This is a genomic window from Synechococcus sp. H70.2 (assembly GCF_047462275.1).
Lineage (GTDB): Bacteria > Cyanobacteriota > Cyanobacteriia > Thermostichales > Thermostichaceae > Thermostichus.
Genome location: NZ_JANSIU010000001.1, coordinates 59375 through 456385 on the forward strand (window position 1 = coordinate 59375; position 397011 = coordinate 456385).

The 397011-nt window shown below is 60.5% G+C and carries 378 protein-coding genes, 5 tRNA genes, 1 other RNA gene, 4 pseudogenes and 1 riboswitch; of the genes and pseudogenes, 191 read left to right on the forward strand and 197 right to left on the reverse strand.

Translation table 11 applies throughout. The features are described 5' to 3' along the window. The 4 genes from NW822_RS00275 to NW822_RS00290 form a co-directional block, all read right to left on the reverse strand. Positions 1–937, reverse strand: a 937-nt coding sequence (locus NW822_RS00275; protein WP_414403126.1) for a copper resistance protein CopC, incomplete at its 3' end; no start/stop codon positions are given. Next, positions 924–1493: a YcnI family protein gene (locus NW822_RS00280; RefSeq protein WP_414359575.1), complete on the reverse strand. Its 570-nt coding sequence runs from the start codon at positions 1491–1493 to the stop codon at positions 924–926. The genes NW822_RS00275 and NW822_RS00280, both read right to left, overlap by 14 nt. 62 nt (positions 1494–1555) lie before the next feature. After that, a complete protein-coding gene (locus tag NW822_RS00285; RefSeq protein WP_414359573.1) occupies positions 1556–1876 on the reverse strand; it encodes a hypothetical protein in 321 nt (106 codons plus the stop codon). Continuing rightward, positions 1876–2157, reverse strand: coding sequence for a c-type cytochrome (locus NW822_RS00290; RefSeq protein ID WP_414359572.1), 282 nt, complete (start codon positions 2155–2157; stop codon positions 1876–1878). Before NW822_RS00290 ends, NW822_RS00285 begins: the two co-directional genes overlap by 1 nt. A gap of 198 nt (positions 2158–2355) precedes the next feature. On the opposite strand from NW822_RS00290, the gene dnaG reads away from it, so the two are divergent. Beyond that, positions 2356–4263, forward strand: coding sequence for a DNA primase (gene dnaG, locus NW822_RS00295; protein WP_414403127.1), 1908 nt, complete (start codon positions 2356–2358; stop codon positions 4261–4263). Between the two features lie 25 nt (positions 4264–4288). On the opposite strand, the gene NW822_RS00300 is transcribed toward dnaG, so the two are convergent. From NW822_RS00300 to NW822_RS00315, 4 genes are all read right to left on the reverse strand, one after another. Beyond that, positions 4289–5494 (reverse strand): NAD(P)/FAD-dependent oxidoreductase, encoded by a 1206-nt coding sequence (locus tag NW822_RS00300; RefSeq protein ID WP_414403128.1) that lies wholly within the window; start codon positions 5492–5494, stop codon positions 4289–4291. Positions 5495–5655: 161 nt separating this feature from the next. Then, a complete protein-coding gene (locus NW822_RS00305; RefSeq protein WP_414403129.1) occupies positions 5656–6450 on the reverse strand; it encodes a photosystem II manganese-stabilizing polypeptide in 795 nt (264 codons plus the stop codon). Positions 6451–6869: 419 nt separating this feature from the next. Continuing rightward, positions 6870–7619 (reverse strand): ATP phosphoribosyltransferase, encoded by a 750-nt coding sequence (gene hisG, locus NW822_RS00310; protein ID WP_414359566.1) that lies wholly within the window; start codon positions 7617–7619, stop codon positions 6870–6872. A 61-nt stretch (positions 7620–7680) separates the two neighbouring features. Next, positions 7681–8076: a DUF1818 family protein gene (locus tag NW822_RS00315; protein ID WP_414403130.1), complete on the reverse strand. Its 396-nt coding sequence runs from the start codon at positions 8074–8076 to the stop codon at positions 7681–7683. 63 nt (positions 8077–8139) lie between these two features. Here NW822_RS00315 and NW822_RS00320 point away from each other — a divergent pair, with 63 nt between their 5' ends. The 3 genes from NW822_RS00320 to NW822_RS00330 all read left to right on the forward strand — a co-directional run bounded on the left by NW822_RS00320 (position 8140) and on the right by NW822_RS00330 (position 11529). Next, positions 8140–9825: a SpoIID/LytB domain-containing protein gene (locus NW822_RS00320; protein ID WP_414403131.1), complete on the forward strand. Its 1686-nt coding sequence runs from the start codon at positions 8140–8142 to the stop codon at positions 9823–9825. 11 nt (positions 9826–9836) lie between these two features. Next, positions 9837–10862 (forward strand): GTPase Era, encoded by a 1026-nt coding sequence (era, locus tag NW822_RS00325; protein WP_414403132.1) that lies wholly within the window; start codon positions 9837–9839, stop codon positions 10860–10862. A gap of 64 nt (positions 10863–10926) precedes the next feature. Continuing rightward, complete coding sequence (locus tag NW822_RS00330; RefSeq protein WP_414403133.1) at positions 10927–11529, forward strand: glutathione S-transferase family protein; 603 nt, start codon at positions 10927–10929, stop codon at positions 11527–11529. Positions 11530–11678: 149 nt separating this feature from the next. Here NW822_RS00330 and smpB read toward each other — a convergent pair whose 3' ends face one another. Next, positions 11679–12143 carry an SsrA-binding protein SmpB gene (smpB, locus tag NW822_RS00335; RefSeq protein WP_414403134.1) on the reverse strand — a complete coding sequence of 155 codons (465 nt, stop codon included), beginning with the start codon at positions 12141–12143 and terminating at the stop codon, positions 11679–11681. A 58-nt stretch (positions 12144–12201) separates the two neighbouring features. After that, entirely contained in the window at positions 12202–13578 is a 1377-nt protein-coding gene (gene der, locus NW822_RS00340) for a ribosome biogenesis GTPase Der (protein ID WP_414403135.1), read from the reverse strand. Between the two features lie 153 nt (positions 13579–13731). On the opposite strand from der, the gene NW822_RS00345 reads away from it, so the two are divergent. Then, positions 13732–14931, forward strand: a complete 1200-nt coding sequence (locus NW822_RS00345; protein WP_414403136.1) for an aspartate aminotransferase — start codon at positions 13732–13734, stop codon at positions 14929–14931. Here the strand turns inward: NW822_RS00345 and NW822_RS00350 are convergent. Both NW822_RS00350 and NW822_RS00355 read right to left on the reverse strand, forming a co-directional pair. Continuing rightward, positions 14928–16136, reverse strand: coding sequence for a Coenzyme F420 hydrogenase/dehydrogenase, beta subunit C-terminal domain (locus NW822_RS00350; protein WP_414403137.1), 1209 nt, complete (start codon positions 16134–16136; stop codon positions 14928–14930). The two genes, NW822_RS00345 and NW822_RS00350, sit on opposite strands and share 4 nt — an antisense overlap. Before the next feature lie 126 nt (positions 16137–16262). Continuing rightward, complete coding sequence (locus NW822_RS00355) at positions 16263–16895, reverse strand: response regulator transcription factor (protein WP_414403138.1); 633 nt, start codon at positions 16893–16895, stop codon at positions 16263–16265. A gap of 294 nt (positions 16896–17189) precedes the next feature. Between NW822_RS00355 and NW822_RS00360 the strand changes: the two genes are divergently transcribed. Continuing rightward, complete coding sequence (locus tag NW822_RS00360) at positions 17190–19241, forward strand: ribonuclease catalytic domain-containing protein (RefSeq protein ID WP_414359550.1); 2052 nt, start codon at positions 17190–17192, stop codon at positions 19239–19241. 75 nt (positions 19242–19316) lie between these two features. Then, positions 19317–20330 carry a phosphate ABC transporter substrate-binding protein gene (locus NW822_RS00365; RefSeq protein ID WP_414403139.1) on the forward strand — a complete coding sequence of 338 codons (1014 nt, stop codon included), beginning with the start codon at positions 19317–19319 and terminating at the stop codon, positions 20328–20330. A 5-nt stretch (positions 20331–20335) separates the two neighbouring features. Here the strand turns inward: NW822_RS00365 and NW822_RS00370 are convergent, their stop codons facing one another. Next, positions 20336–21457, reverse strand: coding sequence for an LptF/LptG family permease (locus tag NW822_RS00370; RefSeq protein WP_414403140.1), 1122 nt, complete (start codon positions 21455–21457; stop codon positions 20336–20338). A gap of 245 nt (positions 21458–21702) precedes the next feature. On the opposite strand from NW822_RS00370, the gene NW822_RS00375 reads away from it, so the two are divergent. Beyond that, positions 21703–23154, forward strand: a complete 1452-nt coding sequence (locus tag NW822_RS00375; protein WP_414403141.1) for a pyruvate kinase — start codon at positions 21703–21705, stop codon at positions 23152–23154. A 10-nt stretch (positions 23155–23164) separates the two neighbouring features. Here the strand turns inward: NW822_RS00375 and lptB are convergent, their stop codons facing one another. Then, a complete protein-coding gene (gene lptB / locus NW822_RS00380; protein WP_414359543.1) occupies positions 23165–23893 on the reverse strand; it encodes an LPS export ABC transporter ATP-binding protein in 729 nt (242 codons plus the stop codon). Positions 23894–24374: 481 nt separating this feature from the next. On the opposite strand from lptB, the gene NW822_RS00385 reads away from it, so the two are divergent. Beyond that, positions 24375–24866 (forward strand): pentapeptide repeat-containing protein, encoded by a 492-nt coding sequence (locus NW822_RS00385; protein WP_414403142.1) that lies wholly within the window; start codon positions 24375–24377, stop codon positions 24864–24866. Positions 24867–24940: 74 nt separating this feature from the next. On the opposite strand, the gene NW822_RS00390 is transcribed toward NW822_RS00385, so the two are convergent. Together NW822_RS00390 and NW822_RS00395 are read right to left on the reverse strand one after the other, a co-directional pair. Further along, a tRNA-Leu gene (locus NW822_RS00390) sits at positions 24941–25021 on the reverse strand. 74 nt (positions 25022–25095) lie between these two features. Beyond that, positions 25096–25977 (reverse strand): PLP-dependent cysteine synthase family protein, encoded by an 882-nt coding sequence (locus tag NW822_RS00395; protein WP_414403143.1) that lies wholly within the window; start codon positions 25975–25977, stop codon positions 25096–25098. Positions 25978–26186: 209 nt separating this feature from the next. Between NW822_RS00395 and NW822_RS00400 the strand changes: the two genes are divergently transcribed. The 3 genes from NW822_RS00400 to NW822_RS00410 are packed head-to-tail and all read left to right on the forward strand — an operon-like array spanning position 26187 to position 28876. Continuing rightward, positions 26187–27332, forward strand: coding sequence for a cob(I)yrinic acid a,c-diamide adenosyltransferase (locus NW822_RS00400; protein ID WP_414359540.1), 1146 nt, complete (start codon positions 26187–26189; stop codon positions 27330–27332). A gap of 12 nt (positions 27333–27344) precedes the next feature. Beyond that, positions 27345–28085 carry a lysophospholipid acyltransferase family protein gene (locus tag NW822_RS00405; protein ID WP_414403144.1) on the forward strand — a complete coding sequence of 247 codons (741 nt, stop codon included), beginning with the start codon at positions 27345–27347 and terminating at the stop codon, positions 28083–28085. Further along, positions 28082–28876 carry an alpha/beta fold hydrolase gene (locus tag NW822_RS00410; protein WP_414403145.1) on the forward strand — a complete coding sequence of 265 codons (795 nt, stop codon included), beginning with the start codon at positions 28082–28084 and terminating at the stop codon, positions 28874–28876. Before NW822_RS00405 ends, NW822_RS00410 begins: the two co-directional genes overlap by 4 nt. Here NW822_RS00410 and NW822_RS00415 read toward each other — a convergent pair. Continuing rightward, positions 28836–29579: an HAD-IA family hydrolase gene (locus NW822_RS00415; protein ID WP_414403146.1), complete on the reverse strand. Its 744-nt coding sequence runs from the start codon at positions 29577–29579 to the stop codon at positions 28836–28838. The two genes, NW822_RS00410 and NW822_RS00415, sit on opposite strands and share 41 nt — an antisense overlap. Continuing rightward, positions 29576–30562 (reverse strand): PhoH family protein, encoded by a 987-nt coding sequence (locus NW822_RS00420; RefSeq protein ID WP_414403147.1) that lies wholly within the window; start codon positions 30560–30562, stop codon positions 29576–29578. The genes NW822_RS00415 and NW822_RS00420 overlap by 4 nt, the downstream gene beginning before the upstream one ends. Before the next feature lie 849 nt (positions 30563–31411). Here NW822_RS00420 and NW822_RS00425 point away from each other — a divergent pair. Both NW822_RS00425 and NW822_RS00430 read left to right on the forward strand, forming a co-directional pair. Then, positions 31412–31503, forward strand: a tRNA-Ser gene (locus tag NW822_RS00425). A gap of 48 nt (positions 31504–31551) precedes the next feature. Continuing rightward, positions 31552–32310, forward strand: a complete 759-nt coding sequence (locus NW822_RS00430; RefSeq protein WP_414403148.1) for a TIGR00297 family protein — start codon at positions 31552–31554, stop codon at positions 32308–32310. Positions 32311–32399: 89 nt separating this feature from the next. Here the strand turns inward: NW822_RS00430 and NW822_RS00435 are convergent, their stop codons facing one another. From NW822_RS00435 to clpP, 4 genes are all read right to left on the reverse strand, one after another. Beyond that, entirely contained in the window at positions 32400–32732 is a 333-nt protein-coding gene (locus NW822_RS00435) for a ribulose bisphosphate carboxylase small subunit (RefSeq protein WP_414359530.1), read from the reverse strand. An 8-nt stretch (positions 32733–32740) separates the two neighbouring features. Beyond that, positions 32741–33148: a RuBisCO chaperone RbcX gene (gene rcbX / locus NW822_RS00440; protein ID WP_414403149.1), complete on the reverse strand. Its 408-nt coding sequence runs from the start codon at positions 33146–33148 to the stop codon at positions 32741–32743. Positions 33149–33216: 68 nt separating this feature from the next. After that, on the reverse strand, positions 33217–34641 hold the full coding sequence (locus NW822_RS00445; RefSeq protein WP_414403150.1) for a form I ribulose bisphosphate carboxylase large subunit: 1425 nt from the start codon (positions 34639–34641) through the stop codon (positions 33217–33219). A gap of 488 nt (positions 34642–35129) precedes the next feature. After that, the gene (clpP, locus tag NW822_RS00450; RefSeq protein ID WP_414359525.1) at positions 35130–35732 is read right to left on the reverse strand and encodes an ATP-dependent Clp endopeptidase proteolytic subunit ClpP; all 603 of its coding nucleotides are present in this window, start codon (positions 35730–35732) and stop codon (positions 35130–35132) included. A gap of 288 nt (positions 35733–36020) precedes the next feature. On the opposite strand from clpP, the gene NW822_RS00455 reads away from it, so the two are divergent. Next, positions 36021–36093, forward strand: a tRNA-Glu gene (locus NW822_RS00455). A 106-nt stretch (positions 36094–36199) separates the two neighbouring features. Here NW822_RS00455 and NW822_RS00460 read toward each other — a convergent pair. Then, a complete protein-coding gene (locus tag NW822_RS00460; RefSeq protein WP_414359523.1) occupies positions 36200–36547 on the reverse strand; it encodes a DUF1815 family protein in 348 nt (115 codons plus the stop codon). Between the two features lie 698 nt (positions 36548–37245). On the opposite strand from NW822_RS00460, the gene pflB reads away from it, so the two are divergent. The 11 genes from pflB to NW822_RS00515 all read left to right on the forward strand — a co-directional run bounded on the left by pflB (position 37246) and on the right by NW822_RS00515 (position 52859). Further along, positions 37246–39552: a formate C-acetyltransferase gene (pflB, locus tag NW822_RS00465; RefSeq protein WP_414403151.1), complete on the forward strand. Its 2307-nt coding sequence runs from the start codon at positions 37246–37248 to the stop codon at positions 39550–39552. A gap of 75 nt (positions 39553–39627) precedes the next feature. Next, entirely contained in the window at positions 39628–40005 is a 378-nt protein-coding gene (locus NW822_RS00470; protein ID WP_414359520.1) for a pentapeptide repeat-containing protein, read from the forward strand. 143 nt (positions 40006–40148) lie between these two features. After that, positions 40149–40901, forward strand: coding sequence for a pyruvate formate-lyase-activating protein (pflA, locus tag NW822_RS00475; RefSeq protein WP_414403152.1), 753 nt, complete (start codon positions 40149–40151; stop codon positions 40899–40901). Positions 40902–41089: 188 nt separating this feature from the next. Continuing rightward, complete coding sequence (locus tag NW822_RS00480) at positions 41090–41500, forward strand: OsmC family protein (protein WP_414403153.1); 411 nt, start codon at positions 41090–41092, stop codon at positions 41498–41500. Positions 41501–41591: 91 nt separating this feature from the next. Next, positions 41592–44222 (forward strand): bifunctional acetaldehyde-CoA/alcohol dehydrogenase, encoded by a 2631-nt coding sequence (gene adhE / locus NW822_RS00485; RefSeq protein WP_414403154.1) that lies wholly within the window; start codon positions 41592–41594, stop codon positions 44220–44222. A 50-nt stretch (positions 44223–44272) separates the two neighbouring features. After that, positions 44273–47017 carry a GNAT family N-acetyltransferase gene (locus tag NW822_RS00490; protein WP_414403155.1) on the forward strand — a complete coding sequence of 915 codons (2745 nt, stop codon included), beginning with the start codon at positions 44273–44275 and terminating at the stop codon, positions 47015–47017. Positions 47018–47100: 83 nt separating this feature from the next. Continuing rightward, entirely contained in the window at positions 47101–48162 is a 1062-nt protein-coding gene (locus NW822_RS00495; RefSeq protein WP_414403156.1) for a sulfate ABC transporter substrate-binding protein, read from the forward strand. A 175-nt stretch (positions 48163–48337) separates the two neighbouring features. Continuing rightward, the gene (locus tag NW822_RS00500) at positions 48338–49381 is read left to right on the forward strand and encodes a sulfate/molybdate ABC transporter ATP-binding protein (RefSeq protein ID WP_414359511.1); all 1044 of its coding nucleotides are present in this window, start codon (positions 48338–48340) and stop codon (positions 49379–49381) included. Positions 49382–49387: 6 nt separating this feature from the next. Then, the gene (cysT, locus tag NW822_RS00505; protein ID WP_414403157.1) at positions 49388–50200 is read left to right on the forward strand and encodes a sulfate ABC transporter permease subunit CysT; all 813 of its coding nucleotides are present in this window, start codon (positions 49388–49390) and stop codon (positions 50198–50200) included. Further along, complete coding sequence (cysW, locus tag NW822_RS00510) at positions 50190–51014, forward strand: sulfate ABC transporter permease subunit CysW (RefSeq protein ID WP_414359509.1); 825 nt, start codon at positions 50190–50192, stop codon at positions 51012–51014. The genes cysT and cysW overlap by 11 nt, the downstream gene beginning before the upstream one ends. A 492-nt stretch (positions 51015–51506) precedes the next feature. Further along, positions 51507–52859 carry an RNA-guided endonuclease InsQ/TnpB family protein gene (locus tag NW822_RS00515; protein ID WP_414403158.1) on the forward strand — a complete coding sequence of 451 codons (1353 nt, stop codon included), beginning with the start codon at positions 51507–51509 and terminating at the stop codon, positions 52857–52859. Between the two features lies 1 nt (position 52860). On the opposite strand, the gene msrA is transcribed toward NW822_RS00515, so the two are convergent. The 3 genes from msrA to sfsA form a co-directional block, all read right to left on the reverse strand. Beyond that, entirely contained in the window at positions 52861–53529 is a 669-nt protein-coding gene (gene msrA, locus NW822_RS00520; protein ID WP_414403364.1) for a peptide-methionine (S)-S-oxide reductase MsrA, read from the reverse strand. A 95-nt stretch (positions 53530–53624) separates the two neighbouring features. Beyond that, the gene (xth, locus tag NW822_RS00525; protein ID WP_414359508.1) at positions 53625–54410 is read right to left on the reverse strand and encodes an exodeoxyribonuclease III; all 786 of its coding nucleotides are present in this window, start codon (positions 54408–54410) and stop codon (positions 53625–53627) included. Between the two features lie 14 nt (positions 54411–54424). Further along, on the reverse strand, positions 54425–55126 hold the full coding sequence (sfsA, locus tag NW822_RS00530) for a DNA/RNA nuclease SfsA (protein WP_414360039.1): 702 nt from the start codon (positions 55124–55126) through the stop codon (positions 54425–54427). Between the two features lie 189 nt (positions 55127–55315). On the opposite strand from sfsA, the gene NW822_RS00535 reads away from it, so the two are divergent. Next, positions 55316–55912: an NYN domain-containing protein gene (locus tag NW822_RS00535; RefSeq protein ID WP_414359506.1), complete on the forward strand. Its 597-nt coding sequence runs from the start codon at positions 55316–55318 to the stop codon at positions 55910–55912. A 130-nt stretch (positions 55913–56042) separates the two neighbouring features. Here the strand turns inward: NW822_RS00535 and cbiE are convergent, their stop codons facing one another. Both cbiE and NW822_RS00545 read right to left on the reverse strand, forming a co-directional pair. After that, positions 56043–57281, reverse strand: coding sequence for a precorrin-6y C5,15-methyltransferase (decarboxylating) subunit CbiE (gene cbiE, locus NW822_RS00540; protein WP_414403159.1), 1239 nt, complete (start codon positions 57279–57281; stop codon positions 56043–56045). Between the two features lie 47 nt (positions 57282–57328). Beyond that, entirely contained in the window at positions 57329–57961 is a 633-nt protein-coding gene (locus NW822_RS00545) for a cobalt-precorrin-8X methylmutase (RefSeq protein WP_414403160.1), read from the reverse strand. A gap of 91 nt (positions 57962–58052) precedes the next feature. On the opposite strand from NW822_RS00545, the gene NW822_RS00550 reads away from it, so the two are divergent. Continuing rightward, positions 58053–59057: an alpha/beta fold hydrolase gene (locus tag NW822_RS00550; protein ID WP_414359501.1), complete on the forward strand. Its 1005-nt coding sequence runs from the start codon at positions 58053–58055 to the stop codon at positions 59055–59057. A gap of 96 nt (positions 59058–59153) precedes the next feature. Then, positions 59154–59732: a 6,7-dimethyl-8-ribityllumazine synthase gene (gene ribH, locus NW822_RS00555; RefSeq protein WP_414403161.1), complete on the forward strand. Its 579-nt coding sequence runs from the start codon at positions 59154–59156 to the stop codon at positions 59730–59732. Here the strand turns inward: ribH and htpG are convergent. Further along, on the reverse strand, positions 59729–61585 hold the full coding sequence (htpG, locus tag NW822_RS00560; protein ID WP_414403162.1) for a molecular chaperone HtpG: 1857 nt from the start codon (positions 61583–61585) through the stop codon (positions 59729–59731). The genes ribH and htpG overlap by 4 nt on opposite strands. A gap of 232 nt (positions 61586–61817) precedes the next feature. Beyond that, a complete protein-coding gene (locus tag NW822_RS00565; RefSeq protein WP_414403163.1) occupies positions 61818–63176 on the reverse strand; it encodes an LCP family protein in 1359 nt (452 codons plus the stop codon). A gap of 51 nt (positions 63177–63227) precedes the next feature. Between NW822_RS00565 and NW822_RS00570 the strand changes: the two genes are divergently transcribed. From NW822_RS00570 to NW822_RS00585, 4 genes are all read left to right on the forward strand, one after another. Then, positions 63228–64061 (forward strand): 4'-phosphopantetheinyl transferase family protein, encoded by an 834-nt coding sequence (locus NW822_RS00570; protein ID WP_414403164.1) that lies wholly within the window; start codon positions 63228–63230, stop codon positions 64059–64061. A gap of 42 nt (positions 64062–64103) precedes the next feature. Further along, positions 64104–64553 (forward strand): plastocyanin/azurin family copper-binding protein, encoded by a 450-nt coding sequence (locus tag NW822_RS00575; protein ID WP_414359493.1) that lies wholly within the window; start codon positions 64104–64106, stop codon positions 64551–64553. 69 nt (positions 64554–64622) lie between these two features. Continuing rightward, positions 64623–67058: an HD family phosphohydrolase gene (locus NW822_RS00580; RefSeq protein WP_414403165.1), complete on the forward strand. Its 2436-nt coding sequence runs from the start codon at positions 64623–64625 to the stop codon at positions 67056–67058. A gap of 270 nt (positions 67059–67328) precedes the next feature. Then, positions 67329–68435 carry a glycosyltransferase gene (locus NW822_RS00585; RefSeq protein ID WP_414403166.1) on the forward strand — a complete coding sequence of 369 codons (1107 nt, stop codon included), beginning with the start codon at positions 67329–67331 and terminating at the stop codon, positions 68433–68435. Between the two features lie 13 nt (positions 68436–68448). On the opposite strand, the gene NW822_RS00590 is transcribed toward NW822_RS00585, so the two are convergent. Next, positions 68449–70302: a peptidoglycan D,D-transpeptidase FtsI family protein gene (locus NW822_RS00590; protein ID WP_414403167.1), complete on the reverse strand. Its 1854-nt coding sequence runs from the start codon at positions 70300–70302 to the stop codon at positions 68449–68451. A 647-nt stretch (positions 70303–70949) separates the two neighbouring features. Here NW822_RS00590 and NW822_RS00595 point away from each other — a divergent pair. From NW822_RS00595 to NW822_RS00605, 3 genes are all read left to right on the forward strand, one after another. Next, positions 70950–71978, forward strand: coding sequence for a tetratricopeptide repeat protein (locus NW822_RS00595; protein WP_414403168.1), 1029 nt, complete (start codon positions 70950–70952; stop codon positions 71976–71978). Between the two features lie 83 nt (positions 71979–72061). Further along, on the forward strand, positions 72062–72586 hold the full coding sequence (gene ilvN / locus NW822_RS00600; RefSeq protein ID WP_414360037.1) for an acetolactate synthase small subunit: 525 nt from the start codon (positions 72062–72064) through the stop codon (positions 72584–72586). A gap of 154 nt (positions 72587–72740) precedes the next feature. Continuing rightward, the gene (locus NW822_RS00605; protein WP_414403169.1) at positions 72741–73163 is read left to right on the forward strand and encodes a hypothetical protein; all 423 of its coding nucleotides are present in this window, start codon (positions 72741–72743) and stop codon (positions 73161–73163) included. A 6-nt stretch (positions 73164–73169) separates the two neighbouring features. Here the strand turns inward: NW822_RS00605 and NW822_RS00610 are convergent, their stop codons facing one another. After that, on the reverse strand, positions 73170–73778 hold the full coding sequence (locus NW822_RS00610) for a DUF3120 domain-containing protein (RefSeq protein ID WP_414403170.1): 609 nt from the start codon (positions 73776–73778) through the stop codon (positions 73170–73172). 267 nt (positions 73779–74045) lie between these two features. Here NW822_RS00610 and NW822_RS00615 point away from each other — a divergent pair, with 267 nt between their 5' ends. Continuing rightward, positions 74046–75089 (forward strand): glucokinase, encoded by a 1044-nt coding sequence (locus tag NW822_RS00615; RefSeq protein ID WP_414403171.1) that lies wholly within the window; start codon positions 74046–74048, stop codon positions 75087–75089. 56 nt (positions 75090–75145) lie between these two features. On the opposite strand, the gene NW822_RS00620 is transcribed toward NW822_RS00615, so the two are convergent. Continuing rightward, positions 75146–75721, reverse strand: coding sequence for an NUDIX hydrolase (locus NW822_RS00620; RefSeq protein ID WP_414403172.1), 576 nt, complete (start codon positions 75719–75721; stop codon positions 75146–75148). 118 nt (positions 75722–75839) lie between these two features. Here NW822_RS00620 and trpE point away from each other — a divergent pair, with 118 nt between their 5' ends. Beyond that, positions 75840–77357 (forward strand): anthranilate synthase component I, encoded by a 1518-nt coding sequence (gene trpE, locus NW822_RS00625; RefSeq protein ID WP_414359480.1) that lies wholly within the window; start codon positions 75840–75842, stop codon positions 77355–77357. Positions 77358–77371: 14 nt separating this feature from the next. Here the strand turns inward: trpE and tilS are convergent, their stop codons facing one another. Next, positions 77372–78388: a tRNA lysidine(34) synthetase TilS gene (gene tilS / locus NW822_RS00630; RefSeq protein WP_414403173.1), complete on the reverse strand. Its 1017-nt coding sequence runs from the start codon at positions 78386–78388 to the stop codon at positions 77372–77374. Positions 78389–78427: 39 nt separating this feature from the next. Beyond that, positions 78428–79603 (reverse strand): HrcA family transcriptional regulator, encoded by a 1176-nt coding sequence (locus tag NW822_RS00635; RefSeq protein WP_414403174.1) that lies wholly within the window; start codon positions 79601–79603, stop codon positions 78428–78430. Positions 79604–80067: 464 nt separating this feature from the next. Between NW822_RS00635 and NW822_RS00640 the strand changes: the two genes are divergently transcribed. Then, positions 80068–80304 carry a hypothetical protein gene (locus NW822_RS00640; RefSeq protein WP_414403175.1) on the forward strand — a complete coding sequence of 79 codons (237 nt, stop codon included), beginning with the start codon at positions 80068–80070 and terminating at the stop codon, positions 80302–80304. Between the two features lie 6 nt (positions 80305–80310). Here the strand turns inward: NW822_RS00640 and NW822_RS00645 are convergent, their stop codons facing one another. Together NW822_RS00645 and NW822_RS00650 are read right to left on the reverse strand one after the other, a co-directional pair. Beyond that, positions 80311–82704: an endonuclease MutS2 gene (locus tag NW822_RS00645; protein ID WP_414403176.1), complete on the reverse strand. Its 2394-nt coding sequence runs from the start codon at positions 82702–82704 to the stop codon at positions 80311–80313. Positions 82705–82707: 3 nt separating this feature from the next. Next, entirely contained in the window at positions 82708–82872 is a 165-nt protein-coding gene (locus tag NW822_RS00650) for a hypothetical protein (protein ID WP_414359472.1), read from the reverse strand. 179 nt (positions 82873–83051) lie between these two features. On the opposite strand from NW822_RS00650, the gene NW822_RS00655 reads away from it, so the two are divergent. The 4 genes from NW822_RS00655 to NW822_RS00670 all read left to right on the forward strand — a co-directional run bounded on the left by NW822_RS00655 (position 83052) and on the right by NW822_RS00670 (position 84903). After that, entirely contained in the window at positions 83052–83456 is a 405-nt protein-coding gene (locus NW822_RS00655) for an NIL domain-containing protein (RefSeq protein WP_414403177.1), read from the forward strand. Positions 83457–83547: 91 nt separating this feature from the next. Further along, the gene (gene ndhL, locus NW822_RS00660; RefSeq protein WP_414365233.1) at positions 83548–83769 is read left to right on the forward strand and encodes an NAD(P)H-quinone oxidoreductase subunit L; all 222 of its coding nucleotides are present in this window, start codon (positions 83548–83550) and stop codon (positions 83767–83769) included. Between the two features lie 27 nt (positions 83770–83796). Further along, positions 83797–84138, forward strand: a complete 342-nt coding sequence (locus tag NW822_RS00665) for a DUF3007 family protein (RefSeq protein WP_414403178.1) — start codon at positions 83797–83799, stop codon at positions 84136–84138. 171 nt (positions 84139–84309) lie between these two features. Continuing rightward, the gene (locus NW822_RS00670; RefSeq protein WP_414403179.1) at positions 84310–84903 is read left to right on the forward strand and encodes a response regulator; all 594 of its coding nucleotides are present in this window, start codon (positions 84310–84312) and stop codon (positions 84901–84903) included. A 215-nt stretch (positions 84904–85118) separates the two neighbouring features. On the opposite strand, the gene NW822_RS00675 is transcribed toward NW822_RS00670, so the two are convergent. From NW822_RS00675 to NW822_RS00690, 4 genes are all read right to left on the reverse strand, one after another. Beyond that, entirely contained in the window at positions 85119–86171 is a 1053-nt protein-coding gene (locus tag NW822_RS00675; RefSeq protein WP_414403180.1) for a sensor histidine kinase, read from the reverse strand. A gap of 361 nt (positions 86172–86532) precedes the next feature. Continuing rightward, positions 86533–87303, reverse strand: a complete 771-nt coding sequence (locus NW822_RS00680) for a DUF2993 domain-containing protein (protein WP_414403181.1) — start codon at positions 87301–87303, stop codon at positions 86533–86535. 69 nt (positions 87304–87372) lie between these two features. Beyond that, a complete protein-coding gene (gene bchD / locus NW822_RS00685) occupies positions 87373–89394 on the reverse strand; it encodes a magnesium chelatase ATPase subunit D (RefSeq protein WP_414403182.1) in 2022 nt (673 codons plus the stop codon). Positions 89395–89569: 175 nt separating this feature from the next. After that, entirely contained in the window at positions 89570–91012 is a 1443-nt protein-coding gene (locus NW822_RS00690) for a gamma-aminobutyraldehyde dehydrogenase (RefSeq protein ID WP_414403183.1), read from the reverse strand. A 148-nt stretch (positions 91013–91160) separates the two neighbouring features. Here NW822_RS00690 and NW822_RS00695 point away from each other — a divergent pair, with 148 nt between their 5' ends. The 3 genes from NW822_RS00695 (at position 91161) to gatB (ending at position 93175) form a co-directional block, all read left to right on the forward strand. Further along, positions 91161–91355 (forward strand): hypothetical protein, encoded by a 195-nt coding sequence (locus tag NW822_RS00695; RefSeq protein WP_414403184.1) that lies wholly within the window; start codon positions 91161–91163, stop codon positions 91353–91355. After that, on the forward strand, positions 91352–91636 hold the full coding sequence (locus tag NW822_RS00700; RefSeq protein WP_414403185.1) for an acylphosphatase: 285 nt from the start codon (positions 91352–91354) through the stop codon (positions 91634–91636). Before NW822_RS00695 ends, NW822_RS00700 begins: the two co-directional genes overlap by 4 nt. Positions 91637–91702: 66 nt before the next feature. Further along, positions 91703–93175, forward strand: a complete 1473-nt coding sequence (gene gatB, locus NW822_RS00705; protein WP_414403186.1) for an Asp-tRNA(Asn)/Glu-tRNA(Gln) amidotransferase subunit GatB — start codon at positions 91703–91705, stop codon at positions 93173–93175. 173 nt (positions 93176–93348) lie between these two features. Here the strand turns inward: gatB and NW822_RS00710 are convergent, their stop codons facing one another. Beyond that, positions 93349–93942 carry a Maf family protein gene (locus NW822_RS00710; protein ID WP_414359450.1) on the reverse strand — a complete coding sequence of 198 codons (594 nt, stop codon included), beginning with the start codon at positions 93940–93942 and terminating at the stop codon, positions 93349–93351. Positions 93943–94082: 140 nt separating this feature from the next. Between NW822_RS00710 and NW822_RS00715 the strand changes: the two genes are divergently transcribed. From NW822_RS00715 to NW822_RS00730, 4 genes are all read left to right on the forward strand, one after another. Beyond that, on the forward strand, positions 94083–94910 hold the full coding sequence (locus NW822_RS00715) for an ion transporter (protein WP_414403187.1): 828 nt from the start codon (positions 94083–94085) through the stop codon (positions 94908–94910). A gap of 57 nt (positions 94911–94967) precedes the next feature. Continuing rightward, the gene (locus NW822_RS00720; protein ID WP_414359446.1) at positions 94968–95474 is read left to right on the forward strand and encodes a hypothetical protein; all 507 of its coding nucleotides are present in this window, start codon (positions 94968–94970) and stop codon (positions 95472–95474) included. A gap of 73 nt (positions 95475–95547) precedes the next feature. Continuing rightward, positions 95548–95961, forward strand: a complete 414-nt coding sequence (locus NW822_RS00725; RefSeq protein WP_414360036.1) for a PH domain-containing protein — start codon at positions 95548–95550, stop codon at positions 95959–95961. 2 nt (positions 95962–95963) lie between these two features. Further along, the gene (locus NW822_RS00730; RefSeq protein WP_414403188.1) at positions 95964–97157 is read left to right on the forward strand and encodes a glycosyltransferase; all 1194 of its coding nucleotides are present in this window, start codon (positions 95964–95966) and stop codon (positions 97155–97157) included. Here the strand turns inward: NW822_RS00730 and NW822_RS00735 are convergent. Continuing rightward, a complete protein-coding gene (locus NW822_RS00735) occupies positions 97112–98641 on the reverse strand; it encodes a hypothetical protein (RefSeq protein ID WP_414403189.1) in 1530 nt (509 codons plus the stop codon). The two genes, NW822_RS00730 and NW822_RS00735, sit on opposite strands and share 46 nt — an antisense overlap. Positions 98642–98808: 167 nt before the next feature. Here NW822_RS00735 and NW822_RS00740 point away from each other — a divergent pair, with 167 nt between their 5' ends. Then, positions 98809–99222: a hypothetical protein gene (locus NW822_RS00740; protein WP_414403190.1), complete on the forward strand. Its 414-nt coding sequence runs from the start codon at positions 98809–98811 to the stop codon at positions 99220–99222. A 9-nt stretch (positions 99223–99231) separates the two neighbouring features. On the opposite strand, the gene ssuE is transcribed toward NW822_RS00740, so the two are convergent. After that, entirely contained in the window at positions 99232–99777 is a 546-nt protein-coding gene (gene ssuE / locus NW822_RS00745; protein WP_414403191.1) for an NADPH-dependent FMN reductase, read from the reverse strand. Positions 99778–99855: 78 nt separating this feature from the next. Here ssuE and NW822_RS00750 point away from each other — a divergent pair. Next, a tRNA-Gly gene (locus tag NW822_RS00750) sits at positions 99856–99927 on the forward strand. 327 nt (positions 99928–100254) lie between these two features. Here NW822_RS00750 and nusB read toward each other — a convergent pair. The 3 genes from nusB to NW822_RS00765 form a co-directional block, all read right to left on the reverse strand. Continuing rightward, the gene (gene nusB, locus NW822_RS00755; RefSeq protein ID WP_414403192.1) at positions 100255–101097 is read right to left on the reverse strand and encodes a transcription antitermination factor NusB; all 843 of its coding nucleotides are present in this window, start codon (positions 101095–101097) and stop codon (positions 100255–100257) included. Between the two features lie 70 nt (positions 101098–101167). After that, complete coding sequence (locus NW822_RS00760) at positions 101168–103315, reverse strand: ATP-dependent helicase (protein ID WP_414403193.1); 2148 nt, start codon at positions 103313–103315, stop codon at positions 101168–101170. 14 nt (positions 103316–103329) lie between these two features. Next, positions 103330–104193 (reverse strand): Cof-type HAD-IIB family hydrolase, encoded by an 864-nt coding sequence (locus tag NW822_RS00765; protein ID WP_414403194.1) that lies wholly within the window; start codon positions 104191–104193, stop codon positions 103330–103332. Positions 104194–104475: 282 nt separating this feature from the next. On the opposite strand from NW822_RS00765, the gene NW822_RS00770 reads away from it, so the two are divergent. The 3 genes from NW822_RS00770 to NW822_RS00780 all read left to right on the forward strand — a co-directional run bounded on the left by NW822_RS00770 (position 104476) and on the right by NW822_RS00780 (position 107058). After that, a complete protein-coding gene (locus NW822_RS00770) occupies positions 104476–105393 on the forward strand; it encodes a DUF1517 domain-containing protein (protein ID WP_414403195.1) in 918 nt (305 codons plus the stop codon). A gap of 133 nt (positions 105394–105526) precedes the next feature. Further along, positions 105527–106195: a hypothetical protein gene (locus NW822_RS00775; RefSeq protein ID WP_414403196.1), complete on the forward strand. Its 669-nt coding sequence runs from the start codon at positions 105527–105529 to the stop codon at positions 106193–106195. A 143-nt stretch (positions 106196–106338) separates the two neighbouring features. Further along, entirely contained in the window at positions 106339–107058 is a 720-nt protein-coding gene (locus tag NW822_RS00780; protein ID WP_414403197.1) for a peptidylprolyl isomerase, read from the forward strand. A gap of 118 nt (positions 107059–107176) precedes the next feature. On the opposite strand, the gene bchM is transcribed toward NW822_RS00780, so the two are convergent. The 14 genes from bchM to NW822_RS00850 form a co-directional block, all read right to left on the reverse strand. Then, entirely contained in the window at positions 107177–107893 is a 717-nt protein-coding gene (bchM, locus tag NW822_RS00785) for a magnesium protoporphyrin IX methyltransferase (RefSeq protein ID WP_414403198.1), read from the reverse strand. 408 nt (positions 107894–108301) lie between these two features. Next, positions 108302–109249, reverse strand: a complete 948-nt coding sequence (locus tag NW822_RS00790; RefSeq protein ID WP_414403199.1) for a D-alanine--D-alanine ligase — start codon at positions 109247–109249, stop codon at positions 108302–108304. A 56-nt stretch (positions 109250–109305) separates the two neighbouring features. Continuing rightward, the gene (ftsZ, locus tag NW822_RS00795; protein WP_414360033.1) at positions 109306–110415 is read right to left on the reverse strand and encodes a cell division protein FtsZ; all 1110 of its coding nucleotides are present in this window, start codon (positions 110413–110415) and stop codon (positions 109306–109308) included. Between the two features lie 407 nt (positions 110416–110822). Then, positions 110823–111950 (reverse strand): non-hydrolyzing UDP-N-acetylglucosamine 2-epimerase, encoded by a 1128-nt coding sequence (gene wecB, locus NW822_RS00800; RefSeq protein ID WP_414403200.1) that lies wholly within the window; start codon positions 111948–111950, stop codon positions 110823–110825. 475 nt (positions 111951–112425) lie between these two features. Beyond that, on the reverse strand, positions 112426–112620 hold the full coding sequence (locus NW822_RS00805; RefSeq protein ID WP_414359420.1) for a hypothetical protein: 195 nt from the start codon (positions 112618–112620) through the stop codon (positions 112426–112428). Positions 112621–112727: 107 nt separating this feature from the next. Next, the gene (locus NW822_RS00810) at positions 112728–113348 is read right to left on the reverse strand and encodes a hypothetical protein (protein WP_414359418.1); all 621 of its coding nucleotides are present in this window, start codon (positions 113346–113348) and stop codon (positions 112728–112730) included. Between the two features lie 42 nt (positions 113349–113390). Beyond that, positions 113391–114806 (reverse strand): argininosuccinate lyase, encoded by a 1416-nt coding sequence (gene argH / locus NW822_RS00815; protein ID WP_414403201.1) that lies wholly within the window; start codon positions 114804–114806, stop codon positions 113391–113393. 117 nt (positions 114807–114923) lie between these two features. After that, entirely contained in the window at positions 114924–115142 is a 219-nt protein-coding gene (locus NW822_RS00820) for a hypothetical protein (RefSeq protein ID WP_414403202.1), read from the reverse strand. 92 nt (positions 115143–115234) lie between these two features. After that, positions 115235–116887 (reverse strand): PP2C family protein-serine/threonine phosphatase, encoded by a 1653-nt coding sequence (locus NW822_RS00825; protein ID WP_414403203.1) that lies wholly within the window; start codon positions 116885–116887, stop codon positions 115235–115237. 101 nt (positions 116888–116988) lie between these two features. Next, the gene (locus NW822_RS00830; RefSeq protein WP_414403204.1) at positions 116989–118179 is read right to left on the reverse strand and encodes a glycosyltransferase family 4 protein; all 1191 of its coding nucleotides are present in this window, start codon (positions 118177–118179) and stop codon (positions 116989–116991) included. 181 nt (positions 118180–118360) lie between these two features. Beyond that, the gene (locus NW822_RS00835) at positions 118361–119716 is read right to left on the reverse strand and encodes an MFS transporter (RefSeq protein WP_414403205.1); all 1356 of its coding nucleotides are present in this window, start codon (positions 119714–119716) and stop codon (positions 118361–118363) included. A 396-nt stretch (positions 119717–120112) separates the two neighbouring features. Next, entirely contained in the window at positions 120113–120457 is a 345-nt protein-coding gene (locus tag NW822_RS00840) for an MgPME-cyclase complex family protein (protein WP_414359407.1), read from the reverse strand. 6 nt (positions 120458–120463) lie between these two features. Further along, entirely contained in the window at positions 120464–120739 is a 276-nt protein-coding gene (locus NW822_RS00845; RefSeq protein WP_414359405.1) for a hypothetical protein, read from the reverse strand. A gap of 311 nt (positions 120740–121050) precedes the next feature. After that, on the reverse strand, positions 121051–122169 hold the full coding sequence (locus NW822_RS00850) for a class I SAM-dependent methyltransferase (protein WP_414403206.1): 1119 nt from the start codon (positions 122167–122169) through the stop codon (positions 121051–121053). A gap of 234 nt (positions 122170–122403) precedes the next feature. Between NW822_RS00850 and NW822_RS00855 the strand changes: the two genes are divergently transcribed. From NW822_RS00855 to NW822_RS00875, 5 genes are all read left to right on the forward strand, one after another. Then, positions 122404–123060 (forward strand): response regulator, encoded by a 657-nt coding sequence (locus NW822_RS00855; RefSeq protein WP_414359402.1) that lies wholly within the window; start codon positions 122404–122406, stop codon positions 123058–123060. Next, the gene (locus tag NW822_RS00860; RefSeq protein WP_414403207.1) at positions 123060–123752 is read left to right on the forward strand and encodes a queuosine precursor transporter; all 693 of its coding nucleotides are present in this window, start codon (positions 123060–123062) and stop codon (positions 123750–123752) included. Before NW822_RS00855 ends, NW822_RS00860 begins: the two co-directional genes overlap by 1 nt. A 165-nt stretch (positions 123753–123917) precedes the next feature. Continuing rightward, positions 123918–124103 carry a photosystem II reaction center protein PsbZ gene (gene psbZ / locus NW822_RS00865; protein WP_414359399.1) on the forward strand — a complete coding sequence of 62 codons (186 nt, stop codon included), beginning with the start codon at positions 123918–123920 and terminating at the stop codon, positions 124101–124103. 190 nt (positions 124104–124293) lie between these two features. Further along, positions 124294–124863, forward strand: a complete 570-nt coding sequence (locus tag NW822_RS00870; protein WP_414403208.1) for a DUF2808 domain-containing protein — start codon at positions 124294–124296, stop codon at positions 124861–124863. 89 nt (positions 124864–124952) lie between these two features. Continuing rightward, entirely contained in the window at positions 124953–125786 is an 834-nt protein-coding gene (locus NW822_RS00875; protein WP_414360031.1) for an undecaprenyl-diphosphate phosphatase, read from the forward strand. Here the strand turns inward: NW822_RS00875 and NW822_RS00880 are convergent. Both NW822_RS00880 and NW822_RS00885 read right to left on the reverse strand, forming a co-directional pair. Further along, complete coding sequence (locus NW822_RS00880; RefSeq protein ID WP_414403209.1) at positions 125746–127329, reverse strand: NAD(P)H-hydrate dehydratase; 1584 nt, start codon at positions 127327–127329, stop codon at positions 125746–125748. The two genes, NW822_RS00875 and NW822_RS00880, sit on opposite strands and share 41 nt — an antisense overlap. Before the next feature lie 5 nt (positions 127330–127334). Next, positions 127335–127730, reverse strand: coding sequence for a VOC family protein (locus NW822_RS00885; protein ID WP_414403210.1), 396 nt, complete (start codon positions 127728–127730; stop codon positions 127335–127337). 353 nt (positions 127731–128083) lie between these two features. On the opposite strand from NW822_RS00885, the gene NW822_RS00890 reads away from it, so the two are divergent. Together NW822_RS00890 and rpe are read left to right on the forward strand one after the other, a co-directional pair. After that, positions 128084–128368 (forward strand): hypothetical protein, encoded by a 285-nt coding sequence (locus NW822_RS00890; RefSeq protein ID WP_414359392.1) that lies wholly within the window; start codon positions 128084–128086, stop codon positions 128366–128368. A gap of 45 nt (positions 128369–128413) precedes the next feature. After that, positions 128414–129124 (forward strand): ribulose-phosphate 3-epimerase, encoded by a 711-nt coding sequence (gene rpe / locus NW822_RS00895; RefSeq protein WP_414403211.1) that lies wholly within the window; start codon positions 128414–128416, stop codon positions 129122–129124. A gap of 77 nt (positions 129125–129201) precedes the next feature. Here the strand turns inward: rpe and NW822_RS00900 are convergent, their stop codons facing one another. Further along, the gene (locus tag NW822_RS00900) at positions 129202–129903 is read right to left on the reverse strand and encodes a hypothetical protein (protein ID WP_414403212.1); all 702 of its coding nucleotides are present in this window, start codon (positions 129901–129903) and stop codon (positions 129202–129204) included. A gap of 503 nt (positions 129904–130406) precedes the next feature. Between NW822_RS00900 and miaA the strand changes: the two genes are divergently transcribed. Continuing rightward, on the forward strand, positions 130407–131423 hold the full coding sequence (gene miaA, locus NW822_RS00905) for a tRNA (adenosine(37)-N6)-dimethylallyltransferase MiaA (RefSeq protein ID WP_414359386.1): 1017 nt from the start codon (positions 130407–130409) through the stop codon (positions 131421–131423). On the opposite strand, the gene menD is transcribed toward miaA, so the two are convergent. After that, on the reverse strand, positions 131347–133155 hold the full coding sequence (menD, locus tag NW822_RS00910; RefSeq protein ID WP_414403365.1) for a 2-succinyl-5-enolpyruvyl-6-hydroxy-3-cyclohexene-1-carboxylic-acid synthase: 1809 nt from the start codon (positions 133153–133155) through the stop codon (positions 131347–131349). The genes miaA and menD overlap by 77 nt on opposite strands. A 253-nt stretch (positions 133156–133408) precedes the next feature. On the opposite strand from menD, the gene NW822_RS00915 reads away from it, so the two are divergent. Beyond that, on the forward strand, positions 133409–133654 hold the full coding sequence (locus NW822_RS00915; RefSeq protein ID WP_414403213.1) for a hypothetical protein: 246 nt from the start codon (positions 133409–133411) through the stop codon (positions 133652–133654). 109 nt (positions 133655–133763) lie between these two features. Here NW822_RS00915 and NW822_RS00920 read toward each other — a convergent pair whose 3' ends face one another. From NW822_RS00920 to NW822_RS00950, 7 genes are all read right to left on the reverse strand, one after another. Then, entirely contained in the window at positions 133764–134162 is a 399-nt protein-coding gene (locus tag NW822_RS00920) for a fasciclin domain-containing protein (protein ID WP_414403214.1), read from the reverse strand. Between the two features lie 281 nt (positions 134163–134443). Further along, positions 134444–135223, reverse strand: coding sequence for a hypothetical protein (locus NW822_RS00925; protein WP_414359379.1), 780 nt, complete (start codon positions 135221–135223; stop codon positions 134444–134446). Between the two features lie 75 nt (positions 135224–135298). After that, positions 135299–135838 (reverse strand): 5-(carboxyamino)imidazole ribonucleotide mutase, encoded by a 540-nt coding sequence (gene purE, locus NW822_RS00930; protein ID WP_414359378.1) that lies wholly within the window; start codon positions 135836–135838, stop codon positions 135299–135301. Beyond that, positions 135808–136989 carry an L-threonylcarbamoyladenylate synthase gene (locus tag NW822_RS00935; protein WP_414403215.1) on the reverse strand — a complete coding sequence of 394 codons (1182 nt, stop codon included), beginning with the start codon at positions 136987–136989 and terminating at the stop codon, positions 135808–135810. The genes purE and NW822_RS00935 overlap by 31 nt, the downstream gene beginning before the upstream one ends. After that, positions 136970–138298, reverse strand: coding sequence for a dihydroorotase (locus tag NW822_RS00940; protein ID WP_414359374.1), 1329 nt, complete (start codon positions 138296–138298; stop codon positions 136970–136972). The genes NW822_RS00935 and NW822_RS00940 overlap by 20 nt, the downstream gene beginning before the upstream one ends. 9 nt (positions 138299–138307) lie before the next feature. Beyond that, positions 138308–139666 (reverse strand): histidine phosphatase family protein, encoded by a 1359-nt coding sequence (locus NW822_RS00945; RefSeq protein WP_414403216.1) that lies wholly within the window; start codon positions 139664–139666, stop codon positions 138308–138310. Between the two features lie 97 nt (positions 139667–139763). Next, entirely contained in the window at positions 139764–140582 is an 819-nt protein-coding gene (locus NW822_RS00950; RefSeq protein WP_414359370.1) for a class I SAM-dependent methyltransferase, read from the reverse strand. Positions 140583–140681: 99 nt separating this feature from the next. Between NW822_RS00950 and NW822_RS00955 the strand changes: the two genes are divergently transcribed. From NW822_RS00955 to NW822_RS01005, 11 genes are all read left to right on the forward strand, one after another. Further along, entirely contained in the window at positions 140682–142094 is a 1413-nt protein-coding gene (locus tag NW822_RS00955; RefSeq protein ID WP_414403217.1) for an ABC transporter substrate-binding protein, read from the forward strand. A 47-nt stretch (positions 142095–142141) separates the two neighbouring features. Next, on the forward strand, positions 142142–142957 hold the full coding sequence (gene trpA / locus NW822_RS00960; protein ID WP_414359366.1) for a tryptophan synthase subunit alpha: 816 nt from the start codon (positions 142142–142144) through the stop codon (positions 142955–142957). A gap of 373 nt (positions 142958–143330) precedes the next feature. Further along, entirely contained in the window at positions 143331–143852 is a 522-nt protein-coding gene (locus tag NW822_RS00965; RefSeq protein ID WP_414360029.1) for a phycocyanin subunit beta, read from the forward strand. 144 nt (positions 143853–143996) lie between these two features. Beyond that, the gene (locus NW822_RS00970) at positions 143997–144485 is read left to right on the forward strand and encodes a phycocyanin subunit alpha (protein ID WP_414359365.1); all 489 of its coding nucleotides are present in this window, start codon (positions 143997–143999) and stop codon (positions 144483–144485) included. Positions 144486–144748: 263 nt separating this feature from the next. Further along, the gene (locus NW822_RS00975) at positions 144749–145012 is read left to right on the forward strand and encodes a phycobilisome linker polypeptide (protein WP_414403218.1); all 264 of its coding nucleotides are present in this window, start codon (positions 144749–144751) and stop codon (positions 145010–145012) included. 64 nt (positions 145013–145076) lie between these two features. After that, on the forward strand, positions 145077–145868 hold the full coding sequence (locus NW822_RS00980) for a HEAT repeat domain-containing protein (RefSeq protein WP_414359361.1): 792 nt from the start codon (positions 145077–145079) through the stop codon (positions 145866–145868). Between the two features lie 42 nt (positions 145869–145910). Next, entirely contained in the window at positions 145911–146552 is a 642-nt protein-coding gene (locus NW822_RS00985) for a HEAT repeat domain-containing protein (RefSeq protein WP_414403219.1), read from the forward strand. 40 nt (positions 146553–146592) lie between these two features. Then, positions 146593–147318: a phycobilisome rod-core linker polypeptide gene (locus NW822_RS00990; RefSeq protein ID WP_414359357.1), complete on the forward strand. Its 726-nt coding sequence runs from the start codon at positions 146593–146595 to the stop codon at positions 147316–147318. Between the two features lie 140 nt (positions 147319–147458). Beyond that, positions 147459–147770: a DUF6825 family protein gene (locus NW822_RS00995; RefSeq protein WP_414359356.1), complete on the forward strand. Its 312-nt coding sequence runs from the start codon at positions 147459–147461 to the stop codon at positions 147768–147770. Next, the gene (locus tag NW822_RS01000; RefSeq protein WP_414403220.1) at positions 147767–149488 is read left to right on the forward strand and encodes an ABC1 kinase family protein; all 1722 of its coding nucleotides are present in this window, start codon (positions 147767–147769) and stop codon (positions 149486–149488) included. The genes NW822_RS00995 and NW822_RS01000 overlap by 4 nt, the downstream gene beginning before the upstream one ends. Continuing rightward, a complete protein-coding gene (locus NW822_RS01005) occupies positions 149488–150207 on the forward strand; it encodes a Stp1/IreP family PP2C-type Ser/Thr phosphatase (protein ID WP_414359352.1) in 720 nt (239 codons plus the stop codon). Before NW822_RS01000 ends, NW822_RS01005 begins: the two co-directional genes overlap by 1 nt. Before the next feature lie 79 nt (positions 150208–150286). On the opposite strand, the gene NW822_RS01010 is transcribed toward NW822_RS01005, so the two are convergent. Next, positions 150287–151531: an ABC transporter substrate-binding protein gene (locus NW822_RS01010; protein ID WP_414403221.1), complete on the reverse strand. Its 1245-nt coding sequence runs from the start codon at positions 151529–151531 to the stop codon at positions 150287–150289. A gap of 209 nt (positions 151532–151740) precedes the next feature. On the opposite strand from NW822_RS01010, the gene NW822_RS01015 reads away from it, so the two are divergent. Together NW822_RS01015 and NW822_RS01020 are read left to right on the forward strand one after the other, a co-directional pair. Next, on the forward strand, positions 151741–152583 hold the full coding sequence (locus NW822_RS01015; RefSeq protein ID WP_414403222.1) for an ABC transporter ATP-binding protein: 843 nt from the start codon (positions 151741–151743) through the stop codon (positions 152581–152583). Continuing rightward, positions 152580–153287, forward strand: a complete 708-nt coding sequence (locus tag NW822_RS01020) for an ABC transporter ATP-binding protein (RefSeq protein ID WP_414403223.1) — start codon at positions 152580–152582, stop codon at positions 153285–153287. Before NW822_RS01015 ends, NW822_RS01020 begins: the two co-directional genes overlap by 4 nt. 40 nt (positions 153288–153327) lie before the next feature. Here the strand turns inward: NW822_RS01020 and recN are convergent, their stop codons facing one another. Further along, complete coding sequence (gene recN, locus NW822_RS01025; RefSeq protein ID WP_414403224.1) at positions 153328–155019, reverse strand: DNA repair protein RecN; 1692 nt, start codon at positions 155017–155019, stop codon at positions 153328–153330. Positions 155020–155091: 72 nt separating this feature from the next. After that, positions 155092–155400 (reverse strand): hypothetical protein, encoded by a 309-nt coding sequence (locus NW822_RS01030; protein WP_414403225.1) that lies wholly within the window; start codon positions 155398–155400, stop codon positions 155092–155094. Between the two features lie 112 nt (positions 155401–155512). On the opposite strand from NW822_RS01030, the gene NW822_RS01035 reads away from it, so the two are divergent. Then, entirely contained in the window at positions 155513–156139 is a 627-nt protein-coding gene (locus tag NW822_RS01035; RefSeq protein WP_414403226.1) for a pseudouridine synthase, read from the forward strand. On the opposite strand, the gene hisB is transcribed toward NW822_RS01035, so the two are convergent. Beyond that, positions 156122–156742, reverse strand: coding sequence for an imidazoleglycerol-phosphate dehydratase HisB (hisB, locus tag NW822_RS01040; RefSeq protein WP_414359343.1), 621 nt, complete (start codon positions 156740–156742; stop codon positions 156122–156124). The genes NW822_RS01035 and hisB overlap by 18 nt on opposite strands. Positions 156743–157018: 276 nt before the next feature. Between hisB and NW822_RS01045 the strand changes: the two genes are divergently transcribed. From NW822_RS01045 to NW822_RS01060, 4 genes are all read left to right on the forward strand, one after another. After that, positions 157019–158428, forward strand: coding sequence for a RecQ family ATP-dependent DNA helicase (locus tag NW822_RS01045; RefSeq protein WP_414359341.1), 1410 nt, complete (start codon positions 157019–157021; stop codon positions 158426–158428). Between the two features lie 89 nt (positions 158429–158517). After that, the gene (locus tag NW822_RS01050; protein ID WP_414403366.1) at positions 158518–160353 is read left to right on the forward strand and encodes a glycoside hydrolase family 3 N-terminal domain-containing protein; all 1836 of its coding nucleotides are present in this window, start codon (positions 158518–158520) and stop codon (positions 160351–160353) included. Positions 160354–160668: 315 nt separating this feature from the next. Then, positions 160669–160947: a c-type cytochrome gene (locus tag NW822_RS01055; RefSeq protein ID WP_414403367.1), complete on the forward strand. Its 279-nt coding sequence runs from the start codon at positions 160669–160671 to the stop codon at positions 160945–160947. Positions 160948–160956: 9 nt separating this feature from the next. Then, complete coding sequence (locus NW822_RS01060; protein ID WP_414403227.1) at positions 160957–161628, forward strand: diacylglycerol/polyprenol kinase family protein; 672 nt, start codon at positions 160957–160959, stop codon at positions 161626–161628. 100 nt (positions 161629–161728) lie between these two features. Here the strand turns inward: NW822_RS01060 and NW822_RS01065 are convergent, their stop codons facing one another. Next, the gene (locus tag NW822_RS01065) at positions 161729–161950 is read right to left on the reverse strand and encodes a helix-turn-helix domain-containing protein (RefSeq protein WP_414359339.1); all 222 of its coding nucleotides are present in this window, start codon (positions 161948–161950) and stop codon (positions 161729–161731) included. Positions 161951–162304: 354 nt separating this feature from the next. Between NW822_RS01065 and NW822_RS01070 the strand changes: the two genes are divergently transcribed. Then, positions 162305–163375: an RpoD/SigA family RNA polymerase sigma factor gene (locus NW822_RS01070; RefSeq protein ID WP_414403228.1), complete on the forward strand. Its 1071-nt coding sequence runs from the start codon at positions 162305–162307 to the stop codon at positions 163373–163375. Between the two features lie 28 nt (positions 163376–163403). On the opposite strand, the gene NW822_RS01075 is transcribed toward NW822_RS01070, so the two are convergent. After that, positions 163404–163937, reverse strand: coding sequence for a DUF4079 domain-containing protein (locus NW822_RS01075; RefSeq protein ID WP_414403229.1), 534 nt, complete (start codon positions 163935–163937; stop codon positions 163404–163406). A 186-nt stretch (positions 163938–164123) separates the two neighbouring features. On the opposite strand from NW822_RS01075, the gene NW822_RS01080 reads away from it, so the two are divergent. Both NW822_RS01080 and NW822_RS01085 read left to right on the forward strand, forming a co-directional pair. Next, positions 164124–164615 carry a phycobilisome linker polypeptide gene (locus tag NW822_RS01080; RefSeq protein WP_414403230.1) on the forward strand — a complete coding sequence of 164 codons (492 nt, stop codon included), beginning with the start codon at positions 164124–164126 and terminating at the stop codon, positions 164613–164615. Positions 164616–164756: 141 nt separating this feature from the next. Continuing rightward, positions 164757–167033, forward strand: coding sequence for a polysaccharide deacetylase family protein (locus NW822_RS01085; RefSeq protein WP_414403231.1), 2277 nt, complete (start codon positions 164757–164759; stop codon positions 167031–167033). A 50-nt stretch (positions 167034–167083) separates the two neighbouring features. Here NW822_RS01085 and NW822_RS01090 read toward each other — a convergent pair whose 3' ends face one another. The 10 genes from NW822_RS01090 to NW822_RS01135 are packed head-to-tail and all read right to left on the reverse strand — an operon-like array spanning position 167084 to position 175018. Then, positions 167084–168211, reverse strand: a complete 1128-nt coding sequence (locus NW822_RS01090) for an alpha-D-ribose 1-methylphosphonate 5-triphosphate diphosphatase (protein ID WP_414403232.1) — start codon at positions 168209–168211, stop codon at positions 167084–167086. After that, positions 168192–168887, reverse strand: a complete 696-nt coding sequence (locus NW822_RS01095; protein ID WP_414359330.1) for an ATP-binding cassette domain-containing protein — start codon at positions 168885–168887, stop codon at positions 168192–168194. The genes NW822_RS01090 and NW822_RS01095 overlap by 20 nt, the downstream gene beginning before the upstream one ends. Before the next feature lie 4 nt (positions 168888–168891). Beyond that, positions 168892–169659, reverse strand: coding sequence for an ATP-binding cassette domain-containing protein (locus NW822_RS01100; RefSeq protein ID WP_414403233.1), 768 nt, complete (start codon positions 169657–169659; stop codon positions 168892–168894). Then, positions 169652–170521, reverse strand: coding sequence for an alpha-D-ribose 1-methylphosphonate 5-phosphate C-P-lyase PhnJ (locus NW822_RS01105; RefSeq protein ID WP_414359328.1), 870 nt, complete (start codon positions 170519–170521; stop codon positions 169652–169654). The genes NW822_RS01100 and NW822_RS01105 overlap by 8 nt, the downstream gene beginning before the upstream one ends. Further along, positions 170511–171527, reverse strand: coding sequence for a carbon-phosphorus lyase complex subunit PhnI (locus tag NW822_RS01110; RefSeq protein ID WP_414359326.1), 1017 nt, complete (start codon positions 171525–171527; stop codon positions 170511–170513). The genes NW822_RS01105 and NW822_RS01110 overlap by 11 nt, the downstream gene beginning before the upstream one ends. Continuing rightward, positions 171527–172069, reverse strand: a complete 543-nt coding sequence (gene phnH, locus NW822_RS01115; protein ID WP_414403234.1) for a phosphonate C-P lyase system protein PhnH — start codon at positions 172067–172069, stop codon at positions 171527–171529. Before phnH ends, NW822_RS01110 begins: the two co-directional genes overlap by 1 nt. Beyond that, positions 172066–172485, reverse strand: coding sequence for a phosphonate C-P lyase system protein PhnG (gene phnG / locus NW822_RS01120; protein ID WP_414359323.1), 420 nt, complete (start codon positions 172483–172485; stop codon positions 172066–172068). The genes phnH and phnG overlap by 4 nt, the downstream gene beginning before the upstream one ends. Positions 172486–172494: 9 nt before the next feature. Continuing rightward, the gene (gene phnE / locus NW822_RS01125; protein WP_414403235.1) at positions 172495–173313 is read right to left on the reverse strand and encodes a phosphonate ABC transporter, permease protein PhnE; all 819 of its coding nucleotides are present in this window, start codon (positions 173311–173313) and stop codon (positions 172495–172497) included. Beyond that, positions 173282–174178: a phosphonate ABC transporter substrate-binding protein gene (gene phnD / locus NW822_RS01130; RefSeq protein ID WP_414403236.1), complete on the reverse strand. Its 897-nt coding sequence runs from the start codon at positions 174176–174178 to the stop codon at positions 173282–173284. The genes phnE and phnD overlap by 32 nt, the downstream gene beginning before the upstream one ends. Positions 174179–174226: 48 nt before the next feature. Next, positions 174227–175018, reverse strand: a complete 792-nt coding sequence (locus NW822_RS01135) for a phosphonate ABC transporter ATP-binding protein (RefSeq protein WP_414403237.1) — start codon at positions 175016–175018, stop codon at positions 174227–174229. 193 nt (positions 175019–175211) lie between these two features. Between NW822_RS01135 and hisIE the strand changes: the two genes are divergently transcribed. The 3 genes from hisIE to NW822_RS01150 all read left to right on the forward strand — a co-directional run bounded on the left by hisIE (position 175212) and on the right by NW822_RS01150 (position 178412). Next, on the forward strand, positions 175212–175907 hold the full coding sequence (gene hisIE, locus NW822_RS01140; protein WP_414403238.1) for a bifunctional phosphoribosyl-AMP cyclohydrolase/phosphoribosyl-ATP diphosphatase HisIE: 696 nt from the start codon (positions 175212–175214) through the stop codon (positions 175905–175907). Continuing rightward, complete coding sequence (locus NW822_RS01145; RefSeq protein WP_414403239.1) at positions 175867–176553, forward strand: DUF1997 domain-containing protein; 687 nt, start codon at positions 175867–175869, stop codon at positions 176551–176553. Before hisIE ends, NW822_RS01145 begins: the two co-directional genes overlap by 41 nt. Positions 176554–176598: 45 nt before the next feature. Then, positions 176599–176692, forward strand: a riboswitch (Fluoride riboswitch). Beyond that, positions 176676–178412 (forward strand): cation:proton antiporter, encoded by a 1737-nt coding sequence (locus NW822_RS01150; RefSeq protein ID WP_414403240.1) that lies wholly within the window; start codon positions 176676–176678, stop codon positions 178410–178412. Its footprint overlaps the riboswitch before it by 17 nt. Positions 178413–178474: 62 nt before the next feature. On the opposite strand, the gene NW822_RS01155 is transcribed toward NW822_RS01150, so the two are convergent. Next, entirely contained in the window at positions 178475–179029 is a 555-nt protein-coding gene (locus NW822_RS01155) for a hypothetical protein (protein WP_414403241.1), read from the reverse strand. A 174-nt stretch (positions 179030–179203) separates the two neighbouring features. Here NW822_RS01155 and NW822_RS01160 point away from each other — a divergent pair, with 174 nt between their 5' ends. Further along, a complete protein-coding gene (locus NW822_RS01160; protein WP_414403242.1) occupies positions 179204–180397 on the forward strand; it encodes an MFS transporter in 1194 nt (397 codons plus the stop codon). Here NW822_RS01160 and NW822_RS01165 read toward each other — a convergent pair. The 5 genes from NW822_RS01165 to NW822_RS01185 form a co-directional block, all read right to left on the reverse strand. Next, entirely contained in the window at positions 180348–181418 is a 1071-nt protein-coding gene (locus NW822_RS01165; RefSeq protein ID WP_414403243.1) for an EAL domain-containing protein, read from the reverse strand. The genes NW822_RS01160 and NW822_RS01165 overlap by 50 nt on opposite strands. A gap of 78 nt (positions 181419–181496) precedes the next feature. Then, positions 181497–182255 (reverse strand): hydroxyacylglutathione hydrolase, encoded by a 759-nt coding sequence (gene gloB / locus NW822_RS01170; RefSeq protein WP_414359306.1) that lies wholly within the window; start codon positions 182253–182255, stop codon positions 181497–181499. 6 nt (positions 182256–182261) lie between these two features. Further along, positions 182262–182525 (reverse strand): DUF3143 domain-containing protein, encoded by a 264-nt coding sequence (locus NW822_RS01175; protein ID WP_414359305.1) that lies wholly within the window; start codon positions 182523–182525, stop codon positions 182262–182264. A 96-nt stretch (positions 182526–182621) separates the two neighbouring features. Beyond that, positions 182622–183038 carry a J domain-containing protein gene (locus NW822_RS01180; RefSeq protein ID WP_414359304.1) on the reverse strand — a complete coding sequence of 139 codons (417 nt, stop codon included), beginning with the start codon at positions 183036–183038 and terminating at the stop codon, positions 182622–182624. 92 nt (positions 183039–183130) lie between these two features. Then, positions 183131–183313, reverse strand: a complete 183-nt coding sequence (locus NW822_RS01185; protein ID WP_011430004.1) for a 50S ribosomal protein L32 — start codon at positions 183311–183313, stop codon at positions 183131–183133. Between the two features lie 325 nt (positions 183314–183638). On the opposite strand from NW822_RS01185, the gene NW822_RS01190 reads away from it, so the two are divergent. The 7 genes from NW822_RS01190 (at position 183639) to NW822_RS01220 (ending at position 189594) form a co-directional block, all read left to right on the forward strand. Next, a complete protein-coding gene (locus NW822_RS01190; RefSeq protein WP_414403244.1) occupies positions 183639–184691 on the forward strand; it encodes a CsgG/HfaB family protein in 1053 nt (350 codons plus the stop codon). A 164-nt stretch (positions 184692–184855) separates the two neighbouring features. After that, a complete protein-coding gene (locus NW822_RS01195) occupies positions 184856–185515 on the forward strand; it encodes an SDR family oxidoreductase (RefSeq protein ID WP_414403245.1) in 660 nt (219 codons plus the stop codon). 88 nt (positions 185516–185603) lie between these two features. After that, positions 185604–188129 (forward strand): dynamin family protein, encoded by a 2526-nt coding sequence (locus NW822_RS01200; protein WP_414403246.1) that lies wholly within the window; start codon positions 185604–185606, stop codon positions 188127–188129. Between the two features lie 39 nt (positions 188130–188168). Continuing rightward, on the forward strand, positions 188169–188579 hold the full coding sequence (locus NW822_RS01205; protein WP_414403247.1) for a KGK domain-containing protein: 411 nt from the start codon (positions 188169–188171) through the stop codon (positions 188577–188579). Positions 188580–188614: 35 nt separating this feature from the next. Continuing rightward, positions 188615–188986 (forward strand): KGK domain-containing protein, encoded by a 372-nt coding sequence (locus NW822_RS01210; RefSeq protein WP_414403248.1) that lies wholly within the window; start codon positions 188615–188617, stop codon positions 188984–188986. A 29-nt stretch (positions 188987–189015) separates the two neighbouring features. After that, on the forward strand, positions 189016–189336 hold the full coding sequence (locus tag NW822_RS01215) for a KGK domain-containing protein (RefSeq protein WP_414403249.1): 321 nt from the start codon (positions 189016–189018) through the stop codon (positions 189334–189336). 3 nt (positions 189337–189339) lie between these two features. Further along, positions 189340–189594, forward strand: a complete 255-nt coding sequence (locus tag NW822_RS01220; protein WP_414403250.1) for an HNH endonuclease — start codon at positions 189340–189342, stop codon at positions 189592–189594. Between the two features lie 16 nt (positions 189595–189610). Here the strand turns inward: NW822_RS01220 and NW822_RS01225 are convergent, their stop codons facing one another. After that, positions 189611–190609 (reverse strand): YgfZ/GcvT domain-containing protein, encoded by a 999-nt coding sequence (locus NW822_RS01225; RefSeq protein ID WP_414359290.1) that lies wholly within the window; start codon positions 190607–190609, stop codon positions 189611–189613. Positions 190610–190702: 93 nt separating this feature from the next. Between NW822_RS01225 and NW822_RS01230 the strand changes: the two genes are divergently transcribed. Continuing rightward, positions 190703–192241, forward strand: coding sequence for a hypothetical protein (locus tag NW822_RS01230; RefSeq protein ID WP_414359288.1), 1539 nt, complete (start codon positions 190703–190705; stop codon positions 192239–192241). Between the two features lie 79 nt (positions 192242–192320). Further along, positions 192321–192515 (forward strand): hypothetical protein, encoded by a 195-nt coding sequence (locus NW822_RS01235; protein WP_414359286.1) that lies wholly within the window; start codon positions 192321–192323, stop codon positions 192513–192515. Here the strand turns inward: NW822_RS01235 and NW822_RS01240 are convergent. The 6 genes and pseudogenes from NW822_RS01240 to glmU form a co-directional block, all read right to left on the reverse strand. Then, positions 192512–193474, reverse strand: coding sequence for an AEC family transporter (locus tag NW822_RS01240; RefSeq protein ID WP_414359285.1), 963 nt, complete (start codon positions 193472–193474; stop codon positions 192512–192514). The two genes, NW822_RS01235 and NW822_RS01240, sit on opposite strands and share 4 nt — an antisense overlap. Positions 193475–193514: 40 nt before the next feature. Then, positions 193515–194768, reverse strand: a complete 1254-nt coding sequence (locus NW822_RS01245) for a 4-hydroxy-3-methylbut-2-enyl diphosphate reductase (RefSeq protein WP_414359284.1) — start codon at positions 194766–194768, stop codon at positions 193515–193517. A 106-nt stretch (positions 194769–194874) separates the two neighbouring features. Further along, a complete protein-coding gene (locus NW822_RS01250) occupies positions 194875–195168 on the reverse strand; it encodes a LapA family protein (protein WP_414403251.1) in 294 nt (97 codons plus the stop codon). A gap of 5 nt (positions 195169–195173) precedes the next feature. Beyond that, positions 195174–195650: a pentapeptide repeat-containing protein gene (locus NW822_RS01255; RefSeq protein ID WP_414359281.1), complete on the reverse strand. Its 477-nt coding sequence runs from the start codon at positions 195648–195650 to the stop codon at positions 195174–195176. A 78-nt stretch (positions 195651–195728) separates the two neighbouring features. After that, complete coding sequence (locus NW822_RS01260; protein ID WP_414360021.1) at positions 195729–196142, reverse strand: PPC domain-containing DNA-binding protein; 414 nt, start codon at positions 196140–196142, stop codon at positions 195729–195731. Positions 196143–196208: 66 nt separating this feature from the next. Next, positions 196209–197558: pseudogene (gene glmU / locus NW822_RS01265) on the reverse strand (bifunctional UDP-N-acetylglucosamine diphosphorylase/glucosamine-1-phosphate N-acetyltransferase GlmU); the annotation flags it as partial. Between the two features lie 117 nt (positions 197559–197675). On the opposite strand from glmU, the gene NW822_RS01270 reads away from it, so the two are divergent. From NW822_RS01270 to NW822_RS01285, 4 genes are all read left to right on the forward strand, one after another. After that, positions 197676–198104, forward strand: a complete 429-nt coding sequence (locus tag NW822_RS01270; RefSeq protein ID WP_414403252.1) for an SHOCT domain-containing protein — start codon at positions 197676–197678, stop codon at positions 198102–198104. 216 nt (positions 198105–198320) lie between these two features. Beyond that, entirely contained in the window at positions 198321–198782 is a 462-nt protein-coding gene (locus NW822_RS01275) for a ubiquinol-cytochrome c reductase iron-sulfur subunit (RefSeq protein ID WP_414403253.1), read from the forward strand. A 60-nt stretch (positions 198783–198842) separates the two neighbouring features. After that, the gene (locus NW822_RS01280; RefSeq protein WP_414359276.1) at positions 198843–199991 is read left to right on the forward strand and encodes a glycosyltransferase family 4 protein; all 1149 of its coding nucleotides are present in this window, start codon (positions 198843–198845) and stop codon (positions 199989–199991) included. Positions 199992–200064: 73 nt separating this feature from the next. Further along, a complete protein-coding gene (locus NW822_RS01285; RefSeq protein WP_414403254.1) occupies positions 200065–200886 on the forward strand; it encodes a PRC-barrel domain-containing protein in 822 nt (273 codons plus the stop codon). Between the two features lie 181 nt (positions 200887–201067). Here NW822_RS01285 and infA read toward each other — a convergent pair whose 3' ends face one another. The 22 genes and pseudogenes from infA to rplC form a co-directional block, all read right to left on the reverse strand. Then, positions 201068–201292, reverse strand: a complete 225-nt coding sequence (gene infA, locus NW822_RS01290; protein WP_414359274.1) for a translation initiation factor IF-1 — start codon at positions 201290–201292, stop codon at positions 201068–201070. Between the two features lie 127 nt (positions 201293–201419). Further along, positions 201420–202247: a type I methionyl aminopeptidase gene (gene map / locus NW822_RS01295; RefSeq protein ID WP_414403255.1), complete on the reverse strand. Its 828-nt coding sequence runs from the start codon at positions 202245–202247 to the stop codon at positions 201420–201422. Further along, positions 202244–202825 carry an adenylate kinase gene (locus tag NW822_RS01300; RefSeq protein ID WP_414403256.1) on the reverse strand — a complete coding sequence of 194 codons (582 nt, stop codon included), beginning with the start codon at positions 202823–202825 and terminating at the stop codon, positions 202244–202246. Before NW822_RS01300 ends, map begins: the two co-directional genes overlap by 4 nt. After that, a complete protein-coding gene (gene secY, locus NW822_RS01305; RefSeq protein WP_414359270.1) occupies positions 202825–204123 on the reverse strand; it encodes a preprotein translocase subunit SecY in 1299 nt (432 codons plus the stop codon). Before secY ends, NW822_RS01300 begins: the two co-directional genes overlap by 1 nt. 109 nt (positions 204124–204232) lie before the next feature. Further along, entirely contained in the window at positions 204233–204700 is a 468-nt protein-coding gene (gene rplO, locus NW822_RS01310; protein WP_414403257.1) for a 50S ribosomal protein L15, read from the reverse strand. Between the two features lie 10 nt (positions 204701–204710). Continuing rightward, positions 204711–205247 carry a 30S ribosomal protein S5 gene (rpsE, locus tag NW822_RS01315; RefSeq protein ID WP_414403258.1) on the reverse strand — a complete coding sequence of 179 codons (537 nt, stop codon included), beginning with the start codon at positions 205245–205247 and terminating at the stop codon, positions 204711–204713. An 18-nt stretch (positions 205248–205265) separates the two neighbouring features. Then, on the reverse strand, positions 205266–205634 hold the full coding sequence (rplR, locus tag NW822_RS01320) for a 50S ribosomal protein L18 (protein WP_414403259.1): 369 nt from the start codon (positions 205632–205634) through the stop codon (positions 205266–205268). Between the two features lie 2 nt (positions 205635–205636). Beyond that, complete coding sequence (gene rplF, locus NW822_RS01325; RefSeq protein ID WP_414359265.1) at positions 205637–206182, reverse strand: 50S ribosomal protein L6; 546 nt, start codon at positions 206180–206182, stop codon at positions 205637–205639. Positions 206183–206207: 25 nt separating this feature from the next. Continuing rightward, positions 206208–206618, reverse strand: a complete 411-nt coding sequence (gene rpsH, locus NW822_RS01330; RefSeq protein ID WP_414359263.1) for a 30S ribosomal protein S8 — start codon at positions 206616–206618, stop codon at positions 206208–206210. A gap of 56 nt (positions 206619–206674) precedes the next feature. After that, entirely contained in the window at positions 206675–207217 is a 543-nt protein-coding gene (gene rplE / locus NW822_RS01335; protein WP_414359261.1) for a 50S ribosomal protein L5, read from the reverse strand. Positions 207218–207266: 49 nt separating this feature from the next. Then, positions 207267–207665 (reverse strand): 50S ribosomal protein L24, encoded by a 399-nt coding sequence (gene rplX, locus NW822_RS01340; protein ID WP_414359260.1) that lies wholly within the window; start codon positions 207663–207665, stop codon positions 207267–207269. After that, entirely contained in the window at positions 207665–208033 is a 369-nt protein-coding gene (gene rplN, locus NW822_RS01345; RefSeq protein WP_414403260.1) for a 50S ribosomal protein L14, read from the reverse strand. The genes rplX and rplN overlap by 1 nt, the downstream gene beginning before the upstream one ends. After that, positions 208030–208281 carry a 30S ribosomal protein S17 gene (gene rpsQ / locus NW822_RS01350; RefSeq protein WP_414359256.1) on the reverse strand — a complete coding sequence of 84 codons (252 nt, stop codon included), beginning with the start codon at positions 208279–208281 and terminating at the stop codon, positions 208030–208032. The genes rplN and rpsQ overlap by 4 nt, the downstream gene beginning before the upstream one ends. Next, complete coding sequence (rpmC, locus tag NW822_RS01355) at positions 208281–208517, reverse strand: 50S ribosomal protein L29 (protein WP_414359254.1); 237 nt, start codon at positions 208515–208517, stop codon at positions 208281–208283. The genes rpsQ and rpmC overlap by 1 nt, the downstream gene beginning before the upstream one ends. A 16-nt stretch (positions 208518–208533) precedes the next feature. Continuing rightward, entirely contained in the window at positions 208534–209010 is a 477-nt protein-coding gene (rplP, locus tag NW822_RS01360) for a 50S ribosomal protein L16 (RefSeq protein ID WP_414403261.1), read from the reverse strand. A 45-nt stretch (positions 209011–209055) separates the two neighbouring features. After that, the gene (gene rpsC, locus NW822_RS01365) at positions 209056–209802 is read right to left on the reverse strand and encodes a 30S ribosomal protein S3 (protein ID WP_414403262.1); all 747 of its coding nucleotides are present in this window, start codon (positions 209800–209802) and stop codon (positions 209056–209058) included. Between the two features lie 33 nt (positions 209803–209835). Then, positions 209836–210207 (reverse strand): 50S ribosomal protein L22, encoded by a 372-nt coding sequence (gene rplV / locus NW822_RS01370; RefSeq protein ID WP_414359250.1) that lies wholly within the window; start codon positions 210205–210207, stop codon positions 209836–209838. A 37-nt stretch (positions 210208–210244) separates the two neighbouring features. Next, positions 210245–210526, reverse strand: coding sequence for a 30S ribosomal protein S19 (gene rpsS, locus NW822_RS01375; protein WP_414359248.1), 282 nt, complete (start codon positions 210524–210526; stop codon positions 210245–210247). A 57-nt stretch (positions 210527–210583) separates the two neighbouring features. Then, the gene (gene rplB, locus NW822_RS01380) at positions 210584–211468 is read right to left on the reverse strand and encodes a 50S ribosomal protein L2 (RefSeq protein ID WP_414359246.1); all 885 of its coding nucleotides are present in this window, start codon (positions 211466–211468) and stop codon (positions 210584–210586) included. Between the two features lie 16 nt (positions 211469–211484). Beyond that, on the reverse strand, positions 211485–211784 hold the full coding sequence (locus NW822_RS01385; RefSeq protein WP_414359244.1) for a 50S ribosomal protein L23: 300 nt from the start codon (positions 211782–211784) through the stop codon (positions 211485–211487). 190 nt (positions 211785–211974) lie between these two features. Continuing rightward, positions 211975–212601, reverse strand: a pseudogene (gene rplD, locus NW822_RS01390) (50S ribosomal protein L4); the annotation flags it as partial. Positions 212602–212646: 45 nt separating this feature from the next. Further along, positions 212647–213291 carry a 50S ribosomal protein L3 gene (gene rplC / locus NW822_RS01395; RefSeq protein WP_414403263.1) on the reverse strand — a complete coding sequence of 215 codons (645 nt, stop codon included), beginning with the start codon at positions 213289–213291 and terminating at the stop codon, positions 212647–212649. A 362-nt stretch (positions 213292–213653) separates the two neighbouring features. Between rplC and NW822_RS01400 the strand changes: the two genes are divergently transcribed. Beyond that, positions 213654–215660 carry a hypothetical protein gene (locus tag NW822_RS01400; protein WP_414403264.1) on the forward strand — a complete coding sequence of 669 codons (2007 nt, stop codon included), beginning with the start codon at positions 213654–213656 and terminating at the stop codon, positions 215658–215660. 108 nt (positions 215661–215768) lie between these two features. Continuing rightward, a complete protein-coding gene (locus NW822_RS01405) occupies positions 215769–216251 on the forward strand; it encodes a hypothetical protein (protein ID WP_414403265.1) in 483 nt (160 codons plus the stop codon). 57 nt (positions 216252–216308) lie between these two features. Here the strand turns inward: NW822_RS01405 and metK are convergent, their stop codons facing one another. Beyond that, positions 216309–217568 (reverse strand): methionine adenosyltransferase, encoded by a 1260-nt coding sequence (gene metK / locus NW822_RS01410; RefSeq protein WP_414403266.1) that lies wholly within the window; start codon positions 217566–217568, stop codon positions 216309–216311. Between the two features lie 576 nt (positions 217569–218144). On the opposite strand from metK, the gene cobO reads away from it, so the two are divergent. Together cobO and NW822_RS01420 are read left to right on the forward strand one after the other, a co-directional pair. Then, positions 218145–218810 carry a cob(I)yrinic acid a,c-diamide adenosyltransferase gene (gene cobO, locus NW822_RS01415; protein WP_414359235.1) on the forward strand — a complete coding sequence of 222 codons (666 nt, stop codon included), beginning with the start codon at positions 218145–218147 and terminating at the stop codon, positions 218808–218810. Positions 218811–218821: 11 nt separating this feature from the next. Beyond that, the gene (locus tag NW822_RS01420) at positions 218822–220168 is read left to right on the forward strand and encodes a cobyrinate a,c-diamide synthase (RefSeq protein ID WP_414403267.1); all 1347 of its coding nucleotides are present in this window, start codon (positions 218822–218824) and stop codon (positions 220166–220168) included. 49 nt (positions 220169–220217) lie between these two features. On the opposite strand, the gene NW822_RS01425 is transcribed toward NW822_RS01420, so the two are convergent. Together NW822_RS01425 and NW822_RS01430 are read right to left on the reverse strand one after the other, a co-directional pair. Beyond that, a complete protein-coding gene (locus NW822_RS01425) occupies positions 220218–220598 on the reverse strand; it encodes a response regulator (protein ID WP_414403268.1) in 381 nt (126 codons plus the stop codon). A gap of 172 nt (positions 220599–220770) precedes the next feature. Then, positions 220771–221703: an NAD(P)H-dependent glycerol-3-phosphate dehydrogenase gene (locus tag NW822_RS01430; RefSeq protein WP_414403269.1), complete on the reverse strand. Its 933-nt coding sequence runs from the start codon at positions 221701–221703 to the stop codon at positions 220771–220773. Between the two features lie 136 nt (positions 221704–221839). On the opposite strand from NW822_RS01430, the gene NW822_RS01435 reads away from it, so the two are divergent. Next, complete coding sequence (locus NW822_RS01435; RefSeq protein WP_414359228.1) at positions 221840–222745, forward strand: alpha/beta fold hydrolase; 906 nt, start codon at positions 221840–221842, stop codon at positions 222743–222745. A gap of 74 nt (positions 222746–222819) precedes the next feature. Further along, positions 222820–223209 carry a glycine cleavage system protein GcvH gene (gcvH, locus tag NW822_RS01440; RefSeq protein ID WP_414359227.1) on the forward strand — a complete coding sequence of 130 codons (390 nt, stop codon included), beginning with the start codon at positions 222820–222822 and terminating at the stop codon, positions 223207–223209. A 3-nt stretch (positions 223210–223212) separates the two neighbouring features. Here the strand turns inward: gcvH and NW822_RS01445 are convergent, their stop codons facing one another. From NW822_RS01445 to NW822_RS01455, 3 genes are all read right to left on the reverse strand, one after another. Further along, on the reverse strand, positions 223213–224109 hold the full coding sequence (locus NW822_RS01445; protein WP_414403270.1) for a diguanylate cyclase domain-containing protein: 897 nt from the start codon (positions 224107–224109) through the stop codon (positions 223213–223215). A 129-nt stretch (positions 224110–224238) separates the two neighbouring features. Then, a complete protein-coding gene (locus NW822_RS01450; RefSeq protein WP_414403271.1) occupies positions 224239–225186 on the reverse strand; it encodes a UDP-glucuronic acid decarboxylase family protein in 948 nt (315 codons plus the stop codon). Next, positions 225183–226601: a UDP-glucose dehydrogenase family protein gene (locus NW822_RS01455; RefSeq protein WP_414403272.1), complete on the reverse strand. Its 1419-nt coding sequence runs from the start codon at positions 226599–226601 to the stop codon at positions 225183–225185. Before NW822_RS01455 ends, NW822_RS01450 begins: the two co-directional genes overlap by 4 nt. A 140-nt stretch (positions 226602–226741) precedes the next feature. Between NW822_RS01455 and NW822_RS01460 the strand changes: the two genes are divergently transcribed. Continuing rightward, positions 226742–227653, forward strand: coding sequence for a cation diffusion facilitator family transporter (locus NW822_RS01460; RefSeq protein WP_414403273.1), 912 nt, complete (start codon positions 226742–226744; stop codon positions 227651–227653). A gap of 142 nt (positions 227654–227795) precedes the next feature. Beyond that, positions 227796–229016 (forward strand): geranylgeranyl reductase, encoded by a 1221-nt coding sequence (gene chlP, locus NW822_RS01465; protein WP_414403274.1) that lies wholly within the window; start codon positions 227796–227798, stop codon positions 229014–229016. 7 nt (positions 229017–229023) lie between these two features. Here chlP and NW822_RS01470 read toward each other — a convergent pair whose 3' ends face one another. Beyond that, entirely contained in the window at positions 229024–229866 is an 843-nt protein-coding gene (locus tag NW822_RS01470; protein WP_414403275.1) for a hypothetical protein, read from the reverse strand. A 180-nt stretch (positions 229867–230046) separates the two neighbouring features. Here NW822_RS01470 and secD point away from each other — a divergent pair, with 180 nt between their 5' ends. Both secD and secF read left to right on the forward strand, forming a co-directional pair. Continuing rightward, positions 230047–231393: a protein translocase subunit SecD gene (gene secD / locus NW822_RS01475; protein ID WP_414403276.1), complete on the forward strand. Its 1347-nt coding sequence runs from the start codon at positions 230047–230049 to the stop codon at positions 231391–231393. Next, on the forward strand, positions 231390–232385 hold the full coding sequence (secF, locus tag NW822_RS01480) for a protein translocase subunit SecF (RefSeq protein ID WP_414403277.1): 996 nt from the start codon (positions 231390–231392) through the stop codon (positions 232383–232385). Before secD ends, secF begins: the two co-directional genes overlap by 4 nt. A 15-nt stretch (positions 232386–232400) precedes the next feature. Here the strand turns inward: secF and NW822_RS01485 are convergent, their stop codons facing one another. Next, positions 232401–234335: an FAD-dependent oxidoreductase gene (locus tag NW822_RS01485; RefSeq protein WP_414403278.1), complete on the reverse strand. Its 1935-nt coding sequence runs from the start codon at positions 234333–234335 to the stop codon at positions 232401–232403. A gap of 167 nt (positions 234336–234502) precedes the next feature. Between NW822_RS01485 and NW822_RS01490 the strand changes: the two genes are divergently transcribed. Continuing rightward, a complete protein-coding gene (locus NW822_RS01490; protein ID WP_414359211.1) occupies positions 234503–235729 on the forward strand; it encodes an argininosuccinate synthase in 1227 nt (408 codons plus the stop codon). 63 nt (positions 235730–235792) lie between these two features. Here the strand turns inward: NW822_RS01490 and murI are convergent, their stop codons facing one another. Together murI and NW822_RS01500 are read right to left on the reverse strand one after the other, a co-directional pair. Then, a complete protein-coding gene (gene murI, locus NW822_RS01495; RefSeq protein ID WP_414403279.1) occupies positions 235793–236671 on the reverse strand; it encodes a glutamate racemase in 879 nt (292 codons plus the stop codon). A 70-nt stretch (positions 236672–236741) separates the two neighbouring features. Further along, on the reverse strand, positions 236742–238514 hold the full coding sequence (locus NW822_RS01500; RefSeq protein ID WP_414403280.1) for an N-acetylmuramoyl-L-alanine amidase: 1773 nt from the start codon (positions 238512–238514) through the stop codon (positions 236742–236744). Between the two features lie 252 nt (positions 238515–238766). On the opposite strand from NW822_RS01500, the gene NW822_RS01505 reads away from it, so the two are divergent. Next, positions 238767–239885, forward strand: a complete 1119-nt coding sequence (locus NW822_RS01505) for a hypothetical protein (RefSeq protein WP_414403281.1) — start codon at positions 238767–238769, stop codon at positions 239883–239885. Here the strand turns inward: NW822_RS01505 and NW822_RS01510 are convergent. The 4 genes from NW822_RS01510 to sufR form a co-directional block, all read right to left on the reverse strand. Beyond that, positions 239882–240049, reverse strand: coding sequence for a hypothetical protein (locus NW822_RS01510; protein WP_414403282.1), 168 nt, complete (start codon positions 240047–240049; stop codon positions 239882–239884). The two genes, NW822_RS01505 and NW822_RS01510, sit on opposite strands and share 4 nt — an antisense overlap. A 185-nt stretch (positions 240050–240234) precedes the next feature. Beyond that, positions 240235–240816, reverse strand: a complete 582-nt coding sequence (locus NW822_RS01515; protein WP_414403283.1) for a tRNA-(ms[2]io[6]A)-hydroxylase — start codon at positions 240814–240816, stop codon at positions 240235–240237. A gap of 140 nt (positions 240817–240956) precedes the next feature. After that, complete coding sequence (locus NW822_RS01520) at positions 240957–242027, reverse strand: 3-deoxy-7-phosphoheptulonate synthase (protein ID WP_414403284.1); 1071 nt, start codon at positions 242025–242027, stop codon at positions 240957–240959. A 298-nt stretch (positions 242028–242325) separates the two neighbouring features. Beyond that, a complete protein-coding gene (gene sufR / locus NW822_RS01525) occupies positions 242326–243036 on the reverse strand; it encodes an iron-sulfur cluster biosynthesis transcriptional regulator SufR (protein ID WP_414403285.1) in 711 nt (236 codons plus the stop codon). 169 nt (positions 243037–243205) lie between these two features. Between sufR and sufB the strand changes: the two genes are divergently transcribed. The 6 genes from sufB to NW822_RS01555 all read left to right on the forward strand — a co-directional run bounded on the left by sufB (position 243206) and on the right by NW822_RS01555 (position 249506). Further along, positions 243206–244642 (forward strand): Fe-S cluster assembly protein SufB, encoded by a 1437-nt coding sequence (sufB, locus tag NW822_RS01530; RefSeq protein WP_414403286.1) that lies wholly within the window; start codon positions 243206–243208, stop codon positions 244640–244642. A 67-nt stretch (positions 244643–244709) separates the two neighbouring features. Further along, positions 244710–245483: a Fe-S cluster assembly ATPase SufC gene (gene sufC, locus NW822_RS01535; RefSeq protein WP_414359190.1), complete on the forward strand. Its 774-nt coding sequence runs from the start codon at positions 244710–244712 to the stop codon at positions 245481–245483. Then, positions 245480–246787 carry a Fe-S cluster assembly protein SufD gene (gene sufD, locus NW822_RS01540; RefSeq protein ID WP_414403287.1) on the forward strand — a complete coding sequence of 436 codons (1308 nt, stop codon included), beginning with the start codon at positions 245480–245482 and terminating at the stop codon, positions 246785–246787. Before sufC ends, sufD begins: the two co-directional genes overlap by 4 nt. Positions 246788–247148: 361 nt before the next feature. Continuing rightward, positions 247149–247598, forward strand: a complete 450-nt coding sequence (locus NW822_RS01545; RefSeq protein ID WP_414359186.1) for an AbrB family transcriptional regulator — start codon at positions 247149–247151, stop codon at positions 247596–247598. Positions 247599–247712: 114 nt separating this feature from the next. Further along, complete coding sequence (locus NW822_RS01550) at positions 247713–249101, forward strand: 1-acyl-sn-glycerol-3-phosphate acyltransferase (RefSeq protein WP_414359185.1); 1389 nt, start codon at positions 247713–247715, stop codon at positions 249099–249101. Positions 249102–249305: 204 nt separating this feature from the next. Then, positions 249306–249506 (forward strand): hypothetical protein, encoded by a 201-nt coding sequence (locus NW822_RS01555; protein WP_414359183.1) that lies wholly within the window; start codon positions 249306–249308, stop codon positions 249504–249506. Positions 249507–249797: 291 nt separating this feature from the next. On the opposite strand, the gene NW822_RS01560 is transcribed toward NW822_RS01555, so the two are convergent. Together NW822_RS01560 and pyk are read right to left on the reverse strand one after the other, a co-directional pair. Further along, positions 249798–250064 carry a hypothetical protein gene (locus tag NW822_RS01560; protein WP_414403288.1) on the reverse strand — a complete coding sequence of 89 codons (267 nt, stop codon included), beginning with the start codon at positions 250062–250064 and terminating at the stop codon, positions 249798–249800. 1 nt (position 250065) lies between these two features. Continuing rightward, positions 250066–251907, reverse strand: a complete 1842-nt coding sequence (gene pyk, locus NW822_RS01565) for a pyruvate kinase (protein ID WP_414360019.1) — start codon at positions 251905–251907, stop codon at positions 250066–250068. 152 nt (positions 251908–252059) lie between these two features. Between pyk and NW822_RS01570 the strand changes: the two genes are divergently transcribed. Then, positions 252060–252302 carry a hypothetical protein gene (locus tag NW822_RS01570; protein ID WP_414403289.1) on the forward strand — a complete coding sequence of 81 codons (243 nt, stop codon included), beginning with the start codon at positions 252060–252062 and terminating at the stop codon, positions 252300–252302. Between the two features lie 3 nt (positions 252303–252305). On the opposite strand, the gene NW822_RS01575 is transcribed toward NW822_RS01570, so the two are convergent. Both NW822_RS01575 and NW822_RS01580 read right to left on the reverse strand, forming a co-directional pair. Next, positions 252306–253523, reverse strand: a complete 1218-nt coding sequence (locus NW822_RS01575) for an anion transporter (protein ID WP_414403290.1) — start codon at positions 253521–253523, stop codon at positions 252306–252308. A 21-nt stretch (positions 253524–253544) separates the two neighbouring features. Then, the gene (locus NW822_RS01580) at positions 253545–255053 is read right to left on the reverse strand and encodes a UbiD family decarboxylase (RefSeq protein WP_414403291.1); all 1509 of its coding nucleotides are present in this window, start codon (positions 255051–255053) and stop codon (positions 253545–253547) included. A gap of 489 nt (positions 255054–255542) precedes the next feature. On the opposite strand from NW822_RS01580, the gene NW822_RS01585 reads away from it, so the two are divergent. After that, positions 255543–256565 carry a D-alanyl-D-alanine carboxypeptidase gene (locus tag NW822_RS01585; protein WP_414403292.1) on the forward strand — a complete coding sequence of 341 codons (1023 nt, stop codon included), beginning with the start codon at positions 255543–255545 and terminating at the stop codon, positions 256563–256565. A gap of 159 nt (positions 256566–256724) precedes the next feature. Here the strand turns inward: NW822_RS01585 and hpf are convergent, their stop codons facing one another. Further along, on the reverse strand, positions 256725–257300 hold the full coding sequence (gene hpf, locus NW822_RS01590; protein WP_414362056.1) for a ribosome hibernation-promoting factor, HPF/YfiA family: 576 nt from the start codon (positions 257298–257300) through the stop codon (positions 256725–256727). A gap of 527 nt (positions 257301–257827) precedes the next feature. On the opposite strand from hpf, the gene NW822_RS01595 reads away from it, so the two are divergent. The 5 genes from NW822_RS01595 (at position 257828) to NW822_RS01615 (ending at position 262187) form a co-directional block, all read left to right on the forward strand. Further along, the gene (locus tag NW822_RS01595) at positions 257828–259054 is read left to right on the forward strand and encodes an aminotransferase class I/II-fold pyridoxal phosphate-dependent enzyme (RefSeq protein ID WP_414362054.1); all 1227 of its coding nucleotides are present in this window, start codon (positions 257828–257830) and stop codon (positions 259052–259054) included. Between the two features lie 45 nt (positions 259055–259099). Next, the gene (locus NW822_RS01600) at positions 259100–259876 is read left to right on the forward strand and encodes a hypothetical protein (protein WP_414403293.1); all 777 of its coding nucleotides are present in this window, start codon (positions 259100–259102) and stop codon (positions 259874–259876) included. 241 nt (positions 259877–260117) lie between these two features. Next, positions 260118–260537, forward strand: coding sequence for a hypothetical protein (locus NW822_RS01605; protein ID WP_414362051.1), 420 nt, complete (start codon positions 260118–260120; stop codon positions 260535–260537). A 50-nt stretch (positions 260538–260587) separates the two neighbouring features. Next, complete coding sequence (locus NW822_RS01610) at positions 260588–261409, forward strand: DUF2993 domain-containing protein (protein WP_414403294.1); 822 nt, start codon at positions 260588–260590, stop codon at positions 261407–261409. 151 nt (positions 261410–261560) lie between these two features. Then, positions 261561–262187, forward strand: a complete 627-nt coding sequence (locus tag NW822_RS01615) for a GerMN domain-containing protein (protein WP_414403295.1) — start codon at positions 261561–261563, stop codon at positions 262185–262187. A 79-nt stretch (positions 262188–262266) separates the two neighbouring features. Here the strand turns inward: NW822_RS01615 and NW822_RS01620 are convergent, their stop codons facing one another. Both NW822_RS01620 and NW822_RS01625 read right to left on the reverse strand, forming a co-directional pair. Next, the gene (locus NW822_RS01620) at positions 262267–263127 is read right to left on the reverse strand and encodes an arginase family protein (RefSeq protein ID WP_414403296.1); all 861 of its coding nucleotides are present in this window, start codon (positions 263125–263127) and stop codon (positions 262267–262269) included. Between the two features lie 21 nt (positions 263128–263148). Beyond that, on the reverse strand, positions 263149–264924 hold the full coding sequence (locus NW822_RS01625) for a phospholipase D-like domain-containing protein (protein ID WP_414403297.1): 1776 nt from the start codon (positions 264922–264924) through the stop codon (positions 263149–263151). Positions 264925–265049: 125 nt separating this feature from the next. Between NW822_RS01625 and NW822_RS01630 the strand changes: the two genes are divergently transcribed. Together NW822_RS01630 and NW822_RS01635 are read left to right on the forward strand one after the other, a co-directional pair. Next, a complete protein-coding gene (locus NW822_RS01630; protein WP_414362044.1) occupies positions 265050–265268 on the forward strand; it encodes a hypothetical protein in 219 nt (72 codons plus the stop codon). Positions 265269–265456: 188 nt separating this feature from the next. After that, complete coding sequence (locus NW822_RS01635) at positions 265457–266956, forward strand: DUF697 domain-containing protein (RefSeq protein WP_414403298.1); 1500 nt, start codon at positions 265457–265459, stop codon at positions 266954–266956. Positions 266957–267003: 47 nt separating this feature from the next. Here the strand turns inward: NW822_RS01635 and NW822_RS01640 are convergent. After that, positions 267004–267078 (reverse strand) — tRNA-Arg (locus tag NW822_RS01640). A 184-nt stretch (positions 267079–267262) separates the two neighbouring features. On the opposite strand from NW822_RS01640, the gene NW822_RS01645 reads away from it, so the two are divergent. The 4 genes from NW822_RS01645 to NW822_RS01660 all read left to right on the forward strand — a co-directional run bounded on the left by NW822_RS01645 (position 267263) and on the right by NW822_RS01660 (position 272126). After that, positions 267263–268585 (forward strand): dihydroorotase, encoded by a 1323-nt coding sequence (locus tag NW822_RS01645; protein WP_414403299.1) that lies wholly within the window; start codon positions 267263–267265, stop codon positions 268583–268585. Positions 268586–268651: 66 nt separating this feature from the next. Then, positions 268652–269662 (forward strand): RNase adapter RapZ, encoded by a 1011-nt coding sequence (gene rapZ, locus NW822_RS01650; protein ID WP_414362040.1) that lies wholly within the window; start codon positions 268652–268654, stop codon positions 269660–269662. Next, complete coding sequence (locus NW822_RS01655; RefSeq protein ID WP_414362038.1) at positions 269649–271007, forward strand: gluconeogenesis factor YvcK family protein; 1359 nt, start codon at positions 269649–269651, stop codon at positions 271005–271007. The genes rapZ and NW822_RS01655 overlap by 14 nt, the downstream gene beginning before the upstream one ends. A gap of 522 nt (positions 271008–271529) precedes the next feature. After that, complete coding sequence (locus NW822_RS01660) at positions 271530–272126, forward strand: protein-L-isoaspartate(D-aspartate) O-methyltransferase (RefSeq protein ID WP_414403368.1); 597 nt, start codon at positions 271530–271532, stop codon at positions 272124–272126. Positions 272127–272138: 12 nt separating this feature from the next. Here NW822_RS01660 and NW822_RS01665 read toward each other — a convergent pair whose 3' ends face one another. Further along, complete coding sequence (locus tag NW822_RS01665; protein ID WP_414403300.1) at positions 272139–272870, reverse strand: glycerophosphodiester phosphodiesterase; 732 nt, start codon at positions 272868–272870, stop codon at positions 272139–272141. Between the two features lie 10 nt (positions 272871–272880). On the opposite strand from NW822_RS01665, the gene NW822_RS01670 reads away from it, so the two are divergent. Beyond that, the gene (locus NW822_RS01670) at positions 272881–273066 is read left to right on the forward strand and encodes a hypothetical protein (RefSeq protein WP_414362034.1); all 186 of its coding nucleotides are present in this window, start codon (positions 272881–272883) and stop codon (positions 273064–273066) included. Here NW822_RS01670 and NW822_RS01675 read toward each other — a convergent pair. From NW822_RS01675 to NW822_RS01695, 5 genes are all read right to left on the reverse strand, one after another. Beyond that, on the reverse strand, positions 273063–273578 hold the full coding sequence (locus NW822_RS01675; RefSeq protein ID WP_414362032.1) for a peroxiredoxin: 516 nt from the start codon (positions 273576–273578) through the stop codon (positions 273063–273065). The genes NW822_RS01670 and NW822_RS01675 overlap by 4 nt on opposite strands. A gap of 95 nt (positions 273579–273673) precedes the next feature. Then, positions 273674–274198, reverse strand: coding sequence for a GNAT family N-acetyltransferase (locus NW822_RS01680; protein ID WP_414362030.1), 525 nt, complete (start codon positions 274196–274198; stop codon positions 273674–273676). 144 nt (positions 274199–274342) lie between these two features. Next, on the reverse strand, positions 274343–274489 hold the full coding sequence (locus NW822_RS01685) for a hypothetical protein (protein ID WP_414403301.1): 147 nt from the start codon (positions 274487–274489) through the stop codon (positions 274343–274345). A gap of 630 nt (positions 274490–275119) precedes the next feature. Beyond that, on the reverse strand, positions 275120–275929 hold the full coding sequence (locus NW822_RS01690) for a precorrin-2 C(20)-methyltransferase (RefSeq protein WP_414403302.1): 810 nt from the start codon (positions 275927–275929) through the stop codon (positions 275120–275122). A gap of 12 nt (positions 275930–275941) precedes the next feature. After that, positions 275942–276373 (reverse strand): STAS domain-containing protein, encoded by a 432-nt coding sequence (locus NW822_RS01695; protein ID WP_414362024.1) that lies wholly within the window; start codon positions 276371–276373, stop codon positions 275942–275944. A gap of 600 nt (positions 276374–276973) precedes the next feature. Here NW822_RS01695 and NW822_RS01700 point away from each other — a divergent pair. After that, positions 276974–281692, forward strand: coding sequence for a translocation/assembly module TamB domain-containing protein (locus NW822_RS01700; protein ID WP_414403303.1), 4719 nt, complete (start codon positions 276974–276976; stop codon positions 281690–281692). 43 nt (positions 281693–281735) lie between these two features. Here NW822_RS01700 and NW822_RS01705 read toward each other — a convergent pair whose 3' ends face one another. From NW822_RS01705 to NW822_RS01715, 3 genes are all read right to left on the reverse strand, one after another. Continuing rightward, entirely contained in the window at positions 281736–282020 is a 285-nt protein-coding gene (locus NW822_RS01705) for a hypothetical protein (RefSeq protein WP_414362021.1), read from the reverse strand. A gap of 10 nt (positions 282021–282030) precedes the next feature. Next, positions 282031–282852: a hypothetical protein gene (locus NW822_RS01710; RefSeq protein ID WP_414403304.1), complete on the reverse strand. Its 822-nt coding sequence runs from the start codon at positions 282850–282852 to the stop codon at positions 282031–282033. A 257-nt stretch (positions 282853–283109) separates the two neighbouring features. Beyond that, positions 283110–284564, reverse strand: coding sequence for a carotenoid oxygenase family protein (locus NW822_RS01715; protein ID WP_414403305.1), 1455 nt, complete (start codon positions 284562–284564; stop codon positions 283110–283112). Positions 284565–285497: 933 nt separating this feature from the next. On the opposite strand from NW822_RS01715, the gene ffh reads away from it, so the two are divergent. The 3 genes from ffh (at position 285498) to recF (ending at position 288964) form a co-directional block, all read left to right on the forward strand. Continuing rightward, positions 285498–286931: a signal recognition particle protein gene (ffh, locus tag NW822_RS01720; protein WP_414403306.1), complete on the forward strand. Its 1434-nt coding sequence runs from the start codon at positions 285498–285500 to the stop codon at positions 286929–286931. 9 nt (positions 286932–286940) lie between these two features. Next, positions 286941–287393 (forward strand): tRNA (cytidine(34)-2'-O)-methyltransferase, encoded by a 453-nt coding sequence (locus NW822_RS01725; protein WP_414362013.1) that lies wholly within the window; start codon positions 286941–286943, stop codon positions 287391–287393. Positions 287394–287797: 404 nt separating this feature from the next. After that, the gene (recF, locus tag NW822_RS01730) at positions 287798–288964 is read left to right on the forward strand and encodes a DNA replication/repair protein RecF (RefSeq protein ID WP_414403307.1); all 1167 of its coding nucleotides are present in this window, start codon (positions 287798–287800) and stop codon (positions 288962–288964) included. 81 nt (positions 288965–289045) lie between these two features. Here the strand turns inward: recF and NW822_RS01735 are convergent, their stop codons facing one another. After that, entirely contained in the window at positions 289046–290596 is a 1551-nt protein-coding gene (locus NW822_RS01735) for a YifB family Mg chelatase-like AAA ATPase (RefSeq protein WP_414403369.1), read from the reverse strand. A 164-nt stretch (positions 290597–290760) separates the two neighbouring features. Here NW822_RS01735 and NW822_RS01740 point away from each other — a divergent pair, with 164 nt between their 5' ends. Next, complete coding sequence (locus tag NW822_RS01740) at positions 290761–292680, forward strand: peptidase M3 (protein ID WP_414403308.1); 1920 nt, start codon at positions 290761–290763, stop codon at positions 292678–292680. 349 nt (positions 292681–293029) lie between these two features. Here NW822_RS01740 and NW822_RS01745 read toward each other — a convergent pair whose 3' ends face one another. After that, positions 293030–293461, reverse strand: coding sequence for a hypothetical protein (locus tag NW822_RS01745; RefSeq protein ID WP_414362008.1), 432 nt, complete (start codon positions 293459–293461; stop codon positions 293030–293032). A 186-nt stretch (positions 293462–293647) separates the two neighbouring features. Here NW822_RS01745 and NW822_RS01750 point away from each other — a divergent pair, with 186 nt between their 5' ends. Next, positions 293648–294175 carry an adenine phosphoribosyltransferase gene (locus tag NW822_RS01750; RefSeq protein WP_414403309.1) on the forward strand — a complete coding sequence of 176 codons (528 nt, stop codon included), beginning with the start codon at positions 293648–293650 and terminating at the stop codon, positions 294173–294175. Positions 294176–294319: 144 nt separating this feature from the next. Here the strand turns inward: NW822_RS01750 and NW822_RS01755 are convergent, their stop codons facing one another. The 3 genes from NW822_RS01755 to glyA all read right to left on the reverse strand — a co-directional run bounded on the left by NW822_RS01755 (position 294320) and on the right by glyA (position 297392). Continuing rightward, positions 294320–294877 (reverse strand): hypothetical protein, encoded by a 558-nt coding sequence (locus NW822_RS01755; RefSeq protein ID WP_414403310.1) that lies wholly within the window; start codon positions 294875–294877, stop codon positions 294320–294322. A 61-nt stretch (positions 294878–294938) separates the two neighbouring features. Next, positions 294939–296042 carry a glycosyltransferase family 4 protein gene (locus NW822_RS01760; protein WP_414362003.1) on the reverse strand — a complete coding sequence of 368 codons (1104 nt, stop codon included), beginning with the start codon at positions 296040–296042 and terminating at the stop codon, positions 294939–294941. Positions 296043–296066: 24 nt separating this feature from the next. Further along, positions 296067–297392 carry a serine hydroxymethyltransferase gene (gene glyA, locus NW822_RS01765; protein ID WP_414362001.1) on the reverse strand — a complete coding sequence of 442 codons (1326 nt, stop codon included), beginning with the start codon at positions 297390–297392 and terminating at the stop codon, positions 296067–296069. Positions 297393–297619: 227 nt separating this feature from the next. On the opposite strand from glyA, the gene psaM reads away from it, so the two are divergent. From psaM to purL, 3 genes are all read left to right on the forward strand, one after another. Continuing rightward, complete coding sequence (psaM, locus tag NW822_RS01770; protein WP_414332959.1) at positions 297620–297712, forward strand: photosystem I reaction center subunit XII; 93 nt, start codon at positions 297620–297622, stop codon at positions 297710–297712. A 162-nt stretch (positions 297713–297874) separates the two neighbouring features. Further along, positions 297875–300298: an ATP-dependent DNA helicase RecG gene (gene recG / locus NW822_RS01775; protein WP_414403311.1), complete on the forward strand. Its 2424-nt coding sequence runs from the start codon at positions 297875–297877 to the stop codon at positions 300296–300298. A gap of 11 nt (positions 300299–300309) precedes the next feature. Further along, positions 300310–302604: a phosphoribosylformylglycinamidine synthase subunit PurL gene (gene purL / locus NW822_RS01780; RefSeq protein WP_414403312.1), complete on the forward strand. Its 2295-nt coding sequence runs from the start codon at positions 300310–300312 to the stop codon at positions 302602–302604. 16 nt (positions 302605–302620) lie between these two features. Here purL and trxB read toward each other — a convergent pair whose 3' ends face one another. Continuing rightward, entirely contained in the window at positions 302621–304033 is a 1413-nt protein-coding gene (gene trxB / locus NW822_RS01785; RefSeq protein ID WP_414403313.1) for a thioredoxin-disulfide reductase, read from the reverse strand. Positions 304034–304414: 381 nt separating this feature from the next. On the opposite strand from trxB, the gene glnA reads away from it, so the two are divergent. The 4 genes from glnA to NW822_RS01805 all read left to right on the forward strand — a co-directional run bounded on the left by glnA (position 304415) and on the right by NW822_RS01805 (position 309779). Then, the gene (gene glnA, locus NW822_RS01790; RefSeq protein ID WP_414361996.1) at positions 304415–305839 is read left to right on the forward strand and encodes a type I glutamate--ammonia ligase; all 1425 of its coding nucleotides are present in this window, start codon (positions 304415–304417) and stop codon (positions 305837–305839) included. 127 nt (positions 305840–305966) lie between these two features. Next, entirely contained in the window at positions 305967–306635 is a 669-nt protein-coding gene (locus NW822_RS01795; protein ID WP_414403314.1) for a hypothetical protein, read from the forward strand. A 66-nt stretch (positions 306636–306701) separates the two neighbouring features. Continuing rightward, complete coding sequence (locus tag NW822_RS01800; RefSeq protein ID WP_414361992.1) at positions 306702–307430, forward strand: SDR family oxidoreductase; 729 nt, start codon at positions 306702–306704, stop codon at positions 307428–307430. Positions 307431–307751: 321 nt separating this feature from the next. Then, the gene (locus NW822_RS01805) at positions 307752–309779 is read left to right on the forward strand and encodes a cation:proton antiporter (protein ID WP_414403315.1); all 2028 of its coding nucleotides are present in this window, start codon (positions 307752–307754) and stop codon (positions 309777–309779) included. 37 nt (positions 309780–309816) lie between these two features. On the opposite strand, the gene recR is transcribed toward NW822_RS01805, so the two are convergent. Then, positions 309817–310416 (reverse strand): recombination mediator RecR, encoded by a 600-nt coding sequence (gene recR, locus NW822_RS01810; RefSeq protein WP_414403316.1) that lies wholly within the window; start codon positions 310414–310416, stop codon positions 309817–309819. Between the two features lie 21 nt (positions 310417–310437). Continuing rightward, positions 310438–310773 carry a YbaB/EbfC family nucleoid-associated protein gene (locus tag NW822_RS01815; protein WP_414403317.1) on the reverse strand — a complete coding sequence of 112 codons (336 nt, stop codon included), beginning with the start codon at positions 310771–310773 and terminating at the stop codon, positions 310438–310440. Between the two features lie 197 nt (positions 310774–310970). On the opposite strand from NW822_RS01815, the gene pyrE reads away from it, so the two are divergent. Both pyrE and malQ read left to right on the forward strand, forming a co-directional pair. Continuing rightward, complete coding sequence (gene pyrE, locus NW822_RS01820; protein ID WP_414403318.1) at positions 310971–311585, forward strand: orotate phosphoribosyltransferase; 615 nt, start codon at positions 310971–310973, stop codon at positions 311583–311585. 77 nt (positions 311586–311662) lie between these two features. Beyond that, a complete protein-coding gene (gene malQ / locus NW822_RS01825; protein WP_414403370.1) occupies positions 311663–313234 on the forward strand; it encodes a 4-alpha-glucanotransferase in 1572 nt (523 codons plus the stop codon). Between the two features lie 30 nt (positions 313235–313264). On the opposite strand, the gene thrS is transcribed toward malQ, so the two are convergent. Continuing rightward, positions 313265–315076, reverse strand: coding sequence for a threonine--tRNA ligase (gene thrS / locus NW822_RS01830; RefSeq protein ID WP_414403319.1), 1812 nt, complete (start codon positions 315074–315076; stop codon positions 313265–313267). Between the two features lie 162 nt (positions 315077–315238). On the opposite strand from thrS, the gene NW822_RS01835 reads away from it, so the two are divergent. Further along, positions 315239–316945, forward strand: a complete 1707-nt coding sequence (locus tag NW822_RS01835) for an HD domain-containing protein (RefSeq protein ID WP_414403320.1) — start codon at positions 315239–315241, stop codon at positions 316943–316945. A gap of 479 nt (positions 316946–317424) precedes the next feature. On the opposite strand, the gene NW822_RS01840 is transcribed toward NW822_RS01835, so the two are convergent. Then, complete coding sequence (locus NW822_RS01840; RefSeq protein WP_414403321.1) at positions 317425–319101, reverse strand: S-layer protein; 1677 nt, start codon at positions 319099–319101, stop codon at positions 317425–317427. A gap of 225 nt (positions 319102–319326) precedes the next feature. On the opposite strand from NW822_RS01840, the gene NW822_RS01845 reads away from it, so the two are divergent. Next, complete coding sequence (locus tag NW822_RS01845) at positions 319327–319596, forward strand: indolepyruvate ferredoxin oxidoreductase subunit alpha (RefSeq protein WP_414361976.1); 270 nt, start codon at positions 319327–319329, stop codon at positions 319594–319596. Here NW822_RS01845 and NW822_RS01850 read toward each other — a convergent pair. Next, the gene (locus NW822_RS01850; RefSeq protein ID WP_414361975.1) at positions 319558–320082 is read right to left on the reverse strand and encodes a hypothetical protein; all 525 of its coding nucleotides are present in this window, start codon (positions 320080–320082) and stop codon (positions 319558–319560) included. The genes NW822_RS01845 and NW822_RS01850 overlap by 39 nt on opposite strands. Before the next feature lie 118 nt (positions 320083–320200). Here NW822_RS01850 and ssrS point away from each other — a divergent pair. Further along, a non-coding RNA gene (gene ssrS, locus NW822_RS01855) (6S RNA) lies at positions 320201–320387 on the forward strand. Between the two features lie 90 nt (positions 320388–320477). Continuing rightward, positions 320478–321395, forward strand: a complete 918-nt coding sequence (gene rsmI, locus NW822_RS01860) for a 16S rRNA (cytidine(1402)-2'-O)-methyltransferase (protein WP_414403322.1) — start codon at positions 320478–320480, stop codon at positions 321393–321395. A gap of 267 nt (positions 321396–321662) precedes the next feature. On the opposite strand, the gene atpD is transcribed toward rsmI, so the two are convergent. After that, the gene (gene atpD / locus NW822_RS01865; RefSeq protein ID WP_414361973.1) at positions 321663–323096 is read right to left on the reverse strand and encodes a F0F1 ATP synthase subunit beta; all 1434 of its coding nucleotides are present in this window, start codon (positions 323094–323096) and stop codon (positions 321663–321665) included. Between the two features lie 241 nt (positions 323097–323337). Next, positions 323338–323646 (reverse strand): gas vesicle protein GvpV, encoded by a 309-nt coding sequence (locus NW822_RS01870; RefSeq protein ID WP_414403323.1) that lies wholly within the window; start codon positions 323644–323646, stop codon positions 323338–323340. A gap of 141 nt (positions 323647–323787) precedes the next feature. Here NW822_RS01870 and NW822_RS01875 point away from each other — a divergent pair, with 141 nt between their 5' ends. Beyond that, positions 323788–324276 carry a pentapeptide repeat-containing protein gene (locus NW822_RS01875; RefSeq protein WP_414361970.1) on the forward strand — a complete coding sequence of 163 codons (489 nt, stop codon included), beginning with the start codon at positions 323788–323790 and terminating at the stop codon, positions 324274–324276. Between the two features lie 7 nt (positions 324277–324283). Here the strand turns inward: NW822_RS01875 and NW822_RS01880 are convergent, their stop codons facing one another. Then, positions 324284–324595 (reverse strand): hypothetical protein, encoded by a 312-nt coding sequence (locus NW822_RS01880; protein ID WP_414403324.1) that lies wholly within the window; start codon positions 324593–324595, stop codon positions 324284–324286. A gap of 179 nt (positions 324596–324774) precedes the next feature. On the opposite strand from NW822_RS01880, the gene NW822_RS01885 reads away from it, so the two are divergent. Beyond that, positions 324775–325494, forward strand: a complete 720-nt coding sequence (locus NW822_RS01885; protein WP_414403325.1) for an aldehyde oxygenase (deformylating) — start codon at positions 324775–324777, stop codon at positions 325492–325494. 110 nt (positions 325495–325604) lie between these two features. After that, positions 325605–326630 carry a long-chain acyl-[acyl-carrier-protein] reductase gene (locus tag NW822_RS01890; RefSeq protein ID WP_414361965.1) on the forward strand — a complete coding sequence of 342 codons (1026 nt, stop codon included), beginning with the start codon at positions 325605–325607 and terminating at the stop codon, positions 326628–326630. A 621-nt stretch (positions 326631–327251) separates the two neighbouring features. On the opposite strand, the pseudogene NW822_RS01895 reads toward NW822_RS01890, so the two are convergent. Both NW822_RS01895 and rpoB read right to left on the reverse strand, forming a co-directional pair. Beyond that, positions 327252–333071, reverse strand: a pseudogene (locus NW822_RS01895) (DNA-directed RNA polymerase subunit beta'); the annotation flags it as partial. A gap of 105 nt (positions 333072–333176) precedes the next feature. Continuing rightward, positions 333177–336566, reverse strand: a complete 3390-nt coding sequence (rpoB, locus tag NW822_RS01900; RefSeq protein WP_414361963.1) for a DNA-directed RNA polymerase subunit beta — start codon at positions 336564–336566, stop codon at positions 333177–333179. A gap of 366 nt (positions 336567–336932) precedes the next feature. Between rpoB and NW822_RS01905 the strand changes: the two genes are divergently transcribed. Next, positions 336933–337673, forward strand: coding sequence for a heme oxygenase (biliverdin-producing) (locus NW822_RS01905; protein ID WP_414361962.1), 741 nt, complete (start codon positions 336933–336935; stop codon positions 337671–337673). 62 nt (positions 337674–337735) lie between these two features. On the opposite strand, the gene NW822_RS01910 is transcribed toward NW822_RS01905, so the two are convergent. Then, positions 337736–338263 (reverse strand): pentapeptide repeat-containing protein, encoded by a 528-nt coding sequence (locus NW822_RS01910; RefSeq protein WP_414361960.1) that lies wholly within the window; start codon positions 338261–338263, stop codon positions 337736–337738. A 129-nt stretch (positions 338264–338392) separates the two neighbouring features. Between NW822_RS01910 and pyrR the strand changes: the two genes are divergently transcribed. From pyrR to NW822_RS01930, 4 genes are all read left to right on the forward strand, one after another. Further along, positions 338393–338956 (forward strand): bifunctional pyr operon transcriptional regulator/uracil phosphoribosyltransferase PyrR, encoded by a 564-nt coding sequence (pyrR, locus tag NW822_RS01915; protein WP_414403326.1) that lies wholly within the window; start codon positions 338393–338395, stop codon positions 338954–338956. A 31-nt stretch (positions 338957–338987) separates the two neighbouring features. Then, positions 338988–339959 carry a putative 2-dehydropantoate 2-reductase gene (locus tag NW822_RS01920; protein ID WP_414403327.1) on the forward strand — a complete coding sequence of 324 codons (972 nt, stop codon included), beginning with the start codon at positions 338988–338990 and terminating at the stop codon, positions 339957–339959. A gap of 32 nt (positions 339960–339991) precedes the next feature. Beyond that, positions 339992–340537: a metal-binding protein gene (locus NW822_RS01925; RefSeq protein ID WP_414403328.1), complete on the forward strand. Its 546-nt coding sequence runs from the start codon at positions 339992–339994 to the stop codon at positions 340535–340537. Positions 340538–340699: 162 nt separating this feature from the next. Next, positions 340700–342367 carry an ABC transporter ATP-binding protein gene (locus NW822_RS01930; protein ID WP_414362068.1) on the forward strand — a complete coding sequence of 556 codons (1668 nt, stop codon included), beginning with the start codon at positions 340700–340702 and terminating at the stop codon, positions 342365–342367. Positions 342368–342369: 2 nt separating this feature from the next. On the opposite strand, the gene NW822_RS01935 is transcribed toward NW822_RS01930, so the two are convergent. Both NW822_RS01935 and NW822_RS01940 read right to left on the reverse strand, forming a co-directional pair. Next, the gene (locus NW822_RS01935; protein ID WP_414403329.1) at positions 342370–343281 is read right to left on the reverse strand and encodes a carbohydrate kinase family protein; all 912 of its coding nucleotides are present in this window, start codon (positions 343279–343281) and stop codon (positions 342370–342372) included. Between the two features lie 9 nt (positions 343282–343290). Further along, entirely contained in the window at positions 343291–344154 is an 864-nt protein-coding gene (locus tag NW822_RS01940) for a M48 family metallopeptidase (protein WP_414403330.1), read from the reverse strand. A 126-nt stretch (positions 344155–344280) separates the two neighbouring features. On the opposite strand from NW822_RS01940, the gene NW822_RS01945 reads away from it, so the two are divergent. Both NW822_RS01945 and NW822_RS01950 read left to right on the forward strand, forming a co-directional pair. Beyond that, a complete protein-coding gene (locus NW822_RS01945; RefSeq protein WP_414362080.1) occupies positions 344281–344439 on the forward strand; it encodes a hypothetical protein in 159 nt (52 codons plus the stop codon). Positions 344440–344454: 15 nt separating this feature from the next. After that, positions 344455–344853: a YraN family protein gene (locus tag NW822_RS01950; RefSeq protein WP_414403331.1), complete on the forward strand. Its 399-nt coding sequence runs from the start codon at positions 344455–344457 to the stop codon at positions 344851–344853. Here NW822_RS01950 and ruvX read toward each other — a convergent pair. Beyond that, positions 344820–345299 carry a Holliday junction resolvase RuvX gene (gene ruvX / locus NW822_RS01955; RefSeq protein WP_414361944.1) on the reverse strand — a complete coding sequence of 160 codons (480 nt, stop codon included), beginning with the start codon at positions 345297–345299 and terminating at the stop codon, positions 344820–344822. The two genes, NW822_RS01950 and ruvX, sit on opposite strands and share 34 nt — an antisense overlap. 80 nt (positions 345300–345379) lie before the next feature. Here ruvX and ahcY point away from each other — a divergent pair, with 80 nt between their 5' ends. From ahcY to arsJ, 3 genes are all read left to right on the forward strand, one after another. Continuing rightward, positions 345380–346660 carry an adenosylhomocysteinase gene (gene ahcY / locus NW822_RS01960; protein WP_414403332.1) on the forward strand — a complete coding sequence of 427 codons (1281 nt, stop codon included), beginning with the start codon at positions 345380–345382 and terminating at the stop codon, positions 346658–346660. A 183-nt stretch (positions 346661–346843) separates the two neighbouring features. Beyond that, on the forward strand, positions 346844–347851 hold the full coding sequence (locus NW822_RS01965; protein ID WP_414403333.1) for an ArsJ-associated glyceraldehyde-3-phosphate dehydrogenase: 1008 nt from the start codon (positions 346844–346846) through the stop codon (positions 347849–347851). A 13-nt stretch (positions 347852–347864) separates the two neighbouring features. Continuing rightward, positions 347865–349151 (forward strand): organoarsenical effux MFS transporter ArsJ, encoded by a 1287-nt coding sequence (gene arsJ, locus NW822_RS01970; RefSeq protein WP_414361937.1) that lies wholly within the window; start codon positions 347865–347867, stop codon positions 349149–349151. Positions 349152–349180: 29 nt separating this feature from the next. Here arsJ and proB read toward each other — a convergent pair whose 3' ends face one another. Continuing rightward, positions 349181–350296 carry a glutamate 5-kinase gene (gene proB / locus NW822_RS01975; protein WP_414361935.1) on the reverse strand — a complete coding sequence of 372 codons (1116 nt, stop codon included), beginning with the start codon at positions 350294–350296 and terminating at the stop codon, positions 349181–349183. A gap of 97 nt (positions 350297–350393) precedes the next feature. On the opposite strand from proB, the gene psb29 reads away from it, so the two are divergent. After that, entirely contained in the window at positions 350394–351113 is a 720-nt protein-coding gene (gene psb29, locus NW822_RS01980; protein WP_414403334.1) for a photosystem II biogenesis protein Psp29, read from the forward strand. On the opposite strand, the gene NW822_RS01985 is transcribed toward psb29, so the two are convergent. Together NW822_RS01985 and NW822_RS01990 are read right to left on the reverse strand one after the other, a co-directional pair. Further along, a complete protein-coding gene (locus tag NW822_RS01985) occupies positions 351110–351820 on the reverse strand; it encodes an esterase/lipase family protein (RefSeq protein WP_414403335.1) in 711 nt (236 codons plus the stop codon). The two genes, psb29 and NW822_RS01985, sit on opposite strands and share 4 nt — an antisense overlap. Before the next feature lie 3 nt (positions 351821–351823). Next, a complete protein-coding gene (locus NW822_RS01990) occupies positions 351824–352348 on the reverse strand; it encodes a GNAT family N-acetyltransferase (protein ID WP_414361927.1) in 525 nt (174 codons plus the stop codon). A gap of 158 nt (positions 352349–352506) precedes the next feature. Here NW822_RS01990 and NW822_RS01995 point away from each other — a divergent pair, with 158 nt between their 5' ends. Next, complete coding sequence (locus NW822_RS01995) at positions 352507–353226, forward strand: DUF554 domain-containing protein (protein ID WP_414403336.1); 720 nt, start codon at positions 352507–352509, stop codon at positions 353224–353226. Between the two features lie 86 nt (positions 353227–353312). On the opposite strand, the gene NW822_RS02000 is transcribed toward NW822_RS01995, so the two are convergent. From NW822_RS02000 to NW822_RS02010, 3 genes are all read right to left on the reverse strand, one after another. Continuing rightward, positions 353313–354668, reverse strand: coding sequence for a M16 family metallopeptidase (locus tag NW822_RS02000; protein WP_414403337.1), 1356 nt, complete (start codon positions 354666–354668; stop codon positions 353313–353315). Continuing rightward, positions 354628–355935 carry a M16 family metallopeptidase gene (locus NW822_RS02005; protein WP_414403338.1) on the reverse strand — a complete coding sequence of 436 codons (1308 nt, stop codon included), beginning with the start codon at positions 355933–355935 and terminating at the stop codon, positions 354628–354630. Before NW822_RS02005 ends, NW822_RS02000 begins: the two co-directional genes overlap by 41 nt. Positions 355936–356020: 85 nt before the next feature. After that, on the reverse strand, positions 356021–357232 hold the full coding sequence (locus NW822_RS02010; protein WP_414361917.1) for a site-2 protease family protein: 1212 nt from the start codon (positions 357230–357232) through the stop codon (positions 356021–356023). Between the two features lie 313 nt (positions 357233–357545). On the opposite strand from NW822_RS02010, the gene nrdJ reads away from it, so the two are divergent. From nrdJ to NW822_RS02085, 15 genes are all read left to right on the forward strand, one after another. Continuing rightward, complete coding sequence (nrdJ, locus tag NW822_RS02015; RefSeq protein ID WP_414403339.1) at positions 357546–361133, forward strand: ribonucleoside-triphosphate reductase, adenosylcobalamin-dependent; 3588 nt, start codon at positions 357546–357548, stop codon at positions 361131–361133. A 183-nt stretch (positions 361134–361316) separates the two neighbouring features. Then, positions 361317–362417: a hypothetical protein gene (locus tag NW822_RS02020; protein WP_414403340.1), complete on the forward strand. Its 1101-nt coding sequence runs from the start codon at positions 361317–361319 to the stop codon at positions 362415–362417. Between the two features lie 35 nt (positions 362418–362452). Beyond that, positions 362453–362923 carry a hypothetical protein gene (locus NW822_RS02025; RefSeq protein ID WP_414403341.1) on the forward strand — a complete coding sequence of 157 codons (471 nt, stop codon included), beginning with the start codon at positions 362453–362455 and terminating at the stop codon, positions 362921–362923. A 60-nt stretch (positions 362924–362983) separates the two neighbouring features. Further along, the gene (locus tag NW822_RS02030; protein WP_414403342.1) at positions 362984–365170 is read left to right on the forward strand and encodes an argonaute PAZ domain-containing protein; all 2187 of its coding nucleotides are present in this window, start codon (positions 362984–362986) and stop codon (positions 365168–365170) included. 32 nt (positions 365171–365202) lie between these two features. Further along, complete coding sequence (locus tag NW822_RS02035) at positions 365203–365403, forward strand: hypothetical protein (protein ID WP_414361903.1); 201 nt, start codon at positions 365203–365205, stop codon at positions 365401–365403. 67 nt (positions 365404–365470) lie between these two features. Continuing rightward, positions 365471–366706: a hypothetical protein gene (locus NW822_RS02040; protein ID WP_414403343.1), complete on the forward strand. Its 1236-nt coding sequence runs from the start codon at positions 365471–365473 to the stop codon at positions 366704–366706. A 91-nt stretch (positions 366707–366797) separates the two neighbouring features. After that, the gene (locus NW822_RS02045) at positions 366798–367205 is read left to right on the forward strand and encodes a DUF3119 family protein (RefSeq protein WP_414361899.1); all 408 of its coding nucleotides are present in this window, start codon (positions 366798–366800) and stop codon (positions 367203–367205) included. After that, the gene (gene pgeF / locus NW822_RS02050; protein WP_414403344.1) at positions 367202–368056 is read left to right on the forward strand and encodes a peptidoglycan editing factor PgeF; all 855 of its coding nucleotides are present in this window, start codon (positions 367202–367204) and stop codon (positions 368054–368056) included. The genes NW822_RS02045 and pgeF overlap by 4 nt, the downstream gene beginning before the upstream one ends. Beyond that, positions 368056–368394, forward strand: a complete 339-nt coding sequence (locus NW822_RS02055) for a hypothetical protein (protein ID WP_414361895.1) — start codon at positions 368056–368058, stop codon at positions 368392–368394. Before pgeF ends, NW822_RS02055 begins: the two co-directional genes overlap by 1 nt. Before the next feature lie 57 nt (positions 368395–368451). Beyond that, positions 368452–368871, forward strand: a complete 420-nt coding sequence (locus NW822_RS02060) for a DUF6464 family protein (RefSeq protein WP_414361892.1) — start codon at positions 368452–368454, stop codon at positions 368869–368871. Positions 368872–368891: 20 nt separating this feature from the next. Beyond that, positions 368892–369590 (forward strand): orotidine-5'-phosphate decarboxylase, encoded by a 699-nt coding sequence (gene pyrF / locus NW822_RS02065; protein WP_414361890.1) that lies wholly within the window; start codon positions 368892–368894, stop codon positions 369588–369590. A gap of 71 nt (positions 369591–369661) precedes the next feature. Continuing rightward, the gene (locus NW822_RS02070; protein ID WP_414403345.1) at positions 369662–370183 is read left to right on the forward strand and encodes a hypothetical protein; all 522 of its coding nucleotides are present in this window, start codon (positions 369662–369664) and stop codon (positions 370181–370183) included. Positions 370184–370362: 179 nt separating this feature from the next. Further along, positions 370363–371250, forward strand: coding sequence for a hypothetical protein (locus NW822_RS02075; protein WP_414361886.1), 888 nt, complete (start codon positions 370363–370365; stop codon positions 371248–371250). A gap of 237 nt (positions 371251–371487) precedes the next feature. Next, complete coding sequence (locus NW822_RS02080) at positions 371488–373437, forward strand: SH3 domain-containing protein (RefSeq protein WP_414403346.1); 1950 nt, start codon at positions 371488–371490, stop codon at positions 373435–373437. A 46-nt stretch (positions 373438–373483) separates the two neighbouring features. After that, the gene (locus tag NW822_RS02085) at positions 373484–374440 is read left to right on the forward strand and encodes an energy-coupling factor transporter transmembrane component T family protein (protein WP_414403371.1); all 957 of its coding nucleotides are present in this window, start codon (positions 373484–373486) and stop codon (positions 374438–374440) included. Between the two features lie 9 nt (positions 374441–374449). Here NW822_RS02085 and NW822_RS02090 read toward each other — a convergent pair whose 3' ends face one another. The 4 genes from NW822_RS02090 to NW822_RS02105 all read right to left on the reverse strand — a co-directional run bounded on the left by NW822_RS02090 (position 374450) and on the right by NW822_RS02105 (position 381042). Further along, entirely contained in the window at positions 374450–377296 is a 2847-nt protein-coding gene (locus NW822_RS02090) for a GAF domain-containing protein (protein WP_414403347.1), read from the reverse strand. 147 nt (positions 377297–377443) lie between these two features. Next, positions 377444–378064 (reverse strand): NADPH-dependent FMN reductase, encoded by a 621-nt coding sequence (locus tag NW822_RS02095; RefSeq protein ID WP_414361879.1) that lies wholly within the window; start codon positions 378062–378064, stop codon positions 377444–377446. A 53-nt stretch (positions 378065–378117) separates the two neighbouring features. Beyond that, positions 378118–380325, reverse strand: coding sequence for a spermidine synthase (locus NW822_RS02100; protein WP_414403348.1), 2208 nt, complete (start codon positions 380323–380325; stop codon positions 378118–378120). Between the two features lie 120 nt (positions 380326–380445). After that, on the reverse strand, positions 380446–381042 hold the full coding sequence (locus NW822_RS02105) for a hypothetical protein (RefSeq protein WP_414403349.1): 597 nt from the start codon (positions 381040–381042) through the stop codon (positions 380446–380448). 296 nt (positions 381043–381338) lie between these two features. Here NW822_RS02105 and fba point away from each other — a divergent pair, with 296 nt between their 5' ends. Next, the gene (gene fba, locus NW822_RS02110; RefSeq protein WP_414393205.1) at positions 381339–382418 is read left to right on the forward strand and encodes a class II fructose-bisphosphate aldolase; all 1080 of its coding nucleotides are present in this window, start codon (positions 381339–381341) and stop codon (positions 382416–382418) included. A 100-nt stretch (positions 382419–382518) separates the two neighbouring features. Here fba and NW822_RS02115 read toward each other — a convergent pair whose 3' ends face one another. Beyond that, positions 382519–382947 (reverse strand): VOC family protein, encoded by a 429-nt coding sequence (locus NW822_RS02115; RefSeq protein WP_414403350.1) that lies wholly within the window; start codon positions 382945–382947, stop codon positions 382519–382521. A 136-nt stretch (positions 382948–383083) separates the two neighbouring features. Between NW822_RS02115 and NW822_RS02120 the strand changes: the two genes are divergently transcribed. The 3 genes from NW822_RS02120 (at position 383084) to mreD (ending at position 385525) form a co-directional block, all read left to right on the forward strand. Next, a complete protein-coding gene (locus tag NW822_RS02120) occupies positions 383084–384112 on the forward strand; it encodes a rod shape-determining protein (protein ID WP_414403372.1) in 1029 nt (342 codons plus the stop codon). Positions 384113–384249: 137 nt separating this feature from the next. Beyond that, on the forward strand, positions 384250–384954 hold the full coding sequence (gene mreC / locus NW822_RS02125; RefSeq protein WP_414403351.1) for a rod shape-determining protein MreC: 705 nt from the start codon (positions 384250–384252) through the stop codon (positions 384952–384954). Further along, positions 384926–385525, forward strand: a complete 600-nt coding sequence (gene mreD / locus NW822_RS02130; protein ID WP_414361866.1) for a rod shape-determining protein MreD — start codon at positions 384926–384928, stop codon at positions 385523–385525. Before mreC ends, mreD begins: the two co-directional genes overlap by 29 nt. A 20-nt stretch (positions 385526–385545) precedes the next feature. On the opposite strand, the gene NW822_RS02135 is transcribed toward mreD, so the two are convergent. The 4 genes and pseudogenes from NW822_RS02135 to NW822_RS02150 all read right to left on the reverse strand — a co-directional run. Beyond that, on the reverse strand, positions 385546–385830 hold the full coding sequence (locus tag NW822_RS02135; RefSeq protein ID WP_414361864.1) for a hypothetical protein: 285 nt from the start codon (positions 385828–385830) through the stop codon (positions 385546–385548). After that, positions 385827–386795 carry a thylakoid membrane photosystem I accumulation factor gene (locus NW822_RS02140; protein ID WP_414403352.1) on the reverse strand — a complete coding sequence of 323 codons (969 nt, stop codon included), beginning with the start codon at positions 386793–386795 and terminating at the stop codon, positions 385827–385829. The genes NW822_RS02135 and NW822_RS02140 overlap by 4 nt, the downstream gene beginning before the upstream one ends. Positions 386796–386929: 134 nt before the next feature. After that, positions 386930–387130 carry a hypothetical protein gene (locus NW822_RS02145; protein ID WP_414403373.1) on the reverse strand — a complete coding sequence of 67 codons (201 nt, stop codon included), beginning with the start codon at positions 387128–387130 and terminating at the stop codon, positions 386930–386932. 19 nt (positions 387131–387149) lie between these two features. Then, positions 387150–387461: pseudogene (locus NW822_RS02150) on the reverse strand (ribulose 1,5-bisphosphate carboxylase); the annotation flags it as partial. Positions 387462–387767: 306 nt separating this feature from the next. Here NW822_RS02150 and NW822_RS02155 point away from each other — a divergent pair. After that, the gene (locus NW822_RS02155) at positions 387768–389240 is read left to right on the forward strand and encodes a cation:proton antiporter (RefSeq protein ID WP_414403353.1); all 1473 of its coding nucleotides are present in this window, start codon (positions 387768–387770) and stop codon (positions 389238–389240) included. On the opposite strand, the gene NW822_RS02160 is transcribed toward NW822_RS02155, so the two are convergent. Next, on the reverse strand, positions 389241–389495 hold the full coding sequence (locus NW822_RS02160; protein WP_414362079.1) for a hypothetical protein: 255 nt from the start codon (positions 389493–389495) through the stop codon (positions 389241–389243). It abuts the gene before it with no gap. Then, positions 389413–389712: an FHA domain-containing protein gene (locus NW822_RS02165; RefSeq protein WP_414403374.1), complete on the reverse strand. Its 300-nt coding sequence runs from the start codon at positions 389710–389712 to the stop codon at positions 389413–389415. Before NW822_RS02165 ends, NW822_RS02160 begins: the two co-directional genes overlap by 83 nt. Before the next feature lie 222 nt (positions 389713–389934). On the opposite strand from NW822_RS02165, the gene NW822_RS02170 reads away from it, so the two are divergent. The 3 genes from NW822_RS02170 to NW822_RS02180 all read left to right on the forward strand — a co-directional run bounded on the left by NW822_RS02170 (position 389935) and on the right by NW822_RS02180 (position 391773). Beyond that, positions 389935–390153: an NAD(P)H dehydrogenase subunit NdhS gene (locus NW822_RS02170; RefSeq protein WP_414403354.1), complete on the forward strand. Its 219-nt coding sequence runs from the start codon at positions 389935–389937 to the stop codon at positions 390151–390153. An 11-nt stretch (positions 390154–390164) separates the two neighbouring features. Further along, positions 390165–390839 carry a low-complexity tail membrane protein gene (locus NW822_RS02175; RefSeq protein ID WP_414403355.1) on the forward strand — a complete coding sequence of 225 codons (675 nt, stop codon included), beginning with the start codon at positions 390165–390167 and terminating at the stop codon, positions 390837–390839. 127 nt (positions 390840–390966) lie between these two features. Beyond that, positions 390967–391773, forward strand: coding sequence for a hypothetical protein (locus tag NW822_RS02180; protein WP_414361854.1), 807 nt, complete (start codon positions 390967–390969; stop codon positions 391771–391773). A 10-nt stretch (positions 391774–391783) separates the two neighbouring features. On the opposite strand, the gene NW822_RS02185 is transcribed toward NW822_RS02180, so the two are convergent. From NW822_RS02185 to NW822_RS02210, 6 genes are all read right to left on the reverse strand, one after another. Continuing rightward, the gene (locus NW822_RS02185; RefSeq protein ID WP_414403356.1) at positions 391784–393094 is read right to left on the reverse strand and encodes a class I SAM-dependent methyltransferase; all 1311 of its coding nucleotides are present in this window, start codon (positions 393092–393094) and stop codon (positions 391784–391786) included. Positions 393095–393110: 16 nt separating this feature from the next. Further along, the gene (locus NW822_RS02190; RefSeq protein WP_414403357.1) at positions 393111–394193 is read right to left on the reverse strand and encodes a glycosyl transferase; all 1083 of its coding nucleotides are present in this window, start codon (positions 394191–394193) and stop codon (positions 393111–393113) included. Positions 394194–394197: 4 nt separating this feature from the next. Further along, positions 394198–395091, reverse strand: a complete 894-nt coding sequence (locus NW822_RS02195; RefSeq protein ID WP_414403358.1) for a DMT family transporter — start codon at positions 395089–395091, stop codon at positions 394198–394200. Beyond that, the gene (locus NW822_RS02200; protein WP_414403359.1) at positions 395091–395426 is read right to left on the reverse strand and encodes a hypothetical protein; all 336 of its coding nucleotides are present in this window, start codon (positions 395424–395426) and stop codon (positions 395091–395093) included. The genes NW822_RS02195 and NW822_RS02200 overlap by 1 nt, the downstream gene beginning before the upstream one ends. 65 nt (positions 395427–395491) lie before the next feature. Further along, entirely contained in the window at positions 395492–395776 is a 285-nt protein-coding gene (locus NW822_RS02205; protein ID WP_414403360.1) for a hypothetical protein, read from the reverse strand. A 71-nt stretch (positions 395777–395847) separates the two neighbouring features. After that, entirely contained in the window at positions 395848–396831 is a 984-nt protein-coding gene (locus NW822_RS02210) for a leishmanolysin-related zinc metalloendopeptidase (RefSeq protein WP_414403361.1), read from the reverse strand. Between the last annotated feature and the right edge of the window lie 180 nt (positions 396832–397011).

Genomic DNA, 397011 nt, shown 5'->3' on the forward strand with positions numbered 1-397011 from the left:
CCAGCCCCCACAACCCCCCCAACCAAAAAGCCGAGCCGGCTAGATGCAGCCCCAAGAGGGCCATCGTCCCTGCTGGATACTCGCTAGTGAGGGCATGGCCGATGGGCAAAAACGAGCCAATCACCGCCATCGACCCCAATCCGCTGGCCCAGCCAGGGCCGCCCTCGCAGGCCCAGATCAGGATCCCCAGCCCCACCAGCCGCAGCCCCGTGCCCCAACCATAGGGAGAGGCCAGCACGCTCAGCAGCTCCGGCCCGGCAAAGTGGGGGTAGAGCTGGGCCAGGTGCAAACTCAAAGCCACCAGCGTCAGGCTGAGGGTGAGCCAGGCAGCCGCAAAAGCCCAGGCCTCGGCAGAGAGCTCTATTTCCTCTGCAGCGCCCGACCGCCCCCGCAGCAGCCGCCACCCACCCAGCACGCCCACCACAAACAGGCTGCCCAGGTAGATCCCCCAGCGCACTCCCACCAGCGGCCAATAGAAGGGATCCCCCGCTTGGGCTGCCCTTGCCGCTGGCAACAGCTCCGGATCCGCCGTCCCCACCTGAAAGGCAAACGAACCACTTACCGGATGGGAATCGGCAGAGATGGCCCGCCAACTGACGATGTAAACCCCCTCCGGGATCTCCGCCGGCAAATCCCCCTGCGGTGCGTTGCCCGTGCTAACCAAGTTTTCCAGGGGTAGCACCTGGCCGTTGCCGTCCAAAACCTGGAGCTGCGTGAGCTGCACAGGTTCATTGAAGACCAGCCGCACCCGCGCCGGCGCTTCCTGCAGGATTGCTCCATCTTCGGGAAAGGTGGAGAGCAAGCTGGCATGGGCAAAAACGGGCTGGATCCCGCCCACCCACAGCAGGGTGCCCAGGAGACCCACCCGAATCCAGAAGAGGATCCCTTTTTGCAAAAAAGACATGATTCCAGCGGCAACCCGGCTAGCGAGCGCCATGGCCGTGGCCGTGGGTCCCTCCTTTGTCCGTCAGCTTCAGCAGCGGCGCCGGCTCTGGCAGGTTTTTGGGATCCTCCCCCGGCTGCGCCACCTGGATCCAGCGGTACATGCCTTGTTCACACTCCTGGATGACCGGGATGGGGATAGTCTCGCCGGGGCGATCCGGCAGCCTGAGGATGAGGCTGAACTCATCCATGAACTCATCCGGCAGGGATCCGCCGCTCCAGATCACCTCGGCCACTGTTTCGGTGATCATCTTCCCGTGGGACTCGTAGGGCTTATCCAGGGGCTTTTTCACCGTCTCAATTTTCCAGAGGGGGTGCACCATCGGCTTCACCGAGGTGGCCCCTTCCGGGATCTGCACCCGCAGGCGAATGGTTGGGGAGCCATCGCAGCCATGGGGCACGCGGAAGGTGAGCTTGGCAACGCTGCCCGCCGGGGCCTCTTTGGGATGGACAGTCACATGGGCCCAAGCAGAAGAAAGGGGCACAACGCTCATTCCCAGGGCCAGCAGAGATTTCTTGGCCAAGGCCAGGTAACTGTGCCAACTGAACATTGTAAATACTCCTTAACAACGCTAGGTGGAAAGGGAACTAGGCAGGATCCGGCCAACAAAAGCTAAGGATGGTGATGGGAGCCGTGGGATTCGGTCACGCTCATGCTGTGCTGACCCCAACTGGAGAGGCCCATGGACACCAGGCCGGCGCTGGCCAAGCCCATCGACACCAGCCCAAAGGAGAGGGCGCCCATGGCTACCAGGCCAATGGAGAGAATGCCGTGGGTCACCACGCCAATGGCCACCACTCCATGGGCGGAGATGCCGACGGCCACCAGCCCATGGGCCCCTATGCCAACTGACAGGAGCCGGCGGCGGGATCCCTGCCCTTCCGCCAAGCTTTGGGTTAGTAAGGCGGGGTTCTGAGCACCTTCTTTTCCCATCAGCCCTTGCTCCAGTTGTGCTCAGCGCGATCCAGAACGTAGGCGGCCACCGCCTCGATCTCTTCTGGCTTGAGGAGCTTGCCAAAAGCAGGCATGGCCCCTTTGCCGTTGCGCACCTGGGCTTGGATGAGCTCAGGCGTATCGACGTGGTACTCGTGCAGGGCAGCTAGGGAGAGATTTTTGGCCGGCACTATAGAGTTGCGCCCGTTGAGATGACAGCCCACACATTTGGCCTGAAAAACCTTGGCTCCCAAGGCCAAGTCTGGCTCTGCAGAAGCCACTTGTGGACTCCAAAAGAGGGTAGAGATGGCCAACAAAAGCCCTATAAAAAAAGGCTTGACAATTTGCATTTTCATCTTAGGCATTGACCAAAAACCAGCCTTCAAGGCATGCTCATTATCCCAGGCCCCTTGAGCCCCGTCAAAAGACGGCCTGTCGAGTTTCCCCCGCCTACCTTGAGGTTCGGATCCCTCCAAACCATGAGCGGTCTGCCCCCCGAGTTCATTCAACTGGTGCTCCAAAGGGCCGATATTGTCGAGGTGGTGGCCGAAAAGGTGGTGCTGCACAAGCGGGGCAAGAATTTCGTCGGCCTCTGTCCTTTCCACAACGACCACAAGCCCAGCTTTCAGGTCAGCCCCAGCAAGCAGATCTACAAGTGCTTCGCCTGTGGGGCAGGGGGAGATGTGATTCGCTTTGTCATGCAGACCGAGCATCTTTCCTTTGCCGACGCCGTGCGCCACCTGGCCCAGCGCTACCACCTGCCCCTGCCGGAGCCAAAGGGATCCCTGTCCCAGGACTACGAGCGCCAACTCTCCCACCGGGAAAAGCTGCTGGAGATTTTGGCCCTGGCTGCCGATTTCTATCGGCATGCTCTCCGCTCCCAGGTGGGAGCTGCAGCCCGCGAGTATTTGCACAGCCGGCGCCTAAGCGAAGAGACTTGGCAAAAGTTTCAAATTGGCTTTGCTCCCCCTGGGTGGCAGTCGCTCTACGAATACCTGGTTAACCAGAAGGGCCAGCCGGTCAAGCTCCTGGAAGAAGCCGGCTTGCTGGTGCCGCGCCAGCAGGGATCTGGCCACTACGACCGCTTTCGCAACCGCATCATGCTGCCCATTTTTGATCCCCAGGGGCGGGTAATTGGCTTTGCCGGCAGAGCCTTGGGAGAGGAGCAGCCCAAGTACCTCAACTCCCCGGAAACGGAGCTCTTTAACAAGAGCCAGGTGGTCTACGGCCTTAACTTTGCCCGCGACGCCATTGCCAAGGCCGACCAAGTCTTGGTAGTGGAGGGCTACTTCGATGTCATCGCCCTACACCAAGCCGGGATTGCCTATGCTGTAGCCGCCATGGGCACGGCCCTGACGCCGCAGCAGGTCAAGGCCTTGCTGCGCTATACGCAGTCTAAGCGGCTCATTCTCAACTTCGATGCCGACCCCGCCGGGTTCAACGCCGCCAACCGGGCTATCGCAGCCATTGAAGAGCAGGCGCGGCGGGGGGAAATTGAGCTGCGCATCCTCACCCTCCCCGCTGGGAAAGATGCCGACGAGTTCCTGCGGCAGCACCCCGCTTCCCAATTGGAGGCCCTGCTGGCTCAGGCTCCCCTATGGCTGGATTGGCAGATTGAGCAGGTGCTGGCCGGTCGAGATCTCAGCCAAGCTGCCGATTTCCAGCAGGCCTATCAGGCGCTGGTGCACTTGTTGGCTGGCTTGGGCGGACAGTGGCGCTCTCTGTACATTCACAAGGTGGCAGAATTGCTTAGCCGCGGCAACGCCCGCCTTAGCCGCGACCTGGAAGAGGATCTGCGCCGTGCCGTACGCCAGCACCGCTGGGCTCAACCCCAGCCACTTTCTGCCAACAAGGGATCCAAACTGTTGCAAGCAGAGTCCCACCTTCTGCAGATCTTCTTGCATTTTGCCGAGTACCGCCGCGAGATCCGCCACACCTTGCTGGAGCGAGAGCTGCAATTTAGCTTCCGTCCCCACCGGGAGTTGTGGCAGCGGATCTTGGAGCTACTGGCAGTGCAACCGGAGCTGGAAGAGCAGGGAGAGGCTCTGCTGACGGCTTTGCGCACCCTCTGCGCCCAAGACGATGAGCTCAACGAGCGCCTTAGCCACCTGCTCTGGCTGGATGAAACAACCCGTATTGCCCTGATGCGCCCCCAGCTGGTGGTGCGCGCCGCCTTGGCCAACATGGAGCTGGAGATTCGCCAAAAGCGCTACCGCTACTGGACCCAGCTTTGGGATCAAGCCTTTTCCGAGGGCAACACCGCCCTTGCTGCCCAGTACCAGGCCAGTATTCAACAGGAATATCAAGCCATTCGGGCCTTGCAGCGCCAAGTCCAACTGAGCCTGGAAGACCTGCTGGAGACACCGCCGGCTGAGGAGGGGTCTTGAGCAAGGAGGGAGGATTCTTTTGCCCCTATCCCTGAGGGAGAGGGGCAGCGGCTGAGAACCCAGCAAAGCGCGCTGGTGAGAGACTGGGAAGCCACTCATCGGCCTGTCCGTAGGCCTGCTGGGCAAAGCGGCGGGCCAAGGCTGGCACAATGGCCAAGGGGTTGCTGAAGCCGGAAAAGAGTTGCAGCCCTTCCCAGCCGGGCAGGGATCCCACCAGAGGGTGGTGATCGCTGCTAAAGGCCACTAAGCAGTGGCGCCAGCGCCCGGGCAAGTGAGCTACTGCCGGCAAGTAGCGCTCTGCTTGGGAGCGGATTTGCGCTTCGCTAGCGGCGGCATCCACCTCGGCCTGGGGATCCGTCAGCACCCGACTGATCTGGCCCAGGCGAAGGCTGCCGTCTAGAAATTGCAGGATCCCGACATCCAAAATCGGCGGGCAGATCTCCTGCCCCGGCTTGTCCCAGAGGGGATCCCGGTCGGGGTGGCCGGCTTGCCGCTCCAGCTCCAGGCGCTGCACGGGCGCACTCATGACAATGGTTCTCAACCGCACCTCTGCAGGCTCCAGCTCAAGGGATTCGGCGTGGGTGAAGTAGATAGGGGCCCAGATCCCGGCCTGGCGCAACAGAGCCCGCGTCCAGCCGCCGGCGCACACCACCACCTGGGCTGCCCCATAGCAGCCTGTAGGGGTCTCCACCCCCGTGATCCGCTGCCCCTGCCGCCGCAAGCCGGTTACGGTTTGCAAAAGCAGGGATCCCCCCAGGCGTTGGAAAGCCTTCTGAAAAGCCAGCGTCGTCAGCCAGGGATGAATGTGGCCATGTCGCGCCCAGAGCACGCCCTCCAGGGCCACCGGATTCAAGAGGGGCTCCAGCTCACAGGCCGTCTCCACGGAAATGCGCTGGGGTGGGATGCGACAGTCAGCCAGATCCGCCTCCACGCTTTCCACGGAGTAGCCAGGAGCAATCAGCAGGAGCAGATCCAGCTCGCGAAATTGCAGATCCGCCTCCAGCTCCTCTGAGAGAGTGCGGTAACGGTGGATCCCTTCCTCCCCCAGGGCTTTGAGGAGGGGGGTTTTCCCCGCCCAATGGGCCAGGCCACCGTAGCTGTAGCGAGTGGCACTGGGCGGCAGCGCCTCCTTTTCAATTAGAAGAACGGATCCCCCCTGGCGGGTCAACTCATAGCTTAGGGCCGCCCCTGTGATCCCGCCCCCGATGACGATCCAGTCGTAGTTGGCCATGCCTGTTGCGCTCCTCGAAGGCCATAGCTCCTGGCTGGCGTCAACCCGCAGAGAGGGGTGTAAGGTGCCTACCCCAAGACCTGCCACTGCTGCACCCTTGGCAGGAACAAATAGGCAGGGAGAGATCCCTGCCTCGCGGGTATGAGCTGCCTCAAGCTTTTTTAGGACTCCTGCGCCAGCCGCGCATAAAACAGGCCCTGAACGCGAACGGTGCGAGGTTTCAGTGCCCCCTGCTCGGTGCTAGATTGCTGAATGCTCACAAAGGAGCCACCTATTTCTCCGCTGCTGGGATCCACGCGAGCAATGCGCAGCGACATTTTCCCCTGGGAGATCTCGTCCACCTTGCGGTTGGCAGCAAAGTCCTCCTTAGCTGCCTGCAGCCCTACAGCCGTGTCGTAGCCAGTGCTGGAGCCGCGCCCCCGCGAGTCGAGGAAGCTGCTGGTACGGTAGCCAGGCACCAAGAACTCTCCTTCAAAGTCCGTTGAGGGATCGATGGCGGATCCTGGAGCGGTAGCCACCAAGTCTTTCACGCTAAACAAAAAGGGCACCCGCTCGCCGCGGGGTAACTGACCGGTGGTCGGCTGAAAAGTGATCCCATCCACCACTTTGAGCTCCAACCCGCCGTCTTTAGGGGTGACTTCCGCCTTAATCGGTCCCAGCGTGGCCGCCGAGATCATAATGTTTTTGGCCTTGATAAACTCTTTTTCCCCGTTCCGTTTTTCTTCTTCCACCTCAATTTGCACTGGCTGGAAGCAGACATCGGTTAGCTTTAGGGATCCCCCCTTGGGCACCTCAATGCGGCCGCGGGCATCGTCCGAGACCGAAGGGCAAATGGCCGCCTTGCCCGTGTTGCGGATCTGGTCGTAGGTTAGAGGAGCCTTGGCCGCCTCAGCCCGAAAGGCGAAGACGCTCAGACAGAGGGCCAACAGGATGGCGAGTAGGGGACGGTACCGCATAATCAACCTCGAAAAACCTGTTTTGAATCTGCTGGGGCAATTAAACCAATGCCCCCATTGTACGCAATCCTGACATCCTCCCAGCCCTGACCCTACGAGTACAGGGGCTCTTTCCTCCTTCCTCCCGTTGACTTGCCTGCTCGCGTCAGGGGGACGGAGTTCTGTCGGTAGGGTTTGCAACCCTCAACCCGATGCTGACCTCCAGAAGGGAGCAGAAGGGCGGTCTGTCTTCCCCGCAAACCCTCAAGCCTTCCTAGGGCTGTCCGAAGGGCGGGGCGGAAAAGAGTCGCTCACCAGCTTTAGTGTCGGGGGAGTGTCAATACCCCGTCTGCTCTGGGGACAGGAGCCCGGTATCCACTGGGGCAGAGGAAGAGACAAAAGCCTTGTCGTCAGGCACCTGCCTAGGGGGTAGTTCACGGCTAGCCAACTGCTAGTACAGAGCCCAGCCAGCGCTCCCGGATCTGAGCCACCAACTCGCCAATGGGCTGCTGGTTAACCCGGTAGCTGGTGGGATGGGCAATCAGGCGGGCTGTGCTCTCGAAGAGACAGTCCCGTTCCACCAGGCCATTTTCCCGCAGGGTACGTCCGGTGGCTACTAAGTCCACGATGGCATCAGCCATGCCAACAAGGGGAGCCAGCTCCACCGAGCCAGAGAGGGAGATGAGCTCCACCGGCAAGTCCAGGCGGTCGAAATACTCGCGGGCGCAGCGGACAAACTTGGAAGCTACCCGGGCATAGGGAGGCAACTGGGCCGCTGAGGTGTAGGGGCTGTCTTGGGGAAGAGCCACCGCCATGCGGCAGTAGCCAAACTTTAAATCCAACAGGTGGGCTACCTCCGCTTTCCTGCCGGCGTAGCGCTCCCGCAGGACATCGTAGCCGACAATCCCCAGTTGGGCCTGGCCGTACTCCACGTACACTGGCACGTCCTGGTTGCGCACCAGCAGCGCCGCGTAGCGCTGTCCCTTGAATTGGGTGGGGGATTCAATGCGCAAGAGGCGATTGGCCGGATCCAGAAAGCGGCTGAAGTCGATCCCTACCTGCTGCAAACAGCGGATAGCATCGGCTAGCAAAGCTCCCTTGGCTAGGGCAATGGTAATTGGCTGGCCATCTGGAGGGCAATCTCGGCAGTCGCGAGGCTGAGCCGGCTTGAGCTCTGAAGCTGTCGACATGAGGGTTCTGGCGCTGCCCCACTGCAACCATCCTAACGAATTCCCTGGGCCATTACTGGATCTAAACTTTGCCTTGCTCCCGCAACTGGGCAAGAGCACGACACAGCCCTGGGACAGCCTCTGCTGGCCAGAAGCCTTCGCCGCGCCGGCCCTGATGCAACTGTAGGTAAAGATCCCAGGCAGTGGGGCTGCCACTGGCAATCAAAGTTAGCCAGGGGAAAGTTCGCTCCAGAGTGATGCTCTCTTCTGCCATCAGTTGGGAGGCTATGGCTTCCATATCCTGCTGCAGGCAGTACACCCCCTGCCCAAAAGCTTGCCACTCTTCTTGAGTTAGCTCCAGCGCCCACGTTTCTCCCCCCACCAGGGCCACAAACGGGGATCGCGCCGGATCCCAGCCCAGTCGCCAGCCGGCTCCCTTGCGCAGAGGAGGGGGGGTAGAGGGGAAAAAAGCATCCATACAGGGGTAGGCCAAAGAGATGCAGGTAGAATCAACGGGGTGCGTTATCAGCATAAAGCGTCCATGCCCAGTTACCAACCTCCCCCCACCCAGCCTCGGCCCCCCTTGCAGAGTACGCTCATTTCTGGCTTGGGTGTGCTGCTGGCGGCTTTGGCGTTTCGCGCTGCCGGCGCCCCTCCTGGAAAGACTTGGGCGACGGTGGTTACCCCGCAGAACCCGATTTTACGGGTGGGCATCCTGCAGCACTTTGGTCGTTCTGAGAAGGATCAGGTGGAGTTGGCGGCACCAACTGGGTCGCTGCTGACGCTGGAATTTCCCCAGGCCGACGGCAGCACACAAACGCAGCGCACCCCGCGAGTAACCGTTGGGATCGTCAACCGCGCCTTAGCCCATCCAGAAACCGTTTACCGCCTTATCCTCAGCAGTCACAAAAGTTTTGAGAGCGCCGAGGCCAGCGCCAACTATTGGCAGGCTCTAGGGATCCGCACTGAGATTGCTCAGCCCCAGGAATGGCAGGTGTGGGCCAGCCGCGCCTACACTCCCCAACAACTGCTCCAGATTCAACAATATGCGCAAGCAAAAGAGATCCCCCAGGTGCGGCTGGAGGTGCAACAGCGGCGCCAGCAGCCACAGCTGAGCTGGGTGCATGGTTACTTTCGCTACCACCGCACCCGGCTTCGGGTAACCTCGGATGCCGGCTATCTGCAGGTGAACGACCGCTACTATGCTGGCTCGATTACCATTCAGCCTAACGCCTACGGCAGCTACACCGTGGTCAACGCCGTGCCCTTGGAAACCTATTTGCGGGGGGTGGTGCCCCATGAGGTAGGGCCGGGGGCTCCCTTTGCTGCCATGGCCGCCCAGGCCATCTTGGCGCGCACCTACGCCCTCAAGAACCTGCACCGCTTTCAGATTGACGACTACCACCTCTGTGCCAACACCCACTGCCAGGTTTACAAGGGGCTGACGGGAACCCACCCGCGGGCTGACGAGGCCATTCGCCAGACCACCGGTTTGGTACTTACCTACAATGGCGAGCTGGTGGATGCCGTCTATTCCTCTGCCAATGGCGGCATCTCCGCGGGCTTTGAAGAGGTGTGGGACGGTGAGCCCCGCCCTTACTTGCGCCCTCGCGCCGACATTGCCCCCCAGGCGGAGCTGGTCTTTGACTTGCGGCAAGAAGACAACTTGCAGGCCTTTCTGAGGCGGCGGGAGGGTTTCAATGAAGCAGGGGTATCCCCCCTTTTCCGCTGGGAGTTCTCCCAATCCCTGGCTGAGCTAAACGCCCAACTGCGGGCTAACCAAGACTATCTGGGGATCCCCCTGCCTGAATGGACCACCATCCAGAGGCTACAGGTTCTGGAGCGCTCGGTCAGTGGTCGGGTGCAGGCGCTGCGGGTGGACTTGCAGACGCCCCAAGGGCCTTACTCGCTGGTTTTGCGCAAGGATCAGGTGCGCCTGGCCTTTCCCCGCCTCTACAGCACCCTATTCCGCATCGAGCCCCTCAACCAGGGCCAGCAGCTGACGGGCTACCGCTTTATCGGCGGCGGTTTTGGCCATGGGGTGGGGCTGAGTCAGTACGGCGCCTACACCTTGGCCCGGCAGGGGTTGAATGCGGCCCAGATCCTCGCTTTCTACTACCCCGGCACGACCCTGGCCAGTCTGGGATCTCTTTCCCTACCCCTCCCCGAGGCTTTGCTAGCTTTGGACAATGACCAGGAGCACTTCTTGCCCACCTACCAGAAATAGGGTTCGCAATAATGGCAGCAGAACAGCAGGAAGAGCATGCCAGCTATTCTCCGCTTCCGGATCTCGCAGGGCAGGGGATCCCAGAAGCGCTGGAGCCAGCTCGAACGAGGGAGCTGGAGCCCTCTGCCCTCCCGACTGCCCCAGCAGGGTTTAAGTCAGGGTTTGCAGCGCTCATTGGACGGCCCAATGTGGGCAAGTCCACCCTCATGAACGCCCTGGTGGGCCAGAAGATTGCCATCACCTCCCCCGTGGCTCAGACCACCCGCAACCGCCTGCGCGGGATCCTTACCTTGCCCCAAGCCCAGATCATCTGGGTGGATACTCCCGGCATCCACAAGCCCCACCACCGCCTGGGGGAGATCTTGGTGCACAACGCCCAGGCTGCCATTGGGAGCGTGGATGTCGTCCTCTTTGTGGTGGATGGCTCGGTGCCGGCAGGGCGGGGAGATGCTTTTATCGCCGAGCGGATCCCTGCTGCTACCCCCTGCATCCTTGTCTGCAACAAAGCCGATCTCCTGCCCAAAGACGCGGCCAGGCGCCAGGCTCACCAGGAGAGCTACCAAGCCCTGCGGCCCGACGCCCCCGTCGTCTGGGTGTCGGCGTTGGATCCCAGCAGTTTGGCGCCCCTCATCCAGGCTACTGTTGACCTGCTGCCCCCCGGGCCCTATTACTATCCGCCCAACCTGGTAACCGATCAACCAGAGCGATTCATCATGGCGGAGCTTATCCGGGAACAGGTGCTACTGCACACCCGCGAGGAGGTGCCCCACTCGGTAGCCGTGACCATTGACCAGGTGGAAGAAACCCCCACCGTTACCCGTATCCTAGCCACCCTCTACGTGGAGCGGGACTCGCAAAAAGGGATCCTCATCGGCAAGGGAGGAGAAAGGCTCAAGCAGATTGGCCAGGCCGCCCGCCTCCAGATTCAAAAGCTCATTGCCGGCAAGGTATACCTGGAGCTCTTTGTCAAGGTCCAGCCCCACTGGCGGCGCTCCGAGCACCTGCTGCGCAACTTCGGCTATCGGCTGGAGTCCTAGGGGTGCAAGAGGGTCCCGCAGGCGATGATAGTGATGGTAAAGTTATAGGCTGAGGCTGACGACCATGCTGCGACTGTACGGGATCCCCACCTCCGGCAATTGCTACAAAGTGGAGCTGCTCCTCAGGCAGTTGGGGATCCCTTACGAGACGGTTGAGGTCAATTCCAGAACTGGAGAAAATCGCCGCCCCGAGTACCTGGCCAAGAATCCCCTGGGCCAGATCCCGGCCTTGGAGCTGGAAGATGGCACGGTCTTGGCCGAGTCGGCGGCAATCTTGGTTTACCTAGCAGAAGACACCCCCCTCTACGGCCAAACGCGGCTGGAGCGGGCTGAGATCTTGAAATGGCTCCTTTTTGAACAGACCCGCATTGCCCGCTACATTGCCACCACTCGCTTCCTAGTGCGGACTGGACAAGCCGAGGCCAACGCCGAGCTGATTGCCCAGAACCGGAAACTTGGCACGGAGGCTTTGGAGATCATGGAAGGCCATCTGCGGGGGAAAGCGTTCTTCGTGGGTAACCGCTACACGATTGCAGATCTGGCCCTTTTTACCTACACCCATGTGGCTGAGCAGGGTGGCTTCGACCTCAAACCCTTCCCCAACATCCGCGCCTGGTGTGAGCGGGTGCAAGCCACCGAGCGCTTCTTCCCTCTCCCGGGTGCCTAGAACTCCCTAGGCAGCGGACCCTACCTCCCCCTGGGGGGCCGACCGAGTTGGATCTTGCTTCCGAGCCTCTCCCTGAAGCTGCAGCAAGGGCGCCAGTGCCATTGGAGAGCGCAGGTTACCCCCTTGGAGCTACCGGGAGTTGGCGGGCCTTAGCGCCCCTTGAGCTCCCGCTGGATTTCCCGCCGCGTCTCCCGTTCCTTAATGGCTCGCCGCTTGTCGTGGAGCTTTTTGCCGCGGGCCACGCCCAGGTGGGCCTTGATCCAGCCGCGGTTAAGCACCAGCCGCAGGGGAACCACAGTCAGGCCCTTCTGCTCCACCAAGCCCCGCAGGCGGTCGATCTCACGGCGGTGCAATAGCAGCTTGCGGCGGCGGGTGGGATCGTGGTTGAGTTCCTTGCTGGTAGTTCCGTGGGGGGCAATATGCAGGTTGTGCAGCCAGGCCTCGCCATCGCGAAAGAGCGCAAAGGCGTCCTGGAGATTGGCTTTGCCGGCTCGGATGGATTTCACCTCTGTGCCGGTTAGCTGGAGCCCGGCTTCGTAGGTCTCCAAGATCTCGTACTCAAAGCGGGCGCGGCGGTTTTCCACTAGAGTTTTGACGTTGGCATCCACAGCCATAAGCCTTGTTTGCGGTTTGCTCAAGAGAAAAAAGCTGTTGTCTTGCCGCTGTGGAGTCCTAGGGGGAGGCCAGGGATCCCTCTAGCTTGCGCACTTCCTGGCCCACCCGCCGCTCGGACTTGCCGCGCCAGATAAAGCGGAGGGGAGTGCCGGTGAAGTCCAAGTTTTGCCGGAAGTGCTTTTCCAGGTAGCGGCGGTAGTTTTCTTTGAAGAGATCGGGATCGTTGACAAAGAGGAGGAAAGTAGGGGGCCGCTCCCCTATTTGAGTGCCGTAGTAGATCCTACCCTGCCTGCCCTGGCGGTTGGCGGGGGGTGACTGCCAGGCAAGGGCATCCTGCAGCACCTCGTTAACCACAGAGGTGGGGATGCGTTTGCGATGGGCGGCTACCGCCGTGTTGACCTCGGCAAAGATCTTGTGGGTGCGCTGCCCCGTGAGGGCGCTGACAAACAACAGGGGTGCCCAGTCAATGAAATAAAGCCGCTCGCGGATCTCGCGGGTGTACTCGTTAATGGTGTAAGTATCTTTGTTTTCCACCGCGTCCCACTTGTTGACAACGATGATGCAGGCGCGGCCTTCTTCCTCAATGCGGCCAGCTAGCCGCTGATCCTGCTCGGTTACCCCCTCCAGGGCGTCAATGACCAGCAGCACCACATCCGAGCGCCGGATGGCTTTGAAGGCGCGGTTGATGCTGAAAAACTCCACCCCATATTCCACCCGGCTTTTCCTGCGGATCCCGGCCGTGTCGATGAGGCGATAGCTCTGCCCCTCCCACTCCACCAGAGTGTCGATGGCATCGCGGGTGGTGCCAGCAATGGGGCTGACGATGGCCCGCTCGGATCCCACCAGGCGGTTGAGCAGGCTGGACTTACCCACATTGGGCCGGCCGACAATGGCTACAGCAATGGGCTCTGCTTCACCGGCAGCTTCCTCTCCTTCCGGCAGATGAGGCAGCACCGCCTCCAGTACCTCTGCCACTCCGTTGCCGTGGATGGCGGAACAGGGGATCGGTTCCCCCAGCCCCAGCTCCCAAAAAGCTGCCGCCTGGGCCAGGCCCAGTTGCCCTGACTCGCACTTGTTGACAGCCACCACCACCGGCAGGGGTTGTTTGCGCAGCCAATCGGCCAATTCTTTGTCAGCAGGAGTTAGCCCCTCGCGGCCATCCACCACGAAGATGACGGCATGGGCCTCGGCCATTGCCAGCATGGCCTGCTGGCGGATGTGGGGCAGAAACTCACTGTCGTCGCCAAAAACCAGCCCGCCTGTGTCCACCACCCGCAGGCGGCGCCCATTCCACTCCACCTCTTGGTAGAGGCGATCCCGCGTTATGCCGGGCTCGTCGTGGATAATGGCCGCCCGCGTCCCTGCCAGGCGGTTGACGAGACTGGATTTGCCCACGTTGGGGCGACCCACAACGGCAACTACAGGTAGGGGCACGACTCCAATCGCCAAAAGGCCAAAGCTCGATCTCCATCCTAGCCGTTGGTTTTCTTGCTGCCCAAGGCTAGCTCTGCTCTGCATTGCCTTGGGAGCAGCTCTGGCGATAAGCTGTGCAGTTAACCCCAAGTCAGCCCCCTCTGGACTGGTTTTATGAACCTTGCCCCCGCCCAACGCCTACGCAAGCTGCCTGCCTATGTCTTTGCCCGTCTGGATGAGCTGAAGGCCCGCGCCCGCCAGCAGGGGTTGGATTTGATCGATCTGGGCATGGGCAACCCCGATGGCCCCACTCCCCAGCCGGTGGTGGAGGCGGCCCAGGCGGCCATTGCCGATCCTGTCCACCACGGCTACCCTCCCTTTGAGGGCACGGCCAGCTTCCGCCAGGCAATTGCTGAGTGGTACTGGCGCCGCTATGGAGTGGAGCTGGATCCCAATGGAGAGGTGCTGCCTCTTTTGGGATCCAAAGAGGGCCTGACCCACCTGGCCTTGGCCTATGTGGATCCGGGGGATCTGGTGCTGGTGCCCAGCCCCGCCTACCCGGCCCATTTTCGCGGCCCCATGATTGCCGGCGGGCAGATCTACCCGCTGCTGCTGCGCCCCGAAAAGGGGTGGCTCATTGACCTGCAGGAGATCCCGCCGGAGGTGGCCAAGCAGGCGCGGGTGCTTTACTTCAACTACCCCAACAACCCAACGGCGGCGGTGGCGCCCCGCTCGTTTTTTGAAGAAGTGGTGGCCTTTGCCCACCGCTATGAGCTCATTCTGGTGCACGACCTGTGCTACGCGGAGCTGGCCTTTGACGGCTATCGGCCCACCAGCCTGCTGCAGATCCCTGGCGCCAAGGACTTGGCCGTGGAGTTCCACACCCTCTCCAAGACCTACAACATGGCTGGCTGGCGGGTAGGCTTTGTGGTGGGCAACCGCCAGATCATCCAGAGCCTGCGCACCCTGAAAACCAACCTCGACTACGGCATTTTTGGCGCACTGCAAAAGGCGGCCGAGACGGCTTTGGCCCTGCCAGAGAGCTACCTACAGCAGGTGCAGGAGCGCTACCGCCGCCGGCGCGACTATCTCATTGGCCGCCTGGCGGAGCTGGGCTGGCAGATTGAGCCGCCGCGGGCAACAATGTACCTCTGGATCCCGACCCCCCGCACTGCCGATGGCACTCCCGAGGGATCGACGGAGTTTGCCCTGCGGGTGCTGGAATCTACGGGCGTGGTCGTAACCCCTGGCAGCGCCTTTGGGGAAGGGGGGGAAGGCTATGTGCGAATTAGCCTGATTGCCGATTGCCAGCGCTTGGGCCAGGCCATCGACCGCTGGGCGGAAGCCGGGATCCGCTACCTCACCTCCAGCTAGGGAGAGGGGAGTTGGTACTGCTCTACAATGCGCCGGGCAAAGGGAGGGACATGCTGCTCCAGCTTGTGGGGGTAGTGGCGGCGCAGGTAGAGATAGTTGCGGACAAAGTGGGAATCAATGGAAAAGCGGGCATATTCCAGGCCACGGGGCCCAAAGCGCTGGATTGCTGCCCCCAGGATCCGAGCCAGCCACATGGGCAAGCTCAGGGCTTGCTCGTAGGCTTGGATCCCCTGCTGCACTGCTGCCCGCCGGGATCCCTGCGAGATCACCGGTTGGGTTTCCAGCTCTTCCCAAACCAGATCCAAGAGCTCCCGCCCGCGCCAGTTGCGCACCAGCAGCCACTGCCAGCCAAAGGGGGATCCCATGTAGCCCACCACCAGATCTGCCAGGCCGTTGACGTAGTCGAAACAGGTAAGGCAAGAGGGGGCAAACACATCTTTTAGTTCCTTGGTTTTGAGGCCGAAAAAAGGCACCTTTTCCACCGAGCCGTCTTCGTGTTTGAAGTGGATGTGGAAGTCCTGCATGAACTCGTAGTGCACCACCGTTTGCGGGGAGCGGCTGGTGGTTTCCAAAAACTTCTGCAGGCCGGCGCGGCTGACATTGTCCACACAGGGCGTGCCCAGCACGTAAAGCCTCTCTAGGCCCAGCTTTTTCTCCACCGCCCGCAAAGCCTGGATCTGACAGCCCACCCCGATAACCAAGAGGCGCTTGAGACCACTTTGCTCCACCTGCTCCAGGACGGAGAGATTGGGGGATAGGGTTGGCTTGTTAACCCGCGCCGCCAAGACCGCCTCCGGAGTACGCGCCAAGACAGGCCGCGGCTGAAAGCGATCCTGGGGATCCGCCTGCACGCACACCACCCCTTCTACTAGGCCGCTGCTGAGGGCCTTCATGCCGATGCTGCTGACGATGCCCGTCCACTGGGCACCCGGGATTGGATCCCGCCTGCGGGCCGTGTACATTGCCTCATAGACGCCAAAGTAGTCGCTGTCGCTAACGGCAGTCGACTCCGAGCGCAGCGACTCGCGGGATTGCCCGTGGGTTTGCTCTTCCAGGCGGGTAAACTGCTGGTTTAAGAAGGCACAGGCTTCTTTGACGTAGGCGACATAGCGGGTATCGCAGAGGCCGCACTGGCTGCACAGCTCTTTGGCCGGATAGTGGCCGGAGCGGATGGGTCGGGCCGGACGCGGGAAACGGGATCCCATGGGGTCTAGATCGTAGTGGACAGAGGCACCCTGACCGGTTACCTCACTTTATTAGTTTGCTGCCAAAACGACAGACAAGGGCAGAAAAGTTGCCCCGGACAGCAGAGAAGTCCTCTCGGTAGCCCCTCAGCCCCTGCCCAAACCACTTTCGAGGGCCCAGCGGGCCAGCTCGGTGCGGTTGTGCAGGCCAGTTTTGGCCAGCATGTTGCTGACATGGCTTTCGACGGTGCGCTGGCTCACCCCCATCACCTCGGCAATCTCGCGGTTGGACATCCCTCTAGCCACATACTGGAGCACCTTGGTTTCCGTGGGGGTCAGCTCAATTTCCCGATCCAGCTTGATGACCGGCTGAATGCCGACACTTCGCATTTGCAACAGGCGCTCCGTGTGTTTGAGGACGGCTTCCACCTGGGCCACCAGCTCTTCCGCTTCAAAGGGTTTGACCAGGTAGGCGTCTGCCCCCGTATTGAGCCCGCGCACCCGATCGGTCGTTTGCCCGCGCGCCGACAGAAAAATGACCGGGATCCAATCCGTGGTGCTATCAGAGCGAATGGTCTGGACAAAGGTGTAGCCATCCATCTCCGGCATCATCACATCGCAGACAATGAGATCCGGAGTCCAGTGGCGCATTATTTCCAGCGCTTCCCGTCCATTGCTGGCTGCCACCACCTCGTAGCCCCTAAACTCCAGGTAATCCTTCACCAGGAGGATGAGATTGGGATCATCATCAACAATTAGTAGGCGCTTTGGGCTGTTCACGGCTAACCTCGTCGTTGCCAACAAGCCTAGGGGACTAGCTAGATAAATTTCCGGGGATGGGGAGACCGCCAATCTCCGGTCAAGGCTCTACCTTGCTGCTGCTGGTCCTCACTGGCTTGGTAGCTTTCCTTAGAAATATCACAGGCAATACGCAAACAGCAGCCCACTCTAACGATCCCGCAATAACTGGGAGGAGCTGCTTTGTTCAAAGTTGCGTGGCGGGTTTTTCCCATGGCCAGGGGAGAGGGAGCTGGGAGAGAATGTTGACAGCAGCAAGCATGATGGGTAGAGAGGGTGGAAAAGGGTACGCTGGTAGAGTTCCGCCACAATAACGAGCGGCTATTGGCGGTAGTTCAGGGCACAGAAGGCAAAAAGAATCTCCTCCTGGAGGTGCCCTCAGGGCAGGTTTATAGCGTTCACCCCCGCCAAATTACGTTTGCCCTCAACGGCAATTCCAGCTTTACGGTTTCCGATATCCCCAGCTTCTGGCAGGCGGTACAGGCCAAGCTGGATCCCGAAAGCTTGGCTCTGGCTTGGGAATTGGTTCAGGAGGAGCGCCGGCCCCTGAGCCTGTCGGAGATGGCGCAGCTGTTGTTTTCTGACGATTCCCCAGTCTCCACCTATGCTGCCTACCGCCTCTTGAGCGAGGATTACATCTACTTCAAGGCAAAGGGGGAGGGCTACGAGCCGCGCCCGCCGGCGCAGGTGAAGGAAATCCTCCACCAAATTGCTGTTACCCAGCAGCGGCAGCAGGAGCAGGCCGAGTTTGAGGCCCGCCTAAGGGCAGCGGTGGCCCAGCCTGGGCAAAAGTACACTTGGACCCCAGCGGAACGAGCTCGTCTGGAGCTGCTGGAGCGCCTAGCGCTGCAGGGAGCGGCAGCTAGCATTCGCAACTATGAGGATCTTTCCCACAACCTTACCCCCTCGGATCGCGAGCGGGCCTCCCACCTGCTGCGGCTACTGGGATTCCCCGACACGCCGCAGGGGGCTTTTGAGGCTTTGGTGGCTTTGGGCCTGTGGAGCCGCCACGAGAACCTGGCCTTGCGCCTCACCGGGATCCCCACCCAGTTTCCTAAGGAGGTGGAGCGCTACACCCAAACTTTGCTGGGCGGCCCTCCTCCCTTCCTGGATCCCCATCTGCGGCGGGATCTCACCCATCTCCACACCTACACCATTGACGACGCCAGCACCCGCGATATCGACGATGCCCTCAGTGTTGAGTTTTGGTCGGAGGAGGAGATCAAGCTCTGGATCCACATTGCCGATCCCAGTTGCTGGGTGCAGTGGGGGGATCCTCTGGATCTAGAGGCCCGCCGGCGGGGTACCAGTGTCTATTTGCCCGAGCGGGTGATCCCGATGTTTCCACCGGAGCTGTCCACCGGCCTAATGAGCTTGGTGCAGGGGGAGGTGCGGCCTGCCCTCAGCTTCGGCATCTGGCTGGGATGCGACGGTGCCGTGCGCAACTACGAGATCTGCCTTAGCCAAATCCAGGTCAACTACCGCCTCACCTACGACGATGCCGACGAGATGCTGGAGTTGGGGGCAGAGGCCCAATTGACGGCCATTGCGCGGGCAGCCCAGTGGCGCTACGCCTGGCGGATGGCTCAAGGGGCCATCCAGATCGGCCTGCCGGAGCAGGACATTAAGGTCATTGACGAGACCCCCCACCTGCGCGTTATCGAGGATACGCCGGCGCGGCAGATGGTGGCGGAGATGATGGTGCTGGCCGGCGAGGTGGCCGCTCGCTTTGCTTGCCAAAATGGGATCCCAGTGCCCTATCGCCTGCAGCCGGCTCCTGAGCTCCCCCCGCCGGAGGTTTTGGATCTGTATCCCCAGGGGCCGGTGAGATCCTTTGCCATCATGCGCTGTCTATCGCGGGCAGAGGTGGCCACCCAACCGGGGCGACATACGGGGCTGGGTCTCGATGCCTACTGTCAAGTAACTTCCCCCATTCGCCGCTACCTGGATCTGGTGGCCCACTACCAGATCAAGGCTTTTTTGCGGGGGGATCCCTTGCCCTTGACCGAAGCCGAGGTGCAGCAGTTGTTGCTGGCCATTGAGCCGGGCACTGCAGAAGCGGTTCAAGTGGAGCGCAAGTCCAAGCGCTACTGGAGCATCGAGTACCTCCGCCAGCGACCGGGGCAGATTTGGCGGGCCTTGGTCTTGGGCTATCTGCGGGAGGAGGAAAACCTCGTCATGGCTCTGCTGGAGGAGATTGCCTTTCGGGTGCCGGTGCGCCTAGAACGCCAGGTTCCTCCGGCAACTTGGATTGAACTGGAAGTCGTGCAGGCAGATCCCCGCGCCGATGTGATTGAGTTACGGGAGGTGAGGGACTTTGTTCCTTGACCTGTTGCTCACGTCAAAGGGGCAAGCAGCTGATACAACAGAGGGAGATCCTCCCTGTTCTTCAGGAGAAATTCCATGACCCCGCGGCCTTCCGGTCCGCCGCCAATTGTCTACATCTTCTTGATTGCCCTCTTGGGGGGTGGTGGCTGGTACGCCTATCGCTCCGGCCTATTGGACTCCTTCCTAACTCGAGGGAACGTGCCTTCTGTCCCCGGCCAGATGCCGGCTGCCCAGCCCCAAGCCCCGACAGCACCCAACCTTCCCCAGGCGCAAGCCCCCAATCTGCCTGCCAGCTCGGTTAACCTGGATACTTCCCTGCCCAACCCGGCGGTGCTGCAGATGGATGGCAGTGTCACCATGGTGCGCCTTGTCTTGGCCTTGAAGGCGGGCTACAGCCAGCGCAACCCTGGTATTCCCATTACCTACGGGATCCCCGATGGCAAGCCCAATGGCTCTAATGCCGGCCTCAAGGCCCTCATGGAAGGCCGCATCCAGCTTGCTGCCAGCTCTCGTCCCCTCAATGCCAGCGAGGTGCAGGCGGGTTTGCAGGCGATCCCGGTGGCCAAAGATGCCCTGGCGGTGGCGGTGGGGGTAAACAACCCTTACAAGGGCGGCCTGACGCTGCAGCAGTTGGCCGATATCTTCCAGGCCCGGATCACCAACTGGAGCCAGGTGGGGGGGCCGGATCGCCGGATTCGTGTTCTTAACCGCGCCCCCCAGAGCGGCACCTACACTGTCTTCCAGGAGCTGGTGCTGCTGGGGCTGCCCTTTGCCCCCGACAACCCGCCCTACTTCACCACCGCCACCCAAGATGTCACCACTCCGCTTCTGCGAGCTTTGGGGGAAGATGGCATCACCTACAGCACTGTGGATCAGGTGCAGAACCAGCAAACGGTAAGGATGGTGCCCATTGATGGCCAAATGCCCACTCGCGAGGCCATTCAAAGTGGCCGCTACCCGCTGGCTCGCAACGTATTTTTGGTGGTGCCGCCAAAAACCAGCCCCGTGGTGGCTGACTTCATCAACTACGCCCTCTCCGACCAAGGCCAACAAATTATTGGCCGCACCGAGTTCATCCCCCTGCGCTAGCTAGCCTAGCGATTGGCTCGGTAAAGCAGTCCCAGCCCCACTGCGGAGCAGATGAAGTTGGGCAACCAAGCTGCCACCTCCGGCCCCAGCGTCCCAATCTGCCCCAGCGCCTGGCTGACAAACAGCAGCACGTAGTAGGCAAAGATAATCAGCACGCTGAGGCCCAGGCCCAGAGAAGAACTGGTGCGCTGGGGGCGCAGGCCCAGAGGCGCCCCAATTAAGGTAAAGGCCAGACAGGCAAAGGGGATGGCGTACTTTTGGCTAAGGTTGACCTGGAGGCGGCGTACCCTTTGCAGATCCCCCGAGCTGGCGAGGACTTCGATGTAGCGGCGCAGCTCTTGAATGTTCATCTCCTCGGGGCTGCGAACCTCCTGGGCCAGATCCAGCGGCGCCCGCGACAGACGCAGCTCCTGCCGAGCAAAGGTGGCGATGTTGCGGTAGGTGCCGTCGGGCGAAACGAGGTAGGTGGTGCCCTCTTCAAACACCCAGAGGTTCTCCTGGGGATCCCAGCGCCCCCGTTGCGCCAGGAGAATTTGGCTGAGAGCCTCGTTGGAAAAATCGAGGACAATGACGCCGCGCATCTGCTGGCCATCGAAGCTGCGGGCATAGAACTGACGGGTTAGCCCTTGCCGGCGGGAAAAACTGCCGTCCGGCTCGGGCGTAAGGATCTCGCCAAACTCTTGGTAAAGAATGTTCTCGCGGCGAAAGTCCGGATCCCGGTTCAAAGCACGGTTTAAAGTCAGGGCCGCCTGGCGGTTGCTCACCGGCACCACCAGCTCGTTGAAGAGAAACGTTAACGTCGTCACCAAGAGGCTGAGGAGGAGAGCAGGCACCACCAGACGGTAGAGACTCACGCCGCAGGCCCGCAGGGCAGTGATCTCGTTATCAGCAGACAGGCGCCCATAGGCCAGCAGTGTTGCCAGCAACATGGACATGGGGAACGTCAGGACGATGATCCCCGGTGCCCGCAACACAAACACTTGCAACGCTGCCGAAAGGGACAGCCCCGCCTCTACCACCAGGCGCACCAGCTCAAACAGGGATCCCACTGCCATCACCAGGGTGGTAAACGCCCCCACCCCAAAGAGAAAGGGCAGGAGCATCTCGGAGATGAGGTAGCGATCCATCAGACCTACCGCACAAACAATGGAGAGTCTGGGGCAAGACTGCTCAACTGGACAAGGAGTAGGAGGAAAAGAGAGTTTCACGCAGCCCAAGGAAGTAGTAGCTAGGACAGCCAGCCCTTCGGGAGAGTCGAAGGCTGTTAACGACTTTAGACCAGAACCCTAAGCAACAAAATTGCCTCTCTTTCTCAACCCAATCCGCCTATAATTGGGCTCCGACTAAGCTTCGGCCTTGAGGTACCTTCCGTATGGCTTCCTCTTCCCTTAAGGCTTTGCTAGAGCGGCTCCTGGAGCTGCGCCGGCAAGTGGTCGAGGGATCCCAGACCTACCTGGCCGCTTGGGGCTGTTCTGCGGATCCTCCTCCAGCCATTTGCAACCTGGCGCGCTACCTAGCGCTGCGCCAACACGATCTGCGCAACCTGCAATTAGAGCTGGCTGCTGTGGGGCTGTCCTCGCTGGGGCGATGCGAATCGCGGGTTTTGGAAAACCTGGATGCGGTGATTGCTATTTTGGCAGCCACGCAGGGCCTAAGCCACAAGGGGCCCAGCTACGAAGAGTTTTACGCTGGAGACATGGCGCTGGAGCAGCACACTGCGGTTCTCTTTGGCCCTCCCTCGCCCCACCGCCGCGCCCGCATCATGGTAACCCTGCCCAGCGAAGCTGCCGAGCAGCCAGAGCTGCTGCTGCAACTGTTGCAGCGGGGCATGGACGTAGCACGAATCAACTGCGCCCACGACGAGCCCTCAGGGTGGGAGAAAATGGTGGCCCACCTGCGCTGGGCCGAAGCCCAGACCCAACGGCGCTGCAAGATTTTGTTCGACCTGGCCGGCCCCAAGATCCGCACTGGCCCGGTGGCCATGCCCCCCGGCAAAGCCAAGGTGTACTGCGGGGATCGCATCCTGCTCACGGCAGCCATGCCGCCAGTTAACTCTGACATCTCCTGCCAGGTGGCTTGCACCCTGCCGGAGGTTTTGGCAAACCTGCAGGTGGGAGCAACTGTTTGGATCGACGACGGCAAGATTGGCGCCCGCGTCGTGGGGATCGAGCCGGCGGGCGTGGTGCTGGAGGTGGACAAAGTTGCTCCCCAGGGCAAGAAGTTGCGAGCCGAAAAAGGCCTCAACTTTCCCGACAGCCAACTCCCAATCCAGCCCCTGACCGAGAAAGACCGCCAAGACCTGGACTTTGTGGTGCAGTATGCCGACCTAGTGGGCTATTCCTTTGTCCAGCAGCCGGCGGATTTGCAGGTGCTGTTTGCTGAGCTGGAGCGGCGCCAGGCTCGGCCTGACTTGGGGTTAATCCTGAAAATCGAGACCCGACAAGCGGTGAAAAACCTGCCGGCTCTCATCGCGGCGGCTGCTAATAGGCCGCTGGGGGTGATGATTGCCCGGGGAGATCTGGCCGTGGAGATGGGCTGGCTGCGCTTGGGGGAGATCCAGGAGGAACTGCTGTGGATCTGTGAGGCCGCCCATGTGCCCGTGGTGTGGGCTACGCAGGTGCTGGATCAGCTCACCAAAAAGGGCTTGCCCTCCCGGCCTGAGCTTTCCGATGCGGTGATGTCTGCCCGCGCCGAATGCGTCATGCTCAACAAAGGTCCCTACCTGCTGGAGGCGGTTGCCCTTCTGGATGAGCTGCTGGCCCGCATGCAGGCCCACCAGCACAAGAAAAGCCAACGCCTGCGGGCTTTGTATTCCTGGCAGTAGAGGAAGCTCATTAGAGGCGGAACTTCTCCCCCAGGTAATACTTGCGCACCAAGGGATCCGCCGCCAGCTCCGCTGGTGTACCCTTGGCCAGGATGGCACCCTCGTTGAGAATATAGGCCCGGTCGGTGATCTCCAGCGTCTCCCGCACGTTGTGGTCAGTAATCAAAACACCGATGCCCCGCTGCTTGAGCTTGGCCACCACCTCCTGGATATCTGCCACCGCAATGGGATCCACCCCTGCGAAGGGCTCATCCAGCAGCAGGAATTTTGGCCCGTGGATCCCGGCAGCCAGAGCGCGGGCAATTTCGGCGCGGCGCCGTTCTCCCCCCGACACCTGCAAGCCCAAACTGTGGGCCACATGGGCAATGCGGAACTCCTCTAGCAGGTGGTTGAGGCGCTGCTGCCAGAGGCGGCGGGGCACCCCCGTCTGCTCCATAATCAGCAGTAGGTTGTCTTGGATGCTGAGGCGGCGGAAGATGCTGGGTTCCTGGGCCAGGTAGCCAATCCCCAGGCGGGCGCGGCGATGCATTGGCAGATGGGTAATATCTTGGTCATCCAGCCAGACATGGCCTCGGTTGGGCTGGATCAAGCCGGTCATGATGTAAAAGGTGGTGGTTTTCCCCGCTCCATTGGGCCCCAGCAACCCAACAATTTCTCCTTGCTCAAGGCTCAAGTTGACATCCTTGACCACCTCGCGGCGGCCATAGCGCTTACAGATGTTTTCCAGTCGAATCTGCATAGACCAGCACAGGGTTGCTGTTCAATGTTGACTGATCCTGGAGGGCTAGTTCCATAGAGGCTTCTCCCTTTTCTCCCCAGGCTGCTCCAGACCTGCATGGGAACTGGGAGATCCTCGCCGCCTGCCGTAGCTGCACGCGCTGCCTCCAAAGGGGAGGCTCGGTATCCAGCAACCTCGACTCCGATTGTCGCTGTCGCCGCTGCGGTTGCTCCCTGCGTTGCCGTCCTCTCCCCTCCTGGGAAAGCTTGCCTGTCGCCCGGCTCAGCTCGAGGAAAGGCAAGCCGAACCCTCCTCCTTGGCTGGCAATCCCCTGGAATTCAGTTTTGCTGGGACTGGGGCAATCAACCGCTGGCTGTGGATCGCTTTCCCCCATTTGAGAGAGTGGCCGAAGCCAGCAGATACCACTATCATGGGACCAACGCAGGACAACCCCGCTCCGCTGGATTGTCTTCGTCACTCCTCGAGATGAGGCCTGGTTACCATGAATCTCCATCTCAAAGCTTCCGCCGCTTTGGCGCTGCTGACCACGGCTGCTGTCGCTTCCGCTGCCGCTGCCACACCTCCTAACGCCTGCTTCCTACGCTACCTACTGGCCTCCAAAGCCTGCCCTAACTGCCGCCTAGGATCCCTTGAGCTGAGCCACCTGGATCTGGCGGAAGCCAACCTCCAGGGCGCCGACCTCATCGAGGCCAATCTAGAGCGCACCATCCTGACAGGCGCTAATCTTAGCGGTGCTTATCTGGTGGGAGCCAACTTGCGGCGAGCCCAGTTGCCTGGCGCCAACCTCAGCGGTGCCTACCTGGAGGGAGCGGACTTGCGGGGTGCAGATTTGCGGGGGGCCAATCTCTCCTTCGCCTCCCTCTACGGCGCCGACTTGCGCGGGGCCGATCTGCGCAATGCCAATCTGGCTGGAGCTGACCTGCGCTTTGCCCGCACCTGGGGCGCCCGCCTGCAGGACGCCATCCACGAGTAGCGCAAAAAGCCAAGATAGCTCCACTGCCTGTTTTCCCTCTCAAGGAGAAGGAGCAGTTAGAGGCGAGGATATACTGCGGATGGCGAGACTCGAACTCGCATGGCAAAGCCACACGCCCCTCAAACGTGCGCGTATACCAATTCCGCCACATCCGCGCTAGCTTGACTCCCACTATCCTAGCAGCAAAAAGGCTGGGGTGTTAAGGGGCCGGCAACTGGACAGCAAGGCACTAATCCTCCGTCCAAAACCGCTCTGAGAGGTACTTGTCGGCCCCATCGCAGAAAATGGTGACCACAACCCCACTTGAAAGTTGGCGCGCCACCTCAAGGGCAGCCACCACATTGGCACCAGAAGAGATGCCTACTAGTAGCCCCTCCTCCAAGGCTAGGCGCTTTACCATCTTCTGGGCAGCTTCAGTGGAAACCTCGAGGTGCCGGTCCGGCAAGCTGGGATCATAAATCTCTGGCTTGAGAGCAGTCGCCATGTGCTTGAGGCCTTCAAGGCCGTGGAAGGGGGAGTCGGGCTGCATGGCAATGATCTGGATATCAGAGCGGTACTCCCGCAGGCGCCGCCCTACCCCCATGCAGGTGCCGCTGGTGCCTAGCCCGGTTACAAAGTGGGTGACCTGTCCCTGGGTTTGCTCCCAGATCTCCACCCCTGTGGTCTCGTAGTGGGCCTGCCAGTTGGCGGGGTTGCTGTACTGGTCGGGATAGAAGTAGAGATCGGGGTTTTCGGCATAGAGAGCACGAGCTTTCTCGATGGCCCCATCGGAGCCAAGGGCTGGATCCGTGAGCACTAAGTCCACGCCGTAGGCAGCGAGGATCTTCTTGCGCTCTGGGCTGGCGTTGGCCGGTAGGGCCAGCTTCACCTTGTACCCCAAAGCTGCCCCTATCCAGGCATAGGCGATGCCCGTGTTGCCGCTGGTGGCATCCAGAATGATCTTGCCAGGCCTCAGCTTGCCCTCGCGTTCGCCAGCCCGAATCATGTTCAGGGCCGGGCGATCCTTGACCGAGCCCCCGGGGTTGTACCACTCTGCTTTGCCATAAACTCGTACCGCTGGCGGCAGATCAGCAGTAACCCGTCGCAGGCGAATAAGCGGTGTGCGTCCCACCAACTCAATGGGGCTCTCCACTGCAGGGGGCAAGGGGCGAGAAGAAAACGCACTCGGGTACAAGCGGGATCCCTCGCTAGACGAGCACTGGACTGGATAACCATTGCTCATCTTATCCCGGGGTTTACCAGTTCTGGCCTCTTCTGGGCTTCCCCGCTTCCTCTAGCTAAGATGGGGGTAGGGAAGCGAGCGTTCTAGGCAACAGCAGAATGCGGAGCGGCAGGGCAGAAATCGGCATTGTAACGGCGCGACAATTTGACCGCCGGCGAGGCCAGATCCACGTTTACGACGGCGAGGGCAAAGGCAAGTCGCAGGCGGCGCTGGGGGTTGTGCTGCGTTCAATTGGCCTGGGCATTGAAAACTCGGCCCCCAGCCGAGTGTTGCTGGTGCGGTTTCTTAAGGGACCGGGTCGCACCTACGCAGAGGATGCAGCAATTGCCGCTCTCCAGCGGGGCTTCCCCCACCTCATTGATCAGCTGCGCACGGGGCGGGGCGAGTTCTTCGGCCCCGACGAGATCACCAAGTTTGACCGCCAGGAGGCCCGCCGCGGCTGGGATGTGGCCAAGGGAGCACTGGCCTCAGGATTTTACTCGGTGGTGGTGCTGGACGAGCTAAACCCGGTGCTGGATCTGGGCCTTCTGCCGGTGGAGGAGGTTGTCAGCACCCTCAAGCAAAAGCCGGAGGAGATAGAGGTGATCATCACTGGGCGGGGGGCACCCAAAGAAATTATCGACCTGGCCGATCTGCACTCAGAAATGCGCAGCGTCCGTCGGGCGACGGATCCCCAGAACGGTCAGCCCCCCCTCAGCGGCATTGAGATTTACACCGGCAACGGCAAAGGCAAATCCACCAGCGCCCTAGGGCGGGCCCTGCAGGCCATTGGGCGTGGCATTAGCAAGGATCTCTCCCACCGCGTCCTAATCATGCAGTGGCTCAAAGGGGGGACGGGCTACACGGAAGATGCGGCCATTCGGGCCTTGCGGGAGAGCTACCCTGACCTAGTGGATCACCAGCGCTGCGGCCGCGATGCCATTGTCTGGCGGGGCAAGCAGCAGGAAATCGATTATGTAGAGGCAGAGCGGGGCTGGGAGCTGGCACGGGCGGCCATTGCCTCTGGGCTTTACAAAACCATCATTCTGGATGAGCTCAACCCCACGGTGGATCTGGAGCTATTGGACGTGGAGCCGATTGTTGAGGCTTTGCTGCGCAAGCCGCGGGATACGGAGATCATCATCACAGGGCGCTGCCATGCCCCCTTGCCCTATTTTGAGCTGGCCTCCGTCCATTCGGAAATGGTGAGCCACAAGCACTATGCCGAGCAAGGAGCCGATCTGCGGCGCGGGGTGGACTATTGAGCAAACTTAAAGATGGAATCCTTGACAGCGCTTAGGCAAGGCAGCGGATTCCTGGAGGCCAGGGTACTGGCCCAGTTGCTACTTGCTCTTTTCCAGACGGAGGTGTGGGTGGAGGGCAAGGAGCGGGTTCCCCAGGGTCCGCTGCTGGTGGTCAGTAACCATCGCAGCTTTTTGGATGCGCCGGTGCTGATTACTGGGCTGGAGCGGCCAATCCGCTTTGCCTGCCACTACTACCTCTCTCAGGTGCCCCTCTTGCGGGAGGTAGCCTTTGCCCTGGGTTGTATCCCCCTGCAGCAGGGATCCGGGCCCCAGCTTGCCTTTTTTCGCCAGGCTCAGGCCACGTTGGCAGCAGGCGGAGGAGTGGGAATTTTCCCGGAAGGGGCAGAGCAGATTACCCGCGAGACCTCACCCCAGGAGCTGGGCCGGTTTCAGCCGGGCTTTGCCCACCTGGCCTTGGCTGCCGGGGTAGACCCTCTGCCAATTCTGCCGGTAGCGGTGTGGGCCCAACACGAGTGGCGGGGGATGGACATCCCCATGGCTTTTTTCCGCTGGTTTGACCCCACCGAGCCCAGGTTTCAGCAGGCGGGGGGGCATCCAGTGGTGATCTATCGTCAGGTGGTGGTGCGAGTGGGATCCCCTCTTTGGGTGGAGGGAGCAAGGCGCTACACCTGCCGCCAGGAGCGGCTGCAGGTGATTCAGGAGTTAACGGCAGCCGCCCGGGAACAGGTGCGCTTGGGATTAGTAGAGAGATGAAAAAGATAAGTGGCGAGGCAGCAGCCTCTAGCGGGATCAGGCCGGCGCCGCAGGCAGGCAGCCAGGAGCGGCCGCTGCTACTGTACCTGCCTGGCCTGGATGGCACGGGCCGATTGTTTTACCGGCAGGCGCAGGCTCTGCAGGCCGAGTTTCGCGTCCGCCCTGTGAGCTTAAACCACCCCGAAGCGGGGCATAGCTGGGAGAGCTTGGTTGAGTGGGTGGGATCCCACCTGGAAGAAGGAGCCTATTTGTGCGGCGAGTCTTTTGGAGCCTGCCTAGCGTTGGCCGTCGCCGCCCAGCAGCCCCAGCGCTGTCGCGGCCTGATTCTGGTCAATCCGGCTTCCTCCCTGCGGCGCCGACCCTGGTGGTGGGCGGGTCATCTTCTCCTGCCCTTTTTGCCGCCGGCGCTCTATCACCAACTCGCCGAGCGGGGGCTGGGATTTTTGGCGGAGCTGAGTCAAATGGAGCCGCCGGATCGGGAGCGGTTGCGCCAGACTGTGCATAGCATCGCTCCAGAGGTGGCTGCCCAGCGCCTAGCCTTGCTGGGATCCTTTGTTGTGGAAGAGCTTCCCCTGGAATCGATGGCCCTGCCGACCTTGCTGGTGGCGGGGGGGCGGGATCGCCTCCTGCCCTCGGTGCAGGAGGTGCAGCGTCTGGCGGAGCGGCTGCCCCAGGCCCAGGTGGAGATCTCGCCTTGGAGCGGCCACGCCTGCCTTCTGGAGCGGCAGATGAATCTGCGGCGCTACTTGCTCAAGCCCGATGGGGTTTTTGCTCCCCTGCTGAGTCGTTGAGAATGGAAAGGGCTCCCCAGAGGTCGCCTATCCGCCCTTGGCAGGAGGGATCTTTCCCTTCTCGATCCAGCCAAAGGGCTCTCAAGCCCGCTGCTGTGGCCCCTTGATAGTCTTCGCGGTAGCTGTCGCCGATGTGGCAAGCGGCTTCGGGGGGGATCCCCTGCGTCTCCAGGGCAGCTTGGAAGATGCGGGGATCGGGCTTGGCATAGCCCACCTGGGTGGAGAGGGTGAGGCTGGAAAAATAGCCCTCCAACCCCAGTGCCTGCAGCACCCTGGGCAGGCGGCTGTCGAAGTTGGAGATCACCCCCAGCCGGATCCCTTCCCCCTGAAGAGCCTGGAGAACTGGTAGCGTCTCCGGATACAGCTCCCAGGGATCCGCCCCGGCAAAATACTCGAAAAGGTGGGCAAAAAACGCCGCAAAGCGCTCCTCCCCAAAAGCAGCCAGGGATCCCACCCCCGCAAAGGTCTGGCGCACCACCTGCTGCCACCAGGCCCGCTCCCAAGCCAGCAAAGAGGATCCCGATAGACCACCACAGGCCGGCGGGGGAGCGCTGGCAAAAGCTTGAGCAAAGGCGCGATCCAGGGCCTGCGGATCCACCAATACCCCATACGCTGCTGCCACCTGGCTATAGGCTTGGCCAACGCTGCCCCGCACCCGCAACAGCGTGCCCACGGCATCGAAGAAGATGACCCTCGGCCTCACTGCTGGCTCTCGTAGCGGGCGTAGGCCTCCACAATCCGCTGCACCAGCGGGTGGCGCACCACATCTTGCTGGTCAAAGTAGCAAAAGGCTACCCCCTCCACCCCGGCCAGGATGCGCTCCGCAGCGGCCAACCCCGAGAGGCGATGTCTGCCCAGATCCGTTTGGGTGAGATCCCCGGTAACCACCATGCGCGACCGAAACCCCAGCCGCGTGAGCGCCATCTTCATCTGCTCCGGAGTGGTGTTCTGGGCTTCGTCCAAAATGATGAAAGCGTTGCTTAGCGTGCGGCCGCGCATGTAGGCCAGGGGCACCACCTCGATTACCCCCTGCTCCATAAGCTGAGGCAGCTTGGCCGGCTCGATAAACTCAAACAGGGCATCGTAGAGAGGCCGCAGATAGGGATCCACCTTCTCTACCAGATCCCCTGGCAAGAACCCCAGCTTCTCCCCTGCCTCCACCGCCGGGCGTGTCAGGATCAAACGCTCGTACTCGCGGTTTTGCAGGGCTGTGATGGCCACAACGGCAGCCAGATAGGTTTTCCCAGTGCCTGCCGGCCCAATGCCGAAGCAGAGATCGTGGGTGCGAATGGCTTGCACGTACTCCTGCTGACGGGGCGTTTTAGGCCGAATCAGCTCCCCCTTGCGGGTGCGGGCCAGAACACCTGTTTGCACTTGCCGATAGGCCTCAGCTTCCTGGTTGGAGAGGGCGCGGAAGGCTTGTTCGGCATCAATTGCAGTTACAGGGTGGCCAGCTTGCCAAAGGGGCCTCAGCAATTCTAGCCACTGCCGCACTTGCTGCCGCTGTTGAGGGGTCCCCTTCAGGTAGAGATCCTGCCCCCGCAGGGTTACCGAGGCGCCGCTGCAGCGGCTAATCCATTTCAAGTTAGCCTCCTGCACCCCCGCTAGGGACATGGCCTGTCGAGGACTTGACAAGGAGATGATCTCAAGATCGATGGCGGCGGAAGAAGTCGAGGTGTTGTGCATGCCGCGGGCGCTGTGCACCCTAAGACCTGTGATGGTGATCCTATCAGAAGCAGCGGCCAGGGCGCTCTGGGTTCTGGCCAGCCTTGGCAAAGGGTTTGACGCCGGGAGACTCCCCCGGCAGCAGCGTTTGATTACCCTCCCCCGACTAACTTGGGGGATTCTTACCCAGCCCGCAAACGGAGCTGCAAAGGCGTTCTTCACCAACCCTCCTCGCTTCCCAAAGAGCCATCACCTGTTGGGTTTTTCACCGGAGTGGGGTAGCTCATCTCCATCCAAGAAGCTTGTCTGGGAACTGTGCGCCTCATCCACCTCAATCCAGAACGCTAGCAGAGTGGGGCTATGCGCTCCTTCAACTGGCCTGTTGGCACAGGCACTTTTGGTTGTGAACCTTTCCTGAGTTGCAGTCTTGCTTCCCAACCCAAGATAACTTTCCCGATCCCGTAAGGGGGACGGAGTTACCCAGCGAGCAGCTTTGTGGACGGCATCCCGCCTCCTACGGTTTCTTTGCTTGGTCACGCGGTCAAGCTGCCGAGACCAAAAACCCTGCAGCTTTTCAGTTTTGAGCTTAGCAACCTGCCTGTTGTCCCACTGGTTAAAGAGTTGACCTTGCGCCCGTCAAGAAATTACTAACGCAATGACTCCCATCATTGGTAAGCAACTAAAGTTGCTTTTGGGCTTTTCCGCCCCACACTAAAGTGCTGGGCTACCAAGCCATCCCCTGGGTAAGCGACGCCAAGGGCAACTCCAGTGGAGGGATCCCCCTCGAGAACAGTTGCCAGCTGGGAGCCCATCTTCTACAATAGGTCAACTAGCAGCCGGGGTTCAGCTTACTGCTGACTCCGCGGGTATGGAGAGGTGGCTGAGTGGTCGAAAGCGGCTTCCTGCTAAGAAGTTACGGGGCCCAAAAAGCTCCGTCGAGGGTTCGAATCCCTCCCTCTCCGTTGCGATAGCTGGGAACTGGCCACCTCTGCTGGGGATGGAGAACAGCGATGGGCCTGGGGTGGCTTTTAAGTCAGTGGGGGGTGGCGCTCTGGCTCAATCTCATCTTGGTGGTGCTGGCCCTGCAGAGTCCCCAGAAGGCCTTGACGCGAGCTGGGGTGTTCCACGCCGGCCTGCTGGGCCTGTTGGTGTGGGGGGGCCTAGGGTGGCGGGGCTATGCGGTGGTGGCTGCCTACTTTTTGGTGGGCACAGCCGTCACCTGGCTGGGGATCCACCGTAAGCAAAGGCAGGGGATTGCTGAGAAGCGAGGGGGGGCACGAGGCCCAGAAAATGTCTGGGGCTCTGCTTTGACCGGGGCAGTATGTGCAGTGGGATACGCTTTCTTCCCCCACCCCCTTTGGTGGCTGGGATATAGCGCCAGCTTCGCCGCCAAGTTGGCCGATACCGTCAGCAGCGAAGTAGGAAAAGCCTATGGACGACAGACCTTTTTGCTCACCACCTTTCAGCCGGTGCCGGCAGGCACCGAGGGAGCTGTGAGCCTAGAGGGATCCCTGGCGGGGGTGGCGGCGGCAGCAGGGATGGCCGCCCTGGCCTGGGGCATTGGCGGAGAATGGGTGGGAGGGGATCCCTGGTGGCTGGGCGCCTGCTGGCTAGCTGGCCTCCTAGCCACCTTGGCAGAAAGCTGGATGGGAGTGGTGCTGCAGCCTCGCCTAGCTTGGATGGCCAATGAGGTGGTTAACGGCATTCAAACAACCCTAGCTGCTCTTCTGGCGGTGGGGTTGGGAGCGCTCCTGGGGATCGGGTCGTAAGAAATTCCTTTGCAGAAAAAAAGGGAGGAGCCCTTCGGCAGCTCTCTCCCCTGTGGATGTCAGATGCGGCCGGGGGCTTTGGCCAGCTCTTAGCGCAAGCCGCTTGGCTTGTAGACTAAGAAGCTAAGCACTTGGCACTGCTTGATGTTGTCAAACCCCACTACACGGATGAAGCAATTGGGGTAAGCACTACGGCAGGCCTGGAGCTCTGTTAGCACCTCCTGCGGGGAAGTGGCGCCAAACAGCGGCAGCTTCCACAAGGTCCAGAAGTGGTCGGTTGGCTCGGAAGACTCGTTGAATTCGATGGCCGGGATGTAGCCCTGATCCAGGATGTACTGCACCTGCTTGAGGATCTGCAGGTCCGTCAGGGGTGGCAAATAGGAGAAAGTTTCGTAGCGGCGCTCTTTCGGTAGGGTTTGCATGACTGAGATTACTCCACTTCAGATGTAGGGTTTTGTAGAAAGGAGCCTGCCTCCGGGTGGGTAACAGGCAGGGATCCTGTTGCTGAGGTCAGCCGTTCCAGGTGGTTGCGGCGGTGTTCCATGTTGGCCTGTTGAATGCCAGTTCTGGCCATTTCTGGCAGGTAGTCCACCACCTCCGCCGCTAGGTGTTCCCGAACAGTCATGATGCGGTAGGCCAAGTCGGCCCGCTCTGCCAGCAAGGCCCGCAGGTAGGCCTCCCCATCTTGGAAGCTTTGCCGAGCAGAAAACTGCTGCAGCCAGAGGGCCCTGGGAGGATCCGTCTCGCTCAGTTGGGCCAGCACCGTGCGCATCGCCTGATAGGTCAGGTAGCTGATCAGCGTTTTGGCCGTATCCTTGGCAATCTGCTTTACATCCATGACCAATCCGGGGGACGGGGCAAACAGGGGGCAAGAGAAGCTGGAGATCCCTTGCCCCCGAAAGACTCTTAGAGCGTATCGACGGGCTTGAATTCGAACTTGACCTCTTTCCACAGCTCGCAGGCAGCGGCCAGTTCTGGCGACCACTTGGCTGCTTCGCGGATGATGTCGTTGCCCTCGCGAATCAGATCTCGGCCTTCATTGCGGGCCTGGATGCAGGCCTCCAGAGCCACCCGGTTGGCCGTCGCGCCTGGAGCGTTCCCCCAGGGGTGACCTAGGGTTCCGCCACCAAACTGCAGCACAGCGTCGTCCCCGAAGATCTCCACCAGTATGGGCATGTGCCAAACGTGGATCCCACCGGAAGCCACCGGCATCACCCCCGGCATGGAAGCCCAATCTTGGGTGAAGAAAATGCCACGGGAACGATCCGCCTCAACGTAGTTTTCTCGCATGAGATCCACAAAGCCCATGGTGATGGCGCGGTCGCCTTCCAGCTTGCCCACCACCGTACCGGCATGCAGGTGGTCGCCACCCGACATGCGCAGGCACTTGGCCAGCACCCGGAAGTGGATGCCGTGGTTTTTCTGCCGGTCAATCACCGCGTGCATGGCGCGGTGGATGTGCAGCAGAATGCCGTTGTCGCGGCACCACTTGGCCAGACTGGTGTTGGCCGTAAAGCCGGCGGTGAGGTAGTCATGCATGATGATGGGGGCACCAATCTCCTTAGCAAACTCCGCCCGCTTGAACATCTCCTCGCAGGTGGGCGCCGTCACGTTCAGGTAGTGCCCCTTGATCTCGCCGGTTTCTGCCTGCGCTTTATGGACCGCTTCCATGACAAACAGGTAGCGATCCCGCCAACGCATGAAGGGCTGGGAGTTGACGTTTTCGTCGTCTTTGGTAAAGTCCAGCCCACCCCGCAGCGCCTCGTACACAGCCCGCCCGTAGTTTTTGGCGGAAAGGCCTAGCTTGGGCTTGATGGTGCAGCCCAGCAGTGGACGACCATACTTGTTCAGCTTATCCCGCTCTACCTGGATACCGTGGGGAGGGCCCTGGAAGGTCTTCAAGTAGGCTACGGGAATACGCAAGTCCTCCAGCCGCAGCGCCTTCAAGGCCTTGAAGCCGAAGACATTGCCCACAATCGAGGTGAGCATGTTGGTAACTGAGCCTTCCTCGAAGAGATCCAGCGGGTAGGCGACGAAGCAGAAATACTGGTTCTCTTCGCCAGGAACCGGCTCAATGTCGTAGCAGCGGCCCTTGTAGCGATCCAAGTCAGTGAGCAGATCGGTCCAAACCGTTGTCCAGGTGCCTGTTGAGGACTCAGCCGCTACGGCTGCCCCCGCTTCTTCCGGAGGGACGCCCGGCTGAGGCGTAACTCGGAAACAGGCCAGGATATCAGTATCCTTAGGTGTGTAATCGGGGGTGTAATAGGTCAGCCGGTAGTCCTTTACCCCCGCTTGGTAGCCGCTTTTGGTTTTGGTTGCTGAGTAGGCCACGTCAATCCCCCTCTACACGAATGACAAACTCTGCAAAGTTGAAAAACAACACCTACAGCCACTCAAGACAGGCAAGGGAGCAGAGGTAAAAATCCTGCTCCTGGAGTTGCCTCACAAGTGGGGGGCTCAACTTGTGCCTTAATCCCCCTCCCTTAGGCAGGGGAAAGATCTGAGCCTTACCCCTAGAACTTCTTCCATCGCCAGCTTTGACACGTCGAGCCTAGAAAATTCCCTGGGGATATTTCCAGCTCCTGTCGCAGCTGCGATTTCGACGATGCAACTCTACCTTAGGTTTAATCCTAAGCTATCATCTGCGATGAGAGGCAGATCATTACTTTCTTTATGAGTTTGATTAGTTTACTTAAAGCAAGCCAGGCCCTCTCTTGGCAGCAAGATAGATTTCTTTAACTCTCTTCACATCTTTCTGAGGGGGATCCCAGCTCCCCCGACAGGGCGCTGGGCAAGGAAGTTTCCGGCAGCCAGGGGAGCTAGGAAACGGTGGTCAGGGAGGGCTGGGGCTTCTTGGTGATTACCTGGTCGATGATGCCGTATTCTTTGGCCTGTTCTGGGGTCATAAAGTTGTCGCGGTCAGTATCGCGCTCGATGCGCTCCAGCGGTTGGCCGGTGTGGTAAGCAAGCAGACTGTTGAGACTGTTTTTGATAAAGAGAAGCTCCCTAGCTTGGATCTCGATGTCAGTGGCTGGACCCTGGGCTCCTCCCAGAGGTTGGTGAATCATGATGCGGGCATGAGGAAGGGCAATGCGTTTGCCTTTGGCGCCCCCTGCCAGCAAAAAGGCTCCCATGCTGGCTGCGAGACCAATGCAGATGGTGGAGACGTCGGGTTGGATGTGCTGCATGGTGTCGTAAATGGCCATGCCAGCATAGACAGAGCCGCCGGGAGAGTTGATGTAGAGGTAGATATCTTTCTCGGGGTCTTCGGATTCCAGGTAGAGCATCTGGGCCACAATGAGGTTGGCAACATCGTCATCTACCGGCGTGCCCAAGAAGATAATCCGATCCCGTAGCAAACGCGAGTAAATATCAAAAGCGCGCTCGCCGCGTGCAGATTGCTCAATAACGGTGGGAATCATGCTAGTCCAAGCGATGGGTCATTCCTATAGATAGTGTAGTTTAAGCCTCTGAAGAGCTGCCCCTCTCGCCACTTGAGTAGGGCAGGACCTGGATCTTTATTATCCCCCTCAAGAGGTGAGGTGTACATGGATGCGATCTCCGATGAACCTCTCCTAATTGCTGGATTGCTGGGCCTGGCTCTCCTGGGAGTCCTGATCTTGGCCGGGGCAGGAGGCCGACTAGCAAGAAACGTAAGTTGACAGAACTAAACCCGCCTCTTTAGAATCAAGATCGCCCTGCTTCCAGATGCCCCCATCGTCTAGAGGCCTAGGACACATCCCTTTCACGGATGCGACAGGGGTTCGAATCCCCTTGGGGGTATAGGGAAACGACTAAGCGCAAGTGTGTCCCTAGAAGGCTGCTCTTTAGCTCCAGAGGTGGCCTCCAATGGCTATAGATTTCTTGGCTAGGGAGTCTCTGACAGGGATCAGCGGCTACTGGCTAGAGCTTCCGCTGGCGCAGCGCTAGCCACCAGATCGTCTTTGATCAGCTCTACCAGATCCTGAAGCTGACGAATGGCTTCTGCTCCTTCCAGCTTCATCAGCTCTCGCTCATCCCGCATCTCCGTCCAGCTGATGGAGCACTCGGAAACCAAAAAGCGAATCAGATGCCCTTCCCGCAAGCTGACCATGAAGGAAGCGCTCTCAAAGGAGGTTCCGCAGGTGTAGCAGGAGGCTGGGTAGCCCCGCTTCTCCAAAGCAATGGCCAGGGCCTGCAAACTCATCACCAGGTCTTGAACGTAGCTGCGGTATTGTTCCGCCAACCGTGTGAACATTACGCTCCTCCTTCGTCCTCGGCTCGACAAGGCCCCCTTTTGGCCGCAGACGAGCCGCATAGTAATAAATACTCATGCCAGGCAGTTAAGACATATGTAGCACAGCAATGAGCAATCCTCAAGGAAGGGGCTCAGTCTAGGAACCAAAACTACCCAGCGCCAGACAGGATGATAGGCAAGCCCCAGCTGCATGAGAGGTTGTATTTAACACTTCTCTCAAAGCAAACACCAAAGTTTACCTTAGTTCAAAACTCTTACCCCTCGCAGTGGGAGCAGATCCCTGCCTCAGTTTTTTCCTAGCTCAGGGCAAGAGGGAGGGCAGTGGAGGAATTGCTACGGAGATTCCCTCGAGCGGTTACTGCGCCACCCCACTGACTAAAGGCACTGACTCCAGCCTACCTTGACCTAAGCTAGCCATTGGGCAACTCCCCTTGGCAGCCTCTTAGGACAATACCGAAAAAATGCAGAAGCAAGAACCGCCTGAGAGGGGAGGAGACTAGAATTGAAGTGGGCAAGGTGTATGGCAAACAGCTCAAAAAAAGAAACGGCAGAGTTGCTAAAAGCTCTCCCGTAGGCGAGTCGTTTGTCCTTCTCTTTTGCAAAGATTGTTGTAGCTTTTGGCAGTCAACGGGGTGTCACCTTGCTCTATTGCCAGTCTACTGGCGAAGTTGTCAGGCGGAAGAGCCGGGAGGATTGTTATGGTAGTGAGCGCGCACCGTTCTGTAGCTTTGTCTACAGAATCGAAGGCCGAAAAAAGCGGAGAGCGTAAAGTATCTGAGCAAACGATAGCGAGAGATTTTGTCCCGGGACGGTGGCAACGCTGCATTGATGTCCGAGATTTTATTCAGCGCAATTACACTCCCTACACCGGCGATGAAAGCTTTTTGGCGCCGGCCACTGAACGCACGCAGGGGCTGTGGGCCAAGGTTAAGGATTTGATGGCGCTGGAACGGGAGCGGGGGGTTTTGGATGCTGACACCGACCTTCCTTCCAGCATCACCAGCCACCCGCCGGGCTATATCGACCGGGAGCTGGAGCAAATTGTAGGTCTGCAGACAGACAAGCCCCTGAAGCGGGCCATCCTGCCCTTTGGCGGCATCCGCATGGTAGAGACGGCCCTCAAGGCCTACGGCTACGAGCTGGATCCAAAGGTTAAGGAGATCTTTACCAAATACCGCAAGACCCACAACGACGGGGTCTTTGACGCCTACACGGAGGAGATGCGCCGCTGCCGCCGCTCTGGCATCATCACCGGCTTGCCGGACGCCTATGGGCGGGGTCGCATCATCGGTGATTACCGGCGGGTACCTCTCTACGGGGTGGATCGGCTGATTGAAGACAAGGAGGCGCAAAAAGCCAGCCTAGACCTGGACACGATGGATGAAGAGACCATCCGCCTGCGGGAGGAGCTCTCAGAGCAGATCAAAGCCCTGCACGAGCTCAAGGAAATGGGGGCCAGCTACGGCTTTGATCTCGGCCGGCCAGCAACCAATGCCCGCGAGGCCATCCAGTGGCTGTACCTAGCCTACCTGGCAGCGGTCAAAGAGCAAAACGGTGCCGCCATGTCCCTGGGGCGGGTCTCCACGTTCCTAGACATCTACATCGAGCGGGATCTGCAGGCCGGGATCCTCACCGAAGAAGAGGCCCAGGAGCTCATCGACCACTTTGTCATGAAGCTGCGCATGGTCAGGTTTTTGCGCACGCCAGAGTACAACGAGCTCTTCAGCGGCGATCCCACCTGGGTAACTGAGTGCATTGGCGGCATGGGGCTGGATGGGCGACCTCTGGTCACCAAGACCAGCTTCCGCATGCTGCACACCCTCTACAACCTGGGGCCGGCGCCGGAGCCCAACCTAACGGTGCTCTGGTCGGAGCGGCTGCCGGAAGCCTTCAAGCGCTACTGCGCCAAGGTCTCCATCGAAACCAGCTCCATCCAGTACGAAAACGACGACCTGATGCGCCCCTACTGGGGGGATGACTACGGCATCGCCTGCTGCGTATCGGCCATGCGCATTGGCAAGCAGATGCAGTTTTTTGGGGCGCGGGTAAACCTGGCCAAGTGCCTACTCTATGCCATCAATGGCGGTCGGGATGAGATCTCCGGTGAGCAGGTGGCCCCGGCCTACGCCCCCATCACCTCTGAGGTGTTGGAGTACGACGAGGTGTGGCCGCGCCTGGTGCAGATGATGGCCTGGCTGGCCAAGACCTACGTCAACACCATGAACATCATCCACTACATGCACGACAAGTACTGCTACGAGCGCCTGGAGATGGCCCTGCACGACCGCGACATTGTGCGCACGATGGCCTTTGGCCTGGCTGGCCTATCGGTGGTGGCGGATTCCCTCTCGGCCATCAAGTACGCGCGGGTGCGGGCAATTCGGGACGAGCGCGGCCTGGTGGTGGACTACGCGGTGGAGGGCGACTTCCCCAAATATGGCAACAACGACGACCGGGTTGACCAGATTGCGGTGCAATTGGTGCAGACCTTCATGGCGGAGCTGCGCAAGCACAAAACCTACCGCAACGCTATCCCCACCCAGTCCATTCTCACCATCACCTCCAACGTGGTCTACGGAAAGAAAACTGGCAACACCCCCGATGGGCGGCGGGCTGGCGAGCCCTTTGCACCGGGGGCCAACCCCATGCATGGCCGCGACACCAAGGGAGCGGTGGCGTCGCTGGCCTCCGTGGCCAAGCTGCCCTACGACGACGCGCTGGATGGCATCTCCAACACCTTCTCCATCGTGCCGGCGGCCCTAGGTCGCACGGCCGAGGAGCGGGTTGCCAACCTGGTGGGGCTGCTGGACGGCTACATGCGGGATGGCGGCTTTCACCTCAACGTGAATGTCCTCAACCGCGAGACCCTGCTGCACGCCATGGAGCACCCAGAGCTCTACCCGCAGCTCACCATCCGGGTTTCCGGCTACGCGGTGAACTTCATCAAGCTTACCCGCGAGCAGCAACTGGATGTAATTAACCGCACCTTCCATCAACACTTCTAAACGAGGGGGCGGGGGATCCCGGAAGGCTGCCCCTAGCCGGGTGAAGGATCCCCCCTCCCCAAGCAAGGAGGTTCAATGAACTATAGCGTTGGGGATTTGGTTAGAGACTACGCGGCGGGACGGCGAGATTTCCAGGAGATCGAGCTGCCCCAGGCCGACCTACAAGGGATCCACCTAGCCGGTGCCGACCTGCGCTATGCCGATTTCAGCGGCGCCAACCTGGCAGGCGCCAACTTGCGGGGGTGCGATCTCAGCTTTGCCGATTTGAGCGGCGCCAACCTATCCAAAGCCGACCTGCGGGGATGTCTGCTTTTTGGCAGCAATTTCCGCGGTGCTCTCTTGGAGGGGGCTTTGCTGGATCACGCCGATTACGATGCCTATACCCATTTCCCGGCGGGCTTTGATCCCAAAGCCCATCGCCTGCACAACCTCTCGGCAGAGGCCTCCCAGTAGGAGGCCTTTCCATTGGTTTTCAACCGTTAAGAAAAACACAGTCTGGGTAAAGTCCAAACCGTGATCTGCACAACATGGCCAGCAATTGGGAAGAAAACCTCAAGATTAATTGATATTTTGCAAAAGCCATTGAGGATAGAAGTATGGATACCCCGCTCAAGCCCTTGACGCCGATAACCGGCCGCATTCACTCGGTCGAGACCTGTGGCACGGTAGATGGGCCAGGGATCCGCTTTGTCATCTTCCTACAGGGCTGTCCTCTGCGCTGTCTGTACTGCCACAATCCCGACTGTCGGGATCCCAATGCTGGCCAGGTGGTGACGGTGGACTCCCTCATGGCGGAGATCCAGCGCTGCCGCAATTACTACCTCAAGGGTGGGGGAGTCACGGCTAGCGGGGGGGAACCGTTAATGCAACCCAACTTTGTGGCCGAGATTTTCCGCCGCTGCCACGAGCTGGACTTGCACACGGCGCTGGACACTTCCGGCTACGCGCCCTTGGGGGTGGCCAAGCCAGTTTTGGCCCATACGGATTTGGTGTTGCTCGATATCAAGTCCTATCTGCCGGAGCTCTATCGCAAAGTTACCGGCGTTTCGCTGCAGCCCACTCTCGATCTGGCTCGCTATTTGGATCAGATTCAAAAGCCCACCTGGATTCGTTTTGTTCTCGTTCCTGGACTAACAGATCCTGAGGAAAACATCAAGGGCTTGGCTGAGTTTGTGGCCACTCTATCCAACGTGGAGCGGGTGGAGGTTTTGCCCTTTCACAAGATGGGGGAATACAAATGGCAGCAGTTGGGACTGCCCTACACCCTCAGCGATGTCCAGCCGCCCACCCCGGAACAGATCAACCACGCTTTGCAGATCTTTCGCGAGCGGGGATTGGTGGCGGTTTAATGGCTGCTAAGACTTAGTTTATTGCCGTAGCAACAGTAACAAAAACAGAGTCAATCCCCATTTGCATCAGCTTGATCCCAAAGTCATCTCTAAAATTCTTAGGCTGCCCCTAAAGTAGCGCTAGGTTGAACTTATAGGCTAGGAGCTGGCCAACTCTGGCAGATGGAAAAATAGAGGAGGGATCCCCAGTGGAAGTGCGCGTAACCTACCAAAATGGCGTTCAATTTCAAGCCGAAAGCCGCGGCCATCGCATCCTCAGCGATCAGCCCTTGGACAACCACGGCCAAGATCAGGGAATGACGCCGCCGGAGTGGTTTTTGGCCTCTTTGGGTGCCTGTGTTGGCTTTTATGCCCTCAAGTATCTGGAAGCGCGGCAGTTGGATCCTCGGGGGCTGGAAGTGGTTGTTACTGCAGATAAAGTTGAGCACCCCAGCCGCTTAGACAACATTTGCATTCGCGTTCAGACGGGGATCCCCCTCGACGAAAGGCAGCAAAAGGGCCTAGAAAAAGCTGTCGACGCTTGCATCATCCACAACACCCTCACCCATCCCCCAAAAATGACCACCGAGATCCAGGTTCCCGCACCTGTGGGCGCTTAGCCGGCCAGGGAGCCTATGGAGTTTTCCAGCAATTTCTAATGGTTGCCTCAACTCTTAAGCCGTATGGATGTGATTTTGGAGGGATCCACCTATGCCTGTTACCAATCTCGAGGAACTGGAAGCCTTAATCCAGCAGGTGAAAGCTGCCCAGGCTGAGTATGCCACCTTCACCCAGGAGCAGGTGGATCGAATCTTTCACAAAGCTGCCCTGGCAGCCAACAACGAGCGGATCCCCTTGGCCAAGTTGGCTGTAGAGGAGACCGGCATGGGCATTGTGGAAGACAAGGTGATCAAAAATCACTTTGCCTCTGAATACATTTACAACAAGTACAAACACGAGAAAACCTGTGGCGTCATTGAGCGGGACGAGAGCTTTGGCTACGAGCGCATTGCCGAGCCGGTGGGGCTTTTGGCGGGCATTGTGCCGGTCACCAATCCCACTTCGACGACTATTTTCAAAGCCCTCATCACTCTGAAAACCCGCAACGCCATCATTTTTGCGCCTCACCCCCGCGCCAAACGATGCACCATCGCCGCGGCCAAAGTGGTCAAAGAGGCGGCTGAGGCGGCAGGCGCGCCTGTGGGCTTGATTGGCTGGATTGACGAGCCCACGATTGAGCTTTCTCAGGCTTTGATGCAGCATCCGGAGGTGAAATTGATCCTGGCCACCGGCGGCCCCGGCATGGTCAAGGCGGCCTATTCCTCCGGCCACCCCTCGCTGGGCGTGGGGGCGGGCAACACGCCGGCGGTCATCGACACCAGTGCCGACATTCCCATGGCCGTCAGTTCAATCTTGCTCAGCAAAACTTTTGACAACGGCATGATCTGCGCCTCGGAACAGGCGGTGATTGTGGTGGAGGCCGTTTATGAGCAGGTGAAGGCGGAGTTTTGCCATCGAGGGGCCTACTTTTTGGATCCGGAACAAACGCAAGCGGTGCGCCGCATCCTCCTCAAGGATGGCCGTCTCAATCCAGCTATTGTCGGCCAATCGGTGCAGACCATTGCCGCTCTGGCCGGGATCCAGGTACCCGAAGGCACCAAGCTGCTGATTGGGGAAGTGGACAAGGTGGGGCCCGAAGAGCCGTTTTCCTACGAAAAATTGGCCCCTGTTTTGGCCTTCTACCGCGCCAAGGATTTCCACAGCGCCGTCGAGGTTGCTGTCCAAGTGGTCAATTTCGGTGGGCGGGGCCACACCTCTGTTTTGTATACCGATCCCGCCAACCAGGACGATATTGCCTACTTTGAGCATGCCCTCCAAACAGCGCGGGTGCTGATCAACACCCCCTCTTCCCAGGGGGCAATTGGGGATCTCTACAACTTTAGGCTGGATCCCTCGTTAACTTTGGGCTGTGGCACGTGGGGGGGCAACTCCGTCTCCGACAATGTGGGGCCGCGCCACCTGCTCAACATTAAAACCGTGGCCTACCGGCGGGAAAATATGCTCTGGTTCCGGGTGCCGCCCAAGATCTACTTCAAGCCGGGATGTCTACCGGTGGCGCTGCGGGAGTTGGCCGGCAAAAAACGGGCTTTTTTGGTGACCGATAAGCCCCTCTTCGAGCTGGGTGTGCTGCAGCCGGTTACCCGGGTTCTCGAGGAGCTGCAGATAAAGTGGGATGTCTACCACGATGTAGAGCCGGATCCCACCCTCAGCAACGTCAACCGCGGCCTGGAGCAGTTGCGCCAGTTTCAGCCGGATGTCATCATCGCCGTGGGCGGCGGATCCCCGATGGATGCGGCCAAGGTGATGTGGCTGATGTACGAGCAGCCCCAGGTGGAGTTTGAAGGCCTGGCAACGCGCTTTATGGACATCCGCAAACGGGTCTACGAGCTGCCGCCGCTGGGGCAAAAAGCCCAACTGGTCTGCATCCCCACCACTTCCGGGACGGGATCCGAGGTAACGCCCTTTGCGGTGGTGACCGATGACCGGGTGGGGATCAAGTACCCCCTGGCCGACTACGCCCTCACCCCCAGCATGGCCATTGTCGATCCGGATCTCACCCTGAAGCTGCCCAAGAAGCTGACGGCTTACGGCGGCATCGATGCCCTCACCCACGCCTTGGAAGCCTATGTCTCGGTGATGGCCAGCGAGTTTACCGACGGGCTGGCGCTGCAGGCAATTAAGCTGCTGATGACCTACCTGCCGCGGGCCTACGAGAAGGGAGCTGAAGATCCAGAAGCGCGGGAAAAAGTCCACTACGCCGCCACCCTTGCCGGCATGGCCTTTGCCAACGCCTTTTTGGGGGTGTGCCACTCCTTGGCCCACAAGCTGGGATCCACCTTCCACCTGCCCCACGGCCTGGCCAATGCCCTGATGATTACCCACGTCATCCGCTACAACGCCACCGACGCCCCCTTCAAGCAGGCCATCTTTCCCCAATACCGCTACCCCAACGCCAAGCACCGCTATGCCGAGATTGCCGATTACCTGCAGTTGGGGGGAGCCAATGATGATGAAAAGGTCATGCGCCTTATCGAGGCCATCGAGGAGCTAAAGCGGAAGCTAGGGATCCCGGCCAGCATTCGCGAGGCCCTCGGCGAGAGCGAGCAGGCCTTTTACGACCGTCTGGAAGCGATGGCGGAGCAGGCTTTTGATGACCAATGCACCGGCGCCAACCCCCGCTACCCCCTCATTCAGGATATGAAGGAGCTGTACGTCTTGGCCTATCGGGGCTGCCGGGTGGAGGCTGCCCTCTACCACCAGCCGGAGCCGGCTCTGGTTTAAGGTCGGCCTTCCTCCCCGCCAAAACGTGCTTCTCCCTCCTTGCAACGGCTATGGCTACGCTGCACCGCCCCGATCCCAGCCTGGACATCTGGAAGGCCAGATCCCACCCCTTAGATCCCATTTTTCTGCCCCGCTCGGTGGCGGTGGTGGGGGCAACAGAGCGCGAGGGCAGTGTGGGGCGCACGGTGCTCTGGAACCTGATCAGCCACCCCTTTGGCGGCACGGTCTACCCGGTCAACCCCAAGCGGCACCAGGTGTTGGGCATCCGGGCCTACGAGCGGCTCTCTGCTCTGCCGGAGCCGGTGGATTTGGCCATCATCGCCATCCCGGCAGCCGGGGTGCCGGCGGTTATTCAAGAATGCGTCGAGGCCGGCGTCAAGGGGGCCATTGTCCTCTCGGCAGGCTTTAAGGAAATTGGCCCGGAGGGGCTGGAGCTGGAAAAGGCCATCCAAGAGGCTGCCCGCGGCAAGCTGCGCCTCATTGGTCCCAACTGCCTGGGGATCCAAAATCCCCACACCGGCCTCAATGCCACCTTTGCTGCCCAGATGGCCCGACCCGGCAACGTGGGGTTTATCAGCCAAAGCGGGGCCCTCTGCACCTCAATCCTGGACTGGAGCCTGCGGGAAAATGTCGGCTTTAGCGCCTTCATCTCCCTGGGATCCATGCTGGATGTGGGCTGGGGGGATCTCATCGACTATCTGGGCGAGGATCCCCACACCCACAGCATTGTCCTCTACATGGAGTCGATTGGGGACGCGCGGTCGTTTGTGTCGGCGGCCCGCGAGGTGGCGCTGAGCAAGCCGATTATTGTCATCAAGGCGGGGCGTACCCAGGCGGCGGCCCAGGCGGCAGCTTCCCACACGGGATCCCTCACCGGCAGCGACGCGGTTTTGGATGCAGCCTTCCGCCGCTGCGGTGTGCTGCGGGTGGATCACATTGAAGATCTCTTCGACATGGCGGAGGTACTGGCCAAACAGCCCCGCCCGCAGGGCCCCCACCTCAGCATCCTCACCAATGCCGGCGGACCGGGGGTGCTGGCCACCGACGCCCTCATCCGCGCTGGGGGATCCCTGGCCCAGCTTTCTCCCCAAACCCTGGAGCAGCTTAACTCCATCCTGCCGCCCCACTGGAGCCACGGCAATCCCATTGATATTTTGGGCGATGCCGGGCCGGAGCGCTTTGCCCAGGCGCTGGAGATCGTGCTGCGGGATCCTGCCAGCCAGGGCTGTTTGGTGATCCTCACCCCCCAGGCAATGACGGATCCCACTGCCACTGCTGCCAAGGTGGCAGAGACCTGGCGGCGCAGTGGCTCCCGCCAACCCATCCTGGCCAGTTGGATGGGGGGAGACCTGGTGGATGCCGGCGAGCAGATCCTTAACCAAGCGGGGATCCCCACCTACCGCTACCCGGATCAGGCGGCACGGGTATTCAGCTATCTGTGGCGCTTTAGCGACAACCTCAAGGCCCTCTACGAAACTCCCACTCTGCTCCCTGCAACAGCGGTCGAGGGCGAGAGGGTGCAACAAATTCTCGGCCAAGCCCGGCAGCAAGGTCGCCGGCTCTTAACCGAGGTCGAGTCCAAGGAGATCCTGGCCGCCTACGGGATCCCGGTGGTGCCCACGCGGGTGGCCAAGAGCCCGGAAGCAGCGGTAGAGGCCGCCGCAGAAATGGGCTACCCGGTGGTGCTGAAGCTCTACTCCCATACCCTCACCCACAAGAGTGACGTGGGCGGCGTCCAGCTCAACCTGCCCGATGCCGAAGCGGTGCGGCGGGCCTTCGCCCAGATTCGCCGCAACGTCAGCGAGAAAGCAGGGCCAGAGCACTTCCAAGGGGTGACGGTGCAGCCGATGATCCGCACCGACGGCTACGAGCTGATCCTGGGCAGCAGCGAGGATCCCCAGTTTGGGCCGGTGTTGCTGTTTGGCAGCGGCGGCCAACTGGTGGAGGTGTTCCAGGATCGCGCCATTGGCCTTCCCCCCCTCAACACCACCTTGGCGCGCCGCCTGATGGAGAATACCCTCATCTACAAGGCCCTCAAGGGGGTGCGGGGGCGCCGGGCCGTCAATCTGGAAGCGCTGGAACAGCTTTTGGTGCGCTTCAGCCAACTGGTGGCCGAACAGCGGCAGATCCAAGAGATCGACATCAACCCCCTGCTGGCCTCGGGCGAGCAACTGCTGGCTTTGGATGCCCGCGTCATTTTGCGCTCGGAGCAGGAACCCCCCGTACCGTTGGCCATCCGCCCCTACCCCAGCCAGTACAGTTGGCCCTTCCGCGAGGGCATCACCATCCGCCCCATCCGTCCCGAAGACGAGCTGCTGGTGATCCAGTTTCACCGCCACGTCTCCGACTACAGCATCTACCTGCGCTACTTCCACCCCATCAAATACAGCGCCCGCATCGCCCACGAGCGCTTGGTTCGCATCTGCTTTAACGACTACGACCGGGAGATTGCTCTGGTGGCCGAGCGGCAAGACCCAGAGCCCCACCTCCTCGGCATCAGCCGCCTCTCCAAAAAACACGGCCTTCCCGAAGAAGCCGAGTTTGCCCTGCTGGTAGCGGATCCCTACCAAAGACAGGGGATCGGCACGGAGCTGCTGACCCGCCTGATTCAGGTGGCCCGCTGCGAAGGGATCCGGCGCCTCACCGGCGAGGTGCTCAGCGAAAACGAGGGCATGCGCCGCCTCTGCAGGCGCTTGGGGTTCCAGCTGCTCCCTTCTCCAGAGGATCCCGGCCTCCTCAGGGCCACGCTGGATCTTGCTGCCGATGCGGCGCTTCCCACCCCCTGCCCTGCCTAGGGATCCCTGGCCCTAAAGACGGCCTGCCGACCGGCTGACCGTAGAATGGATCCCTGCCGTTCAACCTTTTTGGGGAGAGCGGAATGGGGGTGGCTGTGAAGAGGGAAGGGACAGGGGGGATCCCCTCACCTGTCGCGGTGGCCTGGTCGGGGAGAGTGGGGCGGTGGCTGGCGGTGGGATCCCTCCTCCTAGGACTTCTGCTAGGGCTGGGCGGCTGCGGGGTGGGATCCCAGGGGGAAGTGAGGATTCTCCTAGCTTCTTTTGCCGTAACCCGCGACGCCTACCGGCAGATCATCCCTGCCTTTGAGGCCCACTGGCTGGCCCAGACCGGCCAACGGGTGCGTGTAGAAAGCAGCTACGCCGGCTCGGCCACGCAAGCGCGGGCGGTCATCGAGGGGCTGGATGCCGATGTGGTGGCCCTGGCCCTGGGCCTGGATGTGGAGCGCCTTGTGGCTGCCGGTCTCATTCGACCGGGCTGGGAAAGCCGCACGCCCAACCAAGGGATCGTTACCCGCTCGGTCGTGGTGATTGTAACGCGGCAGGGCAACCCCCACGGTATCCGCTCTTGGCTGGACCTGGCCCGGCCCGGCCTGCAGGTGATCACCGCCAACCCCAAAACCTCAGGGGGTGCCCGCTGGAACTTTTTGGCCCTCTGGAGTGCTGTTCCGGAGCCCCAAGCCCTGGCCTTCACCACCCAGGTCTACAAAAATGTCCGCGTCCTGCCACGGGACTCGCGGGAGGCTACGGATGTCTTTTTCCAAAAAGGGCAGGGAGATGCCCTGCTCACCTACGAACAGGAGGTGATCCTGGCCGGTCTGCGCGGCCAGTCCTTGCCCTACGTGGTGCCGGATCCCAACATTTCCATCGACAACCCCGTAGCCGTGGTGGATGCCACGGTGGAGCGCAAAGGAACCCGCAGCGTGGCCGAAGCCTTTGTGAACTACCTGTTTACTCCAGAAGCGCAACGGGCCTTTGCCGAGGTGGGTTTCCGTCCGGTGGAGCCGACGGTGGCGCAAGAGTTTGCCTGGCGGTACCCTCCCATTGAGAGGCTGGTAACTGTTGCCGACCTGGGGGGCTGGGAAGCAATCCAAAACCGCTTTTTTGCCGATGGGGCTGCGTTTGACCGCATCCAAGCCGGGCTGTAGGGAGCCTCCCTTGTTTTGCATCCCCATTCAAGGTATCCTGGGAGCTGTATCAACGGTTTGTTGACAGGTTTACCGTAGATTAGCTGCAGATTTCACCTCCCTTACCCCTAGCTGCAGCACCATCCGGCAACCGAGCCAGCAACTCCTTAGACCAACCACTAGCTAGGCAGAACCTATGGGCATCACCATTGCAGGGGTATCGAAGCGTTTTGGCCAGTTTCAGGCCCTCCACCCTACGGATCTCATCATTCCCACGGGATCCCTGGTGGCTTTGCTGGGGCCGTCGGGTTCTGGCAAATCTACCCTGCTACGTCTCATTGCCGGCCTGGAAAAGCCGGACACAGGGCGGATCTTCCTCACGGGGCGGGATGCCACCCATGCCAGCGTCCAGGAGCGCAACGTTGGCTTTGTCTTCCAGCACTACGCCCTGTTTAAGCACATGACGGTGCGGCAGAACATTGCCTTTGGCCTGGAGATCCGCAAGCTGCCACGGGCTGAGATCCAGGCGCGGGTGGACGAGCTGCTGGAGCTGGTGCAACTGTCAGGGTTTGGGGATCGCTACCCCTCACAGCTTTCAGGAGGACAGCGCCAGCGGGTGGCCCTGGCCCGTGCTCTGGCGGTGGAGCCGCAGGTGTTGCTTTTGGATGAGCCCTTTGGGGCGCTGGATGCCAGGGTGCGTAAGGAGCTGCGCCAATGGCTGCGGCGCCTGCACGACGAGGTGCACGTTACCACTGTGTTTGTTACCCACGACCAAGAGGAGGCCATGGAGGTGGCCGACCAAATTGTGGTCATGAACCAGGGGCGGGTGGAACAGGTGGGATCCCCGGCTGAGATCTATGATCATCCGGCCACTCCCTTTGTCATGAGCTTTATCGGCCCGGTCAACGAGCTCTCGCCTCGCTCTGTATTGTCCTGCCAACTCCCTGAAGCCCAAGCCGGCCCGCATCGACTTTTTCTGCGCCCCCACGATGTCCAAATCGAGCTCAACCCCACCAGCAGCGGTGTCTCGGCTTGGGTCAAAGAGATCATTCACCTAGGGCGGGAGATCCAGGCGGAGCTAATTCTCAGCGATGGCGGCTCCCTCTGGGCCCACCTCAGCCGCGAGCAATACGCCAGCCAGCCGCTGCACATAGGGCAGCAGGTTTACGTGCGCCCTAGGGTAATCAAAGCCTTCCCCATCAAAAAAACGGAAATGACAGCCATGCCTGTGGGAGCGTAGGGAACCTTGCTGCAAGCGTTGTCTCAACTGTCTTGGCCGTGGGGGCTGACCCTGGGCTATCTCTTCCTGATGTTAGTCTTGCCCCTGGCTGCCTTGATTACCAGGTCCAGCACCCTGGGCTGGGCAGAGTTTTGGCGGATTGCAACCGATCCCCTAGCCCTCTCTGCCTATGAGGTTACTTTTGTAACTGCCTTGCTGGCAGCCCTCGTGAACGGTGTGATGGGCACCCTAACCGCCTGGGTGTTGGTGCGCTACGCCTTCCCCGGCAAAAAGCTCCTCGAGGGGTTAATTGATCTGCCCTTTGCCCTGCCCACGGCTGTGGCCGGTCTCACCCTGGCCACAGTCTACAGCAGCAACGGTTGGATAGGATCCCTGCTGGCTCCCTTGGGAATTCGCATTGCCTTTACCCGCTTGGGGGTGGGGGTGGCAATGCTGTTTATCTCTTTTCCCTTTGTGGTGCGGACCGTGCAGCCGGTGCTCCAGGAACTGGAACCAGAGGTGGAAGAAGCTGCCTGGAGCTTGGGCGCCTCCCGCTGGCAGACCTTTCGCCGAGTGGTGTTGCCGCAAATTCTACCTTCTATCCTAACAGGGGTGGCGCTGGGGTTTTCTCGCGCGGTCGGTGAGTATGGCTCCATCGTCATTATTGCCGCCAGCATCCCTTTCCAGGACTTGATTGCGGCGGTGCTGGTCATCCAAAGACTGGAACAGTACGATTACGCCGGCGCCACCGTGATTGGAACAGTGATGTTGGTGATCTCCTTCCTATTGCTGGCGGTGATTAACCTTCTGCAAGGCTGGGCAAGTCGCCATGAAACCTAGGGAAGTTGCACCACCCGCCAGCCCTTGGCTAGCTGGCCTGCTGATTGGGATCGTCTTGCTCTACGTAGGTCTGCTCATCGGGATCCCGCTGGTGAATGTTTTCTACCAGGCCTTTCGGGAAGGGATCCCCACTTTTTTTCAGCACCTAGGGGAGCGAGAGTTTCTCAGTGCGGCCCGCTTGACTTTGCTGACTGCCCTGGTTGTTGTGCCGCTCAATACTCTTTTTGGCCTCTGCGCCGCCCTAGCCTTGGCCCGCCGCCGCTTTCCAGGACGGGCCTTGCTGCTTAGCCTTATTGACCTGCCCTTTTCCATTTCGCCGGTAGTGGCCGGCCTGATGCTGGTGCTAATCTTTGGCCGTCAAGGTTGGCTGGGATCCTGGAACCTGCGGGTCCTTTTTGCCTTTCCGGGCATTGTGCTGGCCACGGCTTTCATCACCTTGCCTTTTGTGGTGCGGGAGGTACTGCCCGTCTTGGAAGAGACCGGCACCGAAGAGGAAGAGGCCGCCAAAACCCTGGGAGCGAATTCCTGGCAGATCTTTTGGCGCATCACCCTGCCCAACATCCGCTGGGGCCTTCTGTACGGCGTCATCCTAACCAATGCCCGTGCCATGGGGGAGTTTGGCGCTGTGGCGGTGGTCTCGGGCAACATCGTTGGGCGCACCCAAACCCTACCTCTGTTTGTGGAAGATGCCTACCGCAGCTATGCCACGGGCTCAGCCTATGCAGCAGCGGTGGTGCTCTCCTTGCTGGCAGTGGTGACCCTAGTAGCCAAGGAGCTGCTGGAGCGGGGATCCCCTTCCCGCCGCATCTTCTAGACATCTTTTGGGATCCTTGCAAGCAAGCAACCGGGAAAATGAAAGGTTTCTGTCCGTCGTCAGCGCTAGGCAACGCCGTCACGAACGCGCCGCTCTGACTCCCCTCTCCCTGAGGGAGAGGGACCGGGGGTAAGGGCCATGGCCGCCATTGGCCAGGTTGACGCTCCCACCCCCTCAAGGCGGGGGATTCTTGTCAAGGCGCTGTCAAGGACGCGTCTGGACAGTTCCGTGGGGCTTAACGTAAGGTGCGGAATTCCCCACCGTCTATACGGTGGGGATGGATAGCACCCTCTGACTGATTCTGGATGTATTGCTTCACAATTTCTAGGCAGCAAATCATGCCAAAGCCTAGCCCTTCCCAATACACTTTAGTGACCAGTATTTTGTTACAAACACTACGTGCAGGTGAATTCTAAAAACTGCCTCAGCGTCGCTTCTTAGTCTGCCCTTCTCGATGCTACACTTACTGTGGCCTCGACTAAGTCACAAAAGGTGACTGAAACTGTACTGGTAATCAAGCGGCAGACCTTTCGGCTGTACCCCAACAAAACCCAAGAGCGGGCTTTGTTGTCTGCCCGCCGTTTGCACTGCTACCTCTACAACGCTTGCGTTGCTCACCGACGCTATGAGTATCGGCGCAACCGCCGGACGGTTACTTACCTTGAGCAGCAGAATCTTCTGCCAGAGTTCAAGCAGGCGTGGCCGGAGTTTGCTCAACTCAACTCCCATTCTCTGCAAGCTACGGTCAAGCGGGTAGATTTTGCCTATCAGCGTTTCTTCCAGGGACTAAGCAAAAAGCCTAAGTTTAAGCCAATCAAGCGGTATTCTGGCTGGACATATCCTAGCGCTACGGGGTGGAAGGTCAATACTAATGGTAAGCACGGCACCGTTACTCTCAGGGACTTGGGCATTACCCTGAGGATGCGGGGCAAAGCCAAGGAGTGGGGGAGGCCTACCACGCTAACTATTGTCTACAAGCCAACTTTGCGGCAGTGGTATGCTTCCTTCACCGTAGAGGTGGAAGTACCTCGGTCTAAGTTTGGTTCCCATTCAGATTTGAAGTATGAATCTATCGTTGCCTACGATTTGGGTACCGAAACGGCCATAACCTTATATGACGGGAGTGAGTTCTATGAGGTTGCTAATCCTCGGTTTACGCAGAGGAGTGAGGAGAAAGTTCGCAAGATCGCCAAACTTAAGCGACGAAAGCGTGCACCCAGGAAGGGGGTGAAGGCTTCTAGGAGATGGAAGAAAATCAACCGACTGGAGGCTAAGCTCAAAGCCAAGGTTGCCCGCCAGCGTAGAGATTGGCAACACAAGGTTACCTCAGAGATTGCGCGTCGTTATGACATCGGGGTAACGGAAAAACTCGACGTCAAGGGCATGACCCGTAAAGCTAAGGGTAAAGGGAAGAAGCGCAAGGCCGCACTAAACAAGTCTATTTTGTCGGTGGGGTTTGGTACGCTGAACCAAATGCTGACCTACAAAATTGAGCAGAAAGGTGGTCTGGTCTTGTTTCTTCCCACACAAACCCTCAAGCCGTCTCAGCGCTGTCCGCAGTGCGGTGCTGTTCACAAGGAGTGGGCAGACCTGAGTAATCGCTACCATGTCTGTTCTGCCTGTGGGTTTGCGATACCGCGGGACAGGGGGACGGTGATGGTACTGTACAACGTTGCCGCTAATCGGCAACCGGGGTTGGGAACCAGCCTCGTGAGTCTTGGATGCTTCAGCTCTACTTCAGAGACCCGGTACACGGGATCTATGAAGCAACTGGGGCAGAGGAAGAGACAAAAATCTCACCGTCAAGCGGATGGGGAAACCCCACCCGCCTGCGCGGTGGGGTAGTTCATACAGACTCAGGGAGGAGCTCCGGCAGCGGCACCCCCGTTCCCCCCAGGCCACAGTAGCCGCGTGGGTTTTTGGCCAGGTACTGCTGGTGGTAGTCTTCGGCGTAGTAGAACTCTGGAGCCTCCAAGATCTCAGTGGTGATCCGACCGTAGCCGTGGGCGCTCAAAGCCTGCTGGTAGAGATCGCGGGTTTTTTCCGCCAGCTCCCGTTGGGCTTGGGAGTAGACGTAGATGCCGGAGCGATACTGGGTGCCCACATCATTGCCCTGGCGCATCCCTTGGGTGGGATCGTGGTTTTCCCAAAACACCTTTAAAAGCTGCAGGTAGCTAATCTGGCTGGGATCGTAAACCACCCGCACCACCTCATTGTGGCCAGTCAAGCCGGTGCAAACTTCCTCATAGGTGGGGTTGGGGGTATACCCGCCCGCATAGCCCACGGCAGTGGTAAACACTCCGGGCAACTGCCAAAACTTGCGCTCGGCTCCCCAAAAGCAGCCCATGCCGAACATGGCCAGCTCCATGCCCTCGGGAAAGGGAGGCTTTAGGGGCGTGCCCTTGACGTAGTGCCGGTTAACGATTGCCATTGGCTCGGAGCGGCCCGGCAAAGCCTCTTCCGGCGTGGGCAGGGTCAGTTTCTTGCTCAGTTTGCCAAAACCAAAGAGCGCCATGGCGGTAGCCCGATACATTCGTTAACACCTACCAGCCTAGCGCAGGTAGCCGCTCTTGTCTCAGGGAAGGATTGGCAAGGAGCGGCTTGGGGATTTTAGACTGCCAGCTCTACAACCACAGGGGCATGGTCGCTGGGCTTCGGTAACCGCCGCGGCTCAAGGTCAATCCAGCAGGCAATAGCCTTGTCCTGAAGCAGAGGGGAAAGGTAAAGGTGATCAATGCGCCAGCCGCGATTCTTCTGAAACCCTCCGGCCCGGTAGTCCCACCAGCTAAAATGGCCGGGATCCGGGTTAAACTTGCGGAAGGCATCCTCAAACCCCAAAGCCAGGATCTCCCGCAGGGCCTGCCGCTCCGGCTCCGAGGCCATGATTTCTCCGGCTTTGCTGGGATCGTAGATATCCCGATCTTCCGGGGCAATGTTGAAGTCGCCACAGAGAAGAATCGGCTGCCCTTGGTCGAGGGCCAGCTGGAGGTACTCTTTCAGGCAGGCCAGCCAGCGCAACTTGTAGGCGTACTTGTCAGATCCCACCGCCTCGCCATTGGGCACATAGAGGTTGAGGATGCGGATGCCGCGGTAGAGGCCGCCGATAAGCCGCTTTTGCTCGTCCAGCTCTGCTGCTGTCGGCAGCAGGGCCCCAAAGCCGCGCTCTACTTTTTCCGGCACCTCCCGGCTGATGAGGGCAACGCCGTTGTAGGCTTTCTGCCCGTACACCTCCACATGAAAGCCCCGCTCTTCGAAGGCGGCCCGGGGAAAGTCTTCATCCACCACCTTGGTCTCTTGCAGGCAGAGCACATCCAGGGATCCCTGCTTGTCCAACCAAGCCAAAACCTGGGACAGGCGGGTGCGGATGGAGTTGACATTCCAGGTGGCTACTTGCATCCCAGAAGGTTCTCTTAGACCACAAGTTGAGCTAGGCCCAAGGGGCGGATCCCTTGCGGCGAAACCTCGACCCGGTAGGGCAGCACCTCAACCCCCGTTTGCAGGGCCTGGTAAAACAGACGGGCATAGCGGGGATCCCGTTCTGCCCCGGGGGCAAACTCGGTGCAATCGGCGCGGTTAATCCAATACAGCAGCAGAGCCCGCTGCCCTTGCCGGCGGATCTGGATCAAATCTTCCAGGTGTTTTTGGCCGCGAGTTGTCACTGTATCCGGGAAGAGGGCGCGGGATCCCACCGCCCAGGTGGTGTTTTTAACCTCTAGGTAGGCCAAGCCAGAGTCTCCCCTGAGCAAGAAGTCGATTTTGCTTCTGCCGCAGGTGACTTCCCGTTGCCAATGGGAAAATCCCGCCAATTGGGGAAACCAGCCGCGTTCCAGCCCCCATTCCACCAGGCGATTGGGGAGGCCAGTGTTGATCCCTACCCACACCTCCCCTACTTGGATCATCTCCCAGGTGTAGGCCAGCTTGCGCTGGGGATGGGGGTGGTAGGAGAGGTACACAGCTGCCCCCACCTGGCAGACTCCCGTCATCGGGCCAGTGTTGGGGCAGTGAGCGGTTACCTGTTGCCCGTCCTCTAGTTCCACCTCCGCAAAGAAGCGTTTGTAGCGGCTGCGCAACACCCCTTTGTGGAGGGGAGTGGGGAAGCGATAAGAGAGCAGACCTCCCCGCCCAGGCTCGGCTAAGTATTTTTCTTTAGGATTTTGGAAGTCTTCCAGGGGGAGGTGATCTTCTACGCTAGGGTAATGGCGTAAGCTAGGGCCCTGCTGTGCCAATGCCTTGCCCTCCTGACCCTTGGCAATATTCTACTTTCTCTACCCCTTTGCCAAAACTTGGAGAAGAAAACTCGAATGTTGCGTCTTGATCCTGAGCCTGGCTTTCAACTTCCGGAGCCTTTCCAGGACAACCGCGGGCGCGTAGCCATCTTCATTGACGGGGCCAACCTCTTCTATGCTGCCCTGCAGATGGGCATTGAGATTGACTACACCCGCCTCCTGAAGACGCTCACCGGTCGTTCTCCCCTTTTGCGCTCCTTCTTCTACACCGGCGTTGATCGCAACAACGAAAAGCAGCAGGGGTTTTTGCTCTGGATGCGCCGCAATGGCTACCGGGTGGTTACCAAAGAGCTAACCCAGCTCCCGGATGGATCCAAGCGGGCCAACCTAGATGTGGAGATTGCCGTGGACATGTTGTCGCTGGTGCGCTGGTATGAGACAGCGGTGCTGGTGAGCGGCGACGGCGACTTGGCCTATGCCGTCAATGCCGTTAGCTATCAGGGAGCACGGGTGGAGGTGGTTAGCCTGCGCTCCATGACCAGTGATCAACTCATCAACTTGGCGGATCGCTACATCGACCTAGAATCCATCAAGGACTACATTAAGAAGACCAACCGACCTTCCTACCTCTACCGAGGAGGGCTCAGCAACGACGAAGAGGACGAGGGGTAGTTTGCCGCCAGCCCCCTGGCCCGGGGGAAAGCGTTACGGCGATGGCCAAGAAAAGGGGATTCAAGTCCCGTCCCTCCGGCGGCGCTGTTGGCTTGCGTGGGCTGGAGCAAGCCGGTAGGGGGGGAGGAGGTCAAGAACTGGCCGGGATCCCTTGCAACAGGTAAACGGGGTTGAGGGGGGCAAAACGAGTGCCCTCCGCCAGGGCTGTTGAGCGGGAGATCTGGACATGCTCCAGCCGCACCTGCCAGCCCCGTGAGCGCAGCCACTGTAGAGCTTCGCTGCAGGTTTCCAGGGTGGCGAAGTTGGCCACCAGGATTCCCTCAGGCCGCAAGCGGGCCGCCACTACGGGCAGGAGCTGGGGGATCCCTTTGCCACCTCCCCCCAGCAACACCCGATCCGGATCCGGCAGGTCAGCCAGCGCCTGGGGCGCTGCCCCCGGGATCACGTGCAGGTTCTCCAGGCCGAAGCGTTGGCGGTTGCGCTGGATAAGACAAATGCCCGTGGCATTGCGCTCAATGGCATAGACCTGGAGCTGGGGCGAGAGGCGGGCAATCTCTACAGCCACCGAGCCGGTGCCGGCCCCAATGTCCCAAACTACTCCCTGCCGCGGCAGCTGCAGCGCCCCCAGGGTGAGGAGGCGGATGGGCTGTTTGGTGATTAGGCCGGGCTGGTCGGGAAAGGTGTGGAACTGATCGTCGGGGATCCCGACTAGGGGCCAGCGACGGGGATCCGGTTCCGACTCAACGCGCTGCAACACTACCAGGTTGGGGCTGGGGAAGGTGGAGGCTTTCCCTGCAAGGAGGGGCACAATCTGCTCCTGGGGGGATCCCAGTTGGCTGCATACCCAGGCCTGGTAGCGCACTGGCAGCTGCAGGTCGGCAATGAACTGGGCTAGGCCGGCTGGCGTGTGCTCGGGATCGGTAAGCACCACAATCACAGGGGATCCCTGTTTGAGAACGGGTTCCAACAGCTCCATTCCCCGTCCGTGCAGGCTGAGGATGGTGGCCTCCTGCCAGGGGATCTGCAGGCGGTTGAGGGCCAACTGCACTGAGCTCACCTGCGGGTAGAACGCCAACTGCTCCCGTGGGAAATACTGGGTCAGCAGGCGCCCAATTCCAAAAAACAGGGGATCCCCGCTGGCCAACAAAACCAGCGATCCCTGCGCTAGTTCCTTCTGCAGAAGCGGGATCCAACTTTCCACCGGTCCAGTAAGCCAGACCTTGCGAGCGGGATGGTCGGCAAAGTGCTGCAGCAGGCTAGGGGGCCCGGCCAGGGTTTGGGCTTGGGAGAGAGGCCGGATCCCCCAGGAAGCCACGGAGCCGTCCCCCGCTACGCCTACCACTGCCAGCTGAGGTGGCCGGTCAGCCATTGGGCGTTCGAGAGGTGGATTGGGGGAGTGCAGACGTAGCTCCAATTCTAGTGGGTTGAGGAGGGGAGGCGGCGGGCGGCTAGCAGTAGAGCATTGACAATGGCGGCAGCCACCGGGGATCCACCCTTGCGGCCCTCCACCCGAATCTGGGGGACATCCGTTTGGGCCAAGGCTTGCTTTGCCTCCTCCACGGCCACAAAGCCTACCGGCACCCCAATCACGAGGCTGGGCCGGAGCCGCTGCGCGCGAATCTCCTCCACCAGCGCCAACAAGGCGGTGGGGGCATTGCCAACAACAAAGATGGCCTCCGGGTAGCGGCGGGCCACCTTAATCATCCCCTGAGCAGCGCGGGTTTGCCCCACTGCAAGGGGCTCCTCCACCCAGTCTAAGGCGCAGTGGAGCGGGATCCCCTGGGCCTCAAGGCCCGCTTGGATCCCGGCGGCCACCATCCTGACATCCACCACCACCGGCTGTTTTTGCCGCAGGGCCGCCAGCCCCGCCTCAACTGCCGTGGGGCTGAACACAAAGCGATCCCGCAGCTCGAAGTCAGCGGTGGCGTGGATGGCGCGGCGCACAATCTCATAGGGGATCCCCTGCCAGGGGTGGGGACCGATCTCTTGGTCGATCTGGCGAAAGCTGGCCGCCGTAATGGGGTCTATCCAGCCTGTCTCCTCGCTCATCTCAAGGCACCCCGACGCAGTCGCTATGATGGGTCTATCCACTCTAGCAGTGGGGCTTTTGTTGTTAACTTGCTCCTCCCCTAGACTTGAAATGCCCTCTCCCCCCCAAGCAGCTGACACCAGGGATCCCCTCTCGGGCTTGCCTCGCTATGGCCATTCCCAAACTTGGGTCTGGCGGGGCTGGCCCATTCACTTCACCTACACTCCTAGTCGCGCTCACACCCCCACTGGCCAGGTAAACTTGGTGGCGGCGCCGGCCCTTCTAATCCATGGCTTTGGAGCTTCGGTAGGCCACTGGCGCCACAACATCATCCCCCTGGGAGCCCAGCGCTCTGTCTACGCCCTCGACTTGCTGGGATTTGGGAAAAGCGCCAAGCCGGAGATCGCCTACAGCGTTGACCTGTGGGTGGAGCAGGTGTACGAGTTTTGGCACGTCCACATCCAGCAGCCCCTGATCCTGGTTGGCCACTCCCTGGGCGGGCTGGTGGGGGTGATTGCCGCTAGCCGCTATCCCCAGATGGTGAAGGGCCTGTGCCTGATTAGCTGCGCCGATGGGCCCCACCCCGAAGAGTTGCCCCCTCCCTGGGATGTCCTGGTGCGAGCCCTCTGCGAAGGGATCCTTGCCTTGCTGGGGTGCCCGCTCACCTATCCCCACCTCTTTCATTGGCTGCGGCAAACTGAGGTACTGCGGGCCTGGATCAAAAACGTCTACAAGCGGGATGAGCAGGTGGACGACGAGCTGGTGCAGATCTTCCAAGCGCCAGCTTTTGACCTGGGGGCAGCCCATGTGTTCTTGGACAGCCTCAGGGCCATCCTCTGCCGCCGCTTCGACAGCCCCAGGCGCCTACTGCCCGCCCTCAAAATGCCCATTCTCCTCCTCTGGGGTCAAGAGGATCCGGCGGTGCCCAGTTTTTTGGCGGATCAGTTCAAGCGCTGGCAGCCGGCTCTTACTTTGGTGAAGCTGCCAGGGGTAGGCCACTGTGCCCACGACGAGCTGCCCCACTGGGTCAATGCCCTCCTCAGTGAGTGGGCGGCCAGCCTGGAGACCCCTACTAGCCTGCCCCGCCGTCTGTCCAGGGATCCCTTCTTGGCCTAGCTAGCCGATTGGGCCAGGAGCACCGGGAGTATGCCAGGATAAAAAGTGCAGCTTTGCGGCCTAGGGGAGGCCGCTTTCTTTTCCCGGAGCAGCAAGATGGCAGTTTACGAAGGGAATTTTGTTCAGACAGGCGATCTGCGTCTAGCCATTGTTATTAGCCGGTTTAACGATTTAATTGTGGGCAAGTTGTTGGAGGGGTGTCAGGATGCCCTGAAGCGGCATGGCCTAGATGTCAGCCCCGAGAGCCGCCAGGTGGACTACTACTGGGTGCCTGGCAGCTTTGAGGTGCCGCTGGTAGCCCACCAACTGGCCCAGTCCCGCCGCTACGATGCCATTATTTGCCTGGGGGCGGTGATCCGGGGGCAGACCCCCCACTTTGACTATGTGGCGGCAGAGGTGTCCAAGGGGATCGCGGCAGCAGGCTTCCGTACTGGGGTGCCGGTCATTTTCGGTATCCTCACGGCCGACACCCTGCAGCAGGCGCTAGAGCGGGCTGGGATCAAAAACAACAAGGGCTGGGAGTATGCCATGAGTGCCCTAGAGATGGCTACCCTTATGCGGCAGGTGGCTCCCCTTCTCCAAGAGAGCAGAAACGGCGCCAGCTCTCGCCCTCCCTTGCCTGGGCCAGCAGAAGCTCTGCAGACGGGAGCCGGCTGGGAGAGTGCTGCCTACTAACGGCGGGTAAGCCGCGTCAGCACCTCGTTGGAGCGCTGCACAAAGGCCCGCGCCGCTGCTGGGTCGAAGCTCTTCTGGGTAATCAGCGCTAGGTCATAGATGTGGTTGCAGATAAGGTTGACCAGCTCTGGATCCCGCCCCTCCTCGGCCAAAGCTTGCAGGTTTTGGATCAGGGGGTGGGCGGTGTTGAGAACTAGGGTGTGTTCTTCCAAAAACTCCATTGGCTTCTGTTGCAAGATAGCGTTCAGCTCTTGCAGCCGCCGCAGGGTTTCCGGCAGTAGGATCATGGCCGGAACCGACTCTGACTTAAGGGCCTCGGCCCTGATTTGCAGCTTTTCTTTCCCCAGCGCCTGACGGAAAAGATCCATCAGCTTTTCGCTGCGGGTTTTCTGAGTTGTGGGGTCAACAATCTCAGCAGCCTTGTCTTTATTGATCAGGGCTTCATCCAACTCCGAGTCCACCCGCTTAAATTGGATCCCTTCTTCCCGATACTCCCGCTCCAGGAAGCTGCTGAAATGGCTGTCGATCCAGCTATCTAGCATGATGACTTCTAGGCCCTGGGAGCGGTGCAGGTCGATGTAGGCACTCTGGGCTGCCTCGTCGGTGGCGTAGTAAACCCGCTTGTTCTGTTTCTCCCGCGTGCGCTCCAGGTATTCTTTGAGAGTCACGTACTCCGGTTTATCAGCAGGGGATCCGGCCACTCGGAAGATGAGAATGTCTTTGATCTGGGCAAAGAACTTGTCATTGTTCATGGCCCCAAATTTCATAAAGAGGCTGATATCTGGCCAGACCCTGACGTACTTTTCGTAGTCTTCTCTGTAGAGCTCGTTGAGGCGATCTGCCACCTTTTTGGCGATGTGATCCCCAATGCGCCTAACGGTGCGGTCGTTTTGTAAGAAACTACGGGAGACGTTGAGGGGGATATCGGGGCTGTCGATGGCGCCGCGCAAGGGCAGGAGAAACTTAGGGATAACCTCCTCACAGTTATCCTGGACAAAAACTTGGTTGCAGAAAAGTTTAACTTGACCCTTAGTGGGATCAATATCCGGGCGCAACTTGGGGAAGTAAAGGATCCCTTGCACAATGAAAGGATAATCTGTGTTGATGTGGACCCAGAAGTGAGGATCCTCCTGGAAAGGATACAGATAGCGGTAAAACTCTAGGTAGTCTTCGTCTTTAAGTTCTGAAGGAGGAATTTTCCAGAGAGGCTTTTGCCGGTTGATAACCTCTCCGTTGAGCTTGATGGGAACAGGAATAAAGTCGCAGTACTTGCGCACCAGTTCGCGGATGCGGCCTGGGTCCAAATATTCCTCACTATCGGGGGTTAGGTAGAGGGTAACAGTGGTGCCGATGGCAGAGCGTTGGGAAGATGAGAGGGTAAAATTGGGGCTGCCGTCACAGGACCATTTCACAGGGGTGCTGCCAGGCCGGTAGGAAAGGGTGTCGATCTCCACCCGCTGCGCCACCATAAAGGAAGAATAAAAACCCAGCCCAAAGTGACCAATGATGACCTGGTCCGCCCCCTTGTCCTTGTACTTTTGAATAAACTCTTCAGCGCTGGAGAAGGCCACTTGGTTGATGTATTTTTTCACCTCTTCGGCGGTCATGCCGATGCCAGTGTCGCTTACGGAGAGGGTCTTGGCCTCTTTGTGGAGCGAGATGACAATCTCTGGCTCTGGGGGATCCGTCACTTCGCCAGCCAGCTTGGCCATTTTCAGCTTGGCAATGGCATCAGCAGCGTTGGAGATCAGCTCCCGCAAAAAGATCTCGCGATCCGAATAGAGAAACTGCTTGATGATGGGAAAAATGTTCTCCGTGTGGACCGTGATAGCTCCCTGTTCCAGGACGGTCATAGGCAGGTTGCCACTTGAACCAACTTAGAACCAGCTTAGTTCCAATCTACCAAGAAAACTAAGCCTTAAGCCTCACCCTCCTGGTATACGCGGTTTGCCTTCCTAGGGCCTAGTAGGACAGCTTTGGACGCTGCTGTTTTAAACCCAGCACGCTAGCAACTGTTTTTGTGTCCCTAGCGCCAGGAGGAAAACTGGGATCCCCCTCGACAATTGGCACCCAGATCAACTGGCCCTAGAGCTGAGCTCCTCTATGCTGGCTCTGGCCCTGGTTTATCTCGAGGGCAAGCTGCTCTGCCCAATCTTGACCCAGACGAATGGTGATGTCGGAGTTGAGAACTCCCGTGGACTCCACCCGCAGCTCTCCTAGCCCAATGGCAGCGCGAACCTGCATAGCTCCCTCCCGATCCCCACTTTGGGCGAGGATCTCCGTGTGCGGCAACACCTGGGGGCTGTCTTCGACGGCAAAAGCTTGGGTGTAGCCCTGTCTAATCAGTTCTTGCACCATGCGGCGGGCCATCCCCGGCTTGCCGGTAGCGTTTTGCACAGCTATGCGCAGGTGTTGCGGCGGGATGGGGGCCACTTCTGCCTCCAGGCCAAAATGGGTGGCGGCCACACGGCGGATCCCGGCTAGATCCGGCAGCCAGTAGCTGGTGGCAAATTCTCCTGGTTGGCTGAAGCGGCCCGGCAACAGCAGGAGATCAATGCGATCCCCGCCGTAGGTGAGAAGGAACTTGGCCAAGCTCAAGACTTCTTCCCAAGTAAGGTTGGTATCCAGGTGGGTACGGACAACCTGCAAAACCTGCGGGATGCGCGGCCAGACGGCAGGGGAAAGCAGTTCCCGGCTGAGGGCCCGCAGCAGCTCCTGTTGCCGTTGCACCCGGCCGATATCTCCCAACCCCAGGTGGTCGCGGCGAAAGCGGGCAAAGTGTTGGGCCTGTTTCCCGTTGAGGCGGTGCCAGCCGGGTTCTAGGTTAATAAACAACTGCTGCGTGCGATCCACGTACTGCATGGGCTCCGGTACGTAGACCTCCACGCCACCCACTGCGTCGATTATGGCTTCCAGGGCCTCAGTATTGAGGCGGACGTAGCGGTCAATCGGAATCCCGCCCAGCAACTGGCTCACCACCTGAGCGGTTAGGGCAGGGCCTCCCACCAGGTTGGCGGCGTTGATCTTGGCCACGCCGAAGCCGGGCAAGCGCACGCGGGTGTCGCGAGGGATCGACAACACGGCAATCCGCCGCTCCTGGGGATCAAAGCGAGCAAGAAGGATGGTGTCGGAGCGGCTGTTAAAGCGTGCCACCCCCGATCCCGAGAGGGTGGGATCTGGCTTGTCGGTGCCAAGGATGAGAATGTGCAGGGACTGATCCAGGGCAGCAGCCCGCAGGGCATCCGGTCGGAAGACTGCCTGGTCCTCAGCACTTAGAGAAGGGGGGAGAACCGGACGGGGCAGCATGGCCGCTAGGAAAGCCCCCGCAGAGCCGGACACCACAGCCGTAACGACCAGCAACGGCCAGAGGATCCCTTGGCGAGTAGCCTGTTGAGGAGCGGTGCGGATACGGTCGGGGCGGGGTGGGTAGTGAAAGGAATACATCAAGTCAACCCTGGCCTTGCGAGCACGTCCAGGAAGAGAGCTACTGTCTAGGTGGTGTTCCAACCACGCCAGCCCAAGGCCATGTTACCCTATTTGCAACCTCCAGAACTGTCTGGGCCTCTGGAGCTTGGGAGGGTAAGACTGCGGCAACCGCTGCTGGAGCTAGAAAAGCCAGCGATCTACCTGTGGCTAGAGGAGGTGCCCCCCTTGGAGGCGTTGCTCTCTCAGCTTGACTTGCTTTCCCTCGAGGAACGGCAGCGGGCAGAGCAACTGCACCTGTTGGAGGATCGGCGCCGTTTCCTGGCTGGTCGTCTGTTGCTGCGAACCTTGCTCAGCCGCTACACTGGCATTCCGCCCCAGGACATCTCCCTTGACCGCACGGCTAGCGGTAAGCCCTATTGGCGGGATCCACCCCTACCGCTGCAGTTCAACCTCAGCCACTCCCAGCAGGGGATCCTGGTGGGCTTGACGCTGCAGCGTCGAATTGGTGTGGACTTGGAGCAGATCCGACCCGTGCCTTATTGGCAACGCATTGCCCAGCGCTATTTTTCCGCCGCTGAGCAAGCCCACCTCCTTGCCTGCCCACCGCCAGAGCGGGACGCAGTTTTTTTGCAGATGTGGACCCAAAAAGAGGCTCTCCTGAAAGCCATGGGCGTGGGCCTGGCTGGTGCCAGAAGGCTGGCCAGGGATCCTGATCCCGCCTGGCTAGTCTTGCCTCTCCGGGTTGCCGAGGGCTACGTTGCGGCTGTAGCCATGGAACAAGGCAAGGAAAGCGCTGCAGCGGCACCCCCCACTCTGTGGCTTAGTCAAGGGCTGCAGGGCGCAAGCCAGGAGCTGGTGGCAGTCCAGCCCGCTGCCAGGGCAGGTCTCCCGTCTTTCTCTTGAGCTGCTATCTTGGGGTTTCCAGGGTGTTGGTTAGTAGGGGTTATGCTGCGTGGGCTGCGCTATCTCCTAATCCTGAGCTGCTGTCTGTGGATGTTGAGTGGCGGCCTCCTTTGGCCGGCCTGGGGGCGGGATCTGTCACGGCAAACGCCGCAGGACAAAACGGTTGAGCTGGGCACGGCCGACAACCAGTTGGTGTTTGTGCCTAAGGAGCTTTTTTTTCGCAACGGCAACCTCTACCGGTTGCGTTTGAGCAATCCCAGCCAATTGAAGCACTACTTCAGCGCCAAAGACTTTGCGGATGCTGTTTGGACGCGCAAATTGGAGGTGGCTGGGGTAGAAATTAAAGGGCAGATCCGAGAAATTGAGCTCAAGCCAGGCGCGGCAGTGGAGTGGCAGTTTATCCCCCTCAAATCTGGGGTTTACTCCCTGGTTTGTACCATCCCTGGCCACGCTGAAGCAGGCATGATTGGCCAGATTACCATTGGTGACTAGGCGGTTCCCGGGGCTGGCCGGTTAAAGAAGAGGCTGCCAGGCAAATTGACGAACAATCCCTTACCACCTATGGCGCAACGCTGGACGGGACAACCGCAGGCGCCGTCTGCTCGCAAAGCCCGGCCCTCCCTTTCTGAGCAACTCCTTGGCCACCTGCTGGCGCTGCTCTCCCTCACTGCTGTCCACGGGATCCGCTACTACAACGAGCCACAACTGACCGTCGGCAGTCGCTCGCCGCAGACATTTATCGCCCCTGCGGCGGCAAAGATTGAGGATGTGGAGGCCACCCAGGCGCGGCAGGCCGAGGCGCGACGGCGGGTGGTACAGGCCCTCAAGATTAACCCTGCTGCCAACGAGAGCATGCGGCAAAACCTAGAGGCCCTCCTGGCTGCAGTGGAAGCCATTCGGCAAGAGGCTGGCCCCTTGCCCTACGTTTCCGTTCAGTTGCTCTCCCTGCCTACCCAGATCTATCTGCGCCAGCTGCCATCGGAAGAATGGGAGGCCCTGCAGGCGGCAGTGCGGCAAACGGCCATCCGCACTCCCTCGACTGCTCCGCCTTTGCCGGCAAAACCCTCCGAGCGGCCAGAGCAGCTTCCCCCCGATCAGCGGGCCCGGCAAGAGCTCATTGAAGTTTGGCAGCGAGCCTGGCTGGACAGGCCGGCTCCAGAGGTGATGGATCCCTACACCCAACTGATTGCTCAGGTGGAGGCGGCCCAGCAGCGCTATCGGGCAGCCCTGCCGGCTCTGGAACAGCTCACCCCCCCTCTTCCTGCCCCAGTTCTCAACTTAACAGAGGCTGAGTGGCAGCAGCTCCAGAGTCTGAGTCGGCGGGTTTTGGAGCGGGTGCAGAAGCTCGGCATTGTGGATGGGCTACCGCGCGAAGTGCGGGCTGAAGGGATCCAAGCCCAACTGGATGAGCTGACCTTTCCCGGCAGCGCTGCCCAGCGGCAGGAGCTACAGGGGCTGGTCTATCAGTGGCTGCAACAGGTGCTCATTCCCAACCTGGAGGTAGATCCCCAGCGCACCGAGCAGCGGATTCGTGCCGAGCTGGAAAAAGTCGAGCCCGTCCTGATCTCGGTTGCGGAAAACCAGGTTATCGTGCGGGCAGGCGAGCCCATTACTCCTGAGGCGTTTCTGATCCTGGACCACTTTGGCTTTACCCAGCGCCGGATGAACGGCTGGGGCCTCGTGGGAGTAGCTGGCCTCATGGGTCTAGGCTTGGCTGTCTTTGTGCCGCTGCAGCGACGCCTGAAGCCGGGATTGCGCCGCCGCGATCGCCTGTTGATTCTGCTGCTTTCCTTAACAGCGCCCCTCTCGGCGGCTTTGTCCCAGCTGGAGTTCAACTCTCTACCAGCGGTGGGATTGTTGCTGGGCAGCTTCTATGGGGCGGGGCTGGGCTTGGTGGTGGTGGTAGGCCAGGCGTTGTTTTTACCTCTAGTTGCTGAGGCCACCTTGCTTGGCTTCCTGCCCTTGCTTTCTGCCAGTGGAGTGGCCTGTGCCCTGGCTGGGCGGGCCCGTTCCCGGGAAGAGCTGGCCTTGTTGGGGGGAGGGGCGGCGGCAGTGCAGATGCTAACCTATGGAGCCCTCAGCTTGGCTACCCGTGGCAGCCTTGACCTATTGGCCATGGCTTTGGGAGGGGGGATCACGCTGGGGTGGAGCATTGTGGCCCTGGGAGCCAGCCCCTACCTGGAGCGCCTGTTCGATCTGGCCACCCCCATTCGTCTCATCGAGCTAAGCAACCCCAACCGCCCCCTGCTGCGGCGGCTGGCGGCAGAGGCCCCTGGCACGTTCCAGCACACCCTGTTTGTAGCCACCTTGGCGGAACGGGCGGCCCAGAAGCTCAATCTCAACGTGGAGCTGGTGCGCACAGGCACCCTCTACCACGACATTGGCAAAATGCTGCAGGCCCGCTACTTCATCGAAAACCAGATGGGCGGCCTCAACCCCCACACGCAACTGGACGATCCCTACCGCAGCGCTCAAATTATCAAGGCCCATGTCAGCGATGGGCTGCGGCTGGCCAAGCAGTACAAGTTGCCCACCGCCGTCCAGGCTTTCATTCCTGAACACCAGGGAACGATCTTGATTGCCTATTTCTACCATCAGGCTCAGTTGAAAGCGGGAGGCCAGCCGGTTCCTGAGCAGCCTTTCCGCTACGATGGCCCGATCCCCCAAAGCAAGGAGACAGGGGTGGTGATGCTGGCCGATGCCTGTGAGGCGGCCCTGCGCAGCATGACCCTGAGCGATGGCTTTGGCCCAGAGGTGCTGGAGCGGGCCAAGGCTGTTATCTGCAAAATTGTCCAGGCCCGTTGGCAGGATGGCCAACTGGTCGACAGTGGCTTGACACTCGAGGATCTGGAGGTAGTGGCCGAGGCCTTTGTGGAAGTTTGGCGAGAGTCCAACCACGAGCGCATCCCCTACCCCAGTTCCCCACCGCTGCCGGAGCCCAACTCTGCCCAGGTCGAGGTGCCCCTATTGATCACCCCTTCGCCGGGATCCTCCTAGAGGCGCTGGGTAGGTGGAGAGCCGTCTAGCTCTAGGGGTTATCCCTCGGTACGATAGGGGATCGTTAGCGCGCCGGTGGCGCGGAGCAGTCTTGCCAAGCAAGGCAGCTGAGCATTTCTGCTGGATCCGCGCTCCAGCTCCTGCTTGGGATGCTTTTCGGTGTTTTTTGGGGTGGTCGGCTGAATGCCTCATGGAGCTCCTGCTTCGTCCAACCAGCTGCAAGTTTCGGCAGCCCCTATTCAGATCCCCCCTCCGTCTCAGCCCAGCCCTGTGCAACTTTCGCTGGTCATCCCCACCTACAACGAGGCCTCCAGCATAGGCAGCCTAATCCGGCAGGTGTGTACCCATCTGGACAAAATCCTGCCTGGGGCCTACGAGCTAATTGTGGTGGATGACAATAGCCCCGACTACACGGCCAAAGTGGCCCAAGAACTGCAAGAAGAATTCCCGCAACTGCAGGTTATCTGCCGCCACCAGGAACGGGGCCTGGCTACCGCCGTGTTACGGGGATGGCAAGTTGCCCGCGGGGAGGTACTAGGGGTGATGGATGGCGACTGGCAACATCCGCCGGAGATTCTCCTCAAGCTGTGGCCCCTCATCCAAGAGGGAGCAGACCTGGTGGTGGGCAGCCGCTACGTGGAGTCGGGAGGAGTGAGCCACTGGAATTTGGGCCGGCGCCTCGTCTCTCGGGGAGCTCAAGCCATCGGGCTGGTTTTGCTGCCAGGGATCTTCAGGCGGGTGTCGGATCCGCTCAGTGGCTTGTTTCTGGTCCGACGCCAGGCCATTGCCGGGATCCCCCTCAGTCCCAAGGGCTATAAGCTCTTGATCGAGGTGCTGGCGCGGGGCCGGGTGAAAACCATTGCTGAAGTCGGCTACGTCTTCCAGGAGCGCCAAAACGGCGAGAGCAAAATCCAGCTGCAAACCTGTCTTCAGTATCTCCACCATCTCATCCACCTGCGCTTCTCGCTGGGACAGGTGGGATCCTTTTTGCGCTTTAGCACGGTTGGCCTGTCTGGCACCTTTGTGGATATGACGTTGCTGTATTTGCTCCACGATCCCAGCAACTTAGGGTGGGATCTGGCTATCAGTAAATTCATTGCCTCTGAGGTGGCCATTCTCAACAACTTTCTCTGGAATGACCTGTGGACGTTTCGCCATGTCACCCAGCTACAGCCAGGCCTCTGGAATCGTCTGAAGCGATTGGTCAAGTTTAATGTTATTTGCTTAATTGGCCTGCTGCTTAACTCTTCGTTGTTGATCTTGCTGAGTGAGCACCTAGGCATTCACTACCTGCTGGCTAACTTAATGGCAATTGGCATTGTGGTCTTTTGGAACTTCTACCTTAACGCCAAGCTCAGCTGGCGAGCGCCAAGTTAGACAGTGGCGGTGGCTAGGGGGAATTGGGGCGGATCCCTTCCAGGGCAATGATCTCCTGGATTACCGAGCGAGCCACGGGAGCTGCCGTTGTCGAGCCAAAGGCATCCTCCCCCTTAGGCTCGTCGATCACCGCCAAAATCACATACTGCGGCCGAAGGGCTGGGAAGTAGGCCACAAAACTGGTGATGCGCTTGCCGGGCAAGTAGCCTCCCTGGGGCCCAACTTTCTGGGCAGTGCCCGTTTTACCGCCAATCTCATACCCCTCGATCTTGGCCAATTGCCCGGTGCCAAAGTCCACCACATCCCGCATCTGGATGCGCACTGCCAACGTGGCCTCCTCCGACAACACCCGCACGGGCGTCAGTTGGGGAGGGGCCCAAACGAGGGTGTCGGTATCCTTCTCCACCAAGCCGCGCACCACATGGGGCCGCACCTTTAATCCGCCGTTGGCGATGATGCAGTGCAAGGTAGCTAACTGCAGAGGAGTGAGGGCTATCCCCTGGCCAAAGGCGACGGTGGCCCGCTCCACCGGCACAGTTAGAAACTGCCGCAGGGGTTTCAGGCGACTGGGGGGCTCAAAGGGCAGATCCACACCGCTGCGCTCATTGAGTCCTAGCCGTAGAAGGGCATGGTAGTACTGGCGGGGATCTAGCTTTTGCATCAGGTGCACCATGCCCACGTTGCTAGACAGGCGCAGAATCTCGGCAACACTTATCCAGCCATGGGCACCCCGCTGGCGGTAGTCGTGGTTTTGGATGGGCCAGCGGCCAATCCAGATCTGCCCCGCGTCGTAAACCCGTTCCTCAGCAGTGAAGGCTCCCGCATCCAGCCCAATAGCGATATTGATGGGCTTGAAGGTGGATCCCGGCTCGTACAGGTCTGTGACGGCCCAGTTGCGAAAAAGGGCGGGGTCGTACTCGAAGTAGCGGTTGGGATCGTAGGTAGGTTCACTCACCAGCGCCAGGATTTCCCCCGTCTGGGGTTGGAGGACAATCACTGTGCCCCGCAGGGCTCGAAACCGTTCCAGTTGCGTTTTCAGGGCAGCGCGGGCAGCCCGCTGCAGGCGCATGTCTAGGGTCAGTTGCAGCACCGTCTCGCCAGATTGCAGCAGCCCTTCCGGCACCTCAGCAGCCAACAACTGGCCGTAGCCATCTCGAGGAACGGTAACTGGCTGAACTCTCCGCTCCAGCAGTGCCTGTTGAGAATACTCCACTCCCGCCTGGCCCCGGTGGTCCAGATCTACATAGCCCACCACCTCAGCGGCCATCTCCTTTTGGGGATAGACCCGCTGCCGTTCGCTCACCAGCTCCAGACCGTCCAGATACAAGGCCTGAATTCGCTCCGCCACTTCTGGGGCCAGCCAGCGCTCCAGCCGTACCGAGTGAGTAGCCGACAACTGCTGAGTCAATTCCTCAACTGGCCGCCGCAGCAGAGGAGCCAGAGCAGTGGCAATCTCCTGGGGGGTGCGCTTGCCAAAAAGGCGAGGGTGGGCCCAAAGGGTGTAGACGGGCCGATCCACAGCCAAGAGCTCCGCCTGCTGGCGGGCAAGGGAGTGGCGATCCACAATCGAGCGGCGGGGGAGGAAGGGTCGGAGCTGAGCCCGCTGCTGGGCCTCGGCTCGCTGCTTTAGGGTTGGCCCCTGGTGGTGTTGCAAATAGGCCAAACGGGCCCCCACTCCCATCAGGGCGATGGCCAAAGCCAAGCCCACTACCGCAAGGCGGAAGTCCAGTTGTTGGCCTGTTGGGATCTGATCCCCCCAAAGCCGCGCCAGGCGAGCTCCCTCAGCCCGGTGGCGGCGCCAGCGGGCAAGTTGCCGGCTGTTCTGTAGAGGTTGCCGGCCCAAGCCGGCCCTCGACTTGTCCTCCACTGCTGCCGTTGGGTAGATACCACCGTTAGTTTGCCGCCCATCCTCTCTTCTGGCCAGCGTTTTAGCGAGGGGCGGCTACCCTTTAGAGCGGATGTTTGAAAGGTAGGTGGAAGGGAGCTGCTTCCCCCCTGAGCTCGATTAGCTTGCAGTTGCACTTCTTGCAAAGTTTGCCAACGATTTTGGCCAGCCGCGCTAGCCTTTTGCTGGTAGCAGCGGCAGCAAGGACGGCTGCAAGAGAGCTGTCTTTGTCGAAGACCTGCGCAATAAGGACCGACCTGCTAAGCCGCAGCAGGGGGCTAAGTTGTCCAAGCCTTGGCTCCTGCGGGGGGCTTCTAGGCCGCGTGGTTCAACTCTACGATGGCGCTAGCCTAGGCCTTTGCTCATCAAGCAAGTGGGCCTAAGAAACGCGAATCTGGGGCAACCTAGAGGAAAAGCCCCCACGGGGCGCCTGGGGGAAGCTGTAGCCCCAACTCCAAGGCCTACGGCCTACTGAGGCGAGGGGATATTTAAAGCTGCGCCGCACTCTCGGCGGCGGAGCTCCCCACAGCTATAGCCCCAGGCAGGAATGCCGAGGCTTGCGCTCTTTTCTGGTCAGCGGGCTGTAGGTCGTAGCAAGCTAGGGGAGGGCTGAGTTTGTTGAGAACGCCATGCCCAAAGCCTACGCCTCTGCCAGCCTACGCCTTGGAATCGCTGCCACCCTGCTGCTGGGGAGTCTGGCCAGCTGGCGCCAGGATCGCCTCTTGGCGGTGATGGGCCTGGCCAGTGCAGCGGCAATTTCTGCCTTCACCCGCCCAGCCCTCTTGGCCTACAACCGCGGTCGCGAACGGTGGCTCAACCGGGATCTGCTAGGGGCCATCCAGCAGCTTAGCCTGGCGCTGCAGCAGGATCCCCGTCTAGCCAATGCCTACCTCCTGCGGGGTCAGGTTCACCTCGAGCTCGGCCAGCCTCCCCAGGCGCTGGCGGACTTCGACCAAGCGGCCCAGTTGCTCCCCCACCGCCCAGAGCCCTATTTCTACCGCAGCCTCATCTGCCAAGCGCGAGGGGATCTGCAAGGGGCAACCGCCGAGTTGACCAAGCTAGTGCGGCTGCAGCCCCGTCCTCCCCACCATCTCCGCCTGGCTGAGCTGTACCTGCAGCAGGGATCTCTACCTTCAGCTCTGGCTCACTTGGATGAGGCAATTGCTCGCGATCCCACCTGGGCGCCCGCCTATGCCTGCCGCGCCAAGGTGTACGGCTACCTGGGGGAGTGGGAGGCAGCGGTAGCTGACTGGTCCCAGGCCATCCGCTGGGATCCCTCGCCAGCCCATTACTATTGGCGGGGCGTCGCTTACACCTGGGCTGATCGCTATTTTGAAGCGATTGCTGACTTCAGCCGCAGCCTAGAGGCAGAGCCCGGCCAGCCCTATGCCCTCTACCTCAGGGGCAATCTTCTCTACGAGCTGGGGGAGATCAAGGCTGCCCTCGACGATTACGAGCAGGCCTTTCGCCTAGAGGCCGGCGGCCATCCCCTTGCTCTTGCGGACGAGTACGGTCTCTACGGAAGGGGACTGGCTTACCGGAACATGGGAGACCCCGAGACAGCCATTGCCAGTTGGCAAGCTGCCTTGCACCTTGGCTGCCAGCGCCACAACCCGGTCCTGCAAGAGCAGGTCCAGCGGGCTTTGCGGCAACTATGAGGATGAGGAGGGATCCTAGGCTGGCGGCTGCGAAATTGGCGTAAAATTCGTACCAGCTCATCGCCCCTCCTTCTGTGGCTGCCGTGAAACACACCCTCAGCGCTCTTGTGCAGGATCAGCCCGGGGTCTTAACCCGCATTGCCGGCATGTTCGCCCGCCGGGGCTTCAACATTGACAGCCTCACCGTCGGACCCACCGAGCGGCCTGGGATCTCTCGCATCACTATGGTGGTGCAGGGAGACGAGCACGATGTGGAGCAGCTAACCAAGCAGCTTTACAAGCTCATCGAGGTTCTAAAAGTAACGGATATTACCCACGTCCCCTGTGTAGAACGGGAGCTGATGCTGGTCAAGGTCAATGCCAGCATTGAGACCCGCTCTGCCATCCTGGACGTGGCGCAGATGTTCCGGGCCCGCATTGTGGATGTGGCGGAAGAGTCGTTAACGTTGGAAGTCACCGGGGATCCAGGCAAGATGGTGGCCATCATTAAGATGTTGACTAGCTTTGGCATTCGGGAGATTGCCCGCACCGGTCTAGTGGCTCTCACCCGCGAGTCAGGGGTCAATACTGAGTACTTGAAGCAGCATCCCAGCGCTGCTGTTGTCTAGCGGGCTTGGCCAAGACAGTGGGGAGTTGGAGATGCTAAAAGAAAGGGCCACGGTAAGTTGCAGGCGTTGCCGGCTGAGTCTTCTGGCCATTGTTTTGTTGGGGCTCCTAGCAGGCTGTGCTCCCAGACCACCCAAGTCGGTTGTGCAACAGGCCTTGGCCTACCAGCTGACTCACCTGGCGGGGCCGGTTGCCTCGTTGGTGGGCAGCGATCGCTTGGCAGAGCATCTGGAAGTGCAGGATGTCCGCATCCAGCGGGATCGCCGGGAGCCTTTGCTCTTGACTTCAGGAGAAACCCTGGAGGGCCACCACCTCAGCGGCACCTACACCCTCCTTGTGAAGCCACCGGGATCCCGCCGCCCCTACCGCCGCAAGGGGGATCCCTTCCAGCTCACCTTGGCCCGTCAAAAAGTCAAACAGGCAGAGTCCCAGGGCCCAACTGAGCAATGGCTGTTGGCCTATGCCTCTGCCGGTGGCAAGAGGTGGGAAGTCGTCAATTTCTTGCCCCAGCCAGCGCCACCGTCAGAGGTGTCCCCTGAGGAAGCAGAAACACCCTCTTCTGGAGCCTCAGCGTCGTAACCTCGCCTAGCGCAGCGTGGCTGCCCCCCAAACAAACAGCCCATCCACCACCAGGGTATTCAGCACTGCTCCGGCAAAGGCCCAGTGGTGCAGTCGCCGGGATCCCTGAATGACCCCCAGGCCAACCCCAAGGAGCAGAAGGCCCAAGCCAATGCCCCAAGCCATCCCCAAAGGGGTGGCCATTTTGTCGAGTGCAGCCCTAAAGGGGACGGCCGCTTGCTCCAGCCGCTCCAACTGCATCGCCTGCCGCCACTCCGGCCCTAGCCCTAGCAAGTGAATGTAAAGATCTGTCACTGCCGTGCCCCACAGGGAGCCGAGATAAAACCAGGTGCCGATGGGGGCAAAGCGTTGCCGTGCCCCCCACCAGACAATTGGGATCCCTAAAGCTTCCACCGGCATGTGCCAGAGGGGCTCCCAGCGCAGCCAGCCCCAGTAGAGGGAGCCTGCTAGCCAAGTCAGCGTGAAGCCATAGAGCAGATCCCCCCAGACGCGGGTGCGGGGCCGTGAGTAGAGCCGCAAGCTAAGGCCCAGCCAGCCTACAGCCATCGCCAAGCTCAGCCAAGGGGCAGAGCGCACTAGGGGCGCTTCCACAAAAACGGGTAGGCCCACCAGCATAGCCGCCGCTCCTCCAACGGCGTGGTGAGACCTAAGGGATCCAAAACGCTTTTCCGCAAGAAGGGGTAAAAAAGGTGGAGAAGGCAAAGCGCGATATTAAGAAACTTCACAGCAGTTAACATAGCACCTTTTCTGCGCTCTCCTCCGCCTAGTGGGTCCTAGCAGCCCTCGCAGCAGGGATCTTGGCGGGTCGAGGCGGCCTGAGGTTGGCAGGGCCTCTCCAGAGGTGGCAGGGTGGAAAGGAAGCTGCTGGCTAGAAGAAATCCTATGGACTTGCTGTTGGCCGGAGATATTGGGGGTACCAAGAGCAGCCTCAGCCTCTTCGATGCCCAAGATCTCAATCACAGCCTCTACCACCGCCGCTACGCCAGCCAGAGCTATCCCCACCTCACCCCACTGGTGCTGGAGTTTCTGGCCCAGGCGCGGCAGGAGCTGGGGCGAGATCCCCAACCGGTTGCTGCCTGCTTTGCTGTGGCTGGCCCAGTGATGGAGGAAAAGCAAGGGGACGGGGGCCCACAAACGGCCAAAATCACCAACCTGCCCTGGAGCCTGCACTCAAGCCAATTGGCCGGAGAGCTGGGGATCCCGCGCCTAGCTTTGATCAACGACTTCAGCGCCGTAGGCTATGGCGTGCTAGCGCTGAGGGAGGGGGAGCTGGAGACTTTGCAAGCGGGGGAACGGCAGCCGCGGGCGCCCATTGGAGTCATTGGAGCGGGCACAGGGCTGGGGCAGGCCTACCTCACCTGGGGAGAAGGTGGCTACCAGGTCCATGCCAGCGAGGGAGGACATGTGGACTTTGCCCCGCGCACCCCTCAGGAATGGGAGCTGCTGCAGTACTTGCAACAGCGATACGGGCGTGTCTCCACCGAGCGGGTGGTCTCCGGCCAGGGGATCGTAGCCATCTACCAGTTTTTGCGGGATAGTCGCTGGGCCCAGGGAGAGGAGCAAGTGCTAGCCCAAATTGCCGCCTGGGAAAAGGGGGCCGGTTGGATTGATCCAGCCGCTGAAATTGCCAATGCCGCCCTGGAGGGACGGGATCCCCTCGCTAGGGAGTGTTTGCGGCTGTTCATTGGCCTCTACGGAGCGGCTGTCGGCAATTTTGCCCTGCACCTGTTGCCCCGCGGTGGCCTCTTCCTTGCCGGTGGGATTGCCCCCAAGCTCTTGCCCCTGTTGAGGCAGGGGGAGTTTCTGGCAGCCTTTTTGGATAAGGGGCGAATGCGGCCACTGTTGGAGCAGCTGTCGGTGCAGGTGGTGGTCAACGAGCAGGTGGGTTTGAGGGGGGCTGCCCGCTATGCTGCTACTTTGCTGTAGGTGACCCCCTCTCCCGCGGGGGGAGGTTTAAGCAGGACAGGAACTGGCTGCCCTGCCTAGGGCCCATTCCCCCTGGCAAGGGTCCTCTTTTCTGCTGCCAAAAACAGTTGGGCCCGCCAAAAGCAGGCAATGGATTTGCTGTCCAAATCGAGGCCAAAACGGGCCCTTTCTGTAAGTTCATCAGGAGAAAACTCGACAACAGTAATGTCTTCGTCTTCATCCCTGGCGGGAGGAGAATCCAGCACTTCCAGATCCCGCGCTAGATAGGCATACATAATCTCGCTGGAATAGCCGGGGCAGAGATAAAATTGGCCGAGCGAATCCCAGCGGTGAGCCCGCAGGCCAGTTTCTTCTTCCAGCTCACGGCGAATGGTTTCGTCCGGCTGTTCCCCCGGCTCGACAGTACCGGCAGGAAATTCGTAAAGGTAGGAGGCGACAGCAAAGCGATACTGGCGAATGCAGACAAACTTGCCTTCGGCAGTCACTGGCACGGCCACCACGCCACCGGGGTGGATGAGGTACTCCCGCTCTCCCTCTGTCCCGTTGGGAAAGCGCAAACGCTGGCTAACAAAGGTGTACTTGTGGCCTTGAAAGCGCAGGCGCTCGCTGAGGATCTGCGATGGAACTTGCATAGCCAAGATTTCCTAAAGTAAAGAAGGTAGAGCCGCCCTTAGCCCGGTAGCCTCTGATCCTAGGGCAACTGGGCAGGTCAGAGGGATCCGCTCTGGGATAGATCCCAACTTGCAGGCCATGGTTTACCCTCCCTTGAAAGAGTTTCTTGCCCTCACTGGCCAGGGCAACTTCATCCCGGTGTACCAGGAATGGGTAGCGGACTTGGAAACGCCCGTCTCTGCCTGGTACCGGGTCTGCGCTGGGCAGCCCTACAACTTTCTGTTGGAATCAGTGGAGGGGGGGGAACAGGTGGCCCGCTACAGCTTCCTCGGCTGCGCTCCCCAGTGGGTGCTAGAGGTGCGCGGGGACCAGGCCCTGCAAATCCACCGCGACGGTCGGCAGGAGCAGCACCAGGGGGATCCGTTTGCCATCTTGGCCCGCTGCCTGCAGCCCTATAAGCCAGTGCACCTGCCGGAGTTGCCCAGCAGCATTGGCGGGCTCTTTGGCTACTGGGGCTATGAGCTCATTCGCTGGATTGAGCCTAGGGTGCCTATCTATCCCTGGCAGCCGGGAGATCCTCCTGACGCCATCCTAATGCAGGTGGACAGCATCCTCATCTTCGACCAGGTGAAGCGCAAGATCTGGGTGGTGGCCTTTGCCGACACGCGCCAGCAGCCGGCGGAGCAGGCTTACGCCCAAGCTTGCCAGCGGGTGGAAACGTTGGTGCAACAGCTTAGCGCCCCCCTTTCCCTCTCCCACCTTAGCCTTAACTGGAAGCCCCACCTACCGGATCAGATTCCTCCCAGCACCCTCAGCCGCGACGCCTACTGCCAGGCAGTGGAGCGGGCCAAAGAGTACATCCGCGCCGGCGAGATCTTTCAGGTGGTCCTCTCGCAGCGCTTCACCACTCCTTTTGCCGGGGATCCCTTCCAGCTCTACCGCTCCCTACGGCTCATTAACCCTTCCCCCTACATGGCATTTTTGCAGTTTGGCGATCTCTGCCTTGTCGGCTCCAGCCCGGAGGTGATGGTCAAGCTTAGCCGCGTTGGGGAAGAGCGCATTGCCACCGTGCGTCCCATTGCTGGCACCCGTCCCCGCGGCGCCACCCCTGCCGAAGATCGCCAGTTGGAGCAGGAGCTGTTGGCAGATCCCAAGGAGCGGGCGGAGCACGTCATGCTGGTGGATTTGGCCCGCAACGACCTGGGGCGGGTCTGCCGCCTGGGATCCGTGCAGGTGGACGACCTAATGCAAATTGAGCGCTACAGCCACGTGATGCACATTGTCAGCAACGTGGTGGGGCAGTTGGATCCTCAGTACAGCGCCTGGGATCTGCTGCGGGCCACCTTCCCTGCCGGCACGGTGACCGGTGCCCCCAAGATTCGCGCCATGCAGATTATCCACGAACTGGAGAAGTGCCGCCGCGGCCCCTATGCCGGCGCCTACGGCTACTACGACTTTGCTGGCCAACTGAACACTGCCATCACCATCCGCACCCTGCTGGTTCACCGCGGCCGGGTGAGCGTGCAAGCTGGGGCAGGCATCGTGGCTGACTCCGAGCCAGAGCGGGAGTACCAAGAATGTTTGAACAAAGCGCGGGGCATGCTCATGGCTGTAGCCAGTTTGCAGGAAGGCCAGGGTGGCGCAGCTGCGCTCTAGCGCTGCCGCGGACCTCAGTGGGACGGAGTCCTTACTGAAGAACAGGGGCGAGCAACCCAAGCCAAGTACTCCCCTTTTACCTCCAGCCAGCCACCCCCAGGATAGTCGGGGCTGCGGCTACGGCGACCTGCTTTGAGGAGCCGGATCCCCGCTTCCACTTGCTCAAAGGTAGGGTGATGGGGGATCAGCAAAGACAAAAACTTAAACATGACCTGCCGCTGCAGGGCGAGGGGAGCAGCTCGCAAGGGATCCCGTCGCAACCCTGGTAGGGCTGGCTCGTACACCTGCGGCCACAGTTGCGCAGCTTGCGCCACCACCAGTTCATGTTCCGCTTTTAGCAAGGTGGCGGCCCGATTCAGGGCTTTTTCTACCTGAGGGTTAAGGTGCTGCTTGAGATAGGGCATCACCTCCAGGCGGATCCGGTTGCGCCCGTGCGCCAAATCTTGATTGCTGCGATCTGGCCAGACCGGCAGTTGGTACTGACGGCAAAACTCCTCTGTTTCCCAACGGAAAAGGCCCAGCAGCGGTCGCACCAACCAGGCAGAGGCCGGATCCCGCTCGTCTAAACGCCGCTGCCAATCCAGGCTGGCTAGCCCAGCCGCTCCCGTGCCCCGCAGCAGGTTCCACAAGAACGTCTCTGCGCGGTCACTGGCTGTGTGCCCTGTAACCACGGCCTGGCAATTCCAGGCGCGCGCCCATTTATCCAACTGTTGGTAGCGCCAAGCCCTGGCCCCCGCTTCATCCCAGCGGATGGGATCGGCAGTTTCGACGGCGTGGGGCAGGCCCTGCTGTTGGAGCCACTCTTGCAAAAAGTGGGCACAGGCTGTTTCCTCCTCCGACCAGCGGTGGTTGCAGTGCAAGACAAAAATCTGCCAGTTCCAGCGCGGCTGCAGATCGCGCAGGATCTGGAGCAGACAGAAAGAATCCTGCCCCCCGGAAAAGGCCACCAGCAGCCGCTGGCCGGGGCAAAGCAGTTGCCGCTCTCGGATGGCACACTGAACCCGCAGGTGGAGAGGAGAGAGTCTAGCCACGGTGGGGTACTGCTCCCAGGCAACCCGCTTCTAGACTTGCTAGGCTAGGGCCCGCGTGAGATGGGAGGCCACCGTCTGCACAGCTGCAATGCTGCGCTCGTAGGCCATCCGCGTTGGCCCCAGCAAGGTGACCGTCCCCAGGGGCGCCGAGCGACGGCGATAGACCGAGGCGATCACCGTGCAGTGGCGCAGGGATTCCAGCGGATTCTCGCTGCCAATGTAGATGATCACAGGGATGTTGTTGTGGGAGGGATCCCGCTCGGGATCGGCAGAGGAGGAAGGCTTCTTGGCCAGCGGGGCAGAAAGAGCAGCCCCGTCCTGGCAAGCTGGGGTGCTGGCAGCATAGAGCCCAATCATCCCCTGCAGTTGCTCAGAGCCCTCCTCAATCAACCGGGCCACTGCTTGCACCCGCTGCGGCTGGGAAAACTCTGGCTGCCGCATCAGCTCCGTCATGCCTGCACTAAACACAGGCCCCAAAGAGGGCCGTAGATAGCGCTGAACCACCAAACGCAGCAGTTGCTGCAGCCAATGGCTGTAAGCGCGAAACTCTTTGTCCAGCTCTAGCCAGCTCAGGTCCTGCAGCTCGGCAAAGGTCTTGCCCCGCAGCTTGAGGGTGAGAAAGTTGCTAAGTAGCTGCAGCTCGTCTTCCAGATCCTCGTAGCGGTTTTCAGGCCGTTCCGGTGGACTGACCAAGGCTGAATGGGCTTGATAGGAATCGGTAACCACCACCACCATCACCCGAGCTGGTCCTACCGACAGCAACTGCACGTGGTGAATGGCTACCACTGGCCCCTGAGGTGGGGTGATGAGGGCAATGCAACCGCTCACCTGGGCCAAAAGCTGCGCTACTCGCTGGAGGAAACTGTCGAGGTCGTCTCCCAGCTCACGACTGACCTGCTCCAGCAACTGCTGCAGCGCCGGATGGGGCTCTGGAGCGTCGTTGGGGATCCCCTCCATGCAGCCGGAGGTCAACAAATCGTTGACATAAACCCGATAGCCAAAGTCAGAAGGGATCCGACCGGCAGAGGTGTGGGGCTGGAACAGCAACCCCGCCTGCTCAAGGGTGGCTAAGTCGTTACGAATGGTGGCTGTGCTTACCCCAAAGTTATACGACTGAGCCAAAGTCTTGGAACCGACAGGTTCAGCCGTCGCAATGTAGCTGCGCACTGTCGCCCAGAGAATCTTCCGCTGGCGGGGAGTCAGTTCGAGTTTCATGGCTACTCAAAAGAACTTAGTCAACCCGTATCTCAAAGCAGACTGCTAAGCAACCGGTAAGTTCGCTTGCAACAAACCCATTGAGGGCTGAGAGGCCAATCTATGGGATACCAATCTAAACGAAACTTTAAGTCTACCTAATACTCCGTATTGATAATTAACCTGGTCCTCGTGGACTGCCTAGCAAAGGGAGCAGCAGACTCCCAAGAGGGAAAAGCTGGGGTCACCCTAGGTTTTTACCCAGGGCAGCTACCTCTATCCTTTGTAACCTTTTGTTCCGAGGTTACTCCAGCAGCACGGCCTTAGCAGCGGCTGACCTTGGGATGACTGCAAGGGGGAAGACACCGCGCCGCATTATGCCTCCCAAAGTGGGCGGCTTAGGGCAACGCCACTGAGGCTTGGATAGGTTCTTTTTCCAGCTCTGGCCAGGGAAATTGGGACCATCCACCTTTGGGAGTTGTCGGATGTCGGATCGCGAGAGCCTCTTGGGGATGGGGGTACAAGGCTTGGGACTTAACCTTTCCGGGCTGGCGCTGTTGGTTGCAGCAGGCACTGCCTTTGGGCCTCTCAGTTGGACAGGGGTGGTGGCGGTGATGCTGAAGCTCATTGGGGATAGTCAACTGCTGTGCGGCTACTGGCATGGGCAGAGCCGGCGGCAAGAGGGAGAAGGGGAGTTGCTGCAAGCAGAGGCAGAGACTTGAGGGATCCTATCGCAGCTGGGCCACCGTTACGCCCGTACCCCCATCCTGGGGAGCTGCCGCAGCAAAGCTCTGAACGCGCGGGTGATGCTGGAGGTAGGCCTGGATACCAGCCCTGAGGCGTCCCGTGCCGTGGCCGTGGATGATCCAAACCGGGCCAGGAGGGGCTTGGGCAAAGTGCTGTTCCAGAATCGCCTCGGCATCGGCTACAGTTTTCCCCCTTAGGTCAAGGGTGTTGCGGCTGGTGCGCAGGTTCAGGGGAGCAGTGGTGGGCGGAGGGGAGGGAGGAGCTTTGGGGCGCTGGCGCTGTTTGGCCTGATGTTCATCGATGGGATCCAACTGGCCCCGCGGCACCGTGAACTTGAGGATGCCGCTGCGCACCACATACACCTCCCCTTCGACGGCAATGACCTCTCCTGTCTGTCCCAGGCCCCGCAGCCGCACCCGATCCCCCACCTGCGGCACAAACTCGGTGTCCACAGGTAGAGGTGCCGGCAAGTAGCGTTCGCGGATTTGCTGGAGATGGGCGGTTACCTGGCGGGGATCGTCCCCCTGTTGCAGCTTGCGAATGGCGGCGGCTACCTCTTGGCGGGCAGCAGCCAGCAGAGTTTCCAGCCCCTGGCGCTGCTGGTATTCCAGTTGCGCTTCTCGCTCGGCCAGCCGCTGGCTGCGCTCTTGCATTTGGCGGTAGAGGGTCTCTAGCTCTTGGTGCAGGGATCCCACCTGAGCTAGCCGCTCTTCCAAGTGAGCCCGCTGCGCTTCCAACCCAGCAATTACTTTCTCCAGTTGGCTTTCTCCCTGCAGATACCGCTGGGCCCGCTGCAGGATCTCCGGATCCAATTGCAGCCGCCGGGCAATGGCAAAGGCGTTGGAGCGGCCCGGGATCCCCCACAAAAGGCGGTAGGTAGGGGCCAGCGTAATCTCGTCAAACTCCACCGAGGCATTTTCAAAGCCGGGGTGCTGGTACTTGAGAGCTTTTAGCTCGCCGTAGTGGGTGGTGGCCAGGGTAAGCAGGGCTTTCTCTGAGAGATACTCCAATAGCCCAGCTGCCAGGGCAGCGCCCTCCGTGGGATCTGTGCCCGCCCCCACCTCGTCCAGCAAAACAAGGGCCGGCTCTGGACGCGATTGCAGGGTTTGCACAATGCGGCTAATCCGCTGGATGTGGCCTGAAAAAGTAGAGAGGTTTTGCTCCAAGGATTGCTCGTCGCCAATATCGGCATAGACCCCCTCAAACCAGGGCAGTTGGGGTGGATCCTGAGCTGGCAGGAAGATCCCTGCCTTGGCCATCAGCACCAACAGGCCCAGGGTTTTCAAGGCCACGGTTTTGCCGCCGGTGTTGGGGCCAGTAATGACCACAGCGCGGATAGACTCGGAGAGGGTGAAGTCAATGGGCACCACCTCTGGGCCTTTGCCTTCCTGACGGACCTGCCACCAAAGCAAAGGGTGTCTAACCTGGCGCAGGCGCAATCCAGCGGCAACGAACTGGGGACGGTTGCCCTTCAACCACAGGCTATAGCGGGCGCGGGCCAGAGCTAGCTCCAGCCCAACCAGCACCGCTTGCAGATGCTCCAAGTCGGCGGCTACGGATCCCACCTGGGCCGAGAGCGCCGCTAAGATTCGTTCTTCCTCCGCCTGGATCTGGACCTCGGTTTCTCGCAGGCGGTTGCCCAGTTCCACCACAGCGTAGGGCTCCACGTAGAGGGTGGCCCCACTGGCAGAGCTGTCGTGGACAAGGCCGCGGATGAGATCCCGGTGGGTAGCCTTCACCATCAGCACAAAACGCCCCTGCCGCTGGCCAATCAGGGTATCCTGCAGCGCCTGGGGGCATTGGCTCATCACCTCCCGCAGGCGTTCTTGGATCTGGCTGTGAAAAAGGCGGTGCTGACGGCGCAAATCGGCAAGGGCTGGGCTGGCGCTATCTCTCACCTCGCCGTGCTCATCCAGACAGCGGAAGATCTCCTGCTCCAGCTCAGGGTAAGTGCGCAGTGTGCTCACCCACTCCCGCAGGCGGGGCAGGCGCTCGTCAGCATCGATGAGGCGACGCAGGCGGCGAGCAGCTCCCAGCGTTGTGGCAATCTGGACCAGCTCTTCCCCGCTCAGGATGCCCCCTCGCTCGACCCGTTCCAAGGCCGGCAGCAGGTTGTGGATCCCCTCTAGCGAAACCCCCCCTGGCTGGCTGCCATCCAGCCGCATGGCCTCCTCCGTTTGATCAAGCCAGACCTCACTCTCCTCGCGGCTGCGCCAGGGATCCAGCTCTAGACAGGCGCGGCGGCCTAGGGGCGTAGCAGCAAAAGTGGCCAGATGTTGACAGAGGCGGCGCCACTCCAATAATTCCAGGGTTTCCTGGCGGAGGGAGGAATCAGGCTCAGAAGAAACCAGAAGAGAAGGGATAGCCGGGGGCATTACTCAGCGATTTGAGGAATACCGAAGACGCAGTTGCTCCATCTCGCGTAAAAACCGCCGCTGGTAGTTGAGAAAGGCGGTATGCCACTCACGGAAGCGCCGCTCGCCATCGCGCACCAACATCTGTCGGTAGTGCTCGGAGTTAAGGCGGGGCCGGGCCGAGTTCATGGGGTGGGGATCAAGAACGCTCTGCTTCCATTGTGGCAGGCGCCGGAGCCAAGGGGAGAAACTCCCGCCTTGCCAGTTCTTCTGCCCCTGCAGGCAGAGGCTTGAGCAGCCAGGGAGGACAGCCTTGCCATACTGGAAGGTGTGGCCTGGTCAATGCTCAACCAGCAACCTGAGACGCTGTGCGCAAACGAGTAACATTGATTTTCCCGCGGCACTTGGTGAATGTGCCTGTTACTTACCGCCTGGCCAAGGACTTCGACGTGGCCGCCAACATCGTGCGTGCTAGGGTGAGTCCCAACGAAGTGGGCACCCTCGTGGTGGAGCTCTCCGGAGATATTGACCAAGTAGAAGCAGGGCTAGAGTGGGTGCAGTCGTTGGGGATCGAGGTAGCCGAACAGGCCAAGGAAATTCAGATTGACCCGGCTTTGTGTGTGGACTGCGGCTTGTGTACAGGCGTTTGCCCCACCGAGGCGCTGAAGATTGCCGCTCCTGACTGGAAACTGGAGTTTCTGCGTAATCGCTGTGTTATGTGCGAACAATGCATCTCTACCTGCCCTGTCGGGGCCATCAGCACGAGTTTATAGCCATAAGGCGAAGAGCCGGCTAAGCCGACAAGTTTATTCGCTATTACAATGCTGTAATGTAACCCCGATGCGGGCTGGATTGGCACTGGAGATGCTTTCGACCCCAACGCTCATTGGCTTGACCTATGCTGCCCTAGCAGTTCTCTACCTGCTGGTGCTGCCGTTCTTGTTTTTGGTGTACGTGGACAAGCGCTGGAACTACAGCGGTGCCTGGGAAAAGGTGTTGATGTTTTTCCTAGTTTTGTTTTTCTTCCCCGGTATGGTGCTGGTGGCTCCCTTCATGACGTTTCGGCCCAAGCCGCGTTCGCTCTAGAGCCCGCCCTTCTGCAACCTACCAGCTATGCGCAGACGGGATGTTCTCGGCATTGGCCTAGCCCTGCTCTTGGGGGGAGGACTTTTCTACGGGCTGTTGCTTTGGGCCGGCTTGGATACGGGCGCGGCGCAGCAGGTGTCAAGCATGGTGTTTCTGCTGGGGTGCCTGGGCTGGACTGTGGGCTACCTGAAGCGGGTGTTGAGCAGGGAAATGACCCTGAAGGCCCAGTGGGCCGCTTTTGAGAGGCAGCAAATCCAAGAGAAACTTCACTCCCTCTCCCCAGAGGAGTGGCAGGCCTTGCAGGCCGAGCTGGGATCCGAAACCGAAGAGAAAGCTGAGGTTGGTTTGCCCGAGCAAGGCAAGCGCTGAAGCTGCCGGACAAACTGTACCCAAAAATCTGCCGCAAATTGGTGGAGTTTCAGCTACCCGAGCGGCGGGGTCGGCCCAACCCTACCTGTATGGCTAGTTACTGTTTTTCTTGATTGGGAATGCTAGCTTGCGCCCTAGGCAAAGTTGTGAACTGAGGCGAGCCGTTAACTCGTGCAGGTTTCCCCTTTTGCTCACCTAGCTCTGCTCACCGTGACCAAGACCGTTTTGGTGGCTCAGGGTCAGCCTTGGCAGGCCCAGCTCTGGAAGTCGGTGCTGGAGTCTCAGCGCCATGCCGTGGTGCTGGTTTCTCCTCAGGCAGATCTGGTGGAGGTGGCGGCAACTCATCCTCCGGATCTGATGGTGGTGGATATGACGACGGGGCTGTTTAACCCCTATGCCTTTTGTCGAGAGTGTCGGAGCCGGCTTCCGGATATCCCTGTGATTCTCACTCATCACCCCCGTCGCCGCATTGAGCCGGCAGAGCGGCGCTGGGCCATCTCCCAGGGGGCAGCCGAGGTGATCCCTGGTTTGGCCGAAGCCGACGACATTCTTCACTCCCTCGAGCAAGTTTACAAGGCAGCCAGGTGGCCTTTTCCCATTGACACGGCAGCTCTTCACGCGGTTCTCGAGCAGGCGGGTTTGCGGCCTGAAAAAGACAGCTCCCTTCCTTCCCCGCCCGTTGCACCAGAAGAACGCCAAGGGCAAACGGCTGCGCCCCCACCGGCAAAGTACCGGTTGATGTATCGGGGCCGTCCCGTCGAGTGAGTGGCAAGTGCTTGGCAGGCCCTTATCTGGCGTCTTGCCAGAGAAGACAGGCGCGCGAGTCGGCGTCCCTGCAGTCTGCCTTAGGCGCGCTGTTGGGAAGCGAGTGAGACAGTACCGCCCCGACTGGGCAGATGCCCGAGGCAACGAGCACGGCTGCGCCGGCTGGAGGGTGAACCAGGAACAAGACTCCTCGCCCTTCAGGGCAGAGTTGGGCATCAAGGCAGCACCAGGGCCAGGGTAGTGCCCTGGGATCCCGTCTCCACCAGACGCAAGTCTCCTCCGTGGGCTTGCAGGATACGCTTGGCGATGTACAGCCCCAGACCTCCCAATCCGCTCGGGTAGTGCTGGCCGGCGATGGAAAGGGGCTGGGCGATGTAGGGCTGGGCCAAATCTTCCAGGGGAGCCGGCAGGCCGGGTCCATCATCCCGTACCTGGATTTGGCGAGGGCCAGCAGTCAGCACCACCGCATGGCGGGCATAGCGCAAGGCATTGTCTACGAGATTCACCAGCGCCCGCTCCAGCTCGGCCTCATCGGCGTTGCCCCACCCTTCTCCCTCCACCCGCAGGTCAATCCTTCGCTCTCGAGCCAGGGATCCCATGCGTTCGGCCACCCGTCGGGCTAGGGATCCCAGGTCACAGGGCCGGGGATGCAGGGCAATCTCCCCCCGCTCTAGGCGGTAGGCCTCCACCATCTTTTGCACCAGCGCCAGGTTGCGTTGGTTCTCCTCCAGCATGCGATCCAGCAGGGCAAGCTGCTCCTGGCGACTCAAGGGCAGCTCCTGCTTGAGGGCACTCAGCAGATGCCCGAAGGCAATGAGGGGAGTTTTCAAGTCATGCACCAGCGTAGCTGTGAAAGCCTCCCGCCGTCTTTGATCGCTTTGGATCTGGCGCAGCAGATGGGCAAGAGCCTGCCGTAGGATCAGAACCTCTTGGGGATCCCCTGGGCGGAGCAGCAAAGTCCAGCGGCCTGGCTGGTTAATCAAGCTTTCTAGGTGGGCCAGCTCGCGGGCTAGCAAGGTCAGGGGCTGCAAGAGCAGGGAAGACAAAGCATAGCCCGCCAGCGCTGAGAGCACCGCCAGCAAAGGGATCCACAGCAGCAGCAGGACGGATCCCTCGGGGCTGAGCTCTGTGCCGGGCAGGATCCAAGGCACTGACAGGATAAAGACCAGGTTAGGGACAAAGGAAAGGCTGGCAATCACCAGCGCCACCTGAGTGCGCAGGCTGTGGGGAAAGCGGCGACGCCAGAACTCAAGGAGGCGGTATCTCAATGGAGAACGGGAGAGAGGCCTGACTTGAATTAGGCCAGAGAGCGGCAGACGGGTCAAGAGGGCTGGCGAAAGACTGAGGCATTTTCACAGCAAGGGAAAACTCTCCCGCCTCTTCCCAGCAAAAAGTTGCCCCAAGAGCTGGTTGGGTAAGCAGGCTTTTTGGCCAATCGGGGCCCAAGGAGGGTTGAGGTGCTGAGAAAAATTGTCCGGCCCTGCTGAAGGTAGAGGCCCGGCGTTGAACTCCGACCAGCCGTCAATAGGTTGTGAAAAAACCTCTGGGCGTCTTTCCCTGTTTCGACCCCAGAGGCTTCTTCTCTTCACTCCTCACCGCTTTTGAGCGTACTCCCCCCCTGAAGGGTTGTCAAGCATTTTCCGAGTGGGATCGGCGAGTGGGAAAGCGCGCCAGAATGGCGCTGCCATAGAGGATCATCTGGTGAGGCTGGAGGCACACCCGATCTACCTGCAGCTTGCTCCCTCCCAAGGCCAGTCGATCCAAATCGAGGAGTGTATTCAGGTGGTCGACCAAAGCGCGGCTAAGGGCGCGTCCCTCTTCTGTCTCGCCCTCAAACAAAGGATCGGCCAAGCAGAGGCAGCGGCGCTCTATTACCTCGAGGCGGGCGGAGAAGCCCACCTGAAAAACCCTGCCTTCTCCCTGCTGCGCCTTGGCCCGCAATTGCAACCGCTGCTCTGGGGTGAGGCGCACTTCCACCTGGCAAAATGACAGGGGCTGGTTCTTTCCCTCCACCTGAGCTAGCTTGTTCAGTACAAGAGGGGTGTTGAAGGATTGCGCCAGATCCACTTCGCTCAGCACTACCCGCATCCTGGCCTGTACCGGCTGGCGCAGCTTAATCTGCCCTTGCCAGATTTGGCTAAAATCAATGGCCACGGCATTGCAAAACAGCTCTAGAAGCGAGAGTTGCAGGCCGTTGTACATCTGCAGGTTCTGGCCCACCAGCTCAAAGCTGTCGATCCGCCCCTGCAGCAATTTAGTAATCGGTTCTGCCCGCACCCGCGCCTCCAACCGCCCAGCTTGCTTGAAGAGGGCACGAATGGCAGCACTCACTCCCCGGCTGACCCAGTCAGTAAGCATGGAATGGGGCAGGGAGAGTTCTGGCAGAAGTCCTGTGGCCATAGGGCAAGGTGAAGAGCGCCTACAGGGATCATAACCAATCCATTAAGAAAAGTTACAGCCGCAGCTCCTCTAGGGAGAGCTACGTTCCTCTCGAAGAGCCGAACGGGCTAGGGCCGCAATCCTCTGGTCCGTGGCCCGGGGGAGGTGCAAGTAGCGTCCGCCTGCCAGTTCCGCCAGCTCAGCGCCAAAGCTAGTGGTGACAAAGCGGCTTTGCGAGTCGATGAAAAGCAGCTTTAGCCCCAAAGCGCGAATGCGCAGGGCAATCTCTCGCAATTCTTGCTTGATGTCGACAGAGTCCCCCTCCCTCCGTCCCAGAGAGCGGCTGAGGGGAATATTGGCCCGGCCATCGGTAAGGGCCACCAGCATGACTTGACCCACGTCGCCACTGGCGCGAGCGTTCACCCCCAGGCGCACCGCTTGGGTGAGGGCATGGGCCAGGGGGGATCCCCCGCCACAGGGCAGGGATTCCAGACGGCGGCGGGCCAGCTCGATGGAGCGGGTGGGGGGCAGCAACACTTCGGCAGCCTCACCGCGAAAGGCAATCAGGGCAACTTTGTCGCGGTTTTGGTAGGCCTCGGTCAGCAGGCGCAGAGCTGCGCCTTTGGCCGCCTGCATGCGGTTAAGAGCCATGGAGCCAGAGGCATCCACCACGAAGATCACCAAGGCTCCAGCTTTGCGGGCCAGCTTCTTGGCGCGGATATCGCCAGGCTCGACGATGACGGCCCGTCCTGGCTGCCGCAGGCGGCGACTTTTCTGGTAGGGGGCAGCAGCCCGCAGGGTAGCGTCAACGGCGATGCGGGGGTTGGCTCCCTGGGGCAGGATGGGCTTGACGTAGCGGCCCCGGTCGGTGCTAAACACCAAGCTGCGGGATCCCGTTTTTCCCTGTTGGCTTAGAGCTTGGGCAAAGGTCAAGAGGCGCGGGTCAAGGGCCACTTGTTCGGGATCGAAGAAAAACTCCTGGGGCAGGCTAAGATTTTCCGGCTGGGGTTCTGTCTCTTCTCTGTCTTCCCCCTCCTTGGCGGGCTCTGGCGGCTGAGGATCCGACTGTTGGGATGGGGGTGGGGGAGGCGGCGGCTGGTCGGGGTTGTAGCGGGCGCGGGGCAGCAGCACCAGTTGCACCGCCTGTTGCAGGTCTTCGGCCAAGAGGTGATCCCGTCCCTCCAGCGCCGCCAGGGCACGGGCCGCCCGCAGGGCAAACTGCTCCCCTCGATGGCCTTGGACATTGCCGCGGATGGCCTCCTGCACCAGGTAGTGGATCTGTTCCCGCCGTGGCTTGACCTGGGGCAGCCACTCCCGCGCCAGGAGAATGCGGGTGCGGATTTCCTCCACTTCCGCCTGGTGTTCCGCCAGAAAGGGCTCAGGGGCGTCGACAAATCGAGTTGCCCGCTGGACAATTTCCCCTCGCTCCTCCAGGCTCAGCTCCTGCCCCACCGGCACCACCAGCGCTAGGCGATCCAGCAGGTGGGGGCGCAGGGATCCCTCTTCGGGGTTGTAGGTGGCCACTAGGAGTGGCCGGCAGGGGTGCTGCAGGCTCAGCCCTTCCCGCTCCAGGCGGTTTACACCCTCTCCCACCACCGTCAGCAGCAGGTTGACGATGGCGTCGTCTAAGAGGTGGATGTCGTCCACATAGAGCACACCCCGGTGGGCGGCAGCCAAGAGCCCTGGCTGGAAGACCGTTTCCCCCTGCTTCACCGAGGCCTCCACATCCACGGATCCCAGCAGCCGATCCTCCGTCACCCCCAAGGGAATCTGGACAAAGGGAGGAGCTATCACTTGGGTAGGGGGCGTTGTTCCCTGCGGGTAGCGGGCCTTGGCCCAGTCCGACCAGGTCTCGGGCCGCGCCGGGTCGTCGTTGCAATAGGAGCCGGCGATGACCTCGATGGGAGGTAGCAGGGCGTGGATCCCTCGGGCCAAAACCGACTTGGCCGTGCCGCGCGGCCCCACCAGCACCACCCCTCCCAAGCTGGGATCCACCGCCGCCAGCAATAGGGCTAGCTTGGCGGTTTGCTGTCCGACGACAGCGGTAAGGGGGAAGGTGCGGGGGGGGGCTAGGGTTGCAGATCCCAGGGGTGGCTTAGGGAGGTGGGTCATCGACGGTTAAATCTTGCCGATCTTTTGAGATCTTCCCAGATCCAGGGCAGATTGAGAGCTGTACACAGAAGAATAGCTCGGTAGCCCCGTACTAAACGCTCCGCGCCGCTGACGCGAATGAGATGGGGAAGGGTTTCTGGATGTCCCTGCTGAAGTGCTGCTGTTTTGTCAAACTTCAGCGGCTTGCAATCATCACATGCTTGGTAATCTGATACTCTCGTACCGCTTCTGTCGAGAGATCTTTGCCAAATCCCGATTGCTTGAAGCCGCCGTGGGGGGCTTCCGAGGCGATGGGGAGGTGATCGTTAATCCAGACGGTGCCCACCTCCAGCTCAGCCGCCAGCTTCATTGCTCGTCCAATATCTTGAGTCCACACAGAAGCCGCCAGCCCGTATAGGACGTCATTGCCCAGGCGTAGCGCTTCTGCTTCTTCGCGAAACGAGCTGAGGGTGAGAACTGGCCCAAAAACCTCACTCTGCACGATCTCCGCTTTTTGATCGACATCGGTAATCACTGTGGGTTCGTAGTAGTAGCCCCGGTCAAACCGGGAAGGGATCCGCCCGCCGGTTAGCACCTTGGCTCCCTCGGCTTTGGCCCGCTCCACAAATCCCATCACCCGCTCCCGCTGGGCTGCCGAGACCAAAGGCCCCATCTCTACCCCCGCCTCAAAGGGAGGCCCCACCACCACCTTGCGCATTGCCTCGACAATGGCCTCTTGCATCTGCGCCAGTCTGCTCTCGTGCACATAGACGCGGGTAGCTGCCGTGCAGTCCTGGCCGCTGTTGAAGGTGGCGGCAAAGGCAGCCTTGGCGGCTACGCTTTCCACGTCGGCATCTGCAAAGACCAGGAAGGGCGCCTTGCCCCCCAGTTCCAAATGCACCCGCTTCAGGGTGTTGGCGGCGGTGCGCATCACCTGCTTGCCGGTGGCGGTAGAGCCAGTGAGGCTGACCATGCGCACTTGCGGGTGTTCCACCAGGGCTTGGCCAGTGGCATTGCCTCCGGTAACGATGTTGACCACCCCCGGCGGGATCCCGGCCTCGGCAGTGAGCTCCGCCAGCCTCAAGGTGGTTAGAGGAGTGGTGGGAGCGGGCTTGAGCACTACCGTGCAGCCGGCGGCCAGGGCAGGGCCAATCTTCCAGACGGCCATCAGCAGGGGGTAGTTCCAGGGGGTAATTTGCGCGCACACCCCCACCGGCTCCTTGCGAAATAGTGAGGTGTAACCCTTGGCGTATTCTCCGGCGCTGAAGCCATGGATGTCGCGGGCGGCAGCGGCAAAGAAACGCAGGTTATCTACCGCAAAAGGCAGATCCCCTCCCAAGCTCACCAACTCATAGGGCTTGCCGGTGTTTTCCGACTCCAGGCGCGCCAGTTCAGCAGCCTGCGCCTCGATCAAATCCGCCAGTTTCCAGAGGGCCAGGGATCGCTCGCCGGGGGTGAGCTTCGACCAGCGGCCATCGGAAAAGGCGGTTTGGGCAGCCTGTACTGCCCGATCCACATCGGTGGGGCTGGCGTCCACCACCTCCGCTAGTTTCTCCCCCGTGGCCGGGTTCTCGATAACCATCAGGTCTCCCCCTTGGCTATCCACCCATTGGCCGTCGATCCAGAGTTTGTAGGCCATGGCCTCTTCTCAACTGCTCGCTAGAAACACTTCTCCCCATTGTGCCGAATCTTGTCCAGCTTGGAGGGCGTTGTCTAGGGATCCCCTCTTTTTCCATTTCTGTCTGATAAGGTCAGAAGGGAGCTTTCTGCACAAGCGAGGTTGGCGCATGTCTCCTGTGCTGTGGCAAGCCATTGGGTACGCCTGCGGGATCTCGTTGGGGATCCTGGGACTGGTTGCCCTCATCAACTTTCTCTGGCAGCACCTAGAGCAGCAGGCCGAGAAAGCTACGGCCCAGCCAGCTGAGCCGCCAGCAGCTTCGGAACCTCGTAGCACCTCGGAGGAGGGATCCCTGTCAACATGAATGACACAGTTCGCGTTCACGTTTGGGTGCGCGGGCGAGTTCAGGGGGTAGGGTTTCGGGCTTACACGGAAGCCATGGCCCGCAGCACCGGTGTCCACGGTTGGGTGCGCAACTTGCGGGATGGCCGTGTCGAGGCGGTTTTTGAGGGATCCCCGGCGGCGGTGGAGGCAATGCTGCGCTGGTGTCAGCAGGGCAGCCCCGGCTCGCGGGTGGAGGGCGTCGAACACCGTTCCGAGCCACCCGAGGGCCTCTCTACCTTTGAGATCCGCCCCACCGTTTGAGGCAGCGGGTCAGGAGCTGGTGACATCCCGCTAGAATGGGGAAACCTACCCTTTACTCTTTTGGCCATGACGGTTGCTGCTCCTGCCAAAGTGGAATACGAAGCTGTCATTGGGCTGGAGGTGCACTGCCAGCTCAGCACCCGCTCCAAGATCTTCTCCAGCAGCGCAACGGCCTTCGGCGCTCCCCCCAATACGCAAATTGACCCCATCTGCATGGGCCTGCCCGGTACGCTGCCGGTGCTGAACGAAAAGGTTCTAGAGTATGCAGTCAAAGCAGCTTTGGCCCTGAACTGCACCATTGCCCCTTACAGCAAGTTTGACCGCAAGCAGTACTTCTACCCCGACTTGCCCAAAAATTACCAAATCTCCCAGTACGACCTACCCCTTGCCACCCAAGGCTGGGTCGAGATCCAGCTTAGCGACGGCCGCACCAAGCGCATTGGCATCACTCGTTTGCACATCGAAGAAGATGCGGGCAAGTTGGTGCATGCTGGCAGCGATCGCCTTGCGGGATCCAGCTATTCCCTGGTGGATTTCAACCGGGCAGGAGTCCCCCTCATCGAAATTGTCAGCGAGCCAGACATCCGCAGCGGCGAGGAAGCCGCAGAATACGTGCAGGAGCTGCGCCGCATCCTGCGCTACGCCGGCCTGTGTGATGGCAACCTGCAGGAGGGATCCCTGCGCTGCGATGTCAACATCTCGGTGCGTCCGCTGGGGAGTCAAACCTTCGGCACGAAGGTGGAAATCAAAAACATGAACTCCTTCAACGCCATCCAGCGGGCCATTGAGTACGAGTTCAAACGCCAAGTCAAGGCTTTGGAAGCGGGCGAGCCTATCGTGCAGGAAACTCGCCTTTGGGAAGAAAACAGCCAGCGCACCATCAGCATGCGCAAGAAAGAGGGATCCAGCGACTACCGCTATTTTCCCGAGCCGGATCTGCCGCCCATTCGCGTTACCGAGGCGCAAAAAGCCCGCTGGCAGGCGGAGCTGCCGGAACTACCGGCTGTGAAGCGGCGGCGCTACCAAGAGGTGTACGGACTTTCGGTGTACGACTCTCGCTACCTCACCGACGAACGCAACACCGCCGAGTACTTTGAGGCCGTGGTTGCCGCTGGCGCTGACCCGAAGGCAGCCGCCAACTGGATGATGAGCGACATTGCCAGCTACCTCAACACCCACAAGCTGGACTACCCCGACATTGCCCTAAAACCAGAAACCCTGGCCGAGCTAATTAGCCTCATCGAGCAGGGCGTCATTTCCAGCAAAATTGCCAAGGAAATCCTGCCGGAGCTGTTGGAAAAAGGTGGCTCTGCCCGCGCCTTGGTGGAGGCCAAGGGCCTGACCCAAATCTCCGATAGCCACCTCTTGGAGCAGATGATTGCCGAGGTGCTGGCAGAAAACCCCGAGCAACTGCAGCAGTATCGCGGGGGTAAAACCAAGCTCTTTGGCTACTTTGTCGGGCAATTGATGAAAAAAACCCAAGGGCGGGCGGATCCTAAGCTAGCCAACGAGCTGCTCAAGCGGCATCTAGACGGGTGAGCTCCTCCTCTTCCGCTTCAACGGGACCTTGCAGTCCCTCCACGAGCAGACACGGGCTGCCCCACCGCGTAGGTGTCCTCGACTCCAGCAGCGCTCACCACCTCTTGGCGGGGGTGTTTGGATCCCGGCCCTGGCTCTGCCAGGGCAGTGCAGGACTTGTCGACCCCCCCTAGCTAACTCCAGACTTCGGTGAGGGAGTAGCCCAACTCCTGGATCATGCGGCGCAGCAGGGGCAAGCTTAGCCCGATGACGTTGCCAGGACACCCCTCAATCCGCTCCACAAACAGGCTGCCCCGGCCATCCATGGCAAAGCAGCCCGCACAATTAAGCGGCTCGCCGGTGGCCACGTAGGCGCGGATCTCCTCGTCGCTGGGCTTAGCAAAAAACACCCGCGTAACCGCATAGTGGGTGAGGCGGCGGTTCTGCTTCGTGTCAATCAAGGCATGACCCGTATAGAGCTCCCCCACCTCGCCCCGCATTTGCCGCAGGCGCCGTTCCGCTTCCAGAGCATTGGCCGGCTTGCCCAGGATTTCTCCCTTGAGGTAGAGCACCGAGTCGGCCCCAATGACCAAAACAGGCTCCCGTTGCTGGGCCGCCACCACTTCGGCTTTGGCCGAGGCCAGCTTCTGCACCAGTTCAACTGGATCCGAGCTTTGGATTTGGCTTTCGTCAAAGTAGCTGGGTTGAACGCGGAAAGGGATCCGCGCAGCTTCTAACAATTGGCGGCGGGCAGGAGATTGTGAAGCCAGGACAATGGGAGGCAACATCGATTCAATACTCACCTCAAGCCTAGACGTTTGTAGGATTGAAGTTCGCTCTACCTACCAGTTTCCATTACCCTAGTCAAGGTACGCCCGATAGGCGCTCAAAGGAAACTCTCTCGATCTCTCCCAACTGGAGCTCGTTTGTGACCACCCTGCCCTCCCAGGCCTCCCCTCAAGCCAAGCTTGTCCCTGCTGGCCTCCTCCAGCGGTATTGGGGAGATGAAGACACTCCCGAAAGCCGCTGGGTGAATTTACTGGTGGCAGCCCTGGTTCTCTGCTCGTCCACCTTCTTTGTGGCGGAAACCTACCCCCTGCCCTTGGAGGTGCGCCTTAGCCTAGAGCGGTTGGATCGCTTGATCCTTGGCCTGTTTGTGGTGGAGTACCTGCTGCGCTGGGCAGCGGCTCCCCAGAAGCTGCGCTATGTCTTCAGCCTCTATTCGCTCATTGACTTGCTGGCGATTTTGCCATTTTTTGCTGGTCTAGCCGATATTCGCTTTATCCGTCTCTTGCGCTGGTTTCGCATCCTGCGGCTGCTGCGCCTAGTGGAGGGCAAGACCCTATTGGGTCAGGTAATCTCCGCTGACACCCGCATCTTGTTGCGCATCCTTTTTACTCTCTTTGCGATTGTCTTTGTCTACTCTGGCCTTATCTACCAGGTGGAACATCCGGCCAATCCCACCACTTTTGCCACCTTTTTGGATGCTTTCTACTTTTCTGTTGTCACCATGACCACGGTGGGGTTTGGGGATCTCACCCCCACCTCTGAGCTGGGCCGGCTGTTGACGGTGCTGATGATCTTGACGGGCGTGGCCCTGATCCCTTGGCAAGTGGGAGAGCTCATCAAGCAACTGGTGAAAAGCGGCAACTCAGTTCAGTGGGCCTGCCCAGGCTGTGGCCTCTCCCAGCACGATGAGGATGCCCAGTTTTGTAAGCGCTGTGGCACGCCGCTCTATCCCCGGGATCGAGGCTAGTGGCCAATTGGAGGCAAAGACAGGATAGGCTAGGACAGGTTGGGAGGAGGAGCGGCAATGTGGGCCCACCCCGAGCTGGCTATCCCTGGCAAGTTGAACGTGAAGGCAGGCGTGGCAATGCTTGCTGCCGCGATTGTCCTGGGCTGGATCCTCAGCCAAGTTCAGCCGTTGCCGCTTGCCCCCCAGGAGGCCTCAGGGATCCCTACAGAACCCCTTTCCTGGCAAGAGGTGCCCAAACAAAAGTACGCCTGGCACATCTGCTACGCCTTTTTGGGCAATATGGGACTCATCAACATCGGCGGCGGCCTGGCGCTGGTGGTGCTAGGATCCCGCTTTACGGCTGGGCAACTCCTCTCGCAAATTCTCCTCTTGGGTGGAATGCTGCACCCCGCCTCTTGGGCCTTGGTGGCTCTGACCGGGTTAGAGGGATGGGGCTGGCTGGGCAATATCGGGGCAGCAGCCGTGGCGCTGGTTGTGATAGCCCTGTTTGTTCGCCTAATCTGGGCCACCTATTGCTCAGGGCAAGCCCTTCAACGGCAAACCCGCTCCCGCCTCTCCCGCTAGCTTGCCGGGCAGTTGGGGAAGGCTAAGAAACTGTTTAAGATTGTTTATGGTCCCTACGAACATTCGACTGGGCATGGCTATCAAAGAAGAGGTTTTTTTTGAAGGCGGGCCCCATATTGGCGATCTAGTGTTGAACTCCTTTGTCGGTCTTACCGTGGTTGGCTTGCCTCTATTTGTAGGGGCGCTGGTGCGCAGGCTGTGGGTTCACTACCGGATTACCAATCGCCGCATCACGGTCATTGGCGGCTGGGGGGGGAAGGAGCGCTCCGATGTCATTTACAAGGAGATTGCCAAGGTGGTGACGGTGCCGCGGGGCCTGGGCACTTGGGGCGATATGGTGCTCACCCTCAAAGACGGCAGCCGCCTAGAGATGCGGGCAGTGCCGCGCTTCCGGGAGATCTACGCCTACATTAGCGAGCGGCTTGACGAAAAAGCCAGAAAGGTCAGCGGCCCTATTGGCAAAAGACCCCCCGCGGCAGAGTCCTAGCTATGCCGAGTTGGGATCCCTCTTGGCCGCAGCGCCTAGCGTTGGTGCATGAGTACCTCATCTGGCCGGGGGGATCGGAAAAGGTTTTGCAGGAGCTACTGGCCTTTGCCCCGCAGGCTCCCCTCTATGTCAGCCTTTTCTCGGCCCACACCCTGCCGCCGAGCTGGCGGGAGCTTTCAGTTCACACTTCGTTTTTGCAAAGCTGGGCCAAGTGGCTAGGGGTACTGCGCCGCAACTACCATGGCCGCCTCAAGTACCTGCTACCCTGGATGCCCTTAGCCTACGAGAGCTTCGACTTTTCCGGCTATGACTGTGTAATCTCCAGCAGCCATGCCTTTGCCAAAGGGATCTTGACAGGGCCTTCCACCCTCCACCTAAGCTACATCCACAGCCCGCCCCGCTACCTCTGGGAAAACCGGGAGATCTACCTTGAGCGGGAGGGGTTGACAGGGATCCGCCCGCTTGCTGCCCTCAGCCGATGGCTAATGCACCGCCTGCGCCAGTGGGATTTTGTGGCGGCCCAGCGGCCAGATCTATTGATTGCCAACTCGCAGCACATCCGCCGGCGCCTCGCCAAGCTCTACCGCCGCGAGGCCGTGGTTATCTATCCGCCGGTGCCGCTGCAGGGGTTTGAGCCGGTGGCCACTCCCCAGGCCGACTACGACCTGGTGGTAAGCCGGCTGGTGCCCTACAAGCGGGTGGATCTCGCCATTGCTGCCTGCCAGCAACTGAACCGCCGTTTGGTAGTGGTGGGGGAAGGGCCGGAGCTGCCGCGGCTAAAGCAATTGGCAGGACCACAGGTGGAGTTTTTGCCCCACCAGCCTCTAGAGTGCTTCCAGGAACTGCTGGCCAATTGCCGGCTGCTGCTGTTGCCCTGGGAGGAAGACTTTGGCTTGGTGGCCGTGGAAGCCCAGGCCTGTGGCCGACCGGTGGTGGCCCTCAACCGAGGCGGTACCTGCGAGACCGTCCGCCACGGCCAAACGGGGATCCTCATCTCCGAAGCCAGTGTGGAAGCCCTCGTCGAAGGACTGCGCCAGGCAGAGCGCCAGGAGTGGGATCCCCAGCAGATTCGTGCCCATGCTCTGCAGTTTGCACCGGAGCGGTTTCATGCCCAACTGCGATCCCTGCTGCGCTGGGCCTGGCCCCGTTTTCAAGCTGGAGAGCCGCTGGATCCGCGAGCATGGAGCGCTGAGTAGAGCCGCCGCTGCACAAAAGTTGGCAACTCGATGCGGCTGCGCTCCCCCCTTTCTCCGCCGCTGCAGCCCGTGGCCAAAACAGAGCGCTTCAGCAGCCTTTCTGTGCGATCCTGCTCCTCCTTGAGGGTAAGGGGGGGGATCCCGCCGGCAGGCATTCTCCCCGTTGGGGGTTCGCCGGTAGGAGGGACGGCAGCTCCTTTTGGGGAGGGAGCAGGCTGGGCAGGCGCTGCTTGCAGCCGTTCCTGAGCGGGCCAGCGGTGGGCAGCAGCCGGCTGGCTCGACCTGGGCTCGACAACGGCCCGGCCGAGAGCCAACGGGTGCAGGGCAGCCAGTTGCTCCTCCAGCTCCCGGTTGCGCTGCTGCAACAGGGCCACCTCCTTTTCCTGCGTTTGCGCGTAGGCATGGGCCTGGGCACACTCAGCTTTCAGGGCCGCCACCTGCTGCTGCAACTTCTCTATCTGCTTTTGGCTAAATAGAGAGTGGGCCTCCGCCACTTCCCGCGCCCGCTGGGCTTCTTTCAGGCTTTCCTGCGTTGGTCGCTGGGCCAGCTCTTGGCGGAGCTGATCCCGCTCAGCCCGCAGGGCGTCCAGCTCAGAGGTGAGAGCCTGCACCTGCTCTTTCAGGGCAAGAAGCTGCTGGGTCTGCTCCGCCTGCTGCTGACGGCTCTGCTGCAGTTCTTCCAGCAAGCTGGCCCGCTCCGCTTTGGCAAAAGAGGCCTGTTGGCGCAGGCGCTCCAACTCTGCTTGCAGCTTCTCCCCCTGCTCTGGCAAGGAACCTTGCTGCAATTGACGAATCTGTTGCCGGGCCTTGTCCAGCTCGGCCTCGAGGTGGGCTTTTTCACTCTCCAGCTGGGTCCTCAGACGTTGCCACTCCGCTTCAGCTTGGCGGTGGGCAGCTTCCAGCTCCGCCCGCAGGGTTTCCAACTCCTGGGCAGAGGGCCGACTGGCCAGCTCCTGAATTTGCGCCTGCAGCTGCGCCTTTTCTTTCTCCAACTCCTGGATGCGGAGCTGCAGTTGGGTCTGCAAAAGCTGCACCTGCGATAACTTGGCGGCGTATTCCTCCAGCTGCTTCGCTTGCTGTTTCAGCTCCAGGATCTCCTGCTGCAGTTGATAGAACCGGGCCGGCTCGATACGCCGCTGCAATTCTGCCTTGAGGGTTTCGATTTCCGCTTGGCTGGTTTGCAACTGCTGCTGCAGGAGCTGGTAGTGCTCCAGCGTGGGGCGCCGCTCCATCTCCCAGAGGAGATTTTGTAGCTCCTCAATGTGCTGCTGCTGAAGCTGAAAAGCTTCCAGGGTAGGACGTTGTTCCAGCCGAGCCTTCTCTTCCTGACAGGCTTGCAACGCTTGCTCCTGCTTTTGCAGTTGCTGTTCCAGGCGTTGGATACACTCAATCTGCTGCAGCGACAGCGCCTCTGACTCGGCCAGGGATCGCTCCAGGTTGCGCACCCGCGCCCGCAACGTTTCTAGCTCCTCTTCCCCTTCCATAGCCGGGCTGCTCAACAGGTCATGCGCCTTACTGTAGCAGATGCTGGGGGGGAAGATCCAGCTTGACCACCACATATAGCGTAAACTTTTGGGTTCCCGCAAAACTGACGCTAGGGATCTCCTGCTTACCGCCTATACTGGGGGAGGGATTTTTAGGTGCAAGTCCGGTGGGATCCCGACTTTGGCCACTGACACTGGCCCTACTGGCCGTAGCGGCTGCAGGGGGGTGTAGCCCTGCTGCTCTGCCTCCTAGCCCTCCTCTGCCGCCACTCATCCTTAGCAGCGACATTCCGCCCGTCATCAGTCGGAGCAACTTTTTGGAGGTGGGGATCGCGGTGTCGGTACCGGGGCGGCTCCCGGCGGAGCTGGCGTTGCAGCTCTCCTGGTCAGGGATCGAGGTGCAAACCCTCTCGGCAGCCCAGGTCAACTGTGTTGCCGGCGAGGTATCCTGCACTACTCGCTTCCGCCTCCGCCCCCCTTCAACCCTGGCGCCCGGCCCCTACCTCCTCAGTTTGCGGGTTTTCGACCGGCTGGGGCAAAGCACTGCTGTAAGCACACCAGTGCTGCTGCAGGATCCCTGAGAGAGTTCCTCACTGCACCGCCCGGGCAAGGGCCTGGAGCCCAGCCTGCAGGCGTTCGGCAATCTCCTCCTCCAGGCGCAGGGTGCCGTCTGGCTCAAACTGGATTTGCGAGCTGAGGATGTAGATCCCTTTCAAAATGTGGGTTGCGCCCATCACGGCCAGCACCGGCTTCATGGCAAAGTCGATGGCCAACAGGTGGGCCAGCGTTCCCCCCGTAGCAATGGGGAGAATCACTTTGCCGACAAAGGCATCCTGGTCTAGCAAATCCAACAGTGCCTTGAACACGCCGGGATAGGAAGCCTTGTACACAGGAGCGGAGAGGATAATCCCGGCGGCCTGGGCCACCTTTTCCTGAATCTGCTTAAGTTGAGGACTCTCGAAGTTAACCCGTACCAGATCCTCTGGCGGCAAATCCCGCACCGAAACAAACTCCGTCTTCAACCCCAGGCTGGCCAGGATCCCAGCAGCATGGTGCAAAATCGCCTCCGACCGCGGCGGTGGGCCGGCAGACTCGCGGGGGCCGGGGCTACCGGAGAGCAGAAGAATAGAGGGCATCGGCCAAAGGCAGAACGCTGCTTCTGTTGTACCAGGGATCCCGCCCAAGAAGTGCTAATATAGTAGTCGAGGTTAACTGCGGGCGTAGTTCAGTGGTAGAACGCTAGCTTCCCAAGCTGGATGTCGTGAGTTCGAATCTCATCGCCCGCTTCTGGACAAGCAAAACCCTCTCTTGCCGCTGCCGGTCCCAACCTACCCCTAGCCAGTGTCGAGGGGGAAGGGAGAGGGGGCAGCACGTAGCTTCTGGAGGCAAGAGCAAGCTGCCCTGCTGAACTGGCCAGGGATCTAGCTAGGGCTAAAGGGGCACTTCCAGCCCCACCTGCAGGGCAGAAGTTGGCGGGTAGTGCTCAGGGACAATCCCAGCCTTAAGCCCGTGGCAGCCCTGCGGGAAGTCTGGTGGTGGGAGAAACGCCCCTGTCTGAGACAGATCTGCCTGCCCAGTCTCCCTCCGCATTAGAGCAGGGGAGGTTTATCTGCTCAGCCTGCAGAGGTGGTAGCAGGGCCTTCGTGGGTCTCCACCGGGTTGTCCACCACCCGCCGCAGCACGCCGTTAACGAAAGCGGCGGCCTCCGGATCCCCGTATTTTTTGGCCAACTCTACAGCTTCGTTGATGGCGACCTTAACGGGACTGCTGGCCAGTATTTCCATCTCTACCACCGCCAGGCGCAGGATATCCCGCTCGATCCGCCCCAACCGCTGCAATTGCCAGCCCACCAGAACCTTTTGTAAACGAGCGTCAATCACCTCTTTGTGGGTATGCAGGGCGGTCAACAGTTGCAGAGCATAGGTGCGCACCTCTTGGGCTTGGGCAAGGTGCAGCAGTTCCGGCATCGAGAGGGCAGCCCCCAGCCGGTTGACTGCCTTTTGGGACAACTGAACAACTTCCTCCAGGATGTGGCGGACGCTCTGCAGGCGCTGCTCCAGGTGCTCTAGGGCTTGGCCAGCATTGCCGAGGGCCACTTGGGCTTGGTAAACCAGCTCCGGCAACTCCCTTGGCACAGCTGCCCCCTGCAAGGCACTTTCCAGACGCTGCAAATGTCGCTGGGCCTGGTGAAGACGGAGGGCAAGGGAACGGGATCCACTCTCTTCCTTGACCTCGGAGGCAGCCAAAAACAGAGGATCGCTCTCCTGCAACAGGCGGTCACTGCGCTCAATTTCTGCCGCTGCCGTCGCAAGGGTTTCATGGGTCTCCTCCTGCAGGGTGCGGATGGCTGCCAGCAGCAAGTCCTCCAGTTGTTTTTCGCTGAGTTTGGCCGCCGTGGCCGGCAGTTGGCTGACCCCCAGCAAGGCCAGTTCGCGGGCAACACGCCGAGGTTGCATTGCAAAACACCCTTGTTACGACTGCCCGATTGGGCTTAGCTATGCTAGCAGGCGGGAGGCAGAACAAATGCTAATTGAGCTCAAAACTGCGCCTGAGCACGCGAAAGGCCAAAGCTGGGCTTTGCTCTCTACCATAGGAGGAGTGGCTAGAGACCGATAGGGTCAGCCGCCGTTTGCTGCGGGTAATGCCCACATACAGCAGCCGCAGCCGCTCTGCAGCCAAGTCCAAAAAGGCCTGCTCGGTAGGAGAGTTGGCCTGTAGATCCCAGTAGCTTCTGCGGCTAAGCTGGCGCAGCTGGGCCAGGGCTTCTGCTTTCATATCGACATCTTCCAAAAACTTTAGCCCCACCGGTCGCTCCTCATAGTGGGTAGGAAACTCGTAGGCCGACACCTGGGGGATGAAGACCTGATCCCATTCCAAACCCTTGGCACGGTGCAGCGTAGCAACCGTGATGCTGCCCGGCTCGGGGTTGAAGGCAAAGAGCTCCGAGGGCAAGTTGCGGAGGCGGTAATCCAGAATCACCTGAAATTCTTGGGCAATCTCCTGCCAATCCGCCTCAGGGAGGGATCCCAACACCTGCTCCAACTGGTTGATGACATAGCAACCCACAAACAGCTCTTCCGGCTTGCGGTAGAGGCTTTGGACAATGAAATTCAGCACCTCCGGCCAGGGAGAACGCCCAGCCCGTAGCCAACTGGCCAGGGTCTGCAGCAACTGGCCTAAGCTTTGCCAAGAGGGGCTATCTGGCCAGGTAGGAGCTTCCCCAAACTGGGGAAACAGCAGCCGCTCTGGCAGCGAGGCGCGGATCCAGCCCAGCATTGGCTCCAGCTCCGCCCGTGGGATCCCGGCCCAGTCGGCTAGGTGCTCTACGGCTGCAGCCAGTCGAGCAGAGGAAGTGGGCTGGGCCAACCAGTCAATCACCCCCTTGAGCTGCAGCAGCACCCGCCGCTGGGTGGGGCTGCCCCGCAACAGGTCAATAACCCGCTCTCCGCCCCTTTCCCGCAGGTAGTCGAGGGCTTTTCCTCCCAGCTCGTTGGTGGTAACCAGAATAGCCACTGTTTGGGTGGGGAAGGCCTGGGCGGCTGTCAAGGCCCACTGAGCCACCTCCTGCAGCTCCTGCTCGGGGGTTCCTCTGACGCAGCGAAACTCCACCTGTCCTTCGCTGGCTGGGGGATTTGGGCTGCCGGTACTGGCTGGACGAATGTGCTGCGGAGCTAGAGCGGTGCGCAGGGCTGGGATGGGGTGTTCCTGAGTTACCCAGTCCACCAGGCGGTTGGCCAGCTCCAGGATCTGGGGAGCACTGCGGCTGGACTCCTGCAGCGAGATGACCTGGGGACTGGCCTGACAAAAGTCACGAAATAGCCGCGGCTCCGCGGTAGTGAAGGTGCCCATGATGCTCTGGTTGGGATCCCCCACCCGTACTAGGTTGCCAGTGCGCTGGCTAAGCAGCCGCAGCAGCTCTTCTTGGAGGGGGGAGCTGTCCTGAGCTTCGTCCTCGAATAGGTAGTCGTACCACTGTTGCACCTGCTGCTGCAGCGCCGAGTCCCGCTCAATCAGCTCCACCGCCTGCCAGCCCAGGTCGTCGTAGTCCAGCTGGCCTCGGCGACGCAGCTCCGCTTGGTAGGCAGCATAGAGGGGAGCCGCCCAGCCTAGGTAGCCCTCTCTGGGGAGCACCTCCGGCTCCAGGCGCAGGTTCTTAGCTGTGCTGATCACCGCCTGCACCATCTGTTGAAAGCTGCCCCGAAACCGCAGCCGGTTGTAGACTGCCCTCTCATCGGCAGGGATCAGGGGCTCCCAGAGGTGGGTGTGGGAGTTGAGCCAGGCGCGGCAGAGACGGGTGAGAAGGCGCTTCTGCTCATATTCCTCCAGGATGGACAGCTCTTCCCAAGGGCCGGGGGCTTCCCGCAACACCCGCAGCGCTAGGGAATGCAAGGTAAAGGCTTGGGTAAAGCGATCTGGGTAGCCCGCCTCTTGCAGGCGTTGGTTGATACGGCGCAGCAGATTGACCCGTGCTGAGCGCATGTAGGTAAATACCCCGATGCGCTCGGGCGGGATGCCGCGCTTGAGGATGAGATTGACAATCAGAAGCTCCAGGATAAACGTCTTGCCGCTCCCTGGAACAGCAGCAATCCCCAGCTGCCCTGATTGATAGGCCAAAACCTGTTGCTGCTCCGGACGCAGGATAATCTGGGGAAAAGGAGAATCAGCTAAGCCCACGGTCAGATCCCTGCCTAGGTAAGGATAAAGGTCTCGATGGCCACCGCCACCCCATCCTCGGTGACGGGAGGAGCCACCCAATCAGCGTAGGGCAGCAAAGCCGGTGAGGCATTCCCCATGGCCACCCCGATCCCTGCATAGCGCAGCATCTCAATGTCATTGTCGCCATCCCCAATGGCCATCACCTGCTCCGCCGACACCCCCAGCAGCTCTTCCGCCAGAAAGCGCACCGCATTGCCCTTGTTTACCGCTGGATGGGTAGCCTCCAAAAAAATTGGCTCTGACCGCGTGAGATAGAGCTGCTCTGGAGAATACCGCTGCCGCAGGGATCCCTGGAGTTCCTGCAAAAACTCCGTATCTTCTGAAACAACTAGGATCTTGGTGGGTCTTTGCCCATATTGGGCAGGGGAAAGAATCTGGAACGGCACTTGCGAGCGCTCAGCATAGGCGCGGCTCAGAGGGCTGAGTTCCCGCACATAGAGCTGGTCGTCGATGTAGAGATGGACCCCCACCGGCAGATCCTGCAGCACTTGCAACAACTCCTCTGTCAGCGCCCAGTCCAAGCGCCAGTGCTTGAACGTCTTCTGGCTCTCGGGATCCCGAATGAGCGCCCCTTGGTAGCTGCAGAGGGGCATATCCGCTCCAATGGCGTAGTGAAATCGCTCGGCAGAGCGATGCATCCGACCGGTGGCAATGGCCACCCGCACGCCCGCCGCCTTAGCCCTTTGGATTGCCCGTCGCACTGGCTCTGAAACTTGGTTGGAAGGTCCTGCCAGCGTGCCATCGATGTCCAACACCAACAGCCGCACCTCCCTCTGGGCCAAGGACTGAAGAGATTGCCTTTTCTGGGGCCGCTCTTGCACTTCTACTGGCTGCATTGCTCCTCCTCTTGGCCAGTGCATGGGTTTGGGGTTGAACTTGGCAAGGGCTCGATACAGATTGTAATGGTCTGTAATGCTCCAAGTTGCTGGATAGGGTTAGCTGAATCGGCGGGAAGCCCCGCCCTGGATTTGGGTTGCGTAGGTGGCGTAGGCCATATTGTGTTTGTGTTTACCCAACAAAGATGAGGATCGAGAGTCGTTCAGGGAGAGCAAGCCCCTGGCCTCTGCCGGCTGAGGAAAGAGCCTACAATTGAGTAAGGACGTGGACAAACTGTGAACATGCTGAAACGAATCGGTCGCTTCTGCCGGTCCCTGTTGGCTCTTGCTCTGGCCGTGATCCTGGCCTTGGCGCCCCTCAGTGCTGTCTGGGCGCGCAGTGGTGGTCGTGTTGGCGGTGGCTCTTTCCGCTCCCCGACTTTCTCAGCTCCCCGCGCCGTTGGTCCCCGTTCCGCTCCGGTGTACCCCAGCTACGGAGGGGGGTTTGGGTTTCCCTTAGTGGTGCCCTTGTTTTGGGGAGGCGGTGGCAGCCTGCTGACGTTGCTGCTTTTGATTGGGGCCGGTAGCTTTCTGGTGCGCAGCTTGCGCTCAGCTGTTTCCGAAGAGGGTGACGAAGGGGTTGCTGACCCGCCAGTAACCGTGGCCCAGGTGAAAGTGGGCCTGCTGGCCAGCGCCCGACAACTGCAAAAGGAGATCAACGCGCTGGCTCTGGAAGCGGATACCCAGTCGCCAGAGGGGCTGAGCCAACTGCTGCAAGAAGTCAGCCTTAGTTTGATGCGCTACAGTGACTACTGGGTCTATGGCTATGCAGAGGCGGAGAAGCGGCCTCTCTCCCAGGCCGAATCCCTGTTCTACCGAGCCTCGTTGCAAGAGCGGAGCAAGTTTAGCGCGGAAACCCTCACCAACCGTAACAACCAGATCCAGCAGCTTTCCCAAGCAGCCCTGCCCCAATCGACTAGGCGGATCCCAGATGTCGGCGAGTACCTGGTCGTTACTCTACTAGTTGCGTATCGCGGCAACTTGGGTACACTACCTGTAGTTAAGTCCGTGGCAGAGCTGCGGCAGTGGCTAATGCAGTTGGCCTCCATCCCTGCCGAGCGGATTGTGGCCATTGAAGTGCTGTGGACGCCGCAGTTGGAGGGAGACACCCTGTCGGCGGAAGCGCTGTTGACCGAGTACCCAGAAATGCGGCTCCTCTGAGGTCGCGGGGGTAAGGAGACAGCAGCTGGGGTGTTTCACCGCCGCGGGCGCCTTGCCGTCAGGCTAGGGAGGTTCCGTTTCCGTGTCTGGGTTGGGTGCTTCAGCAGCCAGGAGCCGGTGTTCTCCGTGGGCCTTGGCCGGTTATACAAATCAAGCCGACTCTCTCCTGGATGAGCTGTTGGAGGAGTTGGAGCACAGCCTTGAGGAAGGGGGGGCAGAGGAGTATCCCTATTTGGCTACACGCCCCCCGTTGCTTTCCCACCGTTCTTCGGCTAGTGGCGGGCTGCTGCTGGGTTTGCTGGCCACGCTAGTGGTGGGGCTAGCTTTTTGGCTAACTCTGCGTCCGCGGGTGGGGGTTTTCTCGCTGGCCGATCCCGCTCCCGCAAGGGATCCCCGCCTCGAGACGCCTAAGCCTGTCCCTTCTGCTCCCCCGCCAGCTCAGGAGCCGTCCTCCAACTGTGTGGATCTGCCTAAGCAGGGTGCCTCTCAGGAGCCAAGGGGAGAGGTCGCGGCCAAGCCGGAAGCGGGAAGACCAGTAGCCGCCGCTCCCCCTCCTTCTCGAAGGTTGACTCCGCCGGCGCCGCTCCCCTCCCAAGAAGCACCGCCGCCGATGAAATTGGTGGGGCTGATCCACGATCCAGGCGCTCCTAAGGCCTTGATCTTGGTGGACAAGGTGGTGCGGCAGGTGCAGGCGGGCCAGAGGGTGAAAGGCGAGTGGCGGGTCACCTCCATTACCCGCTACGGCGTGGCTGTGAGCAACGGTGTTCGCAGCCTTACCTTGCAGTTGGGGTTGTCTCATTAGTTGCTGGGGGTGGATAAGCCCCGCCCTGGACTTGGACACCCCCGGGTTGAAATTGGGTACAACCAGGCGCTGGGGCATCCCGTGTCCGTTCGGGGAGGGAATACGAGAAGCACGCTACGCATGGTTACGCGAGGCTTGCACAGATGGCAGGGGGCAAGCTGGGGATCGGCTTGGTGTTGGGATATGGGTGTCTCAGTCTCCTGGCCTGCCACGGCAGGCCTCCTTCAGCAGAAGCCTTGAAGGGGATCCCGGCAGCCTATGCCGATCGCCCGCAATTGCAAGGCAGAGCGGTGGTGGAACTGGAAATCCAGACTGCTGAAGGGCGAGGGCGGGTGCTCCTGGAGATCCGCGGCGATGCAGCGCCCCTTACGGCTGGCCATTTTGTCGATCTGGTGCAGCGGGGCTTCTACAACGGCCTTACTTTCCATCGCGTGGAGAAAGATCCCCAACCTTTTGTGGTGCAGGGAGGAGATCCCCGCGGAGATGGCAGCGGTGGCGCCACCGAGCCGGGCAGCAGCCGCCTACGGACCCTCCCCCTAGAAATCCAGGTGCGGGGAGAACCCTACCCCCGCTACAACACCTTGATTGAGGATCCCCTGGCCCTGAGTAAGTTGGCCCTGCCCCATCGCCTAGGCGCGGTGGCCATGGTCCGTTCCAGTCCTCTGGATTCAGCCTCATCCCAGTTTTATATCGCCCTCTCGGATCTGCCAATTTTGGATGGGCGCTATGCAGTGTTTGGCTATGTCACCAGTGGCATGGAGTGGGTGGAGCGTATCCAAGTGGGAGATGTCATCCGCTCGGCCCGGGTGCTAGAGGGAGCAGAGCTGCTGCGGGTGCCAAGTCCAAAGCCGGTTGCAAACTAGGGATCCTGGCCATTGAGGCTACTCCCTAGCTGGGCAGCGCGAGTTTTTAGCAGGATGGGAACGGCTACTTCACAAAGACCTGGGGTGGGCCCTGGGCAGTGCTCAAGATCCCCCGGGCCTAGCCGGTGTTGCTGAAGGTGTTGTTACCCGTGCAATTGGGAACAAAGTTGTAGCGCACCAGGTCGAGCAGACAAGCAAAGTAGAAGCGGCTTCGAATGGTTTGTCGCTGCTGGACTTTCCAGCCCCACTCGGCAAGGTGGCTGACCAACGTTGCCTCGCGGTGTTGGTAGGCACGGGTGGTTTTGGTGGAGCCAGGGAAGAACTCTCCCACTTTCTTGAGCAGCGTCAGCCAGGGGGTTTTGGGAGCAAAGCTGAAGATTAGGCGGGACTTGGCTAAGCCGGTCAAGTGCCTAAGCATACGCAGGGCGTCGGCTTCGGGGTAGTGGATCATTACATCCAGGCAGACGACGACATCGTACTCCCCTGTCAGCTCCTCCAGATCCAGAACCTGAAACTGGGGATTGCCTGGCGATCCCAGCTCGAGCTGCTGCCGGCGACGCGCTTCGTTAATCATTTGTTCGGAAATGTCGCTGGCAAATACCTGCGCCCCACGGGCAGCCAAAGGCAGGCTGAGGCTGCCCACCCCACAGCCGGCATCGCAAATGCGCAAACCTGAAGGATCCCCCAGCCACTGCAACACCGTTTCAACAGTGCGGGCATGGCCCAGTCGGATATCTCTTTGGACAAAATTGACTTCCTCGTTGCCGTAGATGCGGCGCCAGCGCTCAAAGCCGACCGTGTTGAAGTAGTTGCGGACGATGGTTTTTTCCTGCATAAGACTGCTAGTTGTATGCCGGGATCCGCTGGGGAATCCCTGTCTCCCCGGAGATGCGGATACATTTTACCCCGAAGCCGCGCCCGCCCCCCGGCCATAACGGCCGTATTGGAATTGGCTTGCCCGCCCTGGGATCTTGAAGACAGAAGCTGAGATTGCCCAGGCGTTGCAGGCTCGCTTGGCCGTCCCTGTCAGGGTTGCTGTCAAGCGTTGCCAAGCTCACCTGCACCTACTCCAAACCCAACTTGACTCCCTGCATCTAGGCCAAGAGGGCAAGCCGCGCTGGAGGTCCTGGGAAGAGGTGACAGTCTAGGGGCGCTGAGGAGACCGCGCTCGTGCTGGAAAAGCAAGGCCATCAGTTCCACCCGCCCCCTAAGCCCGGAGAAGTTGTGGCCAGCAGGGGTGGGGCTAAACCGGGAGGGGCGAGCGGGTCAAAGCTGCCCTCCGTAGGGCATCCTGCAGTATCCGCTCCACCAGTTCTGTAAACGTCCACCCCAGCGCCGCTGCCGCATCTGGGCAAAGCGAAGTAGGGGTCATGCCAGGCAGGGTGTTCACCTCCAGCACCCAGGGGTTCTCGTCAGCATCCACCCGCAGATCCACCCGCGCTAGGCCCTCACATCCCAACACCTGATAGGCCTTTAGCCCTGCCGCCTCGCAGCGGGCCAACCCTGCCGCGCTGAGGGAACAAGGGATCAAATGCCGCGAGCCGCCGGGGGTATACTTGGCGGCGTAGTCGTAAAAGTCTCCCCGTGCCGGGATAATCTCAATGGCTGGGAGAACCTGGCCGGAGAGAATGGCAAGGGTAATCTCCTTACCGGGAATGTAGCGCTCTAGGAAAACCCGCGATGAGACCGAGCAGGCCAACTCCAGCCCCTGGGCAAATGACTCCTCATCCCGGGCAATGCTGATCCCCACCGTTGAGCCGCTGTTGCTGGGCTTGACCACCAGCGGCGATCCTAAGCGCGCCACGCACTCAACCCAAGAGAGCGGCTGCGCTTTATCCCAGACCAGCCAGTCAGGGGTGGGGATCCCTGCAGCCCGAAAGATCTGCTTAGAGACCAGCTTGTCCATGGCTAGAGCGCTGGCCAGGGGCCCAGATCCCTGGTAGGGCAGGCCCAGCCACTCCAGCATCCCCTGCACCACCCCATCCTCGCCGCCTGGGCCATGCAAGGCAATCCAAACAAAGTCGCAGCCAGCCTGTCGTTCCTGCCAAAGGCGCAGGGGCAGGTCCTCCTCCGGATCGATGAGCTTTACGCGATGCCCCAAATCCTCCAGAGCTTGCTTGCAGGCCCTACCCGTCACCAAGGAGACCTGCCGTTCTGCCGAACGGCCTCCCGCCAGGACGACAATGTTCATGACTCCTCCACCACCCCAAGACTTGCTGCTCTTAACTGGCCATTTCTCAATCCTACCTAGAGAGGCGGACGGCGACGACGTAAAAACTCGGGAATGTCCAAGCCGCCGGAAGGAGGGGGCTCAGGCTCAGGGGGCTGCCGAGGGGGTGGTTCAGAGAGGGTCTTGCGCGTCCCCCCTGAGTTGCCTGCGGAGGCCTTAGCTGCAGGAGTGCTAGCAGCCGACCGCGGTCGGTCAAAACCGGTGGCAATAACGGTGATGCGCACCTCGCCCTGCATGCGCTCGTCTTGCACGGTGCCGAAGATGATGTTGGCCTCCGGATCCACGGCCTCGGCAATAATCTCAGCTGCAACTGTTACCTCGTGCAACGACAGATCCAGTCCGCCAGTGATATTGAAGAGGACGCCCTTAGCCCCCTCAATGGAGGTTTCCAAAAGGGGAGAGGACACGGCAGTAATGGCAGCTTCGCGGGCGCGGGACTTGCCGGAGCCCATGCCAATGCCCATCAGGGCAGTGCCGGCATCAGCCATGACACTGCGCACATCGGCAAAATCCACGTTGATCATGCCCGGGATGAGAATGATATCGGAGATGCCCTGCACCCCCTGGCGCAAGACATCATCGGCAACGCGAAAGGCTTCGTGCACAGGGGTTTGCTCAGAGATTACCGAGAGCAATTTGTCGTTGGGGATCACAATCAGGGTATCCACTGCCTCCTGCAGCGCTTGGATCCCTTCTTCAGCTTGCTTGGCGCGCCGCTTGCCCTCAAAAGAAAAAGGCCGCGTCACCACTCCTACGGTTAGGGCGCCACTGGCCTTGGCAATCTGGGCAACCACAGGCGCTCCCCCTGTCCCTGTACCCCCTCCCATGCCAGCAGCAATGAAGACCAGATCTGCCCCCTTCAGAATGGCAGCAATTTCTTCGCTCGACTCCTCGGCCGCCTTCTGACCAATGGCTGGGTTGCCACCTGCCCCTAGCCCACGGGTTAGCTTTTGCCCAATTTGCAGGCATTTCACTGTTGGCGTTGAGGATTGAGCAAGAGCTTGGGCGTCGGTGTTGATGCTCCAAAACTCAACGCCCTTGAGGTTACTAGCTGCCATCCGATTGACGGCGTTGCCACCTCCCCCCCCTACCCCTACCACCTTAATTTTTGCGGCATTGCTCACCATGTTCTCCTCTGGATAACCTGCCGCCTTACTCTGGGCGCCGTTTCCTTCGAAGCTGGCCCCCAGCCCTTCGCCTGAGGAGGGCTTGCTGCAGCGAGATTGCTCTAGTTCCTGCTCAGGGGTAGGGAAGGAGGTATAGAACCAGCTGGATGGCATGTCAGCCCTTAAGACTCTATCCAATACTAAGCATCCTAGCTGACCCTGAGGCAACTCTCCTCCCCTGCCAATACAAGGCCTCACCAGGATACTCTAGGCTCTTTGAGGTTTGCTACTTTGCTTACGCCTCCTCCTTACAGTTGAGCTTTTTAGGAATGCCAACTTGCCTACAAACTCGTGTGCCCTACAATACCTCAAGGGAGCTCTGCTGTTGCCTTCAAAACAAGGCCGGACTTGTGTTTTCCTGTAAGCTTTTATCCCCGGCAGCTCTTTAGGTGCAACTGATCCTCAATGAGGTGGCAAATTTGTTGGGCAGCTGTGCCGTCGCCGAAGGGGTTTTTGGCTTGGGCCATGCGGGCGTAGGCTTGGGGATCGCTGAGCAGTTCCCGAGCCGCCTCCAGGATCTTTTCGGGGTGGGTGCCGACTAGGCGGGCGGTGCCAGCAGCAATTGCCTCTGGGCGCTCGGTGGTCTGCCGTAGCACCAGCACCGGTTTGCCCAGAGCAGGAGCCTCTTCTTGGATGCCGCCCGAATCTGTGAGAATGAGAGTGCAGCGCTGCATGGCACTCACCCAGCAGGGATAGTCCAAGGGATCAGTGAGAAAGACTCGCTCCTGGGATCCCAAGAGAGCTTGCAGGGGCTCCCGCACCACCGGGTTGGGGTGGAGAGGTAAAAGAATCGCGGTGTCAGGGAACTCAGCCAAAAGTTGTAGGAGAGCCTTAGCAATGGCATGGAGGGGATCCCCCCAATTTTCCCGCCGGTGTACGGTAACCAACAAAACGCGATAGCGCTCCCAGTCCAGACCGGGAATGGGACAGGGGATCCCAAGGGAGGCCACTTGCTGCAGAGCATCGATAACGGGGTTGCCGGTGCAGTAGATAGAGCCAACCACGTGGCTGCGCTTTAGGTTTTCCACCGCCTGCGGCGTGGGGGCAAAGTGAAGGGTAGCCAACTGGGAGATGAGGCGGCGGTTGGCCTCCTCAGGAAAAGGATGGTAAAGATCGTCGGTGCGGAGGCCAGCTTCCACGTGCCCCACGGGAATGCGTTGGTAAAAAGCAGCTAGGGCAGCAGCAAAGGCGGTGGTGGTGTCACCCTGGACCAAGACCAGTTGGGGTTGCTGCGCCTGCAGGTAGGGCTCCAGGCCGCGCAGGGTGGCTTCGGTAATATCAGTTAGGCTTTGGCGAGGACGCATGATCCCCAAGTCGCAGTCCGCCTGCAGGCCAAAAAGCCGCATCACCTGATCCACCATCTCCCGGTGTTGCCCCGTCAGGACTACTTCAGTGCGCAGGTGGGGACTGGCCCGCAGAGCCTGGATAACTGGGGCCAGCTTAATGGCCTCGGGCCGCGTGCCTAAGATCACGGAAACCAGAGGAAGGAAAGTCATGGGCTCAAGGGCAATGGACTCTAGGCAGGACCCAAATCTTCTCCAGGCCTCCCTCCCTTGGGCCTGGGCAAGGCCTAGGCCCCGCCTCGCCAGTCTGCAAGGTTCTCAACAGAGACTATACCTGTATCGTCAAGACCTGCCTCACCTTAGCTTTACCAAGGACACCTTGGGAGCAGCTCCACCTCTGCCCGCACAGCAATAAATTCCCCCCACCGCCGAAGCCGAGGGAGGGGGATTAACTAACGGGCGCTACTGGGCTGTACCTAAAAGCTCAGCCTCCGGATACAGGGACACGCCACCCTTGTCAGTTTCTCCTAATGGCTTTACCCCTGCTTTCTGTTTGCATTAGCATGCATTGACGCTAACCATCAACTATACGCGGGCATAGCGGCACAGGACGTTTCTAGATAGCTTTCTCGTGCAAGCAAGAAGAAAGCTGCAATGCAGACGGAGGATCCCTTTTGTCCAGGGCTGTCTACATCCACCCCATTTCGTCGCAGATAAGAGTAAACACCGTCGCGCAGCTAACCACCAGCAGCGAGAGGAGAAGTGACTGGCCGTGGGCTATGCAAACTGCAGCGGCCAAGGAGGCACCAACAGCGGCAGAAAAAGTGCGGCCTGCCCAATTACCTTTGGAGGGCTTGTCAAAGGGATTAAATTTGTCAAACATTTCAATCCAAGAGGTGCACAAAAGAGCAGGTCATTGAGTTTGTCCCAGACTATCACCCTCAGGGACCATTTCAGCGGGATTCAGCACCGTTCTCAATATTTCTTCGCCTAGGCTTCAATCTTTCGCAAAATTGCCCTCAGGCGTTCGTAATCCTCCCGCAACAGCAAGCTCAACTGCCGCCCTACCTGCACCAACCAGTGGCGGTCCCGGTTCAAGAGGCGATAGGTCTGGCGGATGGCAGCAGCTACCAACTCGTCGCTGGGAATGCTGTTGATGCGCAGCAGGGTGTGCAGAAACTCAAACGAGCGACAAAACTCCCGCACCTGTCCCTCCGAGCAGGGATAAACTGGCTGGTGAATCTGGGGCGGGCGCGGCGGCAGGTACTGGTAAACTCGCTCCCCGCTGACAAAGCCAACAATGGCAGCACGGAAGTCGCTGCGCAACATGGCGAAAATTTGGGGCTGCTGCTCCCGCAGCTGTTGGAGGGACAAGCCTAAAGCTCTAGGTCGGTGAATTGGGTCAACAGGCGTGATGGCCGCGTAGCAAACCACTCCATAGATCCAGTTGCCGCTCTCTTCATCCTGAGAGCAGATCCAGCTACCAAGAGCAGGCAGGGTTGGGAAAGCCAGCCGTTCCGGCTCAAAGCACTGGGCCACGAAGGTGGTGGTGTTGGCTTCCACCACTTCTCCCAAAGCAAAGGGGGGTGGGGAGGTGGCTTGGGATCCCATCCTGCCTCCAATTCTGTCAAGGCTGCTTCTAGGAGGGCGGTGCTACCCTAGCTCTAGCTGCTGGTGGCGGGCCTGGGCCCGTTGCAGGGCCTGCCGTACTGCGGCAAAGCCAGTGCCTCCAGGGCTAAGCCGCGCAGCCACTACCTGCCGGGGATCGATGGCCGCAAAGATATCCTCCTCGAAGACGGGGTGAAAGCTTTTCCAGCGCTCCAGGGGCAAATCCTTTAATAAGATACCTTCCGCAAGACAGGTGCGCACAATCCGGCCCACCAGATCATGGGCAGTGCGAAAAGGGATCCCTTTGCGCACTAGGTAGTCGGCTACATCGGTGGCATTGGAGAAGTCTGTCTGCACCGCGGCCTCTAGGCGCTGGGTTTGGAATTGGATGCCTTCCCGCAGGAGGATCCGCATCGCCTCCAGGCAGGCTTTTACAGTATCGACAGCATCAAAAAGCCCCTCCTTGTCCTCCTGCAAGTCTTTGTTGTAGGCCAGGGGCAGCCCTTTGAGGGTAACCAACAGAGCTTGCAGATGACCGAATACCCGCCCGGCTTTGCCCCGCACCAGTTCTGCCACATCGGGGTTTTTTTTCTGGGGCATAAGGCTAGAGCCGGTAGCACAAGTATCGGTGAGGGCGACAAAGCCAAACTCCTGCGATGCCCAGAGGATAATCTCTTCCGAGAGGCGGCTGAGGTGAACCATAATCAAGCTGGCGGCAGCGTGGAACTCCACGAGGAAGTCGCGGTCGCTCACTGCATCCAAGCTGTTGGCACTGATGCGCTCAAACCCCAGCAAATGAGCGGCAAGGTGCCGGTCAATGGGTAGGGAAGTGCCAGCTAGCGCCCCAGATCCCAGGGGACAGACATTCACTTCTTCTCGCACCCGTCCCAGCCTTTGCCAATCCCGCCAGAACATCTCTTCGTAGGCCAAAAGGTGATGGGCTAGGCTCACGGGCTGGGCTCGCTGCAGGTGAGTGTAGCCGGGCAGGATTGTCTCCACGTGCTGGCTAGCCAACTCCAGCAAGACCCCTCGCAGCTCCCAGAGGGAGTGGCGGATAGCGTCGATTTGATCCCGCAGGTAAAGGCGTAGGTCGGTGGCCACTTGGTCGTTGCGGGAGCGGCCGGTGTGCAGCTTCTTCCCCACCTCCCCTACCAACGCTACCAGCCGGCGCTCGACGGCGTAGTGGACATCTTCCGCCTCTGGGTCGGGCTGGAAGATGCCCTCGGCAACCTCCTTCTGGATTTGCTCCAGCCCCTGCCGAATCTGCTCTGTCTCTTCGCGGCTCAAGATGCCGCAGGCCCCCAGCATCTGCACGTGGGCCAGGGATCCGGCCACATCGTAGGGCAAAAGGCGAAGGTCAAAGCCAATGCTGGCATTGAAGCGGGCAATCTGAGGGTGCAGGGATCCCGCAAAGCGTCCGCTCCAGGGGCGCGGGGTGGAAGGGGCTGTCGGCTGGGACATGGACGCGGAAGGAGGATAGGGATCGACTACCACAGGAAGACTGGAAAAAAAGCAAGCCAAGCAGCAACGGCCAAGGCGCCACCACCTCAGCGCCAGGAGGTCCAAGGGCTACTGCCTCTAGTGGGAGCTAGTGATGCTCTTGAGCATGTAGCCCGCCACGATTCCTATCAAAAGCGCCCAAATTTGGCCCGATTCCACAAAGTTGTTCCAACCCCTGCGGATATCGGCCAGCACGTCCTGCCGGAACACTTGGGCAACCATCGCCTCCGTCTGCAAGGCCGGCGAGGCCGGCAAATAAACCGAGGAAAGCTCGAAGCCAGAAGCAGTGAAGTGCATGCTTGTACCTCAGGTGAAGGTTGACTGGGAAAGTGAGCCGCCCCCTAGGAGGCTTCCCTACTAGAGGGTACCCTCAGTTTGAACCTTCCTACCTAGCTTGGCTCAGAATCGGGCAATACTTTCAACACCACCAGCGTCGTATCGTCCACCAGCTCAGGCCGCAAAGAAATCTCGTCCTGGAACAGAAGCTCCACCTCCGCCGCTGGCTCGGGGACAACAGGGCGGGATCTCCTAGGGCCTCGGAAAGCCTCCATCTGGGCAAAGAGGCTTTCTAGGATCTCCTCGGGCGACTCGTAGCAACTAGCAGCCCGCTGGATGGCCTCCACTAGACCTGAGGTCTCTAGCCGCTCCCCGCGGGTATTTGCAACCTCAATATAGCCATCAGTGTAGTAGACTACCACATCCCCTGGTTGCAGTTGCACGCAGCTTTCCGTGTATTGGCTGTGTTTTTCCAAGCCAATCAGCGCTCCTTCCGTGTCTAGGGGCTGGATGTCGCGGCTGCGGGCCCGCCACCAGAGGGGGGGGTTGTGGGCGGCGTTGCTAAAGCACAAGCGGCGGGAGCGGGGATCGTACTCCGAGTAAAACAAGCTAATAAAGCGACTGGAGTTTTCCAGATCACTGTACATAGCCCGATTGAGATGTTGGAGAACACGGGCCGGCGAGTGGCCGTTAAGGGCTTCTGCCCGCACCATGGCGCGGGTCATGCTCATTAGCAGGCCGGCAGGCACGCCTTTGCCCATAACATCCCCAATCACGATCGCCAGGCGAGAGTCTGCCGACGGCTCAGACGATTCCTCCAGGTTGCTACCTGGCTCCCCAGAGGCAGGTGCCTTCGGGATCTTGATGAAATCGTAGTAGTCGCCCCCCACTTTGCTGGCTACGCGGCAGCGGGCCGCCAGCCGAATGCCCTTGACTTGGGGGTAGTGGCGGGGCAACAGTTGGGTCTGGATGTAGGAGCCAATCTCCATTTCTTTTTCCAAGGCCATTTTGCGGCGCAAGGCCGCCGTCAAGCGCTCATTCTCAATGGCCACACCCGCTTGGTCGGCCACGAGGCGCAGCAGTTGCTGGCGGCGCTCAGTCCAGTGGTAGGTGGGCTGGCGACTGAAAACGTATAGGCGACCCTGGACAGAGTTACGAATCAACAGGGGCGTGCCAAACAGGCGCACATCTGGCCCCAGGCTCTGACGCAGGCGCTCGTCTAGAAGATGTTCGAGAGCTGGGATCTTCACCGCCAGGGATCCTTCTGCTTTGAGGAGGGGCTCTTGAGCAGATAGGCTCTGGGCAATCTGCTCCATTTCCGCGCGAATCTGCTCGCGGCGCTCAAGATCTGAACAATGCAGCTGATCTAACTGAATGGTGCCGTTGGGGCTAAACAGCACTAGGGCTCCCCCATCAGCTTCGGTGAGCTGGCTGGCCACAAAAGCGGTAAGCTCCAGGATCTGGTTGAGGTTGTTGAAGGAGCGTAGGGCAAAGGCCAATCCTCCCAGCAGGTACAGCATCGACTGCTGGTCTGCACCGGCTTCAGCTTTGGCCGGGGCGGGCAAGAGGGCTGGCGACTCCTTCTCCTTGGCAGTGCCCAGCCTAGGGGTGGGATCCTCCTGAACTGAGCTGAGCGTGTCCTGGTCGGTTGTGGGCGGCAGCGAGGCAGGCAGAACCTTGGCAGGAAAAGACTCCGGCCAGGACAAACCCGATAGCCCGGCAGGGGGCTGGGCCGGAAAGGCTTTTTGCGGGTTGTGCTCATCCATCGGGAAGCTAGAGGAGATCCCCTGGAAACATAACGATGCAGTTTAGCAAAAATGTCAGAAGCTCCATCACAAAAGTTTTAGCCCAATCCCAACAGTCTTCCTCAGGCCCGGCGGCGCTGACGGGATCCCTGGCACAGTTCTTGGTAGAGCTGCTCTAGGCGACTGAGGTTGTGGCTGAGGGTGTAGCGCTCTAGAACGCGCTGGCGGGCTTTCATCCCCAGCAGTTGGGTAAACTCCCGCTGATCCCGCAATAGCGGAAGCAGCGTTTGCAGCTCCACTGTCACCCGAGCGGGGTCCAACAAGATCCCGGCTCCATCCGCTAGAACCTCGCCATCGGCACCGACATCAGTGGCCACCGCTGCCACCCCACAGGCCATCGCCTCCAGCAGCGACAAGGACAGCCCCTCAATCAAGGAAGGCAGAATGAACACGTCGGATCCCCGCAGGATCTCGATACGCTCCTGCTCGTCCGCCACATAGCCCAGCCAGTAGATCCCGTGCTGGCGGGTGTAAAAAGGCTTGAGAGTATTGAGCAGGGGTCCATCCCCCACAATCAGGAGGCCACACTTCTCACCCATTTGAGCCTGCTTCCAGGCTTTGAGCAGGGCCTCGACATTTTTTTCCGGCGAGATCCGTCCTTGGTAGACAAAGACCCGCTCCAGCCCCAACCGTTGCTTCAGGGTGGAGGGCCCCGGCGAATACTTATCCACGTCGACGCCGTTGGGGATGACCACCACCTGCTCGCGGCTCACCCCCAGTTTGCTTAGGATCTGGCGCTGCGTTTCCGAGAAGACAATGGTGCGGTCGTAGTGGGCCAAACAGGGGGCATAGAGCTGATAGGCCAGGTGTTGGGTGCGGGAGGCGATGTTGCGCCGCCGTCGGTCAAAAGCCGGGTGGAAAGTAGCCACCAGGGGCTGGTTGAGCTCAGCGCAGATCTCCGGCAACACAAAATCAATGGGCGAAATTGTTAAAGAAGCATGCACCAAATCCGGCTGCAATTCCCGTAGGGCTTGGGTCAGCAACCGCCGGGCGTTGGGAGCCGGGATTGTGTAGATCTGCGACTTGTACAGACAGGGCAGGGAAACATCCCGCCCCGCCAGCTCAGCACGGCAACGGTTCCCCCGACGGGATCCCTCTACAGCAGGGGCCTCCAGGCTGGGGGAGGGGCTTTCGTTGGTGAAATGGAAAAAGCTCACCTGATGTCCCCGCTCCAAAAGGCCGTTGGTCACCTCACGGCTATAGGTGACGTTGCCACAGAAAGGTGCCTTCTTGCCTATCCAGGCGATGTGCATGGGCGGATCCCTACGGCGCCAGAACGCTGATCTGCAACAGGATGTGCGATTCAAAGCCTCTATAAGGGTAGCAGACTCACCTCCCACGTCGGCCCGCTGCTCCCCTCTCAGGGGAGAAACCTAGACCGACAAGGCATTGACAGATACCCAGCCCTACGCCGCAGCTATCCAGCAGAAAAACTTATCTGTGCCCCTCTCTGCCCAGCAGACCCCAGAGGTACAGCCCCGCCGACCCGGTCAGGGCTGCCAGGCCGAGAAACGTCCAGGCAAGGCCGAAATACGTTTCTGCCACCCCCGCCAAAACCAGCGGCAAACTGAGAGCAATGTTGACCGCATTGTTCTGCAGTCCAAAAACCTTGCCGCGCAGATGTTCGGGGGTCTCCTCCTGGAGCAAGGTTTGCATGGGCACCGCCACCAACGCCCCTCCACAGCCCAGCAGGACAATCCAAGCCAAGCTGGGAAACAGCTTCCCCTCCGTCCAGGACAAAGCCGCCAAGGACAGACACAGCAACAGGGATCCCAGCCCACTCCAGGCGCGACGGCTCACCTGCCGGCCCGTATGCCCCACCCAAAAGGCGCCAATGGCCATGCCCAGGCCGGCAGCCGCCAGCAACACCCCAAACTGATCTGCCTCCAGCTCCGCCGTCACCTCGGCCATGCGCACCGCCAAGACTGCCAGCGCCGCAAACAGCGAGTAGAGCACCACCATTTGCAGCAGGGCCGCGCGGATCAAGGGCATTTGCCCGATATATTGCAGGCCCAGCTTGAGATCTTCCCAGAGATGGGGAGCCTGCCAAGGCCGGGGCTCTAGCCTCTCGTGGGGTTGCAGCAGCAGGAGCAGGGATCCCGCCAACAGGTAGGCTCCCCCCACCACCAGCTCCGGTCCCACGTCCCAGCCAGGCAGCCAAGTGTGCACCCAGCGATCCGCCAGCGTTAATAGGGGTTCGCCAATGGCAAAGCCGACGATCAGCGAAGCCATCATCGTCGTGGTGTAGAGGGAGTTGGCCGCCAGCAACTCCCGCCTAGGCAGGATCAGCGGCAGAGTGGCCTGTTCGGCAGGAGCAAAAAACTGGGTCAAGACAGAGACGGCAAAGCTCACCAGCAACAGGCTGCCAAAGCCCAAAGGGATCCCTGGCCAAAGGTCGCGCCCGGCGGTGAGCCAGAGCAGCGGCGGCAACAGCAACACCAGGAGGCCGCGCAGTACGTTGGAGAGCACCAAGACCGCTTTTTTGGGCCAGCGATCCACAAACACCCCTGCCAGACTGCCCAACAGCACCGCCGGCAGCGTAAAAGCCAGCATAACCGCCGCCACCCAGCCGCTGATGGAAGCCCCCTCTGGCTGAAACTGCTTCGAGATCACCCCAATCAGCAGCACCAACAACACCTTGTCGGCCAACTGGGAAAACACCTGCCCCATCCACAGCAGCAGGAAATTGGGTCGACGCAGGACGGCAGCAAAGTTTCCCAGGCCTGTCCCTGAGAAAGGGGAATCCGCTTGGCTGTCCTCTTTGGGATCCTGGGGAGGGGGCTCTGGCAAGGGATCCCCCGACGAACACTTCAGCGAGCCAGAGGGGGGACTTGCCGGCGGCTCAAGTGGGGGGGCCTCTGACTTCAGCACCTCAGTTGAAGGAAATGGGGAAGGAAGATCCCGAAGATGAGAAGTCCGGTGGCAGACCTCTACCTCCTCTGGTGGCCAGTCCCATCGTTGCTCCAAAGTCATGGTGCCCCCGTTCAGCATATCCCTCTCCCCCGCCTTGGTTTTCCCTGCCGCGCCCCAGCATTACCGCTACTGGATTGGGAGAGGTGCCCTAATCTTAAATCTTGACCTAGCCTGCAATCAAACTGGCTTCCCCTCCAGGGGAGCTTACCCCTGGCCGCCCAGGTTGCGTCTTCCCTCTGAGCAAGCCGCTAAGGCGAGGGTAGGGAAAGGCTATCAGCTTTCTGAAAACGATAGGGAGCGCAAGGGATCTGGAATCGACTCGCTGGGGGCTACAAAGCTGCCCTTTTCCACAAAAGTGAGGCGCAGCGCCAGCCAACGGATGAAATCCTCATTGGTCGAGACCACTGCTCCCAGCGGCTCCTTCAACTTGTGGCGCAGCGGCTTGAACTCAGGAGCTTCCATGAAAGCCGGCTGGGGCACCCAAAAGAAATCGATGGGGCGATGGTGCTCCTCGTAGTGTCGGCGACGCTCTTCCAGCACCTCCTCTAGAGGTTCAGACCGCAAAAAATCCAAACTGGCAACAATGAAGTGGTAGGTAGTGGGCTCAGTGGCAGACATGCGCAATCAGGTGGCGGACTTAAGCAAATGGGGGGCCGGGTCGCGAGAGCTCCAGCAGGGCTGGCAGGCTTCCAACTGCTGGAGGGCAGGCAGCCGCGCCATTACCTCCTCAGGGGGCATAGGATGTTCTGCCGCCTGCTTGAGGGTAGCTAGAGCTTGGGCTGCCCACTCCCGTGCCCAGAGGGGAGTTGAAGGGGTTTCCCCCTGCTCCAACAGTTCCTGGCAGAGGGCAGTCGAGCGCTCCAGGTCGCCACTGCCCTGATAGGCCATAATCAGAGCCACTCGCGCCAGAGCACATTCCTCGGAGTTTAGCCTGGAGTCTCTACGCTCCTTCCGGCGGGGTGAGCTCCCTTGAATCGAACAGCAGTAGCAAAAAGACTCAAGAAGGTTGATCGCTTCTAGGTAGCGCTCCTGCTTCAGCGCAGTGATGCCAGCACGGAGGGAGCCATACGGAGGAGACATGAGCCTAAAAGGGGATTTTAACCGCCTTGCAGCCAGTGGCCTAGCTTTTTATCCCAGGTTTCGTGTCTGCTACTACTATACTTCAGACAGACAACTGCGACTCCCCTCTTCCTCGCTTTTGGCAAGGGCGCTCAACTCTTACGGGCTAGGATATAAGTGCTGACGTAGTGGGTTTCCCGGCGCAGCACCTCACAGCCTGCCTGCTGCAGACGCGCCCCCAGGTCGTCGCGGATGTAGTCTCGGTAGTAGGGTTCGTGGAAGGTTTGCGCAAAAGCTTCCATCGTCTCCTCCAGCTCCGGCGAATCCAAGAGTTGCACCGAGTCGCAGATGACAATGACGCTCCCCGGCTTCACCACGCGGCTCATCTCGTTGATGACATTTTGCCGGGCCGGGCCGGGCAGCTCGTGGAAGAGAAACACACTGACAACCGCATCAAAGGTGGCGTCGGCATAGGGCATAGCCTCAGCGTTGGCGCGGATGAGCTGGGGCAGCTCCCCAGGCAACTCCTGCAACAGGCGGTTGGCCTTGCGCAGATAGGCAGGGGAAAGATCCAGACCGTACAGCGCCGCTTTGGGCAGAGCTCCCCGCAAAAGGCGCAGCGTGCGCCCCGTACCACAAGCCACATCGAGAATGTGGGGAGCAGATAGAGCAGGATCGAGGGCATCCTTGAGCAGCCGGATTACCCGTCGCCGCATGGCATCCGCCGTGCCCCCAAACAGCAGCTCCACCTGGAGGTCGTAGAGCTCAGCCGAGCGATCGCTCAGGTAGCCGTTGGTTTGGTAGTGGAAATTCTGCAGGTAGTATTTCGGGTAGCCCTCTGTGGAGATGTCTGGAGAAAACTCCTGGTAGCGCCGACTGTGGACCCGTCGGGTAATCTGGGGCAGTTCCAACCACACGGCTGGGTAATAGCGAGCAAAGTCCAGCCAGGGGTTGTCAAAGAGAAGCGCGTGAGGGTAGTAACCTGCCTCGGCATCTTGCCAATCGACCTGGAGCAGCCGTTCGTAACGAGCCCGCAACTCCTGCAAAGTAGCTGCGCTGACCTTTACCCGCTCCCGCGGCGGCAGGGGCTTGCCGGAGACAAAGCTCTGCAACTCCCTAAGGGCAGAGAGCATCAGCTCGGAAGCCTGCGTGGAGAGAGCCTTGTGGACAAAGCCGAAGAGGTTTTTGCTCCACTGAAAGGCACGGTAGGCTGCCTCTCCAACTGGCGATGGGATTGGCAGCGACAGCTCGGAGCTTAACTGTAGGCTCATAACCCTGCAAGGTGCGAATGCTTAATGTTTGTTTACGTTAGATTATAGCAAGGCAGCGGTGCGAAACCGGCAAGTTCTGGGCCTTGGGAGAGCCGGCGAATTGCTAGTCCCACCCCACTTCTTTAGCAGGGAGAGTACTCTATTGGTGTCCCAGGAAAGACGTCTCCACTGCCTAATGCCCTGGGGGAAGAGGCTGAGCAAGTCGAGCAGATTGGGAAAAGGGAGCGCCCGAGCATGACAGCCAAGACGGTGTTGGTCATTGACGACAGCATCATGATCCGCAAGATGGTGGCTGGGATCTTGGCCGATCAATTCCAGGTGCTGGAGGCTAAAGATGGCCTGACGGGCTTGGAGGTTGCCAAAAAGCACCATCCCGATCTCATCTTGCTGGATTTCGTCATGCCCAACATGGATGGCTACGAGACCTTGCAGGCCATCCGGCGGGAGGAGAGCCTGAAAAACACCCCTGTCATTATGATGTCAGGGATGAAAGAGCAGGTAACAGCCCGCATCCCTGAGCCTTTTGTCGATTTTGACTTCATTGAAAAGCCCTTTGAGGCGGAAGCCCTTCTGGCCCAAATTCAAAAGGCCTTGCGGGTGACCCCTGAGGCGGCACCAGAGCCGGGGTCGGAAACCAACACCCAGTTGCTCTTGAACAAGCTCACCGCCATCGAGACCCTGCTCATCCAAGGCACGGAAAACCTCATCCAGCGGGAGGTGGTGACGCGGCTTGTCAACCTCAGCCAGCGCCTAGACCGTCAGGAAGCCCACAGCGCTAGTCTAGAAGAGCAGATCCGTAAACTCACTAGCGAAGTGGAACGGCACAGTCAGGGCTTGGCCCTGATCGTCAAGGAGTTGCGGCATATTCGTAAACTGCTAGGGGGATCCTGATGTCTGAGCAAGGCTTGGAGCGCGCCTACCGGCACCTGGATGCGGTGACGGCCCTGTTTGTGGCTGTGCTGCTCATTTCCAACATCGCCTCGGCCAAGATCGTGCTTTTGGGGCCGTTTACCTTTGATGGCGGCACTATTCTCTTTCCCCTCAGCTACATTTTCGGCGACATCCTCACGGAGGTCTATGGCTATGCCCGCTCGCGGCGGGTGATCTGGTTGGGGTTTTTCTCAGCGGCCCTGATGTCGGTAACCTTGATGATCGTGGGATCCCTGCCGGCAGCCCCCGATTGGCCCTACCAGGAAGCCTACAACCAGATTCTCGGCCTTACCCCGCGCATTGTACTGGCCAGCCTTATTGCCTACTGGAGCGGCAGCTTTGCCAATGCCTATGTGCTGGCCCGCCTGAAGGTGTGGACGCGGGGACGCTGGCTGTGGACACGCACCATCAGCTCCACGTTGGTGGGCCAGGCGGTGGATACGGGCCTGTTTATTCTCATCGCCTTCTGGGGGGTGTTTCCCGGTCTGATGAGCCTCATTGTCTCCAACTACGTGTTCAAGTGTGCCGTTGAGGCAGTCTGTACGCCCCTGACCTACGCCATCACCGGCTGGCTAAAGCAACAGGAACAGGAAGACTACTTTGACGTGGCAACCGACTTTAACCCTTTCCGAATGCAGTCTGTATCTAGGTAGTTTATCCATCAGCTGCCCCGGCGAGAGGGATCCCAGTTTTGGTATAGTCAGAGCGTTATCCTTTCTCTCCTGCCGCCGGTGCGCAGCAAGCCGGCCCGGCTTGGGCAGCCCGCTGTTGTCGGGAGCCTTTATCTAAGACAAGACTTTTGTGAGGGATCCGTAAAGATGATGCTCATTTTCCAAATTGCTCTGTTGGTGTTGGTGCTCTACAGCTTGCTCCTGGTGGTGGCAGTGCCAGTGCTCCTTAGCTCAGCCAGCGACTGGAGCCGGGCCAAGAATGTCCTTTTGGTGGGATCCCTGCTCTGGGTGCTGATGGTAATCGGGGTGGGAGTACTTAGTTTCTTTAAGTGATCCTCCCACCAGCTCCCGGAGGTTGCAGAGCATCAGGACTGCAAGGTTCTGGTGGCTGGGAAAAACTGCGCACCCCCGCACTCTGTTGAGCCCTGAGCGGGGATCCCACCCATTTAGAATGGAGGGTGTTTTGGATACGGTTCTGCTGCTTGCTGAGTTGCTAGCGATTGCAGAGCTCTGAGGCGCTGACGTGTTTGGGGAGGTTTGGGTGGTGAGAGGGGCAAAGTGCTGGCAGCTTTTTGGCTGGGTGCGGCTGGGGATGGCGGTGGCAGGTGTAGTGGGATCCCTGCTGCTGTCCCGTCCAGCAGTGGGGCAGTCGGGCTTTGTCATCACGGGCAGCGAGGGGGTACCTGTCCTCAGCTATCGGCTGGATTTTCGCGGCATTCGTGGTCGGCTGGATCGCTATCGCCTGACGATCCCACCGCAGGACGTGGCGGTAGCAGAAGTTCTAATTAGTGGGGACAGGAACTTTGATGCCGTCATCGATCCCCAGAATGTGCGCCTAGAGGTGGAGGGGAAGCCAGTGGAGCTGGCGGAAGTGTATTGGGACGAGGAGTTTCGCTCCTTGGAGGTGGTGGCCCGTCAGCCCATTGCCGCCGGCCAGGAGATCCGCTTGGTGCTCTCCAATGTGCGCAATCCTTCCGCTGCCGGCATCTACCGGGTAGAAGCGCGGGTAAAGGGGACAGAGCCCAATCCGCTCTTCCGCAAGGTGGGCAACTGGCTCATCACCATCGACGATCCGGAGCGGCTTACCTTCTAATGGCCGCTGCCTCTGGCTTCAACAACCTCAAGGGATCCAAAGAGGAGCTGGGGGCGAACGGTAGCCTGGCATCCAGGGAGAGGTTGTCTTTGGTCCTAGCCGACACCTGGTATCCCAACTGGTGGCAGGCCCTGCTCTTGGGCATGGTGCAGGGGATCACCGAGTTTCTGCCCATTAGCAGCACGGCGCACCTGCGGGTGGTTCCGGCTTTGCTGGGCTGGCCAGATGCAGGCGCTTCCTTTGCGGCGGTAATCCAGTTGGGCAGCTTGGGGGCAGTGTTGATCTACTTTGCCTCTGATCTGCGCCAGGTGCTCCTTGGCTCCTGGAAGGCTTGGCAGGAGCGAGATTTCCAGCAGGAGTCTTGGCGGCTGCTCATAGGGATCCTGGTGGGGACGTTGCCAATTGGGGTTGCCGGGTGGGCCGTCAAGGCCATTTGGGGATCCCCGCCCCGCCAGTTGGGGGTGATTGCTACTGCCGCCATTGGCTTGGCACTGGCTTTGGGCTGGGCGGAACGGGTGGGGAAACGCCGGCGAGATCTGCACAGCCTGGGCATTTGGGATGGGCTCTGGGTAGGGCTGGCCCAGGCTTTGGCGTTGATTCCAGGGGTATCCCGCTCCGGTGTGACGCTGACAGCGGCTCTGTTGCTGGATTTGCAGCGCTCGGCTGCCGCCCGCTACTCCTTTTTGCTAGGGATCCCGGCCCTCTTTTTGGCCGGGGTGGAGGAATTTATCGCCGAGTTCAGGGCAGAGGCACTGCTGTCGCAGGGGTTGGGGACGCTCTCGGCCTTTGTTTTCTCCTACTGGTCCATCGATTGGCTCATTCGATTTTTGCAGCGCAGCAGCACCTGGCTGTTTATCGTCTACCGGATTGGGTTTGGCCTGTTCATTTTCTTGGGGCTAGCCCTGGGGTTCCTGCAACCTTAAGCCGACTTAGCGCTTTGGGCAGGTACTCCCCTAGGTGGGCCGGATCCACCCCTGTTAGACCCCGCTCCCCCGCCAGCTGGATAGCGGCTTGGGCGTGCCACCACACTCCAGCACAGGCACAACTGAGCAGCTCCGCGATCCCCATCGACTGACCCAGTTGGGCCCTTCTGCGCGCCACCAGGCCGCCGATTAAGCCAGTTAGGACATCGCCGCTGCCACCGCGGGCCAAAGCCGGTGTGCTCTCCGGGTTGACCCAGCATTCCCCCGTAGGAGAGGCGATGACCGTCCGTGCTCCCTTTAAAACCACCACCGCTCTACTCTGGGCTGCTGCTCTCTGGGCTGCCTCCATGCGATCCGCAAGCGGGATCCCTGGAAAAAGCCGGCGAAATTCCCCCAGGTGGGGGGTGAGGATGGCTTGGATCCCGTTTTCTTGCAAGCGCTCCACCCCCATCTCCGCCAGGGCATTAAGGCCATCGGCGTCGATAACCCAAGGGATCCCGGCCCAATCCTGCAGCAAGCTCTCCAGCAGTCGCCGGCGGGTTTCTCCTAGGCCGGGCCCCACTGCCACCGCCTGGAAAGGTTTTTCGCCCAGCGGCGGCAGAGCCGGGATCCCTTCCCAGGGGTGAACCAAGACTTCCGGCAAAGTGCTGTGGATGAGCCCCTTCAATTCCGCCGGCACCGCCAGGGTTACCATGCCCACGCCACTGGCGCGGGATCCCAGCCCGGCCAACGCCGCCGCCCCGGCATAGGCCGCCGACCCTGCGACCACTAGCAGGGATCCCTGGCGATATTTGTGGGTATCCAAAGGTGGGTCAGGGGGAAAATGGGGCCAAGGGTTCAGCAATAGCTGGGGAACCGCCCCTGCTAGGCAGACCCAAGGGGGGATGCCAAAATCAAGGCGATGCAGCCGTCCTACCCAGGGCAGAGCCGCCTCCTGCCACAGGCCCCGTTTCCAGAGGCCCAGGGCATAGGTGTGGCTGGCGCGGATGCAGCAGCCCCAGATCTCGCCTGTCTGGTCGTTGAGGCCGGAGGGCAAGTCCAGGCTGAGGATGGGAATGCCGCTGCCGTTGGCCCATTCCACCGCCCCCGCCCAGGGATCCCCCAGGGGCCGGTTTAGGCCAATGCCAAAGAGGGCGTCAATGAGCAGATCGCAGTCGGCCAACGCCTCCACCCGCTCCACAAACTCCGCCCCCAGCGCCCTGAGGTAGCGGGCGTGGTTAGCGGTTAGGGGCTTGAGATCCGGCTTCCCCAACCAAACCTTCACCTCCTTTTGGGCTAGCCGCAGCTCTCGCCCAACCACCAAGCCGTCGCCGCCATTGTGCCCCGTGCCGCAGAGGATGCCAATCCGCTGCACCTGGGGAAAATCCTGCTGCAACTGGGCAAAGGCGGCCAGCCCCACCTTCTCCATCAGGGCGGCCACGGGCATGCCGGCAGCGAAGATCTCCTCCTCAAGACGCCGCATCTGCGCCGAGCTGACCAAGGCGGTGGCCGGGTCAAAGGAGCGGAGGAGGCTGCTTGGCTGGGGCAAAGAGGGCTCTGGCATGGCGGTCATGGCTGAGGGGGGCTTATGGAGCTCAGCTCGATCACATTCCCGTCGGGATCCCGAACAAACACAGCCGCCCGCCCGGAAGCGCTGAGCTGCACCTCATAGCCTGCCTGCAGCAGGCGGGCCTTTACCGCCTCCAGATCTTCCACTCCCAGGGCCACATGGGGAAGGCGCCCCCACTTCGCCTTGCTGCCACGACTGGCTTGCTGCCCTTGGTCAAGCGGCTCCTCAGGGACGATCAAATGAATCTGCGAAGACCCCACCTGGTACCAAGCGCCAGGAAAGTTAAAGGGAAACCGCTCTGCCTTGGGGAGCCCGAGCACAGTTGCGTAGAAATGCTCGGCCCTGGCCAGATCGCTAACCCAAAGGGCGGTGTGGAGGTGTTGATAGGTGCTCATGACGTTGCTTTAGCTTAATCAGCGGGAAGCCCCGCACTGTATTTATATCAGTGTCGCGATGAAAGCTGTTCGTCCTACAATTATTGATTAAATCTCTGGAGAGTTTCCCTGACTGGTTCCTGCCGTGGGTCGCCCGGTGGCAGTAGGCTGAGACCTCTGTACCAACAAGTCTGTGAAGCGGGAAGCCCGTACGCTATCTAAAACGAAGATGAGTGTCGGGAGTCGTTCACCGCAAGGCCTTGAAGCTGGCGAGAGTAATCTCCAAGGGCCTGTTCCGCCCAGACACTAAGGTGGAGCTAGGGCAGCGGCGACGAAAATATCCTCTATCTTGCTTCTTGCCTAGGGGTTGGTCTATGGGATCCCACACCAAGTTTTTCGGCACCGTCTTGGCCATGCTGGCTGTTAACGGCATCTACTTGCAATTACAGCAGCTTGCCCTGCGGTTGGAAGAAGAGGTGAACCCAGCTCCTTCAGAACAGGCTGCTCCAGAGCCGCAGAGCAACGCCCAGCCGCCGCATCCCTGGGGTCATCTGGCCCAAGTTTTCCGGGGGGCCAGCTTCGTCGGGATCCCCACCCCTAGGTTCCAAGCTGAGAAGCAGGGTGGTGCTTTGCAAAGGGGATCAAACCCCGTACCATAGAGGAGCAGGCCCCCTGTTTTGCGGTTTACAACTTGGATACTCACCATGACTCAGCCGTCAGCGACCTCTGGGCAAAAGCCACTTGTTATTGCCCCTTCCATCCTCTCGGCAGACTTTAGCCGCTTAGGAGAAGAAGTGCGGGCAGTGGATGAGGCGGGGGCCGACTGGATCCACGTGGACGTCATGGATGGCCGCTTTGTGCCCAACATTACCATTGGCCCCTTGGTGGTGGAAGCCCTGCGCCCGGTTACGGCCAAGCCCCTAGATGTGCACCTGATGATTGTGGAGCCGGAAAAGTACGTGGCTGACTTTGCCAAGGCGGGGGCCGACATTATCTCCGTTCATGCCGAGTCCAGCTCCACTATTCACCTGCACCGCACCCTCAGCCAAATCAAGGATCTGGGCAAACAGGCGGGCGTGGTGCTCAACCCGGCCAGCCCCTTGGAGCTCATCCAGTACGTGCTGGATCTGGTGGATCTGGTCTTGATCATGAGCGTCAACCCCGGCTTTGGCGGCCAGAGCTTCATTCCAGCAGTGGTGCCCAAAATTCGCCAACTGCGGGCCCTCTGCAACGAGCGCGGTCTGGATCCCTGGATCGAGGTGGATGGCGGTATCAAGGCTAGCAACGCCTGGCAGGTGATCGAGGCGGGGGCCAATGCCATCGTGGCCGGCTCGGCCGTGTTCAAGGCCAAAGACTATGGGGAGGCTATTCGCGCTATCCGCAACAGCCGTCGCCCGGAGCTGGTAACGGTTTGATTTGGGAAAACCGTGCTCTTGCGCTCCTCTCAGGCCAAGGCACAGAGGAGCAGGGATGGAAGGACGAGCCCGAAATTCTAGCGCAGAGCGGCGGTCTCCTGCTGGGTAGCCGAAGGCACCGTACCCTCCTCACTGGCGGCTTGGACGAGGCAATGGGAAGGCGTGGAAGGAGGAGTGATTGGCTGGGGCGAAGTAGGGCTGAAAAAAACCTGGCAGAAAGGCAGGCGGCTGTTGCGCTGAATGTCAGCAAGGTAGGGAGGAGGGATAGTACCCCAGTAGGCCTCTAGCACCTGCTGGTCGGGATCCTCCGGCAGCACCTGGTAGTACACCATCAGGCGGTTATCGGGGAACCAAGCGCGGACAAGTCTTTGCAGCTGCCTTGGATTGAAGCCCGGTTCCTCTGGGTTATAAATCAGGTGCATCCCCACTAGGCGCCCGCCCATGAAGTAGGCCTCCACATAAAACCCGCGGGCATAGAGGGGGGGCACGGAGGGATCCCGCGACGAAGGGGCACCCGGCAAGTAGAGAGCCTCACCCCCGGGGCGCAGTTGCCAGCGGCTCCAGCGGGGATCCTCCCGGTCGCTGGAGAGGGCTTCCCAATTGTTGGCGCGGGCGTAGCTTAAGAAGCGCTCCTCCACCATGCCCAAATAGAGCATTTCCATCTGCCAGGACGGTCGGGCCCGCGTTTGCAAGAGGGGCAGCGTGCGCACTTCTCCCTGCTTGAGCACCAAAACTTCTGCCCGCGCTGGGTAACCTTCCCACGTCAGCAGTGCTGCCAAGATACCTGCTCCAACTGCTCTACCAAGGCTGGCCAGCCCTCGCCGTGCCGCCCGTAGCAACAGCCTGACCAGGGGCAGCTCAAACCAAGGCCACGCCCCGCCCAACGCAGCTAGAGAAGCAGGGACGTAAGATGAGATCACGGGGAGATCAAGAGGCCAGGAAGAGGATAGGGGCCATGAATGCCTTATTCTAGCTTAACCAGCGGGAAGCCCTGCACTGGAGTTCCATGTAGTGTCGGGACGAAAGCCGTTCGTGCTACAACTAGGGGGGACAAGTAATTTCCCTAACTTGTTCGTGCTGGGGGTCGTAGGGTGGCAGCAGGCCGAGGCCTCTGGACCAACAAAAAATGCGAAGCCCGTACGCTAGCTGTTCGCGCAGCCTGTCGTAAGCCAGGGTGGGTTTACTCAACGAAGACGAGGGTCGGGAGTCGTTCACTCACAGTGCTGAGGTTCCTTAGAAATCTTAACCTGCTGCCCTGGGTGAACTTTCTTGCCGACAGCGGATGGATCAAAACCCGTATCCAACTGGGCGCGACTGCCGAGAAGCTCCCTCCTCGACCGTAGGGCCGGGGCTCATCGTTATTGCTGGCCCCACCGCCACCGGCAAGTCGCAGCAGGCGTTGTGGCTGGCCCGGCGGCTGGGATCCCCCCTGTTGAACGCCGACTCTCGTCAGGTCTACCGGGAGTTTGACATCGGCACCGCCAAGCCCACCCCTGCTGAGCGGGCCCTTTGGCCCCATGAGTTCATTGACTTTGTGGATCCCCGCCACACCTACACTGTGGCCGAGTTCCAACGAGCCGCCCAAGCCCGCATTGCCGAGGCCCATCGGCAGGGACAGACTCCCATTCTGGTGGGGGGGACGGGGCTTTACATCCAATCTATCACTGCAGGGCTGGGGATCCCGGCAGTTCCCCCGCAGCCCCAGTTGCGCGCTCAATTGGAGACGTGGCCGCCTGAGATCCGCTACGCCTGGCTGCAGCAGTTGGATCCCGTGGCCGCTCGGCAGATTCACCCCCATGACGAGGTGCGCACCCTGCGGGCTTTAGAGATCATCTACACCACCGGGAAGCCGGCTTCCCGCCTGCGGCAGGCCCACCCTCCCAACTACCCCATCTTGATCTTGGGGCTGCACTGCCCGATGCCCCGTCTAGAACAACGCATTGCCCGGCGCACAGCGGCAATGCTGGAGCAGGGGTGGATCGAGGAGGTAAAGACGCTGCGGGAGCGCTATGGGCCGGACTTGCCTCTTCTGCAGACCTTGGGCTATGCGGAGATTAGTGCTTACCTAGAAGGGCGGATCCCAGAGGCGGAGCTCCAGCCTTTGATTGTGCGGCGTACCCGCCAGTTTGCCAAACGGCAGATGACCTGGTTTCGGGCCATGCCAGGGATCCAGTGGCTAGACTGCGAGGCTGAGGATCTGCCGGAGCAGATTTGGAACCGGGTTATGGCGTGGAGGGCGGCTCAGACCAGCGCCGAAACCACTCCTGCCGTCGCTGCGCGTCCGCCCGCCGATTGGTAACGATCTCCCACACTTGCACCCCTTGGGCGGGCAAGGGATCCAGGGCTTGAGCCAGCTCCTCCCACGTCTCCAGCCGCTGGTGGGGAATGCCGTGAGCCTGGCAGAGGCGAGCAAAATCTACCGCCTGGGGAGTGGCAAAGTAGGGCTCAAAGGGAGGATTGAGCCCCTGGCGGCCCACCTCCGCAATGGGCAGTAGCTCGAAAATCCCTCCTCCCTGGTTGTTGATGAGCAAAATGGTTAGAGATCCCTGTAGCTGAGAGCTAAGCCGCAGGCCACCGCAGTCGTGTAGAAAGGCCAGATCCCCAGTCAGCAACACCGTCGGGCGATAGCGGTGGGCCACTCCAAAGGCAGTCGAGAGGATGCCGTCGATGCCGTTGGTGCCGCGGTTAAAGTAAGGCCGGATGCGGCGGTCGTTGGGCGGCCAGAACCACTCCACATCCCGCACCGGCGTGCTGTTGGCAATAAATAGCGGCGTTTCCGGAGGCAGGTGGTGGGCCAGCCACCAGGCAACCTTGCCCTCAAACCACTCCGGCACAGCCGCCAGCAGGCGATCCAGCTCAACCCGAGCTTTTGCTTCCGCCCTCAGCCAGGTTTGCAGAAAAGCGGTTGCCTTGGCCTTGCCTGCCGGGATCCCTGCCGCCACCTCCTCTACTGTGTAGGGCAAGTGGGTTGTGGAGTTGTGGAGGGGATCGGCGTTCTGAGGACGGGGGTCGAGTAGCCAGGTGCGGGGAGCCGCTTGCGCCAGAACTTGCCGTAGCACCTTGCTGGTGGGCAGGGATCCCAGTTGGATGACTTGTTCCGGCCAGAGCAAGGGATCCCCCCGCTGCAAGAGGAAGTCGTAGGTAGTGATGAGGTAAGGGTTAAGGGAAGCGTAGTTGCGCAAGGGGGAGAGTCCCTCCGCCAGCACCGGCCAGCCCAGAGCCAGCGACAAACGGGCCACTGCTGCCACGTACTCTTGGGGATCTGCCGGCTGGGCTGGCCCTGCCAAGATCACCCCCCGCTCGCAGCTGCACCACTCCTGCCAAAAAGGAGCTGTCTCTAGCTGAGAAGAGTTCCGCCTTGTCGGAAAGGGAAATCCAGCAGGAGCCACCCCCCGAAAAAAGGTCTTCTCAAACTCAGGATCTTCCTGCAAATGGACTAGAGGCGCAGTGCTGCCATCAGCAACAGGGGCCAAGGGATCCCGCAAGGGCACGTTGAGATGCACGGGGCCGGGAAAGGGGTAGAGGGCGCGTTCCCAGGCGTGGACAATCATTTGGCGCAGGTAGGCCAGAGCTTCCAGGTCGGCGCTGGGCACTGCCAACTCTGCCTGCCAGTTGGGGTAATGGCCGTAGAGCTTTACCTGGTCGATGGTCTGACCGGCGCGGCAGTGGCGCAGCTCCGGCGGCCGATCCGCCGTCAACACCAAAAGTGGCCAGCCACTTTCTGCTGCCTCGATCAGGGCAGGGAAAAAATGGGCACCAGCACTGCCGGAGGTACAAACGAGGGGAACGGGCTGCCGCAGCCGCTGGGCCAAGCCAAGGGCAAAAAAGGCCGCTGACCGCTCATCCAGCACTGGAATGGCCTCGATCTCGGGGTGCCGCGCTAGCGCACAGGTGAGGGGGGCAGAGCGGGATCCTGGACACACCACGGCCACCCGACAACCCAGCCGGCTCAAGGTCTCGGCCAAAACGGATCCCCAAAGGGCATTGAGGTTGCGCCAGTCCAGCCGTTGAGGGAGAGGGGTGTTGGCCATCCCAGCCACCAGAGGAAGTGAGGAAGTAACCCACAGTGGGCTCATCCTGTTACTCTATGCCCACCGACCCTCCCAGGGGAACTCTCTAGGGGTCCTCCTCCCGTCCCTCGCTGGCTATGGCTACTAAGGGAGGATGTTCTCCCCTGCCTGCAAGAGGAGCCACAGCTTGGTCAGGTCTCCCCGAGGGGGGAATAATGTTATGTTCATGAGAACCTCCCTTATCGACCTTTGCTGCAGCCAAGCAGGAGCACCCATGCCCAGGAAACCCGATGGCTACCTCATTCACATCATGCTGGAAGGGGGTCAAACCCTGCAGGTACGGGTCAAGGAAGCCAGAGAATACACAGAGCTAATCAACCAGCTGATGGTGGGCGGGGACGAGTTCATCCCCTTGCCCAAGCAAATGGACAATGAGTACATGATCGTGCGTCCCCGGCGGGTGGCTGGTGTATCCGTGGAGGCAATCTACACCTCCAGTGTTGGTATTGAAGGAGTGTAAAAATCCCAAAAGCCAAGAAGCCAGGGAGCCCCCGTTGCAGTCCAAGGCCCCTAGCCTTGGAGCTGGGGGCTCTGGGTGGGCTTTCTGCAGATTCAGGAGGCCAAAAAGGTTATTTCTCTGGTGGCAGGATTACCTTGTCAATGATGTGGATAACGCCGTTGGAGGCCTTGAGATCAGGGGTTACCACCTTGGCGTCGTTGACCTGGATCCCATCCTTGACGACGATCTCCACAGGGGCTTCGGCAAGGGTAGTCAGCTTACCGGCCTTTAGATCTTGAGAGAGAAGTTCGCCAGACACCACATGATAGCTGAGCACTCGCTTCAATTTCTCCTTGTTTTCTGGCTTGAGCAAGTCGTCTAGAGTGCCTTTCGGCAAGGCCGCAAAGGCCTCATCCGTCGGGGCAAAAACGGTGAAGGGACCTTTGTCAGAGAGGGTCTTCACCAGGTCAGCAGCCTCCAGGGCTTTGATTAGGGTGGTGAAGGAGCCAGCCTCTGCAGCAACATCCACGATGGTTTTTTGGGCAGGAGCCGCAGTCTTCGCGCTTTCAGGCGCTGGGCTGGGGCTACTGGCATGGACTCCAGGGGCTGCAGCCAACGTAGCGGCCGAGGCAACGACCAAAGAGAGCGCGAAGAGATTGCGAATCATGCAATGTAACCCTCCGTGAAGAGTAGGTTTACACTCCTTTACGACGGAGAAGCTCTAGCTCGAGTTCCCTTTTCTCCTCGAGGGGGCAAAAGCTATCCCTGAAGGGCGATTACACCTAACCAACTCTTGAAGCCGCTGGCCGTTTAGGCGTTGCCCCTACGGCTTGCCGAGGGATCGCCACTACCTTCGGGTTGCTGGAGACTGGTCAAATCGTTGAGGCGGCGCAGGATCCCCCATCCCTGCAGGGCTTCCAAGAGGGCCTCCCGCACGACAGCCACTGTTTCCTGGTCAAGGGCCAGGCGTAGATAGTCCACTGCTAGCCGGGTTTGTTCGGGATCCAAATGGGGCATAAGGCTCTGCAGCCGGCGCACGCCCAGCAGCCGCCTGTAGGGATCGGGGGAGGCAATGTCACCCAGATCCCGCTCCAATTGGGAACGCCGCCGCTCCTGCCGGCGGCTGAGCCATTCCCCAAACAGCAGCAGCAGCAGGGCCAGCGTAACCAGCCCCTGCACAATGGCGCCCGTGGCTAGCCAGCGTTGGCTGGCTTCTGCCCAGATTGAGACCACAAGGTAGGTACCGAGGGCAGCGCCTGCCCCCCCCGCCCCAGCCAGCAGCAGGGAGCGATCGGCTTGGCGCAGCCAAGCTTGCCACTCCTGCCAGCGGCGGCTAAACTCAGGGCTGCAAGCCGCGTACACCCCTAGCATCACCCCCGTGCCCACCGCTAAGGAAAGGGCCAGGCGCCAGTGCCAAAAAGCCAGCCCCGCCAGGGCCAAGCCCGACAAAGCCAGAACCCGCCACTGCGGCCCTGCAAGCATCCATAGGGCCACCTGGGATCCCACTTCTACTGCCCCTTTCTGAACCCGCTGCAGATACTCTCGCCAGGATCCCTGGCCAGGGGAGGGGCGCTCCGTTCCCTTCTTCACCGCTGGAACTCCCAAAGCTGCGCTTCCTCTAGAGGGGATCCGCTGGCCCCCTAGGCCGGCGTCCCCTCAACTATGCTAAGAGCGCTCTGCCCCACTGAGGCCAGCTAGATAGGCCTTCCACCCTTGGGCTTGCAAGCGGGCATTTTTCTCCTGCACGCTCTGCTTGAGGCTTTCCCGATAGGCCAGCACCCGTTGTTGCAGGGCGGGATCGCCGCTAGCTAGGATCTGCACGGCCAAGAGTCCAGCGTTGTAGCCATTGCCGATGGCTACAGTGGCCACGGGGATCCCTTTGGGCATCTGCACAATCGAGTAGAGGGAGTCTAGCCCCTGTAGGGATTGGCTAAACACCGGCACCCCAATGACCGGCAGAGGAGTTAGAGACGCCACCATCCCCGGCAAGTGGGCTGCCCCGCCGGCGCCGGCAATGATGACGCGGATCCCTTGGGTATGGGCGCGGCGGGCAAACTCCACCATTGCTTCCGGCGTGCGGTGGGCGCTGAGGATCTGGAGGTGATAGGGGATCCCGAACTCCTCACACACCTGGGCGGCAGGGGCTAGGGTAGGCAGATCTGAGTCGCTGCCCATCACGATAGCGACGAGAGGGGAGGCTTCCATAAGCGGCTGGCCCGTCGTAGCCGATCCATAATTGCATAACCTAGGCCGGTGACGACCGGTGGCGGTTCAGCCAATAGCAGAGTGGCTGCTCCCTCATCCAGGCGGCGCAGGCTGGCAAAGAGGCCGCGGGCCGCCAAGTTGGGATCGGGGCCCAGGCATTCTAGGGTAAAGGCAACTTCAGGCCAGTGGCGGAAGAGGCTTTCTGCCAGCGCTTCCGGTTTGGCAGCAAAACTGAGAATGCCCAGGTGGGAGTGTCCCACTGCCGATCGCCGCAACTGTTGCCAGTCCTCGGGCTGGAGCTGGGCAAAGGCAACGGGTAACAACCAGAGGGGCTTGCCGGGGGCGTAGTGGCTGCTCAGTTGTCCTGGAGCTTCCGGCCTCTCGCCGCTTCCGGGGGCAGGGGGAGAGCTGAGGGGCAAATCGAGGTGGGATGCCAAAACTTCCAGCGGGATCCCGCCGGGGCGCAGCAAGGTGGGGGTGCCATCGGGGCTAAGCTTGAGGACTGTCGATTCCACGCCCACGGCACACTCCCCCCCGTCCAAAATATAGGGGATCCGCCCCGCCAACTCGGCGTAGACAGCCTGGGCCGAGGTGGGGCTGAGGCGGCCAAAGCGGTTGGCACTGGGGGCAGCCAAAGGCACCTGAACTGCCTGCAGCAAAGCTTGGGCTACGGGGTGGGCCGGCACCCGCAGCACCACGGTGGGCAAGCCACTGGTGACGAGATCCGGCACCTGCGGGCCCTTGGGTAGCACCAAGGTCAGCGGGCCCGGCCAGAAGGTGGCGACAAGGGATCCCAGGCGAGCGCGAGCGGTGGCAGTAAAAGCCGACAGATCCACTAGCTTCCCCTCCAGCCCCTCGAGAGGGATCCCGGCTGGAAGGTGCAGGATCAGGGGATCGAAACGAGGGCGCTCCTTGACGGCAAAGATCTTGGCCACCGCCTGCTCGTTGAGGCCGTGGCCTGCCAGGCCGTAGACCGTTTCTGTAGGCATGGCCACCAACTGGCCCTGCCGCAGCGCTTCGGCCGCCAGGGCAAGGTGCTCAGGGGTGGGGGGGAGGATCTGGGTTTGCATGGGAGGGGATTCACGGCCCTGCGGGCAACGAGAACGGGTTTTGCCGGTCTCGGCCTCAGGGCTAGCTTCCTTCTTCAACATGGGTGTGCAACACCTTGCCGCGCAGGGTCTTGCCCAACCAGGGAGTGGCTTGGGAATGGGAGCGGAGGGTAGCTGCTGAAACTGTCCAGGTATGGGTTGGATCAAAGAGCACCCAGTCACTGCCGGGATCCAGACAGGGCGGCTCCAGCCCCAGGCAGCGGGCCGGGTAGAGGCTGAGGGCCGACCAGAGCTGTAGCGCTGTTAGCAATCCCGTCTCCACCAGGTTTTGCCACAGCAGCGGCAAGGCCAACTCCAGGCCTATGGCCCCAGGAGGAGCCTCGGCAAAGGGCAGGGTTTTCTCCTCGTAGGTGTAGGGAGCATGATCGGTGGCGATGCCCAAGTTGCCGCTGCGGATCCCGGCAATAAGGGCCTCCCGGTCGGCAGCATGGGGCAGAGGAGGCAGCAGGCGCAGGTTGGGATCGTAGCCGCCCTCGAGGACAGCTTCCTCCGACAGGAGGAGGTGCATCCAGGTGGTGCTGGCAGTAACCGGCAGCCCCTCTGCCTGGGCCTGCTGGACAAGCTCTAGACTGCGGGCTTGGCTAAGGCGCATCACATGCACCGGCGCCGGCGAAGGGACGCTGCGCAGCACTTCCAGGAGGCGGGCCAAGGCGGCAGTTTCGGCACTGGCTGGGATGCCCTTTAGCCCTAGGCGAAGGGCCCATACTCCCTCGTAGAGACTGCCCGAGCCCGCCAGGGTGGGATCCCAGGCCCAAACCAGTAGCGGCTTATTCCAAGGTCGCAAATACTCCAGGGCCCGTCGCAGCAGAGCCAAGGAGCGCAGCGGCTCTAATCCGCCGACCCGAGCCACAAAGCCAATGGCTCCGGCGTGGGCCAGCTCTCCCCAGGGGCTGGGAGCTTCTTCCCGGTCACCCAAGCTAAGGGCAGCCCAGGGCAGCCAGCGGGGATCCCCACGCTGGCGGCGATAGCGGCCCAGCTGCTCTGGCTGATCCAGCACCGGAAAAGCTGCCGTCCCCGGGACAGGAGTGGGCAGGAGGCCAACTTGGGTAAATCCGCCTGCTCGCGCTGCTGCTGCCAGGGAGGTGAGGGTCTCGCGGCCAGTGGAGAAGCCCCTCTCCCCCAGCTCGCCACTGTAGGTGTACAGATCGATCAAGCCTGGGCCCAGCACCCAGCTGGAGGCGTCCAGACGGGGAACCTTGGCGGGGATCGCTGCTGCCTCGACGAGGAGAAGGCGGCCCCGACGTAGCCAAACATCAGCTACTTCATCGCGCTGGCGCCAGGGATCCAACAGGCGTACTCCTTGCAGGCAAATATCCGGCAAACCCAGGTCGACAGGGAGAGGGGATCCCATCTTCACCCCCTAGAGAGCGCCCGCAGTGGTGCAGTCGAGAATCTGGCCGGACAGGTGGGTGGTGAGGTTCAGCACTCTTAAAACTGGCGCACCCTCCTTTCCTTCCGGGTAGTCGATGACGGTAATGCCGCCATTCCCTTGCTTGAAGATCCAAAAGGCATGAGGAGAAAGGTCGAACAACTGGCAGATAATGGCCTTGTTGATGGCATCGTGGGCTACCACCACTGCCGTACCTTCTGGAAACTGAGCAGCCGTAGTGGTCAAAATTTCTTCCCAGGCCGAGCGAGTGCGGGCCCAAACTTGGTAGAGGTTTTCCCCGTTGGGCATCTGCACGGCGGCAGGATCCCGCTGCCAGCGCTCCAGCTCGCCGGGGTATTCGGCTTCCACTTCACTCTGTAGCTTGCCCTCCCAGTCGCCGTGGCAGATTTCCTGCAGCTCCACCATTGGGCGCAGGATGAGGTGGGGGTGGTGGCGACAAATGGCGTCAGCGGTAGCCCAGGGCCGCTTGAGGGGGCTGGAAAAGGCCAGGTGCAGCGGCTGATCCGCCAAAAACTCGGCCACCTTGGCTGCCTGCTCCTCGCCGGTGGCGTTGAGGGGAATATCCCGCTGCCCCTGGAAGCGTTGCTCCCGGTTCCATTGCGTCTCGCCATGTCGCACGAGCAGAATGCGCATCCCCTGCTTGCGCTTGGGCAGAGGCTGGCCCAGATGGGCGGTGATGTTCCAAGATTCCAGTTGCACTGGTCCCCCCAGGCCCTGGGGGAAGTTAAGAACGCTGATAGCACAGTTGTTTTGCCCCAGACGGTGGTAGTGGACTGGCCCCAAGCCAATGACCGTGCTGACCAGGGCACGGTTGAGGCCGCTGTGGCCGACGATAAGAACGTTGAGGGGATGCGTAGGATCACTCCCCCGCTCCGAGCGGGGATCCAACTGCACCTGCTCAGCCAACTGTTGCCAAAAGACCTGCGCCTGCTGCCAGAGATCCCGCACTGGAAAGCGTCCCCCCAGCTCCAGCTCGTCGGGGTGGTACCGCCAGCGGTAGTACTCTTCCGGGTACTTCTCCTTCACCTCGGCAAAGGTCAAGCCTTCCCACTCCGTTAGGTCAATCTCCCGCAGCTGCTCACTAATCAGCAACGGGATCCCCCCTCGCTCCCTGAGAAGAATGTGGGCGGTGTCGAGGGCGCGGGAGAGAGGGCTGCAGTAGACATAATCCAAGGGGATCCCGGCTAGAGCCTCAGCTACCCGCTGTGCCTGCGCTTCTCCGCTGGGGGTGAGGCGAGAGAGATCGGAGCGGCCTTGGATGCGATTTTCGACGTTGAAGGTGCTCTCACCGTGGCGCACAAGCAGGATGCGCAGGGCAGGCTGAGCCATTGTTGGTACTGATTGAACTCAAGGACCTCTTCTAAAGTATCGCCTAGAGCCCTACTGGGGGTTTGGCTGGCCTCACCTCAAGGAACTCCCGCTCGGACTAGTACAAGGGGGTGAGCCGCGCCAGGAAAGCTCCCCCCGGCTCTTGGTAGAGAATTTGTCCCTGCCAGCCGTTGGCGTGGGCATAGTGCAGCAGGGTCTCTGGATCTACAAAGAGCCAGGGGAAGGGATCCCCGCGCTGACCGTTGTATTCGGCCACAAAGTTGACTACCTTGGTTTTTACCTCCCCTCTCCCTTCCTCTTCTAAAACCCTGGTTTCTGGATCCGCAGGAATGGCCGGCTCTGGAGTTCGCGGCAGCAGATCCTCTAGAGGCGCTGGGTTTTCGCCAAAGTCGCTGAGCTCAGTGGAGTCCAAGAGCAACTGACCCATAGGCTGAATCCAAGGGCGAGCCAGGCGCAGAAAACGCTCCAACCCCGCCAGGGATCCCACTAGGCCGGCGCCGTTCATCAGCAACAGCAGCGTATCGAAGGGCTCCTCCGGCCCTGCCCAGTGAAACAGGTCGGCGGCAATACGGCAGCGCACCCCCCGTTCGGCCATGATCTGCAACGCCACCGGAGAGCGATCCAGGGCGGCCACAGCCAACCCCTCCTCCTGCAGCAGCAGGCTGTGGCGGCCTGTGCCGGCACCAATGTCCAGCACGCGACCTCGACAGAGATCCAAAGCCAGGGCCTCCACCTCCGGCAGCTCCTGGGTGAAGAACACCTCCGGCGAGATCACCTGGGGCTCCTCTGCCAGCGGGATCCCCTCAGCGCTGTAGGCGTGCAGGCGCAAAGCTCCCTTGGCTTGGCCCCGGTGCCAGTCCCAGAGCGCCTGCTCCAGCGGATCCTGCGGCACAGGGTTTTCGACAGCCTCTATCATGGGAAGACTACGGTATCGCCCAATGGCCAATGCTAGCGAGGCGGCCTCCTTTTGGGCCTACTTCCATTCTGGAGCAGCTGGCCCTGCTGCAACTCCTCCATGGTTGCCAAGTCTCCGCCACCCATCGTTTACATTGTTCTGGGACTCCTGCTCCTCTGGGGCGGTCATCGCGCTTGGCGGGCGGGCTACCTTCGCTGGCCGCAAGGGATCTCGCTGCCAGGGTTGGGCAGTGGGGCCCAGGATCTGCTCTTAACCAGCGGCGAGCGCACCCTCTTTGCCGATAGCAGCCCCGCCGCCGTGGCCGCGGCAGAGCTCATCCGCCAGGGCAATTTTAGGGCGGCGATCCCGCTCCTAGAGATGGGGCTACAGAACAACCGCAACGACCCGGAAGCTCGCATTTTCCTCAACAACGCCCGCGCCCAGCAGCAGGGCAACCCCTTGAGCATAGCCGTGGTGGTGCCCATCTCCAGCAACCCGAACCGCGCCAAAGAGACGCTGCGGGGCGTGGCCCAGGCCCAAGAGGAGCTATTTCAGCAAGGGGGTATTGCAGGGCGGCTGCTGCGGGTGGTGATTGCCGACGACGGGGATAACCCAGAGCGAGCGGTGGCAGTGGCCAAAGCCCTGGTGGGCCGGCCTGAGATCTTGGGGGTGATCGGCCACAACGCCAGCGATGCCACCCTGGCGGCGGCTGAGATCTATCAGGCTGCCGGCCTGGCTATGATCTCCTCCACCTCCACCAGCACCCGCATCAGCCTGCTGGGGAACGCCATCTTTCGCACCGTCCCCTCCGACCAGATTGCTGGCACGCAACTGGCCCGCTATGTCCTTAACAAACTGCGCCTGCAGAGGGTGGCCATCTTCTACAACCCCAACAGCGCCTACAGCACCAGCCTGCGCGACGCCTTTGCCTCCACCCTGACCAGCGAAGGGGGGATTGTGCTGGCCACCTTCGACCTAACAGCCGCCGATTTCAACCCCCAGGCCAGCCTCCAGAGAGCGCTGGAGCAGGGATCCCAGGTGGCTTTCTTGGCGCCTACGGCTTCCGTAGCCCAACAAGCGCTGGCCGTTGCCCGCCAGAACGCCCTCCGCGGCCAACCCCTTGCCCTGGTGGGGGGAGATGTGCTTTTTAGCCTCACCACGCTCAAGGAAGGGGGAGCAGCGGTGGAGGGCATGGTGGTGGCGGTGCCCTGGCACCCCGATCTTCCCCGCAGCCGCGGCTTTGCCCAGAAGGCAGCCCAGATGTGGGGAGGGCAGGTGAGTTGGCGCACCGCCCTGGCCTACGACGCCACCCGTGTTTTTCTCCAGGCCCTTCGGCAGGGATCCCCCAGCCGCAGCGGCATTCTCACTGCCCTTGGCGACCCCAACTTCCGCTTGCCAGACGGCGCTTCCGGGGAGGTGCACTTTTTGCCCTCCGGCGACCGCGATGCCCCCTACGTGCTGGTGCGCGTCGAACGGGGCAACCGCTCCGGTACGGGCTACGATTTTGTGCCCATCCCCCAGGGATCCCCCTAGGCGCTAGAGTGGTAATGCTCTCCAAAAAACCAGAGGGGTCGGATCCCATGCCCAGCCGGATCACAGCCTGTTTCCAGGCGCTGCGCAGCCGCGGTGAAGCCGCCCTTATCCCCTACCTCACCGCCGGGGATCCCGACTTGCAAACCACCTTTGAGGCTCTGCAGGTGCTGGATCACCACGGCGCTGATCTCATCGAGCTGGGGGTGCCCTACTCGGATCCCCTGGCCGATGGGCCGGTGATCCAAGCAGCAGCTACCCGTGCCCTTAGGCGGGGCGTGACCTTGGGCGCCATTTTGCAGGGGTTGAGGTGCCTCTCGCTGCGGGCCCCTCTCATCCTCTTCACCTACTACAACCCCATCTACCAGCTCGGCATCCCCAACTTTGTGCAGCAGCTGCGCCAGGCTGGCTGTGCTGGCCTAGTCGTCCCTGACCTGCCCCTAGAAGAGGCCGGAGCCCTGCGGGAAGCAGCGCAGGCAGAGGGGATCGACCTCATCTTACTGGTGGCCCCTACCAGCCCCCCCGAGCGCATGCGGCGCATTGCCCAACACTCTAAGGGCTTTATCTACCTGGTCAGCACCACCGGCGTCACTGGCGAGCGGGCCACCCTCGAGCAGCGGCTCCCAACCTTGCTGCAGCAGTTGCGCCAATCCACCTCCCTGCCGATTGGGGTGGGCTTTGGCATCTCTACCCCCGACCAGGCTCGCCAGATTGCCCTCTGGGGAGCCGATGCCGCCATTGTCGGCAGCGCCTTTGTGCAACGGCTGGCCAAGGCGCCCACCCCTGCCCACGGCCTGCAACAAATTGCTTGCTTCTGCCGCGAGCTCAAGGCTGCCCTGCAAGGAGTAGGGGCCCCGCACTCTTGATGGCTGCAGCGGAAAAGAAATGAAACGAATATTTACATTTTTTAGCTCCCCTGTCGACCAATTGCCCGCTCACTGCACTGGCAGAACGAGGAGCTTGCCGGCCAGGCCGATCTGATTGTTTGTAAATCTTCACAAAATACTCATCGCTCCCGCGCTATAAAATTGTCCTGGATGCTCGGCTGTCTGAAAGTTGTAGGAGTTGTCGGCCGGTCTCAAAATCTGGGGCTTCGGTGGAGGTAGTTTTGAGCCCCCTTCACAGGATCCCCGGTTTTTGGGCGAACGGATCCCGCATCCAGCGAGGCTGAGCAGCTAGCTTTTGAGAGGATCAGCCAGTCGCTCATCCTTACTTTGGGAAAAAACCAAGAGGAGATCCATTATGCAAGACGCCTTTACCCGGGTAATTACTCAGGCAGATGCGCGTGGCGCTTTTTTAAGTGAACAAGACTTTGCTCGTTTAGAGGCTTTGGTGGCAGAAGGCAACAAGCGCCTGGATGCCGTCAACCGCATGACCAGCAACGCTGCTCAAATTGTGGTTAACGCAGCTCGTTCTCTGTTTGCCCAGGAGCCAGATCTAATTGCTCCCGGCGGTAACGCCTACACCAACCGCCGCATGGCTGCTTGCCTGCGCGACCTGGAGATCATCTTGCGCTACATTACCTACGCCACCTTGGCGGGAGACAGCTCCGTGCTGGAAGATCGCTGCCTGAACGGTCTGCGGGAAACTTACATTGCTCTGGGAGTGCCCACCAGCTCCATGGCCAATGCCATTGCGGCTATGAAGAGAGAAGCCCTGGCCAAGATCATGGATCCAAACGGCATCACCCCTGGCGACTGCTCAGCAATCCAAAGCGAAGTGGCCAGCTACTTCGACAAAGCTGCTGCCGCCATTGTGTAGGGTGTCTTGGTTTTTAGCGGGGGCCGGCTTGGCCCGTGCTAAGCAAAGCTTCTTTTAGTAGCAAGCAGAAGTCCCCCAATTTGGGGTGGACTGGCTGCTTAAGGTCTGTTTTTGCTAGCAGTGAACGCATTGAGGAGTTGAAAGGTGAAAACTGTTATTACTGAGGCAATTGCCGCTGCTGACAATCAAGGGCGTTTTCTCAACGCCAGCGAGCTGCAGGCTGTGAGTGGTCGCTACCAGCGGGCTGCCGCCTCTCTAGAAGCAGCTCGTGTATTGACCCAAAACCAACAGACGCTGGTGCGCGAAGCGGTGCAAGAAGTGTTCAAGCGCTTCCCCTACCTAAGCCAACCAGGGGAGATGGGGCATGGCGAGGTCTTTCAGGCCAAGTGCGCCCGTGACATCGGCTACTACCTGCGCTTTATCACCTACTCGCTGGTTGCCGGTGGCACCGGCCCCCTCGACGAATACTTGGTGGCTGGTCTGCGGGAAGTGAACCGCGCTTTTAACCTCTCCCCCAGCTGGTACATCGTGGCTCTGCAGCACATGAAGAGCCGCGCTCTGGGCATGCTGAAGGGCCAAGCGGCCAATGAAGCGGCCATCTACTTCGATTACGCCATCAACGCCCTCAGCTAGGGGAGGTAAAGATAGGGCTCCTTAGCCATTGAGCCAATCTCTTTTGGTTTGCCTAGCAGGCAGCAACCTGGGTGGAGGTAAGCTCCCTAGCTCCTAGTAACCAAGCTCTCCTAGGGACTGGGTTGTCTGCCTGCAGGCTTAACCGAAGGGATGGGAAGGCAGCTTGACAGTGCCTCCTAGGGTTCTTTTGCTAACTGTGTAGGCCTCTTCCGAGCTTGGGCAGCGGGAGTGGCAAGACAACTATTCAAGCAGCGGGGAAAAGTATGTTCGGTCAAAGCACCAGTAGCCCAGAGGCTCTGACAGAAGCCGGTAGTCGGGTTTACAGAATTGAGTACACTGGCCTACTCAACCCACCTGAGGCCCTGAGTACCTCAGAGAAAGTGCGCCGCAGCACTGCTACGCTTACCGTCCCCTACAGCCGGCTGTCTGCTGAGATGCGGCGCATTCTACGGATGGGTGGCAGGGTTCTCCGGGTTATCCCTCTCTCGGGATCCCCTGCCCAAGGCCCTACTCCTCCTGTCCAGTAAGGGATCTTACTGCCCTGGGGCTTGGCTCTAGGCAAGCAGTTGTTGAAAAAGTTGCCCTGGCTTCATGAATGGCTCTGCAATAGCTCGTCTAGCCTCCAACACGGCAGTGCTGCCCCAGCAGCTTACCTGGGAGCAGGCAATAGCCTGGCTGCAAGGGGACGATCCGCAGGAGCGCTACTACGCCGCCTGGTACTTGGGCACTATGCGCGATGGGCGGGCAGTTGAGCCCTTGCTGTTGGCGTTGCAAGACGAGCGAGATCGCACTGCCCTGGGAGGCTACCCGCTGCGGCGCAACGCCGCCAAAGCTCTAGGGCAAATTGGCGATGTCCGGGCTGTGCCTGGGCTGATTGAGGCGCTTAGCTGCAGCGATTTGCTGGTGCGGGAAGAGGCGGCCTACGCCCTAGCCCAGCTGGGAGACAGACGAGCAGTGCAGCCCCTGCTAGCTTTGTTAAAGTCGCAGGAGGAGCAGCCTTGGGAGGCTTTCATTGAGGCGCTGGGCCACCTCAACGCTAGCGAAGCTGAAGCAGCCATTCGGCCTTTCTTGGATCACCCTTCAGAGCGGGTGCGTTCAGCAGCAGCTTGGGTCCTCTATCGCTTTACCCAAGCGGAGGAGCTAACTCAAGTTTTGGTGGCGCTGCTAGCCCACCCCAACTTTAGCTTGCGCCAGGCAGCCCTCTTCGACCTAGCTGAATCGGGCTGGCTTGCAGGAGCCCCCCTGTTGGCCACTGCCAATGTGGCCCTTAACCTGCGCCTCAATGCTCTAAAGCGGCTATTTGACGTGGCCTTGCAGTTGGGGTGGGTGCCGCCAGATCAGGTGGCAGCGGCAATCATCCCCCACCTTGACAGGCTGTTTTAGAGCTGGGACTTTTTTGACCTCACCTTAGCTTCTAGGCCGGTTATGTCCTCCTCATCCCCTGCGCAAGTGCTTCCTCCTGCTGTGGCTCAACTGGCTGCCCAACTGGAGCAGGCCACCTCAGAGGCGGAACTGCTAGGCGTGGTACGAGCTCTGGGCTCCCTGGGCCAGGTAGAAGGGATCCCCCTGCTCATTCGCGCTTTTGGCTTCAACCGCCCTGCTGTGGGGGAGGCAGCTCTGGAGGAGGTGTTGCGCTTTGGAGAAGCGGCGGTACAGCCCTTGCTAGCCAACATTGACGGCTTTGACTATGGGGCGCGGGCCTACTCGGTGCGAGCCTTAGCCCGCATTGGCCATGGGGATGCTTACCCCCTTTTGGTCGACTTCATTGTGGCTGATTTCGCCCCTAGCGTGCGGCGGGCAGCAACACGGGGACTGGGACGGGTGGCTGCCCAACGCCCCTTGTCCGATCAAGAGCGAGCTTTGCAGCTACTCCAGCAATGCCTAGGGGATGCCGATTGGGGAGTGCGCTATGCCGCTGTTGCAGCCCTAACGGACCTAGCCCGCCTAGGGGAGCTTTCCCTGCGACCTGCTGCCAAGGCAGCCCTGCAGACAGCTTTGCAGGATGCGGATCCTTTGATCCCTCTCCGCGCTCGCCTAAGCCAGGAGGAGCTGGCTACTGAGCTGTAGCCTCTTCTTGTTGTTTCGTTTCTTGATAGGAGCACCGCCTATGTCTCTTCCTTTGCTGGCTGTTCGCCCCACCACGCAAAACGAACGGGTAAACCGCTACTTTGTGGCTAGTGACGAAACTCCGCCCGTCTACCGCCCCGATGACCCAACGGGTATTGAGAATGTTATCCGCGCCGCCTACCGCCAAATCTTCAGCGAGCACCTGATGCTGGAGAGCTACCGGCAAAGAGCGCTGGAGTCCCAGTTGCGCAACGGGGCGATTTCGGTGAAAGAGTTTATCCGTGGCCTGGGCAAGTCGGAGGTCTACCGCGACCTGGTCATGGTTCCCAACGACAACTACCGCTTCGTTGAGATCACCTTCCAGCGCTTCCTAGGTCGGCCCACCTACAGCCAAATGGAGCGCATCCAGTACTCGATTATCCTGGCCACCCGCGGCCTAGACGGGTTCATCGACGCCATTGTGGATAGCGAGGAGTACGACGCCGCTTTTGGAGACGATGTGGTGCCCTACCAGCGCCGCCGCCTTTCCGAGAAGCCAACCAACTTGGTCACCCCTCGCTATGGACCACGTTGGCGGGATATTTCCGGCGTAAGGCCTTCGGCCCGGGAAGTGGTGCGCACCTATCGGGTTGTCCGCCCGCCTAAACCTGGGGATCCGGAGAACTTCATCAACATGGCTCGCCTGCTCAATCCCAAGCCGGCAGCGCGGCAAAACATCAGCGTCTTTGATCTAAAGATCCCTGACATGACCACCAACCGTCGCTAGCCCTAGACAGGCTTCCTAGGGCAAGTGCCTGTGGGACTGCCGGGCCAAGGCTCCGCTGCTGTTCGGGTGGGGTGGCTCGGCAGCTTGCCTGCGGCAAGATTCGTTATAATCTGGGTGATGCTTCTTAACCCTTGGGCTGCATGAAGAATTCCGTTGTGCGGGCTTTTTTCGTCGGCAAAGCAATGGCCGATGTCTTGCGGGAGCGTTGGGAGGGCACGCTTGCCGACATTGCTGCGGAGGTAGGTAAGCTGTGGGCAGAGCTGCAGGAAGGCTGGCAGACCTTTGCCCAGGAGGTGATGGCCCGAGCCGAGACAGAAGCATCGCTAGCTACCCAAGCAATGGCCTCGTCCACCTACAAGGTGGAAGACCTGCAGGCAACTCTAGACGACCTGCGGGCCGAGGTAGCCCAGCTCCGCTCTGAGTTGCAGAAGTACCGCAATCGAAACGCTTGAAGGCAAGCACAGCAACGGGAGCCAAGCCTGCTAAACCCTACACCGCCTACCGGTGGGCCCGGGAAAACTACAGCCGCTGGGGCCGCCTCCTTGACATTTGGCGCTTTGTGCTGACTTGGCTGTTCTACCTCTGGCTGGACCAGCAGGCCTGGAGCTATGGGGGGCAGCCTACGCCAGAGCAAAAAGCCAAGCGCCGTCGTGCTAGAGCCATCTGGATCCGCGAGACGCTGCTCCAGCTGGGCCCCACTTTTATCAAGGTAGGGCAGTTTTTCTCCACCCGCGCCGATCTTTTCCCTGCTGAGTATGTGGAGGAGCTGTCCAAGCTGCAGGATCGGGTGCCTGCCTTCAGCTATGAGCAGGTGGCGGCCATTGTACAGCAGGAGCTGGGCAAGCCCATTGAGCAAATCTACAGCTACTTTGATCCCACCCCCTTGGCCGCAGCCAGTTTGGGGCAAGTGCATCGCGCCAAGCTCAAAAGCGGTGAAGAAGTGGTGGTGAAGGTGCAGCGGCCGGGCCTAGTGCGGCTGTTCACCATCGATCTCGAGATCTGCCGCGGCATTGCCGAGTTTTTTCAGCACCACACCCCCTGGGGCGGGCCGGGCCGGGACTGGATTGGCATCTACGAAGAGTGTCGCCGCACCCTTTGGGAAGAGGTGGACTATCTCAACGAGGGCCGCAACACCGACACGTTCCGCCGCAACTTTCGCGACATGCCCCAGATTGCCGTTCCCAAGGTGTACTGGCGCTACACCTCCCCCCGGCTGCTGACATTGGAGTACCTACCGGGCATCAAAATTAGCGACTACGAGGCCCTGAGGGCGGCAGGGTTGGATCGCAGGGCTTTGGCCCGCTTGGGGGCAGAGGCCTATCTGCGGCAACTGCTTAAAGACGGCTTTTTCCACGCCGATCCCCACCCCGGCAACCTTGCCGTCAAGCCAGATGGCACACTGATTTTCTACGACTTTGGCATGATGGGGCGCCTTCGTCCCGGCCTCAAGGAAAAGCTGGCAGATATGCTGGCAGCTGTGGTGGCCAAAAATGCCGACCAAGTGGTGGCCTTGCTGGTGGAGCTGGGCGTTCTGGTGCCCACTGCCGATCTCGCACCCGTCCGTCGCTCAGTGCAGTACCTTCTGGATCACTTCCTGGACAGACCTTTTTCCGGCAAGCTGGACGAGATCTCGGTGGCGGCCATTAGCGAAGACCTCTACGAGCTGGCCTACGAGCAGCCGTTTCGCTTCCCTGCCACCTTTACCTTTGTCATGCGAGCCCTCACTACCCTGGAGGGGTTGGGAAAAGGGTTAGATCCAGAGTTTAACTTTATCGAGGTGGCCAAGCCTTTTGCAGAAGAGCTCATGAACAGTAGCCAACCCGAGAAGGAAACCCTGCTAGCCCAAGTCAGCCGCCAGGCGGTGGAATTTACCAGCAGCAGCCTCAGCCTGCCCCGCCGCCTAGAGGCGACCTTGAGTAAGTTGGACCAGGGGGAGCTGCGCCTGCGGGTCCGCTCCAGTGAAATGGAACGCCTGCTGCGTCAGCTCAACACAACTGGCCTGGGCACCATCTACGCCGTATTGTTTGCAGCCTTTTTGCTCAGCGCCACGCAGCTATTTTTGGCCGGGCATGCTACTTTAGCGGTTGTCACCCTGGTCTTGGCTGTTCTCGCTGCTTTGGCGCTGGTCAGGGTACTCTGGAAGGCAAAGGGATTGGATCGGCTGAGGTGATGCGACGCTATGCTGGCGCTACGGATCCGGGCAAGGTCCGTAGCAGCAATCAAGATGCCTACTACTGCGATCCAAAAGGGCGCTATTTCATCGTTGCCGACGGCATGGGTGGGCATGCAGCAGGAGCCACAGCCAGCCAGCTAGCGGTTGAGACAATTCGGGCCTGTTTGGATGGAGGCTGGGAGACAGTGCCGGCGCCCAAGCTCCTGAGCAAAGCAGTGGAAGCTGCCAACGAGGCGATTCTTAAGGATCAGCGGGAAAACCCGCAACGGGCGGACATGGGAACCACCGTAGTAGTGGCGATGGTGGATCCCAACAACAATTGCTGGAGTGCTCACATTGGCGACTCCCGTCTCTACCGCCTGCGGGGATCCCAGCTGCAGCAGATGACGGAGGATCACACGCTAGTTGCTCGCTCAGTTCGGCAGGGGGAGCTGACTCAAGAGCAGGCCCGCATCCACCCCTGGCGGCACATCCTTGAGCGCTGCCTAGGCCGGCCCGACACAGGGCCGCCTGCTATCCAACCCATTAGCCTGCTTCCCGGGGATCGCCTCCTGTTGTGTAGCGATGGCCTCACCGAGGAGCTGGACGACGAAGTCATTGCCGAGTATTGCTTGAGGGTGCAAGACCTGGAGCAGCTTGTCCTCAAATTAATCGAGGCAGCCAAAGAGCGAGGAGGTCGGGACAACATCACCGTCGTCATTGCCGAGTACGCCTAAAGGGCCGGCGGTGCCATGAAGCAGGGGCTTGCCAGGCATCTCCCCAGCCAGCCCCTACTCCTTGAAGGCAGTTTAGTCTTTAGCTCTTCGGCTCAAACACCTTCAAGTCCACGATCTGGCCGCCTTTGAAGGTCCAGTGGGCAAAGGTTCCGGCCACGTCTCCCTTTTCATCAAAGTCCAGCGAGCCGGAAGCGCCAGTGTAATTGATGTCTTCCCCTTTCTTCAGCAGCTCCACTGCTTTGGCCCACTCGCCAGGCAGGATCTCGGTGCCAGGCGGATTGGCCACTTGTCGCAGGGCATCGCGGATGGCAGTACCATCGGTGCTGCCGGCTTTTTGAATGGCCAGAGCTAAGAGGAAGGCGGCATCGTAGGCGGTGTCGATGTAAGGGGTGGGGGGCAGCTCCCCATAGGTAGTTTTGTAGGCTTCGGCAAAGCTTTGGTAAGCCTTGCTATCGGTGAGGGCCTGGGGGGAGGTGCCGATGGATCCCTCTAGCTTGTCCGCCCCCACCTGGGCAGGCAGATCGGGAGACCGCATGCCGTCTGTCAAGACAAAGCGCTTAAATAGCCCCCCTTCTAGGGCCTGCCGCAGAATAACTGCACCGTTTTCTGGATAGCCAATAACCACTAGGGCCTGGGGATCCCCTTCCTTGAGCTGATCCAGCTCGCCGCGGTAGGAGGCTTTGCCGGGCTCGTAGGGGACGGCCTTGGTGATCTTGCCTCCCTGCTTCTCAAAGGCTGCCTTGAAGCTGTCGGCCAGCCCCTGTCCGTAGTCGTTATTGATGTAGATAACCGCCAGGCGATCCAGCTTCTCTTCGCGGGTAATTTGCGCCAGGGCTACCCCTTGGAAAGCATCGGAAGGAACGGTGCGGAACAGAAAGTCATTGTCGTCCAAGGTGGTGATGCTGGGAGCAGTAGAAGCGGGCGAAATCTGCGGAATCTTGCTAGGAACTGTTACTGTTGTGGCCACTGGGATGGTAACGCCACTGCCCAAAGCACCAATAATGGCGGCCACCTTCTCCACGTTCACCAGCCGCTTGGCCGCATCGATAGCTGGTTGGGCTGAGGTCTGGTCATCCGCCTCCACCACTTGGATTTGGGATCCGAGGACGCCGCCGGCAGCGTTGATCTGATCCAGGGCCAGCTTGATGCCCTTGAGGCAGTTTTCCCCATAGGCTTGCAGGTCACCCGTCAAAGACAGCAGCGCTCCAATTTTGATCGGGGTTTGGGCTGCTTGCTGAGCTGTGCTCGGTAGCAAGGGGGTAACCAGGAGCGCAGCTGCTAGGGCTGCTGCCGTTGCGAAGGCCCGCCGTGTCAGTCTCTGCATAAGAACCTCCAGTGAGAGAATACAACTGCACTTCCCAAAAGTTGGTGGTCGTACAAGCAGACGTTGGGTCACCTCGGAGAGTTCCCTCCTAGAGTCAGCCCCACTCCCGAGGAGGAGCTTTTTGGCAAACCTATTCTCGAGTTTGGTTAAATAAGGCTCATTATCCTACGATAAAAGTTCATAGAATGGAATGGTAAATTCATTAGGCAATGGAGTTTTCCCAGGGTAGCAGTGTGATCGTTATCGACAACGTCTCCAAACAGTTTGGCGGCGTCAATGCCCTGGATCGCTGCTCCTTCCGCATCGAAGCTGGCCGGATCACGGGCTTGATTGGCCCCAACGGGGCGGGGAAAACAACTCTCTTCAACATCATTGCCGGGTTTATTCGACCCAGCAGTGGCCGCATCTGGCTAGATGGGGAGGACGTCACGGGCTTGCCTCCCCACCGCTTGTTTCAACGCGGGCTAGTGCGCACCTTCCAGATCCCGCGCGAGTTTGGCCGCCTGACCGTTCTAGAAAACTTGATGGTCGTCCCTCCTGAGCAGGCGGGGGAAAACCTGTTCAACACCTGGTTCCGCTGGCGGCGCGTGCAACGGCAGGAGCGCCAGCTGCAAGCTCGGGCTGAAGAAGTTTTGGAACGGCTCAACCTCATCCACCTGCGCGATCAACTGGCGGTCAACCTTTCCGGCGGGCAAAAGAAGCTGTTGGAACTGGGACGTACCCTAATGGCGGACGCGCGGGTCATCCTCTTGGACGAGCCAGGGGCTGGCGTCAATCGCACCCTGCTAGCGGACTTGATCCGCTTCATCGAATACCTCAACCGTGAGCGCGGCTGCACCTTCTGCATCATCGAACACGACCTGGATCTGGTGACTCGCCTTTGCCACCATGTGGTGGTCATGGCGGGGGGGAGGGTGCTGACTCAGGGATCCATACAGGAAATTCGGCAAAACCCAGCTGTGCGCGAGGCCTATCTCGGATCCATTGCCCTGGCCGAGGCCCTCAGCTCCGGGCCGGCCTCCACCGTCTCGCCGGAGGGATCCCCCCCATGACCCCTTTGCTAGAGATTCAGGATCTCTACAGCGGCTACCGCGGCGTAGACATCCTCAAAGGGATCCGCCTCAAGGTCAATCCGGGCCAAATTGTGGTCGTCATCGGCCCCAACGGCGCGGGCAAATCCACGGTGCTCAAGTCCCTCTTTGGGTTGGCCACTATCCACTCTGGCCGGGTGCTCTTCCAAGGCTCTGACATCACCCATCTCCCTGCCGAGCAACTGGTGCGGCGGGGGATTGGCTTTGTGCCCCAAACCAACAATGTCTTTCCCTCCCTCACGGTGCAGGAAAACCTGGAGATGGGGGCCTTTATCCGGCGCGATAACTACACTGCCCAACTGGAGCGGGTTTATGAGCTGTTTCCGCCCCTAAAGGAGAAGCGAAAGCAAGCGGCGGGATCCCTTTCCGGTGGGCAGCGGCAGATGCTGGCCATGGGGCGGGCGTTGATGACAGAGCCACAGCTGTTGTTACTGGACGAGCCCACTGCTGGCCTGTCGCCCCTGTACGTTGAGCAGACCTTTGCTCTCCTGCAGGAGATCAACCGCCTTGGCGTCAGCATCCTGATGGTGGAGCAAAATGCCAAGCAGGCTCTGGCTATAGCGGACTGGGGCTACGTCTTGTCCATGGGAGAAAACCGCTTTGAGGATACTGGCCCCAACCTGTTGCGCAATCCCCAAGTGCTGGAGCTGTTTTTGGGGGGCTGAGGCCCTCACCTCCAGCCCCTCTCTTCGAGGGAGAGGGGAGCTAAGCGGAGCTGGCCAGTTGGACTGCCTGCCTGAGAAGGGCTTCCACAAAGCCCATTGCCTCCTGGGCGGAGTGGCCAGCGGCCAGTTGGGCCAATTCCTCCCGGCGCTCCCTCTCTCCCAGAGGATCCACCCGCACGCAGGTCCGCCCTTCTTGCACCACTTTGTAAACCCGCAGGTGGTGATCGGCTAGGGCGGCAATCAGGGGTTGGTGGGTAACGCAGAGAACTTGGTGGTTCCGGGCCAGCTGGTGCAATTTGGCGGCAATGGCCTGCGCCACCTTGCCGGATACGCCAACGTCGATCTCGTCAAAAACCAGGGTAGCCACCGGATCCACGCCGCTGAACACCGCCTTTAAGGCCAGTAGAAAACGGCTCATCTCGCCGCCGGAGGCAATCTCGGCCAGGGGTTGCAGGGGCTCGCCGGGGTTGGGGCTAAACCAAAAGCTCACCTGATCCACCCCTTCGGCGGTGGGGGATCCTGGCTGGATTTGCACCTGGAATTGCACGCCGCTCATCCCCAGGGGCTTGAGCTCCTCAACGAGGGCCTTTTCCAGTTTCCGGGCCGCCTGCTGCCGCAGGTGGGAAAGCGCCTGGCAGTGGCGCTCCAGCTCCTGGGCTGCCTGGTCCAGCCGCGCCTCTAGTTCCTCCAAGTCGGTGCTCTCGTGCTGCAGTTGGGCCAACTCTGCCTGCACCCGCTGCGCGTGGGCCATCACCTCGGCCAGGGTGGGGCCGTATTTGCGGCAGGCCTGGCGCAGTTGGGCAAGGCGCCGTTCAATTTTGTTTAGCCGACTGGGATCTGCTTCCAGGGTCTCGCCGTAGCGCAGCAGCTCCCGTCCGGCCTCCTCCACCTGAACGAGGGCGCTGCTAACCAGTTCGAGGAGGGGAGTTAGGTCGGGATCCCGTTGAGCCATGCTCTGCAGCAACCGCTCGGCTTGGGCCAACAAGTCAGCAATAGCTGGGGAGCCGCTGTCGTTTTGGTAGAGCAGTTGGTGGAGGGCATAGCTCTGCTGCTGCAGTTCCACGCAGTGGGCTAGGCGCTCCCGCTCCCGCTCCAATTTGGTCAGTTCGCCGGGATCCTCTAGGCGCAGGGCAGCCAGTTCTTGGGCTTGCAGCTCCAGGAGATCTAGCCGCTGCAGCCGCAGTTGTTGGTTTTGTTGGCGGGATGCTATCTCTGCTTTGAGCTGGCTCCAGGTTTGGTAGCAAGCTGCCACCTCTAGGCGCAGGCGCAACAGCTCTTCGCCGCCAAAGGCATCCAGCCAGCGGCGCTGAGTTTGGGGCAACTGGAGCTGGATTGTCTGACCCTGGGCGGTGATCTCCACCAGGTGGGAGCGCAGGCTGAGCATCTGAGCCTTGTTCACCAGCACCCCGTTGACTCGCAGGCGGCTGCTGAGCTTGCCGTTGCGCACCACCAGCTCGCGGCTGCAGACCAGGCCTTCTTCCAAAGGCTCAATTTGCTCCTGCTCTAGCCAGGCCTCCAGGGCGGCCGTGGGCTGGAAAATGGCTTCCACCAGGCCCCGCTCGCTGCCGCTGCGCAGAGCGCGAGCTGGCCCCCCTAGCGCGGCATCGAGAGCCTCGAGAATGATAGATTTGCCCGCCCCTGTTTCTCCCGTGAGCACGTTCAGCCCTGCCCGAAAGGGGATCTCCAAGTGCTCGATGAGGGCGAAGTTCTCGATCCGCAACAGGCGCAACATCGGGATCCCGTTGGCCGTCCTGTCTCAGGTTAGCCCACCTGCCAACTTAGGCAAAACGGGGGAAGAGCAGCTTCAAGGGGTGGCCTCCGGCGTCTCCTCTGTTCTAGCGGCGGTATCGGCAAGCGGCTCGGAGGTGGCGGCTGGGGCATTGGGTGTATTAGGCGCTACCTCTGCCTCCTGGAGAGAGGCGGAGGGTTCGAGCTCGGCTTTTGGCTCTGGGGCGGTGGGCTCGGGGGCAGCGGCTTGGGCAGCCTCTTCTTGCTTTTGCCGCTCGTAGCGGCGCCGTTTGATCCCCTCATCCACCCACACGTACACCAGACTGAGAAGGGAGAGCCCTGCCGTTCCAATTAAAACCCAGAGTAGATTGTTGTCTATCGTCATGAGGTGAGATCCGTCCAACTTTGCCGCCAGGGGGAAACGCTGCCCTTAAGGCTTGATCTTACCGTTGAAGCTGCTCTGCCCAATCTTAAAAGACGGGATCCACCCTTTTGCCATGCGCTACCTCAAGTTTTACAAACCCTACGGCGTGCTCACCCAATTTACCGACCGGCAGGGGCGGCCAACTCTCAAGTCTTTCATCCCGGTGCCCAGGGTCTATCCGGTGGGGCGGTTGGATCGAGATAGCGAAGGTCTGCTTCTGCTGACCGACGATGGCCGCCTCAACGCCCGCCTCATCGATCCCAAGTTTGGCCACGAGCGCACCTACTGGGTGCAGGTGGAAGGGATCCCCACGCCGCAGGCTCTGCAACAGTTGGAAAAAGGGGTGATCATCCAGGGGCGGAAAACCCGCCCTGCCCAGGTGAGGGTTCTCACCGAAGAGCCACCCTTGCCACCGCGGGATCCGCCCATTCGCTTTCGCCGCTCCATCCCCACCACTTGGCTGGAGCTGACGCTGCGGGAAGGTCGCAATCGCCAGGTGCGCCGCATGACCGCCGCTGTCGGCATCCCAACTCTGCGATTGGTGCGAGTGCGGCTGGGCCCTCTCTCGCTGGAGGGACTGGCTCCCGGCCAGTGGCAGGATCTCAGTGAGGCGGAGTTGGCCCGCCTGCGGCAGTGTTGTTTTGGCCAGCCACGCCGTCCCCAGCTGAAGCGGGAGCTAAGTTTACAGCACCCCTTTTGAGCTGGGGATCCCATCCTGTCGGCGCGGATCCCGCTCTACGGCCATGCGCAGAGCGCGGGCAAAGGCTTTGAAACTGGCTTCAACAATGTGGTGGGCATTGAGGCCGGCTGCCTGGCGGATGTGCAGGGTCAGCTGGGCGTGGTTGACCACTGCCTGGTAAAACTCCCGCACCAACTGGGTTTCGTAGCGGCCAATGCGCTCCACAGTTAGCTCCAGGCCGTAGCTGAGGTGGGGGCGTCCGGAAACATCCAGCACCACCTGCACCAAGGCCTCATCCAAAGGCGCCCAGAAGTGGCCAAAACGGTAAATGCCGCGCCGATCCTGCAGCGCCTGGGCTAGGGCTTGTCCCAACGCGATGCCCACGTCTTCGTTGGTGTGGTGATCGTCGATGTGCAGATCCCCCACCGCTTTGATCTGGAGATCAATTAGCCCATGGGTGCTGAGCTGGGCCAGCATGTGGTCCAAAAAGGGGATCCCCGTGTCGATCTCGTGCTGCCCCTTGCCATCGAGGTTGAGGCGAACCTGCACGTCCGTCTCTGCTGTGCGACGGTGAACAAAAGCCACTCTGGGCTGGAGCGAGCACGTGGAATCTAGGGCAGTCATGGGAACCAAAGCAGCAGGAACACCCCACCTCTAGCATCGCACAAGCCTGCTGCCCTATGGCTACTGCAACCCCACCTTGCCAGCCTGAGCAGGCATCATCGCTTCCCCGCTAGCCCCGATCCCAGCCGTCCAGCCTAGGGAGTGGATCTGGCAGGGGGTTTCCCTCACCCCTGCCCCCTCTTCCTTTGGGAGGATCTGGAGTGGCCCGGAACTTCCCTCGAGGAAGTCGCTGTAGATTGCTGTAGGTAGAGAGAGCGCGGCAAAGGGGATTGCCGTTTGCAGGATTGGCAGCAGGTTTACTCTGCCCTCAAGCGGTACTGGGGCTACGAGGCGCTGCGGCCGCCCCAGGATCGGGTAATCCGCGCCTTGCTGGAGAAGCGGGATGCCCTCGTGGTGCTGCCGACGGGCTTTGGCAAGTCCTTGTGTTTTCAACTGCCGGCTTTGCTGCAGACAGGCCTGACCTTGGTGGTCTCACCCCTGATTGCCCTGATGGAGGACCAAGTTCAGGACCTCTGGAGGCGCCGTCTGCCGGCAGCCTGTCTGCACAGCGAGCTGGAACCGGCTCTGCGCAAGCGGGTGTTGCGGGCGTTGGCGGAGAATCGGCTGCGTCTACTCTATCTAGGGCCGGAAACCCTCTTTAGCCCGCCGGTCTGGGAGCGGCTGCAACAGGTGCCTATCAACGGCCTCATGGTGGACGAGGCGCACACCTTGGTGCACTGGGGAGGATCCTTCCGGCCCGACTACCGCCGCCTGGGGTTGGTGCGTCCTGCCTTGGGCCAGCCTGCCTTTCCCATCGCTGCCTTTACTGCCACCGCCGATCCCGAAACCCTCAACCGCCTGCGCCACCTCCTAGGGCTACAGCAGCCGGAGTGCATCCGTGCCGATCCCCTGCGCGCCAATATCTCCCTCCATGTGGAGGTGGCCTGGAGCCCAGCGGATCGCCGTCGCCGCCTGCTGCGCTTCCTGGCCGAAAACCCCGGCTCGGGCCTAGTGTATGTGCGCACCCGGCGGGATGGGGAGGAGCTGGCCGAGTGGCTGGGCCGACAAAACCAGAAAACCGCCACCTACCACGGCGGGCTGGAAGCGGGATCCCGCCGCCAGCTGGAACGGGCTTGGCTAGAGGGCAAGCTGCGCTTTTTGGTTTGCACCAACGCCTTTGGCATGGGCATCAACAAGCCGGACGTGCGTTGGGTGCTGCACTTTCACCCGCCCCCTAACTTGATGGACTATCTGCAGGAGGTGGGGCGGGGCGGGCGGGATGGTGGCCCTTGCCGGGCCCTCATGCTTGTCTCGGAGCCGACGGGCCTGCTGGATCCCACCGATCGCCAGCGCCAAGCCTATTTCTATTCCCAGCAGGAGCGCCTGCTGGCCCAAGCACGCCGCCTCCTCCAAACTCTGCCCTCCCAGGGATCCTATGCCGACTTGCCCCCAGGGGAGACGCGGGTGGCCCTGGGCCTGTTACAGGAAATGGGCTGTCTGCACTGGCCAGATCCCTTTCACTTCCAGGTGCTGCACCGCCGCTGGCAACCGCCACGGCGGGAGGATCCCTGGCGGGGGATGGAGGACTTCATCCACAGCCGCGGCTGTCGCTGGCAGGCAATTTTGCAACATTTTGGCTACCCTGAGAACCAGTCCAGCCTGCCCTGCGGCACCTGCGACCGCTGCCGGGCTTCCCAAAGGCGTTGAGGGTTTCGGCAGCCGGCAGAGGGGTTAGGATCTTTGCGCTTGCCCGGCGTTTTCGCAAAGGATAGGATCCCCTCGCTTTCCCCTTGCTGATGGTGTCCATGAGTGGTTCGGGATCCCCGGTCGCTGCCCTTGAGCAGCCCTTGTCCTTAGCACGGCAGGTGGCCCAACTGCTGGTGGTGCCGGTTTCGGCCCGCCTGGGATCCCAGTCTCCTCCCCGAGAGGTCCTCAAGCGACTGATCCAAGAGGTGGGGATCGGGGGCCTCTGGATTACTGAGGGCCATGTGGCAGAGGCCCTGCTGCTGATCGAGGAGGCGCAGTCTTGGGCTGCCCTGCCCCTTTTGGTGGCAGCCGAGGCCAGTCGCGGCCTGGCGCTGGCGGGGGCTACTTCTTTCCCCCACCCCCTGGGCCTAAGCCGCCTGGGATCCGAAGCCGAGCGCTGGGCAGAACAGTGGGGAAGGATCACGGCGCGGGAGGCGGCGGCCATCGGCATTAACTGGCTGCTTGGCCCGGTGGCTGAGCCCCTGGGGCAAGGCCCAGCAGAGCTGGCGCTGGCGGAGGAGCCGCACCTGGCGTTGCAACTGGCGCGGGCCTTTATCCGGGGCTGTGAGCAGGCGGTTCCCGAGGGGATCCTGACCACAGCCAGATCCTTCCCCGGCCAAGGCTGGGCCGAGGTAGAGCAGGCCCGCCCGCTGCTATCGCTAGAGCCAACTGCTGCCCCCTGCTGTCCTCGCCTGCGCCTTACCTTGGGCGAACTGCAAGCAGGACCCTGGCTGCCCTTCCGCGGCTTGGTGGAGCAGGTGGGGGCCATCTCGGTTGCGCCAGTGGTGCTGCCAGAGTGGGATGAGCGCTGGCCAATCTCTTTTTTGCCGGGACGGCTAGCGCAACTGCTGCGCCAAGAATGGGGGTTCAGTGGGCTGATTGTGGCAGAGGGCCTCGATCAGGGCTTCTTGGCCGAGTTGGCTGTTCGCGGCAGGGGGACGGAGTCCTCTCCCTGCCCACTAGCAGTGCGGGCCCTCCAGGCCGGCGCTGACCTCCTTTTGGCCCCTCCTGAGCCGGTGGCGGCTGTGGCGGCCATTGTGGAAGCCGTGCAGCAGGGATCCCTAGATGCCCAGGCCATTGCCCAATCGGTGACGCGGGTGCTGCGGGCCAAGCAGCGGCTTTTTCCCTCCGCCTCCGCCCTGCTCAAGCAAGTGTGGCCGGCCCTGGCGGAGACGGACTTTAGCTTGCTGCCCGGCTGGATGGGGGCTAAGGATCCCACTGACCCGGCCCTCAACCGCGGCTTTTCCGACGAGCAACTAAAGCCCCTGCTGCTGGGGGATCCCCTGGCCAAGGACTCCCCTTTGGCCAAGCTGTTCGGCGCCCGCTCCCCTCTGCCCAGGGCCGCCCAGTTGGGATCCCTCCTAGCCGAGAGCGACATTGCCCCCTGTCAGGCGGCCATGGCCCGCGGTGGAGTGACAGGCGGCCAACCCCTGCCTTTGCCCTTGCCGCCCGGCAGTTGGAACTGGATCTGGCAGGATCTCTCCCTGGGTCCTGAAGCAGGGCTTTTAGCCGAATCTCCTGCCCTGAGCATTCCCGCCAGCTTGGGTCTTCCTCCTCTGCTTAGCCATTCCCTTACCCCCTTGAGCTTGCTGGAGGCAGCTCTAAACAACTGCAGCGGCCAGTGGATTTTCCAAGCCTTTGTTCGCGATCCTCTGCCCAACTATGTGGTGGATTGGCTAGGGCAGCGGCGGGAGCAGGTAGCAGCCGTTGTTATTTATGGAAACCTGCAGGTTGGCTATCGCCTCCGCAGTTACTTGCAAGGGGCCAACGTCATCCACAGCCTCAACACCAATCCCCAGGCCCAATTGGAAGTGATGCAACGCCTGTTTCCCAGCCAAGCGCTGCTGAGGAAGTCCAAGCCTCAGCAAGCCGTCGCAGATCATTAAGAAAAAGTAAATACCCTTACAGATTGTTGGCAGGAAGCGGCTCCTAGGCTATTGTATTGGTGGAAATGTAAAAGATTGAAACGGTTTCTCTCAGGTTTGTCTGCTGTGCCCTTCTTCTTTCCCCATCTCGGCATTTCCGGCAGCCCCCGCTTGGCTTCCAGCAGGGAAGAGCCTCAAGCCTGCTCTCAGCTCTCCCCAGGGCAGCCCCTGAGGCCGTTTTTTTCCTTCCTGCAAGTGCTGGGGTCAGGGGGCTGGGTGAGGAAGCTGGGATGGGGTCTACTTCTTGTAGGTCTAGCGGTCTTTGGCTGGAGTTGGCTGGCTGCAGCCGTGCGGCCAGATCCCTACATCGAGGCTGTTCTTAGCTTGGAAGGGCAAGCCAGCAGGGGAGCCTCGCTGTTTGCCCTTAACTGTGCCGCCTGCCATGGCGAAGAAGGGGATGGCCGCGTAGGCCCCAGCCTGCGGGGGGTGAGCAGCCGCCGCTCTGACCGGTTTATCATTTACCAAGTAACCAGTGGCAAGACTCCGCCCATGCCCCAGTTCCAGCCCGATCCCCAGGCAATGGCGGATCTGCTTAGCTACTTGAAAACTCTCTGAGGCCAGCTCATGGGCCTAGCGCAGCAGCTTGCTTGCTACGCTCTCTGGCTGGCCTCCGTATTTGCCTTTGCGGAATGGCTGCGCTCCCGACAAGTGGATGGGGAATGGGTGCGCAAAGCTGTCCACATTGGTGTGGGCAATATCATTCTGCTGGCTTGGGCCTTGCAGGTGCCCCGCTGGCTTGGGGTGGGGTTCTCCCTGGTGTTTGCCGGCTTGGCGCTGCTCTCCTACCGGGTGGCTATCTTGCCTAGCTTGAATAGCGTCGGGCGCCGCAGCTTCGGCACCTTTTTCTATGCTGTCAGCATTGGCCTCCTCCTCTTCTTGTTTTGGCGGCCCCAGCAACAAGTTTTCGCTGTCATTGGCATTCTGGTGATGACCTGGGCCGATGCCTTGGCGGGGCTGGTGGGCAAGAGCTGGGGGAAACATTCCTATCAACTGGGATCCCTCCAAAAAAGCTGGGAGGGATCCCTGACCATGTGGGTGGTGAGCAGCCTAGTGATGGCATTGCTACTATTGGGGTACTTTGGCTTCTCTCCCTTGTTGCTTGCCATCAGCGTCGTGGTGGGGGGGATAGCCATGGGTTTGGAGATGTTCTCTTGGTGGGGGCTGGATAACCTGACCGTGCCTTTGGGCAGCGCCAGTCTCTGCTTTGCTTTACTGCAGCTTCTCAACTATCTGTAACGATCCGCAAGGGGGAGAGTGACCCTAGGGCCAGCAGAGCGCCTGGAGTTGCTCCTTCTGCTGCCGCTCCTAGCCAGGGCGGTAGGGGCTAGGGAACTGACTAGAGGCTAGATTCGTCGCCACTCAGCAGCCAAGTAACCGAGACTCCCAGCGCCTTGGCAAAAGCCACCAGTTCTTTGTCGATGACGCGCCGTTTGCCCTTTTCCACCTGGCCCACCTTGACGTAATCCAAATGAACACCGTACTTGGCCAGGCGACCCGCCAGTTGATCCTGAGTGAGCTGCAACCTCTCCCGTACCCAGCGCACTCGCTCTCCAATCAAGTTTGCTGCAGGAGGGCGCTGGTTGGGGTTGGCAAGGGAGGAGGAATGTTCTTTTCCAGGCTGAGGAGGCTGATGGCTTCTCCGGCGCCCCATGGTAGCCTAGGCAAGCACGACTTGTTAGAGCAGGCAGCCTGGCTGCCTCCTAAACATCCTACCTCAGGCTCTAGATCGAAAATTGCTTACGGATGCTTGCGCCTAGGATGCCTGCTCGGTCAGGGCTTAGCGGGTAGGATCCGGGGTAATCCCCCCTCTAGGCAGGAAAATTTCTAGGCAAAAAAGGCGGTGATGATCGATTTTCGCTTACAGGGGGGGAAGAAACTTTCCTAGACTAGGGAGGAAAGTTCTCTCCTCAAGGTGGCCGTGGTTCTCTCTCATCCTCACCCTGAAAACCTTCCCCTCTCCCCTCAGGAGTTCGATGAGCCCTGGCCGGAGGCGGTGGATTCCGCTGCAGAGGCTGACCTGGCGGCCAGTGCACGCCTTAACGAAGATGCTGTTGATCACTACTTGAATACCATTGGCCGGGTGCCCCGCATTGATCACGCGGAAGAGATTGAGCTGTCGCGCAAAATTCAGCAGAAGCTGCTCATTGACCAGGCCCGAAAAGAATGGCGGCAGCAGCGGGGGCAGGATCCCAGCGATGAGGAATTGGCGGCAGCCCTGCAGATCCCTGTGGCAACTCTGCGCTCGCGCATCCGCCAGGGAGAGCAGGCCCAACGCAAGCTAATCAACGCCAACCTGCGTCTGGTGGTGAGTGTGGCCAAGAAGTACCTCAACCGAGGGGTACCCTTTTTGGACTTGATCCAAGAGGGCAACATAGGTCTGATTCGAGCCACTGAAAAATTCAATGCCGAGCGAGGTTTCCGCTTCAGTACCTATGCCCACTGGTGGATCCGCCAGGGCATTACCCGCTGCATTGCCAACCAGGGCCGGACTATCCGCCTGCCAGTGCATATGGTAGACAAAGTGCGCTTGCTCAAGCGGACCAACCGCGAGCTCACGAAGGCCCGAGGGCGGCGACCTACAGAAGCTGAGCTGGCCGGGGCAATGGGCATCAAGGTCAAGAAGTTGCGCCTCATCCAGCAGGCTGCCGCTTTGCCCCTGTCGTTAGATGTACCGGTTGGCCAGGAAGGGGAAAGCCGCTTAGGGGACTTGCTGCCGGATGAGCGGCAGGAGCAACCCTTTGAAGAGATCCTGGAGCAGTCTCTGCGGCAAGATGTACGTTCTGCCCTGCAGACCCTAAAGCCCATTGAGAGGCAAGTATTGGAGTTGCGCTATGGGCTAGACGGCCAAAGGGCAAGAACCCTGCAAGAAGTGGGGAACCACTTTAACCTGACACGCGAGCGGATTCGCCAGATCGAGCGGGATGCCCTGCGCAAGCTGCGGGTGGGCTCTGCTTCGCGAACGCTGGTGCAGTACATTCGCTAGGCTTGGCTCTAGTAGCTGGGGGGATCCGCTACAAAGACAGCCCCAGCTTTAGGCCCAGGAGGGCATGGGTAAAGAGCAAGCAGAGAATTAGGCTGCCCAGATAGGCATGGGCAGTGCGCAAGGTCTCCCGGTTGCCGCCAAAGCCGCTGAGAGACAAGGTGCCATTCACGGCCAACAACAGCAACACCAGGGATCCCGTCCAGAAGTGGGGGCTGCTCAGCAGGGGCTTGCCCTGCATGACCAAGGAGAGAAGGCCGCCGGTGTAGCCCAGGGCAATGAAGGTGGCCATCCAGGGGGCCAATTTGCGGTGATCCAAGAGCGGCTTTTGGGCCGATTCCGGCAGGGATCCCTCGGCTGCCAGGCGCAAGGCCCGCCCCCGCCAGCCCGTTAGACCCACAAAGCTGCCCATCACCACCACGACAATCCCCATCATGAGAGGATGCCCCCACTGCACAATTGGCTGGGGCAGGTTGAAGCCGGCAAAGAAGTCAGCCACCGGCTGAAGGGCAGTCGTTAGCCAATCCGAAGCTGCTGCCAAATCCAGCAAAGCCAAGTTCAGCATGGGGATCCCTCCAGGTGTGCCACCCTCGACAATTCCTTTACAAATCTACAACAGACTCCCTTTCCATGACAGATACTGGCGGGAGGCTTTGGTGGAGCACCCGTAACCAGTAAAATGTCTAGCGGTGAGGCTGTAGTCGAGCAGGGTTTTTGGCAGCTGCCTGCCAAGCAAAACGGAGTTATCGCCATGGCCAAGTTGCTACTAGGGGATCAAGCGTTTGAAGTTGAGCTGCTGACGGATGTGCCCACCAATTGGCCTGGAATTAAAGTGATGTCCAAGGGAGCCAAGCTAGATATCCCAGCAGGAACAGTGGTGAGGGTAGAGTCGGAAGATGACCATGTCACTGGCTCCTACAAGGTGGTTTATCGTCTGGCTCCCGCCTATCCCCGCAGTTGGCGGCTGCTTTTGGAGCGGGAGAGCGCCGCTGCACCGCAAGCGGAAGCGGCTCCAGCGACCAAACCTGCTCAGGTTGCCCCTTCGGCAGCCTCGTCCCTGCCCAACAGCGACAAGATCTTCACCATCAAGGTATCGGGTCTGGTGGGAGGGGGCGTGCGCAAGAGCGTTGTCGAGTACAAAGTGCCCTTCAGCCGGCTCTCCCAAGAAGTGAAGCGCATTACCCAAAGGGGGGGGAAGATTGTCAGCATTACAGAGTCCAATTTGTTGAGCAACCTCGACTGACTTGCCTGGACAGCTTCTGGGCGGTGGTTCTGCTACCCCTCCTATGGACTGGGGTGCAAACCACTGGCAAGGGCTTCCTCGTCCCCAACCAGGAGATGGGGGTGGTAGGCTGACGTTGGTTTTGCCGGTGAGGAGGAGGACATGACCTCTCGACAGCCGCCGACGCGCCGGGGCGGTCATCCAGTCTCTGGGGCAAAAAGGGGATCCCCCTTCCCGCGCCGAAGTTTTTCTAGCTCTGGGCAGCGACCGCCAACGAAGTTGCGCTTCCGGCTGCTCCGCTTCTTGGCTTTGTTGGTTACGGTGCTGGGGTTTGGGACTGGAGCCCTGGTGGCCTGGGCAACTGCTCATCCCGACTGGGCCAGCCGCCTGCCGGCCCTGGCGTGGACCCTAGCTGAGTTTCCAACCCCTCGGGCCAAGGCCAAGGCCGCCCAACAGCGCCCGCCCCTCCCCCAAGAGCCGCAACTGCAGCGGGATCCTTTTGCGTTGGCTCCCTTGGCCAGCCTCTCCTACGTGCCGGCCATCATGTACCACGACGTGGTGGCTGGCCGCAAACAAGTCTGGTTTGACACCACGGTAGCCGAGCTGCGGCAGCACTTTGAGGCCATTAAGCAGGCGGGGCTGACCCCCATCCACATCGACCAACTCTACAAACACCTACGGGACGGGGATCCCTTGCCGGAAAAGGCCATTTTGCTGACTTTTGACGACGCCTACCTTGGGCTTTACGAAAACGCCTACCCCCTCTTGAAGGAGTACAACTACCCCGCCACCTACTTTGTTCAGACCGGCTTTGTCGGCGTACCTACGGACAAAGATCACTTCACTTGGGATCAGATGCGGGAGATGGATGCCAGCGGGCTGATTGACTTTGCCGCCCACACCGTCAACCATCCTCCCGACCTACGGCTGCTGGACGATGCCCGCCTGCGGCGAGAGGTGGTTGACTGCAAGACCAAGCTGGAGCAGGAGCTGGGCCACCCCATCCACTACTTTGCCTATCCGGAAGGCAATCGGGACGAGCGGGTGAAGCAATACCTGGCCGAGGCGGGTTACCGGATGGCCTTTACGATGGATCCCGGCTTTACGGGACAGTCGCCCAACTTGCTGGAGGTGCGCCGCTTTAACCAGTTTCGCCTCACCGAGGCCATTGTTGGCGCCCGCACCTTTACCCTTGGCCGCAGCCCCGACTACTGGCTGGATGGGACACGGCCCCTGGCTCTAACCGATGAGGTCATCGACGGGGTGAGGATCCTCACCATCCGCGGCGGACGGGCGGCTACGGTGCACGCGGAGCGGCGCTACGAGGTAAGAACCCTAGTCCAGCGCTACCAAGCCGATGCCGGCATTAACGGCAGCTTCTTCTCCATTCCTTGGATTAACTCGGCCAGCAACGTCATGGTGGGGCCAGTGATGGCCGCCAACCACAAGACCTTTATTCCCGGTCGCCCCGAAGATGACAGGGTCATCCGGGGCCGGCCTTTGGTACTCCTAGGCAGGGATCGGCTGCGCTTTGTGCCCTTTGATCCCGACACCATGACCCAGCTCGACAACCTTCGCCAGCTCATGCCGGAGGTCACGGACTTGTTTGTGGCGGGCTTGTGGCTGGTCAAGGATGGCCGGGCCCTTTCGCCAGCGGAGATTGACTCGTTTCGCCTCTCCAGCGCCGCCGAGTTCCGCCCCCGCGCCTTTTTTGGCGTAGACAACCAGGATCAGGTGGTAATCGGGGTTACCAAAACCCACGTCAACGCCGCCATCCTGGCTAGCCTATTGCCCAAAACCGGGATCCGTGAGGCGGTGCTGCTGGACTCTGGCTTCAGCACCTCACTGGTCTACCAAGGGGAGATCCTCGCCACCGGCCATGCCGGCCCCAACCAGCCCAGCCGCCCTGTCCCCCACGCCATTTTGCTCTACGACCTAACCCGTCTGTGGAGGGAGGATCCCCAGCAGCAGGCAAGCGGCAACTTCCCCGGCAGCCGGCTGGAGGGGCTGGTGCAGTTGCTCCCCAGCGGCGACCAGGAAGTGGCCAAGGCGCAGCTGGAGAGCATCCTGGCCGGCCAGCGCACTCTAAGGCGAGGGGAGCGGGGCCCGGCCGTGGTGGCGGTGCAACTGGGCTTAAGCCGTCTGGCCGCTCAGCAGGGACGGCTGGATCTGCTCCCCTCTGGCCCTGATGGCGTGTACGGCCAAGAACTGGCCCAGGCAGTGGCAGAATTGCTGCTGGCCGATACTCCCCTGGTGGCGGGAACGGCAACCCCATCCAGCGGGGGGGATGTCATCGATGCTCAACTGCTGCAACGGCTGCTGGAGCGGGTTAATCTCGCCCCAGCCTCTGTGCTGGTGGATACCCGTCTGGAGCGACCCACTTGGCCTCTGGAGCGCAAGCCGACCCGGAAGCTGCTGCCGAGAGCGGCTCTGGAGTAGATTCAGGGGGCTTCGACTCTGGGCACAACTTTTTGGCGATCCAGTCTTCCCTACCAACCTAGGCCATCGCGGAGAAAGACGGGCTTGCCGGCAACAAACACGCCCATAACCCGGAAGGGCTTCTCCCGCAAGATCACCAGGTCGGCCCTCAGCCCTGGGCAAAGAGCCCCCCGATCCTGGAGGCCAACGGCCTGGGCGGGGTTGCGGCTGACCAAGGCGATGGCCTGGGGCAACTCCAAAGCCTGCTTCTCCGCCAGGGCAAAGGCAGCTCTTAGCGCGGCAGCCGGCGAGTAGTCGGTGGCCAGAGCGCCCAGGGATCCTGCCTTCAGGGCCTGGAGGGCGGAGAGATTGCCCACATGGGAGGATCCCCTGAGAGCATTGGGGGCCCCCATGACCACCAGTAAGCCCAACTGTTGGGCTTCTAGAGCAGCGGCCAAGGTGACCGGAAACTCGCTGATCTTCACGCCCAGCTTGGCCATCAACTGAACCTTGTCGGGGCAATCGTCGTCATGGGAAGCCAGCGTCACCCCTTGCTCTTTTGCCTGCTGAGCCAGCTCGGCAAGGGCAGGGAGAACTTCTGGCTGGGATGGGTTCCTGAGGCTGGCGGCAACCTCCTCAGGCTGCTGGCCCAGGTGACGGGCCATATAGCGAACGTAGTCTTCTAGGGTCGGGAACTGGCCTTGGCCAGGCGTGTGATCCATAAACGAAAGGAGATCCACCCAACCTTGGCTGAGGGCGTGGCGAACGGCTGCTGCTCCCAAGGGGCGAGAGACTTCGTAGCGGGCATGGATCCGCAAGTCCAGCGACAAACGGGAACGCAGGGCAACCAATTGCTCGGCCAGGGCCAAAGCGGTCTCCGGGCTGCGCCAACCGGGCAGGCCCTCCCAAAAGGACAGGGTGACAAAAGCAGTGGTCATGCCTGCTGCCAGAGCTCGGTTTTCCCAAACCTCCAGGGCCATCTCGGCAGCCAACTGTACCCCTGGCCGCGGCTCCAGCTCCGGCTCTAGGCTGTCGGCGTGGAGATCGATGACGCCAGGGACGAGGGTTAAGCCCTGTAAAGGGATTCCTTCGTCCACCTGCCCTTCTCGAATCTCAGCAATCCACTCCCCTTCCAGCCGCAGGGATCCCAGCGGGAGCACTTGGTCAGGGAGAACCAGCTTAAGTCCGGACAGCCACATCTTGCTTCTCCTCCAGGTGGTAGGTTTTGTCCACCAAGCCCGCCACGTCTTCTGGCGAGTGGAAAACGCCAACAAGCGCAGTTCCCTGCTGCTTCAGATGGCGAAGGCGCTCCCGCAGAGCTTTCCTGGCCCCTGCATCCAAGCTGGCCGTGGGCTCGTCCAACAGCAGCAAGGGATAGGGATGAATGAGCGAGCGGGCCAGGTTGAGCTTTTGTTTTTCGCCCCCAGAGAAACCCGTGGGGAAAGCCTCCAGTAACTCGGGCTTTAGGCCCAGCTCCAGGAGCAGCTCTGCCGCCCGCTGCCGTGCTCGGCTTTCTTCTACACCTCGCCACAGCAGCGGCTCCGCCACCAGCTCCAGGGCGGTGGTGCGGGGTCGGGGATCCAGAAACTGGCTGACATAGCCGATGTACTCCCGCCGGATCCACAAGATCTCGCGATCCCCCAAACGCGCCAGATCCACCCTTCCGCGGGGAGTCTGCAGAAGGATCTGCCCCCCTGTGGGACAGTAGCTGCGGTAAAGTGTTCGCAACAGGGAAGACTTGCCGGCGCCATTGGGGCCCTCTAGGAGCAGCAACTCCCCTGCTTGTAGGGAGAAGCTCACCTGTTTGAAAGCCAGAACTTCCCGCCCCAGCCGGTGCAGGAAAAACCGCTTTTCCAAATCGATAACTTGCAGCATCTCTCTACAGCCTTGCGGCAACCAAATCCTGAGTAAAGGGGTGGCGGGGATCCTCCAGCACTTGGTCGGCGAGGCCTTCTTCTACCACCTCTCCCTGGTGCAAAACCACAATGCGATCCGCCAATGCCCGTACCACTGAGAGATCGTGGCTAACCAAAATCAGACTCATCCCCAACTGCCGCTTGAGGCGGCGTAGGGTGTCCAAGAAGGTTGCCTGCACCAGCAAATCTAAGCCAGTCGTTGGCTCGTCCAAGAGGATGGCCGTTGGCTCTTGAGCCAAGGCTTTGGCAATCTGCACCCGCTGCCGCTCCCCTCCCGAAAGGAAAGTAGGCGGATCCCCAGCCCGCTCCAGGGGGAAGTCTGCCCTCTCCAAAGCTGCCTGCGCTTCCTTTTGCAAAACTTCAAATCGCCGTTCCCCCTTGAGCACAAGGGGCTCAGCAACATTGGTTAGGGCGGCAAAGCCCATGCGCAGGGCCTGGGCAGCTTCTTGATAAACCATGGCCAAGTGGCGCCGCGCCGCAGGTCGCTCATAGGGAGAAAGCGCCAGCAGATTACACCCCTCCCAGCCGGGGAGGTTGAGCCAGTATTCCCCTTGCGCCGTCTCCTGGAGATAGAGAATTCTCAAAAGGGTGCTCTTGCCGCTGCCAGAAGCCCCCACCACCCCCAGCACCTCCTGGGGATAGAGCTTGAGGCTGACGTTCTTGAGGGCCCAGCGATCCCCGTAGGCTTTCCACACCTTGACCAGTTCCAGCAAAGGCCTTTCTTCAACCATGCTGCTTCTCCCCAACAAATAAAGGCCCACTTTCTTTGCCAGCTAGGAGTTTTTCCATATAGCCCTGGTCGGAGATCTCGTAGGCCAAGCTGCCATCCTCCTGAGGAATGGCGTTGAGAAAGACGTGGCGGCAACCGGTGCGGCGGCAGGATCCCACAATGGGTTCCGGCTGGAAGGGTCGATCCACAAAGGCCAGAGGTTCTACCTGCGTGTAAGGGGGGACAGCATAGATCCGCTTCTCCCGACCGGCGCCAAAGAGCGTGATGTGGGCTGCCTGGTGCAGCTTGGGCAGATCCCAGCGCGGCAGGGGACTGGGATCCATCACATAGCGGCCATGCACCAGAACGGGATAGGCTGCTCCCTTGCGGCTGCGGCCGTGACGCAAGTGTTCTTCAAATAGATCCACCCAAAGCAGGCTGTAGTCCCCCAGGGCATGCAGCTCCCGTGCCTTGGCATCGGAAGGCTCCACGTAGCGCAGGGGCTCAGGGATCGGGACTTGCAAGATCAAAATTTGTCCTTCTTGCAGCCGCTCCTCCGGGATGCGGTGACGGCTTTGGATGAGGGTTGCTTCCAAAGCATCGGTGGTGGTTCGAGCTCCGCTGACGTGGGCAATGAAGCGGCGCAAGTTGGCAGCATTAACCGAGTCATCCGCTCCTTGGTCGATGACCTTCACCACATCTTCCGGCCCCACGAGGCTGAGGGTAAGCTGCAGGCCGCCCGTGCCCCAGCCGCGGGCTAGGGGCATCTCTCGGCTGGCAAAGGGAACTTGATATGCCGGTATGGCCAAAGCCTTGAGAACCTTGCGCCGAATTTCTCGCTTGGCTTCAGGATCCAAGTAGGCGTAGCTATGCTTAGGGTTCAAGAGCAGCCTCCTGATGGCTCATCCAATTGCTGAAGAACGTTACATAGTGAGGCAGTTTGTAGTGCAGGGCAAAGCCCGAGGCCTCCACGGGATCCGTGTGTACCAGAACAAACTCCTCGCTGCGGGCCGGATGGGTGGGGCGATCCATCTCCAAATCCAACATTGCGCCCGCAATAACCCGCCCCTCGTTCCAGCCCAAGCTGGCAGCAAAGCCTAAGCGGTATCCCTTCTCCCCATGCCCGACGACTTCTGCAAAGGCCAAGCGGATCCGCCCCAGGCGAAAGCTGCCTCCCCGCACCGGGTGGATAGCCCGCACCTCGAGATAGCCCACCCCCAACTCCGCCACTGTTGGGTGAGTGTGGACGTTGTAGGCCCGCATGGCGCTGTAGGCGAGGGCCAGGAGTCCCCCGGTGTCCCCTCGCGCCAAAGCTTGCAGGCGATGGGCTCTTGGCGCCGGAAACAGCAGCGGCTGCCGCGTTAGATCCGGGATCTCTTCCTCTAAGTCTTTCTCTGCCACTGGATCTTCTTCCAGTAGGCCTTGCTCTTTTAGCCAGGTTCGCACCGAGGGGTAGCGCTGGGGAGCAGCCGTGGTCTCTGGCTCCACCCCTTGGGTTCCGGAAAAACCCAGCAGACGCAGGCTGTAGTCGAGGGTGGGGCCGAGGACTTGGCCGCCGGGAATGCTCTTGAAGGCTGAAGAAAGCCGTCGCACCAGGAGCAAATCTTCTTTTTTCTGAAGCTGCGCTTTGCCCAGGCGAGGAAGGGTAGTTCGATGAGCTCGCAAAAGCAGCAGCGCTTCGTAGAGATCGCCCCCTGTCTGGGCCAAGGCCTCAGCAGCCAGCTCTGGAGCCCAGAGGCCAGCTTCCGCCATCACCTGATCCAAAAGATAGGGCAAGTAGCTGGCCAGGCCCTTACTCCACTGACCTGCCCCCCTCGGCAACAATTCCCGAAAAAGGGCTTCGGCATTGAGAATGGCCTCCTGACTGCCCCGCGCCACCACGTAGCCCATCAACCCACCTCCACACTTCGCGGTATGCCTACTACATGCTGCCCGTCGGTAAGCAAGATGTCCACTCCCAACGGGTAGGCCGAGATCTGGGAGCGCAGCCGCCAAAAAGCAGGGGGCAAATCCACAGCCAAGCGCACCTCCCCAGCAATGCCGGGGCCCTTGAAGACAAGAGGGGATCCCTGGCCCCAGCCAGTTCCCAGGATGAGAGTTGCCCCGCTCTCCGGCTCCAGGTAGGTGCCCCTCTTAAGAACCGAGAGGGTTTCCCAGCCGGCAGGCAAATCCGCCAGCCGCTCGGCAAAGACAAAGTCCGCCGCCTCCAAGGCCACGGGCCGAGGAGCCTGACCGCGCAGATCCAAGAGCAGCCAGTCTGGCGCCCAAACCCCCACATTTCCATCCACCAGGGTAGTCCCAATGAGGCGGAAGGCTTGGCGCAGCGAGTGAGTTGGCAAGCGCCAAAGCCGGCCAGGGTAGCTCAGCGCCATCACCAAGGTTCGGAAGACCTGTTGGCTTTGCCGTTCGGCTGCAGGTATGGGCACGCTCATAGCGTCTCTACCTCCAAGCGCGTGGCGGCCACCTTGCGCCAGAGGCGCTCATCCTTCTCCTGGAGATGTTCCTGAGCTTCCAGGGCCAAGGCCTGGATCCGATCTTCAGCAATCCCCGCCTGCAACGCGGCATCCAGGTAAGCCAGGGAGCGGGCCAGGCGCGGCCGTTCCCCCAGCACCATTCCATAGCCTTCCACTCCCTTTCGGGGGAAGCGCAGCCAAACCTCGTAAACCAAGACTTCTCCCAGATAAAACGGCGTACCGCTGCGCGAGTCCTGGAAGGGGAGCAACAGCAGGCCTGCCCCTTCCTTCAGCTTCTGGCTGGCTCCCAGAGCGGGCCGTACCTCCCGCGCCAGAGCCACAACTGTCTTTTCAGGAGCCTCCTGCAGCAGCTCCAGGATTTCAAGAGCCTGCACCCTCACCTCCTATACCAGGGATTGGCGAATTCGCGCCGAGACCTTGTCGATTGTAAACACGGTTAGCAGGATGAGCAAAATGATGGTGGCGGCGTCCTGAAAGCGGAAGGCCCGCACCGTCTGCATCAAATCGAAGCCGATACCACCAGCTCCCACCAAGCCCAAGACTGTTGCCGAGCGCACATTGACCTCAAACAGGTAGAGCGTCACCGAGTAGAACGCTGGGGCCACCTGCGGCCAAAAGCCATAGACAAGAACCAGCAGAGGATGGGAGCCCGTAGCCCTCACGGCCTCCACCTGCCCCATATCCACTGTCTCAATGGCCTCGGAGAGCAACTTGCCTGCCACTCCAGCTGTGTGCAGCGTCAACGCCAGGATCCCTGGGAGAGGCCCCAAGCCAATGGCGGCCACAAAAACCAGGGCTAGAACCAGCTCGTTAAGCCCCCTGAGGATGTCCATTAACCCGCGGACAGCCAGATAGACCACGGGAGAGCGGACGACGTTCTTGGATCCCAGGAAGGCCAAGGGAAGCACAAGAAAGGTGGCCAGAAAAGTGCCCCAGAAAGCCATGATCAGGGTCTGGAGCAAAGAGTAAAGAAAAGCTGGCAGAAAGTTCAGGCTGGGCGGAAAGAAGCGAGCGACAAAGGCAGCACTCCTCCCCAACCCAGCCAGCAACCTGACTGGTGAGATCTCAGCCGGCCCTGCCGTCAGCAGGAGAGTCAAAAAGACCATCCCGCCGAGGAGAACACTGAGGCGATCTCTCCGTTTGAGCTCCGCTGGTAAGGGGGGCAGTTTCTTAGAGTTGGCACTCAGGTTGCTTAAGAGCATTGTTAACCCTGCGGAAGGGATCGTAATCCTTGTCGCTGGCCGGCTCAAAACCCTTGAGACCGCGAGCTTCTAGCCATTGCTTGCCTTCCGGTGTGTTCTCGTACTCTAGGTAGGCCGTGCGGATGGCTTCTTTGAGGTCTTCCGGCAGGTCTTTGCGGTAGGCCCAGGGAGAGGAAGGGATCGGATCGGACTTCCAGATCACCTCAAAATCTTCCAAACCCTTAATTTGGCCCTTCTTGGTGGCAATACTGATCCCGGTATCCCAGGTTACCCCCACGGGAATGGTTCCCTGAGCAACCCCCAGGATAACCGACTCATGGTTGCCGGCAAAGGTAACTTGTTTAAAGTACTCCTTGGGCTTGATCTTGGCCTCTAGACAGAAGTAAGCCATGGGCACCTTGAAACCAGAAGTGCTCTCCGGGTCAACGAAAGCAAAATCTTTGCCCTTGGCGTCTTCTAGTGTTTTGATACCACTGCCCTTCTTGGAAATCATCAGAGAGTGGTAAACAGTGCCCGAGCGGACAGAATCTTCCTTCACAAAGGCTTCGATGGGGGCATTGGCTTTTTCAATCGCATCGACGTAAGAGGCGGGCCCATAAAAAGCAACGTGGGTTTTCCCTTCCGCCTGGGAGAGCATCACGGCTGTGTAGTCGCCAGCCACAAACAAACGCACCGGGATCCCCAATCTCTGCTTGAGGTATTCCAGGAAAGGCGCATAGCGAGCTTCGTAATCAGCAGCACTCTCCACCGGCACTTCAGCGATCACTAGCTCCTTGGGCCAGTTCTGCTTCTGCGCCAGCACCGGCACCCAACTGGCAAAGCCCAATAGGAAAGCCGCTAGAGCCAAAACCTTTCTTCTCCGCATGAGTATTCTCCTCTGCAGTTGTGAAGTTGAGTTTGAGCTTACCTGTCCTCAAGCCGTCAAGGCTGAGGGCAACCCTCCGAGGGTTTGAGAGGCTTCCCCCTCCCCGAAGTAGAGATCCTTCTCTTTTTCTGGGGTGAGAGCCGAGACTGGCCCATCAAAGAAAACCTGCCCATCCTTGAAGGCAACAACTCGGTTGGCGTAATGGCGCACCATCTCCAGGTGATGCAGGGTCACTAGGAGCGGGATGCCCTGTCGACGAACCATCCCCAGCAGTAAATCCATGATCACCTGCGCATTTTTGGGATCCAAAGCCGAGATGGGTTCATCTGCCAGGATCAGGGCCGGCTCTTGGATCAAGGCGCGAGCAATGCCCACCCGCTGCTGCTGTCCCCCCGAAAGAGCATCGGCCCTCTGCCAGGCGTGCTCGAGAAGCCCCACCTCCTCCAGTAGCTTTTCTGCTTGGGCCAGATCTTGCTTCGAGAACTGCCGCAGCAAGCCCTGGGTAAGATTCAGGTGGGGCAGGCGCCCAATCAGGACGTTCTCCAAGACAGTCAGGCGGCCAATGAGCTGAAAAGTCTGGTAGATCATGCCCGTGCGCTTGCGCACCTGCTGCAGCCCCTCCCCTCCGCCTTCGTGGAGGGGGAAAGAGCCAACCCAGACTTTTCCAAAACTGGGCCTGACCATTCCCTTCAGGAGCTTAAGGAGGGTGGACTTCCCAGCGCCAGAGGGGCCAATCAGAGCCACCACCTGGGCTCCATCGCCAAACAGGTCGAGGCAAACCCCTCTTAGGGCAACCTTGTTTTTAAAGGTGACCCAGAGGTTTTCTACCCGGATGCGCATTGCTCTCCCTCGGCGCGTGAAAGCTCGGTATCAAACTTAGCAGCTTGACTTTAAGTCACGACTAAAACGAGGTTAAGCCCAGATTAAAATCCCCCTAGCGGCAACAAAAACCGGGCTGGGCAGGAGGAGGTACCCTGGGGAGAGCTGGCTTTGCTATCTTGCTTTTTATGCTCTCTTTGGATTCCTGCCCTCTATGATTGCTGCCTCGGACTCCATTCCTTCAGCGGATCCGCCCCGCGCTCTTCTGCCGGAGGGGATCGCTCATCTGGACAGCCTCCGCTACAACGAACAGGGTTTGATCCCGGCCATTGTGCAGGACTACCTAGACGGGACGGTGCTGATGATGGCCTGGATGAACCGGGAATCGCTGCAGAAAACGCTGGAGACAGGCCGCACCTGGTTCTGGAGCCGCTCCCGCCAGGCGTTCTGGCCCAAGGGGGAAACTTCTGGCCACGTGCAGTGGGTCAAACAAATCCGCTACGACTGCGACAGCGACGCACTGGTCATTTTGGTGGAGCAGGTGGGAGATGCGGCCTGCCACACAGGAGTGCGGAGCTGCTTCTTCCGCACCCTCCCAGAGAAGGAAGGGGATCCCATCCCGGCCGCCGATACCCTGTCGCAGGTGTTTGCCGTGATCAAGGCCCGCCAGGCGGATCCCCGTCCCGATTCCTACACCAGCAGCCTGCTGGCCAAGGGAGACAACGCCATCCTAAAAAAACTCGGCGAGGAGACGGCTGAAGTGGTGATGGCGGCAAAGGAGGGGGACAAGACCGCCCTGGCCCGCGAGGTGGCGGATCTCTGGTACCACTGCCTCGTGGCTCTTGCTCACTATCAGGTGGATATTCGGGATGTCTATCGCCAACTCCAAGCCCGTCGTTCCCCTCAGTGAAGGGGCTTTGTCCGAAGAGGGGGAGCCGCCTTTGGAGGAGATGGATCACCCCCCACCGTTAGATCAACCAATAGCTAAGGTCCACTTGGATTTGCAGGCAGGACGACGGGGCCAAGTGGATCTGGAGACTGACCGGGAGACTTTGGCCCGTTACCTGCGCGGCCACGGCCAGTGGATCCAGCGCTGCTTCCGGCCACTCCAGGTGGAGCCCCTCTCTGCCGACACCTACAAGCTGCAATTTTTCCGCATGGGTGGGCTGGGGTTTGAGCTGGAGCCCTGCTTTGGGGTGAAGATCTGGCCGGAGGAAGATTACCTATTTCGGCTGACTTCGACTGAGCTGCCGGGGGAGGCCGCCCTGCCCTATCGGGTAGATTGCCAGGCCAGTTTCCGGCTGGAGGAGCTACCGGGATCCCCTGCCACTACCCGCGTCCACTGGGATCTTCATCTCGATATCCGGCTGCATTTGCCCAAGTTTTTGCAAGTTCTGCCGCGCAAGTTGGTTCAGAGAGTGGGCAGCCAGGTGGTGCAGCAGGTTACCCGCAGCCTTAGCGATCGCTTTACCCACAATGTCTGCAGCGATTTCTATTGCTCCATTGGCCGTCCCCATCACTCCTATCGCTTGGTTGCGGTGGAAGATGGGGCGTGATACGGTAAGGGGCAAATGCGTTGCGGGTGGGCTGCTCGGCCTTTCCCGGCAACCGGTGATGGGGTTCACCGCAACCGCCTCAGGCAGGTTCTAAGAATTCTCTAAATCCAAGGCTGAGGCTGATGACTCCTACTCTTCTGGGCAGCTCCAGGGGGTGGGAGTCTTTGATGTTGGCTTGCCACTCCGCGGCTCTACTTTCCCCTGGGCTGCCCTTCGACACCCGGACGGCAAAGAGAGAGGTTCTGTTGATGCTGGGCAGTTGGCTGTGGATCTTAGGGATGGGCTTTTTTGTCGGCCAGATCGTGGGCCGGTTGGGGATGCCGCCACTAGTGGGGATGATTCTGGTCGGGATCCTGTTGCAAGAGGTCTTGTCCCCAGAGCTGTTGGCGGCAGCCGGGGATCTGCGCCTAGTGGCCGTCACGATCATCCTCATGAGGGCGGGCCTGGGGCTGGATTGGGAAAAGCTGGCCCAGCAGGGATCCGTGGCCCTGCGGCTGGGGTTTTTGCCGGCAGCCTGTGAGGCGGTGGCAGTGGCGCTCTTGAGCCGCTGGATCCTGGGGCTGGATTGGCCGACAGGACTGCTTTTGGGCTGCGTGCTCGGGGCGGAGTCGCCGGCGGTGATCGTGCCGGGGATGTTGCGCCTCAAGAGCCTAGGCTGGGGGGTAGCCAAAGGGATCCCGGACGCCATTTTGACCGGCAGCGCCCTTTCCGATGTGCTGCTGTTGCTGGGCTTTAGCCTGTTGCTGAGCTTTTTGGGGCAGGGATCTGCCCAGAGCCTTCGCCTGCAGTGGCTGCCGTTCCAGGTGGGGATGGAGATCCTGCTGGGGGTGGCGGTGGGCTACCTGGGGGCGCGGGTTTTGGTGGCCCTCTTGGTGCAGCAGAACTGGACCCGCAACAGTACGCAAGAGGTGCTGCTGGCGGCCTGCCTGGTGCTGGGCTTGGTGCTGGCGTCGCAGGTGTGGCCCCATTTTTCCGGCTACCTGGCGGTGATGGCCCTAGGGTTTTTCCTCGTCCAACTGGATGGGCCGCTGGCGCGGCGGCTGCGGCTTGGGTTCGACGCCCTCTGGACGGTGGCGGAGATTGTGCTGTTTGTCCTGCTGGGAGCCTCTTTGGATCTGCAGGTACTGGGATCCCTGCTCTTGCCCGGTTTGCTGCTTTTGACCCTGAGCCTGCTGTTGGGCCGGGGCCTGGGCTGGTGGCTTTCCACCCTGGGGAGCAACTGGAACTGGCGGGAGCGGCTCTTCTTGCTGCCGGGCAACATGGCCAAAGCCACGGTGCAGGCGGCCATCGGCGGCATCCCCTTAGCCCAGGGGATCCCTGGCGGGGAGACAATCCTCGCCCTAGCGGCCCTGTCGATTTTGACCACAGCACCCCTAGGGGCCTGGCTAACCCAGGTTTTCGCCCCTCGCCTATTGGAAAAGGGAGAGGTGGATCCCACCAAGGTGGGCAGCCAGGGCAAGGTGAGCTTCTTGGCCGCCGTGGATACCTCTCCCTTGGCGGAGGCGGTGCTGCGCAAGGCAGCGGATCTGGCGCGGCGGGTGGATGGGGAAGTGATTGTGCTCCATGTTACCGATGAGCCTCAGGGGAAGGGGGTGGAAGCGTTGCGGCAGCTTGCCCAGCGCCTCTTGGCGGATATTCGCCACGAATTTTGCCTGGCTTCCGGCCCCCTGGCGGAGACCATCGTGGACATAGCCCAGGAGCGGCAGGTTACCGACATAGTCCTAGGCAAGCGGGGCCACCGCCCCTGGGAGCAGGTGCTAGTGGGATCCACTTCCCAAGCGGTGTTGGAGACCAGCTCTATTCCTGTAATCCTCGTAGAGTCTCCTAGAGAAACCCCTGGGCAGGCAGCGGAGGCTTAAAGATCAATGCTGGGCCCTAGAGCTGTTGCTAGGCTAGGCCTCCAAACCGGCCTCAGCAAAGATTATTTGGCTCTACGAGGTATCCATCGGTTTTCGGCGACAGTGAAGCACCTTTTTTCTTTCTTAGTAGGGCAGCACTGGGCATCTTTGGGACCATGAACAAGCATATCTAAGCAGACCTCAGCACTTCCTCTAGAGCTACGAGCGATGGAAATGTTGTTAACGACAACTCTATCGCCAAGAAATACAGGCTCTAGGAGTGTGGGGTTTTTGCTGCCACCTAACAGGCCGGATAAGCTTATCCAGGCAGCACTGCCTCCTGTACTGCTTGCTGCAACCGCCACCACATCCTGAAGCCCATCGTTGTTAAGATCGGTAGGTTCCAGCCTTTCAAGGCTTGCTGTTAGAAACCCTTCTTCAAAAATGCTAGAGCCTCTTTGATACTTGCCATCTTGAAAACGAACCCGCTCAATATCTGGAAGGGGCGAGGTAGCTATGAGATACTCAGCGTTTAAGAACGCCTGCTCGGCACTTGTTTTAACCGTCGATGCTATCGAAACTAAACAGGCACTTAACAAAAAGCAAGCCAGCTTAAAAAGAATTCTTTTAGCGGCCATTGCTTTGCTCCCTTAGCCAAAAGGACGGAGGGTGTCTAATTCTATTCGATGCAAAGGAAGGAGAACAAGATTGGCTTAGCCTTAGATTGGCCGCAGTTGCTCCTGGTTAGATAAGACCCTCCTGAAGCCTTCTTTGCTCTCACCTCTTGTCTCCGCTAGGCATGGACACCGGCCATGACTCTTTTCTCTCCTGCTTGGCGCTTCATCGTTTTGCTGGGGATCGTCAGCCTCTGCGCCGACGCCACCTACGAGGGGGCCCGCAGCATCTCCGGAGCTTTTTTGGGATCCCTGGGGGCCAGTGGCACGGTGGTGGGCCTGGTGGCCGGCGGAGGAGAACTGCTGGCCTATGGGCTGCGCCTAGGAGTAGGCTACTGGAGCGACCGGCTCAGTAGGGATCCCGTGCACCGCAGTCGAGGGCAGTGGCAGCTCACCACCCTGGGCTATGTCCTCAACACAGCGGTGATCCCTGCTCTGGCCTGGGTGAGCAGTTGGCCTTGGGCTGCTTTGCTTTTGCTGGTCGAGCGCCTGGGCAAAGGGATCCGCACCCCGCCACGGGATGTGTTGCTCTCCCATGCAGCGCTGCAGGTGGGCCAGGGCATTGGGTTTGGCCTGCACGAGACCTTGGATCAAATTGGGGCGGTGGGAGGGCCGCTGCTGGTGGCAGGAATGGTTGCCGCCGGCTACGGTTTCCAAGGCGCATTCTTGGCCTTGGGGATCCCGGCGGCCCTGGGGCTAGGGGTGCTGGGGCTGGCCCAATGGCTGTATCCCACCCCGCGCGACTTTGAGCCGGAGCCGGAAACCGCTCCAGCAAAAGGCTTTTCCAGGGTCTTTTGGCTGTATCTCACAGCAGCGGCCTGTGTGGCCATGGGGTTTGCCGACTTTTCCCTCATTGCCCTGCACCTGCAGCAGCAAGGTGGCGAGGCGGCAGGGATCCCCTTGCTCTACGCCCTGGCCATGGGGGTGGATGCCCTAGCCGCCCTGGGCTGGGGCTGGCTATTTGACCGCCTGGGGCTGGGGAGCCTGTTGGGGGCGGTGGTCCTGTCTGCCGGTTTTGCGCCGCTGGCCTTTTCCGGCAGCTACGGGCTGACGGTGGTGGGCATGCTGCTCTGGGGGATTGGCCTGGGCGCCCAGGAATCGGTCATGAAGGCAGCAGTAGCCGGCATGGTGGCCGCCCAGGCGAGGGGCTTTGCCTTTGGGCTGTTTACCAGCATCTACGGCCTGGCCTGGTTTTTGGGCAGCGCCCTGATGGGGGTGCTCTACGATCTCTTTCTCCCCGCTTTGGTCATCTTCTCGGTAGCCGCTCAAGCCGTGGGGGCAGCTATCCTCTGGGTCTTAATCCTGAGGGGACAGGCTGGGGCCGGGCGATGAAAAAGCCCTGCACCAGATCTACGCCGCGGTCGCGCACCCACTGCAGCTCTCCTGCCGTTTCGATCCCTTCCGCCAGGGTAGTGATCCCCAGCTTTTGAGCCAGCTCCAGCAGCTTCTCGGCAATCACCGCCTTATAGGGATCCCGATCCACCCCCCGAATGAGCTCCCTATCCAGCTTGATGAGATCCGGCTGCAACTGGTGCAACAGGTTCAGGGAGCCGTAGCCGGCGCCCAGGTCATCCAGCGCCACCCGAAAGCCCGCCTGCCGATAGAAGCGCAAAATCTGCTGCAAATGATCCACATCGGGGCTGCGGTCGGATTCGTTGACCTCAAACACCACCCGCTGGGGCGGGATCCCGGCGCGACTAATGGCCCAGACGGTGGAGCGCAGGCAAAAGGCCGGGTCGTAGATAGCCGTAGGGCTGAAGTTGATGAAGAGATCCCCTTGTAAGCGGTGCTGGGTGGCCGCGGCAATGGCCGTGCGGCGGGCAGCCAAGTCCAAGTGGTAGAGCAGCCCGGCCTCGCGGGCCATGGCAAAGAGCAAGCCCGGCCCAATCACTTTGCCCTCTTTGTCCAATCCCCGCACCAGCGCCTCGTGGCCCACCACACAAGTGGGATCCTGCGCCCGGACAATGGGCTGAAAGTAGGTGGTGAGACGGTCTTCCTTCAACACTTCCAACAAAAGCCCAGCTTGGGTGCGGTGGAACAACTGCAGCAGCGACTCCACCCGGGCGCAATCTTGCCAGCAGGGATCCCTATCTCCGGCCAAAAACAGGGCGCGGCTGGCCCGCATCTCTTCTTGCGAGAGAATCTCAGCCATTGTCTCCAGGGTCTTCTTAAGGGCTCCCTGGGCAATGGCAACAACTAGGCCAAGGTCTTGCAAAAGTTGAACGGGAACCTCTGTCTTGGCCTCCAGGGCCCGCCAGAGCTTCTGGTGGGTATGAGGAGTGGGCAACCAGAGAAATAAGCGCCCTGGCTCTTGCAGAAAGGCGGGCAGATCTGGGCAGTCGGGGCAAGACATAGATCTGCAGGGAGTAGCTAGAGGCAGTCCCCCCGCCAGTATGCCTTAGCTCTCTTAGAAATTGCCAAAAGAAAAGTGTCAAAACTGATCCTTCATACCCCGCAGCCGGGCAAAGACCCGCACCGGCTCTTGAACGCCGGTGGCCGCCTGCAGAGCCGGCTGATCCCAGCGCAAAAAAGGATTGGTGCGGCGCTCTTCGCCGATGGTGCTGGGCACCGTTGGGGATCCCGCCTGGCGCAGGGCCACCACCTGCTGATAGCGCGCCTGCAGATCCGGGTTGTCCCCATCCACCGTCAAGGCAAACTTAAGATTGTTCAAGGTGTACTCGTGGGCACACCACACCCGCGTCGGTTCAGGTAACTGCCGCAGTTGATCCAGGGATCCCAGCATCTGCTCTGGGGTGCCCTCAAAGAGCCGCCCGCATCCCCCGGCAAACAGGGTATCGCCGCAGAAGAGATCCCCGCTTTCGGGGAAGTAGTAGGCAACATGTCCCCGCGTATGGCCGGGCACAAACAGCACCTTCGCCTGCCGGCCCGCAAATTCCACCGTCTCCCCTGCCTGCAGCTCCACCCTCTGGCCAGGGATCCGCCCTCGATCCACCTGGCTGCCGTAGACGACGGCGCGGGGGTAGCGGGCCAAAAGTTGCAGGTTGCCCCCCACATGGTCGTGGTGGTGGTGGGTGTTGAAGATAGCCACCAGCTCCGCCCCCAGCTCGGCCAATTTGTCCAGCACCGGCTCGGCCACTGCCGGATCCACCACCGCCGCCGTTGCCGTCTCGGGATCGTAGAGCAGATAGATGTAGTTGTCGCGCAGGGCAGGCAATTGCAGAATGCGCATGGCCACTTAATCCTCGAAAATGGCCTGTTCTACATCCTTGCGGCTGAGGGAGTAGGGAAAAGACAAAGTCTTGGTGTTGCCGTTAGGGTAGGTGTAGCGCACCCAAATGCTAGTTTCTTCCAAGCGCAGGCAAGCTTTCCAGCCCGGCCGCTCGCAAAACCACTGCTCTACATCTTCTGGGTCGCGGGTACAACCCTGTTCCTCCAGCCACTGCTCGAGAGAGAAAAGCGAGTGATTATATAGAGGTGTAGTTTCAGGCGGCAAAGGCATGGCGAGATAAAAACTACCCAGCTACCTATTCAAGCACCTTCTAGGCCAGATGCCGAGCATTTCCTAGTCTGTCTGCCCGCAGCTGGAGCAGCCCAGTTAGCCCACCCCGCCCTCCCGCAGCCACGCCAAAACGCCTGCCAGCACTAGGCAGATCACAAAAGTAGCACCCATCAGCAGCAGAGCACAGAGCTCACCTGCAGAAAGCGGTCGGGTTTCCATGGGTAGCTCAAGAGACTCTGCCCCCGGCGAGCCTATGCGCTCGAGTGATCCCGCTTTGGCCATCATTACCTGGAGGCTGGCATCGTAGATAGCCCGCTTGGTCGGGTTGCTGAGAACAAGGTAGGCTTCGTGCAACTCTTGGAAGCAGCGAATGGCCACCTCTGGGGCCAGGGGAGAGGTGTCGGGATGGTAGCGTTTGCTCAACTGCCGGTAGGCCCGCCGAATCTCCTCAGGGGAAGCCCCTGGAGACAGGCCCAGCCGCTGGTAGTAGGTAAGAGAGGTCAACGAGCGCATGCCAGTTGCTAAACAAGCAAGACCAGGAGGCAGCAGAACAGCTCTCAAGGGAGCCTGACCCCAATGTAAACCAGGATCCCTGCTGCCAGGCTTTATTCTTCTCCCTCCTCTTCTTCGGACTTGGCTTTGGGGTAGTAGAAGCCAGTGTTGCGACCGCTGAGAATAGCGCGCCCAATGGTCATGGCCCGCTGCGCCTGTAGCTTGGCTTTGCCCAGCCAGACAGCATACCGCCTGCGACTGCGGGCTTTGGAGGTTTTCTTCTTAGGAACAGGCATAGCTTGCACAAGAACACAGCCCTACTAGGGTAGCACTGAGCTTGCACGCTCGATCCCGTTCTGAACCTGGCCCAATTGGGTCAAGCTTTTCCGGCAACTTACAAAGGGCGAGCCTCTCTGCCCAGCCTTAACTGTTGAGATCTGTCAACTCCTCTGTGCAAACCCTCTTCATCCCTTTTCCCAAAGGCCTCGAAGTCGGTAGAGTATAGGACATCTTCTGGAACAGGCGGCCAGGTGAGATTGGTCATCCTCCCCCGGAAGCTCTTTTGGGTGCAAGCTAAGAATGGACTGTGGCCACCTCCTCGATCCAGGAGATCGCTCAATCATGCGCAACCTCTCTTCCATCTTGTTGTTCGGGATCCCGCTGCTGAGCTTGGGTTGGACGGGGATCCCAGTGGCTGCCCAATCCACCAATCCGGAGCTGTGCCAGAAGTTTCCCCAAGACCTTCGCTGCAGTCTCTCTGCCCCCAGCCAGGTAGGACAAGCGCCTCAACCCAGCACTCGCCCGCGCGTTGCGGTTTTGGATTTTGATTTCAGCAGCCTCAGCAATTCCTACAGCCTGCGCGAGGCTTCGCGGGGGGTGAGCGATCTGCTGGTGGATCGGCTGGTGAGAGATGGCACTTTTTCTGTTATCGAGCGCTCGCGGCTGGACGCGATCTTGGCCGAGCAGAACTTGGGGCTATCAGGGCGGTTGGATGCCAACACCGCCGCTCAGGTGGGCCGGATCCTCGGGGTCGATGCGGTGATCCTCGGCAGTGTTACCCAGTTCGATGTGTCGGTGCGCCGTTCCGGCGGTGGGGCGCCGGTCTTAACCCCCTTCGGCAGCTTTCCGCTGGCGGTGGGGGCCAAGTCGGTGGATGCCGATGCCAACGTGCAGCTCAATGCCCGCCTGGTGAGCACCAGCACGGCCGAGATCTTGGCCGTGGTCGAGGGCCGGGGCAACGCCAGCCAGTCGGATAGTACGGTCACAGTTGCCGGCTTTGGCGGGGGATCCGCCACCAGCAACGAAGAAAAGCTGCTGGTTTTGGCCAGCCAGCAGGCGGTGGAGCAAATTGCCCAGCAGTTGGCCGGTTTTGCCAGTCGCTTGGCAGCCCAGCCCCGCTCTTTGCCGACGGTGGATGCCTTGGTGGCGGATGTCTACGGCAATCAGGTGATCTTGAACAAGGGCAGCCGCGACGGCTATCGCGTGGGATTGATCCTTTCTGTGGAGCGCGTCGTTCGCGAGGTTAAGGATCCGGCCACAGGAGCAGTCCTGCGCAAATTGACCGAGCCAGCTGGCCAAATTCAACTGACAGAGGTGGATCAGGGATCCAGTGTGGGCCGCATTCTCAGCGGCTCTGGCTTTAAGGTGGGAGATGTAGCCAAGCCACTTCAATAGAAGTCCACCGGCTACTCCCCCGTAACTTGCTTCACCAGCAGGTTAGGGCTATTCGTTGCGCTTTGGGATCCCTACCATTCCGCTCTGGGCGGATTGGATAATGGTTCTAGCAGGGCCAACCCAAGAGCTGGTACAACTACAGCCAACCTAGGCAAAGGGAGAAGATGAAGGCTTTTGTTGCAGGGGCTACGGGAGAAACGGGGCGGCGCATCGTCAGAGAGTTGGTGGGACGTGGCATCCCGGTACGGGCGCTGGTGCGCAGCCGCGAGCTGGCCGCACAGGTTCTTCCCCCCGAAGCGGAAGTGGTGGTGGGAGATGTGCTGGACCCGGCCACCCTGGAAGCCGGCATGGAGGGATGCACGGTGGTACTCTGTGCTACAGGAGCTAGGCCCAGTTGGGATCCCTTTCTGCCTTACCGAGTGGACTACCAAGGCACTAAAAACTTGGTAGATGTAGCCAAAGCCCAAGGGATCCAACACTTTGTTTTGATTTCTTCTCTATGCGTGTCCCAGTTGTTCCATCCCCTCAACCTGTTTTGGCTGATCTTGGTGTGGAAAAAACGAGCCGAAGAATACCTGCAAAACAGCGGCCTCACCTACACCATCATTCGGCCAGGGGGCCTGAAAAACCAGGACAACGAGGATGGCATTGTCCTCTCTAAGGCTGACACTCTCTTTGAGGGCAGCATCCCTCGCCTCAAGGTAGCTCAAGTGGCTGTTGAAAGCCTATTTCAACCGGCAGCAAAAAACCGCATCTTCGAGATCATCGCTAAGCCCGGCGTTCCCAGGCGGGAGTGGAGTGACCTCTTTGCCCTAGCAAGCTAGGGCCCCGTCGGAAGAAAAGTAGTATAGGGATCTCACGCCCGAGGCTGAGGGCGTTATAATCTCCCCAGCCCTAGCGGAGGTCCCTGAGATGGCTGTGCAGCTCTTACCTCAGTGTGAGAACTTACGGGAGCATGTTGAAACGATTCTAAACCTTTGGCAGCAAGATCCCACGCTTTCGGGGAAGCAAGATACAACCCGAGTTCAGGCTTCACTGAGCAAGGCTATTTCTCCAACCTTTGAGATTGTCTTTGCCGGTGCCTTTAGCGCTGGCAAGTCGATGCTGATCAACGCCTTGTTGGAAAGGGAGCTTCTCTATAGCGCCGAAGGACACGCCACAGGGACAGAGTGCTACATCTCCTATGCAGAGCCTGACGCCGAGAGGGTAGTACTCACCTTCCTCAGCGAGCGGCAGGTGCAGGAACAGATGGCTGCCTTCTGCACTCGCTTGGGCTTAGCCCTACCCAGCGGCAACAACCTAGAGGAAGTCACCCTCAATCGCCTAAAAGAGCAGGCTGAGGCCATTGTTCAGCAGGAGGGCGGCAAAAGTAAGTCGGAACGGGCAAAGCAGGCAGATGCGCTGCGCTTATTAGTTGAAGGTTTCCAGCAAAACCGCGCCAGAATTCACCCAGCCGAAAACAGAGTGTTCTCGATGGAACAGCTTAACCTTGGCAACCTAAGAGAAGCGGCCAGTTTTGCCCGGCGCGGTGCCAATAGTGCAGTTCTGCGGAAGATTGAGTACTACTGCCATCATCCTCTATTGGAGGATGGAAACGTTATTGTCGATACCCCTGGAATTGATGCTCCCGTTAAAGCGGACGCCGAGCGCACCTATCAAAAAATTGCCGATCCAAATACTTCCGCAGTTGTCTGTGTCCTCAAGTGTGCTACAACGGGTGAGCTGACTAAAGAAGAAACAGAACTCATTGAGCACATCCAAAGTAGCGAAAGTATTCGCGATCGGGTTTTTTATGTGTTCAACCGCATTGATGAAACTTGGTACAACTCGCAGCTAAGGCAGAGATTAGAGGCCATCATTGACCAGCAGTTTCGTCAAGCTCGCCTATTCAAGACTAGTGCCCTGCTTGGCTTCTACGGCTCACAGATCAAGGCCACAACTCGAGAAACAAGGTTTGGTCTAGATACTATTTTTGCAGAAAGTATAAAAGAGCTAGGTGGCAGAGAGCAGACACCTCAATTTATTAGTGAGTTTGTCAAGTACTGTAGCTCTTCAGGCAGGCTTGTGGGATCCCCCTTCCGCCCTTCGGTGCACGGCTACGAGACTCCTATCGATAACTATATTCGAATTCTAAACGAGTGGGGCATGCCCCTGGTTGAGTACATGATCAAGGATAGTGGCATAGAAGAGTTCCGCAGTGGAGTTACTCGCTATCTAAGGGAAGAAAAGCGCCCGCAGCTGTTTATAGCTCTTGCCGATGACTTGCAGCCTCTGTGTATTGAGCTCAGAAAGTCTTACATAGATCTTTATAGAGACCTAGACAGCCAGCCTAGAGAAGTTGATAGCATGATTGCCCATGAGTTAATGCTTATTAATCAGCAGTTGAATAGGATTGGTCAAGAGTTCGATGAACATATTCAAACTATGATTAACGAAATTATTGACGGAACGGATAAAGAGTTTGAGTATGACTTCCGAAGGCTGCAGGCCAAGATGGTGCGTAGGCTGGATGAGCTTCTGGACACATTCTCAATAGATAGTGCCTATAGCCAAGCTGTCCGCATCCACCACCGTAACTCCACGGCTCCCTTTTTGGCTGTACTGGTTGAGGCTCTTTACTACCTATCAAATCACTTAGAGGATATACTGGTCGAGTCTGCCACCACAGTTGTGGAGAACTCCTTCCGGCGGATTATTGATCGGGTACGCAGTTCAGACTACTACAAGCAGTTGTTTCGCCTACTGGGATCCGACGGTGATCTAGAGAAGAAACTACTAGGGGTTAAAGAAAAAGTTTGCACTGCATTAGTCAGCGGTGCTCGAAAAGAGTGCGACCGGTATCTAAGAGAAAGTCCTCGCTTCTATGACGAGGGCACTTTCTCCATTTACCAGTTCCGGGAAGTTTTAAAGCAAACGTCTCAGTCCTACGATATTTCCGCTATTCGAGATGCAGAGCCCGGGATCCGGCAATTACTGAAGCTTGACTTTGAGCCCAAAGTCAGCCAGACAATACGCTCTAACTTCCGACAAGAAACCAACAATACCCTCAAGACCCAGCTCTTGCCTTTTGCTAAGGAAGTGGCTAATGAAATTCCACAGAGGTATCCTGAAGCAAAGCAGTTTATGGAAGCAACGCTAAGGAAGGAAGCAGAAGAAAGAATCGCCTTAAACCAGCAGCGTCTAAGGGACCTAGAAGCAAAGATCGATAGCTACAACCAAGCTGTTTCGGGGATTAACCTATGCTTACAGGCTATGGGCCTAGGTCGTGAACTTTTGCCCTTGATTTCTCTACCTAAACCTTCTTCAACCGGTGAATTAGCCGACAGCTCAGCAGGTTCTTCCGAGCAGCCAGCGAGCGAAAGTGAGCCGAGTGATGAGATCTCTGACTTAAGTAAGATTTTCCCCGAGCTGGACAGCATACTTGACGATCTGAGATAAAGCAGTTTGTTTCTCCCTACTATTTGAGGAGGTGAAGTTTTGTTGCCTAAGTCCCTGCCCTTGCAGCAATACTTAGAAGGGATCCTCTCTGTAGGGGAGAAAACTTTCAAGGTTGCTAGCCTGGTCAAAGCTGCCCAAGAGGATTTGGCCAAAAAGGAAGAGCTCAATCGCTTGTTTATTGCAGCCTTGAGATCCTCGGGGATCCTCCCACCGGAAAACCTGATTAGTATTGCCAGTAGCCTTCTTGCCCCTCAACCCGAAGAGAAGCTACTGCAAGAAACCAAGTGGTTTGATCAGGGCCTGACCTGTCAGCTCTTGGTGCCGGGTAAGAAGGAGTGGGAGAAAGGCAGGGTCAGATTGCGGATAACTGTAGAGTTTGAGCCAGAGTGTACGGGCTCAGAAAGTAGTGATGGATCCCCTCTAGATGACCTTCGCACAGACAAGGAGTAGCTTAAGTTAGCGGGATGCATTAGGAGGCCGAGTCAATGTCAAGCAACGATCAACCTCAGGATCGCTTTGTCGAGATAGATGCTTCTCCAAGCACCGTCATTGATATAGGAGGACGCCTGATCTACTCAAAAGAGTTTATTGAGGCTTGCTTAGAAAGTGCTTATGATAACTTTGGATCTCGTTTATCTGACAAACTTGGAGCCAGAAACATTTCATTTAACTATGGCTCGGTTAATTTTAGCAAAATAACTCATGCGAGAGGGATCCCTGCTAAACTTTTACGTCCTAGCTTGCCATGGGTTGATGGCAGAGTTAGGGTAAGGCTAATAGTTGAGTTTGAGCCAGAAGATCCAGGATCAGCAAGCGATGGATCTCCTCTGGATGACCTTCGAAAGGATGCCGATTAGCCAGGTCTGTTAGCACTAGGAAACAAGACATGCTTGACTCGATACTTCTCAAAGCAGATGATAAAGAAACTACCGTTGCGATTGGCGACCAAATCTATCTTCCTAGTATTTTGCACAGTGCAATTATTGATTACCTTCTTGCAGATATTGCACGAACAAATAGCTACCTTCGCTCAAAAAAGGTTCACGTAGAAATTAGAGCTTTAGTAGAGGGAGTAAAATCCCGAATCCTGCAGCCTAGAAAGGATTGGGCTGAGGGCAAAGTATCCCTTAAAGTTTGTCTCGAGTTTATTCCCGATAGCCCATCTCGAGACTCGGAACTAGATAGTTTTCGCAATACAGGTGAGTAATGGATGAAAGAGAGAAAACCTGGTGAGAGGATCCCGATCCCAGCATCTGTGCGGGAGTATGTCTTCCAAAGGGATGGCTTCCGCTGCCGCAGTTGTGGCAAATCGCCCCCAGAGGTGCAGCTTCAGGTTGATCACATCGTCCCCCTTGCCCAGGGCGGCAGCAACGACATCAGCAACTTGCAAACCCTGTGCAAAGTCTGTAATCAGCGCAAAAAGGACAGGTGGGATCCCCGCTTTCACCGCCACTTCGATCTCTAGGGAGCTGAGATCTACCTCAAACAACAGGCGGAAAGCTCAAAAAGGGCGGGCGGGTGAGGATCCCTGCTACAGAACCGACTTCCACCTCCCACCCTTCAGCCGGCTCGAACTTGGTGCGCACATAGCCCAAGCCCCAGTAGCCTTGGGAGGTGGGACCAGCGCTGGTCAACACACCAATCTTTTCTCCTTGCCGCACGATGTCGGCACCGGGCTGAGCCTCGCCTTGGAGGCGGATCCCCCATAAGGTTTGGCGGATGCGCCGGTAGGTTACCTGCTTGGCCAAGACTTCCTGGCCAATGTAACACCCTTTGGAGAGGGAAATGGCGTGCCATAGGCCGGCTTCCAGAGGGTTGTAGTCGGGGGTTAGCTCGCGGTCGGCGGCGGGGCGACCGGCCTCCAGGCGCAGGGCTTCCCAAAGTTCAGGTGAGGCCAGCTCTGCTCCCACCTGGAGCAAGCAGTCGACAAGGGCGGCTTTGTGCTCTAGGTTGCCCCAGAGGGTAAATCCCGGCTGGGCAAGGCCGCTGCCACAGGCCAAATGGACAGGGATCCCCTGAATCTCTACCTGGCGGTGTTCGTATAGTCTTGTCGGGATCCCTCCTGGGTCCATGACCTTCTCCAGAAGGGCCTGGCTCTGGGGGCCAATTAGCCCAAAGGCAAAGGTCTGATCGGTTACATCGACTAGCTGGGCCCCGCGCACAAAGGGCAACAGTCGCCCCAAGCTCTGCATCAGGGAGCGACAGCGCTGCGGCGAAGTCCAAATCCAGCAGGCTTCCTCTTCCGCGTAGACTGTGGCTAGATCTATGATCCCTGCTGTGGGGGTGACGAAAACCGTATCCGCCCCTTGGCCAGGGCTTAGAGCCTTGAGATTCTGAGTGCTCTGGCTGTGCAAGTAGTCTAGGGCGGCGGATCCCTGGATCCGCAAGCGACCCCACTCAGAGCGATCTAAGAGCAGGGATCCCGCCTGGGCGGCTCCAAGTTTGGGCGAGGGCGTGGGAACAGCAGAAACACCAGACATCGCTCACCCCAAAGGTGTCGTTTGGTTTTCTTCCCTACCCTAGAATAGGCTAGTTCACCCTAGCGTCTGTGGCGGAGCCCTGGCGTAGCGACCGTGATTGAGGTTGAAGTCCACCAACAGTTGCGGCAACTTTTGCGGCAGCTTCCCGAGGCCGGGTGGCCCCATCAGTTGACAATGGCCCGCATGGTGGCCCGGGGATTGCGGCTAGGACGCAGCACCTTGATTCAGGTGCCGGGTGGGGGCCAGCACCGCCTCAGCTATCTGCTGCCGGCTCTGATGTGGCCCCAGGCTACCTTGCTTTGTGCCACAGCGCCCGTGCAGGCGCAAATTTTGAGGGAAGAGATCCCCTGGCTGCAACAAGTCTTGCAGTTGCATAAGCCAGTTCTGCAAAAGGATCGCTGGCCAGATCCTGACTTTCAAGGGTTGCTGTTGGTCGATCCCCTAGATTGGTTGCAAGAGCGCCTAAGGGGGGCAAAGATGCCGACCGGGATCCCCTTGATCTTGGACGGCGCCGAGGAGCTGGAGGAGTGGGCCTACCAAGCGCTGACCCTAACCCTAGAAGCCAACCATTGGCAGCAACTGCGGCAAATCTTTCCTGCCGAGGCCGAGCGGATCTCCCAGGCCCAGGTTCATTTGACTCTAAAGCTTTTGCGACGGCCCCTTTCCCGCTGCTTGGTTCAGGCAGACGAACAGGTTCACCTGGAGGTAGCGCTGTCTTTGGTGGTTGGCTACCGCGGCTGGCTGCCGGATCCTTGGGATCAGCTCCGCCGGCGGCTCAGCGCCGAAGGGGATCCCGCTTCCCGCTGGGTCTGGTGGGCAGAAACCAATCGCGAGACTGGCCGCCTCACCCTTCACCACAGCCCAGTGGCCTTACACGAATGGCTGGCACCCATCTGGGCTACCCAGCCAGTGGTGATTATCGGCGAGGCGCTGGATTTAGATCGGCAGGCAGAGAGCTATCGCTGGCGCCTGGGCCTGCCGGACTTGACACCCCTGCGCTTCGGCTCAGGTGAAGAGTGGATCCGCTCCGGTGGGGAGCCGCTGCCCAGCCTAGCCCTCTATTTGCCATGGTTGCCCTTACCCAACAGTCCTCTGTTCCGGGAGCACTTGCTACAAGAGCTAAAGAGCCTGATTGCAAAGGCGCGGGGCTTTGTGGTGGTGCTGGTTTCGGATCAGCCCCTCCAGGGGCAAGTGGGGGCTGCTTTGGCCGCTGAGTTTGGCTCGCGGGTACGGGTGAATAGCCCCTTCATAGGAGAAAAGGGCATCTTAGTCTGCGACTGGTCCTACTGGCTGCAGCACAAAGCTAGCCTACCCTGTCCAGAGCTGCTGGCCATTGCCACCTTGCCGTTTCCCTCGATGGAAGATCCTAGGGTGGCCGCAAGAGTGCAGTATCTGCAGCGCAGCCGGCAGGACTGGTTTCGCCAATACCTTTTGCCGGTGGCAGCCAGCCAATTGCAGCGGGCTGTCGCCCCCTTGCGGCAGGGATCCGAAGCAGTCGAGGCCACCGGCTTGCCTCAACGCTGGGTGGCCATTTTGGATAGCCGCATTGTTGCCCGCAGCTACGGCGTTGCCCTCCTCAATGCCTTGGGGCCAACTCTGCGCATCCAGCAGCGCAGCCAATTGCTGGTTTAGAGACTGTATTCCAGCTAGCCAAAGCCAAGCTGAACCCGGGCTATCCTAAGGTTAGAGCTAACCTCTTTCGGCGGGGATCATGACCAGTTCTGCTCTCAGCTCCACTCCAGCCCAGCCTGTGCAGGCAGTTTGGAAGTCATTGCGGCAAGCGATTGTGGAAAGTTCAGGCTTCCAGGTATGGCTGCAGGGGCAGGAGCTGCCCCAGGGGGAAGCTGAGCTGGATCGCCTCGTGCACCATTACCTGGAGCAGGCCCTATCTCACTTGGCCTACTAGGATCCCCACAGCAGCAACCAGAAGGGTAGGGTCAGCAAAGCCGCCACGTAGCCTATGGCCAAGGCTGTTGCTGTCAGCTCTCGATCCAAGTCGTATTCTTCCGCCAGCACCAAGGTGGCAATGGCAGGGGGCATGCCAGTCTGCAAGACCAGCACCAGCTTGGCCAAAGGAGGATAGGGAGTCAAGGCTAGCCCTAGGCCCACCAAAAGGGGCAGAAGAACAATTTTGATGAAGAGGGCCACGGCGGCAGGGCGAAAAGATCCCCAGTGGGGCACTTGAGCTAGCCGTATGCCTAAGAGGATCAGGCTCAAGGGAATCGTGCTCCAGGCAAAGGCAGTTAGCCCTTGGGCCAGCCATTCTGGCAGAGGGTAGCGAGCGGTGGCCAGGCCAACAAAGAAAGCCCAGAGGGTGGGGCTACTCAGGACACGGAGCAGAGCCTCCCAGGGAGGGAGGAAGGAAGCGCTGTAGCGGCTGCCCACCCACACTCCCAGCCCATAGGCGGTAAAGAGGGTGCCCAAGAGGTCGTAAAACAAAGCCCAGCCAAAGTAGGCACTCCCGCCCACCGCCAAGCAGATGGGGTAGCCCAGATAACCCGTATTTCCCAGGGTGGCTGTCAGATAGAAGCTGCCGCGCCGGGCTCTGCTCCAAAGCCAGGGATCCCAATCCTTCTTCCCCTGCCAGGTGTGGTGTTGCCACTGCAGCCAGGCGGCGGCTAGGGCAAACCCCAGCCCTGTGGCCAGCCAGCAGACCAAAGGCGCCACCCAGATCTGGCCCGAGAGATCTGCCCCCCGCATAAACCCAATTGTGCCCAGGGGCACCCCCACCCAAAACATGAAGCGGCCTAGAACTTGGGGGGCCAGCCAGCGGCTCCAAGTAGGGGGCAGCCCCCTCTGCAGGAGGAACCCCAGCAGCGTCCAGCCCAGCAGGGGGAGATAGACCTGAAAAAGAGTGGTGAGCACGCCCAAGTGTCCCTAGGGGGAGAGGAAGCGGATCCCAGCCTCATCCTGGCAACTGGGCAGGGATCTGCTGCTGTTCGCGCAGGGCAAAGATGCGCAGAATCACCTCCTCTACCACCCGGTCTGGGGTAGAGGCACCGGAGGTAATCCCAATCTGCACTGGCCCCTCGGGCAACCACCCCTCGGTAACAATCGGGTCTTGGTGGAGGGGCTTGTGGCGGATGCGGTTGGGAGGTTGGATGCAGTCGGGGCCATCAATATGATAAGAGGGCAGCCCTTTCGAGAGGGCGATTTCCTGCAGGTGGGTAGTATTGGAGGAATTGAACCCACCAATGACCACCACCACATCCAAAGGCCGCTCCAGGAGCTCAAACATGGCATCCTGCCGTTCTTGGGTGGCGTTGCAGATGGTGTTGAAGCTCATGAAGTGCTTGTCCAGCTCCTGGGGGCCATATTTGCGCAGCATGGTGGTCTCAAACAGCTTGGCGATGGCCCGAGTTTCCCCTTCCAGCATCGTGGTCTGGTTGGCGATACCAATCCGCTCCAGGTCCCGGTCCGGATCAAAGTCAGGGGAGGTAGCCTTGCCAAAGCGTCGCCGAAATTCTTCTCGATCCCCCCCTTCCAAAATGTAGCGGGCAACCCATTCAGCTTCCTCTAGATTCAGCACCACCAGATACTTTCCGGCAAAGGAGCTAGTGGCCACGGTCTCTTCGTGGTCGTACTTGCCGTGGATGATGGAGGTGAACTGGGCAGCGCGGTGTTTGTCCACCTGGTTCCACACGCGAGACACCCAGGGACAGGTGGTATCGACAATCTCATTGCCCTGGGAGCGGAAAAACTCCATTTCCGAGACACTTGCCCCGAAGGCAGGCCAAATGACCACGTCTTCCGGTCGGATTTGGGAAAAGTCTTTCTTGCCGTCCGGGCCTTTCTCTACAAAGCGGATCCCCATCTCCTGCAAGTGCCGGTTAACCAGGGGGTTGTGGATGATCTCGTTGGTGATCCAGATTTGACGATCTGGAAAGCGGCGCCGCGCTTCGTAGGCATACTCCACCGCCCGCTCCACCCCCCAGCAAAAACCAAACGCTTTGGCCAGATGGATGGTGATATCCCCCCGCTGATAGCGGTAAGACTGGCTGCGGATCTGCTCCACGAGGCGGCTTTTGTAAGTCGTTTGCAGCTCCTGTTGGGCCTGATCCTTGTACTCTTCAAATCCTTTAGCAAAGTATGTACTAGAGCTGCGCAGGGCTTTGCGCAGAGCGCGCGGGTCTTGGGGGGAGGATGGGGAAGAAGACATAGTTGTCACCTCGGCTAGGCACTGCTGACAACAAAAGCGAAGGGAGCCTTTCTCAGCTTACGCGCTTGTAAGAGGGTAGGCCATTCCCGCCCCAGAAGATTGCGCCCTAAGCAGGCGGCAGCTCCTGGCCCTCCAGTTGCTGCAGCCGCTCCTGCAATTGGCGGGCAATCAGGAAAAAGTTCCGCTCAGGCCATAGCAAAGACTTTAGTCCCACGCTCAGCAGGCCCAGACCAATCGCAGCGGCAATGAGCAATCCCAGGGGTAGCTCCACCGAGCGCCACAGCAAAAACTGCACTGTCCAGGAGGTCAAGTTTTGGCCAGCCAGGACTGCCACTCCCAAAGCCAGCAGCAAAGTCAGGAGCAAGTTAAATAGCAGGAACATGAGAGGAGCTACTTGCAACAGTTCTATTCTGCCTTGTTTGCTGACGGAGCAGCCCAGGGCTGTACTGTGCCATCGGGCAGGATGGCGCCGCTGAGGTCAGCGCCAATCAGCACCGCTCCACCTATTTTTGCCCCACTTAGATCCGCCCCCTGGAGTTGCGCACGGGTCAGCTTGGCTTCCCAAAGGTAGGCCCCGTGCAAGTTGGCTTCCCGCAAGTCGGCAAAGCTGAGGTCAGCGCCGATGAGGTTGGCTTCCCAAAGGTTGGCACCGCGCAGGTTGGCGCCCATCAGGTTGGCGGAGCTGAGATCGGCGCCGCGCAGATCCGCCTCCTGCAAGTTAACCCCGCTCAGCTTGCCAAAGGAGAGGTTGGCTCCCCTTAGGTTGGCCCCCTGCAGCGTGGCGCGCACCAGGTCCACCCCCACCAGGTTCGATTCTGGGAAGTTGCGCTCGCCAGCGGCGTAGTTTGCCAGTAGCTCCTCGGCAGTGGTCACTCGGGGCATGCTGAATACCCCCCTATGGCTAGGTCAGTACCGGTTAGGGTGCCTGCAACCCAAGGCTACGTTAGCCAATATACCAGCTCAGCCCTCTCCTACTGCCTGGAACGGCTGCGGGGCCACCCTTTCAACGTGCAACTCCCGGTAGCCGGTGGCCGGATCCAACTGTCGGGAGAAACGGTACTCCGGGCTGTCGGCAAGGACAATTTCGGCGGTAGTGTAGATGAGGCAGCCAGGGCGCAGGTGCCCTCCCCAAGTTCGGCCCTGGGCATCGGCAACAGTAAGATGAAGATGGACGCCGTCCGGGCATAGGGATCCGCTCAAGGCCAGGATCTCCAGGCGCTCGGCCAACAAGTAATCCTCCGTTTGGTCGGCTAGACGCAGGGTGGCTTGGCTGAGGCTGCCAACAGCACTGAGGACAAAGGCTGCCTGCAGGGGTTGTTGGCGGGCAAAACGCTCCAGCTCCTGCTTGAGGTCTTGGCCGGGCAGCAGGCGCATGGGGTAGATCCTAAGGGATCCTGGGGGTAGAGGCTGGGGACGGCCAGCAGCAGCGCTCCCCGGTCGCCAGCCGGGCTTGACCACCGGGTAGGCACGGGCAATCACCAGGCAGTCGTCGGGTACAGGGTAGCGGGCAGGGATGGTGGAGCCGGCGGCAATGGTGACATCGGATCCCACCTTGAGAGGGGCCACCAGCACCGAGTTGGCCCCTGTTTTGCTACGATCCCCGATTTCTGTGAAGTGCTTCTGCTGGCCGTCGTAGTTGGCAATGACCGTGCCAGCGCCGATGTTGACTTGGGATCCCAGCTTGGCGTCACCCAAGTAGGCCAGGTGGGCGGCATTGGTGTGGGAGCCAATCTGGGTGTTTTTAACTTCCACAAAGTTGCCAATGCGGCAGCCGTCGCCAATGCAGCTATTGGGGCGGATATGGGCATAGGGCCCTATCCAGACATGGTTGCCGATCTGGCTGTGGCTGACCACCGAGTAGAGGATGTGGCAATCGGAGCCGATGGTGCTGGAGTCAATCCAACTGCCCGGCCCCAAGCGAGTACGCGGCCCGATGCGGCACTTCCCCCGCAGGTGGGTCTGGGCTTCGATCACCACATCCGGGGCCAATTCCACTGTCTCTTCCAAGCTGACGCTATCGGGATCCACAAAAGTTACCCCTGCCTCCATCCAGGCTTCCTTGAGGCGATCCTGCAAAATCTGATGGGCTTGGGCCAGTTGGCGGCGATCGTTGATGCCGATAATTTCCCGCGGATCCTCGGCGTCCAAGGCAATGGCTTTCTCCAGCAGCTTAACCGCGTCGGTGAGATAGTACTCCTGCTGGGCGTTGTTCCGCTCCAAACGGGGCAGTACCCGGGCCAGGGCCGGCCAATGGAAACAGTACACGCCACTGTTGACGCGGCGATTTTGCCGTTGGGCCGGGGTGCAGTCCCGCTCTTCCACCAGCTCCAGGATCCGCTGCTGGGCATCGCAAAACACTCGCCCATAGCCATAGGGATCCGCCACCTGGGCCGAGAGCAAGGTCACATCCGGCTGGACTTGGCGGTGGCGTTCCACCAGTGCCTGCAGGGTTTCCACCCGCAGCAGGGGCACATCGCCATTAACCACCAGCAGATCCCCTTGAAAGTTGCCAAGGACAGGCAGAAGCTGCTGCACCGCGTGTCCGGTGCCCAGTCGCTGGGCCTGCTCCACAAATTCAACCGGGTACCCCTGTAGGGTTTGGCGCACCTGCTCCTGCCCGTAACCCACAATCACCAGACAGCGCTGCGGCTCTAAGGCCAGCACCGTGCGCAGCAGCCGCTCGATTAAAGACAGGGATCCCAGCTTGTGCAGCACCTTGGGCAACTGCGACCGCATACGGGTGCCCTTGCCCGCTGCCAAGATTGCTACGGCCAGCTCCCGCTCTGCCATCTTTGCCCTCCGATCTGCCCCCATCAAGTATACGCGGCAGGCGCTGGTGTTCCCTCCCCCTCTGTCAAGCCCTTGGAAACTGCGCTAGCCTGGTGGCACGTATAGGTGGGGCAGGGTATGGCCGAGAGCGAGGGCTCCGATACCCCTCTTCAAAAACGTCAGCGCTTGGTCCGCGAGGCAGCCGGCTGGCTGGCAGTGCTGGGGGTGCTGATCCCGGGACTGCAGCGCTTCTACATGGGCCACAAGCGCTGGGGTTGGGTGTACTTGCTGGTGGGGCTGATGGTGTTTGTCCCCTCTATTCCCCTGCAGATCCTCAGCTATGGGTTGCGCGCCCTCTGCCTGCTAGAAGGGCTGTGGCTGCTTACCATGACCAATGAGGACTTTGATTTTCGCTTCAACCGGGATCTCATCGAGCTGGACTGGAGCAGCGCGAAAGGTCGGGAAGTCCGGGATCCCGAGCAGCAGTTGGAGCTCCAGTTGAGGCAGGGCTTGCTTACCCGTGCAGAATATGAGGAACGCCGCCGCCACCTTCGCAAGATCCCCTAGTTAGCCCCTCTGCTGCAAGGGCAAGGCCGTTGCTCTCTTTTTTAGAGGGGGCCTCCTTGGCAACTGCCAACGAAAGTGCGGCTTGGCGCTGGCTAAAGCAATTCCAGTGCACCAAAAAGTGCACCAAAATTAAAGTGGCCAATGTGCTGGCACCCCCGTGGGGAGGCCAGGCTTGAGCCGCTTCCTAGCCGCAACTTTGCCCTATCCAAGGAGCCAATGGCCATGTACAGTAATCGTCGCGGTTTTCTGCGCTGGCTAGCGCTAGGCTTTGGCGCGCTAATGGGCCTGCTGCCTGCTTTGGCGCGGCGCCGTTTTGACCGGGCCCTTGCCCAGGGCGCCCCTGCCAGCCCCAAGGCTGCCGAGCCGCAATTTGTAAAGGTTGCAACAGTTGCCGATCTTGAAAAAGGTCCCTTCAAGGTGGAAAACGCCTTTGGTGACAACACCGCCACCCTGTGGCTGGTCAAGGATCCCAAAAAAGCGGACTCCGTACTGGCTCTGGATGCAACCTGTCCCCACGCTGGCTGCGAGGTGGAGTGGCGAGGTAAGAACTTTGTCTGCTCCTGTCATGGCTCAGCTTTTGCTGCTGATGGCAGCCGTACTCGCGGCCCAGCCGATGCCGACCTGACTGCCTATAAGGTCAAGGTGGAGAAGGGGGAAATCTTCGTGGCCAGAACCTGACCTTGTCCCCCTCGGGTTAGCCAAACTAGCCAGCAAGGGGTCGAGCCTGCAAGGCCGCCCATGATTCGTCCCCACCGCTTCTTGTTTGTCTCCACCCCCGTTGGGCCTCTGGGATCGGGGGCTGGCGGGGGGGTAGAGCTCAACCTTGTCAACTTGGCGCGTAGCCTGCTGGAGAGGGGAGCCGAGGTGCGCGTGCTAGCACCTGCGGGATCCCACAGTGCCGACTTGCCAGAGGGAGTTATCGAGACAGTTACAGGCCTCCCCCCGCCCTATGCCCAAAGCCAGCGCCGCGACCAGCCGGTTTGTATCTCCACCCCTTCCCTAGTGGCCAACCTATGGCAGCGGGCTGCCCAATTGCAGGATCAGTTCGAGCTCATCGTGAACTGGAGCTACGACTGGCTCTCCTTCTACCTGACGGATTTTTTCCGCACCCCCCTGGCCCATATTGTCAGCATGGGATCCCTTAGCGACGCCATCGATCAGGCCCTGGAGCACATTGCCTACCGCTACCCAGGTCGGCTGGCAGTGCACTCGCGGGCGCAAGCCCAGACCTTTGCCTTTGCCCGCGCCCAGATGGCGGCGGGGCGGGATCCCTTTGTCTATTTGCCCTGCGGCGTCGACCTCAGCCGCTACGACTTTGTGGCGGAGGGAAACGGATCCCTGTGTTGGGTTGGCCGCATTGCCCCAGAAAAGGGCCTGGAAGACTGCGCTGCCCTGGCCGAGAAGACGGGAAGGCCGGTACTGATCCTGGGCCACCTGCAAGACCCAGCCTACTGGCAGCAGATTCAAGCACAGTACCCGCGGGCCCAATTGGACTACCGGGGGTTTTTGCCCACTTCCCAAATGCAGCGGCTCTTGGGCCAATGCTCTGCCTTGATCATGACGCCCAAGTGGGTGGAAGCCTTTGGCCTGGTGGCAGTGGAAGCCTTAGCTTGTGGCGTGCCGGTGATTACTTACCGCCGTGGGGGGCCAGCGGAAATTGTTAGCGATGGCGAGACTGGCTGGGTGGTGGAGCCAGACGACGTGGCCGCCTTGGTAAGGGCTGTAGAACGCCTGGATAGCCTTGACCGCAGCCGCTGCCGACACCAGGTAGAACAGCACTATTCCCTGCAGGCCATGACGGAGCGGTTTTTGGCCTGGAGTGAGCAAATTCTCCGGGATCCGATCCCAGCCGCCCGCAAGGGAGGGGACAGGCAATGGTACTATTAACTTGATTTTGGTGCCTGGGGCCGGATGACCAGCCCACTGACGCGAAGCTTCGACTCACGACGGGGAAACCATCATGACGACTGGGAAAGGATCTGTTGCGCTGGTGCGACCAGAGGTTCGTCGGCGGTCACAGGTTCTGGGAACGCAGGTGATTAGCCAAGCCAATGCGGCCCGGCTCGGGGTGGTTAGCGAAGTTTGGGCAGATCTGGAAGCCAGGCAAGTCCTCGTGCTGGGGGTTCTGGAAAAGGCCTTTGCTGGATCGCCGCGTTTACTAGAGCTGCGTCAGGTAACTGCCTTGGGCCAAGATGCCATCCTCGTCCCTAGTGATGAGGTGTTTGACAACCTGGACTTGGAAGGCCTCAGCCAAGTGGTTGGCAGTGAGGTGGTAACTGAAGAAGGGATCCGCCTCGGCAAAGTCAAAGATTTCGAATTCAACTCTGTCTCCGGCCAAATCACGGGTTTGATCCTCTCCAACCTTGGTCTGACCTTTTTGCCCGGCTTTATCCTTAGTACTTATCTACTCCCTGCCGAGGAGATCATCGCTGTGGGCAGCGAGCGCCTCATTGTGGCCGATGGCGCTGAGAGCCGCCTAACCCAACTGTCCAAAGGAATTTTGGAGACCCTGGGCTTGGGCAAACCTCCCTGGCTGGCTGCAGCCGCCTCTGCCCCTGCTCTGCCCCGGTCTGCTGCTGACGCTGAGGCAGAGAAACAATACGAAGACGAATATGGGGAGGAGGACACCGAGTCTGAACTCCCGCCCGAACCCGTGCCACCTCCCCCCTCTCCTGTCTCTGAACAACCGGCGTGGGAGCAGGAGTACCCTAAAGAAGAAGAACCTCCCCCTCCCCCTGAAAGTTTAGATCCCTCCAAGGAGAGCGCTGGCGATCCCACTTAATGGGTGAAGCGGCTACCTAACCTCAGGTAGGGAACTAGAGCCCAGCCTCCCAAGAGGCGGAGCTGGCCTATTGTAAAGCAGGCCCTCGGCCTTTTTGCCTGCTGCGGCCTCGTTGGGAGAACTGCCTAGCAGTGCAGAGCGCTAGACCCGGCTTTTACTGCCCCAGGGGCAGGGGGAGGGCCTAGTTTTTCTTAAGGCGGTAGGTAATCCGCCCTTTGTTGAGGTCATAGGGGCTGAGCTCTACCTTCACCCGGTCGCCGGGCAGGATCTTGATGTAGTTGCGGCGGATCTTGCCCGAGATGTGGGCAAGAACGTTAAAGCCATTGTCCAGATCCACGCGGAACATAGCGTTGGGTAGGGACTCCGTAACTACCCCTTCCACTTCAATAGCGTCTTCCTTAGCCAAGTAACCCTCCTTATCCAACGACAACAATTTCCTCGCTCTCCTCTCCGCTGTTAAGAGCGGGTTAAGAGCCGAAACAATACTCTACTCCTTCTATCCTAGCTGTTGCAGTCCTTCATGGGGGAACTCCCTAGGACTGAAAGGGAGTGCGATCGGTCAAAATCTCAGCTCCAGACTCGGTAACCAGAATGGTGTGCTCAAACTGGGCTGACCAGGAACCATCCACTGTCACCACCGTCCAGCGATCCGGTAGCACACGGGTGGCTTCTCCCCCGGCAGTAACCATGGGCTCAATGGCCAGCGTCATGCCGGCCCGCAGCTTGGGATTGGGTAGCTCGGGGGTGCGGTAGTGGGGAAACTGCGGCTCTTCGTGCAAGTTGCGACCCACGCCATGGCCAACATACTGCTTCACCACGGAGTAGCCCCGCCCCTGAATATAGTCTTCAATGGCACCTGAGACATCCTGCAGCCAAACCCCATGGCGAACATGCGCAATGCCCACCTGCAGAGCCTGTGCCGCTGTGTCGATGAGATCGCGGGCGGCCTCGCTGAGGGGCTCTAGGCCAATGGTGATGCAAGAATCCGCATGCCAGCCTTCAACCATGGCGCCAAGGTCCACCTTAACGATGTCCCCCGGCTGCACCACTTTGTGGGGGCTAGGGATCCCGTGCACCACTTCATGGTTGATGCTGACGCAGACGCAGGCGGGAAAGCCGTAGTAGCCCTTGAAGCTGGGTAGGGCATTCAATTCTGCTACCCGCCGCTCAGCATAGGCATCGATGTCTGCAGTTGTCCAGCCTGGCTCCAGACGCTCGGCAATTTCCTGCAACACCTGGGCCACCACTCGCCCAGCCTGGCGCATTCTCTCCACTTCCCGGCGAGATTTGATCTCAATGAGCTGCAGCCCCTGTCGCCAAGATCCTGGCCGGGATGGATTTCCAGCCCCCGTCTTGCTCATGCTGTCCTCCTGCAGCTTTCCAAAAGGGTCTGGAGGTGCTGCTGAACCACTTCCATCGGCTGGTTGCCGTTAATCCGCCGCAGACGGCCTTTCGCCTCGTAAAAATCAATGAGAGGAGCGGTTTGCTGCCGATACACCTGCAGGCGTTTGAGGATAACGGCCTCATCCGCATCGTCGCTGCGCCCCTGCTCCTTGCCGCGAGCCAATAGCCGTGCCACCACCACTTCGTCAGGTACCTCTAGGTTGAGGACGTGGTCGTAGTCCTGCCCCAGCTCCCGCAACAGCTCTTCTAGAGCCTCCGCCTGCGCCAAGGTGCGGGGAAAGCCGTCCAGGATCCAGCCCTGCTCCGGCAACTGCTGCAACCGGCCTTTGACCATCCCAATCAACACCTCATCGGGCACTAGCTCCCCTGCATCCATGTACACCTTGGCTTGCTGTCCCAGCGGGGTCTGAGCTTTGACCTCTGCCCGCAGCAGATCGCCGGTGGAAATTTTGGGGGTACGGTAGATGGCTGACAGGCGCTCCGCCTGCGTGCCCTTGCCTGCTCCTGGTGGTCCCAAAAAGATTAACCTCAGCACTACTGCTTGACCATCCCTTCGTAACGCTGCGAAATGACGTAGGTTTGGATTTGTTTGGAGGTTTCAATTGCTACCCCTACCAGAATGAGCAGCGAAGTGGCCCCCAAACCTTGGAAAGTGGTGATCCCCGTTGCCCGCTCTACTGTTGTGGGGATAATGGCCACTGCACACAAAAACAACGCCCCCAGCAAGGTTAGCCGGTTGAGGATCCCTTCGATGTACTCAGCCGTGGCCTTGCCTGGACGCACTCCCGGGATGCTAGCACCCAGTTTCTTCAAGTTTTGCGCCAGTTCCGCTGGATTGATGATTAAGGAAGCGTAAAAGTAGCTAAAGAAGAGAATGAGCAGGAAGTAGAAGGGGATGTAAAACCAAGAAGTGGGGGAGAGAAAGTTGGCCACCTGGATTAAGGTTGGGTTCTGGGTATACTGGGCCAAAGCCAAAGGTAGGGAGAGCACGGAGTAGGCAAAGATGATGGGCATCACGCCCCCCTGGTTAAGCCGCAGGGGCAGGTAGCTCTTCTGCTCCCGGAACAGCTTGTTGCCCACCTGGCGCTTGGCGTAGACGACAGGAATTTTGCGGCTGCCCTCCTGGACAAAGACAATGCCAACAATGGTAGCCAGGAAGACAGCCGTCAACAGCAGGATACCCCCAATGGTGCTGCTGTCGGCACGAGCCAGGCTGATGGTTTGGCCAAGGGCGCGCGGCAACGTAGCAACAATGTTGACAAAAATCAGCAGTGACGGCCCACTGCCCACTCCCTTCTCCGTGATCATTTCCCCCAGCCACATGACAAACATAGAGCCTGCTGCTAGGGCCAGGGTGGTAGAGGCCATAAAGGCCAGCTCATTGCTGGTATTGGCAAACTCCCGCACCCAGAAGGAGATGCCAATACCCTGGAGGATGGCCCAGAGGAGCGTAACGTAACGGGTGTACTGAGAGATCTGCCGCCGCCCCTGCTCTCCCTCGTTTTTCTGCAGGTTCTCCAGAGCCGGAATGGCTGAAACCAGCAGCTGCATGATAATTGAGGCGTTGATGAAGGGCAGGATGCCAAGGGCAAAGATCCCCAGGGCGGAGATGCCACCGCCTGAGAAGACATCCAGAAAGCCAAACACTGGGCTGCTGGCAGCTTCGGCAGCAAAGCGAGCGCGGTCAATGCTGGGGATGGGAATGTAGATGCCCAGCCGCACCAACAACAAGAGGCCTAGGGTCAGCAACAGACGGCTGCGCAGGCCAGAGGCCATCGCCATCTGCATGAAGGTCTCTTGAGCGGAGGGAGTAGAGCCTCGTGTGTAAGCCATAGATAAGGAAAACCTCGCAGAAGCAAAGGGCCAGGTGAGCTACTTACCACTCTACGCCGTTGATGGGGAAGTCGGCAAAACCCAGGGCTGCCAAAAAACTGCGGTCAACCTAGGAGCGGGCAGGCCGAGATGCCACAATCTCCACCTGGCCTCCGGCAGCTTCAACTTTGGCTTTGGCCGAGGCAGTAATGGCAGCAGCTCGGATGGTTAGGGGCACGCCCACTTCTCCGTCCCCCAAGATCTTCAGGGGGCCATCGTTGGTGGTCACGATCCCCCGCTCCAGTAGGCTTTCTAGAGTCACCTCACTGCCGGCAGGCAGGGCTGCCAGGGCGCGCAGGTTAACTAGGGTGTACTGCGGGGGTCGCACGTAGCGGGGGAAATGCTTGAGCTTAGGTAGCCGCCGATAGAGGGGCGTCTGACCTCCCTCAAAACCTGGCCGGGTACCTCCTCCTGTGCGGGCCTTTTGTCCTCGCATTCCTCTACCGCAAGAACCTCCCTGGCCAGCAGCAATGCCACGGCCTAGCCGCCGCCGCCGCCGCTTCGATCCTGGTTGGGGGCGAATATCTTCCAGTCGCATCCTAACCTCCTTACCTACCCAACAGGCGGCGCATGTCGATCCCTCTATCTTCAGCTACCTGCTCAAAGGTGCGCATCCGCCGCAGGGCGTCAATGGTAGCACGGGCGTTGTTGAGGGGGTTTCTAGAGCCCAGCTGCTTGGCCAAGGCATTGCGCACGCCTGCCAGTTCCAAAACGGTGCGCACGGCCCCCCCAGCAATGACTCCTGTGCCGGGAGCGGCTGGCATCACCAAAACTGTGGCAGCACCGCCCGATCCCCGCATTGGATGGGGTACAGACAGGCCTTTGGTCAGGGGCACCTCAATCAAGTGCTTTTTGCCATCAACGACTCCCTTGCGCACTGCTCCCAGCACATCGTTGGCTTTGCCCACACCAACTCCTACTTGCCCCCGCTCGTTGCCTACCACCACCACAGCGCGGAAGCTTAGCTTTTTGCCGCCTTTGACTACTTTGGAGACACGTCGGATCTGAATAACCCGCTCCTGCCACTCGGCGGTTTGTTCTTCGCGGCTTTTTTTGCTTCTGCGACGTTCTTTTTGCTCAGCCATAAGCCATTTCCTTAGGAACTAGAACTGTAAGCCTGCTTCCCGGGCAGCTTCCGCCAGGGCCTGGACCCGTCCGTGGTAGAGCTTGCCGCCGCGGTCGAAAACTACTCGAGAAATGCCCGCCTGTAGAGCTCGCTGAGCAACCGCACGCCCCACAATGGCGGCAGCCTCCCGCGTGGCCGTGCTGATGTTTTGGAAGGCTCCCCGCAGCTCCTTGTCCAGCGTGGAGGCAGAAACCAGAGTACGTTGGGCTACATCGTCGATTACCTGAGCATAGATGTGGCGATGGGAGCGAAACACAGCCAAACGAGGCCGCTCGGGAGTGCCGGAAACCTTGCGGCGAATGCGGCGATGGCGACGTTGGGTGGTGAGTTTGCGGTTGGCTTTCATGGCTATTTCTTCCCTTTGCCGGACTTACCTGCTCTGAGGCGAACCTGTTCCCCGAGGTAGCGGATCCCCTTACCTTTGTAGGGCTCGGGCGGCCGCACAGCCCGAATGCGTGCTGCTGTATTGCCCACCAGCTCTTTGTCAATGCCCGAGACAACGATGACGTTGTTGCCTTCCACAGAGATTTGGATCCCGGGGGGGAAAGGGATCTCCACTGGGTGGCTGTAGCCAACGTTTAGGATCAACTTGTTGCCCTGCGTGGAAGCGCGGTAGCCCACCCCAACCAATTCCAGCCTGCGCTCAAATCCTTTGGATACCCCCTCAACCATGTTGGCAATCAAGGTGCGGCAGAGACCGTGCAGTTGGCGGGCCGGCCGGGACTCGTTGACCCGGCTGACCAGGAGTCTTTGGTCCTCTTGACGCACAGCAATCAGGGGGGGCAGAGTGCGCAGTAGCTGCCCCTTTGGGCCTTTGACCGAGATCTGTTGACCCTCAATTTGAACCTCCACCTTGGTGGGAAGAGGGATGGGGCGTCTGCCGATACGAGACATGGAGCCACTCCTGACAAGGAAAACCTTAATAGACGTAGCAGAGCACTTCACCGCCGATGCCCCGCTTGCGAGCATCCCGGTCAGTCATAATGCCACTGGAGGTGGAGATAATGGCGATCCCAATTCCTCCCAGCACCCGCGGCAGTTCTTTGTGGCCGCAGTAAACCCGCAGGCCAGGCCGGCTTACCCGCTTGAGACCATTGATGATGGGTCGGCGGTCTTTGCCTTTGCCTTTGTACTTCAACTGCAGCACAATCCGCGCTTGGATCCCTTCTCCCTCCTCCCTCCAGCTACTGACAAAACCTTCCTCGTGGAGAACCCGGGCAATGCTACGGGTCATACGCGTGGCCGGAACCGCCACCGATTCGTGCCGAGCCATAGTGGCATTGCGAATGCGGGTGAGCATGTCGGCAATTGTGTCGTTGGTGTGGGCCATGGGTGGGTTAGTGCTCCTGGAAAGATTGGTGGGGAGAATTTTTTGTGGGGGTAAGTCTAAGAAGCAAAGGGCATGCCGAACTCTCTGAGCAGGGCACGGCCCTCTTCATCGGTCTTAGCGGTGGTCACAATACAGATGTCCATGCCTCTGATCTTGTCAACAGAGTCGTAGTTGACCTCAGGGAAGATCAGTTGCTCGCGAATTCCAAGGGTGTAGTTGCCGCGCCCGTCGAAGGATTTGGGGTTGACGCCGCGGAAGTCGCGGATGCGCGGCAGAGCCAGATTAATGAGGCGATCCAAAAAGGCATACATCCGCTCCCGCCGCAGGGTTACCATCAAGCCAACGGGCATGCCCTTGCGGATCTTGAAACTAGCAATGGCCTTCTTGGCGCGAGTAATCACAGGGCGCTGGCCAGTAATGGCGCTAATCTCAGCAATGGAAGATTCCAAGGCTTTGGCATTTTGGGAGGCCTCTCCCAAGCCACGATTGATGACAATTTTCTCCAAGCGAGGCACTTGGTGGATGTTGGTGTAGCCCAGCTCTTTTTGCAGCTTGGGGACAATGACGGTATGGTAGAGGACTTGCAGACGCTGAGGCATGGCAGGTTCTCCTTCTTGCTCTGGGCTGGGTCAGAGCTCTCCCAACCCTCTAGTCAAGGATCTCGCCAGTTTTCTTGAGCACGCGGACTTTGCGGCCATCGGCGGTGATTTGGTAGCCGACCCGGCTGGCAACCTCGTGCTTCTTGGAATAGAGCATTACCTTGCAAGCATGGATGGGGGCTTCCTTGGTCTCAATCCGGCCCTTTTCCCCTTCCCGCTGCGGCTTGCGGTGGTAGGTAACGATGTTAACCCCTTCCACCAAAACCATGTTGCGTTCGGGGAAGACCCGCAGCACCTCGCCAACTTTGCCTTTGTCGTCACCTGAGATTACCTGAACGAGATCTCCTTTTTTGATGCGCATCTTGTAGCGCAGACTGTTGCGGTGCTTGCGAACGCCAGGCTGCCGGATGAGTCGTCGGATTTGGCTGGGCTTAAGAGGGCGAACCATTACAGAACCTCCGGAGCAAGCGAGATGATCTTGGTAAAGTTTTTCTCCCGCAGCTCGCGGGCTACAGGACCAAAGACGCGGGTTCCACGGGGGTTGCCGTCGTTGTTGATGATCACAGCAGCATTGTCGTCAAAGCGGATACAGGTGCCATCGGGGCGGCGTACAGTATCCACAGTGCGGACGACAACGGCCCTGACCACATCGGATTTTTTAACCGGCATATTAGGCAGGGCGTCTTTGACAACGCCAACAATGACATCCCCCAGGCTGGCGTAGCGGCGGCCGCTGCTGCCTAGGACGCGGATACACATGAGTTTGCGGGCACCGGTGTTGTCGGCTACCGTTAGCATGGTTTGCTGCTGAATCATGGCTTCTTCCCTTCCTCTAGGATCTCAACCACCCGCCAGCGCTTGGTACGACTGAGGGGGCGGGTTTCAACAATGCGCACCAGATCCCCCTCCTGACAGCGGTTTTCCTCGTCGTGGGCTTTAAACTTTTTAGTTTTGACGACAATCTTGCCGTATTTTGGGTGGGCAACCCGGTTTTCCACGGCAACAACCACTGTCTTTTGCATTTTGTTGCTGACAACAATGCCAATCTTTTCACGAGCAGGCATCACTCCTCCTTCTTAGCCTGACTTGAGGACAAGGATTTGCCGCGTTTGCGCTCTGCCTCCACAGTCAGCAGTTGGGCCAGCTTGTGCTTGCGCAAGCGAATGAGGTGAGGTTGGTTGAGCTGCCCTGTGGCTTGCTGCAAACGCAGCTCGAACAGCTCTTTTTTGACGGCATAGATCTCCTGGGCCAATTCTTCGTCGGAGAGAGCGCGGGCATCGGCAATTTTAGGCATAGGCATGGCTAACTCTCCTCCTCTAGACGGCGCTAGCTGACACTTCCGGAGCTTCTCCGGCTGCTTCCTGAGCAAGTTCTGGCTTCTCAAAGTCGGCTTTGGTAACAAACTTAACTTTGATGGGCAGCTTGTGAGCGGCCAGGCGCATGGCCTCGCGGGCCGTTGCTTCGGGAACTCCCCCCATTTCAAAGAGGACGCGGCCCGGCTTGACAACGCAAACCCAATATTCGGGGTTGCCTTTGCCGGATCCCATGCGGGTTTCGGCAGGCTTGCGGGTAACGGGCTTGTCGGGAAAGATGCGGATCCAGATCTGGCCTCCCCGCCGAACGTAGCGACTCATGGCCCGACGGCTGGCCTCGATCTGTCGTGCCGTAATCCAGGCAGGTTCTAGGGCCACCAGGCCATATTCCCCAAAGCTAATGCGGTTGCCACGGGTTGCCTTGCCCTTCATGCGCCCACGCTGTTGTTTACGGTATTTGGTTCGTTTGGGGCTTAACATGGCCGCTCCTTAAGTCAACTGCAGTAGGGGTTCCGCTCTTGGCCCTTAGGCCTCGGCTGCTGAGCGGTCTTCAAAGGTAGGCCGTCGCCGCTGCTGCCGACGCTTGGCCTGCGGCAAGGGAACTTTTGCTTCGAGACGTTCCTGGCCAGGAAGAATTTCCCCTTTGAAGACCCAGACCTTGACCCCAATGACGCCATAGGTGGTCTGAGCAACGCGCTCAGCATAGTCAATGTCTGCCCGCAAGGTATGCAGAGGGATCCGGCCTTCCCGCGTCCATTCGCTGCGGGCAATTTCGGCGCCATTCAGCCGACCGGCAACTTGGACTTTGATCCCTTGCACGCCGGCCCGCTGAGCTCGTTGGATGACCTGGCGGACAATGCGGCGAAAGGCAATCCGCCGCTCCAACTGCTGGGCAATGTTTTCCGCCAACAGCGTCGCCTCAGCATCAGGACGGGTAACCTCGACTACGTTAATGCGGATGGTTCTGCCAGGGCTGCCGCGCAGGCTTAGCTCTTTCTGCAAGCCCTGGCGCAGCTCTTCAAGGCCGGATCCACCCCGACCGACCACTACTCCAGGTCGCGCAGCTCGGATTTCTAGGTCGATTTGATCGGCTTTGCGCTCGATGAGAATGTCAGCTAGACCAGCATTGCTCAACTTCTTGGTTAGGTAGGTGCGGATGTAGTCGTCCTCCTGCAGCAGCGCTGGGTAGTGGGCCGGGTCGGCAAACCAGCGGCTGCGGTGTTCCTTGATGATGCCGAGGCGGAAGCCAAAAGGGTGGATCTTCTGTCCCATGGTGACGCCAGCAAAGGGTAGAGGTCTGAGGATTTAGGGAGCCGTCCCCGCCTCCGCTTCCAGAGGCCGGACAGCAATGGTGATGTGGCAGGTGCGCTTGCGAATCGGGTAGGCCCGACCTTGGGCGCGGGGGCGAAACCGCTTCAGGGTCGGTCCTTGGTCAGCGTAGGCTTTGCTGATGACAAGATTGCGGGGATCCAAGCCGTTGTTGTGTTCGGCATTGGCCACCGCTGAGCGCAGCACCTTGCGCACCGGCTCGCAGGCGGCGTAGGGCATGAACTCCAGCAGAATCAAGGCATCGGCATAGGTGCGTCCTCGAATCTGGTTGAGAACGCGCCGCACCTTGTAGGGAGACATGCGAATGTAACGGGCTACCGCTTTAACTTCAGGGGAGGGATCGGCCATGGCGCTCTCCTTTCTTGCTGCTATTTTGTTGCTGGACTCAAGAGCGGGCAGCTTTCTTGTCGCTGCCAGCGTGGCCGCGGAAGGTTCGGGTAGGGACAAACTCCCCCAGCTTGTGACCCACCATCTGGTCAGTGATGTAGATGGGCACGTGCTGCTTGCCGTTGTAGACAGCAATAGTGTGACCAATCATCACAGGTAGGATGGTGCTGGCCCGCGACCAGGTCTTGATCATTTGCTTTTGATTGCGCTCGTTGAGCTTCTCGATTTTGCGAAGCAGCTTGGCATCTACAAACGGACCTTTTTTCAGAGAACGTCCCATAGAAATTCACCCCTCTGGCAACTGGGTTTAGGCTAGAGTAAGCGGCAGAGGCCAAACCTATTGCGGGGCCATCCCGCCCTTGTCCCGCTGGCCACCCCGACGGCGACCGCGCACGATAAACTTGTTGCTGGGTTTGTTGCGTTTGCGGGTTTTGTACCCCAAGGTGGGCTTACCCCAGGGGGTAACAGGGGTGCTGCGACCAATGGGAGCTTTGCCTTCCCCACCGCCGTGGGGGTGATCGACAGGGTTCATTGCCGAGCCCCGCACGTGGGGGCGTCGACCCAGCCAGCGGCTGCGCCCCGCTTTGCCAAGGCTAATGTTGTTGTGGTCCACATTGCCCACTTGGCCAATGGTGGCGTAGCACTCCCCTCGGATCATGCGAACCTCACCCGAGGGCAGCTTTAGGGAGACGTACTTGCCCTCTTTGGCCACCACTTGGGCGCCGGCTCCGGCAGCGCGAACAATTTGTCCGCCGCGACCGGGGTAGAGCTCGACGTTGTGAACTATCGTCCCTAGGGGGATCCGCTCCAGCGGCATGGCGTTGCCCACCTCAAAGGGAGCGTCAGGCCCGGCCATGATCGTGGCTCCCACCTGAATGTTGCGAGGGGCAAGGATGTAGCGCTTCTCGCCATCGGCGTACTCCACCAAGCAGATGCGGGCGCTGCGGTTGGGGTCGTACTCAATGGTCTTGACCGTGGCCGGGATCCCCCGCTTGTCGCGGCGGAAGTCAATGATGCGGTAGAGCCGCTTGTGGCCACCTCCCCGGTGGCGGCAGGTGATGACGCCACGGTTGTTGCGGCCCTTCTTGCGGTGGATAAACTGCAGCAGCGACTTCTCCGGTCGGGGTCGCTTGCCATTTTCGTCCCGCGACAGCTCCTCAAAGTTGGAGACTGTCATGTGGCGGGCGCTGGGGGTGTAGGGTCGGAACGTGCGAATACCCATGGCTTGACCAGTAGTCTTAGGTTTCAGGGAAGAGGACAATGGAATCGCCTTCGGCCAAGGTTACCACCGCTCGCTTGGGACGGCTGCGGTAGCCGACAAAACGACCTACCCGCCGCTGCTTACGGGGCAGCTTCAGGGTGTTGACAGAAGTCACCCGTACTCCAAACATTTCCTCAACGGCAGCCCGGATGAGCGGTTTGGTGGCGTTGGGCATGACTTCAAAGACGTATTTGCGCTGCTCCATCAAAGCCGTTGTCTTTTCGGTGATGACAGGGCGTAACAGAACATCAGCCAGAATTCGCTTGCTCTCCGTCATTGTCCTCCTCCTCTGCTGCCACTGCTTCGGCTTCCTCTACGGCTGGGGCAAGGGGCTCTGCGGCTGGGGGAGTTGGGTGCACAGCCTGGGGAGCTTGCTCGTTGCTAGAAGCTGCTCCTGGCTCGACCTGCCCGTTTTCTCGATCCAGAACCTGAGCTTGTTCCTCGCTGAGTTCAGCTTGGGCTGGAGCTCCCCAGCGGGCCTTGAGCTTCTCGAGGGCAGAGGTTGTCATCAGCACCCAATCGACATTGAGCAGATCAAAGACATTGAGCTGATCCAGGCCAATCAGCTTGACACGGGCGATGTTGCGCACAGCTCGCTCCACCACTTCCGAGCGCTCGGCAACAATCAGCAGAGCCGACTGATCCTCTCTCACTCCCCAGCGCAGCAGGGCTTGGGCCATCACGCGGGTCTTGGGCGGGTTGAGCTGGTCCTGGAAATCTTCCACTACAATCAGGTCCTCCGCTCGGCTTTGCAGAGCAGTACGTAGCGCTAGCCGCCGCTCTTTGCGGTTCATGGCCAGGTTGTACTCCCGCTTGCGGGGGCCGAAGACCACCCCCCCCTTACGCCAAAGAGGAGAGCGAATAGAACCAGCGCGAGCCCGCCCAGTGCCCTTTTGCCTCCAGGGCTTGCGACCGCCACCGCGCACTTCAGCCCGCGTCTTGGTGTGGGCATTGCCCTGGCGAGCGTTGGTCATCTGACGGCGCAGAGCCAGATAGAGAACGTGGACAGCCGTCTCGGGGCGGGCCACCTTGAGGCTTAGCTCCGCGCTGCCCACTGTTTCCCCTTGCCAATTTTTCACCACACAACTTGCCATGGTTCCCTCGTCTTTGCCGATGCCGGTTTGCCAGGGATCCCTCCTCTAGCGTTTACTGCCCACCTGTTTGGCAGGGGTAATCTCCAGGAGCCCTCCCTCCACGCCGGGGACCGAGCCTTTGATCACCAACAGATTCCGCTCCGGATCCACCTTCACCAACTCCAGCCTGCGAATCGTGACGCGGCAACCGCCCATCCGACCAGCCATGCGCAGTCCTGGGAACACGCGGCCAGGCCTTGTGCCGGCGCCAATGGAACCAGGTCGGCGGTGGTTCTTGGAGCCGTGGGACATGGGACCCCGACCAAAGTGGTGCCGCTTTTGGTAGCCGGCAAACCCCCGTCCAATAGAGGTACCCGCCACGTCCAGCAACTGGCCGGGAGAGAAGATCTCGACGGTAATCTTCTGCCCCAATTGGTAGGCTTCTGGCTGGTCAACCCGGAACTCGCGCAGGTAACGCAGCAGCTCCGTCACCCCTGCCTTTTTCAAGTGGCCGCGCTGAGCTCGCGTAAGGTGCTTCTCAGTGGTGGGCCAGTAGCCCAACTGCACGGCATTGTAGCCATCCGTGGCTTGGGTTTTAATCTGGGTTACCGTGCAAGGCCCAGCCTGCACGACGGTCACCGGAATGGCCAACCCTTCCGGCGAGAAGATCTGGGTCATGCCAACTTTTCTTCCCAGGATGCCAAGCGCCACAGAAACCTCCTCTCAAGCCTGCGCGGCTTGCTCTGTTGCTTTAACAGCTTGCAACTGGCTCCCTAACCCAAGTCCAGGCAGTAGGCGCCCTGGCAGAAACCTGCCCAGGCGAAAAAGCAATGGAGAGGGAGTTGTCGTATCCCCTAAGGTCTCCCAGCGCCAATGGCGCTGCGCTTTTTGCCTAATTCCCTTTGACGCCAAACTGCTTTTGGGGGCTGCTCAGACTTACCTGCAAAGAGGCAGTATCTGGCTTAGCAGCACGCTAAGTTGCCGAGAACCGTTGTTGCTGCGGGCGGATTCAATTGACAACAGTAGTACATCATAGTGAGGTGACGGGTTGTTTGTCTAGGTTTTGCTAACAAATGGGTTCAGCAACTGGGAAAGCCGCTCGGGGAGACAGAGAGTTTCAGAGTGTGATGGGGTGGGCGCGCAGCGGGCTGACCCAGGCTTGTGTAGATCGCTACTGGCATTTGCTGCAGGCCGGAGCCAATCCGGCGCGGATCTTGTTTCTGGTGCGCAGCCGGCGGCAGGGAGCAGAGGTGTTGCGGCGCCTCCAGGCCCTCAGCTCAGGTTTGGTGGGCCCGTGGCGGATTGAGACGTTTTTGCAGCGGGTGGGGCGGGCTTTGGCGGAGTACTGGCCGCAGGTGTGTGCGCGTGTCCCCCAGTTGCCGCGCTCGTTTGAGCCCGTGCCTCTAGCGAAGGATCTCACCCAGTTTCTCTGTGGGCGAGTCTGTGCTTTGTGCCCACGGCATGGGGAGGTCTTCGCCAATCTTGGGCTGGACGAGTTCCAGATTTGGGATCAAATTAGCAGCGCCGCCTACATTGCCGGCGCTTCCGGCCTAACAGCAGAAGCGGTGGGATCCCGGCTAGCAGCGGCCTGGCCCGAAGACAGGGATCCGGCACGGGCAGAAGCCCTGGGAGCACTAAGCTGCTGCGTGGAGCAACTATGGCAGGCAGGGCTGCAGTTGGGATCCCTGGATTTTGGCCTGCAACTCCGCCTCTTTCAGGAGCACATCCTGCCCTTGGCGGAGTTTTGGCAGGAGTGGGATCACCTAATCGTGGATCAGGCAGAAGACAGCTGCGGCGTGGCACTGGAGTTCTATCGCCAGGGGCAAGCCCACCTGCAGAGCCAATTCTTCAGCTACACTCTCGGCGGCGGGATCTCCTTGACGGCGATCCCGGAAACAGTGGCCTGCTTCCTCCTGGAAAACACCCAGGTTCGGTTTACAGAAGGGAGCTATTGCGGTTCAGCCGGCCTGGTCCGCTTGGGGCTGCAGATAGCGCGAGCTGTGGCTCCCCAGTTCTCCTCCCCCCTCCCAGAACCAGCGCTAGGGAAGCTGCCGAGGGTGGAGGTGCTGGAGGGAGAAACCCCCTTTGCAGCCCTAGAGGCCATGGTTGCCCAAATCCGGCAACTGCTGGATGCAGGAATTCCTGCCTTTCGCCTTGCTGTCCTCCTGCCTTGCATGGATGCCGGGGTCAGCCTAAGCCTCCAGGAGCAGTTGCCGGAGGCCCCCATCTTGCCAATTGCCCCCTTCCCAGCTCTCATCCGCTACCCCCTGGTGCGGGCGCTCCTGACGGCCGCAGAGGTGGCCCATCCCCAGTGGGGAGCCTTTCCCACCTTGCCAGCCTGGCGGCTGTTGCTTAGCAGTGTGTTGGACCTAGATCCCATTCGAGCAGCGCTGTTGGCCGAAGATACCCTAGATCCGGTGGGACGTTCCCTGCGGCCTAGAACTGCCGTGCGCCAGCCAGAGCGGGTGGGCTTTGCCAACCTGGAGCGCTACCAGAGGCTGTTGGACTGGCTGCGCAGCTACCGGCCTGGGCCTTCCTTGGCCGCTTTCTTCCAGCGCTTTTTTGCCGAGCACCTAACCACTGCTTCCCCTCAGGATCAAGAGCTACTGCAGCTGCTGACGGATGCAGCCCAGCGATTTCGCCGCGCCTTTCCTACAGAAGAGGATCCTGCCTTTTTAGCCATGATTCGCTCGGGACAAAGCCCCAGCAACAGTCGCTTTGAGCCCGACTACTCCCGCTACCTGGTGGTGGCCACGCCAGCGGCCTACATCCAACGCGGCTTGGAGGCTGATTACCAGTTTTGGTTTGACATCACCAACCCCCGCTGGTCCCGCTCTCTCTGGCGCGGGCTCTACAACAGCCGTGTGCTGACACCGGAATGGAAGGGGGGAGTTTTCGATACGGCTCAGGATCGAGAGGCGCGTCAGCAAATCCTAGCTCGCACTCTGCTCAACCTCTGCTGCCGTGCGCGCCAGGGGCTGTGGCTGGTGCGCTCCACGTTTAATGGGCGCGGCGAAGAGAACACCGGCACCTTAGACTTGCTGGTGTTGAAGGCGGCGAAGGCTATAGCTTGTGCCTAGCAGCAGGATTGGGGCCAGTTGGCTGGTCCGCGGCAGCTGGGGAGGAGCCTTTGCCTAGCTAGGTCTGAGCTAGCTTTGGGTGGAGTTGCCTAGCGCTAGGAGGGGCCGATGGATTCCGCCACCTTTTTGGAGCGCTATGGATTTGAGCTGGAGGGGCAAACTAGCCAAAGGTGGGTGGAGCGCTGGAGCAAGCAGTTCCCAGGCCCTTGGATCCCAGCCGCTTTGCTGGAAGCCCTCTACCGGGGCCGCTACAAGGCCACCTCTGTAGAACAAATCCTCCGCCTCTGGCAGCGCCGCGGCGCTCCCTACCTCACCTTTCCTCCGGAAATGAGCCGCTCTCTGTGGCGAGAACAAGAGGAGCTGATCCGCTCCTTACTGGCAACGGCCACCAGCTGCCTTGCGCCACCTCCCTCACCTCTTCCAACTCCAGCTGGCAAGGGATCCCGCTTTGCAGAGGAAGCGGCTATTTCCCTTGACCTGTTGTTGGCGGAGCTGCAGGACCTTCCTCCCAAACTCCGCTACCTGCTCCAGCGGCTGCAACTTTCCTCCCCTGCCTGTGAGCCAGAGATCTTGCTGACTTTTGAGCTCTAGCCTGTCGACTCTCCCACTCCTACCCCAGCCTCCCTAGAAGAACCCTGCTCCTCTTGCTCAGGACAGGACAAACCTTGAGCTGGAGAGAGCCTCCTCCCGCAGTAGGGCAGCTTTGTCGGTGCGCTCCCAAGGCAGATCCAGATGGGTTTGGCCGAAGTGACCGTAAACTGCCACATTTTGATAGAAGCGTCCCCCCCGCTGGCGGGGCAGCTCCTGCAGTTGAAAGTGAGCTAGAATGGCCGCTGGCCGCAGGTCAAAGTGGCGCTGGACCAGCCGCAGCAGATCCTCGTCAGGAATGCGCCCTGTGCCAAAGGTTTCCACCAACAGGTTGATGGGCCGAGCCACCCCAATGGCGTAGCTGACCTGCACCTCGCATTTTTGGGCTAGGCCGGCAGCCACGATATTCTTGGCCACATAGCGGGCGGCATAGGCAGCGCTGCGATCCACTTTGGTGGGATCCTTGCCAGAGAAAGCGCCACCGCCATGGCGGGCATAGCCCCCATAGGTATCGACGATAATCTTGCGCCCAGTCAGGCCGGCATCCCCCTGCGGGCCGCCGATGACAAACTTGCCAGTGGGGTTGGTGAGGAAGCGGGTATTGCTATTGGGTTTGATGGGCAGCTCAGCAAACACAGGCTTCACTACTGCCTCCCAGAGGTCGGCACGGATGCGCTCTTGCACTGCCGCCTCTTCTGTAATGGAGCCGATGGTTGGCGTGTGCTGGGTGGAGATGAGCAAGGTGTGGATGCCCACTGGACGTCCCCCCTCATAGGCCACCGTTACCTGCGTCTTGCCGTCAGGGCGCAGATAGGGCAGGGTGCCGTTCTTGCGAACTATAGCCAACTGGCGGCTGAGGCGGTGGGCCAAGCTGATGGGCAGTGGCATTAGCTCAGGGGTCTCGTCACAGGCAAAACCAAACATCAAGCCTTGATCGCCGGCGCCAAGCAGGTCGAATTCATCCTCGCAGGCGGTGCGACTTTCCAAGGCCCTGTTCACCCCTTGGGCAATATCGGGAGATTGCTCATCAAAAGCTACCAGCACCGCGCAGCTGTCAGCGGAAAAGCCATTCCTGGCGTCGGTATAGCCAATTTCGGCCAGTTTGTCCCGCACCAAGCGCGTGAAATTGACATGCGCTTGCGAGGTGATTTCCCCGGTGAGGATCACCATGCCCGTACTCACCACTACCTCTGCTGCCACTCGGCTGGAGGGATCTGCCGTCAAGAGGGCATCCACAATGGCATCAGAGATCTGATCACAGATTTTGTCGGGGTGCCCCTCCGTCACTGACTCCGAGGAAAACAGAAATGACTTGGACAAGGAACCTCTCCTTTCCTTCGAAAGCAGTAAAACAGAAAACCTAGGCAGGCCAGCAGAACCTGCCTCTGGGTGGGGCACTGGCGCAGAAGGCAGGAAATCCCACCCCCTGCAGCAAAGCAATGCCCAGCCCTAACTAATATACCCCCACCCCCCTCCTAGGGTTTGCATCAGCCGCTTGCCAAACAGCTTTTGCCACCAGTCAGTGGACAGCAGCCAGGCCCAAAGAGCACCCCCAAAACCCGCACCAGGTAAGCGCCTGCCGCTCTGCAGCGACGGCCACCCCTAATCCCAGCGCCGGGATCCCCCCAGCCCAGTTCGCATCCGGGGCAGAACTGGGCACCGCCCAGACAAAGCAACCCAGCAGCAGGCTATCTCGAAATGCACCAGCCGGCTCCCTCATGAGCCCAGAGCCCCTGCAGTAGCAGAGCCCAACCGCTAGGATCCTAACCCAGCGGCGACAGCTGTCCGAAGATTCGAAGATTCGAAAAGCTGGAAGCCGGATTAGGATGAGAGGCAGTGGGCCGGGCGAAGGGTTCGGCCTGCGGGAGTGCTTCTGCAAGTTCCCCCTCGGTAACCATGACCCACCCCTCCCCATCGCCCTCGACCCCTGAACGAGAGGCCGAGCGAAACTGGCAACACCGGCAAAGGATGCAGCGCCGCCAGCAAATCCAGCGCCAGCGCCTGGCAGGTATGCGTGACAACAAAGGCTTAGTTATTGTCTACACAGGTCAGGGCAAGGGCAAAAGCACAGCGGCTTTTGGTACGGTCTTTCGGGCCCTCGGCCAGGGCTTGTCAGTGGGGGTGGTGCAGTTCATCAAAGGAGCCTGGGATCCAGGTGAAGCCAAATTGTTGCGCAAGTTAGCTGCCCATCCCGAGCTGAACTTAGGGAAGATTGCCTTTTATGCCATGGGGGAAGGCTTTACCTGGGAAACCCAGGATCGCGAGCGGGACATTGCCTGCGCCCAGGCTGCCTGGGAAAAGGGGCGGGAGCTATTGGGTAGTGGCGAGTACCACTTGGTGCTTTTGGATGAAATCAACGTTGCCCTCCAGCTGGGGTATCTCTCGCTGGAGCAGGTGTTGGCTGGCCTAGCCGAAAAACCAGAAAGGGTGCACGTGATCCTAACTGGGCGAGGGGCGCCGGCAGGGCTAATTGAGCGGGCTGATCTAGTAACGGAAATGGCCTTGGTCAAACATCCCTTTCGCGACCAAGGGATCAAGGCGCAAAGGGGTATCGAGTTCTAGCCCTTGGACAGATGGCAATTCTGCTGGCAGCAGCGGCAAGCGGCAGCGGCAAGACCACCGTCACGTTAGCTCTGCTGGCCGCACTCCGGCGGCGGGGCCTGCGCATCCAGCCCTTTAAGGTGGGGCCGGATTACATCGATCCTCTCTTCCACACGGCAGTGGCCGGGATCCCCTCTCGCAATCTGGATCCCTTTTTAACCGACGAGAGCTTTGTGCAGCGCTGCTTTCGCTACCACTGTCAGGACAAAGATGGGGCGATTGTAGAAGGCGTGATGGGTCTCTTCGATGGGCAAGGGCCTGGATCTTCCTGGGCCAGTAGCGCCCATGTGGCCCGCCTGCTGGGGATCCCAGTGGTGCTGGTCATCGACGGCAGTGGCATGGGAACGACAGTGGCCGCCTTGCTCTACGGCCTGAGCCGCTTTGATCCCCGCCTGGCTATTGCCGGCGTCATCTTCAACCGGGTGGCTTCAGAGGGCCATGGCCAGGTGTTACAGCAGGCAGCGGCAGCCGTGGGGATCCCGGTTTTGGGGCAATTTCCTCGCCGCGAGGACTTGCGCCTGCCCAGCCGCTACCTAGGGCTGGTGCCTGTCTTGGAACTGGCTGACTTTCCCCGCTGGCAGGAGGCCTGGGCTGAGCTGGCAGAGCACCACCTAGATTGGGATCAGCTTCTGCCCCTAATCCGCTCCCTGCCGCCAGCAGTGGGGGAGCTCTGGCCAGGGGTTCATCCCCTGGCAACGCCAGTGCGGGTGGCAGTGGCCCGCGATGCCGCCTTTAACTTCTACTATGCCGACAACCTAGATCTCCTACGGGCTTGGGGGGCGGAGCTCCTGGAGTACTCCCCCCTGGAAGTCGGGCTGTGGCCACCGGATCCCTGCGATGGCCTGCTCTTGGGGGGCGGGTTCCCAGAACTGTTTGCCGCCGCCCTCTCTGAAAAAATAGCCCAGCAAACTCCGCCACCCGCCCATCCCCCCCTCTATGCCGAATGCGGCGGCTTGATGGTATTGGGACAGTCCCTCACTGATTGGGACGGAAAGACCTACCCCATGGCCGGCCTGCTGCCCATCACCGTGGACATGGGGGAGCGGCTGTGTCTGGGCTATCGCGAGGCCACCGTTCTACGCTCCACCCTCCTGGCAGCGGCCGGGGATTGCCTGCGAGGACACGAGTTTCACCGCTCCCGCAGCAGCCCTGCCTGCCCAAACCCCGTCTACAGCTGGGGATCCCCGCCCCAGCAGGAAGGCTGGGCCACTGAGCGCCTACATGCTTCCTACCTGCACCTCCACTGGGGATCCCGCCCCGACCTCGCGGCGCGGCTACTCCAGAATTTTTTATCGATTGGCCGTGCTCCAGCCTCTTGACCTGTCGAGCCGTGCTCTGCCGCAGGGGGAAGGGCTGGGATTGAAACTCCTAGGGGCAACCCCTAGAGGTTAGGTGGGCAGCAATGGTCCTCAGCAGCCGGCTTTGATCAATGGGCTTGGTGAGGTAGGCGTTGGAACCCAGTTGTCGCCCCTGTTCCGTAGCTTCCCGGGAAGTTTTGGAGGAGAGAAAGACGAAGGGAATGTGGGCTGTGGCTTGATCCCATCGCACGGCTTCTAGCACTGCATAGCCATTGAGCTTGGGCATGACTACATCGCACAGGACCAAGTCGGGCAGGAGGGCGCGCACCAGCTGTAATCCTTCCTCCCCGTTGCTAGCCGCAACAGTGTCGTACCCAGCTCGCTGCAGCACCTTCTGCAAATAGGTGCGGATAGCGGGTTCGTCTTCAATCACCAAGATGCGTTTGGACATGGGGCTTTGCAAACGAGAGCCAAGTTGAGGCAGGAACGAACGGGGAAGCTACAAAAAAAACTCCGCCAAATGGCTCATTTTGGTACCCCAGCCCTCTGCAAAAATCCTGAGACGGTGCAGAACCCCTTTCCTCATCCGCCTACCTCAGGGAGAGAAGCGGGGGGTGAGGGTCTTATTCTGAGGTAAGCTGTCGCTCCATCAGCCTAGCTAGGGCAGCAGGGGGGGTGGTCTGCCCTTGCAACAACAGATGCACCTCCTGCGTGATAGGCACCCGGATGTTGTGCTGGGCGGCAATCTTGACCACGACGGGAGCGGTGTAAACCCCTTCGGCAGTGCCCTCGATTTCCGCCAGAACCTGGGACAAAGGCTTGCCTTGACCCAAGCCGTAGCCTACGCGGTAGTTGCGGCTCAAGGGACTGTGACAGGTGGCCAGCAGATCCCCCAATCCTGAGAGGCCGTTGAAGGTCTCAGGCCGGGCCCCCAAGCAGGCTCCCACCCGGATCATTTCAGCCAAGCCGCGGGTGACCAGGGCAGAGCGAGCATTGGTGCCCAGTTGCAGCGCATCACACACCCCCACGGCAATGGCAATGACGTTCTTGAGGATGCCCCCTAGCTCCACTCCCAGAGGATCGCTGCTGGTGTAGAGGCGAAAGCGCTCGCAGGCAAGGGCATGCTGCACCTGTACCGCTGCCTCGGGAGTGCGGCTGGCCACCACTGCGGCTGCCGGCAAACCCTGGCGGATCTCAGCTGCCAGGTTTGGCCCGGAGAGCACCACCAACGGCTGAGTGGGGAAGGTGGCTGCCCAGATCTGGGCTGGCGTCAAAAGCTGCAGGGGATCTAGCCCCTTGGTGGCCGAGACCAAAATGGCTTGGGGGGGGATCCCCACCTGACGCACCGCCTCGGCCACGGGACGCACTCCGGCCATGGAGACGGCCGAAATAATAATGTTGGATCCCTGGAGCACCTCTTTGAGGTTCCAGCCATGGCGCCGATCCCAAACCTGCACCCCGTGTCCCTGGGCCTGGGCTAGCAAAGCCAGTGTGCTTCCCCAGGCCCCCGCTCCTAGAATGGCGATCTTTTGGGGGGATGTTGTGTTAGTTCTCATCTGACCTTTGTAGCCGCCGCTTCTCTCCCAAGATGCCTTTTGCAGACGCCTCCGAAGAACTCCCCACTAGCAGGAGAGCGACAAAGGTTAGTATGAGTGGATACCAAATCATGGGTTTGGCCTGAGAGCAGACGACATGACAGAAGCAGGGATCCAACGCCTTCCTGCTGAGGTGGCTGCCAAGATAGGAAGCTGGCAGCACGGCTATGCCCTGACCAATGGCATTCAACTGCACTATGTCACCCAGGGGGAAGGGGAGCTGGCAATCCTGCTGCATGGTTTCCCAGAGTTTTGGTATTCCTGGCGGCACCAGATCCCGGTGTTGGCGCAGCGGTTTCGCGTCGTGGCCCCTGATCTGCGCGGCTATAACGACTCCGACAAGCCAGATTACGGCTACGACCTGGATACTCTCACCGAGGATGTCCGCGGCCTGCTGGCGCATTTTGGGGTCAAAAGCGCGGTGGTGGTGGCCCACGACTGGGGAGGAGCGATTGCTTGGCACTGGGCGCAACTTTTCCCCCATGAGATCCGCAAGCTGGCCGTGCTCAACTCTCCCCACCCAGCTTGCTTTCGCCGGGAGTTCCTGACCAATTTGGATCAGATGCGCCGCAGTTGGTACTTGTTTTTCTTCCAGTTGCCCTGGCTGCCGGAGTGGGTGCTGCAGTGGAACCTAGAGGAGTGGGTGCGGCGTATTTTTCAAGAGACCTCCGTGCGCAAAAGCGCCTTCACTCGCCACGACCTAAAGATCTACCAAGAGGCCCTCGCCAAGCCTAAGGTGCTCACCTCTGCCCTCAACTACTATCGCCACCTATTTAGCCTGCCCACTCTGCAGAACCTGTTTTTGCAGCCCCTGCGGCAGATCCTCGCCCCCACCCTACTCATTTGGGGAGAGGAAGACTTTGCCCTCAGCCGTGAACTGACTGAGGGAATGGATCCCTTTTTCCCCAATGGCCTGCGCAAGGAGTACATCCCTGAGTGTGGCCATTGGGCGCAGCAGGAGGCGCCGCAAACCGTGAATCGGCTGCTGATGGAGTTCCTTTAGCCCCCCTGGGGAGAGCTTTACCAGGCTCTGGGGTTGCCCTAGAATAGTCGACTGGATTGAGCGGGGGAAACGGCATGGCCCTGGAGTATCCACCCCATCTGCGCTACGTGGACACCCACGAGTACATTCGCGTTGAGGATGACATTGCGGTGATTGGGATCACCGCTTATGCCGTCGATCAGCTGGGGGATATCGTCTTTGTCGGCCTGCCCGAGGAGGGGACAGAGATTGAAAAGGGCGAGAGCTTTGGCTCAGTGGAATCCGTTAAGGCCGTGGAGGATCTCTATGCCCCTGTTTCGGGGGAAGTGGTGGCGGTAAACAAGGCGGTGGTGGACAGCCCGGAGAGCATTGCCGACGATCCCTATGGGGATGGCTGGCTGATCAAGGTGCGCATGACCAACCCCGAGGATCTCGAGGACACGATGAGCGCCGAGGCCTATGCCAGCTTGGTGGAGGGATCCTGAACCCTACAGCAACACCTCCCGGTTGCCCCCCTGCGTTTTGGCCTGGTAGAGGGCTTGGTCGGCTGCCTCTAGGAAGCTGGGTGCAGCAGTCTCTGCTGGAAGCCGGAGCAAAGAGGCGACACCAATGCTACAGGTGAGGTGAATTCCCCCCTGCAGGGGAAGGGATTGGACAGCCTGCCGCAAGCGCTCAGCCAACGGTAGGATCTGAGAGTCCGGGATCCCGCGCACCAAGAGGGCGAATTCATCGCCCCCTAGGCGGGCCAGTAAGTCCTCGCGGCGAACTTGAGACTGCAGTTGTTGGGCCACCTGGATCAGGGCCTGATCCCCAGCCAAGTGTCCGCAGCGGTCGTTGATGAGCTTGAAGTTGTCCAGATCCAGGTAGAGAAGGTGGAGGGGAAAGTGATGGCGGCGGGCAAAGGCAATCTCCCTCTGCAAGTGCTCTAGGAAAAACCGACGGTTGTACAGCCCTGTGAGTGGGTCATAGAGGGCAGCAGTGGCCATCTGGGAAAAGAAAGTCTCCTCCAGCTGGTCATAGTAGGCAAACTGCAGGAGGCTATTGCCCACCTGGATGCGATCCCTATCCGCCAGAACCCGGCAAGTTACCCGTTCCCCGTTGACATAGGTGCCGTTGAGGCTGCCTAGATCTGTGAGGAGATAGCTTTCCCCTACCTTCTCCAGCCGGCAATGCCGCCGAGAGACGGTGGAGTCGAAAAGCTGAATGTCGGCTTGGAAGCTGCGCCCCACTACCGCTGTCTCTTCGAGGCGGAAAGTCCTGCCCCTGTCGGATCCCTGAAGCACTGTCAAAAAGGCACCCACCACTTCCCCCTTCCCTTCCAGCCTGCGGCTCTCTGGGGACAGGAGGGTGGTCGGCTCTTCCGGAGATAGAGGAGAAGTGTCCATGGCCCTAGGGATCCCCTGCTTAGGCTAACATCCCTTCTCCGTATTTGTATCGTAGTATGTAACAACCTTGAGGCCCTCTACTCACCTCTAGAAGTGGCCAGTGGCCTGGGAACTCCAGGGGGCATTCTCCTACGCCAGCCCCAGGCGGCGGCGGAAGTAGGGAATGGTCAGCTCCAAGCCGACGGACAAAGGGATCTGCGGCTCCCATCCCAGCAGGGCGCGGGCTTTGCTAATGTCGGGCCGGCGCTGCTTGGGATCGTCGGTTGGCAGGGGGCGGTGGACAATGGGAGAAGAGCTGCCAGTGAGGGCCAAGACCTGCTGCGCCAACTCTAGGATGGTGAACTCCTGCGGGTTGCCTAGGTTCAAGGGGCCGGGGTGGGCGCTGTTCATTAGGCGCACCAAGCCCTCGATGAGGTCAGCGATGTAGCAGAAGCTGCGGGTCTGGGATCCATCTCCATAGACGGTGAGGGGATCCCCGCGCAGGGCCTGGACGATGAAGTTGCTGACCACGCGGCCGTCGTCTTCCCGCATGGCCGGGCCATAGGTGTTGAAGATGCGGGCCACGCGGACCTCCGTCTGGTGTTGCCGCTGCCAATCAAAGGTCAGGGTTTCGGCCAGGCGCTTGGACTCGTCGTAGCAGGCCCGCGGGCCGATGGGGTTGACATGGCCCCAGTAGTCCTCCGGCTGGGGGTGCACCTGGGGATCCCCGTACACCTCCGAGGTGGAAGCCAGGAGGAAGCGGGCCCCAGTTTTTTGAGCCAGCTCCAGCAGGTGGTAGGTGCCCCAGACACTGGTGCGGATGGTGCGGATGGGATCCGCCTGGTAGTGGGGCGGCGAGGCGGGGCAGGCCAGGTGGTAGATTTGCTCGATCCCAGCTTTTTCCAGCTCCGGCGGCAGCGGCTCGGCCACATCGTGCCACAGCAAGGTAAAGGCGGGGTTGTTGCGGTGGGCCTGCACGTTCTCCTCCCGCCCCGTGTAGCCGTTGTCGAGGCAGATAACTGCGTGGCCCTCCTGCAGAAGGCGGCTGACCAGATGGGAGCCAATAAACCCCAGACCACCCGTTACCAGAATCTTCACCAGCCCACTCCAATTAAGGTAATGCCCGCCTGTTGAAGGGTTTGCCGATCTAAGCAATTGCGGCCATCAATCAGCAAAGGCCGCCGCATCAGCTCGGCAAGGCGCCGGTAATCCAGCGACAAGAACTCCGGCCACTCCGTCACCAGCACCAGGGCATCGCAATCCTGGGCCAGCCGGAACACATCCGTTTCCACCACCACATGGGCCAGGCCCTCCCGCATCCCCGAAGCCGAGACAATGGGATCATAGGCCTTCACCTTGGCCCCGAGGCGGTGGAGCTGCTCGATCAACGTCAGAGAGGGCGCATCCCGCAGGTCGTCGGTGTGGGGCTTAAAGGTGAGGCCCAAAAGGCCAATGGTTTTGCCCTTAAGCACCTTGAGGGCCTGCTGCAGCTTTTCCACCAGGCGCTGCCGCTGCTCGCGGTTGACCTCGACAGTAGCCCGCAACAGCTTGGCCTCATAGCCGTAGTCAGCCGCAGTCTGGATCAAGGCGGCCAGATCCTTGGAGAAACAGCTCCCCCCCCAGCCAATCCCGGCGTTGAGGAAGGCGCGGCCAATGCGCTTATCGAGGCCGATCCCTTCGGCCACTTGGGTGATGTCGGCGCCGGTGCGCTCGCAGATGTTGGCAATCTCGTTGATGAAGCTAATCTTGGTGGCCAAGAAGGCGTTGGCGGCATATTTGATCATCTCGGCGGAGGCCAGGTCGGTGACCAGCAAGGGCACGGGATCCCCGCCCAAGCCCTGTTGGCGGCTGAGGATGGGCTCGTAAAGCTGCCGCAGGATCTCGATGGCGCGGGGGCTGTTGGAGCCAATCACGATGCGGTCTGGGTAGAAGGTATCCTGGATGGCGCTGCCCTCCCGCAAAAACTCGGGGTTGCTGACCACGTCGAAGGGCGGCACACAGGGAGACTTGTCCAGGGTGGCCAGGGAGGAGGGGGTGGGATCCCCTCCAGCCAGGGCCATCTGTTGGCTGCTTAGACGTTGCTGGACAGCCTCGGCGGCGCCGTCGAGGATGAGCATACGCACCCAGTCGCCGGAACCGATGGGGACGGTAGACTTGTTGACAATAACCCGGTAGCGGTCGTCCAGGTGCTGGCCGATCTCCCGCGCCACGGCCTCCACGTAGCGCAGATCCGGCTCGCCGCTGGGCAGAGCTGGGGTGCCCACGGCAATAAAAATCACCTCGCTGGCTTTCACTGCCAGGCCCAGGTCGGTGGTAAAGTGCAGCCGACCGGCCTCAGCTCCAGCCTGCACCAGCTCTTCCAGGCCAGGTTCGTAGATGGGCAGGCGGCCCCGCTGCAGCCCTTCAATCTTGGCAGGGTTGTTGTCCACGCAGATGACGCTGTGACCAACTTTGGCTAGACAAGCACTGGTGACCAACCCCACATAGCCAGCTCCCACAACCGCCACGTCCATTGTCTGCTTCCCCCTCGCGTCGAGGCTTGCTTCTAAAATACCCTGCTGACCGGGATCCCCTATCCTCAAGCGGAGGAAAGACGGCCTTGAACTCAAGCCGATGGCAAAATAAAACAGAACCTACCCCCTTCTGATGAGCGGTGAGTTTCCCCGATTCTGCTGCCATTGCCGCTCGCCGTCAGCACCAGGTACAGAGGGTGCTCTATGTTACCCTGGGGCTCAATCTTTTGGTGTTTTTGGTCAAGCTGGGGCTGGGCCTAGCGACGGGATCCCTCAGCTTGGTGGCCGATGCCCTGCACAGCTTTACCGACAGTGGGAGTAACATTCTTGCCTTGCTGGCGGCCCGCTTTTCCTCGCCAGAGCCGGATGAGGAGCACCCCTACGGCCACAGCAAGTTTGAGGCCATTGGAGCGCTGGGGATCGCCGCTTTTCTGGGGATGGCCAGCTTTGAGATCCTCAGCGCAGCAGTGGGACGGTTTTTTAAGCCCCAGCCGCCGCTGCAGGTCGATGGACTGACCCTAACCCTAATGGTGGGGGTACTGGGGATCAACCTCTTCGTGGCCTTCTATGAACGTTCCTGGGGCAAGGCTTTGTCCAGCTCGCTGCTCTTGGCCGATGCCCGCCATACCCTCAGCGATGTTTGGGTAACCCTGACGGTGCTGCTGGGACTGGCCGGGATCCACTACTGGGGGATCCCCTGGCTGGATCAGCTGCTGGCGGTGCCGGTGGGGCTGCTGGTGTTTTGGAGCGGCTGGGAAGTGCTGCGGGAAAACGTTCCCTTTTTAACCGACCGGGTAGCCATTCCGCCTAAGACATTGCGGGAGCTGGTTCTCAGCCTGCCCGGCGTCCTCGACTGCCACGATATCACCTCCCGCGGCATCCCAGGGCAGATGATCTTTATCGAAATGCATATGGTGGTGGAGCCGCTGGACGTGGAGTCGGCCCATCGCATCACCGAAGCGGTGGAGCAACTGCTACAGGAGCGCTACGGGCCGGTGCGAGTCACCATCCACCTGGAACCCTACTCCCACATCGAGGGATCCCAACCCTAGCCACAACGCCTTATCCCGCTTGGATCCTGGGGGGATCCCTGGAAATTGCCCAAATGGAACTCATTTGCGTGTATGCTGCAGACTAGCTTCCCTTTGGGGGAGATCTAGGAATTGGAAAGAAGGAAAGAAAAAGGAGGGCGCCTTGAGCCTGAGAGTTGCCGTGGTTGGGGGTGGCCCGGCGGGTGCTTCTGCGGCCGAGGTTCTGGCCCAAGCGGGAATCGAAACCTTCTTGTTTGAGCGCAAGCTGGACAACGCCAAACCCTGCGGGGGTGCCATTCCCCTGTGTATGGTTTCGGAGTTTGACCTGCCGGAGGAGATCATCGACCGCAAGGTGCGCAAGATGAAGATGATCTCGCCTTCCAACTACGAGGTGGACATTGCCCTCGAAAAGGAAGGCGAATACATTGGCATGTGCCGCCGCGAGGTCCTGGATGCCTTCTTGCGCAACCGCGCCCGCCAAAAAGGGGCAGAGCTCATTCACGGCAAGGTGATGCATCTGGAAGTCCCCCAGAATGGCCGGGATCCTTACGTCCTGCACTACGTTGACTTCTCCAGCGGCTTGCCCCAGGGGGTACCTCGCTCACTGGCGGTGGATGTGGTGATTGGGGCGGACGGGTTCCACTCGAAGGTGGCAGAAGCCATCGGCGCCGGGGACTACAACTACGCGCTGGCCTTTCAGGAGCGCATTCGCCTCCCGGAGGACAAAATGGCCTACTACGAGGAGCGGGCAGAAATGTACGTGGGAGACGATGTCTCGCCCGACTTCTATGCCTGGGTGTTTCCCAAGTGCGACCATGTGGCGGTAGGTACCGGCACCATGCAGACCAACCAGGCCAGCCTCCAGAAGCTGCAGGCCGGGATTCGCGCCCGCGCCGCCGAACGAATCCGAGGGGGCCGGGTGATCAAGGTGGAGGCCCATCCTATTCCAGAGCACCCCCGTCCCCGCCGGGTGGTGGGCCGAGCTGCCTTGGTAGGAGACGCGGCAGGATACGTAACCAAGGCAAGTGGTGAGGGGATCTATTTTGCTGCCAAGTCGGGCCGCATGTGCGCCGAGACCATTGTCGAGACCTCCAACGGTGGGAAGCGCCTTCCCACAGAAGAGGATCTCAAGCTCTACCTCCAGCGCTGGGATCGCCAGTACGGCCTGACCTACAAGGTCTTGGACCTTCTGCAGCAGGTGTTCTACCGCTCCAACGCCACCCGCGAGGCTTTTGTGGAGATGTGCGCCGACCGGGATGTGCAGCGGTTAACCTTTGCCAGCTACCTCTACAAGACAGTGGCGCCCATGAGCCCCTGGGTACAGTTGAAGATTACCGTTAAAACCCTGGGCAGTTTGCTGCGGGGCAACGCCCTGGCTCCCTGAGGGGGTCCTACTGCCACTGGAAGGTGACGGTAACGCGATCCCAGTTGGCGTCTGTCTTCAGCACGCTAGCAGTAGCTTTCTGGCCCGGAGGTACATCGCTGGGCTCAAAGGCGGCCACGCGCGTCTCGACGACTTCTCCGCCCCGATAGAAGGTAAAGCGGGCGCGGGCGTTGAGGACAGTGCGGCTGCTGCGGTTGATGGCCTCCACGCTCAGGCGACTGCCAGCCCCTACCCGTTCCTCCCGGATTGATCCCACAATCACCAATTCCCCTGGGTTGGGTCCAGCGGCAGCCGGAGTTGGGCTGGCAGGGGCAGAGGGTTGGGGTGGGGCGCTTTGGCTGGCCGTCGGCTGCTTCAAGAGCTCCAAAACGCGGGCCAGCTCCTGCTGAAAGAAGACAAAGGCTTCCCGGGATTGGTTGGCCACCTGGGCCAGGATCAGCCGATCCGACTCTTCCAGAGGGATCTCCAGGAGGGGAGCGGCCCCTTTTAGGGTAACCCGAATGCTGGCCACTTCTTGGTTGATGAACTTGTCCAGATAGGGAAAGAGGTTAAGGATGCAATCTTGAAAGGAGCCCAGGGGCAAGGTGCTCTTGTTGGTTAACACCAATTCAGCCCGCTCACAGCTAGCCCGATCCGCCAGGTCAATTTCCAGGGGCACCCGAAAGGACCCCGAACTGGTGTTGGTGATGGTCACCTGCGTGCCGGACACCACCTCCCGCCAGCCATGGACAACCTCCAGGCTAGGGCGAGTTACCTCTTCCGTGAAGTACTCTCCCCCCCAAGCAGGGGATCCCGCCAACGGTAGGGCAAACAGCAACACCGCCACGGGGCCAGTCCGTCGCCAATTCACCTCCACTTCCCCTCCTTTGCAGATTTGGGGCACTTCCTGTCCCTGGCAACAGCTTAGCCTTGGAGCTAACGTCAACCAAGAGGGAGGCTGTCTGGGGTAAAATCGAGAAGTTCAAAACACAACAAAACTCTCGGGCTGCCGACCAGGGCGCCCGTGTTCTTGGCTTTCTAACTAGGCAGTATGGCCAGATCCCTAGCTTCGTGGCTCAATCGGCTTGCCTTCCTGCGAGGTCTAGTCTTTATCCTAGCAGTGGTGGTTGCTCTTACCTACTTAGGCTTGAGCCGAGAAGTTCGCCTCGGCCTTGACCTCAAAGGCGGGACGCAACTCACGCTGCAGGCTTTGCCAACCCAAGAGGTACCCGAGATTACTCCCGAGGTGATGCAGGGGGTGGAGGCCGTTGTCCAGCAGCGGATTAACGGCCTAGGGGTAACTGAGCCCTTGATCCAAATCAGTGGCCGGGATCGTCTATTCGTGCAACTGCCGGGGGTAGCGGATCCGGATCGGGCTGTTGCTCTTTTGGGGGATACGGCCCAGTTGGAATTCCGCAAGGGCTTGGTGCCGGTTAGCGCCCTGCCCCGCAACGAACAGGGGGAGGTAACTGCAGGAGAGAATCCTGAGGCCTTGTTTGAACGGGTTGGTCTCACTGGCGATCTCCTGCGCAACGCCTATCCCCAAGCCCCTCGTCGCGGCTCCCAGAGCTGGGAAGTACTGCTAGAGTTTAAGCCGGAAGGGGCAGAAAAATTTGCCCAGCTCACTCGAGAGTTGGCGGGCACAGGGCGCCCGCTTGGCATTTTTCTCGACGACGTGCTGATTAGCGCCCCCATCGTGGGGCCAGAGTTTGCCCGCACTGGCATTACTGGCGGAACGGCAGTGATCACTGGCAACTTCACGGTGGAAACTGCTACTGACTTGGCAATCAAGCTCAAGGCGGGGGCGCTGCCGGTTCCCATTCGCGTCATTGAAAACCGCACGGTGGGGGCCACGCTGGGGGAAGAGAGCGTGCGTCGCAGCCTCTATGCCGGCATTGGCGGCCTGGTGCTGGTGCTGGTGTTTATGGTGGCCTACTATCGCCTGCCGGGGCTTGTTGCCGATCTTGCTCTTCTCATCTACGCCCTCTGTACGTTTGCTCTGTTCCAACTGCTGGGGGTGACCATGACCCTACCGGGGATCGCCGGCTTTATCCTCAGCATCGGCATGGCGGTGGATGCCAACGTGCTGATCTTCGAGCGCATCAAGGAGGAGCTGCGGGCGGGCAAATCCCTCTACAAGTCCATCTCGGAAGGGTTTAATCGTGCCTTCAGCAGCATCCTCGACAGCAACGTCACCACCCTTTTGGTCTGTGGTGTACTTTTCTGGCTGGGGATGGGGCTGGTGAAAGGCTTTGCCGTCACCTTGGCCATTGGCATTTTGGTGAGCTTTTTCACGGCCCTCACCTGTACCCGCACCCTGCTTTTGGCGGCAATGGCGATCCCCAGCCTGCGCAAGCCAGAGCTCTACGGCGTTCGCATGGAGGCAGCTCAATCATGACGGCGCAAGAGTTATCCCCCCCCGATCCGGCGGGGGGCTCCCGGCGGTTGCTCGACTACCGCTTCGACATTGTCGGGCGCAGCAAGCTCTGGTTTACCCTTTCCTTGGCGGTGTTGCTGGTGGGGCTGGTCAGCATGGCCTTTTCTCTGGCCTCTCTAGGGACACCGCTGCGGCTGGGGCTGGACTTTGCCGGCGGCACCTTGTTGGATCTGCGTTTTGAGCGGCCTGTCACCACTGACGAGCTGCGGCGGGCGCTGCAGGAACACAACCTGGGCAGCAGCATCATCCAACTGGACACCCAGACCGGCCAGGAAGCCCTAATCCGCATGCCCCCTTTGACCGAGCAGGAGCGCCTAGCGGTAGAGGAGACGCTGCGGCAGCAGGTAGGCCCTTTTGAGCGCAACCTAGTAGAGACGGTGGGCCCGACGGTGGGGCGTTTACTCTTGCGTTCCGGCCTCGTGGCCGTGCTCATCTCCTTTGGGCTCATTGTGGTGTATCTGGCCCTGCGCTTCCAGTGGGATTACGCGGTGTTTGCCATTGTGGCCTTGCTGCACGATGTGGTGCTGACAACAGGTCTGTTTGCCCTTTTGGGCCTAACGGTGGGCATGGAGGTGGACAGCCTGTTTGTGGTGGCGCTGTTAACCATCATTGGTTTTTCCGTCAACGACACGGTGGTTATCTACGACCGCATCCGGGAAAATCTGCGTCTGGTCAGCCGCAAGGTCAGCTTTGCCGAGGTGGTGAACCTGTCGTTGAACCAGACTTTTGCCCGCTCTTTGAACACCACCCTGACCACGATGCTGCCCCTGGTGGCCATTGCCATTTTTGGGGGAGCCACCCTGAAGGGGTTTGCCATCGCTTTGCTCATCGGCTTCAGCTTGGGGGTTTATTCCAGCATCTTCATCGCCAGCCCTCTGCTGGTGTGGTGGCGGCAGCGGCGCTATGGCGGAAAAGGGGATCCCGATTCACTCCCTTCCGGCGCACAGGGGTAGGGCGGCGGCAACTGCCTACCAGTGCAGCCGCTGTCCATGGGCAACCAGGTAGCGCTGCAAGTCGGCCATCTTGCCCTGCGGCACGATCTGAGCCGGGATCAAGCCGGGATCCTGGCTGTGCAACCAGGCTACGATGAGCCCCGCTGCCGAGCCGATGGTCCACTCGCCGTAATGGGTGCGGGTGGCGGCGTTGACGATGTGGCTGACGGCGATCCCTTTGCCGCCGATGAGCAGGTTATCCACTTTCTGGGGGATGAGGGCCTCGAGGGGGATGACGATGGGGCGGACGGAAAACTCGTTGACAGGCGCCGAGCTGGCTGACAGGGAAGGCTCCCAGTTGCGGTAGCGGCAGCCGTGGATATCGATGGCGTAGTGAGTCACCCCCACTGCCGTGGGGCTGAAATCCCGCCCCCCCAAGGCACCAACGCGAATATCCTGCTCCAGCATCTGGAATTCCGCCTGGCCGTAGGCAGCTCGCCCCAGGATGCGCCGCCCCTCCCGGATGTAGGGGTAGAGGCTGAGGCCGGAGCGGGTGCCCAGCAAAGAGTCCTCGGCAAACACCAACGAGAGGGGATAGCCGGCGCGGGACTGAGTTTCCATCAGCCACTCGGCAAAGAGCAGGGCGTGGTTTTCTCCATCCTTGAGGGCGGAGACGTCCAGCCCCCCCAGCCAGTTGTGGCGCTGCCCTGAGGCCACCAGCTGTTCTTCTGTCAAGATTAGGGGGGGGTTCATGATCCCCCAGTCGTTGCCGCGGTTCCAGTTCACCAGGGTTAGATCCCCGGGAACCGGGGTGCCGTAAAAGGGATCTGTGCGACCTTTGCTGACAATGCGGCGGTAGTTGAAAAAGCTCTGGCCGCTGAAGGTGGGAAACCCCTCCAGGTCAAACTGGCGGCGGTGTTCGGCACGGGAGTAGCCTGGCTGCAGCTGGGCCAGCTCAGCGCGGGAGCGGCCCCCATCGTCGTGGATGGCCAGCACGAAGGGAAAGGTAAAGGCCTGGGTACATTCGGGGTTGCTGGCCGGCGGGGCATTGGGCTCCCCAGTAAGATCTCGCCCTTCTGAGCCCAGCCGGTAGGGGATGCCGGCCCAGCCTACTACCTCACCGGTGTCGGTGGCGTCGATAACAAACAGGTGGCGGCCCGGTGGCGCCTGCAGCCGTAGCACCCGTTTGGCAAACACTTCCGTTTCCTGCCAGCTATACCAGCTCACCAATTCCCGCCACAGCCGCCCTGGGGGCACAAAGTTGGGATCCCGCGGCTGCCGCCGCACAGCGTAGATGCTCTCAATGCGGGAGCCGTCAGCGCTGAAGGTGGCCCCCTTAAAAGCAGTCTGGGTGGCCCAGCGACTGTTGGGGGCGCTGCGGGCAGCCTGTTGCAGCCAGGTTTCCACCGCCTGCAGACCCGCCTGGGGCGGAAAACACAGCTCCCCTACCCAGCAACTGTTGATCTCGGATACGCGAGTTCCGGGGGGCACCCCTGTCCAGGCAGGCAGATGCACCGGCTGGCTTGCGATTAGGGCTTTGAACTCCAGCCAGTGGCGGGAAAAATTGCCCCGCTGCCGCATGAGGAGGGACTCGTCGAGGGCCGATACCCCCTGGGAGGTGATCTGCCCCCCTAGCCAGGGGGTGAGCTCGATGAGGCAGGTTTGCACACCCCCCCGCATGGCCTGACTGGCTGCCGCCACGCCCCCCAAGGATCCGCCTACTACCACCAGCTCGCACTCCCAGATCTCGTCCGGCGGCGGCAGGGGATCCAGCAGCGGCCAGCCGTGGGCGGTAAAGCGGGGCACTTCCGGCTCTGGGGCGGCAACGGGAGATCCCCCTTCCGGCTGGGAGAGGGCGGCAAACCCTGCCCCGGCCACAAAGCTCAGCAGCGACAGGAGCCCCAGCCCCAGGGCTCGTCTGCGGCTAAGTCTCGGCTGTGCTGCCAGGATCCCTCTGCTGGCTGTGCTCACCTAACCCCCACCCCCCACGCTGCGCCAACAACTGCCTAGACAGCGATCCCAAGCCCAGGAGAAATCCTCTGTGAGAATACTCGACAAAGCTGCCCCTAGATCCAGACCGGGCAAGCCACAAGGCATAATGGGCTAGCAACTTGTTGCCAACAGGGATCCACAACACCATGGGACGGGCAAAGAAAGTGGTTTTGGCCTACTCCGGCGGCGTTGACACCTCCGTCTGCATTCCTTACCTCAAACACGAGTGGGGGGTGGAATCGGTGGTAACCCTGGCGGTGGATCTGGGGCAAGGAGCAGAGCTGGAGGCCATCCAGGCCAAGGCCCTTAGGGCAGGGGCAGAGCAATCCCTGGTGCGGGAGGCTGTCCAGACCCTGATTACCGACTACGCCTTCCCGGCCCTCCAAGCCAACGCCCTCTACGAACAGCGCTACCCTCTCTCCACTGCCTTGGCTCGACCCCTAATTGCCAAGCTGCTGGTGGAGGTGGCAGAAGAAGTGGGTGCCGACGCCGTAGCCCACGGCTGCACTGGCAAAGGCAACGACCAAGTGCGCTTCGATCTAGCCATTGCTGCCCTAAACCCTAGGCTAAAGGTGCTGGCCCCAGCGCGTGAGTGGGGCATGACCCGCGAGGAGACCATTGCCTATGGCGAGCGCTACGGGATCCCCCTGCCAGTGCAGAAGTCCAGCCCCTACAGCATTGACTTCAACATCCTCGGCCGCAGCGTCGAAGCCGGGATCCTGGAAGACGCCGACCAAGAGCCGCCGGAGGAAGTCTACGCCCTCACCCGGCCCATTGCCCAGACACCCGATGAGCCTGCCTATGTGGAGATTGAGTTTGAGCAAGGGATCCCCGTGGGATTGGATGGGCAACGCCTCAGCCCCAGAGCTCTCTTTGAGCAGCTCAACGCCTTGGCCGGCAGCCACGGGGTGGGCCGCATCGATATGATTGAGGACCGGCTGGTTGGGATCAAGTCGCGGGAGATCTACGAGTGCCCTGCTCTAAGTGTGCTGATTCCAGCCCACCGCGAGCTGGAAAGCCTCACCCTTACCCGTGAGGTCCTCCAGTACAAGTACGGCATCGAGACCACCTATAGCCAGTTGGTCTACAACGGCCTTTGGTATTCGCCGCTGCGGGAGGCCCTCGACGCCTTCGTTCGCACCACCCAAAAGAGCGTTACCGGTGTGGTGCGGATGCGGCTGCACAAGGGCCAAGCAGTTTGCGTGGGCCGCCGTTCTCCCTACTCTCTTTACAACCCAGAGCTGGCTACCTACGGGGAAGGGGATCAATTCGACCACCGCGCCGCCGAAGGCTTCATCTACATTTGGGGCTTGCCCACCCGTGTCTGGGCCCAGGTTCAGGGTGCTACGGCCCGCTTCCGCGAAGGGAGATAGGATCCTGGCTTGGCGCCGCAGGCCTTGGGCTCTCCTCAACCCAAGCCCTCTAGTTGCTCTTGCCTAGGGTCGACGGAAGTTGTTGACATCCAGGGCCGGCCATTCCACTCGTTCCACCTGGGGCCGAAAGCCCAGCCAAGGAGTGGCCAACTGGGCAAAGCGCTCCGGATCCCCGCTGACGTAGAAGCGGTGGGGTTCGTCTGGGGGGGCCGTTGGGGGGCGGCGCAGGCCCCAGAGGCTGAGTTCGCGGGCCAGGGAGCGCACCAGGGCCACCCCGGGATCCACACGCTTGACTGAAGGGGGCAGCAGAGACCTCAGCAGGGGATCGAGGAGGGGATAGTGGGTGCAGCCATAGACAAGGGTGTCGATCCCCTGCCGCAGGAGCGGCTGCAGGTAGCGTTTGGCGGCCTGCTGCAGCTCGGGGCTGTCTAACTGACCCGCTTCGATGAGGGGGACGAACGCCGGGCAGGCCTGCTCCCAGCACTGGACAGGCTGGGGAAAGCGCCTTGGATCCAGGGCGCTGTACTCCTGGATGGCTTTGGAGTAGGCGCGGCTTTTAACTGTAGCCGCCGTGGCAATGACCCCAATACGGGATCCCTGGGCCAAGGCCGCCTGGGCACCGGGCAGGATGAGGCCAAGGATGGGCAGGGCAAACTCCTGCTGCACTTGCTCCAAAGCCAGCGCCGAGCTGGTGTTGCAGGCCATCACCACCACTTTCACGGGCTGTGCCTGCAGCCAGTGCAGGATCTGGCGCACAAAGGTCAAGATCTCCTCGGGGGAGCGATCCCCATAGGGCAGCCGCGCTGTATCCGCAAAGTAAACAAGGTGCTCCTGGGGCAACTGCCGGCGCAGGGCCCGCCAGACGGTGAGCCCCCCCAGGCCGCTGTCAAACACCCCAATTGGCCAACTGGGATCTGGCTCTGCTCCCCACCCCCAACGCATGCTCCTTCCTCCCTCAGCACCTTGGCCTAAGCTGCTGTATCCTACCCTGCCTTAGGACAGGCGGCATCCTCTAGCGGTTGCGCAAGAAGGTCTCGAGGCCCTCGGCAATGGCCCGCGCCAAGATGGCCTGATACTCGGGAGTAGCCAACCTACGCCCTTCGGTTGGGTTGGTTACATACCCCAGCTCTAGCAGCACTGAGGGCATGCCCACGGGCGTTTCTCGCACCACAAAAAAGCGGGCCCGCCTCACTCCCCGGTCGGCGGCACCGGTGGCCCTCACCAGGCTGCGGTGCAGGATCCGGGCCAGCTCAGCGCTGTCGGGCCGCAGGTAGTAGGTCTCGATGCCGTGAACACTGGAGCGCTCCAGAGCATTGGCATGGATACTCACCAGGAGAGTGGCATTGGCCTGCACGGCCCTATCCACCCGCGGCTGCAGCAACACCTCGCGGTCGTCGGTGCGGGTCATCACCACCGTATACCCCCGCTCCTGCAACAATTGTCGAACCTGGTGGGAAACGGAGAGCACGATGTCTTTTTCCTGGATCCCATCTACCCCGATGGCGCCGGGATCCCGTCCGCCGTGTCCCGGATCGATGGCGATGACCGTCCGGCCCAGGGGGGGAGGAGGGGAAGCTTGGGCAGGCGCTGGCGGCTGAGGGCTGGGCAGCGGAGCCTTCAGAGGCCGCAGCTCCAGGGTGATGCGTCGGGATCCCTGGCCAGGGTTGGGCTCAAAGACATTGAACTCCTCGGCAGGCTGTACCAGAATGCTGACCGTGCGAGCGTCCTCTTGGACAAAGCGGATCCGCTGCACCGGTCCCCCAATGGGCAAGCCGGGATCCGGCAAGGACGGAGGCAGGCGTGCTGGGGCCACGTTGATGCGGTAGCCGCCGCTTTCAGGATCCCAGCCGGCCCGGTAGAACATGAACCCATCGGCGCTAATGATGAGCTGATTCCCCCGCAGCTCCACCGAGCGTAAGGTAGCCAGCGGTTCTTGGGCCTCGGTTGGGCTGACATCAGGCAGAAGGCTGGCCTGGGCAGCACCCCCGGCGGGCTGGATCCAGATTCCTCCCTGCTGCGGGTCGTAGCGGGCCTCCCAATCGCCACTGGAAGGATCCACATCCAACACCACGCGGGCAATGGTGGGCTCAAATTGCCCCACCCGCAGCCGCAAAACCCCCAGGCGGTTGACGGTATAGAGCCGCTGGGTAAGGGCAGGGCTGAGGGTGGTGTTGAGAAAATCCACCACCACCCGATCCGGATCGAGGATGCGCCGCACCGTGGTGGGGGGACTGCCTTGGGTGCGGATAAAGAAGCCCTCCGCGTGGGGAGAGATGGCCAAGATCTGATGGCTGGCAGGGGATGGGGCAGGAGGAGAGGGCAGGCTGGCTTCGGGGCGAGCGGGCGACGCTGTTGACAGAGGCAGGGACGTGGGCTCCTGGGGAGCAGGGGGTGAGGGAGGGAGAGGCAGGGATTGCTCGGGCTGGAGGAACTGGACAGCCCAGCGGGAAGGGCCGGCGGTGAGCAGTTGCAGTTGGCCAAGACTAAGGGGTTGATCCGGCTGCAGGTGCAGCACAAAGCGAGTGATGGTTGGGGTGAGCTGTTTGATCTCCACAGAGGTAACCCGTCCTGGAAAGTTCTGGGTTTGGGGCTCTTGCCCAAAAAGGGTGTTGGGAAAATCCAGCACTACCCTAGGAGGGTTTTGCAGCACAAACAAAAAAGGCCGCACCTCTCCCTCAGTGTTAACCTCTAGCCACCCCCGCTGGGGGTCGTAGTGCCAACGGTCAATGCGAGACAGACCGGGAACAGGGGTCGGCTGCGCTTGAACAGGCAAGGGGGAAAACAAACCTGCTGCGGCTAAACCCAACAGCAGCGTCGCTCCCCACAGGGCGCTCTGCCTAGACGGTTTGGGATCCCGTCTTATCCCCCCCTTGTCCAAGCCAGGCATGATCCTCCACTCACTCCGCCTACCTGCTGCCCTCAACTATACCAACCTCCCCCTGGGACGACCTGAGAGGGAGCGCAATTTTTGTCCGGCAGCCCCGTGAAGAATAGAAGAATAATGGTGCTGCCGCCGTGCTCTAGGAGGTAACTGGCAATGCCCGCCTCCCCTGATCCCCTCGCCCTGGCCCGCGCTGGGGACAGCCAAGCAATTGTGCGAGTTGTTCGGCTGGAGCTGCTGCGACGGGGCTGGCCTGCGCAAGTACATTTTGCTGACAACACCCTGCACATCCACCTGCTGGGATCCCTGCCCCAAGGCCTCTCGCCGCCAGGGGTTGCGGCTCAACTGTTTTTAATGGTGAAGCAACTGCGGATTCCGCGCCTCGAGCAATTGGAGATCCGCGCTTTCCGCGGCTCCCAGTTGCTTTGGCAGCGCAGCCTGCGCCTAGGCTCCCAGCCGCGTTGGGATCGCTTTTCTTTTGATAGCTGGACAGTCAACCTCTGGGCCTATCCGGCTGCAGTGGTGGTGGCCCTGCTGGTAAACAACATTGCTCTACTGCAGGTGCTACATCTCCCTTGGCACATTTGGATTCACGAGCTGGGCCATGCCACGATTGCCTGGTGGAGCGGGCATCGCGCTTTGCCCTTACCGTTTGGCTGGACCAGCATCAGTTCCCAAAGGGATCCCTTTGTGTACTTTGGGATCCTCTTTTTATTGGCTTTGCTCTTCAAGTCGGCTCGCGAGGAGCAGATCCAATGGCTGCAGCCATTGGCTATTGTTCTTGCTCTGCTGCAGTTTTATATGACCTGGCTCATGCCCAATCGCACCAAAGAAATGCTCATTACCTTTGGCAGTGTAGGCGGTGAGTTTTACATCAGTACCTTCTTAATAGCCTGCTTTTATCTTCGCTTGCCAGACCGCTGGCGGTGGGACTTTTGGCGATTCGTCGTTTTGGGAGTTGCAGCCAGCAGCCTCTGGAGAAGCTTTTGGCAATGGCACAGCATTCAAAAAGGGCTAGCTCCAATTCCGTGGGGAACTCTGCTGGGTGGCCAAGGAGATGCCGCTGGGGATATGAACCGCTTAGTTTATGAATTTGGCTGGAGCCAAAGCCAAATTGTCCAAACTTACAAAGGGCTGGGAAATGGGTGTGTTTTGTTTCTATTGGGCCTGTATGCCCTGTTTGGATTGCGCACAAATCCTGAGATGTGGTTCTCTCTCCAGGCAAGGCTGATGCTTTGGGTTGGAGCCCTTTCCGGATCGCGCCAGCGCCGCTAAGCAGGATCTTCCCCTCTCTGCAGACGGCAGAACCCCATTGACTTCTCCTGGTAGGATCCCCCCTGCGACTGCCGCTTGGCAATATCGCCCATGCTAAGGCTTACGCCGCGCTCTGCCAACACTTCAACGGGATCTGGTCGTCCCTCCCCGAGCAGCCACGGCATGTCCCACCGCGTGGTTGCAACCGAGACCCTCCTACCCTCTCTTTGCGAGGGTGTCTCTCCAAGTACAGGGCGGGGCTTATCCGCCCCCAGTAGCTTAGTTTGAGCCGGACAGGCAACCACGATCCCCCTTGCCTACCGGCTCTCTTCAACAGGCCTCTGCCTTCAGGTTGCCGCAAGGGAAGGGGTTAGCTATGGACACGTGGCTCAGGGTGAAGGGTGGAGAGGATCTCAGCTTCCACCTGCAGCAGGGTGTCCAGCCGCTCCTGCACTTGCTCAGCGGGGAACTGCTCCAGCGCCAGCTCGAGGTACAGCTGCCAGTGCCGCTCTTCAGCCGCTGCCAGCCACAGGTAAAACTGGCGCAGTTCGGGATCGAGGAGGTGAATTCCCAGCAGGCCCAAGCGTTCGTGGCTGCGAGCCTCGATGATGGCGGCCACCAACAGCGTATCCAGAAGATGCTCTGGCTCACGGCGGCGCAAGTGTTGGTTGAGGCGGCTAGCGTAGGGAGCAGCCGACAGGGGCCTAAAGGGGATCCCCAGCCGCTGCAAATGGCGGTGGACTCGCTCAAAATGCTGCAGCTCCTCCCGCGCCAGTGGCGAAAGGGCTTCCACCAGCCGCCCGTTGGCTGGGTAGCGAAAGAGGAGACTGAGGGCGTTACCCGCCGCTTTTTTCTCGCAGTTGGCGTGGTCCAACAAAATAAGGTCAAGGTGATGGGTGGCCTGCTCAATCCAGGCCTCAGAAGTGGGGGAAGCCAGTTGGAGGGTAACCACAGGCTCAAGAAAAGCAAAAAAGGTTTTGGCAAGAACGGTCCCCTTGGAACAGGGGAAGAGGGACAACAGGATCTTAGCGCTGCCCCTCTCCCCTGGAAGACCTAGACAACTCTAGACAAGGCTGGAGCTTGTCCAAGGGCTCAATGGCTCAGGGCCAGGGCTTTCCCCGCCACGGTTGCCGCCATCTCCTGCAGGAGCTCCTCTGTCTCCTCCCAGCCAATGCAGCCGTCAGTAATGGAGACACCGTACTGGAGCGGCACTCCCTTCTGCCAAGTTTGCTTGCCCGGCTTGAGGTTGCTCTCCAGCATCAGTCCCATCAAGGCCCGCTGCCCTTCTTGGTACTGCCGCAGCACTGCTCGACAGACGGCTCCCTGCTGGCGGTAGTCTTTGTGGGAGTTGTCGTGGGAGCAGTCCACCATCACTGAGCGCGGGATCCCTTGATCCTTCATCAGCAGGGCCGCCCGCGCCACATCCTCCGGCCCATAGTTGGTCTTGCCACCACCTCCCCGCAACACGATGTGGCGGTCAGGGTTGCCAGTGGTTTTTACCAAAGCCGTCCTGCCGTCTTGGCCAATGCCCAGGAAGCTGTGGGGGTGGCTAGCGGACAGGATGGCGTTGAGGGCAATCTCCAGCCGTCCGTCGGTGCCATTTTTGAAGCCCACGGGCATAGAGAGGCCACTGGCCATTTCCCGGTGGGTCTGGCTTTCAATGGTTCTAGCGCCGATGGCTGCCCAGCTCACCAGATCTGCGGTGTATTGAGGGGTTACCGGATCCAACATCTCCGTGGCGCAGGGCAAGCCCAGCTCGTTGATCTGCAGCAGGATGGAACGGGCCAGTTGCAAGCCGGTGGCGATATCACAGGAGCCATCCAGGTGGGGATCGTTAATCAGCCCCTTCCAGCCCACTGTGGTGCGCGGCTTCTCAAAATAGGTGCGCATCACAATCACTAAGTGCTCGCGGGTTCGGTCGGCTACCCGCTTAAGGCGATGGGCGTACTCCAGGGCCGCTTCGGGATCGTGGATGGAACAGGGGCCGACAATCACCACCAAGCGATGGAGGTCCCGTCCGTGGATGATGTCGCGGATAGCCTGCCGCGTGGAGAGCACCACTTGGGCTGCCCTTTCTGTCAGGGGCAGCTTGGCCTTGACAGCAGCAGGGGTAATCAAGGGAGTCACCTCTTGAATGTTGCAGTTGTCGGTTTGGGGGGGCATAGCACCGTCCTTATCGTTGCAACTGAGGAACTGAATCACCGAGCCATCAAAAAGGCCCTGGGACTGGGCCCAGGGCTTCAGGACGGACTCGAGTAAACCTAGGTTCTGAGTTTACGCGCCACCCTTCCGCCCTGGTCGTTGCCAGGGAAAGGTAAAGTAGCCAAAAAAGGGAGCGCGCCAAAGCATTGGCCTGCACTGAAAGTTCGCTAGCCTGCTATGACTATACCCGAAAAAGTTTTGTTTGACATCCCCTAGGACGGGATCCCGATCAATCCAGCCAATTTTCCCCGGCCGATCTTCAAGCTAAGCTTGCCCTGGCAATCCAGTAGCCGCACTGGTGCTCCCCCTTGACCTGCCAGGTGAGGCGCTCCACCCGGCAATCGGGCAGGGCGGCGGCAAACATCTCCAGCTCGTGGCCGCAGATGCTGGGAAAGCGCTGGGCAATCTGGGCGATGGCGCAGTGGTGCTCCACGAAAACATATTGCTCGACATAGTGCTTAGACCCCTCTGCTGCAATCGGTGCAGCCAGGTCGGCAGGATAGGGGTAGTACTCCGCCATGTAGCCCTCTGCCTGGCGCAACTGCACCAAGCGCTCCAGCCGCTCGGTCAGGGATCCAGAGCCTATCTTGGCTCGGTACTCCTGGGCTTTGCGCTGCCACTGCTGCTGGAGTAAGGATCCCATCTGTTCCGCTCCCAGAGTTTCAGCCAGCGTGTTGAGCAGGCCAAGGGCAAACTTGTCGTAGCTGGCAGGGAATTGCGCTTCCCCCTGGGGGCTAAGCTGATAGAGGTGTTGGGGGCGGCCCAGGCCACTGGGCTGTGCGACATGGTGGATCAGTCCCTCCGCCTCCAGATCCTTGAGGTGGCGGCGAGTTGCTTGGGGAGAAATGCCCAGGTGCTCTGCCAAAGCCTGGGCGGTGGCCTGCCCCGCCTTGCGCAGGTAGATCAAAATGGCCTGCTTGCTGGAAAGGGGTTGCGTAAACGGACCGCTGATCTTCCGCGCGCTCTCCACCCTTGCCCTCCTAGTTGGACTGGGTTTACTCAGCTGCCGCTGCCAGCCCCGCTCTCTGCTACTTTGACAACGGGATCATTCCTAAAGTAACCTGAGGATTAGCTAAGCAACAACCATGTTGTTTTAATTGGCCACCAGTTTTGCCCCTGTCCCTAACCGAGAGCTATCCATGTCTACGAGCGTCCGCACCCTGGTTAGCCAGCCTTACAAGTACGGCTTTGTTACCGACATCCCTTCTGAGTCCATCGGCAAAGGCTTAAACGAGGACATCATTCGGCAAATTTGGGCCAAGAAGGGAGAGCCGGACTTTATGCTGGAGTTTCGGCTGCGGGCCTACCGCCAGTGGCTGAAGATGAGCGAGCCCACCTGGCCAAACGTCACCTACCCACCCATTGACTACCAGAACATCGTCTACTACTCTGCTCCCAAGGTAAAGGAGAAGAAAAAGAGCCTCGACGAAGTGGATCCCGTGCTGCTGGAAACCTTTGAGAAGCTGGGGATCCCTTTGTCGGAACAAAAGCGGCTGGCTAATGTTGCAGTAGACGCCATTTTCGACAGTGTCTCAGTGGCCACCACCTTCCGGGAGAAGTTGGCCAAGGAAGGGATCATTTTCTGCTCCATGTCGGAGGCGCTGCGGGAGTATCCTGACTTGGTGCGCAAGTACCTGGGCACGGTGGTACCTATTACCGACAACTACTACGCGGCGCTGAACTCGGCAGTGTTTAGCGATGGCTCCTTTGTCTATGTGCCCAAAGGGGTGCGCTGCCCAATGGAGCTTTCCACCTATTTCCGCATCAACAACGGCGAGTTGGGCCAGTTCGAGCGCACCCTAATCATTGCTGACGAGGGATCCTACGTCAGCTACCTAGAAGGCTGCACGGCTCCCATGTTCGACACCAACCAACTGCACGCAGCGGTGGTGGAGCTGATTGCCCTAGACAATGCCGAGATCAAGTACTCGACGGTGCAGAACTGGTATGCCGGCGACGAAAACGGCAAGGGCGGCATCTACAACTTCGTGACCAAACGCGGCCTCTGTCAGGGGGCCAACTCCAAGATCTCCTGGACGCAGGTGGAGACCGGCTCTGCCATCACCTGGAAATATCCCAGTTGTGTGTTGGTAGGGGAAAACTCGGTGGGCGAGTTCTACTCAGTGGCCCTGACCAACCACTACCAGCAGGCCGACACGGGCACCAAGATGATCCACATAGGCCGCAACACCCGCAGCAAGATCATCTCCAAAGGCATCTCGGCAGGGCACTCTAGAAACAGCTATCGTGGCCTGGTAAAAATTGGGCCAAAAGCAGAGGGCGCCCGCAACTTTTCCCAGTGCGATTCTCTCTTGATTGGGGATCAGTGCAGTGCCAACACCTTCCCCTACATTGAGGTGCAAAACAACACTGCCAAGGTAGAGCACGAAGCTTCCACTTCCAAGATTGGAGAAGAGCAACTGTTCTACTTCCAGTCGCGCGGCATTTCTGTAGAAGACGCCGTCTCCATGATCATCAGCGGCTTCTGCCGAGAGGTGTTCAACCAATTGCCGATGGAGTTTGCCGTCGAGGCGGATCGGCTGCTAAGCCTGAAGCTGGAGGGATCCGTTGGCTAGATCCCCGACGAGTACAATTGGGGGCAAGCCTGCCCACCCCTACTTCGACCCAAGAGTAACTGCTGACATGATCCGGGAAAACAGCCCTGTCATCTTATCTGTCCGCGATCTCAGGGCTGAGATCGACGGCACCCCTATCCTCAAGGGGGTGAACCTGGAAATCCGGGCCGGTGAAATTCACGCCCTCATGGGTCCCAATGGCTCCGGGAAAAGCACCTTCTCCAAGATCTTGGCCGGCCACCCGGACTACCGGGTAACAGGAGGTGAGATTCTCTATCTAGGCAAGAACCTCTTGGAAATGGAGCCGGAGGAGCGGGCCTGGGCTGGGATCTTTTTGGCCTTTCAATACCCCATCGAGATTCCCGGAGTGAGCAACTTGGACTTCTTGCGCGCTGCCTACAACGCCCGGCAAAAATATCGGGATCAGCCGGAAATGGATCCCCTTGAGTTTGATGACTTCGTGCGCCAAAAGCTGGGTCTGGTCAAAATGGATCCGGCTTTTTTGGAGCGCTCCGTCAACGAAGGGTTTTCTGGCGGTGAGAAAAAGCGCAACGAGATCCTGCAGATGGCCGTGCTGGAACCCACGCTGGCTATTTTGGACGAGACGGATTCTGGCCTGGATATCGACGCGCTGCGCATCGTTGCCCAGGGCATTAACCAACTGGCTGGTCCTGAGAAGGCTATGCTCCTCATTACCCACTACCAGCGCCTGCTGGAGTACGTGACCCCTGACTATGTGCATGTGATGGAAGGGGGGCGCATTCTCCTTAGCGGCGATAAGACCTTGGCGCTGGAGCTGGAGAAGCGGGGCTACGACTGGCTCAAGGAGGAGGTGGGATGAGCGCTGCGGTGCCCAAGTCCTCGGTTCGAGATGGGGGCGCTGAGCGCTTTGGCCGTTCCTTTCTAGAGCACATCCTCCGCCAAATTCCGGAGGTGGAGGATCCCCATACCCCTCTGAGACAGCAGGCCCGCGCCCAACTGGCGGAACTGGGGATCCCCACCCCCCGCGAGGAAGACTGGAAATACAGCGACCTCTCGCCGCTAGTGGCCCACACCTTTCGCCTAGCCGGCCCTGGGGAGCCAGGTCTGGAGGTAGCCGCTCTTGAGCCCTGGCTGTGGCCGGAAAGCCGTTACAGCTATGCCGTCTTTGTCAACGGCTACTTTGCTCCCCACCTTTCTAACTTGAGCGGCCTGCCCTCAGCCCTGCGAATTACTCCCCTAAGCCAGTCGGCTCCTGGATGGTTGCAAACCATCGCCAAGGTCGACGTCTTCAGCGCCCTCAACACCGCCCATCTAGGCGATGGGATCCAGATTGAGCTGCTGCCCCAGCAGGAGGTTTTGCCGCCCTTGCACCTGCTCTGGATCACTCTGGCCCCAGAGGGAGAGGCGGTTTTGGCCCAGCCCCGCTGCCTGGTAACTTTGCAGGCTAACACTGCCCTCACCCTCATTGAGGATCACGTCTCGGGGGGGGCAGGGATTCCCTTTGGCAACGCCGTTACCGAGATTGCCCTGGCCGAAGGAGCCCGCCTGCACCATGTAATCTTCCAGCGGCAGGGATCCCAGGCTTTTCACATCAACCAAACTGCTGTGCGCCAGGGTCGCCACAGCCACTACCGGCTGCAGGTCCTGCAGTGGGGATCCCAGTTTTCCCGCCACAACCTGGAGATTGCCCAGGTGGAGCCCCAGGCCCACACCCACCTGCAGGGGCTGACCCTGCTGAAGGGATCCCAGCACAGTGACACCCACTCCCGCTTGAGGCACCAAGCCCCCCAGGGTAGCAGCCGCCAACTGCACAAGTGCATTGTCGACGAGACAGCCCGTGCGGTCTTTAGCGGGCGCATTCTCGTCAGTCGAGAAGCCCAACTAACCGACGCAGCCCAAACCAACCGCAACTTACTCCTAAGCCCCAAAGCGCGGGTGGATACCCGGCCCCAACTGGAGATCTTTGCCGACAACGTCAAATGCACCCACGGAGCCACCGTGGGCCAACTGGAGGCCGAGGAGATCTTCTACCTGCAAAGCCGCGGCATCCCCCTAGCCCAAGCCCGCCAACTGCTCACCTACGCCTTTGCAGCCGAAATCCTCGAGGGGATCCCTGTGGCTCAGCTTCCCTCTCTGGTAGCCCAGCAGTTGGGGCCTGGCTAAATTGCCTTCCCATTGACAGCTAACCGTTGCAAAAGGAGGGGCCGTAGCCCATAGCCGCGGCCACGGGTCTCTGCCCTGCCTATGGTGGAACGGTCTGTGGCTGACGGCAGGGGGCCTTCCCTGAGCCATTTGGGCAAAATCAATCCCATCTCTCTGCTGCTGAAGTTCCAGAAGCCAGGCTAGATTAAGCACTTCTTGCACCCCTCTTTATCCAGAGGCAGAACATCCATTGAATGCCCCCTTGAGAAGAGCCTTTCTCCCCTAGAGTGAAATACGACCCGGAACGGAGTCGCAAACTTTTGCTTGCAGAAGTACGTCAGGAGGTTATGATCTCTTAGAGAGGGCTGTAGGGTATTAGAAAATGTCGGATATACCACCACAACCTCTAACCGGGAAGGCTCTATTGCAGAAGATAGAGGCTTTGGGGCACCTGCCTCGCCGGGAAACGGCAAAGCGCTGTGGCTACGTAACCGTGACCAAGAACAACAAGCTCCGCGTCAACTTAAATGCTTTTTATGATGCGGTGCTGGCGGCAAAAGGTCTGAGCCTCGGCCCCAGCTCTAGCCGGGAAAAGCGCGGTCGCGAGCCCTCCTTTCGCGTCAGCGTTCACAAAAATGGGCAGATCATCATCGGGTCTGCCTACACCAAACAGATGAATCTCAAGCCTGGCGATGAGTTCGAGATCCAGCTGGGCTATAAGCACATTCACCTCAAGCAGGTGTTAAACGGCCAGGTCATGGAGGACGCAACCTCAGAAGAAGCTCCCCCCAAAAAGACGCGGGGCTCCCGGAAAAAAGCGGCAGGAGGTTGAAGGCCTTCTCAAGAGAGGGGATCCAGTGGAGCAGCAGTGCCTCTTTAGCCTTCCCTATGATGGGATCCAAAGCATAGGTTTACCGAAGGTGCCGATCCTAGACTGAGGATCCCTATGCAGCAGACCGTTCAACCTCCCCTCCAGTTTCTGCCGCCGCGATTGACGCCGTGGGTAGTTCGTTTTGTGCAAACAGGCTTGCCTTTTTGGTTGCGCTGGGCCAAAGGGATCCCGCGCGTTGAGGTGGATGGGGGCGAGCGGTTGGCTCAGCTTTATCAGCAATTTGAGGCGGGCAAGATTCGCCTGTTGGTAGCCTTTCGCCACCCCACTCTCGACGATCCCCCCTGCCTGCTGTACTTGTTTTCCCATCTTCTGCCGCAGCTGGCCCGACAGCAGGGGATCCGCCTCCAGCGGCGGCCCCACGTCCTGTTTGTCTACGACCGCGGCCTGCCGCTATGGCTGGGGGCCATTGCCAGTTGGGGCTTGCCCCGGCTGGGTGGGATCCCGATTTTGCGGGGCCGTCTAGATCGGGCGGGGCTGAAGAGCTCTCGCGAGCAGTTGGTCTCGGGCCCCTATCCGTTGGCAGTAGCACCCGAGGGGACAATCAACGGCATGAGTGGGCTGCTTAACCCGCTGGAGCCGGGGGTAGCCCAGTTGAGCTTTTGGGCCGTGGAAGATCTGCTCAAGGCGGGGCGGCCCGAGGAAGTGCTGATCCTACCGGTGGGCCTCCGCTACTACTACTTGAAGGATCCCCGGGCAGCCCTCGATAGGTTACTCCGCCGCATGGAGGCCGATTGCCAGCTGCCGACCAGGCGCTCCGCCCATGTTGGCCAAGGCTTTCTCATGGCCCGCTTGCTCCGCCTGGCTGAACATCTCATTCAGATTATGGAGGGCTTTTACGAGCGCTTCTATGCTCCTACTTTGCCTACTGCAATTCGGATCAAGCGGAGAGAGGGAGGGGATCTGCGGGCACGTCTACAAAGCTTATCGGATCTGGCTCTGCGCGTGGCTGAGCAGCGCTTTGGCCTACAGCCGCAGGGAGACTTCATCGAGCGGCGGCATCGCCTCGAACAGGCAGGCTGGTCCTGGATCTACCGGGAAGATATTTCCAATATTGCTACCCTCTCAGCTGTAGAGAAGGGGCTGGCCAATCGCATTGCCTCTGAAGCCACTTTCCACCTCTGGCACATGCGCTTGGTGGAAACCCTGATGGTGTTTGCTGTCCGTCCCCTACCTGAGCGGCCTAGCCTGGAGGAGCTGGCTGAAACCGCACTGCGACTGTGGCACCTACTGGCTTGGATCAAAGGCCAGAATCCCCTGAGTGCTCCTCCCCCTCAGCTGGGACCGCGATTAGCCCGTTTCCGCATTGGAGATCCCCTCTCAGTTTCAGAGCGCTGGTCCACCTACCAGGCCAACCGCCGGCAAGCTATCCAAGCTCTGACGCAGGAGCTGCAGGCGGCCATGGAGCGACTCCTGCCCTCCCCTACGGCTGTTCCCGCTGGCTGACTCAGGGTTGCGCCGCGAACGGGGTCTGCCAGCCCCTCCCCCTTAGCCCAGCTTTCCCTGCTAGGACAGAAGGTTTTTTTGCAGCATTTTGGGCCCGCAAGACGAATCTTTGCATTACCTGACAGGAAAGTGAAGGAAAAGGGAAGCTCCCGGCACTTGCGGTAGAAAGGGAGCAAGGGATATCAGGCAGGCTGGCCTTCACCTATGTCTGAGGAGCTGCTCCGCGCCATTCGCAAACGCGATCTTGAGGCCGCTACGTTAGCTGTGCAGCAGCTGCGTTCTCAACGTCTTAGCGAGGCGGCGATTACCTCAATAGTGATGGTGGCCGTGGAGCGGTTAGCTTGGGATGAGGGTGATCGGGCTGCCGCTAGGTGGTTGCTGCGTCGCTGCGCTCGACGGCGCTGACAGGGATCCCCTCCCCTTCTAAGGGGGCTATCCCTGGCTCTGTTTCCAAGGTGCCGATGGCCGCCTCTGAGCTCTGCTGATGTGGTTAGGGTCTCGGCCAGTTTCACTAGTTTTCGCTGGGGTTGTCGGGTTTCTTGTTGGATCTTCCTCGAGGAACATCAACCTCCGAAGACAAGCTGAGCGGTAGTCGGAGAGGCCCATGCTTCTTTGCTGCCCAAGCCAGACTTCTGGTAAAGCAGAGACGCGCTGGGAGCGAAGCCGAAGTCATGGGCGTCTTTGATGGCAGCCAGATCAGCGCTCAAGAAGACAAACTGCCATCCGTCTTTCAATTTGCTCTTTGCGGAACTCGCGACTGGCGTTCTCTTGGCCATCGGTTACCACCACCATAAGCACCCTGGCAGGGCGATCTGCTTCGCCAAGTTTGCTGAGGCTGCTTTCCAGATCGTTGATGCCGCGACCTATGGCATCCAGCAAGGGAGTGAAGGCCCGCGGCACATAGGTCTCGCGGGTTAGCTCGGGAACTGCGGCGATGGGCTTGAAAGGGATCTTGCGAGTCAAATTAAAAACCCAGGCCGTCTGCTCCTGAAGTCACCGTGCCTTTTTCTGGGTCTAGGGTAACGATGGCCCCGTCGCGGATAAGGCGTGTGGCATCTTTAACCCCCACCAGCACGGGCACTCCCAGTCGCAGAGCAATGACAGCTGCATGGGAGGAGACGCCGTCCTCTTCGGTAATGACTCCAGCCGCCTGCTTGATTGCCTCTACATAGCTGGCATCGGTGGTACGGGCAACCAGGATGTCGCCGGGGGTAATCTTGCTGGCATCGAGGCTGGAGCGAAGGATACGGGCTGGGCCACTGACAGTGCCTTTGCCAAATCCTCTGCCTCTAGCTACCACCGCCTTCACCACCTCTACCTTGATGAGGTCAGTGGAACCAGAGATGCCCGGTAGGGTGCCGGCACTGAGCACCACCAAGTCCCCGTCCTTGAGCAGGCCTTCTTCCTGGGCTTGGCTAATGGCAGCTTGAAGGGTCTGGCGGGTGGTAGGCAAGTCCAGAACCAACAGGGGCCGTACCCCCCACACCAACTGCAGTCGCCGCGCCACCTCCACATGGGGTGTTACGGCCAGAATGGGGGTACGCGGGCGAAACCGCGAGACATTGCGGGCGGTAGCCCCTGTTTTGGTTAGGGTCATCACGGCTACCGCCTCCAGCTCTTCGGCAATCTCCCCCACAGCGCGGCTAATGGAATCGGCTATGAGAGTTTTGGGACGCAGCGAGTTATCCTCGGCAAAGCTGCCCCTACTTTGGCTCAACTCTTGCTGGGCAAGAGCACGTAGGTGTTGGCGGCGATCGGCGTAGAGGGGGCTGAAGTAGTCCTGTTCAATGCGCAGGGCAATGCGGGCCATGGTGGCCACCGCCTCAACAGGATATTTGCCCACCGCCGTTTCATTGGAGAGCATAACGGCATCGGTGCCGTCCAAGATGGCGTTGGCTACATCCGAAATCTCGGCCCGGGTGGGGCGGGGGTTGTGGGCCATGCTGTCCAGCATTTGGGTAGCAGTGATCACCGGGATCCCTAGGCAGTTGGCCATGGCAATGATCCGCTTCTGCAAAAGCGGCACTTCTTCCGCTGGCAGCTCCACGCCCAGATCCCCCCGCGCCACCATCACCCCGTCGCTAAGAGCCAGGATCTGGGGCAGTTGCTGGATGGCCTCGTGTTTTTCAATCTTGACGATGATGGGAACCCGCTTGCCGACGGCAGCCATCAGCTCCCGCACCTCCAGCACATCCGAGGGATCCCGCACAAAGCTGAGGGCCACCCAGTCCACTCCTTGGTTGAGGCCGAAATAGAGGTCTTCTTTGTCCTTTTCGGTAACGGCGCCAATGCTAAGGCGCACCCCAGGGAAATTTACTCCCTTGTGGTCGGAGAGGGTGCCGCCAACAATGGTGCGGCAAAAGAGCTCCCCCGCTGCCGGATCCACCGCCTCCACGCGCATCTCGACGCGACCGTCATCGAGAAGGATGGTTGCTCCTTCCGGCACCTCTTGGGCCAGCTTGTCGTAGGTGACCCAACTGCGCTCCTGGGATCCCAAAACGGGCTTACTGGTTAACACGAAGGGATCCCCGCTCTTGAGGGTAATCGAGCCTCCAGCAAACTTGCCCAGGCGGATTTTGGGCCCCTGCAGGTCCTGTAAAATGGCGACCTGGATGCCCAGGTCCATAGCGGTTTGGCGGATGAGGCGGATGTTGCGGCGGTGGAGCTCGTGATCCCCATGGGAAAAGTTAAGGCGAAGGGTGGTTGCCCCCTGCAGGATCATTTCCCTAAGAATGGCTGGATCGGAGCTGGCGGGGCCAAGGGTGGCCACAATTTTGGTGCGTCGAAAAGACTCGCTCAAGTGCATGGCAATCTTTCCCGGGGAGACCAAACCCAACTGCTCCCCCACGCAGGGATCCCCTTGATACGATAACCCGTAGTGTCTTTTTTGAGACCTTGCTTTCTGGGATTCCCAGTCAAGGAAAGTGGGCCAAGCAAGTTTGGGTTGGGAGTGGAGCCATGCCGGTAGCTTCTGAATACGCCTTTCCTTTCGAGCACCACCAAAAGTTTTCCCTGGATAACCCCACCATCTCCAGCCCCGGCGTCTCCAAACGGGAATACGTGGCCAGCAAGCTACTGCAAGGTATCCTAAGCAACTCCCAGACCCCCGTTGGCAACTTGTCTCCTGAGCAGCGCCAGGCCCTAGTCTATACGGCGGTGTTGTTGGCCGACGAGCTGCTGGCTGCCCTTGGTGCCCAGTAAGGCTCAGGCCTGACTTAGCCACAGCCCGCTAAACCCAAGCGTAAGCAGCGTCAGGGGCAGACCAAAGCGCAGGTGTTCCCCGAAGGTTAACACATACCCCTTCCTGGCTGCGGCCTCAACGGTAATTAAATTGGCCACTGCCCCAAACAAGGTCAAGTTGCCCGCTAGGGTGGAGCCGGCAGCTAGGAGTAGCCAGGCAGTCGTCCCCTGCAGCGGGAGCAGCGACTGCAGCAGCAGCACTGCCGGCACGTTGGAGATGAGGTTGGACAGGAGGGCAACAGCGGCCAGCAGCGCCAACGGGGATCCCGCCACCTGCTCCGCCCAGGGCCCTAGGCTGGGTCCCCAGCCGGCCAGCAGCTCTCGGGTTGCCTGCGTCAGGATAAACAGCCCAGAGAACATCACCAACAGATTCCAGTCCACCTGCCCCAAAAACCGCTCCGGCTTCAGCCGGCGGGTAATCAGCAAGAGGGCTGCCGCCAGCAGGGCCGACTCGGCTAGGGGCAAGCCGGCCACAAAAGCCCCAAACAGCCCCGCTGTAATGGCTACGCTCTTGCGCAACAGGGGTGGGTAGAGGCGCAGCGGCGTCCAAGGCGCCTGATGGATGAAGGGCTGCAGCGAGCGTACCTCGGGGTAGTAGAGCCACAGCAGCCCCACCTCCAGCAGCAGCCCCACCACGGCAATCGGGGTCATCTGGGCGGCAAACTCCAGGTAGCCAATTCCGGAGAAGGAGCCGATGAGAATGTTCTGCGGGTTGCCGCTCAGGGTGGCTACAGACCCTAGGTTGGTGGCTGCCGCCAAGCCCAAGAGATAGGGAATGGGGTTCAGCCCCAGCACAGTGGTTACCTGCAGCGTGAGGGGGGTAAACACCAGCGCCAGGGTATCGTTGAGGAGAAAGGCCGAGAGCAGCCCACTGCCAAACACCAGCATGAGCAAAAGCCCAAAGGGGCTGCGGCTAACCCGAATTAGGCCCAGCAAAGCCAACTGGAAGGCGCCGCCCTGGGACAAGCTGGCGTTCACCACCATCATGCTGAGGAGAAAGACAATTGTGGTTGGGTCGATGGCTGCCCAGGCCTGCGGCAGCGGCACCGTTCCTAGGGCAATGAGTAAAGCGGATCCCACCAGGGCAATCGTGGCCCGGTTCATGCGCAGCCGGGGCAGGGATCCTAGCCCCAGCCCGATATAGCTCAGGATCACCACCCCCCAAGAGAGTGCCTGTTGCACCTGCCAGCCTCTTAGCCCTCCCTAGAACTCGTAGCCAAATAGGCGGGGATCCGCCGGCTGCAGCTTGAGGTCCGCCAGACCATACTCGGCCCAGCGGCGATCCACCCGGCGGGCCACTTCTGGATCCGGAGCCAGGGGCTGCCGCCAAGGGGTGTCCGTTTCCGGCGGGATCTTGGTGGTGGCGTCGATCCCCATCTTGCCCCCCAGGCCCCGCTTTTCGGTGGCAAAGTCCAGGGCGTCAAAGGGATGGTCCGGCAGAATAAACACATCCCGCTGCGGGTCCACCCGCGAACACAGGCACCAGAGCACCTGGCGCGGATCCCGCACGTTGATGTCCTTGTCCACCACGATGACAAACTTGGTGTAGCTAAACTGAGGCAGGGCGCTCCAAAAAGCCAGGGCCGCCCGCCGCGCTTGGCCGGGGTAGGCCTTGTCGATGGACAAAATCGCCGCCTTGTAGCCCAGGGCCTCCATGGGCAAAAAGAAGTCCACAATCTCCGGCACCTGCTGCCTGAGGATGGGGGTGTAAATGCGGTTGAGGGCCAGCGCCATCATGTCGTTTTCTTTGGGGGGCTTGCCACTGAAGGTGGTGAGGTAGATGGGATCGCGGCGCTGGGTGAGGCAGTGGAAGCGAATGAGAGGAGCCTGCTCGTTGCGAGGGCCGTAGTAGCCAAGGTGATCCCCGGCAGGGCCGTCGGGGGCCACCTCCCCCGGCGTGATGGTGCCCTCCAGGACAATCTCCGCGTGGGCCGGCACCTCCAAATCCACCGTCTTGCAGCGGGCTAGCGGCAGTCCTTCCCCACTGTAGAGACCGGCAAACAGCCACTCCGAGAGATCCACCGGCAGGGGCGTGGCCGCTGCCAGGATCACGGCGGGATCCACCCCGATGGCCACCGCCACTTCCAGCTTCCGACCCAGGGCTGCCGCCTTGCGCAGGTGCCGTGTGGCCCCCCGCACCGACAGCCACTGCACCGTCATGGTGTTGCGGCTTTGCAGCTGCAGGCGGTACACCCCCACGTTGGGGATGCCGTTTTCCGGGTCTTTGGTAACCATCAGCCCCAAGGTCAGCACCCGTCCGGCATCGCCAGGATAGACCCGCAGCAGGGGCAGTTGGGTGAGATCCACCGCCTCACCCAGCAGCACCACCTGCTGACAGGGGGGGAAGAGATCCCGGCTGGGCCGAGCTTTGAAGACCCGAAACAGGGCCTGCCCCAGGTCCACTGCCTGGGCGAAGGTTCTGGGCGGGCGCGGCTGGTAGAGCAAGGCCAGCTTTTTCCCCAGCTCCTCCAGCTCCCGCGGCTCCTCCATCCCCAGGGCCCAGCAGATGCGCTCCACGGTGCCTAGGGCGTTGATGAGCAGGGGCATGGTGGATCCCTTCACCCGCTCAAACAGCAGCGCCGGCCCCCCGCAAGCCAAAAGGCGATCGGCAATCTCGGCAATTTCCAACTCAGGATCCACCTCCGCAGCAACACGGCGAAGCTGGCCACGGGACTCCAGCAGGGCAATGAAACGGCGCAGATCTCTGGGCATGGAGGGAGTACTTGCAGAGGCTAAGGGTTAACCGGCTCCTAAGGGGCAATCTGGCTGTGAGCAGCGCTGGTACGCCCTTGATCTTGGCCTCTCCCATGAGCTTGAGTCTACCTTGGGCAAAAGCCCCTCTTCTAGCTCTAAGGCAAACTGGGTAGCGGTAGGGCGGAGCCTTAAACAAAAAACTTGCTAGAGCCCCTAAGAGGGCAGTAGAGTAGCCTCAAGTCTTGCCGGCCCTTACCTGTCCCCTGGGAGGTTAGCATGGTGTCCATTCCAACAGGGTTGCGCTTTCATGGCCGTTGCCTCTGGGCGGGCCTTCCTTTGGCCTGCTCTTTAACCTTGGGGGCCTGCTGGAGGACCGCAGCCCTCTCTTCCACCCAGGATTCTTTCCTCCCTATCCCTACCCCGCCCCCACCCCTACCCTCTCCTAGCGGCACGCCTGGCCTTCCGCCCTGGTGGCCCCGTGAGCAAGGTTCTCCCTACGCTGCGGTTTTGTCCGGTTTTTTGCAGGGGTTGGCTGCCGAAGGAGGGGCTCTCTCGCAGCAAGGGATCCTGCTCTGGACAACCGAAGGCAAGCTGCTGGCAGAGCACCGGCTGGATCAACCTTTGCCGGTAGGGCCTTTAGATCAATTGGCCCTTAGTCTGATGGCGCTGGAAACCTGGGGCTATGAGCATCGCTTCCAGACTCACTTCTTCACCACCGGCTATCGCCTTGGCCAGCGCCTGATCGGGGACTTGGTGGTGGTGGGCGGCGGGGATCCCTATTTCCGGGAGGCCAATGTAGCTGAGCTGGCCCGCCATCTGCACAGCCTTGGCATTCGCCAGATCGACGGCGAGGTGAAGGTGGTGCCCCCCTTCCGCTTGCTGGGCCAGCCCGATGCTCTAGCAAGTGCCCGCCGGCTTGCCCAACTCCTTCGGGATCCGCAACAGCCCTACCCTGTAGCCATCGGCGGTTCTGGGTCAACGCTGGAGGAGCTGCCTGCTGAGCTCCATTGCCTGGCTGGCTATACCTCGCTGCCCCTGGGATCCCTTCTGCACATTCTCAACAGCAGCCTCGATCGGGCTATGGCGGGAGCCCTGCTGGCGGAATTGGGAGGCCCGAGAGCCCTGGTAGAGTACCTGCGGCAGCGCTTGGTGGCTGAGCCGGCCGCCCACTTGGAGGCCAGTCTCCTCCCTGCTGCAGCAGAGATTCGCCTGGAGGGGCAGGAGCTGTATCTCTCCCCCCGCGCGCTGGCCCATCTGTGGCAGCATCTGGTGGCGGCCACGGAGGGAAATCCAACGCAGATCCTGCCCGTAGCTGGCATTGGCCCCAGCGCTCTGCAGCTGCGCACCCTGCCCCCCGGCACCGTCGCCCAGGTAGGATCTGCCCCCAGTCGGCTGATGCTGCTGGGGCAGTTGCCGGATGGCACCTCCTTTGTCCTGCTCAACCACGGGCCTGACCTGGCTAGCTTGCGCCAACACCAGGATCAGTTTCTGCAGCAGGTGTTGGCCGTTGGGAAGTCTCTTAGCCGCTGAGGATCCCGCTATTGCTAGCAGAGCTTCTGCCCCCCTGACTCAGGCACCTCTAAGCCCCAAAAGTGGGGAGGGACGCCATCCAGAAGGGGGAAGTTGCAGCATTAGGCCCCACCCGCCTAGACCCAGCAGCAGGCCTGCCAAGCCTCTTGCCGCCAACCTCTAGGGATGGGGGCGGATCAAGCCATAGCCACCGTGCTTGCGCACATAAAGGACGTTGATCTCGCCATTTTCGCTGTTGCGGAACACGTAGAAGTCATGATCTACCAGCTCTAATTGCTGCATCGCCTCCTCAACCGTCATAGGAGGCATGGCGAAATACTTGGTGCGCACTACCTCAGGGGGGAGCTCCGCCTGCCGGTTCATGTTCACGGGATTCGTAGGCGGCTGCTGGGCCACCGCCACTGAAGTTTTGGGAGAATGGCGGATGCGGTGAACCCCATTGCGCTCTTTGTACTTGCGCAGCTTGCGGGCTATTTTGTCGGCCACTCGGTCAATACTGGCATAAAGGTTTTCGCTACTTTCTTCTGCTCGGATCACCGTGCCATTGGCGTAAACAGTAACTTCGGCGGCTTGGTTGGCACTGATGCGGGGGTTGCGGGCTACTGACAGGTTGACATCTACTTCAGTAGTGATCTGGGCAAAATGGCTGATAGCCCGCTCAATTTTTTCCTGGACGTAGCTGCGGATGGCATCGGTAATTTCGATGTTTTTCCCTTGGATTACAAGCTTCGCCATGGAAACTCTCCCGAGTGTGTCAGTCCACGCCTCAAGTTAGCGCCTCACCTTTGCAGGAAAGCAGCCCTTACCTCCAGAAGCGTCTCAGCCAGCCAACTAGCAAAGAGGTGCAATCAAAGTTGACTAAAGAGCAGCTTTGGCAGGGGCGCTAACCTTTGGGGTTAAGTCTAAGTTAACATCTTGCCCCTGGCCTTGAACTAGGGATTAAGAATAAATTTAGACTGCCTTAATTTTAGAGGCCCGTGGTGAGCAAAAGTCCTCTGGACTATTTGACAAGACTTCCCATCTCCCGGCCAGTTGCAAACTGCAACTGCTGGCCCTTCCGTCCTGTCGAGCAGCTCTCTTGTTTGTATAATTGTACAAAAAAGTTGTGTTGGGTACCTAGCCTAGGCCAGCTAGCAGCAGTCAAAGGAAGTGAAGAGATGTTGACTGAAGTTAAGCTTTCTATCAAGATTAAGATTCCACACTAACCCTGGCGCTAGCAGGTTCCTAGAGATTGCCCTCAAAGCGAGGTGGCAGGGATCCCGTTGAAGGTAGCTGAGCTGTTGGACAGAGCAGAAGCAGCTCTGCAGGAGCGCTTCCAGACAATAGACCAAGTTCTCAGGCAGAACTTGGCACGGGTGTTGCAGGCCTTCCGCGACCAGCAGGTGGGCTCCCATCACTTTGCTGGCGTATCGGGCTACGGCCACGACGACCAAGGGCGAGAGGTTTTGGACCGGGTGTTTGCCCAAGTTATGGGCTGTGAGGCGGCGCTGGTGCGGCTGCAGATGGTCTCTGGCACCCATGCCATTGCCTGTGCCTTGTTTGGGGTGCTGCGCCCAGGGGATGAGCTGTTGGCCATCACCGGCCCCCCCTATGACACGCTGGAGGAAGTCATTGGCCTAAGGGGATCTGGCCGAGGCTCCCTGCGAGAGTTCGGTGTTACCTATCGTCAATTGGATTTGCGGGAAGGAGATGTCGATTGGCAGGCCTTGAAGACCGCCCTCAGGCCGCAGACTCGCCTGGTCCACATCCAGCGCTCCTGTGGCTATGCCTGGCGCCCTAGCTTCTCCATTGCCCAAATTGCCGAGATGATCCAGATCGTCAAGGCGCAAAACCCTGAGGTGGTGGTCTTGGTGGACAATTGCTACGGCGAGTTTGTGGAAACCCAAGAGCCCACCCATGTAGGCGCCGACTTGATTGCGGGATCTCTAATTAAAAATCCAGGTGGCACCCTGGCCCCGGCAGGAGGCTATGTGGCAGGTCGGGCCGAGCTGGTGGAGCAAGCTGCCTGCCGGCTAACAGCGCCAGGAATCGGCTCGGAAGGAGGGGCAACTTTTGATCTCAACCGCCTACTGTTCCAGGGTCTGTTCTTGGCTCCGCAGATGGTGGCCGAGGCCGTCAAGATTGCCCACCTGGCCGCCCAGGTGTTCTATGATTTGGGCTATCCCGTCTCTCCGCTCCCCCAAGCACCTCGCACTGACATCATCCAGGCCATTCAACTGGGATCCCCGCAGAAGTTGCAGGCTTTTTGCCGCGCCATTCAAAGCTGCTCCCCCGTGGATTCCTACCTCACTCCGATCCCAGAAGTGATGCCCGGCTACGCTGATCCAGTGGTCATGGCAGCAGGCACGTTTGTTGCCGGCAGCAGCGCCGAGCTCTCCGCTGATGGGCCGCTGCGGGAGCCCTACATTGTCTATTTACAAGGGGGAACCCATCTCAGCCACGGGCGGCTGGCCCTAGAGGCTGTCTTGCAAACTTGGGAGGAGCTGTAATGGCCGCCCCCAGCCACCCTTGACCATTGAGCTCCCGAGCCTTAGATGGGGAAGTTGCCTTTTGCTGCTCAACTTTTCCGCCCTTGGGCCCTGTGGCTGGCCCTTGGTTGGGTTGCCTTGGCAGCCGGCTGTCGGTTACTAGGCCCGGGGAGAGCCCCTCTGGGATCTGCCCTAGGGAGAGGCAGCCAGACCCTAACGGGAGTCCTGGGAGCGGGAGATAAGGTTAGTCCCGGCTACGGCAGCTACTGGGATGGGATCCCTGTGGTGGCCAAGGCTGGGCAAATCCTGATTGCCGCCCTGGAGAGTGAGGAGTTTGACCCTTACTTGGAGCTCGTGGACAAGCAGGGGCGGGTGATTGGCTTTGACGATGACTCGGGCCTGGATGTCAACGCCCTCTTGGCAGTGCGGCTGCTGCAGGGGGGCACCTATACCCTACGAGTCACCAGCTTTGAGCCCCAGTCCACTGGCCCCTACCGGCTGACCTATGTCCTCACCCAGGGCAATTGGCAGCAAACCCTGTCGGGCCGTCTTGAGAAGGGATCCCCCCAGCACCCGGAAGACGGCAGTTGGATGGCGGAATACTCCCTTACCGCCCGCCCTGGCCAAATTTTGCTCGCCTTCCTAAGTAGCTCCGATTTCGATGCCTTCTTGCAATTGTTGGCTCCGGATGGAGAGGTGAGGGCTTGGAATGACGACCAAGGCGGCGGCACGGACGCCCTGTTGATTGCCTTTTTGCCCCGCGGTGGCACCTATACCCTCCGGGTCAACACCTACAAGCCAGGCCAAGAGGGGGCCTATGTATTGCAGTACACCTTGTACTAGCCCCCCAGCAGGCCAAGTCTCCCCCCTTCCTCTTGTCTTATGGCTGGAGATTGCAGAGAGGGGCAAGGCTTGGCCCCAGCTGCCGCTGCCTCCAGAGAAGGCAGGGTTGGATGAGCAGGTCCCAGGCTAGACTTAACTTAGAATGTCCTTATCCGGAGACGCCGATCCCAGCTTTCGTAATCCGGGCTGAGGATGGCAAGAGCCTGTTCCAAAGTTGATATCGGTAACGGAGGAGATTCCTATGGCCATTCCCAGTGGTCTTCCCAGCCCGCTGCCGCAGCAAGAAACTTCTCCGGGGCAAGGCAACGGTCTGAATTTGGCTCCTCGGCCTGCCAGTGCTGACCTAGCGGCTGCTCCAGAGGGGGGCCCGCCCGTGTTTCCTAGCCCTGTGAAGTTCAGCGAGGCCGAGGTTGACCAGCGACCAGTGGGGGCCTCCACCCTCAAGGTGGTGGATTACTTTGCTGACGGACGCCCAATTGCAGCTGCCACGCTAAAGGTGGTGGATACGTGGGCCGAAGGGCGTCCAATAGTTGCCTCCGGCGTTAAATTTGTCCATGACCCTACCCTTAACCGCCCGGTGATGGCAGGGGGCCTGAAGGTTGCCAAGACCTTTCTTGGCAATCGACCCATTGAAGCCAGCCCCCACAGAAGAGAGGAGTAACCTCAAAGAGATCCCCTTGCTAGGCAAGGGGGCAGGTCGCGGCGGCAAGTATGGAGCTCCTGGCAGGCCTGGTGGCGTTGCTGGCCAGTGTGGGAGGGGGGGCAGGCTATTGGGCAGAGCAGGCGGCGCGCCAAATTCTCCTGGCTCAGCTTGACAGCGCAGAGGTTTTGGAGGTGCGCATCCAGAGCCAGCCCAACTACCGCCTGCTCAATGGCCAGGTGGAGCGGCTGCTGGTGGCCGGGCGGGGACTGTATCGGGCACCTTTTCCCCGCGTAGAGCGTTTCGAGCTGGAAACCGACCCAATAGCCATCGACCCTGCTTTTTTTTTGGGGGATCCCTTGCGGCTGAGACAGCCTCTGCAGGCAGCGTTTCAGGTGGTGGTGCGGGAAGAGGATCTCAATGCTGCCCTCAACTCACCAGAGGTGCTGAGGCAGTTTCAGGACATCCAGGCAGATCTGCCCTTGGGTGGGCGCAGGAACGCACCCCGCTATTTTGAACTGCGCCAGCCGCGCGCCAAGCTTTTGGAGCCCGATCGCCTCCAACTTGCCGCCCTCTTGGTGGAGAAAGAGGGGGACAGCAAGCAGGCAGTCGAGGTGGTGTTCAACGCCGGGATCCAGGTGGAGGGTGGGCGCAGGTTGCGGCTTCAGGAGCCGGAGTTTACCATCGGCTCGGTGCGGGTTCCCGACGAGATCACCCAGGCGTTCTTGGGAGGGCTCAACCAGGTGTTTGACCTACAAGAGCTGGAAAAGCTGGGGATCCTGGTGCGGGTACTGAAACTGGAGATAGCCGCTGACCAGATGCAGGTCATTGGGTTTGCGCGGGTTGAGAATTTGGAGGCGCTGACAAGAGCCCAGCAGGTCTCCCTGCGCTAGCAGGGATCCTTGCCCAGGTCTAGCCAGGCTGGCTCGCTTTGCCAAGAGCTTTCTTCGGGGATCCAAAAAGGCTAGGGCTGGGCCTGTCTGCCGGCAGAGGGGGCTTTTCTTCGCTACCCTAGAGCTAGGGAAAACAGGGGGATTGACAGCAATGAGCCACTACGAAGGGCGTCCTACCCAACTCAGCTTCCCTAGGGTGGGGGAGGAACATTCCCCCCGACGGCGTGGCCGGGCCCTGCAGGTGGGGGTGCTTGGCTTTTTGGTGGGACTGGGGGTCATGGGAGGAGCCTGGTGGTACAGCCTGGGGCCGCGGCAAACCTTTTCCTTGTATTGGCTGACCACGGCTGACAACTCTATCTACTACGTGCAGCAGAAGCGCTCCGTTCGTGCCTTTGATGCCCAGGAGGCCATTCGCAGCATTCTGGAGGAGTTGATTGCTGGCCCCAAGGATCCCCGCCTCACCACCGCTATTCCCCCCCAGACACGGGTGCTCGACGTACGGGTGGAAGGCAACGATATTTTTCTTAATTTCTCCTCCGAATTTACGCAAGGGGGGGGATCCACAGCCATGATGAGCCGGGTTGCCCAGGTCCTCTACACGGTTACTAGCCAAAACCCTGAAGCGCGGGTCTGGATCTCAGTGGAGGGACATGCCCTCGAAGTGCTGGGGGGAGAAGGACTGATTCTTGACCAACCCCTGACGCGGGCCTCGTTCCTGCCCAGTTTCCCGCTTCCGGCAAACCCAGAGGCAGAGCCTGCTGCCGTATCGGCCTCTTGAAGAGCCGTACCCCCTGCGGTGTAGGGGGAGAGGAAACCGCAAGGCAGCGAGGGGAAGCTGGGCTCAAAAGCTTTGCAATCTACGTTTCCAGCCGTTCAAAGCTGGGGGACAGCTTCAGGGAGTAGAGACCGTAACAGGCCAGCAGCCAATTGAGAAGACGAGCTGCAACGCGGGCAGTTGGTCGCGTTGCCGATCCCACCACCACCCCTCCCAAGGAAAGACCGACTACAGGGCGAGCAGCAAAGATGGCCTCGCAAGTTTGTAACAGCTGAAACCAGCTCAGCCCCCCCGGCTCCGGGTGGTGCACTGCCGGCGCCAGCGAGGGATCCAGCACGCTACAGTCCACCACCAAAAACACCGGCTGCTCCGGCACAGCCTTCACCACCTGCTGCGGCTCCCAGGCCTCCTGGGCCCAGAAAATGGGGCTGTGGTGGTCTTTTAGCCAAGCGTAGGCGCGGGCACTGCCGCTGCGCAGCCCCACGTGCACTACGGGCAGCCTGTGTTGGTAGAGCAGCTCCACCCAGGCACCGTTGCCGTAGCTCCCATCTTGATCTGGCTGAGTCATCTCCAGGGGAGGCATTAGGTTGGCATGAGCACTGCAATGCACCACACTGAGGGCCAAGTAGTGCTTCCAAAGGGCACGAATAGCTCCCCAAGTGGCTGCCAAGACTGAAGGCAACAAAACCGGCCATTGGTGTCGCCGCCAAGCCTGGGTCACTGCCGCCTCACACATGCCATAGGGTGGCTCATCCACTAGCCCCGGCAACTGCGCCACTGCCAGTTGATCCACATCGATCCCCAGCCGCGGCTCAAAAGCACACAGTTCTGCGCCGGCGTTGAGGATGGCCAATGGGGCTTGGGTATCCGGGCCAAAGGCAGTGGGGATGAGGACAACCCTGGCGCTGGACTGGGAGCAGGGATGGAGAGACCACTGGGCCATAGGCGGCGCTCTGACTTCTCCCTACCAAGTTACTCGACCCCTCAGTTGCTCGACCTTGGCTGGACCAATGCCCTTAACCCGCTGCAGATCCTCCAAGGAAGAGAAGGGGCGAGCCTCGATAATCCGTTGCGCCAGGTCTGGGCCCACGCCAGGCAGCTGCTCCAGCTCAGCTGCCGTGGCCGTGTTTAAGTTAACAAGGGAGGAGCCGGGGGCAGGGGCTGGTGGCAAAGCAGCTGGCGAAGGGGAAGACCTCCCCTTGGGAACGGCAATAACCTCCCCTTCCAGGAGCTCCGACTCCGAGGGGGAGGAAGCAAGGGCAACCGCCAGAGGATTGGGGCAGCGGCGAGCTGCTTCCTCTACCTCCTGCTGCAGGCGGCGGCTAGGGCCAAAGTGGGCATTGGCAAGGAGCCGTTCGAACTCGCGCACAAAGTGATTTGCCACCTGGCTATTGCGAATGATTAAAAGGTTTTCGTCGTTGAGGTGGTTGGCCGAGAGCGACCAGTTGTGGGAGCCAGTGATTACCGTAGCCTGAGGGGTGCCGGGGTCAACGATGGCGAACTTGTGGTGCAGCTTGTCTCCCGGGGCGAGGTTGGGCACGCCCACAGAGGAGGCGGGCACTGTCCAAGGCAGCCGGGCCGCATCCACCCGGCAGTTTTCGTCCGGGAGCAGCAGCCCCCACATCTCCAGAGTGCGGCTGTAGTCGCGAAAGGCAAAGCCGGGATCAAACACCCCGCGAATCTCCACGTTGCGCTCCTGGCGCAGTTGCCTGAGCTGGTTGGCGATCCCTAAGTCCGTAAAGACAAACAGGGCCAGATCCACTTGCTTTTGTGCTTGGGCCAGGGTGGCTGCGATAATGCCGTTGGAAGTAGCCTCGTAGGGCAGAGAACGGCTGGCAGGGGAAAAATGCACCCCCACCACGGCATCGCCAATGAACACCGTCTCCAGGGGGCGCTTGTGCTTGCGCACGCCAAAGCGGCTGTCGGGCAACCCTCCCGGCCCATCTCCCCACATGAGGTTGAATTCCTCAGTGTAGAGACGGGCCAGCTCGGGGCTATCGAGCAGCAGGAGGTGGTTGGCGTTGCCCACGCTGCCAGGAGCAGCGAAATCCCCGTGAATATCGGAGAGGGTGAAATTGGCTGATCCGGTCAGCACCCGTTGCCCGTCGATAATCACAAACTTGTGGTGCATCAGGCCGCTGCCCTTGGAGCCGTCGGCGGTGTCGTCTAGCCAGGGTACCTGGCCTCTATCCAGCAAGGCGTACACATCCCGGCTGGCAATCTCCTCCGGGGAAAATCGCCCATCCCGATTCACATCCACCAGGTGGCGGTACTCTTCGAACTTTTGGCGACTGCGCTCGTCCAGCGCCTGCACCTCAGCAGGGGTAAGCCGGTGCCAGGCCCGCACGTAGGTGTTTTCGGTAATCACCCGCACTGGGATCCCCGCCTGACGCCGCTCTGCCAGGGCCTGGGCAACTAGAGGCAGGTTCAACTCTTGCACCGCCACATCCACCGACTGCCGAGCAGAGCGAATCTGGGAGATAATCAACTCCTCCAGGTTGTAGCCGTAGCGGTAGATCTGGCGATAGGGATCGCGATAGGTGCTCTCGCGGCTTTGGTTAAACGCCACCTGGATGCGAGGGTGCTGCGGCAGAGGGGCCAGGGTGGGCAGCTCTGGCTCTTGAGGGTAAGGCCGGGGTCGGGGGCCCACCCAGTAGCCAATTGCCACCAGGATCAGCAGCAGGACAGCCCACGGCAGCCAACGCCGCAGTTGCCGCCGCCAAGAAGGGGTCTCCTTCATCTCTTTTCCTCCCACAACCTCACCCAGAATACCCAAGCGGCCTGCTGCTCCGGCCACAGCTATCCCACCGCAACAGGGCTTCAGGCAGGCTTAAGATCAGCTCCAGCAACGTTGGGAGGCCTGGCGTGGAACGTTCCAAATGGGTAGCTATGATTACGGGAGTTCTGGCTATTGCCCTAGGGGTGGGCTACCTGTTGCTGGTAGAGCTATTGGACTACCGCGGGAGCAAGTTTTTGCCAGCGCCGCTGGAGCCACCAGCGATCTTGGGATCTTTGGCAGGGATCCCGGGGCCACGGGCGCTCCTTGGCGCTTGCCTTTCTGGTTTATTCCCTAGCTGGGGCTAGACTCAGCCGTCTCCGCACCGGCTTACCCGAAAAAATTGTATGCTCAGCTACAGTAAGCCTATGCTAGAGAAGCGGCTGCGGCTCCCGGCTGCGCCGGGGTTACCAGCGGAGAGGGTTCAGCCCTTTTAAATCCGCGATTGCTTCAGGAGCCGTTCCGGGTTGGGCCTTTGGGCAAGCTGTGGGTTGGCATGGTGTTATCGCGCTCCACTTGGCTGTGGTTGTTGACAGGGCTGGGCCTGGTAGCCTTGAGCCAGTACCTGCAGTGGGTTGGCGGCCTCCACAGCTTTATCGCCTCCTATTCGGGGCTGCTGGCCGACCTGACCGTGGCTGGCCTCCTAGGAGGAACAGTGGCAGCGGGGCTGGCGGTGCGCCACTGGTGGCAGCAGGCTGGCCAAGGCCAAAAGGAGCCCACGCCAGGGGCCAAGCCGCGGCGGGTTAAGTTGACGCGGGATCAGGTCCAGGCAGATCTCCAGGATGTCGATCGCCTCATCCAGAAGCTGCAAAACGACATCAGCCGCCGTGCCCTGCAGGCCAAGAGACAGGAGATTGATCAGCGGCTGGCTGAGGAAGCATTGCACCTAGTGGTGTTCGGCACTGCTTCTGCTGGCAAAACCTCTCTCATCAACGCTCTGCTAGGGCGGCCTGTGGGGGAAACCGCCCCCACGCTGGGCACTACCCAGCAGGGATCCATTTACACCTATCAGCTGGAGGGCTGGAGCGGCTCCATTTACCTCACCGATACCCCTGGGCTATTGACGATTGGCGGTGCCGGCGAAGCCGATGCCCGCGCCCTGGCCCAGAAAGCAGATCTACTGATTGTGGTGGTGGCGGGGGATCTGCTGGCTTCGGAATACATGGAGCTACTGGAGTTGGCCCGCTTGGGGAAAGCCACTATCTTGGCCCTCAACAAAACCGATCAAATGCCGCCGGAGGATGTGGAGACCATCCTGGCCCACCTACGCCGCCGCACGGCCGGCGTCCTTCCTCCGGAGCAGGTGGTGGCCATTGCCGCTGACCCCGAGCCCTTGAAAGTCCGCTACTACTTCCCAGACGGGTCTCGGCAGGAAACTTGGGAGCCGCAGCCCCCTGATCTTGCCGCCCTCACCCAGCAGATGGCCCGCCTACTGCAGCAAAAGGGATCCCATCTGCGCCTAGCTAACGCCCTCCTGCAAACCCGAACCCTCAGCGAAGCCGTCCAGCAGGCCCTGCGGGAAGAGCGCTGCCAACGGGGCCGCCAGATTGTGGAGCGGATGCAATGGGCAACGGCTGCGGCTCTAGCCGTGACTCCCCTCCCTGCTTTGGATGTCCTGGCGGGAGTGGCCATCCAGGCGCGCATGATTGGAGAGCTGCACCAGCTTTTCGATCGCCGCATTACCCTGCAGCAGGCTCAGGCCATTGCCCACCGCTTGGCCCAAATGATTGTGCAACTCGGGGGACTGGAGCTAGCTACCCACGCCCTTGGCTCTGCCCTCAAAGCTAGCCCCTGGATGCTCATGGGGATCCCTCTGCAGGCAGCCAGCGGCGCCTATCTGACGCGGGTGGCGGGGCTCAGCTACCTGGAGTGGCTGCAGTCGGGGGAGCCTTGGCAGGAGGAGCTCCTGCAAGAGCAGCTGAGGCAGCAGCTCCAGAACGGCCATCCTCTGGCTTTCCTCAAACAGCTAGCTCGCCAAGCCCTTTCCAGCAGCTAGCCGGGGACTTGCCCAAAGCAGCACCCCTACAGCACTGCTAGGGGTAACGGGACTGGGCGGATTTGAACCGCCGACCTAGCGCTTAGGAGGCGCTTGCTCTATCCAGGCTGAGCTACAGCCCCAGGTCCAACACCCCACTGGCTCTACCCATCTTAACCCCCAACCTACCCTACGCTAGAGCCAAGGGAAACCGAGTAGCCCTCCAGCTTCAGGAACGACTCTCAAGGCCTGCGGCAATTGTTTGTCAAGCTACTCCCCTGGAGTTGGTGGTAGGTTAGAAGGATGGAAGTTTAAGGGGGCAAGCTTTTGCCGAGCGACCTGCTGATCCGCAATGCAGAGCTGGTAGTGCCGGAAGGGGATCCCTGGGTGGGAGATGTGCTGGTGCGGGACGGCCGGATTGCCCAGATTGGCCAGTATCTCCCGCTGGAGGGGGTGGCTAGGGTCATCGATGCTGAAGGCCATACCCTAATGCCGGGAGTCATCGATCCCCAAGTTCACTTTCGCGAGCCAGGCCGCGAGCACAAAGAAGACCTCCAGACCGGATCCTGGGCCTGCGCCCGCGGCGGGGTAACCAGCTTTTTGGAGATGCCCAATACAGATCCACCAACAATTGACCAGAGAGCACTAGAGGACAAATTGGCGCGGGCCGCCAGCAAGTGCGTAGTCAACTACGGCTTTTTCATTGGAGCCACTGCCGATAACCTAAAAGAGCTGCAACGGGTGCAAGGAGCCTGTGGCATCAAGATCTTCATGGGATCCCAACATGGCCCCTTGCTAGTGGACGACCCGCTAGTGCTGGAGCGGATCTTTGCCGAGACAGATCCCAATTTTGTCATTGCTGTCCACGCTGAAGATCACGCTCGCATTCAGGCCCGCCGAGCTCTCTTTGCTGGACGTACAGATGTGGCGGTTCACTCCCTAATTCAGGATGAAGAAGCAGCCCTGATTGCCTCGCGCCGAGCTTTAGACTTGGCCACTCGCTACCGCCATCGCCTGCATATCTTGCACCTTTCCACGGGCCTGGAAGTGGAGCTGCTGCGCCAGCACAAGCCAGTTTGGGTTAGCGCCGAGGTAACGCCTCAGCACCTGCTGCTTAGCACTGCTGATTACGCCCGCCTGGGCTCCCTGGTCCAGATGAACCCGCCGCTGCGGGATGCGGCTAACCTAGCCCAGCTCTGGCAGGGGCTGCAGGAGGGCATCCTCGATTGCATCGCCACCGACCACGCCCCTCATACCTTGCAAGAAAAGGCCCAGCCCTACCCCCACTCCCCTTCTGGTATGCCCGGGGTGGAGACAGCCCTGCCGCTGATGCTGACTGCCGTGCAGCAGGGCCGCTGTAGCCTGCGCCAGGTGGTGCAGTGGATGTGTGAGGCGCCAGCCCGCCTCTATGGGATCCCCAACAAAGGGCGACTGCAGGTGGGCTACGATGCTGACCTGGTGCTGGTGGATCGCCGCACGCCCAAGCCGGTACGACGGGAAGAGCTGCTAACCAAATGCGGCTGGAGCCCCTTTGAGGGGTGGGAATTGGTGGGCTGGCCCTTACTAACCATTGTGGGCGGACAGATTGTCTTTCAAAACGGCCAGGTGGATCCCTCGGTGCGAGGCCAGGCCCTAACCTTTCTTCGCTAGGGAGATTCCCCCGTGGACTGGAGGTAACCCCTTCCGTGGGTTCCCCCTCGCCCTAGAATAGGCTCCATGGACAGTCAAACAAAACCAACCCCCGCGATCACACCCGTTCTGGTACTTGCCGGCCTAACCGGAGCAGGGAAAACTTTGGCCATTCAGCAATTGGAGCAGCTGGGCTACACCGGCCTGGAAGGGATCCCGCCCAGTCAGGTGATCCCCTTGGTTGAGGCCATGCGGCCCCACCACGCCGCTTTGGCCATCAGTTTGAATCTCCACGCTCAGGAGTATCGGGAGCAGCTCTGCGAGTTGGCCGCCTGGATGCAAGCCCAAGGGATCCCTTTCCTGTTCCTCGAAGCCCGGCCCCTCGTCTTGCTCAGTCGCCTCAGCGCCCAGCGCCGCCCCCACCCCCACCATACCGGCGGCGGCCTGCTGGCGGCCATCGAGCAAGAAATACGCGAACTAGCACCGATCCGGCAGCACTGCACCCACCTGCTGGATACCTCCGAGCTCAATAGCCAGCAACTGCGGCAGCAATTGCAAGCCTTGGTGCAGGGGATCCCCCAACCTCTTAACTTGCGGCTGGTTAGCTTTGGCTTCAAGTACGGCGTTCCTCCCGATGTCAACCTGGTGTTTGACGTGCGCTTTCTGCCCAACCCCTTCTTTCAACCCCATCTGCGCCACCTAACCGGCCAGGATCCCGCGTTGCAGGAGTTTCTCTTTGCTGACCCCCTGACCCAGTCCACCTACCAGCAGATCCTTTCCCTGCTGCGGGCCTGGTGGCCCCACTATCGAGCAGAACGGCGGCCCCACCTAACCGTAGCCATTGGCTGTACCGGCGGGCAACACCGCTCCGTGGCTTTGGTGGAACGCTTGGCCCAGGATTTGCAGCCCTGGACCCTCCCTGCCAACGGCTCTGGCCTGCCCGAGCTCAACCTCCAGGTAGAGCACTGCCATTTGTTGGAGTCGCAGCGGGAGCTGGAAGCCTGCTTTGGAGCACCGCCGGCTGACCTCGGCAATGGGCAACCAAAGGTTAGGATGCCTTTGGCCGGCGTTCCTGTCCCCTCCCATGAGCAAACCTGAGCCCCACAACAAGTCCCTCGTTCGGGGGCCTCGCCGCCGCAAGACTGCCGGGTGGCGAAGTGCCTGGAAATGGCTCTTCCCCGGCCTAGCCGTCAAACGCTGGCTTAGCCTGGCGATGGGGGGCGTGCTGCTGATGCTGCTGGGCATTGCCATCTGGACAGAATTGACCCCCATCTTTCGCCTGAAGCGGCTAATTGACCTTACCCTGCGCTTAATCACCACCTGGATCCCGAACAAGGTCAGTGGCCCCTTGGTAACTGGGATTGGTTTGGCAATGGTGGTGCTGGGCTTCCGCAGCGCCATGCGCTCCATTGAAGATGTGCTGATCCCAGAAGGAGACGAGGCGCTGGTGGATAAGCTCCTCTTGCGGCGGCGTCTGAGCCGTGGCCCTCGCATTGTGGTGCTGGGGGGCGGCACCGGCCTTTCTAACCTGCTGCGAGGGTTGAAGCGCTACAGCTCCAACATCACCGCCATTGTTACTGTGGCCGACGACGGCGGTTCTTCAGGGCGCTTGCGGCGGGAGATCGGCGTGTTGCCCCCTGGTGACATCCGCAACTGCCTCACGGCTTTGGCCAACGAAGAAAAGTTGCTCACGGAGCTGTTTCAATACCGCTTCCAAGCCGGGGAAGGGCTGACCGGTCACAGCTTTGGCAACCTGTTCATCACCGCCCTCACCGCCGTGACCGGCGGCGACCTCATCCGGGCCATCACCGCTACCTCGCAGGTCTTGGCCATTCAGGGACGAGTACTGCCGGCTACCCTGGCGGACGTCACCCTCTGGGCGGAGCTCAGTGATGGCCGCCGCGTGGTGGGCGAGTCCAACATTGCCAAAGCCAGGGGGCGCATCTGTCGCATTGGCTGCGACCCGCCCAACCCTCCCGCCTTGCCTGAGGCCATCGAGGCTATTGAAGCGGCAGAGTTTGTGGTGCTGGGGCCGGGCAGCCTCTACACCAGCATCATCCCCAACCTTTTGATCCCGGAAATTGTGGAAGCCTTGGCCAAGAACATGGCACCCCACATCTACGTGTGCAACATCATGACGGAGCCGGGAGAAACCGACGGCTACACTGTTGGGGATCACGTCATGGCTTTGGATCGGGTGGCGGGCGTGCGCCTGTTCGATGCTGTCCTGGTGCAACGGGATCCCCCTTCCCCCCGCGCCCTAGAACATTACCGCCGCAACGGTTCCGAGTTTGTGGTCTTGGATCCGGATAAGCTGGCCTACCTGGGTTGTCGGGCCGTCTTGGCTAACGTCATGCAGGAAGATCCCGAGACTGGCTTGGTGCGCCACAACCCTGAACGCCTGGCGGCGATGCTGATGCGCTGGTTCGACAGACACCGCTAAACCACCCCACAGCTCCTAAGGGCCAGCCGTAGCCACTAGCTCCTGGCGGCCAAGTCGTGCCCCTCTATCCCCTTGCAGGAAAGGCTAGGGATCAACCCTAGCCCCAAGAAGCCTGAACTCGTGAGGTTGTCAAGTAGGTCCGTCGAGGCCGCATTTTGAGGCCAGGACGGCAAGAGTTTAAGAAAAACCGGCAATGGCTTGCCCCGACGGAGGACACACAAATTGGGCCACTCGATCCGGGCTATAGGCCTAGCCTTCTCGGTTTCCGGGAGAGATTTGTGGCAGCAGGTTTAAAGCTGGAAGTCTTGTGGAAAATGGGCCAGGATCGAGTTAAGGGATCCCAAGGTGGGAAAATCCCGGCAAGTTGTTAGCTTTGGAGGTTGGGCGCCAATGGTAAGGTTGTTCCCCTCCCCCTTTAAGAAGACTTCCGACCCCTGGGCTGGGATCCCGTGTGCTCCTAGTCCCTCTTCTTCTTCCAACGGTGAGGCGGAGCCTTGTCCTTTTGCTGCCCAACGGGAACAGATGGTGAAGGAGCAGATCTTGCAGCGAGGGATCCGGGATCCGCGGGTGCTGGAAGCAATGCGCAAAGTGCCGCGTCACCTTTTTGTTCCCCCGGAGCTGCGGGATCGCGCCTACAGGGATTGCCCACTGCCCATCGGCTACGGCCAGACCATTTCTCAGCCTTACATCGTTGCCTTCATGACCGAGGCGGCCCGCCTCACCCCTCAGTCCGTGGTGTTGGAAATCGGCACCGGGTCTGGCTATCAGACGGCCATCTTGGCCGAGCTGGCCCGCCAGGTGTACAGCCTGGAGCGGCTGGCCCCCTTGGCTGCTCGCGCCCAGCAAACCCTCACCGCCTTGGGCTACCGCAATGTGGAGGTGCGTCAGGGAGATGGCTACCAAGGTTGGCCGGAACACGCTCCCTACGACGCTATTGTGGTTACAGCCGCACCCCCCGCTGTGCCGACAGCGCTTCTGGAGCAACTGGCGGTGGGCGGTACCCTGGTGGTGCCGGTAGGCGAAAGGCAGGGATCCCAATCCTTGCTGATCCTCCACAAAACCCCCGAAGGAGTGGTGCAAAAGGAGGCTTTCCCCGTGCAGTTTGTGCCCATGGTCTAGAAGGGGGGATCTTCAGGAGACAGCCCAGAGCTGAGCGCGAATGTGCAGCGCCAAGGAGGGGAGATCGGTAATCAGTCCCCGCACCTCCCCCACGGGCGGACGCAGGCAAAAGGCCATGATCTCCGGGTCGTTCACCGTCCAGACGTAGAGCGGTATCCGGGCTTGGGCTGCTGCTGCCAAAAACGGCAGGTTCAGCCAAGAGTAGTGGGGGGCAAGAAAATCCGCTCCCACCTCCCGGCAATAGGCCAAGGGGGATCCCGCTGGCTGCGCCTCCACCAAAAGGCCAACCTGGAAGGCAGGATCTAAGTCGCCGCGGCGCAAAAGCTCTTTCAGCCGCCTTACCACCTGGGGCAAAAAGGAGGTGAGCACGCAGGCCTCCGGGGAAAGTTGCTTGCTAATCAAGGCAAGGACTTGTTCTTCGTAGCCGGCCTCCTTCAGCTCGAGGTCGAGGGCAATTTTGCCTCCAACCTGAAGCAGCACCTCCTCTAAGGTGGGAATCGTGGGCTTGCGGGCGCGGATCTCGGCCCAGGTGAGCGCCGCCAACGGCTGCCCCTCCAGCTCAGCGTCGTGGAAAACCAGAAGGATCCCGTCGCGGCTGCGGCGCACATCCAGCTCGATCCCGTCGGCCCCACTTTCAATGGCCGCCGTAAAGGCAGCCAGGGTATTCTCCTCAGCATGGGTGTGATCCCCCCGGTGGGCCACGATCTGGGTGGGAAAGCGATAAGCTGGAGGAGTGGAAGCCATCCCTACAGCCATGGATCCAGCCGAAGTTGCCGCCCTAAAAGAGCGCATTAAGCGTATCCGCGAGCGCAGACCAGCCCTAGTCAAGCTTTTGGAAAGGCCAGATCTAGGTAGCTTGCGTGTCGATGTCAATCAAGCCCTCGAGGAAATCGACGAGCTGCTGCAAGAGTTTGAGCAGACCTTTGGCCCGCAGGACTAGCCGGCCTGGGTAAGCTCTTGCAACTGGGCCAAGACCTCGGCACTGTGCCGGTAGGGGTTGACAATTGGGTAAATAGCCCGCAGGATCCCGTCAGGATCAATGAGGAAGGTGTTGCGCAGGGCCATGTCCCCCATCCACGAGCCGTAGGCGCGGCTGGCCTTGCCCTCGGGATCCGACAGTAAAAGAAATTGCAGCCCCTCCGCTGAGCAGAAACGGCGGTGGGAGTCAACTGAGTCGGCGCTCACCCCCACAATCTCCGCCCCTAGAGCCCGAAACTTAGGCAGATCCTGCTGAAAGCGGCGGGCCTCAATGGTACACCCAGAAGTGAAGTCGCGAGGGTAGAAGTAGAGCACCACCCACTTGCCGCGAAAATCCGCCAACCGCCGCAGCTGCCCTGACTGATCCAGCAGCGCAAACTCCGGCGCCGGCGCCCCAATCTCTGGCAGGGGGGTGGTGCCCCACTGCGCCAGAGCAGGCTGAGCTCCTGCCAAGCTCACCAGCAGAGTCGCCAACAATCCTGCAAGACCCAACCAGCCCCAGATCCTGCCCCCTCTTTTGAGCACCACTGCAACTCCTCTCCAGCTCTCTGGCTCTAGTTTACATAACTTCATGGCAACCACTTGCAGAGCAAAAGCTGGGGTGGGATCCCCAGCCACCGCCAAAGTTGAGAGGTGCGCTGGACGGGAGTGTAGCGCAGTTGGGCGTAGAGCTGCCGGGCGGGCAGATTGTCTTCCACCACGTGCAAATGCAACTGGCGATAGCCCCACTCCTGCACCACCACCTCGGCGCTGAGCAAAAGCTGCCGCGCAATTCCCCGCCGTCGCCACTCCGGCAGCACCGCTAAGTTGGCAAGGTAGGGATACTTCCCGTGGGCCATGGCCCGCAGCGAGATCTCGGCAGTCCCCACCACTTCTGCCCCTACTGCTGCTGCTAGGCAACGGTAGTAGGGATCCCGGCCTGCCAGCTTGAGGCGTAAATCCTCGCGAATGATGAGTTTGTGAATTGGGTGCAGCCAGCGCTGCAAGCCTAGGGGTGGATAAAAGACCCGGGCAAGAACCTCCGCCACAGGATCCAAATCAGCCGCTGTGGCAGGATAAACCACCAAGGAGGGCAGTAGGGAGGAAGGGCGCAAGGATCCCTAGCAAGCATCGCTACCATTTTCGCAGACAAGTTGCCGGCAACCTGCCAAATGCCAAAAAGAGATGGCGGCCCCTACTTGAGAACCGCCACCGCCCCCATCAACCAAAGCCTATCTTCACCACCTGCGCCCTCCGCCCTACAGATCGCTAGCATAGCGAGCTGAGCCTTTGCCGCGGTAGATATCATCTGTGATGGGCTGGTAGCCGACTTCCACCAAATCGGACTTGGCAGGCGTGAACACCCGGATAACTGCTCTAGCAATTTTTGCCAGAAAGGCAAACATAGAAACCTCCTGCAAGCGAAAGTAAACCATTATCGGCCACAGCTTTAGGAAGCTCAATTTGCCAAAGCCCGCGGCCTCTGTCTTCTTAAGCAAAATCCTGCCTTGCCAGAGCCTGCAGGGGGAGCACCTGGACCTCACCGAGGCACCGGTTTTCCACCTCTTCTTCGATCCTCGCTGATCCTCGCTGGAGACTCGAAATAGCAGACCGGCACTTCCAGAAGCAACAGCGCCCACTGTCTTTCTCACCTTCCTAGAAGAGGTAAGCGACCTCCTGCGCTACAGTGCCTTCCTTCAGCAAGCCCGGCAGCTATTTGATGTAGCTCCCATGTCCCTTGCTTAGGGGGAAAACCTGTCGTAGAGGCCAGGTGCTCGTCTGGGCAAGACCACCACTTGCTTAATGTACCTGCCAGCACAACTTGGCGGGAGCTTACTTGAAATCGACTCGAGAAGTTGTCTGGCTTGGGGTTTTGAAGCTGAGCAAGCTGCAAGCTGGTGTCTTGCCCCGCTCCTAGATTTGGGATACTACCTCCTTTCCTGAATCACTACACTTTTAATCTAGCTCAGGCTGGGTACTCCTACAGTGGATAGCAACTGTCTTTAACAGACTAGATTATTTCTTCAATTGGCTTGCTATTTTTCTTCACGGGCGCCACCTAAATCCCATTTCTCTCCCAGAGAGGAGCCCACTTTTTGGGAACTTTTTGGCAGGCAGGCCAGTCGAAGGGAACTGCAGTTCCGAGGCCACAGGATTAGCAGAGAAAAGTAGGGGGGGCGGTAGTCGGCCAATCCGTCGAGGGTGGGAAAAAGGGCTTGCTGGGGCCAACCAGCCCAGACCACCAGGCTGGCCTGCTGCAACCAGCCTCTTTCGGCCAGCCACTGCCAAACTTGGGGGTAGACAGAAGCCACCTTCATGAGGACAACCACATCAGCCCAAGCACAGGCCTCCTCCAGCTCTGCTAGGGCAAAAAGAGCTGGCAAGATGGCCAATTTCTCAGGGCCAAGGGCCAAGGGAGATCCCAAGGCCGCCGCAGCAGCCAGAGGGGAGGATACTCCCGGTATGGCCTGGATGAGCACGTCGGGGAGCCGCTGCCGCAGGGCCTGGGCCAGGTAGGCGAAGGTGCTGTAAAGACCCACATCCCCTTCGCAAACAAAGACCACATCTTCTCCTCGTTCTAGGGGAGGGGCCAGTTGCGCGGCAGCTGCTTCCCAGGCCCCTTGGAGGAGCTCAGGTTGGAGGACAAAGGGTAGATGCAGCGGCAGCAGAGTTTGCTCCGGCCGCAGCCAAGGACGGACGATTTGGTAGGCCAAGCCCGGCTGGCCGTCAGCATTTTGGGGGCAGGCCACCCACTTGGCGGCCTGGAGAATCCGCACTGCCTTCAGGGTAAGCCACTCAGGATCGCCTGCTCCGGCACTGACACCCCAAAAAGTTCCCAAACCCATGCCAGCGTACGTCTAGGAGGCTTCGCCCTCCGGCTTCTCCAAGCTAGAGCTGGCAGCCTCGGAGCCCCCCTCAGGCGCTGGGGAGCTCTGCTCGGCGTGCCTTTTGCTCTCTGCAGCTAGATAACCCAAAGCTTCCTGGAGGGAGTTGCGCAGAGCCAGGAACTTCTCCAGCCGCACCAGCTTTACCGTTTGGGTAATCCGAGGGTTACTGACCACCTGGAAGATGCCCCCACGGCCCTGTACCAGTTTGGCCAGTTGTACCAGGGCGCCGACGCCAGAGCTGTCAATGAAGTCGATCCCTGTCAAATCGAGGATAAGGTTGGGGGATCCCTCTTCTAGGTGCTTGGTAACCACTTTCACGAACACTGGCTCAGAAAAAGCATCAAGGAGACCTGTCAGGCGAAAGACCTGGCAGTTTTCCAAGGCTTCGTAGCTGCCACGCAAACTAACTGTCAGAGACAGAGGTTCCGGAATGGCTTTTCTCCTTTTATCTCCCGACTGCTCCAAACTATACACCAGTGGACAAAGCTGTAAGCACCCCACACCACCAACGCAGCCGCTCTCGCAGCCTTACTCTGTCCGCTGTTGGTGCTTTTTCCTACTTCCTCAACCCACAGCGCGGGGCAGGCTACCCCTAGGGCCAGAGGGATCCTCCCCACAAGCTGGGGGTGGAGACATTGTAGACAGCTGGACGAAGATTTGCAAATGAAGGCCTAGGTTAGAAGCTGAGCCCGCCGGGGGATCCCTTAGCATCCCTGTTCCCTCAGCGAGGGGGTATTTGAGCAGGGGACTGCGTCTAGGAGTAGGGAGTTCTTCTCTCTGGCCCCTCATGGCAAGCCAGGAGTCCTTGGGTAGGATGGGGGCAGTTTTGGCTGTCCCCGAGGAGGCCAGCCTATAGGCCAAGCAGGGCTTCTCAAAAGGGGTGCTCCGGATCCCTGAGGGTAGGTGTTGGGCAAAGATCAGCACAACAAAGAGGGTAAAGTGCCGCAGCGACCATTTCCCCTCTCCTGCTGGATAAGGATAGGGGGGGGATTAGGCTTGAGCTTGACGGCTGCTGCTTTCGGGGCTGCCTGGGGCATCGGGGCCTACCTTCAAGATCACGTGCTGCCGCAGGTAGAAGAAACCCTCTCGCAGGCGATGCGCCGGCGGGTGGAATTGGGAGAGGTGAGGCTTGTTGCTCCCTGGGGGCTACGGCTGGGAGAAAGCCGCATCGAACATTTGGCCAGCATTGGCTCTATTGACCTCAGCCCCGACTTTTGGACCTGGCTACAAACAGGCCAGTGGGCGCTCAACATTACCCTGAACCAGCCCCAGTTGCTGTGGATGGAAACGCTGGATCGCGGCTGGGCAGATGTGCAGTTTCAACTCCCAGAAGGGGAGGGATCCCTGCCTGTCCAGGAGCTGTACGTCCGTTTGCAGGAGGGATCCCTGACGGCCATCCCTTTAGTGGGGGAGCGGCGGCAGTTTGACCATCTGCAGGGCCAGCTGCAGGTGCGGCTGAGTGCCCCGCCGGGGGAGGGGGGCGGAGGACAGGCCAGCTTCCAGCTCTCGGCACGGCTGCAAGGAGGGTACCCCCTGCAGCTTAGGGGGGTGGTGGATTTTGCCCAGGCTGCTGGCTCGGTAACCCTTGCTGCTGCCCGCCTCCCCTTGGAGCTGCTGCCCAGCGTGCTGCCGGCGGCGCCCTTGACTGAGGTGGAGGGGGAAGCTGCTCTAGATCTCCAAGTCCTCTGGGGAGGAGAACGCCCTCTGGAATTGAGGGGCCAAGCCCACATCCAGCAGGCGCGGCTGGGGTTGGAGAGGCTGCCGCATCCTTTTGAAGCAGTCAGAGGCTCCGTTCGCTTTACCCTAGAGGAGCTGGAGCTGCAGGGGGTGAGCGGTCGTTTTGGCCAGCTCTCTTTCAGGGATCTCAACGGCTCCATTGCCTTCGCCAACAGCGAGGGATTCACTCTGCAAGCTGTCATGGCCCCAGCCAGCCTGCAGCAAATCCAGGAGACTTTCAACTTTGAGCTGCCGGTGGCGGCGGCAGGGGTGGTGGCGGGATCCCTGGCGGTTACTGGCCCGCTCGAGGGGCCGCAGCTCCAAGGGCAGTTGCAAGGGATCTCGCCGGGGCAGGTGGATCGCCTGGTGGTGCCGGAATATGCTTTTGGCTTCCGCTGGGCCGGCCAGACCTTGGCTTTTGAGAACATCGACCTGAAGGCCGTAGGTGGACGCGTCCAGGGATCTGGACAACTGCAATGGGCTGCCGGCTTGGTGGGCCACTTCCAGTTGCAGGTGACGGAGGCTAACCCCGAGCAGGTGCTGACCCTCTACGGCGTCAACCTGCCGCGGCGGGGCAAGCGGCCCTGGGCGGGACCAGTAAGCGCTCAGGTACAGGTGGCGCTGACGGGATCCCAGCCCCAGGTGGAGGCCACCTGGGAAACCCAAGGGGGAGAGATTGCCGGCAGAGGACAGCTTCAGATCTTGCCCGAGGGGGGGGGCTGGGCGGTGGAGGTGCCACAGGCGGTGTTGGAGCTGGGCGGGGGGCAGGCCCAGGTGGCGGGGCGGTGGGCGGCAGGGCAACTCCAGGCGCAGCTGGCTCCCCAGGATCTGCCGCTGGCCTTTTTTAACCCCCAGTGGCCGGGATTCCTCTCCGGGGAGCTGACGGCGCAGGTGAACACAGCGGCGGCGGCGGAGGTGGGTTTCCTGGCGGCGTTGCGGGCCCAGGGATCCCTGGCGCTGTCGCAGCTTGGGGAGGAAAAGGGCCTGGGGCTAGCCGATTCCATCAGAGGCCAGGTGGCCTGGGATGGCGGGGGCTTGGCAATCCAAGCAGCAGAAGTCCTGGCCGGCACCACCCGCTTGGCCAGGGTAGAGGGACGGATCCCCGTAGACCCGCAGACGCTGCAGGTGGGATCCCTGGATCTGAGCTTTGCCGCCGACGGGATCCCCCTGGCAGAAGTACTCGGCCTGCCGCCGAGGGTGGCGGGGGTGCTGCAGGGCTCCGGGCAGCTCCGCGGATCGCTGGAGGAGTTGCAGGTGACTGGCGAGGCCCAGTTGCGCGGCTTGCAGGTGGGGGAGGTGGCCTTTGCCGACTTGGCCGGGCCCTTTAGCTGGTCTAGGCAGGGGACGGCGGTGGAGCTAGCGGGGGCGCGGGAGCGGCTAGCGCTGCAGTTGGATCCCCAGTTTCGGCCCTTGCAGTTCGAGCTGCGGCGGGGCGAGGCGGAACTGCGCGGCCAACGACAGCAAGATAGGCTCCAGGTGGTGGCAAACCGCTTACCACTGGCTTGGCTGGGAGGGTTGGCTGCCGGGCCCTGGGCCAGCTTACAGGGGAGGCTGGACGGCGAGGTGGCGCTTGACCTAGCCAGTGGCGCTGCTCAAGGTCAAGCTGCGGTCCAGGGGCTGCGGCTGGGCGACCTCGAGGTGCAGGGCCTCGCAGTGGATTTCGCTTACCACCCTGGAGACAACTCCCGCCCCGCTCGTCTGACCCTTGCCCAAGCCCAACTGGAGCTCTTTGAGAGCCTCTACACCGCCAGCGGCACCCTGGAGCTGCCGACGACCTCTCTGGATCCCACCTCGGCGGTTCCCGTTCCCCAGATCGACCTGCAGATCAGCACCCGCCGGGGCCGCCTGGAAGATCTCATCTCTACTTTCAAGTGGCGGAAGTGGAGCGATATCACCAGCCGCGGTTTTCGGCTGCCACCTTTGGGCCCTGCCGCGGTGCTGCGGACGGATCCGGTTGGTCTGCCCAACCATCCCCTCTGGGAGCAGCTAGAATACTACGCCCAGATCCTGGCCGCCCACCTGGAGACCCTGGCCAGCCGCATGGATCCCCGCCTTCCGCCGCCCACTAGCTGGCGGGGAGAATTCCAGGCCAGCGTCAGCTTGGCTGGCAGCCTCAACCGGCCCAGCGTCAGCTTTCACCTGGAGGGCCGGAATTGGCAAGCAGAGGAGTTTGCTGTCGAAAGCCTCACCGCCACCGGCAGCCTAGTCGAGGGGGCGGTAGTGCTGCAGCCGCTGCTGTTGCGCAGTGGGGAACGCCAAGCCCTTTTCACCGGCAAGGTGGGCTGGGAGAAACAGTCGGGATCCCTGCAAATTCAAGGATTTCCTCTGGCCTTGCTGGATCGCTTCTTGCCCGCTGGGCTGGAACTCCAAGGGGATCTCAACCTGGAGGTGGAGCTGGCAGGCAACCTGCGGGATCCCCATGCCCGCGGCTCCCTGACGGTGGTGAACGCCCAGATCAACCAGGTGCCGCTGCGGGAGGTGAGGGGGCAATTCGACTACCACCAGGGACAACTGCGCCTGGAGGGCGCCCTGCTGGCCAACGGTGACGAGCCGGTCCGCCTTTCCGGCCTGGTGCCCTACACCCTGCCCTTTGCGGAGGTGCAGGCCGCCGCGGATCAGATCGACCTCAGCCTGCAAGCTGAGAATGGCGGCCTGCGCCTAATCAACCTCCTCACCGACCAGGTGCGCTGGGAAGGCGGCCAAAGCCAACTGGAGCTAACCATCCGCGGCACCTTGCAAGAGCCCAGCCTGCAGGGGAACCTCAGCCTTAGCTCCGGGATCCTCAAACTGGCCGCCCTGCCGGAGCCCATCACCGACCTGACCGGCCAAATTGTCTTTAACCTCCACCAATTGGAGGTGCGGGAGCTGCGGGGACAGTTGGGCGGCGGATCCCTGTTGGCCAACGGCTTTTTGCCGGTCAACTCCCGCGGCGCCCTGCAGAGGGACGAGACCGCGCCACCCTTGACACTGCAACTGCACGGGATCCAGCTTACCCTGCCCAACCTCTACAGCGGCCGCTTGGAGGGAGAGGTGACGGTGGGCGGCCTGCTGCTGCGGCCTTTGCTCGAGGGGCGCCTAGAGGTTTCCCAAGGGGTTGTAGATGTCAGCCCCCGTCCTGGAAAAGAGGAAGCGGCGGCAACTCCTGCAAACTCGCCTCCGGCGGATCCCTTCTGGCAGCCGCGGCTCAACGGTCTAGAGCTGGTCTTGGGGCCTGGGATCCGCGTGCAGCGCCCCAACCTATTTGAATTCTACGCCAGCGGCAGCTTGCGCCTGTTCGGCACTCCCCAAGATCTACGTCCGGCGGGCACCATTGCCCTGGAGCGAGGCCGCGTCAGCTTGCCCGTTGCCACTTTTCGCCTGGATCGCTCCCGCCCCAACACCGCCACCTTTGACCTGGACAACCCCTTCGATCCTTTCTTAAACCTGCACCTAGTGACCCAAGTCTTCGAGGTGTACCGCTTTCCCCAAGATCTGTCCTCCTTCGACAACACCCGCAACCTGCCGGGATCCCAGCAGAGCATTGAGATCTTTGCCACTGTCAACGGCCGGGCCAGCCAACTGGCCGAAGCGGATCCCCGCAAGGGAGTTCTGGCCCTTTCCAGCAGCCCCAGCCGCTCCCCCGAAGAGATCGTCGCTCTGCTAGGGGGAACCGCCTTGGTCCGCCTCAACCCCGAAGTGGGAGTGGCCAGCCTGGCGGGAACCACCTTGCTCAACGATGTGTTAGATACGCTGCGGGACACGCTAGGTCTGGACGAGGTGCGCATTAGACCCCTTCCCCAGCTCGATACCCGCGCCCCCAACCGCTCCGCAGTGGGGCTGGCGCTGGAGGTGGCCCGCGATCTGGGGCCCGCCACTTCCCTCTCGCTGCAGCGCAACCTGACGGATCCCTTTCAGCCCACTCGCTACAGCGCCCGCTATCGCCTCAACGAGCAAACCCTCACCCGCGCCAGCACTGACCTCGAGGGCAACAACGCCATTGCCATCGAGTTTGAGACCCGATTTTGACGGGATCTGTCCTCTAGGGGGCGCTAGAGCAAAAGGTTCTAGCTCACTCTTCCTGTGGCACCTCGGGGGGAGGCTCCTTCCACAGGGGATTGTCCAGGATAGCTTTTTTGGTTTCTTTGAGTTTTTTCCACAGCTCTTTAATTTGGCGGTAGGCTTCTTCTGGGGTAATCTTGCCTCCCGTCTCCAAGCTACAAATTAGGGACACCTTATTGCTGAATTCCTGTAAATTGGCATCAAAAACCAGGTTCTGGGGCTTGACCTCGCCCCAGTAGGGGTAGCGAGGGGAGATAAATTCATCTTTGCTGGGAGGAGGGTTCGACTCTGTCATGGCAGGAAGGCTATGGACGCTTCTTCTTAGTTGGCTTAGAGGGCTTGGCTGCCCTAGCAGGATCCGGCGGCAGGCTAGGTCGATTGGGGAATGGCTGTTGCCCACGCCCTGAGGCCCTGGGAGGTTTCTTCTTGAGTTTAGAAGGAGAAGTTGAACGTTTTGGCTGTAGCTGTGGCCGCTCTTTGGGCACAGGACCGATGGGAGTTGCCGACTCTATGTAGAGCTGAGAGCCGCGGCGGCGCACCTGCAGATCCCAGAAGATACCTACTCCTTTGCCTGGCAGGGATCCGAGGAGGCGTAACTTAAAAGCTTGGGGTAATGCCAGTGCGGCAGAGCCTTCCTTCTGCTGCGCCCCTTGACTGGCGACTGGCTGTTGACTGGAGCTGGCAAATGGCAAAGGAGGAACGGAAGAGGAGCGGCGAATTTTAACGATGATAAAGCCCCTCTCTTGGGATTGAAAGACAACTTCGCCCCGAATGGAAAACCAGTCCGGCACCACTGTCGGGCAGGATCCCTCGGGGAGGGTTTGCCCCATTTCCTCTGGGGCCCAGACTCCCATCAACTGGACATGGAGATTTTGGCCTTTGTCGCGGGTGCGGGGATAGACCACCCACAGATAGTTGCGCTCCGGCTTTAGGTGCTTGCGCACCAGGCTTATCATCCGCCCTAGGAGGACAGCATTGATGTCCAGACCATCTAAGGTGCGCAAAACCCCCCGCGTCAAGCGCTCGGGCGAGGGAATGTACCGACCCTCAATGAGGCCAATGGCCCGATACTGCATCACTTCCCCTGGGGGAGGGATGGGCTCTAGGCAAGGACGCTTTCTTATCACCGTTGTTTTTCCTCCCGAAGTGGCAGCAACACCCGACTTGGAAAAGGCAGGGGCTACCCCACCCTTTGAGACCGACAGCTTGCCAACGCCAACCGCTAGCTCTGCTCGCAAGGAGTCCTTTGGCTCGGCACCCGGACTGGGTTATGAGGGGGAGGTTTCAAAGCCGACATTTGACGGCCTCCCGCCAGTGGAGAATCCTGCTTTCCGGTCTGGCAAGTACATCATAGCCTCTTGCCTGCTGGCGCGGACAGGTTGCTCTATCCCCTGTCTGGATCTGCCCAAAGGCAAGGGGTAAAACTGCCGTGAAGGCCATAGGGAAGGTGGTGCCGTAAGGGGATCCGCGCCACTGGGCCGGCTGCCAGATGAGCAGCTTCTAGGATTACCACCTGCGAGCGCTGGCTGGCTGCATCAAAGACCACAGTTGCAATCCAGCCGGCTTCTTCCGCAGAGTTTTCCGGATCGGGGATGAACACCGGCTCTCCAACAAAGCCGCGGGGGGCAAAACTGTATTGCTCGCTGCAACCTGTTGCCGTATCCAGCTTGAGAATGGCCTGCAGGGGTGCATTGGGGCCGGGAGCATGGGTAGCCCCAACGTAGATGTAGCGGTGGGGTTGGCCAATACGAGCCGGATGGATAGCGGGAAACTCCACCGAGCGATCCAGAAGCAGCTCCCGCTTGACTTTGCCCTCTTTGGGATCCAGCTCAAACCGCCACAGCTTGCCCGCCGGCACCTGGGCAAAGTCAATCTGTAGGTAGTCAGCTCCTGGCGCCAGGGCAGGGTAGGTCTCGTAGAGGACGGCATCGACCAGAACCTTCTCCCCCACCTCGTAGCCGTTGACAAAGTGAAAGACAAACCCCGGCTCCGTTTCCAGTTGCAGCGGTTCTCCCTTGGGGGGAAATAGCCAGATAAGGGTGGGTTTTTCTTTCTTAAGGGTCAGACAGGTGCCAGCTGGCTGCAGACCCAGCATGTAGGGCAAGGGGTTGAAGGTCACAGGATTTTGGAAAAAGATCCAGTGGCGGGGGGTCCAGACAAAGTCGTGCAAAAAGGCAAAACCTGGCAAGCGGTAGTCCCACTTTTCCACCAGCCGCCCTTGGGCATCAATGCGGTAAAACAGCAGCGTAGAAGAGGGGCCCGTCTGCACCCCAAAGGCTAGGAGATCTCCTGTTTCTGGATTGCGGCGGGGATGGGCTGTAAACGGCTGATGGGGAGCAAGGGCACCGCTAAAGGTTTCAATCCCCTCGGTAGCCAAGCTGGCCGGGTTCAAGCGGTAGGGGGCTCTGGCTTCCCAAAGGGCGAGCAGCTTGCCGCCGTGGTAGATGACGTTAGTATTGGCAGGATTTTTGAAGCGCAAGTCGAGAAAATTGGCCCACCAGCCCCCTGGCTTCTGGGTACCAAACACGCCGCGGTAGAGAACTCGACCAGCTTTCTCCTCCGCCTCAAACTCCGGCGTGCGCACAAACCGGTTGCGGAAATGCACCCGCCCATCCACCAAGGTGATGGCACAGACCATGCCGTCGCCATCGAAGGGATGGCCGTAGCGCTGGGATCCTGCTTCCAGCTTGCCTGGTCCGTTGCGAAACAGGGTTCCCTGAAGTCTTGGAGGGATCTGCCCCTCGATCTCTGTTACCCAGTAGGTGTACTCCTGGCGCAGAGAGCGGTAGCCCAACCGCCAGTCGGCAAGGCTATAGGAAGGGGAGGCGACACTGACCATGGGAAATCGGCAAGCAACGCCTTCTATTGTTACTTAACTTCACTAGACGTGCGGACTTCCCCACCCGGGTGGGGATGGAGAGCACCCCCTGGTTAGTTCTGGAGGTATCTAGAGGTGCACCGCCCCAAGTTGGAATCGTGCCAGAGCTTGGCCCTTCCTCAATAGCTTTGCTGAACGGTTGTCTCAACACTCGAACCAAGGTTAGAAATACTCCAGGCTCGACTTAGTTCTGGACGGGTAACCAGGCGGCAGACCTTTCGGCTGTACCCTAACAAAACCCAAGAGCGGGCCTTGTTGTCTGCTCGCCGTTTGCACTGCTACCTGTACAACGCTTGCCTTGCTTAGAGGAGTCCATCCCGCTAATGCAAGCGGGGTAACCAAGAAGAAGCGCAAGGCTGGACTGCTCACGTCAGGGGGACATCTTGTCAGTGGGGTTTGCAACCCTCAACCAGAGGCTGACCTCCAAAATGGAGCAGAAGGGCGGTCTGGTCTCCCAGCGCTGTCCGTTCGCGTCAGCGGGACGGAAGTCCTTAGTGCGGTGCAGTCCCCAAGGAGGGGGCGAACTTGAGGAATCGCTACCCTGTCTGCTCTGCCTGGGGTTTTGCGATAGAAAGGGGCAGGGGGACGGTGACAACCGGGGCTGGGAACCCGCCGCGTGAGTCTTGGATGCCTTAGCTCTACCATGGCTAGCGCCACGCTTTGCAACCAGGGACTCGGGGCACGGGATCCCTGAAGCCACTGGGGCAGAGGAAGAGACAAAAGCCTTGCCCAGGTGGGGAAACCCCACCTGGGTAAGGCGGTGGGGTAGTTCATACTTTTGTAAAGTCACCAGGGCCAGGGGAGCGGCTGTAGCAGAGATCCCCAAGCTGCAGCTGCCCTAACTGGACTATGGTAGGAAATGCCCTAGCAGCCCTTGACGGGGTAACCGCACCCATGTTTGAGGTCCTCGCCGAAAAGTTGGAACTGGCCTGGAGAAAGCTACGCGGCCAGGACAGGATCACCGAAACCAACATCCAAGAAGCCCTGCGGGAGGTACGGCGCGCCTTACTGGAGGCCGATGTCAACTTGCAGGTGGTGAAGCAGTTTATTGAGGATGTGCGACAGACAGCTCTGGGCGCTGAGGTCATCCCGGGGGTAACACCGGATCAGCAGTTCATCAAGATTGTCTACGACGAGCTGGTGAAGGTGATGGGGGAGGCCAATGTGCCCCTTGCCCAGTCAGAGCAACCCCCCACCATTGTGCTCATGGTTGGCTTGCAGGGATCTGGCAAAACCACCACCTGCGCCAAGCTGGCTTTGTATTTGCGCAAGCAAGGCAAAAAGCCACTCCTGGTGGCGGGCGACATCTACCGGCCAGCCGCCATCGAGCAGCTTAAAACCCTAGGCCAGCAGATTCAGATCCCGGTCTTCGACCTAGGCAAGAGGGATCCCGTCGAGATTGCCCGCCAGGGAGTGGTAGCTGCGCAGGAACAGGGCTACGACTACGTTATTTTGGATACCGCCGGTCGCCTGCAAATCGACCTGGAGATGATGGCCGAGCTGGAGCGGATCAAGGCGGCGGTGCAGCCCCACGAGATCCTACTGGTGGTGGACGCCATGATTGGGCAGGAAGCCGCCAACCTCACCCGCGCCTTCCACGAGCGGCTGGGCATCACCGGCGCCATCCTCACCAAGCTGGATGGAGATACCCGCGGCGGGGCAGCCCTGTCCATTCGCCAGGTTTCCGGCCAACCCATCAAGTTTATCGGTGTCGGCGAAAAGGTGGAGGCCTTGGATCCCTTTTATCCGGATCGCATGGCCTCGCGCATCTTGGGCATGGGGGATATCCTCAGCTTGGTGGAAAAAGCCCAGGAGGAAATCGACCTGGGAGATGCCGCCGCCATGGCGGAAAAGATGATGACCGCCCAATTTGATTTCAACGATTTTCTCAAGCAAATGCGCCTCATCAAGCGCATGGGATCCCTGGCCAGCTTGCTGCGGCTGATGCCGGGAATGAGCAGGATTAGCGACGAGCAACTGCAGAAAGGCCAAGAGCAACTGGCGCGGGCCGAGGCCATGATCAATTCCATGACTCCCGAAGAGCGCCGCAACCCTGACCTCTTGGCCCGCAGCGTCAGCCGCAAGCGGCGGGTGGCCCTGGGCTCTGGCCACAAGCTGGAGGATGTCAGCCGCCTGGTGAGCGATTTCCAGCGCATGCGCGACATGATGCGCTCCATGAGCATGGGCGGCTTCCCAGGCATGCTGGGCGGACGGGGCCCACTGCCGGCAGCTGGCCCCCAATGGCGAGGGCGGTCGCAGTCCAGCCGCAAGCCAGACAAAGGTGGGGGCAAAAAAGGAGGCACTAGCCGCGGCTTTGGTGGCAAGTGAGATGGGCTTATGCCTTTCCACGTGGTCTTGGTAGCTCCGGAGATCCCGGCCAACACAGGTAACATCGCCCGCACCTGTGCAGCTACCCGTACACCCCTCCACCTCGTGGAGCCCTTGGGGTTTCGCCTTTCGGATCGCTATCTCAAGCGGGCGGCGCTCGACTACTGGCAGTACGTCCAGCTCTATCGCTACCCCTCTTGGGAGGCCCTGGTGCAAGCCCACCCCGAGGCAAGATTTTGGTGTTTTAGCGTGCGCGGCAAGGCCCTCTATACCGAAGTGGCCTACCAGCCAGGAGACTGGCTGGTGTTTGGCAGCGAAAGCCGGGGCTTGGATCCCGTGTTCTTGGAAACCTATCCCAGTGTGCGCATCCCCTTGAGTGGGCCGGTGCGCAGCCTTAACCTCAGCAATGCGGTGGCCATCGCCCTCTTCGAAGCCCTGCGCCAACAGGGATTTCCGACCTGACCTGTTTCTAGAGTGGCCTCTTTCTTGCTCTGGCGAGGTGCTCCTGTTCCCAGGCCACCCGGGTTAGGGGGAAAGCCCTCCTTGGCAAGGGCCGTGCTCCCGAGCCACAACGCACCCCTTGACCCTCCCCGACTAAGGTTGGGGATTCTGATGCCGTCCCCCAACAGCCTCGTAAAGGCATCGTCAAGACGCCCCCACCCCGTCCCTTAGCAACTGCTTACTTTGCTGAGCAACGCTCCCATGCTATGCACAGCTCGGGTCTTTTGCCGTAGTACTCCGGCCCGCTGGCGCGAAGGGAACGCTAAGCTTTGCTGACCGTTATACCATGGGAGGGGAGGGCAACTAAAGTTGCTGGCGGGCTTTTCCGCCCCGCACTTGAGTGCGGGGCTACAGGCTACTCCTCTGTGTACTTGCGTTTTCTGCACCTGTGGCACTTTCGCAACTACCGGGATCAGGGGATCCCCTTCGAGGCGCCCAAGACCATCCTGGTGGGGGAGAACGCCCAGGGCAAGACGAACCTTTTGGAGGCAGTGGAGCTTTTGGCCACCTTGCGCTCGCGGCGGGCTGGTCGGGATCGGGAGCTGGTGCAGCAGGGGGAAGAGAAGGGGCGGATTGCTGCCACCGTGGAGCGGCTGGGGGTGGCCCACGAGCTGGTGATGGAGCTGCGCAGCCAGGGGGGACGATCCCTGAGGGTTAACGGCCAAGTGCTACGGCGACAATCTGACTTTTTGGGGCAGGTGAACGCCGTGGTCTTCTCCAGCCTGGATCTGGAGCTGGTACGGGGGGGGCCAGAGGCGCGACGCCATTGGCTAGACGGGGTGTTGCTCCAGCTAGAGCCCCTTTACTCCGACCTGCTGGAGCAGTATCGCCAGATCCTTAAGCAGCGCAATGCTCTCTTGAAGCAGGATCCCAAGGATCCTGGCCCCTCGCTGCGCGGGGCCACTGGCGACAGAGCTTCCCAGATGGCCTTCTGGGACGCCCAGCTAGCCACCCTTGGCAGCCGCATCATGCGCCGTCGCGCCCGGCTGTTGCAGCGGCTAGAACCCCTGGCCGCCCGCTGGCACCAAACCATCAGCGGCGAGCGGGAGACCCTCAGCCTCACCTACCGCCCCCAGGTGCCCCTGCCGAATCCCCAGGCCGATTCCGCTGCGGTTCAGGCCCAATTCTTGGCGGAGATCCGCGCCAAGGCTGCTGCCGAACAGGCCCTGGGTACTTCCCTGGTCGGCCCTCACCGGGATGAGGTGGAACTGGGTATCGATGGCCTTGCCGCCCGTACCTACGCCTCCCAGGGGCAGCAGCGCACCTTGGTCTTGGCCCTCAAACTGGCGGAGCTGGAGCTAATTGAGCAGGTGAAGGGGGATCCGCCCCTCTTGCTGCTGGATGATGTCCTGGCGGAGCTGGATCTGCACCGCCAAAATCAGCTCTTAGGGGCCATTCAAGAGCGGGTGCAAACTCTGGTTACCACCACCCAGCTGGGATCCTTTGACACCGCTTGGCTCAAGGGGGCACAAATCCTTCACGTGCACCAGGGGCAGATCTCTCCCGCCCCTGCCTCGCTCCCCTTGGCTTAAGGCAAGCCAATCCCTTAACACACTCCCCTCTCCCTCAGAGAGAGGGGCTGGGGGTGAGGGCCGGCGCGGAGCGCTTGGGCCTCAGGGCCGCCCGCGATCCAGGCTGCGATACTGAATCGCCTCGGCAAGGTGGGTGGGGGCGATGGCCTCGGCGCCCTCCAGGTCAGCAATGGTGCGGGCCACCTTGAGGATGCGGTCGCTCCCCCGCGCAGACAGGCCCAGCTTTTGGATGGCACTCTCTAGGAGCTTACGGCAGGGATCCGACAGAACACACCACTGCCGCAGGTGGCGGGGTTGCATTTGGGCGTTGCAGTGGATCCCGGGTTCGTCCTGGAAGCGCTGCCGTTGGCGTTGCCGCGCCCGTTCCACCCGCTGCCGCACCGCTTGGGAGGGTTCGCCCCCCTGGAGGCGGACAATCTCTTCCGGCTTGAGGCGGTTGACCCGCACCTGCAAATCAATGCGATCCAGCAGCGGGCCGGAGAGCTTGGACCAGTAGCGCTCCCGCTGCTGCGGCGTACAGGTGCAGGGCTGGACGGGATCCCCGTAGAAGCCGCAGGGACAGGGGTTGGTGGAGGCCACCAGGGTGGTTTGGGCGGGAAACTCTAAAGAAACGCGGGCGCGGGAGATGGTAACCTTGCCGTCTTCCAAAGGCTGGCGCAGCACCTCCAAGACCTCGCGGCGGAATTCCGTCAGTTCGTCCAAGTACAGGACACCGTGGTGAGCAAGGGAGATCTCACCAGGCTTGGGGTAGGGGCCACCACCCACCAGCGCCACCGCCGAGGCCGAGTGGTGGGGAGCCCGAAAGGGCCGCTGCGTAATCAGGGGAGTCTGGCGTCCCAGGTGCAGGTTTTGCCGCAGCAGGCCCGCTGCCGAGTAGATGCGGGTAATTTCCAACATCTCTTCCCACTGCAGCCGGGGCAAAATGCCGGGCAGACGCCGCGCCAGCATGGTTTTGCCCGCTCCCGGGCTACCCACCAGCAGCAGGTTGTGCCCGCCGGCCGCCGCAATCTCCAGAGCCCGCCGGGCGTGTTCCTGCCCCTTCACGTCGGCCAAATCCAGTAGGGGTTCCGTTTCAGTTGCTAGCAGCTGCTCCGGCTGGATCCGCACTGGCTCAACTCCCTGCGGGCTTTGCAGCCAGCCCACCACTGCCGCCAAAGAGGGCAACCCATACACCTGCATCCCTTGCACCAGGGCTCCTTCCGGAGCATTCTCCTGGGGCACCACCAGGCGGCGGATCCCCATCTCGGCGGCACTGGCGGCAATGGGCAAAACGCCTGCCACGGGGCGCAGGGTGCCATCCAGGGCCAATTCCCCCAGCATCAGGGTGTTGGCCAGCGCTTCCCGCTCAATTACCCCTGCGGCTGCCAGAATGCCGATGGCAATGGGCAGATCAAAGCTGGGGCCCTCTTTGCGCAGATCAGCGGGGGCCAAGTTGACGATGATCCGCCGCTGCGGCAGGGCAAAGCCGGAGTTCTTGATGGCTGCCCGTACCCGCTCTTTGGCCTCTTGAACGGCTGTGTCGGGCAGCCCCACCAGGGTAATCTGCGGCAAGCCACCGCCAACGTCCACCTCCACCGTGACCCGCACGGCCTTGAGTCCCAGTAGAGCAGCAGCAGTGACCTGGGCAAACAAAAGCGTCGCCTCCTCTGGAAAGCTTTTCCACGAATGATTGTCTCCCGACACCTATCCTGGAGGAAGTACATTGGCTTGTGCAGGCCTAATCCTCAGCTGCTGCTGGGTTGGCTTAGCTGACAAGCCAAAGAGGGGATGCCCCCATCTCTAGGAGGCTGGTGCTGGTGGTCTTTCCTACGGCTGAACCCCCTTTTGAGCGTTTCGCCAGCTCTGGGCAAGAGGGTGCCCCAAGCTGGAATGATCTGGAGGAGCAGGTGCAGCAGTTTGCCCGGCGCTACCGGGGGCAAGTGGCCCAGCTCAGCCCACCAGAGCTGGGGAAGGCGCTGCAGGTCTTGGCGCAGCTGACGCAAGCTCTGGCGGCCCACCTCGCCGGGGACAGGGAAGGGATCCCAGCTGACTCCGGCTGGACAGGGGCAGTCCCCAACTGGAGGGACCTGGAGCGGGCTATCTCCCTGCAGAGCCACTTGCTGTTTTTCCCTCTGGAGCTGCAGTCCCTGCCGGCTGTTTCCCCCGACGAACCTGCAGCCGAGCTGCCACTTGAGTCAAAGGATCAGCGCTTGGATCTTTTGGTTGCTGCCTGTGTCGAGCCGCTGCTGCGCCCCTTTCGCCAGTTTTTGTGGGGCCTCCTCCAGCAGCGGGGCCATCAACAGGCGGAGCCTCTGGAGCGCCTGCTCCACCAGCAGCGCCTGGCTGGACGCTTGGCCTGGCGGCAGTTGTGGCAAGTCACCCTCGCCTCCCTCCCTGGCCAGAGCCTGGGGCAACACCAGTCGGCGGAAACGCTTACCCACCTGCAGAGCCTGCAAACCCATCCCAGCGCCGAGATCCGCTGGGCGGCCTACCAGCGGTTGGGCCAACACCTGGAAGCCCATGCGGAGCTGGGGGGATTTATTCTCAGCATCCTCATCCGCGACCACCTCTGGGAGGCCCAGTGGCGGGGCTACGATTCTGCCGCCGATCTGTACCTGGCTCGCCACGGCCTCGGCCAGACCTTTTGGGAGCATCTGCTAGACGGGATCCACGATCGCTTTGACCTGTTCCAGCGCTACTACCGCCTAAAAAGCCGCGCCCTGGGCCGTTCCATCCGTACCTGCGACCTCTATGCCCCTTGGGGAGATGCGGCTCCTCCCCTCACTGCCGCGGAGGCCACCTTCCTGGTCTGGTCTGCTTTGCAGGAGTTCTGCCCCGAGTGCGCTGCCCAAGCCAAGCCCTGGCTGCCGGAAATTACCTCCCAACTGGAAGCAAGCCGTGGGGAGACCGACTCCTTCCCTTGGCCCCTAGAGACGCCCCTTCCAGGAGGTGAATCCCTTGCCTCCCTACTGCGAGCCCTTGCAGCCCTCAGCCGGCGGCTCCGGCCTGAGGAGCCCCGACTTTGGCTGGAGCTAGAGGAGTTGCAGGGAGCTACTCGGCCCTCCTGGGAGGTGGGGGTGCATACCGCGTTTTTACAGCAGATGCTGCTAGGCTACCTGCTTGAGACGGCGCGAGGCACACCAGGGGGGGTGCCTCTCCGTTTCCGCAATGGCGTCAGCGGGCCGGAGACCTTTCTCTCCAGCAGCCTCCAGTTGGCCCAAGCCCTGTTGATTTACCACCTGGAGGCCCAGCTGCAGGCTGTGTTTTACCAGAGCTTGATTGCGCGGCTGGAGCTGCTTCTCTACCGCTCGGGGATCCCAGGGGGCGACACCCCGCTGCTGGCGCCCTCTGAGGCCAGCCCTACCTACTGGGTCAGCGAAGAGTGGCTGAAGCTGTGCCAAGAGCTATGTGGCGATGCGGTGGAGCTGCTGCCGGAAGACCAGTTCCGCTGGGTGGGAATGCCGGAGCTGTTTCTCCGCCCTTTTAGCAGCCATCAGGCCAGCCTGGCCAGCCTGGTGGCCCTGGCCTGCTATCGCCAGTATCATCTGTCTCCGCGCACCTTCTTGCCCTGCTACCTCAATTGGCTAGCTAGCCCGCCCGGATCCTTAACTTGGGGAGAATCAGCCCAGTTGCTCCAGGTGGACTTGAGCAGACCGGAGGAGGTGTTGCAAGGGTTGGAGGAACTAGAGCGTTGGATCGAGGTGCTGGAAGAGCTGCTAGAAGAGGAGCAAGACTAGAGAAGGGCTACCGGCCGAGCGTTGGCGGGATGGCCGTGTCAACCCTGGTAGGGGGAGCCCCAGGCTGCCCCTAGTTTAGAGTTGAGGAGGGGGTGCTACCCCGCAGAGCCAACTTTGGTGACAGGGTACCTACCGCCAGCTTGGCGGAAAGTTACGCCTGGGGGGACTCCACCGCCGGGGTTGGGAAACCAACTAGAAGCAGACAGGGGGGAGCAGCGCTGCTCACCTAAGCAGGACGGGCTCTTCACAAGGTCCCCCGGCGCTCCCCCTGCGGCCAGCCGCGCCATCAACTGCCAGGGCCGCAAGCGCAGTCCTGTTACCAGGGGGCTGGCCTCGTCCAAATAGCCAGCTACTCGATAACCACATTCTTAGGCCCGCCGTTGGGGCGCCCCTGGTTGAAGTTGGCCAAAAAGGTATCCGGATCCTTGAGGCTGAAAACCAGCTTTTTGCAGGGTACTTGCAGCCCCAGGGGCCCCAGCAAGGGGATGAAGAGGGTCTTTTCCTGGAGCAGTGGAATGGCAATTACCCCCTGGGTGCTGGTTACCGCGGCCACCAGCCCCTGGAAGTCGGTGCGCACACCCAGGCCGTAGAACCAGGGCCAGGAGAAGCGCTCCCCTTGTCCTAACTCGCTCAAGGAAAAGGTTTCGTTGAACAAGTTGCCCACCCGCACCATCAGCTTGTCCTGGAGCAGGTCAACATAGGCCGACTCACTCCCTACTCCAAACAGCGCCAGCGGCAAACTTGCCAAGGGATTGGAGTCAATAGCCATGTAATAGCGCATGAGAAGTCTCCGGAGTCAGGAACAGAAGAACCAGATAAGCCGCGGCCCCTAGCCTTGCCAAATTATAGAAATTTTCCGGCCCTGCCAGCTCGGTCAAAAGGGATCCCATTTGCTGACACCTGGAGCGGCTATGATGAGTTGCTTGGAGCGGCCTTTGAGCTGGCCAGTGCTGAGCCAGGGGAATCCATGGATTTGCGACCCCTCATTCGCCTAGTGCCCGATTTTCCCAAGCCCGGGATCCTCTTTCGCGACATAACCCCCCTGCTGCGGGATCCAGCAGGCTTTCGGGCGGCAATTGAACAGTTGGCTGCCGGTACTGCCACTATGGGATCCCTGGACTATGTGGTGGGCATTGAGTCGCGGGGGTTTATTCTGGGGGCTGCTTTGGCTCAGCATTTGGGGTTGGGATTTGTCCCGGTTCGCAAACCCGGCAAGTTGCCGCCGCCGGTGCTTAGCCAAACCTATAGCCTAGAGTACGGCCAAGACCAGTTGCAACTCCATGCCCACGCCCTGCGCCCCGGCGACCGGGTGGTGATTGTGGATGATGTCATCGCCACCGGGGGCACTGCTGCCGCCACCGCTCAGTTGGTGGCCCAGAGCGGCGCTGAGGTGGGAGGGTTTGCCTTTCTAATTGAGCTGGCTTTCTTGTCAGGCCGCAAGCTCCTGCCCCCTGAGATCCCCACCCATGTGGTGATGGTGGAAGAATCCAACTGAGGGATCCGCCGGCCACACTCCCAACCAGCTAGATCCCTGTGGGCAGGAAGTCAGGTCTGGATACGCGGTTCCACACCCCAGCTATTTGAGATCCTACACCCCTAATCTTGGGCTGCAGATAGCAGGGCAACGGCGTAGGCAACCTCACCGCTGGCGCAGCGGCTGACGGACGGTTACCTCTGGTGCTTTGGCTTTGGGCAGCGGTTGAGTCAGGTGGCTGAGCTGAGCTTGCGCCTGCAGTTGCTCCTCAATCCAGTCGGCCAGCTCCCGCATGTAGAGGGCCACATGGAGGGCGTGGTCCTGCCGCAGCGGCTCCACTCCTTTTGCGGCTAGGCGGGCCCGGATGACGGGATCGCTGAGCTCTTCCAGGGCGGCAAAGTCCTCTGGCCGGTCAAACCCCAGCTCTGCCATTTTTTCAAACACGTATCCCAGCCGCAGGCCTGTGGTCTTGCACTGGGCTTCCCAGGGATCCCTGGCAGTGCGGTAGGCCGTTTGGGCAATGGTGCGCCAGGTGCCGCGGTGGATGTGCAGGCTAAGCTGCTGCTGATTCCAGCCCAGGGCTTCTCGCACCAGCAGGCCGCAATTGCAGCGGGTACTATCCCGCCAGCAGTACTCGCGATCCCAAAAGCCCCAGTGCTGGGCCTGCAAGCGATCGGCGGTGCGGCGCAAAAGGGCCGCCAGCTCCGGTGTAGGACGCATCATCAAGGCGGCAGAGGAGATCCCTTCCAGTCTAGGCAGGCGGGCGGCTGGGAACAACCCAGGCTTAATCCTTTTTTGAGTTCACTGAATCTGCTGCTTGAAGCTCGGTATCTTCAGCAGCCAAAGACCGTTGCCGCTGACGGTGGCGTTGCCAGGCCCCCCAGCTTACTCCCGCCAACAGCAGCGAGGCGCCGCCCAGGTAGGTGCCCCCTGCCGGCAGGCCGGCCAAGGCCAAGGCCAGGGATCCCCCCCAGAGGGTCATGGCGTAGATCAAGAGTACTGAATGCCGCTGCGACAGGCCGGCTTTGAGCAGGCGATGGTGCAAGTGGCCCTTGTCGGGATGAAAGGGGGACCTGCCCCTGGCCAGCCGCTTGAGGATGACGGCAGACATATCCAGGATCGGCACGGCTAGGATAAAAAACGGCAGGGCTACCGCCAGCGTGGTCACCCCCTTGGCCACCCCAATGACCCCGATCCCAGCTAGGGTAAAGCCCAAAAAGTAGGCTCCCCCATCTCCCATGAAGATCTGGGCCGGGTTGAAGTTGTAGCGCAAAAAGCCCAGACAGGCCCCCGCCAAGGCTGCCGCCAGCATCGCCGCCGCCGGCCGATCCAGCAGCAGCGTTACCATCAGCATCACGACTGCTGCGATCCCCGACACGCCTGCCGCCAAGCCATCCAGGCCATCCATGAAGTTGATGGCGTTGGCCATCCCCACCAGCCATAGCAGGGTAACTAGCAGGCTCAGCCACACCGGGAAGGGCCAGAGGCCAAGGCGCGGCAGGTTGATGAACTCAATGCGCACCCCTACTCCCCAGGCGGCGGCAGCCACCCCAAACTGCATCGCTAGGCGGGAAAAGGGCGACAACTGAAACAGATCATCCGCCAGGCCAATCAAAAAAAACAAAACGCCGCCAATGGTTACCCCCCAGATCTCGTACTCCTGCTCGGTGGACAAGCCGGCGAAGGCTCCAGCTCCCCAGAGCAAGAGCAGCGCCACTAGGTTGCCAAAAAAGATAGAGACCCCCCCTAGGCGCACCATCGGCTGCCGGTGGATCTTGCGCTCGTCAGGAAAATCCAACTGGCCGCTGCGGATTCCAACCGCCTTCACCACCGGGGTTGCCCAGAGAACCACACAGGCAGCAGCCAAAAAGGCAACCAAGTAAGGCATGGCAAGCCGTAGCGAGGAGGGGGGTTATCCCAAGTGGGGGTAGAGCGGAAAACGGCGGCAGAGCTCGGCGACTCGCCGGCGACAGGCTTCGAGCACGCCTGGATCCTCCGGTTGAAACAGGCAATCGGCAATAATTTCCCCAATTTCCTCAAATTCTGCCGCACCCAGACCGCGGGTGGTCAAGGCCGGGGATCCCAGGCGCAGGCCGCTGGCCACAGAGGGCGGCTGCGGGTCAAAGGGGATGGTGTTTTTGTTGGCGGTAATGTGGATCTCTTCCATCAGGCGATCCGCCCGCTTGCCCGTCATCACTGGATCAGCAGCCCCGTTTTTCTCCAGCACTGCCGAGACCGAGCGCAGATCCAGCAACACCAGGTGGTTGTCGGTGCCCCCTGAAACCAGCCGGATGCCCCGCCGCTGCAGCGTTGCCGCCAGGGCCTGGGCATTGGCAATGACCTGGGCGGAGTACTGGGCAAAGCTGGGCTGCAGGGCTTCTCCAAAGGCCACCGCCTTGCCGGCAATGACATGCTCCAAAGGCCCCCCTTGGCTGCCGGGGAATACCGCCTTATCCAGCTTTTTGCCCAATTCCGGGTCGCGGGTGAGAATCAGCCCCCCGCGCGGCCCCCGCAGCGTCTTGTGGGTGGTGGTGGTTACCACATCGCAGAGGGGCACGGGGTTGGGGTGGTGTCCAGTGGCCACCAGGCCGGCGATGTGGGCAATGTCTGCCATCAGATAGGCCCCCACCTCGTCGGCAATGGCACGGAAGGCAGCAAAATCAATTGTCCGCGGGTAGGCGGAGTAGCCGCAGATAATCAGCTTAGGCCGGTGCTGCAGGGCCAGATCCCGCACCTGGTCAAAATCAATCCGCTCCGTCTGCGGATCCACGCCATAGTGCACCACGCGGAACCACTTGCCGGAGACATTCACCGGCGAGCCATGGGTGAGGTGGCCGCCGTGGGCCAGATCCATGCCCATGATCGTGTCTCCTGGCTGCAGCAGAGCCAAGAAAACCGCGAAATTGGCCTGGGCGCCGGAGTGGGGCTGGACATTGGCGTGGGCTGCCCCAAACAGTTGCTTGGCCCGGTCAATGGCCAGTTGTTCGATCTCGTCGATAAATTCGCAGCCGCCGTAGTAGCGCTTGCCGGGTAGCCCCTCCGCATACTTGTTGGTAAGCACCGAGCCCTGCGCCGCCAGGACGGCCGGCGAGGTGAAGTTCTCGCTGGCAATCATCTCCAGGTGATCCCGCTGGCGCTGAAGCTCTTGCTGGATGAGGCGGTAAACGATGGGATCCGTTTCGGCCAAAATGGCCAGGTTGTCCCGGGGAGTGGTTAGGCTGTGGGGGGCGGCTACCATGGTGACGCCAAGAGCAAACGTTGCAAAGAAGAAAAGGCCAGAATTACCCTGCGGTCGCAACAGCGTTGCAAAGCAACATCGTAACACAGGCCAGGGGATCCCGCAGCGGCTAAGCGCAGAACCAAAGGCCGCTTTGTAAAGAATGTTTTTGGGCCCCAGGTCTGGTCACCAGCCGGGGTAAAGTGAGGGGCAGGTTTACAGCACTGGGTTTGTTTTAGGAGTTGATTATGACCGACGCGCAAGTTTTCACCATCCTGGCCATTGCCCTGGTGCCAGCAGTGATGGCCGTGCTGCTGGGATCCGCCCTGGCCCGCAGCTAGTTTCCATCTGGAAGAATAAGGTTGCTCTGGATCCGGGGGCCTGTCCTATAGAGCAGGCCCTTTTGAGTTGAGGCTCAGGGGCTGCGCCTAGGACGCTTTGCCATTGGCTAAAGTTGGATAAAGGATACTACCGGCAGCCAACCCAGAAGCAACTTGAGCCAGGTGGATCTACAGCGGGTTCAGCGCGCCCTTTCTCTGGAAGCGGAGGTGGGGTTTACCGACCTGCGGGGGCGAGAGCAGACCTTCTCCCAATTTTTGCAGAGCGTGTTTGGCCAGGATCCCCCCGCTGGCTGGATCTTGGATGGGGAAGCGCGACGGCGGTGGAAAGAACTGGGATCCCGCTATCGCCTCTACCCCCAGCTAGAGCTGGCGGAGCGGCAGCACCTGGTGGCGGAAACCCGCCGCTGGCTGGAACGGCTGCGTCGCCAGCAAGAACAAGCCCACTCTGCCCCCCCTAGCCCTGCTTTGCCCCTGCCTAAGGGCCTTAGCTTGGAGCAGCCGCTGCAATTTCTCAAGGGCATTGGCCCCAAGTCGGCGGAGAAACTGGCGCAACTGGGCCTGCACACTGTGCGCGATGCCCTCTACTACTTCCCCCGGGATCACCTGGACTATTCCCGCCGCGTGCTCATCCGCCAGGCCAAGGTGGGGGAGACGGTTACCCTGGTGGGGACGGTGAAAAGCTGCAGTTGCTTTACCAGCCCCAAAAACCCCTTGCTGACCATCTTCAACCTCAAGCTTGCCGACAAAAGCGGCGTAGTCACCCTCAGCCGCTTCTACAGCGGGCGGCAATTTGCCCAGCGCAGTTGGCAGGCGGCCCTGGAGCGGCAATACCCCAAGGGGGCAGTGGTGGCGGCCAGCGGTCTGGTGAAAAAGGGCCGCTTGGGCTTGACACTGGAGAACCCGCAACTGGAGGTGCTGGGGGGAGAGGGCGAGGATCTGGAGAGGTTGGGCAAGATCCTACCCGTTTACCCCCTCTCAGAAGGGATCCCCGCCGATTTGGTGCGCAAAGCCGTCCAGCTTGCCCTGCCGGCAGCCGCCTTGGTGGAGGATCCCTTGCCGGAGCCCCTGAAGCGGCAGTTGCAGCTGTTGGACTTGCCCCTTGCCCTGCAGCAGATCCACTTTCCCAAGACGCAAGAGCTGCTGGCCCAGGCCCGGCGGCGGCTGGTGTTCGACGAGTTTTTCTACCTGCAACTTAGCCTCTTGCAGCGGCGGCAGCGCTACCGCGCCCAGGCCCAGGCTGTCCCCCGCTACCAGCCAGCTAGAGGAGAGCTCTTGGACCGCTTCTACCAAATCCTGCCCTTCCAGCTGACCGCTGCCCAGCAGCGGGCCATCGACGAGATCCTGGCGGATCTGCGGGATCCCTTGCCCATGAACCGCCTGCTGCAGGGGGATGTGGGATCCGGCAAAACTGTGGTGGCGGTGGCGGCTTTGCTGGCGGCCATCCAGTCGGGCTGGCAGACGGCCCTCATGGCTCCCACGGAGGTCTTGGCCGAGCAGCACTACCGCAAGCTGGTGGAGTGGCTCAGCCAACTGCAAGTGCCTGTGGAACTCTTGACCGGCTCCACACCCCCCGCCAAGCGGCGCGAGATCCTGCGGCAGTTGCAGACCGGGGAGCTGCCCCTAGTGGTTGGCACCCATGCCCTCATCCAGCCGGCGGTGCAGTTTCGCAACCTGGGCTTGGTGGTTATCGACGAGCAGCACCGCTTTGGCGTCGAACAGCGGGCTGCCCTGCAACAGAAAGGGGATCACCCCGATGTCCTGACCATGACGGCCACCCCCATCCCCCGCACCCTTACCCTGGCCCTGCACGGGGATCTGGATGTTACCCAAATTGACGAGTTGCCCCCGGGGCGCAAGCCGGTGCACACGGTGGTGGCTCGACCGGGGGATCGCCTGCAGGTGGTGCGGCTGATGGAGCGGGAGATTGCCCAGGGGCGGCAGGCCTACGTGGTGCTGCCTTTGATTGAAGAGTCCGAGAAGCTGGATCTCAAGTCCGCCATTGAAGAGCACCAGCGTCTGCAGGAGAAGGTCTTCCCCCAGTTCCGGGTGGGCCTGCTGCACGGGCGCCTAACTAGCAGCGAGAAGGACGCCGTCATAGAAGCTTTCCGCCGGCGGGAGCTGGATATCTTGGTTTCCACCACGGTGGTCGAGGTGGGGGTGGATGTGCCCAACGCCTCGGTGATGCTGGTGGAGCATGCCGAGCGCTTTGGCCTCTCCCAGCTCCACCAACTGCGGGGGCGGGTGGGGCGGGGATCCGACCAGGCCTACTGCATTTTAATGACGGGATCCCAAAGCGAAGAGGCCCTGCGCCGGCTAAAAGTCCTGGAGCAGTCCCACGATGGCTTTTTCATTGCCGAGATGGATCTGCGCTTCCGCGGCCCTGGGGAGGTGATGGGCACCCGCCAGTCGGGGCTGCCCGATTTTGCTCTGGCCAGCCTCATGGATGACCAAGAGGTGCTGCAGTTGGCCCGTCAGGCAGCAGAGCAGCTCATTGCCCAAGACCCACAGCTGCAGCAGTGGCCCCGCCTGCGTCGCATACTGGAAGAACGCCAGGCCCGCCTTTTGGGGCCGGCTTTGTTGACCTAACCTTGGTGCCTATGCCCCCTACTCCTGAAGAGCTGACGCTCCACGGCCTCTCCCCCCAGGAATATCACCAGATCCAGCAGCAACTGGGCCGGGATCCCAACCCCACCGAGCTGGCCATGTTTGGGGTGATGTGGTCGGAGCACTGCTGCTACAAGAACTCTCGCCCTCTGCTGAAAAACTTTCCCACCACAGGCGAGCGGGTGGTGGTGGGGCCGGGGGAAAATGCCGGCGTCGTGGATTTGGGGGATGGGGACTGGCTGGCCTTTAAGATTGAATCCCACAACCATCCTTCAGCGGTTGAGCCCTTCCAGGGAGCGGCCACCGGCGTGGGAGGCATCCTGCGCGATATCTTTACCCTGGGCGCCCGTCCCATTGCCCTGCTCAACTCCCTGCGCTTTGGGCCGCTGACGGATCCCCGCAACCGCCGCCTCATGGCCAGGGTGGTGGAGGGGATCGCCCACTACGGCAACTGCGTGGGGGTGCCCACGGTGGGGGGGGAAGTGGCCGTGGATCCCTGCTACAGTGGCAACCCCCTGGTCAACGTCATGGCTCTGGGGCTGCTGGAGACGCCGGCGGTGGTGAAATCGGCAGCTCGGGGGGTGGGGAATCCGGTCTTGTACGTGGGCGCCCCTACGGGGCGGGACGGGATCCGCGGGGCCAGCTTTGCCAGCGCCGAGCTCAAGGAGGACTCCCAGCAGGATCGGCCGGCGGTGCAGGTGGGGGATCCCTTTCTGGGCAAATGTCTCATCGAGGCCTGCCTGGAGGCCTTTGCCACGGGAGCCGTGGTGGCCGCCCAGGACATGGGAGCGGCCGGGATCACCTGCTCCACGGCGGAGATGGCCGCCAAAGGCGGCGTAGGGATCCGCTTTGATCTCGACCGGGTGCCGGCGCGGGAAAGCGGCATGGCCGCCTGGGAGTACCTGCTTTCGGAGTCCCAGGAGCGGATGCTGCTGGTGGTGCAAAAAGGTCGCGAGGCGGAGGTGATGGAGATCTTCCACCGCTGGGGCCTGCAGGCCAGCGTGGCCGGAGAAGTCATTGCCGAGCCGCTGGTGGAGATCTGGCACCGCGGATCCTGCGTGGTGCAAGTGCCGGCGCGGGCCTTGGCCGAAGAGACCCCCGTCTACGTCCGCCCGCTGCTGCCAGAGCCACCGGAGTACGTCCAGGCAGCGTGGCAGTGGGATCCCGCCACCCTACCCCCTTGCAGTCGCGAAGGGATCCACCTCGATCAGGCGACCCTGACGTGGCAAGAGGTGCTGCTGCGGCTTTTGGCCCGCCCCACCCTGGCCAGCAAAGCCTGGATCTATCGCCAATATGACCACCAGGTGCAAAACAACACTGTCCTTTGGCCGGGGCAGGGAGATGCAGCGGTTATCCGCATCCGCTCGCAAAAGTTTGGCGTGGGCGAGGTGCCCCCCCTGCAGGCTGCCCGCAAGGCCATTGCTGCCACCCTCGATGGCAATGGCCGCTGGGTATATTTGGATCCCTACGAGGGGGCCAAAGCCGCGGTGGCCGAAGCCGCCCGCAACCTCTCCTGCGTGGGGGCGGAGCCCTTGGCTGTAACCGACAACCTCAACTTCGGCAACCCGGAAAACCCCGTGGTGTACTGGCAGTTGGCCCTGGCCTGTCGGGGGATTGGGGAGGCCTGCCGTGCCCTAGGGACACCGGTAACAGGGGGGAACGTTTCCCTCTACAACGAGAAGGGATCCCAGGCCATCTACCCGACCCCCGTTATCGGCATGGTCGGTCTCCTTCCAGACTTGAAGTTGGTCTGTGGCCAGGGGTGGCAGCAGGAAGGGGATCTCATCTACCTCTTGGGAGCCCAGGCTGTTACCAGTCTGGGCGGCAGCGAGTATTTGGCGGCAATCTACAACACGGTCACAGGTCGGCCTGCCCCCGTGGATCTGGAACTGGAAAAGCGCGTGCAAAGGGCCTGCCGCCACGGCATCCGGCAGGGGTGGGTGCGCTCCGCCCACGACTGCAGCGAGGGAGGACTGGCCGTGGCTCTGGCGGAAGCCTGCCTCAGCGGGGGCCGCGGCGCCAGCGTCTCTCTGGCTCCCGGATCCCTGCGCTGGGATCAGGCCCTGTTTGGCGAGGGATCCAGCCGCATCCTCGTTTCTGTCGCTCCAGCCCAGCGCTCTCCTTGGGAAGCCTACATAGAGTCCCAGCTCCCCGGCCAGTGGCAACTGCTAGGACAGGTGGGATCCCCTGCCGATCCTTTGCTCTTGACAACTGCAGAAGGGGATCCCCTGTTGTCGGTTTCTTTAGCAGCCCTGCAGGTTGCCTACCACAGCGCCTTTGCCGACTAGCCGGATCTAGACTCCCTCATTTTGGTTCAGACAAATTGGCCTGGATCACCTCCCGATAGTAGGATTTGGGCTTAACGCCCACCACCTGCGCCACCAGCTCCTTGTTTTTAAAAAACTGCACCGTCGGCGTGCAGGTGACCCCGCCGGCTTCAGCAATCTCCGGATCCTTCTCGATGTCGATCTCCACCACGTGCAGCTTGTCGGCAAACTCTTCGATGACTTTGTTCAAGATCGGCCTGAGGGCATGACAAGGGGCACAGGTGGGAGCGGTGTACTTGACCATCAGCAGGCGATCGCTTTCGTGGTAGAGCCGCCGCAGGGCATAGCTCCCTTCATGGCAGGTCTTACTGAAATCCAGATCCTCGTGGCCGTTCTCCGCCACCGCAGCTTCCCCGGGCAACTCCGCCTCGGGAGGAGCCGTGGCAGGGCTGGGCTCAGGATGGCTCTGAGGGACGACGTGATACTCTTGGGCTAAGCCGTGTTCCGAGAGCCAGCGCTCCGCCAGCATGGCCGCCATACAGCCGCTGCCCGCCGCGGTGATGGCCTGGCGAAACTCGTGATCCTGCACATCCCCAGCGGCAAATACCCCCTCTACGCTGGTGGCTACCGATCCGGGGCGGGTGACAATATAGCCCACTTCATCCAGTTCCAGTTGCCCTTTGAACAGGTCGGTGTTGGGTTTGTGGCCGATGGCGTAAAATACCCCCCCTACTGCCATCTCCCGGATCTCGCCCGTCTGGTTGTTGCGCACCTTCACCCCCGTCAGGCGCTGGCCGTCACCCAGGACTTCCACCGCCTCCGTGTACCAGTGCACGGTAATCTTGGGGTGGTTGAGGACTCGGTCTTGCATGGCCTTGCTGGCCCGCATTTTGCCACTGCGCACCAGCATGTGGACATGGGATCCAAACTTGGTCAAATAGGTAGCTTCCTCGCAGGCGGTGTCGCCGCCGCCAATGACCACCAGCTCCACCCCCCTGAACATGGGCATGGCCCCATCGCAGACAGCACAGGCGGACATGCCGCGGTTCCAGTAGATCTCCTCTCCGGGCAGGTGTAGGCGCTTGGCCGTGGCCCCGGTGGCGATGATTAGGCTGTGGGTGCGCACTTCTCGCTCATCAGAGCGGACCACGAAAGGCCGCTGGCTGAGATCCACAAAGGTAACATCCTCGGGGTAGAGCTTTGCCCCCCACCGCTGCGCTTGAGCGCGCATGTTTTTCATCAGCTGGGGGCCGCTGATGCCCTCGGGAAAGCCCGGAAAGTTTTCCACCTCGGTGGTGGTCATCAGTTGCCCACCCGGGATCCCCCCCATCTGAAACCCCTCGAACACAACTGGCTTCAGCTTGGCCCGGCCGGCATAGATGGCCGCGGTCAAGCCAGCGGGCCCAGAGCCAATAATGACCACATTCTCAACCTGACTTTGCTCCGTCATCCTCTCTCTCCCCTTCTGCAGCTCTCTAAGTCAAACTCATAATGACTACGCTTTAGCCTAACACGACTCCGCAACCTCAGCGAGGTTGGGGCTCCCAGTCCTATTTTCGCTCTCGGCCAGGGCATTGGCCTGTCCAGGAACACCGGTGTAGCTTGCCAGTTGGCCTAGGCCTCTTCCCCTTGCAAGTAGCCTTACCGCAGGGGTTCCATTTAGTGGAGAGAAGGCCGGAGGCAGGCCAGTTTCGTATCAGAAAATACAAAAAACTGGTGTCGGCCTTTCTAGGATGGGTGAGCGCTTTTGGCCTGTCTGGGTCAAAGCATGGGGATCATCGGCTGGGATCCCACCCCTAGTCTCAACGGCAACCCAAGTTAGGAGAGAGCGATGGCATCCACCCCCCAAGAAGTGCTCCAGATGATCCAGGACAACAATGTCCAGATGGTGGATCTCAAGTTTGTGGATCTCTTTGGCACCTGGCAGCATATCTCCGTCCACTCTTCGATGCTGACGGAAGAAGTTTTTAGCGAAGGGCTGCCTTTTGATGGATCCAGCATCCGAGGCTGGAAATCCATCAACGAGTCGGACATGTACATGGTGCCGGATCCCAAAACAGCCTGGATCGACCCGTTTTTTCAAGTGCCCACCCTCAGCCTTATCTGTAACATTATTGAACCGCGCACCGGCCAGCCCTACAGCCGTTGTCCGCGGAGCCTAGCAGCGCGGGCTGTGGCCTATCTGCAGTCTACCGGCATTGCCGATACGGCTTACTTCGGGCCTGAAGCAGAGTTTTTCATCTTTGAAGATGTACGGTTTGACCAGACCCAAAACGCCGGCTACTACTTTGTCGATTCCATCGAGGGCCGCTGGAACTCGGGCCGGGAGGAAAAAGGGGGCAACCTGGGCTACAAGCCGCGCTACAAAGAGGGCTATTTCCCTGTGCCGCCCACCGATGCCCACCAGGATCTTCGTACCGAGATGCTGTTGACAATGGCCAAGCTGGGGGTGCCTATCGAGAAGCACCACCACGAGGTGGCCACTGGCGGGCAAGGGGAGCTGGGCTACCGCTTTGCCGATCTAATCACGGCTGCCGACTACATGATGATTTACAAGTACGTGATCCGGAACGTGGCCCGCAAGCACGGCAAGACGGTGACGTTCATGCCCAAGCCCCTCTTCAATGACAACGGCAGCGGCATGCACACGCACCAGTCCCTCTGGAAAGACGGCCAGCCCTTGTTTTACCAAGAAGGCAACTACGCCGATCTCAGCGAAACGGCTCTCTACTACATTGGCGGCCTGCTCAAGCATGCCCCAGCCATCCTAGCCTTTACCAACCCCACCACCAACTCCTACAAGCGCCTAGTGCCTGGGTTTGAGGCGCCGGTCAACTTGGCCTACTCGCAGGGCAACCGCTCCGCAGCCATTCGCATTCCAGTTACAGGCAAAAATCCCAAGGCCAAGCGGCTGGAGTTCCGCTGCCCCGATGCCACCTGCAACCCCTACATTGCCTTCTCGGCCATGTTGATGGCGGGGCTGGACGGGATCAAGAACAAGATCCATCCCGGCGAGCCCCTTGACAAAGATATCTACGATCTGGAGCCGGACGAGCTGGCCAAGATCCCCTCCACGCCCGGATCCCTGCTGGATGCTTTGGAAAACCTGCAGAAGGATCACGACTTCCTACTGGAGGGAGGTGTCTTTACTGAGGATCTCATCGAAACCTACATCGAGTACAAGATTGACAACGAGATCAACCCCATCAACCTGCGGCCTCACCCCTACGAGTTCGCGCTCTATTTCGACGCCTGATCGAGGTTCTCATTTGAAGCATTAGTTCTTGGCCACGGCTTTTGAACGGGATCCCTTCCTTTGCTGGAGGGATCCCTTTTTTTGGTATTCTGGGGCCGAAGTCTAGAGGTTGGAGGGAGGGTTTGGAATGGAATGGCTTATTTTTGGTCTGTTCTTGGTTTTTGTTATCGGCCTTCTGGCGCTTGCCGCCTATCTAGAGAAGAAGCGTCGGGAAGCTTTGGAGCAGGTGGCCAGGAGCCTGGGCATGTCGTTTTCAGCGGAGCTACCCGAAGGGATCCGCTCCCGCTTGCTTCAGGCAGGCTTTGAACTATTTGAACGAGGCTACGCTCGACGTTTCTACAACTCAATGTCCAAGCGGCTAATCGATGGAACTGAGATCGGTGCCTTTGACTATAAGTACACCCGCGGTAGCGGCAAGAGTCGCAGCACTCATCGCCAGTCTGTTTTCTGGGCCTATTGCGAAGATCTACGGCTACCTCATTTTCGGCTACATCCGAATATTCCCCTGTTTCATGACATTGCCAAAGCCTTTGGCATGCAAGATATCAACTTCGAGGGCCACCCTAAGTTTTCCCGCAGCTACCTTTTGCGCGGAGAAGATGAGGCCAAGATTCGCCTGCGCTTCCATCCTAGATTTCTTAGCTTCTTGGAGCAGCATCCTCCTTGTTGCGCTGAGGGATCCGGGCCGCAGCTTATTGTTTGGCGGGACGAGCAACGGGTGAGTCCAGAAAAAATGGCAGACTGGCTGCGCTTCGGGGAAGAATGGGTGCAACGACTGCGGCTGCGTCGCGTTTAACTCTCTGGATCGCCCCTCAAGGCCACTCCCTGGGTATGATGAGAGGAAGAGTTTAAAAAACGTAACGTGTCTTCCTCATTGTCCCAGGCAGTTGTTCTCATTACAGGGGCCACAGGGGGCATTGGCAGCGCCCTGGTGCCTATGTTGGCCCAGGCCGGAGCCCATCTGGTGCTGGCGGCACGGCGGGAGGATCCCTTGCGCGCGCTGGCAGAGAAAGCGGTGTCCCTGGGGGCTGCCTCCGGGCTGGGGATCCCTGCCGATGTGACGGACTATGCCCAGGTGGAGGCCCTTGTCAACCAAACCCTACAAAGGCACGGGCGGATCGACGTGTTGATCAACCTGGCAGGAGCCGGGATCCTCAAGCCTGCCCCGCAAATTACCCCTGCCGAGCTGGAGCGGATGCTGGCGGTTAACCTCAAGGGCAGCTTCTACACCAGCCAACTGGCAGCCAATGCCATGCGGGAGCAAAAATCCGGCCACATCCTCAACTTCCCCGGCATTTTGGGCCGTCACCCTATGGCCATGGCTGCAGCTTACTGTGCTGCCAAATTTGGCGTGGTCGGCTTTAGCAAATGCATGGCCGATGAGCTAAAGCGCTTTGGGGTGCGCTTTACCCTGTTTTACTTTGGCGGCATCGACTCACCCTTCTGGGATCCCATCAGCCTCAAGGTGCAAAGGGATAAAATGCTCAGCCCCACCACGGCTGCCGAGGCCATTCACTTTGTCCTCACGCTGCCCGCCAATGCCGTGCCCAATGAGGTGGTGCTGCAGCCGGAAAGCCATCAGTTTCTGTAACAGAGATCCTGGAGTCCCTCCACGAGCAGCCACGGGATGTCCCACCGCGTGGTTGTAGAGTACCCTACTTTCTTTCGCGGGGGTGTCTGGATCCTGGCCCTGACGCTGCAAGTCCAGGAGGGGCCCCCCAGTAGCTAAGGTTTGCTGAGAGCACCTTTAGGAGAGTCCCGAGAAGGGGTGGGATCCGTTGGCAAGCCCCTTCCTGGCCAGAGGAGGGTTGACCAAGCCGGGGGGCTGCTTGCGGCTATTTGGGCAGGTTGCTTCCATAATCAGGAAAGTGTCCACTCGAGGGCCTGGCCAATGGAGGCCATACGCTCACTTTTGCAAGAGGAGCCTATCCTCTCGTTTGTTCTACTGCTGGGGGTGATCCTAGTGGTGCCGCTGCTCTTTGAGCGGCTGCGCCTACCGGGGTTGGTGGGCCTTTTGGCGGCAGGGATCGCCCTAGGGCCGCAGGGACTGAACCTGCTGAGCTCAGAGCTGCCGACGGTGCAGTTGCTCTCGGATATTGGCGTGGTCTACCTGCTGTTTGTGGCCGGGCTGGAGATTGACCTGGAGCAATTTCGGCAGACCCGCAACCGCTCCGCCACCTTTGGCGTGTTGACCTTTGCCATCCCCCTAACTGTGGGCACTGCCATTGGGCGGCTATTTGGCTTTGGCTGGAATGCGGCCATTCTATTGGGATCCCTGTTTGCCTCCCACACCCCCCTGGGCTACCCCATCGTCAGCCGCTATGGCCTGGTGAGAAATGAGGCGGTGCTGGTCACCATTGGCGGCACCATCTTTACCGACATTGCCTCGCTGCTGGTCTTGGCAGTCTGTGTCGGCATCCACGGCGGTGAGTTTTCCCTCTGGAGCTTGGTGCGGCTGCTGGGATCCCTGCTGCTGTATGCGGCTGCGGTGCTGTTTGGGGTGGACTGGCTGGGGCAGCGGTTCTTTCGCGTAACCGGCAGCGAAGAGGGCAACCAATTTTTGTTTGTGCTGCTGGCTCTGTTTGTGGCGGCTCTGGGGGCGCAGTGGATTGGGGTAGAGAAGATCATCGGCGCCTTCTTGGCGGGGCTAGCCGTGAACGATGTGCTGCGGGAGGGCTCTGTCAAAGAAAAGATTGTCTTTGTCGGCAGCATCTTGTTCATCCCCGTCTTCTTTGTGGATATAGGGCTGTTGCTTGATCTACGCGCCTTTCTGCAAACCCTCAGCTCCCTTTGGCTGATGCTGAGCATCTTGCTGGGGCTAAGCCTGAGCAAATACGCTGCCGCCCAACTCTGTCAGTGGCTCTACCACTACACCCCGGCGCAAAAGCTAATGATGTGGTCACTCTCCCTGCCCCAGGTAGCCGCCACCCTGGCGGCCGCTCTAGTGGGGTACCGCGTGGGGCTACTCAAGGCGGAGGTGCTCAACAGCGTGGTGGTGCTAATGCTGGTTACAGCCACGCTGGGTCCAATTTTGACCACTCGGGCGGCTACGCAGATGGCTAGGGAGGAGGAACAGAGCCGGCTTCCGTCTGGGGCAGGGGTCTCTGTAACGCCGCCTCCCCAGCCCTACGTGGTCGTGGTGCCCCTGGCCAATCCCGAAACCGAGGAAAACCTCCTGGAGATGGCCTGCCTCCTGGCCAAGCACGAGGGCGGGCGGGTGGTTCCCCTCACGGTGGCGACCGGCCACCTGCACATGGACTCCCCCTTGCTGCAGGACTCCTTGGAGCGCGGCGAGGATCTGCTGCGGCGGGCAGTGGAGTTTTGTCAGGCCTGGGGAGTAGAAGTTACCCCCCTCAGCCGCATTGACAGCCACGTTGCCCAAGGGATCAGCCACGCCAGCCGTGAGCAGAACGCCAGCCTCATTGTCATGGGCTGGAGCGATCCCACCCGCTTGCGGGCCCGCCTCTTCGGCAGTGTCATCAATAGTGTCCTCTGGGCCGCTCACTGCCCCGTTGCCGTGGCGCGCTTGCTCCAGCCCCCTCACAAGCTGCGGCGGATCCTGGTGGCGCTGGAAAACTTTCGCTCGCAGTCAGCCCAGGCGGTGCGCCTAGCCCAGATCTTGGCTGCCGCCAACCAGGGGGAGATCACCTTGCTCCACATCTGCCCAGGCGGTACCCCCGAAAGCGATCGCCAGTGGCTGGAGGCGCAGCTTTTGTCTCTGGCCCAACAGCCAGACGTGGGCTACCCCGTCCAGGTAAAGGTCTTGGCCAGCGACGATGTCGTCAAAAACCTCTTGCAAGAGGCGCAAGGGTTTGACCTGGTGGTGTTGCCCTTTTTTCGGCGGCGCCACCCCAGTGGGAGCCTCTCCTTTAGCGACACAACCACCCGCCTCCTGGAACGCCTCACCTGCTCTTTGCTCATGGTTGGGGAACCCCTCTAAGACCAGCGGCAGGTTAACCGTTCCCGCCAGCCTGCTGCTACAGCTCCTGCCGTGCCTCTAAGGCCCGGGCCAGGGTCACTTCATCGGCATACTCCAACTCGGATCCCATGGGCAGGCCGAAGGCTAGACGAGTCAGGCGCAGGTTGGGGGCAATCGGCCTAAGGTAATCTTTAACCACGTGCATAGTGACCTCCCCCTCCACACTGGGGCTGAGGGCAAAGATAAGCTCCTGGGGCTTTTCCCGAGCCACCCGTGCCACCAGTTCGCGGATGCGCAACTGCTCAGCCCCGATCCCGTTGATGGGCGAGATAAGGCCCCCCAACACGTGGTAGAGACCCTTAAACTCGCGCGTTCGCTCCACAGCAATGAGATCCCTGACATCGGCCACCACGCACCAGAGCAGGCGATCCCGCTGGGGCGAACGGCAGATCTCACAGGGATCCTCCGCCGACCAGTTGAAGCACAAAGAGCAGTGCTTAACGGTTTGTTTGGCTTCCAGCAGGGCTTGGGCCAGGGCCTCGACCTCGCCAGCGGGCCGGTTGAGCAAGTGCAAGGCCAGCCGCTGAGCTGTTTTGGAGCCAATTCCGGGCAGGCGCTGCAGCTCCTCGATGAGGCGAGCCAAAGGGCGAGTGTACATAGAAAGCCAGGCTGGCCAGTATCAGCCCAACCCCAACCCTGGCAGGCTGATATTCGCTGTCAGTTCCTCCATGCGCTTGCGCATCGTCTCAGCAGACTGGGTATAGGCATTCACCATTGCCGTGAGCAGCAAGTCCTCCACCACATCCACCGGCTCCTGGAGGACCTGGGGATCCAGGGACACCTTGAGGGGCTCCTGGTTGCCGTTGACCGTTACCTTCACCAACCCATTGCCAGCTTCGCCAACAATCTCCATTTCTTCTAGCTCTTTTTGTAGTCTTTGGGCGCCGTCGCGCACCTCTTGGGCTTTCTTGAGGGCTTCCTGAATTTTGCCAAAGGGTCCAAAGCCTCGTGTCATGGGATCCTCGTGGTTTAGAGACTCTGCTGTTCTACTCTACTCCTTTCCTTCCGTTGCTAAAAGACCTGCCCTCCCAAATTGGATTGGCCTTCTTCCTTGGGCTATCGTCTTCAGCTATTGTTGCAACGGGTGCAGCGGAAATTGTTGTCCTGCCTGGCACCCCACCCCTTGGGAGTAAACCCACTTGGAGCCCTGCCGTGTTGTTACTGGAGTGTTCCCCCTTAAAGCTCTCCCCAGCTGAGGCGCGGGAGAAATTGCTCTATTTGCTGGCGCAACTGGCCTACCGCGAGGGATCTTTTACTCTCACCTCTGGGCAGCAGAGCTCCTACTACATCAACTGCAAGCCCGTCACCCTCCACCCCCAGGGGGCCTACCTGGTGGGATCCTTGCTCCATCGGCTGTTGCCTCCCGAAACCGCCGCCGTTGCCGGGATGACCCTAGGGGCGGATCCCCTGGTGACGGCGGTGAGCTTGGCTTCCCTCTACGCCCAGCCCGCTAACCTAGCGGCCCTGATTGTCCGCAAAGAGCCCAAGGCGCACGGCACCCAGGCCTGGATCGAGGGGCCGGAACTGCCAGCTGGCAGTCGGGTCTGGATCTTGGAGGATGTCGTCACTACAGGTGGCTCCGCCCTCAAGGTCGTAGAGCGAGTACGCACAGCAGGCTACCGGGCAGAAGGGATCCTAGCCCTGGTGGATCGCCAGGAAGGGGCAGAAGCTCGCTTTCGCGAGAGGGGAATCCCCTTTCGCCGCCTGTTTACCCTCGAAGAGGTGCAGGCTTGCCACCGGGCTGTCTGCCAAGGTTGGAGAAGCTAGCTTGGAGGGACTTCCATCCAACTGCAAAAGTGACAGCATAGGCGGTGGAATACCCGGTTGGGCAAAAAGGCATAGCCATGCGCATGGGCAGACTCAGTGGCATCCTCCTCCATCCAACCTCTCTGCCGGGGCCATTTGGCATTGGCGATCTGGGGCCGTCGGCTTATCGGTTTGTGGATTTTTTGGTAGAAAGCGGCCAGAGCCTCTGGCAGGTGCTGCCTTTGGGACCCACTGGCTGGGGCAACTCCCCCTACATGAGCTTTTCCGCCATTGCCGGCAACCCCCTGCTGATTAGCCCGGAGCTGCTGGTGAAAGCCGGCTGGCTGGAGCCCAACAGCTGGCAGGAGCTGCCCCAATGGCCAGCCATTCAGGGGGGAAGGGCCGAGCGGGTGGACTACGAAACCGTGATCCCCTTCAAGCTGGGTCTGCTGCACCGCGCCTGGGCCACCTTCAAAGACAAGGCCAAGGCCGCCGACTGGGAAGCCTTTCAAGCCTACTGTGCTGCCGAGGCCGATTGGCTGCCGGACTACGCCCTGTTCATGGCCCTTAAAGAGGTATACGGCAACCAAGAGTGGACTCAATGGGATCCGGCTCTGGCCCAGCGGGATCCCCTTGCTCTCCAAGAGGCCCGCGACCGCTACGCCGAGGCTGTAACCCGCCAGATGTTCTGGCAGTATCTATTTGCCCAACAGTGGGGATCCCTAAGGGAGTATGCCCACCAGCATCAAGTGCAGCTTATTGGCGACGTACCCATCTACGTTGCTGCCGACAGTGCTGACGTCTGGGCCAGCCGGGAATTGTTTCAGCTCGATGAGCAAGGGCGGCCTCTGCGGGTAGCCGGCGTTCCTCCCGATTACTTTAGCCCCACTGGGCAGCGCTGGGGCAATCCCCTCTACAATTGGGAGGTGCTCAAGGCTCGCGGCTATAGCTGGTGGATCCGGCGCATCCAGGCCATCCTCAAACAGGTGGACTATGTGCGCATTGACCACTTTCGCGGCTTCGAAAGCTACTGGGCCATCCCTGCCGAGGCGGAAACAGCCGTAGAAGGGGAGTGGCAAAAGGGGCCGGGGGCTGATTTCTTTCGGGCGCTGGCCGAGAAGTTGGGGGAAGTTCCGCTCATTGCCGAAGATCTGGGAGAAATTACGCCGGAGGTGTTGCAATTGCGGGATCAATTTGGTCTGCCTGGCATGAAAGTCCTGCTGTTCGCCTTCGGCGCTGGCCCTGACAATCCCCACCTGCCCCACAACTACGAGCGCAACTTCGTCGTCTACACCGGCACCCACGACAACAACACTGTGGTGGGCTGGTTTCATGACCCAGAACGCCCGGAGTGGGAAAAACAAAACCTATTGCGCTACCTCGGCTGCCAGGGATCGGAGGGCATCCACTGGGATCTCATCCGCCTCGCCTTTGCCTCCGTGGCCAGTCTGGCCATCATTCCCCTGCAAGATGTGATGGGCCTGGGGGCAGAGGCGCGCATGAACTTCCCCGGCAGGGCCGAGAACAACTGGGCCTGGCGCTACCGCGAGGAGATGCTGCAACCAGAGCTGGCCCAGCGGCTGGCGGAGCTCAGTGTAACCTACGGGCGCATCTCGGCCCAAGACTTGGAGCAGCGGCGGGCGGCGCTGGCAGCCTCCAGCTCTAGCTAGTTCTCCAAGCAGCGACGGCGGGGACCCCACCTAGTCAAGGGCTTGCACCTTGGCTAGGAACTCTGCCACTGTCAGGGATCCCCAGTCTTGGCCGTGGCGCTGGCGCACGCTCACTGTGCCGGTTGCCTGTTCTTTTTCTCCCACAATGAGCATGAAGGGGATCCTGGCCTTCTCGGCGTTGCGGATCTTTTTGGGCAGGCGCTCGCTGTCGGCATCGATGTGGACGCGGATCCCCTGTTCCCGCAGCTGGTCCCGCACCTGGGTGGCATAGCCCAGGTACTGGTCGGAAACGGGCAAAATGCGCACCTGTTCTGGCGCTAGCCAGAAGGGAAAATCCCCCGCGTATTCTTCAATGAGGATTCCAATGAGCCGCTCCAGCGAGCCAAAGGGAGCGCGGTGGATCATCACCGGCCGCTGCCGGGAGCCGTCTTCGGCTACGTAGTACAAATCAAAGCGCTGCGGGTTTTGGTAGTCCACCTGCACTGTGCCCAACTGCCACTCCCGATCCAGCGCGTCGCGGAAGATGAAGTCCAGCTTCGGCCCGTAGAAAGCTGCCTCCCCGATCCCTTCAAAATAGGGCATCGACAACTTCTCCACCGCGCGGCGAATGGCGTTCTCGGCCATGTCCCACTCTTCCGGGGATCCCAAATATTTATCGGATTTGGGATCGCGGAAACTGAGGCGGGCGCGAAAATTCTTGAGTTTGAGCTTGTCGAAAACGACCAGAATGAGATCGACAACCTTGAGAAACTCTTCTTCCAACTGATCGGGCCGGACAAACAAATGGGCATCATCTACCGTGAAGCCGCGAACGCGGGTTAAGCCTCCCAGCTCTCCCGATTGTTCGTAGCGATAGACGGTGCCGAATTCGGCATAGCGCAGTGGTAAGTCGCGGTAGGAGCGCAGCTCCGATTTATAGATTTGGATGTGAAAAGGGCAGTTCATCGGCTTCATGACAAAGCCCTGCTCTGCCGCCCGTGCTTCCTCGCTTTCCGCCATCAGGGGAAACATGTCTTCCCGATACTTTTGCCAGTGGCCGGAGATCTTGAACAAATCCACACGGGCAATATGGGGTGTCACCACCGGCAGATAGCCCCGCTTGAGCTGCTCCTGCTTGAGAAAATCCTCCAGCACCCAGCGCAGGGTAGTTCCTTTGGGAGTCCAAAGGGGCAGGCCCGGCCCCACCTCGTCGGAAAAGATGAATAGGCCCAACTCCTTGCCCAGCTTGCGGTGATCCCGTCGCTTGGCCTCTTCCAGCCGCCGCTTGTATTCCTTCAGCTCCTCTGGCGTCTCCCAGGCAGTGCCGTAGATGCGCTGAAGCTGGGGCCTGCTTGCATCTCCTCGCCAATAGGCGCCAGCTACGCTGAGCAGGTCAAAAGCCTTGGGGTTGATCTCCTTAGTGTTTTCCACGTGGGGGCCGGCACAGAGATCCCACCACTCGTCCCCCAGATGATAAATAGTGATCGGCTCGCCTTCGGGGATGCTGTCTAGGATCTCCAACTTGTAAGGCTCGCCAAGGGCTTCGATGCGGCGTCTGGCTTCTTCCCGACTCACCTCCTCACGGATTACCGGCAAGCCCTTTTTGATGATGGCCTGCATCTCTTTTTTGATGCGCTCTAGATCTTCCGGGGTGAAGGGCTCGGGATGGTCAAAATCGTAGTAGAAGCCATAGTCCGTTGTTGGGCCGATGGTTACCTTTGCCTTGGGAAATAGCCTTTGCACCGCCATGGCCATCACATGGGAGGTGGTATGGCGAATGCGCTCCAGCTTGGGAGACTCCTGAGTACGCAGCAGCTTGAGAGTACTATTGGCCTGCTGAGGCGACGCGGCTGGTTGAGACATCGGAACCCGCTTTAACAACAAAGACTATTCGTACTCTTATCTTAGGCTGAGGCAAGGGCAGTCGAGATACTGCTGGGTTGAGAGGCCCCTCAAGCTTAGCCAAGAAAAAGGGGCAAAAGCGCGCGGTATTATTATTGAGGTGCTGCAACCCCTGCCTTTATCATGGTCTCCTCGCCCGCCAACCTTGTTGCACGCTCTGCTGCCTCTGAACCGCAACCGCTCTCCCTTTCTGGAGGTGCTCCCGTTATCGCCGCCATCGATGTGGGCAGCAACTCCCTACACATGGTGGTGGTGCGCATCAACCCCCACATCCCCAGCTTCACCATCATCTCCCGCGAAAAAGCCACCGTCCGCCTGGGAGAGTTTTGCAGCCAGACGGGCGCCCTGACGCCTGCAGCCATGGAACGGGCGCGGTTGGCTCTGGAGCGGTTTTGCCGCCTTGCCGAAAGCTTTCAGGTGCAGGACATTGTTGCGGTGGCTACTAGTGCCGTGCGCGAAGCCCCCAACGGGCTGGAATTTTTAAAGCGGATAGAACAGGAGCTGGGCCTGCGGGTGGAGTTGATCTCGGGCCAGGAGGAAGCCCGCCGCATCTACCTGGGGGTACTCTCGGCCATGGAGTTCCACAACCGGCTGCACGCGGTGGTGGATATCGGCGGCGGCTCCACCGAGCTGATTCTGGGCAACGGCCAAGAGCCCGAGTTCCTGCGCAGCATCAAGGTGGGAGCGGTGCGCCTGACCCAAGCGTTTTTGCACCACGATCCGCCTACTGCTGCCGAGTTGCAAGCCCTGCGGCAACACATCCGCGGCATGCTGGAAGCTCCCATCGAGCAGATGAGGCGCATCGTTGCAGCCTCACAGCAGCAGGGATCCCTGCCCTTGGTGGGCACCTCTGGCACCATCGAGTGCCTGGCCCAGTTGGATGCCCGCCGTCGCTTGGGTGCTGTCCCCACTCGCCTGCAGGGGTACAAGTTTAGCCTGGAAGCCCTGCGGGGCTATGTCAAAGAGCTGCGCTCTCTCACCGTAGCCGAACGGCAAAAGCTACCTGGTCTTGGGGAGAGGCGGGGAGAAATCATCCTAGCGGGGGCAGTCATCTTGGAGGAGGTGATGACCCTGCTGGGGGTGGAGAAGATCCAGTTTTGTGAGCGGGCCCTGCGGGAAGGGCTGATCGTAGATTGGATGATCAGCCAGGGGTTAATTGAAGATCGGCTGCGCTACCACAGCTCGGTGCGGCGGCGCAGCGTCCTCAAGCTGGCGGAAAAATACCAGGTGGAGATCCCCTACGCCGAGCGAGTGGCGGAGTTTGCCCTCAGCCTCTTCGATCAAACCCGCGGCATCCTGCACTCCTGGGGCTCTCGCGAGCGAGCCCTTCTCTGGGCGGCGGCCATGCTGCACAACTGCGGCCACTTCATTAGCCATGCCGCCCACCACAAACACTCCTACTACCTCATCCGCTACGGGGAACTCTTGGGCTTTAACGAGGAAGAGGTGGAGGTGATCGCCAACCTAGCCCGCTACCATCGCAAGTCCCCCCCCAAGAAGAAGCACGAGAACTTTCAGCGCCTTACCAACGAGCGGGATCGCCAAGTGGTCCTGGAACTGAGTCCCTTGTTGCGCATAGCCTGTGCTCTGGATCGCCGCCGCCTGCAGGCCATCCAGGCGGTGCACTGCCGTTTTCAGCTTTTGGGAGAGGGCCCCCGTTGCCTGGAGCTTATTTTGGAGCCCAAGCACCCCAACGATGACTGTGCTCTAGAGCTGTGGAGCTTGAACGAGAAGAAAAAAGTCTTCGAGCAACAGTTCAAACTGCAGGTTATCCCCAAGCTCTCTACCCAGCTGCAGCACAGCGCGGATCCCTTTGAGGCAGCCATCTAGCCAAAGAGCAGATGGTCATTTCCAACAAGACAAAGACACTTTGCTGCCCACCCAACTACCAAGCTGCTGCTGAATGCCAACAGCTGGCCAATCGGATTCTTGAGCTGCTGAGGGCAGGGGGGTGGATAAGCCCCCTCCCAAACTCGCAGCGCCAGGGCCGAGATCCCGCACCCCCGCGAAGATGGGGTAGGAGGGTCTCGGGTGTAACCACGCGGTGGGACCTGCTGGGGTTGCTCGTAGAGGGACAATTGAAGCGTTCCCAGAGCGTGGCGTAAGCCATTGAAGCCTGCCCTCTATGTGGAAGTAGGGTACAGAAAAGGGACAGTGTTCCCCCCCCTACTTCTGGGAATGTCTGGTTGGGCAGTAGCTCAGGTCATCGCTACCGGTTTGTTCAAAATCCTCAGCCCATGGCTGGACCAGCCTATAGCTCCTATTTGCGCTAGTGGGATAAAGTTCTTGCAATACTGCGTAGCAGGTGCTCAAGGAGCAATAGTAATAGGTGAGGGGCTAGTTTGGGTGGTTTTCTGCCCGCCTCGCTCCAAGATTACTTCAATGACGCCGTTGGTAACCGGCTGCATGTTAAGGGGCAGTTGTTGCTGGGTTTCGTAGAGGCCTGGTGCCACCTCTCGCATCTCCACCTCCGGCGTCACCCCAACGATGCGAAAGGCAGCTCTCCCTCCAGGATCCCCTCGCATCGTAACTTTGAGGATCTCGCCTGGGCGCAGGTTGGTGCTGTTGGTGGCGACGCTAAAAATCTGGGGCGGCCCAGCAGCCAAAGGCCGAGAAGCTGGCTGAATGGTGGAGCGGGTCCCTTTAGATCCATCGATGGAGAAAGGAAAGATCTCCCGGTACTCCTGGCTGAGGCCGTCTTTAGTTAACACAACCCGCACAGTGGGGTTGGTGGCCTGGTGGGTGGGAGCCACCACGTAGGTGCCCTCGTAGTGGTGGGGCCGCACCTCCCGCATTGGCTGGTTCAGGGCCAGATTGCCCAGGTCAAATTGGGCCACTCCCCCCGAGTCCCCCCAGATGGCGATGGTGAGGATGTCACCTTCCACCAGGTCGCGCTGGGGATCCAAACGAATAGCCGTGATGCGAGGGGCAAGGCTGGTGGCCACGGGGGTAGGAGTAGCAATAGGTGGCGGAGGGAAGAGGGGCTGCACCGGCGGGGGCGCAACATTGCCCAGGGCCAACTGAGGGAGTCGCCGCTGAACACGGGTCTCCAGCCCGTTGAGGCTGAGTTGAATGCGGAGGTCGGGGCCAAGGGCCCTGTCTTGGGGGCCAAGGGTGTAGACGGCACGGTAATAGCCAGGCTGCACCTCTTCCATGGGCAAGCCACGCACCAGATCGCCAATATCCACCCTGGCCTTGCCATTGGGGGTGCCCCGGGCCTCAACGGTCAAGGTTCCCCCTGGCGGCACCACTCCCGCTTCAGGAATAACTCGTGTTTGCAAGATTTCAGGCTGAACCCTCGTGGCTACCGCTGCAGGGGAAGGACGCAGCTGGGCTACTGGAGGCGGCAGAGGCGGCAGCTTTCCGCGATACACCAGCGCTTGATGCAACAGCACTGCCCCTTCAGCTCGGCTAAGCACTCGGTTGGGCCGCAGCTTGGCGGGATCCGGTACATTCACCACTAGGCCCGCTTCCCCTGCCATGGCCACCAAAGCCCGCCCTACCTCTGGCACCTCAGCAGCATCGGTGTACAGAGCCATCCAGCGCTCAATGTCAGCTGGAGTGGGGGCAGGCAATTGCAGGGCCCGCACCAAAATAGCCAGAGCTTCCAGGTGGGTGAGATCCCCTTGCGGGCGAAACTCGTTGCCTTCGTACAGGCGCATTGCCCCTGCCTGTAGCACCGCCTGGGCTGTCCAATAGTCGGGGGTATTGGGCTCGAGATCGCGAATCTCTTGGACCTGCTTGGGGTTGGGGATGTAGCCGAAAAACTCCGTCAGCCACTGGGCCAGTTCTAGGCGGGTGAGAGGGGCCGACAGCGGCTCCTGAGTAAGCACCAGATCCGTTTCGCGCTCCAACGCCGCCACATAGGCCTCCGTCCAGGCCAGTGAGGCTTGCTGTTGCACGCCTTGGGACCACGTCGGTAGGCTAGCACTCGACCAGGTGAGCACCCAACCTAAGCCTAGCGCCAGGGGCCACGAGCACCGCATGGCTGCCACTCCCGCTTGATTTGGCTTTCCTCAGAGAAAGCTTAGCCCAAACTTCCCCTGTCCCTCTTCACCTTTGCTACTGTTGCAGTTGCGGGGACTACCCATCAAGAGGCCCGTTTTCGCCTAGAATGACAAAACCATCCGCAAGCCACGGACAGAGGGCGGACAGACTTGAGGCTGACTGCCCTGACCAACAGGAGTGAGAATTGCCGGCGGGAGGGATCCATGCCACACACCATTGTTACCGACGTTTGCGAAGGCGTTGCCGACTGTGTGGAGGCTTGCCCTGTTGCCTGTATTCACCCGGGGGATGGCAAAAATGCCAAAGGCACCAACTACTTCTGGATTGACTTTGCCGTCTGCATCGACTGTGGCATCTGTTTACAGGTTTGCCCCATCGAAGGCGCCATCCTCCCCGAGGAAAGACCCGAGCTGCAACGAGTACTTCCTCCCCACCTAGCCCAGAGAAGCCAAGGCGAGGAGGCCGCTGGTTAACCAGTTCAGGGACAGGATCCCTCCCAGAAAGGCCATTGGGATTAGGCCAACTAGACGCCACCACTCCAGATCCAGGGCCACCGCCGCTGCCCGCACCTGCCAGACCGCAAACCACCCTAGCGCCACTAAGCCCAAGAGGGATCCGGCCACCCCGCCCAAAGACTGGGCAGGCCCCAGGAGCAGCCAAGGCAAACCGGCAAAGGCCGTTAGGCAAAGCAGTGCCGCAAAGGAAGGGGCAGCCCGCCCAAAGCAAAAGGCCAGCCCCTGCAACAAAGCTGCTGAGCTTACCCAGCTTAGGGATCCCGCCACGACGGCCAGTACCAAGCTCGGCAAGTTTACCCCAAAGCGGCGAAGGGCCTCGAGGATGTGGAGCAGCGCTACCACCACAAACGCCTGCCAGAGGACAGGCTGCTGTCGCAGCAGGCGAAAGGTACGCTCGGGTAAAAACCAGGCGCCGTAGATGTTGTCCAACAGAGAACCCAGCATGGCTGCCAAAAGGTTGAGCTGTCCCTTATCGTAGCTAAAGGCGGGCCTAGCCTCTCTCCCTGCAAATCCTTGCTAGGTCCTTGACAGATCTAGCCCAGGAATACGGTATGATAGCCAAAGGATACTGAGGCGTTGGTGACTGCCGTTATGTTTTTGCGATCGATACCCTTTGGAAATTAGGACGGGTGTGGATGTGAGAGCAGTAGGCCAAACTTGGTTTGGAAACTATCAATAGTCATCCCCGATGTCCTATCGTGGATTTTCCAGGTCGAAAACAACGGTAAAACGGCGCAAACAGTATCCCTGAGGAGGCCCTCAAAAGAGGGCTTTCTTGCTGCTGAGAGTCGTTTCCAAATTACCAGCCCTTAGCCTGGAGATCCCTTCGGGCCCCGGGAATGGAGCACCCCAGCGCCGCCCTTTACTTGGTGGCTACTCCCATTGGCAACCGCGAAGATATCACCCTACGCGCACTGCGAGTTTTGCAAGAGGTGGACTGGGTGGCTGCGGAAGATACCCGCCATTCTGGTCAGCTTCTTAGCCATTTTCAAATTTCCGCTCGCCTCATTAGCTACCACGAGCACAATGCCAGTCGGCGGATCCCGCAGATCCTCAAGTACCTAGCAGCAGGGCAGTCGGTGGCCCTCATCAGCGATGCCGGTACACCCGCCATCTCCGATCCAGGCCAGGAGTTGGTGCGCGCCTGTATCCAAGCTGGGATCCCGGTGATCCCGGTGCCTGGGCCTGTGGCGGCAGTGGCCGCGTTGACGGCCTCCGGCTTGCCCACCGAACGATTTGTCTTCGAGGGCTTTCTGCCCCTTAAACCCAGGCAGCGCCAGGCACGCCTGCAGCAACTGGCCCAAGAAGAGCGCACCATCGTTCTCTACGAAGCCCCCCACCGCCTGCAGCAGACCTTGCAGGATCTCCTAGTGCACTGCGGCCCCCAGCGGCAGATTGTGCTAGCCCGCGAGCTCACCAAATGGCACGAGTCCTTTTGGCGGGGATCCCTGGCCGCTGCTCTGGAGCACTGCCTTGCCCAGCCGCCGCGGGGAGAATTTACCCTTGTTCTGGAGGGGCGGCCTTCCTTAGAAAAGGGCGAGGAAATCTCCCCCTCCGAAGCAGAAGTGCGCCAGGAGCTGGCTTGCCTGCTGGCTAAGGGCCTGCCCCGCTCCGCCGCCAGCCGACAACTGGCTCAGCGTCTGCAGGGATCCTCTTTCTGGACGCGGCGCCGCCTTTATGAGCTCTCCCTGCAGCTGGAGGATCCCTCCCTAAGCGTCGAGCTTCCTTCTACCAGCAACGAGGAGACAGCCTCCTAAAGCCTGGCGCGCAGGAAGAATCAGCGCCTGGAAGCTGGGGCAGCAGCCGAGAGCCTTCTACTGGGCGGGCTCTTGCTTTTGCTTTGCCGCCCTGCCCTCCAATGACCAGGGAGAAGGGCGCCTACCCAGTCAACGAGCTGGGGCGGCTGATCTCCCCCGCAGCCAAGTCCTGCAGGCCTAGGTACGCCTGTTACGGTACTGCTTCCGGCCTGTGGCCAAGGGTCCCTGGCCCCCCTCCTCTCCCTCCCCTTGGGGAGGGGGAAGGAGTTACTTGGACTTGAGCTTCTCTGCCTTCTCGATGGCCTCCTCGATGGTGCCCACCAGGTAGAAGGCCTGTTCCGGCAGCTCGTCCAGCTCTCCCGAGAGAATGCGCTGGAAGCCCTTGATGGTATCCTCCAACTTCACGTACTTGCCGGGCGAGCCCGTGAACACTTCCGCCACAAAGAAGGGCTGCGACAGGAAACGCTCAATGCGGCGGGCACGGGCCACCACCAGCTTGTCTTCCTCCGAGAGCTCGTCCAGGCCCAAAATAGCAATGATGTCCTGCAGCTCCTTGTAGCGCTGCAGCGTCTGCTTCACTGCCCGGGCTGTGTTGTAGTGCTCTTCCCCCACAATGTCCGCCTGCAAAATTGTGGATGAAGAATCCAGGGGATCCACCGCGGGGTAAATGCCCTTGGCTGCCAAGCTGCGCGACAGCACCACTGTCGAATCCAGGTGGGCAAACGTCGTCGCTGGTGCCGGATCCGTCAAGTCGTCAGCAGGCACATACACCGCCTGCACAGAAGTGATGGATCCCTGCTTGGTGGAGGTAATCCGCTCCTGCAGGTTGCCCATCTCTGTCGCCAAGGTTGGCTGATAGCCCACCGCCGAGGGCATCCGGCCCAACAGCGCCGACACTTCCGAGCCAGCCTGCACAAAGCGGAAGATGTTGTCGATAAACAGCAGCACGTCCTGCTTGTTGACGTCGCGGAAGTACTCGGCCATCGTCAGGGCGGTGAGGCCCACCCGCATGCGGGCACCCGGCGGCTCGTTCATCTGGCCGTAGACCAGCGCCACCTTACTCAGCACCCCAGACTCCTTCATTTCGTTGTAGAGGTCGTTTCCCTCGCGGGTGCGCTCTCCCACACCGGCAAACACTGACAGGCCAGAGTGCTCTTCGGCAATGTTGTGGATTAGCTCCTGGATAAGTACGGTCTTGCCTACACCGGCACCCCCAAACAAGCCTACCTTACCGCCCTTCTTGAAGGGGGCCAGCAGGTCAATGACCTTAATGCCAGTTTCAAGGAGCTCCGGTTTGACACTGAGTTCCACCAAGGGCGGAGCACTGCGGTGGATAGGGGCATACTCCTTAGCTTGTACCGGCCCTCCCTGATCCACCGGCTCTCCCAGCACGTTGAAAATACGGCCCAGGGTGGCCTCACCCACTGGCACAGTAATTGGGGCGCCTGTATCCACCACCGGCATACCCCGCACCAGCCCATCGGTGGAAGACATGGCCACGGCCCGCACGCGGTTATCTCCCAAAAGCTGCTGCACTTCACAGGTAACTTTTACCTTCAGACCACTTTCGGTAGTGGCCTCCACCTTGAGGGCATTGTAGATTTGGGGCAGCTTGCCGCTGGGAAACTCGACGTCAACCACCGGTCCAATGACCTGGGTAATGTAGCCAACGTTGGCTGCAGTGGCAGTAGCACTAACCATGGTTGTGGTTTAGCTCCTTGTTTGCTCAGCTGTAGTTGTGGACTTAGCGATGTTGAATGAGTGGCTCCTAAGCTGGGCGTCGGATCCCGCCAGGGAAAGCCGGGGGCAATTGCCAGACAACTGGTCTGCTGCAGGACCTCGGCCTCACTGCTAGGATCAGCCTACCACTCTCCCTAACCCCCTGTAAGATTGGCTTTCCCAGGTTCAGGCACGCACCTGGCTTGCCCCCCTGCAAACTGGCTCAGTACTCAAAGGTCATGGGTAGGAAGGGCGAGGGAGAAAAGCCGGCAGGATGGGGCTTTGGGGAAGAGGCGGGATCTCGAAAAGCCTCTGCTGCCTGCTGAAAATGCTGCAGCGCTTGTTCAATTTCCTGAAGCCGTGCCTGTATTTGCCCTTGCCGCTCCTGGAGAAACTCCAGTTCCTGATTAAGCCGCTGCTTTTCTAGCGAGAGCTGCTGCATCTCGGCATAGAGGGCAGATTCGGTTTTGCGGCGAGGGATCGAGCGCAACTTTGGCCGAGGTCGGGAGCGGGGCACGCGGGGCAAGTCCATCACAGGAGGTTTGGGACAAGAGGGGGGATGTGCCCATCCTAGCGCGGTTTTGAAGAAGGGGGAGCTGGCTGCGGCAGCTGTATTCTTGGCAGCAACTGTTTCCCCCCCTAAGATCCGACTTGTCGGGTGTGGAAAAGGGGAATGGTTGAGAGCGTAACGGAACTGCTGCAACGCTACAGCAGGGGTGAGCGCGATTTCAGCAACAGCCAACTGCCAGGAGCTGACTTGACTGGCGCGGAGCTACCTGGGATTGACTTAGGGGGGGCCCTCCTCCAGCAAGCCAAGCTAGCGGGGGCTAACCTGGAGCGGGCCTACCTTAGCGGCGCCGATCTTAGCCAGGCCGATCTGCAGGGATCCAACCTGCGCCTGGCCAACCTGGAGAAAGCCAAGTTGCCAGGATCCCAATTGCAAAGAGCCAACCTGCGCGGCGCCAACCTGACTGCAGCCGATCTAAGTGGCGCCGATCTTAGCCAGGCCGACCTGGCGGGGGCCAACCTCAGCAGTGCCAATCTCAAAGGGGCTAACCTCAGCGGCTGCAAGCTGAAACTGGCTAACCTGCGCGGAGCCTGCTACAACCCTGCTACCCAACTGGAAGCAGATACTGAGGAACTGGGCATGGTTTCTGCCTAGCCTCTCGCTAGTCTTCCTGCGGCTCTAGATCCAAAATCTCTTCGATCTCAGCGTCTGTGTAGCCCACTGCCCGCAGCTTCTCCGCCACCACTGCAATCTCCGGCGCCGACAGATCGTGCTGGCGCACCCGATCCCAAAGATTGGCCACAATCTGGAGCAGCAAGCGACTGCTCTCTGGCTCGAACAGCTCAAAAGACGTTGCCAACTCGATTGCCTGCAACACCTCCTCGGCACTGCCAATTGGCTGATCGAGGGATTGTTCCTCCAGCTCCACCAGCAACTGGCGCAACTGCTGCAGGCCATCCCCAAGAGCAGACATACCACAGGCCCCCCAACACCACTTGAGCACTCACCCTAACAGGCTTGTCTCCTCATCCGACAAATTCCGTGCCACCTAAGGCTATCCTGAGTAGAGGAACAATTGGGTGGCAAGCCCTAGGATTGCTGGCTGGCAAACGGTTCCCAGCAATCTACGACGACAAAAGGAGATGCATGCGTATGGCCCCAGCGAACGTCCTGCCCAACACCTCTCCCTCCCCTGCCGATGGGATAGACTACAGCAGCCCACGGTATCGGCAGGCCTACTCCCGTATCAACGGCATTGTTATCGAAGGGGAACAGGAAGCCCATAACAACTACCTTAAGCTGGCCGAAATGCTGCCGGAAGCTGCAGAGGAGCTGCGCAAGTTGGCCAAGATGGAACTGCGCCACATGAAGGGCTTCCAAGCCTGTGGCAAAAATCTGCAGGTAGAACCCGAGAGGGAGTTTGCCCGTGCTTTCTTTGCCCCCTTGCGGAATAATTTCCAAAAAGCGGCAGCAGCTGCAGACTTGGTTACTTGCTTGGTTATTCAGTCGCTAATCATCGAGTGCTTTGCCATTGCTGCCTACAACATCTACCTCCCAGTTGCCGATGAGTTTGCCCGCAAGATTACGGAAGGGGTAGTCAAGGACGAATATTTCCACCTTAATTTTGGCGAGCGCTGGCTGGGCGAAAACTTTGCTGAGGTCAAAGCCCAAATTGAAGCGGCCAACGCCCAAAATCTGCCCCTGGTCTGGCAGATGCTGCAGCAGGTGAATGAAGACATAGAAGCTATCTACATGGATCGCGAGGCCATTGTGGAGGACTTCCTCATTGCCTATGGCGAAGCGCTGGCCAACATTGGCTTTAGCACGCGCGAGGTGATGCGCCTCTCAGCCCAGGGTCTGCGGGCTGCTTGACCCGCCTCTACTCTGCCTGCCGATGGGGTGTCTGGCCTAGCTGGAGCGCTCCCTACTCTTGCTGGGACATGTTTTGATGGGATCCGGATGGAAGAAGTGAGTGAGCGTCTATGTTTGGCCTGATCGGGCACTTGACTAGCCTGGCCAACGCAAAGCAGGTGGCAGACAAGCTGGGGTATGCCGAATATGCGGAAAGTGACCTGGAATTTTGGTGTATGGCTCCACCTCAAGTGGTGGATGAGATTGTAGTTACCAGTATCACTGGCCAGAAAATTTATGGTCAGTACGTTGAATCCTGTTTCCTACCGGAAATGCTGGCTGGGGGTCGAGTAAAGGCGGCCTGTCGTAAAGTTTTAAATGCCATGGCCCTAGCGCAGCGGCGGGGCCTCAATATCACTGCGCTAGGCGGGTTTAGCAGCATTATCTTTGAGAATTTTCGCCTCGAAACCCTCAAGCGGGTGCGCAACGTTGACCTGGAGATCCGGCGCTTCACCACTGGCAACACCCACACCGCTTACATTATTTGTCAACAATTGCAGGCGGCAGCCCAGCGCTACGCTATGGACTTGGCTGCTGCCACAGTTGCCGTGGTGGGAGCTACCGGCGATATCGGCAGTGCCATTTGTCAGTGGCTGGTGAACTGCACTTCAGTAGCCAAGCTGTTGCTCATAGCCCGCGAGCGGCGACGCCTAGAAGAACTGCAGGCCACCCTCAAAAAAGGGGAGATCTCTTCCCTAGAAGAGGCCTTGCCGCGCGCCGACTTCATTGTCTGGGTGGCCAGCATGAGCCAGGGGGTAACCCTCGATCCCCAAGTGTTGCCGGATCCCTGCGTCATCATCGACGGCGGCTATCCCAAAAACATCGCCTCTCGGTTGCAGCGCAAGGGGTTATATGTCATCGACGGTGGCATGGTGGAACACGCGCTGGATATTGAGTGGAATATCATGCAATTTTTGAATGTGGCCAACCCCGCCCGTCACCTCTTTGCCTGCTTTGCCGAGGCAATGCTGCTGGAGTTCGAGGGTCTGCACACCAATTTCAGTTGGGGCCGCAACCTCATTACTTTGGAGAAACTAGAGCTCATTGGGCAATTGTCGCGCAAGCACGGCTTTCGCCCTCTCCTGCCGGCAGCTTAGGCTCAAGGTTAAAAAAACGACGCGGAAGCGCTTCTTTACCACTCACCTTTGGCAGATTGGCAGCAGGATGCCGACTTTGCTTAAGCCCGTTCTGAAGAGTCTGAGCGGGTGGTGAGCTTCTTGAACTTTGCCCTGAGAGCCATTGCGGCTAAGCGCAGCCTGTCCAGAACCCAGCCCTTGAGGGCAGGGCGGAAAAGCTCGCTCAGGTTGCTGTTCCCAGGCGAGTCCCTAAAACGGTGGCAAGCGTCCGGGAGATACTAACGTCTCAGCCAGTCCGTCCCGCTAAGGGGCTTTGCCTCAAGGGACTGTCTAGAGGCATCTTGCCAGTGCCTTTACAAGTTCGTTGTTGAACTGCGTAAGAATCCCCCGCCTTTAGGCGGTGGGAATGTTTTGGCCTTGGCTGCTGTGGATCCCTACGAGGTGGTGTTGCCCTGCTTTTGGCTCTACCGCAAGGTGGGGTCTGCCCAACAACCCCTATGCGGGCAAAGCAAACAGGCCATTGACCTCTGGGAAACCTGGCAGCCCCCAACCCCGAAGGGAAAAACAGGCCACCTTCTGGGGAGCCATCCCTCCTTGCCAAGTTAGCAGGAGGGACAGCAACCGCAACTTAGGTGGCCTCGCTTACTCTTCTTCTTCCTCCTCTTCTGTTGGCTCGTCAATAGGGGTGGAGTCGTCGATGAGTTGGTCATCCTCTAGGACCACGCGGCGTGGTACCCCCGGCAGGACTACGGGATGCTCTTCCTCCTCAGGAGGCTCCGGCTCTGGCACTACCTCCTGGTAGGTGCTAAAGCCTGTACCTGCCGGGATCAGGCGGCCGATGATGACGTTCTCCTTCAGGCCCCGCAACCAGTCGGATCTGCCCTCAATGGCTGCCTCAGTGAGCACCCGCGTGGTTTCCTGGAAGCTGGCTGCTGAGATGAAGCTATCGGTATTCAAGCTGGCCTTGGTGATCCCCAGGAGGACGGGTGTGTACTTGGCCGGCGCCCCTCCACTGAGCGCTAGGGAGGCATTTTCTTGCTGGATTTGCCGCAACTCTACCAGCTCACCCGGTAACAGGACGGTGTCACCGCTGTCGTCCACCCGCACTTTAGAGGTCATCTGGCGTACCACAATCTCAATGTGCTTGTCGGCAATTTCTACCCCCTGCGAGCGGTAGACATTCTGCACCTCGTTGACGAGGAAGCGCTGTACCTCCCGCAGGGCCAGCCGCGCCGCTTGGTCATCTCCCAGGGTCTGGCGGTAGTACTCGAAGTAGATCTCCAGAAGATCGTGGGGGTTGGCAGGGCCGTCAGTTAGGGGATCCCCTACCCCCACTGGCTGGCCGTCAACCACCACCAAGCTCTGCCCTGGCAGCACAGAATAGGGAGTAACCGTGCCATCGGCCTCGATGACCCTTAGATCCGGCTCTTCTCCCTGCCAGCTTAGCTGCACGATGCCGGGTCGCTTGGCCAAGACACACATTTCCTTGGGCTTGCGAGCCTCTAACAGCTCCTCCACCCGCGGCAGCCCCTGGATGATGTCGCCGGTCTTGGCCCGCTCAAAGATGAGGATGGCTAGGGCATCTCCCCGCTGCACGAGATCTCCATCCCGCACCTGGAGGATGGCACCTGCGGAAACCAGGTAGGGCCGCGCCAGCCGCAGCACCAGGTGCCCCTCCGCAATTTGCATCACTTGGCCCGACTCAGGAGCAGGGATCCCTGGCGCCAGCTCGTCTCCAGCTCGCACTAGCGCTCCCACCTCGACCCTAGCGGGTCCGTTTAAGGGCACCGTCAGCAGATCGTCGTCGGTAATGACTAGCACCCGCCGCACTACCTCGGTGCCCTGGCGGATCCCTTGCACAATCCCGGCTTTTTTGGCCTGGATCTCGGTGCGGGCGATAACTCCTCCTTTGCCAACAGTGTCTCCTTGATTGACCAGCAGCCGGGTGTGGGTACTCCCCTGGGTGAGATCTGCCTCCACATCGGGGCGCAGCACCAAGGTTTCCAGAATCACCAGTTGCAGGCGGCGGATACTGGGATCCTTCTCATCCTGGATGAGCTCAATATCAGCCTTCAGCTGCGGGGCGTCAGTATCGATCTCCAACACCAATTGTGTGCGCAGCAATTCCACTGGACCCACCGACTTGACCCGCTCCCCGTCCTTAAAGGGAACCCGCTGTACAGCCCGCAGGCGAATGGAGCGACCAGACTCACTCGTGGACTCCTGGGTGGGCACCACAGGTCGATCGGGAATTTCATACTCGTACACCGGGCGCAGGAGGACGGCAGGTCCTTCGGGGGTTTCCACCTGCTCCAGATAGACCAGTCGGTCAGGAACAATGCTGCTAAGCAGCTTTTGACCCGGCTGGATGAAGGTTCCAGTGGGGATTTCCAAGTCAGCGGGATCCTCCACCAAATGCAGAGATCCAGGCTTGATGATGATTTCCCGGAGGATGTCGTTTTTCTGGATAACCTCAACTACACCGGCATTTTGGCAGAAAATGTCCTTCACCACCTCAGTGCCGGCTTCCACGTACTGGCCATCCTCGACGTTTAAGAGAGAGATGTCCTTATTCACCTCGTGGGTCTCCTCCGGGATCCACAGCAGGGTGCCGCCGCGGATGACCTCGTAGCCCTGCTTTGCTCTGCCCCGCCGAGCTACCTCAATGCCAGCAAACTTGGCCAAGCCCCCCGTTTGACTGCGGAAGTGGTTGTCGATTAGCTCTGCCACCACCTCGTCGTTGCCGACTTTGGTACCTGGCGTGGCTTTGAGGACAAAAGTCTGGCCGCTGGGGGTGTCTAGCAAAAATTGCTCCCGGCCCTGGTGAGATTCCACCCGCACCCGCGCCTCGTGGAGCACCACGGCCGCATTGATAATCTCCACCTCCCGTCCACCTTTGATGTCGCTGCACTCTGGCAGGCGCACCATACCGCCATGCTCAGTTACTAGGGAGGTTTCGGCAATCACATCCCCCGGCTGCACCCGATCCCCGTTTTTCACCACTGGCTCGGCGCCCGGAGGCAGGTTGTACACCTGGCCAGACAGAACCCAGATCAGCCCTTGCCGCTGGGCAGTGGAGGTAGTGTTGCCCTGGCGGTCGGTTTTTTCCTCAATAGGCAGGTCAGCAAAGCGAATTTCCCCCGCCAAATCGGCTACTACCTCCTTCTGGGCTTTTTCGGTGCTCTTGCGCACGGCCTTGGCTACAGCCACTTCCCCAATTAACTGATTCCGCTGCACCTGCGCCCCATCTCGCACCAGCAGGGTGGATCCCTGGGTTAGATCGAAGACTTCCCGCTGTCCATCCGGTCCCTCCAGGACAATTTGGTTATTGACCTCCACCTGGAGGGCGTCATCACCGTGGCGGGTGCGGAAGGGGCGGGTGCGCAGATTCTTCGGGAAGCGCACCACACCGGCAAAGGGGGCGCGAATTTGGCGAGCCACCTCCCCTGTAAACACCCCCCCCGTATGGAAGGTGCGCATGGTCAACTGGGTGCCCGGCTCTCCAATCGATTGCGCAGCAATGATCCCGACCGCCTCACCCAGATCCACCAGACGGGAATGGGCCAGGCTCCAGCCGTAGCACATGCGGCACACCGAGCGGTTGGCTTCACAGGTGAGGGGAGAACGCACCATCACCTGCTGGATGCCGGCCTCCACAATGGCTTTGGCTAAATCGTGATCTACATCTTGGTTGCGGCGGGCAATGATCTCCTGGGTTTGCGGATGCACCACATCTTGGGCTAGCACCCGCCCCACCAAGCGCTCCTCCAGGGGCACCACGACCTTGTCTCCATCCATCAAAGCCTGCAGCGGGATCCCCTGGTCCGTGCCGCAGTCCACCTCTCGCACAATCACGTCCTGGCAGACATCCACCAAGCGGCGAGTGAGGTAGCCAGAGTCGGCAGTACGCAGCGCTGTGTCCACCAAGCCCTTGCGCGCCCCGTAGGAGGAGATGATGTATTCGGTAACGGTTAAGCCCTCGCGGAAATTGGCTTTAATGGGCAAGTCAATGATCTCCCCCTGGGGATTGGCCATGAGGCCGCGCATGCCCACCAACTGCCGCACTTGCGAGACATTGCCCCTCGCCCCCGAGTTGGCCATCATGTAGACCGAGTTGAGAGGATCGTTCTGGCGGAAGTTGTTGAGCATCTCCTCCTTAATTTGCTCATTGACTTGGTTCCAAGTGTCGATGACCTTTTGATAGCGCTCCACCTCCGTAATCTCGCCGCGGATAAAGCGCTCTGTGGCTGCCTCGATCTCTGCTTCTGCCTGGGCCAACAGCTTCCGCTTGCTGGGCGGGATGCGTAGGTCTTCAATGCTGATGGAGACAGCAGCTTGGGTGGCGTACCTGAAGCCCAGCGTTTTCAGGGCATCCGCCATCTGGGCTGTGCGGGCAGTGCCGTAGCGGGCAAAGGCCCAGGCAATGAGGTTGTGCAGCTCTTTTTTACCGATTTGATAGTTGCGAAAGGGAACAGGAGGCGGCGGGGTCTCGGTCCTAGAGCCAGGAGCAGGCCGCCGCATCCAGCTGGGAGAAATTTGTCCTTTTTCGCTCATGGTGCCTCGCTAGAAAAGGGGGAATTACGCCGACAGAATGTCCTGCACCGTCTTGTTAAAGATGATCCGACCCGGTGTAGTGCGAATGTATTGACTAATGACGTTGCCCTCTTGGTCCTCGCGAATGCGACGGTAGTTGGTAATCTTGAGTCGGGTGCCGCCTGGTTCCTCGATAATCTGGGGCTCTGACTCTTTTTCTCCTTTGCCCAACTCCATGGGGCCGCTGTAGCGCACCCAGATTTTGCTGTGCAGACCAATGATGCCGCGGTCGTAGGCAATGAGGGCATCCTCCAGGCTGGCAAAATAGCGGTCGTTAATCTCAGGCGCCTCGGGGTTGTCCACGGTCAGGTAGTAGCAGCCCAACACCATGTCTTGGGTAGGGGTAATGATGGGGGCACCGGTGGCGGGGGAGAGGATATTGTTGGTGGCCAACATCAGCAGGCGCGCCTCCGCCTGGGCTTCCAAGGATAAGGGCACATGCACGGCCATCTGGTCGCCATCAAAGTCAGCGTTGAAAGCTGGACAGACCAGGGGGTGGAGCTGAATCGCCCTCCCCTCCACTAGAACCGGCTCAAAGGCTTGGATCCCGAGGCGGTGCAATGTTGGAGCGCGGTTGAGCAAAACTGGGTGGCCGTCAATGACCTCCTCCAGGACATCCCAAACCTGCGGGTCATTGCTTTGGATGAGCTTTTTGGCGGCTCTGATGTTGTTGACGATGTTCCGCTTGATCAACTTGTGGATGACAAAGGGTTGGAACAGCTCGATGGCCATCTCTTTGGGCAGGCCGCACTGGTGCATGCGCAGGTTGGGCCCCACCACAATTACCGAGCGCCCAGAATAATCCACGCGCTTGCCAAGCAGGTTTTGCCGGAAGCGCCCCTGTTTGCCCTCGATGATGTCTGAGAGAGACTTGAGGGGACGATTGTTAGCCCCCACCACCATGCGCCCCCGCCTCCCATTGTCAATGAGGGCATCTACCGCCTCCTGTAGCATGCGCTTTTCGTTGCGCACAATGATCTCTGGCGCCATGATCTCCTGCAGGCGCGCCAGGCGGTTGTTGCGATTAATCACGCGGCGATAGAGGTCGTTGAGGTCACTGGTGGCAAAACGGCCCCCATCCAACTGCACCATTGGGCGCAGATCGGGTGGGATGACGGGTAGCACCCGCAGCACCATCCACTCAGGCCGAGCTCCAGTGGCAATGAAGTTGTTGATAACCCGCAACCGCTTAATCAGGCGCGCCCGCTTCTGGCCGCGGGCAGTAGCAATTTCCTCCCGCAACTGCTCCGCTTCTTTTTCTAGATCAATGTCTTTGAGCAGGCGTTCGATAGCTTCCGCCCCAATCATGGCCCAGTTTTCCGGCAGCTGCAGCTGGGATCCCTCCTCGTACATCTGATCCTCAATCTCGAGGTATTGGTCCTCAGTCAGCAGCTGCTTGTAGGAGAGGTTGGGGGCATTGCCCGGATCCACCACGACGTAGGCGTTAAAGTACACCACCTGCTCCACGTCGCGCAGCGGCATGTCCAGCAGCGTGGCAATATAGCTGGGGATCCCCTTCAAGTACCAAACGTGGGTAACCGGAGCGGCCAGCTTGATGTAGCCCATGCGGTAGCGGCGCACTCGCGACTCCGTCACTTCCACCCCACAGCGTTCGCAAACAATGCCGCGGTGCCGCACGCGCTTGTACTTGCCACAGTGGCACTCCCAGTCCTTAACTGGCCCAAAGATGCGCTCACAAAAGAGGCCATCCATCTCCGGCTTGAGGGTCCGGTAGTTGATGGTCTCTGGCTTGGTGACCTCTCCCACCACTTGGCCATTGGGTAGCGTGCGCTGGCACCACTCCATAATTCGCTCTGGAGAGGCCAACCCAATCTTGATGTAGTCAAAGCGCTGCTCTGTTCTGGCCATTGCCATTTCTCCTGACTTGCTGCCCTAGCACCTGGACAGGAAGGAGAGAGGGATCATCCCCCTCCTTCCTCAGTTGGCTGGGACCTTAGACCTACCCAGCGCCCCCTAGAAATCGTCCTCGTCTTCTTCCTTCTCCCAACTGCGGCTGGCTGGGGAGAAGTCCTCCCTAGGCGCCGGCGAAAGATCCTCAGCCGTAATGGACTCGTAGGTGGGCCGGGAGGGAGTGTGGCGGGTTGAGACATCAGCCATCAGGTCTACCTCCACGTGGTAGGTCTGGCCCTTGCTGTCCACCTCCACCTTGTGCACGGAGACATCTAGGCAAAGGGACTGGAGCTCCCGCACCAACACCTTGAAGGATTCCGGCGTGCCGGGTCGAGGAATGGGCTTGCCTTTGACAATGGCGTTGAGGGCCTCGTTGCGCCCCACCATGTCGTCCGACTTCACAGTCAGCAGTTCCTGCAGGATGTAGGCCGCCCCAAACGCCTCCAGAGCCCACACCTCCATCTCGCCAAAGCGCTGGCCACCCTGCTGCGCCTTGCCTCCCAGGGGCTGCTGGGTTACCAGCGAGTAGGGGCCAGTGGAGCGGGCGTGGATCTTGTCGTCCACCAAGTGCACCAGCTTCAGCATGTAGGCACGGCCCACCGTAACCGGCTGGTCGAAAGGCTCACCCGTGCGGCCGTCAAACACCTGAACTTTGCCACAGTACTTGCCTTCAGGGTTGAAGATCCAGTCCTTGCCAGTCTTCTCGCGCGCCTCCCGCAACTTGGCCTCCACTGTCAGCCGGGAAGCCTCTAGGCCGTGCATTTCATCGAAGGGCATTAGCTTAAAGCGTACCCCTAGGTGCTCTGCTGCCCAGCCCAGTAGGCACTCATACACTTGGCCCACGTTCATGCGGGAGGGCACCCCTAGGGGGTTGAGCACCACATCCACTGGGGTGCCATCTGGCAGGTAGGGCATGTCCTCAATCGGCAAGATGCGGGAGATAATGCCCTTGTTGCCGTGGCGGCCAGCAATCTTATCCCCCACCTGAATCTTGCGCTTGAGGGCAATGTAGACTCGCACCACCATGTTGGCACCCGGCGGCAGCTCATCCCCCTGCTCACGGGTAAAGATGCGCACATCTACCACCCGCCCGCGCTCACCGTTGGGCACCCGTAGGGAGTTGTCCCGCACGTCGCGGGCTTTCTCGCCGAAAATGGCCCGCAGCAGGCGTTCTTCCGGAGGCTGATCCGACTCCCCTTTGGGCGTCACCTTGCCCACGAGGATGTCGCCGGCTTCTACCCAAGCCCCAATGCGCACAATGCCGTTTTCATCCAGGTTGCGCAGGGCATCCTCGCCTACGTTGGGGATCTCGCGGGTAATCTCCTCCGGCCCTAGCTTGGTTTGCCGGGCCTCAATTTCGTATTTCTCAATGTGGACTGAGGTGAAGACATCATCGTAGACCAGCCGCTCGCTGATGAGGATGGCGTCTTCGTAGTTGTAGCCCTCCCAGGGCATGTAGGCCACCAGTACGTTTTGGCCCAAGGCCAGCTCGCCGCCCTCGGTTGCTGGGCCGTCGGCCAGCACCTGGCCGGTCACGACCCGATCCCCCACGTAAACCAAAGGACGCTGGTTAAGGCAGGTGTCTTGGTTGGAGCGCTGATATTTTTGCAGGCGGTAGACGATGGGATCCCCGCCATCGTCTGGCCGCACCACAATTTCATCCGCAGAAACATAGGTCACTACCCCATTGGTGCGCGACACCACCACCATGCCAGAGTCCCGCGCCGCCTGGGCTTCTAAACCAGTGCCCACGTAGGGCCGCTCCGGCTTGAGCAGCGGCACCGCCTGGCGCTGCATGTTGGCTCCCATCAAGGCGCGGTTGGCGTCGTCATGCTCCAGGAAGGGGATCAAAGAGGTGGCCACCGAGATGACCTGCACCGGTGACACCTGCACGTAATGCACCTCACTGGGGTGGGCAGTGGTAAATTCTTGACGGTAGCGTACTGGCACGACCTCGGCCGTGATGCGGCCCTCGGCATCGACCGGCACATCCCCTGGTGCCACGCGATACTCGTCCTCCTCGTCGGCGGTGAGGTAGACCATGCCTAGGTCTTTGCGCACCACGCCGTTCTCGACACGGTAGTAGGGGCTCTCGATAAAGCCGTATTGGTTGACACGGGCGTGGGTGGCTAAGGATCCAATCAACCCTGCGTTGGGTCCTTCGGGGGTTTCAATGGGACAAATCCGCCCGTAGTGGCTGGGGTGAATGTCCCGCACGGCAAAGCCAGCCCGTTCCCGCGTCAAGCCACCAGGCCCCAGAGCCGATATCCGCCGCTTGTGGGTTAGCTCTGCCAGGGGGTTTGTCTGATCCATGAACTGGGAGAGCTGGCTGGAGCCAAAGAACTCCTTAATAGCAGCCACCAGGGGCTTGGGGTTAACCAGGGAGGCTGGGGTGAGGTTTTCCGACTCGGAAACTGTCATCCGCTCGCGGATAATCCGCTCCAGGCGGTTGAGACCTACCCGCACCTGGTTTTGCAGCAGCTCCCCCACAGAGCGCACACGCCGGTTACCCAGGTGGTCAATGTCATCAACCTGGCCAATGTCATACTCCAGGTTGATGAGGTAGTCGATAACAGCCAGAATGTCGGTAACGGTGAGCACCCGCACATTTTCGGGCACCGTTAGATTGAGCTTTTTGTTGAGCTTGTAGCGCCCTACCCGGCCCAAGTCGTAGCGCTTGGGATCAAAAAAGCGCGACTCCAGCAGCTGCTGGCCGCCGGAGACCGTGGGAGGCTCCCCAGGCCGCAGCTTGCGGTAGAGCTCCATCAGCGCCTCTTCTTCGCTGTAGCGCCCCTCCTCTTCCATGGTCTTCTGGAAAAATTCGGGGTGGCGCAGGCTGTCGTAGATCTCTGAGTCACTTAGACCCAAAGCCTTAAGCAGAACCGCCGCCGAGAGCTTGCGGGTTTTGTCAATGCGCACCCATACCAGGCCATTTTTGTCAGTCTCAAACTTCAGCCAGGCACCGCGGTTGGGAATGAGACTAGCGCTGTAGGTACGGCGGCCGTTTTTGTCCAGCTCTGACTTGTAGTAGACGCCAGGGCTGCGCACAATCTGGTTGACGATGACCCGCTCGGCGCCGTTGATGATAAAGGTGCCCCGGTCCGTCATCAAGGGCAGCTCGCCCATGAAGACGTCCATGTCCTTGATTTCGCCTGTCTCCTTGTTGATCAAGCGAGTAGGCACCCGGATTTGCGCTTGATAGGTGGCGTCCCGCCGCTTGGCCTCCTCTGGGTCGTAGCGTGGCTTGCTAATCTTGTACCCTTTGGAGGGATCGCCGGGACGATACTCCGGCAGAAAGTGCAGTTCCAGCTTGCCGGTGTAGTCGACGATGGGAGAAAAACTAAGGAGCTCCTCTTCAAACCCTTCTCGTAAAAACCAGAGGAAACTTTCCCGCTGAATCTCTACCAGGTCAGGTAAGGTAAGAACAGGGGAGGGAACAGTTAGTGGGGTCATGCGTTCCTTGGCAGGGTTTGCGCTGCAGTCAGGCCTTCAATTATAGAAGCCTCGCCAATGATCGTCAACGAACGTTACAAGGGCCGCTGGCAACCCCTGCCCTAGGCTCAGGAGCTGGCAGATCCCGCCTCCTTCCCAACCTGCCTTAAGGATTGTTCACATCCATTCACACTTAGGCAGACTATCCTAATCTTCTAGGCTGTTGACCGTTGGTTGCGGGCTTCCTGGAGAGGACGGAGATCCCGAGGAGGAGGCCCAGTTTACCCAGCTTGCAAGGTGGGAAAGCCTTCGCCGTTTATCGATAAGCCGGTCAATGGCTGGAGCCAGGCAGCGTTTTCAATAGAGAGTTTACAAGAGGAGGGTTTTGTGAGTCGGCACAGTCAGGAACATCAAAACGCTAGCCTATCGGTCCAGTTGCGGGAGGGCACCAAGCAGTCCCACACCATGGCCGAGAACATGGCTTTTATCAAATGTTTCCTTAAGGGGGTGGTCGACAAGCGTACCTATAGCCGCTACGTGGGCAATTTCTACTTTGTCTACAGCGCGCTGGAAGAGGGGTTTGCGAAGTTGCGGGATCACCCGATAGTGGGTCAGCTCTACTACCCTGAATTGTGGCGCAAGGCCAGCTTGGAGAAGGATTTAAACTACTTCATTGGTCCCCATTGGCCCTCTGTGGTTAAGCCTTCCCCTGCTTGCCAAGTCTATGTCAACCGCATTCGGGAAGTGGTGGAAAAAGATCCGGTTCTGCTCATTGCCCACGCCTACACCCGCTACATTGGCGACCTGTCGGGTGGCCAGATCCTGAAAAACATTGCCCGCCGGGCCATGGGCCTGCCGCCAGGGGAGGGCACTGCCTTCTACGACTTTGAGCAGATCCCCCACGAGGGCAAGTTTAAGCAGCGCTACCGCGCTCAACTGGATGCCCTGGGGCTGGATCAGGTTACTATCGAGCGCATTGTGGCGGAAGCCAACTATGCCTTCAAGCTCAACATGGACTTGTTTAGAGAGTTGGAGGGCAATTGGCTGCTGTCGATGGCGCGCTTGGCCTGGAATTCTCTCCTCGGCCAGTTTCAGCGTAAGCCTGCCAGCTCTGAGGTGGCTGCGTAGGCTAGGTCTGCCAAGTGATGGATTTCGCCCCTCTCCCTAGGGGAGAGGGGCTGGGACAGGGGCTAGTCGCACCCAAGGGTGTCGCGGGTGGCCCGACCAGTAACTGGGTTAACGCCGCTAGCCCGTTGGCAGAGGAGAGCAAGGGCATCTTTGCGGATGAGGGCGTTGGTAAAGTCTGCTCCCTCGATCTCGATCCCTTCCACCCGCGCCAGCCACATCATGCTGTCTTGCAGTTGGGCTTCCCGCAGGTCAGCACCCTGTAAATTGGCCATGTCCAAGGTGGCGCCGCGCAGGTCTGCACCGCGCAGGTTAGCCTTGCTGAGGTTGGCTCCGAAAAAATTGGCTCCTGTTGCCTTCACGTGGCTGAGATTGCTTTGCCGTAGGTTGGCTTTGAGGAATTTCCAGCCGCTCAGGTCTTGTCCGGCAAAGTTTGCCCCCTGCAGCTCCCGCTTGCTGTAGTCTTCTGCCCAGGCTGGCAATCCCAGCAGGACTAACCCCAACGCCAGCCCCAGGAGCGCCGCTAGTACGGCCCGTAAGCAGCGGGCCCACATCCATCTTTTCTCCGCCGCAACTGGCCCTGCAGTGGACATGACGGATCCCTCCCTTCTGGAGTCTTTTTGCCTTTGCTTTATCTATCCTACTGGCTGGGGATCTCAGCGGCAGATTGGGCTAACTTGGGATGTCAGCCCCCACTAACAACAAGGGGACGCAGGGGATCCATGTCCACAACCGAGGTGTTCAGTGCCCAGGAGATGGCTAGGCAAATTGCCGCTTTGGCGGCGGCAATCGGCAGGGATCACCCCCACCTGGACAGGCTGGTGTTAATTGGCATCCGCACCCGCGGGGTGCCCTTGGCCTATCGGCTCCGGGATGGCATGGCCGAGCTGTTTGGGATCCCACCCCAGGTAGGGGAGTTGGACATCACCCTCTTCCGCGACGACCTGGGCGCTGGCCGGCTGCGCACCCCCAATCGCAGTGAAATGCCACGGGATCTAACTGGCCAAGAGGTAGTGCTGGTGGACGATGTTATCTTTCACGGCCGCACGGTCCGGGCAGCTTTGGAGGCCCTTAGTCACTTTGGACGGCCGGAACGGGTGCGCTTAGCCGTGCTGATTGACCGCGGCCATCGGCACTTCCCCATTCAGCCAGACTACTGCGGCCACAGGCTAACCACGACCCCTGAGCAAATGGTTAAGGTGCAGCTGCGGGAAACCGACGGTGAGGAGCGGGTACTGTTGATTGACCCTGATCCCGAGGAAGCGCCCCAGAGGGCGATAGAGTGAGGCTCAGCGGCCCAAGGTTGTTGCTAGGTCTATGTTGCCGGAAAACCGCCGTTACGCTGTTTTGGGCAGCGGTGCCCTGGGAGGATTCTACGGAGCCAAGTTACAGCAGGCTGGCTTTGAGGTGCATTTCCTGCTCCATAGTGACTACGAGCACGTGCGCCAGAACGGGCTGTGGGTGGAATCCTGCTGGGGAGACTTTCACCTGCCCCAGGTCAATGCCTACGTCTCCGTGGAGGAGATGCCCCCTTGCGAGGGGGTCATCGTGGCCCTGAAAGCAACCCAAAATCACCTTCTGTCGCAGTTGCTGCCGCCCGTGCTGGCCGAAAGAGGGGTGGTGATCCTCCTGCAAAATGGGCTAGGGGCAGAGCCGGAGATTGCCAACTGCGTTGGCCCCGAGCGCATCATCGGTGGCCTCTGTTTCATCAGCTCCAATAAAGTTGGTCCCGGCCACATCCGCCACCTCGACTATGGCTCGGTGCTGCTGGCCGAATACGGCCCTGGCTATGCCCCCCAGGGAATCACACCCCGTCTGCAACAGATCCAGGCCGATTTTCAGCGGGCTGGGATCCCCACTGCCCTCTCACCAGATCTGATGTTGGCCCGCTGGCAAAAGTTGGTCTGGAACATTCCCTTCAATGGCCTCTCGGTGGTCTTTAATGCCGACACCCAGCAGATGATCCGCGACCCGGCAGCCCGCGCCTTGGCAGAAGCCCTGATGCAGGAGGTGGTGGAGGGAGCTGCGGCCTGTGGTCGCCGGCTTCCCCCTTCCCTGATTCCAGAAATGCTGGCTAACACCGAGAAGATGGCTCCCTACCGCACCAGCATGAAGATTGACTACGAGCGCAAGCGTCCCCTGGAACTGGAGGCTATTTTTGCCAACCCTCTCCGCTATGCCCAGCAGGGCGGGGTCCAGATGCCGCGGGTAGAGATGCTCTACCGGCAGCTGCAGGTGTTGGATCGTCTTAATCGTGGGATCCCAGCCTTTTCCTCCCCTTGCGGCTAGACTCAGCTCCAGTGGAGCGCTGCACTGGCTGGATGCCCCGGGGATCCACCCACGATCGCCTCACCCTTTGGACGGCTCCCGGCATCGCTTTGGCGGTGGGCTGGGTAAGTGACAGTACCGCAGCGGCTCTCGCAGCGGGATCGGCCTATCTTTTTGCCGGCCTGATGTTTTCCGGGGATCTGGATACACGCTCGCGGCAGTACCGCCGCTGGCTGTTCCTGCGCTGGATTTGGCTTCCCTACCGTCGCTGGCTGCACCACCGCTCCTTTTGGTCCCACGGGCCGCTGGTAGGCACCGCTCTGCGGCTACTCTACCTAGGCTTGTGGGTGACAGGGGTGGGCCTGCCAGCGGCTTGGCTGGGATCCCGCCTGGGCTGGTGGCAGTGGCAGCCGGGGATCTGGCGGGAGAGCCTCTGGCACTGGCTGCAAGCCCACGCCGCAACGCTGTTTTGGGTGGGCCTAGGACTGGAGCTGGGAGCCGTCAACCACAGCCTCAGCGATTGCCTGGTCTCGCGCTGGCGCCGTTGGCGCAAAAGGCGGCAGGGGAAAGGCTTGTCCGGCAAGCGGCGGCAAGGGTAGGGCGAGTCCTCCTTAGAGCTATCAAAAGCAGGAGGGGATCCCGGCAGCAGGGAAGGAGCGCATCCGCTAAGCTGGGTGGGGCAGAAGCCCTTGGGGTGGCACTTGGTGCATCCGCTGCGTAGCTATCGCCGTCTCTTTCCCTTCATTCAGCCCCACTTGTGGATGTTGCTGCTGGGGTTGGGCTGCACTCTGGGTTTTGTCCTCACCATGCCCGCCCTTGCTTACCTAATCGAGTGGGTGGCCCGCTCTATCGGGGCTGGGGATCTCAGACAACTGCGGACATTGGCCTTAATTGGGGTGGTATTTTTCGTGGTGCGTGGTGCTTTCCAGTACGGCCAGGACACCCTCATGGCCAGGGCTTCCCTGCAGATGGTGTTGGAGTTGCGGCAGCGAGTTTACGCTCACCTGCAGGGACTAGACGTGGACTATTTTTCCGGCAGCCGCACTGGTGACCTCGTCTATCGCCTCACCAGCGATCTGGATCGGGTGGGGGAGGTGGTCCAGCGGTTTTTCCACCGCTTTATCCCCAGCGTGCTTACCATCTTGGCCGTGGTGGCCTACTTGTTCTACCTCAACGGCATCCTCACCCTAACCACCCTGGTGATTGCCCCCCTGATGGGCGCCTTGATTAGTTGGTTTGGGGAGCGGTTGCTGCAGCGCTCCCGCCGCAATCAGGAAAGTATGGCTGACCTATCTTCTCTTTTAACAGAGGTCTTTGCCGGCATCCGCCTCACCCGTGCCTTTGCTGCCGAGGACTACGAGATCCGCCGCTTCAGTGCCCTGGCCGAAAGCAACCGCCTGGCTCGCTTCCAAACCGAACAGGTCAAGGCCATCCAAGACCCGGTGGTGGGCTTTCTCTACGCCATGAGCGTCTTGGGGGTATTTTGGGTGGGGGGCTGGCAGATTAGCGAGGGCAACCTGACCGGCAGCCAGTTCCTCGGCTTTATCGCGGGGGTGGCCCTGCTGATTGATCCCATTGTCCATATCACCAATAACTACAGCGAGCTAAAGCAGGGGGAGGCTTCCGTGGAGCGGATCTTTGAGCTCCTAGATACCCGCCCCCGCGTGCGCGAGCTGCCGGGTGCCCGCCCCATGCCCCCCATTCAGGGCTGGGTGGAGTTTGATCGGGTCTCCTTTGCCTACAAGCCGGATCAGCCGGTGCTCAAAGACATTAGCTTCCAGGTGGCCCCCGGCGAGATTGTTGCCCTGGTGGGCTCCTCCGGGGCTGGCAAATCAACTTTGGTGAATTTGATCCCTCGCTTCTACGATCCGCAGCAGGGGTGTATTCGCATCGACGGCATTGACATCCGCACCGTCACCCTCAAAAGTTTGCGCCGCCAGATCGGCATTGTTCCCCAGGAGATCACCCTCTTTTCCGGCACCATTGCCAGCAACATTGCCTATGGCCAGGAGCACTTTGACCTAGAGGCAGTGCGCCAGGCAGCCCGGGTGGCCAATATTGACCGCTTCATCGAGAGCCTGCCTGAGGGCTACGCTACCCGCATCGGCGAGCGCGGGATCACCCTCTCCGGCGGTCAGCGGCAGCGGCTAGCTATTGCTCGCGCCGTGCTGCTCAACCCCAAGATTCTCATCCTGGACGAGGCTACCTCTGCTTTGGATAACGAGTCCGAGGCTTTGGTGCAGGAGGCCCTCCAACGGCTAATGCAGCGCTGTACCGTTTTTGTTATTGCCCACCGCCTCTCTACTGTGCGCAGCGCCCATCGCATTTTTGTCCTCGAAGAAGGACAACTCCTAGAGCAAGGCAACCACCGCGAGCTCCTGGTGAAAGGAGGACGCTACGCCCAGTTCCACTGGCGCCAGTTCCAGTAGCTCTAAAGCCCCCACGCTTGCCGGAAGGGACGATAGAACTCCGGATCTGAGGGCGCACCCCCCGCAACCCCACAGATGGCTGCTGCAAACGCCACTGCCCGCTGCAGCAGCACCGCCTCCGGCCATCCTTGCAGCAGGCCGAGGATGGCTACCGCGCTAAACCCATCCCCTGCCCCTACTGTATCCACTAGCTGCAGCGCTGGCACCGCCTCCGCCTGATACACCCTCTCTGCTGTAAACAAGAGCGCCCCTGCCGCCCCCAACGTCAAGAACAAGCCCTTAAGGCCCAACTGGGCCCGCAAGAGCTGCCCCTGCTCTACCACCTCTTTGCCAGGGATCCCTTCCAGTTGAACCACTTGCTCCAGCTCCGCCTGGTTGAGCTTCAACCAAGTGCAGCTGCGCAGCATTTCTCGGATAGGGCCCGGGTGCCACCAGGGATCCCGCAGGTTGAGGTCGAGAAACACCGGACAGCCCAAAGCCAGGATGGCCTCCTGGAAATGGCGGTGGGTTGCCTCTTGCCGTGCTGCCAGACTGCCCCGGTAGAGTAAGCTAGGCCGGAAGGCTCTAAGGGCAGCAGGATCCAACTCAATGAAGTCGTAGGCCTGCTCTGGCAAGATGGCAAAGCTCGGGATCCCCTCCGGGTCGAGGGTAACCTGCACTTGACCGGTGGGGTGAGCCGGATCCCGCTGCAGCCCTTCCAGACGTAGCCCCTGCCGCCGCAGCGCCACCACCAACTGTTCTGCCGCCTCATCCTGGCCAATGCGGCTAATCAGCAGGGGATCCAACCCCAGTCCCTTGAGGTTCCAAGCCACGTTCAAAGCTGCTCCTCCCAGCACCACCCTGTCAGGGAAACAGTCAAAAAGAACTTCCCCCAAGATCAGAGGCGGACCAGGCGGCACTTCAAGAGGAGCCATGCTCGTCCACTAGAGGGCAGGGACGCCGTGCTGCTCTAGGATTTGCTGGTAAGTGTTGCTGCGGAACCAGCGCTCGATTTCCCTAGCTCGTAGCACCGGCAGCGGATGGGTACGGCCAAGGGTTTGCAGTTGTTTGAGCTCCAGCTGCCAGAGATCGTTATCCAACTCCTCGTAGGTGCGGGCCTGTTCTAGAAAGGCCTCCACGTTGAGCTTGGCCGCCAACTGGGGTGAGCCGCCGCACAGCTTCATCAGCACTGAGATTACCGTTCTTGGGTCCTGGGTAACCAGGAGCGCTGCCCGGTCGCAGGTAAACTCGGCACAACGCAGCCAGTGCAGCAGTTGATCCTGTAGCGCCTGATAGAACAGACCGCCAAAGGGGAGCAAGCTGGCGGAGAGCGTGAGAATGTTGGCCATCGTTAGGTAGACGCCGTGGTTGCACTTGAGATGGCCCAGTTCGTGAGCAATTACAGCTTGGAGTTCCTTCGGCTCCAGCAAATCTAGCAGAGAGCTGTGCAAGACAATAAAAGGCTTTTTCCCCTGCATGGCAAAAGTGTAGGCATTGGGCACAGGGTTTTGCCGCACATAGAGCTGGGGCACCTCCAGATCCAAAATGCGACAGGCTTGCACCAAAAGCTGGTAGATTTCCGGCAACTGGCGCTCGTTGATTTGGATGCTGGAGGCAATGTTGTCCAAGTAAAACATCTCCCCTGCTGTGGAGCCAAGCAAGTTTTGAATCAGCAGGCCTAAGCCTGGCAGCTGCTGCAGAGAGCGGGTGGCTTGCAGATCAACTGGATGGCGAAATTCGTCGGCCCGCAGGCCCAACAGGATGCGGGGCTCGCTGGAAACGGCTGACAGAGAGGCTGGAGAAGACATAGGAGGTCACAGAAAAACGGGTAGACTCTTAGGGCACCCCTGGCGGCAAGGGAGAGGGGTGAGCAGCTCTGGTCCCCCGGCGGGGGATCCCCCTCCCATTCTGCCTTAACCAGGGGGCAGGCTATCATGGTTGGGACGAGGACACAGCTGGGAGAAAACCGCGTGGAAGCAAAGTCAATCTTGGTAGCGGTTGGCCTGATCCTCTCCTTGGCAAGCTTCTACTTTGGCACCCGCAACGGCTTCTACGACACCGACAAGTATCACGGCAACGGCTCTGCCCACTAGGGCCAGCAGGAAGCAGTGGGGACTAAGGATCGCAAGCGAAGCGCTCCCCAGGAGGCGGGTGAGGCCGGCGAGGGCTGCGTGCAGCGCTACCTAGAAGGGCAAGGCTGGCAGATCCTGGCGCGGCGGTGGCGCTGTCGCTGGGGGGAAGTGGATCTGGTGGCCTACAAGGCAGGGCTGCTGATTTTTGTGGAAGTCAAAACCCGCAGCGGCCAGGGGTGGGATCAAGGCGGACTTTTGGCAGTTGGGAGGCGAAAACAGCAGTGCTTGATCCAAGCTGCCCAAGCGTTCCTCAGCCAGCATCCCCCCTTGGCGGAAGTCGCCTGTCGCTTCGATGTTGCTCTGGTGGAATATCGGCCTGGCCTTGGCTACGCGGTGGCTGACTACCGGCAGGGAGCCTTTGAGGTGGAGCCGTAGCGCCGCTCATCCAGCCAAGTTTGTAAAATCACCGCCGCCGACTGCTGGTCAATAAGAGCCTTCTGGGCTTTGGCCGGTATCCCTGCCTGGCGCAGATCCCACTCTGCCTGCACGGTGCTTAGGTACTCGTTAACTGTCTCTATGGGTAAATCCACAGCCGCCTGGAGAGCTCGCACAAAGCGCTGCACTTTGCGGGCTTGGGATCCCACTGAGCCATCTGCCAAAAGGGGGATCCCCACCACCACCACAGTAGCCTGGCGGCGGCGGATCCACGCCTGCACTTGGGCAATATCTTCCGGGAGGGAACGGCGCTGGATTACCCCCAGGCCAGTAGCCAGCAGCCCCAGTCGGTCGGAGCCGGCCACGCCAATGCGGCGGTTGCCCACGTCCAGCCCCAGGGCTGAAAAGGGATCCCTTGTGGGAGAATAGTACAGGCCTGTGGACATCTGAGCCTCCGTCCTTGGCAACATTGTAGCGGCCTCTCTCTGGCCGCTGGAGAGTTTAACTTCCTCCTAGGAGCCTTCTCATGAGCAGTGCTACTCTGTCCCTCCCCAAGCATGAAGTCAAGGATCTGAACCTTGCTCCCCTGGGTAAGCAGCGGATTCAGTGGGCGGCGCGGGAGATGCCGGTGCTGGCTCAGATCCGGGAGCGCTTTGCCCAAGAAAAGCCCTTGGCTGGCCTGCGTCTAGTAGCCTGCTGTCATGTCACTACCGAAACCGCCAATCTGGCCTTGGCCCTGCAGGCAGGCGGAGCTGAGAGTGTCCTCATTGCCAGCAATCCTCTTTCCACCCAAGACGATGTGGCCGCCAGCCTCGTGGCTGACTACGGCATCTCGGTCTTTGCCATCAAGGGGGAGGATGTGGAAACCTACCGCCGCCATGTCCAGATTGCCCTGGATCACCGCCCCAACCTCATCATTGACGACGGCGGCGACGTGACGGCGGAGCTGGTGCAGCAGCGGCAGGAGCAGCTCTCGGAGATCATTGGCACCACGGAGGAGACCACCACCGGTTTGGTGCGTCTGCGGGCCATGCTTAGAGCTGGGGTGCTCAGCTTCCCGGTAATGACCGTTAATGACGCAGCCACCAAGCACCTGTTTGACAACCGCTACGGCACTGGCCAATCTACCCTAGACGGCATCCTGCGTTGTACCAACATTCTCCTAGCCGGGAAGACGGTGGTGGTGGCTGGCTACGGCTGGTGCGGCAGGGGGGTGGCGATGCGGGCTCGCGGTATGGGCTCCCAGGTGATTGTGACCGAGGTCAACCCGGTGCGGGCCCTGGAAGCAGTGATGGATGGCTTTCGAGTTATGCCCATGGCCGAGGCTGCCCCTCTGGGGGATCTGTTCATCACGGTCACTGGCAACAAGCATGTTATCCGCGGCGAGCACTTCGACTGCATGAAAGATGGGGCGATGGTCTGTAACGCCGGCCACTTTGATATCGAGCTTGACCTAGGAGCCCTACGAGAGCGGGCCGTTTCCCGGCAGACAGTGCGCCCCTTCGTGGAAGAGTACCGCCTTCAGTCGGGCAAGTCGGTGTTGGTGCTGGGAGAGGGCCGGCTCATCAACCTGGCTGCTGCCGAAGGCCACCCCGCCAGCGTCATGGACATGAGCTTTGCCAACCAGGCGCTGGCCTGCGAGTACTTGGTGAAAAACCGAGGACGCCTGGCTCCTGGGCTGCACCCCATTCCTGCGGAGATCGATGAGACCATCGCCCGCCTCAAGCTCAAGGCCATGGGGATCCAGATCGACAGCCTTACCCCGGAGCAGATCGAGTACGGCAACACTTGGACAGTAGGAACCTAGAGCTGTCCGGGGGCAGACACCAGGGAGCTGCTATTGCCCGCTCCCTTGCAAGCGGGCCCCTGAAGGATACGCCCTCTCTAGGAAACTAAGCAACCCCAGACCTAGCCGCTCCACTTGATTGCAGTGAACAGGTGTTTCTGATAAGCTCTAGGCGGGGTTCTGGGATCCCTGGAGGCCAAGAGGGTGGCACGGGTAGGCATTAATGGTTTTGGCCGCATTGGACGGCTGGTGCTACGGGCAGCTTGGGGCTGGCCAGAGCTGGAGTTTGCCCACATCAACGAGATCAAGGGTGGGCCTGTTGCGGCAGCTCACCTGCTCAAGTTCGACTCGGTGCAGGGCCGCTGGAACATCGACATCGAACCCGGTGAGCAGGGGCTGCGCATCCAAGACAAAACCCTCACCTTCAGTGAGTTTAAGTCCCCTGGTGAAGTGCCCTGGGCCGATTTGGGGATTGACTTGGTGCTGGAGTGCTCGGGGAAATTTGTCAAGGCAGCAGAGCTGGAGGCTTACTTCAAAGCGGGGGTGCGCAAGGTTATTGTGGCTGCTCCCGTTAAGGATGGAGAGGCCCTCAACGTCGTTATGGGCATCAACGACCACCTCTACGATCCAGCCCGCCACCACCTCCTTACTGCCGCCTCCTGCACCACCAACTGCCTAGCCCCCTTGGTCAAAGTCATCCACGAAGGGATTGGCGTCCTACGCGGGGTCATCACCACCATCCACGATGTCACCAACACCCAAACCGTGGTGGATGCCCCCCACAAGGACCTGCGGCGGGCGCGCTCGGCTCTGTTGTCTTTGGTGCCCACCACCACCGGCGCTGCTACGGCCATTGGCCTCATCTACCCTGAGCTCAACGGCAAGCTCAACGGCATTGCCGTGCGCGTGCCCCTGCTGAATGCCTCCTTGACCGATGCTGTGTTTGAGGTAAGGCGGCCCACCACGGTGGAAGAGGTCAATCACCTCTTGAAGACTGCAGCCGAAGGGGAACTCAAAGGCATCCTTGGTTATGAGGAGCTGCCCTTGGTCTCCGTGGATTTCAAGGGGGATCCCCGCTCCAGCATTGTGGATGCCTCCTCAACCATGGTGGTAGATGGCACCCAAGTGAAGATCCTGGCTTGGTACGACAACGAATGGGGCTACGCCAATCGCATGGCGGAATTGGCCCGCAAGGTGGCTCTCAGCTTATAGAGGAGACCTGCCCATGACTGCTGTCTCAAGCGCCCAAGCTGCCGCAGTGCGCAACTATGCCCTAGTAACCGCCGCCTACTGGGGATTTACCATCACCGACGGCGCCATCCGCATGTTGGTGCTGCTCCACTTCCACAAGTTGGGCTTCACTCCGATTCAAATTGCCATGCTGTTTCTCTTCTACGAGATCTTCGGGGTGATCACCAACTTCCTGGGCGGTTGGATTGGCTCCCTGTTTGGCCTGCGGCTTACCCTCTACGGAGGCATTGCCATCCAGATCTTCGGCCTGGTGATGCTGGGGGTGATCAACCTGCAGTGGCCGGTCTGGGGCCAGGTGGCCTATGTGATGACGGCCCAGGCCCTAGCTGGGATCGCCAAGGATCTCACCAAGATGAGCTCCAAAAGCGCTGTCCGGCTGGTGGTGCCCAAGGAGGCCGAATCCCGCCTCTTCCGCTGGGTGGCGATGCTGACGGGATCCAAAAACGCCCTCAAGGGGGCGGGGTTCTTTGTGGGAGCGGCTCTGCTGCAGATCTTCACTGAGATCTACGGGGATCCCATGGGCTTCCGCATGGCCAACTTCGTCCAGGCAGGAGCGCTGGCTTTGATCTTCTGCTCTGGGGCGCTGCTGCCAGCAGACATGGGCAAGGTTAAGGCGAAGATCCCCTTCAAGCGGCTGTTCTCCAAAAGCCGTGAGATCAACCTCCTCTCAGCAGCCCGCTTTTTCCTCTTTGGATCGCGGGATGTGTGGTTTGTGGTGGCCCTGCCGGTGTTTCTCTACGACGAGCTGGGCTGGAGCTTTATGCAGGTGGGCAGCTACATGGCCATCTGGGTCATTGGCTATGGGATCATCCAGTTCCTAGCGCCCCAACTCCTGGGAGGAGGTCGCCCGGGTCGCGCTCCCAAGGCCCGTACCGTCCAGGTCTGGACGTTTACCCTAACCGCGGTGCCGGCCCTCATTGCCACCGCCTTTATGGCCGGCCTGCCGCCGGAGTGGGTAGTGACCGGCGGCCTCATCCTCTTTGGGATTGTCTTTGCCTTTAACTCAGCAGTGCACTCCTACCTGGTGCTGGCCTACACGGAAGATGACGATGTTGCCCTCAACGTGGGTTTTTACTACATGGCCAATTCCGGTGGCCGCCTGCTGGGGACGGTAACCTCCGGGATCCTCTTCCAGCTCTACGGCCTGGAGGGCTGCCTCTGGTTTTCCACCCTGTTGATTTTGATGGCAGGGCTGTTCTCGCTGAAATTGCCGGATCCCAGCAAAACTCCGGTGGAGTGGGTGGTTAAGCCGGGGGATTGAGGGGATCTCTCAAGAATCTGGAAAGTAGGTCAATCCAGCAGGGCTAGGTTGTCGCGATGGACGGCGGTATCCACCCCTTCGTAGCCCAAGATGTAGGGGATCTCGGCAGTTTTTTTGCCCTTGATGCGCCGCAGTTCCTCGGCGCTGTAGTTGACTAGGCCCCTGCCTACCTCACGCCCGCTGGGATCACACAGGCGCACGGCAGCTCCTGCCTCAAAGTCGCCGGAAACTTCTACGATCCCTGCCGGCAGCAGGGATCGCCCTTGCTCACAGACTGCCCGCACTGCCCCCTCGTCCAGGGTGAGGGATCCCTCAGGGATAAGGCCGTAGGCAATCCACCGCTTGCGGGCGCTAACAGGCTGGGGAGCTGGCTCGAAGCGGGTGCCAATGGGCTCGCCAGCCAAGATGGCCGGGATCTGGTCGGGCCGCTTGCCATTGGTGATTACCACCGTCACGCCGGCAGAGGTGGCAATTTGAGCAGCAGTAAGCTTGGTGGCCATGCCGCCCGTGCCCCAGCCACTTTTGCCTTGGGCTTCCGCCTTGACCCGTAAAGGCATCCCGTGCTCCACCCGCTCAATAGGCTCGGCGGAGGGATCGCGGTGGGGATCGGCTGAGTAGAGCCTGTCTACGTCGGTGAGGAGGATTAGCCACTTGGCCTGCACCATGCTGGCTACCAAGGCTGAGAGGGAATCGTTGTCGCCAAACTTCAGCTCCTCCACCGCCACGGTATCGTTTTCATTAACAATGGGGATAACTCCCATCTGCAGCAGTTGGGTAAAGGTGCGATTGGCGTTCACGTAGCGGCTGCGCTCCACGAAGTCGCCGCGAGTAAGCAGCACCTGAGCAATGGGTTGGTTGAGAGCGGAGAAGAGATCATCGTACAGGCGGATCAGCCGTCCCTGGCCCACCGCCGCCACCGCCTGTTTTTCCGCGATTGCTGTTGGCCGTTGGCGCAAGCCCAGGCGGGCACAGCCCACTCCCACTGCTCCGGAGGAGACGAGGATCACGGCGTAGCCTTGGTTGCGCAGCCGCGTCAGCACCTCCACGAGGGGCCCCAGCACGGAAAGGCGCAGTGAGCCCGTTTGCGGATCCGTCAGGCTGGAGGTGCCAATTTTTACGACAATCGTCCCCCCTGTAGCTGCCATAGTTCAATACTCCTCCCACCCCGAAACCTTAGGCCTGGCTTGCCCTTGGGGTCGCTCCGAGGGAAAATATTATAGGTCTGCCTCCCGCTCTCTGCCTGTGAATCCTGTCCGCACCTTTTCGGCCACTAAGGCTGCCTTTTTGAGCGCCTACCCCCGCCCCCTCCACCCTGCCTATCGCCGGGCAGTGGAGGAGTTGCTGGTGGAGCTGCACCTAACCACTGTCAACAGCGCCTTTGTCTACGACCCCTTTTTTGCCCTGGGTTTGGTTACCCTCTACAACGGGCTGATGGAAGCTTACCATCCTCCAGAGCAGCGTGAGGCCATCTTCACTGCCCTCTGTAAGGCACTCCACCTCAAGCCGGAGGTGGTGCGCAAGAATGCCCACGACCTCCTGGAGCTCCTGCGCAGTGGGGATCCCCAGCAACGCTACAACCTGCTCTGTCTCAAACCGGAGGCGGAGGATGTGGGCGGGCTCAAGGCCATTTTGCAGCGCATGACCCAGCCTCCCTATGCCTACAGTCGGGTTTTGGCAGTTGGCCTCTACACAGCCTATGAGGCAGTTGCTGCCTCCCTCTACAAAGATCCCGAAGAACGCACCCGCCGCTTTTTGGAGGAGCTTATTGGTAAGCTGCCTTTTTCCCCAGAGAGGGTGAGAAAAGACCTAGAGCTCTACCGCAGCAACTTGGACCGCCTGAAGCAGGCGCGGGCTGTTGTGGAGGAGATGGTAAAAGCGGCCCGGCGTCAACAGGAACGCCGTCAATCGGCTGCCTCCCTGCCTAGCAGCTCCCCTGCCGATTCCAGCAAGCCCAGTAGCTAGACCAAATAGGCAATCCAGCTATCTACTACCTCTGGCGAGCCGTACCAGCGCCGCCCACCGCGGCCAGAATGGTGACAGTCGGGAATGGTGAGGTTGATGGCCCCTGCCAGATGGGCAGCCTCAATGGGAGTGATGCCATCTCCCCACAGCTCCCCCTGGCCGGCGGTAAGCCGGTAGCTGTTGTAGGCCAGCCAAGCCAGATAATGCTCCTGCCGCCACAGGGATCCCAGGCCTAGGCGGCGCCCTTGAATGGCCTTGCCGGCCACACAGACGTACTTGACCTGCGGCCAGAAGGCCCCCGGGTAGTGGGTGTTAACAAAGTCCAGGTTACGCCTTGTCCAGCGTTCCCGGCTGGTGTGAGGGGATCCCAGGCTGATGAGGGTGGCAACGTGCTCTCGCCCCTGCCACACCTGCCCCCCGTAGGGCACGGATCCCAGGTAGATGCGGGCAATCCAGCCGCCAGCGGAGTGGGCCACCAAGTTAACCCGGTCAACTGCAAACTCGGCCTGGGTGCGTTGGATAGTGGCCTGGAGGGCCCGCAAGATGGGGGTGACGGGCCTTCCCCCCAGCGTGGGAAACCAACTGTACACCTGCAGGGGCACCACCCGGGCTGCATAGCCGCGGGCCTCCAGCTCCTGACGCAAAGGCTCGTACTCTGAGGCACCTGCCAAGTAGCCGGGCAGGATCACCGTGGGCAGAGCAGCCATGGGCTAGCGCGGGTACCAAAACATGCCCTTGATCCCCTCTGGGTCGGGTGTAAAGCCCAGCCGCTCGTAGAAGCTGACTACTCCCTGGTCGGCGAAAAGGGTGATGTTGCTGATGTCCTGGGCGCGCAACTCCTGGATTACCTTTTCCATTAGCCGCCTGCCCAGCCCTCGGCCCTGAAACTCAGGATGCACCACCACATCCCAGATGGTGGCATTGAAGGCATGGTCAGAGGTGGCGCGGGCAAAGCCGATGAGGCGACGGTAGCTGCCCCGCTGCTGCCACATCGACACCACTAGAAAACTATGCTGCAGGGCTTTCTTAACTTTGTGGATGGGGCGACGCGACCACCCTACCGCATCGCAAAGCTCTTCTAGCTCGTACACATCTATGTTGGGATCCAGGCTAAAGACAATAGTTTCCCCTCCCACCGCCACCGTTTCCTGGCGAGGGGCGGGTGTAGCCGTTGGCGGTGACGCTTTGGTGGCAGCGGCCCCTGCTGACCCAAACAGCCCTTTCCAAAAACCCATTGGAATTGCAGTGGGGCAAAAGCCCACCTTTGTGAGCCTGTCCTCAGTATAGCTGGGATCGGCAGCAGAAGCGGCCCGTCTGCTCAGCGGCTGCCGTGCCGGCTTGGAAGAGACCCATAGGGAGACTTATAATCCAGTCTGGCCAGCGAGAACGTCCTATGGCTCTCCCCGGCACCGGCACCCTCGTCAACGCCCTTGCCATCCTCGTGGGCAGTGGCCTTGGCTGGGTGCTGGGCCGCCGTTTGCCAGAGCGCATGAGCCAAACCCTGCTACAAGCTATGGGATCCCTGGTGTTGGTCTTGGGGATCCAGATGGCCCTCACCCTCAGCAGCGCTGCCCAAGCAGTAACAGTTTTGCTAGCCCTGATCGGGGGGGCTTTGCTGGGGGAGGGGATCGACCTCGAGGCTGCCTTTGAGCGGCTGGGGCAGGCCCTGGAAAAGCAGGTCAGTCGCTGGCTAGGCCCCAGCCCTATTGCTCGCGCCTTTGTGACCACCACCCTCCTGTTTGTGGTCGGCCCCATGACCCTGCTGGGCGCCATTGAGGATGGCTTGGGGGATCCCTCCCTGCTTTTGGTCAAAGCCGCCTTGGATGGCATTGCCACCCTAGCTTTTACCGCCAGCCTGGGCTGGGGCACACTGTTTTCCGCCCTGCCGGTGCTCTTGGTTCAGGGGGGCGTGGCCCTGCTGGCCCACCAACTGCAGCCGCTGTTGCGCCCAGACCTGCTGGCCGCCTTGGAAGCGACCGGGGGGCTCCTCATCCTGGGTATTGGCATTAATCTACTGGGCCTGGCCCGCCTACGGGTGGCCAACCTGCTGCCGGCTTTGGTCATTGTGGAACTGCTGGTGGGATTTTTCCCCCTCTGGGATCTCAACCTCTAGGGGACTGGTGGGGGAGCTGGGGGCTGGCAGCGGCAAAGGTGGCGTCGTTGATCACGCGAGGCAGCAGCCTGTCTTGGGGCACCCACCTACAGCTCAACTTTTGCCAAAGCTTCTTCCGGCCCCACCAGGGCAATAGCTGGGTTGACCAGGTAGGTTTTTGCAGCCTGCTGGAGATGGGCAGGGGTAAGCTGCCTCACCCTCTGCAAATACTGCTGGTCGAACTCCATGCCCAACCCCAAAATCTCGTACCAGCCGGCCAGTTGCGCCACTTGGGCGTTGGTCTGTTTGCTAAGGGCATATTGGCCCAAAAGCTTGCGCTGGGCCATCTCCACTTCCTCGCTACTCAGGAGGGTGTCGTGGAGGCGCTGGATCTCTGCTTGCAGGCGCTCCAGCGCCACGGGAGTGTTCTCTGCTGCCGTGCCCAGGTAAGCCACAAAAGGGGCGGGATCCCGACGGGTGGCAAAGAAGGCGGAGACCTCGTAGGCCAGGCCGCCGCGCTCCCGCAGCTCGACAAAAAGACGGCTGGACAGGCCGCTGCCCAGGTAGGTGGCCAGTAGCTTCAGGGCGGGATAATCCGCAGAAGAGGCAGGGGAGCCGCGAAAGCCAAGCACGATCGTTGTCTGCTGGGTGGGTTGGGAGAGCTTTCGCAGTTGCGGCTTCTCCAAGGGGGGCAGAGGCAGAGTGGGATCGGGGGCAGGGGGGCCAGCGCTCACCCAATCTCCCAGGACAGCTTCCACTTGGGCTGCCATCGTCTCCGGTGGCTCTGGGCCAATTACCGCCATCACCATTCCCTCCGGGCGGCAGTAGGTGCTGTGGTAGGCTAGCAAATCCTCGCGGGTCAGGGATCCCACCGTCTCCAGTCGTCCCAACCCCGGCAGGGCGTAGGGGTGATCCCTATAGAGGGCCTGCCGCACCTGATCCCAGGCCAGGTTAAAGGGCCGTTCCTGCTGGGCGCGAATGGCCTGCAGCATCAGCTCCCGCTCCCGCGCCACCTCCGCCTCGGGAAAGCTGGGATCCCGGAGGATCTCCGCCAGCAACTGCAACAGCTCCGGAAAGTCCTCCGCTACACAGCGCAGGCCAACCTCGAAATGATCAGCAGCGCTGTCTACAGAAAGGGAAGCTCCCAACGATTCCACCCAAGCGGCAATAGCTTGGGAGTTGCGCTGCCGAGTGCCCTTGGTGAGGACAGCGGCCAGCAAGTGGCTCAAGCCCGCCTGCTGCGGCTGCTCTACCCGGCTGCCGCCACGAAAAAAACAGTGGGCGGCCAGGATCTCCACCGTCGGGTTCTGGCCCAACAGCAGCGTGATACCGTTGCCCAGGTGGAGGCGCTGTAAACGGCTACGTTGCGTGGCAAGCAGGGTGGAGCTCATTAGGGGCAAGGGATCCAAGACGGAAGGGCCATCAACGGCAGGCCAGTTGGAGCTCCGAAGCCGCGGCAGCATTAGAGGCAGCTGGCTTAAGCAGAGCCACCACGTAAGCCTCAGGAGAGAGGTACTGCTGAGCCAGCTCGCGGATTTGCGCTGGGGTAAACGCTTGCAACAGCTCCAGGTACTCCTGGAGGCGCTGCACCCCGACCAGGGTCTCGTAGTAGCCGTAGAGACTTGCCAGTTGGCTGGGGGACTCGGCGGAGAAGAGAAGTTCGTGGGTCAGCATGCGCCGAGCGCGCTCCAGCTCCGCTTGGCCGATGCCATCCTGCTGCAACTTCTCGATCTCGTGCAGGAGGGTTGCCTCCACCCGTGGCAAATCCTCTACCTCCAGTTGGGCGCTGATGCAAAAGAGCCCCCCCTCCTTCAGCACCAGCGAAGAGCAGCCGATAGCCCTCACCCAGCCCCGCTGTTCCCGCAGCAGATGCACCAGCCGCGAAGTACGGCCATCCCCCAGCACGGCAGCCAACAGCTCCAGGCCGCAAACTTGCTCCCAGGCGTCGAGGCTAACTGTGGGCCAGGCCAATTTTAGACGGGCCTGCTCTAGGCGGACATGGGTGCTCTCGCGGCGCAGGATCCCCTGCGGGTGGGGCTGAGGCGAGATTGGGGGCCTTGTCCAGGCAGGGCCACGGGCGGGGCCGCCAAACTCCTTTTCCACTAGCGCCAGCGTCTGCTCAGGGTCGATGCCTCCCGTCACCACCACTGTCATGTATTCGGGTCGGTACCAGCCGCGGTGGTAGGCGCGCAGCAGCTCTGGGGTCAGTTGCCTCAGGGTTTCCGGCCTGCCCAGCACTGGTCGCCCATAGGGGTGCTCCTCCCCGTAGGCAGTTTCCATGAGAAGCTGGTAGGTGATGTACCCCAAGTCGTCAGCAGCGCGGCGAATTTCCTCCAAAACCACCTGGCGCTCCCGTTCCACCTCCTCGGGCGGGATCCCAGCCCGCAACACCGCCTCTGCCAGATAGGGCAGAGTCTCCGGCAGATCGGCGGCAGCTACTGTCATGTAGTAGTGGGTGTAATCCTGGCCAGTAGCAGCGTTGGTGATGCCTCCCCGCCCTTCAATAGCGCGATCCAGCTCACCGGGGGCCAGCCGCTCGCTGCCCTTAAAAACCATGTGCTCGAGAAAGTGGGAGATGCCCAGCCACTGCGGCGGCTCGTTGCGCCCGCCTGTCTGTACCCAGACGTCCACAGTAGCCGACTCGGCAATGGGAACGGGGTGAAGAATAACGCGCAGCCCGCTGTTTAAGCGATGGGTGTAAGCAGGCAGAAGACGAGGTAGGCGGCTCAAAATTCTTAATTGATAGAGAACAAACTTAATTTTAGCAAGACAACCCCCGTCCGCGCCTGGAATACTCCAGGGAGGGGTCATTTCTCTAGGTCTTGGAAGGGGTATCCGTTGCTCCTGGCCACGAAAAGCTGGGGGATCCTTCGTCTAGGCTTTCTTCCACTTGGAAGCCCGGGGGCCATTCTTCGCTGTCGCGCAGCCGCTGCACCACCTCCTGGGGCAGATCTACCCCCAGCTCCCGCGCCGCTACCGCTACCACATCGCCGCGGTCGATCAAGCCGGCAATGGCGCCGCTGGGGGTGAAGACCAAGACGCGACGGGGTTCCGCCTGGCGCATCATCTGCATCACCTGGAGGAGAGGGGTCTCCTCTCGTACCCCCTGCAGTTGCTCCATTGGCTTAAGAATGGCCTTGAGGGTGAGGTGATCCCACTGGCTGCGCTCGATGTCGTTGAGCAGTTCCGGCCTCACCAGGCCCCGGTAGCGACCGTCCTCCTCGGCAAAGTACACTTCTTGAACTCCCCCTCCTGCCTCTGGCTGGAGGGAAGCGGGAACCAGGTAGCGATCGACAAACTCCCGCAGGCTCATGCCTGCATCCAGGACGCGAAACCGGCGGCTCATGACGTCTGCGGCCTTCAGGCGGGCCAACACCCGCTGCAGTTGCGCATACTGCTCATAGCGACGGGCGCTGTTTAAAATAAACAAGCCGATTAGCCCCACCCAAAGGCCGTTGAGGCTTCCCCAAAATACCACCAGCAGACCTAGGCCTACTAAGCCCCAGCCCACTCCTTGGCCAGATCTAGCCGCCCAGAGCATGCCCTTTTGCCGATCCCCTGTCCAAGCCCAGATGGCCGCTTTGAGCATCTGCCCCCCATCTAGGGGCAAACCTGGCAGCAGATTAAACAGGGCAATCATTAGGTTGATGGCAGCCAAGCTGGCGAGGGTTGAGACTAGCGGCGATCCTGGCCCCATCCAAGCTCCGGCCACGCTCAAGAGGACAAACAAGCCCAAGCTGAGGAGGGGCCCTGCCAGGGCCACCCAAAAGGCGCCCAGGGGGCGAGGAACTTCCCGCTCGATGGCCGCCATGCCGCCAAAGATAAACAGCGTGATGGAACTCACCCGGACTCCATAGGCGCGGGCTACCAAGCTATGGGCCAACTCATGGGCCAGCAAGGAGAGAAACAGCCCTAGCGCCGTCACCAGGCCATAGGAGAGCACCAGCAACACAGCCGCTGGAAACCAGGTGTAGTCCAGGAAGAGGGGGATCCCCCACAAACTCCCAATGCGCAGGCGACTGGTCATAGCCCTCAACTCCCTACACAGCTTTTGCCCAAGGGGCACAGTTTCTAAGACAGCAGGTAACCCTTCCGTTGGGGATCCCTTCCTTTCCACTCTAGCCCTTTCCAGGGCTTGGTAACGGATCCCCCGCCTGCCCCCACCCTAGCTGGGGAAGATAGCCAGAGCCCACGACACCCCCTGCCCCTTGATGATTGTGGTAGCCTAGTTGGGCATTTGGATGGCCGGCGGGTCGGGCAGCTCCTCTGGGACGGCCCTGGCCGGCAAGGAAAATTCTCGTCGGACTCCACGGGCAGCTTTGCAGGAGGGGTGTGGCTCTATGGTGTCGATTTCGTCTTGCTCAAGCGAACAGAGCAAAGCAGTGCCCTTGCCACAAGGGCAAGCGCTGGGTTCTGGGGGCGAGTTCCCAGCAACCGCTCCGACGGCCGCTCCAGTGTTCTACCGCACCTACAGTCGGCGGCGCCCGGATGGCAGCCGCGAGACTTGGAGCGACGTCTGCGATCGCAGCCTGGCCGATATTGCCCGCCTAGGACGCTTCACTCCCCAGGAGCGGGAGCTGGTGGAACGTCTGCAGCGGCAGTTGAAGGCGTTGATCTCGGGTCGGGCCCTGTGGGTGATGGGCACCGCGTGGATCCAAAAGCCGGAAAACTACTCCGGCGCCTACAACTGCACCAGCCTCACCGTGGTCGACTGGCCCTCCTTTGGCTTGATGATGGATCTGGCCATGATGGGCTGTGGCACAGGGGCGGTGCTGGAGCCCCAGTTCATCAGCCAGTTGCCCCCCATCCTCAACCGCCTACAGGTCCAGGTGGTGGGATCCATTGGCGCCACCCCCCGAGAGCAGCGGCAGGAGCACACCCGCATCCAGCGGCAGGGATCCCGGGTGCACATCCAGGTGGGGGATAGCCGGCGGGGCTGGGTGGAGTCCTACCAGGCGCTGCTGGAGCTGGCGGCGGATCCCAGCTTGGGCGGCGAGGTCCAGGTGACGGTGGACTTGAGCGATGTCCGCCCTGCCGGCGAGCGGCTACAGGGGTTTGGGGGGGTGGCCAACCCCATCAAGCTGCCCGGCCTCTACGAGCGCTGCGCCGCCATCCTTAACAAAGCGGTGGGCAGACAACTGAACTCGGTGGAGTGCTGCCTGCTCATCGACGAGGCGGCGGTGACGATTGTGGCGGGGAACATTCGGCGGTGCTTACCTGAAAACGCCTTGGTGCACACCTCACAAGGTCTGGTGCCCATCAAGGATGTGCAGGTAGGCGATTGGGTTCAGACCCCCCTTGGGTTTCGTCGGGTGGTCAACAAGTTTGACCAAGGGATCCAAGAAGTTTACGAAATAGAGACCAATGCCCTTCCTTTCTTTTCAACTTTGAACCACCGCCATGCGGTTTTGGCAGACGCTCGGGGGAACATCGCATGGAAAAGTACCCACGAGTTAGTCGAAGGGGATCGTCTGCTGCACAACACCCAAGTTCTCCCCGGCACCATTACCCATCTCCCTGAGGACTTTACGGCATCTCGTCCAAGCCAAAGCCCCACCGCAAAGCCCCTGCACATCCCGCCCCTGACGCCAGAGGTGGCCTGGCTCATTGGGTTTACCCAGGGGGGTGGGTATGTTGCGCTGGGGCGCGATCTCCACGGCAAGCCCTACGGTCACCTGGAGTGGAGTGCCAATACCCTGGATCCCGAGCTGCTTTCCCGTCTCCAAGCTAAGCTGGAGCAGGCGCTAGCCGCCTTCGGGCTGACAGCTACCTGCAGCTATGGGCCAGGGGAGAACGGGGCAAAGTTTGTGTGTTCCTGCATCCCGCTGGCGGAGTATTTCGAGCGGCACATCAAGAAACCAAAGCAACCCCTGCAAGTTCCCGACTTTATCCTGCGCGGCACCGTTGAGGTACGGTCAGCTTACCTGGCAGGCCTTATCGACAGCGATGGGTCAACCCGTAGTCATCCCCCCCAATTGCTGACAACTGTCCACCGCTCCTTTGCCCTGCAAGTGGGGGCTGTGCTCTCCAGTCTGGGTATTGCAGGCCGACTCAAAATCCTCCCCCCCCAGCAGGAGAACTGGCAGGTTCAATACAGCCTTACCCTGCCGGCATTCAAGGATCGGTACAACGCCTTGGTGGCTCCCTACTCAGCTAAAGGGAAGTTGCCCCAAGGGCTGGAGACGCATGGCTTTACGATTCCGGGCTCCCTGCTGCAGGAAGTATACAGCTACACTGAGATGCGCGGCATGGGCTGCCAAGGAGCTCGGTCGGTCGAAGCCAACTATGAACGATACTTGGCTGAGTCGGGGTTGGATTTGGATATCCCCGTTACAGTTAAGGGCCTAGGCAGCCATGACTGGGTACGAACCTACGACATTGAAGTCGAAGAGGCCCATTGCTTTTACTGCAATGGCTATCTCACCCACAACAGCGCGGGCATGCGCCAATTTGCCGCCGACGACGAGCTGGGATCCAGCGCCAAGGACAACCTCTGGCAGCAGGACGAGCAGGGCAACTGGAGAATTGACCCGGAGCGGGATGCCCTGCGCATGGCCAATCACACGCGTGTGTTCCACCGCAAGCCAACGCGAGAAGAGTGCATTGCGGCAGTGCGCAAGCAGTTTTACTCCGGCGAGGGAGCCATCCAGTGGGCGGGGGAAGCTGTGGCGCGGGCCAATGCCGACCTGCTCGCCACTCCAGAATTGAAACAGACCTTCCTCAACATCTATGCTTCCCAGGGCCCAGAGGAAGCTCGACGCTGGCTAAAACACCACTGGCCAACCCTGCCTGAGGCTGAACTGGAGCATCGGCTGCGGCGGTATGGGTTAAACCCTTGCGGCGAGATCATTGGATGCGACTTCCACTGCAACCTGGCTGAGATCCACCTCAACCGGCTGGATCCCCACAACCGCCAGGAACAAGAGGAGGCCTTCACAGCCGGGGCCCTGACGGCGGCGGCGCTATTGCACCATCGCTTTGTCGAGCCCCGCTTCCAGCGCTCGCGGGAGTGGGATCCCATCGTCGGCGTCTCGTTTACGGGGCTGTTTGACTTTTGCGTCAAAGCCTTTGGGGTGGACTGGCTGCGCTGGTGGCAGAAGGGGAGGCCGGACACGCCCCTGGGGCGGGAGTTTAAGCAACAGGAGCGGGAATACCTCAGCTTTTGGAAGGAGGTTGTCCACCGCGTGGTCTGGGACTACTGCGACCGCCACGGGTTGCGCCGTCCCAACCGCTGCACCACTGTTCAGCCCGCTGGCACCAAGTCCCTGCTCACCAACGCCTCGCCCGGCTGGCACCCGCCCAAGGCCCAGCGCTACATCCGCCGCATCACCTTTGCCAAAAACGACCCCGTGGCCCTCGCCTGTCTGGACTATGGTTACTCGGTAGTGCCCGCCCAGGCGGACAAGGACGAAAACGGCAACCTGCTCAACGATCCCTTTGATCCCCGCTGTACCGAGTGGCTGGTGGAGCTGCCGGTGGAGGTGGAGTGGGCCAATTTGCCCGGCGCCGAGGAGATTGAGATTGAGCGCTTCTCTGCCCTGGCCCAGTTTGACTTCTACATGCAGGTGCAAAAGTACTACACTACCCACAACACCTCAGCCACCATCGAGCTGCGGGAGGACGAGATCGAGGCGCTGGGATCCCGCATTTACGAGGCCATCCGCGACGACGAGGGGTACATTAGCGCAGCGCTGTTGGCGCGCTTCGACGCTCCCTTCCCCCGCTTGCCCTTTGAGAAAATTGACAAAGCCACCTATGAACGGCTGATGGCTGAGGTCAAGCAAAGACGAAAAACCGACAACTTTTACGAGGCCCTGGCGCGCTATGACCGCAACCTCGCCCTCATGGCAGAGGGGCCGGCAGGGTGTGATGCTCTCGGCTGTCTGATGCCGGAGGCTAGCCCGCAGAGCGAGAACCCGTCCCGTTAGCAGAAGGGGGAATCCCGCCCAAGCTGGGTGCTGTTGCCCCTTCTCCGCTAGCCGGCCCTGGCTACACTGTTCTTGGCTGGGATAGCCGTGCGCGCCTTGGCAGCCCCATCGGCAGGGCAGGGGCGCTGGGCACAGTCGGGTTTTCCCTGCCCAAGCGTTTGCTGGCTGGGGGAGTGGGATCTGATGCAGACAGGAGAGCGGCTCCAAAGGAAAGCCTGGGCGAGGGAAATCCGGCGCAGGCTGGGGGGGCTGGTGCTGGCGCTGGTGGTGCTGCTGGGGATCGCCTGTTCTGGCCCCAAGGGCTCTGGGACCTCCCCTCCTGGATTGCTCCCGCCTCCGCCTGAGCCGGGCAGCCAGTCGATCCCTCTGACGGTGCGCACTTTGGGCAACAGCCGCTTTAAGTTGCTGAGCTTGAGGGTGGAAGTGGCAGGAGGGGAGGCCGAGGTGTTACTGGACACCGGCTCGGCAGGGCTGCGCATCTTATCGTCAGCAGCAGGCCGCCTTGGCCTGGAGCGGACAGGGATCCCTTCCACAGTAACCTTTGCTGATGGCACACAATTTATCGGAGTGCTGGCCCGCGCTCCCTTTGGCTTGGGCGGGATCCAAAGTCAAGAGCCGGTAACGATTCAGTTGATTGACCAAATTACCTGTGTGGAGGGTCTGGTGGCCACCTGCTCCGACAACCTATTTGGACCAGGGCGGCCCTTTACTGGGATCCTTGGCACCTCCCTAGACGAGCGCAGCCCCGATGCCAACTTGTTTAGCCCCCTTCCTCGCCTGCCGGGCAATTTGGGTTCTGGGTACATCCTCCAAACAGGTGGGTTCGACTCTGTGCAAGGCCTTTTCACCCTCGGCCTGACGGAGGCCAACACCGCTGGTTTCAATTTCCGGCAACTGCCTCAGGTGGGAAGCTTTCCCAATGGCACGCCCATCTGGCGGGATGAAGCCCTGCAGGTGGCCTACAGCATCAGCAATACCTCTATTCAAAATGTCCTCAGTCCCACCCTATTTGACAGCGGCGCCTCCGACATCTTCCTCAACGTTCGCCTGTTGGGATCCCCTCCCTTTTCCACCGCAACCCTGCCCCCCGGGTCGGAATGGCGCGCCGTCCTGGAGGGGGCATTTGACTACCGCATTCGGGTGGGCTTTCCGGTAACGCCCAGCCGGGATCGGATCTTTGTGAACGGCAACCAGAGAGTGCAACTGTTGGGCATGCCCCTGTTTTTCAACGCCGACGTTGCCTTTGATATTGCAAGGGGGCGGATTGGCTTTCGCCTACGTTGAGATCAAGGCCTTGAGTTGAATTGTGGAGGAAACCAATGTTTGCCCAGGAGGGGATCCCTGCACGTAGAAGGCCACGCTGCTGGCCCTGGGTCTGGGTTCTGTTGCTGTTGGGTTGGCTGGGATTGGGCGGGCCGGCTTGGTCCATTAGTTTGGGGGATCCCTTGCCGGAGTGGGCTAAGTCTATGCAGGTAGGGCGGCAGCGGCTACGGGGCGTGGAGCACTACCAAGGCCAAGAGCAGATCCGGGCCTACGGCAACCAGGCGGGGCGGGTGTTTTGGATTCAAATCGAAAGCAGTGCCGACCTGCCGCCGGATCCCCGGCAGTACCTGGGGGAGTACCAGGCGTTTCCAGCCGAGGTCATCCAGGTGGTGCCCCTGCGGGCGCAGCGGTTGCGCTTCCGCCAAGGAAATCGCAGCGCTGAATGGCAAGTGGTGGGCATGAGCGGCCACTTTGAAGCCGAGGCGTTTAGCTATGACCTGGCCCCACCGGAGCTGTTTCGTCCTTGAGCTGGGGATCTTGAGCGAGGAGCTAGGGCTTATCCTGGAAAGGTGACGAAGAATCCACCAATGAGCCTGCTTCACCAGAACCAGTCAGTTGAAGTTATACTCAATCGCTTCTTTGTCAAGGAGCTAGCTCAGGAAGACCTCACCTTTTATGAGTACGCCTGTAGGCCAAACCCACTTCCGGAGCCAGGAGAAGAGCAGAAAGCTATTGCTAAGGTTTGCAATCGGCTGGGTGTAATAGCCGTTCGTTTGGGGAGTCGCATTATCACACGGGAAAGAGTCTCGCCCAGCCAGCTCAAAACAACAGAATGGGAGTTAGAAGAGTGTGGGCTTAGGGTTCTAACCTGTGCCAATGCTCAAGAAAGAAGCGCCCTCGAAAGCTTTGAGCGCAAGAGGATAGAGTCGCGCCTTAGATCTCTGTACACCAAAACTGCAGTTGAATTGATAGGAGGAGGCCTGCTCTGGTGGATCACTGCTCAGGAAGGGGTAGAACTTTCCGGAGATGGCTGGGAAATCCACAGAGGGAGAGCGATAGATGTTGCTGTCGAACCAGATGGAAAGCTTTACTTAGAAGTCGATATTCATCACCGCCTCTACACGCCGTGGACTTTGCATGAATGGCTGGAAAACTATCCAGATATCCCAATCAAGTGGGTTCGGAATACATACGGTAAACGCGAGATCTGGGAGTATCTGGGTATTCTTTCCAATCAGTTGCCGTGGGAGATTCGGTTGCCAGAACTGAACATGAGTCTGGCAGAGTACCATTTACAGAAGTACAATGCACCTAGAGAGGAAGTGGAAAGCTCTTGGGTAGTCGAAGTAGCTTCAAAGCAAAAGCGTTTGCCCCATCTGTCTCGAAGGCTATCGCCTGTTTTAACCTTGGAAATGCTGGCCAGTCTAGAAGGTAACAAAGGTTCTAGCAGCAAAGTTATCGACCGTGTTATCAAGCATGTTAGAAAAAGCCTAGAGAAACGATTGCAAGAGTCTGAAAAGACTGCAAAGTCTCTTATAGAGAATGTCTACAACCCTCCCAAGCTGGAAGTTGAGCCCTTCAAGGCCAAGGGCTACATCCTGCCCAAGCCAAAGCTATTGGGATCGGGTCGCAAGCAAGTTCAAAATCCTGCTCGGGTTAGGTATCACGGATGTGCAAAAGTAGGCGAGACTAAGTTTGGATGCCTAAACCTCTCCGACGACAGGCAAGAGTATCCCAGCGAAGTGCGCAAGTGCTTGCTTGAGGTAGCCCAAAAAAGCGGAGTAGAAGTTGAACTGGGCTTCTATGCCACTCAGCAAGACTTGCCTGAAGGCGATCTTGCCCGAAAAAGATTCTGGCAACACTGGGCTGAGCAAGGGATCAAAACTGTTTTGGTTGTCATGCCCTGGTCGCCCAATGAGCGCAAGCAAAAGATCCGCATGGAGGCCCTTGAAGCGGGGATAGCGACTCAGTTTATGATCCCTGGCGCTGATCCCTACAAAGCCCTAAACGTCGTCCTAGGGCTTCTGTGTAAGGCAGCATGGCAGCCGGTACTCCTGGAACCCCTCGACCATCCTGAACGCCCTGAGCTAATCATTGGCTTTGATGTGGGCACTAATCGGCAGCTATACTACGGAGCCTCTGCTTTTGCTGTGCTGGCCGATGGGCAGAGCTTAGGTTGGGAGCTGCCTGCTGTGCAGAGAGGAGAAACCTTCTCCGGGGACGCAATTTATCAAACTGTGTCCAAACTTGTCAATAAGTTTCATGACAAGCTTCGTCGCTATCCCAGCAAGGTTCTCTTGATGAGGGATGGTTTAGTTCAAGGAGGCGAATTTAGTAGAACAATTGAGGAGCTAGAAAAAGAAAAGATTGCTGTGGATATTGTTGGCATACGCAAAAGCGGTACAGGAAGAGTGGGGGTAGAAGAAGGAAAAGGTAAGTACAAAGACGCCAAAATAGGCACCGTTGTTTTCGACTACTCGCGAAAGTCATTTACTCTGGTAACAAGCGAGCCCATTAGCAGAAAAGGCGCAGGCTCTATTGGCAGCGCAAGGCCCCTGCGAGTTGTCCACGAATATGGCAGTACGCCTTTGGAGGTCTTGGCTCTACAGACTTATCACCTTTCTCAACTTCATCCTGCCAGTGGATTCCAAGCCTGCAGGCTTCCCTGGGTACTCCATTTTGCTGACAAAAGCGGCAAGGAGTTCCAGCGCCTTGGCAGCAACATCTTCAATGTCCTGCAAAGCATAGATCGCCAGAAGTTAATTGCCGTCTAGCTTGGCCCTGCTAGGATAGGGAAGGGTTTGGCATGTTGGCTATGTTCACCAACAACGAGGTCTGGAAGGCCTTTTTGAGCAACCCCGTTGTCTTCTGCGGGGGCTTCCTGAGCGGCCTGCTGGGCTTGGATATCAAGCAAGATCCGCTGCGCAGTTGGCTGGAGTCCCAGGGCTTGAGGGTGGAGGATTCACCCGCCCCCACCCAAGGCCCCCAGTCTATTTCCATCGAGTAGGCGTCCGGGCAGGAGGGATCCCTGCTGGGGAGCCTCTCAATTTAGCAGGGCAAGCCGAGGTAAGCTAATGTCGCCCAGACAGTCCAAACTGAGAGGGTGGCGACGGCGGGGATCCCGCGGGGGCTATCTCGTCGGGGTGGTGTTCCTGCTAACGGGGCTGGTTGCCCTACAGGCGGCAGATCCGGCCTTGGCCCAGTTGGATCCCGCTTCTTCCCCAAGCGCCGAGCTGGATCCCCAAGTTTGGCTAGGGCGCTACAACGCTGCCCTGAAGCAATTGCCGCCTCTGCCCAACTTGCAGTACCGCCAGCAGGTGCGGGTGGAGGGATCCCAAACTTTCACAGCCACCCTGGATGTGCTCCGCCGCCGTGATGGCAGTTGGCAGGCGTGGGTAGCCGAAGGGGATCGCATTCGCCTGTTGGATTCGCGGCAACTGGAGGTGGTGAACCAATCGGACCTGCTCAAGCTGTATTCGGTGTACGTGAGCCGGCCCGAAGCGCTCCTGCCCTCGGTAAGTTTTGAGCTAGAGGCTGATCCCAGCCGCTACCGCGTCGTCTCCTCAGAACGGGCGGATCTGGCGGGATCCCCTGTCCAGCACTTGCGCCTAGAGCCCCTGCAGGAGGGCCAGCTGCGGGAGCTGTGGCTGGAGCCGGAGTCAGGGCTGCCGCGGCAGGTGCTCTTGTTTTTGTCAGGGGTGTGGGGGCAGGCCTATGTCCTCATGGGGTTTACGGCAGTGCCTGCTCCCCAGGGAGGCACCCGTTACTGGCTGCCGGAGAGCAGCCGCATCAATGTGGGCTATGGGTTTTGGACGCTGGAGGGCCTGACCCGCCGCGTGTTCAGGGGATCCCTTGCCATCCGGCACGACTACCAGGACTATCGCCTTCTGCCGGAGGGGGTGCAGTTGCGCTTTTTGCCCTCCCAGCCGCCGCTGGATGCACCGCCAGTGGTGGCCGGCCTGCCGGGGAGCAGTCCCCAACTGGAGCTGGGAGAGGTCCAGGTTTTGGGAGTGGACGAGCAGGGAAATCAGCAATTTAGCATTGGCCTGGGCAGACGCACCGCCGCAGAGACCCCCTTGGAAGACCGCATCGCCGCCTTTAACCTCACCCGACCGGCCAGCCGCAATGCCCTCACCCAGATTGATATCTTGGCCTTTTTGCCTCTGGGCGACGGCCAGTTGCCCATCTATCTCTTTCAGTTCGACACCGGTCGCCCTCTCTCGCCCCTGCAAGGGGTGGAGCGCCCGCGGGTAGATCCCAGCGGGGTTTTTGATCCCAGGCCGCCAGCCATCAAACTCTTTGGAGACTAGGTGGCTCTCCCCAAGCCATGGAAAAAGCCCGGTTGGGAAGGGAAGTGGCAGCGGCGTAGAATAGGCCTGGGATCCAAAGGAGAAGCAAGGCGTGATCAAACCTTACTCTGCCCACTTGTTGACCCCTGACTTTCGCCTCAGCCTGGCAGTGTTGGTTTTGGCAGGGCCGCTATTTTGGCTTTCCTTTTGGGTAGGGCTGGCGATGGGTCTGTTTGGCCTGTTTTTGCTAGTGCAGACCTGTCTCATTGGGCTGGCCTTTACCCGCAGGGCCCTGCAAGTCTATAGCGGCTCCCAGCGCATTCGCGAGTTCCCCTACAGCGAGTGGCAGGATTGGCAGATTTTCTGGCGACCTGTCCCTGTTCTTTTTTTCTTCCGGGAAAGCCGAGGCATCCATTTTCTACCCATGCTCTTTAACCCCGTTGAGCTGCGGCTTTGCCTAGAGGAGCACGTAGGACATCTGCACGCCCAGAGATCCTCTTTTCGCGCGGCGGGCCGATGAGCGGTTCTAACGGCTGGATTTGGCAAGAAAAAGGGGGGTGGCGTTGGCTGCAGTGTCAGCTTTTAGCAGACTGGCCGCATGCCTTTGGCTGCCGGCGCCACTCTTTCTATCAACCGGCTGAACTGGCTGAGCAACTGCAGTTGATCCCCGAACGGGCGGCTTGGGGCCGCCAGGTTCACGGCTGCCAGTGGAGGTGGGCCGATACCCTCACCAGGATCCGGGCAGAGAAGACAGAAGGCGAGGTTCAGCGTCCTGCAACCGATGCCGTCATTGCCCGCTGCCCAGAAGACTCTGCCTGGGTTGGCACTGCCGACTGTGTGCCGATTTTGGTTGCCAGCCGCCAGTGGGTGGCAGCAGTTCACGCCGGCTGGAGGGGGACGGCCGCAGGCATCCTGCCTAAGGTGCTCCAGGTCTTTCTCCAGGGGGGGATCCCTGCGGAGGAGATCCGCATTGCCTTAGGGCCAGCCATTTCTGGACCAGCCTACCAGGTTTCCCAAGCAGTGGCTGACCAGGTGCTGCAGACGCTGCCTGCAGGGGTGGATCCACAGCTTGCCCTTTGGCCCGATCCCCTCCCTGGCAAAGTTCGCCTGGATCTGCGCTGGGTCAACTCTGCCCAGGCCCAAGCGCAAGGGATCCCGCCCGAGAACATTGCCATCAGTCCCCACTGCACCTTTGGCCAGCCCCAGGACTTCTTTTCCTATCGCCGCGAGGGATCCCTAGAAAAAGAGGGCCGTCGCTGCGTGCAGTGGTCGGGAATTGGGCTGCCGAAGGCGGCTTTGGGCAAGGGGCTGGCTGCCAAAGACAGCCCCTATAATTGCCTTCAACCCTCCACCACAGCAGGGATCCCGTGATGTACCGTGCTGCCTTTTGGGGACTGGCTTGGATGGCTTTGTCTCTATCGCTTGCCTGGGCCGGCGAAGCCTATGCCCAAACCTCTTTGACAGGCATCAACCGCGACAGCGTACGGCAACTTAACCTTGGGTCGGGACGGGGCTTGGCTCCGAGGCCGATGAAGGGTGCACCTCTAGAGGAAGGCCAGGATCCCACCGCTCCCTCAGCCCAGATGTGGGCGGAGTGGCACATCCGCACCAACGTCTGCCCTGGTCACCTCTCTACCGAAGAACTGGCGGAGCTGTTTCCTTTGGTAACCCAAGAGTTGGTGGAGGCGGTTTGCCAGGGGGGAAGTTAGCGGTATCGCCAAGGCAAGCGGTAAGGTATTTAAGGGAAGACCTGAGGTTGCGGCTGCATGGATTTTGAGAAGCTCTTGGAGGAATGGGTGGCGGCCTTTACCCAGGCGGCAGAGGCAAGCCTTGCTGCTTTTGAAGCTGCCCTGAGGGAGCTGGGAGAACACCTGGCCACACCCTTTGAGCAAACCCTTAGGCAGTGGGAAACCTTTTGGCGGCTGGAGCCCGAGCCGGAGGCCCCAGAGGAAGCGTTTAACCCTGCCGGGGGGCAGTCTTTTAGCACCAGCCGCTTTTTCATCAGCCCCTTGGGGTTTGGGGGCATAGTTGTCTATACCTATATCACTTCGCCACCTGGCTGGATTGGGGATCCCACCTGTCGCTACAACGCCCTTTCCCCGCAGCTGCGCTGTGCCGTCAACCCCTATGGTCCCTGCCAAGGCTGTCCCCACTACGAGCGGCGGGAGGAGAGCCCTCCGCGTTAGCTAGGCTGGGAGCTGTGGGTATGCAGGATAGCCGCCTTATTGTTGCCCTAGATACCTCCTCTCTCCAACAGGCTCTCGAGTGGGTGGAGCGCTTACCCCAGGTGCAGTGGTGGAAGGTGGGGCTGGAGCTGTTTACGGCGGTTGGTCCTCCAATCCTGCAAAGCCTTAAGGAGCAGGGCAAGCGCATTTTCTTGGATCTCAAGCTGCACGATATTCCCCACACGGTGGGGCGGACAGTTGAGGTGGTAGTCAAGCAGGGCGTGGATTTCCTCAGTGTCCATGCCGCCGGCGGCAGCGCCATGCTGCGCTCAGCCGCAGCTGCTGCCCAGGGCAGTTCCTGTCGCCTGTTGGCAGTTACCCTTTTAACCAGCCTTGGCCCTGACCAGGTGCGGCAGGAGCTGGGCATTGAGCGGGATCCCGGCGACTATGTGTTGCAGTTGGCCCAGCTGGCCATGGAGCAGGGCCTAACTGGGCTGGTCTGTTCCCCCCAAGAAGTAGGGCGGCTGCGCCAGGCGCTGGGGCAAGCAGTTCTGCTGGTAACTCCAGGGATCCGCCTCGGAGAGCCAGAGGTGGGAGACGACCAGCGGCGGGTCTGCACCCCGGCAGCAGCTCTGCGGGCAGGGGCAGACTATTTGGTGGTGGGTCGCCCCATCACGGCAGCTGCCGATCCCCTAGCCGCCTGGCAACGCTTCCAAGTGCTGGTGGAGACGGCTGGCTGAGGGGAGTGGAAGTGGGGGGAAGCAAGCGGGGGAAAAGAGCTGCTCAAGGAGGGCGGGGCGTAGGTTTAGCGGTGGTTTGGGGGTTGTCCAGCCTAGCTGCTGCGCCAGCCAGGGGAGCAGTCTGTGCCGCCGATCCCCAAAGTTGGGCCCAGGCGCTGACGGCGCAGTTGCCTTTGTTCCTCACTTTGGCCCTAAGCCGCTCCCGCTCCGAGTTTCAGGTGGTGTTGGTGGGCCAGCCGCAGGTGGAGTCTTTTGCTGCCGAGGAGTTGGCGGATAGCCCCTCTCCTCTTCAGGGCTTTCGCCTCTATTTCACTACGCTGGAGCGCCGCTTGGTTCTGCCCCAGCAGCCACCACGGCAGGACAACCCTCTGGCGGGGCGGCGCAGCGAAACCCTGCAACTGGCCTATGAGGCCTATGTGTTGCGGGCTAGACCAGGGGATCCCTGGCAGCTGGTGCGCCTACAAGTAACTGGAGCCGGGATGCCCATCCGCGATGTTACCCACGGGCTTACGGCCCAAGCCATCCGCCGTTGGCAGCAGTCTGGGTGTCCCTTAGCCGGCGATCTAGAGTTGACTAGATCCTCTTCTCCGTGAGGTTTCCTCCTGCCATGCCTCCTCAGGGCAAACGGCTGCTCCGTCCTGCTCCCACGGCAGGCAATCGTCGGCGCCGGCATCCGGCCAATTGGAGTTGGATGGGCCCCTGCTTACTGTGCGGGGGAATAGGACTGCTTTTGGGGCAGCGGCTTCGCCTTTTAGAAGGGCCAGTTCAGGCAGTGTGGTGGCGCGTTTTGCCTGCCAGTAACTCTGAGGGATCCCCTGCTCCTCCAGAACTTCCTCTCTACCACTGGCTGGCAGACGGACTTTTGCCTTGGCTGCTGCAAAAAATCGGGATCCCGCGGCAGGAACTGCTGGCAACCGTGTCGGCCCTGGCCTGTCTGGCTATCCTGCTGTGGTGTTGGAGGTGGGGTAATTTCTGGAGCGCTGGCCTGTGGGGGCTTAGCCCCTGGGTGCTGACCCAGGGGTTGGAGCCAAGTAGCGAGATTTTGGCCCTGCTGGTCCTCCTAGGCAGCAGCGGCATTAGGCCGGGATCCCGCCTGCGCTGGGAGGGGCTGGCGCTGGCCTGTGCTCTAAGCTACCGCGTTTGGCCCTTGGCCTTGCTCTGGGCGGCGCTGTGGAGTAGCCAGGAGCGGACGCAGCGGCGATGGCGGGGGCCAACCTTGCTGCTGTTGGTGATGGGCCTCTCCTGGCTTGGGCAAGTCGAGCGGCTTGCCGCTGGCTTCCCGGGATCAGAAACCCTCTCTACTGCTGCGCTCACCAGCCCGAGGGGCCTACCTGCTCTGGCTACCTTGATGTTGCCCCTGGGGCTGGCCTTGGTGCGGCTGGGCTGGCCCTGGGAAGAACGCCAACAAGCTTTGCTCAGCCTGGCCGGCTTGGGTCACGTCCTCTGGATGGGCCTGCTGGCGGCTTGGCTTTGGGAGGTGGGGGATCTGCCGCTGTACCTCTTGCAACAAAGCGCCCGCTGGGGCCTAGTGGCCCTGCCCTTCCTCTGCCTGAGCGCTGGCGGTGTCTTGGCGGAAATTCCCTATGGGGGCTGGCGGCGGCTGTTGGGATCCCTGCTTTTGGTTAGTTCGTTCCTGTTATCGTGGCAAGCCCTGACCTAGGGCTGGCTTGCTCTCCCCTCGGCCCCTATCAAGGACCTTTTCTGTCTAGCTGGCCTAGGCAACTAGAGCGCTGAGGGGCTGCGCGAGGTGGTGCTTCAAGTTGGGTCCCTAGCCCCTTGCCCTAGCGCTTCCAGGGGGATCCCTTTTGTCAAGAAAAGGACTACAGTTAAGGTCAATGCGGCTCAGGTGTCCAAAGACGCCGCCCCGCTGAGGCAAAGAGGAGAACAAAAAGAGATTATGACGGTGCGGGTGCCCCTCGACTATTACCGAATCTTGATGCTGTCGCCACGGGCCGACGAGCATCAGGTCGAACAGGCTTACCAGGAGCGCCGCGAGCTCAAGTCAAGCGAACATTCTTGGCTGCTGGGGTTCTCACCGCAGGCTTTGGAGGCTCGGGCCCAGCTGATTCAGGAGGCTGCCTCCGTCCTGCTCAACCCCGAGGCCCGGCGTAGCTACGATGAGCACCTGAACCTAGCGCATCCCACCCTAACGGTGGACGAGGCCCTTCTGCCGGGAGTGCTGTGCCTGGGCTGTGAAGCTGGAGAGTACCCAGCGGTTTTAAGCTTGGCTCAGCAAATGCTCGAGCAAGGCCACCCCGCCCGTTCCGATGCCATTTTAGGGCGGGCGGTGGCCCGTTTGGAGCTGGGCCGGGAGGCCTGGCGACAGGGAGCCTACGAGGAAGCAGCGCATTCTTTGCAGACAGGCTTGGCAGAACTGGAGGAATGTCGGGCCTTTCCCCAGCTGCAGGCAGAGCTCCGCATCGATCTGGGCAAGCTGCGCCCCTACCGCATTTTGCAGCTCCTTGACCCCAATGCTTCTGCTTCAGCCCCAACGGGCAAAGGAGCGCTTGCAGATCCTGCCTTGGCACGGCAGCAGGGGCTGGCCCTTCTCAAAGCCATGCTTGACGAGCGGGGTGGCATCGAGGGAAGTGGACAGGATGGCTCCGGCCTGAGTACGGAAGATTTCCTACGCTTCATCCAGCGAGTGCGCCGCTACCTCACCCTGCAAGAACAGCAGGAGCTATTTGAGCAAGAGGCAGAGCGCCCCTCCTTGGTAGCGTCCTACCTAGCTGCGCAGGTGCTGCTGACCGCAGGCTACTTGGAGAAACGGCCAGCCTTAGTGCGGCGGGCGCGCGGCTACCTGGTCCGCCTAGCCCAGCGGCAAGATGTGCACCTGGAGCAAGCTATCTGCAGCTTGTTGTTAGGGCAAACTGAGGAAGCCCTTAGCCATCTGCGCGCCAGTCAGGAAACCGAAGCCCTTCAGTTTATTGAGGAGCACTCCACTGGATCCCCTGATCTGTTGCCGGGCCTCTGTCGCTTTACGGAAAAGTGGTTCCAGGAGGAGGTATTCCCGGAGTTTTACGCCCTGAACACTACCCAGGCCAGCCTCAAAGCCTACTTTGACAACCCTCAGGTGCAGGCTTACCTAGAGGAGATGCCCAGCCGCGAGAGCTTGCCAGCGGGTCGGTTGTCTCCACCTCCTGCTCTCCCTCTGTCCCAAGTGCCTGCTGCCGGGGGTGCTAAGGTTCAGGAATGGCTTCCCCCACCTGCTCCCTTCCAGCAGGGAGATTTCCCCAAGCCGTCGCGCCTGTCCGAGGGATCTACCCGCTGGGGGAGTGAGGAGGCAGCCAGTTCTCTCCTTGCAGAAGGGAGCCTTCAGATCCACAAGAGGGGGTTGCAGGAGGGGGAGCGTTACCACCGCAGCCACTTGGGTTCAAGACGCAGCCGGACTGAGGATCCTGCCCCTTTCCTCAACCTCCGCTTGGCGGCCGTGGCTGGTGGGGTCATCCTTTCCCTCTTCGTCATCTGGCAGATGCTGCGCGGCCTGTTCACTCCCCCGCCGCCCCTGGAACAGCCCCAGGTACAACTGGAGCAGCCACCGGTTGCCATCGACAATCCGGGCCAGCCGGAACCCACGCCTGAGCCTGAATTGACCGGCCCTCTAGCCGAGTGGCGGGGTGTGCAACAGGTGCGGGTGATTGCCAAGGAGGGCATTAACATTCGCCAGCAGCCTAGCCTAACCGGGGCTATTGTTGGGGCCGCCCCGCGCCAAGCTCTGCTGCGGGTGGTAGAGGTGCAGGCTGGCGAAGGACAGGTGCCTGTCTGGTTGCGCATCGAGCGAGAGGGGGCACCAGGAGGGTGGATTGCTGCTCAATCCGGCTCAACTCGCTTGGTAGAGCGACTCTAACTTTTCTGCTATTGGCCTTGCCCCGCTTGTTTCCCGCTTTCCTGTGGTGGATATTCTACGCAATGCCCCGCTGGGGATCTACTTGGAAGAGCCGCGCACCTGGCTGCACCGTCTTGATCCACGCGTGAAGTTGGCTTGGTTGCTTAGCTTTCTCCTCAGCCCAATTTTGGCCAGCAATGGCTGGCGCCTGGCCGTTGTGGCAGTTCTCCTGCTCTTGACGGTAGCAGCCCGTCTGCCGCGCCGGGTCTGGTCGGGCCAGCTCTCGCTGGTGTTGGCCCTTAGCCTGCTGGCTTTTGGGATCACCAGCTTCGCCCCCGATGGCTTAGGGGTCTTCCCTCAGCCCCAGCGGCAGGACGCGCAAGTGGTAGGCTACGGGCTCCTCGCCAGCCCTGCCCTGGAGGGGGGGGAGAGGGCAGCAGCCAAACGGGCCTGGCAGCGCCAAACCCGTGCCTGGTCAACTGCCTACCGTTACCGCTTGCTGCAGGTTACCCTGCTGGGGCGAACTTTTCAAGTCTCGCGGCGTTCCCTCTCCGTGGCCCTGCGGCTGGGTACCCTCATCTTTACCCTGCTCTATGCCACCAATTTGTTCTTGCTGACCACTGCCCCCGAGGAGATTACGGCAGGGATCGGCCAACTGTTACAGCCTTTAAAGCGCTGGGGCTGGCCGGTTGCGGAGGTGATTCTCACCCTTACCTTGGCCCTCCGCTTTCTGCCGCTGGTGATGGAGGAAGTCCAGAACTTGGTGCGGGCGGTGCGCACTCGCGATGTGCGCTGGCGATCCCTCAGCTTCCGGGGCGGGATCCAAACCCTGCTGGCCCTGGTGGAGCGCTTTTTTGAAAACCTGCTCCTGCGGGCGGAGGAGATGGCGGCGGCTATGCAAGCTCGCGGGCTAACTGGTCCCGACCATCCTCTGCGCTGGCACCGCCTGCAGCTCCAGTGGCTGGATTGTGCAGCGCTGGCCCTCCTGCCTTTCTTCTGGCTGCTGAGAGCTTTGTCACCCTAAGAAGTGGCGCTAGGAAGGGGGGTGGAGCTCCCCGCTAGCCATTGGCAGGAACAGCTGGGAAACAGAGCGCCCATCGGAGGACACGTAGAAGGAGAGCTGCCCCCCTAGCCTCTGCACTATCCGCTGGCAGAGGCTCAGCTCCAAGCCGGGGCTGACCGAAAGCGGTGATTGGAACAAGGGATCCGCGTAGATAACCTGCTGGGGATCCCCTTGCAGGGCTGCCAGCAGGTAGGGATCAAAGTGGCCCTGATCCACCACCAGCAGCTCTGCATAGCCCTCTGTGGCTTGGCCCCACAGATCCAGCCGGCCTCCTTCCGGGCTGCGCAAGGCAGCAGCCAGCAGCACCTCCCAGAGGATCATCTCCAATCGTCCGGCATCGCCCTGAATGGTGAGGCTCAGCTCCCCGTGGGCGCGTAGCCACAGCTTGCGTTTTTGGGTCAGGCCCTCCACTCGGCGCAAGCTTTTGCGCACCAAGGTAGCCAAAGACAGCGACTGGAACTGCGGCTGCACCTGCCAGGTTTCTGCCTGCAACAATGGACTGGTAGAGCCGGCCAGCTCCTGCAGTCCTCTGGCAATTTCCACTACCTTTTGCCAGCGGCTGGCCTCCTCTCCCGGGATGTCCGGCACCTGGCCAAGGCGGCGCAGGCCGTCCAGCAGGGTATTTTGCATATCCAGCAGGCGGCGGTGCTTGTACCAGTTCAACTCGCTGAGCACCTCCTGCCGCTCCTGCAAAGTTTGCACCCAAAGCAGGCGCCGCAGCGTCCAGCCACAGGTTTGGGCAATTAACGTCACAGCCGCCTGCTCCTCCGCCTCCCAGACTCTGTCCGCCTCTGCTCCCAGGATCAAAACCCCTAGGGGCTCCGGCAGCGAGGGATCCGTCTCCCCCAAGGGCACCAGCAGCCAGGAGCCCAGGCCCGCGGAATTGAGCCAGGCGCGGCTGGCAGCCGGGATCTGTTCCTGGGCAAGCTGGAGGGGCCCTCTTGCCCGCAGCGCAGCAGCCAGCAAGGGATCCTGCCGAGTGATCTCCGTGGGGCCGCTGGGGCAGAACTCAGGGGCGGCGGCAAAGGGCGGCTGCAAGCAGGCCCGGCTCTCCCCCGGCTGCCAACTGACCACCAGCGCCAAAGGGATCCGGAGGAGCTGGGCCGCCTGTTGGGCGGTGGTGGCGTAGAGAGCAGCAGGGGTTGCCAGGTTTTGCAAAGTTAGGCAAGCAGTAATCAGGGTGCTGAGCAAGTGCTCTTGCCGTTCCTGCCGTTGCTGAGAGCGAAGTTGTTGCAGGAGCAATCCCACTTGTTGGGCAGTCCCGCGCAGCAGTTGCCGTTCTTCTCGGCTCCAAGCCCTTGGCCGCGGGTGGAGCACTAGGATCAGCCCTTCGGGGGTGGCAGTGCCGCTGCTGCCGGTATGAGTTAGCAGGAGGGAGCGCACCCCCAAAGGGGCCAGGTCTTGCCGCCAGGAGAGGAGGCGCAGATCCTGGTCGTAGTTTTCCGCCACCACCACGTCGCTGCGCAGCAGCTCCTGCCAGTCTTGCTCACTCAGCGGGCTAAGCTGCGGCGGCAGAGCCTGCTTGCCCTCGCGGCGGTACTCGGAGAAGAGGCGGGGGCTTGGCCTATCGGGATCTACCGTCAGGAGGGCCACCGCACCGGCTTGCAGACGCTGGCCCAGGCCAACCACCGCTTGCTGGAGAGCCTGCGGCAGCTCCGCCGGATTGTGAAGCGAACGGCCCACCTGCTGCACAAACTCCCCGTCGTCGGCCAACTGGCGAATGCGGCGATCCAGATTTTCCAGGGGGGCGGCTAAGGCCAGCCCCTGGGCAGCAGCAGCCACCAACTGGCGCTCGGGGGCTTGCCAGGTGCGGGGCACCTCCGATTGCACCCAGATAAACCCCAGCAAATCCTTTTGCAGGAGGATGGGGGCTGCCAGGGCGGCTTGGGCTCGCCACTGCTGCATTAGCTTGAGAGGGATCTCGGAGCGGGTTGTCCCCAGGCCGCCCACCACCACCTGGCCTGCGGCAAGGGTGTAGTACATGTTTCCCAACTCCCGCAGCGCAAGGCCGCCCTCTCCAGTCGGGATCCCCCCAGCTTTGGTCCCTTTGGCAGGGGGGGTGGGCCTAGAGGCACTTCCATGGGGAACGAAGCACCCCTGGCTGTGCTCGTGCCAGTACACCTGGATGTGAACAGCGCCTAGGCAAGACTGCAGCTCCTGCGTAACCAGGCTGACCCGCTCTTGCAGGGATCCTGCCTGACTCATCGCCGCCCCCAACTTCAGGAGCGACTCTTGCACGCGCTTTTCAGCCTGGAGTTTCCAGGCGTTTTCCAGCTCCTGCAAAGAGGCGGCCAACTGCCCCAGCACAATCCCCAGCAGCGCCTTTTCCTCCTCGTGGATAGTAACGCCCCACAGTTGGGATCCCAGCATCAGGATCCCTAGGCAGCGCCGCCGCCCTACTGCTGAGAAGGGGTAGATGAAGCAGCCTTGGATCCCGCCCAGGCGCTTGGCTTCCTGCTGCCAACGGCCCATGCGCGGCTCCTGGGAGAGATCGGCCACACTGATGGGCCGCTGTTCGATCACCACCTGCTCCAGGATCTCCCCCGGCTGCAGGGGATACAGAGCTCGCAAGAGCGCTTGATCCTCTTCCCGCAGGGTTACCCCCCCTTGGCCCACCAACTGGTGATTGGCATAGTCGTAGAGGGCTAGCCAAATGAGCGGCGCCCCAAACACCGCCTTAACATACTCCAGCGTGAGCTGAATCAAGGCATTGGCATCCCTCTGCTCCCGCATCCGCTGCAGGGTTACCTGCAGGGTAACTAGGGGGGAGATTGCCCCAGCTCCAGTTGAGGAGTAGGGGGAAGCAGGTTGAACCATGGCCCGACTTTGGTGATGCAGATTTTTGCCGCAGCTTCCGCTTGGCTCACCTTAGCCATGCCGTTGCTTGGGCGCCAACCCCTTTCCCCTGCAAGAGTAAAAGGGGGAGCCGCTAAAACGGAGGCTGCTAGAGAGCCTAGCGCCTTTTTAGGAAAGGGGAGCCGGGATCCCGCGCAATTTGGCCGTGTTGGTTACCATGCTCTGCACAAAGCGCTGCAAGCGCTGGCGTAGGTTTTCGTCTTTGAGGTTGCCCTGCTCATCGAAGGCGCTCCAAGCCCGCCCAATGGCAATCTGCTCCGGGATCGCCCAGCCATGCACCCAGCGCACAATCAGGCGCATTTGGTTGAGGGTGTTGCTGTTGCTCTCGCCGCCCAAGACACTGATGAGTCCGAAGACCTTGCCCTCCAAATGCTCAAAGCTCAACAGATCCAGGGCATTCTTCAAGCTGCCGCTGATGCCGCCGTGGTACTCGGGGCTGGCCAGGATAATCCCATCGGCCTGCTTCATCGTGGCCCGCAGGACCTCCACATCGGGGTAGTCCGGGTAGGATTCAGAACCATCGGCAAAGGGCAACTTCATCTGCCGCAGATCGAGGAGGTGCAACGGGATCCCCAACTTCTCAAACTCGGCCCGCACCACCTCTAGCGTTCGATAGGTCAGGGAGTTAGGCCGTAGGCTGCCACCAATGGCCACGAAGCAAGCCGCGGAGGCTGCAGTCATGGTGGCTTGAGAAGCGACAGGCAGGGCTTTTAGAGTTGAGGAAGACATGGGTTGAGCTCCTGAGGAGAAATTAGTTGCGTTTCAAACAATCTTAACTCATACTAATTCCGCATTGGAGATTCTTGCTCCGGAGTGGGGATCTGGGGCCAGCGGATCACCTGCAACAGGTTGGAAAAATCATCTCGCCAGAGCGGATCTCCGGGTTGGGGCAGCAGGGGCTGCCAGCCCGGCGGGGCGGCAGGGTTTTTGGCCATCAGCACCCAGTGGGAGGGGGCCAGCCCCGCTTGTCGCTGGTCAGGGGAGAGATCCCGGTGGACCCGCTGCCAAGCCTGGAGCCGCAGGGATCCGGCCAGGCCAGCCAACACAGGGGCCAAGTCCAGGTGGCGGTTGGTGATGTTAAAAAGCAGCCAGCCCTGAGGCTTGAGCTTGCTGAGGTAGAGGGTTAACGCCTCCTGGGTGAGCAGATGCACCGGCACAGCGTCAGAGCTGAAGGCATCCATCACCAGCAGGTCATAGCTGCCCTCTGGGATCCCTTGCAGACGGAGGCGGGCATCGCCCAAGATCACCCGCACCTGCGCCCGCCGGCTGGTCCTATTGAGATAGGCAAAGTAGCGGCCTGCCCAGTCGGCCACGGTGGGATCCAGCTCAAAGAACGTCCACTCCTCTCCCGGCTCGGCATAGGCGGCCAAGGTGCCGATCCCCAGCCCCAACACCGCAACCTGGGCTGGAGAAGAGCGAGGCTGCGCCCGCCACTGCTGGAACACCTGACCCACCGGCCCCTGGCGGGAAAAATAGGTGAGCGGCTCCAGCGCTTTCTGGGGATCTAGGTTTTGGCTGCCGTGCAGGGTGGTGCCGTGGAGCAGGCTGCGGAAGGAGCCCGCCTCGGTGTGGTATTCCACAAGGCGGTGAAGGCCAAAGACACTGCGCTCGCTGGCTACCACCTGCAGCCCCGGCGGTAGCCAAGGCTGTCCCAGCAGCAAAACCAACCCCGTGGTTACTCCTAGGCGGTACCGCCATCCCCTCTTGCTTTCTCCCAACAGGGCCAGCAGTGCCCAGCCCAGGCCCAGGCCTACGGCTGCGCCAGCGTGAAGGAGCCCCTGGAGATGAAAGCGCAACAGCAATAGGGGCAGGAGCAACCCCAGCCCCAGCCCTAGGCCCAACCGTCCCCCCTGAGCTGCCAAGGCTGCCAGTGCTAGGCCCAAGAGAAGCGGATACTCCAGCACCGACTCAAACACCTGCGGCGCCAGCAAAGCGGCAAACAGCCCTCCTAAGCTCCCCCCCAAGGCCAGCCACAGGTAAAACTGCGTCAACTGCTGAGCCGGCGGGCGACAGCGAACCAACTGGCTATGGCAGGCCCAGCTCACCAGGGCAAAAGCCCCTAGGTGCAGCGGCAACACCCAAAACCAAGGCCTCACCCAGCCCAAGACCTGTGCCCCCACTGCCCCACAGGCCAGCAGAGCCGTTGTCCCCAAAGCCAACTCGTTGGGGTGGAGGCCGCCGAAGGCCAGCATAAAGGTCACCAGATAAATGCTCAGGGGGAGAGCCCACAGCAAGGGCACCGCCGCCACCTCGGTGGTCAAGAGGGTGGTGACTGACACCAACAGACCCGCCGGCAAAAAGGCCCAGCCGGCCCAGCGGCAACCCTCCCGCCAGCAGAGGGGCCAGATCTCCGTCCTGCCGACGTCCCTGGGATCCCCTGGAGCAGGAGCGGGTCGTAGGAAAGCCACCCCCCGCCCTTGCAGGAGCAGCCCCACCCCACCCAGCAGCACCAGCGCCGCTACTAGGGCGTAGGCCCCCGTCCACAGGTGGGTTTGTCCTGACAAAGACAACCGTGGCTCCAAAAGCAGCGGATAGCCCAGAAGCCCCGCTAGGCTGCCAGCATTGCTGGCCACGTAGAGCTGGTAGGGATCCCTTTTCACCCCTCCCAGCGCCCGCTGCAGCAACGGCGTCGTCCCCGACAGAAGAACCAGCGGCACTCCCACCCTCGCCGTCAAGTCCGCCAAAAGGGCTAGGGAGGGGGAGGCCCCTTCCCATTGGCCAGGGATCCCGAACTCAAAGGACAAAAACTTCAGCCCCACCAGCAAGAGGCCCCCGTGCAGCAGCAGGCCCAGGCCGGGAGCGAGCCCTCGCCCCAGCCGGTCTGCCCACAGGTAGCCCAGCAGCAAAGCAAGCTGGAAAAAGACCAGGCAGGTATTCCACACCAGTGGGGATCCCCCCCACAGGGGCAGCAGCAACTTGCCCAGCAACAACTGTCCCCAAAAAAGGCAGAAAGCGCTGCCGAACAACGTGAGGCCAACCAGCAAAACCACAGCCGTGCCCCCCTACCCCCTGGCTGTCAGTATGGCCTAGCCCTCCTAGGCAACGTGGCTGCCGCTGAATTCAGAGGCGGATCCTGGCAGCCGCAAACCTCCGTCTGCCTGAGGGCCAGCTCAGCGGCTCCTCACCTGTAGGGGAAAGCGCTCGGCCAACTCCCCTTCCACCTTAGGAAGCCATTCTTCTTGGAACACCCACACCTGACCTTGCTGCACGCGGCCATCGGGGTTTTGGGTCAGCTCCAGCCAATACACCAATTGCTTTCCCCGCAGCACCACGCCTTGGGTAGCCAAGGCAAGGCTGTAGCCGGGATTACCCGCCAGGGCTCCAGGAGCCGGGTAGCGGATGACCTCCACTGCCTGGTCCAAATCGGTGGCAATCTCCGGTCCATAGACCTCGCGAATGGCCCGAAAGAGATCTTCTGCCGTTAGCCCTTGCGGGCGGAAAAAGGTCATCCGTTCCGAGCGAATGGTCTCCCGATCCAGCGGGTTGATGATCCGTCCCGGGGGAGCCACCGAGGCCAAAAAGGTAAACCGGGATCCATCCGGCTCCACCCGGTGGATGCTGAGCGTCTCGCCCGGACGGGGCCGCAGCACCGGGTTGTCTTTTATCCAGGCAGCCACCTGATTTGGTGCTTGCCCAGGGATCCCCCAAGCTGCGGCGGAAAGGCCCACTGACCAGCAGGTTATGGCCCAGCCTATCCCTTGAGCCAAACGCCGTCTCCTTCCCTCCCCTCTGGAGCGATCTTGGCTTTGCTTGGCGCCCCAGACCGGCCACAGCTTGCGGTGCACTTTCTCAGGCCTCCGGACAAACAAAGTACTCCTAGTGTATCTGGAGCTCTCAGCCTGCCTGCTGCGTTTAAGCGTGGACATTGGAGCCAAGGGGAGCAGGGATTCTGCAGCAAGATCCCCAAATCTTAGGATCCTGTCCCGCAAAATGTAGAAGATACCTTAGGATTAACAGTAAGTGAACCTCAAACGCATCCAGTCACCACCTCAGGAGGTAAGCGATGGCTCTTGTTCCCATGCGGATCTTGCTGGATCATGCCGCTGAGCACGACTACGGCATTCCAGCTTTCAACGTCAACAACATGGAGCAGATCCAAGCAATCATGCAAGCTGCCCATGAAACCAACAGTCCGGTCATCCTGCAAGCCTCTCGAGGGGCGCGCAAGTATGCGGGCGAGCACTTTTTGCGCCACCTAATCCTGGCGGCGGTGGAAACCTATCCTCACATCCCCGTGGCCATGCACCAAGACCACGGCAACAGCCCCGCCACCTGCTACTCTGCCATCCGCAACGGCTTCACCAGTGTGATGATGGATGGCTCCCTCAAAGAAGATGCGAAAACCCCGGCTAGCTACGAGTACAACGTAGCAGTCACCGCTGAGGTGGTGAAGGTGGCCCACGCTGTTGGCGTGACGGTGGAAGGGGAACTGGGCTGCCTGGGATCCCTGGAGACGGGCCGCGGTGAGGCGGAAGACGGCCACGGCGCCGAAGGGGCCCTCAGCCGTGACCAACTGCTCACCGACCCGGATCAGGCGGTGGACTTTGTCGAGCAAACCCAGGTGGATGCGCTGGCTGTAGCCATCGGCACCAGCCATGGCGCTTACAAGTTCTCCCGCCGGCCCACAGGGGACATTCTGGACATCGATCGCATTGCTGAAATTCACCGCCGTCTGCCGAATACCCACCTGGTGATGCACGGCTCCTCCTCGGTCCCCAAAGAACTCATTGACATCATTAACCAGTACGGCGGCTCCATTCCCGAAACCTACGGTGTGCCCATCGAAGAAATCCAGCGAGCCATCAAAAACGGGGTGCGCAAAATTAACATCGACACCGACAACCGCCTGGCCATTACGGCTGCAGTACGCCGCGCCCTGGCCGAGAATCCGAAAGACTTTGATCCCCGCTCTTTCCTCAAACCTTCCATCAAGGAAATGCAGAAAGTATGCGCTGAGCGCTACATTGCCTTCGGCTGCGCTGGCCACGGCACCAAAATTCCCGTCGTTACCTTGGACGAGATGGCGGCTAAGTACGCCTCCGGCGCTCTGTCGGCTCAGGTGAAGAAGACCGCCGTAGTCTAGGAAGCAGTTGCTGGGCTCCTCATAGCTCCCCCCTCTTGCGGAGGGGGGCTATTTTCCACCAGAGGCTAGACTCCCTGCAGGCGCTACCTGATCCCTGATCCTAGGATAGGGAGTCTTGTTGGACGGGGCTTAAGGCCAGTGCCTCCCAGAAAGGGGCCGAAGGCTGGTGCAGCACGATGCGATTGCCATCGGGATCCCGCAACTCCACCTCTTGGCCGTGAAAAGCCTGGCGCAGAGGGGAGGGGGAAATCTGGTGCTCGGCCAACAAGGCCGCGAGGGATCCCAGGTATCCAGTAAGATCTTGCACCTGCAGACAGAGGCTGGCTGCCCCCCCTTGGGCTGCTAACTCTAGCTTCCGGTCGTGGTAGAGGCCCAGTCGCAGTCCTGGCAGTCGAAACTCCACATACACGGGCTCTCCCTGAGGGGGAATCTGGAGCTGGGGTGGGCTCCCCAGGAGGGCTTGATAAAAGTGCAACAAGCGAGGTAAGTTGGGGGTGGCCAAACTGAGCAAAGCTGCGGCGATCTCCATAGCAACTGGCTCCTCTTGCTCCTAGTTGCAGTTTGGCTTCTCCCCAGGGTCTGGAGGAGATTCTCTTCTAGGATTGGATATAGTAGGTAGCAAGACGTGCTGCTTCTTCACAAAGCAACCGGAGCAACCTACCGTGCTGGGGCTACTTAGCCGCTTTTCCCGTGACATGGGCATTGATTTGGGCACAGCCAACACGCTGGTCTACGTGGCCGGGCGTGGCATTGTCCTGCAAGAGCCCTCGGTGGTGGCCATTGACCAAAACACCAAGCAGCTGCTGGCAGTGGGGGAAGAGGCCAAAAAGATGCTGGGCCGCACCCCCAGCAACATCATTGCTGTGCGCCCCCTGCGGGACGGCGTGATAGCCGACTTTGACACGGCAGAGATGATGCTCAAGCACTTCATCCAGCGGGTGCACGGAGGCCATTACTTGATTGCGCCGCGCATTGTCATTGGGATCCCCAGTGGGGTGACTGGCGTGGAGCGGCGGGCGGTAATGGAGGCGGCTCTGCAAGCAGGGTCGCGGGAAGTGTACTTGGTGGATGAGCCGGTGGCAGCGGCAATTGGAGCGGGCCTACCGGTGCAGGAGCCCGTAGGAAACATGATTGTCGACATTGGCGGCGGCACGACCGAGGTGGCTGTCCTCAGTCTGCAGGGGATCGTGCTGAGCGAATCGGTGCGCGTGGCAGGAGATGAGCTAAGCGAAGCCATCATTCAGTACATGAAAAAAGTCCACAACCTCACCATTGGAGAGCGCACCGCTGAAGAGATCAAAATTCAAATTGGCTCTGCCTACCCCACCCAAGAAGAACTGAGCATGGAAGTGCGGGGGCTGCATCTTCTCTCTGGCCTGCCGCGTACCGTGACGGTAAAAAGCACTGAGATCCGCGAGAGCATGGCCGAGCCCCTCTCGGTCATTGTAGAGGCCATCAAGCGTACCCTGGAGCGCACGCCGCCGGAGTTGGCCGCTGACATCATTGACCGTGGCATCATGCTGGCTGGAGGCGGAGCCCTGCTCAAGGGTCTGGACGCTCTCATTAGCCACGAAACCGGGATCATGGTTCACGTTGCCCCAGATCCCCTCAGTTGCGTGGTGCTTGGCACAGGGAGAGTTTTGGAGGACTTCAAAACCTTGGGCCGAGTGTTGAGCGCTAGTTTCAAAGCCTAGCAGGGTTCCTGGGGATCCCTGCTGGCAGCCCTCCGTCAGGTCTACGGTGGGTGGGAGTCGAGGCTCGAGAGGGGTAAAGCTTGGGTCAGCTACGCCAATGGTGGAGGCGCAAGGGTTGGGGGCTGCTCCTGTCTGCTTTGGCCATAGGGGCGGCCCTAGGCCTGCGCCAAACGAAGGGATCTCTGTTGGTGGAATTGTACACTCGGCTTACGGCCCTGGCCCGTCCAGCGGTAGATCCCGAGGAGGTGCTCAGGCAGGCTGCTAGCCGTGAGCTGCAGGCCCTAATAGTCGAGCTGCAGCACCAAAACCGCGAGCTAAGGCGACTGCTGCAGCTTGCTCAGCAAGGACCCCCCCAGGTGAGGATCCCAGCGGCGGTGGTGGGCCGCAGTGCCGATCACTGGTGGCAGCAGCTGACTCTTGACCGCGGCAGCCAGCAAGGGGTCAAGGTAGGGGACGTGGTTGTGGCGCCAGGAGGATTGATTGGGCGGGTTGAGGCGGTAACCCCTAACAGCAGTCGCGTGCTGCTTATTAGCGATCCCACCAGTCGAGTTGGGGTGATGCTAAGCCGCAGCCGGCAGATGGGAATCCTGCGGGGCACGGGCAGCCAGGAGGCCATTTTGGACTTCTTTGATAAGAATCCCCAAGTAGAGGTGGGTGATGTAGTGGTCACCTCAGGCCTGAGCAGCCTCTACCCACCGGGGATTGTCGTGGGAACGGTTCGAGCCGTTAACTTGGATGCTAGCCCTGCTCCGCAGGCTACAGTTGAACTATCGGCGCCGCTAGGTTTTCTGGAATGGGCCTTGGTCTACCCCTATGTTCAACCTGCGGCTTCCCAATCTTAAGCCCTACCTCAACTGGCTGGTTACCGTTCTATCGGGGCTGTTGGCAGCGGTGGCTCCTTGGTGGCGGGGGCCGGGCTTAGAGCTGGCGGGCCTGACTCCCGATTGGCCCTTGATTTGGGTGGTGTGCTGGAGTGTGCGGCGCAAAGCTTGGCAGGGGGCTGTTGCCGGGATCACCCTAGGGTTCCTGCAGGACGCCCTCACTAACCCTTATCCTACCCATGCTCTGGGGCTAGCCGTGGTTGGGATCCTCGCGGCCAGGTTGCAGAAACAGCGCTATGTGCAAGAGGACTTTATCTCCATAGCTCTGATTGTCTTTGGCATGGTGGTGATTGCCGAAACGCTAATGGCGCTGCAATGGATGTGGCTAAGTGTCTTTGCGCCGGCGGGGGCTGGAGGGGACGGATTGGCCAGCTCCTTGGCAGAGAGCACTGGCCCCCGCTCCCTGGAGAGCATCTGGTGGAACCATCAACGCAATGTCCTTACATCGGCCATTTTAAGTAGCCTGTGGGCACCGGCTTTGTACTGGCCTCTCAAGTGTTGGTGGCAATCCCAAGAGCGGGAGCTGCACTAGCTTGCAAAGGAAGAGGCGGGCTAGCCCAGTACCCAGCGCTGCAGGGCAATGCCAAGGAGCAAGCCCAGGCCGCCAAAGCGCACCACCTGCCAAAAGGTGGCGGGAACGGGGTTAAACACTTCTAGTAGATAGGCTTGCAGGCGTTGTTCCAATTGGCTGACTTCCGCCTGCAGCTCGGCCCATTGGTCAGGGGAAAGCTGGGACAGGCGCTCCAGCTCGCGCAGGTCGGCTAGCCGTGCTTGCAAGGTCTGGAGCTTGGCTTGCAGATCCTCAAGCGGATCTGGGGAAGCGGGGGGAGCGGTCACGGCTGTGGCTTAGCTGCAGTGGCGGGCAAGCGAGAAAATCCGGTCTGAATTTCGTTGAAGGGCTTAGCTTGGATCACCCCTGGGGGAAGAGGATCCAGGTGGAAGAGAGCGCGGATGGCGTTTTCCACTTCCGTGATGGGACGGTTGCCGATGGACTGATAGACAAGCTTGCCCTGGGAGTCAAAAAGAAGGGTTTGGGGAACTCGGCCGCTGTAGTACTGGCCGCGCTCGTCCCCAGGCAGGAGGGAATCAACAGAATAGGGAATGAAATAGACTGCCCGGCCATAGCGAACTTGCAGGCTGGCTAGGGTGGCAGCGTACTTTTTGCAATCGCTGCTGTCGTCGATGTAGTACACGAGGAGGGCCGGGATCCCTTGTTCTTTTGCCTGCTTGAGGGAGACGCGCGGCGGAACCATGCCGCCGTTGGAGCCGTAGAGGGCAAAGATGTTGCCGTCGTAGCGGTCGTCGTTGAGGAGGGCGCTGGCGGGAGGAGACAACCAGCCTGTTAAAGCCACGCACAAGACCACCAGGAAAAGACGCAACAACAGCATAATCCGGAGAAGATTGCCGGGCAACGGCAAGAGAGGGGCTCTCTCATTCTGCCATTTTGCTTTGGCACCGCCGCGTTCTCCAACTTGGGGTGGGTTATGGACGACCCGCCGTTGTTTGCCCACCAGCCGGATGTAGTCCTTGGGAAAACGGCTGAGGCACTGCTCGACAGCCTGACAGGCAGCGGCCCATTCTTTTAGGTGGGCAACTCCACACTCCTGCCAGGAATGAACCCGGTAGCGGCGCGGATCCGCGTGCTCCACCTGGATCTCGTATCCTTGCGCCGAATGTGGGCCTGCACGTCTGGGCTGAGGGAAACGGGGGCAGGCTCGAGTGAGTGAGCAGCCGCAGGAGGAGGGAATGGCGGGGCGGGGAAGCGGGGGGCGCCTCCTGGGAGGAGGAGCGCTTGAGGCCAAGGTATTCTTCGGAGAGGCGGCGGGCTTCTACCCGTTGTTGCTCGGTTTTGAGCTGGTGGCCGGCCTGGATCATCGCGGCGGCGGAAAGTGGGGGGCGCCTTCTTTGCTTTTGAGCAGGCGAAAGGCAATCCCTTCTAGGCCGACTTCCATACCTGCTCGTCGTAAAGTTGGGCGCGCAGGGCGCCGAAAAAGTCGATGGCCTGTTCGGGAAAAGTGTCCACCAGGCGCTCGACTTCCTCCAGCGACAGCCCGTCGGCCTGAAAAATGCCGTGGACAATGTGAATGCGGTTCCCAATAGAACTTGCGCATGCGCCCATCGCGGATGAGGGGGGCATAGAGGGTGGAAAAGTCGTTACCGGTGGCGATGATGGGCACCCGCGGCAGGGGCTTGGGATCGTAGCTGCCGGGAAGCTGCACGTTGGTGGGGTTGTCGGCAATGTTCATCAAGGTGGCGCTGACCAGTTGCGTGTTGACGGTGTACTGGGTCATGGTGTTCAGGCGGCCAGCACCAGCATCCAGGTCATTGATCATCAGCACGGCCATCTGGCCAAATTTGCGGATGGGCTCGGCGGCCTCCCGGTAGCGCAGGCGAATCATGCGAGCCGGATCGCCGGCATCGGGGCTTTCCAACTCGCCGCCGGAGATATGAACGGCATAGACCTTCATGCGCTCGAAAATTAGGTTGCATTGGAAGGTCTTGCCCTCACCCTTACGCCCGTGGATGCCCAAGATAAGCGGACCCCTGCGGAAATTGTCTGAGGGCGGCAGGGGCAGGGAAAATAGGCAAAGGGAAAGAGTGCCCACATGGGCGTTGCCAGAGGATTGCGCGGGAGGTTAGGTTTTGTAACAGTTTTCCGGCAGAGCGACCCCAGAGATGGCAACCCAAGCTTTTCTGCCGCTCTGGTTAGGCCGGCTTAGACGAAAAGCTGTCCATCTGAGGGTGAGATCTTGCTGTTGAATTGCCTAGATCCTGTGTTGCTGGCTGTCGAAGCCGCTGCTTCCGTTGAGCCGCCAGTGGAAGACAACCTCTCTCCCCTGATCTTGGTGGCGGTGCTACTGGCGTTGGTGGTCATCTACTTGGCCAGCCGCATCGCCGGAGAAATTGCCGTTCGCCTCAGCTTCCCCCCGGTGCTGGGAGAGTTGCTGGGGGGTGTCCTGGTAGGCGGCTCTGGCCTGGGGCTGCTGGTCTTTCCAGAAGGGCCAGTCTCCCCCGAGACGCTGCCTAGCTTGGCCCACTCCTCCGCCTTGATGCAACTGCTGCAAGTGACTGCCGGCCTCGACGAGGGATCCCTTGGGTCGGTGTTTGCCTCCCAGGTCGAGATCCTCGACGTCCTCGCCGAGATTGGGGTGGTCATTCTCCTATTTGAGATTGGCCTCGAGTCGGATCTGGGAGAACTGCTGCGGGTTGGCCCGCAGGCAGCGGCCGTGGCCGTCATTGGGGTTGCTGTCCCCTTTGCGGCGGGAACCCTGGGCCTGCTCTATCTCTTTCACGTGCCCACCATCCCTGCCATCTTTGCCGGGGCGGCTCTGACGGCAACCAGCATTGGCATCACCGCCCGCGTCTTGGCCGAGCTACAAAAACTCACCTCCCCCGAAGGCCAGGTCATCATTGGCGCCGCCGTCCTGGACGACGTGTTGGGCATCATCATCTTGGCTGTGGTGGCGGGCTTAGCCAAAACCGGAGAGGTTGACGTTGCCAATGCTGGCCTCATCATCGTCAGCGCCGTCGTCTTTCTGGTCGGCTCCATTGTCTTGGGGCGCCTCCTCAGCCCCTACTTTGTGGCCCTTCTCAACCACCTGAGAACCCGCGGCAACCCCCTTTTGCCCGCTCTGGTGTTGGCTTTCCTGTTGGCCTACGTGGGGCAGGTGATCCACCTGGAGGCGATTTTGGGCGCTTTTGCCGCCGGCCTAATTTTGGGGGAAACCGACAAGCGACAGGCGCTAGAAGAACAGATCAAACCCGTTTCCGACCTGCTGGTGCCCATCTTCTTCGTCTGTGTTGGGGCCAAAACCAACCTCGCTGTCCTTAACCCCGCCATCCCTGCTAACCGGGAGGGGTTGATCATTGCCGTCTTCTTGGTTAGCGTTGCCATTTTTGGCAAGCTGGCCGCTGGCCTGGGGGCGTTTGGCAAGCCGGGCATTAGCCGTTATGCTGTCGGCGTGGGCATGATTCCCCGCGGCGAAGTGGGCCTGGTGTTTGCCGGCGTGGGAGCGGCCAGCGGCGTTCTCTCTGAGGCTCTCGACGTCAGCATCATCGTCATGGTGATTGCCACCACCTTCATCGCTCCCCTCTGGTTGCGGGGGGTGCTGGTGGGCGGGGACAACACATCTCCCTCCCTCTTGGAACTCCAGGCGGAGGCCACGGAGCCAAACCGCAAAGACGCTGCCAGTGCCCCAGAGCTCGCTCCCCCAGACTCAGGACGGGTGGGTATTCCTGAGGGTTAATCAACCCCTCAGTTGCCGCCAGATAGCCTGTACCAGCAGCCGCAGAGGGTTGCGCCGACGTGGTTTCCCATCTCGGATCCTGTCCTTCGTCTCCGCTTGTGGCGCCATCACTTGCACTGACGGCGGGTCGAACCGCTGTATTGTGGTTGAGCGTCGATCCACCACCTCTGCCTTAACGCTGCGGAAGCCCACAGCCTGGAGACACTGCTGAAAATCGGCATCGCAGGAGCGGCGAACATAGTATTGCAGCCGCACCTGATCCCCCAACAGGATCTCCGTCCTTGAGATCCCAGCTCAGACATCTCTGCCCGTTCACTGAGATGCCGTTGGTGCTGCGCTTGCCCTCAAGATTGCCGTCCAGCAGCCGGTAGGTATACTGCCCGTCCTTGTGCAGTAGCCGCAACAGCAGTGCATGTTGCCGGGAAACAGCTGCCGAATGGATGACAATAGCGTTGCTGGGATCCCTGCCGATGGAGTAAGTGGCCGCGCTGAGGGCCACGGCCCGCCGTCCCTGCTCGTCGTCGATCACTAGCACATGCCAAGTCTGGGGTGAAGAGAAGGCGGAGTCGGTAGGCATGGTCTGGGCATTGGCCGGGGGTTAGCTCCGCCGAGGGGAGACTCGGCAAAAGAGAGGCTTTCCCTCATAATGATAGGACAGGGCTCCCCTAGCAGTGAGCAATTGTAAACAGCAGCTATGACTTCAGCTTCATCCCTTCTCCAAGACCTGCCCCCCATCTACCCCGGGGTGGCTGTGCGGGTCATCAATCCCAACGACACCTACTACCTTTTTGAAGGACAAGTGCAGCGGGTTACCGACGACCACGCTGCTGTCCTCTTTGAGGGCGGCAACTGGGATAAATTGGTAACCTTCCGCCTCACGGAACTGGAAGTGGTGGACAAATCCCGTCGCTAGCTCGGTTTTCCATGCGTAGCCATTGGCAGGAACCATTCCTCTGGATCCATGCTGCGGGGATCCTCCTCTTTCCCGTGTGGATGGGGCTAACCGTCATTGGGTTGGCCACGGGAGATCCCCTCCTGCCGGTGGGAGTGGAGCAGGCGGCGGTGGCCGTGGCAGGTATTGGACCAGTATTTGCTATGCAGTGGCGCCGGCCCTTCTACATCTTTAGCCTAGGGGTGGTTGCCCTTCCTCCCAAGGAGCTCTCTCCTGAGCAGCGCCGCCTCTTGGCCGCTTTCCTCAGCCCCGAACACAAGGTCTTAGCGGTGTTGGCGGCGTTCCTACTGCTGGAAGTCTTGGAGCGTCTTTATGACTTGGCTCCCCTCTTTGCTCCCCTTACCCCCGGTGGCGGCAGCCGGCTGGCTGGTCTAGTCATTGCCGCCTTCGGCTTTTGGGGGGCCAATGTGTTTTTGCAGATCCCTCTTGCCGTGGTGCGGGTTCTTTTCTTGAGCGACCTGGAGCTGGCCCAGATCGATCCCCTCCCTGCTGAAGCGATTGAAAGCCGCTTTTCCCTCTTTGGTGATCGCCACAACCTGTTGCTGCAGCGGCTGCTGCGCCGCGTCACCACGCCGGGGTTCCAACCCAGCCATAAAGCAGAAACTGGCCCAGAGCCAGCTTCCCCAGCCGAGACGGCCACCCTCTAGAGCACGGCCTTCCCTCAGGCCAGCTTTGGGGACGGATTTCTGCCCCAAAGAGGCCGCAGCTCGATGTTAGATTGGAGGGGAGCCGGTTATCCCCTTTCTCCCGACCTGCGAGGCTAGCGCACCAGCAATGGCAAGCAACTTTTCCTTCCGCTTTAAACAATTTGCCCAACGCCTCAGAGAAACTACCCAACTGCCCCACTTTTTTAGCGACCAAGCCACCAGTGAAACCCAAAACCTGGCGCGGGAGTTGGCTATGGTTGGGGAATACGCCACCCAGCTCAGCCAGGTGGTGATGGAGGTGGACTTCCTCAACCAGCTCTATACCCGTCTCCTGAACGAGCGCGAAGTGCTGCAGCAGGAAAAAGAGAACTTGGAGGCGCGGGTCTTTGAGTTGCAGCAGGAGCGCAACGAGATTGAGCCCCAGGTGATGTACCTGCGGGAGCAACTAAGCCAAGTTGCCTTGCAACTGGAGCAAACCCAAAACCGCGAGCGCAGCCTCAGTGAGCGGGAACGACAACTGTCGGAAATTGTTGCGCAACTGGAGCGGCGGCGGGCCGTGCTCAACCAGGCTATTGAAAACCTTACTAACCAGGAGGCCGACTACACTGTCCGCAATAAAGAGCTGGAAGCTGTGATCAAAGACAACGAACGCAAAGCCCAGCAGTACCTAGAGGCCGCCAACCACTACCGTGCCTACTTGGAAGAGCTAAACGCCCAGATCCAGGAAGCCCAGGCCAAGCTGAGGAGCCTTGGGGTTGAGCCCAAACCGGCTGACCTGCCGCGGCTTGAGGATATGGAAAAGCCAACTCCCGTCCCGCCGCCGCCGCCCTCTACCCCTCTTGGCTATCCACCCCCCCCCCCTCAACCCTCTCCTCCCCCCCCGCCAGGTGGCTATTGGCAGGAGAGCCCCTTCGATGACGATCCCTGGGGCTAGCTGGCAATTGTTACTTGGCAGCAGGTATTGACTTATCCGGGGGAGGAGAAAGCGGTGTTGGATCCAACATCACAAACAGAAACGACTCCAGCCCCGCCAGGTAGGTGAGCACCTGCTCCTGGGCCGCTTCTAGCTCTAGCTGGTTGGCGCGGGCCGCCTGCTCAATTAGGCTAGCCACCGCCACTGGCCCCTGCAACAGGGATCCCAGCCAGGCCATTTGGGGGGCTGGTATGATCAGGCGCCCGCGGCTGGCCCCCGGCCAATTCATGGTAAACTCCAGCTTCTTGTCGTGGGCCTGGGCAAAGTTGTGGCGAAACTCGGCGTTGTCTGTCAGGATGGGGTTGAGCTGCACCCTGCCCCCCAGCCAGTCGGCGTCGCTCCAGGGCAAGACCAGGGAAGAGCCGGGGTGCTCCGCCCAAAAGTCGATTAGGCGGTGGTTGGGGCAAATTAGCTCGTAGAAGTGGTTTTGCTCGGCAGAGGAAAGCTTGTCCAGCTCCGCCTGCAGCCAAGCCGGCATGGCCCTGTCTTTGAAGAGTAGTGTCGGATCCCAGTCGGCGTAGTCCACTAGGCAAACCAAGCCCAGCTCCGCCTCTTGAAGCAGGCGCAGGAGATCCGGGATCAAAAACCCTTTGTCGCCGGGCAAGAGGTAGTTGGCGCGGATGTTGGTGTCGTCGCTGTAGATCTTGGGATCCCAGTGCAGGGCGGCCCGCAGCTCGTCGGAAGCCAGGCTGGCCATGAACTCCCGCACCCGCCGGCAGGCTTCGGGGGTGGGCAGCTCAAACAGGCCCAGCAGCCGGAACGCCTCCTGCAGGCGGAAGATCACCTGCCGCTGGTAGGCGTGGTGTAGGTTGGCCCGTAGGATCCCGTCCGGCTTGAGCACCCGCTTAAGTGCTTTCAAGCCCGCCACGGGATCCTCAAGCAGATAGAGCACGTCGTTGAGGCTGATGAAGTCAAACTGCTGCCCCAGTTGTTCAATCTCCAACAGGTTGAGGACATGCAGCTCCACCTCCCCAAAGCCGTGGTAGCGCAGGCGCCGCTCCGTTGCCTGCACCGACGCCGGTGAGAGGTCACAGGCCACCAGCCGCGCCCCAGGGTTGGCCTCCGCCAAGAGCAGGGTCTCCCAGCCGGAGCCACAGCCAACATTGAGAATAGCAATCCCCTCGCTGGGCAGGATGGCGCGGGTACGGGCGTATTGGGCCGTCGTCCAGCTCAGGCGGTACAGGCTGCCGATGGCGCTGCGGCCCGAGGCCTCAATGGGCACGTTGGGATAGGGCAGTTCCTCGTAGAGTTGCCGCAAAGACTCGGTTGTGCTGCCGGCCATGGGATCCCTCCCTATGCTACTGCCTCAGAAACGCCGCGATGGCGTCCGCAATGGCCTCGTTGCCCCCCCGATCCAGCTCTTCTGCCCCCTGGGGGGGGTGAGGGGGATCCCGCAAGAAGTCCCAGGATCCCGCAAAGAACTCTTCCGGCGAGAGGATACGATGCCAACCGTAGCGCCGCAATCCCTCCACCAGGAGGGGCGACTCCGCAAAGCCGGAACGGTTGACACAGGCCATGGGGATCCCACAGCGCAGCGCCTCCGCTAGGGTGCCATAGCCCGGCTTGGACACCACCCAGCGGCAGAGGGGCATGACATCCACCGGGCGCCACCTCTGCCCGTCCAAAACCTGCAGGTTGGGCAAAGGGGGAGCCTTGGGGTCGAAGGTGAGAAACTGCCAGTCGGGAAAATCCAAAAGCCGCTCATAGGGCAAGCCCTGCAGCCCCAGCCCGCCAAAGGTTAACAAAACCGTGGGCCGCTCCCGCTCCAGTCCTAGGCGCTCAGCCACCTCCTCGGCCAAGTAGCGGGGATCCGACCCCGTCAACCCCACGGGTTCCTGGTGGGGAAAGGCGCCCATAGGCTCAGCAAAGGGCAGGCGAAACAGCCGCTGGCAGCGCCCGTACAGCTCGCGGATCCAGCTTACAAAGGGCTGAAACTGGGGGCCGTACTCTTGATAGATAAAGTCCCAGCCGAAGTTACTGGCCATCCAGCAGGGGATCCCGGCAGCCTCGGCAATAGCAGCAGCAAGCGGCGGCACATCCCCTAGCAGCAACGGCACCCCCTGGCGGCGGATGAACTCCGCCTCTTCTTGGATGAGGTCGGCAGACCCCGCTTGGAACGCCCGCAGGGCCACCAAGGTTGCCGGCAGATCTGCCTGCAGGCCATCCGGCTGCACGACCCCCACATCCAAGGCCCGCGGCCGATGCAGAAACTCCCCTTCCCCGTAGCGCTCCAGCAGCCAAGCGGGGGCCGGCGTCACCCAAATGGGCAGGATCTGCGGCTCCCGCCGCCGCAAAGCGTTGACCACCGCCGCCAGGCGAGTGACGTGCCCAAACCCATGGGCCGTAGCTGCCACATACAGAGGAACTGGATTCACCGCCATAGCCCTAGGAAAGCACAGGCTGAGACTTTTCCCGCCGGGATCCCCAGAGGTTGCTGGCCAAGATGAGGCCCAGGCCCAGCACCGATCCTGGCGCGATCGGCTCCTGCAACAGCACCGCAATCAGCCCCAGCGACAGGAATGGCGTGACATAGACCCAATTGGCCAGGGATCCGCGCTCGTCCGCCAGCTCCAGCGCCCGCAGCCAGAACACAAAAGTCAGGCCCATCTCCGCCAAGCCAATGTAGGCCGCCCAGCCCAGCCCTGCTAGGGTCCACCTCAGCTCCTGAAAGGGCAATAGCGCCAGGCAATAGCCGCTGCCGAAGACAAACCCCAGGAACAGCTTCAGCACGGCATCCCGCCCATCCCGCACATTGAGTAGCCAGTAGAGGGCCCAAATAGCGGCGCTGCCCACCACCAGCCCCACTCCCCAGGGATCCTCCACCTGCAGCGTGCCCCAGGATCCGCCTGTAGCCACCAGCACCACCCCCACCAGGCTCGTCCCCAAGGCCAGCAGCAGCCGCCCGCGCAGGCGCTCCCCCAACAGCGGCACCGCCAAGAGAGCCAGTAGCAGCGGCCAGGTGTAATTTAAAGCCAGCGCCGCCTGGGCCGAGAGGCGATCATAGGCTTGGAAGAGCACCCCGTAGTAGCCAAACGGGTTGAGCAGCCCCTGCAGCGCCGACAGGCCAATCTGGGATCCCTTCTGTTGGGCAATAAGAGGCGCCCGCCCTGTTACCACCAGAACCATCCCCAAGATCAGGCAGGAGCTACACGCCGAAAAAATCAGCAAGACCGTCGGCGAGAGGTGCTGCAACCCCAACTTAAAGGCACTGGCCGCCGTGGCCCAGCCCAAGATAGCTGCCGCCAGGTAGGCGTAGGCCCGCCAGGGATCCCTGCCCATCAAAAGCTGTCCAGCTCCCTGTCTTCTGCCTTTGGCCTTGCTCCGCTGGGAAGGCCCAGCCGTGGCGCCACCACCCAGACATAGAGCAGGTAGCCCAGCCCCGCCACCACCGCCCACCGGAAGACCGTGGCGAAAACCCGGAAGACTAGCCCCACCAGCAGAATACAGCCCAAAATGGCCAAAACCGTCAGCAGTGGGCGCCACCACGTCCAAGCGACGTTTTTCCTCTGCGGCGAAGTCGATGCTCTCAGATCCCCAAAGGCCGCGGCCGCCTGCTCCAGCTCGCTCTCCAGCTGCTTTAGCCGTTCCTGTTCTGAGGAAGCAAGATCCGACATAGGGAGCAGTCTCCAGGATACAGGGCCATCTCCATCTTACGGGCTCTTCCCCAACACAAGACAGGCTAGGCCCGCGCCGACAGGATCTCTTGGGCCATGGCGCGGAACGGATCCAAAGCCGGGCCAGGGCGGCGGTTGGGACGTGGCGGCGGGATCTCGTTGGGCACAAATGGCTTCTCGACCACTACCTTGGGCTTGGCAGGCGTAGCCTTAGCAGGGGTTGCCGACTGGGTTGGAGCGGATTGGGCAGGTGCCGGGCGGAAAGGCCCGGTAATGAAGTCCACCAAGCCGCCGAAGAGAATGCCAAAGAAGGAAAATAGGCCGCCAAACAGCTTTTTGAGAATGCCCATAGCCAATTGCGAAAAGCAACTTAGCACCCATTATTGTGAGCAACAGGCCCCTTGGCTATGGGTAAATATGCTCAGGAGGGATCCCCCACCTCGCCCCCTGCAGCGTCAAAGCGCCGCAGCGGTAGGGCCAACTCCAGCTCCTGCAGCTCCAGGGGTTCCAAGAGAGGCCGGCTGCGCCCCAGCTCAAAGGCATCGGCTGCCGCCGGGTTCACCGCGTAGCCCATATCCGCCATTGCTCCCACCGTAAGGATGCTCAAAGGATTGGGCCCGCCCCGGTCGAGGCGGCTGGTCATCAGCTCGCGGCCCAAGACGCTCTCCCGCCAGTGGGAATCGCGGGATCCCTCCCCAAACTGGTTCTCCAAAGGAACAGAGGGGGCATTGCCTCCTAGCGTGGTGAAAGCCTCAACTGCCCGCGGGCCGAGAAAGCGGGGGTCATAGCCCGGTGGCGTCGGCTGCTCCGGCCCCACCAAGCCCAGCGTCAGCCCCTTGGGATTCCAGACGCTGGGCAAAAAGCCAAGGGCATGGCCCAGCTCGTGCAGGGCGGTGATGGGCAGATCCCCCCGCTCTTCCAAAGCCGAGAGGTTTTGGCTGTTGAACACAACCACAGAGTAGAAAGGCAGGCCATTGGAGGCCCGCACAAAACAGGGAGCTGCTCCCCCCAAAATCCGCTGGTTGCCCAGGTCTCTTGCCCGCACCTCCACTAGCAGATCGTCGATGGGAAAATTGAGCGCTGTGCTGGGAAACCCTGCGGCACACTCGCCGGCTGGGATATTGGTGGGCCCCAGATCCGGCTGATCCCCGACAATGATCTCCTGCCACCTCAAGGCTGCGCTGCGGACAATGGCTTGCTGGCTGGGAGTGAGGCTGTTGTCGGGAAAGCGAACGTCAAGGGTGAACTGGGAAACAGGGGTAGCCAGCGGCGAAGGCACAGCTGGAGGAGAAGGGGGAAAGACGCCTACGGAAGAGAACCCCCCCTTGCCCCCGCAGGCCTTGAGCAGCAGGAGCAGCAGCACAGCCATGAGGAATCCCAGCAGGCGCCGGCTCCCAAGTTTCACCCTCTCCTCCAACCCAAAGGCTCTATAACTAGACCATGACTGGCTGCTTTTCAACGTAAGGCGCGGGATTCCCCACCGTCTATACAGTGGGGAGGGATAGCGTCTCCTGACTGATTCTGGATATATCGCTTCACAATTTCTAGAGGTGCACCGCCCAATGCACTTAGAATCATGCCAAAG

Coding starts and splice junctions, on each gene's coding strand:
- NW822_RS01945 (WP_414362080.1), top strand. CDS start 344,281: ATGGTTGGGACGAGGACACAGCTGGGAGAAAACCGCGTGGAAGCAAAG.
- NW822_RS00695 (WP_414403184.1), top strand. CDS start 91,161: ATGTCTCCTGTGCTGTGGCAAGCCATTGGGTACGCCTGCGGGATCTCG.
- ffh (WP_414403306.1), top strand. CDS start 285,498: ATGTTTGAGGTCCTCGCCGAAAAGTTGGAACTGGCCTGGAGAAAGCTA.
- NW822_RS01605 (WP_414362051.1), top strand. CDS start 260,118: ATGGCCATTCCCAGTGGTCTTCCCAGCCCGCTGCCGCAGCAAGAAACT.
- NW822_RS00420 (WP_414403147.1), bottom strand. CDS start 30,562: ATGCACAACACCTCGACTTCTTCCGCCGCCATCGATCTTGAGATCATC.
- NW822_RS00610 (WP_414403170.1), bottom strand. CDS start 73,778: ATGCTGGTGGGCCTACCCGTTTTTGTGGAAGCGCCCCTAGTGCGCTCT.
- NW822_RS00470 (WP_414359520.1), top strand. CDS start 39,628: ATGAACTATAGCGTTGGGGATTTGGTTAGAGACTACGCGGCGGGACGG.
- NW822_RS01795 (WP_414403314.1), top strand. CDS start 305,967: ATGGAATGGCTTATTTTTGGTCTGTTCTTGGTTTTTGTTATCGGCCTT.
- NW822_RS01015 (WP_414403222.1), top strand. CDS start 151,741: ATGGAGTTTTCCCAGGGTAGCAGTGTGATCGTTATCGACAACGTCTCC.
- secY (WP_414359270.1), bottom strand. CDS start 204,123: ATGGCTTACACACGAGGCTCTACTCCCTCCGCTCAAGAGACCTTCATG.
- NW822_RS01185 (WP_011430004.1), bottom strand. CDS start 183,313: ATGCCTGTTCCTAAGAAGAAAACCTCCAAAGCCCGCAGTCGCAGGCGG.
- NW822_RS02010 (WP_414361917.1), bottom strand. CDS start 357,232: ATGACCAGTCGCCTGCGCATTGGGAGTTTGTGGGGGATCCCCCTCTTC.
- NW822_RS01165 (WP_414403243.1), bottom strand. CDS start 181,418: ATGTCTTGCCCCGACTGCCCAGATCTGCCCGCCTTTCTGCAAGAGCCA.
- NW822_RS02080 (WP_414403346.1), top strand. CDS start 371,488: ATGACGGTGCGGGTGCCCCTCGACTATTACCGAATCTTGATGCTGTCG.
- NW822_RS00880 (WP_414403209.1), bottom strand. CDS start 127,329: ATGCCAGAGCCCTCTTTGCCCCAGCCAAGCAGCCTCCTCCGCTCCTTT.
- NW822_RS00825 (WP_414403203.1), bottom strand. CDS start 116,887: ATGGATGAGCACAACCCGCAAAAAGCCTTTCCGGCCCAGCCCCCTGCC.
- rplV (WP_414359250.1), bottom strand. CDS start 210,207: ATGGCCGATCCCTCCCCTGAAGTTAAAGCGGTAGCCCGTTACATTCGC.
- NW822_RS00650 (WP_414359472.1), bottom strand. CDS start 82,872: ATGAACTCGGCCCGGCCCCGCCTTAACTCCGAGCACTACCGACAGATG.
- menD (WP_414403365.1), bottom strand. CDS start 133,155: ATGGCCAACACCCCTCTCCCTCAACGGCTGGACTGGCGCAACCTCAAT.
- NW822_RS02055 (WP_414361895.1), top strand. CDS start 368,056: ATGTACCGTGCTGCCTTTTGGGGACTGGCTTGGATGGCTTTGTCTCTA.
- NW822_RS01690 (WP_414403302.1), bottom strand. CDS start 275,929: ATGGGTTTGGGAACTTTTTGGGGTGTCAGTGCCGGAGCAGGCGATCCT.
- ruvX (WP_414361944.1), bottom strand. CDS start 345,299: ATGTCCACAGGCCTGTACTATTCTCCCACAAGGGATCCCTTTTCAGCC.
- NW822_RS00330 (WP_414403133.1), top strand. CDS start 10,927: ATGCTGCGACTGTACGGGATCCCCACCTCCGGCAATTGCTACAAAGTG.
- NW822_RS01705 (WP_414362021.1), bottom strand. CDS start 282,020: ATGACAGAGTCGAACCCTCCTCCCAGCAAAGATGAATTTATCTCCCCT.
- NW822_RS00940 (WP_414359374.1), bottom strand. CDS start 138,298: ATGGGATCCCCTCTCCCTGTCGACCTGGGTTTGCCGGATATTTGCCTG.
- NW822_RS02020 (WP_414403340.1), top strand. CDS start 361,317: ATGCAGACAGGAGAGCGGCTCCAAAGGAAAGCCTGGGCGAGGGAAATC.
- NW822_RS01425 (WP_414403268.1), bottom strand. CDS start 220,598: ATGTCCAAACGCATCTTGGTGATTGAAGACGAACCCGCTATCCGCACC.
- NW822_RS02025 (WP_414403341.1), top strand. CDS start 362,453: ATGTTTGCCCAGGAGGGGATCCCTGCACGTAGAAGGCCACGCTGCTGG.
- NW822_RS00710 (WP_414359450.1), bottom strand. CDS start 93,942: ATGTTGCCTCCCATTGTCCTGGCTTCACAATCTCCTGCCCGCCGCCAA.
- NW822_RS00990 (WP_414359357.1), top strand. CDS start 146,593: ATGTCTCTTCCTTTGCTGGCTGTTCGCCCCACCACGCAAAACGAACGG.
- NW822_RS01490 (WP_414359211.1), top strand. CDS start 234,503: ATGGGACGGGCAAAGAAAGTGGTTTTGGCCTACTCCGGCGGCGTTGAC.
- NW822_RS00725 (WP_414360036.1), top strand. CDS start 95,548: ATGGCTATCAAAGAAGAGGTTTTTTTTGAAGGCGGGCCCCATATTGGC.
- NW822_RS00995 (WP_414359356.1), top strand. CDS start 147,459: ATGAAGAATTCCGTTGTGCGGGCTTTTTTCGTCGGCAAAGCAATGGCC.
- psbZ (WP_414359399.1), top strand. CDS start 123,918: ATGATGCTCATTTTCCAAATTGCTCTGTTGGTGTTGGTGCTCTACAGC.
- NW822_RS01220 (WP_414403250.1), top strand. CDS start 189,340: ATGAAAGAGAGAAAACCTGGTGAGAGGATCCCGATCCCAGCATCTGTG.
- rpsS (WP_414359248.1), bottom strand. CDS start 210,526: ATGGGACGTTCTCTGAAAAAAGGTCCGTTTGTAGATGCCAAGCTGCTT.
- NW822_RS01445 (WP_414403270.1), bottom strand. CDS start 224,109: ATGGACACTTCTCCTCTATCTCCGGAAGAGCCGACCACCCTCCTGTCC.
- NW822_RS01010 (WP_414403221.1), bottom strand. CDS start 151,531: ATGCAGAGACTGACACGGCGGGCCTTCGCAACGGCAGCAGCCCTAGCA.
- NW822_RS01285 (WP_414403254.1), top strand. CDS start 200,065: ATGACGACTGGGAAAGGATCTGTTGCGCTGGTGCGACCAGAGGTTCGT.
- NW822_RS01910 (WP_414361960.1), bottom strand. CDS start 338,263: ATGTCCACTGCAGGGCCAGTTGCGGCGGAGAAAAGATGGATGTGGGCC.
- NW822_RS01155 (WP_414403241.1), bottom strand. CDS start 179,029: ATGGCCGCTAAAAGAATTCTTTTTAAGCTGGCTTGCTTTTTGTTAAGT.
- NW822_RS00320 (WP_414403131.1), top strand. CDS start 8,140: ATGCCCAGTTACCAACCTCCCCCCACCCAGCCTCGGCCCCCCTTGCAG.
- NW822_RS01100 (WP_414403233.1), bottom strand. CDS start 169,659: ATGGTTGAAGAAAGGCCTTTGCTGGAACTGGTCAAGGTGTGGAAAGCC.
- hisB (WP_414359343.1), bottom strand. CDS start 156,742: ATGACTGCCCTAGATTCCACGTGCTCGCTCCAGCCCAGAGTGGCTTTT.
- rapZ (WP_414362040.1), top strand. CDS start 268,652: ATGGACAGTCAAACAAAACCAACCCCCGCGATCACACCCGTTCTGGTA.
- NW822_RS01510 (WP_414403282.1), bottom strand. CDS start 240,049: ATGCCGTGGCTGCTCGGGGAGGGACGACCAGATCCCGTTGAAGTGTTG.
- NW822_RS00305 (WP_414403129.1), bottom strand. CDS start 6,450: ATGCGGTACCGTCCCCTACTCGCCATCCTGTTGGCCCTCTGTCTGAGC.
- NW822_RS01160 (WP_414403242.1), top strand. CDS start 179,204: ATGACTCTTTTCTCTCCTGCTTGGCGCTTCATCGTTTTGCTGGGGATC.
- NW822_RS00665 (WP_414403178.1), top strand. CDS start 83,797: ATGCGCAGACGGGATGTTCTCGGCATTGGCCTAGCCCTGCTCTTGGGG.
- NW822_RS01940 (WP_414403330.1), bottom strand. CDS start 344,154: ATGTCTTCTCCAGCCTCTCTGTCAGCCGTTTCCAGCGAGCCCCGCATC.
- malQ (WP_414403370.1), top strand. CDS start 311,663: ATGCGCATGGGCAGACTCAGTGGCATCCTCCTCCATCCAACCTCTCTG.
- NW822_RS01275 (WP_414403253.1), top strand. CDS start 198,321: ATGGCCATGTACAGTAATCGTCGCGGTTTTCTGCGCTGGCTAGCGCTA.
- NW822_RS02180 (WP_414361854.1), top strand. CDS start 390,967: ATGGCAAGCAACTTTTCCTTCCGCTTTAAACAATTTGCCCAACGCCTC.
- phnE (WP_414403235.1), bottom strand. CDS start 173,313: ATGCTCTTAAGCAACCTGAGTGCCAACTCTAAGAAACTGCCCCCCTTA.
- lptB (WP_414359543.1), bottom strand. CDS start 23,893: ATGCAGATTCGACTGGAAAACATCTGTAAGCGCTATGGCCGCCGCGAG.
- rplE (WP_414359261.1), bottom strand. CDS start 207,217: ATGCCTCAGCGTCTGCAAGTCCTCTACCATACCGTCATTGTCCCCAAG.
- NW822_RS01635 (WP_414403298.1), top strand. CDS start 265,457: ATGGTGTTATCGCGCTCCACTTGGCTGTGGTTGTTGACAGGGCTGGGC.
- rplN (WP_414403260.1), bottom strand. CDS start 208,033: ATGATTCAGCAGCAAACCATGCTAACGGTAGCCGACAACACCGGTGCC.
- pyk (WP_414360019.1), bottom strand. CDS start 251,907: ATGCACTTGAGCGAGTCTTTTCGACGCACCAAAATTGTGGCCACCCTT.
- NW822_RS00435 (WP_414359530.1), bottom strand. CDS start 32,732: ATGCAAACCCTACCGAAAGAGCGCCGCTACGAAACTTTCTCCTATTTG.
- NW822_RS01455 (WP_414403272.1), bottom strand. CDS start 226,601: ATGGACGTGGCGGTTGTGGGAGCTGGCTATGTGGGGTTGGTCACCAGT.
- NW822_RS01545 (WP_414359186.1), top strand. CDS start 247,149: ATGTCGGATATACCACCACAACCTCTAACCGGGAAGGCTCTATTGCAG.
- NW822_RS01245 (WP_414359284.1), bottom strand. CDS start 194,768: ATGTCTTCTTCCCCATCCTCCCCCCAAGACCCGCGCGCTCTGCGCAAA.
- NW822_RS01920 (WP_414403327.1), top strand. CDS start 338,988: ATGTTGCCGGAAAACCGCCGTTACGCTGTTTTGGGCAGCGGTGCCCTG.
- NW822_RS01660 (WP_414403368.1), top strand. CDS start 271,530: ATGGTGAAGGAGCAGATCTTGCAGCGAGGGATCCGGGATCCGCGGGTG.
- NW822_RS01190 (WP_414403244.1), top strand. CDS start 183,639: ATGCGCAACCTCTCTTCCATCTTGTTGTTCGGGATCCCGCTGCTGAGC.
- NW822_RS00635 (WP_414403174.1), bottom strand. CDS start 79,603: ATGAAACTCGAACTGACTCCCCGCCAGCGGAAGATTCTCTGGGCGACA.
- NW822_RS01750 (WP_414403309.1), top strand. CDS start 293,648: ATGGATTTGCGACCCCTCATTCGCCTAGTGCCCGATTTTCCCAAGCCC.
- phnD (WP_414403236.1), bottom strand. CDS start 174,178: ATGCGGAGAAGAAAGGTTTTGGCTCTAGCGGCTTTCCTATTGGGCTTT.
- NW822_RS01090 (WP_414403232.1), bottom strand. CDS start 168,211: ATGTGGCTGTCCGGACTTAAGCTGGTTCTCCCTGACCAAGTGCTCCCG.
- NW822_RS00370 (WP_414403140.1), bottom strand. CDS start 21,457: ATGGATCGCTACCTCATCTCCGAGATGCTCCTGCCCTTTCTCTTTGGG.
- rplP (WP_414403261.1), bottom strand. CDS start 209,010: ATGTTAAGCCCCAAACGAACCAAATACCGTAAACAACAGCGTGGGCGC.
- rplX (WP_414359260.1), bottom strand. CDS start 207,665: ATGGTTCGCCCTCTTAAGCCCAGCCAAATCCGACGACTCATCCGGCAG.
- NW822_RS00385 (WP_414403142.1), top strand. CDS start 24,375: ATGAATCTCCATCTCAAAGCTTCCGCCGCTTTGGCGCTGCTGACCACG.
- rpsE (WP_414403258.1), bottom strand. CDS start 205,247: ATGGCTGAGCAAAAAGAACGTCGCAGAAGCAAAAAAAGCCGCGAAGAA.
- NW822_RS01095 (WP_414359330.1), bottom strand. CDS start 168,887: ATGCTGCAAGTTATCGATTTGGAAAAGCGGTTTTTCCTGCACCGGCTG.
- NW822_RS00765 (WP_414403194.1), bottom strand. CDS start 104,193: ATGCAGCCAGTAGAAGTGCAAGAGCGGCCCCAGAAAAGGCAATCTCTT.
- NW822_RS00720 (WP_414359446.1), top strand. CDS start 94,968: ATGTGGGCCCACCCCGAGCTGGCTATCCCTGGCAAGTTGAACGTGAAG.
- NW822_RS00840 (WP_414359407.1), bottom strand. CDS start 120,457: ATGTCTGCCACTGAGCCCACTACCTACCACTTCATTGTTGCCAGTTTG.
- NW822_RS01135 (WP_414403237.1), bottom strand. CDS start 175,018: ATGCGCATCCGGGTAGAAAACCTCTGGGTCACCTTTAAAAACAAGGTT.
- NW822_RS02040 (WP_414403343.1), top strand. CDS start 365,471: ATGTCGCCCAGACAGTCCAAACTGAGAGGGTGGCGACGGCGGGGATCC.
- NW822_RS00365 (WP_414403139.1), top strand. CDS start 19,317: ATGACCCCGCGGCCTTCCGGTCCGCCGCCAATTGTCTACATCTTCTTG.
- NW822_RS01175 (WP_414359305.1), bottom strand. CDS start 182,525: ATGCCTTTGCCGCCTGAAACTACACCTCTATATAATCACTCGCTTTTC.
- NW822_RS01270 (WP_414403252.1), top strand. CDS start 197,676: ATGGCCGAGAGCGAGGGCTCCGATACCCCTCTTCAAAAACGTCAGCGC.
- trxB (WP_414403313.1), bottom strand. CDS start 304,033: ATGACGGAGCAAAGTCAGGTTGAGAATGTGGTCATTATTGGCTCTGGG.
- NW822_RS01995 (WP_414403336.1), top strand. CDS start 352,507: ATGGCTCTCCCCGGCACCGGCACCCTCGTCAACGCCCTTGCCATCCTC.
- psaM (WP_414332959.1), top strand. CDS start 297,620: ATGACCGACGCGCAAGTTTTCACCATCCTGGCCATTGCCCTGGTGCCA.
- NW822_RS01760 (WP_414362003.1), bottom strand. CDS start 296,042: ATGCCTTACTTGGTTGCCTTTTTGGCTGCTGCCTGTGTGGTTCTCTGG.
- NW822_RS02195 (WP_414403358.1), bottom strand. CDS start 395,091: ATGGGCAGGGATCCCTGGCGGGCCTACGCCTACCTGGCGGCAGCTATC.
- NW822_RS01005 (WP_414359352.1), top strand. CDS start 149,488: ATGCGACGCTATGCTGGCGCTACGGATCCGGGCAAGGTCCGTAGCAGC.
- NW822_RS01840 (WP_414403321.1), bottom strand. CDS start 319,101: ATGCGGTGCTCGTGGCCCCTGGCGCTAGGCTTAGGTTGGGTGCTCACC.
- NW822_RS01110 (WP_414359326.1), bottom strand. CDS start 171,527: ATGGGCTACGTGGTGGCGCGGGGCAGTCAGGAGGCCATTCTCAATGCC.
- sufC (WP_414359190.1), top strand. CDS start 244,710: ATGATCCGGGAAAACAGCCCTGTCATCTTATCTGTCCGCGATCTCAGG.
- NW822_RS01420 (WP_414403267.1), top strand. CDS start 218,822: ATGGCAATTCTGCTGGCAGCAGCGGCAAGCGGCAGCGGCAAGACCACC.
- NW822_RS01745 (WP_414362008.1), bottom strand. CDS start 293,461: ATGCGCTATTACATGGCTATTGACTCCAATCCCTTGGCAAGTTTGCCG.
- NW822_RS01665 (WP_414403300.1), bottom strand. CDS start 272,870: ATGGCTTCCACTCCTCCAGCTTATCGCTTTCCCACCCAGATCGTGGCC.
- NW822_RS00285 (WP_414359573.1), bottom strand. CDS start 1,876: ATGGGAAAAGAAGGTGCTCAGAACCCCGCCTTACTAACCCAAAGCTTG.
- NW822_RS00430 (WP_414403148.1), top strand. CDS start 31,552: ATGGGCCTGGGGTGGCTTTTAAGTCAGTGGGGGGTGGCGCTCTGGCTC.
- fba (WP_414393205.1), top strand. CDS start 381,339: ATGGCTCTTGTTCCCATGCGGATCTTGCTGGATCATGCCGCTGAGCAC.
- NW822_RS00280 (WP_414359575.1), bottom strand. CDS start 1,493: ATGTTCAGTTGGCACAGTTACCTGGCCTTGGCCAAGAAATCTCTGCTG.
- NW822_RS00885 (WP_414403210.1), bottom strand. CDS start 127,730: ATGAGCACCTATCAACACCTCCACACCGCCCTTTGGGTTAGCGATCTG.
- NW822_RS00645 (WP_414403176.1), bottom strand. CDS start 82,704: ATGCCCCCGGCTATCCCTTCTCTTCTGGTTTCTTCTGAGCCTGATTCC.
- NW822_RS00730 (WP_414403188.1), top strand. CDS start 95,964: ATGCCGAGTTGGGATCCCTCTTGGCCGCAGCGCCTAGCGTTGGTGCAT.
- NW822_RS00830 (WP_414403204.1), bottom strand. CDS start 118,179: ATGCACATCGCCTGGATAGGCAAGAAGGCACCTTTCTGTGGCAACGTC.
- rcbX (WP_414403149.1), bottom strand. CDS start 33,148: ATGGATGTAAAGCAGATTGCCAAGGATACGGCCAAAACGCTGATCAGC.
- ssuE (WP_414403191.1), bottom strand. CDS start 99,777: ATGCCCTCTATTCTTCTGCTCTCCGGTAGCCCCGGCCCCCGCGAGTCT.
- pyrF (WP_414361890.1), top strand. CDS start 368,892: ATGCAGGATAGCCGCCTTATTGTTGCCCTAGATACCTCCTCTCTCCAA.
- rpsC (WP_414403262.1), bottom strand. CDS start 209,802: ATGGGACAGAAGATCCACCCTTTTGGCTTCCGCCTCGGCATCATCAAG.
- NW822_RS01030 (WP_414403225.1), bottom strand. CDS start 155,400: ATGACGATAGACAACAATCTACTCTGGGTTTTAATTGGAACGGCAGGG.
- NW822_RS00890 (WP_414359392.1), top strand. CDS start 128,084: ATGGGATCCCACACCAAGTTTTTCGGCACCGTCTTGGCCATGCTGGCT.
- NW822_RS00400 (WP_414359540.1), top strand. CDS start 26,187: ATGCGGAGCGGCAGGGCAGAAATCGGCATTGTAACGGCGCGACAATTT.
- clpP (WP_414359525.1), bottom strand. CDS start 35,732: ATGATTCCCACCGTTATTGAGCAATCTGCACGCGGCGAGCGCGCTTTT.
- NW822_RS01670 (WP_414362034.1), top strand. CDS start 272,881: ATGGATCCAGCCGAAGTTGCCGCCCTAAAAGAGCGCATTAAGCGTATC.
- sufD (WP_414403287.1), top strand. CDS start 245,480: ATGAGCGCTGCGGTGCCCAAGTCCTCGGTTCGAGATGGGGGCGCTGAG.
- ndhL (WP_414365233.1), top strand. CDS start 83,548: ATGCTTTCGACCCCAACGCTCATTGGCTTGACCTATGCTGCCCTAGCA.
- NW822_RS01180 (WP_414359304.1), bottom strand. CDS start 183,038: ATGCGCTCGTTGACCTCTCTTACCTACTACCAGCGGCTGGGCCTGTCT.
- NW822_RS01625 (WP_414403297.1), bottom strand. CDS start 264,924: ATGAAGGAGACCCCTTCTTGGCGGCGGCAACTGCGGCGTTGGCTGCCG.
- NW822_RS01430 (WP_414403269.1), bottom strand. CDS start 221,703: ATGAGAACTAACACAACATCCCCCCAAAAGATCGCCATTCTAGGAGCG.
- NW822_RS01520 (WP_414403284.1), bottom strand. CDS start 242,027: ATGCCCCCCCAAACCGACAACTGCAACATTCAAGAGGTGACTCCCTTG.
- NW822_RS00860 (WP_414403207.1), top strand. CDS start 123,060: ATGTCTGAGCAAGGCTTGGAGCGCGCCTACCGGCACCTGGATGCGGTG.
- secD (WP_414403276.1), top strand. CDS start 230,047: ATGGCCAGATCCCTAGCTTCGTGGCTCAATCGGCTTGCCTTCCTGCGA.
- NW822_RS02190 (WP_414403357.1), bottom strand. CDS start 394,193: ATGGCGGTGAATCCAGTTCCTCTGTATGTGGCAGCTACGGCCCATGGG.
- purL (WP_414403312.1), top strand. CDS start 300,310: ATGCCCCCTACTCCTGAAGAGCTGACGCTCCACGGCCTCTCCCCCCAG.
- NW822_RS00985 (WP_414403219.1), top strand. CDS start 145,911: ATGTCCTCCTCATCCCCTGCGCAAGTGCTTCCTCCTGCTGTGGCTCAA.
- recN (WP_414403224.1), bottom strand. CDS start 155,019: ATGTTGCGCCTGTTGCGGATCGAGAACTTCGCCCTCATCGAGCACTTG.
- dnaG (WP_414403127.1), top strand. CDS start 2,356: ATGAGCGGTCTGCCCCCCGAGTTCATTCAACTGGTGCTCCAAAGGGCC.
- NW822_RS00315 (WP_414403130.1), bottom strand. CDS start 8,076: ATGGATGCTTTTTTCCCCTCTACCCCCCCTCCTCTGCGCAAGGGAGCC.
- cbiE (WP_414403159.1), bottom strand. CDS start 57,281: ATGGCTGACCGGCCACCTCAGCTGGCAGTGGTAGGCGTAGCGGGGGAC.
- rsmI (WP_414403322.1), top strand. CDS start 320,478: ATGGAGCACCCCAGCGCCGCCCTTTACTTGGTGGCTACTCCCATTGGC.
- pgeF (WP_414403344.1), top strand. CDS start 367,202: ATGAGCGGTTCTAACGGCTGGATTTGGCAAGAAAAAGGGGGGTGGCGT.
- glyA (WP_414362001.1), bottom strand. CDS start 297,392: ATGGTAGCCGCCCCCCACAGCCTAACCACTCCCCGGGACAACCTGGCC.
- NW822_RS01985 (WP_414403335.1), bottom strand. CDS start 351,820: ATGGCTGCTCTGCCCACGGTGATCCTGCCCGGCTACTTGGCAGGTGCC.
- map (WP_414403255.1), bottom strand. CDS start 202,247: ATGAGCAAGACGGGGGCTGGAAATCCATCCCGGCCAGGATCTTGGCGA.
- NW822_RS01580 (WP_414403291.1), bottom strand. CDS start 255,053: ATGCCCAGAGATCTGCGCCGTTTCATTGCCCTGCTGGAGTCCCGTGGC.
- ribH (WP_414403161.1), top strand. CDS start 59,154: ATGGCAGTTTACGAAGGGAATTTTGTTCAGACAGGCGATCTGCGTCTA.
- gloB (WP_414359306.1), bottom strand. CDS start 182,255: ATGCGCATTCTGCAATTGCCTGCCCTGCGCGACAACTACATCTATCTG.
- NW822_RS02170 (WP_414403354.1), top strand. CDS start 389,935: ATGACTTCAGCTTCATCCCTTCTCCAAGACCTGCCCCCCATCTACCCC.
- NW822_RS01195 (WP_414403245.1), top strand. CDS start 184,856: ATGAAGGCTTTTGTTGCAGGGGCTACGGGAGAAACGGGGCGGCGCATC.
- NW822_RS01035 (WP_414403226.1), top strand. CDS start 155,513: ATGCGCTACCTCAAGTTTTACAAACCCTACGGCGTGCTCACCCAATTT.
- NW822_RS01845 (WP_414361976.1), top strand. CDS start 319,327: ATGCCACACACCATTGTTACCGACGTTTGCGAAGGCGTTGCCGACTGT.
- NW822_RS02175 (WP_414403355.1), top strand. CDS start 390,165: ATGCGTAGCCATTGGCAGGAACCATTCCTCTGGATCCATGCTGCGGGG.
- NW822_RS01150 (WP_414403240.1), top strand. CDS start 176,676: ATGACTCCTACTCTTCTGGGCAGCTCCAGGGGGTGGGAGTCTTTGATG.
- NW822_RS01075 (WP_414403229.1), bottom strand. CDS start 163,937: ATGCTGAACTTGGCTTTGCTGGATTTGGCAGCAGCTTCGGATTGGCTA.
- msrA (WP_414403364.1), bottom strand. CDS start 53,529: ATGGCGCTCTTTGGTTTTGGCAAACTGAGCAAGAAACTGACCCTGCCC.
- NW822_RS00410 (WP_414403145.1), top strand. CDS start 28,082: ATGAAAAAGATAAGTGGCGAGGCAGCAGCCTCTAGCGGGATCAGGCCG.
- wecB (WP_414403200.1), bottom strand. CDS start 111,950: ATGACTTTCCTTCCTCTGGTTTCCGTGATCTTAGGCACGCGGCCCGAG.
- NW822_RS00550 (WP_414359501.1), top strand. CDS start 58,053: ATGCCCTCTCCCCCCCAAGCAGCTGACACCAGGGATCCCCTCTCGGGC.
- NW822_RS00850 (WP_414403206.1), bottom strand. CDS start 122,169: ATGAGCCTACAGTTAAGCTCCGAGCTGTCGCTGCCAATCCCATCGCCA.
- NW822_RS01085 (WP_414403231.1), top strand. CDS start 164,757: ATGACCTCTCGACAGCCGCCGACGCGCCGGGGCGGTCATCCAGTCTCT.
- thrS (WP_414403319.1), bottom strand. CDS start 315,076: ATGTCTCAACCAGCCGCGTCGCCTCAGCAGGCCAATAGTACTCTCAAG.
- NW822_RS00500 (WP_414359511.1), top strand. CDS start 48,338: ATGGGCATCACCATTGCAGGGGTATCGAAGCGTTTTGGCCAGTTTCAG.
- NW822_RS00805 (WP_414359420.1), bottom strand. CDS start 112,620: ATGTTTGACAAATTTAATCCCTTTGACAAGCCCTCCAAAGGTAATTGG.
- NW822_RS01215 (WP_414403249.1), top strand. CDS start 189,016: ATGCTTGACTCGATACTTCTCAAAGCAGATGATAAAGAAACTACCGTT.
- NW822_RS01715 (WP_414403305.1), bottom strand. CDS start 284,564: ATGGTCAGTGTCGCCTCCCCTTCCTATAGCCTTGCCGACTGGCGGTTG.
- NW822_RS02060 (WP_414361892.1), top strand. CDS start 368,452: ATGGATTTTGAGAAGCTCTTGGAGGAATGGGTGGCGGCCTTTACCCAG.
- NW822_RS01385 (WP_414359244.1), bottom strand. CDS start 211,784: ATGACGGAGAGCAAGCGAATTCTGGCTGATGTTCTGTTACGCCCTGTC.
- smpB (WP_414403134.1), bottom strand. CDS start 12,143: ATGGCTGTGGATGCCAACGTCAAAACTCTAGTGGAAAACCGCCGCGCC.
- purE (WP_414359378.1), bottom strand. CDS start 135,838: ATGGAAGCCTCCCCTCTCGTCGCTATCGTGATGGGCAGCGACTCAGAT.
- rpsH (WP_414359263.1), bottom strand. CDS start 206,618: ATGGCCCACACCAACGACACAATTGCCGACATGCTCACCCGCATTCGC.
- gatB (WP_414403186.1), top strand. CDS start 91,703: ATGACGGTTGCTGCTCCTGCCAAAGTGGAATACGAAGCTGTCATTGGG.
- NW822_RS00950 (WP_414359370.1), bottom strand. CDS start 140,582: ATGATAGAGGCTGTCGAAAACCCTGTGCCGCAGGATCCGCTGGAGCAG.
- NW822_RS00955 (WP_414403217.1), top strand. CDS start 140,682: ATGGTTGCCAAGTCTCCGCCACCCATCGTTTACATTGTTCTGGGACTC.
- secF (WP_414403277.1), top strand. CDS start 231,390: ATGACGGCGCAAGAGTTATCCCCCCCCGATCCGGCGGGGGGCTCCCGG.
- NW822_RS00545 (WP_414403160.1), bottom strand. CDS start 57,961: ATGAGCGAGGAGACAGGCTGGATAGACCCCATTACGGCGGCCAGCTTT.
- NW822_RS02185 (WP_414403356.1), bottom strand. CDS start 393,094: ATGGCCGGCAGCACAACCGAGTCTTTGCGGCAACTCTACGAGGAACTG.
- NW822_RS00790 (WP_414403199.1), bottom strand. CDS start 109,249: ATGAACATTGTCGTCCTGGCGGGAGGCCGTTCGGCAGAACGGCAGGTC.
- NW822_RS01755 (WP_414403310.1), bottom strand. CDS start 294,877: ATGATGCGTCCTACACCGGAGCTGGCGGCCCTTTTGCGCCGCACCGCC.
- NW822_RS00375 (WP_414403141.1), top strand. CDS start 21,703: ATGGCTTCCTCTTCCCTTAAGGCTTTGCTAGAGCGGCTCCTGGAGCTG.
- NW822_RS00300 (WP_414403128.1), bottom strand. CDS start 5,494: ATGGCCAACTACGACTGGATCGTCATCGGGGGCGGGATCACAGGGGCG.
- cysW (WP_414359509.1), top strand. CDS start 50,190: ATGAAACCTAGGGAAGTTGCACCACCCGCCAGCCCTTGGCTAGCTGGC.
- NW822_RS01210 (WP_414403248.1), top strand. CDS start 188,615: ATGTCAAGCAACGATCAACCTCAGGATCGCTTTGTCGAGATAGATGCT.
- NW822_RS01255 (WP_414359281.1), bottom strand. CDS start 195,650: ATGCCCCGAGTGACCACTGCCGAGGAGCTACTGGCAAACTACGCCGCT.
- pflB (WP_414403151.1), top strand. CDS start 37,246: ATGGTAGTGAGCGCGCACCGTTCTGTAGCTTTGTCTACAGAATCGAAG.
- NW822_RS01610 (WP_414403294.1), top strand. CDS start 260,588: ATGGAGCTCCTGGCAGGCCTGGTGGCGTTGCTGGCCAGTGTGGGAGGG.
- NW822_RS01145 (WP_414403239.1), top strand. CDS start 175,867: ATGTCTATCGCCAACTCCAAGCCCGTCGTTCCCCTCAGTGAAGGGGCT.
- NW822_RS01080 (WP_414403230.1), top strand. CDS start 164,124: ATGGCCAAGTTGCTACTAGGGGATCAAGCGTTTGAAGTTGAGCTGCTG.
- NW822_RS01615 (WP_414403295.1), top strand. CDS start 261,561: ATGAGCCACTACGAAGGGCGTCCTACCCAACTCAGCTTCCCTAGGGTG.
- era (WP_414403132.1), top strand. CDS start 9,837: ATGGCAGCAGAACAGCAGGAAGAGCATGCCAGCTATTCTCCGCTTCCG.
- trpA (WP_414359366.1), top strand. CDS start 142,142: ATGCCCAGCCGGATCACAGCCTGTTTCCAGGCGCTGCGCAGCCGCGGT.
- rplR (WP_414403259.1), bottom strand. CDS start 205,634: ATGAAAGCCAACCGCAAACTCACCACCCAACGTCGCCATCGCCGCATT.
- NW822_RS00575 (WP_414359493.1), top strand. CDS start 64,104: ATGCTGCGTGGGCTGCGCTATCTCCTAATCCTGAGCTGCTGTCTGTGG.
- NW822_RS01235 (WP_414359286.1), top strand. CDS start 192,321: ATGACCAGTTCTGCTCTCAGCTCCACTCCAGCCCAGCCTGTGCAGGCA.
- cobO (WP_414359235.1), top strand. CDS start 218,145: ATGACCCACCCCTCCCCATCGCCCTCGACCCCTGAACGAGAGGCCGAG.
- NW822_RS01020 (WP_414403223.1), top strand. CDS start 152,580: ATGACCCCTTTGCTAGAGATTCAGGATCTCTACAGCGGCTACCGCGGC.
- rpoB (WP_414361963.1), bottom strand. CDS start 336,566: ATGACCCCACTAACTGTTCCCTCCCCTGTTCTTACCTTACCTGACCTG.
- NW822_RS00810 (WP_414359418.1), bottom strand. CDS start 113,348: ATGGGATCCCAAGCCACCTCCCCACCCCCCTTTGCTTTGGGAGAAGTG.
- NW822_RS01260 (WP_414360021.1), bottom strand. CDS start 196,142: ATGCGCCTGCTGCCCGGCCAAGACCTCAAGCAGGAGCTGGAGCGTTTT.
- NW822_RS00405 (WP_414403144.1), top strand. CDS start 27,345: ATGGAATCCTTGACAGCGCTTAGGCAAGGCAGCGGATTCCTGGAGGCC.
- NW822_RS00495 (WP_414403156.1), top strand. CDS start 47,101: ATGGGGGTGGCTGTGAAGAGGGAAGGGACAGGGGGGATCCCCTCACCT.
- ahcY (WP_414403332.1), top strand. CDS start 345,380: ATGAGCAGTGCTACTCTGTCCCTCCCCAAGCATGAAGTCAAGGATCTG.
- bchD (WP_414403182.1), bottom strand. CDS start 89,394: ATGACCCACCTCCCTAAGCCACCCCTGGGATCTGCAACCCTAGCCCCC.
- NW822_RS00735 (WP_414403189.1), bottom strand. CDS start 98,641: ATGGAAGGGGAAGAGGAGCTAGAAACGTTGCGGGCGCGGGTGCGCAAC.
- NW822_RS01835 (WP_414403320.1), top strand. CDS start 315,239: ATGGTCTCCTCGCCCGCCAACCTTGTTGCACGCTCTGCTGCCTCTGAA.
- NW822_RS01850 (WP_414361975.1), bottom strand. CDS start 320,082: ATGCTGGGTTCTCTGTTGGACAACATCTACGGCGCCTGGTTTTTACCC.
- NW822_RS00935 (WP_414403215.1), bottom strand. CDS start 136,989: ATGTTGAAGAAGGAAGCTAGCCCTGAGGCCGAGACCGGCAAAACCCGT.
- NW822_RS02095 (WP_414361879.1), bottom strand. CDS start 378,064: ATGTCTTCCTCAACTCTAAAAGCCCTGCCTGTCGCTTCTCAAGCCACC.
- bchM (WP_414403198.1), bottom strand. CDS start 107,893: ATGCAGGAAAAAACCATCGTCCGCAACTACTTCAACACGGTCGGCTTT.
- NW822_RS00460 (WP_414359523.1), bottom strand. CDS start 36,547: ATGTTCACACGGTTGGCGGAACAATACCGCAGCTACGTTCAAGACCTG.
- NW822_RS01655 (WP_414362038.1), top strand. CDS start 269,649: ATGAGCAAACCTGAGCCCCACAACAAGTCCCTCGTTCGGGGGCCTCGC.
- gcvH (WP_414359227.1), top strand. CDS start 222,820: ATGGCCCTGGAGTATCCACCCCATCTGCGCTACGTGGACACCCACGAG.
- NW822_RS01870 (WP_414403323.1), bottom strand. CDS start 323,646: ATGGACTTGCCCCGCGTGCCCCGCTCCCGACCTCGGCCAAAGTTGCGC.
- hisIE (WP_414403238.1), top strand. CDS start 175,212: ATGATTGCTGCCTCGGACTCCATTCCTTCAGCGGATCCGCCCCGCGCT.
- argH (WP_414403201.1), bottom strand. CDS start 114,806: ATGTCCCAGCCGACAGCCCCTTCCACCCCGCGCCCCTGGAGCGGACGC.
- NW822_RS02205 (WP_414403360.1), bottom strand. CDS start 395,776: ATGGGCATTCTCAAAAAGCTGTTTGGCGGCCTATTTTCCTTCTTTGGC.
- pflA (WP_414403152.1), top strand. CDS start 40,149: ATGGATACCCCGCTCAAGCCCTTGACGCCGATAACCGGCCGCATTCAC.
- NW822_RS02030 (WP_414403342.1), top strand. CDS start 362,984: ATGAGCCTGCTTCACCAGAACCAGTCAGTTGAAGTTATACTCAATCGC.
- htpG (WP_414403162.1), bottom strand. CDS start 61,585: ATGACCGTCCTGGAACAGGGAGCTATCACGGTCCACACGGAGAACATT.
- adhE (WP_414403154.1), top strand. CDS start 41,592: ATGCCTGTTACCAATCTCGAGGAACTGGAAGCCTTAATCCAGCAGGTG.
- NW822_RS00980 (WP_414359361.1), top strand. CDS start 145,077: ATGAATGGCTCTGCAATAGCTCGTCTAGCCTCCAACACGGCAGTGCTG.
- NW822_RS00915 (WP_414403213.1), top strand. CDS start 133,409: ATGCCCAGGAAACCCGATGGCTACCTCATTCACATCATGCTGGAAGGG.
- NW822_RS01400 (WP_414403264.1), top strand. CDS start 213,654: ATGGGTTCAGCAACTGGGAAAGCCGCTCGGGGAGACAGAGAGTTTCAG.
- atpD (WP_414361973.1), bottom strand. CDS start 323,096: ATGGTTAGTGCTACTGCCACTGCAGCCAACGTTGGCTACATTACCCAG.
- xth (WP_414359508.1), bottom strand. CDS start 54,410: ATGCAAGTAGCCACCTGGAATGTCAACTCCATCCGCACCCGCCTGTCC.
- NW822_RS00855 (WP_414359402.1), top strand. CDS start 122,404: ATGACAGCCAAGACGGTGTTGGTCATTGACGACAGCATCATGATCCGC.
- NW822_RS01225 (WP_414359290.1), bottom strand. CDS start 190,609: ATGTCTGGTGTTTCTGCTGTTCCCACGCCCTCGCCCAAACTTGGAGCC.
- hpf (WP_414362056.1), bottom strand. CDS start 257,300: ATGGCGAAGCTTGTAATCCAAGGGAAAAACATCGAAATTACCGATGCC.
- NW822_RS01200 (WP_414403246.1), top strand. CDS start 185,604: ATGGCTGTGCAGCTCTTACCTCAGTGTGAGAACTTACGGGAGCATGTT.
- NW822_RS00620 (WP_414403172.1), bottom strand. CDS start 75,721: ATGCAAGTTCCATCGCAGATCCTCAGCGAGCGCCTGCGCTTTCAAGGC.
- NW822_RS01725 (WP_414362013.1), top strand. CDS start 286,941: ATGCCTTTCCACGTGGTCTTGGTAGCTCCGGAGATCCCGGCCAACACA.
- nusB (WP_414403192.1), bottom strand. CDS start 101,097: ATGCAACCTCGGCGTGTTGCCCGCGAACTGGCCTTGCTGGGGGTCAGC.
- proB (WP_414361935.1), bottom strand. CDS start 350,296: ATGGCAGCTACAGGGGGGACGATTGTCGTAAAAATTGGCACCTCCAGC.
- mreD (WP_414361866.1), top strand. CDS start 384,926: ATGTTCAACCTGCGGCTTCCCAATCTTAAGCCCTACCTCAACTGGCTG.
- NW822_RS01570 (WP_414403289.1), top strand. CDS start 252,060: ATGCCGGTAGCTTCTGAATACGCCTTTCCTTTCGAGCACCACCAAAAG.
- NW822_RS00700 (WP_414403185.1), top strand. CDS start 91,352: ATGAATGACACAGTTCGCGTTCACGTTTGGGTGCGCGGGCGAGTTCAG.
- NW822_RS01050 (WP_414403366.1), top strand. CDS start 158,518: ATGGTGTCCATGAGTGGTTCGGGATCCCCGGTCGCTGCCCTTGAGCAG.
- NW822_RS00975 (WP_414403218.1), top strand. CDS start 144,749: ATGTTCGGTCAAAGCACCAGTAGCCCAGAGGCTCTGACAGAAGCCGGT.
- NW822_RS02035 (WP_414361903.1), top strand. CDS start 365,203: ATGTTGGCTATGTTCACCAACAACGAGGTCTGGAAGGCCTTTTTGAGC.
- NW822_RS01880 (WP_414403324.1), bottom strand. CDS start 324,595: ATGTCTGCTCTTGGGGATGGCCTGCAGCAGTTGCGCCAGTTGCTGGTG.
- NW822_RS00820 (WP_414403202.1), bottom strand. CDS start 115,142: ATGCACTTCACTGCTTCTGGCTTCGAGCTTTCCTCGGTTTATTTGCCG.
- pyrR (WP_414403326.1), top strand. CDS start 338,393: ATGTCCACAACCGAGGTGTTCAGTGCCCAGGAGATGGCTAGGCAAATT.
- phnH (WP_414403234.1), bottom strand. CDS start 172,069: ATGAGCGTGCCCATACCTGCAGCCGAACGGCAAAGCCAACAGGTCTTC.
- NW822_RS00490 (WP_414403155.1), top strand. CDS start 44,273: ATGGCTACGCTGCACCGCCCCGATCCCAGCCTGGACATCTGGAAGGCC.
- NW822_RS01815 (WP_414403317.1), bottom strand. CDS start 310,773: ATGACACGAGGCTTTGGACCCTTTGGCAAAATTCAGGAAGCCCTCAAG.
- rplB (WP_414359246.1), bottom strand. CDS start 211,468: ATGGGTATTCGCACGTTCCGACCCTACACCCCCAGCGCCCGCCACATG.
- NW822_RS00595 (WP_414403168.1), top strand. CDS start 70,950: ATGCCCAAAGCCTACGCCTCTGCCAGCCTACGCCTTGGAATCGCTGCC.
- NW822_RS00580 (WP_414403165.1), top strand. CDS start 64,623: ATGGCGCAACGCTGGACGGGACAACCGCAGGCGCCGTCTGCTCGCAAA.
- NW822_RS00345 (WP_414403136.1), top strand. CDS start 13,732: ATGAACCTTGCCCCCGCCCAACGCCTACGCAAGCTGCCTGCCTATGTC.
- NW822_RS01505 (WP_414403281.1), top strand. CDS start 238,767: ATGCCCGCCTCCCCTGATCCCCTCGCCCTGGCCCGCGCTGGGGACAGC.
- trpE (WP_414359480.1), top strand. CDS start 75,840: ATGGTTTACCCTCCCTTGAAAGAGTTTCTTGCCCTCACTGGCCAGGGC.
- NW822_RS01875 (WP_414361970.1), top strand. CDS start 323,788: ATGGTTGAGAGCGTAACGGAACTGCTGCAACGCTACAGCAGGGGTGAG.
- glnA (WP_414361996.1), top strand. CDS start 304,415: ATGGCATCCACCCCCCAAGAAGTGCTCCAGATGATCCAGGACAACAAT.
- NW822_RS02200 (WP_414403359.1), bottom strand. CDS start 395,426: ATGTCGGATCTTGCTTCCTCAGAACAGGAACGGCTAAAGCAGCTGGAG.
- NW822_RS02115 (WP_414403350.1), bottom strand. CDS start 382,947: ATGGAGATCGCCGCAGCTTTGCTCAGTTTGGCCACCCCCAACTTACCT.
- rplF (WP_414359265.1), bottom strand. CDS start 206,182: ATGTCTCGTATCGGCAGACGCCCCATCCCTCTTCCCACCAAGGTGGAG.
- NW822_RS02000 (WP_414403337.1), bottom strand. CDS start 354,668: ATGCTGCCGCGGCTTCGGAGCTCCAACTGGCCTGCCGTTGATGGCCCT.
- NW822_RS01435 (WP_414359228.1), top strand. CDS start 221,840: ATGACAGAAGCAGGGATCCAACGCCTTCCTGCTGAGGTGGCTGCCAAG.
- recR (WP_414403316.1), bottom strand. CDS start 310,416: ATGTACACTCGCCCTTTGGCTCGCCTCATCGAGGAGCTGCAGCGCCTG.
- NW822_RS00615 (WP_414403171.1), top strand. CDS start 74,046: ATGGACTTGCTGTTGGCCGGAGATATTGGGGGTACCAAGAGCAGCCTC.
- rpsQ (WP_414359256.1), bottom strand. CDS start 208,281: ATGCCTGCTCGTGAAAAGATTGGCATTGTTGTCAGCAACAAAATGCAA.
- NW822_RS02090 (WP_414403347.1), bottom strand. CDS start 377,296: ATGGTTCAACCTGCTTCCCCCTACTCCTCAACTGGAGCTGGGGCAATC.
- NW822_RS00680 (WP_414403181.1), bottom strand. CDS start 87,303: ATGGCCACAGGACTTCTGCCAGAACTCTCCCTGCCCCATTCCATGCTT.
- NW822_RS01600 (WP_414403293.1), top strand. CDS start 259,100: ATGGGGAAGTTGCCTTTTGCTGCTCAACTTTTCCGCCCTTGGGCCCTG.
- rpmC (WP_414359254.1), bottom strand. CDS start 208,517: ATGCCTATGCCTAAAATTGCCGATGCCCGCGCTCTCTCCGACGAAGAA.
- NW822_RS01930 (WP_414362068.1), top strand. CDS start 340,700: ATGTTGCTGCTGGGGTTGGGCTGCACTCTGGGTTTTGTCCTCACCATG.
- NW822_RS00945 (WP_414403216.1), bottom strand. CDS start 139,666: ATGGCTCAGCCTGCCCTGCGCATCCTGCTTGTGCGCCACGGTGAGAGC.
- ftsZ (WP_414360033.1), bottom strand. CDS start 110,415: ATGGTGAGCAATGCCGCAAAAATTAAGGTGGTAGGGGTAGGGGGGGGA.
- NW822_RS01550 (WP_414359185.1), top strand. CDS start 247,713: ATGCAGCAGACCGTTCAACCTCCCCTCCAGTTTCTGCCGCCGCGATTG.
- rpe (WP_414403211.1), top strand. CDS start 128,414: ATGACTCAGCCGTCAGCGACCTCTGGGCAAAAGCCACTTGTTATTGCC.
- NW822_RS00640 (WP_414403175.1), top strand. CDS start 80,068: ATGTCGGATCGCGAGAGCCTCTTGGGGATGGGGGTACAAGGCTTGGGA.
- NW822_RS01060 (WP_414403227.1), top strand. CDS start 160,957: ATGGGCCTAGCGCAGCAGCTTGCTTGCTACGCTCTCTGGCTGGCCTCC.
- sufB (WP_414403286.1), top strand. CDS start 243,206: ATGTCTACGAGCGTCCGCACCCTGGTTAGCCAGCCTTACAAGTACGGC.
- miaA (WP_414359386.1), top strand. CDS start 130,407: ATGGATCAAAACCCGTATCCAACTGGGCGCGACTGCCGAGAAGCTCCC.
- NW822_RS01935 (WP_414403329.1), bottom strand. CDS start 343,281: ATGGCTCCTCTTGAAGTGCCGCCTGGTCCGCCTCTGATCTTGGGGGAA.
- NW822_RS00350 (WP_414403137.1), bottom strand. CDS start 16,136: ATGGGATCCCGTTTCCCGCGTCCGGCCCGACCCATCCGCTCCGGCCAC.
- NW822_RS01885 (WP_414403325.1), top strand. CDS start 324,775: ATGGCCCCAGCGAACGTCCTGCCCAACACCTCTCCCTCCCCTGCCGAT.
- NW822_RS00780 (WP_414403197.1), top strand. CDS start 106,339: ATGGCAGGGGGCAAGCTGGGGATCGGCTTGGTGTTGGGATATGGGTGT.
- NW822_RS01990 (WP_414361927.1), bottom strand. CDS start 352,348: ATGGGTTTTTGGAAAGGGCTGTTTGGGTCAGCAGGGGCCGCTGCCACC.
- NW822_RS00565 (WP_414403163.1), bottom strand. CDS start 63,176: ATGTATTCCTTTCACTACCCACCCCGCCCCGACCGTATCCGCACCGCT.
- nrdJ (WP_414403339.1), top strand. CDS start 357,546: ATGGTGTCGATTTCGTCTTGCTCAAGCGAACAGAGCAAAGCAGTGCCC.
- murI (WP_414403279.1), bottom strand. CDS start 236,671: ATGCGTTGGGGGTGGGGAGCAGAGCCAGATCCCAGTTGGCCAATTGGG.
- NW822_RS01280 (WP_414359276.1), top strand. CDS start 198,843: ATGATTCGTCCCCACCGCTTCTTGTTTGTCTCCACCCCCGTTGGGCCT.
- NW822_RS01925 (WP_414403328.1), top strand. CDS start 339,992: ATGCCCCGGGGATCCACCCACGATCGCCTCACCCTTTGGACGGCTCCC.
- NW822_RS00535 (WP_414359506.1), top strand. CDS start 55,316: ATGTTGCGTCTTGATCCTGAGCCTGGCTTTCAACTTCCGGAGCCTTTC.
- NW822_RS02145 (WP_414403373.1), bottom strand. CDS start 387,130: ATGCCCCCCTCATCCGCGATGGGCGCATGCGCAAGTTCTATTGGGAAC.
- NW822_RS01555 (WP_414359183.1), top strand. CDS start 249,306: ATGTCTGAGGAGCTGCTCCGCGCCATTCGCAAACGCGATCTTGAGGCC.
- NW822_RS01405 (WP_414403265.1), top strand. CDS start 215,769: ATGGATTCCGCCACCTTTTTGGAGCGCTATGGATTTGAGCTGGAGGGG.
- NW822_RS01890 (WP_414361965.1), top strand. CDS start 325,605: ATGTTTGGCCTGATCGGGCACTTGACTAGCCTGGCCAACGCAAAGCAG.
- arsJ (WP_414361937.1), top strand. CDS start 347,865: ATGACTGCTGTCTCAAGCGCCCAAGCTGCCGCAGTGCGCAACTATGCC.
- NW822_RS01620 (WP_414403296.1), bottom strand. CDS start 263,127: ATGGCCCAGTGGTCTCTCCATCCCTGCTCCCAGTCCAGCGCCAGGGTT.
- NW822_RS00690 (WP_414403183.1), bottom strand. CDS start 91,012: ATGGCCTACAAACTCTGGATCGACGGCCAATGGGTGGATAGCCAAGGG.
- hisG (WP_414359566.1), bottom strand. CDS start 7,619: ATGTCGACAGCTTCAGAGCTCAAGCCGGCTCAGCCTCGCGACTGCCGA.
- rplO (WP_414403257.1), bottom strand. CDS start 204,700: ATGCGACTGGAAGATATTCGCCCCCAACCAGGATCGAAGCGGCGGCGG.
- NW822_RS00770 (WP_414403195.1), top strand. CDS start 104,476: ATGCTGAAACGAATCGGTCGCTTCTGCCGGTCCCTGTTGGCTCTTGCT.
- NW822_RS01685 (WP_414403301.1), bottom strand. CDS start 274,489: ATGTTTGCCTTTCTGGCAAAAATTGCTAGAGCAGTTATCCGGGTGTTC.